Source organism: Neobacillus niacini, assembly GCF_023715415.1.
In the GTDB taxonomy this organism is placed as follows: domain Bacteria; phylum Bacillota; class Bacilli; order Bacillales; family Cytobacillaceae; genus Neobacillus; species Neobacillus niacini_C.
Map to the genome: position 1 here is coordinate 230,687 of NZ_JAMBOB010000003.1, position 335,983 is coordinate 566,669.

313 protein-coding genes, 1 tRNA gene, 5 pseudogenes, 3 riboswitches and 1 other annotated feature (1 of these 323 only partly in view) are annotated in these 335,983 nt (G+C 37.0%); of the genes and pseudogenes, 122 read left to right on the forward strand and 197 right to left on the reverse strand.

Annotation, left to right across the window (positions count from 1 at the left end):
• From M3189_RS07695 to M3189_RS07855, 33 genes are all read left to right on the forward strand, one after another.
• On the forward strand, positions 1–264 hold the final stretch of the coding sequence (locus tag M3189_RS07695) for a transketolase family protein (protein WP_251633240.1). Its footprint begins 789 nt before the window's first position; the window shows 264 of its 1,053 coding nt (coding positions 790–1,053); its start codon lies off the left edge, out of view; it ends in the stop codon at positions 262–264.
• Positions 265–304: 40 nt separating this feature from the next.
• Entirely contained in the window at positions 305–1,498 is a 1,194-nt protein-coding gene (locus tag M3189_RS07700; protein WP_251633241.1) for an acyl-CoA dehydrogenase family protein, read from the forward strand.
• A gap of 59 nt (positions 1,499–1,557) precedes the next feature.
• The gene (locus M3189_RS07705; protein ID WP_251633242.1) at positions 1,558–3,114 is read left to right on the forward strand and encodes an acyl-CoA carboxylase subunit beta; all 1,557 of its coding nucleotides are present in this window, start codon (positions 1,558–1,560) and stop codon (positions 3,112–3,114) included.
• A gap of 39 nt (positions 3,115–3,153) precedes the next feature.
• Positions 3,154–4,197, forward strand: a complete 1,044-nt coding sequence (locus tag M3189_RS07710) for a phosphotransferase family protein (protein ID WP_251633243.1) — start codon at positions 3,154–3,156, stop codon at positions 4,195–4,197.
• Positions 4,198–4,206: 9 nt separating this feature from the next.
• Positions 4,207–4,659, forward strand: coding sequence for a hypothetical protein (locus tag M3189_RS07715; RefSeq protein WP_251633244.1), 453 nt, complete (start codon positions 4,207–4,209; stop codon positions 4,657–4,659).
• A 16-nt stretch (positions 4,660–4,675) separates the two neighbouring features.
• Positions 4,676–5,863, forward strand: a complete 1,188-nt coding sequence (locus M3189_RS07720; protein WP_251633245.1) for a CaiB/BaiF CoA transferase family protein — start codon at positions 4,676–4,678, stop codon at positions 5,861–5,863.
• A gap of 53 nt (positions 5,864–5,916) precedes the next feature.
• Positions 5,917–6,897 (forward strand): NADPH:quinone oxidoreductase family protein, encoded by a 981-nt coding sequence (locus M3189_RS07725; protein WP_251633246.1) that lies wholly within the window; start codon positions 5,917–5,919, stop codon positions 6,895–6,897.
• A gap of 40 nt (positions 6,898–6,937) precedes the next feature.
• A complete protein-coding gene (locus M3189_RS07730; RefSeq protein WP_251633247.1) occupies positions 6,938–7,969 on the forward strand; it encodes a zinc-dependent alcohol dehydrogenase in 1,032 nt (343 codons plus the stop codon).
• 53 nt (positions 7,970–8,022) lie between these two features.
• On the forward strand, positions 8,023–9,141 hold the full coding sequence (gene dctP, locus M3189_RS07735; protein ID WP_251633248.1) for a TRAP transporter substrate-binding protein DctP: 1,119 nt from the start codon (positions 8,023–8,025) through the stop codon (positions 9,139–9,141).
• A 131-nt stretch (positions 9,142–9,272) separates the two neighbouring features.
• Entirely contained in the window at positions 9,273–10,490 is a 1,218-nt protein-coding gene (locus M3189_RS07740) for an acyl-CoA dehydrogenase family protein (protein WP_251633249.1), read from the forward strand.
• 31 nt (positions 10,491–10,521) lie between these two features.
• A complete protein-coding gene (locus M3189_RS07745; protein ID WP_251633250.1) occupies positions 10,522–11,295 on the forward strand; it encodes an SDR family oxidoreductase in 774 nt (257 codons plus the stop codon).
• A 30-nt stretch (positions 11,296–11,325) separates the two neighbouring features.
• Positions 11,326–12,078, forward strand: a complete 753-nt coding sequence (locus M3189_RS07750; RefSeq protein WP_251633251.1) for an SDR family NAD(P)-dependent oxidoreductase — start codon at positions 11,326–11,328, stop codon at positions 12,076–12,078.
• Between the two features lie 47 nt (positions 12,079–12,125).
• Positions 12,126–13,214: a phosphotransferase family protein gene (locus M3189_RS07755; protein ID WP_251633252.1), complete on the forward strand. Its 1,089-nt coding sequence runs from the start codon at positions 12,126–12,128 to the stop codon at positions 13,212–13,214.
• Entirely contained in the window at positions 13,215–13,967 is a 753-nt protein-coding gene (locus M3189_RS07760; protein WP_251633253.1) for a 2-phosphosulfolactate phosphatase, read from the forward strand. It begins immediately after the preceding gene.
• A gap of 30 nt (positions 13,968–13,997) precedes the next feature.
• Complete coding sequence (locus M3189_RS07765; protein WP_251633254.1) at positions 13,998–14,780, forward strand: enoyl-CoA hydratase/isomerase family protein; 783 nt, start codon at positions 13,998–14,000, stop codon at positions 14,778–14,780.
• Positions 14,781–15,063: 283 nt separating this feature from the next.
• The gene (locus M3189_RS07770) at positions 15,064–16,152 is read left to right on the forward strand and encodes a zinc-binding dehydrogenase (protein ID WP_251633255.1); all 1,089 of its coding nucleotides are present in this window, start codon (positions 15,064–15,066) and stop codon (positions 16,150–16,152) included.
• Between the two features lie 63 nt (positions 16,153–16,215).
• On the forward strand, positions 16,216–17,061 hold the full coding sequence (locus tag M3189_RS07775) for a crotonase/enoyl-CoA hydratase family protein (protein ID WP_251633256.1): 846 nt from the start codon (positions 16,216–16,218) through the stop codon (positions 17,059–17,061).
• A gap of 44 nt (positions 17,062–17,105) precedes the next feature.
• Positions 17,106–17,318, forward strand: coding sequence for an acetyl-CoA carboxylase biotin carboxyl carrier protein subunit (locus M3189_RS07780; RefSeq protein ID WP_251633257.1), 213 nt, complete (start codon positions 17,106–17,108; stop codon positions 17,316–17,318).
• A gap of 205 nt (positions 17,319–17,523) precedes the next feature.
• Positions 17,524–18,831 carry a TRAP transporter large permease gene (locus M3189_RS07785; RefSeq protein WP_251633258.1) on the forward strand — a complete coding sequence of 436 codons (1,308 nt, stop codon included), beginning with the start codon at positions 17,524–17,526 and terminating at the stop codon, positions 18,829–18,831.
• A gap of 30 nt (positions 18,832–18,861) precedes the next feature.
• On the forward strand, positions 18,862–19,401 hold the full coding sequence (locus tag M3189_RS07790; RefSeq protein WP_251633259.1) for a TRAP transporter small permease: 540 nt from the start codon (positions 18,862–18,864) through the stop codon (positions 19,399–19,401).
• A 123-nt stretch (positions 19,402–19,524) separates the two neighbouring features.
• A complete protein-coding gene (locus tag M3189_RS07795) occupies positions 19,525–21,234 on the forward strand; it encodes an AMP-binding protein (protein WP_251633260.1) in 1,710 nt (569 codons plus the stop codon).
• A 30-nt stretch (positions 21,235–21,264) separates the two neighbouring features.
• Complete coding sequence (locus tag M3189_RS07800; RefSeq protein WP_251633262.1) at positions 21,265–22,821, forward strand: acyl-CoA carboxylase subunit beta; 1,557 nt, start codon at positions 21,265–21,267, stop codon at positions 22,819–22,821.
• Between the two features lie 34 nt (positions 22,822–22,855).
• Positions 22,856–24,589: a class I adenylate-forming enzyme family protein gene (locus M3189_RS07805; protein ID WP_251633263.1), complete on the forward strand. Its 1,734-nt coding sequence runs from the start codon at positions 22,856–22,858 to the stop codon at positions 24,587–24,589.
• A gap of 94 nt (positions 24,590–24,683) precedes the next feature.
• The gene (locus M3189_RS07810) at positions 24,684–25,100 is read left to right on the forward strand and encodes a Zn-ribbon domain-containing OB-fold protein (protein ID WP_251633264.1); all 417 of its coding nucleotides are present in this window, start codon (positions 24,684–24,686) and stop codon (positions 25,098–25,100) included.
• A gap of 1 nt (position 25,101) precedes the next feature.
• Complete coding sequence (locus M3189_RS07815) at positions 25,102–26,247, forward strand: acetyl-CoA acetyltransferase (protein WP_251633265.1); 1,146 nt, start codon at positions 25,102–25,104, stop codon at positions 26,245–26,247.
• 50 nt (positions 26,248–26,297) lie between these two features.
• A complete protein-coding gene (locus M3189_RS07820) occupies positions 26,298–27,833 on the forward strand; it encodes an acyl-CoA carboxylase subunit beta (protein ID WP_251633266.1) in 1,536 nt (511 codons plus the stop codon).
• A gap of 43 nt (positions 27,834–27,876) precedes the next feature.
• On the forward strand, positions 27,877–29,235 hold the full coding sequence (locus M3189_RS07825; RefSeq protein ID WP_251633267.1) for an acetyl-CoA carboxylase biotin carboxylase subunit: 1,359 nt from the start codon (positions 27,877–27,879) through the stop codon (positions 29,233–29,235).
• 47 nt (positions 29,236–29,282) lie between these two features.
• A complete protein-coding gene (locus M3189_RS07830) occupies positions 29,283–30,251 on the forward strand; it encodes an NAD(P)H-dependent flavin oxidoreductase (RefSeq protein ID WP_251633268.1) in 969 nt (322 codons plus the stop codon).
• Between the two features lie 38 nt (positions 30,252–30,289).
• Positions 30,290–31,741, forward strand: a complete 1,452-nt coding sequence (locus M3189_RS07835; protein ID WP_251633269.1) for a sigma-54 interaction domain-containing protein — start codon at positions 30,290–30,292, stop codon at positions 31,739–31,741.
• A 46-nt stretch (positions 31,742–31,787) separates the two neighbouring features.
• On the forward strand, positions 31,788–32,549 hold the full coding sequence (locus M3189_RS07840; RefSeq protein WP_251633270.1) for an SDR family NAD(P)-dependent oxidoreductase: 762 nt from the start codon (positions 31,788–31,790) through the stop codon (positions 32,547–32,549).
• Positions 32,550–32,584: 35 nt separating this feature from the next.
• Positions 32,585–33,034, forward strand: a complete 450-nt coding sequence (locus M3189_RS07845) for a MaoC family dehydratase N-terminal domain-containing protein (RefSeq protein WP_251633272.1) — start codon at positions 32,585–32,587, stop codon at positions 33,032–33,034.
• Positions 33,031–33,432, forward strand: a complete 402-nt coding sequence (locus tag M3189_RS07850; protein ID WP_251633273.1) for a MaoC/PaaZ C-terminal domain-containing protein — start codon at positions 33,031–33,033, stop codon at positions 33,430–33,432. Before M3189_RS07845 ends, M3189_RS07850 begins: the two co-directional genes overlap by 4 nt.
• Before the next feature lie 51 nt (positions 33,433–33,483).
• Positions 33,484–33,897: an acyl-CoA thioesterase gene (locus M3189_RS07855; RefSeq protein ID WP_251633275.1), complete on the forward strand. Its 414-nt coding sequence runs from the start codon at positions 33,484–33,486 to the stop codon at positions 33,895–33,897.
• 68 nt (positions 33,898–33,965) lie between these two features.
• Here the strand turns inward: M3189_RS07855 and M3189_RS07860 are convergent, their stop codons facing one another.
• Positions 33,966–34,505: a helix-turn-helix domain-containing protein gene (locus tag M3189_RS07860; RefSeq protein ID WP_251633579.1), complete on the reverse strand. Its 540-nt coding sequence runs from the start codon at positions 34,503–34,505 to the stop codon at positions 33,966–33,968.
• A gap of 197 nt (positions 34,506–34,702) precedes the next feature.
• Between M3189_RS07860 and M3189_RS07865 the strand changes: the two genes are divergently transcribed.
• The 4 genes from M3189_RS07865 (at position 34,703) to M3189_RS07880 (ending at position 37,685) form a co-directional block, all read left to right on the forward strand.
• Positions 34,703–35,347 (forward strand): alpha/beta hydrolase, encoded by a 645-nt coding sequence (locus tag M3189_RS07865; RefSeq protein ID WP_251633276.1) that lies wholly within the window; start codon positions 34,703–34,705, stop codon positions 35,345–35,347.
• 22 nt (positions 35,348–35,369) lie between these two features.
• Positions 35,370–35,792: a DoxX family protein gene (locus tag M3189_RS07870; RefSeq protein ID WP_251633278.1), complete on the forward strand. Its 423-nt coding sequence runs from the start codon at positions 35,370–35,372 to the stop codon at positions 35,790–35,792.
• Positions 35,793–35,811: 19 nt separating this feature from the next.
• Positions 35,812–36,591 (forward strand): DODA-type extradiol aromatic ring-opening family dioxygenase, encoded by a 780-nt coding sequence (locus M3189_RS07875; RefSeq protein ID WP_251633280.1) that lies wholly within the window; start codon positions 35,812–35,814, stop codon positions 36,589–36,591.
• 146 nt (positions 36,592–36,737) lie between these two features.
• Positions 36,738–37,685, forward strand: coding sequence for a rhodanese-related sulfurtransferase (locus M3189_RS07880; RefSeq protein ID WP_251633281.1), 948 nt, complete (start codon positions 36,738–36,740; stop codon positions 37,683–37,685).
• Positions 37,686–37,727: 42 nt separating this feature from the next.
• Here the strand turns inward: M3189_RS07880 and M3189_RS07885 are convergent, their stop codons facing one another.
• Positions 37,728–38,879, reverse strand: a complete 1,152-nt coding sequence (locus tag M3189_RS07885) for a glycosyl hydrolase family 18 protein (protein ID WP_251633283.1) — start codon at positions 38,877–38,879, stop codon at positions 37,728–37,730.
• A 181-nt stretch (positions 38,880–39,060) separates the two neighbouring features.
• On the opposite strand from M3189_RS07885, the gene M3189_RS27110 reads away from it, so the two are divergent.
• The 5 genes from M3189_RS27110 (at position 39,061) to M3189_RS07910 (ending at position 44,702) form a co-directional block, all read left to right on the forward strand.
• Positions 39,061–40,158: a metallophosphoesterase gene (locus tag M3189_RS27110; RefSeq protein ID WP_251633284.1), complete on the forward strand. Its 1,098-nt coding sequence runs from the start codon at positions 39,061–39,063 to the stop codon at positions 40,156–40,158.
• A 166-nt stretch (positions 40,159–40,324) separates the two neighbouring features.
• A complete protein-coding gene (locus M3189_RS07895) occupies positions 40,325–40,621 on the forward strand; it encodes a 4a-hydroxytetrahydrobiopterin dehydratase (protein ID WP_251633285.1) in 297 nt (98 codons plus the stop codon).
• A gap of 27 nt (positions 40,622–40,648) precedes the next feature.
• Positions 40,649–42,376, forward strand: coding sequence for an aromatic amino acid hydroxylase (locus M3189_RS07900; RefSeq protein ID WP_251633287.1), 1,728 nt, complete (start codon positions 40,649–40,651; stop codon positions 42,374–42,376).
• A 221-nt stretch (positions 42,377–42,597) separates the two neighbouring features.
• Positions 42,598–43,509, forward strand: a complete 912-nt coding sequence (locus M3189_RS07905; protein ID WP_251633288.1) for a CBASS cGAMP-activated phospholipase — start codon at positions 42,598–42,600, stop codon at positions 43,507–43,509.
• 11 nt (positions 43,510–43,520) lie between these two features.
• Positions 43,521–44,702, forward strand: coding sequence for a DHH family phosphoesterase (locus M3189_RS07910; protein ID WP_251633290.1), 1,182 nt, complete (start codon positions 43,521–43,523; stop codon positions 44,700–44,702).
• Between the two features lie 50 nt (positions 44,703–44,752).
• Here the strand turns inward: M3189_RS07910 and M3189_RS07915 are convergent, their stop codons facing one another.
• Positions 44,753–45,118, reverse strand: a complete 366-nt coding sequence (locus tag M3189_RS07915; RefSeq protein WP_095246885.1) for a carboxymuconolactone decarboxylase family protein — start codon at positions 45,116–45,118, stop codon at positions 44,753–44,755.
• 74 nt (positions 45,119–45,192) lie between these two features.
• Positions 45,193–46,032, reverse strand: a complete 840-nt coding sequence (locus tag M3189_RS27115; RefSeq protein ID WP_251633291.1) for a DUF2935 domain-containing protein — start codon at positions 46,030–46,032, stop codon at positions 45,193–45,195.
• Positions 46,033–46,149: 117 nt separating this feature from the next.
• On the opposite strand from M3189_RS27115, the gene M3189_RS07925 reads away from it, so the two are divergent.
• The 3 genes from M3189_RS07925 to M3189_RS07935 are packed head-to-tail and all read left to right on the forward strand — an operon-like array spanning position 46,150 to position 49,764.
• Entirely contained in the window at positions 46,150–47,583 is a 1,434-nt protein-coding gene (locus M3189_RS07925; protein WP_251633297.1) for a spore germination protein, read from the forward strand.
• Positions 47,584–47,588: 5 nt separating this feature from the next.
• Positions 47,589–48,674 (forward strand): GerAB/ArcD/ProY family transporter, encoded by a 1,086-nt coding sequence (locus tag M3189_RS07930; RefSeq protein ID WP_251633299.1) that lies wholly within the window; start codon positions 47,589–47,591, stop codon positions 48,672–48,674.
• Positions 48,667–49,764, forward strand: a complete 1,098-nt coding sequence (locus M3189_RS07935; protein WP_251633305.1) for a Ger(x)C family spore germination protein — start codon at positions 48,667–48,669, stop codon at positions 49,762–49,764. The genes M3189_RS07930 and M3189_RS07935 overlap by 8 nt, the downstream gene beginning before the upstream one ends.
• Before the next feature lie 33 nt (positions 49,765–49,797).
• Here M3189_RS07935 and M3189_RS07940 read toward each other — a convergent pair whose 3' ends face one another.
• Positions 49,798–50,058: a DUF2533 family protein gene (locus M3189_RS07940; RefSeq protein WP_251633307.1), complete on the reverse strand. Its 261-nt coding sequence runs from the start codon at positions 50,056–50,058 to the stop codon at positions 49,798–49,800.
• Positions 50,059–50,180: 122 nt separating this feature from the next.
• Here M3189_RS07940 and M3189_RS07945 point away from each other — a divergent pair, with 122 nt between their 5' ends.
• Together M3189_RS07945 and M3189_RS07950 are read left to right on the forward strand one after the other, a co-directional pair.
• Positions 50,181–50,465, forward strand: coding sequence for a DUF3219 family protein (locus M3189_RS07945; protein ID WP_251633308.1), 285 nt, complete (start codon positions 50,181–50,183; stop codon positions 50,463–50,465).
• 20 nt (positions 50,466–50,485) lie between these two features.
• Positions 50,486–51,505 carry an LLM class flavin-dependent oxidoreductase gene (locus tag M3189_RS07950; protein ID WP_251633310.1) on the forward strand — a complete coding sequence of 340 codons (1,020 nt, stop codon included), beginning with the start codon at positions 50,486–50,488 and terminating at the stop codon, positions 51,503–51,505.
• A gap of 10 nt (positions 51,506–51,515) precedes the next feature.
• Here M3189_RS07950 and M3189_RS07955 read toward each other — a convergent pair.
• Together M3189_RS07955 and M3189_RS07960 are read right to left on the reverse strand one after the other, a co-directional pair.
• Positions 51,516–51,598, reverse strand: a tRNA-OTHER gene (locus M3189_RS07955).
• A 36-nt stretch (positions 51,599–51,634) separates the two neighbouring features.
• Positions 51,635–51,931: a hypothetical protein gene (locus M3189_RS07960; protein WP_251633312.1), complete on the reverse strand. Its 297-nt coding sequence runs from the start codon at positions 51,929–51,931 to the stop codon at positions 51,635–51,637.
• Positions 51,932–52,150: 219 nt separating this feature from the next.
• Here M3189_RS07960 and xerS point away from each other — a divergent pair, with 219 nt between their 5' ends.
• Positions 52,151–53,236, forward strand: coding sequence for a tyrosine recombinase XerS (gene xerS, locus M3189_RS07965; protein WP_251633319.1), 1,086 nt, complete (start codon positions 52,151–52,153; stop codon positions 53,234–53,236).
• Between the two features lie 148 nt (positions 53,237–53,384).
• On the opposite strand, the gene M3189_RS07970 is transcribed toward xerS, so the two are convergent.
• The 7 genes from M3189_RS07970 to M3189_RS08000 all read right to left on the reverse strand — a co-directional run bounded on the left by M3189_RS07970 (position 53,385) and on the right by M3189_RS08000 (position 62,296).
• Positions 53,385–53,576, reverse strand: coding sequence for a hypothetical protein (locus M3189_RS07970; protein ID WP_251633321.1), 192 nt, complete (start codon positions 53,574–53,576; stop codon positions 53,385–53,387).
• Positions 53,577–53,681: 105 nt separating this feature from the next.
• Positions 53,682–54,467, reverse strand: coding sequence for a hypothetical protein (locus tag M3189_RS07975; protein ID WP_251633324.1), 786 nt, complete (start codon positions 54,465–54,467; stop codon positions 53,682–53,684).
• Between the two features lie 97 nt (positions 54,468–54,564).
• On the reverse strand, positions 54,565–57,003 hold the full coding sequence (gene parC, locus M3189_RS07980) for a DNA topoisomerase IV subunit A (protein WP_251633325.1): 2,439 nt from the start codon (positions 57,001–57,003) through the stop codon (positions 54,565–54,567).
• Positions 57,000–58,979, reverse strand: a complete 1,980-nt coding sequence (gene parE / locus M3189_RS07985; RefSeq protein WP_251633326.1) for a DNA topoisomerase IV subunit B — start codon at positions 58,977–58,979, stop codon at positions 57,000–57,002. Before parE ends, parC begins: the two co-directional genes overlap by 4 nt.
• 279 nt (positions 58,980–59,258) lie before the next feature.
• A complete protein-coding gene (locus M3189_RS07990) occupies positions 59,259–59,672 on the reverse strand; it encodes a CoA-binding protein (RefSeq protein WP_251633327.1) in 414 nt (137 codons plus the stop codon).
• A gap of 106 nt (positions 59,673–59,778) precedes the next feature.
• Entirely contained in the window at positions 59,779–60,300 is a 522-nt protein-coding gene (locus tag M3189_RS07995) for a sensor histidine kinase (RefSeq protein ID WP_251633328.1), read from the reverse strand.
• A gap of 256 nt (positions 60,301–60,556) precedes the next feature.
• Positions 60,557–62,296, reverse strand: coding sequence for a glycosyl hydrolase family 18 protein (locus tag M3189_RS08000; protein WP_251633329.1), 1,740 nt, complete (start codon positions 62,294–62,296; stop codon positions 60,557–60,559).
• A 158-nt stretch (positions 62,297–62,454) separates the two neighbouring features.
• On the opposite strand from M3189_RS08000, the gene plsY reads away from it, so the two are divergent.
• From plsY to M3189_RS08025, 5 genes are all read left to right on the forward strand, one after another.
• Complete coding sequence (plsY, locus tag M3189_RS08005; RefSeq protein WP_251633330.1) at positions 62,455–63,042, forward strand: glycerol-3-phosphate 1-O-acyltransferase PlsY; 588 nt, start codon at positions 62,455–62,457, stop codon at positions 63,040–63,042.
• Positions 63,043–63,155: 113 nt separating this feature from the next.
• On the forward strand, positions 63,156–63,332 hold the full coding sequence (locus tag M3189_RS08010; protein ID WP_251633331.1) for a hypothetical protein: 177 nt from the start codon (positions 63,156–63,158) through the stop codon (positions 63,330–63,332).
• Between the two features lie 461 nt (positions 63,333–63,793).
• Positions 63,794–64,945 (forward strand): CapA family protein, encoded by a 1,152-nt coding sequence (locus M3189_RS08015; protein ID WP_251633332.1) that lies wholly within the window; start codon positions 63,794–63,796, stop codon positions 64,943–64,945.
• Positions 64,946–64,985: 40 nt separating this feature from the next.
• Positions 64,986–65,741, forward strand: coding sequence for a CPBP family intramembrane glutamic endopeptidase (locus tag M3189_RS08020; RefSeq protein ID WP_251633333.1), 756 nt, complete (start codon positions 64,986–64,988; stop codon positions 65,739–65,741).
• A gap of 70 nt (positions 65,742–65,811) precedes the next feature.
• Positions 65,812–66,105, forward strand: a complete 294-nt coding sequence (locus M3189_RS08025; RefSeq protein ID WP_251633334.1) for a HesB/YadR/YfhF family protein — start codon at positions 65,812–65,814, stop codon at positions 66,103–66,105.
• Between the two features lie 133 nt (positions 66,106–66,238).
• Here M3189_RS08025 and M3189_RS08030 read toward each other — a convergent pair whose 3' ends face one another.
• The 12 genes from M3189_RS08030 to acnA all read right to left on the reverse strand — a co-directional run bounded on the left by M3189_RS08030 (position 66,239) and on the right by acnA (position 78,065).
• Positions 66,239–66,529 carry a hypothetical protein gene (locus M3189_RS08030; RefSeq protein ID WP_251633335.1) on the reverse strand — a complete coding sequence of 97 codons (291 nt, stop codon included), beginning with the start codon at positions 66,527–66,529 and terminating at the stop codon, positions 66,239–66,241.
• A 24-nt stretch (positions 66,530–66,553) separates the two neighbouring features.
• Positions 66,554–66,982 carry an acyl-CoA thioesterase gene (locus M3189_RS08035; RefSeq protein WP_251633336.1) on the reverse strand — a complete coding sequence of 143 codons (429 nt, stop codon included), beginning with the start codon at positions 66,980–66,982 and terminating at the stop codon, positions 66,554–66,556.
• Between the two features lie 4 nt (positions 66,983–66,986).
• Positions 66,987–69,332 (reverse strand): AAA family ATPase, encoded by a 2,346-nt coding sequence (locus tag M3189_RS08040; RefSeq protein ID WP_251633337.1) that lies wholly within the window; start codon positions 69,330–69,332, stop codon positions 66,987–66,989.
• Positions 69,333–69,453: 121 nt separating this feature from the next.
• Positions 69,454–69,669 (reverse strand): small acid-soluble spore protein Tlp, encoded by a 216-nt coding sequence (gene tlp, locus M3189_RS08045; RefSeq protein WP_133371582.1) that lies wholly within the window; start codon positions 69,667–69,669, stop codon positions 69,454–69,456.
• 139 nt (positions 69,670–69,808) lie between these two features.
• The gene (locus M3189_RS08050; RefSeq protein WP_251633338.1) at positions 69,809–69,952 is read right to left on the reverse strand and encodes an acid-soluble spore protein N; all 144 of its coding nucleotides are present in this window, start codon (positions 69,950–69,952) and stop codon (positions 69,809–69,811) included.
• Positions 69,953–70,032: 80 nt separating this feature from the next.
• Positions 70,033–70,164: an FbpB family small basic protein gene (locus tag M3189_RS08055; RefSeq protein WP_034672833.1), complete on the reverse strand. Its 132-nt coding sequence runs from the start codon at positions 70,162–70,164 to the stop codon at positions 70,033–70,035.
• Between the two features lie 149 nt (positions 70,165–70,313).
• On the reverse strand, positions 70,314–70,847 hold the full coding sequence (locus M3189_RS08060; RefSeq protein WP_251633339.1) for a redoxin domain-containing protein: 534 nt from the start codon (positions 70,845–70,847) through the stop codon (positions 70,314–70,316).
• A 138-nt stretch (positions 70,848–70,985) separates the two neighbouring features.
• Positions 70,986–71,774, reverse strand: coding sequence for a class II aldolase/adducin family protein (locus tag M3189_RS08065; protein WP_251633340.1), 789 nt, complete (start codon positions 71,772–71,774; stop codon positions 70,986–70,988).
• A 159-nt stretch (positions 71,775–71,933) separates the two neighbouring features.
• Positions 71,934–73,631, reverse strand: a complete 1,698-nt coding sequence (gene abc-f, locus M3189_RS08070) for a ribosomal protection-like ABC-F family protein (protein ID WP_251633341.1) — start codon at positions 73,629–73,631, stop codon at positions 71,934–71,936.
• A 256-nt stretch (positions 73,632–73,887) separates the two neighbouring features.
• On the reverse strand, positions 73,888–74,853 hold the full coding sequence (locus tag M3189_RS08075) for a phosphotransferase enzyme family protein (protein WP_251633342.1): 966 nt from the start codon (positions 74,851–74,853) through the stop codon (positions 73,888–73,890).
• 25 nt (positions 74,854–74,878) lie between these two features.
• A complete protein-coding gene (locus M3189_RS08080) occupies positions 74,879–75,247 on the reverse strand; it encodes a DUF1992 domain-containing protein (protein WP_251633343.1) in 369 nt (122 codons plus the stop codon).
• 106 nt (positions 75,248–75,353) lie between these two features.
• Positions 75,354–78,065 carry an aconitate hydratase AcnA gene (gene acnA, locus M3189_RS08085; RefSeq protein ID WP_251633344.1) on the reverse strand — a complete coding sequence of 904 codons (2,712 nt, stop codon included), beginning with the start codon at positions 78,063–78,065 and terminating at the stop codon, positions 75,354–75,356.
• Positions 78,066–78,414: 349 nt separating this feature from the next.
• On the opposite strand from acnA, the gene sspO reads away from it, so the two are divergent.
• Positions 78,415–78,564 carry a small acid-soluble spore protein O gene (gene sspO, locus M3189_RS08090; RefSeq protein ID WP_251633345.1) on the forward strand — a complete coding sequence of 50 codons (150 nt, stop codon included), beginning with the start codon at positions 78,415–78,417 and terminating at the stop codon, positions 78,562–78,564.
• 43 nt (positions 78,565–78,607) lie between these two features.
• Here sspO and M3189_RS08095 read toward each other — a convergent pair whose 3' ends face one another.
• Complete coding sequence (locus M3189_RS08095; protein ID WP_251633346.1) at positions 78,608–78,877, reverse strand: hypothetical protein; 270 nt, start codon at positions 78,875–78,877, stop codon at positions 78,608–78,610.
• A 116-nt stretch (positions 78,878–78,993) separates the two neighbouring features.
• On the opposite strand from M3189_RS08095, the gene M3189_RS08100 reads away from it, so the two are divergent.
• Positions 78,994–79,134 carry a small acid-soluble spore protein P gene (locus tag M3189_RS08100; RefSeq protein ID WP_179292521.1) on the forward strand — a complete coding sequence of 47 codons (141 nt, stop codon included), beginning with the start codon at positions 78,994–78,996 and terminating at the stop codon, positions 79,132–79,134.
• Between the two features lie 116 nt (positions 79,135–79,250).
• Here the strand turns inward: M3189_RS08100 and selA are convergent, their stop codons facing one another.
• Positions 79,251–80,657 carry an L-seryl-tRNA(Sec) selenium transferase gene (gene selA, locus M3189_RS08105; protein WP_251633347.1) on the reverse strand — a complete coding sequence of 469 codons (1,407 nt, stop codon included), beginning with the start codon at positions 80,655–80,657 and terminating at the stop codon, positions 79,251–79,253.
• 96 nt (positions 80,658–80,753) lie between these two features.
• Between selA and M3189_RS08110 the strand changes: the two genes are divergently transcribed.
• The gene (locus M3189_RS08110; RefSeq protein WP_251633348.1) at positions 80,754–81,146 is read left to right on the forward strand and encodes an Hsp20/alpha crystallin family protein; all 393 of its coding nucleotides are present in this window, start codon (positions 80,754–80,756) and stop codon (positions 81,144–81,146) included.
• A gap of 98 nt (positions 81,147–81,244) precedes the next feature.
• Here the strand turns inward: M3189_RS08110 and M3189_RS08115 are convergent.
• Positions 81,245–81,430: pseudogene (locus M3189_RS08115) on the reverse strand (Rdx family protein); the annotation flags it as partial.
• Between the two features lie 204 nt (positions 81,431–81,634).
• Between M3189_RS08115 and selD the strand changes: the two are divergent.
• A complete protein-coding gene (selD, locus tag M3189_RS08120) occupies positions 81,635–82,687 on the forward strand; it encodes a selenide, water dikinase SelD (RefSeq protein ID WP_251633349.1) in 1,053 nt (350 codons plus the stop codon).
• Between the two features lie 42 nt (positions 82,688–82,729).
• Here selD and M3189_RS08125 read toward each other — a convergent pair whose 3' ends face one another.
• Entirely contained in the window at positions 82,730–83,707 is a 978-nt protein-coding gene (locus M3189_RS08125; RefSeq protein WP_251633350.1) for an L-threonine 3-dehydrogenase, read from the reverse strand.
• A gap of 58 nt (positions 83,708–83,765) precedes the next feature.
• Positions 83,766–84,956, reverse strand: coding sequence for a glycine C-acetyltransferase (locus M3189_RS08130; protein WP_251633351.1), 1,191 nt, complete (start codon positions 84,954–84,956; stop codon positions 83,766–83,768).
• Between the two features lie 267 nt (positions 84,957–85,223).
• On the opposite strand from M3189_RS08130, the gene M3189_RS08135 reads away from it, so the two are divergent.
• From M3189_RS08135 to M3189_RS08145, 3 genes are all read left to right on the forward strand, one after another.
• Positions 85,224–85,511, forward strand: a complete 288-nt coding sequence (locus M3189_RS08135) for a hypothetical protein (RefSeq protein ID WP_251633352.1) — start codon at positions 85,224–85,226, stop codon at positions 85,509–85,511.
• A gap of 272 nt (positions 85,512–85,783) precedes the next feature.
• A riboswitch (purine riboswitch) is annotated at positions 85,784–85,885 on the forward strand.
• Between the two features lie 114 nt (positions 85,886–85,999).
• On the forward strand, positions 86,000–86,593 hold the full coding sequence (locus tag M3189_RS08140) for a xanthine phosphoribosyltransferase (protein ID WP_251633353.1): 594 nt from the start codon (positions 86,000–86,002) through the stop codon (positions 86,591–86,593).
• Complete coding sequence (locus M3189_RS08145; protein WP_251633354.1) at positions 86,593–87,903, forward strand: nucleobase:cation symporter-2 family protein; 1,311 nt, start codon at positions 86,593–86,595, stop codon at positions 87,901–87,903. The genes M3189_RS08140 and M3189_RS08145 overlap by 1 nt, the downstream gene beginning before the upstream one ends.
• Positions 87,904–87,954: 51 nt before the next feature.
• Here the strand turns inward: M3189_RS08145 and M3189_RS08150 are convergent, their stop codons facing one another.
• From M3189_RS08150 to M3189_RS08175, 6 genes are all read right to left on the reverse strand, one after another.
• On the reverse strand, positions 87,955–89,079 hold the full coding sequence (locus M3189_RS08150; protein ID WP_251633355.1) for a Ger(x)C family spore germination protein: 1,125 nt from the start codon (positions 89,077–89,079) through the stop codon (positions 87,955–87,957).
• Positions 89,076–90,188 (reverse strand): GerAB/ArcD/ProY family transporter, encoded by a 1,113-nt coding sequence (locus tag M3189_RS08155; protein WP_251633356.1) that lies wholly within the window; start codon positions 90,186–90,188, stop codon positions 89,076–89,078. The genes M3189_RS08150 and M3189_RS08155 overlap by 4 nt, the downstream gene beginning before the upstream one ends.
• Before the next feature lie 11 nt (positions 90,189–90,199).
• Positions 90,200–91,717: a spore germination protein gene (locus M3189_RS08160; protein ID WP_251633357.1), complete on the reverse strand. Its 1,518-nt coding sequence runs from the start codon at positions 91,715–91,717 to the stop codon at positions 90,200–90,202.
• A gap of 106 nt (positions 91,718–91,823) precedes the next feature.
• Complete coding sequence (locus tag M3189_RS08165) at positions 91,824–92,027, reverse strand: spore germination protein (RefSeq protein ID WP_251633358.1); 204 nt, start codon at positions 92,025–92,027, stop codon at positions 91,824–91,826.
• A 122-nt stretch (positions 92,028–92,149) separates the two neighbouring features.
• On the reverse strand, positions 92,150–92,290 hold the full coding sequence (locus M3189_RS08170; protein WP_251633359.1) for a hypothetical protein: 141 nt from the start codon (positions 92,288–92,290) through the stop codon (positions 92,150–92,152).
• A 109-nt stretch (positions 92,291–92,399) separates the two neighbouring features.
• Entirely contained in the window at positions 92,400–92,921 is a 522-nt protein-coding gene (locus M3189_RS08175) for a methylated-DNA--[protein]-cysteine S-methyltransferase (protein ID WP_251633360.1), read from the reverse strand.
• 73 nt (positions 92,922–92,994) lie between these two features.
• Here M3189_RS08175 and M3189_RS08180 point away from each other — a divergent pair, with 73 nt between their 5' ends.
• Positions 92,995–93,915, forward strand: coding sequence for a DNA-3-methyladenine glycosylase 2 (locus M3189_RS08180; protein WP_353057404.1), 921 nt, complete (start codon positions 92,995–92,997; stop codon positions 93,913–93,915).
• Between the two features lie 62 nt (positions 93,916–93,977).
• A complete protein-coding gene (locus M3189_RS08185; protein ID WP_251633361.1) occupies positions 93,978–95,021 on the forward strand; it encodes a DUF3231 family protein in 1,044 nt (347 codons plus the stop codon).
• Positions 95,022–95,058: 37 nt separating this feature from the next.
• On the opposite strand, the gene M3189_RS08190 is transcribed toward M3189_RS08185, so the two are convergent.
• On the reverse strand, positions 95,059–95,412 hold the full coding sequence (locus M3189_RS08190; RefSeq protein WP_251633362.1) for a VOC family protein: 354 nt from the start codon (positions 95,410–95,412) through the stop codon (positions 95,059–95,061).
• Positions 95,413–95,786: 374 nt separating this feature from the next.
• Here M3189_RS08190 and M3189_RS08195 point away from each other — a divergent pair, with 374 nt between their 5' ends.
• From M3189_RS08195 to M3189_RS08215, 5 genes are all read left to right on the forward strand, one after another.
• Complete coding sequence (locus tag M3189_RS08195) at positions 95,787–96,695, forward strand: putative selenate ABC transporter substrate-binding protein (protein ID WP_251633363.1); 909 nt, start codon at positions 95,787–95,789, stop codon at positions 96,693–96,695.
• A gap of 13 nt (positions 96,696–96,708) precedes the next feature.
• Entirely contained in the window at positions 96,709–97,470 is a 762-nt protein-coding gene (locus M3189_RS08200; protein ID WP_251633364.1) for a phosphonate ABC transporter ATP-binding protein, read from the forward strand.
• The gene (locus M3189_RS08205; RefSeq protein WP_251633365.1) at positions 97,463–99,100 is read left to right on the forward strand and encodes a PhnE/PtxC family ABC transporter permease; all 1,638 of its coding nucleotides are present in this window, start codon (positions 97,463–97,465) and stop codon (positions 99,098–99,100) included. The genes M3189_RS08200 and M3189_RS08205 overlap by 8 nt, the downstream gene beginning before the upstream one ends.
• 261 nt (positions 99,101–99,361) lie before the next feature.
• Entirely contained in the window at positions 99,362–100,528 is a 1,167-nt protein-coding gene (locus tag M3189_RS08210; protein ID WP_251633366.1) for an MFS transporter, read from the forward strand.
• Between the two features lie 66 nt (positions 100,529–100,594).
• Positions 100,595–100,927: a hypothetical protein gene (locus M3189_RS08215; RefSeq protein WP_251633367.1), complete on the forward strand. Its 333-nt coding sequence runs from the start codon at positions 100,595–100,597 to the stop codon at positions 100,925–100,927.
• An 88-nt stretch (positions 100,928–101,015) separates the two neighbouring features.
• On the opposite strand, the gene M3189_RS08220 is transcribed toward M3189_RS08215, so the two are convergent.
• A complete protein-coding gene (locus tag M3189_RS08220; RefSeq protein WP_251633368.1) occupies positions 101,016–103,151 on the reverse strand; it encodes a heavy metal translocating P-type ATPase in 2,136 nt (711 codons plus the stop codon).
• 208 nt (positions 103,152–103,359) lie between these two features.
• On the opposite strand from M3189_RS08220, the gene cccB reads away from it, so the two are divergent.
• The 3 genes and pseudogenes from cccB to M3189_RS08235 all read left to right on the forward strand — a co-directional run.
• Positions 103,360–103,719, forward strand: coding sequence for a cytochrome c551 (gene cccB, locus M3189_RS08225; protein WP_251633369.1), 360 nt, complete (start codon positions 103,360–103,362; stop codon positions 103,717–103,719).
• A gap of 137 nt (positions 103,720–103,856) precedes the next feature.
• Entirely contained in the window at positions 103,857–104,024 is a 168-nt protein-coding gene (locus M3189_RS08230) for a lipoprotein (RefSeq protein WP_251633370.1), read from the forward strand.
• A gap of 18 nt (positions 104,025–104,042) precedes the next feature.
• Positions 104,043–104,366: pseudogene (locus M3189_RS08235) on the forward strand (hypothetical protein); the annotation flags it as partial.
• 65 nt (positions 104,367–104,431) lie between these two features.
• Here the strand turns inward: M3189_RS08235 and M3189_RS08240 are convergent.
• The 13 genes from M3189_RS08240 to M3189_RS08300 form a co-directional block, all read right to left on the reverse strand.
• The gene (locus tag M3189_RS08240) at positions 104,432–105,034 is read right to left on the reverse strand and encodes an alpha/beta hydrolase (protein WP_251633372.1); all 603 of its coding nucleotides are present in this window, start codon (positions 105,032–105,034) and stop codon (positions 104,432–104,434) included.
• 49 nt (positions 105,035–105,083) lie between these two features.
• Positions 105,084–105,512 carry a MarR family winged helix-turn-helix transcriptional regulator gene (locus M3189_RS08245; RefSeq protein WP_251633373.1) on the reverse strand — a complete coding sequence of 143 codons (429 nt, stop codon included), beginning with the start codon at positions 105,510–105,512 and terminating at the stop codon, positions 105,084–105,086.
• Between the two features lie 171 nt (positions 105,513–105,683).
• Positions 105,684–106,838, reverse strand: a complete 1,155-nt coding sequence (locus M3189_RS08250; RefSeq protein ID WP_251633374.1) for a glucose-1-phosphate adenylyltransferase — start codon at positions 106,836–106,838, stop codon at positions 105,684–105,686.
• A 293-nt stretch (positions 106,839–107,131) separates the two neighbouring features.
• On the reverse strand, positions 107,132–108,610 hold the full coding sequence (locus M3189_RS08255; protein WP_251633375.1) for a SulP family inorganic anion transporter: 1,479 nt from the start codon (positions 108,608–108,610) through the stop codon (positions 107,132–107,134).
• Positions 108,611–108,840: 230 nt separating this feature from the next.
• Positions 108,841–109,410, reverse strand: a complete 570-nt coding sequence (locus M3189_RS08260; RefSeq protein WP_251633376.1) for a 5' nucleotidase, NT5C type — start codon at positions 109,408–109,410, stop codon at positions 108,841–108,843.
• Between the two features lies 1 nt (position 109,411).
• Entirely contained in the window at positions 109,412–110,515 is a 1,104-nt protein-coding gene (ribD, locus tag M3189_RS08265; protein ID WP_251633377.1) for a bifunctional diaminohydroxyphosphoribosylaminopyrimidine deaminase/5-amino-6-(5-phosphoribosylamino)uracil reductase RibD, read from the reverse strand.
• Entirely contained in the window at positions 110,508–111,263 is a 756-nt protein-coding gene (locus M3189_RS08270; protein ID WP_251633378.1) for a GTP cyclohydrolase II, read from the reverse strand. Before M3189_RS08270 ends, ribD begins: the two co-directional genes overlap by 8 nt.
• A gap of 128 nt (positions 111,264–111,391) precedes the next feature.
• Positions 111,392–112,027: a pentapeptide repeat-containing protein gene (locus M3189_RS08275; protein ID WP_251633379.1), complete on the reverse strand. Its 636-nt coding sequence runs from the start codon at positions 112,025–112,027 to the stop codon at positions 111,392–111,394.
• 67 nt (positions 112,028–112,094) lie between these two features.
• Complete coding sequence (locus M3189_RS08280) at positions 112,095–112,814, reverse strand: YebC/PmpR family DNA-binding transcriptional regulator (protein ID WP_251633380.1); 720 nt, start codon at positions 112,812–112,814, stop codon at positions 112,095–112,097.
• A 191-nt stretch (positions 112,815–113,005) separates the two neighbouring features.
• Positions 113,006–113,806: a hypothetical protein gene (locus M3189_RS08285; RefSeq protein WP_251633381.1), complete on the reverse strand. Its 801-nt coding sequence runs from the start codon at positions 113,804–113,806 to the stop codon at positions 113,006–113,008.
• A gap of 173 nt (positions 113,807–113,979) precedes the next feature.
• Positions 113,980–114,174, reverse strand: coding sequence for a CDGSH iron-sulfur domain-containing protein (locus M3189_RS08290; RefSeq protein ID WP_251633382.1), 195 nt, complete (start codon positions 114,172–114,174; stop codon positions 113,980–113,982).
• Positions 114,175–114,180: 6 nt separating this feature from the next.
• The gene (folE, locus tag M3189_RS08295) at positions 114,181–114,828 is read right to left on the reverse strand and encodes a GTP cyclohydrolase I FolE (protein ID WP_251633383.1); all 648 of its coding nucleotides are present in this window, start codon (positions 114,826–114,828) and stop codon (positions 114,181–114,183) included.
• A gap of 30 nt (positions 114,829–114,858) precedes the next feature.
• Entirely contained in the window at positions 114,859–115,533 is a 675-nt protein-coding gene (locus tag M3189_RS08300) for a helix-turn-helix transcriptional regulator (RefSeq protein ID WP_251633384.1), read from the reverse strand.
• 298 nt (positions 115,534–115,831) lie between these two features.
• On the opposite strand from M3189_RS08300, the gene M3189_RS08305 reads away from it, so the two are divergent.
• Complete coding sequence (locus tag M3189_RS08305; protein ID WP_251633385.1) at positions 115,832–116,422, forward strand: VanZ family protein; 591 nt, start codon at positions 115,832–115,834, stop codon at positions 116,420–116,422.
• 77 nt (positions 116,423–116,499) lie between these two features.
• Here M3189_RS08305 and M3189_RS08310 read toward each other — a convergent pair whose 3' ends face one another.
• Together M3189_RS08310 and M3189_RS08315 are read right to left on the reverse strand one after the other, a co-directional pair.
• Positions 116,500–117,855: an arsenic transporter gene (locus M3189_RS08310; protein ID WP_251633386.1), complete on the reverse strand. Its 1,356-nt coding sequence runs from the start codon at positions 117,853–117,855 to the stop codon at positions 116,500–116,502.
• Positions 117,856–118,065: 210 nt separating this feature from the next.
• Complete coding sequence (locus M3189_RS08315) at positions 118,066–119,655, reverse strand: hypothetical protein (protein WP_251633387.1); 1,590 nt, start codon at positions 119,653–119,655, stop codon at positions 118,066–118,068.
• 296 nt (positions 119,656–119,951) lie between these two features.
• Between M3189_RS08315 and M3189_RS08320 the strand changes: the two genes are divergently transcribed.
• The 6 genes from M3189_RS08320 to M3189_RS08345 all read left to right on the forward strand — a co-directional run bounded on the left by M3189_RS08320 (position 119,952) and on the right by M3189_RS08345 (position 125,805).
• On the forward strand, positions 119,952–121,019 hold the full coding sequence (locus M3189_RS08320) for a CotH kinase family protein (protein ID WP_251633388.1): 1,068 nt from the start codon (positions 119,952–119,954) through the stop codon (positions 121,017–121,019).
• Positions 121,020–121,172: 153 nt separating this feature from the next.
• A complete protein-coding gene (locus tag M3189_RS08325) occupies positions 121,173–121,718 on the forward strand; it encodes a hypothetical protein (RefSeq protein ID WP_251633389.1) in 546 nt (181 codons plus the stop codon).
• Between the two features lie 64 nt (positions 121,719–121,782).
• Positions 121,783–122,988, forward strand: coding sequence for a hypothetical protein (locus M3189_RS08330; protein ID WP_251633390.1), 1,206 nt, complete (start codon positions 121,783–121,785; stop codon positions 122,986–122,988).
• 178 nt (positions 122,989–123,166) lie between these two features.
• Positions 123,167–123,838, forward strand: coding sequence for a DUF2642 domain-containing protein (locus tag M3189_RS08335; protein ID WP_251633391.1), 672 nt, complete (start codon positions 123,167–123,169; stop codon positions 123,836–123,838).
• Between the two features lie 160 nt (positions 123,839–123,998).
• A complete protein-coding gene (locus M3189_RS08340; RefSeq protein ID WP_251633392.1) occupies positions 123,999–125,189 on the forward strand; it encodes a M14 family metallopeptidase in 1,191 nt (396 codons plus the stop codon).
• Positions 125,190–125,412: 223 nt separating this feature from the next.
• A complete protein-coding gene (locus tag M3189_RS08345) occupies positions 125,413–125,805 on the forward strand; it encodes a thiol-disulfide oxidoreductase DCC family protein (protein ID WP_251633393.1) in 393 nt (130 codons plus the stop codon).
• Between the two features lie 150 nt (positions 125,806–125,955).
• Here M3189_RS08345 and M3189_RS08350 read toward each other — a convergent pair whose 3' ends face one another.
• Positions 125,956–126,366: a VOC family protein gene (locus M3189_RS08350; protein ID WP_251633394.1), complete on the reverse strand. Its 411-nt coding sequence runs from the start codon at positions 126,364–126,366 to the stop codon at positions 125,956–125,958.
• A 472-nt stretch (positions 126,367–126,838) separates the two neighbouring features.
• Between M3189_RS08350 and treP the strand changes: the two genes are divergently transcribed.
• The 3 genes from treP to treR all read left to right on the forward strand — a co-directional run bounded on the left by treP (position 126,839) and on the right by treR (position 130,736).
• On the forward strand, positions 126,839–128,263 hold the full coding sequence (gene treP / locus M3189_RS08355; protein ID WP_251633395.1) for a PTS system trehalose-specific EIIBC component: 1,425 nt from the start codon (positions 126,839–126,841) through the stop codon (positions 128,261–128,263).
• A 76-nt stretch (positions 128,264–128,339) separates the two neighbouring features.
• Positions 128,340–130,007 (forward strand): alpha,alpha-phosphotrehalase, encoded by a 1,668-nt coding sequence (gene treC, locus M3189_RS08360; protein ID WP_251633396.1) that lies wholly within the window; start codon positions 128,340–128,342, stop codon positions 130,005–130,007.
• A gap of 12 nt (positions 130,008–130,019) precedes the next feature.
• A complete protein-coding gene (treR, locus tag M3189_RS08365; protein WP_251633397.1) occupies positions 130,020–130,736 on the forward strand; it encodes a trehalose operon repressor in 717 nt (238 codons plus the stop codon).
• 30 nt (positions 130,737–130,766) lie between these two features.
• Here the strand turns inward: treR and M3189_RS08370 are convergent, their stop codons facing one another.
• The gene (locus tag M3189_RS08370) at positions 130,767–131,363 is read right to left on the reverse strand and encodes a class I SAM-dependent methyltransferase (RefSeq protein ID WP_251633398.1); all 597 of its coding nucleotides are present in this window, start codon (positions 131,361–131,363) and stop codon (positions 130,767–130,769) included.
• A 185-nt stretch (positions 131,364–131,548) separates the two neighbouring features.
• Between M3189_RS08370 and M3189_RS08375 the strand changes: the two genes are divergently transcribed.
• The 3 genes and pseudogenes from M3189_RS08375 to M3189_RS08385 all read left to right on the forward strand — a co-directional run bounded on the left by M3189_RS08375 (position 131,549) and on the right by M3189_RS08385 (position 133,826).
• A complete protein-coding gene (locus tag M3189_RS08375) occupies positions 131,549–131,740 on the forward strand; it encodes an aspartyl-phosphate phosphatase Spo0E family protein (protein ID WP_251633399.1) in 192 nt (63 codons plus the stop codon).
• A 108-nt stretch (positions 131,741–131,848) separates the two neighbouring features.
• Positions 131,849–133,122: pseudogene (locus M3189_RS08380) on the forward strand (S-adenosylmethionine decarboxylase related protein).
• Between the two features lie 86 nt (positions 133,123–133,208).
• Complete coding sequence (locus M3189_RS08385; RefSeq protein WP_251633400.1) at positions 133,209–133,826, forward strand: RraA family protein; 618 nt, start codon at positions 133,209–133,211, stop codon at positions 133,824–133,826.
• A 239-nt stretch (positions 133,827–134,065) separates the two neighbouring features.
• Here M3189_RS08385 and M3189_RS08390 read toward each other — a convergent pair whose 3' ends face one another.
• Positions 134,066–134,464 carry a c-type cytochrome gene (locus M3189_RS08390; RefSeq protein ID WP_251633401.1) on the reverse strand — a complete coding sequence of 133 codons (399 nt, stop codon included), beginning with the start codon at positions 134,462–134,464 and terminating at the stop codon, positions 134,066–134,068.
• Between the two features lie 303 nt (positions 134,465–134,767).
• Here M3189_RS08390 and M3189_RS08395 point away from each other — a divergent pair, with 303 nt between their 5' ends.
• Positions 134,768–135,172, forward strand: coding sequence for a hypothetical protein (locus M3189_RS08395; protein WP_251633402.1), 405 nt, complete (start codon positions 134,768–134,770; stop codon positions 135,170–135,172).
• Between the two features lie 118 nt (positions 135,173–135,290).
• Positions 135,291–136,202 (forward strand): DMT family transporter, encoded by a 912-nt coding sequence (locus tag M3189_RS08400; protein WP_251633403.1) that lies wholly within the window; start codon positions 135,291–135,293, stop codon positions 136,200–136,202.
• A 45-nt stretch (positions 136,203–136,247) separates the two neighbouring features.
• On the opposite strand, the gene M3189_RS08405 is transcribed toward M3189_RS08400, so the two are convergent.
• The 4 genes from M3189_RS08405 to M3189_RS08420 all read right to left on the reverse strand — a co-directional run bounded on the left by M3189_RS08405 (position 136,248) and on the right by M3189_RS08420 (position 140,707).
• Positions 136,248–137,516, reverse strand: a complete 1,269-nt coding sequence (locus tag M3189_RS08405; RefSeq protein ID WP_251633404.1) for a S8 family peptidase — start codon at positions 137,514–137,516, stop codon at positions 136,248–136,250.
• Between the two features lie 197 nt (positions 137,517–137,713).
• On the reverse strand, positions 137,714–138,598 hold the full coding sequence (locus M3189_RS08410; protein ID WP_251633405.1) for a glycine betaine ABC transporter substrate-binding protein: 885 nt from the start codon (positions 138,596–138,598) through the stop codon (positions 137,714–137,716).
• A gap of 1 nt (position 138,599) precedes the next feature.
• Positions 138,600–139,451: an ABC transporter permease gene (locus tag M3189_RS08415; protein ID WP_251633406.1), complete on the reverse strand. Its 852-nt coding sequence runs from the start codon at positions 139,449–139,451 to the stop codon at positions 138,600–138,602.
• Positions 139,421–140,707, reverse strand: coding sequence for a quaternary amine ABC transporter ATP-binding protein (locus M3189_RS08420; RefSeq protein ID WP_251633407.1), 1,287 nt, complete (start codon positions 140,705–140,707; stop codon positions 139,421–139,423). Before M3189_RS08420 ends, M3189_RS08415 begins: the two co-directional genes overlap by 31 nt.
• 272 nt (positions 140,708–140,979) lie before the next feature.
• Here M3189_RS08420 and M3189_RS08425 point away from each other — a divergent pair, with 272 nt between their 5' ends.
• Positions 140,980–141,522, forward strand: a complete 543-nt coding sequence (locus M3189_RS08425; RefSeq protein ID WP_251633408.1) for a GbsR/MarR family transcriptional regulator — start codon at positions 140,980–140,982, stop codon at positions 141,520–141,522.
• A 25-nt stretch (positions 141,523–141,547) separates the two neighbouring features.
• On the opposite strand, the gene M3189_RS08430 is transcribed toward M3189_RS08425, so the two are convergent.
• From M3189_RS08430 to M3189_RS08440, 3 genes are all read right to left on the reverse strand, one after another.
• Positions 141,548–141,778 (reverse strand): hypothetical protein, encoded by a 231-nt coding sequence (locus tag M3189_RS08430; protein ID WP_251633409.1) that lies wholly within the window; start codon positions 141,776–141,778, stop codon positions 141,548–141,550.
• A gap of 88 nt (positions 141,779–141,866) precedes the next feature.
• Positions 141,867–142,328, reverse strand: coding sequence for a flavin reductase family protein (locus M3189_RS08435; protein WP_251633410.1), 462 nt, complete (start codon positions 142,326–142,328; stop codon positions 141,867–141,869).
• A 134-nt stretch (positions 142,329–142,462) separates the two neighbouring features.
• Positions 142,463–142,831, reverse strand: coding sequence for a DUF1992 domain-containing protein (locus tag M3189_RS08440; protein ID WP_251633411.1), 369 nt, complete (start codon positions 142,829–142,831; stop codon positions 142,463–142,465).
• 142 nt (positions 142,832–142,973) lie between these two features.
• On the opposite strand from M3189_RS08440, the pseudogene M3189_RS08445 reads away from it, so the two are divergent.
• The 3 genes and pseudogenes from M3189_RS08445 to yyaC form a co-directional block, all read left to right on the forward strand.
• Positions 142,974–143,300 (forward strand): annotated as a pseudogene (locus M3189_RS08445) (FAD-dependent oxidoreductase); the annotation flags it as partial.
• Between the two features lie 297 nt (positions 143,301–143,597).
• A complete protein-coding gene (locus M3189_RS08450) occupies positions 143,598–145,229 on the forward strand; it encodes a transposase (protein WP_251633412.1) in 1,632 nt (543 codons plus the stop codon).
• A gap of 323 nt (positions 145,230–145,552) precedes the next feature.
• Positions 145,553–146,155, forward strand: a complete 603-nt coding sequence (yyaC, locus tag M3189_RS08455; RefSeq protein ID WP_251633413.1) for a spore protease YyaC — start codon at positions 145,553–145,555, stop codon at positions 146,153–146,155.
• Positions 146,156–146,195: 40 nt separating this feature from the next.
• On the opposite strand, the gene M3189_RS08460 is transcribed toward yyaC, so the two are convergent.
• From M3189_RS08460 to M3189_RS08470, 3 genes are all read right to left on the reverse strand, one after another.
• Entirely contained in the window at positions 146,196–147,785 is a 1,590-nt protein-coding gene (locus M3189_RS08460; RefSeq protein ID WP_251633414.1) for an amidohydrolase, read from the reverse strand.
• 135 nt (positions 147,786–147,920) lie between these two features.
• On the reverse strand, positions 147,921–149,192 hold the full coding sequence (ilvA, locus tag M3189_RS08465) for a threonine ammonia-lyase IlvA (RefSeq protein WP_251633415.1): 1,272 nt from the start codon (positions 149,190–149,192) through the stop codon (positions 147,921–147,923).
• A gap of 86 nt (positions 149,193–149,278) precedes the next feature.
• Positions 149,279–149,531 (reverse strand) — a binding site (T-box leader).
• Positions 149,532–149,689: 158 nt separating this feature from the next.
• Positions 149,690–153,970: a S8 family peptidase gene (locus tag M3189_RS08470; protein ID WP_251633416.1), complete on the reverse strand. Its 4,281-nt coding sequence runs from the start codon at positions 153,968–153,970 to the stop codon at positions 149,690–149,692.
• Between the two features lie 460 nt (positions 153,971–154,430).
• Between M3189_RS08470 and M3189_RS08475 the strand changes: the two genes are divergently transcribed.
• Entirely contained in the window at positions 154,431–154,943 is a 513-nt protein-coding gene (locus tag M3189_RS08475) for a gamma carbonic anhydrase family protein (RefSeq protein ID WP_251633417.1), read from the forward strand.
• Between the two features lie 292 nt (positions 154,944–155,235).
• Here the strand turns inward: M3189_RS08475 and M3189_RS08480 are convergent, their stop codons facing one another.
• From M3189_RS08480 to crcB (M3189_RS08505), 6 genes are all read right to left on the reverse strand, one after another.
• Complete coding sequence (locus tag M3189_RS08480) at positions 155,236–156,573, reverse strand: MDR family MFS transporter (RefSeq protein WP_251633418.1); 1,338 nt, start codon at positions 156,571–156,573, stop codon at positions 155,236–155,238.
• A 223-nt stretch (positions 156,574–156,796) separates the two neighbouring features.
• A complete protein-coding gene (locus tag M3189_RS08485; protein ID WP_251633419.1) occupies positions 156,797–157,921 on the reverse strand; it encodes an NADH-dependent flavin oxidoreductase in 1,125 nt (374 codons plus the stop codon).
• Between the two features lie 94 nt (positions 157,922–158,015).
• On the reverse strand, positions 158,016–159,488 hold the full coding sequence (locus M3189_RS08490; RefSeq protein WP_251633420.1) for a sensor domain-containing diguanylate cyclase: 1,473 nt from the start codon (positions 159,486–159,488) through the stop codon (positions 158,016–158,018).
• A 227-nt stretch (positions 159,489–159,715) separates the two neighbouring features.
• Complete coding sequence (locus tag M3189_RS08495) at positions 159,716–160,048, reverse strand: hypothetical protein (RefSeq protein WP_251633421.1); 333 nt, start codon at positions 160,046–160,048, stop codon at positions 159,716–159,718.
• Between the two features lie 332 nt (positions 160,049–160,380).
• Positions 160,381–160,737, reverse strand: coding sequence for a fluoride efflux transporter CrcB (crcB, locus tag M3189_RS08500; RefSeq protein ID WP_251633422.1), 357 nt, complete (start codon positions 160,735–160,737; stop codon positions 160,381–160,383).
• Positions 160,734–161,150: a fluoride efflux transporter CrcB gene (gene crcB, locus M3189_RS08505; protein WP_251633423.1), complete on the reverse strand. Its 417-nt coding sequence runs from the start codon at positions 161,148–161,150 to the stop codon at positions 160,734–160,736. The genes crcB (M3189_RS08500) and crcB (M3189_RS08505) overlap by 4 nt, the downstream gene beginning before the upstream one ends.
• 347 nt (positions 161,151–161,497) lie before the next feature.
• On the opposite strand from crcB (M3189_RS08505), the gene M3189_RS08510 reads away from it, so the two are divergent.
• The gene (locus M3189_RS08510; RefSeq protein WP_251633424.1) at positions 161,498–161,938 is read left to right on the forward strand and encodes a hypothetical protein; all 441 of its coding nucleotides are present in this window, start codon (positions 161,498–161,500) and stop codon (positions 161,936–161,938) included.
• Positions 161,939–162,000: 62 nt separating this feature from the next.
• Here M3189_RS08510 and M3189_RS08515 read toward each other — a convergent pair whose 3' ends face one another.
• On the reverse strand, positions 162,001–162,882 hold the full coding sequence (locus M3189_RS08515; protein ID WP_251633425.1) for a proline iminopeptidase-family hydrolase: 882 nt from the start codon (positions 162,880–162,882) through the stop codon (positions 162,001–162,003).
• Between the two features lie 115 nt (positions 162,883–162,997).
• On the reverse strand, positions 162,998–163,720 hold the full coding sequence (locus M3189_RS08520) for a TerC family protein (RefSeq protein WP_251633426.1): 723 nt from the start codon (positions 163,718–163,720) through the stop codon (positions 162,998–163,000).
• Positions 163,721–163,897: 177 nt separating this feature from the next.
• Here M3189_RS08520 and M3189_RS08525 point away from each other — a divergent pair, with 177 nt between their 5' ends.
• The 3 genes from M3189_RS08525 (at position 163,898) to M3189_RS08535 (ending at position 165,203) form a co-directional block, all read left to right on the forward strand.
• Positions 163,898–164,140 (forward strand): glutaredoxin family protein, encoded by a 243-nt coding sequence (locus M3189_RS08525; protein ID WP_251633427.1) that lies wholly within the window; start codon positions 163,898–163,900, stop codon positions 164,138–164,140.
• Positions 164,141–164,276: 136 nt separating this feature from the next.
• The gene (locus tag M3189_RS08530; protein ID WP_251633428.1) at positions 164,277–164,534 is read left to right on the forward strand and encodes an HPr family phosphocarrier protein; all 258 of its coding nucleotides are present in this window, start codon (positions 164,277–164,279) and stop codon (positions 164,532–164,534) included.
• A 198-nt stretch (positions 164,535–164,732) separates the two neighbouring features.
• A complete protein-coding gene (locus M3189_RS08535) occupies positions 164,733–165,203 on the forward strand; it encodes a divergent PAP2 family protein (RefSeq protein WP_251633429.1) in 471 nt (156 codons plus the stop codon).
• Positions 165,204–165,206: 3 nt separating this feature from the next.
• Here the strand turns inward: M3189_RS08535 and M3189_RS08540 are convergent, their stop codons facing one another.
• Positions 165,207–166,415, reverse strand: coding sequence for an MFS transporter (locus tag M3189_RS08540; RefSeq protein ID WP_251633430.1), 1,209 nt, complete (start codon positions 166,413–166,415; stop codon positions 165,207–165,209).
• 349 nt (positions 166,416–166,764) lie between these two features.
• Between M3189_RS08540 and M3189_RS08545 the strand changes: the two genes are divergently transcribed.
• Entirely contained in the window at positions 166,765–167,475 is a 711-nt protein-coding gene (locus M3189_RS08545; protein ID WP_251633431.1) for a cell wall hydrolase, read from the forward strand.
• Positions 167,476–167,513: 38 nt separating this feature from the next.
• Here the strand turns inward: M3189_RS08545 and M3189_RS26905 are convergent, their stop codons facing one another.
• Positions 167,514–167,648, reverse strand: a complete 135-nt coding sequence (locus M3189_RS26905; protein WP_285889482.1) for a hypothetical protein — start codon at positions 167,646–167,648, stop codon at positions 167,514–167,516.
• A gap of 209 nt (positions 167,649–167,857) precedes the next feature.
• On the opposite strand from M3189_RS26905, the gene M3189_RS08550 reads away from it, so the two are divergent.
• Positions 167,858–168,694: an RMD1 family protein gene (locus M3189_RS08550; protein ID WP_251633432.1), complete on the forward strand. Its 837-nt coding sequence runs from the start codon at positions 167,858–167,860 to the stop codon at positions 168,692–168,694.
• An 82-nt stretch (positions 168,695–168,776) separates the two neighbouring features.
• On the opposite strand, the gene M3189_RS08555 is transcribed toward M3189_RS08550, so the two are convergent.
• From M3189_RS08555 to sda, 3 genes are all read right to left on the reverse strand, one after another.
• Positions 168,777–169,199 carry a DUF1801 domain-containing protein gene (locus M3189_RS08555; RefSeq protein ID WP_251633581.1) on the reverse strand — a complete coding sequence of 141 codons (423 nt, stop codon included), beginning with the start codon at positions 169,197–169,199 and terminating at the stop codon, positions 168,777–168,779.
• A gap of 88 nt (positions 169,200–169,287) precedes the next feature.
• The gene (locus M3189_RS08560; RefSeq protein ID WP_251633433.1) at positions 169,288–169,776 is read right to left on the reverse strand and encodes a GNAT family N-acetyltransferase; all 489 of its coding nucleotides are present in this window, start codon (positions 169,774–169,776) and stop codon (positions 169,288–169,290) included.
• A 284-nt stretch (positions 169,777–170,060) separates the two neighbouring features.
• Positions 170,061–170,207, reverse strand: coding sequence for a sporulation histidine kinase inhibitor Sda (gene sda / locus M3189_RS08565; RefSeq protein ID WP_251633434.1), 147 nt, complete (start codon positions 170,205–170,207; stop codon positions 170,061–170,063).
• Between the two features lie 143 nt (positions 170,208–170,350).
• On the opposite strand from sda, the gene M3189_RS08570 reads away from it, so the two are divergent.
• Positions 170,351–171,052 carry a Na-translocating system protein MpsC family protein gene (locus M3189_RS08570; protein ID WP_251633435.1) on the forward strand — a complete coding sequence of 234 codons (702 nt, stop codon included), beginning with the start codon at positions 170,351–170,353 and terminating at the stop codon, positions 171,050–171,052.
• A 37-nt stretch (positions 171,053–171,089) separates the two neighbouring features.
• Here the strand turns inward: M3189_RS08570 and M3189_RS08575 are convergent, their stop codons facing one another.
• From M3189_RS08575 to M3189_RS08595, 5 genes are all read right to left on the reverse strand, one after another.
• Complete coding sequence (locus tag M3189_RS08575) at positions 171,090–171,941, reverse strand: hypothetical protein (protein ID WP_251633582.1); 852 nt, start codon at positions 171,939–171,941, stop codon at positions 171,090–171,092.
• A gap of 169 nt (positions 171,942–172,110) precedes the next feature.
• Positions 172,111–172,851, reverse strand: a complete 741-nt coding sequence (locus tag M3189_RS08580) for a TerC family protein (RefSeq protein WP_251633436.1) — start codon at positions 172,849–172,851, stop codon at positions 172,111–172,113.
• A 278-nt stretch (positions 172,852–173,129) separates the two neighbouring features.
• Positions 173,130–173,654: a GNAT family N-acetyltransferase gene (locus M3189_RS08585; RefSeq protein WP_251633437.1), complete on the reverse strand. Its 525-nt coding sequence runs from the start codon at positions 173,652–173,654 to the stop codon at positions 173,130–173,132.
• A 19-nt stretch (positions 173,655–173,673) separates the two neighbouring features.
• Positions 173,674–174,375 (reverse strand): YjjG family noncanonical pyrimidine nucleotidase, encoded by a 702-nt coding sequence (locus M3189_RS08590; RefSeq protein ID WP_251633438.1) that lies wholly within the window; start codon positions 174,373–174,375, stop codon positions 173,674–173,676.
• Positions 174,376–174,608: 233 nt separating this feature from the next.
• On the reverse strand, positions 174,609–175,760 hold the full coding sequence (locus M3189_RS08595; RefSeq protein WP_251633583.1) for a 3-phenylpropionate MFS transporter: 1,152 nt from the start codon (positions 175,758–175,760) through the stop codon (positions 174,609–174,611).
• Positions 175,761–175,896: 136 nt separating this feature from the next.
• Between M3189_RS08595 and yeiL the strand changes: the two genes are divergently transcribed.
• Complete coding sequence (gene yeiL / locus M3189_RS08600; RefSeq protein WP_251633439.1) at positions 175,897–176,559, forward strand: transcriptional regulator YeiL; 663 nt, start codon at positions 175,897–175,899, stop codon at positions 176,557–176,559.
• Positions 176,560–176,654: 95 nt separating this feature from the next.
• Here yeiL and M3189_RS08605 read toward each other — a convergent pair whose 3' ends face one another.
• On the reverse strand, positions 176,655–177,125 hold the full coding sequence (locus M3189_RS08605) for a hypothetical protein (protein ID WP_251633440.1): 471 nt from the start codon (positions 177,123–177,125) through the stop codon (positions 176,655–176,657).
• A gap of 397 nt (positions 177,126–177,522) precedes the next feature.
• Here M3189_RS08605 and M3189_RS08610 point away from each other — a divergent pair, with 397 nt between their 5' ends.
• Positions 177,523–178,533, forward strand: coding sequence for a 2-oxoacid:acceptor oxidoreductase family protein (locus M3189_RS08610; RefSeq protein ID WP_251633441.1), 1,011 nt, complete (start codon positions 177,523–177,525; stop codon positions 178,531–178,533).
• 18 nt (positions 178,534–178,551) lie between these two features.
• The gene (locus tag M3189_RS08615; RefSeq protein WP_251633442.1) at positions 178,552–180,864 is read left to right on the forward strand and encodes a thiamine pyrophosphate-dependent enzyme; all 2,313 of its coding nucleotides are present in this window, start codon (positions 178,552–178,554) and stop codon (positions 180,862–180,864) included.
• 78 nt (positions 180,865–180,942) lie between these two features.
• Here the strand turns inward: M3189_RS08615 and M3189_RS08620 are convergent, their stop codons facing one another.
• The 5 genes from M3189_RS08620 to M3189_RS08640 all read right to left on the reverse strand — a co-directional run bounded on the left by M3189_RS08620 (position 180,943) and on the right by M3189_RS08640 (position 184,641).
• Positions 180,943–181,398: a hypothetical protein gene (locus tag M3189_RS08620; RefSeq protein ID WP_251633443.1), complete on the reverse strand. Its 456-nt coding sequence runs from the start codon at positions 181,396–181,398 to the stop codon at positions 180,943–180,945.
• A gap of 14 nt (positions 181,399–181,412) precedes the next feature.
• Entirely contained in the window at positions 181,413–181,961 is a 549-nt protein-coding gene (locus tag M3189_RS08625; protein WP_251633444.1) for a DUF6155 family protein, read from the reverse strand.
• 199 nt (positions 181,962–182,160) lie between these two features.
• Entirely contained in the window at positions 182,161–183,414 is a 1,254-nt protein-coding gene (locus M3189_RS08630) for an MFS transporter (RefSeq protein ID WP_251633445.1), read from the reverse strand.
• Between the two features lie 40 nt (positions 183,415–183,454).
• Positions 183,455–184,114: a DUF429 domain-containing protein gene (locus tag M3189_RS08635; protein ID WP_251633446.1), complete on the reverse strand. Its 660-nt coding sequence runs from the start codon at positions 184,112–184,114 to the stop codon at positions 183,455–183,457.
• Positions 184,111–184,641 (reverse strand): GNAT family N-acetyltransferase, encoded by a 531-nt coding sequence (locus M3189_RS08640; protein ID WP_251633447.1) that lies wholly within the window; start codon positions 184,639–184,641, stop codon positions 184,111–184,113. Before M3189_RS08640 ends, M3189_RS08635 begins: the two co-directional genes overlap by 4 nt.
• A gap of 85 nt (positions 184,642–184,726) precedes the next feature.
• On the opposite strand from M3189_RS08640, the gene M3189_RS08645 reads away from it, so the two are divergent.
• Positions 184,727–185,143 (forward strand): DUF2809 domain-containing protein, encoded by a 417-nt coding sequence (locus tag M3189_RS08645; protein ID WP_251633448.1) that lies wholly within the window; start codon positions 184,727–184,729, stop codon positions 185,141–185,143.
• Between the two features lies 1 nt (position 185,144).
• Here the strand turns inward: M3189_RS08645 and M3189_RS26910 are convergent, their stop codons facing one another.
• The 4 genes from M3189_RS26910 to M3189_RS08660 form a co-directional block, all read right to left on the reverse strand.
• Positions 185,145–185,276, reverse strand: a complete 132-nt coding sequence (locus M3189_RS26910) for a hypothetical protein (RefSeq protein ID WP_285889485.1) — start codon at positions 185,274–185,276, stop codon at positions 185,145–185,147.
• 264 nt (positions 185,277–185,540) lie between these two features.
• Entirely contained in the window at positions 185,541–185,783 is a 243-nt protein-coding gene (locus tag M3189_RS08650; RefSeq protein WP_251633449.1) for a hypothetical protein, read from the reverse strand.
• 172 nt (positions 185,784–185,955) lie between these two features.
• Positions 185,956–186,105 carry a hypothetical protein gene (locus M3189_RS08655; protein WP_251633450.1) on the reverse strand — a complete coding sequence of 50 codons (150 nt, stop codon included), beginning with the start codon at positions 186,103–186,105 and terminating at the stop codon, positions 185,956–185,958.
• A 177-nt stretch (positions 186,106–186,282) separates the two neighbouring features.
• Positions 186,283–186,690: a RidA family protein gene (locus M3189_RS08660; protein ID WP_251633451.1), complete on the reverse strand. Its 408-nt coding sequence runs from the start codon at positions 186,688–186,690 to the stop codon at positions 186,283–186,285.
• 143 nt (positions 186,691–186,833) lie between these two features.
• On the opposite strand from M3189_RS08660, the gene M3189_RS08665 reads away from it, so the two are divergent.
• Complete coding sequence (locus tag M3189_RS08665; RefSeq protein WP_251633452.1) at positions 186,834–187,805, forward strand: NAD(P)-dependent alcohol dehydrogenase; 972 nt, start codon at positions 186,834–186,836, stop codon at positions 187,803–187,805.
• Positions 187,806–188,115: 310 nt separating this feature from the next.
• Here M3189_RS08665 and M3189_RS08670 read toward each other — a convergent pair whose 3' ends face one another.
• The 3 genes from M3189_RS08670 to M3189_RS08680 form a co-directional block, all read right to left on the reverse strand.
• Complete coding sequence (locus M3189_RS08670; protein ID WP_251633453.1) at positions 188,116–188,565, reverse strand: GNAT family N-acetyltransferase; 450 nt, start codon at positions 188,563–188,565, stop codon at positions 188,116–188,118.
• 155 nt (positions 188,566–188,720) lie between these two features.
• The gene (locus tag M3189_RS08675) at positions 188,721–189,227 is read right to left on the reverse strand and encodes a GNAT family N-acetyltransferase (protein ID WP_251633454.1); all 507 of its coding nucleotides are present in this window, start codon (positions 189,225–189,227) and stop codon (positions 188,721–188,723) included.
• Positions 189,228–189,429: 202 nt separating this feature from the next.
• The gene (locus tag M3189_RS08680) at positions 189,430–190,134 is read right to left on the reverse strand and encodes an MOSC domain-containing protein (protein WP_251633455.1); all 705 of its coding nucleotides are present in this window, start codon (positions 190,132–190,134) and stop codon (positions 189,430–189,432) included.
• A gap of 438 nt (positions 190,135–190,572) precedes the next feature.
• Between M3189_RS08680 and M3189_RS08685 the strand changes: the two genes are divergently transcribed.
• Positions 190,573–191,589 carry a DUF3231 family protein gene (locus M3189_RS08685; protein ID WP_251633456.1) on the forward strand — a complete coding sequence of 339 codons (1,017 nt, stop codon included), beginning with the start codon at positions 190,573–190,575 and terminating at the stop codon, positions 191,587–191,589.
• A 134-nt stretch (positions 191,590–191,723) separates the two neighbouring features.
• On the opposite strand, the pseudogene M3189_RS08690 reads toward M3189_RS08685, so the two are convergent.
• The 6 genes and pseudogenes from M3189_RS08690 to M3189_RS08715 form a co-directional block, all read right to left on the reverse strand.
• Positions 191,724–192,031 (reverse strand): annotated as a pseudogene (locus tag M3189_RS08690) (ClbS/DfsB family four-helix bundle protein).
• A gap of 23 nt (positions 192,032–192,054) precedes the next feature.
• Positions 192,055–192,204 (reverse strand): hypothetical protein, encoded by a 150-nt coding sequence (locus M3189_RS08695; RefSeq protein WP_251633458.1) that lies wholly within the window; start codon positions 192,202–192,204, stop codon positions 192,055–192,057.
• 292 nt (positions 192,205–192,496) lie between these two features.
• A complete protein-coding gene (locus M3189_RS08700; RefSeq protein ID WP_251633459.1) occupies positions 192,497–192,952 on the reverse strand; it encodes a GNAT family N-acetyltransferase in 456 nt (151 codons plus the stop codon).
• 225 nt (positions 192,953–193,177) lie between these two features.
• Complete coding sequence (locus M3189_RS08705) at positions 193,178–193,753, reverse strand: hypothetical protein (RefSeq protein ID WP_251633460.1); 576 nt, start codon at positions 193,751–193,753, stop codon at positions 193,178–193,180.
• A gap of 514 nt (positions 193,754–194,267) precedes the next feature.
• Entirely contained in the window at positions 194,268–195,134 is an 867-nt protein-coding gene (locus M3189_RS08710; RefSeq protein ID WP_251633461.1) for an alpha/beta fold hydrolase, read from the reverse strand.
• A 53-nt stretch (positions 195,135–195,187) separates the two neighbouring features.
• Positions 195,188–195,484 (reverse strand): RNA polymerase alpha subunit C-terminal domain-containing protein, encoded by a 297-nt coding sequence (locus tag M3189_RS08715; protein ID WP_251633462.1) that lies wholly within the window; start codon positions 195,482–195,484, stop codon positions 195,188–195,190.
• A 175-nt stretch (positions 195,485–195,659) separates the two neighbouring features.
• On the opposite strand from M3189_RS08715, the gene M3189_RS08720 reads away from it, so the two are divergent.
• The gene (locus M3189_RS08720; RefSeq protein ID WP_251633463.1) at positions 195,660–195,872 is read left to right on the forward strand and encodes a hypothetical protein; all 213 of its coding nucleotides are present in this window, start codon (positions 195,660–195,662) and stop codon (positions 195,870–195,872) included.
• A 124-nt stretch (positions 195,873–195,996) separates the two neighbouring features.
• On the opposite strand, the gene M3189_RS08725 is transcribed toward M3189_RS08720, so the two are convergent.
• From M3189_RS08725 to M3189_RS08750, 6 genes are all read right to left on the reverse strand, one after another.
• Positions 195,997–196,578, reverse strand: a complete 582-nt coding sequence (locus M3189_RS08725; RefSeq protein WP_435368068.1) for a cupin domain-containing protein — start codon at positions 196,576–196,578, stop codon at positions 195,997–195,999.
• Between the two features lie 198 nt (positions 196,579–196,776).
• Complete coding sequence (locus M3189_RS08730; protein WP_251633464.1) at positions 196,777–197,367, reverse strand: copper resistance protein CopC; 591 nt, start codon at positions 197,365–197,367, stop codon at positions 196,777–196,779.
• Between the two features lie 208 nt (positions 197,368–197,575).
• On the reverse strand, positions 197,576–198,673 hold the full coding sequence (locus M3189_RS08735) for an NAD(P)H-dependent flavin oxidoreductase (protein WP_251633465.1): 1,098 nt from the start codon (positions 198,671–198,673) through the stop codon (positions 197,576–197,578).
• A gap of 22 nt (positions 198,674–198,695) precedes the next feature.
• The gene (locus tag M3189_RS08740) at positions 198,696–198,863 is read right to left on the reverse strand and encodes a Fe3+ hydroxamate ABC transporter substrate-binding protein (protein WP_251633466.1); all 168 of its coding nucleotides are present in this window, start codon (positions 198,861–198,863) and stop codon (positions 198,696–198,698) included.
• Between the two features lie 294 nt (positions 198,864–199,157).
• On the reverse strand, positions 199,158–200,798 hold the full coding sequence (locus M3189_RS08745) for a flavin-containing monooxygenase (RefSeq protein ID WP_285889486.1): 1,641 nt from the start codon (positions 200,796–200,798) through the stop codon (positions 199,158–199,160).
• Between the two features lie 46 nt (positions 200,799–200,844).
• Positions 200,845–201,789, reverse strand: coding sequence for an alpha/beta hydrolase (locus M3189_RS08750; protein WP_251633467.1), 945 nt, complete (start codon positions 201,787–201,789; stop codon positions 200,845–200,847).
• Positions 201,790–201,954: 165 nt separating this feature from the next.
• Here M3189_RS08750 and M3189_RS08755 point away from each other — a divergent pair, with 165 nt between their 5' ends.
• Complete coding sequence (locus M3189_RS08755) at positions 201,955–202,629, forward strand: LuxR C-terminal-related transcriptional regulator (protein WP_251633468.1); 675 nt, start codon at positions 201,955–201,957, stop codon at positions 202,627–202,629.
• Between the two features lie 171 nt (positions 202,630–202,800).
• On the opposite strand, the gene M3189_RS08760 is transcribed toward M3189_RS08755, so the two are convergent.
• The 4 genes from M3189_RS08760 to M3189_RS08770 all read right to left on the reverse strand — a co-directional run bounded on the left by M3189_RS08760 (position 202,801) and on the right by M3189_RS08770 (position 205,726).
• Positions 202,801–203,676, reverse strand: a complete 876-nt coding sequence (locus M3189_RS08760) for a 5'-methylthioadenosine/S-adenosylhomocysteine nucleosidase (RefSeq protein WP_251633469.1) — start codon at positions 203,674–203,676, stop codon at positions 202,801–202,803.
• A gap of 169 nt (positions 203,677–203,845) precedes the next feature.
• Positions 203,846–203,949: riboswitch (purine riboswitch) on the reverse strand.
• A gap of 219 nt (positions 203,950–204,168) precedes the next feature.
• On the reverse strand, positions 204,169–204,306 hold the full coding sequence (locus tag M3189_RS08765) for a hypothetical protein (protein ID WP_251633470.1): 138 nt from the start codon (positions 204,304–204,306) through the stop codon (positions 204,169–204,171).
• A gap of 321 nt (positions 204,307–204,627) precedes the next feature.
• Entirely contained in the window at positions 204,628–204,711 is an 84-nt protein-coding gene (locus M3189_RS27120; RefSeq protein WP_353057410.1) for a putative holin-like toxin, read from the reverse strand.
• A 118-nt stretch (positions 204,712–204,829) separates the two neighbouring features.
• Positions 204,830–205,726 carry a TIGR01777 family oxidoreductase gene (locus M3189_RS08770; protein ID WP_251633471.1) on the reverse strand — a complete coding sequence of 299 codons (897 nt, stop codon included), beginning with the start codon at positions 205,724–205,726 and terminating at the stop codon, positions 204,830–204,832.
• Between the two features lie 302 nt (positions 205,727–206,028).
• On the opposite strand from M3189_RS08770, the gene M3189_RS08775 reads away from it, so the two are divergent.
• Positions 206,029–206,265 (forward strand): hypothetical protein, encoded by a 237-nt coding sequence (locus M3189_RS08775; protein WP_251633472.1) that lies wholly within the window; start codon positions 206,029–206,031, stop codon positions 206,263–206,265.
• Between the two features lie 74 nt (positions 206,266–206,339).
• On the opposite strand, the gene ftsZ is transcribed toward M3189_RS08775, so the two are convergent.
• Together ftsZ and M3189_RS08785 are read right to left on the reverse strand one after the other, a co-directional pair.
• Complete coding sequence (gene ftsZ, locus M3189_RS08780; protein ID WP_251633473.1) at positions 206,340–207,575, reverse strand: cell division protein FtsZ; 1,236 nt, start codon at positions 207,573–207,575, stop codon at positions 206,340–206,342.
• 1,125 nt (positions 207,576–208,700) lie between these two features.
• The gene (locus M3189_RS08785; protein WP_251633474.1) at positions 208,701–208,871 is read right to left on the reverse strand and encodes a hypothetical protein; all 171 of its coding nucleotides are present in this window, start codon (positions 208,869–208,871) and stop codon (positions 208,701–208,703) included.
• A 251-nt stretch (positions 208,872–209,122) separates the two neighbouring features.
• Here M3189_RS08785 and M3189_RS08790 point away from each other — a divergent pair, with 251 nt between their 5' ends.
• Positions 209,123–209,680, forward strand: coding sequence for a MerR family transcriptional regulator (locus tag M3189_RS08790; protein WP_251633475.1), 558 nt, complete (start codon positions 209,123–209,125; stop codon positions 209,678–209,680).
• A 180-nt stretch (positions 209,681–209,860) separates the two neighbouring features.
• Here the strand turns inward: M3189_RS08790 and M3189_RS08795 are convergent, their stop codons facing one another.
• The 7 genes from M3189_RS08795 to M3189_RS08825 all read right to left on the reverse strand — a co-directional run bounded on the left by M3189_RS08795 (position 209,861) and on the right by M3189_RS08825 (position 218,797).
• Positions 209,861–210,784, reverse strand: a complete 924-nt coding sequence (locus tag M3189_RS08795; protein WP_251633476.1) for a patatin-like phospholipase family protein — start codon at positions 210,782–210,784, stop codon at positions 209,861–209,863.
• Positions 210,785–211,120: 336 nt separating this feature from the next.
• Positions 211,121–212,695 (reverse strand): SagB family peptide dehydrogenase, encoded by a 1,575-nt coding sequence (locus tag M3189_RS08800; RefSeq protein WP_251633477.1) that lies wholly within the window; start codon positions 212,693–212,695, stop codon positions 211,121–211,123.
• Between the two features lie 23 nt (positions 212,696–212,718).
• Positions 212,719–214,665 carry a TOMM precursor leader peptide-binding protein gene (locus tag M3189_RS08805; RefSeq protein WP_251633478.1) on the reverse strand — a complete coding sequence of 649 codons (1,947 nt, stop codon included), beginning with the start codon at positions 214,663–214,665 and terminating at the stop codon, positions 212,719–212,721.
• Positions 214,662–216,581: a putative thiazole-containing bacteriocin maturation protein gene (locus M3189_RS08810; protein ID WP_251633479.1), complete on the reverse strand. Its 1,920-nt coding sequence runs from the start codon at positions 216,579–216,581 to the stop codon at positions 214,662–214,664. The genes M3189_RS08805 and M3189_RS08810 overlap by 4 nt, the downstream gene beginning before the upstream one ends.
• Before the next feature lie 178 nt (positions 216,582–216,759).
• Positions 216,760–217,131 (reverse strand): heterocycloanthracin/sonorensin family bacteriocin, encoded by a 372-nt coding sequence (locus tag M3189_RS08815; RefSeq protein ID WP_251633480.1) that lies wholly within the window; start codon positions 217,129–217,131, stop codon positions 216,760–216,762.
• 313 nt (positions 217,132–217,444) lie between these two features.
• On the reverse strand, positions 217,445–218,404 hold the full coding sequence (locus M3189_RS08820; protein ID WP_251633481.1) for an MBL fold metallo-hydrolase: 960 nt from the start codon (positions 218,402–218,404) through the stop codon (positions 217,445–217,447).
• A 57-nt stretch (positions 218,405–218,461) separates the two neighbouring features.
• Positions 218,462–218,797, reverse strand: a complete 336-nt coding sequence (locus M3189_RS08825; RefSeq protein WP_353057405.1) for a hypothetical protein — start codon at positions 218,795–218,797, stop codon at positions 218,462–218,464.
• Positions 218,798–219,121: 324 nt separating this feature from the next.
• Here M3189_RS08825 and M3189_RS08830 point away from each other — a divergent pair, with 324 nt between their 5' ends.
• The gene (locus M3189_RS08830; RefSeq protein WP_251633483.1) at positions 219,122–219,700 is read left to right on the forward strand and encodes an HAD-IA family hydrolase; all 579 of its coding nucleotides are present in this window, start codon (positions 219,122–219,124) and stop codon (positions 219,698–219,700) included.
• A 49-nt stretch (positions 219,701–219,749) separates the two neighbouring features.
• Here the strand turns inward: M3189_RS08830 and M3189_RS08835 are convergent, their stop codons facing one another.
• The 6 genes from M3189_RS08835 to tenA form a co-directional block, all read right to left on the reverse strand.
• Positions 219,750–220,196, reverse strand: a complete 447-nt coding sequence (locus M3189_RS08835) for a universal stress protein (protein ID WP_251633484.1) — start codon at positions 220,194–220,196, stop codon at positions 219,750–219,752.
• A gap of 174 nt (positions 220,197–220,370) precedes the next feature.
• Positions 220,371–220,862, reverse strand: coding sequence for an energy coupling factor transporter S component ThiW (gene thiW / locus M3189_RS08840; RefSeq protein WP_251633485.1), 492 nt, complete (start codon positions 220,860–220,862; stop codon positions 220,371–220,373).
• Between the two features lie 18 nt (positions 220,863–220,880).
• Positions 220,881–221,537: a thiamine phosphate synthase gene (gene thiE, locus M3189_RS08845; protein WP_251633486.1), complete on the reverse strand. Its 657-nt coding sequence runs from the start codon at positions 221,535–221,537 to the stop codon at positions 220,881–220,883.
• A 9-nt stretch (positions 221,538–221,546) separates the two neighbouring features.
• Entirely contained in the window at positions 221,547–222,353 is an 807-nt protein-coding gene (gene thiD, locus M3189_RS08850) for a bifunctional hydroxymethylpyrimidine kinase/phosphomethylpyrimidine kinase (protein ID WP_251633487.1), read from the reverse strand.
• A gap of 12 nt (positions 222,354–222,365) precedes the next feature.
• Positions 222,366–223,172, reverse strand: a complete 807-nt coding sequence (gene thiM, locus M3189_RS08855; protein WP_251633488.1) for a hydroxyethylthiazole kinase — start codon at positions 223,170–223,172, stop codon at positions 222,366–222,368.
• Positions 223,173–223,210: 38 nt separating this feature from the next.
• Entirely contained in the window at positions 223,211–223,882 is a 672-nt protein-coding gene (tenA, locus tag M3189_RS08860) for a thiaminase II (RefSeq protein WP_251633489.1), read from the reverse strand.
• Between the two features lie 107 nt (positions 223,883–223,989).
• Positions 223,990–224,094: riboswitch (TPP riboswitch) on the reverse strand.
• A gap of 145 nt (positions 224,095–224,239) precedes the next feature.
• On the opposite strand from tenA, the gene M3189_RS08865 reads away from it, so the two are divergent.
• Entirely contained in the window at positions 224,240–224,857 is a 618-nt protein-coding gene (locus M3189_RS08865) for a DUF2238 domain-containing protein (RefSeq protein ID WP_251633490.1), read from the forward strand.
• 137 nt (positions 224,858–224,994) lie between these two features.
• Here M3189_RS08865 and sstT read toward each other — a convergent pair whose 3' ends face one another.
• Positions 224,995–226,233 (reverse strand): serine/threonine transporter SstT, encoded by a 1,239-nt coding sequence (sstT, locus tag M3189_RS08870; protein ID WP_251633491.1) that lies wholly within the window; start codon positions 226,231–226,233, stop codon positions 224,995–224,997.
• A 406-nt stretch (positions 226,234–226,639) separates the two neighbouring features.
• Here sstT and M3189_RS08875 point away from each other — a divergent pair, with 406 nt between their 5' ends.
• Both M3189_RS08875 and M3189_RS08880 read left to right on the forward strand, forming a co-directional pair.
• Positions 226,640–226,948 (forward strand): hypothetical protein, encoded by a 309-nt coding sequence (locus tag M3189_RS08875; protein ID WP_251633492.1) that lies wholly within the window; start codon positions 226,640–226,642, stop codon positions 226,946–226,948.
• Between the two features lie 262 nt (positions 226,949–227,210).
• A complete protein-coding gene (locus M3189_RS08880; protein WP_251633493.1) occupies positions 227,211–228,710 on the forward strand; it encodes an MHYT domain-containing protein in 1,500 nt (499 codons plus the stop codon).
• Between the two features lie 39 nt (positions 228,711–228,749).
• Here the strand turns inward: M3189_RS08880 and M3189_RS08885 are convergent, their stop codons facing one another.
• Together M3189_RS08885 and M3189_RS08890 are read right to left on the reverse strand one after the other, a co-directional pair.
• Positions 228,750–229,169: a hypothetical protein gene (locus tag M3189_RS08885; RefSeq protein ID WP_251633494.1), complete on the reverse strand. Its 420-nt coding sequence runs from the start codon at positions 229,167–229,169 to the stop codon at positions 228,750–228,752.
• A gap of 235 nt (positions 229,170–229,404) precedes the next feature.
• The gene (locus M3189_RS08890) at positions 229,405–231,189 is read right to left on the reverse strand and encodes an acyltransferase family protein (RefSeq protein ID WP_251633495.1); all 1,785 of its coding nucleotides are present in this window, start codon (positions 231,187–231,189) and stop codon (positions 229,405–229,407) included.
• A gap of 292 nt (positions 231,190–231,481) precedes the next feature.
• Between M3189_RS08890 and M3189_RS08895 the strand changes: the two genes are divergently transcribed.
• Positions 231,482–231,655: a hypothetical protein gene (locus M3189_RS08895; RefSeq protein ID WP_251633496.1), complete on the forward strand. Its 174-nt coding sequence runs from the start codon at positions 231,482–231,484 to the stop codon at positions 231,653–231,655.
• A 146-nt stretch (positions 231,656–231,801) separates the two neighbouring features.
• On the opposite strand, the gene rbsK is transcribed toward M3189_RS08895, so the two are convergent.
• From rbsK to M3189_RS08930, 7 genes are all read right to left on the reverse strand, one after another.
• Positions 231,802–232,692 carry a ribokinase gene (gene rbsK / locus M3189_RS08900; RefSeq protein ID WP_251633497.1) on the reverse strand — a complete coding sequence of 297 codons (891 nt, stop codon included), beginning with the start codon at positions 232,690–232,692 and terminating at the stop codon, positions 231,802–231,804.
• Positions 232,693–232,747: 55 nt separating this feature from the next.
• Complete coding sequence (locus tag M3189_RS08905; RefSeq protein WP_251633498.1) at positions 232,748–234,025, reverse strand: TRAP transporter large permease; 1,278 nt, start codon at positions 234,023–234,025, stop codon at positions 232,748–232,750.
• 16 nt (positions 234,026–234,041) lie between these two features.
• Positions 234,042–234,518 (reverse strand): TRAP transporter small permease, encoded by a 477-nt coding sequence (locus tag M3189_RS08910; protein WP_251633499.1) that lies wholly within the window; start codon positions 234,516–234,518, stop codon positions 234,042–234,044.
• Positions 234,519–234,545: 27 nt separating this feature from the next.
• Positions 234,546–235,595 carry a TRAP transporter substrate-binding protein gene (locus tag M3189_RS08915; protein ID WP_251633500.1) on the reverse strand — a complete coding sequence of 350 codons (1,050 nt, stop codon included), beginning with the start codon at positions 235,593–235,595 and terminating at the stop codon, positions 234,546–234,548.
• Positions 235,596–235,607: 12 nt separating this feature from the next.
• Entirely contained in the window at positions 235,608–236,084 is a 477-nt protein-coding gene (gene rpiB, locus M3189_RS08920) for a ribose 5-phosphate isomerase B (RefSeq protein ID WP_251633501.1), read from the reverse strand.
• A gap of 95 nt (positions 236,085–236,179) precedes the next feature.
• On the reverse strand, positions 236,180–237,187 hold the full coding sequence (locus M3189_RS08925) for a LacI family DNA-binding transcriptional regulator (RefSeq protein ID WP_251633502.1): 1,008 nt from the start codon (positions 237,185–237,187) through the stop codon (positions 236,180–236,182).
• 239 nt (positions 237,188–237,426) lie between these two features.
• Positions 237,427–238,536 (reverse strand): tubulin-like doman-containing protein, encoded by a 1,110-nt coding sequence (locus tag M3189_RS08930; RefSeq protein ID WP_251633503.1) that lies wholly within the window; start codon positions 238,534–238,536, stop codon positions 237,427–237,429.
• A 475-nt stretch (positions 238,537–239,011) separates the two neighbouring features.
• Between M3189_RS08930 and ppsA the strand changes: the two genes are divergently transcribed.
• A complete protein-coding gene (gene ppsA / locus M3189_RS08935) occupies positions 239,012–241,636 on the forward strand; it encodes a phosphoenolpyruvate synthase (RefSeq protein ID WP_251633504.1) in 2,625 nt (874 codons plus the stop codon).
• A gap of 115 nt (positions 241,637–241,751) precedes the next feature.
• Here ppsA and M3189_RS08940 read toward each other — a convergent pair whose 3' ends face one another.
• From M3189_RS08940 to M3189_RS09020, 18 genes are all read right to left on the reverse strand, one after another.
• Positions 241,752–241,958 (reverse strand): hypothetical protein, encoded by a 207-nt coding sequence (locus M3189_RS08940; protein ID WP_251633505.1) that lies wholly within the window; start codon positions 241,956–241,958, stop codon positions 241,752–241,754.
• A 394-nt stretch (positions 241,959–242,352) separates the two neighbouring features.
• Positions 242,353–243,360 carry a DUF3231 family protein gene (locus M3189_RS08945; RefSeq protein WP_251633506.1) on the reverse strand — a complete coding sequence of 336 codons (1,008 nt, stop codon included), beginning with the start codon at positions 243,358–243,360 and terminating at the stop codon, positions 242,353–242,355.
• 281 nt (positions 243,361–243,641) lie between these two features.
• The gene (locus M3189_RS08950) at positions 243,642–244,178 is read right to left on the reverse strand and encodes a DUF3231 family protein (RefSeq protein ID WP_251633507.1); all 537 of its coding nucleotides are present in this window, start codon (positions 244,176–244,178) and stop codon (positions 243,642–243,644) included.
• A gap of 149 nt (positions 244,179–244,327) precedes the next feature.
• Positions 244,328–244,597 carry a hypothetical protein gene (locus tag M3189_RS08955; RefSeq protein ID WP_251633508.1) on the reverse strand — a complete coding sequence of 90 codons (270 nt, stop codon included), beginning with the start codon at positions 244,595–244,597 and terminating at the stop codon, positions 244,328–244,330.
• 360 nt (positions 244,598–244,957) lie between these two features.
• Positions 244,958–245,389, reverse strand: a complete 432-nt coding sequence (locus tag M3189_RS08960) for a DinB family protein (RefSeq protein ID WP_251633509.1) — start codon at positions 245,387–245,389, stop codon at positions 244,958–244,960.
• 132 nt (positions 245,390–245,521) lie between these two features.
• Entirely contained in the window at positions 245,522–246,091 is a 570-nt protein-coding gene (locus M3189_RS08965) for a dihydrofolate reductase family protein (RefSeq protein WP_251633510.1), read from the reverse strand.
• A gap of 350 nt (positions 246,092–246,441) precedes the next feature.
• Entirely contained in the window at positions 246,442–247,686 is a 1,245-nt protein-coding gene (dcm, locus tag M3189_RS08970; RefSeq protein WP_251633511.1) for a DNA (cytosine-5-)-methyltransferase, read from the reverse strand.
• A 331-nt stretch (positions 247,687–248,017) separates the two neighbouring features.
• The gene (locus M3189_RS08975) at positions 248,018–249,493 is read right to left on the reverse strand and encodes a Sau3AI family type II restriction endonuclease (protein WP_251633512.1); all 1,476 of its coding nucleotides are present in this window, start codon (positions 249,491–249,493) and stop codon (positions 248,018–248,020) included.
• 250 nt (positions 249,494–249,743) lie between these two features.
• Entirely contained in the window at positions 249,744–251,957 is a 2,214-nt protein-coding gene (locus tag M3189_RS08980) for a hypothetical protein (RefSeq protein WP_251633513.1), read from the reverse strand.
• 44 nt (positions 251,958–252,001) lie between these two features.
• Positions 252,002–253,309 carry a hypothetical protein gene (locus M3189_RS08985; RefSeq protein WP_251633514.1) on the reverse strand — a complete coding sequence of 436 codons (1,308 nt, stop codon included), beginning with the start codon at positions 253,307–253,309 and terminating at the stop codon, positions 252,002–252,004.
• A gap of 47 nt (positions 253,310–253,356) precedes the next feature.
• Positions 253,357–255,717, reverse strand: coding sequence for a hypothetical protein (locus M3189_RS08990; protein WP_251633515.1), 2,361 nt, complete (start codon positions 255,715–255,717; stop codon positions 253,357–253,359).
• A 339-nt stretch (positions 255,718–256,056) separates the two neighbouring features.
• The gene (locus M3189_RS08995; RefSeq protein WP_251633516.1) at positions 256,057–258,684 is read right to left on the reverse strand and encodes a hypothetical protein; all 2,628 of its coding nucleotides are present in this window, start codon (positions 258,682–258,684) and stop codon (positions 256,057–256,059) included.
• Between the two features lie 633 nt (positions 258,685–259,317).
• Positions 259,318–263,565 carry an AAA family ATPase gene (locus tag M3189_RS09000; protein WP_251633517.1) on the reverse strand — a complete coding sequence of 1,416 codons (4,248 nt, stop codon included), beginning with the start codon at positions 263,563–263,565 and terminating at the stop codon, positions 259,318–259,320.
• Positions 263,566–263,867: 302 nt separating this feature from the next.
• A complete protein-coding gene (locus M3189_RS09005) occupies positions 263,868–264,575 on the reverse strand; it encodes a sporulation protein (protein ID WP_251633518.1) in 708 nt (235 codons plus the stop codon).
• A 271-nt stretch (positions 264,576–264,846) separates the two neighbouring features.
• On the reverse strand, positions 264,847–269,430 hold the full coding sequence (locus tag M3189_RS09010) for an ATP-binding protein (RefSeq protein ID WP_251633519.1): 4,584 nt from the start codon (positions 269,428–269,430) through the stop codon (positions 264,847–264,849).
• Between the two features lie 163 nt (positions 269,431–269,593).
• Positions 269,594–269,716, reverse strand: a complete 123-nt coding sequence (locus M3189_RS26915) for a hypothetical protein (RefSeq protein ID WP_285889489.1) — start codon at positions 269,714–269,716, stop codon at positions 269,594–269,596.
• Between the two features lie 190 nt (positions 269,717–269,906).
• A complete protein-coding gene (locus M3189_RS09015) occupies positions 269,907–270,902 on the reverse strand; it encodes a nuclease domain-containing protein (protein WP_251633520.1) in 996 nt (331 codons plus the stop codon).
• 231 nt (positions 270,903–271,133) lie between these two features.
• A complete protein-coding gene (locus M3189_RS09020; protein WP_251633521.1) occupies positions 271,134–271,670 on the reverse strand; it encodes a hypothetical protein in 537 nt (178 codons plus the stop codon).
• Between the two features lie 696 nt (positions 271,671–272,366).
• Here M3189_RS09020 and M3189_RS09025 point away from each other — a divergent pair.
• Positions 272,367–272,609, forward strand: coding sequence for a hypothetical protein (locus M3189_RS09025; protein ID WP_251633522.1), 243 nt, complete (start codon positions 272,367–272,369; stop codon positions 272,607–272,609).
• 283 nt (positions 272,610–272,892) lie between these two features.
• Here the strand turns inward: M3189_RS09025 and M3189_RS09030 are convergent, their stop codons facing one another.
• From M3189_RS09030 to hflK, 19 genes are all read right to left on the reverse strand, one after another.
• Complete coding sequence (locus M3189_RS09030) at positions 272,893–273,075, reverse strand: Fur-regulated basic protein FbpA (RefSeq protein WP_251633523.1); 183 nt, start codon at positions 273,073–273,075, stop codon at positions 272,893–272,895.
• A gap of 237 nt (positions 273,076–273,312) precedes the next feature.
• Positions 273,313–274,068, reverse strand: a complete 756-nt coding sequence (locus M3189_RS09035) for an isoprenyl transferase (protein WP_251633524.1) — start codon at positions 274,066–274,068, stop codon at positions 273,313–273,315.
• A 235-nt stretch (positions 274,069–274,303) separates the two neighbouring features.
• Entirely contained in the window at positions 274,304–274,891 is a 588-nt protein-coding gene (locus M3189_RS09040; RefSeq protein ID WP_251633525.1) for a hypothetical protein, read from the reverse strand.
• 527 nt (positions 274,892–275,418) lie between these two features.
• On the reverse strand, positions 275,419–275,829 hold the full coding sequence (locus M3189_RS09045) for a hypothetical protein (protein ID WP_251633526.1): 411 nt from the start codon (positions 275,827–275,829) through the stop codon (positions 275,419–275,421).
• A gap of 87 nt (positions 275,830–275,916) precedes the next feature.
• The gene (locus M3189_RS09050; protein ID WP_251633527.1) at positions 275,917–276,201 is read right to left on the reverse strand and encodes a hypothetical protein; all 285 of its coding nucleotides are present in this window, start codon (positions 276,199–276,201) and stop codon (positions 275,917–275,919) included.
• 531 nt (positions 276,202–276,732) lie between these two features.
• Positions 276,733–278,064, reverse strand: a complete 1,332-nt coding sequence (locus M3189_RS09055) for an FtsW/RodA/SpoVE family cell cycle protein (protein WP_251633528.1) — start codon at positions 278,062–278,064, stop codon at positions 276,733–276,735.
• Positions 278,061–278,495: a PadR family transcriptional regulator gene (locus M3189_RS09060; protein ID WP_285889490.1), complete on the reverse strand. Its 435-nt coding sequence runs from the start codon at positions 278,493–278,495 to the stop codon at positions 278,061–278,063. Before M3189_RS09060 ends, M3189_RS09055 begins: the two co-directional genes overlap by 4 nt.
• A 3-nt stretch (positions 278,496–278,498) precedes the next feature.
• A complete protein-coding gene (locus tag M3189_RS09065; RefSeq protein ID WP_251633530.1) occupies positions 278,499–279,050 on the reverse strand; it encodes a sigma-70 family RNA polymerase sigma factor in 552 nt (183 codons plus the stop codon).
• A 383-nt stretch (positions 279,051–279,433) separates the two neighbouring features.
• The gene (locus tag M3189_RS09070) at positions 279,434–280,654 is read right to left on the reverse strand and encodes an aminopeptidase (protein WP_251633531.1); all 1,221 of its coding nucleotides are present in this window, start codon (positions 280,652–280,654) and stop codon (positions 279,434–279,436) included.
• A gap of 470 nt (positions 280,655–281,124) precedes the next feature.
• The gene (locus tag M3189_RS09075; RefSeq protein WP_251633532.1) at positions 281,125–281,721 is read right to left on the reverse strand and encodes a hypothetical protein; all 597 of its coding nucleotides are present in this window, start codon (positions 281,719–281,721) and stop codon (positions 281,125–281,127) included.
• A 3-nt stretch (positions 281,722–281,724) separates the two neighbouring features.
• Positions 281,725–282,849 carry an SPFH domain-containing protein gene (locus M3189_RS09080; RefSeq protein WP_251633533.1) on the reverse strand — a complete coding sequence of 375 codons (1,125 nt, stop codon included), beginning with the start codon at positions 282,847–282,849 and terminating at the stop codon, positions 281,725–281,727.
• Positions 282,850–282,990: 141 nt separating this feature from the next.
• Positions 282,991–283,299 carry an Ada metal-binding domain-containing protein gene (locus M3189_RS09085; protein WP_251633534.1) on the reverse strand — a complete coding sequence of 103 codons (309 nt, stop codon included), beginning with the start codon at positions 283,297–283,299 and terminating at the stop codon, positions 282,991–282,993.
• Positions 283,300–283,656: 357 nt separating this feature from the next.
• Positions 283,657–283,977, reverse strand: a complete 321-nt coding sequence (locus M3189_RS09090; RefSeq protein ID WP_251633535.1) for a ribonuclease E inhibitor RraB — start codon at positions 283,975–283,977, stop codon at positions 283,657–283,659.
• Positions 283,978–284,042: 65 nt separating this feature from the next.
• Positions 284,043–284,261 (reverse strand): hypothetical protein, encoded by a 219-nt coding sequence (locus tag M3189_RS09095; protein WP_251633536.1) that lies wholly within the window; start codon positions 284,259–284,261, stop codon positions 284,043–284,045.
• 121 nt (positions 284,262–284,382) lie between these two features.
• Entirely contained in the window at positions 284,383–284,736 is a 354-nt protein-coding gene (locus M3189_RS09100) for a GIY-YIG nuclease family protein (RefSeq protein ID WP_251633537.1), read from the reverse strand.
• A gap of 22 nt (positions 284,737–284,758) precedes the next feature.
• Entirely contained in the window at positions 284,759–285,505 is a 747-nt protein-coding gene (locus tag M3189_RS09105; protein ID WP_251633538.1) for a DUF2087 domain-containing protein, read from the reverse strand.
• Positions 285,506–285,860: 355 nt separating this feature from the next.
• Positions 285,861–287,183, reverse strand: a complete 1,323-nt coding sequence (locus M3189_RS09110) for an NfeD family protein (protein ID WP_435368069.1) — start codon at positions 287,181–287,183, stop codon at positions 285,861–285,863.
• Positions 287,184–287,312: 129 nt separating this feature from the next.
• Positions 287,313–288,248 (reverse strand): protease modulator HflC, encoded by a 936-nt coding sequence (hflC, locus tag M3189_RS09115; RefSeq protein ID WP_251633539.1) that lies wholly within the window; start codon positions 288,246–288,248, stop codon positions 287,313–287,315.
• Entirely contained in the window at positions 288,241–289,209 is a 969-nt protein-coding gene (gene hflK, locus M3189_RS09120) for an FtsH protease activity modulator HflK (RefSeq protein ID WP_251633540.1), read from the reverse strand. Before hflK ends, hflC begins: the two co-directional genes overlap by 8 nt.
• A 238-nt stretch (positions 289,210–289,447) precedes the next feature.
• Here hflK and M3189_RS09125 point away from each other — a divergent pair, with 238 nt between their 5' ends.
• Complete coding sequence (locus tag M3189_RS09125) at positions 289,448–290,245, forward strand: HAD family hydrolase (protein WP_251633541.1); 798 nt, start codon at positions 289,448–289,450, stop codon at positions 290,243–290,245.
• A gap of 186 nt (positions 290,246–290,431) precedes the next feature.
• On the opposite strand, the gene M3189_RS09130 is transcribed toward M3189_RS09125, so the two are convergent.
• The gene (locus M3189_RS09130; RefSeq protein ID WP_251633542.1) at positions 290,432–293,368 is read right to left on the reverse strand and encodes a lamin tail domain-containing protein; all 2,937 of its coding nucleotides are present in this window, start codon (positions 293,366–293,368) and stop codon (positions 290,432–290,434) included.
• Between the two features lie 507 nt (positions 293,369–293,875).
• Between M3189_RS09130 and M3189_RS09135 the strand changes: the two genes are divergently transcribed.
• The gene (locus M3189_RS09135) at positions 293,876–294,499 is read left to right on the forward strand and encodes a class I SAM-dependent methyltransferase (RefSeq protein WP_251633543.1); all 624 of its coding nucleotides are present in this window, start codon (positions 293,876–293,878) and stop codon (positions 294,497–294,499) included.
• A gap of 152 nt (positions 294,500–294,651) precedes the next feature.
• On the opposite strand, the gene M3189_RS09140 is transcribed toward M3189_RS09135, so the two are convergent.
• Positions 294,652–296,568: a 3'-5' exonuclease gene (locus M3189_RS09140; RefSeq protein ID WP_251633587.1), complete on the reverse strand. Its 1,917-nt coding sequence runs from the start codon at positions 296,566–296,568 to the stop codon at positions 294,652–294,654.
• 212 nt (positions 296,569–296,780) lie between these two features.
• Here M3189_RS09140 and M3189_RS09145 point away from each other — a divergent pair, with 212 nt between their 5' ends.
• A complete protein-coding gene (locus tag M3189_RS09145) occupies positions 296,781–297,188 on the forward strand; it encodes an ABC transporter ATP-binding protein (RefSeq protein ID WP_251633544.1) in 408 nt (135 codons plus the stop codon).
• Between the two features lie 199 nt (positions 297,189–297,387).
• Here the strand turns inward: M3189_RS09145 and M3189_RS09150 are convergent, their stop codons facing one another.
• The 8 genes from M3189_RS09150 to M3189_RS09180 form a co-directional block, all read right to left on the reverse strand.
• A complete protein-coding gene (locus M3189_RS09150) occupies positions 297,388–300,135 on the reverse strand; it encodes a DEAD/DEAH box helicase (protein WP_251633545.1) in 2,748 nt (915 codons plus the stop codon).
• Positions 300,136–300,145: 10 nt separating this feature from the next.
• Positions 300,146–301,384, reverse strand: a complete 1,239-nt coding sequence (locus M3189_RS09155) for a hypothetical protein (RefSeq protein ID WP_251633546.1) — start codon at positions 301,382–301,384, stop codon at positions 300,146–300,148.
• Positions 301,371–302,129 carry an OmpA family protein gene (locus M3189_RS09160; protein ID WP_251633547.1) on the reverse strand — a complete coding sequence of 253 codons (759 nt, stop codon included), beginning with the start codon at positions 302,127–302,129 and terminating at the stop codon, positions 301,371–301,373. Before M3189_RS09160 ends, M3189_RS09155 begins: the two co-directional genes overlap by 14 nt.
• 6 nt (positions 302,130–302,135) lie before the next feature.
• Positions 302,136–304,352 carry a hypothetical protein gene (locus tag M3189_RS09165; protein WP_251633548.1) on the reverse strand — a complete coding sequence of 739 codons (2,217 nt, stop codon included), beginning with the start codon at positions 304,350–304,352 and terminating at the stop codon, positions 302,136–302,138.
• 288 nt (positions 304,353–304,640) lie between these two features.
• On the reverse strand, positions 304,641–304,766 hold the full coding sequence (locus M3189_RS26920; RefSeq protein ID WP_285889492.1) for a hypothetical protein: 126 nt from the start codon (positions 304,764–304,766) through the stop codon (positions 304,641–304,643).
• Positions 304,767–304,831: 65 nt separating this feature from the next.
• Entirely contained in the window at positions 304,832–305,602 is a 771-nt protein-coding gene (locus M3189_RS09170; protein ID WP_251633549.1) for a phospholipase D-like domain-containing protein, read from the reverse strand.
• 11 nt (positions 305,603–305,613) lie between these two features.
• The gene (gene drmB, locus M3189_RS09175) at positions 305,614–307,401 is read right to left on the reverse strand and encodes a DUF1998 domain-containing protein (RefSeq protein WP_251633550.1); all 1,788 of its coding nucleotides are present in this window, start codon (positions 307,399–307,401) and stop codon (positions 305,614–305,616) included.
• 15 nt (positions 307,402–307,416) lie between these two features.
• Positions 307,417–310,656 carry a helicase-related protein gene (locus M3189_RS09180; RefSeq protein WP_251633551.1) on the reverse strand — a complete coding sequence of 1,080 codons (3,240 nt, stop codon included), beginning with the start codon at positions 310,654–310,656 and terminating at the stop codon, positions 307,417–307,419.
• A 137-nt stretch (positions 310,657–310,793) separates the two neighbouring features.
• Between M3189_RS09180 and M3189_RS09185 the strand changes: the two genes are divergently transcribed.
• Together M3189_RS09185 and M3189_RS09190 are read left to right on the forward strand one after the other, a co-directional pair.
• Entirely contained in the window at positions 310,794–312,617 is a 1,824-nt protein-coding gene (locus tag M3189_RS09185) for an ATP-dependent helicase (protein WP_251633552.1), read from the forward strand.
• A gap of 15 nt (positions 312,618–312,632) precedes the next feature.
• Positions 312,633–314,066: a 3'-5' exonuclease gene (locus tag M3189_RS09190; protein WP_251633553.1), complete on the forward strand. Its 1,434-nt coding sequence runs from the start codon at positions 312,633–312,635 to the stop codon at positions 314,064–314,066.
• Positions 314,067–314,176: 110 nt separating this feature from the next.
• Here the strand turns inward: M3189_RS09190 and M3189_RS09195 are convergent, their stop codons facing one another.
• From M3189_RS09195 to M3189_RS09220, 6 genes are all read right to left on the reverse strand, one after another.
• Positions 314,177–318,859: an ATP-binding protein gene (locus M3189_RS09195; RefSeq protein WP_251633554.1), complete on the reverse strand. Its 4,683-nt coding sequence runs from the start codon at positions 318,857–318,859 to the stop codon at positions 314,177–314,179.
• 259 nt (positions 318,860–319,118) lie between these two features.
• Positions 319,119–320,576 carry a hypothetical protein gene (locus M3189_RS09200; RefSeq protein WP_251633555.1) on the reverse strand — a complete coding sequence of 486 codons (1,458 nt, stop codon included), beginning with the start codon at positions 320,574–320,576 and terminating at the stop codon, positions 319,119–319,121.
• 188 nt (positions 320,577–320,764) lie between these two features.
• A complete protein-coding gene (locus tag M3189_RS09205; RefSeq protein ID WP_251633556.1) occupies positions 320,765–322,609 on the reverse strand; it encodes a tetratricopeptide repeat protein in 1,845 nt (614 codons plus the stop codon).
• 208 nt (positions 322,610–322,817) lie between these two features.
• Positions 322,818–325,250, reverse strand: a complete 2,433-nt coding sequence (locus M3189_RS09210) for a DEAD/DEAH box helicase family protein (RefSeq protein ID WP_251633557.1) — start codon at positions 325,248–325,250, stop codon at positions 322,818–322,820.
• Positions 325,243–325,569 carry a nucleoside triphosphate pyrophosphohydrolase gene (locus M3189_RS09215; protein WP_251633558.1) on the reverse strand — a complete coding sequence of 109 codons (327 nt, stop codon included), beginning with the start codon at positions 325,567–325,569 and terminating at the stop codon, positions 325,243–325,245. Before M3189_RS09215 ends, M3189_RS09210 begins: the two co-directional genes overlap by 8 nt.
• A gap of 44 nt (positions 325,570–325,613) precedes the next feature.
• Positions 325,614–325,826, reverse strand: coding sequence for an Ada metal-binding domain-containing protein (locus M3189_RS09220; protein ID WP_353057411.1), 213 nt, complete (start codon positions 325,824–325,826; stop codon positions 325,614–325,616).
• 621 nt (positions 325,827–326,447) lie between these two features.
• Here M3189_RS09220 and M3189_RS09225 point away from each other — a divergent pair.
• Positions 326,448–326,684, forward strand: a complete 237-nt coding sequence (locus tag M3189_RS09225) for a hypothetical protein (RefSeq protein WP_251633560.1) — start codon at positions 326,448–326,450, stop codon at positions 326,682–326,684.
• A gap of 113 nt (positions 326,685–326,797) precedes the next feature.
• Positions 326,798–327,526, forward strand: coding sequence for a M48 family metallopeptidase (locus tag M3189_RS09230; protein WP_251633561.1), 729 nt, complete (start codon positions 326,798–326,800; stop codon positions 327,524–327,526).
• A gap of 60 nt (positions 327,527–327,586) precedes the next feature.
• Here M3189_RS09230 and M3189_RS09235 read toward each other — a convergent pair whose 3' ends face one another.
• The 4 genes from M3189_RS09235 to M3189_RS09250 are packed head-to-tail and all read right to left on the reverse strand — an operon-like array spanning position 327,587 to position 333,702.
• Positions 327,587–327,952 (reverse strand): hypothetical protein, encoded by a 366-nt coding sequence (locus tag M3189_RS09235; protein ID WP_251633562.1) that lies wholly within the window; start codon positions 327,950–327,952, stop codon positions 327,587–327,589.
• Positions 327,953–327,999: 47 nt separating this feature from the next.
• Positions 328,000–330,939, reverse strand: a complete 2,940-nt coding sequence (locus tag M3189_RS09240; RefSeq protein ID WP_251633563.1) for a type I restriction endonuclease subunit R — start codon at positions 330,937–330,939, stop codon at positions 328,000–328,002.
• Entirely contained in the window at positions 330,936–332,228 is a 1,293-nt protein-coding gene (locus M3189_RS27125) for a restriction endonuclease subunit S (RefSeq protein WP_251633564.1), read from the reverse strand. Before M3189_RS27125 ends, M3189_RS09240 begins: the two co-directional genes overlap by 4 nt.
• Positions 332,221–333,702, reverse strand: coding sequence for a type I restriction-modification system subunit M (locus M3189_RS09250; RefSeq protein ID WP_251633565.1), 1,482 nt, complete (start codon positions 333,700–333,702; stop codon positions 332,221–332,223). Before M3189_RS09250 ends, M3189_RS27125 begins: the two co-directional genes overlap by 8 nt.
• A gap of 303 nt (positions 333,703–334,005) precedes the next feature.
• Here M3189_RS09250 and M3189_RS09255 point away from each other — a divergent pair, with 303 nt between their 5' ends.
• Positions 334,006–334,599: a recombinase family protein gene (locus tag M3189_RS09255; protein WP_251633566.1), complete on the forward strand. Its 594-nt coding sequence runs from the start codon at positions 334,006–334,008 to the stop codon at positions 334,597–334,599.
• Positions 334,600–334,660: 61 nt separating this feature from the next.
• On the opposite strand, the gene M3189_RS09260 is transcribed toward M3189_RS09255, so the two are convergent.
• On the reverse strand, positions 334,661–335,740 hold the full coding sequence (locus M3189_RS09260) for an RES domain-containing protein (RefSeq protein ID WP_251633567.1): 1,080 nt from the start codon (positions 335,738–335,740) through the stop codon (positions 334,661–334,663).
• Between the last annotated feature and the right edge of the window lie 243 nt (positions 335,741–335,983).

Genomic DNA, 335,983 nt, shown 5'->3' on the forward strand with positions numbered 1-335,983 from the left:
ATCATCGGAGGACTTGGCAGTGCAGTTGCTGAGGTATTAATGGATCATAAGGTTTCCCGCCCATTTAAACGATTAGGAATACCAGACCAATATGGGAAAGCAGCATCAATGGCATATTTGTCAAGATTGTTTGAGCTTGATCCAGATCAAATCGCTCACAATTCTGTGGCCTTATTAGAAGGAAACAAAAAAATCACGGTTTCCGCCAATTGGGAACCAGGTGGAGAGAAAACGACGGGCTGGGAAATGGAATGGAAAAATTAACATTTCAACTATATCGAAATAAGATAAGGAGAAAATAATCATGACTAGTCAATTGAGTGCCCAACTAGAGGAACTGAGGGGAAAAGTAAGAGCCTTCATTGATAGAGAGGTTATACCGCTGGAAGATGTAATAGAAGAATGGGGACCAGAAGGAGAAGCTGCGTTAAAGAGTGTTCAGGAAAAAGCCAAACAAGAAGGAATTTTTGCACTGGGACTCCCAAAGGAGATAGGCGGGGGCGGCCTGCCGTTTATGGATTATGTGTATATCAATGAAATCATTGGAAGGTCGGAAGCGGCCATGTATGCACTTGGTACACATACGGCTCAAGATTCCACTATGCTCAACATGTTCGGTACACCAGAGCAAAAGGAAAAATGGCTGTATCCAATGGTACGTGGGGAGATATCACCATCCGTTGGGTTAACAGAACCTGAAGTTGCAGGGTCCGATCCAACTCTTATCGAGACAACGGCTGTTCTCGATGGAGATGAGTGGGTCATCAATGGCCATAAATGGTTTACTACGAATGCAAATATTGCTGCCTTTACTACTGTTTTTTGTGTGACAGAACCTGATGCTGCACGTCATAAAAGGGCATCGATGATTATCGTTCCTACTAACACCCCGGGATATGAGATTGTTCGAGTTATTCCAACTATGGGAGGAAAAGGAGGTAACCATTGTGAAGTTCGTTATAACAATGTAAGGGTGCCAAAAGAAAATCTATTAGGGAGCCGCGGGGAAGGCTTTGTCATTGCACAAAAACGATTAGGACCAGGAAGAATTTATCATTGTATGAGGTGGCTTGGCCAAGCCCAAAGAGCATTTGATTTAATGTGTGAAAGAGCATTAAACCGATACTCACATGGCTCCTTATTATCAGACAAACAAATGATTCAAAAATTTATTGCGGACTCAGCCACAGAAATTCAAACTGCAAGGTTATTAACAATTGAGGCAGCAAAGAAAATTGATGAGGGCCATGATGCAAGGGTAGATATTGCCATGATTAAGGTTTATGGAGCTGGCATCCTTCACAACGTGATTGATAGAGCGATTCAAGTTCATGGTGCGCTCGGTGTTACGGAAGATACCCCGCTAGAGAAAATGTACCGCCGTGCCCGTTATGCCCGTATTTATGATGGACCTGATGAGGTACATACAGTGTCCATTTCAAGAAGAATATTAAAATATTATCAACAAGAATCTTATTGGAATCCTGCGGATTTTTAAAAAAATATCAGTCATAGAATCTATTTCTCGATAAGCGGTGGAATAGGAGGTATTAGTAAATGTCTTGGGAAAGTGAAATTAATGAACTAAGGTATAGAGAAGAATTGGCGAAAAAAATGGGTGGTGAAGAAAGAGTCGCCCGTCATCGGAGTCAAGGGAAATTACCTGTTCGCGAGAAAATTGATAAGCTATTAGATCCTGGGAGTTTTCATGAAACAGGTGCCCTGGCAGGTACTGGTATATATGATGAAAATGGTGAGCTTATTGATTTTACACCGGCTAATTTTGTAATGGGAACCGGCCGCATTGATGGCCGCAAAGTCGTGATTGGTGCCGATGATTTTACAGTAAGAGGCGGTGCGATGGACGGCGCTGTTACCGGAAAACAAATCTATGCTGAGCTAATGGCGAATGAATTAAAATTACCGATTGTCAGACTTGTAGATGGAACTGGCGGCGGGGGCAGTATCAAGACACTGATTGAAAATGGGGATACGTATGTTACGGTTTTACCGGGCTGGGATCACGTAATCGACAATCTGCAAAAGGTACCTGTTGCGGCAATTTGCACGGGATCTGTAGCCGGCCTTGGAGCAGCACGTGTTTCTACCTCTCATTTTTCAGTCATGATTAAGGATATCTCGCAAATGTTTGCAGCCGGCCCACTAATTGTAAAATTTGGATTGGGTCAGGACTTAACAAAGGAAGAATTAGGCGGGATACAAGTACACGGCTCAAATGGAGTTATTGATAATATTGTAAATTCAGAAGAAGAGGCATTTCAACAAATTAGAAATTTTCTATCATATTTACCAAAGAATGTTTGGGAGCTGCCACCAGTTTCTGATACATCTGATGATAAAAATCGCCGAGATGAAAACCTAATCTCTGCAATTCCCAAAAATCGACGTAAGCTTTATAAAATCCGTAAGATTCTGCCGATGATTTTTGATAAAGACACTTTATTTGAAATGGGAAGTACCTTCGGCGGATCAATGATTACTGCTTTTGCCAGGCTCAATGGCTATCCTGTAGGTGTTATTGCTCCTGATGTATATAAAGACGGCGGTGCGATGACAGCGGAAAGTTCTGAAAAGCTTGAGCGTTTTGTGGATCTTTGTAATACCTTCCATCTTCCAATTGTAAACCTAGTGGATAACCCTGGTCTCGCAGTAGGACTACAAGCAGAAAGAAAAGGTACTCTCAGAAAAGGTGTAAGCGCTATCGCGGCCGTTTATCAGGCTAAAATTCCGATTTGTGAAATTATAATTAGACGAGATTTTGGTGTTGGCGGTGCGGGGATGTCAAATGCACACGGACTCAATATGCGTTACGCCTGGCCGTCAGGAGTTTGGGGGTCACTTCCAATTGAAGGTGGGTTAGAAGTTGCCTACAAAAGAGATTTAGAGGCAAGTGATGATCCTGAAGCATTGCGGGCAGCGTTATTAAAGAAATTAGAAAAAACAGTATCACCATTTAGAACAGCTGAAAAGTTTGGAATTGAAGAAATTATTGACCCTAGGGATACAAGGCCGCTTTTATGTGAGTGGATAAAGGATGCCTATGAGCTTTTACCACAGCAGCTAGGTTTCACGCATTACACCTATCGTCCGTAGGGTATTAAATTCTATCAATTAATAAAGGGTGTAAAATTGATGTCCATATACAAACAAGAAATTATTGAATCCCTAGAAAAGTATTTTCGTGAAAATATCATTTTATCAAAAGAAGCAGCAATTGTTGACTTTGTCCAGCTTTCTGAGGGCTGGACCGACGAAGCCTATCTTTTTAACGTTACCTGGGGAAAAAATCAGGAAGAGCAGTCAAAAGGGTTTGTTCTTCGTAAGTTTAAGAAAGGTGGTTTATTTTCGGATATACGAAATTTATTTCACCAATATAAACTTTTAGAAGCTTTAAGTACAAAGTCCTCATTGCCTGTACCAAGGGTTTATGCCTATGAAGAGGATGAAAGTTTGCTAGGCAGCAAATTCTTTGTTATGGAAAAGCTTGAGGGGAAAAGCTATGTACCTTGGTCAAAGGAAGGCAGAAAATTTTTTCATCAGGCGGCAGCAGAAAATAACCCAATCCCTTACCAATTCGTAGAACACCTGGCAGATTTACATACATTAGACTATCAATCTATGAATCTAGGAGAATGGTTTACACAAGTGGATGAAAAACATTATCTAGACATTAAGATTAAGGAATTGGAAGAATTGTATGCCAACTACAAGGTTTTTTATGACCCTGTAGTAGCCGATGGGCTGGAATGGTTAAAGAGAAACAAGCCTGAACCTTTACCGCTGTCCATTATTCATAATGACTACCGAACAGGGAACCTGTTATTTGAAAATGATCGAATTACAGGAATATTAGACTGGGAATATGCAGAGCTCGGCGATCCAAGAATGGACCTAGCCTATGTTTGCGCCAGGGCGAACAGAATGGATTCACCACTTTTATGCTATTTAGTTAATCGGGATTTTTTCCTAGAGTACTACCAACAATGCACGGGGATTCATTTTTCTCCTGAAGATATCTATTATTTCGAAGTATATCATCAGGTAAAGTTTTTACTGCTCTCACTATCTGCTGGAAATTCATTTTTTAAAGAGGGAAGTTTAGATTTAAGAATGGCCAGACAAGGTTTTCGTTTTACACTCATGAGAAAAATGACAGCGGAATTATTAGGATATTGAGGTGAGAAAATGTTTGATAAAGAGTTTACCTTAAACAGGCTGACTGAAGTTATTAAGCGGGATATTATTCCACATTTATCCAATGATTATTCAAAAGAACAAGCGATTGCGATGGTATCGGTACTGAAAAATGTGAATTTAAACACCGTGCAAAACTATCATCCATTTCAACTTGTTAATGAACTTTTGTTTGGAGAATTGAACGATCAATTATCCAAAATGGCAGAAGATGTGGCTGTTATTGGCTGCGGGCTCACAGAAACAGTGCAAACGTTACAATTTCAACTTCAATTAATTGACTCAGAAACAGAAATCAAAACAAAATGGGAAAAACTTAATGAGCTTTTTAGCGGGCTGATAACCATGGTTTATCAAAATGAAGCTGAACTTAGCGAATATATTCACCATTTTCGAACAGTAATTAGGAAACAAATTGATATTGAAATGGAATTGGTTAGCTAAGGAGGGAGGAGATAATTTGAACGGAGCACTTCATGGAGTAAAAGTATTGGATTTATCAAGATATATTGCGGGACCATATTGCGGCCTTTTACTCGCCGATATGGGAGCTGAAGTAATTAAGGTTGAAAAAGTCGGCGGTGAGGACGGGAGGAGCTTTCCGCCTTTGGTGAAGGACGACAGTCTATACAGCGCTGCATTAAACAGAAATAAGCGGGCGATTACACTGAACTTTCGTCACCCGAGAGCACATGAAGTATTGGACCGGCTGATGAAATGGGCTGACATTGTTATAGAAAACTTCCGACCTGGAACAATGGAAAAAATGGGTTATGGACCTGATAGATTACAAGAAATAAATCCCCGGCTTATTATGGTTCGATCCTCTGGCTTTGGTCAGACAGGACCGAAAAGTCATCGGCCAGGATTTGATCAAATTGGGCAGGCTATGGGCGGGATTATGAGTATGACTGGAACAGAGGAGACTCCTCCGCTCATGGCCGGGGTCCCGATTGTTGATTATACGTCTGGCTTACATGCTGCAGTTGGTGCTCTATCTGCACTGCATCATCGAAACTTAACGGGAAAAGGTCAGGTTGTTGATGTTTCGTTACTTGAAAGTGCAGTATCCATGCTGGTGGCGCAAATACCAGGATATTTTTTAAATGAGAAACTCCCTGAACGCAGAGGAAACTGCGATCGTTATTCCGCTCCAAGTAATGCGTATCAGGCGAAGGATGGATGGATATTTGTAGTAGCCGCCTCAAATGACTCACTTTGGTCTAACCTTTGTAAGTTAATGAACAGAGTTGATTTACTTGAAGCTCCACATTTTAAAACCACCGCATCACGTTTAGAGAATGGTACAGAAATTGATCGGATTGTGCAAGAATGGATTTCAAATTACAAGGTAGATGAATTGGACGCAATGTTTGATCGAGCGGGTATTCCAAGCGGTCCTATTAGAAATATTCCCCAAATTTTGGAGGATGATCATCTTCGGGCGCGTGGACAAATCGTAGAGATTGAGCATCCAACCGCTGGAAAAATTCCTATAAGCGGGGTGACAATCAAGCTATCAGAAACACCAGGTGCTATTCGATATGGACCGCCGCTTGTAGGTCAGCATACAGAGGAAATATATATGGACGAACTAGGATTTAGTAAACAGGAATTATCTGCATTACAGCAAGAGGGAGTTTGCTAAAACTCTATTTCTATTATTGAGATAAATAGATATCGATTTTTAAGGAGGTAAATATGCACAGCTGGGTAATAGAAAAATTGGGTGAACCAAAAGATGCATTACGACTAGCAGAGTTGCCTGAACCTGCCGTCAAACCAGGTCATGTAAAAATTAGGGTAAAAGCAGCTGCCTTAAACTTTTTTGATATCTTACAATGCCAAGGCAGCTACCAAGAAAAGTATCCATTACCTTTTACACCGGGAGCCGAAATCTCTGGTGAAGTTTATGAGGCTGGCGAAGGCAGCCGATATCAGGCAGGTCAGAAAGTAATGGCAGTTCCAAAGCTTCCTTCCGGTGGATTAGCTGAATGGGTTGTAGTGCCTGATGATTTAGTTTTCCCGATATCAGATAAAATGACCTTTGCAGCAGCGACATCACTATTTACCACTTATCACACCTCATACTACGCACTTCATTATCGTGCGAATTTAAAGCCAGGTGAAGTATTGCTCGTTCACGCAGGTGCAGGAGGGGTAGGTTCTTCGGCAATACAATTAGGGTGCGCTGCAGGAGCCAAAGTGATTGCCACTGCCGGTGGACCGGAGAAGGTCAAAATTTGCAAGGAACTAGGCGCAGATGTCGTGATTGACTACCATTCAGAAGATTTTGTGGATGTTGTCAAAAGGGAAACAGACGGTCGCGGTGCGGATGTTATTTATGATCCTGTTGGCGGGGATGTGTTCGATCGTTCGCGCAAATGTATTGCCTTTAATGGACGTATTCTCGTGATTGGCTTTACGAGTGGCAGGATTGCCGATGCTCCAACCAATCACATTCTGATAAAAGACTATTCTGTTGTTGGTGTTCACTATGGCTACTTCCGAAGACTTTATCCTGAAAAGACAGAAAAGATTCAAGAGCAGCTGATTAAGCTTTACGAGGAAAAAGCAATTGATCCTCTTATTTATAAAGAATTTGCTTTTACAGAAGTACCGGAAGCACTTGATTTACTCGCTGGCAGAAAGACATGGGGAAAAGTCGTAGTGAAGATTTAATCCATTATTATCATTTTTTTGGGGGGTGATTTCATTCGGAATGAAAGCAATCGTGAAGACAGGTAAGCAGTATGGAAGTGTACAAGTAATAGAGGTACCTAAACCATCCATTAATGATGATGAGGTGCTAGTAAGAATTCGAAATGCTTCAATTTGCGGATCCGATTTACACTGTTACCAATTTTCTCCAAGTCACCAATTTATTGAAACACCTGTCATTATGGGGCATGAAAGTTCAGGAGAAATCGTAGAAGTTGGCTCAGATGTTAATGGTTATCGTCCTGGTGATCGAGTGGTAATTGAAATTATGGATTGGTGTAATCAATGTGAACCATGCTTGAAGGGGAAAACCAATATATGCAACCAAGGAAAGGTACGAGGTATGCATTTCGATGGATTTTTTGCTGAGTATGCAGCTGTAAAGATTCAGCATCTTCATAAAATTCCAGACCATCTTACTTTTGAACAGGCATGTCTCGTTGAACCAACCTCTATCCTTTGCCGGTCACTCCTATTACGAGGTGATATAAACGAAGGAGAGCTTGTTTTAGTAACGGGGCCAGGTCCTATAGGATTAATTGCGGCACAGGTCGTACGAGCGATAGGTGCAGAAGCAATTATTACGGGAACAAATGCTGATGAACAATCTAGACTGCCAATCGCCAGAGAACTTGGATTCACAACCATTAATATTGAAACAGAAGAAATAAAGGAAATACTTCAGAAAGTTTATCAAAAAAGCAGTGTAGATGCTGTTGTCGAGTGTTCGGGTGCTGCGTCTGTTGTACAAACGGCATTGGAAATCACCTCAAAAGGCGGCTCGATTCATCTCATTGGACTATTTGGAAAACCACTAATCGAAACGAACCTATCCCTTGCCATTAGGAAAGAAATTACCATTCATACCAGTTATGCCTCTGGCTGGGAGGATTTCGAAAGTGCTATTCAACTTATTTCAAAAGGCGCTGTAAATCCTGAAAAATTGGTTTCTCTGTATCCAGTTGATCAGGCGGTTGAAGCATTTGAAGATGCCATCAGCAAAAAAGTAGTAAAACCTATGTTTCAATTTTAAAATACAGTATTTTATTACAAATAAATTTTTAAAAACAAAAGGGGGAAAATGTGATGAAAAAAAGGTTAGTTAATCTTGGTATGTTTCTTTTAATACTTGTTGTATTGGCTGGATGTGCCAGCGAAGGTTCTTCCTCGACAAAATCAGATGGTGATGTCCTTACCTTACGTTTAAACAATTCAAATAATGGTACAGACTTGCACTCCAATGCTTTCACAGCGAAATGGGTAAAACAAGTAGAAGAAAAATCCGGCGGTAAAGTGAAATTTGAAGTATTCGCCAACCAAGAACTCGTTCCATTGGGTGAAGAAGTAAACTCATTATCTTCTGGCACGATTGATATCGCAGGGCCATTTTTACCGACCTATCAGCCAGACCAATTTCCTTTATCAGATGTAACGATGCTGCCATTACTTAAGTCAGATACTGCAATTGCGCAAAAAGCACATGCTGATTTACTTTCAAGTGATGTAGAACTTCAAGATGGAAAAACATTTGCTGAACTAGAATACGGTAAACACGGTTTAGTTGTACTGCCAGGTATGCCGACACCTGAATACACATTAGGAACTGTTAAGGATAAAGAACTTAAAACAGCTGCAGACTTTAAAAATATTGCCTTACGAGCTGGTGGACGTGCACATGAAATTTTTGTTAAGGAACTTGGTGCTGAACCTGTATCTATGACTTGGAGTGATGAATTCGAAGCTTTAAGCAGAGGTGCGTTAGATGGAAATGTTCGTTCTGTTGGAGATTATGAGCCATATGGCTTTGATGAAATTATTACAAACTCTGTAACCGGCATCGCTATTGGACATTTCCCATTAATTTGGGCTATGTCTGAAGAAGGCTGGAAAAAGGTGCCTGAAGATATTCAGAAAATCATGAAAGAAGTAGCTTACGACTTATCCTATGAAAGTACAGAAAAAGTTGATTTCAATTTACAAGCTGTAGAAAATGCAAAGAAAAAAGGCGTTAAATTTATCGATTATAGTGAAATGGATGCTTCTGCACAAGAATTAATTAAGAAGGCATCTGTTAATACATGGAAAACATGGATTGATGCAAAAGAAAAAGAAGGCCTTCCAGGATTAGAAACAGCAAAACTTTGGAGAGACCTAGTAGTTAAAAACGGCGGAAGCGTTCCTGAAGAGATTATGAATCTAAAATAAAATAGCTATTCCTGATTGTTTATTTAAAGAAATTTATTTTATCTCCCTGGTCCCGCTACTTTTCTAGTAGTTTGTTTTAAAACATACCAGGGAGATTTATCTTATTACGATTTTAATAGAGGAGTGAGAATATGAATTTTGAATACAGTGATAAAGTCAAAGCGCTGCAAGAGAAGGTAACAGCCTTCATGGAGGAAGTAGTCTATCCAAATGAGGAAATCTACCATAATCAGTTAAATGAAGGGAAGACACGCTGGCAATCTCCTCCTATTATGGAAGAAATGAAAAAGAAGGCGAAGGATGCGGGGCTGTGGAATTTATTTTTACCTGAAAGTGAATATGGTGCAGGGTTAACGAATCTTGAATATGCACCGCTTGCTGAAATTATGGGACGCTCTGCGATTGGTTCTGAAGTATTTAATTGCAGTGCTCCAGATACAGGCAATATGGAGGTACTTGTCCGTTATGGAACACAGGAACAAAAAGAAAAATGGCTGATGCCGCTGTTAAACGGAGAAATTCGTTCCTGTTTCTCAATGACAGAGCCAGATGTAGGCTCATCAGATGCAACAAATATCAGTTTAAGTATTGTTAGAAATGGTGACGAGTTTGTCATTAATGGCACAAAATGGTGGTCATCCGGTGCCAATGATCCTCGTTGTAAAGTTGCGATTGTCATGGGGAAAACAGATCCTAATGCAGCAAGACACGAGCAGCAATCACAAATTCTAGTTCCGCTGGATACAAAGGGAGTTAACATTAAACGTCATTTACCAGTATTCGGTTATGATGATGCTCCACACGGACATGCAGAAATCGAATTCAATAACGTTCGTGTTCCTGCTTCCAACATTATTTGGGAAGAAGGAAAAGGCTTTGCTATTGCGCAGGGGCGGTTAGGACCTGGAAGAATTCATCATTGTATGCGCACAATTGGTGCAGCAGAGAGGGCACTCGAATTATTGATAGACCGTGTTCAAAATAGAGTCACATTCGGCAAGCGTTTGAGTGATCAAGGGGTCATTCGTGAATGGATTGCGGACTCAAGAATTGAAATTGAACAAGCAAGATTATTAACGTTGAAAGCAGCATATATGATGGATACGGTTGGTAACAAGGTAGCTAGAAAAGAAATCGCCATGATTAAAGTAATTGCCCCTAATATGGCACTAAAAGTTATTGACCGGGCAATACAGGCATTCGGTGCCGCTGGTGTCAGTGCAGATACACCATTAGCTAATATGTATGCTGGTATTCGTACACTGCGATTAGCAGACGGACCTGATGAGGTTCATCGCAATGCTATCGCAAAACTAGAGTTAAAAGCTCGGCAAGGTGCTTCGAGCTAATTTAGATGCATGTTTGAAAGGAGGATATGCTTTGAAAATTAATGAGTTGTTTGATTTGAAGGGTAAAACTGCAATTGTTACTGGCGGCGGAAGAGGTCTTGGCCAGTACATATCTGAAACTTTCGCAGAAGCAGGCGCAAATGTTGTGCTATGTTCGAGAAGAGCTAAAGCCTGTGAAGAGGTAAGTGAGAGGATTAAGAAACAAGGTGTTGGTTCACTTGCGCTAGAATGCGACGTTACCAATCAAGAAGATGTGCAGCGTGTTGTCGACGAAACCCTTAATCAATTCGGACAGATAGATATTCTAGTTAACAATAGCGGGGCCACATGGGGGGCGCCATTTCTAGAGATGCCGATTGATAAATGGGATAAGGTAATGGATGTGAATGTAAAAGGGACCTTTCTATTTTCCCAGGCAGTGGGAAGGCATATGATAGAACGCAAGCAAGGAAAGATTATCAATCTCGCATCTGTGGCCGGATTAATCGGAGAGGAAGAAGGTGTGATGGACACCATTGGGTACAATGCAAGTAAGGGTGCCGTGATATCCTTTACAAGAGATCTTGGTGTAAAACTTGCAAAATATAATATTCAAGTTAATGCAATCGCACCTGGATGGTTTCCTACCAAAATGTCCAACGGTCTCATAAGTGCCCATGGAGAAAAAATTCTCGAGAAAACTCCTGCCAAGCGATTTGGAACGGATAATGATATTAAAGGACTTGCGCTTTTCCTTGCAACAAGTGCTTCAGATTATATTGTCGGTCAAACCATTGTAGTAGATGGCGGACAAACTTCAACATAATATAGAAAATAGAAGAAATTGGGTGGAGAAATGCGGTTAGAAAATAAGAAGATAATCATTACAGGCGGAGGAAGCGGGATTGGAAGAGCTGCGGCTCTTCGCTTTTCTCGTGAAGGAGCCGATATGGTAATAGCTGATATTAATCTAGATTCGGGAGAAGAAACTGTTCATTTGGTAGAGAAAAATGGTGGAAATGCTGTATTCCATCATACAGATGTTACCATTCCCGAAGAAGTAGAGCAGCTCGTAAATAGAACGGTATCCCTTTATGGGACATTAGACGTGATGATCAATAATGCCGGAATTACACAAAAGGAAAATAAAATCCACAATGTGCCCATTCATGAATGGAAAAAAGTAGTTGATGTATGTTTAGACGGTGTATTTTACGGAATGAAATATGCTATACCTGTGATGATGAAAAACGGAAGTGGTTCTATTATCAACACTTCAAGTGTTGCTGGAATTAAAGGGCAAAAATTACTCGGAGCTTATACCGCTGCAAAAAGCGGTGTAATTGCTATTACAAAAAGTACAGCACTTGAGTACGGCAAATATAATATCCGGGTAAATGCCATCGCACCGGGAATTATTGACACCGAAATCGTTTCTGAATGGAGAAATGCAGAAAAATGGCCGTTAATGTCAACTGCAAACGCATTAAGACGAATCGGGCAGCCGGAAGAGGTAGCGAATGCATGTCTTTTTTTAGCATCAGATGAAGCCTCTTTCGTAACAGGTACCACCCTTGTTGTTGATGGAGGTACACTTCTAGGTAAATAAATGATCTAATCGCTTGAACAATATCTTCAATTTTTTGGAGGGAGATTATGAAGAATAATCACACACGATGGATTGATACCATTCCAATAAGAAAAGGTGAAGAATTAAATATTACTGTCCTGGAAGATTTCTTAGCAGAAAATATTCCAGGTCTTGGTCCTGAACCATTGAAGGTGGATCAATTTCCATCTGGAGCGTCCAATCTTACATACCGTCTGCAAAAGGGTAAGTGGGAAGCCGTTCTTCGCCGTCCTCCGCTGGGACCTGTTGCTCCAAAGGCGCATGATATGGGACGAGAATTTAAGATTTTACAGGCTGTTCATCCTCATTTCCCGCTCGCGCCAGAACCGATGTTATTTTCAGATAACTTAGAAATAGTTGGAAGTCCTTTTGTAATTCTTGAGAGGAAACATGGTATTGTACTCGATCGAACATTTCCAGAACATATAATACCAACCAAAGAATTGTGCAGAAATATTTCAGTTAAAATGATAGAAACTCTTGTTTCCTTACATTCAATTGATTATAAGGAAACAGCATTAACAAGTATGGTGAAGCCTGAAGGATTTCTGACCAGGCAGGTGAAAGGCTGGATTGAGCGATATGAGCGGGCAAAAACAGATAAAATCGACGGTGTTGATAACCTGATGAATTGGCTTCAAGCTAATATTCCTAACACACTCGAATCCACTATTATTCATTATGATTTTAAGTTGAATAATACGATGTTTGAACATAACTTAAAAGAAATTGTCGGGTTGTTTGATTGGGAAATGACCACAGTAGGAGATCCGCTTTGTGATTTAGCCGGTATGTTTGTTTATTGGATTGAAGCAGCTGATTCAGATGAATTTCATGATCAGTCCCATTCCAAAATCACAACAATGGCCGGCTTTATGACCCATAATGAATTAGTTGAAGCGTATTCTGTGAAAAGTGGAAGAGATATTGCCCATTTTAATTTTTATTTAACTCTTGCTTTTTTTAAGAATGCTGTGATTACGCAACAAATCTATTACCGTTACAAACTAGGACAAACAAAGGATGAAAGATTTGCTTCCTTTAATAAACATACCGAATATTATTTCAAGAAAGCGATGAAAGCGATGTCAAATTCTAATTATAGGAGTCTATAAATGCAGCGCATTGATTTGGTTTTACGTAAAGAAGACATAAATGTCCAAACAATTCCAAACAAAATCGCCGTTGTCTTTGATGTTTTACTGGCTACTTCCACAGTAGCATCAATGCTTCACAGTGGAGCCAAAGAGGTATTTCCAGTCTATTATTTTGAGGAAGCCTTAAGAATAGCTGCTGAACTGGATAATGATAATTATGTTTTAGTAGGCGAAGACCTTGGAAAGCCAATCGAAGGGTTTTTATACCCTTTTCCTGTTCGATTAAAAGAGAAAGTAAAGGGTAAAACAGTCATTTTTTCGACCACAAATGGTACGGTGGCATTGAAAAAAGCTTCATCTGCGCGTGAAGTTTATGCTGGCTCAATGTTGAACCAAAGGGCACTGGCCAATTATTTAGTAGATAAATATGACAATGAGCCGATTTTACTAGTTTGTTCGGGTTCAGCGGGAAGATTTAATCTTGAGGATTTTTTTGGAGCTGGTTCGTTTTTAAATGCTTTACTAGACGCAGGAGCAAATCGGGGGTTGGAATGGGATTTATCCGATGCAGCTCTCGCAGCACTATACTTCTATAAAGGTAATAAAGAAAACGATAAAGAAGTACTGCAAAGAACTAGAATTGGAAAAAAACTTATACTTGAAGGCTATCGTGATGAAGTCTTATATACATTAAACCAAAATGCCTGCCCTGTTATCCCGCATCTTGAGGGGAGTACGATTAGGCCGGCTGAGTCAATATTACAAGAATAAGTGATTCTATTAGAGAAACGAGGGAAAGTTATGGAGGAGAACAAACATTTATTAGTAGATATTCAAGATGGAGTCATGAAGCTGACTTTAAATCGTCCAGACTCATTGAATGCATTAAGTGATGAAATGATTAAAGGACTAACAGAAACCTTTCATCATGCCAGGAATAATCCGGCAGTTCGTGTTATTACCATTCAGGGTGCCGGCAGAGCTTTTTGTGCTGGGGGTGATATTAAAGGGATGGGGAAAAATACACCATCTGGGACACACGAATTTTTAGGCAGAGTAAATGAAGCCATTTTAGCGGTTCGGAATGTTGAAAAGCCGGTCATAGCAGTTGTTCATGGCTATGCAGCAGGAGTAGGCTTTAGTCTTGCAATGGCTTGTGATTTAATTGTGGCGACAGAAGACAGCAAATTTATTATGAGTTTTGCTAAGATTGGACTTATTGTCGACGGTGGCGGCTCATATTTTCTGCCGCGATTAGTTGGAGCGCAGCGTGCCAAAGAATTACTATTTACTGGGGAGCCAATTACGGCGGCAACAGCCTATAATTGGGGAATTGTCAACCGGGTTTATAATACAAGTGACTTTTCTGAAAAAGCGGGCCAATTTATTAGCCAATTTGTGGATGGGCCAGGAAAGTCCTATGAAATGACAAAAAAATTGGTAAACCAATCCTTCACCTCTGACTTAAATCAAATGCTTGAATTGGAAAGGGTAACCCAGTCGGTAATGGAGCAAACCAGTGATTTTCATGAAGGAATTGAAGCATTTAAAGAAAAGCGCAAGCCTAATTTTGAGGGCAACTAGCATTTTGCGTTTTTGCAATTCCTTTGCAAAAACGCAAGTGCTGAATTAACCAGGGTTAGAATGCAGTTTAGCAATTAATTTCTGACTATTTAAACAATTGTATTGCGAAAATGCAATGCAATTGTTTTTTAACAAAGAATGCAAATCAGATAGATGACTGCCTGTTCAACTGTACCCTTTGATTTTAAGGTATTATTCTGTGCAAAGAGTGCTTAGGCCGAAAGTTGGCATGAATATTGCATATATATTAATATAGAAATTATTCTTTAAAGGAGGAAATGAGATGAATGGTACGGTTGCGTACATGACTAAACCAGAACATTTAGAGTATCAAAAGTATGAATTACCAATCCCTGAACCGGGTGCAGTACTAGTGAAAGTAAAGAGAACGAATGTATGCGGGTCTGAGCTGCATATATGGCAGGGTCACCATCCATCTCTTAAAAGTGCAATTTTGGGTCATGAAATGATAGGTGAAGTATATGCCCTAGGAGAAGGCGTAGAAACGGATTATTCAGGTAAACCATTGAAAATAGGCGACCGGATTGTTTCAGCTTATTTTTTAACCTGTAAAAAATGCAGCTACTGTCAAGAGGGGCAGTTTAACCTTTGTGAAAATGCTTATAAATATTGGGTAAAGTCCCCGACGGAAGCCCCGCATTTTCATGGCACCTTTGCAACGCATTATTACATTCATCCCGACCAATATTTTTATAAGGTACCTGATAATGTTCCGGATGTTGTTGCTGCCAGTGCTAACTGTGCATTATCTCAAGTTTATTTTGGAATTGAACTGGCAAATCTTCAATACGGGCAATCGATTGTGATTCAAGGTGCAGGTGGGCTTGGTTTATACGCCGCTAGTATTGCCAAAGAAAAAGGTGCAACTGTAATCATAGTGGATGGGATAAAGAGTCGTTTACAGCAAGCTGAGGGATTTGGTGCAGATCATCTCATCGATATGAATGAATTTGACACTACAGAAAAACGTTCAAAAGTGGTCCGTGATTTAACAAAAGGCAATGGGGCGGATGTAGGGTTAGAAGTTGCAGGTGTACCTGCGGCCTTTTCAGAAGGAATCCAGTTAATTCGAACAGGTGGAAAATATGTAACCGTCGGAAACGTTTCTCCTGGAAAATACGTGGACTTTGATCCAGGATTACTAACTCGAAAGGCGATTGAAATTATTCCTATCGTTCGCTACAATCCGTGGTATTTGCGAAAGTCACTAGAATTTCTTTCAGCTAATGTAGAAAAATACCCATTCCATAAAATGCTCGATGCGGAGTTTACATTAGATCAAATTAATGATGCGCTAAATCAATCCTCAAAACGCAAAGTAACTCGTGCTTCCATTGTCATTACACCTTAATAATTTACGAGTTTAATAGTATTCCAAACTGATTAAATTAATGATATAAAAAGGAGATTAATAATGTTTGAAACAATAAAAGTTGATATTACTAATCAGATTATGACAATAACGTTACATCGTCCAGACCGGTTAAATGCTTTTAATTCACAAATGCTGCAGGACCTTTTCCAGGCATTTGATCAAGCTGATGAGGATGATAATGTAAGGGTTATCATCATGACTGGTGAGGGAAGAGCATACTGTGCTGGCGCAGATTTAGGAAAAGGCGGCGATACTTTCAGAGATGACAGCCCTCCAGGAGAACACCGGGATGAAGGCGGTTTGTTGTCACTCAGAATCTATGAACTTAAAAAACCTATTATAGCTGCCATCAATGGACCAGCTGTTGGAGTAGGAGTAACCATGACACTGCCGATGGATATCCGCATCGCTTCAATAAATGCAAAAATGGGATTTGTATTTGCTAGAAGAGGAATCATTCCTGAAGCATGCAGCGGCTGGTTCCTCCCGCGTGCGGTAGGTATTAGTCAAGCCATTGAATGGGTAAGTACTGGCCGCATTTTTAAGGCTGAGGAAGCTTTAGAAAAGGGGCTCGTAAGCCGCGTTGTTTCTCCAGAAGACTTATTGCCAACTGCCAGAAAAATTGCTGCTGAAATTGCAGAAAATACTTCCGCTATTTCTGTTGCATTAGCTAGACAGTTGATGTGGCGTATGCTGGGAGCTGAACATCCGGTTGAATCTCATAAAGTAGAATCTAAGATCATGCATTGGATTGGCCAGCAGGCTGATGCAAAAGAGGGTGTTACATCCTTTCTTGAAAAGCGGGAAGCTAATTTTAAGATGAAGGTAAGCACGGATTTACCGGGATTTTATCCATGGTGGGAGAAAAAAGAGAGTAAAGTATAACATTTTTTATTCATTATGTTGAAAGAATTAGGGGGCGAAAGTTAATGAAAGAAATTACATCTATTATGACAGGGAACGTATGGAAAGTTCTCGTAAATGTAGGCGATAAAATTGAAGCCGATCAAGAGGTTGTAATCTTGGAATCTATGAAAATGGAAATTCCAATTGAGGCAGAGGAAAGTGGAACCATCACAGAAATCAAAGTGAATGAAGGAGATTTTGTAAACGAAGGCGATGTTATTCTGACAATAGAATAATTGGAAAAAATAATAATAATAATACTATATAATTTTCCACCTCCTTAGATTTGAACATTGACATGAAAGAAAAATAGTGAAAAAATATTATAAATTATCTTAATATTATTAATATTAAAACAAAGGGTAAAAGTCTATTTGAAAGCGTTTACCCTTGCAATCCCAGAGTATTAGAAAATTATATAAGCTATGAGGAGGTCTTTGTGTGACAGTAGGAACTATATTTCTGATTGTATTTGCGTTAATGCTGGTATTCCTAGTAGCAGGGATGTATATCCATTCCGTCCTTCTTGCAGCTGGGATTATCGGATTAGTTTTGATGGAAGGACCCGCATATATTACCGGCTTTCTGCAATCAGATCCGTTTATTCGGACGGTCAGCTATTCCCTATCGACCGTTCCATTGTTTGTGATAATGGCACAATTTATCGTGCGTTCTGGAATCGTAGAGGACCTCTATAATCTTGTATACAATTTTTCAAAAGGCAGGTCCAGTATTCTCGGTATCTTAACTGTAATAGCAGGAGGATTGATGGGAGCGGTTTCTGGTTCCTCAAACGCCTCTGCTGGTGCTATGGGACAGGTGGCGGTGCCTCAATTAATGAAACGGGGATATTCTGAAGGAATTGCGGGAGCTACGGTTGCCGCTGCAGGATCGCTGTCGAGTGTAATTCCTCCCAGTATTGTTCTCATTTTATGGGGAGTAGCTACAGAAACACCAATCGGACAGCTGTTTATCGGTTCATTGGTGCCTGGAATAATTATGATGTTCGTTATTATCATCATAATGCTGATTAACTTGAAAACAGCCAATAAGGGTCAGGAAGTAAGACTAGTAAAATTTGAAAGAGAAGATGTACCTAAAACCAGGGCTATTAGTGCGCTGATTCTAATCGCTTTAGTAGCTATTATCGTCTTCTATGGAATTTACGCAGGAATTTTTACTCCGACTGAGGCGGGAGCTGTAGGGGCTTTTGTCAGCTTTGTTGTAGCACTTATCCTCCGCCGGGTGAATTTGAATTTCCTTGTAACATCATTTAGTGAAACGGTTAAACTTACCTCCATGATTATGATGATTATGATTGGTGCACAAATATTTGGAAGGTTTGTTTCTATTACATTACTGCCTAGAAGACTGATAGAAGCTTTAAGTTCGTTGATGGAGTACCCAGTTTTAATCCTTATTATTCTTAGCGTTATCTATTTTGTCTTATTTATGCTTATTGAAGGTGCAGCTGTAATCGTAATGACTGCACCGGTGGTCTTACCATTAATCCTCCAAATGGGAACAGATAAATTATGGTTTGGTGTTTTGGTCGGAATCTTATGTACGATTGGCTTACTTACACCTCCTGTTGGATTGAGTGTATATTCTGTATCAGGGGTTACTGGAATTAAGAGCGAAAAGATATTTAAATATGCCATGCCGATGGCTATTTATCTAACCATTGTTATCGTTACCTTGATCATTATTTTTCCAGGTCTGATCACCTACCTGCCAGGTCAAATGTAAATTATTTTTTAGGAAAAGGGGGAGGTTACATTGTCACAACCGATAATCCGTGGGTATGGGGTATTTCAAAAGATAAAATGGGTTGGAATGATGATAAGTGGTCTTACTGTCTTTGTTATGATGTTTTACACCACTTTAGATGTAGCACTTCGTAATATTTTTGGATCCTCGGGCCTTTATGCATATGAGGTTTCTCAAAATTACTTTATGCCAATGACCGTATTTCCTGCCTTAGCATTTGCATTTGCTGCAGGAATGATGCCAAGAATTGAATTTGTTGTTGTGAAGTTTAATGAAAGATTTCAAAAGTTTGTAGCAATCGTGCTTATTATTATTGAGATCATTTTAATGCTGCTGCTGGCATTCTATGGTTTAGAGTATGCTGTGACTGCAGCACAGGCTGGAGAATCCTTTACTGCAGGAGGCTCTAACTATCCAATGATTTATGTCATCATGTTTGCACCGGTTGCTTTCCTTTTAGTAGCTGTAGAAATGATATTTTTATTAATAAAAAATATTAAATCTGATAAGCCTGCCTTTACTGTAATCGAACAGCAATACGACATTTAATAGTTTTTAGTGAAAATGTTCTTTTCACTAAAGAAAAAGCTGCATAAGAAAAATTTCTTAGGCAGCTTTACATAAAAATATTAACATTTTAATCTTTCATACTTATTTTAGGAGGGATACAAGATGGATGAAAGTAAATATTTAGAAAAGCTGCATTTCCTTTGGAATGAAAATCGTCCTGTAGATTTACCGAAAGAAGCCTACTACCCTTTCGGTGAGGTGCTGGTAACAGAATATTTAAGCAAAAGGGCAGAGCTAACCCCTGACAAACCATGTCTTATCTATTATGGAAAAGAAATAACTTTTGCTGAACTCGATGATTTAAGCAATCGTTTTGCTTCCTTCCTTATTGATAGAGGGGTGCAGAAAGGTGATAGAGTAGCGATATTTCTAGCAAATTGCCCACAATTTCACATTGCTTTTTACGGACTGTTAAAGATTGGCTGTGTTCATGTTCCAGTAAATCCAATGTTTAAGTATGAAGAGCTTTTGTATGAATTACAGGATACAGATGCGAAAGTTATCGTAACAAGTGACTTACTAAATCCTTTGGTGCAACAGGTTAAAGGGAATACAAACATCCAGGAGGTTATTACTACCAGCCTCTCAGACTGTTTACCTCACAATCCTACCATTCCTGTTCACCCTATGTATCTTGAACCAAAACAAGCTTGTTCTGAAACAGTGGATATGGTCAAGATGTTAAAGGAACAGAGTCCAGTTTACCCGAAGGTAGAAGTTACCCTTGATGATATTGCAGCCCTTAATTATACAGGTGGAACAACAGGTATGCCAAAAGGCTGTGTACATACACAGAGGGACATGTTATTCACTACGGCATCCGCTTGTACGTATGTCTTCCGATTAACTGATAAAGATGTTGGCTTGGCATATTGGCCGTCATTTTGGATTGCCGGCGAAATATTGTGTCTGCTGAACCCGATTATTTCCGGGGCTACTCATGTATTATTTGGAAGATGGGATCCTGAAGCCTTCCTAAAAACAATTGAGAAATATAAGGTTACGTTTATCAACGGCGGTGTAGATAATTTTGCAGAGCTAATGAAGATACCAACTATCCATGAATATGATTTAAGTTCTATAGAGAAAACAACCGCTACGTCTTTGTCCAAAAAGCTGGATGTTAATTATCGAGATAGCTGGAAAACATTAACGGGCAGTGTCATGGTGGAAGCGACCTGGGGTATGACAGAGACAAATACGTACGATACGTATACCACTTCAATGCAGGCAGATAATTTTGATTTAAACAGCCGTCCGGTGTTTGTTGGATTGCCTATTCCAGGGACAGAGTTTAAAATAGCAGACTTCGAAACAGGAGAATTACTGCCTCTCGGTAAAGAAGGAGAGCTCATGGTGCGGACGCCATCACTCTTTAAATCGTATTGGAATAAGCCTGAAGCAACCGCAAAGGCAATTGAAAATGGCTGGTTTCATACAGGAGATATGGCAATGATTAATGAGCATGGCTATATTCACTTCCTAGGCAGAAATAAAGAAATGTTAAAAGTGAATGGAATGAGTGTTTTCCCTCCAGAAGTGGAGGTTATCCTGTCAAGACACCCGGCAGTGGAGGCAAATGGCATTGTAGGCATGGCAGATGAGAATAAGGGTGAAATTCCGGTAGCTTTTGTAGTAATCAATAAAGACTATAAAGGCAAAATTACTGAAAGAGAAATAGAACAATGGTGTAAAAATAATATGGCAACCTACAAGGTTCCAGTGGTACGAATTGTAGATAATCTCCCAATGACGGCAACAGGTAAAGTAATTAAGGTAGAGTTAGAGAAGCTGTTACCAAGCTATCATTAATAGAGTGAATTGAAAGGAGGCAATAACATTATGTCATGGGAAGAAGAAATAAAAGAACTCAGATACCGTGAAGAGCTGGCCAAAAAAATGGGCGGTGAGGAGAGAGTCGCCCGCCACCGAAAGCAAGGGAAATTAACCGTCCGTGAAAGGGTGGAAAAACTATTAGATGAAGGTAGCTTTCATGAAACAGGTGCCATTGCAGGGAATGCAAAATACGATGAAACTGGTGAATTAGTTGAATTTACACCGGCCAATTTTGTAGCAGGGACTGGCCGAATCAATGGACAAAAAGTGGTCGTTGGTGCCGATGATTTTACCGTTCGAGGCGGAGCCATGGACGGAGCAGTTACAGGTAAACAGATCTATGCAGAATTAATGGCCAAAGAATTGCAGCTACCTATGATTAGATTAGTAGATGGAACCGGTGGCGGGGGAAGTGTGAAACTACTTGCCGACCACGGATATACCTATATCCCTGTTAATCCGTCATGGGATCATGTTGTGGATAATCTTAGCAGAGTACCAGTGGTGGCTGCATGTCTAGGTTCAGTGGCTGGACTTGGAGCAGCAAGAGTAGCAGCATCACATTTTTCTGTGATGGTTGAAGATATCTCTCAATTATTTGTTGCGGGTCCATTAATTGTTGAACATGGAATGGGACAAAAATTAACAAAAGAGGAACTAGGTGGAACTCAAGTACATGCCACTAGCGGTGCTGTAGATAATATTGCTAAATCTGAAGAAGATGCTTTCCAGCAAATTAGAGCTTTCCTATCCTATCTGCCGAGTAATGTTTGGAAGTTACCACCAATAAAAGAATCATCAGATGACCGTAATCGAAGGGAAGAGGATTTAATATCGGTTATTCCAAGAAATAGACGAAAGCTGTATAAAATCCGTAATATATTAGCGATGATTTTTGACAAAGATTCTATTTTTGAAATGGGACGGTCTTTTGGAAGCTCGATGATTACTTCCTTCGCCAGACTTGATGGTTATCCGGTTGGTGTTATCGCGCCAGATGTTTATAAGAATGCTGGGGCAATGACGGCTGAGAGCTCAGAAAAAATCAGGCGTTTTGTAGATTTGTGCCAAACCTTCCATTTACCTATTGTAAATCTAGTGGATAACCCTGGGTTAGAAGTAGGGCTAAATGCAGAGAAAAAGGCAACCATCCGTAAAGGAGTTAACGCTATCACTGCGATTTACCAAGCCACTGTTCCGATGATGGAGATCATTATCAGGAGAGTATTTGGTGTTGGAGGAGCAGGTATGACCAATGGTCATGGTCTAAATTTACGCTATGCCTGGCCATCTGGAGTATGGGGATCCCTTCCAGTTGAAGGTGGTCTAGAAGTGGCTTATAAAAGAGATTTGGAAGCGAGTTCAGATCCTGAGGCATTAAGGCAGCAGATTTTACAGCAGCTGCAAAGTGTTACATCACCCTTCCGGACTGCTGAAAAATTTGGTGTAGAAGAAATAATTGATCCAAGGGATACCAGGCCGCTTTTGTGCGAGTGGGTCAAGGATGCCTACGAGGTGATACAGCACCAATTAGGTATATCTCATAATAAATATCGTCCTTAATAATTGATAAATTATTGCAAAGGAGTAAATTTGCATGAATGATGTTACTGGGGTTATCCGTGAAATAGGGAAGGAAGAACAGATTGTTGTCAGAATGCTGGAGCATTGGGCAGAAGAAACCGGAGATAAAGCTTTTTTCTATTACGGTGAGGATGAAGTGAGTAATACCTACCATGAATTTAATGCTTTAACCAATATGGTAGGACGTAGCTTACAATCCTTGGGATTGAAAAAAGGTGACCGAGTTTCAGTCTTTATGAAAAACTCTTATATTTGTTCACTTGCTATGTTTGGTATTTGGAAAGCAGGGGGAGTATATGCTCCAATAAATTTTAACTATAAGGGTAAAACTCTTTCCTATTTAATAAACGATACAAATCCGACAGTTCTCATGATAGAGAGTGAGCTGCTGCCGCTTTATTATCAGATAAAAGAAAATATCAATAATACTCAGTTAAAGATTGTCGTATACCAGCCTAAACCAGGTGACCACGATTATAATTCTGAAATGGAAAGCGTTAATTTGATTAATAATGAGATTGCGTTTGAAGATTTACTGAGTGGAGACTCATCCAATTTATCTACAACCCTGAATTATTCGGATACTGCCAATATCATCTATACTTCAGGGACCACAGGTATGCCAAAAGGGGTTGTACAATCACATCGCTGGATGTATGCCTATGGTTTTTTCTTTGGAAAAATATTAAATCAAGAGGACGTCGTGTACAATGATTTGCCGCTTTATCATGTAGGCGGAGCATTTTTTAATATAACTAGAGCTGTTTATGCCGGCTGTGGTGTTGCATGCTGGGATAAATTTAGTTCTTCACAGTTTTGGGAACGAATCAACCAAAGCCAGTCAACAAGTGCTGTGTTAGTGGGTGTCATGCACTCATGGTTGATGAATGCGGAACCGAGTGCATTTGATAATTGCAATACTCTCAATAAAGTCCATACTCAGCCATTGCCTTCCTATCATCATGAAATGGCGAAAAGGTTTGGTTTCGATTTTATTATGGCTGGTTTTGGCCAAACAGAGTCTGGATTTGCAATCTGCGGATTAATACAGGAACTTACGGAAGAAAATGGATCACCATCCGAATATTATAGGGGATATTCAAGGGAAGAAATCGTCAATATTTCTCGTAATTTAGGAGTCCAAGTTCACAAGGGCACAGATAGTTTTAATAAAGGCTATTTGGGGCAGCCGGGTGGTTTTATGGAAGCTGCGATACTAAATGAAAATGATGAAGAATGTCTTCCAAATGAAATTGGAGAACTAGCATATCGGCCATTGATGCCAAACCTTATCCTGTCCGAATATTTCGGCAAACAAGAGGCAACACTTAAGGCGTTTAAGAACTTATGGTTTCACACAGGTGATTCAGCCTATAAAGATGAAAATGGAGTCTATTATTTTGTCGACCGACAAGGCAGTGTTATGAAAGTGAAAGGTGAAAAGTTTTCTTCCTTCTTAGTTGAAGATATTTTGTTTGAACACCCAAGTATTGAAATGAGCGCTGCATTCCCAATCCCGGCTGAAGCTGGCGATGAGGATGAAATAGTCGTTTATATAGTAGTGAAAAATGGAAAACAGTTAAATGAAAAGGAATTGTCCCCTTGGATTCAAGCCAATATGCCAAAGTATATGTGGCCGAAATATATTCGATTTGTTGATGATATTCCTAAAACACTGACAAATAAAATCCAAAAATTTAAGCTAAAAGAAAGTATTTTAAAAGAATTAAAGTCTATTCCACAGTAAATAATAGTTTGCGCTTAATTTTCGGATTATTTAAAACTATAATAAGATTATGAAAACTATTGATCATTAATAGATAAGAGAGGTGCGTCTTCCCATGACCTATAACAAACCCCTGCCGAATCCAAAAGGAATATCAGAAACCTATTGGAAAGGTCTTAAAGAAAAAAAATTACTCATCCAAGTTTGTAATCACTGTCAGGAGCAGATTTTTTATCCACGGATACTCTGTCCGAATTGCGGCGATGAAGATATAGAGTTTAAAGAACATACGGGAGAAGGAGAAATTTACAGCTATACGGTTCTACATAAAAGTATAGTCAAAGGATTCTCCGAAGAAACACCATATACATTGGCACTTGTAAAGTTAGATGGCGGCAATGCCAAAATGATGACCAATATTGTCGGATGCAGCCCTGATACAGTAGAAATAGGGATGCGAGTCAGCGTTGTCTTTACAGATGTTACAGATGAATTTACCTTACCACATTTTATACCTGTTGGAGGACAATAACATGAGTATCTTTAATGATGTTGCAATTGTGGCGGTTGCTGAGTCAGATTTAGGTATTGTGCCCCACCTGAACTCAGCTGATCTAATGGCTCAAGCATCCATTCGTGCCTTAAAAGAAGCAGGGTTATCCAAGCATGATGTTGATGGCTTATTTTCAACTTCGGCTCATTACTCCATGCCAACTCTGACTCTTGCTGAGTATATGGGAATTACCCCTAAATACATGGATGCAACAAGCATAGGCGGTTCATCCTTTGTCTCACTTGTGGCTCATGCTGCACAGGCAATCTCAAATGGATTATGTGAGGTTGCATTAATTGCATACGGCAGTACACAGCGAACGGATGGCGGTGGTTTGGCTAATATATCGGAACCATTCAATCATGAAGCACCTTATGGTAATTTTGATCCGATTAGCTCCTACGCTCTTGTTGCCCAGCGGCATATGTATGAATTTGGTACTACTAGAAACCAATTATCAGAAGTAGCCGTTGCTGCACGTAAGTGGGCTTCCATGAATAGTAAAGCTTTTAAAAGAGAGCCGCTGACGCTGGATGATGTTTCAAACTCAACGTTAATATCTACTCCACTGACAAAATTGGATTGCTGTTTAATTACCGATGGCGGAGCTGCTTTAGTTCTAACAACGAAGGAAAAAGCCAAATCCTTAAACAAAGAACCTATTTATATCTGGGGGTATGGTGAATCGACCACACACCGCAGTATTGTCTCTATGCCAAATTTAGTTGAGACAGCTGCAAAACTTTCCGGCCTTTCAGCTTATGAAATGGCGGGAGTGGGTCCTTCTGATATCGATGTGGTTCAACTCTATGACGCCTTTTCAATTAATGTAATATTATTTTTAGAAGATTTAGGGTTCTGTCCGAAGGGTGAAGGTGGTTCATTTGTAGCAAATGGTGCGATTGCACCTGGTGGAAGACTGCCAGTGAACACGAATGGAGGCGGCCTATCGTATTGTCACCCAGGAATGTATGGTCTTTTTACGGTTATCGAAGGGGTCCGTCAACTGCGAAAAGAGTGTGGTGAAAGGCAGATTGATAACTGTCGAATTGCACTTGCCAATGGTAATGGGGGAGTGCTATCAAGTCAGGTAACAATGATCCTGAGTAATGAAGCAGGGGCTTAAGTAATCTAAGAACCTCTATTAATATTCTATTTTTGTAAGGAGTAGAAGCTATGCATGAATTAATACGGGATTTAGAATTCCGAAAAGGGAAAGCACTTCAAATGGGCGGCCAAGAAAAGATTGATAGACAGCATAGTATAGGAAGGTTAACTGCAAGAGAAAGAATTGATACATTAGTAGATTACGATAGTTTTTTTGAGCTTGGTATGTTAAACCATTCTGACATGCCTGGAAAAGAAGAAGGCAGTCCTGGTGATGGTATTATAGCAGGACTTGGCAAGGTCAATGGAAGACACATTGCCGTGTTAGCAATGGATAAGACCGTTTTTGCCGGGACAGAAGGAAATACGAGCTGGAGAAAATCCGAACTCATTCATGAATATGCCCTCAAAAGAAAGTTGCCTATTTTCCATCTCGGTGAAGGCGGGGGACTGCGGATGCCTGACAATATGGGGTCTGCAGGCATTAGTAAAAAAATCATGCCGCAATATCTCTTAAACCATAATCGCCAAGTTCCATTTTTTACGAGTATTCTAGGTGAAAGCTATGGGTGGTCAACGTGGATGGCTGCTACCTCCGATTTAGTGGTACAAACGAAAGGCACATGTATGGCGGTTGCGGGGCCAAGGATGCTGGAAATTGCTACCGGTGAAAAAATTAGTTCCGAAGAATTGGGTGGATGGAAGATTCATGCTGAGCAAACTGGTCAAGTAGACTTGTTTGGAGAGAATGACGAGGATTCTATTTCAATAATGAAAAATGTTTTTGAATTTTTTCCTTCTAATCCCACAGAGGAGCCTCCAATCAAAAATACCCATGATGATCCTTACCGAATAGTTGAGGAAGTCTTGGATATCGTACCCATGAAACGTACCCGTGCTTATGATATGAAAAAGCTGATTAAGGTACTAGTAGATAATGGAAACTTTACTGAAATAAAACCCTTCTATGGGAGAGCGTTAATTACTGGCTTTGCGCATCTAAATGGAAGAGTAGTTGGAATTATGGCGAATCAGCCGCTGCGAAATGCTGGGGCTTCGGGGCCGGATGAGGCAGATAAGGCCACTGAATTTATTTGTCTTTGTGATTCATGGAATATCCCAATGATTTTCCTCCATGATATACCTGGATTTTTTGTAGGAAGTCAGGCTGAAAAACAAAAAATGCCGACAAAAATTATGGTATGGAATCAAGCGCTGGCTAAATCAACAGTTCCAAAGATTTCTGTGGTCATTCGAAAAAGTATTGGAGCAGCTTATGGAAATATGTGCGGCCCTCAAATGGGAGGGGACTTTGTGTTTGCTTGGCCAACAGCTGAGATTAACTTTACCGGTGCTGAGGTAGGAATTAATGTTGTTTATGGCCGACGATTGATGGAGGCTGATGATCCAGTCAGCGAGAGAAAAGAACTATTAAAAGTTTGGGAAAATGATAGTTCACCATATCAAGCAGCTGGTAAGCATCTCGTTGATGATATTATTGATCCACGTGATACAAGAAAAGTACTTTCAAAAGCAATGGAATTTGCCTGCAGTAATGGATCTATTAGTCAAAGAATTCTTGCCAATTGGCCAACAGGATTTTAATTTTAGACTCATAATCAAATTCAATTATGGAGGAAAATACACCATGTTCAAAAAAATACTAGTGTCTAACCGTGGGGAGATTGCAGCTAGAGTGATAAGAACATGTAAAAAACTAGGAATCCAAACGGTTGCCGTCTTTTCTGAGGCAGATAAGGATGCGCCATTTGTAAAACTAGCAGATGAAGCCTATTTATTAGGCGGATCCCGGGTAAATGAAAGTTATTTAAATGTAGATAAAATCATCGCAATTGCTAAAGAATCGAACGCTGAGGCGGTTCACCCCGGGTATGGTTTACTTTCCGAAAACGAACAATTTGCACGAAAATGTGAATTGGAAGGAATAAAATTTATCGGACCTTCACCGGATATCATTGCAAAAATGGGGAGTAAAATAGAATCTAGAAAATTAATGGTGGATGCAGGGGTACCTGTTGTACCTGGTATATCTTATCCATTAAAGGATGCAGATCAAGCCATAGAAGTTGCCGGGGCTCTCGGTTATCCAGTTATGCTGAAGGCATCTGCAGGCGGTGGTGGAATAGGCATGCAGATTGTCCGTAATGATAAGGAGCTATCAAAGGCATTTGCAGGCAACCAAAAGCGAGCCGTTGATTTCTTTGGAGATGGTGCAATGTTTATGGAGAAGTTTATTGAAAATCCACGACACATTGAAATCCAAGTACTAGCAGATGAACATGGAAATACAGTCTACCTCTGGGAACGTGAATGCTCTATTCAAAGGCGCCATCAAAAGGTAGTGGAAGAAGCACCTTCTGCATTTTTAGATGAGGAAACACGAAAAAAAATGGGTGAAACGGCTGTTAATGCTGCAAAATCACTTGGGTATACAAATGCAGGGACAATTGAGTTTTTGGTAGATGGCGAAAAGAACTTCTATTTTCTAGAAATGAATACAAGGTTACAGGTGGAACATCCTGTAACCGAAGAAATTACTGGCCTTGACCTCGTTCATGAACAATTAAAGATAGCAATTGGACAGGTGTTATCTTTTAAACAGGACGATGTTGAACGTAACGGTCATGCGATTGAGGTTCGGATTTACGCAGAGGATCCAAAGACATTTTTCCCTTCGCCAGGACCGATAAAAACACTCACTATTCCAAAAGGAGAAGGAATACGTCATGAATTAGGTGTTGAAACAGGAAGCGTAGTAACACCATTTTATGATCCCATGATTGCAAAATTGATTATTCATTCGGAGACACGTGAAGAGGCAATCCACGATTTGATAAATGCACTAAAATCTTATACCGTTGAAGGGATAAAAACAAACATCCCAATGCTGATTCAGGTATTAGAACATGAGGAATTTAAAAATGGGAATACGACTACAAAATTTGTTGAGAACTATATACAGTCGAAGAAAGTAAAAAACCTCTAGCAACATGGTTTTGACCCATATTGAAGTAAAAGGATGTGCAGGAAATAATGAAAACGAGATTTACTGAACTTATAGGCATTGAATATCCAATCATGTGCGGCGGTATGTTTCAGGTAGGGAGAGCAGAACTATGTGCAGCAGTTTCTGAAGCAGGAGGACTAGGTACCATTACCTCAGCAACACAGGGTACGGCTGAAAATCTTAGAAAAGAAATACGAAAAGTAAAGGAATTGACCAACAAACCATTTGCTGTCAATTTAAGTTTGTTTCCTAGTGCAAGGCCAATACCAAATGATGACTACATCGAGGTACTAATTGATGAAGGTGTAAAGGTTGTGGAGACGAGCGGGCAGAGTCCGGAGACAGTGATGAAATCGTTAAAAGATGGCGGCTGCATTGTGATTCATAAAGTTCCAGGAGTTAAGTATGCGAAAAAGGCTGAAAGCGTTGGTGTAGATGCTGTCAGCGTGGTTGGATTTGAAACAGGCGGTCATCCTGGAATGGAGGACATTGGGAGTCTTCTGTTAACAAAATTAGTTTCTCAGAATGTCAAAATTCCTGTTCTAGGCGGTGGCGGCTTTGGAGATGGTCATGGTTTAGTTGCAGCTATAGCATTAGGGGCAGAAGGTATTGTTATGGGGACACGATTTATGGCAGTAAAAGAATCAATTGTCCATGATAATGTTAAACAGTGGATGGTCAATGCAGATGAATACCAGTCCGTCATTGTCCAAAAAAGTATCAGTTCCCCAAACCGTGTTGCTTTAAATGAAGTCAGTAAGCAAGTATTAGCAATGGAGGAGCAAGGGGCAAGTTTTGAAGAATTACTGCCGCTTATCACTGGTTCCCGCACCAATCAGGTTTACTTTGAAGGTGATGTCAACGGAGGAATATGGTCCTGTGGTCAGGTTGTGGGACTTATTGAAGATATTCCTAGCACCAAAGAATTAATGATGAGAATGATAAAAGAAGCCCAACAGTCCTGTCAATTTGTTAACAACGCCTTTGCTGATTAAATATTCTATTAATCATTCTATTTTCAGGGGGTTCATACATGATTACCAATCACCCTCAAGATGTCAAAGAAATTCAAGATATACTTGATAAAACAAAACAGTTGAATTTTGAATTAGAAAAAACAATACAGGCCTGCCAAGAAGGTATCTATATTTGTGATGAAAATACCGTTGCATTAAGAGTAAACAAGGCCTATGAACGTATATCAGGTATGTCAGAAAAAGAAATGATTGGGAAAACAAGTGCCCAAATAAAGAAACAAGGTATTGTAACGGAGTCCGTTGCGATTAAGGTATTGGAAGAAGGAAGAATTGTGTCCATGTTCCAAACCTTTAGCAGCGGCAAAGAAGTTTTAGCGACCGGTACACCTGTATACGATGACGATGGTAGATTGTTTAGAATTGTTGTCACAGCACGGGATGTGACCGAATTAAAAGAAATGGAAGAAAAGCTGAAAGAAGAAGAAGCGAAGATTGAACGCTACTTAATCGAATTAAACCAATATAAGAATAACGCAACAAATAACAGTGAAATTATCGCTCGTAGTTCTAACATGCAATTGTTAATAGAAACGATTACGAGAGTGGCTCCAGTTGATTCTCCCGTACTGCTGTTAGGTGAATCTGGAACAGGGAAAGAAGTAATGGCAAAGTTAATTCATGATTCGAGTTCGCGTTCCAAACATTCTTTTATCAAAATAAATTGTGCTGCAATTCCAAGTCATTTATTAGAATCAGAATTGTTCGGGTATGTGAAAGGAGCCTTTACAGGCGCAGATAATAAAGGAAAAGTAGGGTTATTTGAACTCGCTGACAATGGGACATTATTTCTTGATGAAATAGGAGAATTACCACTCGCATTGCAGGTAAAACTTCTCAGAGTTCTCCAGGATTTTGTAGTACAAAGATTGGGCAGCACCATTACTCGGAAGGTAAATGTCAGAATAATCTCTGCAACAAATCGGAATCTAGAAGAGATGATTCGAAATGGCGAATTCCGTGAAGACTTGTTTTATCGTATTAATGTAATTCCCCTTTCAATTTCTGCATTAAGGGATCGAAAAGAGGATATTCCTCCACTTATATATCAGAAGTTAAAAGAATTATCGGTAAAATATAATATCCAGCGTACAATGTCTAGTGAAGCCCTTGAATATTTGGAGCAATATTCATGGCCAGGAAATATAAGAGAATTGCAAAATGTAATTGAACGTCTTTTTGTCATATCAAACCATCCAATAATTGAAGTAAAACATTTACCTACTTACATTCTGCGCGAAATTCATAATAATGATGATACTACTATCAACTCAAATAAAAAACAATCATTAAAAGATCGAGTGATAGCACTTGAAAAACAGATTATTATCGAAACCTTAAAAAATAGTAATAGTATGAGAGATGCAGCGAAAGAATTAAAAATTGATGCCTCCACGTTAACTAGGAAGTGTCAAAAATACGGAATTTCTATTCATATAGGTGTATTATAGCGAGATTTACAGATTTTGAGTTTAATAAATAAAGGAGTGTAGGAAAATGTCAAGATTTGATGGAAGAGTAGCGATTATAACAGGCGGCAGCCGCGGAATCGGATATGAAGTGGCTTCAAAATTTGCAGAAGAAGGTGCAAAGGTTGCCATCTTTGATATTAATGAAAGTGAATTAGCAAAGGCAGCTAATACTTTAACGGAAAAAGGCTATGATGTTACTCCATTTGTTGCAAATGTTACTAAGGTAGAAGAGGTAGAGGGTGCAGTAGATGCAGTCAAACAACAATATGGCAGAGTGGATATTCTTATTAATAATGCTGGAGTAACCCGTGACAATCTTTTATTTAAAATGACTGATAATGACTGGAATACGGTAATTGATGTGCATTTAAAAGGGGCATTTTACTGCGCTAGAGCCGTCCAAAAATATATGGTTGAAAACAAGTATGGACGGATTGTAAATCTTTCTTCTATTGCTGCATTGGGAAATAGAGGACAAACGAATTATTCAACTGCAAAGGCTGGTCTTCAAGGCTTCACAAAAACACTAGCGATTGAACTAGGGAAATTCGGTATTACAGCGAATGCCATTGCACCAGGTTTTATCGAAACAGAAATGACGAAAGCAACTGCGGAGCGCCTAGGAATTCCTTTTGATGAGTTCATAAATGCAAGCGCTGCTGAGATCCCGGTGAGACGTGTTGGTCAGCCATCTGACATCGCCCATACGGCTGCGTTTTTATGTGACGAAGCATCTTCCTTTGTAAGTGGTCAGGTAATTTATGTTGCAGGAGGGCCGACGAATTAAACCACTAACTAAACTTGATGAGAGGAGATAACTTTGTGTATAAACATATGATTGGTAAGTCTTCAAATAAAGTGTTAAACACGATTGAACGGGGTGCCGTTAAAAAGTTTGCTGAATCGATTGGAGATTTACACCCAATTTATTCAGATCGTGATTATGCGAAAAATTCCAGATACAAAAATAATATAGCTCCACCAACCTTTCCAAGAGTCCTGGATTTTGGAGTAATAGAGGGGCTCATTTTGCCAAAATCGGGACTTATCCATGGTGAGCAGCGCTATCACTATGAGCGCCCTCTTCTAGTGGGTGAAGATATCTATTGTTATGCTAAAGTAGTAGATTCCTTTGAAAAAGCTGGAGCAAATGGAACCATGTATTTCCTTGCAATCGATAATAATGGAGAAGACCTTCAAGGAAATATCATTTTTACCTCCACCATTGTTATGATTATAACAGAAGAAGTTAGAAAGGGGATGGGAATATGAAAACCCTTAGTGAATTGCAAATTGCAGCCTCACTAGACCCGATTCAGCTCGAACCTGTTTCCCGGCTTGATTTAATTAAGTATGCCGGTGCCTCAGGAGACTACAACCCCATACATACGATTGATGAAGCAGCTAGTGAGGCTGGGCTATCGGGTATTATAGCCCACGGCATGTGGACGATGGGGAATTTATCGAAGTTATTTTCACCTTTTCTTGAAGAAGGGTTCGTACAAGACTATACGATACGCTTTGCAAGAATGGTTTATTTAAATGATGTAATAACCCTGAAAGCTAATCTTGTTGAGAAAGCAGGAGAGGTTTTCACCTTTAAAGTTGCTGCTGAAAACCAAGATGGCAAAGTTGTTATAAGCGGAGTAATTAAATTTAAACTTTATTAATAGTTTCATCTAATGAAGCTAATTGACGAAAGTTTTAGGGTGGTGATCCAAGTGTATAGAACGGTAATAGTTCCAAGAGTTTCGGAAACAGATGGTGTAGGCCACATCAATAATACAACCGTACCCATTTGGCTTGAAGCTGGAAGAAATGATTTTTTTAAATTGTTTACGCCAGATAGCTCCTTTAAAAATTGGAAGATTCTTATCATTAAAATGAATATTGATTATGTGGATCAAATTTATTTTGGCAAAGATGTGGAAGTCCGTACATGGATAAAAAGAATTGGAAATTCAAGCGTAGAGTTATATGAAGAGATTCATCAAGAAAATCGATTATGTGCCAAAGGGACGGCGATCTATGTAAATTATAATTTTCAATCTAAGAAATCGGAACCAATTACTGAAGAAATTAGACAACAGTTAAATAAACATCTTTATGAAGTGCAAGAAATACATGAATATTAATGGTTCTAAAAAGGTGTACTCATCATTTGAGGTACACCTTCCCTTTTTTCACTTCACTTCAAAAATCCCTACAAGATATTATTCAACTCATTATCTGAATACACAGCGATTAATACAACCGCTTTACCATCCCCAATATTTTTCACCGTATGTGGAACACTTGCATTCCAGCTGAAGGAGTCACCTTCTTCTAAGATAACAGAATCTTCCCCCTGCTCTGCTAAAACTTTTCCTTCTAGCACTAAATGACATTCTTCCCCTTCATGCGCATGTGCGTCCCCTATAGAAGCTCCTGGTGGAAACTCCACACTTCTTAAACTTAAACCTCCCATTGAGGAAATGGTTTCAATTTTCAGCTGATTAAACGTAGTCATAGTCCTTGCGTCTTTCCTGACTACGCGTAAATGTTGTTTTTTTTCTAATAATAAGTAAGGTAAAGGTACTTCTAAATAGCTAGCAATGGTTTGCAGTGTACTGATTGATGGAGAGGTGTTATTGTTTTCTACATTACTGATAAACCCTTTTGAAAGGCCAGTTCCTTCACACATTTGAGCGATTGTGATTTTTTTTCGATTTCTAATTGCACGAATTTTTGCGCCGATATCCAGTTTGATCACCCTTTGTAGTTTCCTAATATAGAACATATTTATATATTAGCAAAAATACCATTGACAATCCATATGATTCGTTGTTATCCTATAAACAACAAATGTTCATATGGAGAAACATTTATTTTTTTGTGAATGTGTTTCTTAATATGAATCTTTATTAACTATGAAAATACAAGAAGAAAGGAATGATATATATGAGTGCACCTATGTTTTATGAGCTTCGCCGGCCAAAAGAGATCAAACCCGATAAGAATTATCCTGCGTTGTTTATTATGCATGGAATAGGCAGTAATGAACAAAACATGCTGTCGTTGGTGAACGGCTTAGAAGAAAATTTCTACATTTTTAGTATTCGTGGTCATCTCTCACAGCCTCCAGGCTATGCTTACTTCACGATTCAAGGCTATGGAAAACCACACCGTGAAGTGTTTGATGAAGGTGTAAGTAAGCTGACAAGCTTTATTGACTATGTTTGCGAACAGTATCCGCTAGATACAGCTCAATTATACTTGTTAGGATTTAGCCAAGGTGCGATTTTAGCGATGACGCTTGGATTGACGTTAGGAAGTAAAATAAAAGGCATTGTTGCCTTAAGTGGTTACATTCCTGCTTTTGTAAAAGAAGAATATCCAATCAAGTCTGTGGATGAGGTATCCTTATTTATTTCACATGGAGAAATGGATCAAGTTCTTCCTTTTGAATGGGGAGTCGCAAATAACGAATATTTCCGTCAATTAGGTGCAAAAGTTACTTTTAACACGTATCCAGAAGGTCATAGTGTTTCATTACAAAACCTGCAAGATTTTACAAACTGGTTATTACAAAATATAAAAAACTAATTTATTTAAGGAGAGGTAGAAAATGATGAAGAAATTTGAAGCAAGTACATTAATTTTACGTTTAGTATTAGGGGTTACGTTTTTTGTCCATGGTTTAGTGAAATTCCAAGGCGGAATTGAAAATATCGTTGGCTGGTTTGAAATGATTGGGCTGCCAGGTACACTTGCATATGTAGTAGCAATAGTAGAAATGGTCGGAGGACTTGCATTACTGGTTGGTTTAGGAAGCAGAATTGTATCAGCTTTATTGGTTTTATTAATGATTGGAGCAATTGTCAAAGGGAAATTAGCTGTTGGCTTCTTAGGTAACGGTCAAGGTGCTGGCTGGGAATTAGATTTAGCTTTACTTGTTATGGCATTATTCATTGCAATTAATGATAGTAAAATGTTTGCTTTAGATAAAGTTCTTTTCAAAGGTCAGAAAAACGAAGCACAATCACTTTAGTATAGGAGGGGTTCATACAATGATGCCATCACTCTTTATCGCTCATGGTGCACCACTGCTTGCCATTGAAAACAATGAGTATACTCAGTTTGTAAATCAATTGGGCAAGTCTTTGCTACGACCAAAAGCAATTGTCTTATTTTCAGCCCATTGGGAGTCTAATGCACAAAAGGTAAGTGAAGTAGATCAATATGACACCATTTATGATTTCGGTGGATTCGACCCAGCGCTATATACCATAAAATATCCCGCTAAAGGTTCACAGGAAATCTCAAATGAAATAATTGATGTATTTAAAGAAAATGGTATTCCCTTTGATGTAGAAACGAAACGCGGCTTGGATCATGGTGCGTGGGTTGTACTTCGCCTGCTTTACCCAAATGCGGATGTTCCTGTCATTGCGATGTCAGTTAATCCTAGGCTTACTCCAGAAGAACAATACAAGATTGGTAAATCCCTTGCAGCATTACGTGCTGATGACGTATTAATCATTGGAAGCGGAGGAACAGTTCATAATTTGAGAGCGGTGAATTTTGCAGACAATGGACAAATTGATCAATGGGCACTAGAGTTTGATGATTGGTTAGCCCATCATCTTCATACGTGGGACACGGATTCATTGTTTAAGTATGACTCTCTTGCTCCGAATGCACAATTTGCTGTCCCTCCATATGGAAATGAACACTTCGTTCCGATTTTTTACGCTATGGGAGCAGCAGATGATAATAAACAAGCAAAGCTATTACATCGTAGTTTCAGATATGGGAACTTAAGTCATAGCGTATGGCAATTTGGATGATAGCCAAAAATAACACTAACTCAGCGTTAGTGTTATTTTTTAATAAGTTAGAATAATTCTTATCAATTGAAAAATATGTAGGATTATTGATATAATAATTCGGTTATTAATATAAGTAATGTATAAAAGTTAATAAGGTGGTAAATATGAATCAAGAATTTAGAGTGTTATTGTATTATAAATATGTCACAATAGAAAATCCTGAAGAAGTGCAACAAGAGCATCTTGAGTTTTGTAATGAGTTAGGTCTAAAGGGCCGGATTATTATAGCAGCAGAAGGTATTAACGGTACGGTTTCAGGCACACCTGAGCAAACCGACGCCTATATGAAATGGATGGATGAGCACCCTCTATTTGCAGGTACTATCTTTAAAATTGATGAAGCAACTGAGCATGCTTTCAAAAAAATGCGTGTTCGTCTTCGACCAGAGCTTGTTACCTTACGACTAGAAGATGATGTAGATCCTCATGTTACGACAGGAAAGCATTTAAAGCCGAAAGAGTTTTTCGAAGCTATGCAAAGAGAAGATACTGTAGTAATTGATGCTCGAAATGATTATGAATATGATTTAGGTCATTTTAGGGGTGCTGTACGCCCAGATATTTTAAATTTCCGTGATCTTCCAGATTGGATTAGAGAAAATAAGCAAGAATTCGAAGGGAAAAAAATTCTTACCTATTGCACAGGCGGCATTCGTTGTGAAAAATTTTCAGGCTGGCTCCTAAATGAAGGCTTTGAAGATGTATCACAATTAGAAGGCGGAATTGTAACGTACGGAAAAGACCCTGAAGTTAAGGGTGAATTATGGGATGGACAGCTTTATGTGTTTGATGAGCGTATAAGTGTTCCTGTTAACCAAAAGGAGCATGTGGTGGTCGGTAAGGATTATTTCACCGGTGAGCCTTGTGAGCGTTATGTAAACTGTGCAAACCCTGAATGTAACAAAAAGATTCTATGTTCTGAGGAAAACGAACACCGTCATTTACGGAGCTGTTCACATGAATGTAGAAAACATCCACGTAATCGTTATGTTGCTCAACATGGATTAACGGAAAAAGAAGTTAATGAAAGATTACTGAACCTACAAGCATAAAAGAAAGGCTGCATACTCAATTTAAGAGTGTACAGCCTTTTACTATTTCTTTGCAAGAACATCACTTGTTTTTGAAAGTTCATCAAATATCACGGTTGTTAAGCTATGAGCACCCTTGCTGTCATGGCCAGCTTCCCACAGCATCATCCCGCCAAAGCCATGACCGAGTGCTAAATTAGTTTTCTTTTTAATTGTTTCAACACCATTATAATGATAAGTTGTTCCGTTCATAGTCACCGTATCATTCGCAGCATTTGCTGGATCACTGTTGATAATCGCTGCATAAGAAACCTGCTTGATAGAAGGGTCTTCAGGCTGAGCATAAAAAGGGACACCTAAAACAAGCTTTTCTTTCGGCAGATTGTTTTGATCAAACAAATTAGCCCAATAGTTTACGATTTTCTCCGTAAACGGGTAAGGAGATAAATTGGCAGCATTATAACCGCCATCCCACTGACCATCATAAGCCATGATATTGACATGATCGACATAGTGAAAAGTAGAAGGTTCATAAACGACAAAGCCCATTTCGGTGCCTGTCACCGCATGAATTTTGGCATAGACTGCAATTGATAGTTCTTTACCTCTTGGATGAAGCTGATCGCTTAGTTCCTTGGCAAATGCTGCCAAGTTTGCTGCATCTGCTTTTGAACGAGGATGTTCAAAATCGATATCGATACCGTCTAGATGTTCACGGTCTACCATACTAGCAAGTTCATTTACTAGTTTTGTTCGAGAATCAGGATTACTGATGGCTGCTTTAAATGGCTCATAGGATTCCCCGCCATTAATATGAAACCAGCCGCCAACTGCTAAGATTACTTTTGTATTGTGTTTATTAGCTTCCTTAACCATGGCTCGTAAATTATTGATGGCTGAATCACCATTAAGCAATATCCCACCATCTGGTGTTGGATGAGCAAACGAGAAGATTGCGTGTGTTAATTTGGAATAATCAACGACATTGGGATCACGAAAATCCTGTACATAACCCAATAACACTTTAGATTCCTCTATACTCTCCTCTGGAATGGCTTTTTGTTCGAGGTTTTTATTTGATTCTGAAGCTTTATCTATTTTAAGCTTTTTCGACGCTTGTTCTGTATTATTTTTTGAATATAAGACTCCTGTAAATATGCCCCCTGTAAAGGTAAGTAAGATGACTAGGGCTAGGAGGATTTTGCTTTTCTTCATAGATTTTATTCCTCCCTATTATTCTCTGACTATAAAATTGTATCAAAAAATGAGAGGGAGGAGAGATGGTAATATCCGCCTTGCAAATATATGGTAAACTTGAGACCATATTTATTGTTAATTAAGCTCAAATATTGTCTAATGGTAGTAAGACTTCTAGTGTAAAGGAGATTCACTTTTCGTGTGGGCTATTGGAATAGGAATTATCTTACTATATAATTTATTTATCTTTTATATTGGATACAATATTTGGGTTTGGTTAAAAAACATTAGTGGTGACCGAAAGAGTATAAAAATAATATTCTGGGTTGTCCTCGTTATTTTTGCGTATTCTTTTGTTTTTTCACGCTGGTTAGATGAGAGTTTATTTTTCACTTGGCTGGGTGCAGCGTGGCTGTCGTTATTCTACTTTTTAATCCTGCTGCTGCCTTTAGCTAATTTAGCCGTTTTTTTAAGAAGATTTACAAAAATACAGAAGGAAAAGTTTGTTAAAAGGACTGGATACACCGTACTTATTGTGGTTATTTGCTCTTTCTTTTTCGGAATGTTTAATGCTTACAGTCCTAAAGAGAAAACATATCAGATTACGATTCCGAAACAGGTAGAAGGAAAACAAAACCTGAAAATTATTATGGCTTCTGATATGCATTTTGGAGATTTATCCGGCAACGGACAGGCAAAAAAATTAGTTGAGTATATAAATTCACAGAAACCTGATTTAGTCCTCTTTCCAGGGGATATTATTGATGACGATATCACACCTTTTCTAGAGGAAGGTATTCCAGATATTCTAAAACAAATTGAAGCGCCGGTGTATGCTTCGTTAGGAAATCATGATCGTGATGATGTGGATTTAGTTAAAATCTTTAATAACAGTGGAATGAAGGTTTTAGATGACGAGGTATTGTACCTTCCTGAGGGAATTACCCTTGTGGGAAGGAAAGACCGAGGATATCAGGATGTTGTTAGAGCGGAGCTTTCCACATTAATGAAGCAGGTCGATGTTAAGAAACCCGTTTTACTTCTAGAACACCAGCCTTATGATTTAGATATCGCTGAAAAAAATGGAGTGGATCTGATTCTATCTGGCCACACACATCGAGGACAGGTTGCACCAGGAAACTTGATTACGAACATGATATTTGAAAATGATTTTGGCTATCTGAAAAAAGGGGAACTGCAATCAATTGTTTCATCGGGTTATGGTGTATGGGGACTGCCACTGCGAATCGGAACACGTTCAGAAATCGTCCAAATCGATGTTACGTTTAAACCATAATAAAACAAGAAAAAATCCAGCTGAAATCAGTTGGATTTTTTCTTGTTTATTAAATTGATAACAGATTGTCAGTGTTTTTTTATAATAAATTGAATACTATTAATTGATGATTGTATATTGTAACTCAATAATGTAAGCGCTTTATTTATGTGAAGGAGTGAAGAAAGTGGATAAACTAACGACTTCTGAGGTTCAGGAAAAGTTATCTTCCGTTCCTGAATGGAGATTAGCCGATGAGAAATGGATTGAACGAAAGTATCGTTTTCGTGACTATTTAAAAGGAATTGATTTTGTCCAGCAAATCGCAAATCTATCAGAGCAGGTAAACCACCATCCATTTATTTCAATCGACTATAAGGTCGTAACAGTAAGAATTTCTTCATGGAATGCAAGGGGTTTAACAGCTTTGGATTTTGATTTAGCAACAAAATATGATGAGTTTTATTTACGATTGAAAGGTTAATTATTCTTCTAAGGGAGAGATTTCTAAATGGGAGAAGTAAAGAAAGTTCCGAGACACTTACAAAAATATGTGGTTGATCAGCAATATGAAAAATACACACCCATTGATCATGCTGTTTGGCGGTATGTGATGAGACAAAACCATAACTATTTAAAAGATACGGCCCATCAAGCGTATGTTGGCGGCTTAACGTCATCTGGGATATCCGTTGAGAAAATTCCAAATGTTACAGATATGAACAAAGCGCTGATGCCCTTTGGATGGGGAGCAGCGAATATTGATGGTTTTATCCCAGGTGTTATTTTCTTCGACTTTCAAGCACATGGTATCCTACCAATTGCCTCAGATATTCGTAAACTAGAAAATATTCAATATACACCAGCACCAGATATCATTCATGAAGCTGCAGGGCATGCACCCATCCTTTGCGAAGAAAAGTTCTCTGAGTATGTGAAGTTATTTGGACAAATTGGTTCAAAAGCATTGGCTACAAGTGAAGAACATGAGTTGTTTGAAGCTGTCCGAACCTATTCCAATTTATTAGAAAGTGGAAAAGCGACAAAGACTGAAATTGAGGCAGCTAAAGCTAATTTTGAAGACAAACAGGCAGCTGTAACCGAATTATCAGAAGCGGAACAAATTTCTCGTTTATATTGGTGGACGGTTGAATACGGCCTAATTGGCAGTGTAGGTCAGCCACAAATTTATGGCGCAGGATTGTTATCTTCTGTATCGGAAGGAAGAAATAGTTTAACAGATTCTGTTAAGAAAATTCCTTTCGACTTGCAAACGGTGATTGAAACCGGCTTTGATATTACTAAACCACAGCCACAGCTTTTTGTATGTGACAGCTTTGGTCAATTAATACATGCTGTAAATGAATTTTCGAAAACTATGGCATTTAAGGTTGGTGGAACAAAAGGTTTAAATAAAGCACTTCGATCGAATCATACGGCTACAATGGAGTATAGCTCAGGGCTGCAGCTCACCGGAACATTACGTAACATCATCAAGGATGAAAATGGTGAAGCGATTTACATCCAAACAGAAGGACCTTCAGCCCTGGCGTATCAAGATACCGAATTGTCTGGTCATGGAAAAACGGCACATCAGGACGGTTTTGGAGCACCAATTGGAAAAATAGCAAACAGCCTTATTCCACTAGAGGAGCTTTCTGATGAGGAACTTAAATCAATTGGAATAGAGATAGGAAAAGAAGCTGCTATTGTGTATGAGAGTGGAGTTAAGGTAACTGGGACTCCGCAGTACTTCCATCGGAAAGATGGGAACCTGCTGCTGATATCGCTGAAAGATTGTACGGTTTCATATTCAAATCAAACCTTATATCATCCTGATTGGGGCACATATGATTTGGCAGTTGGAGATAGAATTACCTCTGTTTTCGCAGGTGCGGCAGACTCTGAACAATTTTATGCGGATTTAGAGGAAGTTGAAACGAAAAACCTTGTAAAAAAGGAATTATCTCCGTTAGAACTGTTGTATGGGAAAGTTAGAGATATCCGAGAAAACAAAGTAAATAACATAGACGCCGTGCTGGAAGAAGTGATTGGAAAATTAACCACAGAGTTTAAGAAGGATTGGCTATTAAGAATCGAGATAATGGAATTACTCGTAAAACAAAATCTACTGCCTGAAAAACAGGTGTTGCTTAAAAAACAGCTAGAGGATATAAAGCTATTACACGAAGAATATCCGGTATTAATCGAAAGAGGGCTTATGTTGACAGCCAAATAGGTGCGAGGTCAGTGGTACACTGGCCTTTTGTATTGACCTATTCTATCGGTTAAAGTTCTAGAAACTTTCTTCAAGCTGTGGGGTCAGTGATATCAGCGAATGCCCAAACAAAGGAAACACTAAATATTATTAAAGTGGAAATATAAAAGATGACATGTGATAAGTGGAGTGAAGGAAGGGCAAACTGAAGTAAAAAGAAGGTTAAATTTAGGTGAATTGTAATGAAATTACTATGTATAGATGGTGGTGGAATTCGAGGGATTTTTGCCATAGCCATTTTACAAGCATTGGAAGAAGAAGTGGGGTACCCTGTTGGTGAACTGTTTGATGTAGTGGCCGGTACCAGTACAGGTGCAATCATCGCTGCTTCTGTTTCACTAAATAAGAACATGAAAGAAGTATATGCAAGTTACAAACACTATGGTGATAAGATCTTTACTAGACAGGCAAAAGTAGGTCTTTTCAAAAGTGTCTATAGTGACCGATCGCTCAGACATCTTTTAAAAACTGCATTTGGTGAAGTGGAAATGAAGGATATTCGAAAACCACTACTCATTCCAGCAGTAGATATTACACATGGGAAACCATTTATTCACCGTTCAAACTATGGACATCCTGAAACGGAAGATTTGTCCATAAAACTTTGGGATGCAGTCCTTTCATCGTGCTCAGCACCTGTTTATTTTCCTCCAAACAAAATAGGTGATCAATATTTATCAATTGATGGTGGACTTTGGGCGAATAATCCTTCATTGGTCGGACTAACAGAAGCCATTCACTTTTTCCAAAAAGGAATGACAGAAATCAATATCCTTTCACTTGGAACCGGGTTACAGAATATTGATTTTGCGAATGACAAGGATAAGTATTGGGGGATTAATCAATGGCTGCCATTTCATATCCCTTCGATGAAGGTAACACCGAAGCTTCTGGATTTGGCTCTACATTTGTCTTCAGAGTCTGTATCCTATCATTGTCAGTTACTTCTTAGGCATCAATACCTGCGTATAAATGAAGAGTTAGGTGAGGAAGTACCTTTTGATGAGATAAAATATATGGACGTACTTAGTGAGCTAGGAAGAAGTGTTTTTCAAAAGCAGAAAGGTGAAATTCTTTCGTTTATAAGAAAGTAGAGGTGAAGGTCATGTATAAATTATTGTCACATAATGACCTAGATGGTGTTGGGTGTGGAATTCTAGCAAAGCTTGCCTTTGGGGAAAATGTAAAGGTTCGCTACAATTCCATCTCTGGTTTAAATCGTGAGGTTGAATGGTTTTTCGATAACGATGATAAAAATACATTTTTGTTTATTACCGATTTATCTGTGAATGAAAAAAATGAACAAAGGATTAATGTGTTTTATGAAGAAGGCGGGAAAGTGCAGCTGATTGATCATCATAAAACGGCGCTCCATTATAATGACTATCCATGGGGGCATGTAGTTGTAGAGGACGGAGAAGGGAAATTAACTTCAGCAACCTCACTATTGTATGACTTTCTTATTTCTCAACAGCACCTTGAGGCGTCAGATGCCATCACTGAATTTGTCGAGTTGGTTAGACAATATGATACGTGGGAATGGGAGAAAAATGATAATCAAGATGCCCAACGTCTGAATGCGTTATTTTTCCTTGTTTCCATGGATGAATTTGAAGAAAAAATGATCAACCGGCTTCAGACAAGTGAACATTTTTATTTTGATGAGTTTGAAAAGAAAATATTAGATATGGAAGAAGACAAAATCGACCGCTACATCCGCAGGAAAAGGAGGGAGCTGGTTCAGACTGAGATAGATGGACTTTTTGCAGGCGTGGTTTACGCTGAATCTTATCACTCAGAACTAGGGAATGAACTGGGGAAAGAATATCCTCATATTGATTACATAGCGATTTTAAATATTGGCGGCAAACGAATGGGTTTTCGAACGATACACGACCATGTCGATGTATCCGCTGTGGCAGGGCATTATGGAGGAGGCGGCCATGCAAAGGCTTCGGGATGCTCATTAACCGAAGAAGCCTATAAATACTTTGTGACTGAAACCTTTCATTTAGAACCCGTTCCGGAAGACGCAAGACGAAATCGCTATAACCTTAAAGGCTCCTCATTTGGTACTTTGTATAAAAATAGAAGAGAAGATATCTACCTACTCTACCAGGTAAATGAACATGAGTGGGCACTTGAAAGAAATCGAAATAAATTAGAGCAAACCTTTACAAATTTTGAAGAAGGTGAAAGTTATTTAAAAAGAAATTATGAAGTCTGGCTCGTTAAAGACGATGATTTTGTTAAATTTCTTATGAAAGAGGTAAGAGAAAATAGGTAATAAAAAACCCATCACAGAACATTTGTTCTGTGATGGGTTTTTAGTAGGGATTATTGTTTCAGTTGATTTAAATCTTCAATGCATTCTTGAACAAGTGTAACCGCCTGGCTCATGGCTGCGCCTCCGCCAAATGCCGCCGTTACTCCTACAGCTTCAAGAATTTCTTGTTCAGAACATCCTTGATCAAGACAACCCTTTGTATGGTAGATGATACAATATTCATCCTGAGTATATAGGCTGATGCCTAATGCAATTAATTGTTTTTCACGCTGTGATAAAGCACCTTCTTTAAAGCATTCTTCTGTAAAGGCATTGAAATGCTTTGCAAATTCAGGCATTTTTTGAGTGAAAACACCTAGGCCTGCTTTATACTCGTGAAGGGCAGCTTCTGTACTATTTCTAGCTTCAAATTCCATTCTTTCTTCAGCTCCAATTCTAATTTTCATCAATCCAAAATTAGTATGAGCAAACAGAGTGTGGATTAACCAGCTTACAAGCGTTTATGATAGTTTTTAAAATAGGATGTTAAAGAACAATGCGGAGTTTCCATATCAGGCACAAACGCACTAAGCTTCGTTAAAAAATAACAGGACTCAGGAAAATGGTGCTCTAAGAAACGAAGGGTAGTGGCATTTAGTACTTCATTTCCCTTATAAAGCTTTATTACTTGTTCCACCAATTGGTTAAAGGCAAGTACAGTACCAGTAACCTCCCGTGCGAAGGCGATTTGTACTGAGAAATGCGGAGGCATAAATCGTAAATACCCTTTTATTGCGTCATTTTTTAACATATGCGCAGAAAAAAGTTTACTTAGTGTGTCTACTTTTTCTTTAAGTATTAGCTCAATCCCATCTAGAGCTCGATTTAATAATGCAGCATGGCCAATCTGATCTTCTAACCATAAATCTAATAAATCAACTAGCGGCAGCGGAGGGTAATCTGTTCCATTCATATAATACTGGAGAATCCTTAAATATTCACCGTTCTCATTCAAAGTCCCGTTAAAATAAGTTGGAGTAATATTGATTAGGATTTTATTATTTATTTGTAAGTTAAGAATTTTTCCTTCGAACCGGTAATAATCATAGGAAACCTGAGCGGAAAGCTTTGAAAATTCAATGATGGACTGAGAATTTACATTACTTGACTTTGGGATCTGCTCAAGACGGTTTCTTACCTCTGAAAATCTACCGATAAAGTTTACCGCTTCTTCTACAAGGTTTACTTCAACTGGTGATAAATAATCTCGAACAAAAATGGCATGATCTAAAAGTATATTTACCCAAAAATAATGCTCTTCCCAAGGAGTAAATGGATTTAAGCTTTTCACCGATAGCCTCCTGTAAATAAGTTCTTTATTCCTTATAAGTTATTAAGAAAATTTCTAATAAATGAATAAATTACCATTGTAGGCAAAAAATAAAAGAAAAAGATGGGGCGGATGCGAATGCGAAAAGATCGCAATCGCTTATTAAAGGATTTCAAACTGCAAAAGGAACAAATATTCGAAAAACCCAATTTTGCTGGAGAATCAATCCTGCAGAAATTTATAAGTGATTTTAAAATTAGTTCTGATTTAAGTGTCACAGAGTTTCCGCATTTTACAGTAAAAATTTATTACTTTAGTTATCTTATTAATAAGGATCACTATGAACAATTTTTAGCAAGCATTAGAAATATCACTGCAGAAGAATTACAGTCATTTTTAAACCATTCAGAGTTTAAAGTATTAACAGAAATGGATAGCGTTGAAGAAGCAATTTTATCTGGAAGTGCTATTTTATTCACAGAAAATCAAGCATATGATCTTCCGTTTAAAGAGGGAAAGGGCCGTTCAATTTCTCCATCTGAAACGGAAACGGTCATTCTAGGTGCACATGAAGCTTTTGTTGAATCTGTTGATATGAATTTATCGCTCATTCGAAAAAGAGTGATGAGTTCACAGCTTAAGACAATTAAGTTACTAGTAGGCAATAAGGCAAAAAGAAATGTTTATTTACTTTATCTTGAAGGAGTAGCATCAGAGAAAGATGTAGAAGAAATTAAAAATCGGATTCTATCGATTCATAATGACGCGATTGTTGATACGAATATGCTCGTTCAATATATTGATGAACACCCTAATTCACCATTTCCACAATTTTATACAACTGAGAGACCTGACGTAACGGCATATAAATTGTTTGAGGGGAAAGTTGTAGGATTAATGGAAAACAGTCCATTTGCTTTTTGTACACCAGTCAGTTTTTTTGATTTTATGGAATCGATGGATGATTTCGGGCAAAGATGGATTGTTGGTACATTTATCAAGGTAACGCGGTATATTGCTATATTAGTTACCCTGTTATTTACCGCTTTATATGTAGCGGTTTCGACCTATCATTATGAAATGATTCCGCAGGCATTACTGCCGACATTGCTGGAATCAAGAAGTAAAGTACCATTTCCACCTGTAATTGAAGCGCTTTTTTTAGAATTCCTATTAGAGTTGTTGAGAGAAGCAGGAGCAAGGCTCCCAACAAAAGTTGGACAGACAATCGGTATTGTTGGCGGTATTGTAATCGGACAGGCAGCTGTGCAGGCAGGTATAACCAGCAATATCCTCATCATCGTGGTAGCGGCTTCTGCCATCGCGTCATTTGTAGTACCCAGTTATTTATTGAGTGCCTCAATTAGAATTGTCCGGTTCGGATTTATTATCATCTCAGGATTTTGGGGTAATCTTGGGATCATTTTTGGAATGGGGATCTTGATTATCCATTTAAGCACTCTGACTAACTTGAATTCTCCCTATTTATTGCCTATATCACCTATGTATCCTAAGTTCTTTAAATACACAATGATAAGGGGACCATTTAAGAAAAAAACTGAAAGGGGTTAACAATCATGCAAATGAAAGAAAAGTTATCACCCTTTCAAACTGCCATTTTGGTTTATTTAACTCAGTCTGGTGTTACCTTATTTTCATTGCCACGACTTGTTGCTGAAGCTTTTGGAACCAACGGCTGGATTGGACTTATCATTATCTCTTTTATTGTAAATATCAACATGATTCTTATTTGGCTCGTTTATAAAATGAGTAAAGGGAAGTCCATGTTTGAAATCATAGCCATTTTTCCAAAATGGATTACGTTCTCATTTTGTGTATTCATTGCCGTGGTTTGGATGCTGTTAGGAATAATGGTCATCCTAAAGTTTTCAATGATTATTAAAGTTTTGTTCTACCAGAACGTTTCACTTATTTACTTACTCTCTATGTCATATATATTAACGTATTTACTACTAAAAAAGGACATTTATCAAATAGCAAAAGCAACGGTTGTTTTATTTTATTTTACCGTTTGGACGGTTTTTTTATTGGCTTTCCACCTTCCGGAATTTAGCTTTATCCGGCTTACTCCGTTTATATTTAAAGGTGATACAGACATGTTAAAAGGGGGTTTGTCTATTTTCACAGCCCTTTTAGGATATGAACTATCTATTTTATATGTTCATAAGATAGATAGAAAACCATTAAGATCTCTACTAGTAGGAAATTCCATTACATCCGTTATTTATTTAGGGGTGACATTTGTAAGCTACGGCTTTTTTAGTTTTGAGCAACTGTTAAGAGAAATGTACCCAGTGGTAACCTTGTTGGGTTATATATCATTTCCTGTTTTGGAACGTGTAGAAAATTTTACTTTTTCGGTTTTCGGATTAAAGGTGCTCATGACGATAGTCATGTACTTATGGGGGACAAAAGAACTGATCCAATATCAGTTTAAAAGGATAAAAACAAATTTTATCGTAATGGGGATTCTCATCATCGGATTTTCCGTTTCATTTGTTCCAAAGGTCATTAAAGATGTTGATCAATGGTTAACGTATATCACCTATGCAGCTACAGCAATTGCCATTCTTTTACCGATCTTTTTATTGCTGACAATACTAACATCGAAAATATTGAACAGGAAGGCAGCCAATGAATAAGTTTATTATTATATTATTCGTATTTTTGGTTACTGGATGTGCGGAGCAACGGATCATAGATGATTTAGCACTGATTAATGCGGTAGGCTATGATCTCACGGATAACGAAAAGAACCCCTTAAAGTTAACTGTTACTTTTCCAATCATAACAAAAGACGGAAAATATGATCGAAAAACGATAATGGTGGAAGGAAAAACAAGTAAAGAGGCGAGGGAAAAGGTTAGATTTAAGACAAATTATAAATTGGAAAGTGGACAAGTTCGTGTTGCCTTGTTTGGTAAGAGATTAGCTAAAGAGGGACTGTTACCTAATTTACATTCATTAGTTCGTGATCCCAGTATCGGCACTCGATTAAAGTTGGCTTTAGCTGAAGATGAAGCCAGTGATGTTTTATTGCTGCAAATAAAAAACGAAGGACAAAATGCAACGTATCTTGAGCAGTTTTTAACGAAAATAAATAGAGAAAATTTTAGGACAAATTATAATATTTATCAATTTCTTCGAGATTACTATGATGACGGTATAGACCCAATTCTGCCGGTCTTTAAAGTCGAGAAAAATAATATTGCCTATAATGGCATTGGTCTATTTCATGAAGATAAACTTGTAGAAATCCTGAAACCTTCTGAAGCCAGTTATCTTTTCCTTTTTCGGGAAGAGATGAAGCAAGGTGTTTTTCTCGAACAAATTGATGTTGGGAAGGAAGAACAAGCCTCAATCATGCTTAATTATGAACTTAAGAATCACCATATTGAAATTCCGTCAACACCTAGTAAATCAAAAAAAGCATCTATTTATATAGAATTGATTGGAGATGTAGTTGAATATACAGGTAAAGATGACGTTTCCGATCCCAAAATACAAAGAAAAATTGAAGCTATTATTACTAAGAAAATTAATCAAGAAGGAAAGAAGCTGATAATGAAATTGCAAAAACTCCAAGTCGATCCGCTTGGAATTAATCGATATGTACGAAATAAAATGAACTACAATGAATGGAAAGCGTTAGATCAGTATAAATCCTATCAGGATATGAACATAAATATCGAGACAAAAGTTATCATAAACAGTTCAGGAAAGTGGAAGTAGGGAAATGAAAAAATAATCCACCAGGAGGATGGATTATTTTTTTTCTAAACTGTTTACATATTCCTTAACCATATCAACAGTAACATTTTTTCTAATTGAAATAATTCGCAAATTAATTCTGTTCATTCTATTTGTCACTTCATTAATTTTATCGGTTGTAAAAGGTTTTCCTTGTTTACATAATTCAACAGCTTCTTCAATATACCTTTCACGCAAAACATCCAAAGCTTGAAACTCTTGGTAGCTTTGATTTTGGTTTTGCGCATGTTTAATTAAATCCTTATGTACACTCATGATTTCACTCCTCAAAAAAATAACTGATACCATCATAACATAATTAAAAAGGAAGGAGGAATGTTTGTTATTCCTTTATAGTAAGTGCTATCATTTTTATATGATAAAAGGAGATGTGACTATTGGTAAATGAGATTATTTTAAATGAAACATCCATTAACATTTATAAGTATGAAGAATCAACAGAAAATGGTTTACATAAAATTTCTTTCGAGTTTAAAGTAACGAGCGAGGAATATCATGATATCACGACACTATTGTACAAAGGTACATTTGATGTAAAGGTTCCTGAGAGAGGTCTATCGTTTAGGGCTAGGATCTATCAGTACTCTACTTCCTTTACAAACTTATACATTAAAGGGAAAATTGGAGATTTTACGTTGGTTTTACTAGAAGTAAAAGAGTAGAGAGGAAGGATGATAAAGGAATGAGATTAAGCATTTTGGACCAAGCCCCGATTTCTTCTAATCAGTCGCCACAAGAGGCACTACAAGAATCTATGAAGTTAGCCCAAGTCGGGGAAAACTTAGGATACACCAGGTATTGGATTGCAGAACATCATGATTTGCCAGGACTAGCATGTTCTGCTCCTGAAGTGATGTTAGGTTATATAGGAGCGAATACCAATAAAATCCGAATTGGCTCAGGAGCCGTATTATTACCACATTATAAACCATATAAAGTAGCCGAGGTATACAATATGCTAGCTACTCTGTTTCCTGGTCGAATCGATGTGGGCATTGGTAGGGCTCCTGGTGGATCTGCAGAAGCAACAAATGCACTATCCGATAACTTTTTACAGCAGGTGTGGAATATGCCAAACTCAGTGAAAGATCTGCTGAACTTTTTAGACAATACTGTTCCACCTGAACATCACCACGCGAAAGTGACAGCATCTCCAATTCCAACACTTCCACCAATCCCTTGGCTGCTTGGCACTAGTAAAAAAAGTGCAATACTTGCTGCAGAAAACGGACTTGCGTACGCGTTTGGACAGTTTATGAGTGATCAAGACGGCGCTGCCATTATTGAACAATATAGAAATCACTTTAAACCGAGGAAACACAATGAAGCTCCCCAAGTTATCGTTACGGTTTCAGCCATTTGTGCAGAAACAACTGAAAAAGCGGAAGAGGTGGCTTTAAGCTCACTAGTATGGGGGCTGCAAAGAAAAAGAGGAGAGGGGCAGATTGGAGTTCCTTCCATCCAAGAAGCGAAAAACTATCTTCGAAATGAAAATGAAAATCTAGAAAATCTAATTGAAGAGATTAAAAACAGTATGGTAATAGGTAATCCTCAGCAGGTAAGAAAGAGAATTGAAAATTTGCAGGAAAGATATAATGCAAATGAAATAATGATTGTATCCATAACTCATTTACCGTCGGATAAAATCCAATCCTATAAATTGATTGCAGAAGAATTCTTAGAAAATAAAATAGGGGAGTAAAATTAGTTACAGGGCTTGGCGGGACTTGAACCCACAAAATACACAACGGTTTACGGTAAAACAATTGGTTGCTCTACATTGAGCTACAAGCCCTGATTTTATTTTGGATTTATTTCTAAATATTATTCATTATTTCATTTTAGCTATTTCCTCAGTCACAACAAATGCAAGATCATCGTTCCCAAACAATGCTAAGACACCAAGTAATGTATCGTCACCAATTTCTCCAGCTTCATCTTTAGGTACTACTAGTTCCATTGCTTCTTTTAAAGCCATGTTAGAGACCTGATTAGGGTATGCCCGCAGATACATTTCCTCAGGATTTAAATCATGATTGATGCACCATTGAGCAAACACGAGAATCATCATTTTTTCCTCGCCCTGATAGTTCTGAATAATTTTTTCTTCTAACTGTTTATTATTCATTAAGAAATCTCCTTTAAAAAACATCATACATCTATTATATAGGATTTGTGGGATTCACAGAAGGAATTTCAGATATCCAAGGGAAGAGACTAATTTGGACGAAATATGACTAGAATTCATATAAAAAGTGAAGTGTAATCATCATTCTACATAATTACGTAAAATATAAATTTGACGTAATTATGGTGATTTAGTAAAATATAGAAGTGAGGTGATTTTATGGTAAATCAATCAAAACAAGAAAATTTCAAAAAGCTGCAGTCCCTCTTATCTGAATTGCCCTGGTACGTCGATGAATATATCAATCATAAATTAAGAAAGCTTTCGACGGCTTCCTTGTTTAATTACTGCCATGATTACAAGATCTTTTTTAATTGGATGATTAGTGAGCAATTATTTATGGGAGCTGCAAAAGATATTCCATTAAACCGATTAGAGCAAATGACAGTTATTGAGGTTGAAAGTTTTTTAAATTTCCTGCATTACGAATTAAATAATAAAGAATTAACAATTAATCGCAAATTATCAGCTCTAAAGTCCCTGTTTAATTATCTGCAAAACATTGCTGAAACTCCTGATTTAAAGCCTTATATTAACCGTAATGTAATGGCGAAAATTGAATTTAATGAAGTAAAAGACAGCATGGAAACGAAAGCTGCAAAAATGGAAGGCAAAATTCTCCTTGGTGATGAATATGAAAAGTTTCGTTTATTTGTTGCAAATGATTATGGTGAGATTAATAAAGATAACAAGAAAATCTATAACTTTCATCAATTAAATAAAGAGCGTGATACGGCAATCGTATCCTTGATTTTGGGTTCTGGGCTTCGTCTTTCTGAGTTAATTGGTATTGAATTAGATGATATTGACTACAAAAAGTACTGTGTCAGAGTAATAAGAAAAGGAAATAAAGAGCAGTTTGTGTTCTTTAGTCAGGTTGCTATGGCTGATCTGCAAGCATATCTCTCTGTCAGAACGGTTAAGTACGAAGTTGAAAAGAGTAATAAGGCATTATTTATCGCAGCACCAATAGGTCCTAAAGGAAAATCACGGCGACTCACCGCACGGTCAGTTGAAAAATTAATAGAAAAGTATGCAGCGGCATTTGGTAAACCATCGTTATCCGTACATAAACTAAGACATTCCTTTGCTACCAGATACCATGCTGAAATTAACGATGTACCAAAGTTACGAAGACAATTAGGTCATTCATCTATTCAAACCACGATGATATACACCCATATAAAGAATGACGATTTAAAAATTGCTGTCGATAAAATGGATATGCCGAAAGAACAATCATAACTGAGTCAGCAGCTACTACTGCTGACTTTTTTAATTTTTTCTAGTTTACATAATATTATTATGATAAAAAAACTCAATAATATCTCAATATCCAAGTATACTTAAGATAATGAGACGGAATAAAAATTTATGTTTTTAAAAAAAATTTTTATTCCGCTTTACCATTTCCAGCTCTATTAGCCAGTTCATGTGCTCTTTGTAAAAATTCCTCATGAGTTATTTTACCCATTAATTTTTCACGAACATTTTGTATTTCTTCTTCTGTAAGCTTTAAACCCTCTACTTGTAGTGATGCTAATGCATTTGCCATTGCCTGTTCTATTTTTGAATTCTTTTCCATTTCACACCCCCCCTAGTTTACTTTGTCAAATGATATACAAATTTATGACCCGAAAGTTACAAAAAAAACACAGGTTTCCCTGTGTTAATACTGGAATTTCAATGTTTAGGATTTTTGCCCCCCCTGCCCTGCTTGCTTTTCTTTATTACTCTGTACCTTCGTGTCAGTTAGATTCCATTTATCCTCACCATATTTCCATGTTGACTCCACAAAAGCAATGGTATCTGCATTTGCAAGCCCAGTAATTCTTTGTGTACCTTGTAATACAACCTCACCTGTATTTAATTTTATCGGCTTTAAAGAATGAAAGGAATTTACTGTTAATTCAGTTGGCTCATTTAATCGTCCTTTATAATAAAGTCCTAGTTTTTTATAATATTTTTTTCGATCCTTTAAATCAAACTCATAGGTTTTCCCTGTTTTCGCTATGGTTATTTTTGCCTTAAAGCCATTTTCAAAGGTACTGGCCATTTCTAATGGTTCAGGAACCCTCAATTCTTTACTGATATTATCCTTCAATGTATATAAATAATTAAGAGTTATGCCTCCGCTACCCCCTGTTAATACATTCGAGAATAAATCTTTCACTCCATCCTGGTTAAGATCAACCAGCTTTAAAGAAGCTTTTGAACCACTTTCTAAGGGAATTTTGTACTTTTTTTCACCCATAGTTGATATATCAATATAAATCTCTTTTAAATAACCTTCTTCCCCTTCATAAGGAACCCCTTTTAACTGAATACTTTCATTGGTCCCATCTCCAGTAATGTCAGATTCATATTTTGAAATGGTGACGGTTTTAGTTTCTTCTTCAAAAGCATGAACAGCGGTTATGGCAGTAACGGACATGAGAAAAAATGCAGCAGCAACAAGTAGCAATTCTTTTTTCATTCTTTTCCCCTCCAGTATCTGATACAGGTAGTATGTCCCATTTTTGGCAAAAACATAAAAAAGACTCCCAATATTTAGGGAGTCACTACTAATTATTTTATTCTTCTGCTTTCGTTTGACCTTCTACCTTCCAAACGGTTGTTACTTTTCCATTTTCGTTTTCATCAAGAACAAAAGATCCATTAGAATAACGATCATTAAAGCGAATTTCAGATGTTATAATCGTTTCCGTGTGGCCTTTTTCGGTTTGAAGGAAGACTGTATCTTCATCATTCGCAACAACAAAACCAACTACACGATGAGGATTTGCTTTTAATTCTCGTAAAATAACAACTCCACGCTTAGCTCGCGTTGCTTTTTCAAATTCCTTCAGCTTCATTCGTTTCACAGAGCCACGTTGAGTAGTGATGACAATGGATTCCTTCGTGTCAGAAGAAAGTACCTTACCACCGACAACAACATCCCCATCCTTTAAATTAATACCTTTAACACCGGCAGCACGTACGCCGACAATACTAATTTCTTCTTCGTGGAACCAAAGTGCATAGCCGAAATGAGAAATTAAGAATAATTCTTTTGTTCCATCGGTTAGGTGAACATCAATGACTTGGTCATCAGCCTTAAGATTAACACCCACTAATGGTTTCGAATATCGCTGTGCCTTATATTGCTTAAGCTCAGTTTTCTTGACCATTCCATTTTTTGTGACAAATACGAGATAAGCCTCAATCTCGAAATCCTTCACCGGTATCGCATGAATGATATCTTCGTTCCGTTCAATTGGGATGATATTGGCTACATGCTGTCCCATGTCCTTCCAACGGATATCTGGGAGTTCATGTACAGGACAGTATAGGTAATTCCCTTTATTCGTAAACAGCAGGACTACATCCTTGGTGTTCACATCTAGCTGTGCTAGTAACCGGTCAGAGTCCTTCATCGCCAAGTCCTGACCATTTGAAGCAGCATAAGAACGCTGGCTTGTACGTTTTATATAGCCTTCTTTTGTAACCGTTACGATGACATCCTCGCTTGGTACTGTAACTTCAAGGTTTATTTTCAATTCTTCTATCTCAGCTTCTATTTTAGAACGACGAGCGTCAGCAAACCGCTTTTTGACGTCTTTTAATTCTTTTTTTATAACCGATATTAGTTTTTTCTCACTTAATAAAATGGCCGTCCACTCTTCAATTTTATTAGCCAATTCTTCCGCTTCATTTTGAAGGGCAGTAATATCGGTATTGGTTAAACGGTAAAGTTGTAAAGAAACGATGGCTTCTGCCTGTGCCTCAGTAAATGCAAATTTGGAAATCAAATTATCTTTCGCATCTCGTTTATCTTTTGATGCACGGATTGTCGCAATTACTTCATCAAGGATGGACAATGCCTTCATTAATCCTTCAACAATATGTTGACGTTCTTTTGCTTTATCTAGCTCATACTTTGTTCTTCTAACAACCACTTCTTTTTGGTGCTCAATATAAGCGTCCAGCATTTCACGAATTCCTAATAATTTTGGACGTTTTTTTGCAATAGCAACCATATTAAAATTGTAGGTGACTTGCAAATCGCTATTTTTATATAGATAGTTCAAGACACCATTTGCATCTGCATCTTTCTTTAATTCAATGACAATTCGCAAGCCTGTTCTGTCTGTTTCATCACGAACCTCTGAAATTCCCTCGACTTTTCGGTCAAGACGGAATTCATCGATTCTCTTCACTAGGTTTGCTTTATTGACCTCATAAGGAATCTCGGTCACGACAATCTGCTGCTTACCGCCGCGTACATCTTCAATCTCCGCTTTACTGCGAACAATGATTTTCCCCTTACCGGTTTCATAGGCCTTTTTAATACCCTCAATACCTTGAATGATACCTCCAGTAGGAAAATCAGGTCCCTTAATAACGGTCATAATTTCATCAACGGTTGAATCTGGATTATCCATCCGCATGATGACCCCGTCAATAACTTCGGCGAGATTGTGTGGTGGAATATCAGTTGCATACCCTGCTGAAATTCCTGTAGAACCGTTTACCAACAAATTTGGAAACATCGCTGGTAATACGGTAGGTTCCTTTGAAGTATCATCGAAGTTTGGAATAAAATCGACTGTTTGCTTTTCAATATCCCGAAGCAGCTCTGAAGCTATGGCAGATAATCGAGCCTCCGTATAACGCATCGCAGCTGGAGGATCTCCGTCCATACTTCCGTTGTTTCCGTGCATTTGAATGAGGACATTTCTAACCTTCCAATCCTGACTCATCCGAACCATTGCCTCATAAACCGAAGTATCACCGTGGGGGTGATAGTTACCAATGACATTACCCACTGTTTTTGCTGATTTACGGAAGCCCTTTTCATTTGTATTACCCTCAACATGCATCGCATACAGGATTCTTCGTTGTACGGGTTTTAAGCCATCCCGTGCATCTGGTAAGGCTCGTTCTTGAATGATGTACTTACTATATCTGCCAAAACGATCGCCGATTACATCTTCTAGAGGTAAGTCACGGAATTTCTCATTTGTGCTCATTCTTCAGATTCCTCCTGGGCGACAGTAATATTTTCATTATCAAGGATCGTATCGTCCTCTTCTAAACCAAAGGCAACATTGCTCTCAATCCATTTACGGCGAGGGTCAACTTTATCACCCATTAGAGTGGTGATACGCCTTTCTGCTCTTGCTGCATCATCTATTTTTACTCGAATCAATGTCCGGGTTTCTGGATTCATCGTTGTATCCCAAAGCTGGTCGGCATTCATCTCACCAAGACCTTTATAGCGCTGGATCATATAGCCTCTGCCAACTTTTTTAATGGCACCCTGAAGTTCATCATCGCTCCAGGCATATTCGAGGATTTCTTTTTTACCTGTTCCTTTACTCACTTTATACAAAGGAGGCAGTGCAATAAACACTTTACCTGCTTCAATAAGTGGTTTCATATACCGATAGAAAAAGGTTAACAGTAACACTTGAATATGCGCACCGTCTGTATCGGCATCCGTCATGATAATGACTTTATCATAATTTACATCTTCTAGATTAAAATCAGAACCTACTCCAGCCCCAACCGTATGAATAATCGTATTGATTTCTTCATTTTTAAAAATATCTGCAAGCTTGGCTTTTTCAGTATTAATGACCTTACCACGTAATGGAAGTACAGCTTGGAAACGTCGGTCACGTCCTTGTTTTGCAGAGCCGCCAGCAGAGTCACCCTCAACCAAATAGATTTCATTTCTTTGCGGATTTCTTGACTGAGCAGGTGTAAGCTTTCCAGATAATAGAGCGTCAGAACGTTTCCGTTTTTTACCGCTTCTAGCATCCTCCCGTGCTTTTCTTGCTGCTTCACGGGCTTGGTAAGCTTTAATGGACTTTTTAATTAACAACGAACTGATGTCGGGATTTTCTTCGAGGAAATAAGTAAGGTGTTCAGAAACCACTGCATCTACTGCCGATCTAGCTTCACTCGTACCTAATTTGCCCTTTGTTTGACCCTCGAATTGTAATAATTGCTCAGGAACTCGAATAGAAATAATCGCAGATAATCCTTCACGAATATCTGCACCCTCAAGATTTTTATCCTTTTCTTTCAAAAGAGAAACCTTACGGGCGTAATCATTGAAGATACGAGTCATCGCAGTTCGCGTACCTACCTCATGCGTTCCTCCATCTTTCGTCCTGACATTGTTTACAAATGAAAGCATGTTCTCTGAATAGCCATCGTTGAATTGAAAGGCAAATTCAACCTCAATCCCATTATGGCTTCCTTCAAAACTAATCACTGGATGAAGGACATCTTTTTCCTCGTTTAAGTAAGAAACAAAGGCCTCTATCCCATTTTCATAATGAAAAACCTCATGAAAATCATTACGGTCATCGATGATTTCAATCTTTAACCCTTTTAGTAGAAAGGCCGATTCTCTTAACCTCTCACATAAAGTTTCAAAATTATATGTGGTGGAAGAAAAGATGGTTGTGTCCGGTTTAAAGTGAATGGTAGTACCTGTTTGATTCGTTTTACCGATTTTCTCTAATGTTGTAACAGGTTTTCCCCCATTTTCAAACCGTTGTTCGTAAACAAAACCATCTCTTTTTATCGTTACCGTTAACCATTCAGATAGAGCGTTTACGACTGAGGCACCAACACCATGTAAACCACCGCTGGTTTTGTAGCCGCCTTGACCAAATTTACCGCCGGCATGGAGGACTGTTAGAATGACTTCAGGCGTTGGTTTCCCCATCTTATGCATGCCCGTCGGCATTCCGCGTCCTTTATCCATGACACTTATTGAATTATCTTTATGAATTTTTACAATGATTTGGTCCCCAAATCCTCCGAGAGCCTCATCGACAGAGTTGTCGACTATCTCATATACAAGATGGTGTAATCCGCGTGTATCAGTGCTCCCGATGTACATTCCTGGTCGCTTCCTGACGGCCTCCAGTCCCTCTAGTACCTGTATGGCATCATCATTATATTCAAAAGCTTTCTGATTACTTGCCACTAAAATACCCCTTTCATTCCCTACAAAAGAAAAAACACTTTCTACTTGCTATCTTTATGAGTGATATTAATCATTCGTGTTAAAGTTGTTTCCTTAATTTAGAACGAATGTTTGCCGTCTTTAATTGTAACACATGATTACGGCGTCTATGCTTTATTTTAGCGATTAATTTCGATTTGGCAAATGTCTAATTTAAAACAACTTAATTATGTAACAGTTTCTTAGGTTAAAAAAAGAAAAAAACTGCTAATTTTTTAGCAGCTTTTTTCTAGCAAATGATTATTTTGTTAAAGCATGCGCCACTTTTATACAAAGATCCATAATCACTGTATATCCTTTTTCCTTCAAAAACTCATAGGCTTCTTCATTTACCAAGCCCTGCTGTGCCCAAAAAACATCTGCATCAATTTCATCGAATTCTTTCGCTACATCGAACAATTGTTCTGAACGGCGGAAAACATTGACAATATCAATGTGTCCTTCAATGTCCTTTAAAGAAGCAACCGCTTTCACACCCAGTACTTCATCAACACTTGGGTTCACGGGAATAATATCGTATCCTGCTTTTTGCATCACCTCTGACACCATATAAGAGGTTCTATCTGGTTTATTACTTAAACCTACAACTGCGATACGTTTAGATTTTTTTAAAATTGCTCCTATTTCCTCTAATGATGGATTTTCGACTGCCATTAAATACACATCCTTATTTCCTTAATTTTACTATCCATTTTAACTATAACATAATTAGATTGTTTATAAAAAATAATAGCTCCCAAGGGATTGGAAGCTTTTTTTGTTAAAGTGATGCATTGTTTTTGGAAGCAAACTTCGGAATAGAAAGACTGAATCTTGCTCCATCCTCAGTATTTTCAACCATAACGAATCCATCCATTTTTTCAATAATCATTTTCGTTATATATAAGCCGTTACCAGTTCCATGCTCACTTGGGGTGAATTTGGGTTGTAATAACTTTGAGCTATGTGCAGGTTCGATGCCACCTGCATTATCAGTTATCTCGACAACGATAAGGTCCTCTTTCGTACAAATCTGGATTTTTATCAGGCGATTTTGGATATTATTCCTACTAAAAGTTTCTCTTGCGATTGTTAAAATGTGTAAAATTATCTGACTGAATTCATTGGGAACTCCATTGGCCATTTGCAGGCCGCGGTATTCAAAATCCACATGGATATCTTGGTTCTTACGGATGGAGAAAAAGGTCGACAATGCTTCTTCAATCGAATCCGAAACAGAAAAAGAGCACTTTTCTTTGTTGGTCTGATAGAATTTTCGAACATTATTAATGGTCCGTGACATACTCTCACCTCTTTTAGATTACTTAAATGAATAGTAGAAAACCAATCAGTACCAGAGTAGACTTGGTCGGGGTTTAATTATCATTTTCTGAGATTATATTTAAATTATATTTCGAGATAACAAATTATTTCAATCGTTAATAATGGGGTTTGAAAATTCTACATATATTTGTAATAAATTAGACTCTAAATGTTCCTAACTTAGACAGAATATTATTATAAATCAAAACGAAAAGAAATAGACCAGCCATTCAGGTCTATTTCTGTGATAAAGCTTTATTAGGAACCATATTTATTGCGGTCCAAGCAGTCTGATCTCCGAAATTTCTAGACCAGGAAGCTACCCCAGCTAGTTGGTAGGTAGAAGCAAGATTTGCGCGTTTAGATAATGATAGCTCATCCTCCAGCCAAACTTTATAGGTTGCCAACTCATCTGCCGCATAATATTCTACATAGTTTTGACCGCTTTCTTCATCATAAACAGGCTGTAGACCTTTCTCTTCAAGCCAATCTTTCACCTTCGTCATGGACAAAGCTTGAGAGCTAACTTCTATCGTCCCGTCTGCTTTTTGTTGTTCTTTCCAAAGTCTGGTGTATAAAGGCACACCTAGAATTAGCTTCTCTTTTGGAACCTCACTCAACAAGTTTTGAAGATTTTTCTCTACCCAAGGCAGACTTGAAACACTCCCGGCAACAGGAGATGAACCAGAATGCTCATCATAAGCCATAATAATCAGATAATCTACAATACCAGCAAGCTTACTTCTTTCATAGAAAGAAGACCAATTATTATTTTCCCCTGCATAAAAGGTAATGTCCATTGAAACGACTAACCCTGCTTCGTGTAGAAAAGGTGTTGCTTCCCGCATGAATTGAGTAACGAGCGGGCCGTCTTCCTGCTTTACATTTTCTATATCAAAGTTGATCCCTTGTAGTTGGTACATTTGACTGAAATGAAGCAGCTGTACGATGATTTTTTGCCGTGTTTCAAAATCTTTTAACGCCTCATGTGTGAGTACCGGATCAAATGAATTTGAAAATAATCCCCATACTTGATAGCCCTTTGACTGTGCCCATTTACTATATTCCAAGGAAGCTAAATTTTTAATGCTTCCATCGTTTCCAGTTAAGGAAAACCAAGTTGGTGACACTACGTTTAAACCCAGCATAGTAGGGATTTGGGAGTGATCTGGATTTTTTGTATAAACAGCTTCCCAGGTTAATTGAATAGGCCCATTAATTATGGGAATATCTAATGCTTCACTTTTCTCTGAGATAATAATAGTTACTTCTTCGTTTTTCTTAACGTATTTCTTGTTGATGTACCCACTTACTCCATTTTCTTTTCTCACTAAATAATAATCCTGTTCCTCATCTTCTATCATTACAATTTCGTGGTTTGACATTTCCGCAGTATAGGGTGATTTTAAAGATGGTTCTGTTCGTATTCTTACTTTTTCAGGGTGAACATCTTTCGCAGATATTTCTCCTTGAAAATAATGATCACCATTTTTTTGTACCCAAACCGCACTTGTATCTTTTAAAACTGTATATTGAATCGGATAATAGGAGAGCAGCGGTTCGATTGCCACAAATATTTGACCTTCCTTGGATATAATCGGTGATACCAGCAAATCCACTGGTTTTTGATTAACAAAGAAAGTTAAGGAATCTGTAGGCATTTGAATGACTTTATCTTTTGTCGTAATGATGATGGACTTAGACTTTTCGTCAAATAGTATAGAATTATCTATGTGTTCTTGCATGAATGAAAGTGGGAGAAAGATAGAATCCCCCTCGAGTAGTGCGTTACCCTTTTGAGTTCCTTCAAAAAGGATTGGATTTTTTTCTGTAAAGTAAGTTGATTTTTCCTTAGATGCAAACGGATAAAATAAAAAAAGAACAGAAGATGCAATCAGTAAAATTGCAATCATCAATCCTCCTAAGATCCATTTTGGTGATAATGATTTCTTCTTTTGGTATTCAATTTGTGCCAATATTCTTCCCCCTCACATCTATCGTACGGTATTAGATAATAATTGAGAAGGAATTTATTTTACACTTTTTGAATTAGTTAAAAGCGGTAGTAGTGTTTTTTCACCATAACATGGTAAAATAATACGACATGTATTATTTATAGAAGGAGAAATCATTGATGGTTCAAATTATTTTAGTCTTGATAGTAGCCTATCTGCTGGGATCCATTCCTTCAGGTTTAATTATTGGGAAAGTATTTTATAAAACAGATATACGTGAGCATGGAAGTGGAAATTTAGGGGGAACCAATACTTTTCGTACCTTAGGAGTAAAAGCTGGTCTAGCTGTTACTGTGGCAGATATCTTAAAAGGGACGTTAGCGGCATCCTTGCCTGTTTTGGTTGGACTCGATGATGTCAATCCTTTACTTGCTGGTGTTTTTGCAGTTATTGGACACACCTATCCCGTCTTTGCAGGGTTTAGAGGCGGGAAAGCAGTTGCAACCTCTGGAGGCGTATTGTTGTTTTGTGCGCCACTTATGTTTTTAACTATTTTCGTTGTCTTTTTTGCCAGTCTTTACATAACTAAATATGTATCACTATCATCTATGCTTGCTGGCATTTGTGCAGTGATTTATGCTGCCATTGATGGAGACATTCCACTTCTTATTGCAGTAACACTATTAGCCTCATTTGTCATTTATCGACACCGCGCTAATATTAAGCGAATCATGAATAAAACAGAACCTAAAATTAAATGGCTTTAAGGAATCTAAATGGTTCCTTAAAGCCATTTTTCATGGAAATTTCATAATTCCTGTCATTTTCCTTTCACATTGTAAAGTAAAATAAAGGTAAAGGAACCCATGGAGGGGATATTATGTCTAACCTAAATCAAACCTATTCGTTTTCAACTGACGTTTCAGCACCTGCAGATCAAGAATTTGTGGTTGAATTTTTTCAGTGTTTAATGGATGATGTTCCTGAAAAATTTCCTTACAAGATAACAAAGAATTTTGACGAACTAATTGACTTTTTTGAACAAATGGACGAATAAATACCAGAAAAACGGAGTTTCTAAATGTAGAAACTCCGTTTTTATATTTTTAATAATGTAAATGAGTATTTGCCTAGAACATCCTCAACATAATCAAGTTTGGTATGGTCAAAGTACACAAAATCCTGTTCATGAATGAGGATTTTTAGTCCTTCAAATTCAAATAGAAGATCACCAGTAATTTTCCGCTCTTCCAGAGACAGATTTAATTTGGGACCTCCTCAGCCAATCCCCATACTTAACCGAACCAGTAGTTCCTCATTAGGAGATTGTTTTTCTCTCTCGATAATTCCTTCTAATATTCTATGGGCACTCTCCGTAATCTTGAACAAACCTATCACATCCTTGGATTTTTTCATAATTTGCAGGAAAAAGTCGAAAAATAGTACATAAATATATTATAGTATTGGTAGTATGGTTGAAAATATTTTGCTTAGAAAACACAATAGTAAGGAGAAACTATGAAAAAGAAAGCCATTATTTCGTCTGTCATTATCATTTCTATGTGTATTCTTGTTGCCTCCGTGCTTCTTATTGAGCAGCGTAGTAACCAGGCTGCACCAGAAAAAAAATACCCTTCAAAGGAACATACAATGAGATTGCAGCCTGAATTGAGCAGGACGCTGACAGAAAAGATAACTGTCGGGGCAATTGGCGATATTTTGATTCATGATACGGTTTATCAAGATGCGTATAATGGAACGCAATATAATTTCAACCCAATCTTCGAAAATGTTAAAAGTATTTTGGAAACACCGGATGTCCTAACAGCGAATCAAGAGAGCATGTTAGGTGGCGTTGAAATAGGAGTATCAAGTTACCCGATGTTTAATAGTCCACACGAGGTTGCAAATGCTCTTGTTGATTCGGGGGTTGATATTGTTTCAATGGCTAACAACCATACGTTAGACAAGGGGGAAAGAGGTATTCTTTCCGCAACCGATTATTTAAATAGTATCGGACTTCCCCATGTTGGAAGTTTTCTAAATCAAGAGGATCGCCAAAAACTAAGAATCATACATAAAAATGGCATAAAATTAGCCTTTCTATCTTACACCTATGGTACAAATGGAATACCCATTCCAGATGGAAAGGACTTCCTTGTGAATCTTATTAATCGGGATCTAATGAGTGACGAAATCAGCCGGGCTAAGAAGGAAGCGGATGTTGTCATTATGAGTATCCATTGGGGAAATGAATACCAACGTATTCCGACTGATGAGCAAAAGGATTTGGCAAATTACCTTGCGAATGAAGGGGTAGATATTATCTTTGGTTCGCATCCTCATGTTCTTCAGCCAATGGAATGGATTGATACGGGAGATGGCAGAAAGACATTTGTTATTTATTCTTTGGGTAACTTCATCTCAGGACAAGTAAGAGACTATAAAGATATTGGCGGCATGGCTACGGTTGAAATAACGAAGCATATTTCTAATACAGGAAATTCGATTGAATTGTCAAATCCGGCTTTTTATCCTACCTTTGTTTCTAGCCAGAGAAATAAAAATTATCAAGTCGTACCACTAGAAAATGCAGGTTCCTTCGGGATGCAGAATGCAGCTGATAAATACCAAGAAATCATAGACCATATGAACCAATGGCTCCGTTAACACGGGGCCATAATTCGTTTTGATTGGAAGGAAGTTTTTAATGAGACAAAGTAACTTTCAAGGATATTTTTTATCCATCTTGTTTATCATTTTAATTTATTTTTTCACAAGAAGTTACTATAGTCTCTTTACTTGGGCCATCCTAGGACTATTCCTTTTGCTTGCTTTCCTGAAGGAAGAAAATCGTTTATTTGCATGGGTGATGATTTCCTTTTTTTGTGGTAATCTAATTCTCTTTTATACCGATAAATTTATTGAAGGGTATCACTTCATTCCATTCTTTAGGTTACTCATAAATCAGGTATTGTTCTTGATCCCTATCCTATCGATAGGTTATGTGATAAAGAAATTCAATAAAAAAATTAGCTTCTTTTTTACTAAACTAGATCTAAATAACAGCAATAAGTATTTCTATACCATCTTGATACTTCTTTTTGTTGGTGTCACTTTTTTATTTATCAATAAAAATGGATTCGATTCGAATATGTTCCTTTCGCTTCTCTCATTCACACTTATTCATTCTTTTCTACAGGAAGTGATATGGCGAGGTATTCTGTTAACACAATTAATGAATATAACAAACGAAACATCAGCTATCATGTTTACAAGTATTGCCTTTGCGACGAATACTACTATATTTGGATTTTCTACTTCTGTTGTTCTTTTATATCTTTTTTTAGGGTTCATATTTGCACTGTTAACCATTAAATATAAAAGCATTTTGCCATCTATTTTTGTATATACACTTGTATTAATTCTCTTTTACCTATATGACTGGCTTCAACTTCCTTTATAAGCAATATCATCGATAATTGCCTTTGCTTTATTATATAATTACTTCAGAGACATTTTGAGAGGAGTAACAGATGAATATCCAAATCAGCAGTGAAGCAGCAGCATGGTATAAACAAGAATTAAATCTTAAAGCAGGTGATTCTGTCCGTTTCTATGTACGTTATGGCGGATGTAGTACGGTACAAAGTGGGTTTTCACTTGGTATATCTAGTGATGAACCAAATGATATTGGTGCAAAGACAACTGAGGACGGGATTACTTTTTATATTGAAGAAAAAGATTTATGGTACTTCGATGACCATGATTTAGTTATTGAGTATCATGCAAAATATCAAGAACCTATTTTAGATTATAAAAAAGCATAATTAAAAAATAAGCACACATGAATGATGGTACTTTCATGTGTGCTTATTTTATTTTCTGCTCTCCAGCTTTGGGACAACAAATTTGCATATTTTATGTGTGTTTGTAATGCGTCTTTTGTGGAAAAAGACGCTTTCACCAAATATGATGATGTAATCCTTCTTTATGTAATATTTCTTTTTGTCTATCCCCAATTAAATCAAAATGGGAATAACCGTCACGGCGGTGGTGAATCCAATCTTTTTTCAAGCCATATTTATTACCCCATTCAGCTAGTTTCTCAAGGTCACTGCAGCCAACCTTGGTTACAGTGTTACATCCAGGAAAACGATCATCCAGCCAAAAATGGGTTAAGAATGCAATTTCACCTTCATCAATTTTTTGTTTCCACTCTTTTACTTCCTGCCTTTTGATTCCAAAAGCCATATAGTCACCCCAAAACGCATAGTGTTACTTTCTCTTTATTTCTTCATACTTTAGATACCACTCAGGAAAAGCCTTTTTGAATGCAATCGGTCTAAAGTTGTCCTTTTTGACAACAATATGAGTCGAATTCCCTTCTGCACATACTTCCTCGTCTCCATTTATGATGGAATACCCATAAACAGTTTTAAGCCCGTCATTTTTCTCAATCCAAGTCTTTACGAAACCTCTATCACCATAACGTAACGGTTTTTTATAGGCGGCTTGGATATCATAGACGGGTGCAAAATATCCTGCGTTTTCCATATCTACATAACTATAGCCAAGGTCCTCAATTAATCCGCTTCTGCCAAGCTCAAAATACTTCAAATAGTTGGCATGATAGATGACTCCCATCATGTCCGTATCTGCATATAAAAGCTGAATCTCTCTTGTAGAAATAAATACATTGTCCATTTCTCTATTCCCCTTCCCTAATTAAAGGAAATTTAGTAAGCGCCTTTTCCACATCTTCATTTTCAATATGGATGGCCTTTTCTAATAAATCCTCTTCCTCTGTCACTCCCATAAGCCTCATTGCTTGTGCTTGTATCATTTCGTCTGCCAAATTGGTAGCAAATCTACCGTTCCCCATGAAGGTATGATTTTCAATATTTCGTTTCAAAAGTGCTCTTGCTTCTTTATTTAATTGGTATTGAAAACGATCTATATAGCTCTCGATAATCGCCAGCAGCTCCTCCGCTGTATAGTCAGGAAACAGGAAGAATTTTTTAAATCTCGAGCGCAGCCCAGGGTTGCTCTCCAATAGCAGGTCCATTTCCTTGGGGTAACCTGCAAGGACTACTACAAGATTTTCATTATGCTTGGTCATTTCATCAACAAGTGTGTCGACAACTTCCTTACCAAAATCACCTGCTGTTTGGCTTAGAAGTGAATATGCTTCATCAATAAACAATACACCGCCAAGCGCTTCACGGATTTTCTTCTTTGTTTTTCCGGCTGTTTGACCCACATAACCCGCTACGAAATCAGCTCTGCTCGCTACAATTAAATGACCTCGTTTTAACATTCCGCATTCTTTCAGGAGCTCGGCATATATTTTAGCCACTGTGGTTTTACCAGTGCCGGGATTTCCAGTGAATACGGAATGAAGCTGAATGGGTACGGTTGGAAGCCTTTTTTCTTTTCTAAACTGCTGCATTTTAACGAAGGAAACAAGTGTTTCTAATTCACCTTTTAGTTCGGTCAAGCCAATCAATCGTTCTAATTTTTCAAATGGAGATTCCCGATTTTCATTCTTTTCTATCTCAAAATCCTCTTTATCTAAAAGGGTGTAAGTGAGAATATCCTCATTGGATGGCGGATGTTCAGACCCCTTTTTAAAAATGGCATCTAACACGATATTGCGAACAGATCGTGCATTACCAAAAGTGTCATCTACACGTTCCTGGTCAAGGCGATGATTAATTTCTATCTTCGCTTCTTCTGTAAGAATATAATCGTTTTCTGAAGCAATTTTTTCAGCTATCGATAGTAATTCCCCATTGGAGTAATTAGGCAAATGAATAAGGTTGGATTGAGGAAAGCGGCTTCTTAATCCTGGATTTGCATCTAAAAAAATACGCATTTCCTCCGGATATCCCGCCAAAATTACTGCAAACCTCCCACCGTATTCCGTTCCCGTCATTAACGAAACTAGGGTATCAACTGCTGTCTGCCCATAATCATTTCCAGTTTGCCCTTCTCGTTTTAAACTATAGGCTTCATCAATGAACAGGACCCCGCCAATCGCCTTCTCTACAACCGAGCGCACATTTTCCTCCGTTTGACCTACAAAAGCCCCTACAAGCTGTGATCTATCCGTCTCAATCACTTCCGAACGAGGTAGCACCTCGAGCTCGTGATAGATCTTAGCTAATAAACGGGCAATGGTTGTTTTCCCAGTTCCTGGATTTCCAGTTAGAACCATATTAAGGCTTAGTTCATCCTTTGTTTGGAATCCTAGTCTTTTTCGGTCCTTTTGGTATTTTAAAAACTGGTAAAAATCATTCACCCGCTTTTTTACAACATCCATCCCAACCATTTTATTTAATTGGTCCAAGGCATTCTCTGAATCCTGTTGGACTTTTTCTTCGGTAATAAAAAGATTCTGCCAGTCTTTTTTTATAGTCTCGAGGCTAGACAAATGTAATTTTAGGTCTTCATAATAGGTGGCGGTATGAAACACACCTTTTATGGATTCCTCATATTCCTCAGCAGCCTTTAATAGGTTCCCGTTAACCTCAATAGCAGTAGTAAGCAAGTCAGACAATTTTTTATATTGAAGAGAAAGTGGTTCATTTCTCAATGTTTCAGCAAGATTTCTCTTCTCGGTGAGATCCTCTACATGATCATCTGCTTCTGCTAGGAAGCTTTGACAAATTTGTATGTATTGTTCAGCAACTTTTTTCTTTGCTGTTCGATTATCTGTTTCCCTTATTGCTGGAAATTCTAGGATATCTAAGATGTCCTTTTTCTTTTTCCAATCGTATTGGATGAAATAGGATTTTGCCATTGCATTCTCTGGATGCAGCTCTAATGCTTTTTGTAACCAGGCAAAAGCTAATGTATCTTGGTTTCTTCGCTCTAGTCGAGATAGTGCGGCTATTGTTAACATTTTTGATATATGTATGGGGTTTGATTCGCCTCGAATCGCTGTTAATAGCTCATTTTCATTAGAAATAAACCCGTTCTCATTTAACTCTTTTTCCCACTGGTTAATCTGTAGAGTTTGGTTAATTGGTTGATTCGATTGTTGTCTTATCATATAATCACTTCTTCTTCAAAATTTCCCTTTTATCTTACCACAACCTGTTCATCGACACGAAATTCAAAGGCTTAATAAATAAAGGACCTGTACGAATTGAACAGGTCCTCCGAAATTTTGCTTAGACTTCATCCTTAATTTCTGCTCGGTAGGATTCGATACTTTCACGGCGTCTTTCGTTTTTAGCGTCTATTTGCTGGAGTTGTGTCTCGCTATCAGTGAACGCTTTTGAATCTTCCGCTGCTTCAATGTTTTCAAGTGTATCATGTATCATCGCCTGAAGCTTTTCAGCATTATCACTGCGATCGTCTGGTTTTGGTTTGTTGTTATAGGTCATTAGAAATTCCCTCCTAGGTGGTGTCATGTTACAGATATAGTGTGTTACTTATTGAAAAAAATATCACAGAAAATTTCTGCTAAGAAAAAATCATAAAAAAGACCCGCGGGCTTCTGCCTGACGAGTCTTTACCATTTTTTTATTCACCTTTAGTTTGGATAACTTGCGCATGCTTACCTGATGTATCTTGATATTTTTTACCTTTGTTTCCACCGAATCCCCTGGATTTAGTTCCAAGGTGGTCTTCGCTGTAGCCTTGTTGACTGTGTTTTGGATTACTCATGTAATATCCCTCCTCCTTAACATTTTGTCCGTTTTTAAGGAGGAACATGATTGGTAAACTATGTGAGTTTTAATTTTACATTACTCTGCCTTACCAAGTCGCTTTTCTTCTAAACGCATTTCAATTTTTTCCATAGCAGCTCTATCTTTCAAAAGTTGACTTTTATTTTCGGATACAAGTTCTGCAAAGGAACGTTTTCTAGGCTTTCTCATATATATCACCTTCCTTATTAACTATTCTAACAGTTATTATGCCCGGAAACGGTTGCAATTATTACAACTTTTTGAAAATTAAAAGAAAAATATACTTTAAAGCGTTACATTGTTAAATAAAAAATAAACATTGTATTTATATCCAATGTCTATTTCAAATCCTTCGTATATTGTTTCATTGCATCGAGATTCATTGCCCCGATATATTTGTTTCCAATATTGCCCTTCGAATCAATAAAATACGTGGTTGGAATGGATAGGACTTGGTACGTCTCGTTTACTGTATCTTCAGCATCTAAAGGAATCGGAAAGGTAATACCATTTTCATCGACAAAAGCTTTTACATCTAAGTGTGGGTCAATGTTAACGGCTAAAATAACAACCTCATCCCCAGCTTGTTTATGAAATTCCTCCATGGCTGGCATTTCAGCTTTACATGGCGGACACCAGGTAGCCCAAAAATTAAGCATCACTTTTTTCCCTTTTAAATCGGATAGTTTAACGGTATCTCCCGCTAATGTTTTAAGTTCAAAGTCAGGTGCCTTTGCCCCAACTTTTAAACCACCCATATTCGCAGCTTCTTGACTTACATTTTCGGGTTCAGCCTTTTTATCCATAGCCTGCACAATCGCAACTCCAAGTAAGGCTATTAACACAACAACAGCGATGACTTTTTTTATCATAGCCGAAAACCCCCTTGCTTCAATAATATGCTACATCGATTTTACACTATAAACTCAGTTGAAATAAAGGTTGCTTATGCCAAATATGTGACAATTTAAAAACAGTTTAGTAAAAGTATTCTAGAAAAGCAAATCAAATTATTTATTTAAGGCGTTAAGAACGCTGGTTGTTACTCTGTCTACAATTAGGTTAATATCTCTTTCTGATAATGTCTGTTCATTCACGGAAGTCACTTTCTTTGCATGAGTGCCTTCAGGGACATCAACTCCCTTTGGGGAAATTCCGTCTACTCCCATCATGGCTTTTAAATCTAGAAGCTTAGCGACATTTTCTTTGGAAAGCTCGCGATCACCTTTTAATAGTCTAGAGATCCAATTAATTTTTGCCGTAAACTCTAAAGATTCCATTAAATTATAAGCTTGTTCTAAATTTTTCCCCCAAGTTAATGCCCCGTGGTTTTCCAATAATACGCCCTGATAATCGTGAACATGTGTTTTGACTGCCTTGGGCACCTCATCTGTAGAAGGTGTACCATAGTGAGCTAAGGGAATCGTCCCCAAGGATACGACAGCTTCAGGCATTATTGCCTGATTCAAAGGAATTCCTGCAATAGCAAAAGCAGTTGCATACGGAGGATGAACATGTAAGACTGCATGTACATCCGGACGCTCGTGATATACAAGCAGGTGCATTTTTATTTCTGACGTAGGTTTATAATCTCCTTCGAGAACATTCCCCGCGCTATCTACTTTAATAATCATATCTGGGGTTAAGAATCCTTTACTCACATTCGTTGGAGTGATTAAAAACTCATCTTCATCAATACGAACAGAAATATTTCCGTCATTGGCTGCTATGAATCCTTTATCATATACACGTTTTCCGATCTCGCATATTAGTTTTTTATACTTAATCTCGATAATCATCTAAACCCTGCTTTCTTTTATGAAAACAATTGTATCTATAGTATACCCTTCTCGTAAATGATATTAGAGTTTTATGCCTAGTTGAACGAACAGATGACGCAGATATATTTAATTGACATTAAAATAGCCCCTTCTCGAGGAGCTATTTTAACACGTACTTTACATTAATTTTCTTTTTTGCTTCAAGAGTTCGTTGAATTCACTATCTAATTCACCATATTTAGGACTTTTTTGGTCAATTAGTGATAATTCCCCCAAGATTGTAGCGATTCTATTTTCGATTACCATTAAAGCTTCCTTAGTATTAGTAGGTTCAGCATTATTTTTAGTAAAGTATGCTTCAGGCTTCTTTTCCACACGCTTTATCCTCTGATTATCAAATATCAGGAGCTTATCACACAGCTTATTTAAAAAATAGTAATCATGTGAAACCGTAATAATTGTACCTGCGAATTCATTTAGTGTTTTTTCAAGCTGCTCTCTGCTTGGTAAGTCCAGATGGTTGGTTGGTTCATCTAAGATTAGAACATCATAGTCCTTCATAAGCATATCAACTAACTTCACTCTTGTTCTCTCACCAAGACTCAAAGTTCTGATTGGCTTCGTAATAAATTGTTCTTTCAATCCGAGGTTGGCAAATAATGTCCTCGCTTTATGAATGCTTTCTCGGTCTGTAAACCCTAATGCCTCTAAGGCAGTTTTATCTACAGGTAAGTCGTCAACATCTTGGCTTAGGTAAGCAATCTTTAATGATTCACTTTTCCAAAGCTCTCCGCTCGTAACGGGCGTTTCTCCTATAATCATCTTAATTAAGGTGGTTTTACCGCAGCCGTTTTCCCCTAATAAGCCGATACGCTCTCCGTGGTTAATATAAAAATGCGAATCGTGGAATAGGGGTCTTTCATCAAACGTCTTTGCAACACTCTTAGCCTCAAAAATCCGTTTACCCCTATTTCCTTTCGTATCAAACTCAAATCTAACCTTTGTCTCTTCAAGGGGTTTGTCGACCTTGTTTTTTTCAAGCTCGCTTTGCAGCCTTTTCATTTTAGATTTCACTTGAGCATCACGTTTTTTTGCCTTTACACGGTGATATTCCTTCGCACCAAAATCTCTACCTTGTTTCGTTGATGTTCTGTGAGCTTTCTCAGACCAAGAAGTTAATTGCTCCATTTGCATTTCTATTTCTTCCTTTTTGCGCTGTTGTACCTCATAATGGTGCATCTGGGTTTCCATCCTGTGCTGCTTTTCCTTCTGATAATCACTGTAGTTACCATTGTAAAAGTTAATCTTTGTATTCTCTAGTTCAAAAATACGTGTCACCGTTTTATCTAAGAAATGACGATCGTGAGAAATAATTAGCACGGGTCCATTAAATTTCTTTAGCTCCTTAATTAACCATTCAATCCCTTTAAAATCAAGATGGTTGGTGGGCTCATCGAGAATTAAGAATCCTGGCTTGGAAGCCCACACATTGGATAATGCGAGTTTTAACTTCTCACCACCACTTAAATGGTTTAAACGCTTCTCTTCCCATTTATAAACCTTTTTGAGACCCAATTCACTTGAATGCTGCAATAAGTCTCCATCAATAGAAAAGATATCACTACCTTCATAATCAATAGACTGTGTTAGGTACCCAATCATTAATTCAGGGGATTTTTCAACGAACCCATGATCAGGTGTGTGTTTACCAGTGAGGATATTGGCTAATGTCGTTTTACCGGTGCCGTTATAACCGACGAGACCTATTCTTTCGCCATTTTTTATATCAAAAGAAATATTATCTAGGATTTTCCTTAGGTTAAAGTTTATTTCTAAACCAGTTGCTTTTATAATCGATTCCCTATTATTGTTCATAAAAAAACTCCCTTCCATTGAACCTGAAGAGAGTGTTTTAAGTCAGACGTTTTCGCATTCAAAAAGCATACGCTAATAAACCTAAATAGGCCATTAGTAACGATGTTTTAAATTGAAATATAAACGTTCAGGACTAAAAAAGGATAGACTAATCCTATTCTTCAGGTTCACCATTTTTCGCTATTCGAATAAATGTGCTCCAAAAAATAAGATTATAACTTCATTCCTCTTTACCATTCCTTTACGTTTGTTAGATTTATTGTATTTTACCTGAACCGAAATTGTCAATCATTTCTGTAAAATTAACATCAGAATACGATTTTCTACTTTCAATATTATTTTTTAAATCTGTAAGAGTATATGCCTGCCAATCCTGTAAATTTTTCAAATCCCACTTTTCCAAAAATAATATATATAAAAAGATCTCTCTAATTTTTAAAAAGATGGGTATTTGCTGAATGAGTTCTTTACTTATTTTGTGTTCCTGCTGATAACCTCTTAAGAAATGTTCCCAGAACTCCCTGCTAAAATTAGTGTTTTCTGGTGTGTAGGATGATGTTTGCCAATAAGCATGATAAAAGGCAGTGGCAAGATCATAAGCAAACCAATGGTATGCACAATCATCAAAATCAAAAACAGTTAGATTTCCTTCATTCACGAAGATATTTCCTTGGTGAAAATCATTATGTATGAGCCCAAATAGGTCAGGAGTTTGTGGGAACGTCACTAACTGTTTTAATAGTTGTTTGTACGTATTTGCTATTGATTCTGATGAGATTTCTGGGAAAAGATTTAATAAATCAGGATGATCCGCTGTCCAAATCGGGCGATCTACCTTTATTTTCTTTCCAGCACTATGTATTTTCCCTAATAGATTTCCCCAATAAAAGTAAAGTTCTTGGTTCCAAACATCACTTATGGTGACATCAATGGGTGTTCCTTTAGCTTTTTCAAATGCCACCACATAATGGTTATCATCGAGAGCCTCGACCAACCTCTCACTAACGGATTTAATAGGTAACGATACGGGTACACCATCCTTCCATAAACTCTCTATAAATGTCAGTTCGTTTATAATATCAGATTTCTTTCGTCTAGAAGAAGGTGTAACTCTGAATATGAAATGACGAGTGGTATAGACAGTGTTATGAAAGCCATCATTAATTCGAACCAGTTCACCTTCTATTTGACCATATAAATGTATTAAAGACTCACGAATCATTTTGCGCTCTCTTTCTGCATAACCCTTATTTTAATTTGTTAAAAATTTTATCTGCATAGCTCCCAAACCGAGAGTTTGTTAGTGTTCCTCTTTTTTCAAGCATTCTCTCCAGTTCCATTCTTTTTTTCTTCAATTTTGCTTGGAGAGGTTTCTTCATTTCCTCATCTGTTACATCTTCTAACAATTCTTCAATCCTAAAAATTTCATTTTTTACATCCTCAGGCGAATATCCGGCATTTTTTAATACTCTATACGCCATTTTCCATTCCTCAGACATTCCTGGAAAATCATCTTTTAATTCCAGTGGCTGTCCCATTCCTGGTAGATTATCGAAATCCTTTCTCTTTATGGCTTGTTTGATTTTATCCTCGGCGATTCTTGTAAATAAATCCAAACCTATCACAACCTTCGCTTAACAAGTAAATACTTTGATTTTCTCTAATATATATGTAATTACTCGAAAAAACCACCATGCAAAAGCTGCATGGTGGTTTACAATATTATGCTTCTTGTAATTTTTCGCGAAGTACCATTGGAAGGATTCCGCCATGACGGTAGTAATCAATTTCAACTTCGGAATCAAAGCGAACAAGTACTTCAAATTCTTTCTTGTTGCCTGCTTCATCCGTAGCAGTAACTTTTAGTAAATCACGTGGTTTAACGTCTTCACCGACTTGGACATCGATTGTTTCTTTACCAGTTAAGCCAAGTGTTTCAGCGCTTTCGCCTTCTTTAAATTGAAGAGGAAGAACACCCATTAATACAAGGTTAGAACGGTGAATACGCTCGAAGCTTTCAGCAAGAACTGTTTTAATGCCTAGAAGGTTTGTACCTTTCGCAGCCCAGTCACGTGAAGAGCCCATTCCGTAATCTTTACCAGCAAGAACAATAAGTCCAGTGCCGTTTTCTTTGTACTTCATGCAAGCATCATAGATTGGTGTAACTTCGCCTGTTGGCCAGTAAGTGGTTACCCCACCTTCTGTACCTGGTGCGATTTGGTTACGGATACGAATGTTTGCAAATGTTCCACGCATCATTACTTCGTGGTTTCCGCGACGAGAACCGTATGAATTAAAGTCACGTGGCTGAACGCCTTTTTCCAATAAATATTTACCAGCTGGAGTGTTCTTACCAATCGCTCCTGCAGGTGAAATATGGTCAGTTGTAACAGAATCCCCAAATTTTGCTACTACACGAAGGTCTGTTAATGGTTCAACAGTACCTGGTTCAGGTGATAACCCTTCAAAGAATGGCGGGTTTGCAATGTAAGTGGAATCCTCATCCCAAGTATATAATGGCTCATTGCTTGTTTTGATTTCGTTCCAACGCTCGTTATCTCCGAATACATTTGCATATTCACTGCGGAATAGTTCAGGAGTAACTGTGCGTTTTACAACTTCATTTACTTCAGCAGTTGATGGCCAAATATCTTTGAAGAATACATCGTTACCATCTTTGTCTTTACCAATAGATTCAGAAGCAAAGTCAATGTTCACTGTACCAGCTAATGCATAAGCAACAACTAGTGGTGGTGAAGCAAGATAGTTACCTTTTACAAGCGGGTGAATACGTCCTTCAAAGTTACGGTTACCTGAAAGTACTGATGTAACTAATAGATCGTTTTCAGCGATTGTTTTTTCAATTTCTTCTTTTAATGGACCGGAGTTACCGATACATGTTGTACAGCCGTAACCTACAAGGTTGAAGCCGATTTGCTCTAAATATGGAAGTAATCCAGAATCACGAAGGTATCCAGTTACAACCTTAGAACCTGGTGCTAAAGAAGTTTTAACAAACTTAGGAACTTCCATTCCAAGTTCAACTGCCTTTTTCGCAACAAGACCTGCACCCACTAAAACATATGGGTTAGATGTATTTGTACAGCTAGTGATAGAAGCAATCGCAACTGCACCAGTTTTAATCGTTGTTTCGTCACCGTTTTGGAAATTAACTGTAGCCGACTTTTCAAGTTCATCTGCTTGTAAGCCGAATCCCTGGTTTCCTTGTGGAGCAGAAACGGCCTTTACGAACTCTTCTTTCATTTTTGAAAGTGGGATCAAATCTTGTGGACGCTTAGGACCTGAAAGATTTGGTTCAATAATAGAAAGATCAATTTCAACTACATTTGTATAAACTGGCTCAAGAGTAGGATCAAAGAATAATCCATTTTCTTTGCAATATTGTTCTACTACATTGATATCCTCTTCTTCACGGCCAGTTAAACGCATATAGGCAAGAGATTCATCATCAATTGGGAAGAATCCACAAGTTGCACCATATTCAGGAGCCATGTTGGCGATTGTTGCACGGTCTGCTAATGGAAGTACAGATACTCCAGGTCCGAAGAATTCAACAAATTTACCAACTACGCCTTGGCTGCGAAGTACTTGAGTTACTTTTAGAGCAAGGTCAGTAGCGGTTGCGCCATTTGGAAGCTCACCTGTTAACTTAACCCCAACTACTTCAGGTACTGGGAAGTATGAAGGCTGTCCAAGCATTCCTGCTTCTGCTTCAATACCGCCAACGCCCCATCCAAGAACGCCTAGACCATTGATCATCGTTGTATGTGAGTCCGTACCAACTAATGTATCTGGATATGCTTCTAATTCACCGTCAGCATTCTCTGCAACATGGACAACATCTGCTAAGTACTCAAGGTTAACTTGGTGTACGATACCTGTTGCAGGCGGAACTGCGCGATAGTTATTGAATGATTTTTGAGCCCAGCTTAGGAACTGGTAACGCTCAGCATTACGTTCAAATTCAAGATCCATGTTCACACGTAAAGAATCAGCAGAACCGTAAGCATCAACCTGTACAGAGTGGTCAATTACAAGGTCAACTGTTTTCTCTGGGTTAATTTTATCTGGGTCGCCGCCAAGGTCAGCCATTGCTTTTCTTAATGAAGCAAGGTCAACAACTGCTGGAACACCAGTGAAGTCCTGTAGAATTACACGAGATGGCTTGAATGGAACGTCCACTTCTTTAAGTTCATCTGTTCCCCATTTTGCTAAGTTTTCAACGTGCTCCTTTGCGATGACACGGCCATCGTATTGACGAAGCACAGATTCAAGTAATACTTTAACGGAATATGGCAATTTGGAAACCTTGCCAATACCAGCCTCTTCAAGTGCACTTAAGCGGTAGTAGTGATAACGTTTACCGTTTACTTCAAAGGAAGTACGTGCGTTAAATACATCATTTTTCACCATAGTGAATCCCCCTCATTCGTCATCATTAACTAAAATTAACGAAAAGTTTGAATATTCCTATCCATCCCTACTTTTCTCACAATTCTAATCTTAATACAACCTTTTACATAAGTAAATAACAAGAAAGTTATTGTGGTTGATAAGTTTTTCTTATGTTTTTTATGTAAAGTGTTCAAAATATTTAGAAAAATCTTATAAGACCGTATAACTGGAAAATTAGAAAGATTAGAATTGTGAACGCTTTTATTATCTCAAAAAACTTTTTTGTTGTCATTTATTTTCTTTTAAAAGGAAATATTATCACTATCGGAGAGAATTCAAAAGGATTCTCGTTTAGGAGGTGAATGGGATGCAAAGAAGAAAGTCAAATCATGTAATTCCTGGTGCGAATGCTGCTAAAGGTCAGGGGCAAGGAACAGGATTTAACGAGGAAATGGCAAATGAACCGTTAACCATTAAGGAAAAAATGAACAATAAAAAACGAAAGAAAAATCAATAATGATTAAAAAGCAGGAGATATCCCCTGCTTTTTAACTCTGTCCTTATTCTGGCAGATTTACTTCTGCCACGATATTTTGCAAATCCTGTTGAAAACGCTCAAGCTGTGCTCTTTGGTGTTCGGAAGCTACTTCGAGCGCATTTTCAATTTGTTGATAGGCTTCATTGACTTCTTCTTTTAAATGCTTCAATTGATGGCCGTAACTTGCACTATCACTAATAATAGTTGCTGCAAGTCCTTGTGCCTCTTCATATCCCTGCTGAGCAGCTTGAAAAGCCTGCTGTTTATCCTTATTGTATGGATATTGCTGCATTTGACTGTTTCACTCCCCTCAATCGTTTATAACGTTAAATTGCACAGGGGAATAACAAATTATTCAGCATAAAAACTCTTCAGCATTACATCCTAAGATTATAGGAGGGATGAAAAATGGTGAACAAAAACGACGGCAAAGATATGAGAAGAAACCAGCCAAAGATATCTGGACAGCCTGAGCCAATGAGTGGATCAAAAAAAGTAAAGAATCGCAACCATACACGCCAAAAACACAATTCACATCATGATATGTAGAAAAGCGGAAGGCGCCTGTTTATCGGCTAGACAATTAGAAAAGCGGATGTGCCCGGAATCTAGATAGGACTAAAATAATAGTTCTAACCCCCTCTAGACCGTAGAGGGGGTTAGATTTATAATTGTATTAATGATTGAAGTAAAAGCTGTTCTTCTTCCTCTGTCACGGTTCTTAGGTCGATGATAAACTCATCCTTTTGAATTCTTCCGATAATGGCTGGTTTGAAATGTGTTCTTAATTTTCTTCCTACCTGTTCTGCAGTAAGTGTATGATGTCTTAAAGAAATAACCATGCTTGGAAGCCCGACATCCGGCATCGTTCCCCCGCCAACTTGACTTGTACCAGGGAAAATTTTCGTCTGAAAATCATCTGTACCTTGTAACAAGTTTGTAACAAACCTCTTAGATCTTGCGTCTAATTCATCAATAGAAACTAATAAATCACGGATAGTGGGAATGTTTTTGACTCCCATTTCCCCGCGTGCATAATCAATTAACGTCCCCTCGAGTGCTGCTAACGTCATTTTATCGACTCGAACCACTCGGGCTAATTGGTGTTTTTTTAAACGGTCGATAATCTTCTTTTTTCCAGCAATTATTCCTGCTTGCGGTCCACCTAGCAGCTTATCTCCACTAAACGTTACAAGATCCGCTCCCAATTCAATGACTTCTTTCACAACGGGTTCTTCGCCGATTCCATGTCTTCTAAAGTCAAAAAGCGCACCACTGCCAAGGTCTTCATAAAAAATAACATCTTCAGAATGATTTGTCAGCTGAATGAGATCTTCTGTTTCCACTGATTTGGTAAAACCAATCACTTTAAAATTACTTGTATGTACTTTCATGATAATCGCCGTTTCAGAATTCAGCGCTTTTTCATAATCATATAAATGAGTTTTATTTGTTGTTCCGATTTCGATTAATTTCGCTCCGCTTTCTTCCATAATAGATGAAATACGGAATGAACCGCCAATTTCTACTAACTGACCTCTTGATACAATAACTTCTTTATTCTCTGCAAGCGCTCTTAAAACAAGATAAACAGCAGCAGCATTATTGTTAACGACCATTACTGCTTCCGCACCGGTAATTTCTTTAAGCAGAGCCTCTACATGGCTATGTCTAGAACCACGTTCTCCTTCATTTAGCTTATATTCCAGGTTGGAATAATTTTGTGCTGTTTCCACTACATGTTGAATGGCATTGTCACTTAGTCTCGCTCTTCCAAGGTTTGTATGAAGAATCGTTCCAGTAGCATTGATTACCTTTTCGAGTGTATAAGAGTATTGTTTTTTTAAATTTATCTTTAATAGTTGAAAAACTTCATCTATAAATTGATTGGTGCCTGGAGTTGCACCATCCCATTCTCCATTTAATAGTAACACTCTAATTTGATCGACAGCTTCTTTTAACTGTTTTGTCAGCTGCGTTACATCTAGATGATTCTCCCTAAGGAGAGCTTCGAACTGTTCATGATTTTGCAATTCATGGACAGCTGGAATTGAACGTAACCATTCTTTCACCACAAAAACTCCTTTACTATTCCTACTTTATTCCTATTATATCATTTCACAATTTCATTCGGAATGAATAAAATAAACCGAGCAAGGGGGATCGTTATGAAATCCAAAAAAAACATACAGCCAATTGATTTTGACCTTGTGGAAAAGTGGTTGGAAAACTATTGCCTTGATCCTCTTACTACCCAGGATGATCTGACACAATTTCGAATCGATTTATACGAAACAGATCAAGAATGGATTGTTGAGGCATTGCTTAACGAGTATAACAGCTCTGAAATCAAAGTTTTTGTAGAGGATAATAAGCTGATTATTACTGCTGATAAATCTTCCACTCCCACTAGTCAACAAAAAAGAGTTCGGACTATCCAGTTCCCCTTTCAGGTTATTAATCAAAAGGTAACAGCCAATTATATAAATGGAATATTAGAGGTTCTGATATCAAAATCAGAAAAAGGTTTAGGGAAAAATTGTTATATCACTCTGCCCTAAGAATCTCCTAAGGCACAATTTTTTTACAATTCAGTTAACATAATATCATTATAGAAAACAATAAACCCTCATATCTTTTTTTGATATGAGGGCTATATTTATTTTTCTGAAATTTTGTTAATGATATCCTCTGTGTCAGGAAATACACCTGTATCTAGTTTGGAATAAATCTTTTCCCCATTGACAGTCACTTCAAATGCTCCGCCTGAAACAGGGATTAATTCCATTTTTCCAATCTTTCGGTTAAAGTGTGTAAAAAGTTCTTCCGCGAAACTCGCGGCTTTTGGTGCGTAGTTTCATTGCATGCAAAATTCAACTATTACGTGATAATTGTTCATTTTTCTCCTCCATGTATATAAATCTATTTCCTACATTGGTATAGTAAAAACATTTTATCGTAAGGTCTAATTCCTTGCAAATCTTTTGCTTATATCTAGTATGTGCGATTTTACATGGAAACAGTTATACTAATAAATGGAGGTGGATTTATGAGTGAGCAAGAGAAAATACGCCTAACCTCTTTATCAACTAAAGCAGGCTGAGGATGTAAAATTGGTCCTGAGGACCTAGCGCAAGTTTTGCGCCTTTTACCAAAGCAAGACGCTGTTCCAGAGCTACTAGTAGGTCATGAAACTTCTGATGATGCAGGTGTTTATCAACTAACGGATTCGATTGCCTTAATTCAAACGGTCGATTTCTTTACCCCAATTGTGGACGACCCATATATGTTTGGACAGATTACTGCGGCTAACTCATTAAGTGACGTTTATGCAATGGGTGGAGAACCAAAAACAGTCTTAAATATTGTAGCATACCCAATTAAGAAGCTTGGTGCAGAGGTGCTTTCAGATATTCTCCGCGGTGCAGCAGATAAAGTAAAGGAAGCTGGAGCACTTACTGTTGGCGGGCATTCCATAGATGACAAAGAACCTAAATTTGGTCTCTCTGTTACGGGAATTGTTCATCCAGATAAGATTTGGAAGAATGTTGGTGCCAAACCAGGTGATGTTTTAGTTTTAACAAAGCCAATTGGCGTAGGAATCATCACTACTGGGATTAAACGGAGTGTGGTAACACCGGAGCAAGAACAAATTGTTACAGAGACAATGGCTGAGTTAAACAAAACAGCCGCTGAAGTATTAATGAACTATCATCCTCATGCTGTAACGGATGTAACCGGATTTGGATTGTTAGGACACAGCAGTGAGATGGCTCGCGGGAGTGCCGTGAGTTTCGAAATCTTCTATTCAAAGGTTCCAATTCTTGAAGGTGCTTTAGAGTTAGCGAGAGATGGAGTGGTTCCAGGTGGATCAAAATCCAATCATACATGGATTCTGGATGATGTCGATTATGAGGAGCTCTCTATCGAGGAACAGTTAGTCCTATGTGATGCGATCACTTCTGGGGGGCTGCTCGTATCGATTAGTGAAGATGAAGCAATCAAATATGTGGACGCCCTCCATTCCGTTGGAAAATACCATGCCTCCATTGTAGGCAGAGTGACTGAGAAAAAAGATAAATTAATTTATGCAAAAAGATAACAGCGTGGCATTTGCTACGCTGTTTTTTTTACCATAAATATACTATTGTATCTCACTCGCTCGAGTTTTGTTTATTGTTAGTTTATTTGTTAGTTTACTCATCATATCTTCAGTCATTTTCGTTAAATCATATTCGAATTTAAAGCCCCACTCTTCTTCTGCGGCAATGGCATCGATGGAATTTGGCCAGCTGTCAGCGATTCTTTGACGAACAGGATCAACGTTATACGTCAACTCAAAACCAGGTATATGTTTCTTAATTTCAGTTGCAATCTCTTCAGGGTCAAAGCTCATCGCAGTGACATTGAAGGCATTGCGGTGAACAAGCTTGCATGGGTCTGCCTCCATCAAATCGATAATGGCATTAAGGGCATCGGGCATATACATCATATCCATGTAAGTCCCTTTGTCGATGTAGGAGGTATATCTGCCATTTTTAATGGCTTCATAATAAATTTCAACCGCATAATCTGTTGTTCCCCCGCCAGGCAGTGCTACGTACGAAATTAATCCTGGAAAACGTAATCCCCTAGTGTCGACTCCAAATTTTTGATAATAATAGTCGCCTAGAAGCTCACCGGCTACTTTGTTCACTCCATACATAGTCGTGGGACGCATTATGGTGTCTTGTGGAGTACTATCCTTTGGTGTTGAAGGACCAAAGGCACCAATTGAACTTGGTGTGAAAAATTGTGCATTGAGTGCTCTCGCTGTTTCTAATGCATTCATCAAGCCACCCATATTTAAATTCCAGGCTAAAACGGGATTTGCTTCAGCGGTAGCAGAAAGTAAGGCGGCTAAGTGCATAACCGTATCCACCTTATATTTCTTTGCAACTTCACCCATTCTGTTTAAGTCTGTTACATCAACAATTTCGAAGGGACCACTCTGTGCTGCCTCACTATCATTCTTTTTAATATCAGTAGCAATTACATTATCAGTACCATACGTTTCCCGTAATTTCATCGTAAGCTCTGAACCGATTTGTCCTAATGCACCTGTAATTAAAATTCGTTTCATTCTTCTCCGTCCTCTTCACATATGTCATAATGTCTCACCCACTTAAGGGTTTCTATGATTAAATAATGCCCATTTCCTTGCCGACTTTCTCATAGATAGCAATGGCTTCATCAAGCATTTCTTTCGTATGTGCAGCTGTTGGCATATTACGAACACGTCCTGTTCCCTTCGGCACTGTAGGGAATACAATCGCCTTAGCATAAACTCCCTCTTCATTTAAACGTTTGCTGAATTGCTGCGTTAATGCTTCGTCACCAATAATACATGGTGTAATCGGTGTCTCACTGTTTCCAATATTAAAGCCTAATTCCTTTAATCCTTTTTTTAGATAATCTCCATTTTCCCACAGCTTTTTGTTAAGCTCGGTGCTTTCCATTAAGATTTCAATGGACTTTTTGCTAGCTGCTACATCTGCGGGTGTTAAAGATGTAGAGAATAGGAATGGACGACTGCGAACCTTTAACCAGTCAATTAAATTCTTCTTCCCTGCAACATAACCGCCAACTACACCAATAGCTTTTGAAAGAGTTCCGATTTGGAAATCAATCTTATCAGACAAGCCGAAATGCTTAACAGTACCTGCTCCATCCCCAAGGACACCTGATCCATGTGCATCGTCTACATATGTAATCAGGTCGAATTCTTCAGCAATTTTTACGATTTCTGGTAGTAATGCAATATCCCCATCCATTGAGAAAACGCCATCGGTAATCACCATGATTTTATTGTATTGCCCAGATTCCTTCGCTTCCTTCGCCTTTGCCCGTAGATCTTCCATATCCGAATGGTTTACACGTATAATCTTCGCTCTTGATAAGCGACAACCGTCAATAATAGAAGCGTGGTTCAATTCATCGGATAAAATCGCATCATTTTTATCCATTACAGCTGAAATAGCTGCCATATTACAATTGAAGCCTGATTGGTAAGCGATTGCTGCTTCTGTATGTTTGAATTCTGCTAACTTCTCTTCCAGCTCAACATGTAGTTTTAACGTTCCGTTAATGGTACGAACAGCTCCAGCTCCTACGCCGAAATTTTCAATTGCCTCCGCGGCTGCTTGCTTCAAACGTTTATCTGTTGCTAATCCTAAGTAGTTATTAGAAGAAAGATTGACTAATTGTTTGCCATTTATTGTAATCATTGGGCCGTTTGGACTTTCTAATGGATCGATGACATTGTATAGACCTTTACCTTTTAAATCTTCAAGGTTTTCGTTTAAAAATTGCTCTAAAATAGTACTAGACATATATATTCCTCCTTATATTGTCGCTAATAGAAAAACAATTGTCCGTCTCAGGCGGACAGTTAGATGTTCGATAATTACCAGTATAAAAGGATTTCTACAATATACTTTATCACGTTTTTAATGAAATGTGCATACCTAGAGGACATTCGGTGTAAAAAAATTTTCACTTTTAGGTTAACCAATTCGAAATCAGGTTATTTTTCAAATGGAGGAAAAAAGGTATAATGGAAGGCATATTCTTGTTTCACCAAAGAAAGGATGTACCACGTGGAGTTATTGTCGTCATTTATTTACACAATTACGGTTGGCGGTGTTTTTGTCGTCATTTTTATTTATCTTAATGATTTGCTTTTTGGAGAGAAACAACAAAAACAAATTCTTAAAATTCAAAAATACTACCGTCAAGAAAATATCATAAAAATAGAGCTGCTAGAGCAGCAACCGAAAAAATACACCTTATATCAGGTGAAAACAGATAAGGAAACAATGCGTGTGAAAATAAAGCCAGGCTATAAAGTGGTTAAAATGGTAAAGAAAAAAGAACCTTCCCAGTAAGATTGGGATAGGTTCTATTTCGTTATTTTATAGTTAATCGGCAAAATTTAGAAGAATTCAGGTTAACTTTTACTTTGTGTTTGAATTTTCTGAATGGATTGCCTATTTAAAGAGTAACTGAATATGATTGGTTATTCGATCATAGAATGAAGCCTTTTATAATAATGAATAAAGCGTTTTCCTGACACGAACAATGAGGTTTAAAAAATCATAATCGTTCGTCTTTTGTTAAAAAATAATTGCTTTCCTCTCACACCATGTTATAATGTGTGTATAAATTCATAGGTTTCACTCATATAATCGCAGGGATATGGCCTGCAAGTTTCTACCGGATTGCCGTTAACAATCCGACTATGAGTGGGTAATGAAGTAACGCTATTTTTCGGCGTTCCATTATTGGTCTAATAAGCCCAAATGTCATTGCCTCACTCAAATTTGATGTGAGCAATGGCGTTTGGGCTTTTTTATTTTTTCTTAGGGGGATAAACATGAGATTATTAGAAGAAAAGATTAAATTGGATGGTAGAGTCCTTAGTGACAATGTATTAAAGGTGGATTCGTTTTTAAATCACCAAATTGATCCTCAATTAATGAATGAACTTGGAAAAGAATTTGCACAGCGATTTGCAGCTGAAGGAATTACGAAGATTGTTACGATTGAGTCTTCTGGCATTGCCCCTGCTGTAATGACTGGATTATATATGAATGTTCCTGTTATTTTTGCTAGAAAAAGAAAATCACTCACTTTAACGGATGACCTTTTGACAGCAAGTGTTCATTCTTTTACAAAAAATGAAACGAGTGAACTTGCGATTGCAAGAAAGTATATAAACGAAAGTGATAAGGTCCTGATTATCGATGACTTCCTTGCTAACGGCCAAGCAGCTCTCGCCTTGGTAGAAATGGTCAATCAAGCAAATGCTGATGTTGCTGGGATCGGTATTGTCATTGAAAAGTCCTTTCAGCCAGGTGCTCAGAAATTGAAAGAGAATGGATTACGAGTTGAATCATTAGCAAGAATCGCCTCTCTATCAAATGGCGAAGTTACGTTTATTAAAGAGAATATGGAGGAATTGGTCTAATGAAACAACATCCATTCAAAATCGCATCTTTAGGTGTTCAACATGTGTTAGCGATGTATGCAGGAGCTGTCATCGTCCCTCTTATCGTCGGTGGCGCTTTGAATCTTACTGGAGAACAATTAACCTATTTAGTCTCGATTGATATTTTGATGTGCGGGATTGCTACAATCCTACAAGTTTGGCAGAATCGCTTTTTCGGTATTGGACTGCCGATTGTTTTAGGATGTACGTTTACTGCAGTTGGCCCAATGATTGCTATTGGCGGAGAATACGGTGTTTCAGCCATTTATGGTTCGATTCTAGTCTCAGGTTTAATTGTTGTCTTGATTGCCAGTTTCTTTAGTAAGTTAATCAAATTCTTCCCTCCTGTTGTTACAGGTTCTGTTGTTACCATCATTGGCATTACCCTTATTCCAGTTGCGATGAATAATATCGCAGGCGGACAAGGAAGTCCTGATTTTGGAAGTCTTTCAAATATCAGTTTAGCTTTTGGGACTTTATTATTTATCATTCTTCTCTATCGTTTTACAAAAGGATTTATTCGTTCTGTTGCGATTCTCCTAGGTCTAGCGGGTGGAACAATTGTAGCAGCATTAATGGGTAAGGTTGATTTTGCAGCTGTTGGTGATGCCTCATGGTTTCATATGGTAAAGCCTTTTTATTTTGGTACTCCTACCTTTGAATGGACTCCGATTATTACGATGACCCTTGTTGCAATTGTAAGTTTAGTAGAATCTACAGGTGTCTACTTCGCACTAAGTGATATTACCGGAAGAAAGCTTAAGGAAACTGATTTAGCAAAAGGTTATCGTGCCGAAGGACTTGCGATTATGTTAGGTGCGTTGTTCAATGCATTCCCATATACAACCTACTCTCAAAACGTAGGTCTCGTACAACTTTCCGGTGTAAAAACCAAAAATGTCATCTACACAATGGGTACAATGTTAATTATCTTAGGTTTCGTTCCTAAAATCGGTGCTTTAACGACCGTCATTCCTACCCCTGTTTTAGGCGGTGCGATGGTGGCTATGTTTGGAATGGTTATTGCTTATGGAATTAAAATGCTAAGTAAAGTAGAATTTGCTTCTCAAGAAAATCTGTTAATTATCGCATGTTCTGTGGGAATGGGTCTTGGGGTTACTGCGGTTCCTGATCTATTTGTACAGCTTCCTGAAAGTGTGAAAATTCTTACCAATAATGGGATTGTTGCTGGTAGCTTAACAGCGATTTTCTTAAATATTGTGTTTAATGTTACGAAGCCTGTAAAGCAAAACCAAACTTCCAAAACAAGCAGTCCTGGTGCTGCATAATAAGAATAAAAAAAGCTGCCAGAGGTTCAAAAATGAACCTGGCAGCTTTTTTCATTCATTGAGTCCCGTTCTTATGACACTAAAATCAACTTTTACATTTACTTTAGCATTTTTATACATTTTGTACCATTTTTCATCCGTAAGGTTTGAGTGTCGGACAGAGCTTCTATAGGTTTCTCCAAGGCCAAACACGTCTGAATTTTTTGATTGACAATAGGCAATGAGTTTTTCAATATTTTTTTTCATACTCTTCTCTATTTCGGTTTCAATCAACTTCATATTTTGGGGATTCCCAATATCAATCGGGCTAGTTATTTCAAGTAATCTGGCGCTAAGTTTTATATCCATATTAAATTCTGGTTTATCTTTGTTTATCAGCTTGATGTTTTTACGGCTCTGGATTGAATCTAGAGCTGCGACTGTTTTGTGACTTCTTTCATTCCCTTCCTTCAATTTCGGGGAATCACTTTTGATTAAAATATCCTTACTCCCAGACTTGTATTTATCATTTATTAAGCCTAAATAAAAGCTTTGTTCTGTATTAATTTTGCCAACCAATTTAGCTCCTTTAAAAATGGCAACCCCTGAAAAAAGAACTCCCTTCCTACCATTTTTACTTATTATCGGCATGACTGGCTCTCTTCCTACTGTGAAATGGGCATGTAAAACCTCTTGCATGGTTGAAGAAGGCATCGTTTTAGCCTTAGTGTTTTGTTCCATGAATCTGAAAATATGTAATCCAATATCAGGAATATGCTCGACCTGGAGATTTAACAAATCCCTTGCCTTCCCGTCAGTCATCGCTAAGTATGTCAAATCACTAATAATCGGATCACTCGTTAACGTTTGTGCTATTTTTGTTTTTCCTTGTGTTAGCAAGTCTTCTCCGTATATGATAACTCGAAGCTGACCCGAAGTTAATCTCCTGGAGGTTGTTTTATTTGCATTGGTAAGAATTCCCCTAATCGTCAGCGACTGTGATTCCACAATAACAACATCTTTAGATGTATTAGGATCAATCTTTAACTCAACCGCAGTTCCTAATATATATCCATTTTTACCTAAGTCATATCCAACAGTTGTATTAAGACCTAATTTGTCTAGAATTTTAGGCTCCGCACAGCCGCAAAGTAGTAAAATGGATAAGGAAATACAAAACCATCCTTCTTTTTTCATTTCTTTTTCTCCTTATAGGCTTTTATCTTCTGCTTTAGTAGAGCGAAGGCATAAAGAACAAAAGGATAACAAAATATAAAATAAAAAGCTACGCTAGCAAAGATATCGTTAAAACGATTGATTTTTAATCGTGTATTAATAAACAGACTCATTACAAAAATACATGTTGTAAAAACCAATAAAACTCTTATCGTCTTTAGTCCAAATGTGCGTCTAATACCACGTACTGCTGCCCACATATAAAGCATTAGATTGGGGAGAATGATAAGCAGCCAAAAAGTTACAGCAACATACTCTGTTCTTTCTATAAAGGGGAGCCTAACAATTTTGAATAGAGAAAGAGTTGGCCAAATGGTACTTTCCAATTGTCCAGGACTAAAATAGATAAGGGCTACAAGCATAAGGATTAAATACAACATTGTGGTTGCAGCGATTCCTATTTGAGCATATTTTTGAACCTTATCCTTTTTTTCCATATATGGATAAATAACATAAAGAATTTCGAAGCCTACAGTAGTTAGTGACATTTTATGTGCTCCCTTTAATATGGAAACAAAATTGGATTCCATTACGGGCAGAAGGTGATCATAGTCCGCAAAACGTAGAGGATAGCCAATGAATCCAAACATCCAAAGGGAAAGAATTATGCTAAAAAAACCAACTCCAACGATCATTCGAATTCCGCCAGTTACCCCATAAATGACTAATAATAAAATCGAAAATGAAAACAACCAGACAGGTACGGTTGGAAAAACCCAAGTTTGCAGGACCTCAATATAGTTTTTAAGAATGATTAAAAAAACCCATAAACAATACAGGATATATAAACTGCTAAATACCTTTCCAAGCCATTTTCCATATACTTCATGCTGTATGCCATATATATCGGTTGATCCGTATAACTGTAAAGTTTTAATCATAACAAAAACCACAATATGTGTGGCAAAACCTGCAATCAAAACCGAAATCCAAGCATCCTGCTTCGCTTCCAGAAAGATAACCCTTTGAAATCCGTGTATCCCAATCCCAACTTGGTTAGCATGAATAATAAAAATTATCAAAAAGGTACTTAACAAAAATGGAGATTTTGGTTGATACTGAACCTTCATACGGTCACCTACTACTTAAGGTCATTTTTTTCTTTAGCTTTTTTAGGGTCATATTTGTTTTCGTTTCCAGTTCTCGTTAGGTCTGGTCTTTTATAAGTGAATGATAATGGCAGCCGAATAATACTGTCCTTCCAATCTGCAAAACGCGGAGGATAAAAAGGTGATAAATAAGGGCTCCCAAGGCTCGATTGCCGTAACAGGTGCAGAAGTAAAAAGCAAAAACCGTACATAATTCCGTAAAGCCCCCAAAATCCAGCCAATATAATGAGCGGAAATCTCAATACTCTAATGACGTTGCCCATTGAATAACTCGGTGTAACAAAAGATCCAAGAGCGGCTAAGGCTATGATGATAATGAGAATGTTGCTCGTAAACCCTGCGTCTACTGCTGCTGTTCCAATCACTATTCCTCCAACAATACCCATTGTTTGACCCACTTTGGTCGGCAATCTTGCGCCGGCCTCTCGTAATAGTTCTAGAAAAAATTCTAATAATAAAGCTTCAATAATGGGAGGAAATGGGACCCTTGCCCTTGACTCGCTAAGGGTTAACAACAAAGTTTGCGGAATGACTTCATAATGAAAGGTGATACAAGCAACATAAGTTGCGGTAAGGAATACGGAAAAAAATAAAGCGATTAATCTTAATAATCGGTAGAATGTTCCAATTTGCCAATTCACATTACTATCTTCCATGGCATAAAAGAATTCCATAAATGTGTGAGGGCAAATAATAGCCAATGAACTGCCATCAAACAATACTGCCAGTTTCCCTTTTAACAGCAAATCACAAACTTTATCCGGACGCTCTGTTAACGACATTAACGGAAAAATCGATAAAGATTTATCTTCGATAAGCTGCATAAGTACTGAACTATCTAGAATTCCATCAATTTTTATCTCATCGATTCTTTGTCTTAGCGTGTTGACCATTTGTTCAGAGGCAATCCCACTCATATACAGAATGGCACCAGATTTATTCGTGCGGCTACCTATCACAAAATCTTCTACACATAGATCTGAATCTTTAATGTAATTTCGGATAAGGGAGATATTTGTCATTAAGCTTTCATTAAAGGCTATTTGAGGACCAATAACGTGAGACTCATTCTCCGCAAATGTTAATGAACGTCCAACTCTGGAAGGGATTTTTGCTAAAAGAACGGAGGTTTCTCCCTCTAAATAAATGATTACATTTCCGTCTAGAGCAGATTTGACCACCATTTCCATCTGATTTGACTTTTCAATCTCACCAACTGATAAATGCTCCATAACGGTTTGAATGGAATTAAAAGATAGGTCTTTTATTGGATCAATAATATCTTGGTGAAACATGGTTTTATCTATTAATGTACCTATGGAGAATATGGTAATCCCTGAACTTCCTATTTCATTCTCTAAAATATCAGCACTATTCTGAAGTCTAGCTTTAAACTCAGAGGACATTTTTTCTCTTGTTTCTGGAATAGGATCCTGGTTCTTAGGTTGTGAATCCTTTATGGGTGATAGCAGCTTTTTTTTAAAGAACAATTTCAGAACCCCCTATTCGATATAGATATTTGCTTAATGTATTATTTACCATTAAGACCTCTTTATACCACTGTGTTTTTTACAAAAAAATAAAGCAATGCTTATATTAGCATCGCTTAGGAAATTTCATGATTGGCTCATTTTCAGAATCCATATCTGAACTCATATCAGAATCGAGGCTTGTGTTGTTTTCGCCAGAGCCACCGATGGTTTTGGTAATGGAAATAGGCGAAATGTAAACAGCTCCACCAAAGTTAACAATGCCGCCAGAAATGGTTCCAATTGAAACATTATTATGATTCGTGACCATAGTAACCCCTCCTTGGTGTTATAGTATAATATGTCTTTTTCTTGTATGCGTTCGTCATATACAAAATGAAAGAGCCCATATAGATGAGGCTCTTTTGGTAGGTACGTATTGATTTTTTCTTACTAAAAAAAGGATTTAAACATTTCTTGGTGATCGTTGCATTCCTTGCAAATGTATTCAATTTCTAATGGATCTTCTCTCACCATATGTACAGTTTCTCTGCTGCAATTTTCACAATATCTAACTTCTTGGATCTGTTCCATGAAATAGGCACCTCTTTTTCTTGGGTCATAAAAATAGTATGTCCAAGAATATCATGCCTTTTTCATCTAACCCTAATCCAAATTTTTGTGGTTCATTACCCTTACTTATTTAACATGATGGATTTCTGTTCTCTTTTTCTATTTTTAAAAGCTGTTCCTTCATCACCAATCCACCACGAAAGCCTGTAAGTTTACCGTTCTTCCCAATAACTCGATGACACGGTACAGTTAAGAGGACTGGATTTGCCCCAATTGCACTTCCAACAGCACGGACTGCTGAAGGTCGTTGAATGGCATTTGCAATATCGGAATATGTCCACGTTTCTCCGTATGGGATTTTACAAAGTGCATTCCAAACCGCAGTCTGAAAATCTGTTCCCTTTAATTCTTGGGAAATGGTAAAAGAATTACGCACACCTTGAAAAAATTCTATAAACTCAGCGACATATGGCTCCATCACTTTATCATCCTGGATCAGTGAACTTCCAGGATAATGTTTGTTGACCCATACTTCCAATTCCTCAAAAGGTTTATCCTGCGAACCAACATAACAGAGTCCCTTAGAAGTTGCAGCCATATATAATTTCCAGTTTTCATAAACCAACTGCGTCCAAAATAGTTTAGATTTCATCTTAACCTCTCCATTCCTCTTTACTATCTATGGTATAACTTTATTATGACATTGAAAAGAGAGGATTTTACTGGTGATCCAATCATGGGAGCATTCCAAGGATGAATTAAAACTGTCATTACCAAAAGAATTCAATTTTAATGAAAATATGAATTATCTAGCAAGGAGCAGTAACGAGTGCCTCTTTCACATCCAAAATAATCGTGTTAGTAGAGCGATTCAAATGGGAGAAGAAATACTTATTATTGAAGTTAGTTCTCAAGATAACCTCCATTTAAATATACGATATCTGGGAGAGAATAAGCCGAACACCGCAGCGATTCATGCTGAAGTCGCTTGTTATGTTAGCGAGTGGTTTGATTTAGATAGAGATTTACATCCCTTTTATACCATGGCAAAAGAGGATCCATTGCTTGGTTCAGCTGTTGATGCCTTTTATGGACTGCGGATGATTGGAATTCCTGATTTATTTGAAGCTCTTTGCTGGGGCATTTTAGGGCAGCAAATTAACCTATCCTTTGCCTATACCTTAAAAAGGCGTCTAGTTGAAAAATTCGGCCGGAGTGTTGTCCATAAAGACGTCATCTATTGGCTATTCCCTTCACCAAAGGATATAGCGTCACTATCACCTACTGAATTAGATGGCTTACGGATGACAAAAAAGAAAGCTGAATATCTCATTGGGGTTGCGGAGTTAATGGTCCAAGGAACATTAACAAAGGATTCATTAGTAAAAGAAGGAAGTCATCAGCAAGCCGAGAAAACGTTAGTCAAAATACGAGGAATTGGTCCCTGGACTGCAAACTATGTGTTAATGCGATGTTTAAGGTACCCTAGTGCTTTTCCTATCGATGATGTTGGGCTGCACAATGCGATTAAACATCGGCTGGGTAAAGAAATAAAACCCACCAAAGATGAAATTATGAAATTAGCAACAAATTGGACAAATTGGGAATCGTACGCAACCTTTTATTTATGGAGATTTCTTTACTGAAACGAATAGATTTACATTGGATGAAAAAACTAGGAGAAACGACGGTAAGGAGAATTTATCATATGAAAACGATAAAGCCAATAAAGATTACCTCAAGGGTTAATGAAGTACCAGAGGAAAAATTAACCTCAGCTGAAATGGGTAAACTTTGGGCTATTTATATGGGAAATACGATGTCCAAATGTGTTCTTAGTTATTTCCTCCAGCATGTTAAGGACAGGGAAATTAAAGAAATTGTCCAACATGCTTTACATATCGGAGAAGGATTAATAACAGACATAAAAGTGATTTTTAATCATGATCATTTCCCTATACCATATGGCTTTACAGAAGAAGATGTAAACCTAGGCGCACCAAGATTATTTGCGGATGAATTTTATCTTCATTACTTAAAATATGCTGCGAAAGCGGGGCTCAGCCTATACTCTACCGCTATTCCCTTAATGATAAGAAATGATGTCAGTGAGTTTATTGTAAAATGTAATGTTTTGACAACAGAGTTGTTGCTTACACTAAATAAAGCGTTAAAGGATAAAGGGGTTTTAACTAAACCACCAGTTATACCCATTCCTGAAAGGGTGGATTTTGTACAGAAAGAAAGTTATTTTAATGGGTTTTTAGGTCATGTTCGCCCCTTACATGGGTTAGAAATTGCCCATTTATTCGATAATATTGAAAATAATGCAACGAGCAAAGCATTATTAATTGGCTTTGGGCAGGTAGCAAAAACTGAAAAAGTTAGAGACTTTATGCATCGTGGAAAAGAGATAACCATGAAGCATCTTGAAGCATGCAGGCAGCATTTACACAAAGAAGATTTACCTGCACATCCATTAATGGATGACCTGGTTGAAAATTCTACATTTGCTCCCTTTTCAGATAAACTCATGTTGTTTCATAAAATTGATATGTTTAGCATGAAAATCAGATCTTATGCCAATGCAGCATCACTAAATGGAAGACATGATTTGGGTGCCATGTACGCTAAATTTTTTATGGATATAGGGCTTTATGTACAAGACGGTGCCAAAATATTTATTGATGAAGGCTGGATGGAGAAACCGCCCCAAGCAGTTGATCGTGATTCATTGTCCTCCAAAAATTGAAAAGAATGAGCATAAATGCTGCTCATTCTTTTTGAACTTATTTTTCCCAAAGCTCAATCCATCTGCCATCTGGATCAGCAATCCATGTAAAGGTCCCAAACTCACTCTTTTCTGTTTCCTTCAGTAAGGGAATGCCTAGTTTTTCTAGGTGTACTAAACATTGCTCCATATTTTCAATTTGAAAATTTAACATAACAGGTTGTTCTGCTGGAAAATAATCACTATCCTCGTTAAAAAATGAAAAGATTGTTTTACTTCCTGTATCAGGTTGAATCATGGTACCATTCCATTCGTTATCCATCGAAATTCCTAATACTTCAGTGTACCACTTCTTTAATTCTTTGATATTCTTTGTTCTCCAAAATACACCGCCAACACCTATTATTTTCATAAACTCACCTCATTTATTTGTATATCCCTTTTTATTCTATTAATACACCTCAAATACCTGTATCTCCCAATTTGATTTTTAGATTCCCCTTTACTTATACTCTTTTTCTATTCAAAAGTTTGGAATGTCGAAGAATAGTCACAAATGATAAACGCATAAAACATTCCCATCTCCCGTAGTTGATGTGGGAGATTTCTTTATTTTTAAGGTTTTAACACTATTATCCTATTGTTTACCTATTGATAATATAGATTAATTTCTATTTGGATAATAGATAAAATGAATTTAATAGCATGAATCAATTCTTTATAATCAAGTAGGCAAGGACATACTTACAGTGATAAAACGACGAAATAGTTGAGGTGGATAGTTTTATGAAGAAATGGTTATCTGGTATTATTTTATTTATGCTTGTTCTTTCAATGGCAGCATGTGGTCAAACTGAAGATAAAGCAACTGAAGAAAAAGAAGGAAATAAAGAAACTAAAACAGAGGAAGTATTTAGAATTGGTGCGATTCCCGATCAAAATGCAGCCTTCCTTCAAACAGGAATGGAAGCTGTTGCAAAGCAGTTAAGCGAAGAAACAGGTATGAAAGTAGAATTCGTACCATCTGTTGATTACGCAGCACTCGTTACAGGTTTCCAACGTGGTGAAATACATTTAGCATGGTTTGGCGGTTTAACAAGCGTGCAGGCAAGAAACCTTGTACCTGATGCAGAATCAATTGTTCAACGACCACGTGACGCTGAGTTCAAATCCGTATTCATTACCCAAGAAGGCTCAGGTATACAAACATTAGCAGATTTAAAAGGTAAATCCTTCACATTTGGCAGTGAAAGCTCTACATCAGGACATTTAATGCCCCGTTTTTTCTTATCTGAAGAAGGCATTGATGCAAATACTGACTTTAATGGAAAGCCTAATTTCTCTGGCTCTCATGATACAACGTACAAGTTAATCGAATCAGGTTCCTTCCAAGCTGGTGCATTGAACATCTCCGTTTGGGAAGCAGCAGTTAAAGAAGGCAAAGTAGATACGAATAAAGTAAAAGTATTCTATACTACTCCTGATTATTATGACTATAACTGGACAATCAATAGCAATGTGGAAGAAGTGTTTGGTAGTGATGCAAAGCAAAAAGTTAAAGAATCATTACTTTCTATGCCTGGCGACACGACCGAAATTGCTGATTTATTCCAAACAGACAAGTTTATTGAAACAAAAAATGAGAACTATGAAAAGATTGAAAAGGTTGCAAAAGAATTAGAGATTATTAAGTAGTAGGTGTTGTTACATGTCATCCAAAACGATGATTGAAGCAAAAAATATATCAAAACATTTTGAGCGGAAGATAGCCTTATCTTCCCTTTCTTTTTCTATTTCACAAGGTGAATTGGTGGCCATAATTGGACCAAGCGGAGCCGGAAAAACGACCTTATTGAATTCGATTGCCGGTCTTGTATCTCTTGAGGACGGTGATCTCCTTATTGACAGTAAACCGCTCAAGGAATACAAACGGGGTAAACGGTTTGCGAGGAAAATAGGTGTCATTCGACAGCAGTTCGATCTAATTGGTCCTCTTGCTGTTATTCATAATGTCCTGGCTGGTAAATTATCAGAGTGGAGTCTTTTCAAATCGTTATTTTCTCTTCTCGTCCCTCAAGATAAAGAAACAGCTTTAACAGCACTTGAAAGAGTCGGTTTAGAGAATAAACCTTACGAAATAACAGCTACTCTTTCAGGCGGTGAACAACAGCGTGTCGCAATGGCAAGATTAATGGTACAAAACCCAGAAATCATTCTTGCAGATGAACCCGTAGCCTCTCTCGATCCTGCAAGGGCAGATGATGTGCTGAGCATGCTGACAGCAATCGTTATTGAGAAAAATCAAACATTACTTGCCAGTCTCCATTCAGTAGAATACGCCAAGAGATACTTTACGAGAATCATTGCTCTCAAAAATGGTAAACTGTTTTTTGATTTACCGACAGAAGATGTAACACATGAAATATTAAATGAATTATATCAACTAAAGGAGCAGGGTTCAGATGAATAAGCTAATCCCTTCCCTTGGTTTGCATAAAAGATTCATTCTTACTATACTCTTGATTGCGGTTTTCGTTTGGAGCCTTACCTCTATTCAATGGAATTCAGAGCTTTACCATGCTGGCGGGATTCCTACGATGCTGCAAATATTTGAAGGGTTAATCCAGCCAAACTTAGATTCTGAACTTTTATTAGTTGGATTGGAATCGGCTTGGATTACACTAGCGTATGCAGTTGCTGGGATGTCGCTAGCGATTGTTTATGCGTTTATTGTTGGTGTTTTAGCCTCTGGAACACTAACTTCCAGCAAATTTTCGCGTATTATCTCTAAAGTGTTCTTTCGAGGTATTTTAGGCTTTACTCGTTCGATTCATGAATTAATTTGGGCATGGCTTTTTGTGGCAGCAGTTGGATTATCCCCCTATGCCGCTATCCTGGCACTTGCGATTCCTTATGGTGGGATTTTAGGACGGATTTTTGCAGATATGTTAAATGATGTTCCAGGGCAGCCTATACTTGCATTAAAATCTGCAGGCTCCTCGCGCCTGCAAACACTTATCTATGGGTATCTTCCATTGATTTGGTCCGATTTTATTAGTTATACAATGTACCGCTTTGAGTGCGCCATTCGTTCCTCAGCAATTATGAGCTTTGTTGGTCTAGGTGGACTAGGCTTTCAAATCCAATTAGCACTTGCAGATTTGAAGTATGATTCCGTTTGGACATTTATCTTTTTCCTAATCGCCCTCGTGATTTTTGTTGATGGTTGGAGTAATTTCGTTCGAAAAGGATTAACAGAGCATAAACGTAGGAAAGGAATGAATTCAGGGTGGCTCTCTGTCCTCTTTGCACTTCTCTTAATTGCCGCTTCCTGGTTTTATATCACATTGAGTGAAAAAGCTAATCTAGGAGAATTATTATCAGAGAAAAACCTTGAATATGCTAGTAAGTTTTTCGGTGGACTTCTAGGAATTAATCAAGAAAACCCAGCATTCCTTAATGGAGAAAGCTGGGCATTAGCGTTGAAGCTGACCATGGAGACTCTAGAAATGAGTGTCATGGCTATCGGATTTGCAACGATTGTCGCTTTCATTACCGTTATTCCAGCGGCTAGAAACATAGCAAATGGAAGTCTCACGTTGCAAAAAAATTGGTATAACAGAATTCTTTACGGTGTAATTCGCCTATTTTATATCTTTTCAAGATCTGTTCCAGAATTAGTTTGGGCAATGATGATTATTTTCATATTTAAACCTGGTATCTTACCAGGAGCCTTAGCCCTCGCACTTCACAACTTTGGAATTCTCGGTAAACTCTGGGCAGAGGTTGTCGAAGATATGGATCCAAGACCTATCCGAAACCTAGCAACCGCTGGAGCTTCAAAAATAGAAATCTTATTTTATGGAATTCTTCCGATAGTACTGCCTAGATTTCTCACCTATATTCTCTATCGATGGGAAGTAATTATGAGAACGACCATTGTCGTTGGATTTGTAGGCGCTGGAGGTCTGGGAATGGAGTTTAAACTTGCCATGAGTTATTTTGATTATACTCAAATTACCTTATTGTTACTTTGTTATATGATTCTCGTCATAATTGCGGATTTTGCATCGGAAACAACTCGAAAAGCTGTTAAATAAAGCACAAGTCCTTTTAGGCTTGTGCTATTTTTTTGTGTTTTCTCCTGCTAACTATCTGCTAGTAATTGCTAGCTAGATGCTACCTGAAAGATAATGTGTTTAATGGATTCTTAATGGCTGTTCTGCAAAATTAAATGAAATAAAAAATTGAAATACTTGTATTGGATTCATGTTTTCTATTATCCTAAGCATAGCACCAAAAATTTAATCAATAGTATACATATGGATTTGAAGTGTCAGATCATATAGGAGTTGGAGTATTTGGAAACAAAAAGAGCTTTACCTATTTTATTTTTAGTCATGTTTTTAGTGATGATTGGATTTGGAATCATCATCCCTGTTCTTCCTTTTTATGCAGAAGAGATGGGTGCGTCTCCTACACAACTAGGATTATTAATGGCTGTTTATTCACTCATGCAGCTCATTTTTGCGCCATTTTGGGGTAAATTATCCGACCGAATCGGACGAAAGCCAATCATGATGATTGGGATTGCAGGATTATCATTATCTTTCTTTATGCAGGCGATTGCGACGGAGCTTTGGATGTTATTTGCAGCACGCATCATTGGCGGAATGTTATCTTCTGCAAATATGCCAACTGCAATGGCCTATGTTGCTGATATTACGACTCCTGAAAATCGTGGGAAAGGAATGGGCATTATTGGGGCAGCTGTTGGCCTTGGTTTTGTATTTGGCCCTGGCATTGGTGGAATATTTTCAAAATCTAGCATGAGTACGCCTTTTTATTTAGCTGGGGCATCTTCTTTAATAACCTTAGTCATTATATTCTATTTACTAAAAGAATCCTTACCAAAAAATAGTGCAGAGATGAATCAAAGCAAAACTCAATCACGATGGAAAGCATTTACTGGTCCTGCCTCCGTTTTATTTTTATTACAACTGTTAATCTCTCTCTCTCTTTCTGGCTTAGAAGCAACATTTGCTTATTTTGCTGCGAAAAAAGCAGGATTAGGTGCAATCCAGCTAGGCTATATCTTCATGATTATGGGATTTGCTGGTGCGATGGTTCAAGGTGGTCTGGTCGGCAGATTAACAAAGAAATATGGTGAAGGTAAAGTTATTCAAGGTGGAATTATTGTCTCGGCGGTTGGTTTTGCTTTAATCCTCCTAGTAGACAGTTTTACAACTGCTGCAATATTTTTATCCATCTTTGGGATCGGAAATGGTGTTATTCGTCCAAGTGTCTCATCTTTGTTAACGAAAACAACAGATTCTGGTCATGGGAGCGCAACTGGACTGCTTTCCTCTTTTGATTCATTAGGCAGAATTGTTGGGCCTCCCCTCGGTGGTTGGTTATTCTCACTATCAATCGGCTTACCTTATATATCTGGTGCAATTATTTCGGTTATGGCCTTAGTGCTTTATCAATTTTATCGTTCAAAAGCTTTAGTCTTGAAAACAAACTAGCATATGTCATTAGGACATGCATAAGATAGGTTACGAGGATGTACATGTATAAAGGAGTTGAGATGAATGAAAACACTCTCTCATTTCACGACGTTTTTCTTCCTATGTATTCTTGTTGCTCTTGTAGCCTATCTTGATTCGCCGTACTCATTTATTCATAGTGGCTATTCCTATTCCACCAGTGAACCAGCTGTGGCACAGCCTGTCGACGTAGAACCGTCAACGGATGTACCTGTATTGGAAAATAGGCTTGATAGTGTTAAACAAATGGACGGGTATTACGTGGAAATCTACCAAGAATACGAAGTTTATTACGATGAAGAAGGAAATGTAGTTAAAAGAGATCCTACTTCAAAAACAGAAAGTGTCCGATATTGGGATGAGGGTTCTGAAAATTAATCCTTAAAAAGCTGTCGATATATCATCAACAGCTTTTTATTTTTGTAAAAATGGGAACGAATGTTCATTTTGTGTGAGGAGACTTGTTCTATTTGTCTTTTACCCTTAAAAGTCTTAAACCATTTAATGTGACAATCAGTGTTGCGCCCATATCTGCAAATATAGCAATCCAGAGTGTAAGCCAGCCCGGTATGACTAATAGCAATGCAACCAGTTTAATCCCTAAAGAGAATGTAATGTTTTGCTTAATGATATTCAAGGCTTTTCGGCTTAGTTTTAACGTAAATGGAAGCTTACTTAAGTCATCGGCCATTAATGCAATATCGGCCGTTTCAAGTGCCGTATCCGTCCCTGCCCCGCCCATCGCTATCCCAACAGTGGAAGCAGCCAGTGCAGGTGCGTCATTGACTCCGTCTCCGACCATCGCCACACGCTCATATTTGCTTCTTAATTCTTTAATATAGGCTAATTTGTCTTGCGGCAGCAATTCAGCTTTAATGTTTGAAACGCCTACTTCATTTCCAATTGCCTTTGCAGTTCCTTTATTATCCCCTGTCAGCATAATGGTTTCTTGAATCCCTAAGGAATGAAGTTTCTGAATGACTGATTTACTATTCCCTCTGACTTCATCCGCAACTGCTAAAAGTGCTGCAATATCTGTATCGGTCCCAACAACCATTACACTTTTCCCATTATTTTGAAGGTCTGAGATAGTAGTTTTACTATTCAATGGAATCCCATTTGGTAAGATATCATCAAATAGATTAGGACTACCCACGTAATACATTATTCCGTTGACCTTCCCTTTAATGCCTTTACCAGTTAGAGAAGTGAAGTCTTCGATAGCAAGTTTCTGGTAAGGCAGCTTTTCCTGTTCTGCTTTTTTGATAATGGCTGAAGCCAATGGATGTTGAGAACTTTTTTCTAAAGCTGCAGTTATGGCTAATACTTCATTAGCGTCAGTATTCTGCTGTGGCAGATAATCAGTGACAACTGGAAAACCTTCCGTAAGCGTGCCAGTTTTATCAAATGCTACTGCTTTAATAGCTCCCATTTCTTCTAGATGAATCCCGCCTTTGATTAGGACACCATTTCGAGCAGCATTCCCAATTGCTGTTACAATCGCAACGGGAGTGGAAATAATTAACGCACAAGGACAACCAACCACTAGCGCAGCTAAACCTTGATAAATCCACTTATCCCATTCACCACCAAAAAATAACGGTGGAACGACAGCGACACCTAATGCGACTAGCATGATAATAGGCGTGTAATATTTAGCAAAGCGATCTACAAATGCCTGAGATGGTGCTCTTTCCGCTTGTGCTTCCTCAACAAGATGAATAATTTTGGCAATCGTGGTGTCGTCAACGTGCTTGGTAACGCTGACCTCAAGTAACCCTTCTTCATTAAGCGTTCCAGCAAAGACTTCATCATTTACGGATTTTGCAACTGGGACAGATTCACCGGTGATGGCGGCTTGATTTACTGCAGATAATCCCTTAACCACAATCCCGTCCATGGCAATTTTTTGTCCTGGTTTTACAATGAGCGTATCACCAATTTGAATATCTTCCACTTCAACTGTGTGCTCCTTATTACCTCTCCGGATTAGCGCTTCCTTTGGAGCAATGTCCATTAATGATCGAATCGATTGCCGTGCCTTATCCATTGAATAGGATTCAAGCGCTTCACTTATCGCAAATAGGATAACAACGGTAGCCCCTTCACCCCATTCCCCAATAAATGCAGCACCAATGACAGCGATGGTCATCAAGGTTTTCATATCAAATTCCAATTGGATTAAGTTCTTAATTCCTGTTTTAAATAACCGATAACCGCCAATTAGGATAGAAGCACCATAGGCTAAAATCGAAGATATACTTTCTTCCCCATTCATTTGTCCTGAAAACCAGCCAATCAGTAAGAAAACGAAAGAAACGATGACAGTTGAATGTTTTTGGACAAAAGGTACTTTCTTCTCATCTACTTTTTGTTTTTCAGGAACCACTTTAATATTTTCAAAGGCCCCTGCTTTTTCAATTTCCTCTATGGTGGTTAGACCATAAACAGTAAGTTTGGCAGCACCGAAGTTTACATTGGCATCAAAAACACCATCCAGGTGTTTTACGTTCTTTTCGAACTTAGTGGCACAGCCTGCTCAGGTGAATCCTTGAACTCGATAGACCGTTTTTTCAATTTCTTTTTCTTGCGCATTACTCATGATTTTCCCCCTCATTCAAACGTTCGTTTGATTATTAGTATATACAATATGGATGAAAATGGTCAAACAATTGTTTGAATGTGTTATAAAATAACACAATATTCAAGTTCTTGTGGTTAATATAAACAAAATGACGCTCTTCTACGAGACTTTGTAGAATATTCATAGGCAATTTTAGAAAACCTATATGTATATGGAGGTGAATAAGATGAAAAAATGGCTCTATAGTTTAATTTGTGTTGCTTTTATAGGCTTTCTTACAGCTTGTGGAGGCGGTGATGACGAAACAGAACAAGATAACACAACTACAGAGGAACAAGCAGGCGATGAACAAGAACAAACAGCGGATGCAGGTAATGGAGAGGCTCTATTTCAGCAAAGCTGTTCTTCTTGTCATGGTGGAGATTTAAAGAGTGGAGGAGCCCCTGATTTAGATAAAATCGGCTCAAAATACTCCAAGGATGAAATACTAGGTATTATTGAAAATGGTAAAGGCGGTATGCCTGCAGGACTCCTTAAGGGCGAAGACGCAGCTGCTGTTGCTTCATGGCTCTCAGAGAAAAAATAGCAGGGAAAAAACCAGAATGGATATTCCAATCTGGTTTTTTTGTGAGAATAACGATAAGAGCAATTATTTGATTGATAAAGTAGTTTACACTACAATTAAGAAGTTAATCAACAAAACAAATTGGTAAGGAGAAAAATATGAAGTTTAAATTAATGGTCTTAGTCCTTATTTCTATTCTACTTATAACAGCATGTGGACAAAAGACACTAAACGAGCCTATCACATTACATAACCAGGATCAGCAGAAAGTAACGTTTCCTTTAGAAAAACCAACACTATTCTTTTTTATCACTTCCTACACCTGAGGACTTTGCCACCAGCAACTAGTTCAGTTGCATGAAAATATTGGTAAATTAGAGGGCATGGATATAGAAATGTACATACTTAGTAAAGATTTACCCGAGGAACAACTTCAATTATATAAAGAATTAGAAAGTATTTATGGTAAAAGCCTTCCCTTTGTTTCTGATCCAGATTTGAAATTAATTGATTTCATGGATATGAAAAATGGTGATGTTGCGTATAGAGGTTACGCAATGTTGGATCAGGATGGAAAAGTTGTTTTTAAAAGTGTAAATGATCACTGGGGAGAACAAATTGATAAAACCGTTGAAGAAATAAAAAATGAATATAATAAACTAAAATAAACAATAGGCGGCCACAATTAACTAGATTGTAGCCGCCTATTATTTGTTTAAGAATAAGATCTATTTTATAAACTTCGATACCATTGTGAGGCAGCCTCAACTTCTTCTCTGGTCAATTGATGTCCACGATGCTCCCAGTGAAGGTCAACCTTTGCATTTGCTTTTTCCAATAAAGATTGTAGTTCTTCTGATTCCGTTGGTGGACAAATCGGGTCATTGGTTCCAGCTGCGATAAATACATGCTTTCCAGCTAAATTAGGGAGAGCCATGCCCCTTCTAGGTACCATTGGATGATGAAGGATGGCACCCTTTAATGCATTTTCGTAGTGAAATAGTAAACTTGCCGCAATGTTCGCACCATTTGAGTACCCGATTGCGATGATATTATCTCGGTCGAACTCATATTTCACCGCTGCTTCATCAAGAAATTCATTTAATTCCTTTGTTCGGAAAATCAGGTCTTCTTCATCAAACACGCCTTCTGCTAATCTTCGAAAGAAACGTGGCATTCCATTTTCTAATACATTCCCACGAACACTTAATACAGACGCTTCGTCATCAATCATTCCAGCTAGAGGAAGCAAGTCTAATTCATTGCCGCCCGTTCCATGTAGCATTAAAAAAGTTGGCTTTGTTAAATCTATTCCCTTATTAAATATATGTTTCATTTCTATCTACCTCCAGAATATATCTGCTTAACGTACGTTCAAAAACTAATTAAGCATCGATTTTACTTTTTACTTTTTTTAGAAGTGTTATGATTGTTTCGACTTCATCTCCACGTAAAGAACTAAAAATATCATCAACCAATTCCTGATGTTTGGGCATGATTTCATTCATCAATTGAATTCCATCTTTAGTCAAGGTTACATGAATAATTCGGCGATCCTCTGGACAGTCATTTCTACTTAACAAGCCTCTTTTTTCTAATTTATCGATTACATAGGTCATCGAACCACTGGAAATTAAGATTTTGTTTCCAATCTGCTGAATGTTTTGTTTTCCTTGTTGGAAAAGAACCTCTAAAACGGCAAATTCCGTAAGACTCAATTTGTTTTTCGTCATTTCTTCTCTTATTATTTCCTGAATAGATTTAGATGTTTGCATTAATAGCAAAAATGGCTGGTTGGTGCATTTGTTCTCCATTTAATCACCTCCAAAATTATTTTTAGTTCAAATATCTTGAATATGAGATAATAATAAAACAAATTTCCATACTAGTCAAATTCCTTTTCAAATGTAATTTGTAAATAACTAAGAAAATCCTTCAATAAAGGCAATAAAAAATGCGAAATCCCTTTAGATTCCGCATTAACATTACTTGTAAACGAGTGGCTTAATCGTTTCGTTATCTCCTATTAGGGTGATTTCACTAAATGGTGTTGAAAATCCTACTTTTACATTTGCCGATATTTCGCTTCCGCTTCCAACAACTGAGCGATAGATTTCAGCATTTTCACCAATAATCGTGTTAGGTAATATAACGGAATCCTTGATGATTGCCCCGTGGCCAACTGTCACACCATAAAACAGCACAGAATTTTCTACTTTTCCATAAACCTTGCAGCCTTCACTTATGATGGATTGATGTAATGTGGCATTTTCATCCAAATACATAGGTGGATGGCACATTCCATTCGTATAAATAATCCATTCTTCATTTTTAAGTATCGGGTTTGTGTTTACCGATAAAAGATCCATATGAGCTTCCCAAAAGCTTTGGACAGTGCCAACATCCTTCCAATAACCATCGAATTGATAGGCATGTAAGTGGCAGTTATCCTGAAGCATAGATGGTATAACATCCTTGCCGAAATCTTTTGAAGAGTATGGATTGTTTTCTTCTTTTTCTAAAAATTTCTTTAAAATAGACCAATTAAATAAATATATCCCCATTGAGGCTAAATTTGACTTTGGGTAAATGGGCTTTTCCTCAAACTCAATAACACGATTTAACTCAGAATCAATATTCATAATTCCGAATCTAGGGGCTTCACTCCATGGGACTTTAATGACTGAAATAGTAGCATCCGCTCCAGATTGCTTATGCTCTTCTACCATATGACTGTAATCCATTTTATAGATGTGATCACCAGAGAGTATGAGTACATATTCGGGGTTTTGATTTTCAATATAGCGAAGATTCTCGAAAACAGCATGTGCAGTACCTTCATAGCCGCAATCTTCTTTATCATATTGATTAGGCTGCAGTATGGCAACACCGCCAATTTTCCGATTAAGACCCCATTTTTCCCCATCTGCAATATATTTCTTGAGTGTTTCTTGTTTGTATTGTGTAAGGATTCCAACTGTATCAATGCTAGAGTTTTTACAATTACTTAAAGCAAAATCAATAATTCGGTATTTACCTCCAAAGGGAACAGCAGGCTTTGCTAAGTTTTTTGTTAATTCCTTTAGCCGGGTTCCTTTCCCTCCTGCTAACAACATGGCAACACATTGTTTTTTTGTCACGAGAATACCTCCTTTTTCAGAAACTATATCGATTATGTAATCCTTATTTGCCCTCATTGTAGCACCTGTGTTTCAAGGAAAATATCTATAAATTGCGACCGGTTAATCATTTATTCGACTTAATTCCATTTAACTTTCAAAAATAAACAAAAATTAGTAATGAACAAGCTACAAATACAAACTGTTTCTGTCGAATATGTACGATGTAATAATTGAAAAATATGAAAAATATGTGAATAATTTTTTCAAAAAAAAACACGCTGATTTTTTATTATCAATCAGCGTGTTTATTATTAATGTCCGACTGCCTTGTCAAGATTACCAGGCTTATTATGAAGTGCTAACTTTTCTATCAATTTATTACTCTCTTTATTTAGACCTATTAACTGAACTTTAATGCCATTCTGATGATATTTTAAGATAACTTTATCAATGGCCCCTACAGCCGAATCATCCCATAAATGTGCTTGTGTTAAATCGATCGTGACATCTTTTACATCCTCACTGTAGTTAAAGCTCTCGACAAATTCTGTTACAGATGCAAAGAATAATTGACCTGATACAGTGTAGATTTTTTTGTGTGAATCTTTTGAAGCTATTGTGGTTACATTTACTTTTGAAATCTTTGAAGCGAAGAAAATGGCACTTAATAAAATGCCTACCAGAACACCTTTTGATAAATCATGTGTCACAAGAACCGTCCCCACGGTCACGATCATTACTATCGTATCAGAAATTGGGGTCTTATGAATGTTTTTAATCGATGACCAATCAAATGTGCCGATGGAAACCATGAACATAACTCCAACTAATGCTGCCATTGGAATTTGTACTAAGAAATCATTTAATAATATGATTAAGACCATTAAGAAGACACCAGCTACTAACGCAGATAACCTGCCTCTTCCTCCGGATTTGACGTTTATAACAGATTGTCCAATCATGGCACAGCCAGCCATACCGCCGAAAAATCCTGAAACAATATTCGCAATTCCCTGACCTCTAGCTTCTTTATTCTTGTCACTAGTGGTATCTGTCATATCGTCCACAATGCTAGCTGTTAATAAAGATTCCACCAACCCAACAATCGCAATCGATAGTGAATAGGGAAAAATAATTTGTAATGTTTCGAAAGTAAACGGAATATCAGGTATTAAGAAAAATGGCAGAGTCTGCGTTAATTCACCCATATCACCAATCGTCCGTACTCCACTGCCAGTCATTACTGCAATTACGGTAATGGTGATAATCGCCACTAATGGAGATGGCACCACCTTGGTAAAGCGCGGAAAGATATAAATGATGGCTAAGGCTCCGGCTACCATCGCATACATGGCCCAAGATTCTCCAACAAAATGTGTTAATTGCGCAGAGAAAATTAAGATTGCGAGTGCGTTAACGAATCCAATCATGACGGACCGCGGTACAAATTTCATTAGCCGTCCTAACTTAAGAACACCCATTACAATCTGGATTACACCAGTAAGGATGGTTGCAGCAAGCAGGTATTGCAACCCGTGATCTGCAACTAACGTCACCATGACCAAAGCAGTCGCACCCGTTGCAGCGGAAATCATCCCCGGTCTTCCCCCTACAAAGGCGATGACAACAGCAATACAAAAAGATGCATATAAACCAATCATCGGGTCGACGCCTGCAATAAGTGAGAAGGCTATGGCTTCTGGAATTAATGCCATAGCGACCACGATTCCAGATAATACATCCCCTTTGATGTTACCGAACCATTGATCTTTAAGTGTGTAATTTTTCATGAAGCACCTCATTTCAATTCTTCTATTTTCTTTGACTTTCAACTCTCATGAAAGTCAGGGCCGCTGTGAACAAATCACAGTATAAATGATTGTGACAAATTTGTGAAATTGAATGTAAACGCACACATTAATCTTTTCTTCTGTTTTACTTGTGATTTCTCTAGTTTTCTATATGGTTCAGTGAAAAATGAAAAAACAGAAGGGTTTAGATGCCCTTCTGTTTTTTCTATTTAAAGCTCATTTTTTAATACTTCATTTAATTCCGTCCAATCAAGTATTCGGGAATAGTTTAAATGTCGGTTATAGGACTGGTCCCTGACAAACACTTTTAAGGAATCATGTGAAAGTGTATCGAGTACCTCTGCTTTATCATCAAAGTAATAATCAAGCTTTAATTCTTTGATAATTTCAACCTTCTCATGATCTTGCATTCCATAGAAAAAACGGTCATCACGAACAGGGAAACCCTGTTCGATCATCCATTTTTTCGTCCGCTCACCATGATCTTTCGGCCGTGCGGTTATGTAATAAATTTCATGCCCTTTTTCCTCTAGTTCTTGTAAGGTTTCCACCGCATTTGGGAATGGCGGGCAGTCGGTATAATAAATCTCCTCTAATGAAGATTTCCACATCTCACTTCCTTCTGCATCACTTAAGCCAAAGGGTTCGTGGATTTCAACCCTTTTTAACTCATGGAATACTTCGGAAGGTACGTTTTTGTTTAATTTTTTATTGTAGATGGTAAATGCATGTTCTCTCAGGTTGATTAATGTATCATCTATATCAAAACCAAATTTCATATCAAAGCCCCTCGTGAGAGTATATCGGATAACCAGTAAATTTATAATCGCTGCCAACTTGCTGTAAGGATAGATTTGATAGTTGCACTGCGTCTTTCACTTTATCAAAACCTGCCCCAGCAAGGAATGAAGGAGCATTGTGACCGCCAATAATTTTTGGAGCAACATATAAAACTACTTTATCAATTAATTTTTTTTCTAAGAAGGACCAATTGATTGTTCCTCCACCTTCAATCAAAACAGAAGAGACTAATTTTTCACCTAAAACTTTCAGAACTTCTCCTGGATTAACATATTTTGAACCTGTAGTTTGAAAAACCGTGACCCCAGAGTCCTCGAGGATTTTACGCTTTTCTTGGTCAAAATTCTCGCTTGTAAATATCCAAGTTTCGGCCAGGTTATCTGTAATCACCTTCGAATCCAATGGGATTCTTAAAGTTGAATCCAAAACAATACGAATCGGATTACGGCCATTCGTTATCCGGGTGGTTAGCTCAGGGTCATCTTTTATGACCGTGTTAACCCCAACAAGGATCCCCATGTTTTCATTTCTAAGATGATGGACATCTCTACGTGCTTCTTCAGAAGTAATCCATTTACTATCAAAGGAATGTGTGGCAATTTTCCCATCTAGGGTGATTCCTGCCTTCAATGTAACAAATGGTGTTTTCTCGACAATAAACTTATTAAAAACTTCATTCATCATTCGAGACTCTTCTTGACGGACACCAACAATCACTTCGATTCCGGCATCTTCTAGAATTTTCACACCATTCCCTGATACTACAGGATTTGGATCAAGGGTTGCAATCACAACCTTTTTAATCCCTGCTTCAACTATCGCTACAGCACAAGGACCTGTTCTTCCGTGGTGGGAACAAGGTTCGAGTGTCACATAAATGGTACCGCCCCTTGCTTTATCACCTGCCATCCGAATCGCGTGGATTTCAGCATGGTGCTCCCCTGCCTTCAAGTGTGCACCTATTCCTACTACTCGGTTATCATTGACAATAACTGAACCGACCAATGGATTCGGGTCCGTTTGGCCCTTCATCGCCTGTGCATTTTTTAAGGCCAAATCCATATAAAATTCATGATTAGTCATTTGAAAAAGTCCTTTCATCTGCTTCTAAATGACCTGACTTATTAATTTTTGTCTGTAAATATTTCTCATTATATTCAGATATATCTCCCCATAAAGGCTGACGTCCAGAAACCTCTAAACCAGCTTCCTTTAATGCATTTAATTTTTTTGGATTGTTTGTCATTAAGGTTACTGGTTTTTGACGAATAGCCTTTAGAACTTGTATAGCGTCACTGTAGTTTCTTGAGTCATCAACAAAACCAAGACCTTCATTCGCTTCTACAGTGTCATATCCGTTTTCTTGAAGTACATAGGCCATCGCTTTACTAAATAAGCCGATCCCTCTTCCCTCATGGTTAGCTAAATAGAACAATGCGCCTGTTCCATGCTCCTGAATCATTTTCATAGATTGTTTAAGCTGGTAGCCGCAATCACAACGCTTGCTGCCAAAAATATCACCTGTATGACAAATAGAATGCATACGAATGATTGCGTCCTCACCATATTCAAAGTCCCCATAAACTAAGACACTTGACTGCTGAAATTCTGCTAAGTTGGAGGAGGATAATTTATCGATAATTCTTTCGAAGTCCTCTGTAACCTCATCACAATTTAACCAGCAGTACCATTTAAACTCCACCGTTTCTCCGTATAAATTAACAGGAAGCTTTATAGGTCCGACTAAATAAATGGCACCTTTATCACTTCTAATTAATTGGATTTTATCTTCTAATACTGTAAGTACCTTAGAATCCAGACTTTGTTTCATTTATATATCCCCTTTTTTTATTAGTTTGTCATATTCAATTTTATTTCATGCTAATCCTTGAGCGGGATTTGATTAATTTCTTCATAACCCTTAAAAGGGAGCCATCTACGAGAGCTCCCTAATAACTCTTATTTTATTACCAATCCTAATAATCGTGCAAATCCTAAGGCTTGATGTTCATTGACTTCGCAGCCAGCAAGATCTTTTATTGAAACATTTATTGTGTCAAAGGTACAGTTACTTAAATCAATTCCCTTTAAAGGAGTTTGTTCAAAATTAGCTTCATTTAAGTCGCATTCTTTAAATGCTACCTTATTAAAGTTAGATTCATAATAGTCAGCATTCCGAAGGTAACAAGAATCAAAACGTACCTGCTTTAATTTGGAATACCCAAAAGATATCAAATTTGCATTGCAATTTTGAAACAAAACATTTCCAAGTGAAGCATCGGAAAGATTTAGCCCAAGGATTTTAGAATTTTTAAATTCAACACGATGAATACTTCCATCTCTAAAATCTGTATTGGATAAATCACAATGATCAAAGATTACATCAGTTAATTCGATACTATTAAAAGAAACATCTGTAAAAGTGACATTTTTAAAAATCACTTGTTCGAACCGTATTCTATGTATTTCTTCACTCATAATGGAACAATCACTTATGATACTCATTTCATAATAAGGTTCTTCCGTTGGTTGAAAACTTGTAGATGGTAAACCATCTGGAATTTTGGGTTGTTGAATTTTAAAAGTTGCTGCCATTTTAAAACCATCCTTATGAATAATCTAATAGAAAAGACCTTTGTTCAACAAAGGTCTTTATAAAGTACTATTCACCTAAATCGACATTATGGTAAATTCGTTGAACATCCTCAAGATCTTCCAATACATCGATCATCTTTTCGAATTTTGCTTGTGCATCCTCAGGAAGAGTTATTTCGTTTTGTGCCAGCATCGTTAATTCTGCGACCGTGAATTCAGTGATTCCCACATTTTTAAATGCTTCTTGCACGGCATGGAACTGTTCTGGTTCAGCATAAACGATAACGGATTCATCTTCTTCTAAGATGTCACGTACGTCAACATCAGCTTCCATTAAAATTTCAAGGACTTCATCAGCTGTTTTTCCTTCAAGACCAATAACCGCTGTGGCATCAAACATATAAGCTACAGATCCGCTTACTCCCATGTTCCCACCATTTTTACCAAATGCAGCACGAACATCAGATGCTGTACGGTTCACGTTATTGGTTAAAGCGTCAACGATAACCATTGAACCATTAGGACCGAAACCTTCGTAACGAAGCTCAGAGTAGCTCTCTTCTGAACCGCCTTTCGCTTTATCGATTGCACGGTCAATAATGTGTCTTGGTACATTGTACGTTTTCGCACGTTCTAATACAAATTTTAAAGCCTGATTAGATTCAGGATTCGGTTCACCACTTCTCGCTGCTACATAAATTTCAACTCCAAATTTTGCATAAATACGACTTGTATTTGCATCCTTTGAGGCTTTCTTTTCTTTAATATTGTTCCATTTACGGCCCATACTGTCCACTCACTTTCAATATTGACTCTACATAAGAATAGTAATAGAAATAGATTGCATCTTCAACCATTTTCTAAATGATAGGGTAATGCAAATAATATTATACAGGAATTGGACAATTTGTTAAGTAGTATTCAGCATACTTTATCCATGTAAATGAGAAAAAGTCAGGAATTTAGTTCCTGACTTTTTTAGGATAATTTAAGTTTTGCGATAAATTTGATTTCATTTTGAAATTTTTCTAGAATTTCTTCAAAAGTTGAATGGATTAATAATGGAAAAAGATTTTCGAGAGCTTCATGATAATTTTGCCCTAATGCTTCACGTAAAAGAACATATTCTTGAAAAAGTAATGCTTTCTCAAAATCAATTCCAAGGTCATATAAGCCTCGAAACAAAGTCTCTTTTGGAATTTGCTTAATCTTTCTATAGATTTTTTCATTTTTCTCAATAAATTTTTCTTCTAAATAGCGCGTTACATAATCTCTGTATACCATTTGCCCAATATCATTTGTTTCTTTTTTCGTGTAATTAAAGCCAATAACACGACCTTCCTTATTTTCAGTGATAATAAAGGTTTTATTGCCTTTTAAATGTTGAATAAAATTCTTTACACTTTTATCAAAAATTTTGTCAAATTGGATGATTTGATGGAGTTTGACAGCAAAATCTGTATTCTCTTCACCGATAACAAATAATCTGTCGACAATAGGCAAGAGCTTTAATACCCCTTCAGAAAGCTGACTCGAGGCATCATAGATAATAATATCAAACTCTTTCTTCATTTTTTTTACAATACGTTTTTGTTCGGTTAGTGACAATTTAGAAAAATCATGAATTACCTCGTCAGATAGACCTTCTTTTTCTAAAGTCCCATAGGAAATAAATGCCGCTGATAAATCCGTGTTCATTTTAAGCCAATGATAAATAGATAAAGATAATTCCGTAACACCTGATTTCGCCTTTGGCGAATAAAAGCCGACCAAGTACATGTTACTCACCTGCCTTTTATTACTATAGTATTTAAATAAGCTTATAAAGGTTAAAGACAAACCCTTGCTTCAGTACTTTTTTAAAAAATAAGGCTCTAAATGAATATTTGTCGACAAAAAAAGAAGACATCACAATGATGTCATCCTTGGTGCTTCTTATATAATTATTATCCTTAAACTCTTGGGCTGCTTTCAAATCCGCCTTTTTTATGTGACCCATCACAAAACGGTTTCTTATTGGATAGTCCGCACCTGCAAAGATAAACTTTTGCTTTTTTCGTGTATTCATTACCTTCCGCATCAACTAACTGAAAATCACCACTTACTTCCAATGGACCATTATCAGAGATTTTTATTTTATTTTCCATATTTCCTTACTCCCTTGCGTTTTTTATCAGTGAATAAAACTCAGCCCGAAGATCTGGTCGATTTTCATAGATGCCAAGAAGACTTGATGTTGTCGTCACGGCATTCGCCTTCTTAATTCCTCTTGAGCACATACACATATGCTTTGCTTCCACTACAACGATTGTTCCTTCTGGCTCTAATACAGCTTCAATCGCTTGGGCTATCTGCGTCGTAAGTCGCTCCTGGACCTGGAATCTTTTCGCATAGCCTTCCACCAAACGACCCATTTTGGAAAGACCGGTTATTTTCTCTTTTGGAATATAGCCAATATGTGCAACTCCAAAGAATGGAGAAAAATGATGTTCACATAAAGAATAAAACTCAATATCTTTTATTAAAATAAGTCCCTTATGGTGAATATCAAAGGTTTTTTCTAAATGAAGTTTAGGGTCCTCATGATATCCTTCCGTGTACTCAAGGAAGGCTTTAAGCACCCTATATGGCGTTTCCTGTAATCCATCACGCTCTGGGTCATCACCGCAAAGTGTAATTAATTGTTTAATTGCATCCGCGAAAGTAGCAACATTGGCTAAGTTACCATTTTCCTCAATTGCTTGTTTATTAAATAAATGTGGAAATTTTTCACATAAAATAAGCAGCTGCTCACTCTTCATGACCACATCATCCTTTTTTGATTGATAGGATTACTCATCCTCAATGATGATACGTGATGTGTTTTCGGTAATAGGATCATTCAATAAAACCTGAAAAGCACAACATCCATCACCATTTTGAAGTCGTTTCACTCTCTTTACAGAACAACCTAATAAATGAGTTAAAACAGAAACGCTTACACTACAAAGTATTGGCCGCTTCATGGCAACATTATGGAATGGACAGTTACGCTCTATAAGGGAATAAGAAAAATCTTTATTTTCTACTTCCATAAACGAATCATCTTTCTTATAAAAGTCCTTTAAAACGTCTAAACGTTCGACGGTACTTAATCCAATTAACTTTGGTTCCCACTGTCGAATTCTTTCCTCAATCATCGCACATAGCAAGTTTTTAAGTACATCTTCTCCTAAAAGTGTTAATGTATCGAAAACCTCAATCGTTAATTGATCATAATTTTTTTTGAATAAATGTTCCCCTGCTGTGGTTAAGCGGTACTGCCATAAGGGACGCCCAACGCCGTTATTCTCCGAGAAGCGAGTAACCCACCCTTCTTTTTCTAGTTGTACGAGGTGTTGACGTACTGCCTCGCCACTAATATCCAAGCTTCCAGCCAGCTCGCTAATCGTCGATGATCCATTATTTTTTATTAGGCCAATGATTCTACGGCGCGGTTCTGACAAATGATTAACGAGGATACTCATCAACAACCCACCTTTTTTTACCTTTAATTAAATATATTCACGGTAGAGTATAATAGTTCAAGTTTTTTATTGGAAAATTTGATTTATTTGAATAACCAAAAAGCCCTTTCGACTGGAAAGGGCTGATTCAACAGTGTTATTAATAGGAAGGGTAACCATATGGATTCATCCTCCTTGCGAAAATCTTTCCTTTTACTGTATGCGGGATAGATGTCCAACGAATGGGCACGCGGTGCATTACTACTTTAACTATTGTATAGGTGATATAATGAAAGAAATCGTTCATGAGGTCAGATCAATGAAAATATCATTTCTAGTATCCTTGATTGTAGCTATCGCACTTTCGGTTATACTGTCTCCTTTCCTAATTCAATTAGTAGTCTATCTCCACCCAGTCGTTCTAGGTGTTATTTTATTTTGTTTAGTTTTGGCCATATTCTTCGGAATCTTATTTATTCGTAAACAAACCATACCTCTACCCTATTCAAAAGTTCGTTTGCTTCTACTACTTTACACAATTGCATTATTCATTTTGCTATTTTTTCGACCTAGTGACCAAAGTTATCAGTCTATTAACCTTGTTCCCTTTTCCACTATCAGCTTTTACTTATCTGGAAAGGTGACCGGATTGATTTCTTTTTATAATTTGGCAGCCAATATAGCCTTGTTTATTCCATTTGGAATTTTTCTTAAAATGAATGAACGTACGATATACCAATTTCTTTATATCCCTATTCTTTTCATCTCCTTGATAGAGTTTCTTCAATACCTTTCAGCAAGAGGCAGTCTGGATATTGATGATCTCCTCTTAAATGTACTAGGATTCTTTATAGGTTATATTGTGTATCCTATTTTCATAAAGGTATTTAAAGTTTCCTTACAAAAATAAGAGCCCAACAGTACCATTTTTCATATCTTTACAAGAAAAATAAGGACCCCCCTGTTGGTGAATCCTTTCCACTATTATTAAACAAAGACGAGCAATAACCATAGGTATAAACTTAGTAGAGTAAAGATTAATGTTGGCGGAATGACAATAATGGTAACTTTTATATAATCCAACCATGTTATTTTTATATTATTCTTCTTTAGTATATCCATCCATAGTAATGTTGCCAGGGTACCAATAGGCAGGATTAAGGAACCGATATCACTTCCAATTATATTTGCCAAGTAGACTGTCTGGGTTAATATAGGTTTTAAACCCATTTCAGTTAATGCCATTGTCGAAACCATTAAGGCAGGATGGTTGTTAAAAATATTGGATAAGAAGGCTGTAATGATTCCCATGGTTACGCTGGCGTGAAGTAAACTGCCATTCACAATGGAACTTAGCTGGTCCACCATCATGGTGGTTAATCCAATATTGTGTAATCCATATATTAGAACATACATGCTAAATGCGAAAATTAAGATATGCCATGGAATTTTGGTTAAAACGTCTCTTGGATTTTTCTTTAAATGAATCCATCTCCAGATTAATAAAATGATTGAACCTAGAACAGCTACCAATGAAACAGAAATGTCCAAAAATGAGGCTACAAATAGGCTGATTCTAACAATAAATACAAAGATGAGCATTTGAATCATTAGTTTCTTTTGTTTTTCAAACATATCCTCGTTTTTTCTTTGGAGCGGATGAAAGCGGTTGTTATTTAACAATGGCAAGGTGTAGGAATGGAGACGGATTTCTTTAGGGATGTCCTTCTTGAAAACGAGGAGGAGTAGCAAAGCCAAGAATAGTAGTCCTATTGTTGCGGGTACAAACATCATTGCTGTTTGTAGATAAAGATCCATTCCGATAATTTTTAGAGCAATTAAATTAACGATATTACTTACCCCGATTGGAGCACTAGAAGCGGTAGCGATTAAGGCACCGCTTAATAAATAGGGAATCTTTTCCCGGTTCTTTAACCCGATATTTTTAAAAATCAGGATGAGTATGGGTGTGGTAATGAGGATACTGCCATCATTGTTAAAAAACATGGTCATCAAAAAGCATAGTAATAATGTATACCAAAACAAACGAATTCCGGACCCTCTGGATACTTTTAACATAAGTGCTGCCGTCCATCTAAAGAAGCCGAAACTTTCCAGTACGATTGCCATTACGATGGTTGCGATAATCGTTACTGCTGCTCCCGTTACTTTCGAGCTTATATCAAATAAGTCAGTTAGCGAAACGCTTCCGCTTAGCATGACGATGATTGCCCCAATCGTTGCAGGGATTGCTTCATTCATATTTTTCGGACGGATAAATATCATTACCATAGTTAGAAAAAAAGCAAATATGGTTATGATCACCGTCGTTGGATGATACATAAAATTTATTTCTCTCCTTTCATCCATCTAAAATTTAGTTCTAAGAATTCTCCTTTTCTGTCTTCTCTTGTCCTTTGCTTTATCATACGTAGCTCCTTAGGGGCTTGAACTAAACGAATATCTTGAATTTATGTAAATCAGCAGGTATCTAGAAATTTTTTCAACATAATGGTTGGATTAACGCCTATTTTTTTGAAGATAAACCAATGCCTAGAGGGTACCTTTATAGGCAACTATCTTGCGAATTTTGTGGCAAACACAAAAAACCGATACTCCGATAGTACCGGTTTGTGATTTATTATTCTTTTCCTTTTGAGCCCTTGCTTCCGTGTGAACCTTTACTGCCTTTAGATCCTTTGCTTCCGCCAGACCCCTTACTGCCCTTGGACCCTTTGGAGCCGTGTGAGCCTTTCCCGCCTTTGGATCCTTTACTGCCTTTGGACCCCTTGCTCCCGCCAGACCCCTTACTGCCTTTGGAGCCGTGTGAGCCTTTCCCGCCTTTTGGTCCTTTGCTGCCTTTGGATCCCTTGCTTCCGCCAGAACCCTTACTGCCTTTGGATCCCTTGCTTCCACCAGACCCCTTACTGCCCTTGGACCCTTTGCTTCCACCAGACCCCTTACTGCCCTTGGACCCTTTGCTTCCACCAGACCCCTTACTGCCCTTGGACCCTTTGCTTCCACCAGACCCCTTACTGCCCTTGGACCCTTTGCTTCCGCCAGAACCCTTACTACCCTTTGACCCTTTGGAGCCGTGTTGGCCTTTACCGCCTTTGGGTCCTTTGGTGCCTTTGGACCCCTTGCTCCCGCCAGAACCCTTACTGCCTTTAGATCCTTTACTTCCGCTAGAGCCCTTACTGCCCTTAGATTCCTTTTTACCATCATAACCATAACCGCCATAAGAACCCTTACTTCCACCAGAGCCATGTGAACCTTTGGAACCTTTACTTCCACCAGAGCCATGTGAACCTTTGGAACCCTTACTTCCACCAGAGCCATGTGAACCTTTGGAACCTTTACTTCCACCAGAGCCATGTGAACCTTTGGAACCCTTACTTCCACCAGAGCCATGTGATCCTTTGGAACCCTTACTTCCGCCAGAACCATGTGATCCCTTGGACCCTTTGCTTCCGCCAGAGCCATGTGATCCCTTGGACCCTTTGCTTCCACCAGAGCCTTTAGACCCTTTGGACCCTTTGCTTCCGTTAGATCCCTTAGATCCCTTAGATCCTTTGCTACCACCTGAACTATGTCTTCCTTTTCTGCCCTTAGGCCCTTTTCTGCCTTTAGGTCCTTTTCGTCCCTTTGGTCCTTTAGGACCTTTACTGCCACGAGATCCTCTTGAGCCACCGGAACCCTTGGAACCACTGGACCCTTTGCTTCCTTTACTGCCTCCAGAGTTTTTACCATATCCATAACCGCCGGTAGACCCTTTACTACCTCCCGAACCCTTAGAACCATTAGATCCTTTACTACCACCCGAACCATGTGATCCTTTTGAACCTCTACTTCCATTCGAATCGTGTTTGCCTTTTCTTCCTTTTGGACCCTTAGGACCTTTTCGGCCTTTAGGACCTTTTTTCCGTCGAGGTCCACCAGAACCGCGAGAGCCTTTGGATCCTTTACTTCCCCCAGAACCCTTTGACCCTCTAGTTCCATTAGATCCCTTGCTGCCATGACTGCCGCAGGTCCCATGACTGCCATTTGAGCCCTTACTTCCTTTAGAACCCCGGCTCCCTTCTGACCCTTTGCTGCCACTTGAATCTGAACCCTCACAGAAGCATTTTTTATCTTGCTTATCATCTGGATTGTTATCTAGAAATAGAACGACTCCATTTTCCTTCGCTTTTGACAGCATCTGATTCATGTCCCTAATCACTGGGTATTCCACCACTTTCCATAAAAATATTATTTTCACTTCTAATTTATGGAATTAATGTGGTACTTGATATAGACAAACATATATTTTTTAAAAATTCATTTCACAAAAATTTAAGGGTCCACATTTGTCCTATATCAAAAAAGTGGATGTTTGTACTGCACAATCAACCCGGATGCTGCATACTATCTAGAAAAAATGTATGTTTAGGAGTATTTACGTGTTAAAATACGAAATTTTCATTAATCCAAAATGGCTTCAAAAAATGGAAGATGATATTTGGGAGAATGAGCATTTCCCTGCAGTTTTAAAAATTGATGGTAATCCATACAAAATCGGAATCACCTATCGGGGAAATGTTATTAGAAAAAAGAAGAAAAAGTCCTATAATATTATTTTTCAAAATCCTTATCTTGTCGACGGGGCTCACGAAATTCACCTTAATGCAGAATATGATGACATTTCACTGAGTCGTAATAAGCTCTCTCTTGATTTTTTCGATCGTATTGGTGTCATTTCTCCACACTCTAAGCACGTACTTCTTTATATAAATGGTTTTTGTAAGGGAATCTATTTAGAACTGGAATCATTTGATCAACATCTTTTGAAAAAAAGAAATCTTCCCTCCGGCCCCATCATATATGCCACTAATTATTTTGCAAACTTTTCCTTACTCTCGCCTGAGAACGAACTAAAATCCAGTTTAGATGAAGGATACACGATAAAATACGGAGAACCAAAAGATCTATCCTTGTTAGAAGACTTCATTGAAATGATCAACACCTTTTCGAATGAAGAGTTTGAAAAGGAAGTTGGTAAAATCCTAGATATTGAGAAATACCTAAGATGGCTTACGGGAGTTGTATGCACACAGAACTTTGATGGCTTTATCCATAACTATGCTCTGTATCTAAATACCAAATCCAACCTGTTTGAAATAACCCCTTGGGACTATGATGGGACCTGGGGAAGAGACCTCCATGGAAGAACGCTTGAACACGATTTTGTTCCTATTAGTGGCTACAATACCTTGACTGGCCGGCTTCTCCATATTTACCCATATAAATCAAAATATAAGGAAATCCTGTCTTCCGTATTAGAAAATCACTTTAATGTGGAAACCTTAGAACCGATTATTGAAGGACAATTTCAAACATTGAAGCCGTTTATTCGGACAGATCCCTATATATATATGGACGAGGAATATTTTAATAAAGAAATAGATGTCTTTCTAACGTTTATTAGGAATAGAAATGGTTATTTAAAAAGAGAACTGGCATTTTTATGAACCTTATTACGCTGTATATGAATTTCATATACTTTTTTTTTGCCTATTTTTTTAAAAAGGTAAGAAAAAAGGCTCGTCGTTTAGTACAACATCACACCGTGACACATATAAATGCAGTGTAAATGTTTATTTAATTAAAGGAGGATAAATATTGTGAATAACGACATGTGGAAGTCTTTAGTGGGGAAGACGATCAAGGTTGACAGAGGAGGTCCAGAATCAAGGATTGGAAAATTAATGGCCGTTCTTGATGACCATCTAGTACTTTTGACTAAAGATGATGGTGTGCTTTATTACAATACGCACCATGTCAAGAGTGTAACAGAAAATTCAAAGGACACAATGGATATTGGGATTGAGGTTCCAGAGAATTTCGAATTTAAAAAAGCCGATAGCTTCCAAGGTCTTTTAGAAAACCTTAAATTCCAGTGGGTTAGAATTAACCGTGGAGGGCCGGAAAAATTAGAAGGTGTAATTAGTGAAATCAACAAGGACTTCTTATCGTTAATTAGTAAAGAAGAAGTTGTTCGTGTATCTATGTGGCATATCCGAAATATTAGTTATGGATTGAAAATCGAAAGTGAAAACAAAGAAGAAAGTAAAGATCAAGGCTCCGAAGTGAACACTATGTCTCAAACTGAAAAACAGGTTGTTAGACAGCGGGTTGTCCGTGCAGAAAATTCTCAAGTAAGACAATGACAATTAGAACTCTTGTCGCTTCTCTAAAGAGAAGCGACAAATTTACCCTAAGGAGGAACTTTGAATGGGATCAGATAATTTTTCATCAACTGTAGATTTACTAAAAGGCTTTTATGTGAATCTATACGTTGGTGAAGAAATTATAAAAGGAAAATTAATGGGCGTAGAGACAGATCACATTATCATTGAAGATGAAAATCAATACGTCTATTACTATAGCATTGACAAAATTCAGGCGATAACTAAAAATACGAAACAGTATAAAGGTGAAGATATCACCACTGAATTTATGCAGACTCAAAGTTTAGCGGACTTATTAAGCTCATTAAAGAATTCATGGGTATCTATACTGTGCTTAAATAAGCAATCATTTACCGGCGTTTTAAGTATTGTCGATGCTGACTTCGTTACCTTGATTAATGGCGAAGACCGTATTTTAATCAAAATCTCTCATATTTCAAATATATTAAAAGGCTATCGGAAAGAAGAAAAACAAGAAGAAAACAAAAATGAGACGGAATCAGCTGTTTCCGATAGTAACACAGAAGATACAAAAGACAATTATGTGGAAACGCAAGTTTTCGTGAAACAGGAATCAAATCTTGTGCAACCCGTAGTAGTAAATAGGATAGAAAATGATGCAGTACTCTCTCCAAAAGCAAGTGTGAATCAACCAGAAACGGAAAATAAGGTTTGGGCAGAACCAATTAAAACCGCTAAGATTAGCAATGACATAAAAATTGTAAAAGAAGAAAAAAAGCAAAATGCACACAATGAAAGCACTACCCAAAATGTAAGACAAAACAGCCATATTGAAAGTAAATGGTCAAAAACTGAATTACCTCAAACGCATCAAGAGGAAGTTAAAAAACAAAAATCAGAAGTGACGATACAAAACATCGTTAAGCACGATAAAGAAAATATCCAAAAACCAACGGGTTCCACAATGGATAAAAGAGTACAAGTAAAACAGCCTGTACGCGAACAAAAGAAATCTGAACCTGCAAAGAAAAATGAAGGTACGGCGAAATCTTCACAGGAATTAATGAATAAAGTGAAACAAGTAAAAGAAAGTATTGATACGAATCCTCTAATGAAAATAGAAAAGACAAAAAGAAACCAAGTTGAAAGTAACAAAGAGGATAAAAAACCTAAGGCACAAGAAGTTGGGGCATCTCGTTTTTCTGGTGAACCTGCAATGCGTCATTTTGACCGCAGATCCATCTTCTCTGGTTGGCCAAATCGGAATCAATCTCAAAAACGTAATTAATCATTCCCCTCACTTATGACTGCAAATGATTATCCGTAAACCAAAAATTTTCTATTCCTGTGCCGAATTTTACCCAACAGAAATTTTACAATAAAGAGCAGGGCATTTATCCTAGTAGATTCCAATTATTAGGCCCTCTCTTATTGTAAAGTCATTTTACTAGAAAGGATGTGATAAAATGAAAATAAAAGACCATATTGGTACCTATATAAAACTAGAAATCTCCGGGAATAAGCCTATTAGCGGAATCTTAATTGACATCGGCAGTGACTTATGGGTAATTTACAATGGTTATGATTATTTATACATCCCTACAATTCATATACAAAATTGGAAATTTCCAAAAGAAGAAGAAATTGATGAAATCATTACTCTATCAGATGACCAATCTCCTATATTTAACCCTAACGAGGAAATTTCGTTACGAAAAACCCTAACAGCAGCAAAGGGTATTTTCACAGAAATATATGTAACGAGTAAACAAGCTATTCACGGTTATATTATCAGCATCATGAACAATTATTTTGTTTTCTACTCCCCTATTTACAAAACGATGTTTATCTCCCTCAACCACTTGAAATGGTTAATTCCGTACACAAATAACCAGCGTCCCTATGGTTTAAGCAATGCGAATTTACCAGTTAATCCATCTAACATAACATTCGCACGTTCTTTTGAAGTCCAAATTGAAAAATTAGTGGGAACATTAATTGTATTTAATATTGGGGAAAATGAGAATGTTATGGGGAAAATCATTGGAATAAATAATAACTTCATTGAATTAATCACAGCTAAAGGAAACCCGGTCTTTTTAAATCTTCAGCATATCAAAACTGTCCATATGACGTAAACAATAAGGTTAGCGCTCCATCTAACTACCTACAGAGTGTCTAGTCTATGACACTCTTTATTTGTTCGTATTGAATTTAGAAAAGCATGATAACTTACATAAAGGCTCACCATGGATGCATACATTTTACTAATACCATTATGACCATCAGGAGGTTTACATGGAAATCTATGTGAGGCAAGGAGATTCTTTATGGTATTACAGCCAACTGTATGGAATAAATCTTCAACTGATAGTTGATTCTAATCGCACTATTCAACCAAACCAGCTTGCAGCAGGACAGGTGATTCGTATCCCTGGTTTTGTTGCACAGAATTATCAGATAGCGCGTGGTGATTCTTTTTGGGGGATTGCCCAAAGGCGTAATCTTTCACTTGATGCATTGCTGCTTGCCAATCCTAATGTAAATCCAAATCGATTGACTGTCGGGCAAACGATCAGAGTTCCTCTTAGGATAACCTGGAGACTCGTACAAGGAAAGCAGCATTATGATTTTAGCAGAATGATGAATGATATAACTCGTTTGCAAAGTGTTTACCCATTTCTCCGTGTAACAAACGCCGGAAATTCAGTACTTGGCAATCGGATTCCCGAAGTTCTTATTGGAAATGGCAGTAAAAGAGTTCATTATAATGCTTCTTTTCATGCTAATGAATGGATAACGACTCCTATCTTAATGACGTTTTTGAATGATTATTGTTTATCACTTACGAATGGAAACTCCATCCGTGGTCTATCCACTTCACCTCTATACCAACAAGCGCTGCTCTCTCTTGTGCCAATGGTCAATCCTGATGGTGTTAGTCTTGTTATGAACGGACCTCCTGAAAATGAAACGTGGAGAAATAGAGTGATAGAACTTAATCGGGGCAGTACTGATTTTTCAGGCTGGAAGGCTAATATTAGAGGTGTTGATCTTAATGACCAGTTCCCTGCTCGTTGGGAATTAGAGAAAGCAAGAAATCCTGGCCAGCCTGGACCACGGGATTACGTAGGTGAACACCCTCTATCGGAGCCTGAAGCCATAGCGATGGCAGATTTGACGAGAAGACGTGATTTTGCTCGAGTATTGGCCTTCCATACCCAAGGTGAAGTTATTTACTGGGGATTCGAAAACCTGGAACCGCCAGAATCCGAAGTTCTAGTTAACGAGTTTGCCAGAGTCAGTGGGTACCAGCCTGTTAAAACCATTGAGAGCTATGCTGGGTATAAAGATTGGTTCATTCAAGATTGGCGTCGTCCAGGATTTACCGTCGAACTCGGCAGCGGAACCAACCCCCTCCCTCTCTCCCAATTTGACGAAATTTATGAAGAGACACTTGGGATCTTTTTGGCTGGTTTGTATATGTAATGCAGGATGGCCTATTTCTTAGTTGAAATGGGTCTTCTATTTTTGAAAATGTTTTGGTGGATTTTTGGGTGAAGTTTGTTATCCGAGAGTAAATCTGGTTATCCGAGAGTAAGTCTGGCTATCCGCCAGTAAATCTGGATATTATGGAAATTTTTTTTAGCGATATTTTAAGATTTTTTATATAATGAATAAAAGGATTGTGTAATAAGGAAATGGGTGAAGTATGGAAAGTATTATATTATTTGATGGGGTTTGTAATCTTTGTAATAGCGGAGTACAATTCATTATCAAAAGAGATTCGAAGTGTCATTTTAAGTTCGCTTCCCTCCAAAGTGAAACGGGACAGATGTTGTTAAATAAATACGGGATTAGTAATAAAATGGACAGTATTATCGTCATTGAAAATGAAAAGGTTTATATAAAATCGAGTGCAGCATTACAAATTTCTAGATACCTAGATGGGTGCTGGAAATACCTAATAATTTTTAAGGTCCTCCATCCTTCATTTAGAAATTTCTTATATGACATCTTGGCAAAAAATCGGTACAAATGGTTTGGAAAAAAGGATACCTGCATGCTGCCTACCTTGGAAATGAAAAAAAGATTTTTAGATTAAAAAAATTTGCAAAAATGGACATGTTCACTACATGCCTGTACAACGATGTACATATATTATATTAACCCATGATACAATACCTCCTTTAGAAAGTGGCCCCACCACTTTCTTTTTTTTCATTCAAAAAAGCACTTCGAAAAGTGCCTTTAATTAGGATTTTTGATAATTCAATTCCCAAATAACCCCAAACTGATCCTGTACTCTTGCATATTTGGCACCCCAAAACGTATCCTCCAGCTCATTAAGTGCCTTTCCGTCTTTACTCAGAGCGTCATACAGACTTTGAATCTCCTCATCACTTTCAGGCTCAAGTGTTAGCGAAATGTTGCTTCCCACAACAACCGACTGACCAGGGAAGGTATCTGAAAACATTAGGGAGATGTCTCCTTTGCTTAGCTTTGCATGCATGACACGATTATCTGCTTCTGGTGGCGTGGGATAATCAGCTTCACCAAATGTTTGGAGACCAATTATTTCAGCCCCTAATACGTCTTTATAAAACTCCAAAGCTTGTTTTGCATTCCCATCAAAAGATAAGTATGGTGTAATTTGCCCCTTCATCATAACCACTCCTTCAAATTTCATCTTAACAACTATATTATTCTTCCAAAAATATCGTTTTTTAAACGAAATTCACAAAAAAATACCTTTGAACAGTTGTCAAAGGCAAAAGATGAGCTTAGTGGTCAAGGCTAAGCTCCAGTTTTAGGAGGTCTAAACTCAGAAGAATTTAAACAAGTACATCATAGCATTTTTTGAAAATTCTTTCAACAGTTTAAAGCGTTAAAGTTGAAAAGTTATGAACTTGTAATAATAGCTCCTATAATAAGTAAATCCTTACTTATTCTACTAAAAATTATAATAAAAACAATTAGTTGACACACTTGTATATACAAGATAAAATGTAAACGTACTCAAATGACTTGTATATACATGTTAAAAATTAAAGTAAAAATACACATTAACTTGTAAATACAGCAAATTATAATTATAGAAGGATTGGAGACTTCCAATTCATGTAGGGGGAAAAATAATGACGAAGTTCACAGAGTCAGCTAAAGAACTGCTCGAGCACGTTGGGGGTAAGGAGAACATTGCGGCCGTTACCCATTGTGTAACGAGAATGCGCTTTGTTTTAAATGATCCAAGCAAAGCAGATGTAACAAAAATTGAGGCTATTAAACCTGTAAAAGGTACTTTTACCCAAGCAGGACAATTCCAGGTAATCATCGGAAATGATGTTTCTACCTTCTATAATGATTTTGTAAAAATTGCAGGTGTAAGTGAAGCAACGAAAGATGAAGCAAAAGTTGCTGCGAAACAAAATATGAACTGGCTGCAGCGTATGATGGCTCATCTTGCGGATATCTTTACGCCATTAATTCCTGCCCTTGTTGTGGGTGGTTTAATTCTTGGTTTTAGAAACGTAATTGGTGATATTAAATTACTCGAGGATGGAACAAAAACTATCGTTGAAGTTTCACAATTCTGGGCTGGTGTTCATGCTTTCTTATGGTTAATTGGTGAAGCGGTATTCCACTTCCTTCCAGTCGGTATCACATGGTCCATTGCTCGTAAAATGGGAGCAACTCCAATCCTTGGTATTGTGCTTGGTATTACGTTGGTGTCTCCACAATTACTAAATGCCTATGGTGTTGCTGGCGCAGAAGAAATTCCAACTTGGGATTTTGGCTTTGCTCAAATTGAAATGATCGGTTATCAAGCTCAAGTAATACCTGCTATCCTAGCCGGATTTGTACTCTCTTTCTTGGAATTAAGACTTAGAAAAATTATTCCGAATGCTATCTCTATGATTGTTGTACCTTTCTTAGCATTAATTCCTACAGTATTAATTGCACACACTGTTTTAGGTCCTATCGGTTGGACAATTGGTACTTGGGTATCTGATGTTGTTTATTCAAGCTTAACTTCTTCATTCGGCTGGTTATTTGCTGCAATCTTTGGTTTTGCTTATGCGCCACTTGTAATCACTGGCTTACACCATATGACAAATGCGATTGACCTTCAATTAATGTCAGAGCTTGGTGGAACAAACCTTTGGCCAATGATTGCCTTATCCAATATTGCTCAAGGTTCTGCTGTTCTTGCAATGATCTTTATCAATCGTAAAAATGAAGAAGAAAAACAAGTTTCCATTCCGGCAGCAATCTCTTGTTACCTAGGTGTAACAGAACCAGCCATGTTCGGAATTAACTTAAAATATGGCTTCCCATTCCTTGCAGCGATGCTCGGCTCTCTTGCAGCAGCAGTTATTTCTGTAGGTAGTGACGTAATGGCTAACTCCATTGGTGTTGGTGGTCTTCCTGGATTCCTATCTATCCAGTCACAGCATATGATGATGTTTGCAGTTGCAATGTTAGTCGCGATTGTGGTGCCATTTATCCTAACAATTATCTTTGCAAAAACAGGAATGAACAAATTTTCTTTTAAAAAGTAAAACTCCATTTTAGGAGGGAGATCATCTCCCTCCTTTTCCATATTAGCGTCTCAAAAAATATAGGCAGGTGTATATCATGTCAACATCATGGTGGAAAAAAGCAGTAGTATATCAAATATACCCAAAAAGTTTTAATGATACGACCGGTAATGGTACTGGTGATATCCAAGGAATCATCGAAAAGCTTGACTACTTAAAGGAGCTAGGAGTCGATGTTCTTTGGCTTACTCCGATCTATAAATCTCCACAACGAGATAATGGTTATGATATAAGCGACTATTACAACATCCAAGAAGATTATGGCACAATGGCTGACTTTGACCAGCTTCTTGCAGAAGCACACGAGCGTGGAATCAAAATTATTATGGATATAGTCATCAACCATACATCCACGGAACATGAGTGGTTCAAGCAGGCAAAATCCTCAAAAGACAATCCATACCGCAATTATTATATATGGAAGGATGGAAAAGACGGCCTCCCTCCTACCAACTGGGAATCAAAATTTGGCGGCTCTGCATGGCAATGGGATGAAACAACAGGACAATATTACCTTCATCTATTTGATGTTACCCAGGCAGACTTAAACTGGGAAAACCCAAAGGTCCGCCAAGCTTTATATGAAATGATGCACTTTTGGCTCAAAAAAGGTGTCGATGGCTTCAGACTAGATGTGATTAATTTAATCTCAAAGGATCAACAATTCCCCCAAGATGACAGTGATGGACGTAAATTTTATACCGACGGACCAAGAATTCATGAGTTCCTTCATGAGATGAATGAAAAAGTATTTTCAAAATATGACATCATGACAGTTGGCGAAATGTCTTCTACTTCTATTGATAATTGTATTCGCTACACGAACCCGCATGATGAAGAGCTCAATATGACGTTCAGCTTCCATCACTTAAAAGTAGATTATCCTAATGGAGAAAAATGGACAAAAGCAGATTTTGACTTCAAAGCTTTGAAAAATATATTGTCAGACTGGCAGGTTGAAATGAATAAAGGCGGCGGCTGGAATGCCCTCTTCTGGTGCAACCATGACCAGCCTCGTGCGGTCTCTAGGTTTGGAAATGATCAGCAGTACCACAAAGAATCAGCAAAAATGCTTGCGACGACTCTCCATATGATGCAAGGAACTCCTTATATCTACCAAGGGGAAGAATTCGGGATGACCAATCCGAAGTTCGACAAGATTGAAAAATACCGAGATGTTGAGTCACTGAATATGTTTGATATTAAGAAAAATGAGGGGATGGCAGAAAACGAAATTATCCAGATTTTAAAGCAAAAGTCTCGGGATAATTCTCGAACTCCTGTTCAATGGAATTCTAGTAAACACGCTGGTTTCACGATAGGCACTCCGTGGATACTTACTGCGGCAAATTATCAAGAAATTAATGCTGAAACTGCAATAAAAGATTCAACTTCGATTTTTTATCACTATCAAGAACTCATTCGCATGCGAAAAGAGTATGATGTCATCACGAACGGTGATTATGAAATGATTTCTGAGGATCATAAATCTGTTTTTGCCTTTGTTCGAAAAACGGAAAATGAGATACTGTTAGTGGTTAATAATTTTTATGGAAAAGACACAACTTATACCCTTCCAGTGAAGTTAGACATTGATGGTATGACAAATGGTGTGTTACTCTCAAATTATGAGGGCTCAGCACCACTTGGCAAGGAAATTCAGTTACGACCATATGAGTCCATTGTTTATCATCTGAAAAAATAATGGGAGATTTCTATGACAAATAAGTACCAAATTATCTTTAATACGATTGTGGATCAGATAAAAAGCGGGGAAATCCCCCCTAACTCCCTTCTTCCCTCTGAAAATGAATTGAAGGAAAAATACGATACGTCTAGAGAAACGATTAGAAAAGCATTAAACCTGCTTGCTCAAAATGGCTATATCCAAAAAGTCAGAGGTAAAGGATCAATCGTTATTGACATTAATAAGTTTGATTTTCCGGTTTCAGGCTTGGTGAGTTTTAAAGAACTCGCCGATAAAATGGAAAAAAGGCCACGAACGATTGTCAATGAGTTATCGCTCATTCTTAAGCCTGATGCATATATCAAGCAGCAGCTTCAGCTTTCAGGCAAAGAGCAAGTATGGAAAATTGTTCGGACGCGTGAAATTGGAGGTCAGAAAATTATCCTTGATAAGGATTTTCTAGCAGCAAAATTTGTTCCTACTATCACAGAAGAAATTTGTGCTGACTCTATCTATGCCTATCTGGAGAATGAATTAAATTTGAAGATTAGTTTTGCAAAAAAGGAAATTATCGTGGAGGAACCAACTTTAGAGGATCGTTCATTTTTAGACTTGGATGGCTTTCACAATATCGTTGTAATTAAAAACTATGTTTATCTAGAGGATGCCTCCCTTTTTCAATATACAGAATCAAGGCATCGACCGGACAAATTTCGTTTTGTTGATTTTGCACGTAGATCACAGTAAAAAACCTCAAAGTAATTTGAGGTTTTTTCTTTACCTTTGTCTATTTCTTAATTCAGCAACAATAAATAAATCTTTGTAAATTTGTTCTACTCTCTCTATTTCTAATCCCTGATTTATAAACGCCTTCAATGTCTCTCTATCCAAGCAACAGCCATCACAAACTTTTTTCCAAAAGGGTGTTAACTTTGTCTGCATTTTACTTAAAGTCGCATTTTCCATTTTTACGTGTTCAAACAGAAGGATTTTCCCATCTGGTTTACATACTCTTTTTAACTCCTTAATTGCCTTTTCAACATTTGGGATTGTACAGAATACCAATGTTGCCACTATGGTATCGAATGTATGATCCTCAAAGGGTAGATTCTCTGCGTTTGCATTTATGATTTCTATCGGAACGACAGCTGACTTTTGTTTCGTTAACGATTGATCAATCATTGGCTGACTTGGTTCAATGGCAATAACTCTATCAACATTGTTATACAATGGGAAATTAACTCCAGTCCCTGAACCAAGTTCAAGCACACTCCCACTTGCACCTTTTAGTAACGCCCTCCGAACCCTCTTAAACTTTCTTTGTTCCAAGGGACTCATAAAAAAATCATACCATTTTGCAAATTTACTACTCAAATTTTTCAACTCCAAATATATAAGCTTATCTGCCTAAATCTAGTTTTAGTAATGATAAAAATGCTATGAAATGTGAGGAGTTTCACTGATTAATTAGTACTATTTCCTTATACTGTTGATATATTGTATATATTTAACATCATTACAATTATATGTGTAATTATATTGAAATTGGAAGTGATAGTATGACATCCATAAAACTATGCCCATTTGAAATAAAAAATAAAATTGAGATACTTAGAGAAGAAATGGTCAGGATAGGTTTAAATGAAGGATTATGCAGTGCGAAAACAATAAAGGTCAGCCAAAAGCTTGATTATTATATAGCCATTTACATCTCAATTGATCATCATTTGAATGAAATGAATGGAATTTAAAGTAAAGCTGTCTAATTCCACTCTAAATATTAGTATTTTAAGATAATAATCCAATCCATTTCCACCCTTGTAACATATTTTAATAAAAAATATGGAAGAGGTGTTGAAATGAAAGATTTCCAAAGTGTTATATCCATCTTTGGAAGTGCTGGAGGAGTGGCAAAATCGGTTCTTTCCATTTTAAATCAATCTGTAAGATATGATAAAGATCCTATTCATCAAATCATAACAAATAGTACCATTCACTTAATAGATTTTAAACAAAAGGAAGCTTCGTATTACCAAAACTTATTTCCGAATTTAACACAAAAGGTTGTCTACCACCAGTTCGACCTAAAGGATAAGAAAAAGGTGATGAACCATTTAACCAGTACCAATACAAGTATTGTTATTGGTTAAATGGTTCATGGGCTGATACAGTTGAAATGCTGCAATGCTGTGATGCACTCGGTATCAAATATGTTAATTCTGCTCTCGAAAATACGTTTATTGATGATAATGAGGAACAGTTTGCGGGTTTTCCATTGATTGAACGAATTCACTACTTCGAAAAACAGAAGGATACTTTTAAAAATACGAATGCCATTGTTTGCTCAGGAATGAATCCAGGAGTGGTGCAATGGATGGCTTTGGAACTTATGAACCAATATCCGTATGAAAAACCACTTGGATGCTACATCGTCGAGCATGATACCTCTTTTTTCAAGGATAAGTCAAAGGCAAAAAAAGACGTTATTTATACTACTTGGTCTCCGGAATGCTTCCTGGATGAAGCCATTTTATGTTACCCCATGTTCATGAAGAATCATACTCCACTTTTTCTATATGAAGATGTCTACAATATTGAATTTCAAGTTACTTTAGGGAAGAAGCAATTTTTTGGTTGTTTAATGCCGCATGAAGAAGTCTACACGCTGGGAAAATTATATGATATAGAAAGTGCCTTTTTGTACAAGGTGAATGACCATACTTCAAAAATAATCCGAAGCCATTTGGATGACACAGATGTTTTGTGGGACTTTGAAATGAAAGTTCTTGACCCCCTTGAGGCGCCGCTTACTGGTGAGGATCTTGTTGGTGTATTGATGGTTTATCAGGACAAAGAGCGTTATATGTATAACGTTTTAGATAATGAAAGGATTTTTGCTCAATATAAAACAAATGCGACCTACTTCCAGGTTGCTTGCGGTATTTATGCTGCCTTATCCGTCCTTCTGCTCGATTCAATTCCTAAAGGCGTATACTACGTGGACGAGCTGTTGCTAAACACAAATAATCATTATGGGCAATATTTAAGATGCTATATGACGGATTTTGTTATTGGTGAAAATAATAAAAGTGATGGCCTGCTTTTAAACCGGATGAGAGAATTTCATGATTAAAAAAGCTTGGATAAAATTCTCCAAGCTTTTTCAAAGTTAACGAATTATAATGAATACAGAAAGAATTTATGAGAGGAGAAATGATTATGGAAAATATTATTAAAGAGTTTCTTCGTGTACCAACCACTTGTATTTCAGATGCCATGGATGGGTTAAATAATTTGCATCCCACTATTAAACCTCTTAAAGATGAGTATAAGGTCGCCGGTAGAGCTTTCACAGTAAAAATTCCTATTGGTGAAAATCTCGCGGTTCTAGAAGCTATTTCTAAGGCAAAACCTGGGGATATCTTAGTCGTAGATGCAAAGGGTGACCAATATAGAGCAATTGCAGGAGATTTTGTTGTGGGCATGGCACAAACATTGGGAATTGGCGGTTTAGTGGTGGATGGTGTGATACGTGATATCATAGGAGTTAAAGCGCTAAATTTCCCTGTATTCTCAAGGGGAACGACAGTTGCTGCTAGTAGTAAAGCGGGTGTCGGTGAAGTGAATGTACCGATTTCATGTGGTGGTGTTTCAGTAAACCCTGGGGACATTATCGTAGGAGATGCTGATGGAGTGGTTGTAATTCCCCAAGTAAGGGAAAAAGAGATATTAGCTAATTCCTTAGAGAAAATGAAAAAAGATGAAAGTAGAGAAGTAAGTATCTCCGAAAATCCTGAAGCAATACGAAAACATCTAGATCAATTACTATCAAAATAAGAATTACTTTTTAAACAACCTTAACAACTTGTCAATCCAGTGAAATAATCTCCCAAGCCATCGAAAGACAGCGTGAAAGAGCACTTCTACAATGAAACTAATGATTAAATCAAATAATATATTCATGCTGGAATTCCTTCCTATAATGAATCTTAAACACTATTTTGTACAAATTTACCTCTTATATCATAAAAAGGTATTGGCTCTGTTATGAACCAATACCTTTACTTGTAATCTATTTACTTTTGATCCCATAAATAGTCTACTACGGCTTGATACTCATCTTGTGATAATGAACCAGGAGCACTTTTCGGCATATTCTTTCCGACAAATGCTAATAAATCCTCTTTTGTTTTAAAGTCAGCATGAATTTTTGCTCCATCAAGCTTTGCTTGCCCACCAGTGATATCGCCAGAACTGTGACATGTGATACAGCTCTGTTGAAATACCTCATTACCTGCTAGAGATGTTGATGCTGGTTCCTCTGTAGTATCAGAGTCCTCGTTTCCGCTTGAATCTTCACTGCCAGTTGTTTCCTCTGTTGCCGGGTCCTCACTTGTAGTCTTTTCATCATTACCACAAGCAGCCAATAGCGCTAGAAGTAACATGAAAAATACAATACCCAAAAACTTCTTCAAGCTAACACCTCTATTCAATTTTGTATAGCATTGCCCATAATAGTGGAGTCAAAAGCCTATGTAGTGCAACATTCATATAATGGGCAAAACCTACCTTCATCATATTTTCAGAAAACCGCTTTTATACCTTTGATTCAGGAATATTGGAATAAAAAAGAAGGTTGATTTTTCAATCTTTTCCCCCCTTTTTTGATAAAATCCATAAATAGTAGCTTCACTAAAAATATTGTAGATGGTTTATCGTAATAATTCCTTTTGTAAGCTAATACATTAGAATATACGTTCGATGAGGAGGAGAGGATCTTGGTTAAACAGAATGATTCCTTCATAACAGATGCAATGTTGGTTAAGTATTATGAGCTTAGTAAAAAGAAAAAGGAAATCGAGTTAGAAATGAATGATTTAAAGGACACGTTTCATGATTACTTTAATAAACTAGTCGGTCCCAATAATAAGGCCGAGGTCACGATAAATGGCTATAAGCTGCAGCGGCAAATGAGGAAAATTGAAAAATATAATGAAGAAGTAACCGTAAAAAGGTTAGAGGAATTACAAATGACCGACCTCGTTCAAGTGGTAAAGAAACCGGATGATGCCAAAATTAAATCTGCACTACAACTAGGATTATTGGATGAAAAGAATTTAGAGGGCTGTATTGTCACCTCTTATTCCCCTGCCATTTCAGTAAAAACATTAACTCCGAGATAATAAGAACGACCTTTAGCCATTTAAGATGGTTAATGGTCGTTCTTTTTGGGGCAATTCCCTCTTTTAAACTGTTACTATTTCTGCTAAATTAATAGAAGGTTTATTTGGAGGGATATTTTTGAGTACACGTAGTGCGGTATTGTCGTATCCTCGGACAAAGGGAATTATTTTAGTACTAATGGCAGCAATTTTTTGGGGTGTTTCGGGTACGGTCGCTCAATACTTATTTCACCAACAAGGCTTCAGTACAAACTGGCTTGTGGTAACACGGCTGCTGATTGCTGGGATGGGATTACTTTTATATGCTCAACTAGTTGGGAAACAAAATATATTGAGCGTTAAGAAGAATAAAAAGGATTTTTTTCGACTTGTAGTATTCGGGATAGTCGGAATGCTCGGAGTCCAATATACCTATTTTGCAGCTATTGAACATGGAAATGCCGCTACAGCTACTGTTTTACAATACTTGGCTCCAGTGCTTATCGCCATTTATTTCTGTATTCGAGCTAAGTCTTTACCTGTAAAACATGAGGTTATCGCAATAATATTGGCGCTTAGCGGAACATTTCTGCTTGTTACGAAAGGGAATATTCAAACTCTAGCAATTTCTGGACCTGCTCTTGCATGGGGGCTTTTATCTGCCTTTGCCCTAGCATTTTACACTCTTTATCCAAGAAGTTTACTGTCAAAATGGGGAACGACTTTAACTGTTGGCTGGGGTATGATGATTGGAGGAATTGGCTTTTGCTTCATACATCCTCCCTGGAAATTCGAAGGTAACTGGTCACCAGCCTCTTTTTTAGCGGTGGTTTTTGTGGTGATTTTTGGGACATTACTTGCGTTTTTGTTTTATATGGAAAGTATGAAATACATAAAGGCTTCAGAAGCAAGTTTATTAGCATGTGCAGAACCACTTTCAGCTGCATTCCTTGCTGTAGCTTGGCTTCATGTTCCATTTAGTGTAGTAGAATGGATGGGTTCACTTTCTATTATTGCAACTATATTTATATTGTCCGCCGTTAAACGATAATGAGAAAAAGCCATCTACAGCATACAGATGGCTTTTTCTCTATGATTATCTTACTCTTGCAAAACCAAATCCTGAAGCGTAGTCATCTCCTGTTGCTGCTCCGTATCCACCCTTAATATCATATAACTTGGCTCTTCTTTGTAACTCAGAACGAAGCTGTGTATTCGACCAAGATAAATTTGAGGACCATATTTTTGCTGCTAATCCTGATACGTGAGGAGTGGCCATGGAGGTTCCACTGATTGTATTATAATTTCCATCATACCAAGTTGATTGAATGTCTTTACCAGGGGCTGAAATTTCTACATCTCTTTCGTGAATGACAAAGTCAGCGTCAGTCGATGGATTGCCGCGAGATGAAAAATTCGCTACACGATAAGTTCCATTTTGTTGAACATTTTCTAAAGCTGCTACAGCTACTGCATTTTTTAATGCACCTGGATATCCAATGGTATTAGCGGCATATCCATCGTTACCTGCAGCGGCAACGACAAGTGTTCCCTTGCTATAAGCATAATCTACTGCACTAGCAATCATCGTGTCTTTACCTGCAGAACCTAATGACATAGAAATAATAACTTTAGAGCCTGTCCTAACGGCTTCATCGGCAGCATGACGAATCGCACCTGCAATATCATCTGAATATCCAGAACCACTGTCCGTTAATACCTTGTATGCCCAAAGCTTTGCCTGTGGTGCAACTCCGTAAATCCCTAATCCATCAGATGCTCCGTGTGCAAGTGCAGATCCTGCTACATGTGTACCGTGTCCGTTTCGATCCGTACAAGTACCATTTATTAGTGCTGATGAGGATTGGGTAAAGTCTTTACATTGTTCACCACTTCCTACTAAATCATAATGATTAATATAAACGCCAGTATCTAAAACGGCTATTTTAATCCCAGCTCCGCCGGATGTACTTGTAATGTTTGGATCATTGTAAATGGCTTGCATCCCCCACGGTGTTCGATCACTTGGCAGAGATGTAATAGCGGTTGTACCAATTGCATCTTTTGAAGCGCTTTCAATTCGGTCCAATTGTACCTCAGTTACCTTTTCAATCGTTAAATTTTTATTCTTTAATAATGCTTGGTATTGCTTTGCATTCACACTTGTGGAATAGCCTTCATCACCAAAATCCCAACGAACCCCTGTATTTTCTTTGGCTTTTGCCTTTTCAGAACTCGGTCCATTAATGATAACCCGGTATGTTTCCTTCGAGTCTGTTACCTCCCCATAAGCCGCCGAGGCAAACAGTGAAGCTCCCATTGTTAATGCTAGTAATGCGGAGGCAATCTTCTTTTTCTTTCTCATTTTATTTCCCCTCTCCCACTTTTTTATGTACAGCTGTCCTACGGCTGTAATATTGAGTTTATTTAGAAATTTCCGATTAATCAATACTTTGTTGTATTGTGGAAAGTTGGGAAATAATTTGCGGTAATTCTTAATACTTTAGTCCCTTTTTATGCAGAAAAGACCTCCATTTTATTGAAGGTCTTTTCCCATTTATCCTATTCCTTTAAATCCTCTATCGAATCAATGTCCATGTATGCAGGTACTACCAGTCCTAGCTTTGTACCTTTAAGGTTTTCGCCCAAATCCTCGAACTCTCCTTCATACTTATCATAGTAATCTGCATGTGTTGATGGGAGCCATCCAGCTACGTGAGCGTCTAGGCTACCGTCTGCAACACCCGTCCACATCGGTCCTGCTTCTACTTGGGTAAGTGTTACGTCATAGCCTAAATCTGTCAGGACTTTACCGATGACATTTGTACTGGCAATTTCACTATCCCAAGCCACGTATCCAAGCTTGATTTTTTCTCCAGATGCTTTCTCTACTCCTTCAGTCCATGCAGAAACTTTATCAGCATTTTCCTCTACCCACTTCGCTGCTGCAGCCTCAGGATCTTCACCATTTGTGATATTATTCATTACAATATTCATATCATCAGGTGTCCAAGTAAATTTGTCTAGAACTTGATAGGCGCCAGGGAGATCGTCCTTTAAACCATTTCTAGCAATACTATGAATGTTTTCATCTTCTCCAAAAACACCCTTTGGATCCTCTAAGTATTTTAAATCGAATGAAGCAAATTTCCAATGCGGTGTCCAACCGGTAACAATAATAGGCTCTTCTTTTTCATATGCCTTCTTTAAGGCTGCAGTCATCGCAGCACTAGATCCTTCTACAAGGGTCCAATCCTCTAAATCATATTCCTCTATCACTTTAGCGGAAGCCTTCATTAAACCGGCACCTGGGTCAATCCCAATAATCTCATAATCTACCTTTTCTCCAACTGATCCTGTCTCGTTACTAGTTTTGTCTGAACCGCAAGCTGCAAGACCTACTGTTAGTAAAGCTGCCGATAACGTTACCATCCATTTTTTCTTCATATTAAATAGTTCCCCCTTGTTTTTTACTTTTTCCAATATTTTGAGTAATTCGGTCGAGAATAATTGCAATTACAACTATCGATAACCCTGCCTCAAAACCTCTACCAATCTGAATTTGTGTTACAGCACGGTATACATCTGCACCAAGTCCAGGTGCTCCAACCATAGAAGCGATAACCACCATTGATAATGCGAGCATAATACTTTGATTGATCCCCGCCATAATCGTTGGCATTGCCAGTGGCAATTGAACCTTTAGTAATCTCTGGCTCGTTGTTGAGCCAAACGCTTCTGTTGCTTCAATAATATCTGCCGGTACTTGTTGAATACCTAAGATGGTTAAACGAATCGTCGGTGGCATAGCAAAAATGACGGATGCCACAACTCCTGGAACAACACCGATATTAAAAAAGAAAATAGCAGGAATTAAGTAGACAAAAGCAGGCATGGTTTGCATAAAGTCAAGAACGGGTACCACAACGTTTTTTACCATTTGTTTTTGCGAAGCCCATATTCCCATAGGGATTCCTAGTACAATTGAAATGAATACAGCGGTTAACACCAGTGCAAGTGTCTCGAGCATTGGCTCCCAGTAACCAAGATTATCTACTAGAAATAAACCAATCAAGGTAAAAAGACCAATCCCTTTATTCGACACCTTCCAAGCTAGAAGTGTTAATAGAATAATAAATACATAGGAAGGAATAAAACCAAATCCAGCGACCATTCCTTCAACTAACGATTCTAAAATAGTTGTTACTCCATCAAAAGCGACCTCAAAGGTTGCTGTCAGCCAATTAACAAAATCATCTACCCAAACAGCTATTGGGAGTTTCGGGAGCCATTGTTCCATGTTATTTTCACCTCCTTGCCTGATTGACCTGCCGCTGCCTCAGACTTTGCGGTATGTATATGGTTAATGTCCTGATTGTTCCCTGCCAGTGCGCCGATGACTGCTCCTCTGACAAGAATACCTTTTAGCCTGTTGTTTTCATCTACGACCGCAACGGGTATGGAGGCTGTTGAGACCTTTTCGAATAAATCAGTTAGTAACGTCTCTGGCGAAACAGTCGTTACCTCCTCTTTTAAAATATCCATTAGACCTTGGCGGCTATCAATTGCCCGATTTGCCTCCGCGGCAGTTACAGCCCCAAGTAAGGTTTTCTTCTTATCAACGACATAAATACTCGAAATTCCTAGGTCTTTCATGATTTGAAGCGCAACCCTCGGACCTTTTTCAAGTGACACCGTTTCCGCTCGTTTCATGACATGACCAGCAGTCAAGACTTTAGATAAGTCGACATCTTCTACGAATCTCTCAACATAGTCGTTTGAAGGGTTCATTAATATCTCTTCAGGCGTCCCAATTTGGACAATTACTCCGTCCTTCATCAAAGCAATGCGGTCACCAATTCTTAGTGCCTCATCTAAGTCATGTGTGATGAAAACGATTGTTTTTTTCATCGTTGATTGAAGATCAATAAGTTCATCCTGCATATCTTTTCGAATTAATGGATCTAATGCACTAAAAGCCTCGTCCATTAATAAAATGTCCGAATCATTTGCTAATGCCCTCGCTAATCCAACCCTTTGCTGCATCCCGCCGCTTAATTGTTTAGGATATTGATGTTCGTACCCTTCAAGGCCAACCAGCTTCAATGCATTCATCGCTTGTTTTGAACGTGTATCTTTCTGTAGCCCCTGTACCTCTAAGCCATACTCTACGTTCTCAAGAATAGTTCGATGAGGAAGAAGTGCAAACTTCTGAAAGACCATACTAATTTTCTTACGGCGCACCTCTCTTAACTGTTCTTTATTCATTTTTACAATATCCTCACCATCTATGTACACTTCCCCAATGGATGGATCAATGAGACGATTAAGCATACGGACAAGCGTTGACTTACCACTTCCGGATAAGCCCATAATGACAAAGATTTCGCCAGCTTCCACCTCAAAGCTTGCTTTACTAACCCCAACCGTTGCTCCGGTTTTTTTTAGAATAGCAGCTTTCGATTCACCTTCATTTAAAAGTTGAATGGCTTTTTTTGATTTTCCAAATACTTTTGTGACATTTTGAACCCTAATTTTTATTGGATTATTTGTCATTTGTTCACCCCTATCTATCTATGTTACTAGTAAACACCACTTTCTAGGCTTACCTACCTATTATAGTACCAATTTCATAATACGGGCAAAGTTGGTAATTCGCCATATTCGTTCATAAAATACGTACAGAAAAAACTGTACGTACTGAATATACGAAATCCTTAATATTCCTCTAAAATGCTTCCATATCCTTCCTAGGTGGATTCTTTACTTTTTATCGAAACATGATAGTCTAATAAAAGGACACGTATAAAGATTGGTGTGATGATAGAATGAACGGAGAAAAAGAGCTAGAACTCGCTCGTGAACGGGTAATTGATGCGATTTCTAAAAATATGAATTTATATGGAGTGACGGAATCTATCGGCCGTTTATATGGGGCAATGTACTTTCAGGAAGGTCCGTTAACACTTGATGAAATGAAAGAAGAGCTTGGAATGAGTAAGACGAGTATGAGTACCTCTGTCCGAAGTTTATTGGAGTTGAAGATGGTGGGAAAGGTTTGGAAAAAAGGGGTCAGGAAAGACCTCTATCAGGCAGAGCCAGATTGGTATCAAACCTTCATCGATTTCTTTACGATAAAGTGGCGCGCAGGTATATCCCTTAATATAAGCGCTATGCAGAAATCTCTTAGTGAAATTCAATCACTAGTTGATAATGAACGAGTGGAGAATCATGTAAAAAACCAAGCAAACTTGGATATTGATAAACTAACTTCGGCAATAGAATATTATGAATGGCTCAACCGATTAGTGGACAGTTTTGAATCAAAGGAGATTTTTGAATTTATTCCCAAAAAAACGGAGAAATCATAAGATTCCTCCGTTTTTTTATATCGTTTTATGATGTGAAAGATTGAACTAAAATGGCTAAAACAAATACAGATAGAAAAATGCTAATATATCCACGGCGTTTTCTTCCTTGTTTAAGCTCGTCTAACCCGCCGACCAAAATAAAGGCACTTAATCCAAGCATCATAAATGGCTGTGCCACGAAGTTTTTTGTCAGTAATCCAAATCCAGCTAATAGTAAAACAATAATTCCTAGTGTAATTCTTATCTTTTTTAACAAGGTATATCCCTCCTCTTCCTATTGTACAATACTGTACGAGAAGCACAATAAGAAAAAGCTGCCATGTGACAGCTTTCTAGAAAGTAAGTTATTCTACTAATTTGCGATATTGGCCTCCGAAATATAATAACGGGTCCCCTTCGTTCACCTTTAAATCAGTAACCTCACCAATAAATAAAATGTGGTCCCCTGCCTCAACCTCGTTGTATAGGTTGCAAGTTAGATTTGCAAGTGCACCCTCGATAACAGGTAATTCGCCAAATTGTTCAAAGTTATAAGGAGTTTCCTCCTTAATTTGTCCGGCAAAACGCATAGATTCTGTTTGATGTTCAGCGGATAAGAAGCTTACCGCAAACTTTTTAGATTTTTGGATAAGAGGTAACATTCGTGCTCTTTTATCAATTGATACCAGAATTAGTTTAGGACTTAACGAGACAGATACGAAAGCATTCGCTGTCATTCCATGTGCTTCACCATCAACTTCAGTTGTAACAACGGTTATCCCAGTCGCAAATTTCCCCATTGCATTTCGAAAAAAACGATCATCCATATCTCTGCACCCCTACTCTTTCGTTCGAATCTCTGATTGTTCATCTATTATACTTGTAACTATAAACGAATATTCTTTTTTAATCTTATAATCTTTGGTATCTGGTGTCTAATATTTTGATTCATTTCTGTTTTCTATTTCCATACTTTCGCATGTAATTCAATATCCTCAAGGGTAATTAACATCTTTTGCATACTTGTTGGACACTCCATATTATACTTTTTTATCTTTACATTCATTTCATCAATTATGCTAGTAATGTCCTCCTCTTTCGATTCCTTTTCTATCATTTTAAGGAGTTTTGTCATCTCCTGTCTAATTTCCTTTTGTATGGCTACAAATGGGGGTAGATAACCTGCTTCTTTGGCGGTTTTTAGGAAATTATTATAAATATCTCCAGAAAATAAATTCTTTGGCAGAGGCTTACCAAAACCAGGCAGTTTTTTCGCTTCTTCTAAATCTTCGTTACTTCTGTACGGATCATATTTTCCCTTATTCGTCATGACTGTAATAGCCTCCCAACTTAATATCGTTTACACCCTTTTATTCTATACTTCTCCTATATATTCCTGTTACAAATACTCGATTTGACTTTTTTGAAAATTTAAAATACTATCCGAATATAAGACTATCTGGGGGTAAATTATGAAGCTTGATGTCATTGTAGTCGGTGGGGCCTAGCTGGATTAGTCGCAACCGCTGAGCTTGCAGACGCAGGGAAGAAAGTGCTGCTTTTGGATCAAGAACCGGAGGCTTCTATTGGCGGCCAAGCCTGGTGGTCCTTTGGAGGATTGTTCCTTGTCGATTCACCTGAACAACGAAGAATGGGATTAAAGATTCAGGTGAACTCGCTTGGCAAGATTGGTTGGGTGCAGCTGGCTTTGATAGAGAGAAAGATGAAGATTTTCTGGGGCAAAAAATGTGCTGAGGCTTATGTGGATTTTGCATCAGGTGAAAAACGTGATTGGCTGTATAAGAGGGTACTGCAAACTGATTTATCCGGCAGAGTCCTCGATACTGCTGGTAATCCTGTTCCTGGCTAATATGCGGCTGGAGAGGTTTGTGGATTTGGAGGGGGCGGTGTACATGGGTACCGCGCACTTGAAGGAACCTTTCTAGGTGGCTGCCTCTTTACCAAAACTAAATCGGGAAAGCCCTTGCTTTTATAGTATGGGGATGAACCGATTTTATTATTGCGCATTTAGGAGTTTCTTGGTAAAATGAATGCAAACGTATGTTTGGTAATAAGTGCGAAAGTGGGTGTGAAACATGGCGAAAGAAAAAACTCCTTCATTTATCATCGATGTAGAATTAAAAGGTAAAAATAGAGACCTTTTAATGATCGAATCTGAATTGGAAATTAATCGCGTGATTTATAATACTTCGCTCGGCGAGTATTTGAAGAGAGAAAAACAAATGAAAAGGACGAAACGATACAAAAAATTAGTCCGTATTTCAAGAGCTTTAAAAGCACATCTATCTAAAAATAGTAACAAAGAAAAGATGGAGTATTTTCAAAATGAAAAGAAAAACCTCTCTTTAGAATTCAAAAAACTAAGAGAAGAATTTGGATTGACGGAATATTCAATGCACCAATACATAAAAGAAGTTCGAAATCACTTTAATGGTAAAATTAATTCAATCATTGCCCAAAAAACAGCAACAAGAGCATGGAACACTATCAAAAAGAAAGTGTTTTGCAAAGCGAAAAAAGTGGTATTTGTAAAGCGTGGGGAAATGGATTCCTTTGAGGGGAAAAATAACGAAACAGGTTGGAGATTCATAGCGGGGAAAGTAGTCTCAAAAGAAAGGGTATTTGCACTGAAGGTAAAAGAAATGGATATGTATCTAAAAGAAGCTTTTCATCTACTAAACTCCCAACAGATATTTCAATACAAGAACATAGATGGAGAAACTGTTACGGACTTATATAGGGTAAAATATGTTCGTATTTTAAAACGAATCGTCCGAGGTATGATTCGCTTCTATGCTCAACTAGTTTGTGCGGGTTATCCTCCCGTAAAAAGAGACAGGAAAACAGGACAAGTTAAATATCCTTTAGGCAAAGGTCCAGTTGGGACCGACATTGGTACATCCTCAATTGCCGTATCAGGTACAACAAAGGTTCTATTGAAAAACTTAGCTGAAAACATAAAAAAAGTGAATCAAGTTCAACGGAAAATCTGGTTATACAATAGAAAACTAGACCGTTCGAAGAGAGCGACTAATCCACTTAACTACAATGAAGCTGGCCGTATTAGAAAAGGTAAAAAGAAGTGGGAATTCTCCAAGAACTATAAGAAACTGAAAGCTCAATTGAATGAGTTGCACCGCAAATTAGCTTTATATCGGAAATTTAGTCACCAATACGAAGCCAATCGAATGGTTATGTTAGGTGATATATTTTACATCGAAGAAATGAATTTCAAAGCCCTCCAAAAGCGTGCTAAAAAGACAGAAGTAAGTGAAAAGACAGGTAAATATAAAAAGAAAAAACGGTTCGGCAAAACCATATCCCGTCGTTCTCCTGCAGCCTTCGTCAGTATTCTTTCAAGAAAAGTCACCGCTTTGGGCGGGACATTCATCAAGGTCAAGACATCCTCCTTTAAAGCAAGTCAATATGACCACAAAGCAGACAAATGCAAAAAGAAAAAATTAAAAGAACGATGGCATATATTTGATGATGGTACCAAGGTCCAACGTGATTTATATTCCGCTTTTCTTTTAATGAATTCAGATTTGTTAGGATTGAAATCAGATAGAACATCTTGTTTAAATGTGTTTGAGCAATTTTTAAAATTTCACGAAGAAGAAATTAAGAAAATAGAAAATGAAAATGAAGTAATCTTAAATTCTGGTATAAAATTGAAAGTAAAAAAAACTGCAACTTATGCAGCCTAACCATTCATTCTTTGCGGCTTGATGTAGCCGAGTTCGAAAGAACAAAAGATGTAGTCGTAAATAGCAACAAAGGTTGCTTTGACTACGAATGTTCTAGCATAACTAGTTCCAGTTCCTGTTTCCAAAGCCGTTTTCTTCTCGAAGAAAAGTGTGTGTACGAATAGGCGAAGACTAGGAAGTTAGAACCCACTGCATTTATGCATGTGGAGCATCAGCGGTAGACAGGCAGGGCGTGCTATCGTAAAAGTATTATAGATTTTTAGAAGGAATTTTCTATAGAAATGCAGAATTTGAAGGTATAAACGATGCAGAGGTGTTCAAATATGGATAGCAGCACGATTAGTTACAGTTTACGTTCTAGACAGAATATAGTTATTCCTTATAATCATAGATTAGCACCTCTTTTCATCCGGCAAGCCCTTTATTCCCTCATACCCGAGGGAACAAATCATATTTATGTCGTTGGGATTGGTACGAGTACAATTAGCGGTGATAGCCTCGGCCCTTTTGTAGGAACTCTACTAAAGAATTGCTATCCTAAGCATTTAACTGTTTTGGGAAACCTGCAGTCCCCATTAGATGCAACAACACTCGTTCCTGAGGTAACGAACTACCCATTTCAGAAGAATAGTTTCGTTCTTGCTATTGATAGTGTATTTGGCAGTGAAGAAATGGTAAACTCCATTGTGGTCAATGAAGGACCTATTGTTCCAGGTATTGGATTAGGAAATATCCTGCCACCCATCGGAGATTCTAGTATAACAGGTGTTGTCCTTGAGAATAATCCTGCCTTAAAAGATTCACTCCTATGTACAGACCTGAACCTTATCTATACAATGGCTACTTCCATTGCAAAAGGAATTTCACTTACGATTAGGCAATATTTCAAATATCCTTCTGACCAACCGATTCTCACCTTTAGGTGAAAATTAGGGAAAGAGCATCATTATCGATGCTCTTTCCCTTTTATCCTTGAATTTCCCCATCAATAATGGTCATTTCAATCTTTGTATCTAATAGTGCATCAGGATTTTCTAATGTAAAGAGATTCTTAGAATACACCGTCATATCCGCTAACTTTCCTCTTGAAATGGTACCTTTTATTGCTTCTTCGTTTGTTGCATAAGCTCCACCGATTGTGAATAATTTTACAGCATCAAGCATTGAAATTCTCTGCTCTCCATTCCAAATATTAGGCTTACCAGGTGTTTTCCGAGTAACCGCAGCATGAATACCGAGCAACGGATCTACAGGTTCAACGGGTGCATCAGAGCCGCCTGCACAAATAACCCCTTTTGAAAGTAAGGATTTCCATGCATATAAATAAGCTTCCCGCTCCTTCCCAATCCGATCAATTACCCATGGATAATCCCCCACGACAAATCGCGGCTGAATATCTGCTACGATACTTGGATCAGCTAATCGCGCAATCAAATCTTCTCTTACTAACGAAGTATGGATAATCCGATCACGATAGTTCACCTTAGGAAATTGATCAAGAATATGGAGAACATCTTCCAACGCCTTATCACCAATCGTATGAACAGCAATTGGCATGGATTGTTCCCGTGCATCTTTTACAATGTTAAACAGAACTTCCTGCGTTTGCATGGCCTCTCCATATTGACTTGGATCGTCGCTATAAGGCTCCGATAGAAGCGCCGTTCTTCGTCCAAATGCTCCATCAGCAAATATTTTAATAGCACCAATTTGCAATTTCTCATTCCCATATCCAGCAGCCATTCCTTTTTCCTTTAATGCAGGAAGATAAGGACAATCAATCAAAAGATTGCAGCGCAGCCCTTTTTGTTCATGATTGATTAATTCGTCATACATGCGATAAGTTTGCTCAAGGCCACCTAAGTAGGCAGGATCGTTGGTATGTACGCTGGTTAAGCCTTTACTGATAGCAAATTTCATCGCATGGGCCAAACCATTTTTTAATTCATCGTAGGTTTTGTCTGGGATATGTTTGGTTATGATCTGTGAAGCAGATTCCAAAAGCATTCCTGTAGGTTTTTTTGTATGTGGATCTACTACCACACTTCCGCCCTTCGGAACTTCAATCGATGGATGATACTGGCTCATTTCAAGTGCTTTGCTATTTACTAAAAATGCATGGTAGCAAATTCTTTTTAAATAAATTGGGCAATGCGGAGCCACATAATCTAGTTCTTCGATAGTAGGAATAGATCCTTCCGTAAAAAGATTCTCATCCCAGCCCATACCAATTAACCATTTCCCAGGGGCAACAGTATCCGCTTTTTGCTTGATTTTATCGAGCATTTCTGATTTCGATGTAACCCCCGTTAAATCTAAGTCTAAGAAATTAAATGCCACACCTGACATGTGTAAGTGGCTGTCTATTAGACCTGGGGTAACCATATTCCCCTGCAGATCGATTACTCTAGCTCCTGCTCTTCCCCATTGTAAGCTCATTTCGGGATGTGATCCTAAATCTATAATTCTGCCATTCTCAACCACAACCGATTCAACCACAGGTTGATTGGAGTCAAGCGTATAAAATATCCCATTTGTGTATATTGTCTTAGACACATAGCCACCACCTTGTAATTTATTGTTATCTTGAGACAATTATAATGGAAAATTCATTTAATGTGCTAGGAAATAGATACAATTAGAGAAAATGCTAGTATAAAAGCAAAGAGCCCAATAGCGGGCTCTTTGCTTTTATACTAGCATCTGATATAAGGTACTGTCATTATTCACTTCGCGGAAGACAAACCCTTTTGCTTTAATCCGTTCCATTAATGGATAGTAATCCGCTTTCGTTTTTAGTTCAATTCCGACTAAAGCTGGTCCGGTTTCACGGTTATTCTTTTTCGTGTATTCGAAATGGCTTATATCATCATTGGGTCCTAAGACATCATCTAGAAACTCACGTAATGCACCTGGGCGTTGTGGAAATTGGACGATAAAATAATGTCGCAGTCCTTCATAAAGTTTCGAGCGTTCTTTAATTTCCTGCATACGCCCGATATCATTGTTACCCCCACTGACGATACAGACAACTGTTTTCCCTTTAATTTCTTCCGCATATTCATCTAACGCTGCAATTGACAGCGCACCTGTAGGCTCAACGACGATCGCATTTTCATTATAAAGAGATAGTAATGTCGTACAAACCTTTCCTTCGGGAACAACGACAATATCCTTAACGAACTCCTTGCAAATGTTATAGGTCATTGACCCGACAGTCTTCACGGCTGCCCCATCAACAAACGGGTCAATTTCTTTCAATGAAGTTACTTCCCCTTTTGAAATCGACTCCTTCATTCCGGCAGCTCCCTGGGGCTCGACACCAATTAATGTTGTATCCGGTGAGAAATGCTGCATATACGTCCCAACACCTGAGATAAGGCCGCCACCACCAATTGCCGCAAATAGATAATCGATTTTTTCTGGGCATTCATTTAGCAGTTCAACCGCTACTGTCCCTTGACCGGCAATAACGTCTCGATCATCGAAGGGATGGATAAACGTTCTATTTTCTAGCTGACTGCATTCCATTGCTTTTTCATAAGCATCGTCAAAGGTATCCCCTACTAAAACAATTTCCACATGATCCTTACCCCAAAATTTCACTTGATTGACCTTTTGTTTAGGAGTGGTACTTGGCATAAAGACTTTTCCATTAATTTTTAAATGATTGCAAGAATAGGCGACCCCTTGTGCATGGTTACCAGCACTGGCACAGATAATCCCATTTTCTAATTCTTGTTCTGTCAGCTTTTTGATGCGATTATAAGCACCGCGGATTTTAAAGGAGCGTACACTTTGCAGGTCTTCCCTCTTCAAGTAAATATGACAACCATATCGCTCTGATAATAAGTGATTATACTGCAAGGGAGTTGGCGAAATCACATCCTTAATGGTGTGGCTTGCAATAATAATATCCTCTACTTGAAAGGCTTTTTCTTTTTGGTCTACTTGTTGATTCATTTCACTTTCCTCCTCTTTCATTGTAAAATTTGCCCTTTTCTAAGGCGCTTATAGGTTTTTGTAAACAACAAAAAACCCGCCCCTTGTATAGGGACGAGTTTAACTCGCGATACCACCCTACTTCCACAGCAAAAATCACCAGGCTGCGGCTCTCGATCAACGTATAAAGACTATACGTGTTCCAAGTAACGGCGGATTATTCCGGTATAGCTTACTTTTTAGTTTTCAGCTACACATCTCGGAGATGATTTTCAGATAAGCCCTGCCATCGACTCTCAGCAAATGTCGACTCTCTTAGGGACAAACAGCAAATCCTACTCTTCTCGTCATTGATTCATTTTAAATTATTTATAAGATTATCACTGTAAATGGGCTTCGTCAATATTATTTGACTATTTTAATAATTTTGTTAATTTTAAAGCGCTTTCATTCGTTGAAGTATAAAAAAAAGGAGAAATCGCCAACCGAATTGGTAGATTACTCCTTTCTCTTGACTATTACTTACCTTTTTTCTTTACATTGATATACAATTTTCCTGCTGCTAATTCTCTAGTCGTATTATCAAATGTATCTACTGCTTTGACTTCAATCATAGCACCATCGGCTACCATGTCCTTTGTAGCAGTGTAGTAACCTACATAATAACCTGGTGAAACCTCCATCATTGGCAGTTCTGTTGCATTTTGTACAGAGATAAGATTGGTTAAAGGCATATGAATTGCAAAAGATGTCTTTAAACCAGGCTCACTTGTGAATTCGATTTTTACACTTTCACCTTTTTTCAAAGTCTTATCCTCAGCTGGTTTTACATCTGAAATCACTGGTGCTGTATAATCTACATTAACTTGAAGTGTTTGTACTGAACGATTACCTGCTTGGTCCTCTGCTGTAACTGTAATCGTATTTGTTCCTTCATCTAGTAGAATTCTAGCTGAATAGCTGCCATTTTCTACTTTAGCTGTCGTACCATTTACTGTGACAGAATTCAAGTAAGCATCTACGACTGTTCCCTTTACCGTAACACTTTCTTTATTTATTTTTCCACCGTCAGTTGGGCTGGTAATAGCTAACTCTGGAGAATTTTGGTCATAGACCACCCCTACTGGTGCTGACGCATCTGTAATACCTTGTACTGTTGATGCTTTTGCTGTTAAACTGTTTTCCCCATCTTGAAGTGATACTTCAATGGCATACGTACCAGCATCAGTGGCTTCACCGGTTGCAATTTCTTCTCCATGATTGTAGATGTGAACGGTTGTGGTTGGTGCAGCTTTTCCTTCGACCGTTACAGTGCCAACATTCGTGAAGGAACCATCTACAGGCGATGTGATTGACGGAGCTGTGACTTCATAATCTACTACTGCACGAATCATGTAGTTTCCTTCTTCTTCAGGTGATGGTGACCAAGCGCCGCCCACTAATTGCCAGCTTCTTAATGCATTTTCACCATCTTCATCTGTTGCAAGTCCAGGTGAAGCCGTGTTGATTCCTGCTTGGATGTATACTAGGTAGAAATCTCCTTCCACGACTATACCGTGACTGCTTAAATCTACATGTGTCCACTGACCATTTCTTAATGCTGTAGCATCAATTGGTCCAGCAAGTTTTTTACCTGGTGCTCCATCTGGTCCACTAGCATCATAAACGGCCACTTTGAAATTGGTACCACCTGGAACTGGCCATTCTGTATCCCAGAATCGGAATAATCCTCCGGAAACAAGTGCCTTTTCATTTCCTGGTGCTAATGACATTTTCACCGCCCAGCCGTTACCTGCGTCGAAAAATGCTCGAGCATTTTCAGCGGTGCCATCATCATAACCAATTTCACTAGGGTACCCAATGAATGGCTTCAATTCAAAGTTTTGTGAAATATTTCCTTGTAGAGAAACAGACACTTCTTGGCTATAGAAATAAGGTGCGATGATTTTTAATGTATAATCCCCTTCATAGCCTGTTAATGAATAGTGTCCATTATCATCTGTTGCGACTGGTGCAATATTTGCATCTTCAATCAAATAGACTGTTGCTCCTGCTACAGGCTCACCTGTTGCTTGATTGATGACCGTTCCTGTTACTGTACCCTTAGGAAGTTCTTCCAAAGTAAAGTTAGCGGTCACTTCACCATCCTGCTCAATGTTCACCGTTTGTGTTTCTGATTGGTAACCATAGCTTTCAGCCACAACCGTAAACTCACCTACGGCATGTGTCATTTCAAAGCTTCCGTTTGCAGGATTTGTTTTAACTGATCGGCCAGATTCTAAGACTGTTACCTGAGCTTGCATCGGCAAGGCAAATGGAGCAGTATTCTCAGTACTAGCTTCTTTAGAAGCTTCAGGCATTAGGATGGTCATTTTATTTGGATCAACTTTTTCTTTCAATTCAGCCTTCTCAGAAGTAACTTCTTTCTCTGCAACCACACCAAGTTGTTGTGGTGCGGTGAGTGCAGTATCAGATAGAGTAACATCATCTATATACCAGCCATCTCTAACCACACTGCCATCAGTCGTTACATTAAAAGCAACATAGATCCGCTCTCCAGCATATTCACTAAGATCAACTTCACCATCAACCCATCCATTGGATAAATTATTTACCCGCAGCTTTTGAACCCAGTTTACATTATCGGTTGATACGTATACATGACCATAATCATAGTTTCTTTCGAGATTATACCATTGCTTAAATTGTAAGTAACTGCTGCCTTCTGGTAAATCGATTGGCGGCATTTGCAGCGACATATTGGCTCTGCTATCATACGTACCGTCTAAGTTTGTTCCATAAACCTTCTCACCTGAGAATGCTGCACCAGGTCCGGTTGTTGGCGTGCCCCATTCCCATGTATTAGCGGCCCCATAAGAAGTCCAGCCATCAGGATTGCTTTCAAAATCATGTGCATATCCTACTGTAATTCCTGGGAGAACAGTTACAGAATAGTCAGTCTCAGTTTCATTTCCACCGAAATCAGTTACTTTAATTCTATAGGAGAATAATTCACCAGTAATATCCTCTCCAGGGATTGCAACCTGGTAGATTCCATTTTTATAATCACCGCTTATTCGATCGGCAGCAATTATATTCGTAGTGCCATCTTCTAATTGATATTCGACTTCCACATTTGTTACACTAATATTGTCGGCAGCTGAAGCTTGTAACGTTAGCGGCATTCCTGCAAAAACCGTGGCAGGTTGGGAATGTTCTAACACTGGAGCTTCACTGTCGTTTCCTTCTTTTGTTACCTGTCCTTTGAGTTTCCCTAAGCCCGAAATGACAGACGATACGGCGTCATATACATTTAATAGACCAGATCCATAACCGTTATTTGGAGATTCCGGGTACGTATTGTCTGTTAAAGGGACAGCTGTTGTTCGTAAAATTTCTTCTAATTCGTCAACTGTCAAACTAGAATTCGCTTGGAGCAATAAGGCAATCGCTGCTGCTACATGTGGTCCAGCCATTGATGTACCATTCCATCCACCTTCATAGCTGCTTCCAGGTACAGAGGAGCGAATGTTTACACCAGGTGCTGAAAGCTCTGGCTTAATCTCTTCATATGGAGATGGCCCTAATAAAGAAAAACTACCTAGTAAGTTATTAATATCTGTTGCCCCTGTAGCGACTGATTCAGGGTAGTTAGCAGGGTTTGCAACAGAACCAGGTCCGCCTGGGTTGGTTAATGTTGTGTTACCAGCTGAGAATTCTGGGAAGATTTCTGCTGCTCTCCATGCTTGAACCATAGGTCGATACCACTCATCTAAACCAGCTCCGCCACCCCATGAGTTATTTACTACATCTGGCGCCAAATCAGGATTTCCATTTGGAGCTAAAATCCATTCACCTGCTTCTAAAAGGTCTGCATCTGTTCCACCTGCGGCTGTGAAGGCTTTAACAGCTATCCATTTTGCACCTGGTGCAACACCAATGGCATTCGAACCATCCGGCTCAGATCCTACCATCGTCCCGGTAACATGGGTCCCGTGTCCTTGATCATCATATGGTGCGGATTGACCTGCTACCGCATCAAACCAGTTGTTTGCGTGTGTTGCCTGACCTGTTGCTTCATCGAAACCACGATATTTTGATTGTAGTGCCGGGTGATTCCACTGAACACCTGTATCAATAGATGCTACGGTAATTCCGCTTCCATCAATCCCCATGTCCCAAACAGCTGGGGCACCGACACGATCAATATTCCATTCAATCGCATTTGTTTCTGCTTGTGGTTCTAATACAGCACCAGAAGATTTTTCAGGAACAAATAATTGTCTTGTTTCATTTGGCAGGATTTTTTCAACTTCTTGGAAGGAAGCAACCTTTTCCATAACCTCTTTTGTTGCTGTTACTGCAATTCCATTCACGACATAGTAGGAATGAACGTCCTGTGCAGCTCCCGCTTCTACTTGCTTTTGCAGGTATTCTAAAACTTCAAACTGTGTTTCCTGTGCTTTTGCTTTTAACTCGGAGACAATAGATGAACGTTTCAATGATTTGCTTTTAGCCGGTGTTGCTTGATTGAGGCTTGCTTTTTTCTCAGCCTCTTTTGCTACACTGGCTGTATCCACCTGTTCCTTCATCTTAATTAAAAAAGTCACTTTTTCTTTCTCATCAAATTGTTTTTCTAGTGTGTTCGAAATCTTTTGTGCTGGAGATGTTAAACTGTCTTTTGCTGAAACACTTACTCCTTTTGTCGTTGCAGCATTTGCTTGAGGCTGTATGAGCATAGGTAAAACTAACATAGCGGTGCACATCACCGATAGAAAACGACGTTTCTTTTTTCTCATCCCATTACCCCCTAAGTATTTTCAGGTGACCCTTCTCCTGCCCTCCTTCCTATCGCACACTTTATGTTTTTAAACATGGTGCTAATTTAAAAATACCTTTTATTAGGTGGGTTTTGTGTCGAATCCCGTCTGTAAAATAGCAGTTGGTAGAAATTGAGAGTTTAGTATTCATTGGGAAATATGGAAAATTAGTCCAAATTGAGGTCGACATTATAGAGGTTCCTATGGGTATGAATCTTTTTATTCTACTTTGTCATTCTTTTTGTTGGGGTATTTTTCTCTAATTCTATAAAATGATTACTTTTTCCTAGTAGTATCGATACTTGATGACGATAACAAGTTCCCGGGAACAGTTGGAAAGTTATACTTTGCAAATGAAAGAATTCTCGTTTCGCTGTTTATAATGGTATAATCTAGCTAAAATGTAAAACAATTCTGAATATAAAGGAGAGAGTTAGTCATGCGTATTCCCTATAATGGTATATCCCCTACTATTCATGAAAGTGTATTTGTAGCCCCAGGCGCCTACTTAATTGGCGATGTTACAATTGGTGAAGAATCAACAGTCTGGTTTAATGCTGTATTACGAGGAGATGATGGCCCCATTACTGTTGGGAAAAGATGCAGTATCCAGGATAATTCAACCATCCATCTATATGAAGGTTCTCCGGTTGTCATAGGAGATGATGTAACGATTGGTCATAATGTTATTCTGCATGGCTGTAAAGTAGGGAGTCGTTCTATTATTGGAATGGGATCGACCCTATTGGACAATGTCGAAGTGGGTGAAGAATGTATTATTGGGGCAAATACGCTGCTCGCTGGCGGTATCAAAATACCCCCACGATCACTCGTTCTCGGCTCTCCGGGTAAAGTTGTACGTGAATTAAACGAGAAGGATTTGCAAATGCTCAAATATTCCAGTGAAAACTATGTACAAAAAGGAAAAGAATACAAAGAAATACTAAAATAATTAATAAACTAGAAAAAGGCAAGCATAGGGGTATGCTCGCCTTTTCTGTGCTGCAATGCGAATTTAGACAATACTTTATGAATACACTGGGCTCAGCTTAACTGGCTTCCTTAACATATAGTTTATCTTAGATTGAACATAATTAAGCAAATAGGTTAATCTAATACCGATAAGCATTACCGTTCTAAGTATGCTAAAGAGTATATTCAAAGTATATCCCTCCACATTGAAGATTAGTGTTATAGGTTAACACTAAGACTATTATTTATCTCCACTGGAATTTTATTCAAACTTATTTCTTCAATGCAGTCTCTCCAATCGATGATGTTTTTTCCGGTATTCGAAAGCTTAAGAAAATGGTAATGAAACTTAAAATAAGGGCATAGAGAAATACATTTTTCATTCCTATGTTTAGGGTTGCAGCATGGTTAATAAGCAATCCCATAAGGGTAACACCAACTGAAGTTCCGATATTTCTTAAAAACATTTGCAGGGATGTAGACATCCCTTTAATATTGGTTTCTGCAAATTCTTGGGATGCTATCGTTCCTAGGGCAAACAACAAACCAAAGCAAAATCCCTGTATAGTTAATAGGAGGAATAACCCAAGATAGGATAAATCTTGGATAAATAAATAGAGTGCCAAACCTGAAATCGTGGTTACAATACTGCCAATGATAAACAAAACCTTATAACCAAAACGGATGATCCATTTTCCTGCCGGAGTACTGCCAAACATCCAGCCAACTGCAATACTTAACAGTATTAGCCCACTTTTATAAATACTCATTTGATTGCCTTCCTGCAAATACAGTGGTATAAAGTTTGATGTCCCATAGAAGGAGAGACAATAAATTAACATGAAGAGATTTGTCGATAATAACCCTTTGTTTTTAAAAAGGGCAACCGGAAGGAATGGATGCTTCTCTTTCCTTTCGACAAGAACAAATAGGATGAATCCAAGTACACCACCAATGATGTACCAGAAAGGTTGGCTCAAGCTAGTTGATAATAATAAAAGCGTAATAGAAATTCCGAAAAGCAAGAAACCTTTATAATCAATGTATGTCTTTTTGTATTCTGCGGTTTCCTTATAGGGCAGTAGAAAAAGTACGCTCGCAATACCGATAGGAATATTAATAAAGAAGATCCATCTCCAAGTCAATGCTTCCACAAAAAAGGATCCTAATATAGGACCAATGATCGAAGACAATGCCCATATACCACTAAAAACTGCCTGGATTTTTCCTCGTTTTTCTATGGTAAACAAATCACCTACAATAATCATCGAAAGTGGTATCATTCCACCTGCACCTAAACCCTGTATGCCCCTAAAAATAATTAGGCTGACCATGGAATTTGCGATTCCACATAGAATGGAACCAATTGTAAATAAAGATACCGCTATCATTAATAGTCTTTTTCGACCATACATATCCGATAATTTTCCGTAAAGAGGAACAGTTATAGTACTGACTAACATATAGACAACAAATATCCAAGAAAACAATTCCAGGCCACCAAGCTGATTAACAATGGTAGGACTTGCTGTTTGCATGATATTTGTATCAAGGGCTGATATGAGAGTCGTAATAACTAGCCCTATAAAGACGTACTTATTCTTTTTCATTCGACTCCTCCTGAAGGCTTTGCAATTTTCTAGTTTTTTACACTTCTACTATTATAGCAAAGTGATGATTATTCCCCAACATTTTATAATATGCCAACCAAATTACGATAACGTCACCTTACTATTGGGTATGCTAGGAGGATAGAGTTCATTCTGCTGAAAATTCTTTTAATGCCGAATATAAACAATAAAAGAGTTCATCCAAAAAGGATGAACTCTTTATTTAATTAATTCCCGGGAACCAACCAGGTGTATGAATGATAGCTTGCCACAGTGGATCTGGAATCACTAATTGTTCCTGGTTATCTTTGTTAATCTGTGTAACAATCTCTGTTTCTTTACCCTCCGTAATCTTTTGCACCCAATCAGGCTCGATAATGAGCTCCCGGCCTAAAGCAATCAGTGAAACCCCTGTTTGGATAGCTTTTAGAGCTTCATCCGGAGTATAAATAGACCCAACCCCAATCACAGGCACTTTGTCACCGGCTCGTTCTTGAATAATTTCAATTCGTGAACGGGAATCATCGACCCCTCTCCTAGGAGTTGACCAAAAATCTTGTAACGAGACATGAAGGTAATCTAGGTTCTTTTTTGCAAGAGCATCGATTAGGACAAGGGTATCGGCCATAGTGATGCCTGGAGTTTCGGACTCTTCCGGTGAAAAGCGATATCCTACAATAAATGAACCATTTGCATGCTCATCAGCCACTCTCTTGACTTCATCGACAACTGCTAATGGAAAGGTTAAGCGTTTCTCGAGACTTCCTCCCCAACGGTCTTCTCGACGATTGGAATGTGGAGAGAAAAATTGTTGAATCAAGTAGCCATTAGCTCCATGGATTTCAACTCCATCATAACCTGCTTCAATCGCTCTTCGCGTTGCCTCACCAAAGTCACGTATAATCGATACTATTTCTTGATCAGATAATTCTTTTGGTACAGGTTTACCGACTCCTTCTGCAGGTATATTGCTTGCACTAACGACATCACCATTTGGGATTAATTCAGGAGGTACCTGTCTGCCGCCGTGAAAAATTTGTAAAATGGCTTTTGCTCCCTGCTCTTTAATCCCGGTCGCTAATCTTTGTAAGCTAGGAATTAATTCATCCCTGTCTCCGCCAAATTCACCATGAAACCCTTTTCCATTCTCAGTGACATATGTACATGCGGTGATGACCATGCCTACTCCACTTGAGCGCCTGGCATAATAGTTGACTTCCGCTTCTGTCACTGTTCCATTAGGATTCGATGACCAATTTGTCATTGGTGCCATGACGATTCTATTTTTTAGTTGAACGTTATTTTTAAATGTAAATGATTTAAGTAATGGTGCATATTTAGAATTCACCTGTTATGTCCCCCACTTCGATTTCCATTTTCCCCTTCCTTATTTTCAGTTACTTTACAGAAAATAACCACGAAAAAATAAAAAACACCCTGCATTAAGCAAGGTGGGATAATTGGTTTAAAGGAACTTGGTTCATTCTACTTTCCTTTACTTGATATAATTTATCGTCAGCAAGTTTAATTAGTTGCTCTGGGTTTAACTTCTCATTTGGAATTAGTGTTGCACACCCTATGCTGATGCTGACAACAGGTTTATGTTCTGTGGGTATATAGGGAATGTTAAGATTTATTACATTTTCTTGAAGCATAGCAGCAACATGTGCTGCTCCTTGTTCGTCTATTCCTGGGAGCAAAATCACAAACTCTTCCCCGCCATACCTTGCTGCAAAATCACCAGGTCTCTTTAGTGTATCCTTTATAGTTTTTGCAATCTGTCTTAAACAATCATCACCAGCCAGGTGACCATTATTATCATTGTATTTTTTAAAATAATCGATATCAATCATGATAGCTGAGAAAGGCAAGCTTTTACGCTTCGTTCGCTTCCATTCCTCTTGTAATCTTTCATCAAAGAAACGCCGGTTTGCAATCCCGGTTAATCCATCCATATTTGCCATAAAACGTAACATAACATTTGTTTCATGCAGTTTTTTTTCTTTTTCAATACGCTCAGTAATATCTCGTGAAACGGCTACAATTCCTTCTAGCTTTTGAGAGTTCTCTCGAATGGTTCTAGCGTTTGTTTCTAACCAGATAAACCTACCATCTTTTAGCTTTAACCGGTGGGTAAAGGATGCAAAATCTAATTCTGAATCTGCTTGTAAAATCAGTGAGGCGACTTTTTCAACTTCATCAGGATGTATGAGGTCATAAAGATTCCTGCCAATCAATTCATCTTGATTGTAATCTAACATACATTTACTAGAGGGTGAAATATAACCGTAGCAACCATTTGGATTAATATAAGAGATAAGATCCGTTGTGTTTTCGGTTATAAATCGATACAACTCCTCATTTTTCCTCGACTCTTCTTCTAATTTATTCCGTCCTGTAACATCTCTTAAAAACACCTCAACTGCAGGTTTATTATTATAAACTATGCGGGCAGAAGAAATTTCAATGTCTAACACATGATTTAAAGTCGTATTAATTTTTAACGCTACACGATCTAGAGTTTTGTTTCCTTCGCTAATATCCTGCAAATGTTTTTTCAAAATAGGATAGTATTCAGGGAGAACACAGTGTAGGATGGACTTCCCAATAATTTCAGTAGATGATGATTGAATCAACTTTTCAAACCTTTCATTTACAAAAGCAATCTTTTCATCCTGATAGACAATTATTGGTTCTGGAGAGAATTTTAATAAATCCCATAGCTTGGTTTCGCTAATTTCAGCCTTATTCTTATAATAGATTGCTTTATCATAAACCCAACCTAGCAGGAAGGCGATAACAGCAAAGGAAGCAGCCTCTAGGATTGACCATAAGTTTGAAGTTTCTGAAAAGGATTCGATAAATGAAACGATAATAGAGAGAAAAAACAAAGTAATTCTTCCTGTGTATTTCATTGGTGACACCTCAATAATTTTCGTATAATTTACCTTTGGATATAATTAAACTACAAAGGTAAGGATGCTTCCAGTGTAAGTGTTTAACTTAACCACTACCAAAAAGTAGTTTTCTACTAGTTTTAATTTATCATATTTTTATGTCTCAATTAGACTTTATTTATGATATTACTTTGACATATTTAATATATAAAAAATAAGCTGTTAAAATAACAGCTAGTAGTGCTTCAAGTATCTGTTGCTTTTTCTAGGATATAACAATTTCCATCCTCAGCAAATAATAAATACTTACCGTTTTTAATATTAAAATTTACATTTTTTTTATCATACATAAGTCTTTCTACTTTTTTAAAATGCTCAATAAACTCTAGAGGTGGATTAAAGATGATTTCATGATTTTTCTGTGTAGCAACAAACCCCTTTGGGTCACATCTCCTTTCAGGTTTTAATTCTGCATACCATTCTCCCGTCAAAAGAATAGAAGTAGCCGTAATCTTTGTTTTACGATTTTGAATAGACCATACTTTCCTGCAATTACACCGATGTATTTTACTTTTCATCTATAATACCTACTTTCAATATAAAGATAAGTATGTCGATGAATTATATTCGTTCTTGCGAGGAAATATTTATGCAATAAAATGTTATAGAACCGGACGCCTAGCAAGTCAAATACAATATTCTTATTGGAGTTTAACTCAAATAGGAAATAATTTACTGAATGAATCGTTTCCTTTACCTTGAAATTGTATATTTCAGGTAACGATTTTCCTTACGAACAACAAAAAAATATTATCCAATTAATAATAAAGGAGCTGCTGCTTTTAGCAACAACTCCTACTGTTAACTATTCACCTTGAGCACCGTTGGGTGTTCCTCTGCGTACATGAAGCTAAATAATAAAACCTATAGCTGCCGTAGTTATACTTAAGATTACTGATGTAATAACATATATACCTGCAAGAAACTTTTTATTTGATTGTAATAATGTTATCGTTTCATAACCGAACGTTGAGAAAGTGGTGTAAGCTCCACAAAATCCAACCCCAACAAAAAGCCATACCCCATCATTGATATCATTAGACTGATGAAGATTGGCCAGTAACCCTAAGAGTAAGGAACCCGTAATATTGATTACCCAAGTGCCAAAGGGGAAAGGACTGTGTTTCTTTTTTGTAAATATTAAATTACCCAATAAATATCTAGCTGCTGCCCCAATAGAACCGCCTATACCGATTAACCAAATCACTGTGTTTCCCCTTTTTCTTCATTAATATAAGCGAATTTTGAACCTAGGTAAGCAAACATTAATCCGAGAATAATACTAACTAAAATATAAATGACTCCATAAACAGCAAGCCCATTTTGAAATAACAAAATGGTCTCAACTGAAAAGGTGGAAAAAGTTGTAAATGAACCGATAAACCCTGTACCAATAAATAAAGTAAATTCTGCGCTAAGATGTTTCTTTACAGTTAAGAAAGTAAGGAACCAACTAAGTAAAAAACAACCTAAAAGATTTATTAATAGGGTCCCTATAGGAAATCCATTGGAAGTTTGTATCCATTCCCCGATACTATATCTAGCTATTGCTCCAAAGAATCCACCAAGCATAACGGATATTAGTTTCAATTGTTTCAGCCTTCTTTCAATTGAAGACAATATTTTAAGCCCTCTTCACCACCCCAAGCTTGATGCTGGTGCTACACAACTATCCAAACTGCATTGTCTTCTTTTAAATTTTGGATCTTGTTCTTTTTCTATAATATCTAAAACTATATCCTTAATGGTCTTGTCATTTATTGTAACATATAAGTTCCGAAACCCTTTAATATTTTCCACTTTTATCCTTTCACTTGTTCATTTTTGGACGAATAGTGCAGGAATCTTTGTAACCAAATGCATATGCTGTTAATGGAAATTACCATTTTAAGGGTGTGAAATGTGAAAACAACTCAAATCTCTTTCCACTATAGGATTAAAATAAAATCAATAAGGAGTGTTACAGAATGCCATCTAAAGGAAAGCATAAAAAGAAGCACCACAAGGATAAATCATCAGACAACCATGTTGAGGACAAGCAGTCCGATAAAAAGAAATATAAAAAGGATGAAACTTCAGACATCCGTTATAAGGACAAGTCGTTTAAAAAAAAGAAGTCCAGCAAAGCTGAATCTTTAGACAACCATGTTGAGGACACGAAGTTTAAAAAACAAAAAATTGATAATATCCAGCAAATTGGATTTGTGTATTTTGATCCATCTGTTATTCAAGAGGTAGAAGTATTTCAGATTCCGTCACAACAATCAGCCGTTTCATTTCAAAATGATGATGTCGAAGCTATAGAACAGGATGTCGATGCAGGTAAACAAGAAGTCGAAGCTATAGATCAGGATGTACAAGTTACAGAAGAATTCGAAGCTATAGATAGGGATGGAAAGAACGAGTAATAGTAAGTAAATTAAACATAGAACTTAGAAAATCCACCATTTTTGGTGGATTTTTTAAGAGTTTAATCAAAATCGATTGTTTTTAAGAAACTTCCTACAACCTGTAAAAACTCATCTGGTTCTTCAAAATAAGGCATATGGGCACTGTTCTCATAAACATGGAATTTACCATTTTGCACCAGGCTGCTAAAGTATTCCGTTGATTCCGGTGTAGCTTCATCATATCGACCACATGTAAACAAGGTGGGATAGCTGATTTCCTTCAATCGGGAGGTACAATCAAAAGACTTCAAATTACCTTTAACACTGAATTCAGATGGACCCCACATAATATTATAGATAACTGGATTGCGATAGCCAGATCCCTTCTTAACCCATTCAGGGTCTGGTTCTTCCTGTACTCGACAAATAAATTCTTTGGCAAATTCCTGAATGGCAGTTTTATATTCCTCGGAATCTGTTGTTCCATTTTCTTCACATTGATTAATCGTTTCTTGAATATCTAAAGGAAGTTTTTTTAGATTTTCAATCTGGTCCTGTTCCCAACGTGGTGCACTCAGACATGGACTTGAAAAAATAACACTTTTCACACCGCTTGGTTTTTTTGTTAAACAATATTCTGCTGCAAGGGTTGTCCCCCACGAATGACCTAAAATATGCACTTCATCTAAATGTAAGGCTTCTCTTACCTGTGCTAATTCTTCCACAAAGCGATCAAGCTGCCAAAGAGACGTGTCAGTTGGACGCTCTGATCGTCCACAGCCTAATTGATCGTATAAAATAACAGGTCTATCTTTTTGGAGCGCCTGTAAACCTTCTAATGAGTAGCTTGATGATCCTGGACCTCCGTGCAAAATGATGACAGGAGTCCCTTCGGAATTATTATTAAACTTTTGATACCATACTCTTCCACCTGTAACCTCTATGAATCCCTCTTCATGCATGATCTTTCCCCCTAGGACAATGAAATGACGACAATTATATTTTAACTTATTTTAAAAAAATTGAAAAATTTTAAAACAAGTAAAAATGAGACCAGGAAGCTGGTCTCTAAAATTTCTACTTTGTTGTCAGTTTTCCTTTTAAAAAATGTACAAGGAATGTCCCTAAAAAGATACCGATTAATATACTAAAGAAGACAACTTCGTGCATTTGGAAACCAAATGCTGCTGAAATCATTCTCAATCCAATAATACCGATTAAAATAAATGCAGTGGTTTCAAATTCAGGTATTCTTTCAATCAGTGCTAGGAATAATTGTGCTACACCACGCATCATTAAGATTCCTAGAATTCCGCCAAGAAACAGTACCCAAACTTGATTCGATACACCAAACGCAGCAATTACACTATCGATACTAAATGCGATATCCATAAGCTCTACGGTTAAGACGGTGCTCCAAAAGCCCACTCGTTTGGTTTGAATCTCTTCCTCTCCATCTCTTTTGTTCACAAAGTGTTGGAGGACCAGCCAAAGGAGATAGTGACCGCCTACAATCTTGATCCAACCAATATTAATTAACGTAACACCTATTCCAATCGCAATAACCCGAAACAGATAAGCACCAACAATTCCGTAAAATAGTGCTTTCTTTCGTTGATCTTCTGGCAAGTGTTTAACCAAAACTGCAAGTACTAATGCATTATCAGCCGATAATAACCCTTCTAGAATAACCAAGGTACCAATGATTCCCCAGCTCGCAGGATCTGTTAATACATCTCCCAAGGCGTCTAAAGATAAAAATGAACCATAAGTCGCTATTATTTCTTGTAAGAACTCCATCCCCTTGTTCCTATCTCCTTTTCATTGTTTTTACAATATATACAACTGCTTGTCTTCTTACTGTATATGTATGTTAGTCAATTGATTATATGAACACTACATGATGTAAACATGGAATGAGACATTTTTTACTGAAAGGTTTAAGATGGTAGTATGATGACTCTAGGAGGAATGTAAATGCGTAAAGTAGTGATTTACACACAGGAAAGCTGCAGTCCTTGTACTGCCGAGAAATTATGGTTAAAGGATAATGGGATAGAATTTGAGGAAAGAAATATCAGAGAAAATCCTACGTACCTTGATGAAATTGTTGAATTAGGTGCATCTGCGACACCTGCTACTCTCATTGAGGATGAAAATGGATCACAGGTGGTTTTGGGTTTTGACCAAGAGAAGTTAAGTGAAATACTAGGATTATAAGTACCAAGTGGGGACCAAGATGACGGTTCTCCTGGCCTTTTTGGCCAAGAGAGCCGTCCCTGTTTGCATATTTCCTTTTTATTGCTCATACATAAAAGAGTGTGAATTAACCAGAATGATAAGGAGTGTTTCCTCAATGGTCTTAAAGACAATTCAACTAAATAGGAAGTCAGGTTTAGACAGTCGAGCAATAAACCAGTTAGTCCAGATATCATCGCAATTTGAGTCTGATATTTACCTTACCTACAATGGTCATAAAGTTAACTGTAAATCAATAATGGGGGTTTTATCTTTAGCCATCCCCAAGAACGCTGAGATTAGTTTAGAAGCTTCTGGCTCCGATGATCGAGAAGCAATAAAACAGGTAATACAAACAATTGAAACTTTAGATTAATAAATCCTTCCAGGAATGTTTATATAATGCATTTTAAGTAGAAAGTAAGAGCGACCATGTCGTCCCTCTTACTTCTTTATTTTATAGTCTAAAATACATATTTTACAATTAATTTTCATTTTCTTCATAATATACGGTTAATAAAGATAAATTTGATTCTATAATAAATAACATACATAATTCATCTAGGAGGTTACTATGTTATTATCTTGTCCTATCTTGGCTGCATTTTCAGGGATGTTGATTGCCCAATTCGTAAAAATTCCGATTCACTTTATAGCCTCAAAGGAATTAAGATGGAACTTAATGTTTAGTACTGGTGGAATGCCCAGCTCACATACCGCAATGATTGTTTCTCTGACAACAGTTATTGGGCTGATGTCAGGATTTAAATCAAATGAGTTCGCAATTTGCGTTGTAGTTTCCGCAATTGTTATGCACGATGCAATGGGTGTCCGAAGGCATGCTGGATATCACGCGGAAATACTTAACACCCTTTTAGCCGACTTTAACAGTTTGATTGAAACGCTAAAAGACCCCAATTTAAAGAAACCAGAGTCTAGAGAGAAATTAAAAGAATTACTTGGCCATCAACCAACAGAGGTCTTTTTTGGGGCGATAACGGGCATTATTGTTGGCTTTGTTACATACTATTTATATCCTTTTTAACTTTTATTTTTCGGGTGCGAATTTTGTTTTCTGCTCGCGATTTAATTCATTAGACTTCCAATATGCTAAACCTGTTGCGGCGAGTAGTAAGAAACCTGTTACAACGAATACCGTTTGAACAGGAAAAAAACCACCAAGGATTCCTCCAATTATTGGACCAATCATACCGCCTATCTGATTTGAGGTTTGGTGTAAACCAAATGCCCGACCACGGAAGTCTTTTGGTGTTGACCTTACTACCAGACCATTTAGTGCTGGGAATACAGCACAGAAAAAGATACCAAAGATAAAGCGGGTAATGGAAAATCCCCAAATATTGCTGAAGATAATTTGAGCAATGGTTCCGATTCCCCCACCCATCAATCCAATAAATAAGACTTTTTGGAAACCGACCTTGTCCGCCCATTTTCCCCACATCGGAGCAAAAATGACACTAGCAATACCGGGTAGCGAGAACACAATTCCTGCAAGTAACGATGCATGCCGAGAGGAACTGCCAAGATCTACAATATATAATGGTAGAACAGGTTCAATCGTCATAATTGAACCAGATGTAATGGCAGTTAAAGCAAGTACCAGCATCAATGAACGGTTGGAGGCTGCCACTTTAAAATCATTCCTAATTGAGCCTTTCTCTTTACTAGGAGTAAAATTATCTTCCGTCACCCAAAAGATTACAAGCAGCGTAGAAATGAGTGCGAACATTCCAGCACTGCCAAAAGCTACTCGGTTACCTACTAAAGAAGCAATTCCCCCTCCTAATAATGGACCAACAATTCCTCCAGATGCTGAGGCAGACGATATCATAGATAGTGCATATCCGACTTTGTTGCTTGGTGTATTGGTTCCTATCAGAGCAATAGCTCCAGGTATGAAGCCACTTAGCAATCCTTGCATAATTCGTAACCCTAGCAGCTGATATGGATTTGTAACAAAAGCAGTTAGAGTATAGACAACAAATAGAGCTAATCCTGCTCGAATCAGCAATGGCTTTCTACCATATTTATCGGCCACTCTCCCCCAGAACGGGGAAGCAATTGCTCCGGCAAAAAATGCAGCACTAAACAACAAACCTGACCATACTTCAGTGTGTTCATGTACGCCAATTTGAAGCAGGAAAATAGGCAAAAACGGGATGACCATGGAGAAGCTTGCTGAAGTGAAAAATACTCCAATCCATAGCACCCACAAATTACGCTTCCAAATTAGCATGCAAATCCATCTCCAATATTCTATTTAATTTTATATGGTATATCGTACCATAACCCCTATTTATTTTCATTTCCGAAATATTAGATTATAGAAAAAAACCAAGGGGCAGGTTCTCTCGGTGCCAAAAGCCCGGGAGAACCGTCACCTTGGTCACTTGGTCACCCCAAAATCTTCCTCTATACCGTAAAATTGGTTCGAATATGACAGAATAATAGGCAGAATGTCATAATGTCACTTCGGCTGTAATCTTGTTCATCAAACTATAAAGAAATGTAACCTTATCGTTCTGTATAACGTGTGTCTATCCATGTTAGTGTTATATCATACAAAACAACAGGAGGTAGCACACATGAAAAACACTTATTTTAAAAAGGTTGCAGTAGCTTGTGTAGCTACATTTGCATTTATCGGAATACACAATTCTACAGTTGAAGCGATTACAGAATATGAAGTTGTAAATGTAGACAGCCTGGCTGAAATTGGACAAGCCTATGCATATGGTCCAATCATGTATGAAATGAAACAAGAAAATAATGAATTCGATGACGAAAAGGAATTCATTCCATATAAACCAGATCTTTTTGAAAAACAATCTCAAGAAACAAAGGTGGATGAACCTGTTATTACAGAGCCACAAACCAAAGAACCTGAAGTGGTAGTTCCACCTGAACCAACTACACCAGCGGTTTCTATCTCAAATGACGAAAAAGACCTATTTGCTAGATTAGTAGAGGCTGAAGCAAAAGGAGAATCTTATGAAGGAAAAGTAGCCGTTGCAACTGTTGTATTAAACCGAGTGGATTCACCTGAATTTCCAGATACAATATCAGGAGTCATTAATGAAGTAGTCGGTGATGCTTATGCCTTTTCACCTGTTCAAAATGGTAAAATTAATGATTCTGCATCAGATGATTCAATTCGAGCAGTTGAAGAAGCCTTAACTCGACAGGATCGATTAAATGATTGTATTTATTTTTATAATCCAGATATCGCAACCGATACATGGATCACTACCCGTGAGGTTGTAAAGACAGTTGGAAATCATGTTTTTGCAAAATAGACGAAAGAGCCGTCAAAAACGGCTCTTTTTTTTGCTTTCTATTTGTCTTTTTCGTAGGCAATAACCACAACATCTTTATTCGCTTGCTGGCTTAGTTTTTCTTCAAGTGATTTGATTTCACTCACTAAATTTGATGACAAGTCTGCAGCGACATAGTCCTTCATTTCATCCATCATCATCTCTCCTTTATTTTTTATTATTTGAATTTAAAGAGAAAGTATTACAATGAATTAAATTCAGGATGTTAACCTAATATTCTAAATAGAAACAGTAGGCAAAGTTTTCTCGTGACCTTTTAACTAATTCTCTATACTTTTTGCTTTTCATTCATTAATTTTGTGTTTTGGTTCATATACTAAATAAAAAGAAATGAGTGGTGAATATGAGAGATTTAACCTTTAAAGCCTTTGCGATTACACATGAGATAGATTTAAACAAAATCGCTGTTCATTGTGGGATACCAAAGAAATTCACCTGGGAGGAGCCATTAATACTAAGAGGTGAAATATTAAAATCCATCCTCTACAAAGATGTAGATGAAACTCAAATGGTACTTGTTTTTTCCTTTGGCAGTATTGTCTTCATCAATCACTCTACTCCAATTGAGATAACCGCCTTTTTGAACTACCTCCACTCCTTTGAGCCGGACATTGATGTCAAAAGTGCAGACAGATATAGTGATGACTATAACTTGCACATCAAGGAAACCGAAAGCATTGAGTTAACGGACGAGTATGTGGTCGTTCCTGAGTATGAAAGTTACTACCCAGAGTTGATTTCAACTGTTTTAGCGAAGTCAGTGGCATTAGAGAAAACAGAGGAACAGCTGGGCCATATTAATGATAAACTCGAAACTATGATTGACCGTCTAGAGAAAGGAAAGCTGCGAATTGGGAACAAAGAATTAGCAAGGACAACGGCAAAAATTATCCGTCACGAGTATAATACCCTTGCATATATCATGATTCTTGATAAGCCTGATATCACTTGGACAAGCAGTACAGCGGGTGAATTTTATGATAGGATGCTCGAGTTTTTCGAGTTAAATGATCGTTATAAAATTTTGAAAAGCAAAACCGAAATACTTTACAACATTATGGATGGATTTTCGACCATCAGTCACTCGATTCGCGGTCTATTCGTTGAATGGATCATTGTCATTCTCATCCTATTTGAAATTGTTCTATCACTATTAGGAATAGCCGGCTTACTTCCATGAACCAATAATATCTCATTATAGGAAGTGAAAAAGAGTCCCTTATTCTGCAATCAATCGGATTGCAAATAAGGAACTCAATAGGTTATTTTGCAGGATACATTTTTTGTGTGAAAAATACAGATTCTTTAATTAACGATTTTAAAACTTCTTCATCTATATCTGCAAGCTTATTAACGTACACACACGATTTCCCCGAAGTATGTTTTCCAAACTGTTTTAATAATTCTTCCCTCTTCGGTTCACCTTGATCAAAATATAAACTAATTTTGGCTTTCCTCGGGGAAAAGCCAGCAAGTGGCGCATCACCTTCATGACCAGATGCATATTTGTAATGATAGGATCCAAAGCCAATAATACTTGGCCCCCACATTTTTGCTTCAAATCCAGTGGTCTCTGTGAAAATATCCAATAATCTGTAAGCATCCTCGCGTTTTTTAGGGTTATCTATTTGTTCGATAAATTCAATGACACTATTGTCCGTTTCTTTTGTTTTTAATTCGTACATACGTTTCATTCCTTTACAAAAATATTCCAATTACAACTATGTTTTCAGAAAATCGTCATATGTAATATGTTCATAATAAATATGAGCCTTATTGCAATTTTTTAATCATATTGTACCATGTTACCCCGCCGTGCTCAGATTTTGATACACCTCTATTTGTATATCCTAAATTTTCGTAAAATGGGATTAATTCTTCTTTACAAGTTAAGGTAATACTTTCACGCTTTTTTGATTGAGCTTCATTTTCAAGATGTGTTAGTAATGCCGTTGCCACACCTCTTGTTTGGAAATGGGGTGTCACCGCTACACCTAATACAGTTTGATGCCCGCCAGTTTCTGGATTTTCTTTAATTACAGCAAACAAATCATCTGTTATATATTCTGTAACAATCACTGGGCCATTAACAAAGCCTATGATCACCCCGCATTCTTCTGCCACAAAAAAACTATCTGAGATTTTTTGTATTCGCTGTTTAAAAGCCTCTTCCGTTGCAGCTTCTTCTATTGGAAAGCAAATTTGTTCAATAATAACCAGGTCAGGCAAATCATTCAGTGTTACATTTCGAATCTTTAACATTGCATACTCTCCATATATTCATAGTTTTTTCTAGTCTACCTATCAATTCATTCGTAATATATAAAAGTATACAAGAATATTGAGTAATATTGTAAGAAAAAAACGTAGTGCTAAACAAAAAGAAAAAAGTTAGGTTCATCCTAACTTTAAAAATAGTAAAAGTAGTCAAAAAATTCAGTAGGTACCTATTCTTTTAAAATGAGTGAAGAGCAAAGAGCCATTCGCTGTTCTTATGACATTACAACCTTTAATAGAGGATAATAATTTTTAGTAAAAAGCTATGGTTATACCATTCTTTCAACCTTATCTAATTGTATTCCTCTACGACTTATTTCTTCTTCTAACAAAATAATAAAATCTTCATCTAACTTAAGCTTTACTGCACTAAAATATGTGTTTATTAAAACGTTATTGCTCATACTTGAAAACATAACCTACTCCTCAAAGCGAATGGCTTTCTATCCCTTCACCTACTAACATTATATTTTTAATTGAAGGAACAAACCATGCTAATTATTTCCAACAAATAGGGTAACCTAACATATAAAGACCTAGTTTTAAAGGAGATTTGGAAATGGGAACAGAACTAGTTAAACAAACAACCGAGTTAAGCAGCTACATTAGTAAAATTCTCCGAGAAAATTTTGGGAAAGGGCCAGAAACAGTGCATGTTTCATTAGGTAAAACCTTTATTGTTTTCTATATTCGAAATTTCCTCTCTCCAACAGAAAAGGTCCTTATGAATCAAAAACAGGATGAAAGTGTTCAACAGACTAGGGATTTAGTGATACAGATACTAATTCCGGAGATAAAAGCTTATACCAAGATTGTTACCGGTATGGAAATAAGAGAATTCTATTATGACTGGGGTCTACATAATAAATCAGCAATGTTTACAGGAATCTGCACAGATTCAACGTGTATCGACTATCCCATTAAAGAAGATTTTACAGGGAAAGCAGAACTCATTAATGAGCTTATTAATTTAAGCTCTGAATCTGAAAAGAAGCCTGATGAGATATACGCCTGCCAATTGAATCACCGTTCCATCCTAGTCATACGTAATGGAATATTAGTTAGAATTGAAAAGCAATTAATCAGACAAGGAATGCAGGAACAACTAAAGCTGGCGAAACGAACACTTGAAAAAGGATTGCTTCATAACAATAACCATTTTGAAGGGATCTTGAATACCAAAGTCATCGATATTTTTGTAGACTGGGACTTTGATTTAGATAAGAGTGTGATCGTTTTGGTCACCAATCCAACAAAATAAAAAAAATCAGAGGCTATGTGTACTCTGATTCATAAGATTACATTTTTACAGTATTCATGAATACTTCCATGATCCTATTTTTATGAGAATTCATGTCAAACTGAGTATTATCAATTTTAAACTTTTTTATAGCTAATGCATCAAAAATCGAGGACTCTACTTGTTTTCTTGCCTCTAAAACAGCTATTGTTCCTTCAATCCCTTGAGCGTCATGAATTTTTCCATAGCCTTGGTTATTATAGTAATCCATAAAACCAGCAGACCATTCTTTTGAACGTTCTTGTACAGCCTTTTTAAAGGAATGCGACAAATCTTGTTGGTCTACATAAATTAGAACGGGGTTTAAAGGCTCAATAATTTCAGCTAATTGCTTTACATAAGTCATGACAACTTCCTGAGAGGAACCATATTTAATCATTCCAATGGTTACAGGGTTTTGGATAAAGCAGCATTCAAATAGAAACGTTTGATTTCCTGTCATCGCCTGTTCCACAAACCTTTTCCATTTATCCGTTATTAGTTCAATGTTTTTTTCTAAAGGCAGTTCATAGATATCGTGATTCCAAATAACATCCCAAAAAGAATCAGAAACCATTGAATCATCAAGTTCTTCTTTTAGCTTATATTGTGGCAATACAATTCCATCACAGCGTTCAATGGCATGTTTTACTAAAATAGACTGTACTTCTTTATACTGTTCCAATAGCTGGTCAAATTCAGTTTTTGAGAAGTAGGAGCCTCCTTCATAATCTGCTGGATGTTCGACATTCCCCTCAAGAAACAGCTTAATATCAACATGTTGCTCTTTTAACATATCGTTCATAATTGTTGCTGTCGTGGATTTCCCCGAACCTGGCAATCCTTCTACTAAAATTAATTTTGAGTTTATCATGAAAACCCTCCTTTATTGTATTAATCAACTAATAAAAAAACGCCAATAGCCAGTTAACCATTCAAAAAAGCTGTTTTGGTTGTTTTGACTTATGTTCACTAAAAAAGGATTCCAATAAAAAAATGGCTTGATTGGGTTCCAAGCCATTTCTCAATGATGATGTTCCTTAAGTCGACTGTTCTGTCTTTTTACCAGATAAGAACCAACCGCCTAAAGCAATAAGAAGCATAACTGACCAAAAGATAGTATTCCAAATCGGTCCTTCTACAAAATCATGAGGAATAATGTGTAATGCCGGATGCGCAAGAGTATGCATCAGAAGCTTAACCCCGACCCAGCCAACAAGTAACATCGCTGCTGTTTCAAGGCTAGGTCGTTGTGTCAGGACTTTAACAAAGAATCCTGCTGCAAACCGAATGACGATTAATCCAGCAATTGCACCGATTAAAATGACAATAAATTGCGCACCATCCATCCCGCCGATTTCGCCCATTGGTGTACCTGGTAATGAAATAACAAGAGCGACAGCTGCTAAAATTGAATCGACAGCAAAGGCAATATCAGCTAATGCGATTTGAGCTACAGTAGCTCGATAGCTTCTTCCTGCTTTCTCTTTACCGCCATGGTTCCTTTTAAGTAAATGTTTTAATGAGATGAAAATTAAATACGCTGCCCCAATCGCTTGAATCCACCAAACATGAAACAAAAATGAAATAATAAAGATAGCACCAATCCTAAATACAAAAGCCATTAACAACCCAATATTTATCGCCTTTTTTTGCTGATCCTCTGGCAAATGCTTCGCCATAATTGCTAATACCAACGCATTATCTGCAGATAATAAGCCTTCTAACAAAATCAAAATAAGTAATACCCATCCATATTCTACTAACAAAGAAAATTCCATCGTATCCCCCTATGTAAGATTGCAACGTAATAATAGTATAAATTATGTATATACTTTATTAGTACTATTTTGCCCATTTTTTTGATAAAAATTTCCATTGCAAATATATATTCTATACGTATGGTGGAAGTTTTATGGATAAAGCTGAATCACTCTCGGATGAGTGGATTTACTCTTACATAACTGACATTACTCTCGCATAAGAGGGAAGTTTATCTAAGACTTGAAGAGTAGTAAAAGATTTGAACACTAAGCAAGTTAGGGATGAATGGTACCCGTTATTTTCGTAAAACAGTAATAAATCCATCCAAAATTGTATGACTTACCGAGAATCCTTTATGTTTATAAAATTCTAGGGCGTTATCATTGCCATTTGAGACAAAGATAAAATAATCCTCGATATCATCAAATTGCTTCAGCCAGGCCATTGACATATTAAATAGTTTAGAACCAATCCCATACTGTCTATATTCATCTTTTATATAAAATTGCGATAGGCAACCTACATTTTTTTTACGAATTGATGATAAATCAAAAAAAGTGGCAAAATCATTTGCATAAACTTCCTTTGGAGAAATATTAGAATAGACATAGGCTACAATTTTCTCTCCATCTTTTACAATTACCGTGTAATTATGTAGCGCATTTTTTACGGAAGGAACCATCCGAGTATCAAAATTCATCTGATCAAACATTTCAGGATTTATATAAGCTTTTGACTTTTGGAATGCCATCAGTTCATTGCATAAGTCTCGACAGTGTTCAATCTCATCATCCGTTATGATTTCATATGTTAATTCCATGATCTCCACTCCATTCCTATCATATTAATGTTTTGACAACTATTACTTGTTTTAACTCTTTAAGTTTGTGAATTTGAAAGGTTGGGGTAATATTTGTATGATTTGCTTTTGAATTTGGATTAAACCAGCAAGTATCCAAACCAGCCAACTTACCCCCTTTAATGTCTGCACTTAATGAATCACCGATAATCAGTGCCTCATCAACTCTAAAATTAGGAATTCTTGAAAAGACATAATCAAAATATTCTATCATTGGTTTCTGATAACCTGTGTCTTCCGATACAAATATTCCTTTAAAAAATGGAAATAAACCTGAATCCCGTAATCGTTTATCCTGGGTCTTTGACACACCGTTCGTGACAACATACAAGTCACAATCATGAACAAGTTCAGAAATCAGATTAAAAGCTCCATCTACCAGTTGATGGCCTTGTTCAAGGTATCTCCGGTATTTCTTTTCTAGTAATTCTCCGTCCATATCTTTTCCATATTCGTTAAATAAGAGAGAAAAGCGTGTGTTGACAACCTCATCCCGGTCCAATTCTCCTGCTTCAAACCTCCTCCAGAGAGATTGATTGATTTTTTTATATTGCTTTTCGATTTCAGATGTAAGCGTAATATTCTGCTCTTCGAATAGGAGCTGTAATGCTGATTTTTCAGCAGCACCGAAATCTAGTAAAGTATCATCTACATCAAAAAATAAAGTTTTATATTTTTTCATAGTTACCTCTCCATTTCTGTTTCTCTATCGATGTCTACTCATAATACATTATTGTAATAGTATCTTATATTGAGGTGCAAGGAATAGATGTAAATTACTATAACCTTAAAAATTTCAATCTCTGGGGTAAAAAGAAAAAGACGTATGCCAATTCATACGTCTTTTCTTGTGTCTTCTAATAAGTAAGCACCAGAAAACGGACCTCTTTATTTGCAGCAATGGGATGGTTTTTGTTAATATTGATACTTCTTTCTTGTCGTTAACAAAATCAATATCGCAGGAACCGTGCAGATGATCATGGATAAGAATGAGAGATTTGGAGATATTTCATATAAGAACCCTCCAATAAGTGTTAACACAGCCGTACTGAAACTCAATGCAAGTGCAGAATATATTCCTTGTGCATTTGGAATTTGCTGTTTTGGCAAATTTTTCGTGATATAAATCATAAAAGCATAATGCGCTACACCAAATGATAAAGCATGCAAGCTTTGGGAAATCATAAAAACCCACACATTTGGGAACAAAAATACAAGTAACCAGCGTAAAGTGGATCCTAAAGCAGCTAGAATGAATAAGGATGAAGGCTTCCATTTGGTAAACATGTGATCGGCCTTCAAAAAGTAAATAATCTCGAAAATCACGGCAATATTGATAATGATTCCTATATAAAAGTGATTCACACCTAAATCCTGCAAATAAATATAGCCATAATTATAATAGGAAGCATGTGCCCCTTGCAGTAAAATGACTATAAGCATGACGATTGGGAAACTTTTTATCTGCCATAAACTTTTAAAAGTAAGTGATTCCTTTCGATCCTTCTGTGTCGGCTTCATTTCTAATATGGAAGGTGTTGGAAGTAAACGCATCATTAACATTAAACAAAGACCTATTACCATACTGCTTAAGATAGCTTGGTCTCCGAAAAAACCTGTTACCATGCTAATGATGAGTACCGAAACAATAAACCCAATAGAACCCCAGGATCGACTTTTTCCGTAATTAACGTCCCCTTCTTGAACCAAGTTTCCTGCTGCTGTATCAAGAGCAGGCAGCAGCGGCGGAAAGACGGTACTAAAAACCAAAGTTACAACAAAAAGTGTAACAAAGGAAGAAGATGGGATATAAAGGATTGCAGCTAAAAGTGAGCCTGCTGTCAATACAAAAATAACGGTTTGACTGCTCATAAACTTAGCTGCTACTGGAAATGCAAAAAGCGATGATGCCCCTCGTGCTACTAAACCAAACCCCATGATGATACTCGCTTCTGATACACTGAGTCCTTTTGCCTGCACGAGCCATCCCGTCCAATAAGGCAAAAATATTCCCCAAGTTAAGAAAAATACAAAGAAATTCAATGACATCCAGCGTTGATTACTCAATTCTAACTTATTTGGATTACTTGCATGTTTAAGTGTTTGTTGTTTATTCAAGTTCGACCCCTCCGTATACATTGCATCATAGCACGTAAACAAATACAATTATATGAGATATCTCATATTTTTGCCGGAGGAATACATGCAGTTTTTAATCGAACCAATGCGAAGTGTCTATATTGAAAAATATCCTATTGAATCACTCTTTTCGTTTCCAATTACTCCATATATCCAAGTTGTACAATTTGAACGAGGTGAATTTATCTTTAAGGAAGGCTCCTATCCTGACTATATGTTCTATCTCGTTGAAGGCAAGGCAAAATTATACGTTACTCAAAAAAATGGGAAAGTGTCTCTTCTCAATTTCTTACACGCTCCTACCTTTATGGGGGAAATTGAATTATTAAATGAGGAACGCTATTCCAGAGGAATTCAAACGGCCACAAAGGTAATTTGTCTTGCTATTCCCATACATACCACTAAAGATAAACTATTAAAGGACGCCACTTTTTTAAAATATTTATGCATATTTTTAAGTAAAAAACAGACGACGATTACCTCTAGATATGCAGAAAACCAAGCATTCCCGCTGATTAATCGGCTTGCTTCCTTTATCCTTTTGTCGGCGGACCATGATTTATACAAGGAAAAACATACGGAAGTTTGTGAATATCTTGGTGTCTCCTACCGCCACCTTCTTCATGTATTAGCTCAATTATGCGATGAAGGGATCATTGAAAAACAATCACGGTCCTACAAGATTCGGGACAAAAATAGGCTGCAGCAATTAGCAAAAGAAGTTTAACCTCCATTTAGATGTCGATCTCTAGTCTGATAAAGAATGAACTTATGTAACGAAGAAAAAGGGTTGGGGAAAATATCCAAACCCCTTCAATTTTTCTAATGGTCTCTCAAAATATCATCTACAGTCATTTTCATTGAATAGATAACTGTTTTTTTATAGTGAGCAGCTAAAAGAAGAACTCTAATTTGTTGAGATCGCGACAATTGTTTAAAGCGAGGCTCTTGTTTTAAAAAAGAACGAAAGATGGACCAGCTTGAGGGCATTAAAGGAAAATCATCCAGCGGTTGTTTTCTTCGGAATCGATGAAACCAGGATAACGTTCCAGAAGGTGTACTTTTGTCGACGATACAAGGTGCATAAATACTTTTTGTGTGTTTTCGAAGCGATTCATAACGCTCTTGCCCGCTTATGATTGTATAGTTGTTATCTTTCCGGTTTTTTCTGACAACCAATACAAACATACAGTCCCACATTAATCTTTGAAGTTTCTTTACGTGTTCAGTAATTTTTAGTGATACATCTGGTTTAATTTTACTCAGGGGTATATACTGAATGGTAAATTTCACAAACATCCCCTCCTGTTCGGATTAGGTTCTTACCAAATACAGTGAAATCACAACAGGTTTGGAGAAATCATTACTCCTTTTTTAATTCCCATTTCCCTTTTACCAGTATATGTGTGAACTGGTCTCAAGTGACCTAGAAACAACTCCCCCATTATTCTCATCTTTAAAATACGCCTACTAATCTATTTGTTATATAACAAATGTCTAACTGTACTATATCACGTAATCAACTAAATTATTGTATTCAAACAGCAACGCCAACATCACTAGGGCGTAATACCCTTCATTTCAAAAATCTGTTGTAATTACTTTTCTGTCCTGTTACAATTAAAATTAATTTATAGAATATTTACAATATTCTATTTTAAACTACGCTTCATAGATTGGGGGAATACTTTTGACAAAATTGCCAAAAACAAATGATTTAGGTTTTTTTGAAATTCGTCTTGAGTCGATTGGCGGTTTGGGAGCGAATCTGGCAGGGAAAATGCTTTCCGAGGATGGAGTTGTTGGAAACGGGCTAAATGGAGTCGGTTTCTCATCATACGGTTCAGAGAAAAAAGGCTCCCCAGTTAAGGCACACATACGTTTCTGCGCACCTGAAACAAACATTCGAGACACCACACCAATAGAACGCCCCCATGTTGTCGGCATTTTCCATGATGCCCTGTTCAAGACCATCGATTGTACAAGCGGAATCTATCCAGACAGTACCATCCTAGTAAACTCACAAAAATCTCCTGACGAACTAAAGAAACTCATGAAAATTACAGGCGGGACCATTGCCATTATTGATGCAACTGGAATCGCTTTAGATGAACAAACAAAAGCCAACACTGCAATGCTTGGTGCACTTTATCGGATTTTGGACTTTCTAGACCCCGAATCGATGAAACAAACGATCCGGCGTACATTTGAAAAAAAATATCCACACCTGGTTGAGCCAAATATTCGGACGTTTGACCGTGGATTTAATGAAGTAGAATTTAAAACCTACCTTCCCGATAATGGAGTAGATCCCATCCCTTTTTCAAGACCTATACCCGTTCTTGGTTATGAAACTCAGGCCATGGGCGGTATGATTCTAAATCCAGGTAATAGTATGTTAAAGGATTTAAGTATTTCACGTGCCGGAATGCTCCCCCATTTCCACGAGGATAAATGCATTAATTGTGCAGCTTGTGATACAGCCTGTCCGGACTTTTGCTTTGTTTGGGAAGAAAAGGCAGACAAAAAAGGTCGACCACAAATGTTCCTCAAAGGGATTGACTATCAATACTGCAAAGGCTGTTTAAAATGTGTAACGGCTTGTCCTGTGGAAGCGCTTTCGGGTGAAAGAGAATATAACGACGGCTATGCGGACAATAACCGTGTACCGCACTTATTTGATTTAGTCACTCAAAACTAAAGGAAAGGACGGGATCTTATGTCCATTGAAATAAATCAGGAAAAGCTCACAACTGAAAAAGAAACAGTTGAGCAAAGTTTTGTATTTGAATCTGGCAATGAAATGGCTGCCTATGCAGCACATCAGATTAATTACCATGTCATGGGATACTTCCCTATCTCCCCTTCTACAGAGGTAGCACAATTCCTCGATGGGATGAAATCTAGAGGTGAACATGATATTGTTTTAATTCCTGCTGATGGTGAACATGGTTCCGCAGGTATATGTTACGGTGCCTCCACTGGAGGAGGACGAGTTTTTAACGCTACAAGTGCGAATGGATTTCTTTATATGTTAGAGCAGCTCCCTGTTCAATCCGGAACCCGGTTTCCAATGGTTTTAAATTTAGTGAACCGCTCTGTTTCCGGGCCATTAAATATCCATGGAGATCACTCTGATTTATATTTTGGTTTGAATACCGGCTGGCCAATCTTGATGGCCCGTGATCCACAAATCGTCTATGATATGAACATTATTGCAATTAAACTAGCAGAAGATCCTGCAGTTAGACTACCTGTTATCGTTTCATTTGATGGATATTTCACCTCCCACCAAAAACGTCGGGTACAGGTAATAAAAAATAGAAGTGATGTTCAGAAATTTATCGGGGAAACGCCGACTAACTTCCCCCATGCCCTAGACCGTGAGAATCCGGTTACCATTGGGCCATATATGAATGAACCGGACTATATTAATAACTGCTATCAACAATCTGAAGCCATGTATAATGCTGAAGCGGTATTCGAGCGAATTTCGAAAGAATATGCGAAAGTTACTGGCCGGGAATATCCAATCCTTGACTTATATCGTATGGAGGATGCCGAAGTAGCAGTATTTATGCTGAATTCCGCAGCTGAGGTTTGTAAAGACGTGGTCGATCGACTTCGCTCACGGGGGATAAAAGCTGGGGTGATTTCTCCCAATATGATTCGTCCCTTCCCTCAAAAACAATTAGCGGATGCCTTGAAAAATATTAAGGCTGTTACCGTTGGTGACCGTGCAGACTCTTACGGAGCACATGGCGGCAACATGGCGCTCGAATTACGAGCAGCATTACAAACCGTTGGGAATGCTCATACAAAAGTAATTAACCGCATATACGGTTTAGGTGGAAAAGACTTTTATGCTGATGATGCTGAGCACTTTTTCCAATTGGCACTTGAAGCTGCTGAGAAAGGCTTTGTAGAAAAACACTTTGACTACTTTGGGCATAATCCAGGGGACCCAAAATTTGCTCCAAAACGTGTTCTAAATCCAATGAAAAAAGAAGATTTGAACACGGGTTTAATTACGGTGACACCAGATGAAAAAACAGGACAATTGAAAGTGAAAATTCCGCCAATGCGGAGTCTAACGAAGAAACCAAAACGTCTTGCGTCTGGTCACGGCGCTTGCCCAGGCTGCGGCATCTTCTCTGGATTGGAATTGTTCTTTAAAGGAATTGAAGGAGATATTGTCGCACTATTCCATACAGGTTGTGCGATGGTCGTAACAACAGGCTTTCCTTATAGCTCTCATAAAGCCACCTACATCCATAACCTTTTCCAAAATGGCTCTGCTACCCTTTCCGGTCTAGTGGAAATGTTCCATGAAAGAAAAAGACGCGGTGAGTTGGCAGAACTAGGTCTAAGTGATGACTTCACATTTGTGATGGTTACCGGTGACGGTGGAATGGATATCGGGATGGGGCCAGCGATTGGTACGGCATTACGTAACCATAAAATGATTATTCTGGAGTATGATAATGAAGGGTACATGAATACAGGCAGTCAGCTCTCCTACTCTACTCCTATGGGGCATATGACGAGTACATCCAATATTGGCGGTTTCCAAAATGGAAAGCCTTTCCATCATAAGGACACTGCTCAAATTATGGCAGCTACACACATTCCATACGTATTTACGGGGACAGAAGCCTTTGACCGCGACCTTTTAAAGAAAGCCGCGAAAGCTCAGTGGTATGCAAACAATGAAGGCTTGGTTTATGGAAAAATATTAATCACCTGTCCATTGAACTGGAAATCAAAGGATGAATTAGGTCAAACGATTGTTGAAGCTGCCGTCAACTCCTGCTTCTTCCCTCTTTATGAAGTGGAGCATGGTATTACGAATGTTACTTACAACCCTGAGGATAAAAATAAGCGCTTAGCTGTTTCGGAATGGCTGAAGCTGATGGGTAAAACGAAACACTTACTCAATGAAAATAGCAAAGACATGCTGGAGATGTTTGATAAAGAAGTAGATCGCCGTTGGAATATGCTTAAGGCAAAGCATGAGAGTCCTTATCTATAAAAGAAAGTCCCAGGTGATGCTAAATCACTTGGGACTTTTGTAATTTCGTGGCTGGGTTACTTGTAAAATAAACAAAAACTAAAACGGTAAATCTTCATCATCGATAAAGAATGGCATACTTTCTTGACTTCTCGATTGCCTTGATAAATCTTCATCTTCGTCCATTTCGTCTCTTGTGATTCCAAAAGGAACGCCATTTGAGGTATAACCTGCGATAAAATAAAAGGTACCATCTTCATAATTCTCTACCATTGCTTTTCGCTTTCTATTTTCTTTTTGTTTTTTCCTAGCCATTAATGATTGCTCTACCTGCTTTTTATATGACTGTTTAAATTTATATCCCAGCATTTCCAGTTCAGTAATCGCACATAATAGGTCTACACCAAACCAATTACTATAACCTTTTGCAATATTTTTCCCATCATACTGCTCGGCCCATTTGTGTGCATTTTGAAGCCTAGCGTTCCGATTATATCGTTTCCTTCTAGGCGTATTGTTCGGATTTTTCTTGCCTTTTGCCATTCTTTCTCCCACTCTTTTACAAAAATTTATTCATCATCCTCTTCATCAATAACCCATTCAATCGTATAATAGGTATCCAATAAAGCTTCCTGAAATCCCCAGCCCTCAGGTGCTACAGTCACAACGTTATCTAATCTAGCAGAAAATGCTTTATATAATTCTTCATCCTGGTTACATTCTTCAGCAACCTGTTCAAACATTTTTATCATACTAGTGTAAAAACTTTCAGAAATATCCCCGAACGCACAAGTAAATTCAACCCCCTGCTCCACATAAAAAAGCATAAGGTCAACAGTTCGTATATGATCATCCGTTGCTTTCTTAAAAGCAGTAATTTCCTTTTTTGCCTCCGCTAATCGTAGTTTTCCGTCTCCCCTATCTGGAAAAAATTCATTCTCTACTTTTTTTCGAGCCTGAATGAACAGCACATCAATTGCTTCATCACCTAGGAATTTACTAGACAGGAAGTTTTGAACATCCTTATTGTTCTTAAATATTTCTACTATTAACTCAACCAATTCTTTTTGATCATACTGTTTTAATTGTTTTTTTAGCTCATTCACTTTAATCTTCACAATAGTCCCCAACCTTATTTATTTTTAGAATTAATCATTGAAAATATAGGTACAATTAAATTATACAAAAATCTATAAAGGGGTTTTGATGGGAATATGAACAACTTTGAACAGTTCAGGATTAATCGTTTCCTAAATATTTCACGATTAAAATATTTCTCCCCTTCAACTAAACGAGGCAACCAATTGGTCACCTCGTTTACATCACTTCATTTCTCTTTTTTAAATACCTATACAAAATAATACTAAAAACTGAGCATAGTAATCCACAGGCGCCAATGAAGATAAATCCTGCTTGAAATCCTCTCAATAAGCCCATTTCAGCTCCTAGTAGACTTGTAAACCATCTTTTGAAGAATTCTATCACTGCACCTAAGAACAAATTACTGATGACAACTACTATACCCATAATCGTTACGGTGACGGTAATCGCAGCGTCAATTCCATTAGAATACCTTTTTGCGAGCAGCGCCATAACGGTCGGGTAAACTGGTGCAATCCCGAAGCCTGCTGCAGCATATAACCAGACACCTGATGGTCCCAATAATGTAGCTAAAATAGTTGTAATTCCAGCAAGACCGGAAAAAACAATAATTGAAATCATGAATCCTATTTTATCGGTGATGAATCCCAGAAGTAACCTTCCAATCATAAAACAGAGGAAAAAGATGGATAACATACCAGACGCTGCCGTTCCACTCCAATGAAAAGATCTCTCTAGAAAGTTAACAAGCCATCCGGCAATCGAAAGTTCCACGATTACCCCAAATGAAAGAATGATAATAATGAACCAGGCCACACGATCCTTTAAGAAATTCCTAATTGGCATGCGCTCGTGAGTTGTTGTTTGATCTACTGGAAGTGTACTAAAAAATGCTGGAATCATGGGGATAATACATAAGGAAAGCATGAATAGATACATTCCTTGCCAGCCTAGCTCTCGACCTCCGAAAAACGACACACCCATTAAGCCCGCAGCCATCAAAGGAGCAGCCGTTGAACTTAGCCCATAAAAGAAATGAGATAAGTTCATCATAAAGCCAGTATTTTTTGTGAAAATCCTTGCAGCTAAAATGGCCAACGCAATTTCTAACATACCGTTTCCTAAATACATAATGAAATATGAAACGGAAAAAAAAGCAAAATTACTAGAAAAATAAATCAAAACACCTGAAATTGCCATCGTTCCAAAGGCTATTAGACTCGTACGTTTAATACCCACCTTTGACGAAAAAGCCCCCGTAAAGCTGCATGCGATTAAAAATCCAATGGAATTGATAGCTAGCAGAAATCCAACCTGCAGTTCATCAATCCGATAATCTATTTGCATTTGAGGAATGGCAGGTCCCTTTATATTCTCAGATAATCCAAAAACCAGGTATCCTAAGAAAATAACTAAAAATGAAAGTGGTATATATTTTTTCACCGGTTGTGTTTGTTGCAATGTTGGCATAGTTTAAATCCTTTCACCTGTATATTACCCGCTTCGTCCATTAACAACAATAATCATACGGATGTAACGGTAAATTTGCAGGAATCAGCCAGTTCGGTTTAAGCGATGGATCCTTCCAATGCCAAGCCCCTAGTGCTGCTGCACATGCATCAATCATATGACTTTCTTCATCAATATAGGAAGGGAGCTTTGTTAAAAGCTGCTGCCCAAGCCAATTTTTCAGAAAACTTCTAGAAGACATTTCTTGTTTATAGCTTAATACATATTCTAAGTCTTTTTGAGAAATTCTTGAGCCAATAACGGCACCAGGATGCACTTCCACTATCGATATGGGATTATTACTCTTGAGATTTTCTATTTCTCTCGTAAGTTTGATACCTCTTAATGTTAAATAGACCATGCGATTAAATGTAGGTGGCATGATAGAACCAGACTTCATCCCAAGCGAAACAATATACTGTCTCAACTGTTTATCACCAATCCTGTCTCCCCCGCCATCCTCGTAGGACAAAGGAGCATCCAGACCAATAACCACTTCATCCTTATGACTTTGATCTTGGATTTCCTCCAAAATATCAAGGTCTCCAATATTTCTCCTAAGTTTGAGAAATGTTAAATAACCTTCTTGTAGTTCAAAAATCGCCATAACTGTGTCTTTATGATTACTAGGTCCTGCTAAATCAATTCCTATTACAATCATTGTAAATCGCTCTTTGGCGAATCAATAGAGTCTACTATTTTATAATATATTACGGTAGTATTTAATACTCTCTCACCAGAAAGGGCAAAGTTAGGGATTTTTCCAGCCTGAATATACCCAAGTGATTGATAAAGGAGATTGGAGGGGTCTCCTTCCCTTGTATCAAGGACTAGTAAGGTCCTTCCTTCATTGATTGCTCTTTCTTCGGCCACTTTCATTAAGCTCCGGGCAACACCCTTACGTCTAGCATTGGGACTTGTCATTAATTTGGCTATTTCAGCTCGATGAAGACCATTCTGCTTGGTACATAAATGAAGTTGGATGGTTCCAACAATCTCATTATTTAATTTAGCAACAAATAAAATGACATTTGGAGTTAAAACAGTTTGCCAATAATGTCTCGCATCTGATAGATTCATAGGAGGCAAAAAGCCTATAGAAGCTCCATCATCCACCACCGGTACCAAAAGTTCAGAGAGTGAATCTATGTGGGTCTCAATGGTTTCAAGTTCTTCAATTTTAAGCATATTAAACACCTCTATCTGAAAAATTTGGTACTCAATATTATTAATAATATAATGAAGATTATAACTTGGAAAAAAGGTGTTGCCAATGTTTTCTAATTATGAATCTCAAAATCAGCTGAAAAGGAAATATTTTGCAGCAGTTGTAATCAGCATTTTACTAGGACTAGCTTCGAGAAAATTTAGCCATTTGTTATTTCCCTTTTTAGCAGAGAATGCTGGAGATGTCCTATGGGCCATGATGGTTTACTTCGGATTTCGGTTCTTATTGTTGAATAAAAGAATGTTACCAGCCATCTTCCTCAGTTTTTTGTTCAGCTTCGGGATCGAGTTCAGCCAGCTTTATCAAGAAGATTGGATCAATCAGATCCGCAGTACTTTGCTAGGAGCGTTAATATTAGGTAGAGGCTTCCTTACTGTGGATCTTATTCGATATACATTTGGAATTATCATGGCCTCTAGCTTTGATCGTTTAACAATCATAAAAAAACAGGAGAACATATAACTCAGTGTTCTTCTGTTCGAGTAGTAAATCCCTTAATAATGTTTTTTACGCGTGATGTAGAGTTAATTTTCCCCTCTTCTACGAGCGATTTATGAATCTGTTTTACCTCTTTTTTCTTTGTTTCAATACTCATTAAAAATAATTGATATTCCTCATCAGTTTCAAATTGATTTTCATAGCGGACTCTATCATAAACGGACAGGATGAATGCATCCTCTTTAACTCCAACTCTTTTGAACCATCATTCATTTTTTAAGTAAAAAAATATAGTTACTTTTCAATATAATCGATATTGTTAATTTTGGAAATATTAAAATTTCTCAACACTATCGATTATCAGGCTTTTTTTTGAGCAATAAAAAAGGTTGCATCAGCAACCTTTTTTCAAAAGAATTTCTTAAGCGTATTTTATACCAGCAATCTTGATATTATTGATATCACTGGACCCGCATGGTGTAACCGCATAGGTCATTTCACAATTAGGACAGTTCATAATAACCGTTTCTAACGTAAATGTCTCTCCGCACTCGCAGTTAATCTCATGTGCCACTGTTGGAGCGAGTTTATCTTTCCCTTTACTTTTTACATGATCAACAATGTCTTTTCCATCTCTAATATGTGAGGAACAACCACAGCTCATTCTTAACCCTCCAAGGTGTATAATTGTATTACCTAATAGATTAAGAATAGCATAGAAATTAGGACTGCCATCAGCCTAAAATCAAACAGATTATGACTTTTATTAATATTTAAAATAAAAAAAGAAGACTTCTAAATTAGATGTCTTCTATATGAATGAAATATAATTTAATTTAATGTACTCGAATCATTTCATTAATATCTTCATCATGGTGAACCCTGGTATGCTTGGATTCATTCCGTTCAAATTCTTCAATCTCTACATTATACATTGACTCGCCAAACCACCAGTTTTTGAATTCAAGAAAAAGTTCTGTCAGCATCTTGATTCCTCCAGTTACGGTTATTGGAATTTCTTATACTCTTATTATACATGTGAATCTATTCACATAAAAGCGCTTTCAAAATAGGCGGAATAGGAAAATAATAGTGAATAATTAGATAATAGTGCGAATCCTAGATTTATGTTTATGGGGAACGGATTTCCGTTCCCTATTCCATTATTTTTTATTTACTGCAGCTACAGCCTCAATCTCTACCAACTGATTTTTATAGCCTAATACTGTAACACCTGACAATGTACTTGGAACATCATGATCACCAAACTCTTTTCTAATCGTTTCCCATGCAGTGACCAAGTCAGACTGATTCTGAGTAGCAACGAGGACTCTTGTATAGACGACGTCTTCCAATGTGGCAGCACATTCTTTTAATGCCTCTTTCAAATTCTCAACACAAAGATTTGCTTGCATTTCAATATCACTTGATTCTGGTACGATTCTCTCTTTTGTAAGTGGACATGCTCCTGCTAGAAAGAGAATATCCATCCCCGCTGGAATTCGACTAGCGTACGCATAGTCGACTTGGGCTAAATTGGTAGAATGAATGAGTGATATTTTTTTGGTCATTTTTGCCTTCCCTCCTATTAATTCCAATCTTATAGTGTAATTGTATCAAATTAAAATGGATTCATGTATTGAATGTCCTCTAACTGGAATATCTATTTAGTTAGGTGTTTTACATTTTAGAGATATTGATATGGAGGGCTTTTATGAAAGCGATTGTGTATAAAAAATATGGTCCGCCTGATGTTCTTGAAGTAACAGAGGTCGAAAAGCCTATTCCTAATGATAATCAAGTATTGGTGAAGGTTCATGCGGCATCAGTGAATTTTGGAAACCTGGTTCTTTTAAAGGGAGAACCATTCTTGGCCCGTTTTGCTTTTGGTATTTTAAAACCAAAATACTCTATTCCTGGTGGTGATATGGCTGGTACGGTAGAAGCAGTTGGCAAAAATATTACTCAATTCCAACCTGGTGATGAAGTGTTCGGAGATTTGTCCGGCAGTGGCTGGGGTGCTTTTGCTGAATTTGTGGCAGTTCCTGAAAATGCATTAGCCTTAAAACCAACCAATTTGTCCTTTGAAGAAGCGGCTGCGGCTCCGATGGCAGGAGTCACGGCCTTACAAGGTATGCGGAATAAAGGAAAAATTCAACCTGGACATAAGGTATTAATTAATGGTGCCTCTGGCGGTGTCGGGACTTTTGCCGTACAGATTGCAAAAGCATTGGGAGCAGAGGTTACAGGTGTCTGTAGTACAAGAAATATAGATATTTTACAATCGCTTGGAGCAGATCACGTCATTGACTATACGAAAGAAAAGTTTACTGAGACTGAGGATATCTATGACCTGATTCTTGGTGTTAACGGACACCAACCACTTTCAGATTATAAGCGAGCTTTAAAACCTAAAGGTATATTTGTTCACGTTGGAGGTTCTGGGTCTCAAATGTTTCTGGCTATGACAGTGGGAGCTTGGATTTCAAAGACCTCGAGTAAAAAAATGGGAACTTTTTTACAAAGAGCTAATCAAGAGGATCTTGTTAGTCTGAAAGAACTGATGGAATCCGGTAAAGTAAAACCTGTTATTGATAGGCAGTATACGTTAAGCGAGGTTCCTGAAGCATTCCGATATTTTGAACAAGGGCATGCCCAAGGAAAAGTAGTCATAACGGTGGATTAATACGTCCCCATGGAATAACCCCAAAGTGATTGTTAACGGGTTTACTTGTAAGGTGCAAAAACCTTAAATCACAGACCAATTCACACAGGAAATAACATATATTTCACAGTTAAAAAGGCTTAGAGTTATTTTCAACTCAAAGCCTTTTTTTGTATTATCATATTTCACTAAAGCACCAAGGTAGTTTAAGTACATCACTTCACAATCTTGGGTTAGTGTTTCGACCAACACAAAAAAGAACCGACATTTTTCAGTTAAGCAATTGCTTTTCCTATAGCTTTTTTATACCAGTCGTCTCCGTTAGCAATGTTTATTTTGATATCCATTCATATTGAATATCAGGTAAATTTTCTTCATTTTCGTGTCCTCTACCAATGATTTTAAATCCATTCTTTTCATAAAATCGTTGTGCATTTTCATTTACTTCAAATGTATATAATGTTAATCTCCCATTTGATTTTGCTTTAACTTTATCTAGTAATGTTTGACCTATACCCATTCCTTGATAATCTATATGAATATAAAGTTGGCTTATTTCCGTTTCATTAGAAGCAATCATTCCAACTACTCTATCATCAATTAACGCTAAATTTATTTGAAACTGTTCAGGTAATATAGTATTTAAAAAATAAACGTGATTTTCAAAGCTATGAATTTCTTTCTGACCAATTGCCTGTTCCTTACTATCTCGCCACATTTTCACTGTTTGTTCAGCGTACTTGGGATTATATTGAGTAATTATGATTTGGTGTTGGTTCACTACAATACCTCCTCAATTTACTTCTCCTCGTTATTTATGAAAGCGACTTTTTTTACAAAAAGCTGTCAGTCTTCTTTCACTTTTGGAATTCAGGATTCTATATTTGTAATCTTCATAGTCGAAGGGTGTTTATTCGCAAAATAAAATTTTGTTATCTAAAGATCACGCAAGTTCCAAACAACTTCTTCTCCATTCTCTTTCCAGGAACTATGGTGGCGAATGAAACCAATCTTTTCAAGAACTCGAAAGGAAGCAATATTCCAAGAACCCACAGTAGCCCATAAACGTCGCCGTCCAGTGGCGACCGCAGCTTCAATAATTGATGATGCGGCTTCAGTTGCATAGCCATTTCCATGGACTCTTTGGAACAGTTCATAAGCAATTTCCGGCTCTTCTATAGTAGAACGACCGATAATTAACCCGCAATATCCAATAATATCTCCTTCATCTTTGCGTCGGATTGTGAGTAGACTTATACCACTTTCCAGTGCTCTTTCGCGTAAACTGATAACATTTTTGAGAGCAGCCTCAAGAGTTGGCTTAGCAACGCCCCGTTCCCCAACAAGTTCTCTATACCAGGATGCATCTGATTCCTCCCACATACTCAAGTAAAGCCGTTCAGTTATTATTTCAAAGTTCATTGGCGAGAAACTATTAGTCATTTTATAACCTCCTTTTAAAGTAGTCGAACAGGAAAAAGGCTGCTGTTTTGCAGCAAGTTCTTTAAGTAAAACCCCTGTTAGTTAAAAAAGACATTAATATCCCTTTTTTTAAACTAAACTGGCCCGTAAGCACAAAATTAAAGAGCTGCAGATCCATTTATTAATCTTCAACTCTTGCCCCTGTAGTTGGACAACAATTATCTTATTGTAAGATTATCTCATCTCCAACATTTACCTCACCTATACGTTCAACCTTAGCCCAAACTCCAAACATTCCACTATGATTATTTACTAAGTGTCGGAGGACCCGATCATCCTCTTTTAATTCCTCTTGTTGATTGTTCACCATTATACACCTTTGAAGTGGAGCAACAACTCTCAGATTAACAGTTGGTCCAACTTTGATTAGTCGGTCTACCCAATCAAATTCGAGATATCCCGGTGATTCTGTATCAATTAAAATGTTTGCCCGAAAACGACGAGGGTCTACCAGCTCACCTATTTCCTGACTCAACATACGTAATGCAGAAGTCGTAATGATACTTATTGGACCCTCGTCAAAATGAGATATAGATTCTTCTCGTGCCAAGGATACTTGAAATCCAAGCCACTCAGTCAACCCCTCATTTAAGGCATTATTGTCACCACGATATTCAGTTCCATCAGGCATAGTTATAATTGGAGTAATACCCTCATATCGAGCTTTAAAATTAAATAACCCATCCATCTGCTGGAAGCGGCGTGTTGTCTTGCCACTACCAAACTTTCCTCTTGTGTTTTTAATAGCCCACAGTCGGTCTCCAAATAGACCTCTCTCACCAACTGAAACTGCGGATACAGACTCTCCTAATATTGATTTTACTGGAAATCGGCGGATTTCTTTGACTCTCCCTACATTACAATTCAAAGTTTCACCCCCATTTTCTGCTTTTAAAGGATTTTATTCTCCTATATTCATATTATGTTATTCTCCAAGTAACCTAGTTCAATAAAAAATGCCCACCGCAATGGCAGCCGGTTCTCAAGAAACGCCCCCGTTACTTTAAGTGCGCTATTTCACAATTTTTTTGTGAGATTAGAAAAAGGCAAACTACATCTTGAAGAATCACACCAGTTAAGCTATAAATGTATCCCGATAATAATCGGAATTAATGAACCACCCGCATTGAACCATGTTGAAGTCTATTTGTAAAAAACTTCCATAAATACTGTTTTTATCAAAACTACACCTTGTTTCTCATCAGTAAAATCTTTTGCTTTAAGAGGTTTCTAATTTTTTACATATTATACACCTCTGAGAGAACAATAAAAAAAATGTACAATTTCGTTTATTGGAGGAAAAATCTTGGAGACAAATAACCCCATTCGATTAACTGCTCCAGAAATGGCAAGCCTTTGGACTCAATACATTTTTGATACCATGTCCATTTGTTTTTTTCGTTATGCACTGGAGCATATCGAAGATCCTGATGTCAAATCGATTTACCAAACATCCTTGGGAATATCCCAAAAGCATGTTCAAAAAATTACAGAATTTATGTTAAATGAAAATTATCCTATTCCACATGGGTTTACAGAAAAAGATGACGTAAACATTCAGGCACCTCGTCTTTTTCAAGACCCGTTCTACCTAAATTATATTTATATCATGACTTTGCAAGGCATGACTGGATATTCTTTGTCTGTTGGTACTTCCGTTCGTTCTGACTTACGGAAGTATTACATAACCTGTATGTCCGAAACGATGGAGCTTTTTGATCAATCCATTGATTTAATGCTTTCGAAAGGACTTTTTGTACGACCTCCTGTTATTTCACCACCCGAATCAATCGATTTTGTAAAGCACCAAAGTTTTTTGACGGGATGGTTGGGAGATCGTCGTCCTCTGAATGCTATCGAAATAGGAGATATTACTTTCAACATGCTAAAAATGCATTTACATGCTGCTTTAAAAGTGGGGTTCATCCAAGTAGCCCAATCCAAAGAGATTAGTCAATATTTCATGAGGGGTCTTGACATTGCCAATAAACACATAAAAATATTTGAATCGGTATTTAAGGAAGATAAATTGAATTCGCCTTTTTCTTGGCAATCGATGATTACGAGCTCTACTTCTATGACCTTTTCAGATAAATATATGATGTACCAAATTCTATTGTCTACACAATTATCCCTTTCATTTTATGGTTCCGCTTTGAGTGTCAATTCAAGAAGAGATTTAGGTGCTGATTACATACGACTAATTTTAGAACTTTTACAATTTGCAGAAGACGGAGCAAACCTAATGATAAAAAATGGATGGTTAGAGCAGCCTCCAACAGCAAGTGACCGTGACTCGCTCGCCAACAGGAAGGAGAAATAAATAATATGTAAAAACTGGACGCTAGGAACGATTCCTAGCTTTTTCATTTGCTGCTCATAGGGCAAAGAAAACAAAATTCCATCTCCCTTGTACCACTAAACTGCACCGTTAGTTTAAGTGCATTATTTCACAAATTAGTGTTTTATTCCTCCTTCTATAAACTTTGCAATAAATTCACATTTTTTTATAGCCCAAATGTAATGATTGGAAGTCCACTTATAGTATTTTTTTGTCATGATTTCTTCATTGGTATGTAATTTAATTAAGTTCATTACTCTTTCATGGCTTAACTTCAATTTTTTAAGAGCAAAATTTAATGTTACATCTTGATTTTTCCCCAAATTTGCTTATTAATTAGTTTTATATTACTCCATTTATAGCCAGGTGCCGGAATAGAAGGAGTATCCCCATTCATCCCTTCTCTATGCCGCCTCTCAAGCATTGCATGTCATTCATAAAGGTGCATTAATACATCACGAAAATTCTAATCTTTTCTTGTGTTTCAATAGAAATGCCCCTTTTTCTGCTTGGTACAGTTTCAATTATTTGAAGTAGTGATTTGAAATTCATGTCGCTATTTAACAATAGAATATCCTTTTCACTCTTTGCTGGCATAGGATTCCCCTCCCTTTTTACTATATTTTCAACATTAGAACATATGGTCTTGTGCAAGAAATTTAATCTAGATAATGAAAAGATTGCCGCAGCAACCTGATCTTAAAGTAAAGCCCTCCGTTGGGTATAGTTAACTTCTACTATTTTACGATATGAAACAAATAATTTTGTTAAATTAAACTCCTTGGTAAGCAAAAACAAAATGGGCTACTGAAACCTTTTGTTAAACTCAAGCCCGATAAGAAAGGACCAAATTTATGGTCCTTTCTTATCGGGCTATTCTATTTATCTATCATTCATTTATATTTTTTATTACTGCCATTTCCTTACCGAACCTATCACCATTATCAATAAATCCCAGACTCAAGTATAGTTTATGTGCTCCCAAATTTTCAGGATGATAACCTACAACAATTTTTTCAGCATTAGGTAACTTAGCCATCTCTGAAATCATTAACTTAGTTGCAGCTTTTCCTATGCCCTTGCCTTGGAATTCTTTATCCACCATTATTCTATATACCCAATAACCATCAAGTTCTTCTTGAACAGTATTGTACATCAAAAAGCCAACCACTTTCTCTTCAGCATAAATAGCATATGGCTTTAATGTAGGCTCAAACTTTGACTGAGCTATTGATATAGAATTGGGCTCAATGTATTCTTTTTGGTCCGTGGATACTTCTAATACACAACAGTCATACCAGTTTTCTGAATTTAAATCTACGATTTTCACATTTTCGATCCTCATAATTTTCCCCTTTCAATTTGGGGAATCGCAAAATACTATTTAATTAGTCGTTTTCCCCGTGTAGTCATTAATAATAAAAATTCTTTTGTTTGCCATAATGAACGCCTCCTTTGGTAACCATTGCCTAAAAATTATTTCAAATAGTTTTCCCCCAAAATGGCAGCTTAATTATTAACAATAGCCCAGCTGACCCGCTAAGGGAACTTTACCAATTATGCTATGTATTTAGCGAATATCCCTTTTCAATGAACTTTTGATCAGCTTAATTTCTCCATTTTTAGGGATTATTTCACTGATGTTTTCATTTTTTCCTTCCTTTTTTGAATGTTTTAGTTCTTCCACTACATATTCCTTAAAGGAGCAGCAAAACAGTTTACGGGCAACTCTTCCTTTATCACCAATTAGGTTGAACCAGCTTTGCCCGACATAAAAAGGATTAGTCAGTATTTTATCAATGATGGTATCTATGCGCTCCTTTTCCTCCCCTGCATTAAATTTTGTTTTAGAAGAAAGGGCCAAGATAAAATAGTTTTTAAACTTATCTAATTCTAGTAATTGTAGATGGTACTTCTCACGGTGCATTTGATTGAAATCCCTCAGTACATTTTTAATACTTTTTTCAATATCTATTTCAAATTTACTGGCATCTTTCCATGTCGTTAATTTGGAATCAAAAATAGACAGTGTTAGTATATAATAGGCAGCATAATTTTTGGGATCAATTACTTCATTAACAACTTGCTTTTCATCTTCCGGTACAACAATATAGTTTTTATAGTCAGCAAAAAAATTTTCAATCATATCATATACCTTCTTTCGTACGTTGATAGAATGGATGAATAAAATGGCTTGATCTATATCTATCTGAAGCTATTTGCATTATGAAAAAACATCTAGGTGACCTATTCATTATTTTTTCAGCGCAGTTCTTCTTGCAATCTGACGAAATAATTTCTATGAGCAATTGAATCGGAATTGTATATAATATATTCCTTTTTGAATAGTAAAAATCCTCCTTATTCTTTCAAAAATCCTCATCTTTCACGGTTTTTAATTAAAAAGTCCCATTATAGGATTAAAAATTTTGTCGTTCAGATCCGTGAAGAGATCATTGAAAAACAAGAAGGCAATTACCTACTATATGTAGATAACTGCCTTCTTTAATAAAGTATGGGTTATGCCCAGCCTTTATTTAGTGCTTTTACTATTAATAATCAAAGAATATTAAGTCAACCGACCAACCTATTCACATGTAGTCTTCAATAAAAAGCCGAAAACCTGCAATAGATGAATTTATCTTGCTCTGGGGGTTTCTTCAGGGAATGAGAAGTTTTGACTCTTGTTTATTCACCCAATTCATTATTTCAGAACTAACTTCCTCTGGGTTGTCCCATTGAATCATGTGGCCGGTATCCTTTATTTTGATAATAGTAGCCTCTTTTATATCCTTCTTTAATTGGGATATCCCTTTTTCCCTTGCTTCATGTAATTCTTTTGGCTCTGTTGCATGTATCAATAATAATGGTGACTTAATGTAAGGATATGTAGTCATAAACGGTTCTTTAAAGAATGCCTTGATGATGGGTAAAACAGTAAACTTCGAGGCGATTAGTTCATACTTATCATTCTTCGTGAATATGGAAGCTACTGACTTTTCAATGGCAGCATTCCATCGCTTCGTGAATGTCTTATACTCATCTAGAATTTCTTCCCAACTATCGTATTTGGCATTATCGATATAAGTGTTCCAGCCATCGTAGGCTCTTGAAAAAGTCATTTCTTCTTGAAATTCTGGAAAAGTAAAACCACCATCGAGCAGAATAACTCCCTTAATTTTGTTAGGATAATGTCTAGTATAATGTAACGCCACATCTGCTCCCCATGAATGCCCTAAAATATAAAATGGTTTATCCAATATGGAATCAAAAACCTTTTCATACCATGTGGCCAAATTCGAAAATAAATAATCTCCTTCCTTCTTAAAAGATGTACTTTTCCCATGCCCTGGTTGATCAATTAAAATGAGATGATAATGCTTTGATAATTTTTTACTCAGTTCTGAAAAACTATAATTCGCACTGCCAGCCAGTCCGTGCAGGCAGATAATCGTTGGATTTTTACTATCGCCATCCACAAAATAACTTACCTTTTCTCCGTTCCACTCTAAAATGATATTTTCCATCATGACCTCTCCCATGTCTTTCTATCTAATTAGAATCAATTTTCCCTATTTGTTTATTCCCTAAAGGATAACCCATTCTCCTTTAATGCAACTCTCAGTTTAGGTATAGAAGCAGGTCCCATTCCATGAAATTTCAAAACTTCCTTTTCACTTAAGGTTGATAGCTCCTGCAAAGAGGTGATTCTATTGTTTTCCAATGCTCGTCTTGCTGGTGCTGAGAGTAACGCTAGAAATCCACTTTCGGGTTTTCGCTCTGCCTCGCAAGTCGGACAGGTTGGACAATCACTACTTTTATAAAAATTATGTCCCTTGTCGCAAATCCGTAAATTCTTTTCAGAAGAAGTTGTCATAGTAAATCACTCCTATTCTGGAATTTTCTCTATTTTTATATATTCGCCACTATAGTAATCTTCCCTCTATATCTAATGTGTTTCATAAACAGAATTTGAAAACTCTTGAAAATTATTAGAATTCAAAGGAGAAAACGTCCTGTATGTCGAATTAATAGATAAAGGGGTTGGCCCAATGAATAAAGTTGATTTATTAAAAAATCTTCGCAATGCCAGTCAAAGTAATTTATTTTCAACAGAGATTCCTAAGTCCACTAAAGAAGATGAAAAAAAGATTGAGAAATGGGTTGGAGAATTAGAAAGTGAAGGAAAGATTAAGTTAAGAGAATGTATACAGCGGGAATACTCCGTTTATTTACATGGAATCATCAAATATGCATCCGAGTAATCGGGTGCTTTTTTGCATGAGGGAACTAGAAAAAGAGAATGAGGCGTTCATTCAGTCATGAATCAACGCCTCTTCTATTTATAAATGAGAGTATTTAATAATAAATCGAAATGGTTAACCCTGATTATTCTTCAGCAGCCATTGCCTCTGCCTTCGTTTTATGAACAGTTCCGAATGGATGTTGAGGTGGAGCATAGATTGCATAAAGTTTTAGTGGTGTATTCCCTGTATTGGTTATATTGTGCCATTTTCCTGCAGGGACCATAATGGCAAAATCATCCGCTACTCTTGTTTGAAAAGTTAAATTGTCCTTTGTATCACCCATTTGGACAATTCCTTGGCCCTCTTCAATACGTAGGAATTGATCAATATCAGGATGTATCTCTAATCCGATATCCTCGCCCACATTGATACTCATTAAAGTAACCTGCAGATGATTCCCTGTCCATAAAGCTGTTCGAAATGTACGGTTTTGTTTTGAAGCTTCCTCAATATTCACTACAAATGGTTGTTTACCATAATCTTTTAGTTCTATATTTCTCTCGTTTATAGTTGGCCAGTACGGATAATGATTTGCATAGCCGAAATCATACGGGTAACCCCAATTCAAATCCTGCCTCCCATAGTTATACATTGGCACGTTGACATAATAAGGATTTTGATAGGCATATGGGTAGGTATAAGGTACATTGTACATCTCGCTCATTCCCTCCAAAAATTTATCTAGGTATTCTATTCACTTTGGTTAGGAAATGTACCTATAGATTAGTGTGCATAAAAAAAGACAAGAAATCGTAATTCTTGTCTTTTAAGATCTAACATTATCCGCGTTTTTTTAGTGAAATAACCAGTGCTAACAATCCTGCGATTAAGATTGTTATTAATAAATGATTTATATTTATGACTAACGCTTTTTCTTTCCGGTAAATAATAAAAGTACAATTCCAAATATCACAATTAAGACAATAAATACTGTAATTAACATGGTTGATGAGTTGTTATCATTTTGATCGTCACTATTTTCAACTGTATCTGATGCTGTAATTTGATTTTCACTTTTTTGTTCAATTTGATCTGTCTGATTGTCATCCTCTTGATTTACTTCGCTGTCCTCTGGAGTAACAGGATTTTCCTCTACTGCATTTTGATCATTTTGAACAGCAAAATTGATTTCACCTTTTATGGGATGGCCATCTTCCCCAACAATTGTCCATTGGATGATGTAAGATCCATTCTCTAATGGTTTTGCTATTGTTCCAGTTAGTTGCTTATTTTCAACTTTGACTTCTCCTAATGGAAGTTTAGTTCCGTCTTTAACCAAATCCATCGTGCTTAATTCCTCGATAGAAGTGCCAAACGTTAGAATAATTTGTTCAAGATTCTCTGTTACAACTTGTCCTTCTGATGGATTTGATGAAGTTAAACTTGTGTGTGCACTTACAAAGGAAGGTACAACCAGTAAAGTACAAACCAAGAATAAAATGATTTTTTTCAAGATAAAGCTCCTACCTTTCTGATACATGTTGTAATTAATATATTCGGGCATTAAAAAACTAGTACATGTTTCCTAGCATATCCATATTAACATGCTGTCTAAGTGGTTTTAAGGCTATTCGACAATTTCACAAAAGTTTCACAAATAATGATTGACAAGGTAAAAAAGCGATTGTCCATATAGAACAATCGCACAGGGTGAAAATTACTTATTCTCTTATACTATCTGTTAAATGTTGATTTATTTTTTTTGCTTCAGATACAATTTCCTTCATTAAAGCTTCAACGGTATGATTCTTGGCTAGCCTCGGACTTTGACCAGACCAGAGTGACATGTAGTCTGGGTTGTTTTGGGAAGAAGCGGCCTTACGAATGTGTTGGGTTAGCGTATTTTGAACTGGAAAATCGGGTAAAGATTCTTCATGATTCTTTAATTCTGAAATAAATGGATTGTTCATTCCTCTTGCCCATTTGCCTGAAAACGCTCGGGTTAAAACCATTTGGTCTTCTTTAGCGTGAAGAATGGCTTCTTTATGAACCTGATGAGCTCCACTTTCTTTACAGGTTAAGAAAGCTGTCCCCATTTGAACTCCCATTGCTCCCAAGCAAATGGCGGCCATCAGTCCTCTCCCATCCATAATCCCACCAGCAGCAATGACAGGGATGCTGACATGATCAACAACCTGTGGAATCAAGGACATTAAACCCACTAAACTCCCTTCGTCTTCACCCATAAAGTTCCCTCGGTGTCCACCTGCTTCACTGCCTTGAACACAAACGATATCCATCCCTAACCTTTCAATTTCAACCGCTTCCTCTACAGTGGTAGCTGTTCCCATTAGAATAATGTTATGGTGTTTTAACTTAGCGATTATCTCAATGGAAGGAACACCAAAAGTAAATGAACACACAGGGAGATTTTCTTCTATGACAATTTTGATTTGGTCATTAAATGTTTCAAATAAATGATTGGATGTTGGAATCTCCAAACGATCATTTTGATTTATATGTAATTGCTCACAAATAGGCTGTAAGAGTTGAGATGCTGATTTAATTTCATTTTCAGTATAAGTAAATTCGTTAGGAACAAATAGATTGATGCCAAAGGGGTTTGTTGTGAGCTGTTTTATTTCTTTTATTTGTTCAGAGACTTGATTTGGTGACATGTAGCCTGCACCAATCATTCCAAGGCCACCGGAATTTGAAACCTCCGTCACAAATTTTGAAGTGGTTACTCCTCCTGCCATCGGAGCTTGGATTATTGGAAACTCAATTTTTAAAAGCTCTGTCATTATATTCTTAATCATCCACTACACCTCTTGTAAACTATTATTTTTTGTTAAAACATTCTTCACAAATGAATTTGGCTTCGTTTCTTAAGAAAGCTTTTATTTCGGTAAATCCTTTTCGCTTTGGATAGCGCATTTTTACATAGACCATTTCATCTGCCTTAATTTCTTTATCACAAACGATACATTTGGGCTTATCCCACAACATAGTAAAACACCTCCGATAAAATTTTTATTTTTGAGTGCGGTTTTTCATTAAAACTAAACCTCTCTTAAAGTGCTTCAAATACAAATATATTCTTAGTTTACTATAATGGTAAGCTAATAGTTTTATAAAATGATTTTCTTTTGAGTAAAATGGGAATTCTAAGCAGGAAATTATAGCTTGCTCTTACGGAAAGATTACTGCCTGAAAAAAGTTACAGGCGTGAATTCACATAGGAATTCACGCCTGTTCAACTGATAGTAGACTGATCTTATACTGTAGACTACGCCAATCTATTTATTTTATACTACCTTGAATAGGAGCAGGAGCTTTTTCAAAATGGAATCCTTCGTAACCATTGGCCGCAATTTCAGCACATTTCTGACGGTATGCTCCGACACCACCCAAGTAGATTAAAAATCTACGTGTCTTTCCAGGGATGTTGGCACCTGTGTACCAGGAATCTGCCTTTGAAAACAGCGTTGCATTCGCAACCTCTCCACAATGCTTACTCCAGGCTTCCTCAGCTTCGACATTTGCTTCAATGGTATCCATATTATTTTCACCCATATATTCAATACAATCGGAGATCCATTCCACATGCTGCTCAATCGAAACCGGCATGTTACTCAAAACGGAAGGACTTTCAGGTCCGGTAATCATGAAGAAATTTGGGAATCCGGCATTCGCTACACCTAGATAAGTTCTAGTATTTTCTCCCCCATTCCATTTCTCCTTCAATGATACTCCATCTTTACCGCGGATATCCATTTTTAACAACGGACCTGTCATGCCGTCGAATCCGGTAGCAAAAACAAGGACATCAACCTCAAATTTGCCTTCAGTCGTCCGCAGCCCTTTTTCCGTAATTTCTACAATTGGATTCTTTTTAACATCTACTAATGAAACATTGTCTCGATTATAGGTTTCATAGTAATCGGTATCGATGATTGGCCGCTTTGTTCCATAGTAATACGTAGGCATCAGCTTGTCCGCAACATCCGGCTTTTTAACAATCTCTTGAATTTTAGAACGGATGAATTCGGAAGCCGTTTTGTTGGCCTCTTCATTGACAGTAATATCGTAGTACGAGGTGAAAATTCCTTGACCACCAATTCGCCATGCTTCCTCATATTTCTCCAGACGTTCTTCAGGTGTTACCTCGAGCGCTGATTTCGTTGGGATGTCACCAGGCGCGCCGCCTGTAGATTCACGCATTTGTCGCTTAATTTCTTGGAAATTTTCTTTTGCTTGGCGAATATACTCAGGATCATAAGGATGGTTCCGCGCTGGAGCACTATACTGTGGTGTTCGTTGGAAAACAGTTAAATGGGCAGCTTCTTTCGCAATGGCAGGAATTGCCTGAACGCCGCTTGAACCTGTTCCGATGATTCCCACTGTTTTGCCAGTGAAATCAACTTTTGTATGTGGCCAATGCCCGGTGTGATAATATTCACCTTTGAAGTTCTCTAAGCCATTAAATTTAGGAAGATTGGAAGCAGAAAGACAACCTACTCCAGTAATAAAGTACTTCGCAGAAACAGAGCTGCCATCATTTAAAGTAATCTGCCATATCTTGTTCTCTTCGTCATATTGGGCTGAATTGACCCGAGTGTTGAACTGAATATCTGGTCTCAACTCAAACTTATCAGCGACAAAGTTTAGATATTTTAAGATTTCAGGCTGCTCTGGATAACGAGAAGACCAAGTCCACTCGCGATAAAGCTCTTCAGAAAAAGTATAATTATAGTAGATACTCTCGGAGTCACAGCGTGCTCCGGGATACCGGTTCCAATACCAGGTACCGCCAACACCTTCTGCTGCCTCATAAACACGAGTCGATAAACCTAATTCACGTAAACGATAAAGCATATACATTCCTGAAAAGCCTGCACCAATTACTACCGCATCAAAATTAGTCTCTTTTGTAGATGTCAAAAGCATTCCCTCCCAAATTAAGGTTCAGATTTTTCTTCTATGAAAATTAGACTCTACTTACCTCTTGGTCAACTTTACTTAAAAATGTCGCAAATTTATCGATAGCGCCTTTGATATCATCAGGGAAAACTGCCATATTTGTGAAAAATCCATGGATTAATCCTTCTTCACGTGAAGTTTCAACATGTACTCCAGCCTCTTTAAGCCGCGCTGCATAGGCCTCACCTTCATCTCGTAGTACATCAAACTCTGCTGTAAGTACATAAGCAGGCGGCAGATTGCGTAAGTCCTCTTCAAGAATCGGTGCAACTAGGACATTTTTTGCATCCTCTTCATTACGGATATAATAATTGCCAAACCAAATCATTAGGTCTCTATCTAAACCGAATCCTTCTTTGAAAGCCTCATAGGATTGAGAATCATAGCTTAATGCTGTTACTGGATAAATAAGCACCTGGCCAGCAATTGCAGGTCCGTTTTCGCTTCTTGATCTCAATGTCATAGCAGCAGCAAGATTTCCTCCCGCACTATCCCCGCCTACAACAACATTGGAAGCGTTTCCATTTAAAGCCGCTGCATTTTCACTTACCCATTGCAAAGCTGCATACGAATCCTCAACAGGAACTGGGAATTTATGCTCCGGTGCAAGGCGGTAATCTACTGATACCACAATTCTCTCCGTTTTGTTCGCTAGCATTCTGCAGCTAGCATCGGATGTAGCTATATCACCAATTACCCAACCGCCTCCATGATAGTAGACAAAGATTGGGAATGGGCCTTGCCCTTCCGGAGTATAGATTCGTACATTTATTTCTCCACCATTAACTGCTACTAGGCGGTCTTCAATTTTCGCAATCGGTGCTAGCTCTACCTCTACTGGGGGTGCCATTGCAAACATATCTCTAACTGTTTGCGGTTCTAATGAAGCTATTGGTGGCATTTGCTTAAACGCTTCTAAATACATGAGGGACTGCGGTTTTAAATCTGCCATTGTCATCTTCCTTTCCTTGTAAAAAGATTTTAATCCTTTTTAGGGATTAGCACCTATTAGCACTATCTATATGTTACAATTTTTTGTATAATTTGAATATTCCTAATTTTGTAGGTGTCCAATCCCCCAAAAGGAGATGATAGTTTGCCATCTCAGCATACCTTGATGGAAAAGATTGTACAGCTAGAAGAAACAGCAAGTCATGAAGAAAAACTGTATAAGATTCTTGAAGTCTACCTGTCTCTCTACCCTGCACGAAATGCTTATCTATTTCGCTATTCTCCATTAGGTTATCTTGGGGAAGGAGTTTTAATGGTAAATTCAACCGGCATCGTCTATATTAACGAGATTCGGGATAATGTTCGGACATTGCCTATCATCTATTCTGCGATTTTAGAGAGGAAAGCTAAGTATTGTTCTGGAATTGAATTTTTAAAGCAAACAAGCAGTAAGTATATTCTTACCTCGAATATTAACTCTATGGCTGTCGTCCCAATTTGTTTCAGCTCAGTTGTCATTGGCTACATATGTACGACGGAATTTTCTAAGGATACTTTCCTAGACGAACAAGCCCTCTCCTCACTCACTGACTATGGAAGATTGGTTGGAAAGTATATGGAGCAGTCCGAGGATTTAAAAGAATCACCTAATCTAAGCAAACGAGAATTAGAGGTGATGAGGAAGATTTCGTGGGGAGAAAGCATGAAGGAAATGGCTGCCACAATGGAAATTAGTGAACTAACCGTAAAGCAATATGTAAAATCTGCAATCAAAAAGCTTGGTGCTCAAAACCGTTCACATGCAGTCGGTGTACTTTTAAGAAAAGGGATTATTTCTTAACTAAAAATGTAAACGTTTACGAAATATAACTTTTACAAATAAACCTCTACGCTAACACAATTCCATCCGTGTCCGTAGAGGTTTACTTGTATTTACGCATTAGTCTTGAAAGCTAGATTAATCATAAAGAAATGCGCCCCTACAATCGTAGGAACGCACGCTTGGTCATTATTACTTTTTCACCATTTTGATGTATTCTTTCACTACTTCATATACATACTCTTGATTGGCAGATGCTGTACCTGGATCATACGTACCGCCATTGGTTTTATTATTTGATAGAATTCTAATACCTAAGAAAGGAATATCATAGGCATCAGCAATTTGTGCGACGGATGCACCTTCCATTTCTTCTACAGAGGTACCATAAATCTCATGAATCCATTTAATTCGGTCTACTTCGCTATTCCAAAAGTCTGCTGAACCAATTGTACCCTCGACCACTTTACCCTTCGTGTAGGTGTCTTTTACAGCATTTGCTGCTGCAAGTAAATCCTTGTCCCCCTCGTAGTGGCGGACTTTATTTGCACTCTCATCTGATCCGCTTCCTTCTGAAGCCATTAAGTCCATCGGAATCCATGTAGTTGGATCAGTTCCTTGGTTTTCATCCATATTTGTTGTTTTTAATGAACCGATATTTGTCGTTCTTTTTCCAAGTACGATATCAAATACATTTAGACTTGGATCATGACCGCCTGAAGTACCTTGGTTGATAATGGCGATTGGGTTAAATTTTTCAATGGTCAATGCAGTAACAGCAGCAGCATTCTCCATTCCCTTCCCTGTTTTCGTAACGATAACAGGATAATCGTTTAACGTTCCTTTGTAAAAAACAAACGTTCCTGATTTTTCTATTTTCACATTTTTTAATTTATCTGCAAAATATTCAGCTTCAATGGGCATTGGTCCTTGAATGACGATTGGTCTTTCCTCACTCTTTGCTTTTGTTACCTTTAAATCTTGATCTTTCGAATTACAACCTGCCACCAATAACATAGTAGAAATAGCTGCTACTGAAGCAATTTTCTTAAACATTTTGTTTTTCATAAATTTGTTCTCCCCTTTTTCTTGTTGTTTGTACACTCGTGGTTGGCTCAAATGAAAAAAGTCTAGAATAGCAGGATATTCCCAGCCTTCTAGACCTACCAAAGTCAAAGTATAAATAATGAAGCAAAAAATGCTCTATCATTTGATGGAAGGTCTAAAGATTTCTTGACCCACTCATACTTTAACTCGTAGTCTAGTTCATTTAATGGGAACCAGGTAGAAACACTCAGACCGTATTACTGAGTATATACGAGTAACGTTTTTATGATTATTACTTTGTTAATATAACAAACTTATAATAGTAAATCAACAAAAGGTGAATATTTATTTTAAAATTTACATTATTGTTCGTGTTTTACGAAAAAGATAATATATAAATGGTAATATTACTCAATTTTTTACAAAAAAAAGCAATCTTCCGTTTGGAAGGATTGCAACAAAATCTCTATATTATTGTTTATTTACGATCGATTAGTTTTTAACGGTAGTCCCCTATTTCATTTTCACAGGTGTAACCACTGCAAATAAATTTTCAGATGGATCGGTTACGTTGATTTCAATAACCTTGTATCCATTTCCTCCAACATTGCTCTCGATTTTAGTAGATTGCTTAATTGTATCGTTATTCATATGTTTTTTCTTCCTTCCAATTAAAAAATTCTCACAGAAGCTAATATATGTTGAAAGTTCAAAAATGTGCATAAAATTTTTATTAATCTATAGAAAAAATTTAAGAATGGCGGATAATGCCGTTTTTTCAGTTCTTCAAAAATTGATTTATGTTTCTTTTTTCCTATATTTCGTTATAATATAAATATGGGTATGAACATAAAATAAAAAGACCGACATGGTGCAACATGTCAGGTCCTGCAATAGACGGTCCCCTTAAAAGGGTTGACTTGTTAATGAGATTAAATAATCCACCTGAGGAAAGCAAAACTCAAGGGTGGATTATTTTTTTTGACTAAACGTTAATACGGCTACGATTAAACTAGCAAACCCAATCATTATCATAAACGTTTCGAAAATCGTCAAACAGCAACACCCTCTTTCCGGTGGGAGCTTGCCAACATCCCTAGAGACAACCTTTTCTATTGCCCTTTAAGTATAGCATAAACACTATAAAATGAGAACATACATTCGTTATTTCCTTTTATAATAAATCCTCTAAAGCTGAACGGAGTGTTGGGAACTTGAAATCAAACCCATTCTCTTGTAACACTTTGGGGATTACATGCTGCCCTTCCAGAACAAGGGCACTTTTTTGCCCAAGCACCATTTTCATACCAAACGATGGTACAGGAAGCCAATGTGGACGATGTAAAACTGTACCAATCATTTTTCCAAATTCATTCATTCTGAGTGGAGATGGAGCTGTTACATTAATAGGGCCACTTAATTGGTTACTCGTAATAGCAAAGAGAATGGCGCGAACGACATCTGTAACATGTACCCACGAAACCCATTGTTTACCTGTTCCCACTTTACCACCAACAAATAAACGATACGGCATCGCCATGAGTGGCAGTGCACCTTCCTCCTTACCAAGCACCACACCAAATCTCATCATTACCACACGAATGGAATGTTTTTCTACTTGCAGTGCTTTGTTCTCCCAATCCTGAACGGTTCTACCTAAAAAATCTGTTGCTGTTTCAACCGAATTTTCAGTATAAATTGCATTTTGAGAGGCTGGATAAATCCCAATCGCACTGGCATTCACCAGGACAGAAGGCTTTGTAGGAAGTAATGAAATGATTCTAAGTAACTCATCTGTTGCAGTCATTCGACTTTCATAGATTTGTTTCTGATGGCTTTTGCTCCATCTTCCGTCGTTAATGGACACCCCAGCCAAGTTTACAAACGCATCTGCACTTCCTATTGCTTTTTCAGGTGAAACGCCTTCATCAAGCCACCTTACAAATTCAACTTTTTCGGAAGCTTTCTTTTCCTTCCTCGTTAAAATTACCACACTATGCCCGTTATTGAGCAGCAATTGTGTTAACGTCTGACCAATGAACCCAGAACCTCCAGCAATAACAATTTTCATTTTTTCCCTCCCAAAGAACTCTCTATTATTTAGAAAATTATACCATTACTACTATAGATTTTTCTGGTATTTCAAAAATAATCGCTTAAATAAACTATCATTTATAGTTATTTATACTTCTGGAAATAAACACCAACAGTCTCGTGAAACATTTCACAAAATATTCACAGACTACATCCAAAATTGGTGGTACTATACCCTTTGTAAACAATATAGCGATGTTGCAAATGTATTTAATTATCTTTTCTTAATACAGGTATTCTATTAAATAATTACTCTGTAAAAAATAGGAGGATACGCAAATGTTTGAAACGTATATGGTGCACAAATATTTTAAAGGTACCTTTATTGGTAAAACCTACTACCAAGGTGCTACGAAGAAATCATTGGAAAATTTCTTGGCTAGAGGATATCGAGATGGTGAGTTACGCTCTTGGAAGACCGTTCATTTTGATGAGGCTCGAGTGTATAAGGTTATTGATGGTAAAGAAGAATATGTAGAGACAGTTACAAAATTTAAAAGCCTAGCTATGGCGTAAATATAAAAGACATCTATTGTATATAAAAACGCTTGGATATTCCAAGCGTTTTTATAATTTCTATTTTTAGATAATTACCTAAAGGAACGTAAGCGCTTTTTCCGATTACGTAAGAACGCTGGAATATCACTAGAGTCGTCTAACTCTTCTGAGTGCTGCCCATAATGGTGCTCCTCTTCGACATAAATTGGTTCAGGTTGACGATGTTCATAGTGTTGCTCACTTTGATGATATTCATAGTGTTGTTCTCTTTGTCCATAATGCTGTTCTCTTTGATCATAATGTTGTTCTCTTTGATATGGAATACCCTTTTCTTCCTCTGGTGCCTGAGCAGGTTTATGTAAAACGGCATCCTCTTTCTCCGTGAATCCAGTCGCTATAACAGTTACAATAATTTCATCTGTTAAGTTTTCGTTTATCACGGAACCAAAAATCATATTTAATTCCTCGTTGGAAGCAGATGCCACGATTTCAGCTGCCTCCTGGACTTCAAAGAGACTTAAATTGTTGCCGCCAGTAATGTTCATAATGACACCATGAGCCCCATTGATAGATGTCTCCAATAATGGACTGTTTAGGGCTTTCTCTGCTGCTTCGGCCGCACGATTGCTGCCATTCGCAATCCCAATCCCCATTAAGGCCGTTCCTTTATGGGACATGACGGTTTTTACGTCTGCAAAATCCAGGTTGATTAAACCAGGAACTGCAATTAAATCGGAAATCCCTTGTACACCCTGACGCAGGACATTGTCCGCTTCACGAAAGGCATCAATCATCGGTGTTTTTTTATCGACAATTTCCAATAACCGATCGTTGGGAATGATAATGAGGGTGTCCACAGCTTCCCTCATGGCGTTAATTCCACTTTCAGCGTTCTTTGCGCGCTTGAAGCCTTCGAACTTGAATGGACGTGTCACCACCCCGATTGTCAGTGCGCCCATCTTTCGTGCAATTCTTGCTATGGCCGGTGCTGCCCCAGTTCCGGTACCGCCGCCCATTCCGGCTGTAACGAAAACCATGTCTGCTCCCGCTAAAACTTCTTCAATTTGATTTTTGCTTTCCTCGACCGCTTTTCTTCCTATTTCCGGATTTGCCCCTGCCCCTAAACCTCTGGTCAAAGAGGACCCGATTTGCATCTTAATAGCTGCATTCGATTGTCTAATGGCTTGTGAATCTGTGTTGACAGCAATAAATTCAACTCCCCCAACTCCATCTTCAATCATGCGGTTGACAGCGTTATTGCCTCCTCCGCCAACACCGACAACTTTAATATTGGCTAAATGGTCCATACTTGTGTCAAATTCTAACATGCTCTCTTTCCTCCCTGTTTTCAAAATACTACTAACCTTCTTTTAATATTGGTTTAGTAGATTAGGAGGTTAGATACCCGTACCCCCAAATAATTAGTAGAAAAATGATATAGTGTTTAGTCTACGGAACATTAAATTTATTGTCTAGTTAAGTGTTACCTATTATTTAAGGCTGAAATATGGGAAAAAGCACACTCCTCAACATGGATAAAAGGAGTCATTTTTTCCCTTTTCGGGGGAATATGGTCCTGTTTATATTCAGATTATTTCTAGTATTAAGGAAAGTTTACAGTCTAATTACATTTAGATGACCATCCCTTCGTTCGACAAATTTTTAAGATTGCCTTGATATAATGACATTGTCTTTGTGGAAATAGGAAAATGAAGAGAAGGAGGAAGTATGGCGGAATTACTACTTGTTATCGGTACATATCTCTCAGTTACTCTTTGTGTAGGATGGTTGATTACGATTGGATTTGATTTATTTATTAAATAGGCTCTGTTGTTATTCACTGTTGATTTTCGTATAGGCTTAAGAATAGATAAGCGGAGATTTTCCGGCTAATGTATCTAGAGGAAGATTACGAAGCAGATATAAGCGGAGAAATTCCGGTTAATTGCTTAAAATAAGACAAAATCCAAGGATTTGGGTACAATAAGCGGTAAAACTCCGTTTATTTTCCAAGTACAGTGAAATCAATATTCAATTTTAACAGAGCCATTAAATAAAAGGAAAACTCATTTGCTTCAAAGTGCAAATGAGTTTTTTCCATAATCCTTTAATTATTTTGCTCCAGTGCCTCATATACAGCCATCATATCGCGTTTATTTAACTCGCGGATACGATTGAAAATGGGAATGTCACGAACTACATTGGTCAGTAAGTTTTCAGCAACAACATCTCTTACATTACCCGACCTTCACCTGGAATCCTCACAATTCTCTATATTTAGTGTATTCATAATATCATAAATACTACGAGCGAGGAAAAACTTAACAATAACCCCAACTGTCCACCTGGGGTGGACAGTGTCCACGAGCGGTGACAGGCACCCATATTGAAAAGCCAAAAGGCACCTGAATGTTTCAGGTGCCTTTTGGCTTTTTATATTTTCTTTTTTAATATTAAACTGCTTGTTTCATAGTTTGTGCTGGATTTATAGTCATGTTTTGAAGCTGAGATTCTAACTGAGCTAGATCAGATTCGTCTCTCTCCTTAAGTTTATCAAAAATAACCACGGTAATATAATAGGAACCTATGAAATAACCGATACACATCAACCAAGTAAGAAACATTTTATTTCCCCCTTTGTTAGTAACTTACGTTTATTTTAAAGGATACCTATACCCCTCTGTTGTGATATAAATCACGAAAAATAAAATTAAAAGATATTTTTTATATGTTTTATTAAGAAATGTTGACAGTCTAATTACAAATTGTTTACTATCTGCTCGTTCGACAATTTATAAAAAATTGCTTGGTATAATGGTTATATCTTGCAAAGAAGACTTTACATAAATAGTTCTAATAGCGGAGGTGTATTGATATGTCAGAAATACATTCACCAAGGCACGTACAAGAATTGCTTGGAATCGATAGCCATACATTACGAAAGTACGCCACTCTATTAGAAGGAAACGGATATCAGATTCACCGCAATCATAGAGGCCACAGAGGATATTTTGATAAGGATGTTACCACGCTTCGGAAGTTGATTGAATTCATCGGGCAAGAGGGTATGTCGTTGGAACTTTCAGCGAAAGCGGTCATGTCCTGGAATTCTGAAGAAAATGAAAGTGTCAGCAGTGCAGAAGAAGAATCGGTTCAAACTAACCTCCCAGACAAAGAAATACAACAGAATCATAATTTTGATGAATTAATGGAACGAATCGAACATTTGGAGCAAATAAACATGGATTTAATCAAGCATCTGAAGGAGAAAGCCGTACGAGAAGCTTATCTCGAGGAAAAGATCAATCAAATTGTAAAGTATGTAGAACGTTCCGAGCAATTGTTAGTGGAAAACAGCAAGATGATGTTGGAGGAAACGCGACAGCAAATTGCAGCCGCCCAGCAAAAGAAATGGTGGAAATGGTGGAAATGAGAAAAGCAGTGGGTTGGATATACATGGTTTACAGAATTATTATCACAGATTAGGCTTTGGATTGATGTTATGGACCTTTTCTGGGCGTAATAAAAAAAGCCTAATTTCTCAAGAAATTGGGCTTTTTAATATTGGTATTTCCTCAATGTTGTAAAATCGAGTTTTGCTGGTGGTGCCACTTCATAAATTCCTTATTGCTCTTTGCATTCTTTTGACCTTATGTTGTTCGAAATTCCACTTTGATAAAAAGTTTTTTGTGGAAGTATAGCCTGATTTATAGAGAAAATCAATTTCAGAATTATTCAATTCAAAATCAGTTGTGTTGATGTTCCCAGACGAAATTTTAATGGTACGTTCATTTGTTTCTTCGTTCAAATGTCGTAAATCATGGGCTTGAAGCATCGTTTTAAATATATTTTTGAAAAGGTGAAGTGGCGTTGGTATAACGGCATCTATGTTAACTTTATCTTTCACTATACGAAAGCCCAACGTAGGAAACCGAGGGTTGTCCGTATCGAATATCCATATTGGGAAGTTACTAAGTAAGCCACCATCTAAAATATAGGATTTTTTACGGTCTTTTGATTTCCAAATAACTGGACGGAAGAAAAATGGTATAGAAGCGCTCATCATAACGGCAGTTGAAACTTTTAAATCTGAAGGCGTCATCCTATATCGATCTAAATCATCTGGCAAAATAAGCATTTGGCCATTCGATACATCTGAAGCAATAATCTTTAACTTTCCATCTGGAAGATCAGCAAATGTCTTAATTCCTTTTTCTGAAAGAAGTGAATCCATCCATGTTTCCAAATAATCATTTTTATAGATTCCAAGATTAAACATTAGTTCAAGTAAGCTTCCAAAAATGGGAATTCGATTCAAGATAGTCTTGCCACGAAGTTTTGAAAAATCAAGTTCTTTAAGATGGTTTCTAATTTCATAGCTTTTATAGCCGCTTGCCAAAAGAGCAGCGATTACGGCTCCTGCTGATGTTCCAGCTATTCTTTGCCATTCTACCTTTTCCTCTTCCATCGCTTGAATCGCTCCAACAAATGCAATTCCCCTAGCTCCACCACCTTCAAAAACAGCATCTGCCTTCAACTATTTTCCACCTCGCGTTAAGTGTCATTAATTAGTAAACTTTTGGGATTGTTCATAGATATAATAAATCTTAACACTAACCTAAAAAGGTAAAAATAATAATTAATTATTTGTTATTTGCCCACTAATAAGAGTATTATTTTGAAATTTCCCTTTACTCTCCATATTACAAATAATTGATAAAACTTTAAAGCAATAAAAACAATTTATAATAGGTATATAATAATACAAATCTGGGTACCTACTTAATTATTGATTCCTTGGGGATTAATCCCTAGGCAAGCAAATTAAAGGAGAGCAATTTTAAGATCGCCCTCCTTTAAACGTGTAAAGCTATTAACAAAACAAGCCTCCCAATAACCAAGGACGATTTCGAAAGGGACCAATCGGAATTTGAATTAAGCTGGTTTTTCCTTGTCCGTGCATCTCGTAAAGTTTATCACACAGGTTCGAGTCGTAGCCGAGGAGTGGGTGCCCTCCCAATCCGATGGCTCCTGCCGATAAGAGTAATCGTTGCACGAGCATACCTGCCTCCATTTGTTGGATGCGGTATCCTCTGTATCCAAGTGTCGTTTTATTGTAATCCTTAACTCCTGTGACATGTATGCACAGTGGTACTTGGAGCAAATTTACATTATTTAACGACATACCAGATTGCAGCAGGATTCGATGATCTCCTGGATGAACCTGATGTAAGGCATGAGCAGTACTGTCATAGTGGTACGCACCATTAGGAATTCCTTCAACATTATACAAACAGACACTAAGTGAGACACGTGGTTCAAGTCTCTGGTGCGAAGCAACCAAATCATTTCGATACAAAAAGGATTCTGTTGCCTCATGCAACAGATTTGCCAAATCAAATTGACTTACCTTTCCCATAATGAAATCCATATCTGGAGAAAATCGCTTTCGACAAACGGACCCCAAATCATACGATAACCTTTCCGCATGTGGCAAAGCTATCGCTTGACCCTCACAATTACCATTATCCTGTTCCTCTATCACTGAAAACATAGTTGGAGAATCCAGCATGGACGCTTTATTTACCTTTGATAACATCGGATACTCTTTAACCCGCTTTGACCGAACGTAATGGTTTGGTTGAATCTGTGTTAATTCTCGGCACAACTCAACTGCAGAAACAATCCTGTCTCTTTCGTTCCCGTTTGCTGACCATATGGTAGGTTCAACCGATAGGGGGATGACCGAATAGACACTCTCCTCCTCTTCAGATAAACCAAGCAAATGATTCATGGCGCGATCTATAAATTGAAAGTATACCCCCGTTTCGAAGCCAAACACTTTCGATACTTCCAACAGCTGTCCCATCAACACACCTGCATCCAATCCCTGCAGTCGGTAGGCAAAGTTATTGTATTTATAAAAGTTTTTCCAAAACATGGTCGATACAAAAACCGTCCCAAAACATGCTGAAATGTCACATCGATTCCCGAGAGCCCTGGCAATATAGGAATCAAAATTTCCTTCCCGCAGCAATACTAAGCGATGGTGGGCCACATCGTAATGATATACCCCATTTGGCAAATCCTCGATTTTCAAATATACGTATAATTCGTTTGGATATAGTGCTCCACCCGAGGGAGCAAATCTTCTGTACGATTGCATGACGTCTGATTGGTCTGTAGCATCCAAACGAAAGACAGATTGGCTAAATTGAGTAAGGCCATAAACATACCATAGAAAATGCCCGATTTTACGCAGGTCAGGCATGAAGGGCTGATTCAGTTCTTCAAGTGTCAGTGGTACTTCTAGGGATAATGGGACCACAGGTAATCCGCGGTATAGCTTATAAGGAAGTGGTTTATCCTCCCAATCCACCTCCCAATTAGCTATGCTTGCCTTCTCAATATCAAAATGTAAATGGTGCAAAAACTCATCTAGACTCATACTCTATCCCCCTAGTGATGCGCTTATGGAAACGGATGAGGATGTGGATTGAGCTGTTCGGCTGTCAGCGGTTCATTTGAGTATCCAAGTTCCATAGGTACCCTGAACACCCTCTCCAGCCCTGTTACCCGGGTAAGGTGATGTCCGAATGTCATCGGCAGCATCCCCGGAATTAGTACTTTTACACAATACAGTCCGTTTCGAGCTGTTTCCGGTGTCGTCTGGTCAACCACAATGACATCGAGATTTAATCTACGAAACACTTGAACGATATCCTGAAGATCATCAGTAAGATCTAAATGTGCTGACTTCAACTTGAATTCCTCGTTAAAGGATCGCAATGGACGACGATCGTCCAACAAAAACTGCAGGCGCTCTTCTGCTTGCGGCAAACCGTACAGCATTCCATGATCATCCATTTGTTGCACCAAGGTAGAATCATCCAACATTAGAACATACTCCTCCTGGTTCGTCTCTAATTTCTCATCCAACGACAGCATCATACCAGCTAACTCGTGAACCGCCGTTTTCACTGCCCGTACTGGGTCCAAATGAGATCCAGCCGCACAAATTAGATTCATCCCTTTTTCCTTTCTGTTTTTCGCAATAGCCAAAATACTTGGAATTCCATGCTCCATCGTAGAGTTATACAAATATAGATCATAATCCGCGACGGCACGCATTCGTTCAATCATTAACTGAAGCTCTTGGTCTTCAATTGAGGCTGGATCCAGACGCGGGAGGGACATCTGTGCATACCAAGTCATCAGGAACGAATCACGTTCCACCACTTCCAAAATTCCGTAGAAAATGGCCTCTTCTAGACTTCCGCCTAACGCACAGCCATTGGAAGTTTCATAGACAAATCCACGTGATTCGCATCCCAAACTATAATAAGCAAGCAGCTCTGGAACCAGAATCGGTCGTTCTTGCAAAAACGAATATCCCCATACCCAATCAATCGGGCGATCTGGATCAAATTCTGTAAATGGAAAACCAGGTCTCTCATACTGTTCTTTTGCGTGCACACCAACCTCGATTGGATTGAGTGCCACATTTTTCAAATGAGTATAACTGTCATGAACCACTGTCCTTTTTCCACGGGGCTCAAGTCCACAGTACCGTTCCAACCCTTCTAAAATGGCCGTTAACTCACTAACCGCAAATGAGTTAGTACGGCCAGCTGTTCGTTCGTCCCCCTCGAATAAAGGCAAATTGACACTTACATCAGCAAATGTGTGTACGAGGTTAACCATTTTATCATTCAAAAGGCCTGTGCGTTGATCAAGATAGTCAATAGCTAGAACCTCATTCAGGCTATCTAACGAACGGCTGCGATAAATGTCGCTGGAAACCTTCGGACTTTGTTGCAGAGAAATTCGAGCCATCTCTGGTGTATCGTCAGGTAATGAACTGCAAATCTGGCACAAGGGGACGGGCAGAAACCTGTGCCAAGAGCTCTTCAATGTTTTCAGATTGAGAAAACTTACCTTTCCTTCAGATTGGGCCTGATTACCACTGATAATTCTTTGGACCTCCGCTAGTAATAGGTGCGCCAAGTGAAAAAGACTCGTACGTGTGGCCCATGGTTCCTGCTGCATTCCTCCTGTTATCTCCAACCTCTTTTGTATTTCCCACATCTCTTTCCGGTCGTGTCCTGTCATAAGACGCCTCATATCCGTACATTGTGAACACCCTTGCGTACCCGGGCGAACAAGCGGGCCTATTACACCCTCTCCAAAAGAAACAAAACCTCTCAGCCAGGGAGTATGGGTTCGATGAAAAATCTCTTCTGCTTTTTGATGAACAGAGGGATTCCATGCATCATGTAACACTAATGCCAAATCAATACTTCCGGGTACGATTGCCCCGAATTCGGTTTGGCGAAATACTAAGTATTGAGATGAAAGTTCCTTACACATGTGGTCTGCCAGCAGTCCTTCTCCTATAACCAACATGACAGCACTCACGTTAATCCCTCCTCTTGAACCAATACCCCAACTATCCCTGCCAATCCCTCTTTCAAAAATGGTTCTAGTTCTAGTTCATATACAAACAATTGTTTCCCGTTCCGTTCCAAGATTTCTATAGCATTCAGAAAGTTCTCGGATTGTATTCTCTCTTCACAGGAAGGAATTTCAATGCTTAGCGACATATTTTCATCTAGAATCATGGATGAAACCTCTAAGGTTCGTGCCATAACGAATTCCTCTTCATTTTGCACATTGAAAATTGCCTGTTGCAGCGTATTTCGTAATGCCAGTGTGATATTCAAATCGACACTGCCATACCATCCGTCATTGGTACCAACCCACACAGACGGGAATCCAGACACTTCCTCGCCAATCCCTATAGTCGGTGCTCCCCGTAACGTCGTCAGTGCCTGCAAATAATACTGGCAGCGTTTATCTTCTACCTTACTTAACTGCACCGGGATGACGGAATACTCCTCTTCAAGGCTTTGTTTGATCAACTCCTCGTCTAAGAATCTTTGTAATCCCCGGCAAACACCTTCCGAAAATGTTTCACCTGCTCCCACCTCCACTTCTGGAGGTAAATCTAAATATTCGGCTAGTTGTGATACATAGTTTTCAATTCCGGACAAACCCGCTTCCCTTCTTGCCTCTTCATGTGTCAGACCTATACAGACAATATCATCCAACAGGTCAGCTGGCCTCTCTGCCAATGGGTTGACTGCCTGAACCCGGCACTGAGCCAACGGAAGCTGCTTTAAGTCACCCTCCTCCCAAATGTGAAAAATTCCGGATACCTTAGATGTCAAATGGTTAAAGGAAAGGAGTAATTTACCGGGATCTCCTCTTTCGCTTCCTTGTGCTAGTCGCATATCTATATCTTCAACCAATCTAGAAGTTGTTTGTCTGCTAACCAGCGGATGGGGCATAAAAGAATGCCAGTTTCCTTCTAACGTTTCCAAATCTAGAAGAAAGAATTGATTCTTCGGTTCCTTTTCAGTCACACCGGTAACGTCTTTAAACAACTCAAATACGATGACATTCGCCAGCATGGCTAAGGGTGTCGAAGTAGGAGCATTAAATTTCTGCTCTCTTAAGAGAGCCCCTTGGTGAATACGGCGCCAAGCAGACTCCCAGTCGGCCTCTGAGTCTGAATGTACTAACGGACCCGCTATACCCGCCTGCTCTAAACAGATAGCAGGGAGAAACACTTTCTTCTCTTCCTTGCAAACCCTATGTAGAAGTCGGAGTTCCTCTACATCATCCTGTTCTGACACATATAAAATATAATCGAACGGTTTCACTATTTCCTCCCAAGTACTTTCCACCTGCTTGTTTAGTGTGACCTCCTCTATCTCCACATCAGGGTCTGTTTTACGGGCATGTGCCACGAGTTCCATCAACCGCTGTCTATTGGTCTGAACACTGTCAGTAATAAACGTTTGGAACTTGGGCAATCCGGAATCCAGTAACGACGCAACCAACGAAACAAAAAAAGGACCAGAGCCTATTGCTAACACTTTCGCTTGACGATAGTGCTGAAAACGGAACCCACCTGAATCAAGCAAATTATCGACAAATTCAATTTGAGAGGCATACTTTTTTAGAACCTGTTCCTTCAATTGATGCGGACTGTCTTGGCTCACATCTCGAACAAACCCATTTTGATATAGTGCTTCTGCAATTTCAAACACTCTATCTCGGTATGCCACCGGCAAACCATTAGTCAAATACTCCAAGGTGTACTCGCCATTAAACATGGGGATCAGCTTCTCAACCCATTGATCGATCATACTGCCTTCCATACGGAACGAGCTTACATTGTTCCGAAAAAACACACCACTGTTTGGATCAGGGAGAAAAAACGTGTCCCTTTTCACTTTCAGACGCATAGAAGGGTTCATATTCGTCATTGCGCTCCTCCTTAGCCTAAGCTATTTCTCATTTTTATCATCTCTATCATCATATGTATCTCTATTTGTCCCTTATGTTAAAGGTTGCAGAGAAAAGCCCCTACAACCATTGTAGGGGCCCTTTTCCTCTGCATATGCAATCGGGATTTTCGTTATAGATTGAAAACGACTAACTGCCTTACCGGTGGCCTCCGCCGCAACGATGGCCCCCGCCACCGCAACGATGACCGCCTCCGCAATTGTGTCCTCCACAACGATGCCCGCCGCAACGATGGCCTCCGCAATTATGACAGTTAAAGCAGTTGAAACAATTAAAACAGCTAAAACAGCTAAAGCAACTAAAACAACTCCCAATACCGCCAATACCGCCAATACCGCCAATACCGCCAATACCGCCAATACCGCCAATACCGCCAATACCACCAATACCACCAATACCACCAAATCGAGTAGGATCAGTATAGTACATGCTTGGGTCATACGGAACAGCCTGGGTCGCTTGGAAATCTCCTAGATTTAATCCCTGGAGTTCATTATGGAAATCATTCATTTTCATTACCTCCTTATTTATTTAAAAAAGGGCAGCAGCAACTTGAAATGGGAACAGAACAAACTTGAAAGTAGATAAATACCCTGCTTTATAAAAACCTTCCCCAACAAAATATGTACAATGGGTGGGTATTGCTACTAATACAAAAGCCTAATTATTAAGGTTTCGTTGAAAAATCCTTTCTGTCATAAAAGGAATAAATCTTTTTCTAAAAAAAACCCCTTATGTGTAAACAGTTCTAACTGTTTACACATAAGGGGTTATAAATTAGTTGACATAATAATGTTATTTACACCTATTCATTTCTAATCATTTATCGTTTTTTGACAATGGAACGAAAAAACAATTTTCCGTCCCTCAGCTCACTATATACCTCACCATTCTTTTCAAGGTAAATGATTCGAGTAATGGTGGCCAAAAAGGGTGCGAAAAATTTGGTATCACTTAGTGGACCGTATATTTCCTGACAAACCTGCCAGGATGTTTTTTCTTCGTTCTCAAGAATTTGTACTATTTGTTGCAAGCGATGTTTGTGTCCCGTGATCATGTCGTCTATTCGATCATTCATGTTGGTAATGAGTTCCCCATGACCTGGAAGCGCTAGTTTGGCAGGATAAGCCTTTAATTTTTCCAAAGAGGCAAAATTATCTTTTATTGGATTCATGTCGTATTCTGACCAAAGAGCAATGATTGGAGAAAGTCCCGCTAAAATATGGTCCCCAGTGACCATCACGTGTTGATTATGATTATAAAAACAGAAATGATCCGAAGAATGCCCTGGTGTCCAAATGGTTTCATACTTTTCGTTTCCCAGTTTGATTGTTTGCTGGTTTTCAAAAAGTCCATCTGGTTCAAATTCATAGGCAGCATCTTCTGAATTTCCCATATTCCGAGGAATTTCAGGACCATCGTGTGTCTTTAATAGGTTAAGAATCCAATTTCCGTTATCATGGTTTCGTTTCCTCTGAATTTCTTTATATCCTAAACTTGAAATATAGACAGGAACCTGATGCTGTTGCTGAAACCATCTAGCTAGTCCAATATGATCTGGATGAGCATGGGTTAACACTAATTTTTCGATTTTAATTCCCGTAGCTAGAGTTTTCTCCCAAATATCAATAGATTCCTTTGCTTCACTACCAGTGTCAACAATCGTAAAGCCGTTATCTCCTTGAAACAAGAAGCTGTTCATTTCATACATTCCAAACGGATACCGAACGACAAGTTGATAAATGTCCTCCGATATTTTCGTTAGCGTTGGGAACTGATCCATGGTTAAGTACCCCCTCTATTCTTGTATGTCCCAGTAGATTGCAAATCTAGTGATAGATTAAATGTTCGTTAATTGACCGTTAATTAATTCTTTATCTAATTCTCTCACTTGGTCATATGAGTGTAGGAGTACGTCCGGAACCAATTTTCTCCCATAAATCCAAGCATTCATTTCGATTAGAGTTTTTAACTTTGCTATTTCATAGTCTTCACCATACTTGAGAGTCCGAAGATCATGTTTATTTTTCTTAAAATCCAAGTAATAACCAATTACATGATACAGAATTATTTTTACAAGATTTTCTTCTGTTTCTTTTATTCTAATTTTGCTAATATAACTGTTAACTTGTAGGTAATTAAATTTAATCGTATTTGTTGATACGTTATAACTCATAGGTACAGGTAGTTTATTATTAATTTCATAGTCAATATTTAGATGGTGCATATTTAATGTATCTTCAATGATTTTCTCAATATTCCAGATTTTTAGCATGTTACAAACACTTCCCTTTATGAACTACTTCACCGTATTTTGAATTTTCTCTACACTTAACAATTTTACACATAATGATTAAATCTTTAAAGCTATTATTCAAATTTTAATAGGGAGAGAATAAAACTATTCACTCCTAGGGTCACATTGGAAATATTGGTTAAATCATGATAAAGTAATATTTTTGATAGTCATTGGATGAAACAAATGAAATGAGGGATGAACTTGAACATATTATGGGATTTTGATGGAACACTTTTTGATACATATCCAGCATTAGTTGAAGGCTTTATAGAATTAAGTCAACAAAACCTTGACCCTGTTGAAGTGTTGAAATGGCTAAAGATTGATTCCTTAACAGCCTTTAAACATTACGGGATTGACGAGGACAAAAGAGCAGATTATAAACGAATTGATAAACAGTACTCGAAAGAATACAGTAAGCCGTTTGAGCATCTTGAGGAAGTTTTATCATCCGTTGAAAACAATATCATTGTGACCCATCGAGATATGGAGTCTACGATTTATCTTCTTGAGAAGTATCAGTTAACACACTACTTTAAAGAAATCGTATCTGTTGAAGAACAAGGATTTGACAGAAAACCTCACCCATCTTCTTATGAATTTGTCTTGAAAAAGTATCAAATTGATTTGGTCGTCGGTGATAGGGAACTGGATTTACTTCCGGCAAGAAAATTAGGGATTAAAACCGTGGCCTTTCAAAATCAAAACATCGAAGCTGATTTTCACCTAGAAAGCTACGAAGATTTTATTCCTTCTGTACTTAATAAAAAAAGCTTGTAGAGAAAGCCCTTATCGGCTTTTCTACAAGCTTTTCTATGTTTATCGGGATTTATTTTACTATAAACACTGGGCATGGTGCTTTTTGGGCGACATAATGGCTGACGCTTCCTAGGAACAGTTCTTTCAATCCGCTTAACCCTCTGCTTCCCATTACTACAAGGTCGGCATCATTTTGCTTTACATACTCAACAATCATGACTCCAGGATTGCCTTCCACTACCACTGATCTTGCTTTATTAGCCAGCTGCTGCAATTCTTCCTCAATTTCTTTTCGAATGGCATTTACTTCCTCACGTTGCGAGTCCTGAATTGCCTCAAATGTATAACCATAGGAGTAAACGATTGGTCTAGCAGGCTGTATGACCATTAATACTAATAATTCAATGTGTTTATCTTGTTTCGCCAGATTTATTGCCATTTTCAAAGCCTTTTTACTCAATTCCGAATGATCATATGCAACTACGATTCTTGAATAATCCGTTAACATGATACTCATCCTCTCAAGAATAAAAACTTTAGTTCCTACTATTATTATACGTCTGTCATTTTTAGTTGTGGTCGTAAGAAAGTGACAACTTTGTTCCAATTTATAGAAATCCCTCTGTGAGATCGTTTCATACCGCTCTACACAAAAGGGATTATCATAATACTATTATAAGTTGTAGGTAATTTAACTATATAACGATGCTACTTGTTTCTTTAAAAAGAGTGTGAGAATGATTGCGCCTATCAATGCACCCGCAATCGAGCTAAAAATAAATAAAGGAATAAATCCAAATAATGCTGCTTTTTGACCTAGTAACAGGGTCGCAATCGGATAGCATAGAATTGCGCCTATTATCCCGGTTCCCACCACTTCACCAGTAAACGCCATATAGATTTTCTTGGTTTTCATAAAAAACAGTCCAGCCAATAAAGCTCCAATCATACTCCCTGGAAAAGCAAAAATTGAACCAGTTCCCATGATATTTCGTAAAATTGAAACGCATAATGCCTGTGCAACTGCATAAAACGGACCTAACACTACGGCAGATAATACATTTAAGAAATGCTGTATCGGAAAAACCTTTGTGACTCCAATCGGAATAAACAATAGATTACTTGTGAGTGTACCAATCGCAATTAGCATTGCTGTTAATGTGAGTTTATGCGTTTTTCTCATAAGAAAATCCCCCCATTTTTATCTATCAAAAACACTTTTTCTTAACGCCTTAGCTGCTTTTATAACCGAAGATGCATGGCTGATTGCGGTAATTACCGAAACACCGTCAGCTCCTGCTTGGATAACGGTCCCAGCGTTATCCGCAGTAATTCCGCCAATTCCAACAATCGGAATACTCAATTCTCGCTCACGCAATTCTTCAATAAGCTTTGTTCCATTAGAGGGTTTAGCGTCTTTTTTTGTCTTTGTTGGAAAAACTGGCCCAATCCCAAAGTAATCTGCTCCCCCTGCTGCCGCAACCGTCGCTTCTTCGTAACTATGTACAGAAACACCAATAATTTTGTCGCCAATCTTCTTTCTTACATCCTCGACAGGTTCATCCTCTTGCCCAATATGAACACCGTCTGCGTTAAGGGCAATCGCTAAATCGATGTCATCATTGACGATGAACGGAATCTGATGCTCTATGCAGATTTGTTGAAGTTCTCTAGCCAGTTCAACCTTTTTATCCCCCGTTAACGCTCCCGTCCCCTTCTCACGGAATTGAAAAAGAGTAATTCCGCCTTCAATGGCTTCCCTCAAAACTTGGGCTGGATTCTCCCTGCAGTTCGTACTGCCCATGATAAAATAGACCTTCAATGAATCTCTCAAACTCTCTGTATTGCGGATCGTCATACTGATCTCCTACCTTTTAACTACATTTCTTTTCCGATATGCCCAGTGATTGGTTGGACCATGTCCCTGACCAATCTGGAGTTGATCTTCAATCGCTGCTTGGATAAAATTCTTAGCTATCGCTACCGCTTCATAAACAGGTAATCCTTTGGCAAGTTCTGCAGCAACAGCTGCTGAAAACGTACAGCCGGTCCCATGCGTGTTCTTTGTCTGAACTCTTTTACTCGAAAATGAGGTAAATGCGTTCCCATCATACAATAAATCCACCGATTCTTTTTGATCTTCATCATGCCCGCCTTTTACGACTACATTTTTAACGCCTAAATCATAAAGTCGTTTGGCGGCTTCCCTTTTATCAGTATCGTTTCGGATTGATAAACCTGTTAAGACCTCTGCCTCAGGAATATTTGGTGTAATGACCATCGCTAGAGGTAACAAATATTGTTTCAATGCCGAAATGGCTTCGAGTTGGAGCAAGGATGCGCCGCCTTTTGCGATCATAACGGGATCGACCACTACATTTTTCCAGTTGTAGTATTTTATTTTTTCAGAAACGGCTCTAATAATTTCTGCATTAAACAGCATTCCTGTTTTAAGGGCGTCGGTGCCAATATCATCGCCAATCGATTCAATTTGTTTGTTGACTGCCTCAGCTGTCATTGGAAATACGGCTTGAACGCCTAATGTATTCTGAGCGGTTACAGCGGTCAGTGCTGACATTCCGAAAACATCTAGCTCCTGAAACGTCTTTAAATCCGCCTGTATCCCTGCACCACCGCCGCTGTCTGAACCTGCAATCGTTAATACCTTTTTCATGGTGCTCACTCCTTAAACTTGTTGGAATAACGCTAATTGATGGATATCTTCTGATGAAACTAGAGCAAGTTGATTTATGAATTCGATTTGGAAACTTCCTGGCCCCGTATTACCCACTTTTTCAAATGATTTTTCCGCTGCAATACCATAATAGGCTAATGCAGATAACCCAGCGAGTAACAGGTTCTTTTCCACACCTGTAAATGCTCCGATTACAGAGGTTAACAGGCAGCCGGTTCCCGTCACTTTTGTTAACAGTGGATGTCCATTAGAAACTAAATAAGTCGTCTCTCCATCTGTCAGCACATCCTCTTTCCCGGTAATCACCACGATTGTCTGGAGTTTTCGAGCCGCGGTTATAGCCAATTCCATAGAATTTCCTTGTTGTTCCCCAGCATCAACGCCCTTGATTTCCCGCTTCTCTCCGAGCACATTGGCAACTTCAGCTGCATTTCCGCGAAGAATGGCGATTTTCACTTCTTCCATTACCTTTTGCGCCATTTCCGTCCGGAAAGGGGTCGCACCTGCTCCAACAGGGTCGAATATCACCGGTATTCCAAGCTCATTAGCTGTTTTTCCAGCCAAAATCATCGAGTCGACCACTTCCCTGTTTAAGGTCCCGATGTTTAGAACGAGAGCACGAGAAATTCGTACCATGTCCGCTACTTCTTCTTTTGCATAGGCCATTACAGGCGATGCCCCAAGTGACAGTAGTCCATTTGCCGTAAAATTGGTGACCACCACATTGGTAATATTATGTACGAGCGGATTCTCCTCTCTTACTCTTTGTAAAATTGAACCTAAATCGCTGCTATTCATAGCATTTCCTCCTTATTTTTAGAGTTCCTATTACTCTTTTATACACTTACTGGCCATTCTTCGAGTTTATACGCCATATCCCAAAACTTATATTCAAGCTGACAACTGATTAAGAAATGTTCCTTCATCTTTTCTTTTTCTTTCTGTGTAGCTCCCTCTGCCCACTCATCTAGACGGGCACAGAATTTAGTTGTAATCGAATCGGTTATATTCCCATAGAAACTGATCCATTCATAAAAAGGATGAGAAGAATCTGGATTCACCTCAGTTAATAATTTCTTCCCGATTTCCCAATACGTCCACGGACATGGCAATAACACGGCTAAGATTTCCCCCAATGTTCCTTCGTGCGCAACAGTAAGCATATGACGAATATATTGATGTGCTGATGGCGATAGTGGGAATCCATGTAAATCCTCGTAAGGAACACCTGCTACTTGACAAAAGTTATTATGTGGATGGATCTCACTGTTTAGGATAAAAGAAATTTGCTTAGTAAACATCTCCATATCTTCACGACTTTCACACTTGGAGACTGCGATTCCATAGATTCGTATAAAAGAATTCAAATATTCAAAGTCCTGCTTCACATAATGAATCAATTGCTCGCTTTGTAATTCCCCATTGGCAATTCCCTGAACAAAAGGATGTTCAAAAATCGCACGAAAGATTGGATTTGCTTCTTTTCTTAATTCAGCTGAAAAACTCATACACTTTTCCCCCTTATTGGTTTAACAGGGAAGACACTAGAGGCCGCTGAAATTCAAAACACGAAAAAACCGCCCCATAAATGGAGCGGCTGAATAAATGATTTATCCAAACACAGACTCCACTTTCCTACGCTAGTATGAACTAGATCAGGTTCAAAGGGTCCAAGATAACTCTTGTCTCAGCCATTAAAGCGGCTCCCCTAGTGGTCTTCCTATTAATTTAATTTTCACTTTACACTCACTTTTTAGTAAAGTCAATCAATTTACCTCTTACGTTTTAAAAAACCAAAGTCTTCTATATTTTATAAAAGGTTAACAAATACTATGTACATCTTGTTTTCTAATGGAGTGATTTGAGTGTCAGGTAAAAAAGGAAGTTCGATACATTTTTTCTTATTATTTGTTGTTATACTTGTTCTTATTTGGTCCCTAATTAAACCTGAGGAAGGTTATTTAGTTTTGATGATGGAGGTTTTACCTTCAGTATTAGTTTTAGTATTCTTGATTTCAAGATACAATCAGCTTCGCCTTACCACAGTTTCCTATGTCATCATTACCCTTCTTGTCATTTTAACGTTTATTGGAGGGCATTATTCTTACTCCAAAGTTCCTCTCTTTACATGGGTCAAAGATTATTTTGATTTACAAAGAAACCACTATGATCGGTTTGGCCATTTTCTTAAGGGGCTTATGGTCATAGTTATTATAGAGATATTAGTAAGGAAAACAGCCTTATCGAAAAGTAAAACGACAAATTTTATTGCTCTATGTATCACACTAGCAATCGGGGCTTTCTATGAGATTATTGAGTGGGTAAGCACAAAAATAGGGAAAGAAGGGAAAGCGACAAAGGATTTTTTAGGCATGCAAGGAGACATATGGGACGCCCAGTGGGATATGACACTTTTATTAGTAGGTTCCATTCTTTCGCTTATTTTCACAAAGATTCTTTATAAAGGAATGGGAAAGATCTAGATAACGAGTTGATTTCACATCTAACGTAGTATCTCATCTAATTCAATAGGCACTAATGTTAAAGATTTAAAACATTTCTATTAAAAAATCCCTTATGTGCGACAGTAACCTACCTGTCTACACAAAAGGGATGATAATTATGCTACTTTTTTGATATTTACTTTTTTACCTTCTTTTATCTGTTTTTTATAATCAGCTGTTGCTGTGAAAAGAACGTCTGTTGAAGAGTTAAGTGCTGTTTCAAAGGAGTCTTGTAAAACACCGATGATAAAGCCTACTCCAACTACCTGCATCGCAACATCATTTGAGATTCCGAATAAGCTGCATGCCAACGGAATTAATAAAAGAGATCCGCCTGCAACCCCTGAAGCGCCACATGCACATACAGCAGATAATACGCTAAGGATGATGGCAGTCGGGATGTCCACTTCTATGCCCAATGTATGAACAGCAGCAAGTGTTAAAACAGAAATCGTAACGGCGGCACCACCCATATTAACCGTAGCCCCTAATGGAATGGAAACGGAATAAGTATCTTTATCTAAATCTAGTTTTTCACACAATTTCATATTTACCGGAATGTTCGCTGCAGAGCTGCGTGTGAAAAATGCAGTAATTCCACTTTCCTTTACACACTTGAATACAAGCGGGTATGGGTTCTGACGTACATTCACGAATACGATGAGTGGATTGACAATGAAGGCTACAAAGAGCATACACCCAATCAAAACGGCAAGTAATTTTCCATAGCTTAATAGTGACTCAAGGCCATTCGTTGTAATGGACTCAATCACTAGACCCATAATTCCTAATGGTGCTAGCTTGATTACCCATGTAACCATTTTCGATACAGCATCTGAAAAATTAGTAATCATTGTTTTTGTTGTATCAGGAGCACTTCTTAAAGCCAAACCAAGAACGATTGCCCAAGCTAAAATTCCGATATAATTTGCATTTGCAATAGCTTTGACTGGGTTATCAACAACATTCAGCAGTAATGTTTTGAGAACTTCTACCACACCGCCCGGAGCCACCAAATCCTCGGCACCATTCGTAAGTGTGATAGTAACAGGGAAAATAAAGCTTACAATAACGGCTATTAATCCAGCAAAAAACGTTCCTAAAAGATAGAGAGAAATGATTGATTTCATATTCGTTTGGTTCCCACTCTTATGCTGCGCAATAGCAGACATAACCAGGAAGAGTACCAATACAGGTGCAATCGCTTTTAGCGCACCTACAAATAATGATCCTAAAATGACGACTGGTTTTGCCACTTCAGGAATCGCGACAGCCAGGATAATACCAATCAATAAACCAATAGATATTTGTTTCACCAGGCTGATTTGGTTCCACTTTTTCAATAAATTTTTCATAGATGTACCCCTCCCACTTTTTCCGGTGCAAAGAAACATTAAGCTGTGATTCTATGTAACTCTTAATGAATTCCCCTGTCCCATAGATTCTAATAAAAATAATTATAGTGAATATTTAGATATATTACAATAGCTTATCGTTTAGATTAGTATAACAACTTCATAGTCGTTAATCAATAAGAGATGAACAATTTTTAATTATCTTTTATAATCGTTCGGATTTTAATGTAATTATTGCTAGAAACCTGTAAAATTGTTCGCTTTTAAACCTTTATTATGATAAATCACTATTCGTAATCCTCTATTCCGTTGCAAATGAATGGTTATAGGTAGAAAGACTAAAGGAAAATAGTAGGATTTACTTTCCGCTTACATCTCTTAAAATACTTAATGGGAGGTTAGAACAATGTTCAAAAAAACAATCATCCTTGGAATACTCTTATCTATATTATTTGTGTTAGTTATCATAAAATCACAAACAAGTACTCCTGTTATCAATCTAGGCGATGAAGATTCTGAATATAAAATGGTAGAATACAAAATTAGCCAAATGATAGAGGGTCAATTTTACGGGCAAAGCGATGATGGAACGAAGATTGTCTTTTCTGCTGAAAGCATCGATTCAAGTGAGAAAATAGAAATCGGTGATGTGGTCATATGCTATTTTGAGAAAGATAATGTTGGAAAAGGGTTAGTAAAAGTTGCAAAAAAATAATATAACAGGAACTAAAGTCATCTCGTACTCTTAGACATTTTTATAGGTAACAAATAAGAGCCATTCTCCATTGAGGATGGCTTTGCCTTTTTTTGAACCCTTTTAAATAAAGGCTTCATAGTGAGTAATTTTTCTAAAGTAATAGTTCTTTTAACGTATTAAAGTTATTTAGGTATAATTTACCATTTTTAAATACTTCGTTATAATATACCGCTTAGATGTGAATCATGGTAGAAATATAAACTATTTGGAAGTGTTAACTATGCAGCATAATTTGACCGGGACCTATAATGATTACTGGTTCGTTTTTTCCATTCTAATTGGAATTCTTTATTCATACATAGCGTTAGATCTCCGCTGGAAAATGATTGTTTTTAAAAATTTCAAATACAATCTTTGGTTATTAGGCTGTGCGATTGCAATGGGCATTGGGATTTGGACCATGCACTTTGTTGGTATGCTTGCGATGGATATGCCAAGTCATAGTGAATATGATGCCAGGATGGTATTGCTTTCACTTTTCATTTCCATAGCTGGTACGGGGCTCGCCTTCTTTATGATGAAAATGAATCATGTTAGACTCCTTTTATCTAGTCTGCTAATGGGTGGAGGAATCGTCGGTATGCACTATTTAGGTATGGAGGCAATGCATCAGAACTTCTCCATCACCTATAACCCAGCAATCGTTCTTTTGTCGTTAGGGATTGCTTTCACTGCGGCGTTTGGTTCTTTATGGGTACTTTTCTTTTTTAATCATCACCGATCGATGAATTTTCATTACCGGGTATTGAGCAGTATGCTAATGGGCATCGGAATTGCTGGAATGCATTACATTGGGATGTGGGGAACGAATCTTCACTTTGAACCAACGCTCAAACCCTCAGCTGCCTATTACTCCGTTAGTTCCAGTAACTTGAGTTCTTTTATCAGTGTTCCTGCAATGATCGTCGTGTTGATTATGTTATTATCCAGTGCCTTCCTAGATAAAAAGCTAATTGCACAAATGAAGGATCTAAATGATCATGAGAAAAAGTTAAGAGAATCGGAGAAATTATCACTGGTGGGAGAACTTGCGGCTGGAGTAGCCCATGAAATTAGAAATCCTTTAACAACATTAAAAGGGTTTACGCAAATGATCAATGAAAATATTGATCCCGAAGCAAATAAACGATATTCTAAGATTATGATTGATGAAATAAACAGGATCAATTTTATCGTAAGTGAATTCATGGTCCTGTCAAAACCACATATCGTTCAATATTCGGTAACGGATATTTCGCAAAGTATAAAAAATGTGATTACCCTCTTAAATACACAGGCAATCATGAATAATATTGAAATCATTCCGGAATTTATCGGAGAGAGATTTTTAATTAAATGCGAGGAAAATCAACTTAAGCAAGTTATTGCCAATCTAATCAAGAATTCAATAGAAGCCATGCCGCAAGGAGGAAAAATTCAGATTAAGATGGAACAGCAAGATACGAATCTTGTCATTTCGGTAATCGATAACGGTGTGGGGATAATAAGGGAAAATCTAAAACGATTAGGTACCCCCTTCTATACTACCAAAACAGAGGGAACCGGTTTGGGGCTAATGGTGAGCAAGAAAATTATTCAAAATCACAATGGAAAATTTGAAATAAAAAGTGTGCCAAACATCGCTACAACTGTAACAATCACCTTGCCCACAGAACTTAGCCATATAGATTATGTAAAAATGAATATCAAAGATGATTCCACTTTATCCGAATCTTCATAAGTAGTTCTGCTATACCAGTACTATCAGGTAAAGCCTCTATCATTGATTTCGAAAAATAATCATCCCAATAATCATAGGCACAATCATTAAAAGTCCGACCGTTAGAGTAGGAATGGGTAATCGACTGGAAAAGATAGCACCAAATTCACCAAGAAAACCACCTATCAAAAAAGGAATGGCCGATTTAGTTTTATCTGCATTCGGCTTTGCAAAATACCATGCATCCCAAACCGTATAGGCATAAAATCCAGGATAAAATAACACATACTGAAAATTGGCTGCCTCTAATGCTTTTTGGTGAAAACCATTAAAATCTAGATGTATCGCAGTGTTGATTTTCCCAAATACATTATCATAATGTTCGACGATGAGAAGAAAAACACTTTTCAGAAATTGTCGATTATAGAGTTGACCAAATCCAGGCATGAGCATGGAAAATAAAGCAGCAAGATTCCTCATGAAACTCTCCTTCGTTTCGTGTTTGTTTATACCGTAAAATGGAAGTGTTTATTATAATTTCCAATTAGATGGAAATCAAACGAAATAATAAAATACAAATTTCGACATTGTTCGGGTGATTTGCAAAGTATTTTTAAAAAAACTAAAATTGGACAAACAGCAACAATAATAGAACCTCAGTTCTTTATCTGAGGTTCTACTTCATGCAATGTGATTATTAATTAAGGATATATATTTACTTCGTGATATGTTCCAATAACAAGTTGGCATATGTTTCGCCACCTGCTCTCGTTAGATGCACACCATCCTGTGCAAAATACTCCGGATGTCCCTCACTTGCTCTATACCAATCTATGAGAACGGTATGTGGCACACTTTTCACGACTTCTTCTAATGTTTGGTTCACGTTCGTTTCCCATGACCGCGGTACACGGCAATTTACTAAGTAAACTTTTTTATTTCCCAGACCGGTGATGATATTTATTAAATCTGATTTGACAAAAGATCCATTGGTTCCAAGCTGAATAATCACATATTCCCCTAATTGCCCACTGCCCTCTAGTATCTTAATCACCTCTGGCACCTCTGACATTTGCCGACCTACACGGTAATCAATCGTCGCTTCGGGGTAATGGTTTTTAATGAATGGTGCGACATCATGGAGAATCGAATCCCCAATAATCGTAATGGTCTTCATCTTAAGGTCTGGTATCGTGATTTCCTCTTCATTTTCTGGCTCTTTGGCTGGTTCATCGTTGAATACTATTTCATTGAATGTTTCGATTGTTAGGGCTTCTTGATTAGTAACCACAACGGTTGTTTTTGTAGCAACTACAACGCCAATACCTACAAATGTTACAAGTAATGTAGCACTGCATGCTAAAAAAAGCCTCTTTTGATGAATGGGCAGATCTTTGAATCCTATTAGAAGTGATTTTAACTTTCCCGCCCGAATCGGTACTTCCACAAATCGATAGGATACCTCTGATAGTAACAATGTAGAAACTATTTGTAAGGTTATTCTCCAGAAGTTTAATCCATCTGTATTAACAATTGGTGTGGTTAAGATAATAATCGGATAATGCCATAAATAAATTCCATAGGATCGTATCCCCATCCATTGGAGCGGTTTTATACTGAGCCATTTTGCCAGCACACTAGCAGGATGAGCTAATGCCGCTACTACAAAAATAGTAATGATTGATAAAAGAAGCATGCCCCCCTGATAATGAAACGGGTCAAATTGCGATGTGATTACAAAGAGTGTAATAATCAGTAACAAACCTGTATTTCCTACTATTTCAAGAACCAAACTAGCATGCCTTGGCAATGTTTTCGATAATTTTTGGCTTGGCCATACGAATGCTAGTGCTGCTCCAAGAAGAAGTGAAAAAGCTCTTGTGTCTGTTCCATAATAGACACGAGAAGGATCTTCTCCAGGTATATAGATGAATGCCATTAACCAAGCAGAAATGATGACTCCGGCAAGTATAGCCAACACTCGTAATCTTTTTCTTTTTATAAAAGCTAAACCTAGAATCATTAGCAGCGGCCATAGTAGATAAAATTGCTCCTCAATGGCCAATGACCATATATGCGTAAAGGGTGAAGCATGACCGAAGCTATCAAAGTAGGAAACTTCATGAAAAATGTACCACCAATTTGTCATATAGAGAAGCGAAGGCAAAAAGTCAGATCGTAATTTTTCAAACGAAGGATGATTCGTGAAGAGCACCCAAAGGGTAACGATAAATATCATGAACAATACAGCAGGAGCCAGTCTGCGAAAACGCCGAATCATAAAGCGAAGGTAATCAATTTTATTATTTCTATTCCATTCATCAATAAGGATGTCTGAAATCAAATAACCTGATAATACAAAGAAAACCGTTACACCTGAAAACCCACCCTGAAACCATGGGATATTGAGATGGTAGAGAATGACACCCATGACTGCTATCGCTCTTAGTCCATCAATTCCTGGCATATATCTGCGTTTGCTATTAACTGGAACTTCCATTTCATCCCCTCCTCTCTTTATTGTGAAAGGATTGAATATCATTAGAGGTTTCCCATTGTGCCCCTATTGTTTTTTTATATGTTTAATTTCGATTAATCATTCCCAAAAAAATGTTTGTACCAATCGTGATAAATCTCGAAAATTATCATTGTCGGTGAGAGTTAATGAAATGTAGAGCAATTCTTCCTATAAAGTAAGAGAAAATTCTTCCAACGGACCTGCTTAATCTAATTTGAAACCTTTATTTTCTTTTTAAGTCTAATAATTAAAACAATAAGGTGGCGAAATCTTAATGAAAAGAAAGGGCCCATTTGATTTAAAACTAAGACAAATTCAAAAAATCTATAAAGAAAATCTAAAGATAAAAGAATCAGATCATTTGTTTTTTCTAATCCTTATTGGTTATTTTATTTTTGGTGTATTATTATTAGCTCTAGCTTCATTCATTTACAATATAGTCCATTAATCGAAAACAAAAAAACTGCCAGGCAACCCTGGCAGCTGGAGCTTATAACTATCATAATATTAACTAAATAACATTAAAAAATCACCAAGTAATTTTCCAACAAATATTAAGCCCTTATCTCTTTTTTTTGAGTATCTGCAACTTATTTATTGTAATTCATAAATTTCTTTTACAGCATTTAACGATGGCATACCGGATTGAGCTCCCAATTTGGTTACCGATAAGGACCCTGCAATGGATGCGAATAAAACTGCTTCTTTTATTTCTTGTTTTTTACTGAGTTCAACTGCAAGAGCCCCATTAAAAGTGTCACCAGCACCAGTCGTATCAACCACATCTACTTTTTGAGCATTTAATTGAATTTTTTCGTTATTTAGGAAAAATTCTACCCCCTCTTCACCTTTTGTTATAATACTTTTTGCCCGAATGATATCAAACTCCTCTTTTGTTGCTTCCTCTAAAAGTTGTTTATACTCATGTTCATTTGGAGTCAGATATGTAACATCCTTTAGAAGATCAGTGGGTAATTTTTGATATGGTGCTGGATTTAAAATAACCGGAATCTTATGCTTCTTAGCAATTTGTGCTGCTTTTTTAACCGATTCCAATGGAATTTCTAATTGCAGCAGCAATATGTCACTTTTTCTAATTTGTTCTTCATGAGAGGTGATCCATTCTGGTGTCACCTCTTTATTTGCTCCAGGTACCACAATAATCCTATTATCATCATCGGAAATAATAATAGAAGCTGTTCCTGTTTCTTTATTAGTTGCTACATCAACGAAATCGACACTCACACTTTCTTGAGTTAATATTTCTTTTAATTTCTTTCCAAATAGATCATTCCCAACTTTTCCAAGCATATACACCTCTGCTCCCAGCCTTGCTGCAGCAACTGCTTGATTCGCTCCCTTCCCACCAGGAAAGGTTGAAAATGCTTGACCTGTAATCGTTTCTCCTTGTAAAGGCATTTTCGCAGTTACGGTCACAAGGTCCATGTTTAAACTCCCTAAAACAGTAATTCTTGGCTTTTTCAATTAAATCCACCTTTCCTTTCTAAAATGATAAGAAAAAGGACCATTACGGTCCCATTCATTTCATCAATAAATTTGGTAAGTAGAGGACAATTTCCGGTACTAATGCGAACGTTACAAGTAGTGCGATTAGCACTAATAAAAACGGCCATATTTCTCTTGTAAATTCAACAACGGAACACTTCGCGATGCTTAACGCAACATACATAATCGTTCCTACAGGCGGTGTAATGGTTCCGATCATAACATTAATCGCTAAAATTACTCCAAAGTGCAAGGGATCAATACCAAATTGGGCTAGTATAGGCATGATGACAGGAGTGGTTATGATGATAATAGCCATTCCATCCAGAAAGCATCCCAAAACTAATAGGATAGCCATCAGTAACAACATAGCGACGATAGTAGAACTGGCAACATTCTGGAACATGGCCAATACTTTTGCGGGGCCTTGTGCATAAGCCAGCACCCAAGCAAACGGTGCAGAAGCTGCAATAATGATTCCGATTGAAGAAGACATCGTTACGGTCTCGAGAATTTTTTTTGGTAATTCCCGAATCTTTAAATCTTTATAAACAAATAATCCAATGATCAATGAATAGATTACAGCGATGACTGCTGATTCAGTTGCGGTAAATAATCCGGAGAATATACCTCCAACGATAATAACTGGCATGAGAAGTGCCCAGAACGCCTCTTTAAATGCTAAGAGAATCTCTTTAAATCGAGCACGTTGTCTTTTTTCGAATCCTCTTTTTTTGGCAATTAAATAGGAAACAATCATTAAGGAAGCACTCATCATTAAACCAGGGATTGCTCCTCCTAAAAACAGCTTACCTATAGATACACCTGCAAGACTGCCATAGATTATCATCGGAATACTTGGAGGGATTATCGGACCTACCGTTGCACTAGCCCCTAAGATGGCAGCCGCAAACCCTTTCCCATATCCTCTTTTAACCATAGTAGGAATTAAGGCAGAGCCAGTTGCAGCTGCATCGGCTACACCTGACCCTGATACCCCACTCATAAACAAGTTAGATACAACAGAAACATGGGCTAAGCTTCCTCTTATATGTCCGACCAATACTTCCGATAAATGGATGAGGCGTTTCGTTATTCCGCCTGCCTCCATGACCGTTCCAGCCAATATAAACAGTGGAATCGCTAGCATCGGAAATGAATCTAGTCCTAAAGCAAGCCTTTGAGGAATGGCTTGTAATGGAATGGTATCTTGTATCAATATCGCAATTAACGATGATCCGATTAAAGAGAATCCAACTGGAACACCTATTAGGAGGAGAACCAATAAAGAAATTATTAGGATAATCAGCACAACATTGTTCTCCTTCCTATAATGGATTGCTAACCCTTTTGATTGTAGTCAGATATAGTTCTTTAACAGTATAAAAAATTAATAGAAAGCTAGATAATGGAACGGACAGATAAACAAGTCCTGTTGGAATCTGTAAACTTGTAGTTGGTACATTCCAGGTTTGTAGTGTTAAATTCCATCCATATATGACCAGGGTGAAAAATAAAGCAAGTAACGCCACATGGATAAGTATATGCACAATAAGACGAAAGGTCTTAGGAAAAAAATTTCCTACTAAATCAATTACAATATGCTTTTTGTGTTTAAAGGCTACGACAGTGCCTAGGAGTACGGACCAAATAAACGTATACCTTGCCAATTCATCGGTCCATACTAAAGCAATTTCAAAAAATCGAGCAAAAACTCCGAGTGCGACGGAAATACACATAATAATAAAGAAGATACAGCTGAAAATTTCCTCAATATTTAATAAAAACTTCATATTTTTCATCATTTCATCACTCCAAATAGTGAATGTCTTTTACTTTTGAGCAGCGATGATTTTTTCGTAATAACCTTTTCCTACTTGATCCTCAAAAGATTTATACGTATCAGCTGTTGCTTTTTTAAACGCTTCGATATCCACTTCTACAACTTCCATTCCATTTTCTTTTAAAATCTCTAATTCTTCTTCGTTAGCGGTTAACTGCAACTCAGACATATATTCTCCAGATTCATTCATGGCGTCGGTGATAATTTTCTTTTGTTTATCATTTAAACTATCAAACCATTGTTTGCTTACAACTGGAAGTTCGTTCTGCGTCATGTGACCAGTAAGGTTAACGTACTTTTGTACTTCATAAAATTTATTGGTATAAATTTGATTAATCGAATTTTCTTGAGCTTCAATCGTTCCTGTTTTCAGAGACATATAAACTTCAGCGATATTCATAGGAGTTACGTTAGCATTCATAATTTTAAAAGGCTCTGTATGTGCCTTAGCATCAGGTGTTCTAACCTTCAAGCCCTTCATATCATCTGGTTTCTTAACAGGATTTTCACCTGTCGTTAAATGACGATCCCCCACCCACCAAACAGCTTCGGGAAACGCTACCAAATTAACGGTTTCTGCCTGTGTGCCAATTTCTTTATAAGCATCTGTTTTAGCAAGCTCTACAAACGTTTTGTACTTCTCACGTTCATTTTTCCCTTCAATGACATAAGGTAAAGTTAGAACGGAAGCTTTAGGAACAAAGTTTGAAAGAACCGCTGCGGAAGGAATCGTAATTTGTATTGTTCCAATTTGTGTACTTTCAATTAAGTCTTTTTCACTTCCAAGCTGTCCACCTGGAATGACTTCTACGATCATTTTCCCATCCGATTTCTCCTCAACCAATTCTTTAAACTTAATGGAGCCTTTATGTATTGCAGATTGGTCATTGGTAACGTGCCCAAGTTTGATGTTCATTACTTCTTCATTACTAGAATTTGAGTTTGATTTTTTTGAAGTATCCTGTGATCCACCACACGCTGCCAAACTAGCTGTCAATAGTAAACTTGAAAAAACAGTAAGCGCCTTCTTCATCTTCATCATTCCATCCCCCTATTTTTTATTAACTTCTATTAACTCTTTGGCATATTCCTTTTCCATGATTGCAAGCTTCTCAACTCTTGTTCTAAATTCTACAGCTGTACTGAACTCCGCCGTTAGAAAAGAATCCACTAATTCTTTCACTAATGCAGGACCAATAATTTGAGCACCTATACACATCACATTCACATCATCATGCTCTACACATTGGTGTGCTGAATAGATATCATGACAAACAGAGGCACGAATCCCAGGAATTTTATTAGCTGCAATAGAAGCTCCCACTCCCGTTCCGCATACAAGAATTCCTTTTTCCACTTCATTTCTTCGAATCTTTTCACAAACAACCTTTGTAATATCTGGGAAATCAATCGGATTTGGATCAAAACTGCCACAGTCCGTGACTTCATGACCTAAATCTTTTAATACCTCAATCACATACCCCTTCAATGGAAAACCTGCATGATCTCCTCCAACTGCAATCTTCATCTGTTAGCCCACCCTTTTCATTAGAAAAAAATATATAGTTAATCGATTAACAAAAAATATAAAAAAATATAGTTAAACGATTAAAAACCAAATTTTTAGCACCCACAAGATTTTCTAACAACCATTTCTGGATCTAAATACTTGATGCCTCTTGTTTCAGTACAATTACCTTGAACGGTATCTACGATTTTCTTTGCTGCATATATCCCTAACTGATACGCTGGTTGTTTAATACCTGATAGTGGTGGATCAACAATATCTGCCCACTCCGGGTCATCGTAACCATAAATGGCAATTTCTTCTGGTATTTTAATACCCTGTTCTTTAATATACTTATAGGCTCCTAGAGACATAGAATTATTAGAAATAAATAGGGCTTCTACGTCTATATTTTCTTCAAATAATTTCTTTGTTAATTCGTAACCGCTTTCAATATTGAAACAACCTTCCAATACAATCTCTTTTCTAAAAGGAATACCATAATCATCAAGTGCTCTTTGATACCCTATAAAGCGGTCACGTCCAGTACTAAAATGCAGCGGACCTGTAATAATACCAATTTTTTTATGACCATGTTTGATAAGATGTTCAGTAGCGCTATACGCTCCCTTAATGTTATTCGTCATAACCATATTGGAAGGAAAATGATCTGGACAGCGGTTTAAAAATACCACAGGTACCTTGGCTTTTATTAAATCTTCATAATGTTCATAATCACCCGTTCCGGAGGACGAGATGATTAATCCATCAATCCTTTTACCCATGAAAACATTTAGATATTCTTTTTCCTTTTCAAAATCAGAATCAGTGCTACAGAGAAGTACGTTATATCCTATTTCAGATAATGTATTTTCAATACCTTTAACAACTTTGGAAATGAAGTCATTGGAAATATCAGAAATTAATATCCCGATTAAACGCGATTGTTGCACCCTTAGGCTCTTAGCAATCTCGTTCGGTTTATAATTAAGCGCTTCCATTGCATTGAAAACTTGTTTTTTTACACTTTCACTTACATGTTTGGTGTTGTTAATAACATTTGATACTGTTGCAGTCGAAACCTGAGCCAAACTTGCTACTTCTTTTAATGTAGGATTCTTCAAATTGTTCACCATCTTCTAGTTAATCGATTAACTAAAGTATATTTCCATTATTTAATTCTGTCAACAATATTCTGAATATTAATAGGAATAATTTTTAGACTTCAAAATACGACAAATACTTCAATAAAAATGATACAGAATTAATTATTAAAATATTAAAAAGGAAACACATAGGATTGGTTCTTCCTCATGTATTTCCCTTTAATCAACATTTTTTTAAGCATCAAATAAGATTCTACTTACTTCTGGTACTTATTTAATTTAGAAGTGATTGATACTGGCTTTCTTTCCTGTTTGATCAGTTTTAAGTTCGACGCCCAACGGATTCCTGACTCGTAATTTTGAGTATTTTCCTTTTTCACTAGGTCCTGTAATCGTTCTTTATTCTTTTCTATGGATTCCTCCACGGAGAGCATCCTCCGATTTGGGAAGGATAATCCAGCAAGTATAGTGGTGATGGTTGGATCGGATTCGGAGATGTAGGTTCCTTCAAATAATTGCAGCGGTTCCCCCACTCTTTCAAAGATAGACGGTACGTTTATCAGCTTTGAAATATTCTCTGGCCCCTCATAGATCAACCCCGCTCGAATAACTCCTTGTGATTCAACAGGGCAGAAAATTGAGTTCTCCCATGAAACCTGCACTTTCTTTGAAACCTCCGAGGTATTTTTTGCTTCCGTAATAGGAGCGGAAGAAATAATTGTTACACCTCTGGACCCAAGGATATTCATTAGATCGGTTTCATCAAAATTGCCAAAGAAGGAGCTCTTCTTCGTTATTTTTAAAAGGTGGTTAATGGCCTCTATGGCTTGAAGATTCGCAGAAAGGTAAATTTCGTGTTTACTAGATTGTGGTTTCAATTTACGCATTTGATCATTGTCGACGAGGAAGACAGATGAAATGCCTTCTATATTGGAAAGTTCTTCGATACACTCTGCGGTATTAATGCGATTTCCCGCCAATACATTCCGTTCAGGGATAACCGCTATCGCTCCCACTTTGATACCAGGCAACTGATCGATTAACAGATCAATTAACATCGGACTCATCCCAGAACCCGTGCCTCCGTCCGTTGAAAAAGCCACTAAAAGAAGCTTGATGTTTTTAAAGGAACTGTTAACAAAATCAATAATCTCTTTATAGTTTTCTTGAAGAGCCCGTAAACCTAATGAACGATCCTGACCGGCACCATTATAACCTGGAACAAAAAACTTTTTTTCTACCCGGGTATTTACAACACCGTCTCGTTGATTCGTATTAATGAGAGCTGTTGGAAAATTCAAGGCTGATGCAATTTCCGCAATATTTCCACCTGCTTGACCTACTCCTAAGATTCCAATCGATTTCACCAAAAACTCCTCCTTCTAAGCTAAAAGCTTATCTCAGTTGAAATGTAGAAGAATTTTTACCCACATTATTGTTATGGAAAAAACAATCCTTATACCATTTTTACTTTCGTAATGGGGAGATTATGACCAAAATCGGTCCTTGCTCTTATTATTTGCCACTCCTGTTTTCATGGCAGTAATAACAATATTAAATAACATCATATATTCAAAGATTAAATGGAAAAAAGTGATTTAATATATTCATTATGTGGAAAAGTATGTGTGGTAGCTTTAACGGGATGAATCGGGGCATTATGGTATTGTCAGGTAAGGTCTAGATTGACCTCTTCCCTACTTTAATTATAACAGATAAAATTCGGGTAAAATAGACTGTTTATTCCTATATACTACTGCTAAAATGCAATAGAACTCTAGATTTGGCTGGAGGAATCACTGATTCGATTTTCGTAAAACGATCACTTAGGAGAGATGTAGAATGAGTTCTTTGGTTCTCAGTTTTCAGGAAATGGAAAAAACACAGCTATTGCTCGTTGGTGGAAAAGGATTAAATTTAGGGAAATTATCAAAAATCCAAGGAATCGAAGTTCCAGAAGGATTTTGCGTGACAACCAAGGGTTACCAAAAAGCCATCGAGCAAAACGAAAGCTTCCAAGCATTATTGGAACAACTAACAAAGCTAAAAGTTGAGGATCGAAATCAAATTGGTGAAATCTCCAGAAAGATTAGAGAACTGATTATAGAAGTAGATATTCCTTCCGATGTTGCGAACGCAGTCACTCACTATCTCTCTCAGTTTGGCGATGAACATGCTTATGCCGTGCGTTCTAGTGCGACTGCTGAAGATTTACCACATGCCTCTTTTGCTGGTCAACAGGACACCTATTTAAATATCATTGGAAAAGAAGCAATCATGCAGCATATCAGCAAGTGCTGGGCCTCCCTGTTTACGGATCGGGCGGTTATCTACCGTATGCAAAACGGGTTTGACCACAGACAAGTTTATCTATCCGTTATCGTTCAAAGAATGGTTTTTCCACAGGCATCAGGGGTATTATTTACTGCTGATCCAATTACGTCTAACCGAAAGCTGTTATCCATCGATGCCAGTTTTGGTCTTGGAGAGGCATTGGTCTCCGGCTTGGTCTCACCTGATTGTTATAAAGTTCAGGAAGATACAATCGTCGATAAAAGGATATCCACCAAAAAATTGGCTATCTATGGAGTAAAGGAAGGCGGAATAGAATCAAAGCAGATCGACCCTGATCTGCAAAAGACTCAAACTCTTACGAATCAACAAATTTTACAACTAGCGCGCATCGGAAGACATATCGAATCTTATTTCGGCTCTCCACAGGATATTGAATGGTGTTTCGTTGATGATACTTTCTATATCGTCCAAAGCCGTCCCATCACTACCTTATACCCCATTCCAGAAGCAAATGATCAAGAAAATCACGTCTATGTATCTGTTGGGCATCAACAAATGATGACCGACCCGATGAGTCCGTTGGGATTGTCTTTTTACCTATTAACGACACCTGCACCTATGCGTACAGCTGGTGGAAGGTTATTTGTGGATGTCACACCAAGGCTCGAAATGATTGTAAACACTCTGGGTCAATACGATCCGCTCATAAAAGACGCACTTATGACACTTTTAGAGCGCAGAGATTTCATAAAACCAGTATCAAATGAAACAAGAGCACCTATTTCAAGCAGAAACAATACAGATATGCTGGCTGAAATCGAAAACATACCGGCCATCGTTTCTGATTTAATTAAGAGTAATCAAACATCAATAGACAAGTTAAAACAAAACATCCAAACGAAATCAGGCTCGGATTTATTTGATTTTATTTTAGAAGATATTCAACAATTAAAGAAGATCTTATTTGACCCACAAAGTTCGACTATGATTATGACTGCCTTTAATTCTTCCTCATGGATTAATGAAAATATGAACAACTGGTTAGGAGAAAAAAACGCAGCAGACACACTTTCTCTATCTGTATCAAACAATATTACTTCGGAAATGGGTCTGGCGTTATTGGATGTCGCCGATGTGATTCGCCCTTACCCGGATGTAATTGCATATTTACAGCAGGTAAAAGATGATACATTTTTGGATGAACTGGTCAGGTTTGATGGTGGGCAGGAAACCCAAGAGGCAATAATTGCGTATCTTAACAAATACGGAATGCGATGTGCAGGAGAAATTGACCTGACGAAACCCCGTTGGAGTGAAAAACCAACTACACTTATACCTTTGATTCTGAGTAATATCAAAACATACCGGCCTGGTGAGGGCAAACGAAAATTTGAGCAAGGGCTGCAAGTTGCTGTGAGAAAAGAACAAGAGTTAGTACATCGATTGAAGCAATTACCGGATGGTGAACAAAAAGCCGAAGAGACAAAACAAATGATTCGTCTCCTACGGAATTCCATTGGATATCGTGAATATCCAAAATACGGGATGATTAATCGCTACTTTGTTTATAAGCAGGCTTTACTGAAGGAAGCAGAACAACTTGTACAAAACAAACTTATATCTAAGAAAGAAGATATCTACTATCTCACTTTTGAAGAGCTTCATGAAGTCGTGCGTACAAACAAAAAGGATTACACGGGTTGCTTGGTTGAGCAGCAAGCAGAGCTTGCGACCAGACAGATGATCAGCAAACGAAAAGACGAATACAAATTTTATGAAAAACTAACTCCCCCACGTGTTATCACATCTGATGGTGAAATTATTACGGGTCAGTACAAACGAGAAAATCTCCCAGACAATGCGATTGTTGGCTTGCCTGTTTCTACTGGAGTAATAGAAGGCAGGGCACGTGTCATTTTAAACATGGAAAATGCAGATTTAGAAGAGGGAGATATCTTAGTCACCCCTTTTACAGACCCTGGCTGGACACCACTATTCGTCTCGATAAAGGGTCTTGTCACTGAAGTTGGCGGTCTGATGACACATGGAGCCGTTATTGCACGTGAATATGGCTTACCAGCAGTTGTGGGTGTGGAAAATGCCACCAAACTGATAAAAGACGGGCAGCGAATTCGTGTGAATGGAACAGATGGGTATATCGAAATAGTGTAAGTTGAAAACGACAAGATTAAAAAAGCAGCACCGCTCCAGTTGATACCGGAGCGGTGCTGCTTTTGGAAATGATACTAGATAATATTCAGCTAGACCCTTGAGTGGCGCCATACCTCTAATCTATTAATGCCTTACTTGCCATTTCAATTAGTTCACTGGATTCCTTCCCATTCATTTCTTGTGCGATTGTTCTTAAAGATCGTTCATAAATCTCTGCTTTTTCGGCCATTTCAAATAACCATTTTAAATCTTCTGTATGGAAATGGAATTGAGGAATATCATCATGTCTACCTTTATAATCCAAATGTACAAAAGCCTTCAATTGGTTATATCTTAACCTATCCAAATTTCATTCCCTCCCTTCCCCTTTTTACAAGCAAGCTTATCTAAATTCTTTACAAACCTATTTAGCAAAAGATATTCAACTTATTTCTATCAACAACTTGTTTTACAATTGTATTAGATTATATTCCTTACAAACTGATTTCATAACAATGAACCCACTTTGATTGATAGCATCGATTTGAGGGCAAATACAAATCGATGTATGATCAATGCTGTTAGGTAAAAGCCAAAAAAGTAATAGAAAAAAGAGTGCCAAGCACCAATCTATCTGGTTGGTGCCCGCACTCCTTTTTTATTCAATAAATCTTCCTACTTCATTGCTGCATTTTATTAAGAACATAAATAAAATTGTGGTGAATGCTACGCTTTCATTATTTATTTTGATTTCTAAGTGATTCCCTATCAATTGATTGGGGAGGTTTTTCAAACCATCCATGATCAATTAAGAGTTTTGCACCTTCCACAGCATAGGTCCCTACTCTAAGAATATATCCTTCATAATTGACCGTTAAATCCTTTCGTAATGATGCTGCAATGGCAAGTCCAAAATCTCCAATACCAATGGCACTTTGTACATTTGTATGAAATAACATTAATTTATCGGAAAACGGTGGGTCAGTGCTATTTGTAATAGTAGAATCCCATGTAGAGGGATAAGAATTATCGTCTTCTTTTAGTTTTATCATGAAATCTTCCACCATTTTCTTTCCTAAGTCATATCCTTCTTTAAAGTAATCACTAATTTTTTTGGACTGAGCGACTTGGCTAAATCCTAAAAGCATGGTTTTCGCAACATTTGCCACTTCGATATTAACACCTAAATGGGCAATTTCTACACCCAGGAGCGGTCGGCGATGACCAACTAGACCACCAAGGAATTTTTTCTCAGTTACATACTCAACTTTATCAGGATAAGAAATATAAGGAGCTCGGATAAAAACCCCTTTTTCCTGCATTAGTTCTACATTACGGTCATACAACGTTTCTGTTTGACTTAAAAACTGTTTGAATAAATTACGGATATCTTTACGGGCAGAGACTGACTTAGCCAAACTGTATGAATTCAATCCCGTTCTACCCATATGATGCAAGTATCGCATATAAGTTACATCGGAAAAGAGTTTCTTTGCTTGCAAATTCACATCCTGTTCTCCAAATCCATTTGGAAGTGGAATCCCTTCTTCAGTAAATAAATCCGATATTTGAGCCACATGTTCTAATGAGTAACTAAGAGCAAGTTTAATAATAGGTATAACATCTTGATCTTCGCAAGTTTGTAAAAAATGTTTTAGAACACAAATAGACATGGTATCACCAATATAGGTACTCCATAACATCGAAATCTCAGCAGATGTTATTTTGGTTGAGTGTTCTACCATAAATTTTCAACCCCATCACATATTTTTTTTATTATTTCCGTAAATATGGCGGGTAATGTATAAAAAGAGAAAAGGAGTTGTTTAAACACACTCCTGATTCATAAAATTTAAAGATTCTGCCCTCTTAGTACAATAAGGTCCATTATAGCGATTAAAAATTTCCGTAGAAATCCCTTTTTGAATCATAGGTAATAGATCAACTATTGATTGGCATATTAATCCTTCCTGGAAGAGCTTAGTGCGTTCTTGTACACATGTTACTATTTTCGCTATCTCTAACTTTATGATTGTTGGGAACCATGTGGAACGTAAAACGGTGGTACCTTAATCCATCCACGTTTTCGCATTAACTGTTTTAATCTAGAAGCGAAAGCAAATTTTTCTGCTTGAAACTGAATAAACATTAATCCGACATCTGTACGAATTGATTCGGAAGCAGCACCAGCAGCACGCATAATTAAACTAACGATTTTTAAAGATAATTCGTTTGCAATCACATCATCCGTTAATTTAACACCAAGAGGAATACTGTTAGGGTCTGATTTTGGCATATCTTCAGGGGCAGGAGGTAATGTAATTCCTTCCTTAATCATGAAATCATGAAGTCTCTCCCTTTGACTGGTCCCTAGTTTCAAATCTTCTTCAAGTATTGCTTTTAGTTCATCATCCGACGTGGTATTTATACCTGCTTGAACAGATACTTTGGCTAATTCAAGTCCAGCTAAGTAAATCCAGCATGCCATTACTTCTCCGACATGAAGAGGTTGGTCTTCGTCCTGAACTGTCAGTGATTTCATGGCATCCATGATTGTTTCCATTATATTTACCATTTACCATGCAACTCCCTCCTGATCTAGTAGTAAAGTATACATATTCTTTGTATGATAAGATTTTTTATTCAGGGGGACCCCCCAACATTTCATTTATCTGGTAAATCTTATTACCTGCTTCGTTAGCGTAATAAGGATTATTTATTTAGTTGCTTATCAAGAAGAGATTTAAAGGTGTTTTGTGTATTAGGATTGTTTATAAGTCTTTTAGTTAGAAAGGTACTTTGCAAAAACTTCCTTACTGGCTTATTTACGAAGAACAAACGATGATACTTTTCATTATCGTATAACATATTAAACCAGTTATTTTTTCTTAATTCTTCAATATGCTTATCAATTTTCTTTGTATTTAATGAGTCATCTTGTCCAATACTTCCAAGCAGTCCTGCAATTATCTCAAATATCATAAAATGGTCTCCTTTAGAAAATATTCAATAGTATAATTTCCCCTAAAAGTTGGACCAAATGCCCCCCTTATTCAAATATGCTGCCCTTTTAGATTAATAAGAAAAGGAGTTGCCGCAGCATCTCCTATAAGGGGGGAGGCTCCTGTTTTTCTTAAGAAACACCATTGCATAATATATTACTTACCTGAAAAAAATATATTATTACTATGTTATTGGAGGTGTAATGAAAATGGCATTTGAGAAGGGGATTGCTCGCTCAATCGGAAAAAGCTTATAACCAGTTAACTGAGATTTGTTCTTTATTTACAAAAACAATGACGGAAGAATCTCTCTCAACATGGCAATGGTGATCTATACACATCATCTTTTAAAAGTAATAAAATCAACATTAATAGGCTCAAGGTCTGCTATTCTTAGAAGTTGATTAATCTGTCCTCGATGGTACTGACCATGAAGAGCAACATGAGTTAGGATTTCCCTAATGGTATTATGAAACTCTGTACCTTTACTATTTTTATAGAACACTTGTTGTTCAAGTTTATCAGCGGATAGATTTGAAAGTAATCCTGTAAAATTATGATTATTTTGCTTAACCATTTCAACACACTTATCTAAACTATCCTCTTCCCAAATCGGTAATTGTGAACTATCAATACCTTTTAATCTAGTAAACCAAACGTTTTCCGCATGAAGAATATGCGAGAAGAGTTTATTCGCCTGCTTGTTCTCCTGCGCAGCGTTTTGTAAGGTTTCCAGTATTCGTTGATTAGCCCAATGTAAATGCTTAAACATCGATTGGAGTGTTTCCAATAAAAACACCATCCCCTTCTTAAATATAAACAGAATCATGCTAAAATTGCCCAGAGTTTAATTCTGAGCGGATTTACATAGCATGGTTCGTATTTTTCTAAAATGCTAACTTTTTTATTCCCTATTCAAATGATAGATTAGCTGGACAACGCCTGATGAAAATGTTTTGGTACTTACCAATTTTAAATTCAACCTCTCTTGTATATCCATAAACAATGGTTTTCCTTTTCCCAAAATAACAGGGTGAACAGATAATCTAAATTCATCCACAAGCCCAAACTTCATAAAACTTGTAATAAGACTTGCTCCTCCATATAACCAGATGTCTTTACCAGGCTGACACTTTATTTTATTGACTTCTTCTAGTATCCCATCATTTATTAATATCGATTTATCACCAGTCGTCTTTTGTGTTCTAGAAAACACATATTTTTGCTTACTATGTACTAACTCCCACAATTCTTTTTCAGTTTCCGGCACTTCTTTTTCTGGCATATATTGCCCCCACAACTCATAACTCTTTCTTCCATAAAAAATGGTATCAATTCGTTGTAGGAAATCAATGAACCCCATGTCTGGATCCATAATGCACCAATCCACTTCACCATTTTCCCCTTCAATAAAACCATCTAAGGAAACTGCTAAATCTAATACTATTCTTCTTGTCTTTACCTCTCTAGACATAGTTCAAGCTCCTATCTAAAAGCCAATAATGAGTTCTGCTTTTTGCTGGGTTCAGTTCCATTTTTATTAACATTCGCAAAAATTCCTTTAATAATAGTTTTCCTGTATCCTATTATAAAGCATGCTGAAATTTTGATACATTCTTTCATAATAATTTGGCTGACCATAGCTATGTGCTTCAGAATGAATAATGATAAGTGTTTCCTGATTCTTCAGTTTTGTTTCAATAATTTAGAAAAAATAGCCATCGATTCGATGGCTATTTTCGTTATATTGTTTATTTGAATAGGCCTTTTTATCATTTCCTGACATTTATATGCCAGAGATAGATACTTTCCATATTTCCAACATTAAAACAGACTCATTTGTAAGGGCTGTTCCTTCAATGCATTGATGTCTTCTTTATCAATTTCAAGTATCCTATTTCCCATTCGCTCAATCAATCCCACAACCAGCGCATTTCCCATGCAGAAGTATCGCATTCTTTCTGACATTCCTTCTGTCCAATGGTCAGGAAATCCATTTAAACGTTCGCATTCTACTGGGGTTAATATTCGAATTCGATTCGTTTCAGGATCACGGACTACGTGACTGCTTCGGTTAACCGTTCCTTCGCTCGTTAACATCGTTCGTCCTGGTTTATCAAGAGGTTCAGGAAAAGACATTCCACCCTCTGAAAATATATATTCATGCCCAGTTGCGGCAGTTCGTTTTATTTTTTTAGGTCCCTTTAGATATTCAAACTTTTCTATAGCTGTCTCGTTTAAATAATACCTTTCGTCAACACCTGTCTGAAGAATTTCCTCTAACGTAATAGATTCTTCAATGATAGGCGTTAATTCTTCCGAATAAACTTTGTTTTTTCGCATGATGCCTGAATTATAATAGGTTTTAGTATAATTATCCGAGATATCCAAAATATCCTCTGAAAAAGTAAAAGAATGATATTTTTTGCTTTCTCCATTCATGACAGGAAATGCACCTGCAAAAAAACCTTCCGTTCGAAGCATAGCTGGATTTTCCACATTTTCTCTGCTTATGATGAATTGGACATCATTTCGTACAGCAAAAATAAAGATTCTTCTACGGCGTTGAGCCTGTCCATATTCTGCTGCGTTAATGACTCGCCATTCAACTGAATAGCCTAAATCACGAAAACTTGCGAGCATAATAGAAAAGTCCCGGCCCCGCTGTTTGGAAGGTGATTTTAATAAACGATCAACATTTTCAAGCAATATATATTTTGGCTTAATCTCAGTTGCAAGCCTGATAATTTCCCAGAATAGAACACCCTTTTTCCCTTGAATTCCTTTCTCTCCAGAAAGGCTGCGGGCAACAGAGTAGTCCTGACAGGGAAAACCGCCTACAATAACGTTAACACCCATATCCTTAAAAATCTTTTCATCAACGGTTCCAATATCTTCATTGGAATGGATTCCGTTATCTTTAAAATGATTGGCATAGCAAGTAAAAGCATCTTGGGCTTTTTTAGAAGGTTCCCATTGGTTCCCCCAGACAACTTGAAATCCGTTTGTTGCCTCAAGTCCAAGGCGAAACCCGCCTACGCCCGCAAATAGCTCTATAACATTTAACATGATGAACATCCTTTCGGTACAATCTATACCTAAGAAATAGTATAATAAAATCCAGCAAAAAGATCAACCATTATAAGCGGTGTAAATTTAACAGATTAAACTATCATATCACAAATACTAGATTATTTCACTGCCTTGAAGGGTTAATAAATAATATAGAATTGGTAACCTCATCATAACACAAAAGGAACATTCGTTCTAATATTAATTTATTTTAAACTGTAAAAGTCCTTTCCAAAGAGAAAGACATTAGACGATAAATATTCTGGAGGTTGAAAACAAAAATAAAAAAGCTCCAAACCATTTTTTTAAGTCTGGAGATTTTTGAATCCTATCTTTTAAGACTATCGTCTAACTGACTAAGAATGTATGTATTATTTAACCAAAAACTCTGCTTCAGCATCATTCTGCCATCAGGAAGTTCATCGCCGTAACTAGGATTATTGCCAATGATTTCACCATCGCTAAGTTTATAGTAACGTTCAGAAGTATGAGGTCGAATATGAATAATCCGGTTTGCCTCTTTCTTAGGAAAATTATTTTTCACCACAAAATCTATCCCATTTTTCTTGTACTTTTTCCATAGCTTTACACCCTGTACCACAACTTGTTGAATCATCTCCCAACCGATGCGGGCTTCATCTAAGTCCTCATTCGTTATATTCCATAACTGGCAACCTTTTAATATATTCCTGCTGCCTTGCTTTTGGAATACAACCAGTAAGTAACGTTTTGAGCTTAAATCGTTGTAGAAATCGGACTCTTCCCATTCTTCCTGTACAAATTCGATAAAAGTTAGATGAGGGAATGAGATACTTTCCTTCAATGTTCCATTCTCTTCGAGACGTATTGTTTTTACTTCAATATTAGCTTTCTCAAATTCTTCTGCTCGATTGGACTTGATGCCAAGCATACGGTAGGCAAGCGAGCTCCAGAAACTCTTTGAGCCAGGCAGAACATCAAATTCAGTCATTAGCTGTTCATCTGTTTTTCCAAGGTGACTATTGATTTTCCCGATTATAAGTTCTTCAAAGGTTTTATCTTCAATGTCGTGCACGCTGCTTAAAATCGACTCATACGTATCTACTTTTTTGCGGACATATGTATTTAATATGTAGGTCATATAAGATTGTTTTAGGCAAAATGCACGTTTTTGCGCTTTTAGTTCCGGAGCGTAAAATGCCTGTGGTACATAACTTTTAATCGAGTTCGAGCCTTTTGTACAAGCACCTAAATAGGTGGTATCTCCCTCTGATAACTCATGTGCTTTACCTTCTTTTACTTTCGTAATAATTTTCTCATAGTCCTGCTGAATAATTTTCAAATCTTCTTCTGGTGGAGAAAATAGTGTTACAAAGTTGATTGGATATTCCATTCTTGTAAGCGTTCGATCGCGTAAATAATGCACTAATAGTGTTAATACAAGCTTTTTGTATACATGTGAAGCATAATAATCCTCTTCTACAGCATCCTGATAGCTAATCATAGTAATAACGAGTCTTTCTCCAGCTGAGTACCCACCTTTCTTCCCGATTTCATAAGGTGTTACTTTTAATTCCACACCAGCTTTCGGGAAGTCAGGTTCTTGATCACTATTAATTTTATATCCAAAATGGTATTCCTCAATTAAATGACCCATACCACCTTTATAATTTGGATTATTTGTTTTTGTAATAATCCCTTGTTTCAAGTCATCTTCAATACCAGCTGCATCCAGGACATCTAAAAAAGTCTTGCCAATTAATGTTTCACCATATTCTTTAATACTTAAAGGGTTCGAATCATCATATTTTAGAATTTTTATCACTCCTTATTAGTGACCATGAGTGACCATGGGGACGGTTCTGACGGTTTTTTTTGACTTAATTGTCTTGGTTTTCTACTCTTATAATAGGTAAATATTATTAAAATAATCCCTTGATACCATATACAAAAATAATAGAAATTAATTGCCAGCCACATTAATTACTTAAGTTATCAATAGACGTTAAAAAATCCTCGTTTCCTACTAAAGGATTCGAGGATTTTTTCCTTCATTCAGGAGCATTTCACATTAATTAGATATACGTAAATCTAAAACAATCTTGGATAAAGTTTACCTGGTCTTCAAAGCTTTCAATCTCGAATAACACATTGAAATAGCCTGCTGTTCCATCGTTTAATGAACATATTTCTTTAAAGGTTTCCACAGTCTGCTTTTTATTTTCTAAGCTACTTTTATATAAATCTGATAAAAAGAGTTCAGTGGCTAAATTCATTAGCTTAAGAATGATTTGATCATCATCTTGAACAGTATTATGAATGAGGAATTTTAATTGTTTTAAATCTAAACTATGTTTAGATTGTCCTTGAAGCCAAAGCGCTGCATGTTTGTAAATTAATTGCCATGGATATACAGTCTTTGATTTCCTTACAAAAAGTAATTCACTTAGAAATCTTGAAATTTCTTTCGTTTCTGATTTTGACAATGGATCCTGAAAAACATTCAAACTCTTTACAAAGAGAAATAGCTTATAGGAATGATCCTGTACATCTTCTAGACTTGAGAGGTACTTGAACTGCTCCATTATTCCCTTGTCATTTAAATAATGAATAACATACTGGTCATATAACTCTCTATTTTTCAAATCTAGTGCCAGGTGTAAAAGAAAAGAAATCGTCATTTCTTGATTACCAGGATCTCCCGCAAATTCTTCTAGCGCTGCTTCAAAGTACATTACAGCCATTTCACTATCCCCGTTGAAGGAATACATTTGTCCAAGAGAACTATAGGCTTTCCCTAAGAGAAGTAGCCTCGATTCCAAAGTTTTACTAGGGCTCATGCTGACCGGAAAGACATTCGGTCCGACTTGTTTAATTTTTTCTAATTTCTTAACATTAAAATCTGACCATTCTATGGCTTTATCAAATTGAAAGGAATTCGCAAACATTGTCGCTACACTTAACACGGTTCCACAAAAATCTTCTGGAGATACAAACTCAGCTAAACTTACACAGATATTAAAGTAAAACTCAGATTGTTTGACATTGCCTAAATGATTGTAAACAATAATCATGGAATCGGCTAACTGATATTTTTCTTTTTGATAGATGGAAGTTCCATGTTTACTTTCCCACTCCTCAACTAAGCTCCATATAGATTCTCCAACATATGCCGCTTCTTGTAAACGCTCCGCCTTTTGACTTTTCTTTTGCTTTATGACGTACTCTTTAAACTCATTTGTATATTTATAAAATGAATTGGGGTCAAATAAAACGTGCTTCCTGCTTTCTAGCTTATTAATCCAAAGCAAAGAATAATTGGGCAAAAATGGAGAGGAACTATTTTTTAGGTCGTACGAAATCCTCAAAAACTCCATTAGATCTTTCTGTTGGAATGACTGATAAAGCTTTTTCCACCCAATATTGATCTCATCATACGTCCAGAAGAGTAATGGCTTCTTAGTGACCTCTCTCGCTACTTTAATAAACTCAGAAATTTTAAAATCAGAATGGACCTGTTCTTTTCCATCAATAAATGAAGAGGCTGCTACACTATCCCGGATGATATCACAAGCAAAATCAGCTAAGTATAAGAATGGGGTGGTTGGCCGTTCTTCATCTTTTTTGCTAGAATGATAGTTAATAGAATCCACATGAAAGGCAAAATGACCATCTGTGTTTTGGCCTAATTCTTCCATGGCAAGAGCCAACATAGATTTAAAGGTAGATTGGCTTGTTAAATAATATAGTTTTTCTCCTTTGTAGTTAAGGTCCTTTGACTCATAACCAAGTGCTTCATACTCTTCAATGGTTTCAAAATCAGTTATTTTTACCGGTACACTCCTTTTCGCTATTTCCAAATGAATTTTAGTATTGTTTTCCTTATCTGGATTATGGAAAAGGTAAGTGATTAATAATTGAATGATCATATTTTCATATAAATTGCTCGCAACTTCATCATCTAGTATATTAGAAGAAGATTTGGACTGATAATGATGCGGTTTTATCATCATTAAAAATTGGTACTTACCCGATGTTCGGAGATAGTCTTTAATTTTACTTTTTAACTGAATTTTTTGTTGTACATGATCGGAACGATGGCGCCTATCTTTGGCATGAATTCCTTTTGGGTAGTCAATTCCTAATTCCTGACACTCATATTTTAAAAATTCTTCTATACTATTCCGTTCCTCTTCATAATCATTACCATGGTATACTAAACCACCAATTAGCAAGGTTTTCGTATTTTTTTCAAAATTCCCACTTTCATCTATACAAATCGTTGGCAAATCTATCTCCCCAATACATATAATTTCTTTCTAAATTAATTTTATCAATTACCATCATTTAAAACATTGAATATTTTCGTAAAGATCTTATCCTTCGCATAAGCACTGCTTGTTGATTCAACAACAATCCAAGGGGCGTGTGGTTTACTTGTACGGTCTATCATTTCTTCAGCACATTTTTCGAAGTCACGCCAATGAGCCCTATTTTTCCAATCATCTTCAAGTTGGTTTTCCTTCACGTTAGAATCATGATCCATTCGGTGCTTAAACCTAATGAGTTGTTCATCCTGATCAATATGAAGCCAAAATTTAAGGATAATTACACCAGAATCAGCAAGTTCCTTTTCCATATCACAGATATCAGTATAGGCTTTATTCCACTTTTCCTCATAACACTTATTATAGATTCGATTTTCCATAACCCACTTGTACCAGGTTCGATCCATAATTAATATGTCACCAAATTTAGGAACCAAATTCCAGTAATAATAAAGATAGTGTCGACCCTGTTCGAAATCCTTTATGGTCGCATGCGGAACGACTTTGTATTTTCGTGGATCAAGGGGGGATATGAGACTCCCAATACTTCCGCTCTTCCCTGCTCCGTCCCATCCTTCAAATAATAAAATTATGCTTTTCTTACTCTTTAAGAGTCTCTCAGGTAATTTCTTCATTTCTTGATGGTAGGTTTCTAGTCTCTTCTCAAAGATTTCCTTTTCAAGATTTAACGAAAGATCTATCGTATCAAAAGAAAATTTCGGAAGATAGTCTGATACAATTTGTTTTAATGTATTTGTAGGTTCAGCTAATCCTTCTTCTAACCTCTTAATAACCACTTCAAACATCTTTCTATCATTTAATTCTTGTGTTTTTTCATTTAGGATAGTCCAGCTAGGTTCAGATGGAATCATCAAGTTATTCACTTTGATACTTGGCAGGATAAATTTAATCAGAATGATTCCTTCAGATTCTAACTGATTCTCAAATCTAACAATTCGTTCATAATAATCATTCGAAATTTCATCTTTGCCATTCGCTAATATTTCATCACGAAACCACATCTTATCTACGATGGAAATTTTACCAACTGTTGGACTCGCCACCCAAAACCTTTTTAGATAGGGATAATTTTTATACATGTCTGCCAAATCATCTATTGAATAAACATTTAGCCAACGCTGATCAAGTGGTTTAATTAATTTATTGATAAAGGATCCCTTTGCATCTTCGTCGTTTCCTTCAAAAAGAATGAGCATTGAGATCTTTTTCTCAATCATAGTGTTCTGTAAAGCTACCAGCCTTTTCTCTAGTATATTATCAATACTAATCTGTGAAATACCACTTTTATTCATCTCATTCTCCCCAATCATTCTCCTATCAAGCTTTTGAAGATATTTACTTATTGTGGAACTGTTTGATATCGATTCATCACAATATTCTTTATTTCCTCAATAGTTAGTAAACTTCCAACATGTGGAGCATCTATAATCGTATAATTGAAAATTTGACCGTTAAACCATGGATCTTTATTATCACACCATTCTTCCTTGTAACGTCTTGTTTCCCGACTACGCCACTTGGTTTTCAATTCTCCAAACAGTTGATATTCCTTATCCAATTCAGCTTTTTCTAACTTTTGATAGAGGTCACCTAAAAAAACATCGCTATTTGGGTCGACAGAAATAACCACGCGATTAACCTCTAAATCATCCATCCCTTCAAAGCATTTCTTCCTTGGGTTACTAGGTATAAAGGTAAAGATATAACCTTCCCTTCTTGCCCAATGTTTGTGTAATAAACAGGTAGGCGCTGTATTCCAAACTAATCCTTTTATCGTTTTTGTTTCTATATCTTGTTTTACTACTGGCAGGTTCAAATGGATCTTTTCACAGATTGTTTCACGATCCTTCTCATAACTTTTGTAATCAACTTCAACAAGTGAAAATTCTCTATCAAACGGACAACCTTCAAATAGGATGGCTAGGTTAAACAAATTCTGTTGACTACCTCTAAGCTGATTCAACCGGTCCATCAAATATTCAATTAATTCAATTCCTCTTTCCAATGTTCTCTTATTCAACTCATACCCTTGAAGATCTGGATTATCTTTCTTTATCACGGCTTGAATGGCACTCGCAATGGCATAGGGAGTGAACAAATAACCGTCTGTATGTTTAATAAGTCCTGAGTCTACTTCTTCAACATACTCAACTAACTTTTCAACATTCTTTGGTAAATCACCGTTTATTACGAGATATTTCGCTATATAGGCGGAAGCAAAGCAATCTAAATCAGGTTCGTGATGGACAATAATCTCAAACGTTTGTGTTCCGTTTGTTTTCTCTAGGTTATCTAGTAGAAAATTTGGCGAATTTGCAATAACACCTGTGGTACTGGAATATTTCTTGTCTTTTACAACATATCCATCTTTTGATTGATGAAGGTCGATTACACCAGTGGATAACATGTTTCCTGTATCCAAAAATATTCGATTTTTTTTAATTTTATATTTATCATTAGGATCATCTTTCGAAACCATTGCACCCATAGGGATGAATTCGAAGTGAAAGGTTGGCTCATATTGGGAAGATGTCTTTGCCGATTGATTAAGGTTCCAAGAAAAAACCAATGACTCTATTGGTGTAGGATGATAAAGTCCTAGTTTTTCGAGTGCAGCTTTTAAGAAAAAAGAGGCATAGATGAATGCAGCATATTTTTTAGTAAGATCTTTTGTCTTACGGAAGAAATTAATCCCCGCAGCAACACCTGCTAAATAAAACGAGGTATCATATTTCGTATTTCTAGGATCTCCAATGACTTGGTTATAGCCTTTTCGCAACGTATTGATAAATTCACGTAAAATACTTGCTTTATATCCATATGGTATATTTACATTTCTTATATCATGGCTAAGCGCTTTTGTTAAATCTATCCACTTTTGGATTTGGTCATCATTTTCAAAACGATACAAATCCATCAATGTATGCAGTTCCATATAGGCCAGGTCATAAAAAACATTCGTATTCTCCTGTGTATCACCGATATCGATAATATTGATAGTATCATTAGAGAAGATAACATTTTTTGAGTGAAAGTCCCCATGAGATAAGGAAAGAAAGCAATGAATTTCAATTGGTTGCTGATCTGCATTCTTCCATACTGGATCGGCACTTAAAAAGTAAAATGGATTCGGAATAAATTCTTTTGTGTTCTCTAAGAAAAGCCATTTTATGTTTTCCGGTATAGTAAGTAGAGAAAAGGCATCCCTATATTTCTGATCATTTAATTTTGTAAGTAAACAATTTGAAATATTTTCAATAGGTGACAGCTTTGCCCTTTCATGTTTTTTATTCCATTTAAACATAAAGTCCATTAGTTTTTCAGAAGCAGCTTTTGCTTGTACAGATTCATCTGCCAGTAACCGATAATAAGTGATTTCATCTAAACTATCCCCTGCTAATTCATACAGGCTAACATATGTAGTGGAACCATTTTCATTTCGAATTTCAAAATTGACAACTAAATTCGCGATAGAATGATGATATCCATTTTCTTTTGCTTTGTTATATACTTTATTAAAACTATCGACTTCATTATCAGGACCAATTTTCAAGACTCCTAACTTACTGGTTTCACCATAATCCACTAGGAACACACTTGCAGGGGATAATCCACCCGTTAATGCCTTCAATATGTCAATTGGCAAAAATGAATCATTCAACTTTTCTTCAATTTGCTTAAAAATTTCTCCCTTTTTCATAGTTCCTCCATCTTTTAAAAATTAAAATCTCTACATAAAATAATCGTATGCAAACAATCCTCTAAAATTACTAGAAACGTAAATCAAATAATAGGTATTTCCACACCTTTCATGGGTAATTTCAGTGATGCAAATAGTTCAAGTGTCCCTAATATTCTTCTACAAAGACAATGATTCTCCTTTTTTATTATGGGAATTTTTAGAAAGTTTAGCATAAAAGAGAAATTAAGTGACTAATATTTGAGTAAAAAAACCCCTTTGAATAATCAAAGGGGCTTTCTTCTTGTAAGAAATAATTGTAACATTTCTGTATTTTCAAAAGATAACAGGCACCAGTATTTATAATACTGTTTTGGATAGTCTCCTAATCCAGTCTTTAATTTTATTATTACCGTAAGTCTTCCCCTTTTTGGATGCCTCCGTCATAGGGGGGATTAGCCTCCAAATAGACCATAAAACTGGAAAACTACCAAAGAAAATGACAACAGCTGGCCATATTGGTGTATTTTCATCGAATCCTCCAATATTCATCCCATACACCCCGGTGACCCCAGTAATCGCAAGAAATAATATTGAAATCATGGTAAAACGGAAGTTAAAAATATAATCTTTCTTTGTATTTTGATAATCGGCAATGGCTGAAATTTGGTCAATTACTTCATCATGAAGGTCTTTAGATTCAAACACTTCCAGGCATTTTTTATAAACATTCATACCCTCCTCATCGTCGGTAATCTGACTGGACCAGCCTTGGACAAGAAAGTCATATAATTGATCGCGAAGATTTAGTACTTGCTCTCGTTTATCTTTTACACCGATTTCAGAGAGTTTCTCAGAAAAGTTCAATAAGACAAATCGTTGCTGAAGGGATAATAAGAAAATATAATAATCCACTGTCCGAAATATTTGCCGTTCTTCCTCCATTGCGGTTTTTAATTCTTCAAATTTATTTACCTCCATTCTATCCTCTGTTTTATCAAAAATAAGCAAAACATTTCCTTTTTTACTGATTCCTATAGTGATATCCTTGTTTACTTCATAGGATATCCTGTTTTGGACTGTCAGCTCATCATCTGATTGGTGAGCTGAATTCCATGTTAAGTGAGAGGATAATTTGAAAAGCAATTCCTTCTTGGCCGATTCAAAATAACGATTGGCACTAATTGTAACATCTGAGTACATGATGCCAGGATGAGACCGATTTAGAGTATGTAAGAATCCGGAAAAATACTTTCTTGTTTCCTTAAATAGCAGTTCTTTCGTCTTTAGACCTTTGCAAAGTTCTTTATTCATTTCCAAGACCATGTCTAAAAAAATGAGGTCTTGGTGGCTTTCTGGAACATCTGCATCCACTGCAAGAAATCCAATTCCATACCGGAATATATGGATGGTTGGGTTGCTAATGTTTACTATCACATTATCACGATTGTGTACCATTTCTATTTCTACTTTTTCGCAGCTAGAAATTACTTCATTTTCAAAATGAAGCAGCAGTGAAAATTGCTCATTCGATGCAAAACTGCCGCTGTACCTGTCCTCACCTATTTGTTGATTAAACAAATATTTCTGGATATAAGGAAGAAAATAATTAGTCTGAAAACCTTCATTGCCATAGTCAACTTTAGTGAGGTGCATGTTTTCATCTAATTTCCGGTAGAATTCCTCAAACTCATTTATACCAAATTGAAATGGATAGAGAATTTTTGTGTGAAATCCCTTTACGACAGGCTTTGTATAATCTAGGACAGTTCGTCTGATTTCGGAAATGGTTAGTAGACTTCCTACCCTCGGCCCGTCAACAATTTGGTAATTATTATTACGGCCATCGAACCAGGGATCTTCATTATCCAGCCAAGCCTCCGGAAATCTTTTTGACTTTCGGGACCGCCATTTATCCTTAAGTTCCTCGTTGAATAACGTGTCCTCTTTTTTTGTTTCTTCAAATTCCAACATTTCAGCTAATCCATAAAGTGAAACGTCAGAAGTGCCGTCCACTGAAATGATTACCCTGTTTGTAGCTGAAATGGCTGCTATGACTTCTTCCCCACCTAATACAAATGATTCAAGAAACTCTTGTTTAGGCGGGTACCTCTTCTTTGGAATAAAAGTAAACGTATATCCTTTTCCTGAAGGAGCATTTACATCAGATCTTGCCCAAAGTTTATCCAATAATGAAGTCGACGGGGCATTCCAAAATAAACCTTCCACTTCACGGGTGCTGCCTTCAAAACACGGCAAACGAATTTTCCTTTTTTCACAAATATTTTCAAGATCATCCAAATACTTTTTATAATCTTCTTCAACCAGTATCTGCTCCATTTGAAAGGGGTGGTCTACCTCAAATAATACCGGGCTTTTGAGCGTTCTTTCCCTTTCAGATAAAAGGGATAGTCTATTCATTATGTATTTAATTAATTCTAATCCCCTCATCAAAATATTGATATGTCCACGGGGCACTGTCTCATCAATGACTTGTGAAATAGAGTATGGTGCTAATGGCCGGTCCGGGTCCAGCTTCATTTTACCGGTATCTATCTCCTCCGCATAATCCGCCAGTTCTTTTGCAAATGGTGGTAGTTTCCGATGCTGCAGATAGTATTGAGCCAAATAAACAGAAGCAAAACAGTCAAAATCTGGGTAAGTATGAACAATAATGGTTACTTTCTCAATCGTATCACTTAAATAATCCAACATTTCAGGAAATGTATAGATAAGTTTCGCTGTGCTAACAATGGATTCATCTTTCCATTTAAAACCATTTTTCATCTGATGGATATCAATAACCCCAGGTTCCAATCGGTTTCCTAAATCTAAGATTAATGTTGAATATCTGTCATAATAATAATGAAAAACATTTTCTTCGTTTGTTAGGACCAATTCATTTGGATTATCCTCTACCTTTACCACTAAACCAGGTGCATAAAATTGATAATCAAATAGAATCTCTCTCGTAATCGTTTGCTGCATGGCAAAATTCCTTCTTTTGTTATATTCTATGTCTATTCTACTAGGTTATTAAAATTTTTCTTTTCAGTCAATGGTTTGATAATAACAAGTTTTTTCATTTTTTTTTTAAAATTATTCAATTTAATAGTGTGAATTCTAAACATTTTAATAGTGCAATATAATACTACTGTAATTTCTGATGGAGACAATCAGAGGTGGGTAAATAGTCTCCACCAAAAATGTTTATTAATAGAAAATATGTCTATATTTAGGAGTGTTACTTTAAGGAATGTCGTTTATTACTACTATCAACTTCTATAACGATATTGAAAAAATTTTTTCAATTGATTTAATCTATCCTAGGACATTTAAAAATTCATTTCCACAATCAGTAATAACTATTAATAGAGAATCATTTGCTGTTATTGATTCTTCACACCATTTAGCCTGGATTTGACCAATCGCTTTGTGGTCGGTAATTCTCTGTTCCCATTCTTTTCGAAACTGCTAGATTGCAACTTTTAGTCATGAAAAAACCTCCTCAAATAAAGAATATTAATTTGAAGAGATTATCTTATGGATTTTTGTTTGTTCATATGTTGGTATAGTTTTACGCTTACTTTTTTTATTCGGTTAATATTTAATGTAAGGTTATTAGTTATTATTTTTAGTATTTACGTTTTTTTGAAGCCAGTGTGGAATCTCAAAATAATTACTGATTAGATTATATCTTTCAATAATTGTTAATCCATCTGGATCTGATATTTTACCATGACGTTGCAACCACCCTAAAACAAGGTGTCCCTCAGGATCATTGTTAATGTTTGCAAGGTCCCCCCACCATTTTACGGCTTGTCCAATGTCATCTACTGTAACTTCACCAACAATATTATCCGCTTCTCTCCAGGCAGAAATCTCTTGTGATTTCCCAATATGATATAGAGCTAGGTTAATATCTCCTAACGAAGTCTTTCTTTTCTCTAATACTTTAAGAACATGAGTCATATTGACATAAATGGAATCGGCAAGTTCATTTCTTCGATACATGTAAAGCAAGCTAATAGCCGAAGAGGTGACCCCCTGCTTGAATAGCTCATAAAAATATTTAGTTGCCTTTTCAAAATTACCTATTTTGTAATACTCCAAACCTAAATTATGTCCAACTTCTAAATCACCAAGCTTATAAACCTCTTCTAAAAGGTGAAATCCTTTTTGAAAGTCAATATCAATAATTTCCCCTTTTAAATACGAATTCCCAAGAAATTCTTTTGCTTCTGTACTTCCTAAATCACTTGCTGCATGTAATAAATTAAATCCTTCTTCAAGATCCTGTCCAAAATATTCACCTTTCACTAAATGGTAGCCAAGTATATACATTGCATTTGCCCATTTGTCTTCAGCATATTTAACAAGAAGCATCTTAGCCTTATCAACATTTTTTGTAAGTCCTTGTCCCAAACATAACCGGTTTATATAGTTGATTAATGCCATTTTATCCTTTTTATCGATTAATTTTTGTAAGAGTTCCTCTCCTCTACTAATATCTTTTGTTAAATACTCTCCATCCAAGAGTAGGTTTGCGTAATAAAATATTGCGTCACTATTATCTTTTTCGACTGCTTTTTCTAAAAGTGCTTTACCTTTTGTCGGCATCTTAGGAATTTTATATTCACCTTCCACTAACATCATTCCAAAGACATAATGTGAAGGAATATAGTCATTTTTAATGGCTTCCTGAAGAAGCCGTTTCCCTTCTTTCACATTCCTTTTAATAATATCTCCTTTAATATATTCAATTCCAAGATTATGAAGTGCTACATTTGAGCCTTCCTCAATTGCTTTATGGTACCATTCTTCTGCCTTGGAAGGATTTAAGGGAAAGTTATACTTTCCATATAAATAGTATTCAGCTAAAATGAGCATTGCTTTCTTTGACTTAAGCTTTGTGGCTTGAAGAAGCCAGTTTTCTCCAACTTCTCGATCCTCTTCCACATACTTCCCAGTTAAATACAATTTAGAAAGAAACAAATTAGATAAAACAAAGCGCTTTTCAGCTGCCTTTTCTAACCATTCCATTCCCTCTTCCTGGTCTTGAGTAAGTTTCTCCCCTTTAATTAGTGCGATTCCAAGTTCATGCATTGCAGGCAAGTGATTCTCTTCAGCTGCTTTCCGAAGCCATTCTTCACCTGCAATAATGTCTAGTGGTAGTCCATTTCCTAAAAGTTGACGACTTCCCAAGATATACATTGCCTGTTTTGAGTTTAAATCATCTGCAGCGATTAATAACCATTCCTTCGCTCGATCAGGGTCTACTTTTCCCACCTTCTGATCCAATAATCGGTTCGATAATGTAATCATAGCCCTTACATAGTCTCTACTTGCCGCTTCCTCTAATATTTCAAACCCTTCCTCAATGTTTTTATCAAGCCCTGCACCATCAATAAGTCGATTTGCTAATATTAAATATGCTCGTTCATCCTCTAATTCAACGGATCTTCGAAGCCATTCTTCACCTTCCTTTTTATTTTGTTCGATAATTTCCCCTTCTAATAATTCAGATCCCAGTGAAATCATCGCAGGTATAAACTCCCTTTCGGCTGCTTGTCTTAGCCACTTCTCAGCTTTCTTCAGATCAACTTTCTTGCCTGATTCATTTAATAAAAGTTTTGAGTACATGTACATTGATGCAACATCATCTGCTTCTGAAAGCACTTGTATACAATATCCATATGCTGGTGATACCAATCCATGCTCCTTCACAATTTCCTTTGCAATAACTTTTAGTTCGGAAATTTTGCCATACTCTTTATACGATGTAATGATATTTTTTACGATTTTAGTGCATGTTGAACTCACTCCATCAATCCAATATGAAAGAAAGTCTGCAATAATTTTTGATTCCAGCTCTTCATCCTCTATCAGCCACTTTGAAACCTCTTGTAGTGCACGAATTAAATCACGATTCCCCAAATAGTTATCCCTTAGGTACTCTGCAAATGCCTTGATACCAATCTTTATTTTTTTCTTACTAGTATCTAGACCATTTATTTGGTAAGCAACAGGGGCTAATACAGTATTTAGTATATTAAAGTTAATATTACGTCCCAGTTTAGATTCCAAATATCCTTGGATTGTCTCAAAGCTTATAGGTGCAACAGGCTCAAACAAAATAAGAAGTGTTAAAATATTTTCTAGTAGCTCAGCATCCATTGACCCTGTTGGATATGAGGTTAACCATTCTTTTTGCTGTCTTTCAAAATAGCTTTTTAAATCATTATTTATATGGACACTTGAGAAATCACCATTTTGTTCCTCAAGACTTTTTGCAATGGCTGCAACGTGAAGTGACCAACCTCCACTCTTACGATACACATCGTCATTAAATTTTTTCTCCTCTGGACCTGCTAAATCACTAACCCCAGTTAATAGGGGAATCTCTTCTCGATTTAGGTTCTGTAGATTATCTGGGTATACAGATAATCTACTTTGATTCTTGATGTATGTATCGATATTTAAGTTGGGGCGAACAGTTAACAAGGCTGAAGCCCCGATTGGTAATCGTTCGGGTAAAAAATTAAAAACCTCTGGGTTACGATTAATTTCGTCAAGTGCATCGATAATTAAAACGATTGGACCATTTTCATCTACGATTCGTTTAATAGCAGAAAAAAGTAAGGATTTGTACTTAATAAGTTCGCTAGACATGTCACTGAAACTTGGATTCATTTCACCAGCCCTATCATAGGCAGGTGAAATATACATTCTTTTATTCATTCGTTCATTAATGGCCATAGGTGTGGTAGCGCTATAAGTAGATTGATTGCTTTTCGCATATTCATCGCCGCTTATTGCATAATTAATATCGTACTCCTCTTCCATTTGCGAATCATATGGAAGCATACTATTATTATGTAAGAAACTATTTTCCTCTGGCAATGCAATCGGATCTAATAGCATTGAGTTTATTTGTGATATAATACATTGAACAATGTCAAATGGACTTTGTATACACTTCCCTAAAATCAAAATAACGCTTGGTAGCCAAGGAGTTTCAACACTTTGTGGATGATCAATTGGGATAGGATTTTTTTGCTGAGACAATAGCCTTTCTGACACCTTCGAACATAGAGCAGTTTTTCCAATACCTTCTATCCCTGTAACCAAATAATATCCTCCGGTTGATCTCAAACCACCAGTTAGCTTGTCTACTATTGCATTCACCTCTTTTTGTCTACCTCTAAAGGTTTTAAGCTTACTTTGATACTCACTTTTCATAATTGAGCACAGGTCTTGGACACTTGGGTCGACCGCTCTCGTGAACAGACCTTGCAAATTAGAATTGATTCTATCATAGTGTTTATGCAATGCAGCAAACATCGTAGCAAGTGCACAAAGCAAATAATTATTCTTAAAAAAACTACTTTGAATTTGAGTTTCATGTGTTTCAAAATCTCGATTTTCCTTGGTAATCCAAATATATCTCTTAATGGGGTCTTTAATCTCTAGGGGACTGTCGAAATTCATTTCAAATTGCTCTAGTAAGTTTAACTCATTAATTGCAGTTGAAAGCATAAATCGTTTCTTATTGTTATTATGTAGTTCAAACCTCTCCGGAATGGAAAAGTACATTATTGCCTTTAGCCACTTTTCAATATCTCCTAGCATATCACTAGCATTGTCAAGATTGTTTATGTCTGATAAAGCATTAATAACCTTCCTTTGAAAGGATAACGTATTACTTAATTTTGGATGCTGTTGACACGCTAGAAAAATACGATCAGCTTGAATCGTAAGTAAACCTAGCACTTCAGGAAGATTTTTATATTCATTACTAACATGCATATCTTTATGAATAATCTCATTAATTTTTTCAACATAATTACTGACTCTATTGTTTATCAAAATATCACCTCATCGAACTATTAAATATATAATTTATAATTTTCAATTTTATGAAAAATTATGTGTTTATTTATGATAGGAAAGTGAACATTATTCTTTATAGATATTCTTAATATACAGTTAGAAGCTCATTTTTATTATACACTTTTATACTAGTTAAAAAACTCTAGAAAAAAATAAATGGTTTTAAGAGATACAACTATGTTGGAGTCAATATAATATCCTAAATATAAAAATAGAATAGACAAAACTAAGATAATAAAAAAATTTTTTTATACTTTATTTTACTTATAAACCTGTATCTATATTGCAATTATGTTTACTAGTTTTCTTTTAATCTCCAATTCTGAGTCAGTTTCATGGACAATTACTGCTTGGTCAGCATATAAACTGTCCGTTAAATATTTTTGTACATGAATGGTGATTCCCTCTTCGTTTGAAGCTAAAAAGGAAAATAGGAGCCTATGTATAGGATAACTTTCCTTTTCATACCTGAATGTTTGTCGAAATTCATTTGGCTTTTCGGTAGGGCCATAAACGGCCCGCTTCTTTTCATAGCCTAAAGACTCTACCACCCTAAACACTTTTTCTTGAAAAAGTGATGGTCCTACTTCAATATAATCTATATCCTCGGGGTCATCACCTGCATGGACATCCAGTCCGGTATGTATAAAAACCTTTGCACTTCCATAAGTAATGGGCGTGTTGAAAGGCAAAGCAATAGAAAAAGGGATATGTACCACTTGCCCAGCCTGCATATGAAAAGGCTGCCCAATAATAAACTTATCCAGCTTCGCTTCAGTCCTGACTAAGGGTTGAGAAGGATTTTTCACATATTCTGATTTAAGGTATAAATACAGATAACCGAGATCTGCTTCGTGAGAACCACTTCTCACTTCTACAACTCCATTTACCTGCTCGCCTACCATATAATGGCTTTTTTCTAATTTAGCCTCAATCGATACATCTTCAAAATTAACACGATGGAGCACTTTTTTATATGCTAACACGCTACTCACCTAACCTTACTATCTTTTACTATTAAATAATCATCTATTTCAACAGAGGTGGGTCATACTTACAAAAAAACTACTGCTATTATACCACTATTCTTCCATTTTTTAACGTTAATATAGCCTTTGAAAAAAGTAAATCATGAAAAAAGCCCCAAACTATTATTTACAAGAGTTTGGAGCATTTCTACCTTCTTTTTGAAACATTACCCAATGGATAATCTAATTATTCAGGCTCAGGAAAAAGACTTTATTATCCTTATTGATTTCACTCCATAAAATCCTCTACCATTTCTTGAAATTGTTCTTCTGTAATTTTCTTTCGATCAACTTGTCTTATTAAACTTTTGATAAAGAGGAAATCATCTTCGTCTGTAATGGTATTTAGCCATTCTTCCTTTAATGCATAGCTATAGGTGATAGAAGGTGTTATGAAATCGGCCATATCAATAACTGTTTCTAAACTTTTCAGTTTTTGTTTGACGATTTCACTGCTTAAATTTGTAAAATCACGTAGATACATAGCATATAGGACGATACTTTTACAAATTAATAGCCGATTATAGGAAATCTGTGGAATGATTTTTATAAGGACATCTAGTATGTCTTCTTTATAGTCTTTGAGAATGGACAAGATCTGGTTATAGGCATGTGTTTTAATTACTTCTGAAATGATGTCATTTTGAATAAAATCGATCACTTTATAAAGATTTTCTTTGTTTACCATTCTTAACATCTCATCCACCATCACAAGGATGAGGTTTTTCTCTTTTTGTTCCTTTATCAGAGTATATAAAGAATCATATTGATGGGTTAAGGTTAAGTTATGGGCGATTTGCCTCATTAACGCTGTAACATTCCATAGATATTCAATGTCTTTTACCATGTCCAAGGCTTTTTTCATTTCATTTTGTTTGCTGTATGCTTTTGCGACTTCACTAACAGCAAATGAGCGATTGTAGCTATTTTCAATTCTTAAGGCCGTTTCCACGGCTTGAGGCATGAGTGTTTGTGTTTTCTTGTCATTACCTAATATGTAGAAATTGGTTGCTACTTGTGCAATTCCCATACTTTTCAAATAGTCATCAGTCAATTGGTTCAACTTCTGCCATTGATCTAAACACTCTTGCTCCGTAAGAGTAGATGGTTCTTGTTGAATAATAGAAGATTGAACATTTGCGATTGATAGATGCTGCACACCTATTTTCCTCATTCTAGTACTGGTGATAAAGTCTTTATATAAATCTAAAGCTTTGCCTATGTTACTAGGTTTAACTTGTTCAGAAATAAGAGTACCCATCACTAATGCCTGCTCGAACACATCCGGAAGTTTACTGCTATATTTCCTTATTTCATCTAATTGATTTCGTCTGGCGAGTTCCACTCCTATACTGCGTAAAATGTATAAACTATTCCAATGATCCTTCGCCTCCATTAACAAATCAAACGCTTCGTCATAATGGCCAAGCTTATTGAGTGTTATCGCAATTGAACGTACGGACGACCGCTTATCACGATAATCAATGGATTGTTTTAATGTTTCAAATGTAAAATCTACTACCTCATCAAACGGTTTGCGAGAATCTTTCATATCGAGAATCAGCGAGCATAATGCGATGATTTGATTCCATGTATCCTTAACATTACTTTTAATTAAAATAAGTGCCTTTTCAAAATTCTGCTGATGGCCTTCATAAATGGCCAGCTCTCGCCATGCAAAGGATTGATCACGAGTATCCTTAATGTTTCTCGTAATTTCTTCAGCCTCTTTTAACCATAATGGTGCACTTTTCTCATCGTTCATCCTTCCCAATAGATTCACAATGGAACACAATGCCTGAACCTTTAAAGCATCCTCTTCTATATCATGCACGAGGGAATAAATTTTCTTTATCAGATTAAGGGATTCTTCATGCATACCAAAATGAAAATATGCTCTCGCCACTTCAAGCTTTGACAAAACCTGAATTGACATATTTGGTATCTGATCAGCAATCTCCAAAGCAGTTGAAAACAGACGCTGTTGACTCAAGAGAGTGACAAAACTTTTTACAATAGGATAATAAGGCTGCGTTAAAAATAGACTGGAAATGATTGAATAATAAATAGGATCCTGTAAATCAAAATCCTTCAATTCATATTCCACATACTCATTGTCTATATTTTGTAAATCACTCCGAATCAAAATTGGATGAATATCGCAACCAATTTCCTTTAGTTGAGCTAGTAACGTTACTCCATATCGAATCGAAAAAAAGTCACACCATTTATATCCAATGACATTCGAATCAGTATGCTCATCCAGATGCTCAAGAATTATCTGCAGGAATTCTTTCTTTCTCTGATTGTCCAACAAGGCTAGATTAAGTGTTTGGTGTAAGAGAATGATATATAGAATAAATTGTTCTGCACCTTTGTATGAAGTAATCTGTTCCAACAGTTTCTCTATCTGTTTTCTATCTTCATTATGGGCTGGATCTACAATCAAGGATACATTGCTCGTAATTTGATTTTGCAGTTCAGCAATACGAACGGCATAGTCCATCTTTCGAATAGGGTTAGAAGCTGCTTTCATAGCATCTAAGAACAGGTTAATACTGTACAAATACTGGTTTGTCCATAAATATTGGGAATCTATATACTCTTGATTTGCTGCCAATTTCTCAAGCTGTTCCTGATCCTTTAAGGAAACAAGATGGGAAGAGTAATATTTCATTGGATAGGTACGGATGGAATCACTATAATAGTTCAGACTTTTCCATTGCGCACAAAATTTCGCTAGTTGGATTTCGGCCTCGACCAAGTTGTCTTTCTTTTTCACTTCTAGATACTCTCGAAAACTATCATGAAAAAGTTGGTAGCTGTACGATTCATTTGGATTTTCAATCAGTACTTCCTGAAGAGTAGAAAACACCTCAGCCATCACGCTATCAGTAAAACCTGCAATTAACTGTAAATGCTTGGAGGAAAGAAAATCCTTTGCCTTCGCCAGTACATAAATCGTCGACAGCACTTCATTTCCATAAGATTCCTTTCGAAACCGCGTTATGATTTCATCATAAAAATCCTCTATCTTAGAGGGCAGCTGATCAATTTGGTAAAGGGAATGGTTATTGCTTTCAATTTCCGAACAAAGTAATTTTAAGTATAATGGGTTGCCTTTTGATTTATCTAAAATGGTCTTTATGTAATCAGGATAATGGATGATTTCATACTTATTTGTAACCTTAAATAATAACCCCCGGATTTCCTCCGTACTAAGCCCATTAAGGGTGATTTTTTGCTTATCGATTGGGTGAATCCGATGGTATAGCTGTTCCACATTCTCGACTGGTCTAGAGCTATAGATAAATAAAATATTTTGATAGGTTTGGGTATTAACATAGGGTAGAAGCTGACTTTGAATCCCCTCATCCAAACCGTCTATACAAATAATTACTTTTCCATTTTTACGCTGCTGCGATATGTACAACAGCCGATCATGAAGGTTGCTATGTTTCTCTTCAATCGTACTTCCGATTGGAATTTTCGTCAGAAAGACCGATTCCAACTGCTGGTTCAATGAATCTAAGAATTTTTCAATCGAGGATGAATTCCTCCGAATGAAGAATTCGATAAAGGTAAATGGCTTTTTTATCTCAATACTTGCTTTATACTTATAATCTTTTAGGATTTTTGCTAGTAAAGCGGACTTCCCAATACCCGGGTTTCCAAATAAAAAGAAAAAGCCCGATGTTTGCGTTTCAATAAAATGCCTTACTGTATCCTGTTCTTCCTGTCTCCCTTGAAAGGATTCAACCAATTCTTCTACATAATCAGCAAAGTGATAACTGGCTCTTTTTTTCCAATCAATGACATTGAGGATTGAGATAAATTCCTCATAAATCTGATCATCCATTAGATGATAGGCATATGGATAATTTAATAACGAGATTTTCTTTTTATTTATTTTTTTTAAATCATTTAAGAATAACAAGGTCGGAACATTCTTGTGGTGAATTACTAAATTCTTAAATGTCATGATAGGAAAGAGCGTTAACAGTTCTCCATGTTCATTAAACAAATAGGTCTGATTCAATGTAACATGTTGACTATTTCGAAAGGTGATAGGGTTCTGTTTAACCCCTCCTAAAGAAATCGGCCGAATCGTCCCATTAACCTTTTGAAAAACAACGATACCCGTATTCGTCAACCACTCAGCATCTAGTAACTTTTCTAAAATAGGTGTGTACCTTTCAATATCTTTTTGACAGGTTTCTTTGTCAGGTGTAGCGCCGTGTGCGTATTTATTCCGAAAATTAACGATATCTGGAATAGTACCTTCAGCACTCTTCATGCTTTGACTGATCATTTGATCCCATTGATAGAAATAGGGAATGAAATGGGGTATAAACATCTTCTCGCTATAGGCAAAATTGGCTCGGATGAAGATGTTCTTTAAAAAAGTTCTATCTTCCCTCTGAATGGGGTTTAGTAATTCAAAATCTTCCCCTTTTCTACTATATAAAGAAAGAAACCGCTGGGAATTCTCCTTGGATAAAGTAGAAAATAGCTGCTGAAATTGATCTTGGTTTAGTTTTTTAGCGATGGTTAAATCTTCGATAATCACCCGGTTAATTACTTGCCATATTCCGAGTGAAGGCGTTCTTAAACCATCCGCAAGTAAACTTTTAATGTCCTCCGAAACATGATTCAAGCGAAAGTAATCACTAATAATATAAGCAGTGTGTGTTTTAATAATGGTCTCAAATAAATCAATCATCCGATGTATCTTAACAAAAGGATGCTGCTCCTGAAGAAATAAGTCCAACACGGAATTAATTTGAAGATGATTGGTCCTTTGTACGTTCAAACTACCTCTTCCCCCTAATTGTAAAACCTCGATATTTTTAATCTACTTTTACTATAAAGTTAGTATTACCACAGTACAACAGCATATTTAGAGATTTCTCACGGAACATCTAGGACCCATTTAAGCCATGTAAAAAGACTGCAATGAAATATGCAGTCTGGTATTACCAGGGTATCTGTTTATTACTTTTTAGTTGTTCTAGAGAGATAATAAAAACACCCAAGCCGCCTAAGAAAAAGCCTAAACAAAATAAACTAGCTGGACTTCCCCAAACTATATCAGCCATTTACTTCCCTCCTCGGAAATTTACAAATATAGTAATATATTACTATATTTTCAATATATTTAGAACTTTTTTGTTCATGAAAGAAAATTTGCAGGCCACGACTTAAAAAACATATTCAGTTACTTGGATGGGTCATTGTAAAAAAACAGCCCTCAATATTTAGAAGGTATTGGGGGCTGCTGACTATTTTCTATCCAGACATATCACTTTCATATGCACTTAAACTCTCGATACATGCAAGTACCTTTTCCTTAAGGTTGTCTTCCACAAACCCAGGAGCTACCTGAATGGCCCCCATCCTATACTTCTGCTGAAAATCCTCTCGAAAATACCTCAACCCTTCCGCCTGCTCATCTTTGGTAGGAGTTAAGATATAAACCTCCAGTACCGCCCTTTTGCCAGTTTCACGATGGATAATGCCATCGCGGTATTTGTGCATTTCGCCAAGTGCCGTACCGAGATTGTCCGGTACACGGTATTTCGGGTCAAAGATCATGATTCCCTTTGCTCCTTCAATCACGATGTCAGGAATCATCCTTTGCGTATATGTCTGAAAGCCCTTTGTATTAAATTGATACGTACGTTGATAATACAAGGAAAGTCCGCCTAGTAGTTGAATTTGACTTTCTTTATTTTCGGCCAATTCCAGAAAAATTCCATTCTTCTTTGTTTGAAATAAGCCGCTCGTATTACACACTAGCCCTGATTCCCTTACTATTTTCACAATCCTCGTAAAACACCACATTTCATACAATTGAAAGGTGTCCTTAAGCGAAATCGGATAATCAAAGCCAACCCCTTCTTGATTATGTTTATGAAGCCTGTCAAACCATTGGTACCAAATGCGGTAAACTGGATGCTTTCGGAATTTCTGCGTTATGGTGTAAGGTCCTGTATTCGCCTTTATTTCCGTGAGAAACGGACTGTTTAGCCACCGCTCCACAACACCACTATATTTTGCAGATTTTGCTGCTATCGCTTTACTTCCGACGCCTTCATATTTTCGCAGTAGCCTGTACAAATCCTGTACCTGCTGCTTTAACACTTGATTCTCGTAAAGGTTAACACTTTCAAGTGACTTATTATTTTGAACATGACTCGGAATATCCTCCCCATGGCCCTTCACATCCAGCCAACGCAATGTTACTTGTTCAGAATGCTTTACTTTTTCCCTTTTCATCATCATGGAAAACTTTTTCAAGCGACGAAACTACATACTTTGAACAAATATACTTTCATTTATAACGTAATTTACTACGACATTATTCTAAGGCTATATGTATAAAGTTAAAAGAAAATAAAGCGCCTTATTAGGCACTTCATTTTTAAACTTGGCGATAGAAGCAATTTAGTAACATAATCATTTTTTCTCCGTTACTTATGATAAGGTTCACTATATAGCTTCTAAATGAGGTTTTTATTTAGATGGTGATTTTATTGAATCAACTAGAGAAGTCCTTTTGATAGGATTTTTCTTTTCAATAAAATTAGAAAGCCAAATGTTGAGTGAAAATACAATGAAATAAGTAAAAAAGGATAAATACAATTTCCAACCCATATAGGTGAAAACATGAAATTTCACTGAAATCCATTCTAACGCAATCGCTACTCCTGACCATAAAATAAGATATATTAAAAGCTTTATACCCTTGGGTTTTTTACGATGATAGAAGTTTACTACAAAGTAAGGAAGAGTAGGATATGTTATAAAGTGCAATAAAATATCAAATAATTCATGTGTATTATGATCGATTGTCATGTAAAAGTCATTTGGTTTTACACTAATGGTAATATCAGCCAACAAAGCAAGAAAGACATTAAAAGTCCAAATGATAGTTATGATAACAGCAGATATGTATCTAGGTAATTTAAACATGAGTGGCCAAGATAAAATTGTGGAAACGATAATAAATATTTCATTTGCATCAAATTGCTTAGGAAGAGGTAACATCATCTCGTTATCACCTCTTTGTTTCTATTAATAAGCTTTTCTAAATAATAGGAGTAAAGGGACAATAAAAAAATAATGAGACTGTATCTCAAATATCCATAAAACACATTCCAATTTAACCATTCTAAATATCCAATATAAACGAAATATTTTTCAATTGAAATTAGCGCTGTTAAAAAGAAGAAAAAATAAATAATTTTACTAAAAAGAGATTTCTTTGAGAACAAAATATACGTTAGCCAAACAAGTAAGGCTGGCTTAAGTGACAACTCAGGAAGTTTTTGTGTCCAAAAAATCAATTGACTTGTTGGATCTTGCTTTGTTAATTTTAAATTTATATTAATAATTACACCTGTATTTGTAATAAGGATATTGGATAATAAATAACACCCCACGACGTTAGTTACGTTCATTTTCTTCATCAAAACGTACAAGGATATAAAAGATAATACTGTTAAAATTAGAAAAAGCCACAATGTTCCCATAATAGTCACCCTCTTCGTCTTTCTGTCCATTATTTTATGCTTAAAATATATAAAATAAACAGTATCTAAAACCTAACGCAAACGAAGAGCTAATCTTTCAATAGGAATATCAGTACAAGCCGAAAATGAGTAAGATATTTTTCAAATCTAATAAACAAAGCCTCCTGTCATTTGCGAACAGGAGACTTTGTTTGTTGGAGAAGCAGAAGTCTGAATGTTATTACTGCGGCTGCTCTCCTTGAACATTCACATTGAAAGTAACACCGAACTTGTCCGTTACCATCCCGTACAAGGAGCTCCAATCCGTCTTATGAAGGGGAATAGGGACTTGCCCACCTTCTTCGAAAGCGGCGAAGATTTCTCACGCTCTTTCCTCGTCTTTGGGATGGATGGCAATCTGAATAGAATTGGCTGGATGATAAGGCATGCCTTTATACGCTGTCGATTGTATGATTAATTCTATTACTTCTTTTTGCCCTAAAGAAAAAAATTCTTTTATTTTTTCTAAATTTTCTATCCGAATCTTTAATTGTTGCTGCCCTATAATTAGCTCTTCATGAACTTTATTGAAAGGCTTTGGAGTTAGTATAATAACACTATGGGGTTGTATTAGGTAAATATTATGAAGTTTGTTATGGAATGAAAGATACTAAAAAGACCCCTAGGAAGATATAGGAGTCTGTAAGTCTGTAAGTTTGTATATAATATTTGAATGAATTAGCGTGATGGCAGTTAAATATTTATACCCAACGAATAGAGTCAAACTCTCCATGGGGATGGCCTTGTAATTTAAATTTCCGAAACTCATATTCTAACTTTGATAATGGCAGCTTATAAAGCTGTTGATCTTCTTTGTTATATAAGTTTAAAAATATCAGTTTATTGATAAGCTTTTGTCGCTTTTTTTCATCGTTTTTTCTCATCATAAACACTCCTTTAGATTTTACATAACCCGACTTGAATACAACAACTTTATATTGGTTCTGATTATTTATTAGTATAATTGAATTATATACTTATTATTCCTACCTGTAAAGTATGAATTAAAATTATGATGGCTTTTTTCCGTTCGAATATGATTATATGCAGGATTATCAGCAGCCCTTAGTTAGCCTGCCACTATGAACTTGTTTATGAGTCCTTAATTCCATTTACGTCTCTTATAACCCGCCAAAACGTCTCTTTCGTTGTCCGTATTCCTCAAGCGCCTGGATAAATTCCTTCTCGGAGAAATCTGGCCAAAGGACATCTGTAAACCAGAACTCCGTGTAAGCAAATTGCCAGGGCAAGTAATTACTCAGGCGTTTTTCGCCTCCCGTACGAATAAGCAAGTCAGGGTCTGGCAGACCAGTTGTATACAGGTAGCCTGAAAACGTTTGTTCATCTACATCGTCCAATGACAATTTCGCATCGTTTATATCGGCGAATAGTTCTTTCATAGCATTCAAAATCTCTTGTCTGCCTCCATAGTTGAGCGCAAAATTTAGCTGAAGACCGTTATTGTCTCGAGTACGATTCACTGCATACTGTACGGCTTCCCGTGAATGGGCCGGAAGATGTTCTATATCACCAATGGTCCCAATTCTCACATTATTAGCCATAAGATCTGGCAAATATATATGTAGAAACTGCTTTGGAAGTTTCAATATTGTGTCGACCTCGGTCTTTGGACGTTTCCAGTTTTCCGTGGAAAACGTATAAAGTGTCAGAACCTTCACCTTGTATTTGACTGCTGCCTTAACAATGTTAACGACGGTAGACATACCTTCTTTATGACCAGCAACTCTGGGCATACCCCGCTTTTGCGCCCAGCGGCCATTTCCGTCCATAATAATGGCGATATGCTCTGGTATATGATCTTCTGAAATATGGATAGATTCTTCCGAATGTTTATGATGAATAAAGGGTATTTTCATTGAATTCTCCGCCTCCCACAAAAAACACATCTCATTTATTGCTGTTATTTTGAAATTTACCACAAAATTTATTGTAAATCAATAAATTATTATTAATAATTAAAGATTATTTATTGATTTACGAGTTTGCTCTTTAGGAACATCAGTGGTATGGCAGATAATTGGGCTAAACAAAAAAATCCCTTCTGTGAGAAAATTTCATCATTTTCTACACAAAAGAGATTTGGTTAGACTCTTATTTTTGGATCATTTCATTTGAGTTTAATTCTTTTAGCATGAGACCGGAATACGTTTTACAAAATTGCATGACGGTTTCCACGACCACATTTGAAGCATACTCCATAAAGTTAATCATAAAGTCCTTATTACTCGGATGGAGGAAAATCCCAATAAAATCAATGACCATATCGTTAACCAACTTGCAATCACAGTACACCATTTCACCATGAGCTGTCTGCTCTTCAATGGTTGCCCCCTTGTAGACAAGTTCCTTATACCGAGGCATATTTTCAGCAAAGAAATTCGACTCGCTTACTAGTCTAGGAACCTCTAGCATTGCTTGTTGAAAGTTCTCTTGGGTCATAAACTTTTCTTCTTCCACACAGACCTTTAATAAAGAAAGTGCACGATTGGTATTTTCAAATAGAAATGTTACGTTTCTTAAGAGCGACTCTAGGTATACTTCCTGTGACCCTGCGTCATCTCTCATTTCCACTAATACTTGTTTTAGCTTGCTGGAAAGCTCATCCTTTTTCCAATGTGGCTGCTTAATAACAGCACCCAAAACCCCTGCAGTATGTTTGTTTAACAATTCTATTGACAATTTTTTTCTCCCCTAAAATTCATATAGTTATGCTTTTACATTTACGTTTATTAACTATGTATTCTACTTATTTATTATAAACAGTGAGCCCAACTTTAGCAGTAACTATTTCTAGAAATCGGACCTAGGGGCCGGTTCTGTTGTTTGCTAATTAATACCATGTTTAATATCCGAATTTATACACAAATTTGAATTATCTCACCGTACAGAAAATCAAGAAGTTTGAAATTCAGTGCCTCAGGCACAATCTGTAGTTTGCTAGATTTCGTCGAAAGATTAACGTGTCAAACATGAAAAACGATCACATCAAAAATGTGATTGCGGTTAAATATATATTTAGTGGCTAATATCGTTGTACTATGCACTAATTAACTTTGTATTTAGTTGTTCTTCTTAAGATAAGCAACTCGGTAGTTTAGTATAATTCTTGGAAATTTTCTCGTTAATTAAACATTAAAGCAATGCATTGTTAAAAAGCTTGGATTAGCCATACAAAATCACGAAAATAAATAAAGGAGAGTAACCTTTTAATTTTGGTTACTCTTAATAATTTTACCAAGCTGTTTCAACTGTTCCTTGAGATCATCAATCTCTTTCACCTGTTTCTTAAGATCATCAATCTCTTTCAACTGTCCCTTGAGATCATCAATCTCTTTCCGCATCTTATCCTTCTCTTGATCTGACTTAAAATCATTTACTTGTGATTGAAAATCATCAGAAACATCTATATCTAATTGAATGATTGCTCCAATAGTCGCCAAGGCGTCTGCCACGGTAGTCAATGTACCGGCAATTATACCTAGGATTACCCCAGTATTGTTAGGTGGCTTATATACAAAATTACCTGAGGTTGAGTTAGAATTATTAGCGTTATTGTTGGCTGTAGGAAGGACAGAAGTGGTACTGTAAATTCTTTTATTCTTATGCATTAACTTCACCCCACAAATAAATCACATTATTCTTTACAGTAAATAAAACATTGAGCGGGACCATATAATCAATCTATTTTTATTTTAGTCATTATATTAACCTAATCGTTGATCCTGTTTAGCTCTATTTCCTATTTGTTTTTGTAGGAGTCTTATTTTTTCCTGTGTCTGCGCCATGTGTAATAGGGTTTGTTGCAGTTGCAATTCTTGTAGTTCTTTCTCTTTTTGGTCTAGAACTTGCTGTACCTTATCATTTTCTAATTCAATTGCCTGCCATAGAATGCTAATTGCATCTTCTGTTGTAGTTAACCATTGTCCAACTAATTGTAAAATATCAACAGAATTAGAGTCATTCCCACCATTCTCGATATTACTATCCATAATATCTACTCCCTTATTTTGTAACTTCTCTATGTTATGCCAAAAGGGCTTGTGTTGCTTCGACCTCTTTCTAATCTTATGCACTTTTAGTGTTTTCTTAATCAAAAATGCCTTGTTAGTACAACAAGAAAATAAGGTTGGGTTGCATTCTAACGGGTTCAGTTTTCTGTCACAAACATTAAAATGTAATGCAAAATGACCTACAAATCTTATGCAGATTTGTAGGTCATTTTTGTTTGACAGAAAATGTTCTTTCGTTCATTTATTTTGCCTCAAAGTCCTAGGGCCGGTTTTATAGAAAAAAAGCCTAATCCTCGCTATTTTCACCAAGGAATTAGGCTAATGGTCTTCCGCATTCTCGCCCGATTATTGAATTTCCTATTTCTTGAACAGTATCGTTGTACTGTACAGCAATGACTTGGTATTTTTATTTATGATCTTAAAACATAAGCACCCGATAGTTCAATAAGGGAAGGGCGACAACTATTACTTTAGCTGTCGCCCTTTTTATCAGCAATTACATGTTCGACTTTAACTTTTAATTTCATCTGCAATCGTGGGTTCTACAAGATCTTTTCTTCGATAAACATTTAAAATGAGTCCTAAAACAGCAGCGTAAAAGAGTATCGCACTGCCTCCATAACTAATAAAAGGCAGAGAAACCCCCATTATAGGCACGACTCCAAAGCTCATCAAGATGTTCCAGGTAGTAGGAACCGCAAACAATGTAGCACCACCTATTACGATCAATCTCCCATAGAGGTCCTTTGTTTTAAACGCATTTTTTGAGATCCTTGAAATAAATATCAGTAGGATCAAACATAGAACGAATCCGAAAGCCCAACCAAGAGAATAGACGAGGAAGGGAAAAGCAAAATCTGTATGTGCTTCTGGTAACAATTGAAAATTCAACTCGTTGGAAAGACCGTTACCGAACCATCCCGCTTCTGAAAGGACATTCTTAACGGCCTTATACATATATCCTGCTCCATTTGAATCAGCAGTAGGGTTTATAAAAGCAGATAATCTAGTTAACAAATAACTTTGACGTGAGGTCATGTAGAACATAATAATGAAAATAATACCAGCCAATAGATTTGTTAGGGTCAGATTTACAGCTAATTTCTTATGGATTCGAGCGAAAGCAAACATCCCAAGTATGCAGAAGAAGTAAATAATACTAACCATAAAGTCTGGCACCATCATGTAGAGCGAGATGGGAATCCAAAATAAAACAAAAAGTAAACCTTGTTTTTTCCAACTACGAAACTCATTTATTTTGTTAAAAATACCAGCCCAAGCAAGAAAAAAGAAAAATAAGCTCATCATGGTTCCATCGACCGTCAGGCCTGGGAGGGAAACCCACTTCTTTGCTCCGTTGGTCATAATTCCAAAAAGGTGAAGATATATATGGATCAATAGGCCTATCGCATAAAAGTATATCCATCCGTTCTTTAATTTTTGGTAATCAAAGAAAAGGAATCCAATGATTACAAGAATAGCCAGGGTGTACCAAATCGCCTGTCTCCCCATAAAATAGGTACCTGATAGGGAAAATTCAGGAATCCCATCAACTAACGGGAGAAAACTAATACCAGCAAAAAGAACAAATAAAACAATTAGAACCCAATCCATTTTCGGCTTATGTAGGGGATTTAATCTCTCCCCAATGGTAAATGGATTTCCCATTTCTTGAATCGCCTTTTCCTCTGCATCCTCTTTAGAAAACCCTCTCTTTTTGTAAGATTGACTTAACTCTTGCAGATGATTACTAAGCTCTTTTTTTATCATGTTGTGGGCTTCCTTAGATTTCACTTTGGACGTTACTTTACTTAAAAATTCTTCAAATTTGGGAGAACTCATAAGGACGCCTCCTCTAGTAAGTGTTTAAGGGATAACTCTTGTTTTGATTTATCTTGTTTATAGGTAGCTAAGTATTTTTTCCCTTTGGAATTTAAGGAGTAATATTTCTTTTTGTTTATCCATTTTGAAGTAAGAATTTCTTTATTTTCTAGTAGATGTAGAAGTGAATAAAGCTGCCCTTCATTTTTTTGGAAAGTACGTTCATTTTTTTGAAAAAGTTGGGTAGAAATATTGTAGCCATCCTTTGATTCATGCTGAACCGATTCTAATATAGCTATGATGGTTTCTATCTTCCAAGAATGAAATTGTGATTGAGATTGTCTCATACGAATGGATTCTTTCACCGCATTTTTTCTTTCATTGGAAAAAGAAAAATCCTTGAAAATTGATTTTTTCATCGAACTCTTCAGGTTAGTAAATGGATCATTCATCTCCTAAACCTCCTCGATCATCTTGTCTTTTAATAATTCTTTCGCACGCTTTAATCTAGTTTTTATTGTATTTATATTTACTGTCGTAATCCTACTTATTTCGGCTAAAGATAGTTCTTCATAATAATGCAGAAATACTACTTCTCTGTACTTTAGAGGTAAATTCATGACAGCATTTGTTAAGATGTTTTCTTCACTATTCGCGATAATCTCTTCTTCAACCTGTTTTGATTTCGAAGGTATATAATCCAAAATTTTATCGCTAAGCGTTATTTTGCGATAATGCCAGCTTCTTAAGTAGTCTTTACAATGATTACTAGCAATACGATATACCCATGTTTTTAGTGTTGCTTGCTGATTAAACTGATTTAACTTTTCATAGCATTTTAAAAATATCTCTTGCGTTAAATCTTCTGCTGTCGTTCGATTTTTAACATATGTATATACGAGATGCAGGATATCATCGCTATATTCTTGCATTAATTGATCAATTATTTCCTCTCTTTCAAGCAACATACTTTCATCTGTCACCGCCAGTTGTTTTAGTCCATTCATCTTGTTATCACCCTCTCACATATAATAGACGTAGCTAACCTTCATCTGGTTTGAAAAAATATTGGATTTTTATGAACTTCATCTAAGGTATAAATGGAAAAAGGAACAACCTCTTATCGGATTGTTCCAGAATGTTGTATGTAGGTTAGATGGCTTATAATACTACTTATTCGATTAATAATATCTTACTTCTCAGAAGGAACTGCAAGTACAACAGTTCCTAAATTCAGAATTACTGATCGGCGTAAATCTGCGTTTACAAATAAGTAATAAACCACAAAGAGTTGATAAAATCCAGCCTTTTCTTGCCATCTTATTCCTCCTTTTTACCTTAAGGAGGAATATCTGCATATAACAAAAGATTCCTTCTTCAACAAAATCAATTAGAAAGCCCAATTCCCTTTACGAAAGATTGGCTCACGTGTACCATCAGGTAATTCACCATCAATATCCATATCCGCACAACCAATCATGAAATCAACATGAGTTATACTCGAATTAAGTTCTACTTCCTCACGTTGCTCCTTCGTCATTTTCTCTCCAGCTTCAATACAGTTAGGGAAACCGAATCCTAATGCTAAATGGTTTGCAGCATTTTCATCAAATAATGTATTTAGGAAAAGTACGTTTGTATTTGAAATAGGTGAGTCATGTGGAACCAGGGCTACTTCACCAAGATAATGGGAGCCTTCATCTGTTTCTACTAGGTTCTTTAATACTTCTTCTCCCTTCTTAGCCTTAATTTCAACAATTCGACCATTCTCAAAAGTTAATTTGAACTCATCAATTAAATTACCTGCATAGCTAAGTGGTTTTTTACTCGAAACGAAACCATTAACACCTGAACGTAATGGCGAAGTGAAGACTTCCTCAGTTGGCATATTCGCAACAAATTGAACACCATGTCGATTTTTGGTTCCACCACTTCTCCATAGATGTAGGGGATGAAGCTCAATCGTTAGATCTGTGCCTTCAGCTTTGTAATGTAACTTCTTATATTTTTTTTCATTCAAATAAGTAACCTTTTGGAGCAAGTTTCCAATATGATCTTTCCATGCCTTTACAGGTTCAACTTCCCCTATACGTACTGAACTGAAGATTGCATCCCAAAGTTTGTCCAAGCTATTTGTTTCGCCTGTAAAAACCTTATCTGCCCAGGCTTGACTTGGAGCTGCGCAGATGACCCAACTAACATCATCATGCTGCTCTCGCCATTTTACCATGGCTTCTCCGCTTACTTTTTGGTAATTGGCAATACGATTTGGATTAGCTTTGGACAATAAATCCGGATCGTCGGAAACGATAAATAAAAATGCCGCATCCTTATCAATCAACTTCTCACGTTGAATTCGCTCCCATTCAGGAAATTCTGTGAAAACATCATCTGATGCTCTCAAAAAGCGTGAGAGTGTGATTTCAGGATCAGTATAGTCAACATACACATTTTTTGCACCTGCATTGTAAGCCTCGTGAGCGACAGCTCTAGCAAATGGAATCGTATCCACACTAGTTCTTACATAAAGGATTTGGTCCGGTTGAACGTTTAATCCCACTTTCACTACCAATTCAGCATAGCTTTTTAATTTTTCCTCAAACGTTTTCAAAAATATCCCTCCATTCATTGTTATTTTATCATGAGTTCTTTGAAAAATTGTATTTTACACTCTTAAACTCCCTCAGATTGATACGAATATCTCTTGAATGCTCACTTATTCGCAGGATTTCATAGGCCTGGTTGTCTTTTCATTAATGACTTCCAACCACTAACCTGTTCGTTACTTCAATATCACGTTTCCAATTCTATAATCAGGGCAATGTTTCCATTTTTAATGTCGACGTTATTGGGAATAGGTCAACGGTTTTTATCGCTTCAGTGGTATATGGAAACATATCAACCATTTTGTTGTTCTCTGGAACATATCAACACCATGACTACTTTTCCGGTGGTAGACATCCTTCTTCGTTTTGTATTGAATTTAGGAAGGTCTTTCCGTTACCTATAACAAATAAGGCACATCACCACTGAAAACAAAAACTTGATTTTTCTCACGTATAACGTATTCTTAAAAGACTATCAAATGATTAACAAGCTGTCACAGTACATACAATAATTTGATTGTCCAATCCCTACTTCATTACCTGCGCCACATGATTGACACTTAACTATCTTCATATCAAATCTTTCAGGAATATAATTTTTATCCACCAACAGTCCCTGCTTATAGTCAATATAGTACCCATTTATGTAATTTGAATCGATCATATTTTGAAGGTCATTCCTAACTCGGAGTGGATTTGAATTATTAATATCTGCGACTTGTTGAATTAATAGTTTGTCATTACCTTTTATAATAGCTAAATACTTTTTATATCGCCCAAATAATAGAATCAATTTTATTGCAGTAACAATACAAACAAATGCCAATAATATTAAAACTATAGCTACTATAAGATATGGTATCCTCTCACTCAAATCATGATGAATCGTAGTTTCTGTTGTTTTTTTCCAGAAAAGGTGCCCTGTTTCTTTAGTAATTGTCTCCTTTTCTTCGGTAAAAATATCATAGGATAATAAACCAAAAAGAAAAGCAAAAGCTGCGGCATACAACAGTCCATTTCTAAGTCCAATGTGATATTTCACTGGAACTTTACTTAAAACATTTGCTAACATACTCTACAACCCCAGTATCTTTCTCTTCTTAGAGTCAAATTCATCTTGCGTCAAAATTCCGACATCGAGTAAGTCTTTAAGCTTCTTGACCGCCTCGATTTGCTCATCAAACGACATTTCTGTTTTTGATTCAGTTTGTGAGGCGTTCTGCGGGTTCAAACCATGAGCCGTATTGATTCCAAAAATCATACCTGCTCCATTCCCTAAACCATTGTCTTGAATGCCCTGTGCAATTTTTTGTTGAGCAGCAATATTTGAAGACCTTTGAGAATTATCTTCGAAGGCTTTAAGATTCATTTTATTTGAAGAGTATTGTTTAACTAATTCTCTTGATTCAGGTGAAAATTCAATATTTTCAATACCCACTTTACCAATTTCAAAACCAAATCGTTCTTTCCATGTTCCAGCGTTTGAGTTGGCATCAGAAATTTTAGCAGCAATCTCATTAGCTTGTGATGGCAATTGTGAAATTCGATATTTTATCGAGAGGGAATTTAATGCATCAACAAAAGATTGAAGAAATTCTGATAGCACCTGTGCTCTCGCTTTTCGATCATCGAATGAATAGTAATTGACATTTGCGGGTACATAGTTTTTAATGAATTTTTCTGCATCTACTATCTTTAAAGAAAATGAACCAAAAGCCATTATTTCAAGGTCAGTCCCATAAAATAAATCATGGTAAACGAGTGGCCCTTTTGTACCGAATTTTATACCACGAATTTCACGTAAATTTACGAAAGCGATTTGTTTTTGGTCGGATGTTTGCCCCCCATACCCAATTCTATCTTTTACTTGTTTTAAAATAGAATTTGTAATTCCGTCACCATTAAAAATACTTTTTTGACCATTTCGATATTCATATCCGCCGGGAGTTGTAATAATTTCTTCAATACCGGATTGACTAAAAATGAAAGCAGATGTATTTTCAGGGATATAAATTTTTGAACCATTTGAAATAACACCGTTTGAACCATTATAGTTTGAACCACGAACTTTTTCTGTTTGTTTCAAGATACCCGGAGATACAACAGTATGCTCATCAAAATGACCGACAGTGATAATTGTTTTCCATTGATCAGCGAATGTTCCGCCAATAGCACCTTTAAACGTTTGAATGATACCCATTTTATATTCACCTCTTATATCTAATAATTGTTGGACAGTAACGCTATACTATGTGAAACAAAAAGTACAGGACACACTTGGACGGTTTTCTTGTGTTAAATTCACCCCATAAGAAAACCTCATTTCTCTTAAATCTCCTTATTAGTTGTTGTAAAGAGGCTTGTCCTTTTCATTTTTCCATTTTACATACTGCTCACGCATGCATGCTCCACAAGGTCTATAACCAGCCGCAATAGCTGTCTCCTCATCAGCAAAAAAAACTCGATATTTTTCATATCCACCTATTTTTAGTGCACGAATAGCAGCATGACAATCAAAACGCCCATAAATTTTGCTTTTGCGATTTCCTCCCAACAATCCTGGAGTTTCACTCACATATGGGATATTATCTGCTCCTAAAAGTGTATAGGTTTTGGGTTGACCTGCTGATATCTTATTAATATTTCCCACCTTACTCATCACCTTCAATTCAATATTAATAATTTTTCCGGCTTAATATACCCAGTCTCTAAATTAGATTCTATAGGAATATCAAACCTATCATTATATGTATATAATAAACTGGTATTTATACTTACAATATTCGATATAATAGGTCATTTTTCCTCTATACTGTTTCATATTACTCCCATAATGTGAGTCCAATGAAAAACGTCCCAAGTGTGACGAGTTCTACTTGGGACGTTTTCGTTTATTCATAACAGGAACTTAAATCAATGGGCAAGTTAAGGTTTCTAGTACTTGTTCAATTGTAACTTTATTCTCTGTAAAGAAATAAAAAGCAACTTCATGATTCCCTCAACCCTTCTAATCTACAAAAACGCCCCAACCGTCAGCATAACCACCATGTGGTTTACTTAAATCATTTAATTTCTTCTGTATTTTAATTAATTCATTATAATGTAATAACATTCTTTTAGAGCAAGAACATGCCCACTCTTCCGTTTCGTCGTCTTGCTCTAAGAAACAATTGAACCCTTCTTCTTTTAGTACTTTCGATAATTTTTCACCTGTTACTTTATTAGGCACGGCAACAAAGAATTCTACTGAGTGTTGTTTTTTAAAATCTAATCCATCTTTATATAGACTATGTAAAGCATTTCCATCAGCGTCGTTTGGAAACTTCATTTGTTTTTCCTCCATTTTCTAGTACATTCATTGTTTTCATTCTATATTCATAAAGTAATGTACTATTATTCAATAAATCTGGCCACATTTTTTCCGCACTTTTTACAGCTCCCCTCAAGAGCAATACTTGGAGGAGATTCTTTGACGACATAATTTTCTATTTGAACAACATCACTACAAAAACTACACCAAACATTTCGTTCCAGTTTTTTGCGCATATCTGCAGGAATAGCAAGCCATTTCTTATTTGCTGAAAACGAGATCGTTTCTTCATTATGTTTCATATTCGTTCCTCCTCATCATCTTTCTTTTTTTACAGGCATATCAACCTCAATAGTAATATCCGCCGTATTAAAAGTTTCTAAACTAGTTGTGAAAAAAATGATATAAGGGCTGCACCAATTATTACTTTTTTTGGTGATAACCATGTTCTCCATATGGTTGTAACTTTTCTAGCCATTCTTCTTCAAGTGCCAATAAAGCTTCTTTTTCGTTAAAATAGGGTCCATCATCTTTTTTCAATTTTTCGAGGATGTCAATCGTAAAAGCATCTCTTCCGTACTGGTTCCACTCTTTTTGCAGCTCTTTATTGGTGGTGTACCCATTTGTTTCGAGCATAAATTTTATTCCATTTAGAGTTTTTAAGTTTTTCGTACTTCCAACCAATAGTTTATTCTTGATTGTATTCTTTATCTGATAGATTCCCGCTTCAACGGATGTTTCCTTAAATTGTTGTTTCAACTCTTTTTTGCGATCCATTTTATTCACCTACTCATTTCATTTACTTTTTTAACCAATAACTACTTCCATCTGATTTACGTTCTAAAAAACCGTATTCGACTAAATATCTTCTAATTAATACATAATCCTCATAAAAGCCTTTTAGAATCTGGTTTAATTCCTGTTCATCATACTGGTAATCCATTTTTAAGTGGTTAGAAATTTCTCTTAGGACAATAAGTCTTTGTTTTTCTTTTTGGGGAAACTTCGTTAATACTCCATCTAAAAAGTATTTATTCACCAATTTCTCTTGTTCATCTTGCGTAATGTTATATCGCTCATCTATCATTGTGGCTGTCTTGTGCACGGTTACAAAAGCTGGTGCATATTCATCTTTTTCTTTCAGTAATTCCATCATAGCCAAAAAAGTCTTTGCCTGACGTTCCTTTTCTTTTAAAGCAAAACGATGATGACGAATAGTAGACACACTTCCAATACCCAATTCCTTTTGAATTTCTTTGTCATTTTTCCCCTGATAAAAAAGGGATAATAGTTTCTTTTGATGTTCAGTAAGACCGGTAAGTTTCTTATCCATCCCAAGTAAATAGTCAAATATCGATACGTGGATACGTTCAATATGAATTCGCATATACCGTTCAGCTTCAAATAATTTATTTTCAAAAGGATAAACAATCCCTTTTTCTATCTTTTCACCACATACTAGACAAGTAAATGAATCACAGTCTTGAATATACCCCTTTTTCAGTTCATCGAATGAGGCATTCCAAAAAACATTTGATATTTCCATCCTACTAACACACCCTATCCAATTTAAAGAAATGCAAACATGAATGTAATTCGTTTGTTTTTCTATAAACAAATTACAATACCGTTTGGGTTATGTCAACAAAAAAACGAACAAAATTATTGTTTCACATATGAATAAGCAAACAATATTTTATTACGTTTATGAAATAGTAAGGAGGGATTGTTAGGATGCCTTTATTCGTATTCTAAAACCAGTCTATTAAAATTTGTATTAGATTCTTAAAGGATAAAATACACAAAAACAGACGATGCAATGAACAGCGTCTGTTTTGTAGCACTTTTGGTTCTTTATTCTACAAACCTCGACATATACCGGGTGGAGACAGGCACAAAATCTAATCCATATTTGGTATTTCTCTTACAATAATTCGGGACCCTTCTGCCCTCACCACTTTTACTTTGGATCCTTGGCCAATAAAGCCACCTTCACTTACAGCATCTAGCCTTTCGTCTTCAATGACGATGGTACCAGATGGCCGTAGGACTGTTAACGCATCCCCAACCAGTCCGATTAATTCTAAACGGCTTTTATTTGCGATATAACCACTTTCTGTATTCGTGGTATGTGTTAAAATGAGCTTGTTAAACAGACGCAATTTTTTACCAAAGATCTTAATCATTAAACTAGAAATCAAGATGGAAACAATAATGGCCACTAGCAGGGATATACCCATATAAACTGGATTATCTGCTGCCAAAAAGAAACTTGCAACAATTGCGATAAAGCCGAGGATCCCTGCAATACCACCTGATATAAACAACTCTAATAGTATTAGGGCGAGCCCGATTATAAATAGGATAAGGCTTTCATAACCTGTAAGCCCCGCAACGAGATGTCCATAAAAAAACAGCAGCAAGGATGACACTCCGGTAAACCCGAAAACACCGAAACCAGGTGAGAATAATTCCAATACGAGACCTAGAAGTCCAATCGTTAGTAACATCGAATAAACAAATGGATTCGTGATAAAGCGGGCAATTTTTTCAGCCATGCTTACTTCAAGCGTTCGTACATCCGCTTCGGGGTATCCGAGTAATTCAAGCAGTTCATCAAGATTGTTAACAATTCCTTCAGCGTATTTGACCTCTACAGCCTGTTCGGAGGTTAATGTTAGTAATTTTCCTTTTTCGGCTCCGTACTTTGGTAAATCAACATTTTCATCCGCCATTGCCAGTGCATAAATGGGATCTCGGTCAGCATGCATTGCTGCGTTTTTCATTTCGGCAAACCAATAGGATTCCGCTTTCTTTCCAGCAGTATTCCCTTGCTGGTCAATGATAGCAGCCGCTCCCATCGTCCCCCCTTTCACCATGTAGATTTCATCCATATTTAATGAAATATATGCACCCGCGGATAACGCTCGGTTATTAATAAAAGCTACTGTCTTTGTTTTCGTGGAAGTAAGCAGCTTGCCAATATCTACAGCAGCATCAACGGCTCCACCAGGGGTATTGATTTCAAAAATAATCACGTCCGCATTTTCATTCTCAGCACTTTCAACGGCTCTTTTCAAATAGGCGTACAATCCCTTTTCAACTGTTTCTTCAATCGGTACAACATAGACAACTTCTCCTTTCGCAGAGCTGTCCACTGGGAGCAGCATAAGCATAAAGCCAAATATCAATGAAAAACAAGCAACGATCCGTATACCTACCACTTCTGTTCGCTCCCTTCTATTTATGTTTCTCCTAAAAACACCTTTTTCTTACCAGACAGGACAAACCCTGCTACACCGAAGCAAATAGCAGGGCATTACCATTCATTTAACTTGTTGGTATATATATGATTAATCTGTATATCCCATCAACAAACCTGCATAAGGGGAGTCGGATGGAAGGACGATAACAGTCTCGTCATTAATCGTCTTTTTGTACGATTCTAAAGTTCGGAACATGGAATAAAAGGTTGGGTCTTTTGAGAACGCCTGATTATAGATTCTCGCTGCCTCAGCTTCCCCTTCAGCACGAATACCTTCTGCTTCAGCTTTCGCTTTAGATAGCAATTCCTTCACTTCGCGATCCGTATCAGCTTCTATTCTATTCTTTTCTGCATCACCCATAGACAGATATTCCTGTGCTTTCGATTCTCGTTCAGAAATCATTCTTGTGAATACAGACTGTTCATTCTCCGAAGGTAAATCTGTGCGCTTCATCCTTACGTCCGTAACCACAATCCCATAATGGTCTTTTCCGAGAAGGTCATTCACCTTTTCAGTGATCCGATCATTTAAAGAACCACGTGAAGATTTTTCATCATTAATAATTTCATCATAGTTTAACTGTCCGAGCTCGGAACGAACGACGGAGTAAATAAATTCCTCCATTCGGGATTCTGCTTTTTCAACGGTCCTAGCATTGGTGATCATCTTTTTCGGATCTTCAATTCTCCAAATGGCATAGTTATCGATGAGCATCCGTTTCTTATCCTTGGTGTTAATCTCAGCTTCGGTAACATCATACGTCATTTGATATTTTGGCAGAGTCGTGACACTTTGAATGAACGGAACTTTATAGGTTAACCCTGGGGTTTTCACAATCCGTACCACTTCACCAAACTGCCGAATCACTTTATACTGGCCTTCTTTCACAACTATGAGGTTTAAAAGGAATACCCCTAAGAGGACGATTACGATGATGATAAAGATGCCTATTTTTTTGTAGTTCCGCCAGTTGAATTTTTTTGGGCCACGACCCTCTATGTTGACTACATTGTCATTACTCATTTTTTTCACTTCCTTCCTCATTTGTCTTTGGCTGCTGTTCTTTTTCCAAAGGTCTGATTGGGAAATATTTCAATGTATCTCCATTATCGTTCATAATATAAATTTCAGCATTAGGGAGAACCTGTTCAAGCGTTTCCAAAATTAAACGCTCACGAGTAATGTCAGGATTGGTACGATATTCTTCGTACAATTTATTGAATACGGAAACATCCCCTCTTGCTGTTTCTATCCTTGCTGCTTTATCACCTTTGGCTGCTGAATCTATGGCAGCCACTTCCCCTTTGGCTTCATTGGTCCGCTTGTTTCGATATTTCCCTGCTTCATTAATCTTTGTATTCATCGTTTCACGGGCATCTGTAACATTTGTAAATGCCTTTCTTACCTCATCATTGGGCAGCTCCACATCCTGAAGCTTAACCGCAAGTATCGAAATCCCGATATCGTATTTTTCTACCAATGTAGATAACAAATCCCGGACATCCGCTTCAATTTCAGCCTTTCCAGAGGTTAGGGCGTCATCAATTTTCGAACTGCCGATAATACTTCTTAAAGATGCAGATGTAGCATTATACAATATTTCTTCTGGATGTTCAGCATTGAACAAATATTTGGCTGGCTCGGTTATTTTCCATTGGACGACCAGGTCCGCTAAAACGATATTTTCATCACCAGTAATCATTTTCGTTTCATTTGGAAACTCTTTTATTTCCCCATCTTTCTCTTCATAACCGAATTGTAGACTAAAGGTTTCCTTTGATAACGTTTCAACGGATTGAATTGGCCATGGCAGCTTAAAATGCAGCCCAGGTTCGTTTACTCCCTCTTCAACCTTACCAAAGGTAATAATAACGGCTTGCTCACTTTCATCGACCGTATACCAAGTGGTAAAAGCAACAATAACGAGGATGGCGCCTAAAACAATAAGTCCAACGGTTTTGTAGATTCTATTTATATTTCCCATGCTGTCTCCCCCTCTTTCTATAAGTCTATAGCTTTATTACGGCTACTTTACAAAAAAGTTTCAATATTTAATAAATAGTAGAAAAGTATTCATAGGATGTTTCTTTAACGTAACCTCCGTTACATCCCCGCCGAGCTCCTCATCCTATAAAACTTTATTGATTCTAAACATGAAGTTTACAATACATTAATAATCTGTTGATATGATTGGGTTATCACCGAATGAGGGGGAAGCGTAAATGAACGTACGTGCAGTATTTATTGATATGGATGGTACACTACTTAAAGCCTCAAACGAAATTTCCCGCAGAAATAAGGAAGCTATTTATAAACTTATTAACCAAGGAGTCCAAGTGTTTCTTGCTACAGGAAGACACTATGAGGTAACGGCTCCCTATCATAAAGAAATTGGTTTACGAACTCCGATGATTTGTTTGAATGGTGCTTCTATCCACGATGCAGAGTCAGGAAGAGCTTTGCAAATGAACACAGTCCGATTGAACGAAGAAAGGTTCCACCAGATGACCGCTGAACATCCTTGTAATGTTATGATCCATACAGCAAATGGGCTTTATTGTAAGAAAACGGATGAAGAAATTGATTATTGGACAAAAATTGGGCAATGTCCGCCACAGTATATTGGAGATTTAAGACAGGCGAATTATCAGGATGTTTTAAAATATAGCGTACGAACAGGTATTTCAAGCCCTGAATTATCCGCCTATTTTAAAAACGAAGCTGAAGTCATCAATTGGAATGACGGGTTTGAGCTACTTGCCCCAAATGTTTCGAAATGGTCTGCTATCAAGAGCTTGCTCCGCAAATTACGAATTAGTCCACTTGAAGTTGTAACGATTGGAGACGGACCCAATGATATCGAAATGCTTCGTCAAGCAGGTACTGGTGTTGCTATGGGGAACGCTAGCGAAGAGATAAAAACCGTTGCTGATTTTGTTACCGGACACCATGAAAATGATGGATTAGCTGAGTTTATTGAGCACTATCTTTATAAATCGTACAAATCAAATGTGATTTAAAGTTTTATACAATAATATTTTCAATACAAAATGACAGGTATGAACTATTTTGTTAGATTCATACCTGTTTTTTTATTCCGTAGTAAAAAAAGACACTCACAAACATTGATATATCAACATTTGTGAGTGTCTTAACGTTTCTTAATTTATCTCATTTTACCTCTACAAATATAATGCCATATCCTTCTATAGCACTTCTTTTCTACTTGAAAGCATATACAACCCTACACCTGCAATCACCATGAATAATCCCATTACAATAATGTTAAATATTTGTGTACTTGTATTAGGTAGCTGATTACTTCCTTGTGGGTTATTCCCTTCAACTTCTTTTTGACTGCCATTATTGACTTCATCAGCGTTAACATTGTTGGCGACATCATCTCTATTTCCTTGTTCATTTTGATTTTGATCGTTGTCCGGAGTTCCTTCATTGCCTGTATTTACGGAATCATCATCTACATTATCTTTATAATCAGAGAAAATAGATCCTATAGATAAAGCACCAAATTTATCTCCATCTTTAAATCGATACACAGGTCTTTGTCCATCCTTAGTAAAAATTGCCTCTGCAATGGCAAATCCTTCATTATTGAAACGAATATCGACACCACTTGCAGGCAATATATGTGTAATTTCTGGTTGTTTTTCTCCATTGAATGATATTTTAGCAGCACGATTAGCATATCCGTTATCGGCAACAACCCATAATACATTCTCAAATTTATCATAATCAAGAGCCATTGCTCCACCAATCTTACTGTCAATATCAGCAATTTGTACAAAACTTCCATCTTCATTTAAAACATATGCATACACATGACCATTATCTTCTAATGCCACAAAGAACACACCATTTGAAATGGCATTTGGATAATTCGTTGCATCAAAAACTGTATTCGTATTTTGGTCATAAAGCTTCCCCTTAACATTTGCATTTGATACCCATTCTACAGCTTCAATCCCCATATTGGCAGAAACCTGTGGTAATGAAGCCGTTAAATCCCACTGCTGTAATGCAACTAAATCATCACCTTGTTTATGTGGATCGACTTTCAAAATCGTATTATAGTTAACGCCCTTCACATTATTATCACGTTCAGAAGCAATGTAAACAAAGCCATCACCATCTACTGTAATTCCCTCTGCATCTGGGCCTGCTGCTGTTGCATCGTCTGCATCTTTTTGGAAGCGAACACGCTTACCGTTCTCAAACCCTTTAGCAAAGCTTAACTTTCCATCTTTTAAAACGTCTAAAATCCAAAACTTACCTGTGCCATTATCAACTGCATATAATTGGCCCTTAAAGAAATCCAACCCTGAAGAATCCTCTAAAAATGTTGGTTCAGTGTCGAAAATTTCAACTTCTCCATTCCCTGGCCAAGTAATCATTTCAGGGATATCTGCAAATTTATTTGGTGCACCAGGTGTTTCTACTTTTGTATTTCTATACTCGTTCCCGGTTACATCTGGATATAATCCCCAAGTAGGGTTTGTATGATCTGTCCAGGTTGTGCTGGCGATTAATCTATCATTTTCAAACAGACGTACAGAATCATTCTTTCCAAGTCCAAAACCAAATATTTCGTCTGTTACGACAAAAAATCCATTAGCTGAAATTGTTGTACCTTCTGGGATCACATATTGATGTTCATCATCATTGTCTTTCATGACAATTCCCGAAATATCTAAAGCTTCTCCTGTTGGATTAGCAAGTTCTATCCAATCAGGTCCACCATTTGAGTCACTTGACTGTACTTCATTTAATCTAACTGGATTTGTTACTATATTTGCTTTTCCCTTAGTCGAAGTCGCAAACTCTATTAATTCGCCTGTTCCATCTGGAATACGTGCGTATACACCATTTGCATGTGCTGCCCATGAATATTCAGCAATAGACACACCTGCTTTATTAAAAATAGTAACTTTATCAGCCTTTCCTAAGCCAAATGTAAAATGCTTATTACCATCAAAAACATAAAATTCGCCTGGATTAAGAACCGTTCTATCTGCAACAGGGCTTATTTCGGCAGCATGTCCTACTGGGTCATCATCAAATAAATACCAGCCAGTTAAATCTACGGTCGTTGTTCCTGCATTATAAATTTCGACCCAATCACTTTCATCATCGTTAGACTCTACTTCATTGATAACAATTTGAGGTTTATACCAATCGTTTGTTAGTCCCTTTGTTTCTTTCGTTAATACAAACGAACCTGTCCCGTCTGGATATCTTCCGAAAGACGCCAATGCTGCATCACCTTCATAACTAGCATGCGCAGTCCAGGAATATTCATCTAGTAATTTCCCTTCTTTGTCATATAAACGAATAGAGTCTCCACCACCAATACCAATTGCAGCTTCGAATTCACCTACAGCATAAGCACCTTTCTGATCATCATATACTTGACCAAGCGTATTGGCATGAACGACAAACAATCCACCTGCTTGCAGTATTGTTCCTTCTGCAAATTTCCAACGATGGTCATCAGAATTGTCACGAATTTCATAACCAGACAGATCCATCTCTTCTGTTCCTAGATTCATTAACTCAACCCAATCATCCGGCTGAGAATTAATCTCATTAATTACTAATCTATGTTTAGGCAACTCTTCTTTTTCTACAATATTTACCTTTCCTTTGGTAGGATCCTGATCAATAAAATCACCCTTACCGTCTGGAACTCTTGAATATGTACCAACTGCATGACCTGAATATGTATGTGTATCCAACAACTTCTCGCTACTATCATACAGATTAACAGTATCATCTTTTCCTAAAGACAGATTGTCTAACGAATCACTATGTTCAATAACTAGGATTTCGCCAGCTTTTAATACAGTTCCATCCTCAATACGCCATTCCTTATTTTCTGCCACACGCTCTATACCTTTATCATCTGAAACAAACCATCCACTGATATCGATATCACTATTGCCAGTATTCATGATTTCAATCCAATCTATATCTGTAACAGTATCATTGGATTCTATTTCATTAATAAAAACAGGATTTTCTACTTCTAAAGCCTGTACATACTGCATTGGAGATAATAGAGATACTACTATCGATGCAATAATAAACAGGTTTAAAATACTCATTCTTTCTTTCCTTTTGTTCATTTTGTCAACTTCCTTTTCTTTTTTATGATTTTATTGGGCGTCTGTGAAACGCCACAATCACCTAATAATAATCCATCATTGTAAATTCCAAATGTACATTTGTGTAAATATTATGTTAATTGTGAACAGGTGGGTGGTTCTTCTGATGGTCTTTTTTGCGTGGAAAATAATACTAGATTTTCACTATTGCCTCTAGGAGTACTAGAATCCTCTCAAAATAAAATACAGGTATAAATACCTGTATTTCTACTTTTCTAGTTTTTCCGTCCGAATAGTTAATTGTTTGATTCCTGTAATTAATTCCTTCTGCCCCTTCTCCAAATTATCCGTACGTCCTATTAATTCAAATGCCACTTATGATAAGCTCAGATTAACCACTTTTCAGATATAATAGGATTTTTTCTTGTTCAGGAACGAGGCAGGACTTGCAATAATGGTATAAACAAAACTTTTGGAAACATTTAATAAAAACAATAACTTTTAAGCTGAAGAGGGAGAGTTATCGATATGATTAAGCTGATTAAGGAATTAATTGATAAACAGTATGGAAAGCCGCAAGGTCTATTAGGAACGTATATCGGTGAAAAGATGGTACGGCAACATAAACCTGAAACTTTATGGACGATTGAGCTATTAAATATTGTGCAGGGCGAAAGTGTATTAGAATTAGGATGTGGTGCTGGTTATGCAATGAAACTTATCCTAGACCAAACTTTAGTAGAACAAGTAGTAGGAGTGGACCTTTCACCTACCATCATTCGGTCGGCTACGATTAGAAATAAAAACGCATTAAATACTAAAAAAGCAAAATTGGTTCAAGCAAATGTTAATAGATTACCGTTCCAAGATGGAAACTTTGACAGAGTGTTTAGCATACATACAATTTATTTTTGGGACGATTTATCTGAAACCTTATCAGAAATTTACAGGGTATTAAAACCTGGAGGTTATTTCGTCATCACCCTTTGTGATGGCAAAGATGATGAGATATGGCAAGGTATAAAAAGTATGATTGAAGAACGATTTATTCCTATTGCTAAGGAACATGGATTTCTCGATGTTGCATTATTAAAAGGTCCAAAATCTAGACAATTCCATACAATTGCAGTTTTGGGTCATAAACATTCCTAAGTATATAATGCCTTTTCAACAAACAAGTAGCATTTCTTAGAAAACGAACAAAAGGACCTCTGGGTCCTTTTGTTTATACAGTTTATCAACATTAACGTTTAACAGAGCCTAATTCAAAAATAAACAAGCCTATAAAAAATATATTGGCTTGTCTAATTTATAATATTGAATCTCTTTGATCCCGGTTTTATTTGTTTTCTCTCTTGGCTAACGGTATCCAGATACTGCGTAAACTCTGATTTACCAGAATAAGAAAGACATAAGTATTCTTTGGCTCTCGTCATCCCTATGTATAACAATGAAACTTCCCTTTCCTTATTCTCCTCAAGCGGAAACGGCATAGAGTCTACATTCACGATAAAAACCGCTCGGAAATCCAATCCTTTACTGCTATCAATGGTACTAATTTTAACTTTCCCATCGTCTTTTGCATAAGAGCGTTTTGAGACGTCGTTTTCGGTAATCCAAAAATAAGGTAACCCTTCATCTTTTAAAGAACGTTGAATAATATCAATGATTGGAAATTTATGTGTCCGTTTAACACGGTAAAGAATGAGGACGTCCTCAAGCGGGACTTTTTTCTCCAGATGTAATTTCTTTATGGATCGAGCTACAATTCTCATTTCCTCAAAAAAATTATTGGCTTTTACGATGCCTGGCTCTGGACCTCTTCGCTTCGTGCTCTGTGGCGCAATGATCTCACCTTCCAGTTCACGATTGACCACTTTATTTTTAAACATCGAATGCTTGCGATAAAATTCCCAAGCGAATTTTACAATCTGCTGGGTGTTCCGATAGTTGATGGACAGAACCTTTGATCTTCCTTGAAAACTTAAGCCCGTATCCTGCAAATAGGAACGCTTCCGCTGATAAATCGTCTGAGCACGGTCTTCTACTAATAATAGAGACTGTGTATCTGCATTAATCAGTAAACTAACTAACCGTAGCCAGTCAGCTTCAAAGCCCTGGCCCTCATCAATCAAAACGGCGTCATATGTAGGTAGAATCGCTTCATTTCTTTCTAGTTTTTCTATGATATCTGTAAGCTGCTGCTCTCTTATCCTTAAATCATTTTTTAACCAGGAGTGAAAATTCCTCACAATAATATTCTCATTTTTTACAGATATAGCATTAGGATCAAAATCAAATAAATCCTCTGGCTCATTGAGCATATGATGGATCATTTGCTGAATCGCATTTGAAAGAGAAATATTGTAACAGAGAATGAGTATCTTCCAGTCAGGATTCTGTTTTGATAACATCTTTGCTCGACTTGCTAAGATAATCGTTTTACCACTTCCAGCAACCCCACGTATTAACCGGTTCTTATCCCCTATTTGTTTCGCTAAATTCTCCTGATGAAGATCCATAGTTTTAATATCATGTAAGGATAACAGAAGCTGGTCCTGATAAGGTACCGGTGGTTTGTATTCAGCACTAATCCGTACCTCAGGGAATAAGTGATAACGAATAGCATTTATGTCAGCTATGGATAGTGAATCCTTTAAACGATATGGAACAACAAACATATTGAGGATTTTTTCCATTAATACTTCTTCTGAAAATCCCTCTTTGTCTGGATCAATCTCATCCCTAGTTAGACAAAGATTCGGCTCAATGACTGAGTAAAGGCCTTCTTGGACAAAATCTTTAGAATACAATCTGGTAAAAACAACTCCATGCCCATAAGGGAACTTTAATTGAAATTTATATTTACCTTCTAATTGAATCAGACTTTTATCTTTTTTCAACGTATCAACTACATGAAACATATTGTCCCTTGCCTGCTTCATCGGACTTTTGATGACCGCTTGATCTCCAGAGGTAGTAACAATATGCCATTCATCATGATTAATTTGATAGAGGGTATTCTTCGTATAGTCCTTTACTTCTAACACGACAATGCCAAGGTCGGGCCCAATAATCACAAAATCAGGTCTTCTTCCTTGAATATCAGGTTCAAAATAAACAATGTAGTCATCTGGTAAAAAGGTCTTAAGCGTTCGAAAAAACAGCCGCTCCCCTGTTGTCGCAGATGATCGAATTGTCTCGGGAATCGTAATTGCCATAACAACCGCTCCAAAAATTGCAATTTTCTCCATTATACTACAATTAGTACATTTCACCCATAATATTACAAAATACTTCTAATTATGTAAGAAAGTATCGATTTGCTTTGACTACTTTCTACCAAAATTAACATAAATCCCCCAAAAGTATTGTGTTTTACTTTATCTTAATTTATTAATAGTAATATAGGAAAATATGACCAGGAAAAATAATGTTAGGACTCACAGAAAGTGGAGTGAACGAATTGTTAAAAGGGATAATAGAAAAGTTATTTAAATCAAGCCAACCTATAAGTACTCCTCAAAATCAATCTATTAGTAAAGCAGATGTGGAGGCATTAGTGGAAGCAAAGCTAAAAGAACATGCTGCTACATTAGAAACTACACTCACTGAAAAAGGAAACCAAGTTCCCACCCAGGATGAAGATTACACATTATCCGCAAAGCAAATGGAGTATGCACTTTCATTGATTGAAAAAGTAAAAGAGGAATTTGAACTGGCAATCGATCCATCCAAGCTAACCATTAAAGATTTAAATAGATTAATTGCCTATAATCGTTATAAGAATAAAGGTACGCTTATTAATCTTGTGAAAAAAGGTGTACTCAAAAAGAAATAAATCAAAAAAATCCTCGGCTCCATTAAGGGCTCGAGGATTTTTTGAGAAGAAGTTTCGTTCTATCCGACGACTCTAGGGCCAAGTGGACGGTTCCGAAGGTTATTTTATCTTAGGTTTCTTAGTTTCTATTCTATTATTAGGTAAATAAGAGAATGGTCCCTGGTTCTAATTGGCATAACATTTTGGGCGAAATTTACTATTAATGAACTTGCAATCCCCTTAAAACTTCATCTTCAATGTTAATTTTTTTACTAGGAACAATAACGCTTGTTGCCAATTCCAGCTTTTCACCCAAAATTCGATGAACAATTTGTTCTACGGTTCCTTCTCTTAATAGCCCCTGTTGATCCGTCACAATTGGATAATACACGGTTACAGGTTTTTCTTGACCTATACGGTATACCCGATCTGTCGCCTGGTTTTCAACTGCTGGATTCCACCATCTTGTATAATGAATGACATGATTTGCTGAAGTAATCGTTAAGCCCGTTCCCGCAGCCTTAGGAGATAGAATCATTACATCGAAGCCAATCTTTTCGTTAAAAATATCTACCAACTGCTGTCTTCGATTTGTCATACCGTTTATAATCATCGGGTTAATCTCAAAGGTTTCGCGTATCCATTTTCGTAATAGCTGTTGCATTTGAATATATTCCGTGAAAATTAATACTTTTTCTCCTTTAACAGACACTTCTTCTATAATGTTAAGCGTCTCGGTTAATTTAGGAATATCCCTAACACTTAGATCGTTATATTTTTCATTTATTAGCGCTGGATGTGAAGATAGTGATTTTAATTTTTGAATTGCTTCTAAACCACTTAACATTTTTTCTTTAACGAGCGTTAAAACCTCTTTGTAGAGTGCAAGTTGAACAGACCCCATCGGAACTTCTCTCACCACAATACTTTTAGACGGTAACTGATTTCCAAGTTCTCCAGTCTTAGTCCGACGCTTATAGACTCTAGCAATTCGGGAGGTTAGTAGGTCTTCTACTTCAGTAGAATCACTATTCTCCATTTGAGTCACAAATTCTTTTTTAAACTGACTTAAACTACCGAGTAAACCTGGTTGAACAAAATCCATAATTGACCATAATTCACTTAAACTATTTTCCACGGGGGTTCCTGTCATCGCTAAACGGAATCTTGCTTTCATAGCCTTTATTACTTTAGATGCGGCGGTTGATGGATTTTTTATCGCCTGTGCCTCATCGCAAATGACTGCTTGCCAGTCCACTTGTCCAAATACCAGTTGATCTTTTACTAAAGTTTGATAGGTGGTTATAGTGATTCCTGTTTGTTGTAACACGCTACTATTTTTTGTACGTTGTAGCCCGCTATGAATACGAATTGATCCAAGTAAAGATGGAGCAAATTTCATTAATTCCTTTTCCCAATTCTCTATTAGAGTTTTAGGAACAACAATTAAAACCGGTGTTAACTGTTTCGTTTGTTGCAAATATGACAAAAACGAAACAACTTGGATTGTTTTTCCAAGTCCCATATCATCAGCCAATAAACCGCCGATTCTTCTATAATGTAAAGACTTCAACCAAATAAACCCATCTTCTTGAAATGGTTTCAGATTAGCAATAAAAGACTTTGGAGGGACTGGATCTAATATCCCCAAATCTTTCATTTGTTTTTGTGCTTCTAATATGGGCTGGTTAAATTCTAGTAGACTGATATTCTCAAAAATCTCCAGAACATATGGAAGTTTTGTTATATCGACTTCTTTACGAAATTCATCTCGAAGTGTATTACTTGTTTCAATAAATACTTCTGCATTTTGTGGAACCTTTATCCATTGGTTATTCCACTCAATAAAATCATCACCAAGCTCTTTTGCCTTATGAACAAGGTCTAGTATTTCTTCTGACTCAAATGAAGCATGTATTTCTCCTTCAGCGTCAAGAACAGTGAATCCGGTATCAATATCAAACCAGCCTCGCTCTCTTTCATTTGCATGAACGAAAGGCTGTGCTCGATATACTTGAATCCCAAGTGATTTTACTCTTTCACTAAAAATAGAAATATCAAGTCCCTCAATATCCGGTAAGAACGTTTCTGGATTCTCAACGAATCTAGGAATGTTGGAGCCTTTAACGGTATCAAGTTCTGAAATTTGTTTTGATTTTTTCTGCACATCAGGGTTTACAAATATTTTTTTATTATTTGGCCCAGTCGCAAATATGCTTCCCCCCCTACTCATTTCGTGGAGCAGGCTATCAGGTATATCCTCATTTGAAGAATACCGAGGTTCTAGCTTTATTTCTTTAGTATCATATGAAAAGTCTATTTCAAAATCATCAACAAATAAGTATTCTTGCTTATTCAAATAATCATCTAAAGGGATGTTCATTTTAATCGCTTTATTTCGGACTTCCGCAACGTAAGAAAAAATCCTATCTTTATCTCTTGGGTTTGGGACTTGCTCTACCAATTCTTGATAGTGATACTGACCCTCATCCATTAATAGTTCCGTTCCATCAGGTAAGGTTATCCATGGTCCAATTTGACGAGAAGTTTTTTCTAAATGTTGCCATTGACCATAACTTTTCTCTAAGAATATTCTAAAGGTGGCAAGTCCCACCGCTCCTTCATGACCTAGTTTTAATTGAAGCACTGTGGGTTCAGGGATACCTAGAATTCCCTTTACTTCTGATGGTAATTCAGCAAACAAAGAGTATGGGAGAAGATAGTTTTTATCTGTATCTTTTAGTACTTCATCCAGCCAAAGTTCTTCTAGAATCTCTAATAGACTAATATTCTCTTGTTGACGCAATTCGTATATTGAAAGCTTTAGTGGAAATGAAACATGATTTTCCTTCTGCCCTCGGTAAAGTGAATAGGTGATACCCTCTTTTGTCCTTTTCACATCAACATAAATTTGCTGGGATACATCCTTACTTTTTTCTTTTCTGAGAAAGTTAAACAGTCTTGGCACGTACCATCCCTCATTCTTTTACACTGTTTAAATATTTTTGCATTTGTTCGTCAAATCTTCGTTTCCATATTTGCCCGCGATGATCAAGTTTGTTAATAAACAAAGGGGTTCCGTTTTTTTCTGGAACTCTTTCTTTTAACATATCTTCTTTTGCACTGTTGCTTCGGGAAATTCTAAATTGGCGGCTATTTTTGACAGGGGCAATAAATCTCTCAAATCCATTTTTATGATAAAAATAAGCAGCACCAATGTTTCCAAATTCAACCACAACAAAATCTTTAAAATAAATAAATGCCACCTTTGGATTTTTAATCAGCTCTACATCGTCCATATACTTAATAAATCTCTTCCAATAATTAAAACGATTATTATCAGAATCACTTGCAAATATCTCTATTAAATTCTTTTGAATAACCCATCTTTTTACTTGTATTAATGCCTTTTCTGATAAGAAGTCCCATTCTTCTTCCTGTTCACGTGGATCACCAAGTCGAAATTTGGTTGCATCATGTAATATACTAGGATGAAATTCCTCAAAACCCCTTGCTTCTAGGTATACCTTCAAAATCAGCTTATATTCATCCTTGGAGAACTTTTCTAAACTTTTAGATACAAACTCTTCCCCATCTCGGTTTATAATGAAATCTTCTTGTAATCCACCTAGAAACATTTTCTTAAGCATTGAGTGTTCCAAAATAGAATCCTTTTTTATCTTACATTCCTTAAAAAGTAACTCTGACTTTGTTTTTCTTTTCACTAAAAATGGGATAAAACCATCGATAATTCCGCTACTATTTTTCATCGCTTTATCAAAAAAGGGTATAAATTCTTCCTTAATACCAATAAAAGAATCACTTTCTCGTTTAAAGGAATCACGAATAAGCTCTTGTAAGAATACATCAGAGATATCGTGTTGAAACAATTCCCATGCAGTTCTACCGACAAGTGATGTATACCTTGTAGATAGAATTTTATTAATTTTCCTTCTAGTTTCTGCTTTTTCTTTCGGGTATGGATATTCGTAAATTAATAGTCGAATATCCATTTTTGTCATTGTAGCCGCAAGTTCAATTAATTTATCAAATGCGGTCACTCTTATTCTCTCTAAAAGCTTTGGTAATTGGGTAGCACTGCGTGTTAAAGCTATATCTTTATCAATATCTTTAAATTGTTTCTCTAGCTTTTTGCGTTCTTCGGTTAATTTTATGGGCTTAAATGCAAAGTGATAAAATAGTTTACTGTTTTGCATTCTCATTCACCATTTCTTGGATTTTCTCAAGAACCTCATCATCTTTTAACCTAAACTTAAATTCAACCCTTCTTGATTTTTCCAAATCAATTTGCCCTTCACTATTGAGAATAGGCACACTAAAAGATCTTCCATTTGCGGTAATAACACTAGCTAATTGATCTCGATGAGTGAAATCTGGAAACTCTGGTGAAGAGATTTTTTGAACAACAGAAAGTGCTCTATCTTGTGATAATTGAAGATTATACAAATATCCGCCCTCGGTATCAGTGTGACCTTCAACAACGATTTGAGCGATTTCATCTCTAAATTGTTCGGATAAAAGAATACCAATATACTTTGGAATAAAATTTTCTAAATATTGTTGGCCAGTAGCAGAAACTTCACTACTATTGGTCTCGAAAAATACTCCTCCAGAGAACCGAATTGCGCCAGTTTGCTTATCCACTTCAATATTTAAATTTGAATCTTGAAATGTTTTCACTAATTGATTAATAATTTCCGCTTTTACTCCTACCAAATCCTTAATCATTTCATCTTGTTTTTTCAATTGTTCTTCTTTTTCAGCTATTACAGCACTTGATTCTTCAAATGTCGATTGCATATTAAACATCGCAATCATTAGGACCAAAGCAAAAATTATCAGTAGACCAGACATTAAATCCGTGTACGATACCCAAAAGTTTTCTTTTTCTTCTTCATGAGTGGAGTGGTGTCTATTAGCTGTCCTATATCCTCTAGCCATAAATCATCATTCCCCCGATTTAACCATTTTCCGAGCTTGCTTGTTTAATTCTGCAACGGAGTACTTCAAGGTATCAATTGCATCAGGCAAATCTACGATACCGTCCTGAATAGCATTTACACCCTTTGATAGATGTTGGACAGATTTAGACAATTCCTCATCAAATTGTTTAAATGTGTGCTCTAATCCCCGATGCATGTCATCGGTAAATTGATTCATGGATTGACTTAAGTGTTTATTGGCACTCGTAATAGCTTCCTTATTAGTTTGCCAAATATCCTTTAGCGTATTTATTCGTGCATCCATATACTGTAATTGGTCTGTTAAACCTGCATATAAATCGTCGACCATTTGATCAATATGATGTCTTTCCTCAATCGTTTTATCAAGGGCTTCTCGTATTTCTTCCTGAAGCTCACCGAACAATGATCCGTGCGTACCAACCTCTTTTAGTAGATTTGTTAATGCAACATTAGAATCATGAGACAGTTCGGCGTGTTGAGATAACGTTGCAGCTAGTTCTTGTTGTGTTTCAGCGAGCTGATGAATTTGTTGCAGATTTAACTCAAGCTTCGATTGCATATGAACTTGTTGTTCTGTTTGTGACACAATAGCACCTACATTGGACTCAAGGTTACTAAGATGATGGTCAAAGTGCTGATGGAAAATTTCTCTTTCCTCTACCATATTGAATAAAAGTTGAGCAATGGTACCTTGTAAATCATTGTTCTTTTCTGTAGTTTCATTCAATCCATGTTGGAGGCGTGTGTAAATTTCCCCATGATCATTCATTTTTTCTAGTAAACTATTGAAATCCTGATGGGATTGTTTCTGTACCGCAGCTTGCTTCGTTAAGGTATCTGATAATGATTGCTGCGTTTCCGTTAAACTATGCATGTTTTCAAGATTAGTTTCTAATTTTTCATGTAGATTTGTATGAACTTCCGTTTGAGCAACTACTAATTCTACATTTGACTTTAATGTTTCGAGATGCTCTGTAAAATACTGATCAAACGCATGTCTCTCCTCAGTCATTTTACCTAATAATTCTGAAGTAGAATTTTGCAAGTCACTGTTTTTAGCAGTAGTTTCATTTAATTCAGCTATTGTTGATTGGAAGATAGATTGATAATCAGTCAGTTTATCAGTAAAGCCATGGATTTGTTCTGTTAAAGAAGTAGTTTTCTCTACCATCAGAGATTGCCCTTTTGCTGACTCTTGCATGGATTCGACTAAGTCACTCATTTCAGAATGGACTTTCTTCTGCCATTCAATCGTAGTCTGAAGGGCCTCCCCAAGACCTTTCATATGATCTCCAGTAATCTCACCCAAAGAAGATACAAAATGATCTACCATGGTATTCATACCTTCCAATTGATTGGTATTTGTATTCTCAATCATATCACTCATTAATGATTGTGTTTGCTCTAAATGAGGTGTGAGTACATGACTAATAGATTCAGAAAAGCCAGAGACCATATTTGGAATCATGACATCAGTTAAGAAAACTTGAAAGTCAGTGATCTGTTTTTCTTGATTCTTAAACATTTGGTAAAGCACAATACTTTCTTCCTGTGTTGGGAATGTCTCATCTAAGCTCTGACGAATTTTAAGAAAGCTATCTGTTAAAATAGGGTGATAGAATCTTTTATCAAATAATTGCCATATAGCAGAAAATAATATTCCAATAATCGAGGAATAGAATTTAACTTTCATTCCACCTAATAATATTCCGATTCCTACTCTCATTTCCGCTGAATCTCCATTAGGATTTAAACCTGATACACCTGCAGCAATACCAACAAATGTACCAATAATCCCTAAAGCGAGGAAGATTCCAGGGATTACTTCAACAAATTTCCTTCTGCCAAACTTATTAACAAATAATTCTTCTAGAAAAAAATCATATACATCCGGAGTAAATACAACGCCCGATTGTTGAATTTGCATAAACTTTTTATAATAGCCATTCCAAGCTGGTTTAAAGCAATATTGGAAATAATCACTTTTTCCATTTTCCTGGAGCCATTTTTCAAATTCGAAAAACCTAGCAGGGATATCATCAATTTGTCGTATTTCTTCCAATTTTTCTGTAAGAATGGTTTTTTCTTTTTTCAGGTAAAAGTATGGTCTTAACAACAATGTATAACCTAATCCACATAGAATAATAACCATAACCCCAATTATGAAGTATGGAAAATATTCTGTAAAAAATATATTCATCTAATTAATCTCCTTGAAAAATATAATAAAAACAAATTCTATGTATTCTTTATGCTTATATAGGAATTTATATCCAATAAACAAACATGACCTAATGCCTATAATCACCCCAAAATTTTTACAATCATACAATTAATCTTCGACATTAATTGTAAGTTTCCTCTATGAAAGCCCTACCTATTATAAATAAAAATACCATGAACCTTCTGATGTTAGGCAGTTCATGGCTTTGCTTTCAAGGACACATTAAAGTTGGTAACGGGGGGACACTTTTTGATGAAAACTTATCTATTTGCTTTGACGTTTGATATTCCTTAACTCTTCGTTTGTTATCTCAAGGAAATCAATGATTGCTTGATTATCGTCTCCTCTTTTTACCATTATTTCAGCTAACTCTAGAATTTGTTCGTCCAATTTTTGCTGTTCATTAACGGGATATACATGAAAAGTAACCGTTCATCAAGTACTGTCTTGAAACGCTAATTACCAGGTTCGTATGGAATCAAAACCCGTTCTTGGACAAGATTAAGAAAATGCTTTTTAATTTTCCCTGGAACGTTTCCGCCTGTATACCTTAGTCCAATTTCAATGTTTTTCTTCATACCATGTTCCGTTAAATTGGCGGAGGTAATTAAAAAATCTTGTTCATCTACTAGAAGCAGCTTCGCATGCAAGCTTACATTTTCTTCTTGTACATTCCAATAATACAATTCATAGGGAGGTCCATCTCCCCACAATCTTTGAAATCTCCCTAAATTATTATATTGGTCGTTATGTAAGGCAATCCAAACTCGGCAGCCTCTATTAGCAGCGGAACGAAGCCGGTCAACGATTTCGATGATTGGCTCCGATTTAGCACTAAAAGAGTACCCCACTAAAAAGACTTCACTCTTCATGCTATCAATCATTTCAAGCATGGTGGTGTAAATAGACTTGGTTACCACGCTTTGCCGAGAAAAGGGGCCATTCCAGGCTAATTCCACTTTGTTTTGATTTTGTTCATACTTTGTTTTCGTATGATAGGCACTCTGTAAAGCTAAAAGGATACCCTCTTTATCAATCGTACTAGAGCGCCAGCTTCTAAAAAATTCAACTAGAAAACGTGCATCAACCTTTAATTGGGAAGCAGGCTGACTTAGACTTCTGCTTCCACTTTCGGTTGTTAGTTGGTTCGTTGAAATCATTTCATACAAACGTTGAAAGGATTCATCATTTAATTTTTGTGAAAGTTCGATTATTCTCTTATACATATCAATTTCCCTTAATTGAAGAAGTTTAATTGTTGATTCGATACAGTTTCAACGAGCAGGCTTCTATCCAAATAGCGATTGGTGCTTTCACAGGATGTCTCAGCGATTAGTAAACAAGAGTGACAACATGCACCATTTAAATCACGATGAAGATCTGGCTCGTAATCGGAACAAAGAGGATCCGCAGAACATAGTTTGGCTTCCTCTAAAGCTGCCCACACTATATCCGAGAACTGTTCACTAGATCCTAATTCAACTAAACCACCCAAACTTCCCTCTGAATCTGGTGAGGCCGTATAGATTAATACACCGGACATACTATCTTTCTTGTCGGGTGTCTTCCGAGAATAAATCCTTTCTCGCAACGAAGAAGCAGAATAGCCTGAATGCATACACAAATGCCTAATCAAAATATGAGATAAAGAATGTAACATGACGTATCTTGCACCCGGAAAAGGCGGACGATAATCAGGCTCAATATGGCGATTTTCATAGTAAAGATCAAATACTTCTTTGAATTTTTTTTCGTATTTCTTTACATCGTCTCTTTGTTCCCATTCACGTAAATAATTCTCATTCACAGCAAAGAAGATTCCTTCTCCAAAAGTTTCTACCCCTGGCAGCCAATCTACATCGGCTGCGCTTAATGAAGCAAAGCCAACATCTGCCTCGTTTCCTTCTGTGAAGGCTTGTGAGGTTACATCTGGTGCGGGATTGATCCTTGTAAAATTGCGAATGACCCTCACTTCTCGCAAGCGGCGGACCATTACAAGATGTGATATCTTTTCTTCATATTGCCCTGTTACTTGTTGAGGCTCCATCTCAAATAAATTTTCATCTTTAATATTTCTATCGGAACTTAATACCTTCCATTCCGGAAGAAGTAAGTCATCATGATTGGTCTCATCTTCTTCCTTTGTTTTTGACATCGTTCTCCAGATTTCATCAAGAGGAAATTGATTTAATCCTTGAAAAACTCTGTTATCATACAGTAATTTCAACTTATCATAGGTGTCAATATGTGAAAGGTTATCTGATAAGCCTTCAAGTACTTCTGCAACAGGTGATTGCGCTTCTTTCGGGATTGATAAAACACCTTCAATAACGGGAAAATAGATATTTGAGGCACCACGCAAAATAATTCTTTGCTCCTTACCGCATTGCTCTTCATTATTTTTCCCTAACCACGGTCTCTTCCCTGGACAAGGAGGCATGGCTTTTTGATTCTTATCAAATGCCTCCGAAAGTGGTCTTCGTGTATTACACGCTTTACACTCAACAATTTGAACATCCTCAAGTTTACCTTCTGCTGCCGAATCTTTTAAATATAACCGATTCTTTTCATTACATGATTTGTTTTTATTATGCACAAAGGAATTCCATGGGAAATCACTAAGGTGTCCGCTCGTACAGGCTGAGAGATATCTTACTGGAAATGCTTTGACATTATCACAGTTGGCATTGTCTCTATTGTTATTACAAAATATAGACCCGTCCGTTTTTTGAGTGAATTTATAGAACGGAGCCAGCCTTCGACAATTTGGACATACATAATAAGTTGGATATCGAAGCGATGGAATCGTTGGCACTTCACTTTTCGTTTTGGTTGGCAGCGATCTAATCGAATTGATTCGCAGCCGCTTTCTTAAACGCGGCTCATCGATTTTTTTCGTATCAGCAAAGCTCCAAAAGTCGATTCCTGACAAAATGATTGAGTAATCGGGTAAATCAATGATTGCACCAGGTCCATAGGTAGAAACAAATTGACTTGGACGTATTTCTCCAATTTTATTTTTCATCTGCAAATGACTCCTTTAGTCTTCCATTAAATAAATTCCAATTTGGGGTTCAACATCCCTCATTGAATTTGGAATCGGTAATGCGCCTATTTGATTAGTGACACCACTTTCCAATGAAGTAAGTAAGTGTGGAGACTCACCCTTTGTTTTGGTATAGGTTAACCTGCCTTGATCGGCCTTTTCTTCCCATATCCTGATAATCTTACTAAGATCTTCTTCCACTTCAATCGCTCTCTCAGAACCATTGATATCCTTAACACGTTCGATAATGATATCTTTTAGTTCCGAAATTTGAGGGGCGAAGTTTTTTATATTCTGTGCACTATCATTCTCAACAAAGCCTTCGATATGCAACCGGCATAACGCAACAAACATGCCAGCCAAGGCTTTATCTCTGGCTCTCGATGCAAATGGTGTAACACTTATCGCTTCCACATACCGATATAAAGAAGAGTGATATCCGATAAAGTTTTCGTAATGGGATACATCTCTTGGTCTTACCCAGTTATAGAGAGTGAGCACCAATCCAGGATGTTCCCGGCCGACACGGCTTGTTGCTTGGATATATTCTGCCGTTGTTTTGGGCTGCGCATTGACCACCATCAATCCTAGACGTGGGACGTCCATCCCTACAGAAATCATATTACTCGCTAGAACGGTGTGAATTCCTTCACCTGTTTCCTCATTTACTTGTTTCTCAAGGTTTTCTAATATCTCTGGTATTTTATTCGAGGATATCCGGCTTGTAAGTTCAGGGACATCATAACTGTATTTACGTGATTGATAGGGATAAATCTGACCCTTCGTTCTTTTTTCTAAAATATTCATTCTTGCTCTGACGTCATCCTCGACTAATCGAACGGCCCCGCCTAATTCCCGCAAGCTGTTAAAATAACCGACAATCGTTCGATAGGGGTCAATATTTTCATCATCGTGTTTCATTGGACCAGTTGAAGCAAGGAGTGCTGCATAAATCCGAAGTAAAGCTGTTTTCATACTTTTTCCAGGAGCATATACTCCTAAATAGATACGTCCTGGTTTTTCTTTAATTGGCTGTTCCACAGCGAAATAGGAATCCGATGCATTAAGACCAGGGCTTGGAAATATGGCGATATCACGATTAAATAATGCCAATACCTGCTCTTTCGCTCTTCGAATCGTGGCAGTAGAAGCGATTATTTTTGGCTTGACCTTCTTTCCATTAACGTGATAGGAACAAAGCTCGTCGATGGTGGACTCATACAAACCGACAATCGTCCCGAGCGGCCCAGAAATTAAATGGAGTTCATCTTGAATAATGAGCTCTGGAGGAAGAATTCCTTTATTTTTGCCAAATAGATTTCTGGTTTCTTCCACCCAAGGAATCCGTGCAAATTTATCAACCGTACCGATGACTAAGCTAGGATAATGATCGTAAAGAGTATCATCAACTACGTAAACAGGCAGCCCATTCGCATTATTTACCTTTGAGAACGTGCAGTGACTATTTGAACAACAAATCGTTAATTGGTTTGTCTTTGGATGGGTAACATAGGACAGTCTTAAATTCTTTTGAGAATCCAACATTGGTGACCCACACCATGGGCAAACAATCAGCTGGAAGGGAGACCCATTTGGGAAATAAACATTCTCGAGATTCTTGTTTCTCATCGCATCAAGCATAATCTGCATGGCTTGTTTGGTATCTTTACTTTTATTTGGTGTACTTCCTCCACCCACCCACAAACCAATGCTGAATGGTTCTTGACCGAATTCAGCAACATTCTCTTTTCGTAGCACCTCACAAGCACAAATTAATGAAGTAGCTCTCTGAAATTGCTGGACGGTTAACAGACGTAATGTATATCTCATAATGACCGTTACCCCTTTAGAACCATCCAATCCACCAGTCTCCCCGCGAAGACGGCGATATCCTAGTGTAAAGGCCGTTAATCCTAAGTAGGCTTCCGTCTTACCACCGCCCGTTGGAAACCAAAGAAGATCACAAATCTGTCTGTCACCATCTTCAGGATGAACAATTCCTGTTAAACTTTGAAGAATAAATGCAATTTGGAAGGGTCTCCAATATGCCTTATAATAATCCTTGTCCGAAGGCTGATAGTCCCAGTTCTGCTTTTTCTTATTTTCACGTGCAATAACTCCATGTGCTCGTTGCAAGGCCATCGCACGATTTGCGAATGAAAACGCTTTAAAAGCATTGGTGTTGGTTCGGATGGTCTCTAGCCCCTTCTCCATCCGTGTATAAGAGGTTTGACAATTGCTTATATGCTGCTCCGCAATTCCTTTTAAATCCTCATCCAGATCTTGCAATTTGGAAGTCAATTTATGTATCCACTCGTCATATTCTTTTAATAATGGAAATAATAATTGATATACTTCTTCCCCGTTTGCTGAATTGGCTAAATCCATCATGCGTAAAGAGCCTTCACCCTCCCATTCCTTGGGAATGACGCGGGGCACTTCATAGAACGGAAGTGTATTGGTTACTAATTTCCCTGCTTTTTTTGCTTGTTCATCAACACGCAGCCACTCAACAGAAGTTCCATGCCCCATGGCAAAGACATATTTATCATGATAAAGAAGCGCATCACTCAGTGTCTCCTCATGGGCATGATTATCTTGGTTCCCTTCTAACTGTCTGGTGATAAAAGGATGTGAATGATTCTTATCTCCTGATTCCACTTCAATTTGCGGTTGGAAAAGGATATCAATGTCTTGCTCTACCTTCATCGCTTTATCCCAAAATCTTTTGTTTACTAAAAATAGACTGATGGTAAATTTATTTTGAAACCTTCTTATGATCCATTCTAAATAGACATCTTTATCTACCTTGAGCATTTGGCTTTTTCGTGTTTCCGTTTCGGCAACGTCCAAATTTATTGTTTCCTTTTTAGGTACTCGCTTCCATTGATTATGACCTAGTTTTTCGTATCTTCCATAAGAAACGATAACGTTTAACATTTTGCAATGTAAATCAACTGTAAAGGATAATCCGATGGAAGATGGATTCAGCGATTTACTTAATGGGATATCTTGTTCCCCTGCATATTCTTCTTGTGATTCCTTTTTTTCATGTATCTCAACATTATCATCTTCTGAGACTGAAACCTTTGATTCTGGCGGCCAAAGAATGCCGTTCATATACCTTAATGAAGGCAATTCTTCCAGTTCTTCTTCTTCTTCATTCGGACCTGTAAATTCCAGCCTTAACCGCTCTAATAACTCATTTCTAACTAGTTCCATTTCCTTTTCCACAAAAACACTCCTCTATTTCCAGTTAAATGGGTATAGAAATACTTAGAAAATATATATACAATTATACTATAATATTTATACAGTTATTTACAAAACAAGTTCGGGGGTCATTAATTATTTATACCTTTACTGAAAAAATGAACACTGCCCAACTAACAGCGATTGAAGCACAACCCGGGAACTTTCTAATTCATGCCGGAGCGGGAACAGGTAAAACGACTACCATTTCTGCAAGAGTTCTTTATCTTCAGTTGGAAATGGGAATCAGCCCAAATAAAATCAAAGGAATTTCCTTTTCAAATACTGCAAAAAATTCATTAAATGAAAAAATTAAGGAAATGATAAAAAAAGAAGGCGAAGGCAGCGAGATTGAAATCAGTACCTTTCACAGTTTTGCCTTTAAGATTTTACTCTTAGCGATTAAAGAAGGCCAACATTGGCGTAAACATGTACCATCTATTGTATCTAATGCAATGGATATTTTTTATGAGGCGAATAAGAAACAGATAAATTACGAAGATTGTGCTAAATTCTACCAGGCGATTTCCTTTTTGAAACAAGGTAAAACACCTGACAATAAAATTTATTATTCTTCCAAAGAATGCCACAATAGCGGGCATTTTCTCATTAAGGGTATAACCGGAGAGGATGTTTATTTACCTGTTACCCTAATCAAAAAGTATTGGGCTAATTTCGAAAAACACATTAAAAGAGTAAATAAAATTGATTTTCCTAGTTTAATAACGGAAGCAATTGAGATACTTTCTAATACAAAATCACCAGTTTATCAATATTTGATAGACTCCATTGATTATTTAATCGTCGACGAGTATCAGGATAGTTCTGTAGCTCAAGAGGAATTAATATTATTATTAGCAAAATCAAAAAAGTTATTCTTAAATGTGGTTGGAGACAGCAGACAAACGATTTATAGTTTTAATGGATCTACAATTAATAATGTTCTATTATTTAAAGAAAAGATGGATAACATAGGTTTACCCGTTTTAGAGACCATTGATTTGGAAAATAACTATCGTTCAGAGCAGCCAATACTAGACCTAGCAAATCATATTGTCAATCAATCTAGATTATATCAATCTAATTTAATGGCAAATGGGAAGAATTTCGAAAATGATAATGTTGTTCTTGTTCATACGGCACGCTACGAATTAGCAGCGAATTATGTGTTGAATGAAATTAAACAGCTCATTGCTGATGGTATTCATCCAAAAGATATTGCGGTGCTAGTGAGGAAAAATAGTGAACATTCCCCTCATGGAACCTATATTGCTAGTTTATTAGAAAATGAAGGGATTCCATATCAACATACCATTAAAATCTCTGAATCTACGGTGGAATTATATGAAAAAGCGTTAGATATATGTTCTTATTATATGGACATGTCGATTGAAGAAATCATTACGCTCGTTAGTCAGGATGTTTCCTTAGTCGAGATAAAATCTCAGCGTACAAAAATCATTGATATCCTCATTGAACTTCGAAATGAACAATGTGAAAATGGATATAAAGCGACCATTCAACTAAGTGAGAAATTAGACTACCCAGAAACGGAAAATGATGATAGTAATCATGTTTTTATCAATACCGTTCATAGTGCGAAAGGCTTAGAATTCCCTTATGTATTTGTTTTATTCTTAGGTGATCGTTCTTTTCCGCATGGAAAGTATCCTGATCTTGAAGAAGAACGGAGACTGCTGCATGTAGCCATCACCAGGGCAATGAAACGTGTTTATGTACTTGGGCAGCCAGGAGTCCGCAATTATTCGTTTTGGAATGAATGTAAGCAGACAAAAGCGAAGCAAATAGAATATCTAACGGAAAAAAAAGAAGTCACTGTGACTGCCAACGCTCACCTCTCGGATGAATACAGAAGTATTCGAGAATCGATGGAAAAGGACGAACAGGAAGAAATAAATTTTGACGATATGTGGGATGATTAAGGGGGAGTGGAATTTTTGAAAACAAAAAATAATAAGATATCCATCACAGATATACAAAAAAAATGTATCGAATTTCAACCAAAAGGTTCCCTATTAGTAAATGGGATTCCCGGAAGCGGAAAAACAACGATACTGATTGAACGTGCTCGTTATTTACAGCAAAAGAAAATGGAAAAAAACATATTGTTACTCGCATACAATCGTTCCATGACTTCTTATCTACAACAGCTTGCCACTAAGTCTGGTATCAACGATTTAGAAGTGGATACCTTTCATTCCTGGGGGATGAATATCCTTCGTTCGATTAATTATCCACGAACGTATGTACTACCAACTGAAGATAAATTTGGGACAGTGAGATTTGCACGAAATATTGTCAGAAAGCAAAACAGTAAATCGTTCAGTCTTCCAAAATTTGAAACTGATAGAAATGAAATCTCTTTCTTATCTCAAGAAATTGACTGGATGAAAGGATTAAATATCAATACAGTAGAAAAATATTATGAAACTTCCCGCTCAGGTCGAGGTTCTGATATACGCGTGACAAAAAAGAATAAAAAGTGGATATTTGAAGTGTTTAGTAAATTCAATGCACTTTTATATTCCAACAGACAAATCGATTTTCCAGACGTAGCCATCATCTTATATGAAAAAGCAAAGGAAATCCCGAAAGAATTGTTACCAGATCATGTTTTAATTGATGAAGCGCAGGATTTATCGGCCATGCAACTAATCGTGTTAGCAGAATTTGCTCAAAAAAGCTTAACCATAGGAGCAGACAAAGCACAGCAAATTTATAAAAACCGCTTTTCGTGGAAGAATTTAGGAATCGATATTCGTGGTACACGGACAAAGGTATTAGGTCAAACCTTCCGTTCTACCAAAGAAATCGTTCAACTTGCGAACAGATTCCAACAGCAGGACGAAATCCTGGTAAAAGATGATGAATATATCGAACCAACTTTACCAAATAGATCTGGTCCAAAACCAACGGTCATCCTTTCTAAGACCTATGGGGAAGAAATTGAGAAGGTTATTAAAAAAGTCAAAAGTATTCGAGCAAATGATAAAAATGCTACTATAGGAATCATTTGTGTGAAAAATGATAAAATCGATGCTTTTGTGGAAGCGCTGAATGAACAAGGTATCCCGAATGTGATTGTCAATGAATTGGGTGCTGACTTAATGTCACCTGGTGTGAAATTAACCACCTACTTCTCTGCTAAAGGTCTTGAATTCGACCATGTCTTTGTAACGAACCTTCGAAAAAACGCAATGCCAAAATTGAAGGTATTCCCTGGCGAAGAAGAAAAAGAAGTCTTATCAACCGAGCGAAAAAAATTCTATGTGGCCATGACACGCGCAAAATTATCACTAACCATCACAGGTGTCAATCCACTCTCAGAATTTATTGATTCACTGGATAAACGTCTGTATAAACTCGAATAATTATCGAAAAAAAAAAATAGATCTTAACCGATGTCCCAAGCATTGGCTAGGATCTATTTTATTCTTATTTGATAAAAATTAAACTAATATAGGAGTTAATGTCAGATGCTTCAATAATATTTAAGCATATTTTTAATATAGGCGTTAAACTTTTCTACTGTCATTTTTCCCTTTTCGACACGTTGCTTCCAGTTTTCAATATCCATACAATCATCATCATCAGTAATTAATTGCAACCAATCTCCAATGTTATGGTAGCCATATTCTACTTTTGCTATTTGCATCTTTTCCAAATTTAAGACATCGCTAATTTTATTTATGATATAACTCTTCTTCTCCTCATCCTTCGTCGAAAAATAATATATATAAATGGAATAGGCATATAATATTTTTGCTAACTGCTTCTTATCATGTATATTCTCTGGAATCATTCGTAATGAATTCTCGGAAATAAAAGAAATTGATTCTGATGTAACTATTTCATTAGAATTGCCCTGTTTATTTTTAGAAACTTGTGTTTGATTTTTTATTTTTAAGTTGTTGTATTCCTCAATCATGGTTTTCATAATCGTCTCTTCTGCAATAGGAACAAGGGAATATAATATTTCTAATCCTTTTTCATGGTTACCTTGTGCCTTTAGGGCAAAAGCAACTTTTTTATAACCTTCCAATTGATCCTCTGACAATTCTAGTTGTTGACACAAATTAAGAGCTTCCTCAATTTCCCCATTTTTCGTTAACTCCTCAGCCATTCCATGATAAGCGATGGTGCGATAAATATTATCATTGATTTTCTCACATAGGATCATCGAATCTGATAATTTACCTTGCTTTACCATTTCAATCGCCACGTAACCATAAGCTCTATTTTTAAATCTGCTTCCATTGACAAATGAATGTCTTAATGAAACCAACTTAGTTTCAATCCAATCAATGGCCTGATCAAAATTACCTTGATGTGCCATCACAGTTGATACATTAACTGCTTCTCCCATTAATATCCCATCCGATTGTTCTTCTGCTTGCATCATGGTCATTTCAACGTTAGAGTGTTTCAATCCTAATTCAATTAATTTATAAACTGCATCGAAGAATCCATATTTATTAAGCTCTTCAATATATTTTGTTATAAAAAATGCTTTCAAGAATTGGCTTTCAAAACTACCGAAATCTTCTTGTATGACTGAAGCAATCACTCTATTAATTAATTTACCAGACATCTCAATTTGATTTGTGTCTCTTAGCGCGGCTGCGACCTGGCAAAAAAGAGGAAGAGTAACTTCATCATTTTCAATTAGATAATTAAATGCCTCTTCATATTTTCCCGAGTTATATAGTTGCAATGCAATCGTTGCATTGGGAATCAAATCATGCATTTCATCTTCAAAAATAGATTTATTAGTTATGTTCTTTTCATAGATTTTAAGGATTAAGGGATAATTTTCTTGTATGGACAATAAATTAATAATTTCCTCCGTTCTATCTTCAAACAATTTATTATTTATGATAAGATTGGCAGCTAATTCAACATAATAATGGTCTTCCTTATCATTTGTAAAATCAACCCGACTTTTACGAATAATGGAAAGAAGGATATCCTCATAGAAATTGGTTTTATATTCCTCTAAAATACGGTTTTGACTCCACTCTGTAAAATCATTATCCCTTGTTTCATGCGCTAATTTAAGAAGTCTAATGGCTTCGGTATGTTGATGATGGTTCCATAATTTCAAACTAAGCTCTAGATATGTAACAAAACGGTCCATTGTTGAACTGACTTTTTCAGCGAGAGCAAAATCTTTCGTATATATATTAAAATCAAAATTGCTATCATAATGCACATCTGATTGATTATTATTTCTTTCTTCTATTAAATCCTGCACAGAATTGAAATCAATTTCTTGAAGTAATGTCTTAATATCATGATTTAATTTTTTATTAGTAATTTCAGCAATAAATTGTTCTACTTGCGATCGATTTTTACTTACCAAGTGTTTCATACTTAGTAAATGATAGATGGTATTATGTGTACAAGAATCAAAGTAACCAAGAAAAGACTTGACCTCCTCTAATTCCATAAGTAAAGTGATACCTTTTGATTGCTTAAAGAGACCAAATGGTAAGTTTTGTTTTCCATTGAATCCATTTTCAAAATTTGCTCTCTTCACAATTGGTGAAATATCGACCCCAAGATTATGTAGACGCAAGAGAATGTCAACCATAAAATAAAACGGAGAAGTTTCAGCCCAATTCAATATTTTACTATTATTCACCATATGGTTATCAAAATGGCGGACGATCAAATCTATATGATTTTTTTTGAGTGTACCATCCAGGTCTGTATATACCATATAAGAAAGAAGTGCAATGTATAAATTAAACTGTTCATTGTCATTTAATGCTGTTCCATGTTCTAACAACATTTGAAGAATTTCAATATTATGATTCATTTTAAATAAATGCAAATTCTCTTCGGTACTATATGTTACTTGAAAATGGAGCTTAGCTACATCCACTCCATACTCCAATAAGCGTTTGTTATCATTTTCAACAAGTGCTTGATTTAATGCAAATTGGTAAAGGTTAAATGTATGTTCATATTGTCGTGTTCTTCTGACTTGCATACTAATAAAATCCTGATTTTCAGCAAGTTCAAATAATTGTTCATACTCATTTAAATGAACTAAATGCTTTGCATAATGTTTTAAGGGATAACTGCTTATTTGTGAGTCATACTGAAGATATAAGTGCCAATCCTTACAAAAAGAAACAAGGATTCTTTCACTTTTCACCACCATGGGATTACTTTTTTGATACAAGTACTCTCTAAAACTTTCATGAAAAAGTTGATAATGATTGGGTAACACATCATTTTCTGTTAGAACTTCCTGTAAAGACGAAAGAACCTGATCTGCAGTAAAACTATCTATTTTCAATATTAATTCTAAATGTGAAGATGATAAACTCTCCTCTGCTACTGCAAATAAATATAAAGCAGCGAATAATTCGTTTACATTCTTCATTTCTCCAAAACGCTTTAAAATAAGATGATAGAAATCCTCTATACTTTCCGGTAAAAAGGAGAAGTCATCAGTGTAGTAATCCTTCTTCATTAACGAATCACAGAAAAGCTTTAAATACAAAGGGTTCCCCTTAGATCGCTGATAGATTTTATTGACAAAATCATCTTGGATTTCATATTTATTCATGATTTCATAAAGCATAGAGCGAATATCTTCCAAAGTAAGTCCTTTAATTTCTAATTTTGTTTTGTGTTCAATAGGTAAACTAAGATAGAATTGTTCACTAGTCTTTGTTAAACGTGAGGCGTAAATTATAATGATATTTTTATAAACTTCTGCAGGAAGATAGGAAAATAGACCATTCTCAGTCCCTTCATCTAATCCATCAATAAAGATAATTAACCTTTTAGGTAATTCTTCTTGAGAAAATAACAACAATCGTTGATGTAACAAGTTTCTTTTCTCATCAAGAGTTACTCCCATAGGAATAGGGGTAGGCGATATTTTTTCTAATGTTTGATTCAAAAAATCTAATAAATATGTAGCTTGGGAACTTATTGTTTGTCTTTCAATAAAGTATTTAATGATATAAATGTCTTTACGATAATTCTTTAATGCATTTGCAATAATAGAGGATTTACCAATTCCCGGTGATCCGTGTAAGAAGTAAAAACCATTTTGATTATTTTCGATATAGGATTGAATCTGTTGTAATTCATTTTTCCTTCCTTTAAAATTGTCGGTTAATTCTAGGATTTTCTCCTTGAACTCATTGGTAGACTTATGCCTCCAATCCTCAATATTTATGATAGATAAAAAATCTGGATAGATGTCTTTATCTCTGATATGAATGGCATGAGGATAATTTAAATAAGAAACTGTGTTCTTGATTTTTAAATCATTAAAAAACATTAACGAAGATACATTAGTTTCTTGAAGGTCCTTGTATATCATTATTGGAAAAAGGTTTAACAAATCTCCTTCTTGATTAATAAGATAAGGTGTATATTCTTCTATTTTCCGATAGTCAATCTGATTTCTAATGTATTCAGTTAAAAAAGAATTTTCATTATTATCTAATGTTACTTCAACGTATTGATCATTTTCTCTTCTAAATACACAAATTGTGGTACGTTGCAGCCACTCAGCCTCAAGCCAATTATTTAATATAGGCAGCAGCTCTTCTATATCCTTCCTACAGATATTGTCATGAGGAGTTGCCCCATGTGCATATTTATTTCTTGTATTGATAACTTTACTGATATCATCATTATCCCACTGATAAAAGTAAGCATTAAATCCTTTAAAGAAGTACTTATTGAATACATCGAGAGATGAATTTATTATTAATGGAGTGATTTTTTTTGACAGCCATTTAAGTGAAGAACGATTATATGTATAAAAATCCCCATCTTTTGTATAGGCACAAGTAAACATTTCTTTTTGTTCTTTTCGATTTATTAAATGAAGTATTTGTCTAAACTCATGTTCAGATAGATAGTTAAACATAATATCGTTATGAATCTTTCGACTAAATTCATGCCAAATCCCTAAAGAAGGTATCTTTAAACCTAAGGATAAAGATCCTTTTATATCATCTGAAATATGATTAATATGGAAATAATTCGCTATTAATTTTGCTGTATGAGTTTTTATGATTGTTTCAAAAGCATCTATGAGTCTATGGATTCTCCTAAACGGCTGGTCTTCCTCTTCAAAAAGGTCTAATACTTTATTAATTTGAGGGTGCTGTGTTCTCAGTAATTCCATACAATTTCTCCTTTACTAAAAATTACATTCTTCCATCTATTTACATTATATATGTAAATTATACCATGTTCATAGTGGATTTCCGACCTAGTAAAGTAATGAAAATAACCTGTATTTTTATCATAAGAGCCCATAAATATGCTAATGCCCTCAATATAACGATTGAGGGCATTTAAATATCATATAATTTTAACTATATACTTTTATAGAAGGTAACGATTCTCTCTAACAATAAATTGCATCACTTCCAATTAATTTTTCATCCTTGTATTCGTTTAATTTTTAGTAATTCATACCATTTTTTTCTGATGATATCGATGTGTACTTTTAATCGTTCGCTAGCAATAGGAAATACTTCGTAAGGTTCTAAATCTGGGTATTCTACTTTGATCATATGGTTTAGCAGGCGCATATCTTCATTGGACCAATTTTTTTCCTGATCCAATTTTATTTGGTTAAACTCCTCTTTGTATTGTTTGGGTGCATGGTTATTCCAGTATGATTGACATGCAGAGGGTGTAACTCCAATTTTTTTACTAATCTGTGCTGTGATTGCTTTCAATGTTCGACCTTCTTTAGTACCTGCTAATATGGCTGTATAAAGAAGACTTTCTTTTTCAGGATTCCATTTATTTGGATTTTGCTTAACCTGAGTAGCAGTATTTTCATTTACAGTCTCATGTTTGTATTTTTGGGACCATTTGCTATACCATCTGTGTTTACATTGGTCTTTGTTCATTCCGATTTCCTTGATTCCTGAAGAAAAAATGTCAGAATATGTTTTACCATTTTTAAGGCCGTCCAAAACATGAGTAATCAACACAGAGTCCTTTTCGAAGGTCCAGTCATCTTTAATTTCAGTGTGCATATTTTCCTGACTCGTTGGTTGATTCGTTGATACATTAGCTACAGATTTTTCATCATTCGTGATAGTAGAATTATCAAGGATTTCATTATGCTTATGCTCCGCCAACCATAGATGAAAATTTACTGTGGCTTCGAATATATATAATGTGTGTATTGGCCGATAAGGAATATGAATGTAAGTTTTCGCACGTTTCGCTAAGATATCAAAGATGATTTTATAGGGATTACCATCCCCGACCTTTACATAAATTTTCAATGACGGAGAAGAAATCGTTTCATTTAACTTCTTAAACGAAGGATTTTTTTCACCCTTATTTCTAAGCCAATTCCATGCACACCAGCTTAAATAATTCTTGACAGTTTCCCCGCGCTCATTGTAGCAATAATCGTATGCTATTCGTTCTTCACCAAATTCCTCTGGTTTAGAAAAATGCGGATACTCCTCTGCTCTAATTCTAATAAAATCCTTATTTAATAGGTCGATAAGAAGGAACCAATATTCATCTGCCTTTTGTTGTACCAATGATTCAGGGTTAGTGAATAGTGCCTTTAAGTGATCTTCTGTCCATTGGATATTGCCATTATTAATAGCAGAAAAGAACTCATTATCACTTTGTTCTTCTTTATATTCTTTCGTAAGCTCATAATACTCTGTCTGTTTAAAATTTCTTACAAAATCAAAATAGGCATCGGTATCATCGGTTTTTATAACACAATAGGTATTGTTTTCTTTAATTGTCTTGTAAATAACCATCCCGCCGCACAAATTGATTTCTTCTTTTATCTTCTCAAATTCATGGTAGGACAATATTCCATGAAAGTGGTATGATACTTTATTAAGATGTCTCATTACAGCCTCCATTAAAAATCACATAAGTGAATGCTAAAGTATTAAATGATTATTTATCTGTTTTTATTATATCACTATATGAAAATTTTCAAGTATTAGGGTAAATCAGTGGCTACTTATCTAAAATTTGGATGCTAAAAAATTTGAAAAACCACCCAAAAGGATGGTTTAACTATATACTACAATACTCAAATCCTGAGTTTTTCTTTAGCCTTCTCAAACCCATGCTCTAATGCCTTTCTATACCAATTTTCAGCTTCAGCGACATCCTGCTCGACTGCTCTTCCAAATTCATACATCTCACCAATACTGAATTGAGCGCCAGCGTGCCCCTTTTCAGCAGCCTTTCTATACCACGTCTCTGCCTCCGAATAATCTTGTTCTAATCCTAATCCACTGGCATACATTTCGGCTAAACAGTACTGACCTACTGCGTTCCCTTGCTCCGCTGCCTTCCTATACCATCTTACCGCTTCTATATCATCTCGTTCGATTCCACCACCACCACTTGCATAAACAAGTCCTAAAAAAACCTGCCCCTTTGCGTATCCCTGCTTAGCAGACTTTATGCACCATTTCACCGCTTTGGTATCATCTTGTTCTATTCCTTTTCCAAAAGCATACATTTGGGCTAAACAGTACTGTGCTACAGCATTCCCCTGTTCTGCAGCTTTCCTATACCACTTGAATGCTTCAATATCACTCTGTTCTATTCCCTGCCCATATTCATAACTTGCTCCTAAATTAACCTGAGCCAATTCATAACCCTGCTCTGCAGCCTTTCTGTACCACTTTACTGCTTCTGCATCATCTTTTTCTACTATGCTACTTCCACTTGCATAAATTAATGCCAAATTAAACTGTGAAATATCATACCCCTTCTCTGCTCCATCCATATATGCCTTAAATTCATCTTGGTCCCATGTAAAAGATTCTTGTCGTTTAGCCTTCTTAAGCCATTCCTGCGCTTTTTCATCGTCTTTTGGCGTTCCTTTTCCATTCTTATACATATCAGCGAGAAAGTATTGTGCTTGAATCTCCCCTTTAGAGGCAGCAGTGAAGTACAGTTTAATAGCCTTTGAATAATCTCTTTGGATGTCTATCCCTTCTTCATACATTCTGCCTAAGAACACCTGTGCATTTGGTTCGTTCTGTTCAGTAGCTTTCCGAAGCCACCGAATGGATTTTAATATATCTGGCTTCGTTCCTTCTCCTTGCTTATACATGATACCTAGGCGTGTCTGTGCCAATGCATGACCTTGTTGTGCGGCCTTTGTAAACCAGTCCAATGCCTTTAGTAAGTCCCTTTTTTCATTCCTTCTATAACAATAACATAGTCCCAATTCATACTGTGCTTCCTTATGTCCGCGTTCAGCTGCACACTCAAACCAGTATTCCGCATCCGGAAGACTTTCTTTGACTCCATTCCCAACTATAAAGAACATACCTAACTGAAATTGGGCAGCTGTACTACCTAATTCTGCGGCATTTTGATAATGATAAATGGCTTCTAAGTAATCATGCTCGCTACAGTACTTTTCTCCTAATTGAAATTCCTGTTCCGCTGTATACTTATCATCACTGGCTGCAATCCTACAAGCATCCTGGTCATCATTCTCTTCTTTCGGTTCTAATATGTATTTCTCAATATACCAAGTTATAATGTCAGAGAGAGTATCCAATACTCTGGAGGCATCCTTTTCCTCAACTCTCCCCACATTGCTATGTGGCCCCATATTCCCCATGTCCCTCACGTGGTTCATTAACTTTAGTATTCGCGTTTCTATTTTTCTCGTAAACTGATTTTGATTCAACATCATACCCAATTCTACTCTTTTAGGTTCTTCTCCAATCTCTCTTCTATAAATATCGTAAACAATTCTTTCTAATGCTTCCCTCGACTTCGTTAATGAACTTTTCGGATCGGTATTAATATACTGATTTGCAAGTTCTAACAGCTCTCGCAATTCTTCCTCCGATAATAAAGCAAGTTTCTCAATTAGCTCCTGTACCATTTTTAAGTTTTGTAACATCCTATTCACCCTGCCAAATTAATTATTAATTTAAAGTTATTAAAGGAAATTTTACCATATGAAATTTGGTAAATAAATGTGTACTCTCGTTATTTACAAATAAAAATAGTCTCAGGTACCTTCCAATAATTATATTGGCGGTCCCTGGCACTTTGTCCTCAACTTGTACAAGCAAAATAATATGATAAATTTTTTATATAAAAAAACCCTACCTTAATAAGTAGGGGTTGCTCGCCTTCCGCTCAAAGTGATAATGAAGGCGGTATTCACATATTTCTTTTGTCCAGTTATAAAGAATTTCTTCATCATCCAGAGCAACATCGAAGTTTAATTTAAATTCATCATTTTCATAAGAAATCAACCCTTTTGAGCTGCTACTCCAGTATTTCATGGGCATGTTAGCAATCAGTCTACTAACACCGTTTTCCTCATAGTCCCAAAGACTTTTAGCACCTTTATCCGAAAAATCAATCCTTTTTCTATACTCTTTTTCCATAAAGTAATGGTGAAAAAATTGGGATGTTTCTTTTGATAAAATGGGGTTATACCAATTTGCTTTCCCCCGCTCCAGCATAGCGAGCAGCACAACCATCTTATAGCTTTTGGTCATGCTTGTTTTTTCTGCTTCCACAAACCAGTTTTCATAGCAGCTATAAACTTCAGACTCATGAGGAGTTAATTCCTCCGCCCATTTCAAGAAACCAAAATAGGATTGAAATTCCTGTTTGTATTGAGGTGATTCTGATGCCCCCTTTAAGTGCAATTCAAGATATGTCGGTCTCCTGCCAAAATCACGCTTAAGATCCAGATAATCTTTAAATAGCTTTTCTTTCCTAGGCTGTCTCTTTCGCATCATTTCTTTAAAAAGGTTGATGACGTTGATATCCAAATCTATTTCACAAAATTGTGGCAAGGTCGGTTGGATATTTCGTGTCTTACCTTCACTAGGATTTGTATCAAATAAACTTAGTTTAATATCTGCATTCCGGTAGTTTCCAATTAAGTCTACAATGACACATGCTTCCTTACCAGGATGTAAACGAAGTCCCCTGCCAATTTGCTGGGTAAAGACGGTTAACGATTCCGTTGGCCGAACAAACAGTAAGGTATCAACAGCAGGGATATCAACACCCTCATTAAACAGATCAACCGTAAAAATAGCATCGATTTCACCATTATAGAGCTTGGAAATTGCCTTACTTCTGCTTATATCAACTTGTTGTGAATGCAGACTAACAGTTTGATAGCCGTGTTGATTAAAGTAGTTAGATAAGAAATTAGTTTGTCGGATGGAAGAGCAAAAGGCTAATGTTCGAGTTTGCTTTTTATCTTCCCAAGCACGCAGGATTTTAAGTGCCAAGTCCTCTCTTAATTGTGCTTGCAATAACTCCTCTTCATCATAGCGATTGCCTAACCAAGTGATTTGGCTAAAATCCGTATCATCGTAAACCCCAAAGTATTTAAAAGGGGCGAGCCACTTCCGTTCTATGGCATCCAAGAAATCAAGTCTAAACGCCACGTTCCCATCACAAATTGCATAAACATCTTTGTTGTCGTTCCGATCTGGTGTAGCCGTGATACCCAATAAAAACTTTGGGTTAAAGTAAACTAATGCCCTTTTATAGGAATCTGCAGCAGCATGATGAAACTCATCAATAATAATGAGGTCAAATTCATCACGCTGGAACTGCTCCAAATGAGTCTTCATACTTAACGTATAAATAGAAGCAAAGATGGCATCCACATTTCTATCTTTCGTTTTCCCGTTAAATATGCCATATTGTTTATCTGGCATAATTTTTTTAAATGAATCTCTTGCTTGATAGAGAATCTCTTCCCGATGGGCAATGAAAAGAATCTTTTTGAAGTTCTTTGAGAAAAACCCAGCCAAGTAGGTTTTTCCTAAACCTGTAGCCATTACAACCAGTGCCTTGTTATACTCTTCCTCTAAGGTTTTATTTAACTCCGCCAGCGCTTCAATCTGAGCAAATCTAGGTTGAATGTCACCGTAGTCAACAGAAGGTTCAAAAACAACTCCTGGCTGTTCAGGATTTTCTTTATTCGAAGGCAACATAAGCTCTAATTCTTCAAGCTCACTCCATTTTTTTGATAGCTTAGGATGTTTCCGTCCAAACTCTTCAAAACTGGCTTTGTAATCTTCTAATGTTAAATTATTTAATGGGACAGTCTGCTCAGCATAAAAAATCTTCAAAAATTCATTTTGTGCTTCTTCAAACACTTCAATCTCATCACTAACTAAAAGATTCCATTCCACCCCCTGATTCAGCGCTGACCTTGAAAGATTTGAAGAACCTACGTATAAATAGTCCATGCCATCGGCTTGAAAAATATATGCCTTGGGATGAAAGGATACTCCATTACTCTTCCATATTCGTACTTCAATCCGTTTATCAATGCCCAAAAGTATTTCAAGTGCCTCAGGCTGTGTTATATGTAAATAGTCCCCTGTACAAATTTTGATTTCTGCTCCATTTGCAGCTGCCTTCTTTATGGCATCTTGTAAATATTCAACTCCTGATTTCATGACAAAAGAGGTTAATATACAAATGGTTGAGGCTGTCTCAAGCTTTTCAATGATATGACTACCATATTCCCGAATAATCAGCTGTACATTACTCATCTTCAACCTCAATTAGGAAAATCTTTTCCTCGAATCCCCCGCGTTTCTCTGCCTTTTTTCGTCGAACCTCCTCGACCTCTTCGATTGAAGCTCCATGGCATGTGGCTAATGCATGAATAATTTCAAGCAGATCAGCTAACTCCTCAATTGCATTCACATCGTTATCGGCATTAACGTACTCCTGCAGCTCTTCAAAACTCTTATTTTTCAGCTCTTTTATGTATTCTTCATCGTTTAGGATTCTTGTAGAAAATTGCTTCCCAGTGCTTTCGATTACTTGTGGTACGTGGTCGCGGACCAATTTATTATAAATAGGCATATATAGTTCCTCCAAATGTATAAGGATATCTAGAATAGTTGGTTTTACTTATTTTCTAGTTGACTCTTCCAAATGGCATACTTTTCCGGCAAGCATGATGCACATGGTCTGAATCCTGCTGCAATTGCGGTTTGCTCATCAACAAAAAAGACTCGATTAGTAACATAACCACCTTTATTTATTGATCGAATAGCAGAAGGACAATCCATACTTCCATACACTTTGGTTTTGCGGTGTCCACCATATGTACCTGGAATATTACTAACATGGGGTCGTCAATCAGCGCCAATAAGTGTATATGTTTTTTGAGGTTCTACTGCTTCTGAGTTTTTATTTTGCCTATTCCCCATCCCTTTTGCTCCTACTCTTTTATTATAATATTCATTATACGATAACCCATATAATGGTTTATCGTAGTTCACGAAAAATTCTTTACAAATGAAAAAAGTCCGGCATCAACTAATTTGTTGTTAACGGACTCTTTACTCATTTATTTTACAAAATGCTCCAATATTCACTTTATTCTCAGTTGTTTCTTTACAGATTGCTTCCCTACTATTGTTCGGGAGTTCTCGTTAACATATCAAGTTCCCCCCGCAATAACCCTTTGCAATTTTTGAGAAGATTTCTACTTGGTGCAGATTTCGTGTTCGTTAACGGTGAGCTCCCAGCCAGTATCGTGCATCTGCGTTTTATTTCTAGAGATAGTTAACTTTGCCTCAAGTAATTCGTTCATAAAATCTCTCTTTCTAATAAAATTATATGAATTTATTTTGACCGAGCATTATGTTCATAATCATAAAAGGTGAACCAGAATATTTGTCGAAACATTACAGATAGGTAATTAATTTTTTATTACAGAAAGGACGGTGAATTATATGCAAAAAGGAAAAATAATAAAGGGGAATCTACTACTTGATTTCCTGCTTGAGGCTGAAAGTGGAACCACATTATGGAGTGGAAATAATGAAATAACCGATCTTGCTTTATTTGATCTTTTCAAGTGGTATTATGTAACACGTAAAGGGAAACAATTTCATATTGTCGAAGTTGATTTTGCAGCAACAAGTGAAGAATTAGAAGCCTTTTTTAAAGTAGATTCAAATAGTATTTAAAAAATCACCTACAATAATAATAATTATATTAAAAAAATTCCCGTCTAATCGGTTTGACCCAAACAGATTTTGTCTATAAAATATGAACTGAAAGACAGGGGGGATAATACATCATGCACAGCTTTCAATATGGAAATACAACAATTGATTACTCAGTGGACTACATAAAAGGGAAGAAAGATATTTCACTTTCCGTTTGCCTAACTGCGGGTGTTAAGCTCGTTGTACCTCATGGATTGGATTCTAGAAAGCTAGAGGATATTCTTTATAAAAAAGCTCCCTGGATATTGAAGAAGAAAAATGAACTTGATGAGGTAGCCGCAGCACCCACGCCAAAGGAGTATGTTAGTGGGGAAAAATTCTCCTATTTAGGACGACATTATCGGTTAAAGGTACATAAAAGTGAAACCTTGAATAATCCTACTCTGAACTTTAAACAAGGTCGTTTTATAGCAGAAATTCCAACTAATATGAACGCTGACGATAAAGTAATTAGGCTTAGCCGCCTTTTTAAAGAATGGTACATTACACAAGGCAGTAGAAAGATAGAGGAAAGACTAAAGGTTTATTGCCCTAAAATGGAACTAGAACCGACCAAAATTGCCTTTAAAGTGCAGCAAAAACGTTGGGGAACTTGTACCAAAGAAGGAGCAATTTATTTAAATTGGCGAATAATGAAGGCTCCTATGTCAGTGGTTGATTATGTTCTTGTTCATGAATTAGCCCATATCAAGTACCAGGATCATTCGAACGACTATTGGAGATTTGTAAGGTCAATACTTCCGGATTATGAGCAAAGGAAAGAATGGTTAAGAATTAATGGTCCATTGCTTTCATTATGATTAACTAATCCTAAATAGACATTAAAGACGCTCGGAGCGAATTGTCCAAGCGTCTCTCCGTTAATAAACTCTATAATCTGGTAATTCTTCCACTTCAAAAGTCACTTCAATATAAAACCGATTTTTATCTAAGCCTATTTCGGTTATTTCCTTTTTGAGATTTCTCTTTAGCTCGAGCAAATATTTTCTAAATTCTTGGCCTTCAATTTGCCCTTCAATTCCATATTTTTCAAATTGAAAAAGTCTGTATTCTTCTTCTGGTGTGGTAAATCTATATGAACCTATTGGTGCTGGATCGTAGGAAATAGGCTCAGTATAAAAATTTGATTCTGGTATAAGCATTTTAAATTTCACTTCGTAAGCTGGGTATTCCTTTTTCGTAAAGGGTCTTGATAACCAATCGAGTTGACCAATTGTCATTTCCATTTGAATACTCATCTTTAACATTAGAAACTTCCCCTCAGTCCAAGAGATTATTTTCGATAATGAACCTCAGCTAAATCCATCAATTGCTGTGTTAATCCCTCGATTTTTTCTTTTGGACATTTACTCGCTCTTAGCTGCCGCTTTATCTTCTTCCGCATTTCCCTTTTTACATCCTCTTTTTCAGTCCATTCTATTACTGCCTGTTCTTGAATGTCCTCTGTGATGATATGGGTCAATTCCTTCAAAGCTTCTTTATCTTCCTCATCAGGCAACTGCTGTTCAAGCATTTGGAAGAACGGATACTGCTCTCTGGTAAAGCCGTGTTCCTGGCTTTTTTGAGCCGTATTACGCATTTCTTGGACCATTTCTCTATATTCCTCTAAAAGCTCTTCTATTGTCATTTGACGGTCTTTACGCCTTTGCAGCAGTTCCTCCAGGCGTTCCTTTAAAGAAGTGTAAAGGACTGGGTTTTCATCAATTTTTACTTTGATTTCGTGACGTATCGCATGTTCCATCTCTGCAGCTTTTGCCTCTGGAGTTGTCGCATCCTCTAACTGTTTTTCAAACTTGTTGGACAAAATGTCTACTGGCTCATGTAGGACTTCAATATTGGTTGCAAATAAATACTCTTCTATTAGTTCTTTAACCTTTTGACCACAATCTGAAATATCCATACTGTCTTCCCTATAACGGGATTTTGCTAATTGCCGAATTTTACCTAGAAATTTCAAGTCATTTAAATAAGGTTTACCCTTTGGGCTAGGTAAAATCATATCCATACTTTCGGAGAACTTTTTAAAAGATGTATCAAATTCATTTCGGACATCTACGGGTTCAAGAATTTGGATACAACCTTCAATATCATCTTTCCGTACATAATCAAAAAATCTCATTGCACTCCTATGACGTGATTGCAGTCGGGGGATTTCCGAATCAACACTTTGTAATGCTCCTTTAATATCCTGTTCAGCAAAGACCCCTAGTGCTTCTTCAAGGAACCGTGAAACTCCGAAATAATCAACGATTAATCCATAGGTCTTTTTATCATAAGTTCGATTAGTTCTAGCAATGGCTTGTAATAAGTTATGCTCTTTTAATGGCTTATCTAGATACATGACCTGTTCTATCGGGGCATCAAAGCCCGTTAGCAGCTTATCGCAGACAATGATAAAACTAAGGGAATCATCACTCATTGGCTTTTTATAGCGTTCTATGACTCTCTTTTCTTCATCCTTAGACAAGTGGTGTTTCCTCATTCGTTCCTCATCATTATGCCCACCGGAAATAATGACTTTTGATTCATAATCACTTAATTCATCAAACATCTCTTTATAAGTAACAGCAGCATCCCTAGTAACAGCAACAACCTGGGCTTTAAAGCCATTGGGTTTAATATGTGTTTCATAATGCTCAATCATATCTAGGACGATTCTTCTAATTCGCTTTGGAGAAGAAATAATCGCTTCCTCTGTTACATATCTCTTTTTTATCCGTTCACGGTCTTCTTCGCCATAGTCACGAAATTTTCGGTCAAATAATTCGTCTAGCGAATCACCTTGAACATGTAGGTCCACCATTCTTGCCTCATAAAAAATAGGAACCGTTGCACCATCTTCAACTGCTTGTTCAATTGTGTATTTATCTATGTATGTTCCAAATGTCCGAATGGTACTTTTATCTTCCTTATCAATTGGCGTTCCAGTGAACCCCAAATAACAAGCATTAGGCATAGCGATACGCATATTCATGGCTAATCCACTGTACTGTGTTCGGTGGGATTCATCTACCATAACAAAAACATTTTCTTCCTTTGTTAATTCAGGGTATTCGTTCTTTTCTGCATCTTCTTGGAACTTCTGTACTAACGTCATTACCGTTGTACCAGAACCTAGTTGCAACAACTCCTTTAATTTAGCAACTGAGGCAGCTTGTTGAGGATTGGGGAAACCGCACCTACGGAAAGTGTTTGTTATCTGCTCATCTAAGTCCTTACGGTCGGTAACAATGACAATCGTTGGATTCTTTAGTTCCTTTATCCGACGTAGTTTAACGGCTAAAAACACCATTGTTAAGGACTTGCCGCTACCTTGAGTATGCCAAACTACACCGCCACGGTTTCGAGGGTCCTCTGCATGTAAAATGCGATTAATCGCCTTATTAACAGCTCTGTATTGCTGATAACGTGCTAACTTTTTGATTGTTCGTCCCTCTACCGGCTCATAAACAATGAAGTTTTGAATAAGGTCTAGTATGTTTTCTTTTGGAAACATCCCGGTGACCAGAATATCTTGGGTAGAAGGATTATCTCCAATTTCTGCAACCGTTCTTGGGTATGGGTCTTTCCATTCACCATAATGCTGCACTTTTGCTCCAATGGTTCCAGCTTTTGCTCGGTCATTACTTGTAGCAATGAGTATTTGGTTGTAATAAAATAATTGCTCACATTGGTCTTGGTAACGTAAAAGTTGTTTTACTCCTTGTCCAATTTGCTCATCTGGCGACAGAGTTGGACTTTTACATTCGATAACTGCCATTGGAATACCATTAACAAAAATAATGATGTCTGGGCGAATGGTTCCTCTTGCATTTGAAATCGTGAATTGATCCACTACCAAAAACTCATTATTTTCCGGACGTTCAAAGTCAATCAATTTAACTGTCTGATTTTTTTTGCCTTTACCGAGGTCTTGCTGTATAGAAATCATGTTGATGAGGGTTTCATGGAATGATTGATTTGCTTCCATTAAACTTGTCGCTTGGATATGAGTAATTGTACGAACAATTTTATGTAAATTGTTCTCTGAAACCCAGAGGTTTAATTTTTGGATTGCTTTAATAAGTCGTTCTTTTAATATGACTTCTCCCTGAGATTCACGTTCAATATCAAGAGAGGGACCATGAACGTGTTCATAGCCCATTTCTTTTAATTGATTAATAAATCGATTCTCAACTAGCGTCTTTTCGGTCCAATCACCTTTGGTGGTCATGGGGTAATCGCCTCTTCTTCATCAACTTTCACTCTTACTTTTCCAGTCAGAAGGTCTTGCATTAGGCCTTTTTTAGTAGATTGGAGCTGACCTAATTTTTCTGTTTCTGTTTTTATTTTCCTATCAATTGAACCTATATACATTGAAATTTTTCTTTGTTCTTCAATCGTAGGTAGGGGTATTGCTAACCGTTTAATATCCTTTAATACAATCCTTTTTATTGCAGATCCACTTCTGAACTTTTCTAAATTCCAATAAAATAAATTTGATTGAAGATAATACATTAAATATTCAGAAGAAAGTTTGTGTAAATTTGGTCTAATTATAGCAATTGATGATAGCAAAACTATTTTACTTTCTTGATTAAATACTAGTGTCTTGCCTATTGTACCGTCTTTGGATAATAAAACATCATTTTTCACCGGAGCACATGAATTACCAACTAACTCATCAAAATCCTCTTTTGAAATTGTACGACATGACTCAATATCCAAGAAATCATTTCTCATATTTTCAACAGTGGCAATTGGTAGACCGTGCTCGTATGTTGGTGGGGATTTATGTGCACCATCAGTTATTTTTATAGTAATTTCCTCTAAACTTACGTACCCCCACTCTTCGGGTATTTCACCAATTTCCGTTGGTTTAAACTTCGTATGCCCAATTCCTTTTGTAAGCAGTTGTTGTATTAACCCTTTTTTTACTTTGGTACTTTGTTCAATTATGTCTTCAGTTTTTTCGATTGCTTTATCAATCGAGTTTAAAATAGACGTTATTTTCTTTTGTTCTTTATTGGTTGGAATTGCAAACTTAAAACTTCTTAAACTTGCAGATGTAATTTGATTAATAGTAGCCCCTAGGTTTGCAAATATTTGCTTTTTAAAAAGATGTGAATTAAAAAGGTGAAACAAAAACGGATTGTATTTGCTTCTGTAGACGGTCATAAATGCACCGAATGAATATCCCTCATTTTCTTTATTTATAAATGCACATTTACCAATTAAATTTTTACTACCATTTCGAGAACAAATTAAAATATCGTTTTCTTTTGTTAATAACTTATTAGGAATATCAAGGTCAACATACTTATTATCTTTAAATGATAATTTATTTCCTCTAATATTAGATGAACGTAAGACAAGTATTCCGGCATTTTCAACCAGGTCTTCGGGTTTATATGTCAAGCCAATTATGGCATCACCTAATTCCTCTAAAGATTTAACTTGCCATTCTTTCGGAATTTTACCTAGTTCCGAATCTTTAAACTCTGTATCCTTTGTTTCAATCACAATACCCCAGCTCCTTCAAAAAACCATACATCTCACTTTCAATATCCTTACGTTCGTTTTCCAATTTCTCAAGTTCAGTCAATATCATAGTTACATTTATTTTCTCTTCCTCTTCCGAAGTATCTATATACCGGGCAATATTTAAGTTGTAGTCATTATCTTTAAGCTCCTCTATTGAAACTGAACGACAGTATTTCTCAACATTTTCCCATTTGTCATAATGAGAAACAATTTTATCAATATCCTCATTACGTAACGTATTCTGATTTTTTCCTTCTAAAAAATCTTCTGCACCATTTAGAATAAATATTTTCCCTTTTTTATTTTTATCCTTATTTCGGTTTAATAATAATAAACAAGCTGGTATACCTGTGCCGTAAAATAGATTTGATGGTAAGCCTATAACTGCTTCAATAACATCTTTTTCAATCAAACCCTTTCGTATAGCCCCCTCTGCTCCACTTCTGAACAGAATCCCATGGGGCATAACTACTCCAGCCCTACCCTCATAATTTAGTGTTGCAACCATGTGTTGAACAAAGGCTAAATCACCTTTATCTTTTGGAGGTATACCGAATTGGAAACGTCCATATTCATCACTTTCAGCTTCTTCTCTTCCCCAGTTACTTAAACTGAACGGAGGATTCGCAATTACACGATCGTAAAGAATTAGTTCTCCACCTTCCAGTAACTTAGGTTCACGAATGGTATCTCCTTTTTCAATACGGTGATCACTTAGCCCATGTAGCAATAAGTTCATTTTGCAGATTGCCCATGTATTTAGGTTACGTTCTTGTCCATGCAAAGTTAAATTACGTGGGTTACCGCCTTGCGATTTAATATAGTCAACCGATTGAATTAACATACCACCAGAGCCAACTGTTGGGTCACATACTCGCATTCCTTCTTTTGGCTTAATTAGCTTTACAATCAATTCAACAACTTTGCTTGGAGTGTAGAACTCGCCGCCTTTTTTACCAGCATCATCAGCAAATTGTTTAATTAGGTACTCATACGCCCGACCAAGCATATCTGGTTCTGATAAATTTGCATTTGTTAAATTGATTGCAGAAAAGTGACCTATGAGCTGTAGTAGCAACCTGTCTGGTAGCTTCTCTTTATCATTAAAATCTATCGTTACTAGAACTCCTTGCAAGGAGGCGTTATCTTCTTCAAGAGCCTCGAACGCTTTGTTAATGGTATCACCAATGTCTTGTGTTTGAGCCTGGATATGAGTCCATCTTGCACGTTCTGGAACGAAGAATTGGTGTTCATCATGGTCGTACCACCCGTAATCGTCACCCTCTTCCTCCTCAATTCGTTTAGCGGTTTCTACAAATACATCATTTAAACGCTTTAAAAACAATAATCCAAAAATGTAATTTTTGTAGTCAGATGAATCAATGGAACCTCTTAGAATATTTGCTGATTCCCATAGATGGGATTCCAGTTGCTGCAACGTTAATTGTGCCATATTAAATCTCCTTTTTTTCTATTACCGTAATATGTAAATTAGTCCATCTTTACTATATCAAAAAAAGCTGGTGGAATGACTACTTTGATATTAATTTTTATTACTAATTAGCTTTCCAAAAAGGAGGTATTTAACTCCCTGTCACTTATGGTGTTTCCGATTCTAGAAATTATAAGTTTTGTACAAACAAAAAATCACCTAAAAATGCTGTTGTTTTTGCTTTTGCCAATGTCTAGAAGTTAGTCTAGAATAGAGTGTGCAAAAGATATAAGACTTTTAGACAACAAGAAAGGCCGGACAACTATGGCAATCATTGGTTATGCTAGGGTATCTACTAAAGACCAGGAATTAGACTTACAAATCGACAAATTAAAAGAATATGGCTGTGAAAGAATCTTTATGGAAAAGCAAAGTGGTGCTAAATCCGACCGAGAGGAACTTGCTAAGGCTTTGGACTATTTAAGAGATGGTGATAAACTTGTTGTATACAAGCTAGACCGGTTGGCTAGGAGTACATTTGATTTACATAAAATCGCAAAAGAGCTGCAAAGCCGGAGAATATCTCTTGTATTCATTAAAGAGCAGATTGATTTTTCAACACCGGCTGGAAAGCTAATGTTCACAATGCTTGGTGCTATTGCAGAATTTGAGCGTGACCTCATAGCCGATAGAACGACAGAAGGGCGTGAGAGGGCAAAAGCTCAAGGGAAACACATGGGGCGTATTGGGAAGGCAGAAAAGGACGTTAAAAAGGCTTTAAAGCTATATAACGAAAGAGAATCCAATGGACTAAGCGTGAATGATATTTTTAAGATGACCGGCGTTCCTCGTTCTACTATTTATGCTAAGGTAAAAGAGAAATTTTTAGATATTAATAATAAACTTGGGGCTAATTAAAATAGGAAGAAAGAGCTTGGGAAACACCAAGCTCTTTTATATACGCTCTTTAAATTCGCTTTTATTCATTATCGTATTCATAAATAATATTATTAACTTCCAATGTCTCAATTTCTTTAACTTCTGCGTTTTTTTCATCAAAGATTACTATATTGTATTGAGGACCCATTGCACTTTTAAACATAATTCCATCAAATCCTTTTGATTTAATTAATTCAGTAATAAATTGTGTCGGTAAATACTCTATTTCAGATTTATCCGGGTCAACAGGAGTACTCAATTCTTGTGAAAAGTAGGTCAATAATTTGTCTACTTCTAAAACTTTATATGGGGAATCGAATAAGAAAGGTGAGAGTCGCCCCTTTAGTAGATTAACAACTCTTAAACCTTTGTTTAATTCAATTTGTGCCACTGTTATTTTTGAACCTTTCCATGGTCTAATTTCCGCTACACATGTTGGTTCATCAATAGAACAATACAAGTAACTAATACCATGTGGATTAGATCTTCCAGCCTTTGCAAGGGCAGAAGGTGGAGCCATCATTTTATCAATAGGTTGTTGACCCATTCTTGCCCTATATAATGTGAGCCCCTCTGCCAAATATGTAGTCCGATTATATAAAACATCATCAAAGCTATTATTAAAAACCGTTAATTGTGTACTAGGAAAAAATCTATTTGCGTGCTTTAGTTCTTCTTTAAATCTTTCCCAAATGTCTTCCCAACCTTCTAATGGGTGAGTAAATGTAAAGGATTCAGTTATCCTTGAATACAAATTATGTGGGTCTATATATTCTAACGGGTCACGCATTTTATCCGCATTTAGTATGTCAAAAAGCATATTTTCATCTGTTCCAGTTCCTTCAATTTCAAATGAAAAAATATTCCAATCTTCATTAATTAGATTAATAAGAGAATCGCCAAATTCACTTGGATCTGGGTGAATTTCTGGGTGAAAGTATTCATATGGCTCTGTGCTTCCATAATGTTTGAACAGCCTTTCAAAGTACTCGGTAAGTGCATCAACCGGAATAATAAATACATCTTCGTTTTCGCAATAATTACACTCTCCGATTTCACCATTATCAACAATCTTAGTGACAATATATAAGTCACTAAAACATTTTTCGCAACAATTCATTTAAATTTTCCTTTCTAATTAAATGCCTTAATTTATATACAATTAAATAAATTGTACCACTTTCATTAAAATAAATAGAGTAGGCGCATGAAATAACTCATGCGCCTCTCACAGTTCCGTACGTGAGTCTGTCTAACAATTATTTATAATTTTATAAAGTACTAAAAAAATCATGAATATTTATGACAAAAATAATTAAAATCACAAAAGTCATTAAAAAAGGGGGACAAATCCCCCTTTAAT

Coding starts and splice junctions, on each gene's coding strand:
- M3189_RS07700 (WP_251633241.1), top strand. CDS start 305: ATGACTAGTCAATTGAGTGCCCAACTAGAGGAACTGAGGGGAAAAGTA.
- M3189_RS07705 (WP_251633242.1), top strand. CDS start 1,558: ATGTCTTGGGAAAGTGAAATTAATGAACTAAGGTATAGAGAAGAATTG.
- M3189_RS07710 (WP_251633243.1), top strand. CDS start 3,154: ATGTCCATATACAAACAAGAAATTATTGAATCCCTAGAAAAGTATTTT.
- M3189_RS07715 (WP_251633244.1), top strand. CDS start 4,207: ATGTTTGATAAAGAGTTTACCTTAAACAGGCTGACTGAAGTTATTAAG.
- M3189_RS07725 (WP_251633246.1), top strand. CDS start 5,917: ATGCACAGCTGGGTAATAGAAAAATTGGGTGAACCAAAAGATGCATTA.
- M3189_RS07730 (WP_251633247.1), top strand. CDS start 6,938: ATGAAAGCAATCGTGAAGACAGGTAAGCAGTATGGAAGTGTACAAGTA.
- dctP (WP_251633248.1), top strand. CDS start 8,023: ATGAAAAAAAGGTTAGTTAATCTTGGTATGTTTCTTTTAATACTTGTT.
- M3189_RS07740 (WP_251633249.1), top strand. CDS start 9,273: ATGAATTTTGAATACAGTGATAAAGTCAAAGCGCTGCAAGAGAAGGTA.
- M3189_RS07750 (WP_251633251.1), top strand. CDS start 11,326: ATGCGGTTAGAAAATAAGAAGATAATCATTACAGGCGGAGGAAGCGGG.
- M3189_RS07755 (WP_251633252.1), top strand. CDS start 12,126: ATGAAGAATAATCACACACGATGGATTGATACCATTCCAATAAGAAAA.
- M3189_RS07760 (WP_251633253.1), top strand. CDS start 13,215: ATGCAGCGCATTGATTTGGTTTTACGTAAAGAAGACATAAATGTCCAA.
- M3189_RS07765 (WP_251633254.1), top strand. CDS start 13,998: ATGGAGGAGAACAAACATTTATTAGTAGATATTCAAGATGGAGTCATG.
- M3189_RS07770 (WP_251633255.1), top strand. CDS start 15,064: ATGAATGGTACGGTTGCGTACATGACTAAACCAGAACATTTAGAGTAT.
- M3189_RS07775 (WP_251633256.1), top strand. CDS start 16,216: ATGTTTGAAACAATAAAAGTTGATATTACTAATCAGATTATGACAATA.
- M3189_RS07780 (WP_251633257.1), top strand. CDS start 17,106: ATGAAAGAAATTACATCTATTATGACAGGGAACGTATGGAAAGTTCTC.
- M3189_RS07795 (WP_251633260.1), top strand. CDS start 19,525: ATGGATGAAAGTAAATATTTAGAAAAGCTGCATTTCCTTTGGAATGAA.
- M3189_RS07800 (WP_251633262.1), top strand. CDS start 21,265: ATGTCATGGGAAGAAGAAATAAAAGAACTCAGATACCGTGAAGAGCTG.
- M3189_RS07805 (WP_251633263.1), top strand. CDS start 22,856: ATGAATGATGTTACTGGGGTTATCCGTGAAATAGGGAAGGAAGAACAG.
- M3189_RS07810 (WP_251633264.1), top strand. CDS start 24,684: ATGACCTATAACAAACCCCTGCCGAATCCAAAAGGAATATCAGAAACC.
- M3189_RS07815 (WP_251633265.1), top strand. CDS start 25,102: ATGAGTATCTTTAATGATGTTGCAATTGTGGCGGTTGCTGAGTCAGAT.
- M3189_RS07820 (WP_251633266.1), top strand. CDS start 26,298: ATGCATGAATTAATACGGGATTTAGAATTCCGAAAAGGGAAAGCACTT.
- M3189_RS07825 (WP_251633267.1), top strand. CDS start 27,877: ATGTTCAAAAAAATACTAGTGTCTAACCGTGGGGAGATTGCAGCTAGA.
- M3189_RS07830 (WP_251633268.1), top strand. CDS start 29,283: ATGAAAACGAGATTTACTGAACTTATAGGCATTGAATATCCAATCATG.
- M3189_RS07835 (WP_251633269.1), top strand. CDS start 30,290: ATGATTACCAATCACCCTCAAGATGTCAAAGAAATTCAAGATATACTT.
- M3189_RS07840 (WP_251633270.1), top strand. CDS start 31,788: ATGTCAAGATTTGATGGAAGAGTAGCGATTATAACAGGCGGCAGCCGC.
- M3189_RS07850 (WP_251633273.1), top strand. CDS start 33,031: ATGAAAACCCTTAGTGAATTGCAAATTGCAGCCTCACTAGACCCGATT.
- M3189_RS07865 (WP_251633276.1), top strand. CDS start 34,703: ATGAGTGCACCTATGTTTTATGAGCTTCGCCGGCCAAAAGAGATCAAA.
- M3189_RS07870 (WP_251633278.1), top strand. CDS start 35,370: ATGATGAAGAAATTTGAAGCAAGTACATTAATTTTACGTTTAGTATTA.
- M3189_RS07875 (WP_251633280.1), top strand. CDS start 35,812: ATGATGCCATCACTCTTTATCGCTCATGGTGCACCACTGCTTGCCATT.
- M3189_RS07880 (WP_251633281.1), top strand. CDS start 36,738: ATGAATCAAGAATTTAGAGTGTTATTGTATTATAAATATGTCACAATA.
- M3189_RS07885 (WP_251633283.1), bottom strand. CDS start 38,879: ATGAAGAAAAGCAAAATCCTCCTAGCCCTAGTCATCTTACTTACCTTT.
- M3189_RS07900 (WP_251633287.1), top strand. CDS start 40,649: ATGGGAGAAGTAAAGAAAGTTCCGAGACACTTACAAAAATATGTGGTT.
- M3189_RS07905 (WP_251633288.1), top strand. CDS start 42,598: ATGAAATTACTATGTATAGATGGTGGTGGAATTCGAGGGATTTTTGCC.
- M3189_RS07910 (WP_251633290.1), top strand. CDS start 43,521: ATGTATAAATTATTGTCACATAATGACCTAGATGGTGTTGGGTGTGGA.
- M3189_RS07915 (WP_095246885.1), bottom strand. CDS start 45,118: ATGGAATTTGAAGCTAGAAATAGTACAGAAGCTGCCCTTCACGAGTAT.
- M3189_RS07925 (WP_251633297.1), top strand. CDS start 46,150: ATGCGAAAAGATCGCAATCGCTTATTAAAGGATTTCAAACTGCAAAAG.
- M3189_RS07930 (WP_251633299.1), top strand. CDS start 47,589: ATGCAAATGAAAGAAAAGTTATCACCCTTTCAAACTGCCATTTTGGTT.
- M3189_RS07935 (WP_251633305.1), top strand. CDS start 48,667: ATGAATAAGTTTATTATTATATTATTCGTATTTTTGGTTACTGGATGT.
- M3189_RS07940 (WP_251633307.1), bottom strand. CDS start 50,058: ATGAGTGTACATAAGGATTTAATTAAACATGCGCAAAACCAAAATCAA.
- M3189_RS07950 (WP_251633310.1), top strand. CDS start 50,486: ATGAGATTAAGCATTTTGGACCAAGCCCCGATTTCTTCTAATCAGTCG.
- M3189_RS07960 (WP_251633312.1), bottom strand. CDS start 51,931: ATGAATAATAAACAGTTAGAAGAAAAAATTATTCAGAACTATCAGGGC.
- xerS (WP_251633319.1), top strand. CDS start 52,151: ATGGTAAATCAATCAAAACAAGAAAATTTCAAAAAGCTGCAGTCCCTC.
- M3189_RS07970 (WP_251633321.1), bottom strand. CDS start 53,576: ATGGAAAAGAATTCAAAAATAGAACAGGCAATGGCAAATGCATTAGCA.
- M3189_RS07975 (WP_251633324.1), bottom strand. CDS start 54,467: ATGAAAAAAGAATTGCTACTTGTTGCTGCTGCATTTTTTCTCATGTCC.
- parC (WP_251633325.1), bottom strand. CDS start 57,003: ATGAGCACAAATGAGAAATTCCGTGACTTACCTCTAGAAGATGTAATC.
- M3189_RS07990 (WP_251633327.1), bottom strand. CDS start 59,672: ATGGCAGTCGAAAATCCATCATTAGAGGAAATAGGAGCAATTTTAAAA.
- M3189_RS07995 (WP_251633328.1), bottom strand. CDS start 60,300: ATGTCACGGACCATTAATAATGTTCGAAAATTCTATCAGACCAACAAA.
- plsY (WP_251633330.1), top strand. CDS start 62,455: ATGGTTCAAATTATTTTAGTCTTGATAGTAGCCTATCTGCTGGGATCC.
- M3189_RS08010 (WP_251633331.1), top strand. CDS start 63,156: ATGTCTAACCTAAATCAAACCTATTCGTTTTCAACTGACGTTTCAGCA.
- M3189_RS08015 (WP_251633332.1), top strand. CDS start 63,794: ATGAAAAAGAAAGCCATTATTTCGTCTGTCATTATCATTTCTATGTGT.
- M3189_RS08020 (WP_251633333.1), top strand. CDS start 64,986: ATGAGACAAAGTAACTTTCAAGGATATTTTTTATCCATCTTGTTTATC.
- M3189_RS08025 (WP_251633334.1), top strand. CDS start 65,812: ATGAATATCCAAATCAGCAGTGAAGCAGCAGCATGGTATAAACAAGAA.
- M3189_RS08030 (WP_251633335.1), bottom strand. CDS start 66,529: ATGGCTTTTGGAATCAAAAGGCAGGAAGTAAAAGAGTGGAAACAAAAA.
- M3189_RS08035 (WP_251633336.1), bottom strand. CDS start 66,982: ATGGACAATGTATTTATTTCTACAAGAGAGATTCAGCTTTTATATGCA.
- M3189_RS08040 (WP_251633337.1), bottom strand. CDS start 69,332: ATGATAAGACAACAATCGAATCAACCAATTAACCAAACTCTACAGATT.
- tlp (WP_133371582.1), bottom strand. CDS start 69,669: ATGACCTATAACAACAAACCAAAACCAGACGATCGCAGTGATAATGCT.
- M3189_RS08050 (WP_251633338.1), bottom strand. CDS start 69,952: ATGAGTAATCCAAAACACAGTCAACAAGGCTACAGCGAAGACCACCTT.
- M3189_RS08055 (WP_034672833.1), bottom strand. CDS start 70,164: ATGAGAAAGCCTAGAAAACGTTCCTTTGCAGAACTTGTATCCGAAAAT.
- M3189_RS08060 (WP_251633339.1), bottom strand. CDS start 70,847: ATGATAAAAAAAGTCATCGCTGTTGTTGTGTTAATAGCCTTACTTGGA.
- M3189_RS08065 (WP_251633340.1), bottom strand. CDS start 71,774: ATGATTATCGAGATTAAGTATAAAAAACTAATATGCGAGATCGGAAAA.
- abc-f (WP_251633341.1), bottom strand. CDS start 73,631: ATGAACAATAATAGGGAATCGATTATAAAAGCAACTGGTTTAGAAATA.
- M3189_RS08075 (WP_251633342.1), bottom strand. CDS start 74,853: ATGATTCGTGAGTCTTTAATACATTTATATGGTCAAATAGAAGGTGAA.
- acnA (WP_251633344.1), bottom strand. CDS start 78,065: ATGGTGAAAAATGATGTATTTAACGCACGTACTTCCTTTGAAGTAAAC.
- sspO (WP_251633345.1), top strand. CDS start 78,415: ATGCAAAGAAGAAAGTCAAATCATGTAATTCCTGGTGCGAATGCTGCT.
- M3189_RS08095 (WP_251633346.1), bottom strand. CDS start 78,877: ATGCAGCAATATCCATACAATAAGGATAAACAGCAGGCTTTTCAAGCT.
- M3189_RS08100 (WP_179292521.1), top strand. CDS start 78,994: ATGGTGAACAAAAACGACGGCAAAGATATGAGAAGAAACCAGCCAAAG.
- M3189_RS08110 (WP_251633348.1), top strand. CDS start 80,754: ATGAAATCCAAAAAAAACATACAGCCAATTGATTTTGACCTTGTGGAA.
- M3189_RS08125 (WP_251633350.1), bottom strand. CDS start 83,707: ATGAAACGAATTTTAATTACAGGTGCATTAGGACAAATCGGTTCAGAG.
- M3189_RS08130 (WP_251633351.1), bottom strand. CDS start 84,956: ATGTCTAGTACTATTTTAGAGCAATTTTTAAACGAAAACCTTGAAGAT.
- M3189_RS08140 (WP_251633353.1), top strand. CDS start 86,000: ATGAGATTATTAGAAGAAAAGATTAAATTGGATGGTAGAGTCCTTAGT.
- M3189_RS08145 (WP_251633354.1), top strand. CDS start 86,593: ATGAAACAACATCCATTCAAAATCGCATCTTTAGGTGTTCAACATGTG.
- M3189_RS08150 (WP_251633355.1), bottom strand. CDS start 89,079: ATGAAAAAAGAAGGATGGTTTTGTATTTCCTTATCCATTTTACTACTT.
- M3189_RS08155 (WP_251633356.1), bottom strand. CDS start 90,188: ATGAAGGTTCAGTATCAACCAAAATCTCCATTTTTGTTAAGTACCTTT.
- M3189_RS08165 (WP_251633358.1), bottom strand. CDS start 92,027: ATGGTCACGAATCATAATAATGTTTCAATTGGAACCATTTCTGGCGGC.
- M3189_RS08170 (WP_251633359.1), bottom strand. CDS start 92,290: ATGGAACAGATCCAAGAAGTTAGATATTGTGAAAATTGCAGCAGAGAA.
- M3189_RS08175 (WP_251633360.1), bottom strand. CDS start 92,921: ATGAAATCTAAACTATTTTGGACGCAGTTGGTTTATGAAAACTGGAAA.
- M3189_RS08185 (WP_251633361.1), top strand. CDS start 93,978: ATGAAAACGATAAAGCCAATAAAGATTACCTCAAGGGTTAATGAAGTA.
- M3189_RS08190 (WP_251633362.1), bottom strand. CDS start 95,412: ATGAAAATAATAGGTGTTGGCGGTGTATTTTGGAGAACAAAGAATATC.
- M3189_RS08195 (WP_251633363.1), top strand. CDS start 95,787: ATGAAGAAATGGTTATCTGGTATTATTTTATTTATGCTTGTTCTTTCA.
- M3189_RS08200 (WP_251633364.1), top strand. CDS start 96,709: ATGTCATCCAAAACGATGATTGAAGCAAAAAATATATCAAAACATTTT.
- M3189_RS08205 (WP_251633365.1), top strand. CDS start 97,463: ATGAATAAGCTAATCCCTTCCCTTGGTTTGCATAAAAGATTCATTCTT.
- M3189_RS08215 (WP_251633367.1), top strand. CDS start 100,595: ATGAAAACACTCTCTCATTTCACGACGTTTTTCTTCCTATGTATTCTT.
- cccB (WP_251633369.1), top strand. CDS start 103,360: ATGAAAAAATGGCTCTATAGTTTAATTTGTGTTGCTTTTATAGGCTTT.
- M3189_RS08230 (WP_251633370.1), top strand. CDS start 103,857: ATGAAGTTTAAATTAATGGTCTTAGTCCTTATTTCTATTCTACTTATA.
- M3189_RS08240 (WP_251633372.1), bottom strand. CDS start 105,034: ATGAAACATATATTTAATAAGGGAATAGATTTAACAAAGCCAACTTTT.
- M3189_RS08245 (WP_251633373.1), bottom strand. CDS start 105,512: ATGGAGAACAAATGCACCAACCAGCCATTTTTGCTATTAATGCAAACA.
- M3189_RS08255 (WP_251633375.1), bottom strand. CDS start 108,610: ATGAAAAATTACACACTTAAAGATCAATGGTTCGGTAACATCAAAGGG.
- M3189_RS08260 (WP_251633376.1), bottom strand. CDS start 109,410: ATGAAATTTGGTTTTGATATAGATGATACATTAATCAACCTGAGAGAA.
- ribD (WP_251633377.1), bottom strand. CDS start 110,515: ATGACTAATCATGAATTTTATATGGATTTGGCCTTAAAAAATGCACAG.
- M3189_RS08270 (WP_251633378.1), bottom strand. CDS start 111,263: ATGAAACAAAGTCTGGATTCTAAGGTACTTACAGTATTAGAAGATAAA.
- M3189_RS08275 (WP_251633379.1), bottom strand. CDS start 112,027: ATGGCAGCAACTTTTAAAATTCAACAACCCAAAATTCCAGATGGTTTA.
- M3189_RS08280 (WP_251633380.1), bottom strand. CDS start 112,814: ATGGGCCGTAAATGGAACAATATTAAAGAAAAGAAAGCCTCAAAGGAT.
- M3189_RS08285 (WP_251633381.1), bottom strand. CDS start 113,806: ATGTACTTGGTCGGCTTTTATTCGCCAAAGGCGAAATCAGGTGTTACG.
- M3189_RS08290 (WP_251633382.1), bottom strand. CDS start 114,174: ATGGAAAATAAAATAAAAATCTCTGATAATGGTCCATTGGAAGTAAGT.
- folE (WP_251633383.1), bottom strand. CDS start 114,828: ATGAAGAGTGAGCAGCTGCTTATTTTATGTGAAAAATTTCCACATTTA.
- M3189_RS08300 (WP_251633384.1), bottom strand. CDS start 115,533: ATGAGTATCCTCGTTAATCATTTGTCAGAACCGCGCCGTAGAATCATT.
- M3189_RS08305 (WP_251633385.1), top strand. CDS start 115,832: ATGAAAATATCATTTCTAGTATCCTTGATTGTAGCTATCGCACTTTCG.
- M3189_RS08310 (WP_251633386.1), bottom strand. CDS start 117,855: ATGTATCATCCAACGACGGTGATCATAACCATATTTGCTTTTTTTCTA.
- M3189_RS08315 (WP_251633387.1), bottom strand. CDS start 119,655: ATGATAAGCAAGATAAAAAATGCTTCTGTGAGGGTTCAGATTCAAGTG.
- M3189_RS08330 (WP_251633390.1), top strand. CDS start 121,783: ATGGGATCAGATAATTTTTCATCAACTGTAGATTTACTAAAAGGCTTT.
- M3189_RS08335 (WP_251633391.1), top strand. CDS start 123,167: ATGAAAATAAAAGACCATATTGGTACCTATATAAAACTAGAAATCTCC.
- M3189_RS08340 (WP_251633392.1), top strand. CDS start 123,999: ATGGAAATCTATGTGAGGCAAGGAGATTCTTTATGGTATTACAGCCAA.
- M3189_RS08345 (WP_251633393.1), top strand. CDS start 125,413: ATGGAAAGTATTATATTATTTGATGGGGTTTGTAATCTTTGTAATAGC.
- M3189_RS08350 (WP_251633394.1), bottom strand. CDS start 126,366: ATGAAGGGGCAAATTACACCATACTTATCTTTTGATGGGAATGCAAAA.
- treP (WP_251633395.1), top strand. CDS start 126,839: ATGACGAAGTTCACAGAGTCAGCTAAAGAACTGCTCGAGCACGTTGGG.
- treC (WP_251633396.1), top strand. CDS start 128,340: ATGTCAACATCATGGTGGAAAAAAGCAGTAGTATATCAAATATACCCA.
- treR (WP_251633397.1), top strand. CDS start 130,020: ATGACAAATAAGTACCAAATTATCTTTAATACGATTGTGGATCAGATA.
- M3189_RS08375 (WP_251633399.1), top strand. CDS start 131,549: ATGACATCCATAAAACTATGCCCATTTGAAATAAAAAATAAAATTGAG.
- M3189_RS08385 (WP_251633400.1), top strand. CDS start 133,209: ATGGAAAATATTATTAAAGAGTTTCTTCGTGTACCAACCACTTGTATT.
- M3189_RS08405 (WP_251633404.1), bottom strand. CDS start 137,516: ATGAGAAAGAAAAAGAAGATTGCCTCCGCATTACTAGCATTAACAATG.
- M3189_RS08410 (WP_251633405.1), bottom strand. CDS start 138,598: ATGAAGAAAAAATGGATGGTAACGTTATCGGCAGCTTTACTAACAGTA.
- M3189_RS08415 (WP_251633406.1), bottom strand. CDS start 139,451: ATGGAACAATGGCTCCCGAAACTCCCAATAGCTGTTTGGGTAGATGAT.
- M3189_RS08420 (WP_251633407.1), bottom strand. CDS start 140,707: ATGACAAATAATCCAATAAAAATTAGGGTTCAAAATGTCACAAAAGTA.
- M3189_RS08425 (WP_251633408.1), top strand. CDS start 140,980: ATGAACGGAGAAAAAGAGCTAGAACTCGCTCGTGAACGGGTAATTGAT.
- M3189_RS08435 (WP_251633410.1), bottom strand. CDS start 142,328: ATGGATGATCGTTTTTTTCGAAATGCAATGGGGAAATTTGCGACTGGG.
- M3189_RS08440 (WP_251633411.1), bottom strand. CDS start 142,831: ATGACGAATAAGGGAAAATATGATCCGTACAGAAGTAACGAAGATTTA.
- M3189_RS08450 (WP_251633412.1), top strand. CDS start 143,598: ATGGCGAAAGAAAAAACTCCTTCATTTATCATCGATGTAGAATTAAAA.
- yyaC (WP_251633413.1), top strand. CDS start 145,553: ATGGATAGCAGCACGATTAGTTACAGTTTACGTTCTAGACAGAATATA.
- ilvA (WP_251633415.1), bottom strand. CDS start 149,192: ATGAATCAACAAGTAGACCAAAAAGAAAAAGCCTTTCAAGTAGAGGAT.
- M3189_RS08470 (WP_251633416.1), bottom strand. CDS start 153,970: ATGAGAAAAAAGAAACGTCGTTTTCTATCGGTGATGTGCACCGCTATG.
- M3189_RS08475 (WP_251633417.1), top strand. CDS start 154,431: ATGCGTATTCCCTATAATGGTATATCCCCTACTATTCATGAAAGTGTA.
- M3189_RS08480 (WP_251633418.1), bottom strand. CDS start 156,573: ATGAAAAAGAATAAGTACGTCTTTATAGGGCTAGTTATTACGACTCTC.
- M3189_RS08490 (WP_251633420.1), bottom strand. CDS start 159,488: ATGAAATACACAGGAAGAATTACTTTGTTTTTTCTCTCTATTATCGTT.
- M3189_RS08495 (WP_251633421.1), bottom strand. CDS start 160,048: ATGAAAAGTAAAATACATCGGTGTAATTGCAGGAAAGTATGGTCTATT.
- M3189_RS08510 (WP_251633424.1), top strand. CDS start 161,498: ATGCCATCTAAAGGAAAGCATAAAAAGAAGCACCACAAGGATAAATCA.
- M3189_RS08515 (WP_251633425.1), bottom strand. CDS start 162,882: ATGCATGAAGAGGGATTCATAGAGGTTACAGGTGGAAGAGTATGGTAT.
- M3189_RS08520 (WP_251633426.1), bottom strand. CDS start 163,720: ATGGAGTTCTTACAAGAAATAATAGCGACTTATGGTTCATTTTTATCT.
- M3189_RS08525 (WP_251633427.1), top strand. CDS start 163,898: ATGCGTAAAGTAGTGATTTACACACAGGAAAGCTGCAGTCCTTGTACT.
- M3189_RS08530 (WP_251633428.1), top strand. CDS start 164,277: ATGGTCTTAAAGACAATTCAACTAAATAGGAAGTCAGGTTTAGACAGT.
- M3189_RS08535 (WP_251633429.1), top strand. CDS start 164,733: ATGTTATTATCTTGTCCTATCTTGGCTGCATTTTCAGGGATGTTGATT.
- M3189_RS08540 (WP_251633430.1), bottom strand. CDS start 166,415: ATGCTAATTTGGAAGCGTAATTTGTGGGTGCTATGGATTGGAGTATTT.
- M3189_RS08545 (WP_251633431.1), top strand. CDS start 166,765: ATGAAAAACACTTATTTTAAAAAGGTTGCAGTAGCTTGTGTAGCTACA.
- M3189_RS26905 (WP_285889482.1), bottom strand. CDS start 167,648: ATGGATGAAATGAAGGACTATGTCGCTGCAGACTTGTCATCAAATTTA.
- M3189_RS08550 (WP_251633432.1), top strand. CDS start 167,858: ATGAGAGATTTAACCTTTAAAGCCTTTGCGATTACACATGAGATAGAT.
- M3189_RS08555 (WP_251633581.1), bottom strand. CDS start 169,199: ATGTACGAATTAAAAACAAAAGAAACGGACAATAGTGTCATTGAATTT.
- M3189_RS08560 (WP_251633433.1), bottom strand. CDS start 169,776: ATGTTAAAGATTCGAAATGTAACACTGAATGATTTGCCTGACCTGGTT.
- sda (WP_251633434.1), bottom strand. CDS start 170,207: ATGTTTTCAAGTATGAGCAATAACGTTTTAATAAACACATATTTTAGT.
- M3189_RS08570 (WP_251633435.1), top strand. CDS start 170,351: ATGGGAACAGAACTAGTTAAACAAACAACCGAGTTAAGCAGCTACATT.
- M3189_RS08580 (WP_251633436.1), bottom strand. CDS start 172,851: ATGGAATTTTCTTTGTTAGTAGAATATGGATGGGTATTACTTATTTTG.
- M3189_RS08585 (WP_251633437.1), bottom strand. CDS start 173,654: ATGGAATTAACATATGAAATCATAACGGATGATGAGATTGAACACTGT.
- M3189_RS08590 (WP_251633438.1), bottom strand. CDS start 174,375: ATGAAAAAATATAAAACTTTATTTTTTGATGTAGATGATACTTTACTA.
- yeiL (WP_251633439.1), top strand. CDS start 175,897: ATGCAGTTTTTAATCGAACCAATGCGAAGTGTCTATATTGAAAAATAT.
- M3189_RS08615 (WP_251633442.1), top strand. CDS start 178,552: ATGTCCATTGAAATAAATCAGGAAAAGCTCACAACTGAAAAAGAAACA.
- M3189_RS08630 (WP_251633445.1), bottom strand. CDS start 183,414: ATGCCAACATTGCAACAAACACAACCGGTGAAAAAATATATACCACTT.
- M3189_RS08635 (WP_251633446.1), bottom strand. CDS start 184,114: ATGATTGTAATAGGAATTGATTTAGCAGGACCTAGTAATCATAAAGAC.
- M3189_RS08640 (WP_251633447.1), bottom strand. CDS start 184,641: ATGCTTAAAATTGAAGAACTTGAAACCATTGAGACCCACATAGATTCA.
- M3189_RS08645 (WP_251633448.1), top strand. CDS start 184,727: ATGTTTTCTAATTATGAATCTCAAAATCAGCTGAAAAGGAAATATTTT.
- M3189_RS26910 (WP_285889485.1), bottom strand. CDS start 185,276: ATGAGTATTGAAACAAAGAAAAAAGAGGTAAAACAGATTCATAAATCG.
- M3189_RS08650 (WP_251633449.1), bottom strand. CDS start 185,783: ATGAGCTGTGGTTGTTCCTCACATATTAGAGATGGAAAAGACATTGTT.
- M3189_RS08655 (WP_251633450.1), bottom strand. CDS start 186,105: ATGCTGACAGAACTTTTTCTTGAATTCAAAAACTGGTGGTTTGGCGAG.
- M3189_RS08660 (WP_251633451.1), bottom strand. CDS start 186,690: ATGACCAAAAAAATATCACTCATTCATTCTACCAATTTAGCCCAAGTC.
- M3189_RS08665 (WP_251633452.1), top strand. CDS start 186,834: ATGAAAGCGATTGTGTATAAAAAATATGGTCCGCCTGATGTTCTTGAA.
- M3189_RS08675 (WP_251633454.1), bottom strand. CDS start 189,227: ATGACTAATAGTTTCTCGCCAATGAACTTTGAAATAATAACTGAACGG.
- M3189_RS08695 (WP_251633458.1), bottom strand. CDS start 192,204: ATGCCAGCAAAGAGTGAAAAGGATATTCTATTGTTAAATAGCGACATG.
- M3189_RS08700 (WP_251633459.1), bottom strand. CDS start 192,952: ATGAGGATCGAAAATGTGAAAATCGTAGATTTAAATTCAGAAAACTGG.
- M3189_RS08705 (WP_251633460.1), bottom strand. CDS start 193,753: ATGATTGAAAATTTTTTTGCTGACTATAAAAACTATATTGTTGTACCG.
- M3189_RS08710 (WP_251633461.1), bottom strand. CDS start 195,134: ATGGAAAATATCATTTTAGAGTGGAACGGAGAAAAGGTAAGTTATTTT.
- M3189_RS08715 (WP_251633462.1), bottom strand. CDS start 195,484: ATGACAACTTCTTCTGAAAAGAATTTACGGATTTGCGACAAGGGACAT.
- M3189_RS08720 (WP_251633463.1), top strand. CDS start 195,660: ATGAATAAAGTTGATTTATTAAAAAATCTTCGCAATGCCAGTCAAAGT.
- M3189_RS08725 (WP_435368068.1), bottom strand. CDS start 196,578: ATGAGCGAGATGTACAATGTACCTTATACCTACCCATATGCCTATCAA.
- M3189_RS08735 (WP_251633465.1), bottom strand. CDS start 198,673: ATGATTAAGAATATAATGACAGAGCTTTTAAAAATTGAGTTTCCAATA.
- M3189_RS08740 (WP_251633466.1), bottom strand. CDS start 198,863: ATGTTGTGGGATAAGCCCAAATGTATCGTTTGTGATAAAGAAATTAAG.
- M3189_RS08750 (WP_251633467.1), bottom strand. CDS start 201,789: ATGGCAGATTTAAAACCGCAGTCCCTCATGTATTTAGAAGCGTTTAAG.
- M3189_RS08755 (WP_251633468.1), top strand. CDS start 201,955: ATGGAAAAGATTGTACAGCTAGAAGAAACAGCAAGTCATGAAGAAAAA.
- M3189_RS08760 (WP_251633469.1), bottom strand. CDS start 203,676: ATGAAAAACAAAATGTTTAAGAAAATTGCTTCAGTAGCAGCTATTTCT.
- M3189_RS08765 (WP_251633470.1), bottom strand. CDS start 204,306: ATGAATAACGATACAATTAAGCAATCTACTAAAATCGAGAGCAATGTT.
- M3189_RS08770 (WP_251633471.1), bottom strand. CDS start 205,726: ATGAAAATTGTTATTGCTGGAGGTTCTGGGTTCATTGGTCAGACGTTA.
- M3189_RS08775 (WP_251633472.1), top strand. CDS start 206,029: ATGTTTGAAACGTATATGGTGCACAAATATTTTAAAGGTACCTTTATT.
- ftsZ (WP_251633473.1), bottom strand. CDS start 207,575: ATGTTAGAATTTGACACAAGTATGGACCATTTAGCCAATATTAAAGTT.
- M3189_RS08785 (WP_251633474.1), bottom strand. CDS start 208,871: ATGTTTCTTACTTGGTTGATGTGTATCGGTTATTTCATAGGTTCCTAT.
- M3189_RS08790 (WP_251633475.1), top strand. CDS start 209,123: ATGTCAGAAATACATTCACCAAGGCACGTACAAGAATTGCTTGGAATC.
- M3189_RS08800 (WP_251633477.1), bottom strand. CDS start 212,695: ATGAGTCTAGATGAGTTTTTGCACCATTTACATTTTGATATTGAGAAG.
- M3189_RS08810 (WP_251633479.1), bottom strand. CDS start 216,581: ATGACGAATATGAACCCTTCTATGCGTCTGAAAGTGAAAAGGGACACG.
- M3189_RS08815 (WP_251633480.1), bottom strand. CDS start 217,131: ATGAATGATTTCCATAATGAACTCCAGGGATTAAATCTAGGAGATTTC.
- M3189_RS08820 (WP_251633481.1), bottom strand. CDS start 218,404: ATGGATCAGTTCCCAACGCTAACGAAAATATCGGAGGACATTTATCAA.
- M3189_RS08825 (WP_353057405.1), bottom strand. CDS start 218,797: ATGAGTTATAACGTATCAACAAATACGATTAAATTTAATTACCTACAA.
- M3189_RS08835 (WP_251633484.1), bottom strand. CDS start 220,196: ATGAGTATCATGTTAACGGATTATTCAAGAATCGTAGTTGCATATGAT.
- thiW (WP_251633485.1), bottom strand. CDS start 220,862: ATGAGAAAAACGCATAAACTCACATTAACAGCAATGCTAATTGCGATT.
- thiE (WP_251633486.1), bottom strand. CDS start 221,537: ATGACGATCCGCAATACAGAGAGTTTGAGAGATTCATTGAAGGTCTAT.
- thiD (WP_251633487.1), bottom strand. CDS start 222,353: ATGAAAAAGGTATTAACGATTGCAGGTTCAGACAGCGGCGGTGGTGCA.
- thiM (WP_251633488.1), bottom strand. CDS start 223,172: ATGAATAGCAGCGATTTAGGTTCAATTTTACAAAGAGTAAGAGAGGAG.
- tenA (WP_251633489.1), bottom strand. CDS start 223,882: ATGAGTTTTTCAGCTGAATTAAGAAAAGAAGCAAATCCAATCTTTCGT.
- sstT (WP_251633491.1), bottom strand. CDS start 226,233: ATGAAAAATTTATTGAAAAAGTGGAACCAAATCAGCCTGGTGAAACAA.
- M3189_RS08875 (WP_251633492.1), top strand. CDS start 226,640: ATGTTCAAAAAAACAATCATCCTTGGAATACTCTTATCTATATTATTT.
- M3189_RS08880 (WP_251633493.1), top strand. CDS start 227,211: ATGCAGCATAATTTGACCGGGACCTATAATGATTACTGGTTCGTTTTT.
- M3189_RS08885 (WP_251633494.1), bottom strand. CDS start 229,169: ATGAGGAATCTTGCTGCTTTATTTTCCATGCTCATGCCTGGATTTGGT.
- M3189_RS08890 (WP_251633495.1), bottom strand. CDS start 231,189: ATGGAAGTTCCAGTTAATAGCAAACGCAGATATATGCCAGGAATTGAT.
- M3189_RS08895 (WP_251633496.1), top strand. CDS start 231,482: ATGAAAAGAAAGGGCCCATTTGATTTAAAACTAAGACAAATTCAAAAA.
- M3189_RS08910 (WP_251633499.1), bottom strand. CDS start 234,518: ATGATGAAAAATATGAAGTTTTTATTAAATATTGAGGAAATTTTCAGC.
- M3189_RS08915 (WP_251633500.1), bottom strand. CDS start 235,595: ATGAAGATGAAGAAGGCGCTTACTGTTTTTTCAAGTTTACTATTGACA.
- rpiB (WP_251633501.1), bottom strand. CDS start 236,084: ATGAAGATTGCAGTTGGAGGAGATCATGCAGGTTTTCCATTGAAGGGG.
- ppsA (WP_251633504.1), top strand. CDS start 239,012: ATGAGTTCTTTGGTTCTCAGTTTTCAGGAAATGGAAAAAACACAGCTA.
- M3189_RS08945 (WP_251633506.1), bottom strand. CDS start 243,360: ATGGTAGAACACTCAACCAAAATAACATCTGCTGAGATTTCGATGTTA.
- M3189_RS08950 (WP_251633507.1), bottom strand. CDS start 244,178: ATGGAAACAATCATGGATGCCATGAAATCACTGACAGTTCAGGACGAA.
- M3189_RS08955 (WP_251633508.1), bottom strand. CDS start 244,597: ATGATATTTGAGATAATTGCAGGACTGCTTGGAAGTATTGGACAAGAT.
- M3189_RS08960 (WP_251633509.1), bottom strand. CDS start 245,389: ATGTTTAAGCATTTACATTGGGCTAATCAACGAATACTGGAAACCTTA.
- M3189_RS08965 (WP_251633510.1), bottom strand. CDS start 246,091: ATGTCTAGAGAGGTAAAGACAAGAAGAATAGTATTAGATTTAGCAGTT.
- dcm (WP_251633511.1), bottom strand. CDS start 247,686: ATGTTAAATGTTATAGAGCTATTTGCGGGCGTAGGCGGGTTTCGCCTT.
- M3189_RS08985 (WP_251633514.1), bottom strand. CDS start 253,309: ATGAATAAAAGTGGTATTTCACAGATTAGTATTGATAATATACTAGAG.
- M3189_RS08990 (WP_251633515.1), bottom strand. CDS start 255,717: ATGAAAAAGGGAGAAATTTTTAAGCAAATTGAAGAAAAGTTGAATGAT.
- M3189_RS08995 (WP_251633516.1), bottom strand. CDS start 258,684: ATGCAGCAAACGATTACGAGAGAGATTCTATTTGATTATCAATTTTAT.
- M3189_RS26915 (WP_285889489.1), bottom strand. CDS start 269,716: ATGGCTGATATAGTTTGGGGAAGTCCAGCTAGTTTATTTTGTTTAGGC.
- M3189_RS09015 (WP_251633520.1), bottom strand. CDS start 270,902: ATGATGATGAAAAGGGAAAAAGTAAAGCATTCTGAACAAGTAACATTG.
- M3189_RS09020 (WP_251633521.1), bottom strand. CDS start 271,670: ATGATGTTACCTCTTCCTAAGCAATTTGATGCAAATGAAATATTTATT.
- M3189_RS09025 (WP_251633522.1), top strand. CDS start 272,367: ATGTTATTACTGCGGCTGCTCTCCTTGAACATTCACATTGAAAGTAAC.
- M3189_RS09030 (WP_251633523.1), bottom strand. CDS start 273,075: ATGAGAAAAAACGATGAAAAAAAGCGACAAAAGCTTATCAATAAACTG.
- M3189_RS09035 (WP_251633524.1), bottom strand. CDS start 274,068: ATGAAAATACCCTTTATTCATCATAAACATTCGGAAGAATCTATCCAT.
- M3189_RS09050 (WP_251633527.1), bottom strand. CDS start 276,201: ATGGATAGTAATATCGAGAATGGTGGGAATGACTCTAATTCTGTTGAT.
- M3189_RS09055 (WP_251633528.1), bottom strand. CDS start 278,064: ATGAGTTCTCCCAAATTTGAAGAATTTTTAAGTAAAGTAACGTCCAAA.
- M3189_RS09060 (WP_285889490.1), bottom strand. CDS start 278,495: ATGAATGATCCATTTACTAACCTGAAGAGTTCGATGAAAAAATCAATT.
- M3189_RS09065 (WP_251633530.1), bottom strand. CDS start 279,050: ATGAATGGACTAAAACAACTGGCGGTGACAGATGAAAGTATGTTGCTT.
- M3189_RS09075 (WP_251633532.1), bottom strand. CDS start 281,721: ATGTTAGCAAATGTTTTAAGTAAAGTTCCAGTGAAATATCACATTGGA.
- M3189_RS09080 (WP_251633533.1), bottom strand. CDS start 282,849: ATGGGTATCATTCAAACGTTTAAAGGTGCTATTGGCGGAACATTCGCT.
- M3189_RS09090 (WP_251633535.1), bottom strand. CDS start 283,977: ATGAAGTTTCCAAACGACGCTGATGGAAATGCTTTACATAGTCTATAT.
- M3189_RS09095 (WP_251633536.1), bottom strand. CDS start 284,261: ATGAAACATAATGAAGAAACGATCTCGTTTTCAGCAAATAAGAAATGG.
- M3189_RS09100 (WP_251633537.1), bottom strand. CDS start 284,736: ATGGATCGCAAAAAAGAGTTGAAACAACAATTTAAGGAAACATCCGTT.
- M3189_RS09105 (WP_251633538.1), bottom strand. CDS start 285,505: ATGGAAATATCAAATGTTTTTTGGAATGCCTCATTCGATGAACTGAAA.
- hflC (WP_251633539.1), bottom strand. CDS start 288,248: ATGAGTAATGACAATGTAGTCAACATAGAGGGTCGTGGCCCAAAAAAA.
- hflK (WP_251633540.1), bottom strand. CDS start 289,209: ATGGGAAATATAAATAGAATCTACAAAACCGTTGGACTTATTGTTTTA.
- M3189_RS09125 (WP_251633541.1), top strand. CDS start 289,448: ATGAACGTACGTGCAGTATTTATTGATATGGATGGTACACTACTTAAA.
- M3189_RS09130 (WP_251633542.1), bottom strand. CDS start 293,368: ATGAACAAAAGGAAAGAAAGAATGAGTATTTTAAACCTGTTTATTATT.
- M3189_RS09135 (WP_251633543.1), top strand. CDS start 293,876: ATGATTAAGCTGATTAAGGAATTAATTGATAAACAGTATGGAAAGCCG.
- M3189_RS09140 (WP_251633587.1), bottom strand. CDS start 296,568: ATGGCAATTACGATTCCCGAGACAATTCGATCATCTGCGACAACAGGG.
- M3189_RS09145 (WP_251633544.1), top strand. CDS start 296,781: ATGTTAGGACTCACAGAAAGTGGAGTGAACGAATTGTTAAAAGGGATA.
- M3189_RS09155 (WP_251633546.1), bottom strand. CDS start 301,384: ATGCAAAACAGTAAACTATTTTATCACTTTGCATTTAAGCCCATAAAA.
- M3189_RS09160 (WP_251633547.1), bottom strand. CDS start 302,129: ATGGCTAGAGGATATAGGACAGCTAATAGACACCACTCCACTCATGAA.
- M3189_RS09165 (WP_251633548.1), bottom strand. CDS start 304,352: ATGAATATATTTTTTACAGAATATTTTCCATACTTCATAATTGGGGTT.
- M3189_RS09170 (WP_251633549.1), bottom strand. CDS start 305,602: ATGTATAAGAGAATAATCGAACTTTCACAAAAATTAAATGATGAATCC.
- drmB (WP_251633550.1), bottom strand. CDS start 307,401: ATGAAAAATAAAATTGGAGAAATACGTCCAAGTCAATTTGTTTCTACC.
- M3189_RS09185 (WP_251633552.1), top strand. CDS start 310,794: ATGAACACTGCCCAACTAACAGCGATTGAAGCACAACCCGGGAACTTT.
- M3189_RS09195 (WP_251633554.1), bottom strand. CDS start 318,859: ATGGAATTACTGAGAACACAGCACCCTCAAATTAATAAAGTATTAGAC.
- M3189_RS09200 (WP_251633555.1), bottom strand. CDS start 320,576: ATGAGACATCTTAATAAAGTATCATACCACTTTCATGGAATATTGTCC.
- M3189_RS09205 (WP_251633556.1), bottom strand. CDS start 322,609: ATGTTACAAAACTTAAAAATGGTACAGGAGCTAATTGAGAAACTTGCT.
- M3189_RS09210 (WP_251633557.1), bottom strand. CDS start 325,250: ATGAGTAATGTACAGCTGATTATTCGGGAATATGGTAGTCATATCATT.
- M3189_RS09215 (WP_251633558.1), bottom strand. CDS start 325,569: ATGCCTATTTATAATAAATTGGTCCGCGACCACGTACCACAAGTAATC.
- M3189_RS09225 (WP_251633560.1), top strand. CDS start 326,448: ATGCAAAAAGGAAAAATAATAAAGGGGAATCTACTACTTGATTTCCTG.
- M3189_RS09230 (WP_251633561.1), top strand. CDS start 326,798: ATGCACAGCTTTCAATATGGAAATACAACAATTGATTACTCAGTGGAC.
- M3189_RS09235 (WP_251633562.1), bottom strand. CDS start 327,952: ATGGAAATGACAATTGGTCAACTCGATTGGTTATCAAGACCCTTTACG.
- M3189_RS09240 (WP_251633563.1), bottom strand. CDS start 330,939: ATGACCACCAAAGGTGATTGGACCGAAAAGACGCTAGTTGAGAATCGA.
- M3189_RS09250 (WP_251633565.1), bottom strand. CDS start 333,702: ATGGCACAATTAACGTTGCAGCAACTGGAATCCCATCTATGGGAATCA.
- M3189_RS09255 (WP_251633566.1), top strand. CDS start 334,006: ATGGCAATCATTGGTTATGCTAGGGTATCTACTAAAGACCAGGAATTA.
- M3189_RS09260 (WP_251633567.1), bottom strand. CDS start 335,740: ATGAATTGTTGCGAAAAATGTTTTAGTGACTTATATATTGTCACTAAG.